Origin of the sequence: Peribacillus sp. R9-11 (assembly GCF_031345095.1) — a bacterium.
GTDB classification, from domain to species: Bacteria; Bacillota; Bacilli; order Bacillales; family DSM-1321; genus Peribacillus; species Peribacillus butanolivorans.
In genome coordinates this window covers 2,857,891-3,319,263 of sequence record NZ_CP133763.1, presented here as the reverse complement: position 1 = coordinate 3,319,263, position 461,373 = coordinate 2,857,891, and the positions used below count along the sequence as shown (strand labels likewise).

The window sequence follows — 461,373 nt, the reverse complement described above, 5'->3', positions numbered from 1 at the left end:
CCTTCGGCGGCATGAAGGCATCAAGCACAGGTTCTCGAGAGCAAGGTGAAGCGGCGAAAGAATTTTATACAGCATTAAAAACGGTTTTTATTAAAGGTTCTTAACAAAAGAAAGAGAGGTTTTCATATTTGAAGATCTCTCTACTTCCAAAAAAACATTGCGAGGTGCCAAATGAAAATCACAAAAATTTCTCTATTCAAAGTTCCACCCCGCTGGCTATTTTTAAAAATCGATACGGATGAAGGCATTTCTGGCTGGGGGGAGCCTGTCGTTGAAGGCCGTGCTGAAACGGTAAAAGCAGCAGTTAACGAACTGACCGATTATTTAATCGGGAGAAACCCGAACGACATTGAAGACATTTGGCAAACGCTTTATCGAGGGGGATTTTACCGAGGAGGCCCTATTTTAATGAGTGCCATTTCTGGCATTGAGCAGGCATTATGGGACATTAAAGGAAAATACTTTAATATTCCTGTATACCAAATGCTCGGGGGCAAAGCACGTGAAAAAATTAAAGTGTACTCGTGGGTCGGCGGCGATCGTCCAGTGGATGTCGTTGCTGCCGCAAAAGAAAAACAGAACGAGGGCTTTCTCGCTGTCAAAATGAACGCATCAGAAGAAATGAACTACATAGACAGCTTTTCGAAAGTAGAAGCGGTCATTGAACGCGTAGCGTCAATTCGGGAAGCGGTAGGGAAAGACTTTGGCATTGGTGTAGATTTTCACGGGAGGATTCATAAAACGATGTCAAAAACGATCGTGAAAGAACTCGAACCATACCGCCCAATGTTCATTGAAGAGCCGGTGCTGCCAGAAAATAATGAAGCACTTCGTGAGATTGCCTGGCACACGACGTGCCCGATTGCGACGGGTGAAAGGATGTATACTCGCTGGGGCTTTAAGCAGCTTCTTCAAGATGGCTATGTCGATATTATTCAGCCGGATCTGTCTCACACAGGTGGTATTTTAGAAGGGAAAAAAATTGCCGCGATGGCAGAAGCGTATGATGTAGCCATTGCGCCGCACTGTCCGCTCGGCCCAATGACACTCGCTTCATCGATTCATCTGGATGCTACGACGCCGAATTTCATTATTCAGGAGCAAAGCCTTGGTATTCATTACAACAAAGGGATGGATATTCTCGATTATGTTAAAAATTCTGAAATATTTGACTATGAAAATGGTTATGTGAACATTCCGGATAAACCGGGTCTTGGGTTAGAAATTGACGAAGAAAAAGTGAAGCAGGCAGCAGAAATAGGACATGATTGGAAAAACCCAATTTGGCGTCATGAAGACGGAAGTATCGCTGAATGGTAAAAAAGAGGAGGTCAAAACAATGAATTTTCATGGAATCATTCCGCCGGTAGTCACTCTTTTTGACGAAGCGGGAAATTTAGATATAGAGCTGAACAGAAGCTATATGGATCAAATAATTTCACGGAATATTGACGGTATTTTATTGATGGGAAGTTCAGGTGAGTTCTCATCACTTACAACAGAAGAACGAAAGCTATACGTACGCGAAATGATTAAGCACATTAACGGTCGAGTGCCGGTTATGGTTGGCGTTGGACATACCGCATTAAAAGAGGTACATGAATTAACTTCTTATGCAGAAGAGCATGGAGCTGATGGGGTTCTTGTAGTCAACCCATATTACTGGAAACTGTCTGACGAACAATTATACCGTTATTATTCCAGCGTAGCTGATCACACAAATCTACAAGTGTTCATTTATAACATTCCACTTTTAACAGGACAAAATATATCGGTAGAATTGATTAAAAGATTAGTAGTAGATCATTCAAATATTGCCGGTATTAAAGAAACAGTCAGTGATTTCGGCCACCTGCGGCAAGTCCTGACCGAAGTGAAAAAAGTTCGCAGTGATTTCCGTGTCTTTTCTGCATTTGATGAGCATTTACTTCCAGCTCAAATGATTGGTGCAGCGGGTAGCATTAACGGAAGCGCTGTTTTTGCACCTGAAATATCCGTTGATTTATATAATTCATATCAAAAAGGTGATCTGGAAAAAGCACAGAAAAATCATCAAATGATTTCAAAGCTGATGGATATCTACACGTACGGACCGACATTTTTTACTGCCATGAAAGAAGCCGTTCATCAGCGCTGGTTTGACGTATCCGCTGGACACCGTGCTCCGTGTGATGTATTCCCGGCTGATTTGCGTGACAAAGTAACGGCTCTTTTAAAAAATATTGATATGAAAGAAGGTGTCCAATAATGAAAGAATCACGCGACTTGCTCGAGCAATTAGGCTACCCATCAACTGATCTTAAAGAACTTCCGACATCAACGAAAACATTTCCAGACGGGGCGCAATACCGCATTGAGCTTCCAAGTGTAGAAGGTCCAGTTGCACTAAAAGAAACATTGAAAGAAATTGACCGCTTAGGCTTAACGATTCACAGAATATCTCAAGGAAGCGGCATCATGCTACAAACGGATGAAGAAATTAAAGAAATGTGTGAAATGACAGCAGAACGTGGAATGGAGCTTAGTTTGTTTGTCGGTCCCCGAGGTTCATGGGATGTCAGTGCGGGACCGCTTACACCTGGGGGCAAATCACAGGGGATACGCCATGAAGGTGCTGACCAGCTTGTTTATGCAATGGAAGATTTGAAAAGAGGAGCAGCTCTTGGTCTACGGGGTGCGTTAGTTGCAGATGAAGGACTTCTTCTTATAACGAAAGAAATGAAAAAGCACCGACAGTTGCCGGAAGATTTTGTTGTAAAAGTTTCGGTCCAAATGGGGTCAGCCAATCCAGTATCCGTTAAATTAATGGAAGACATCGGAGCGAATACGTACAACGTGCCACCTGCATTGACGCTTTCTAAACTTGCAGCGATTCGTCTAGCAATAGACATTCCAATTGATTTGTATGTCGAGGTACCGGATACATTTGGCGGCTTTTTGCGCTATTATGAAATACCGGAAATTATCCGTGTATTGGCGCCAGTTTACATCAAATTTGGTCTTCGTAATCACCCTGATGTATACCCATCTGGGAAACAATGGGAGAGTACGAACATCTCACTTGCACATGAACGTGTACGCCGTGCCGCAATTGGAATTCAAATGATTGAACGATATTATCCAGAAGCGAAAACATCGAAACTTGGTGCGGAAGGCCTCGGAATTGCGAAAGTCGAAAAAGCAGCTGCGAAATAAATGATTTTCACCTGAAACGGGAGGAATCCCCCTGACCTAAAGGGGTTTAATACCATATGTGGGAGTGGAGTCTAAATGGCCTTTAAAATATTATTAACGGATTATGAATTTGAGCATTTGCAATATGAAGAAGACGTTTTTAAAGAAAGCGGATTGGACATTGATTTCATAAAAGCGCAATGCAAAACAGAAGAAGAAGTTATTGAGTTGGCAAAAGAAGTGGATGCGATTTTAAATCAATATGCTCCTGTCTCACGCCGTGTCATTGGATCACTTGAAAACACGAAAATCATATCCCGCTACGGTGTCGGGGTCAATACAATTGATCTCGATGCGGCGAAAGAAAAGGGGATTACTGTTGCCAATGTACCTGATTATGGTATGGAAGAAGTTTCGAACCATGCATTGGCGCTTTTGCTTTCATGGGCGCGCAAAGTGACGCTGTTAAACAATGAGGTAAAAAAAGGTAACTGGGACTTTAAAGCTTGTGTGCCGATTCATCGTTTTAACGAGCAAACGGTTGGGGTTCTTGGTTTTGGTCGTATTCCGCGTCGTTTCGTGGAAAAGGTGAAACCGCTCGGCTTTAAAACGGCTGCATACGATCCATTCGTATCGGCAGAAGATATGGCAGCCGTCGGCGTTCAAAAAATGAATCTCGAAGAAATTATTAGTGAAGCTGATTATTTGTCAGTACATGTACCGCTAATTGATGATACGTTTCATCTGATCAATGAGGAGCGCTTAAAACAAATGAAAAGAAACGCGGTCATCATTAACACAGCTCGTGGGCCGATAATCGATGAAAAAGCACTCGCTGAAGCACTTGAAAAAGGGATAATTGCAGGTGCCGCACTTGATGTTACAGAAGATGAGCCGGTCAGCATCGATAGCCCGCTTCTCAAAATGGACAATGTCATCATCACACCGCACAGCGCCTGGTATTCTGAGGAAGCGATGATTGAACTTCGTCAAAAAGCAGCGAAAAATATCGTTCAGGTCTTAAACGGCGAAAAAACACCATACGCGTTGACGTAAGAAAGGATAAAAATATGAAAATAGCATCTTTTTCGGTAAAATCCGACCATCATATCGGCATCGTACAAGATGATCAAATCATAAGTTTAACGGCACTCGGTCCAGATGATTTTCCTGCTTGTATGAAAACGTTTATAGAACGAGGAAGCGAGTTGCGTAAACGTGCTGAACAGTTAATCGAGCAACGGGGTAATGACGATGCAAAATTCTCACTATCAGAAGTAAAATTCCTCCCACCGATCGCACAGCCGGAAAAAATCATTTGCGTCGGGCTGAACTATATAGATCATTGCACGGAAACTGGGATGGAGCCGCCGGCTTCACCGGTCATTTTTTCAAAATATGCGAATGCGATTGTCGGTCAAAATGATGTTATTGAAATCCCAATTAATTCAAAAGAAGTCGATTTTGAAGCAGAGCTTGCGATTGTCATTGGAAAAAAAGCGAAAAATGTGTCAGAAGAAGAGGCGAATGACTACGTCTTTGGCTATACAATTATGAATGACATTAGCGCGCGGGATTTGCAATTTCAGGATGGCCAGTGGTCACGCGGCAAAACGGCGGACACATTTGCGCCAATAGGTCCTGTTGTCGTTACACATGATGAAGTGGGTGATCCCCATGAGCTGGCGATTTCCCTTGAATTAAACGGAGAAATGATGCAGGATTCCAATACAAGTAACTTAATTTTTACCGTTCCGCAAATCATCTCATTTTTATCACAGTCCATGACGCTAAAGCCAGGTGATTTGATTGCAACTGGTACACCACCTGGCGTTGGAATGGGACGTAATCCGAAAGTCTGGTTGAAAAACGGTGACCGGATGAACGTCAGTATTGAAAGAATCGGTACGCTTTCTAATCACGTTAAAGCCTAACATGAGAGAAAGAAGTTGATGATATGGATGTTGTAACAATCGGAGAAACGATGACAGTATTTACCCCGAATGAAGAAGGACCCCTTCGCCACGCCCGCTCTTTTTCAATGAAGTTCGGCGGTGCGGAATCCAATGTCGCGATCGGGTTAAGCCGTCTCGGTCACAGGTCACGCTGGATAAGCCGTCTCGGTGAGGATGAATTTGGCGATGCGATGCACTCGTTTATTCGCGGTGAAGGTGTCGATGTCTCATATGTAACACGAGATGCTAATGCGCCGACCGGAGTCTTTTTCAAAGAATTCAGGCGGCTAAATGATACGCGAGTCTATTACTACCGTAAAGATTCGGCGGCTAGCAAAATGACAGCAGAATTACTGGCGGAACATGTGATTCAAGACGCCGTTTACTTACACATTACCGGTATTACTCCTGCACTTGGTGAGTCGTGCCAGTTGCTCATAGACAAAGCGATCCGCATTGCCAAGGAAACCGGAACAAAAATCGTCTTCGATCCGAATATTCGGTTGAAAATATGGGCGGATGAAAATGAAGCACGTCACTTCATTACAAAATACGCATCGGAAAGTGATATCGTCATGCCGGGTGTGGCAGAAGCTGAATTTTTATTCGGTTCCTACACACCGGAGCAGTTTATCGATCATTTTCATGAACTCGGAGTCGAAACAGTTTTGCTGAAATTGGGCAAAGAAGGTTCTCTAATTTCATCCCCGTCTGTACCGAAAACACACGTACCAGGATTTTTTGTAGATCGTGTCGTAGACCCAATCGGTGCTGGGGACGCTTTTGCATCTGGTGTACTCTCCGGCCTTCTTGATGGACTGGCGTTAGAAGAAGCTGCACGGCGCGGAAATGCCATGGGAGCAATGGTAACGATGGTAAATGGCGATGTAGAGGGTTTGCCGATACGTGACGACCTCGATTTATTTATGAGTGGCGGAGCAGAAGATGTGACTAGGTAGAAAGGTGGAAAAGAATGACTAAACTAGTAGAGCTGAAACAAGGAAAGTTAGTCGCCGTTATTCGTGGTGCACGTCCCGATCAAATTGTACCAATCGCCAGAGCCCTGAATAAAGGTGGAATCCGAACACTCGAAATAACAGTAGAAACACCCAAAGTTTGCGAGTTAATTGATAAAGTAAAAGAGGAGTTCGGCGATGATATCATAGTGGGTGCCGGTACAGTATTGGATCCAGAAACGGCTCGTTCGGTCATCATGGCTGGAGCGGAATTTATCTTTTCGCCAACCGTCAATATTGAAACGATTAAAATGGCAAAGCGCTATGGCATTATTAGCATCCCCGGTGCGCTTACACCAACTGAAATTTTGACAGCTTACGAGCATGGAGCCGACGTTATTAAAGTATTTCCGGCAGATGCACTTGGGGTTGGTTACTTTAAAAATCTTAAAGGTCCGCTGCCTCACATCCCTCTAATGCCGACTGGCGGTGTTAATTTGGATAACCTCGCTTCCTTTTTAAAGGCAGGTGCCGTCGCAGCGGGAATCGGCAGTTCTTTAATCAACCCAAAGAAATTGCTTTCAGAGGAAGATTACACTGAACTGGAAGAAACGGCAAAAAAATTCTCTGCTATTGTACAAAATAATTAGAGTAAACCGAAGCTAATACGCGGGGCTTTATAGGGAAATAGGGATGAAATAAAACGTAAAAAAAACTGGAGCCATTTCCACCTTCTCTATTTTGTCATTGGCAACTTAAAAAAATCCCTGTAGAGCCTCTGTTCAATCTTTATGTGGCACTTACAGGTGTTCCTGTTAGCAGTACAGGAGGATAAAATTAGTATTATTTTATCAAGAAAGGAGAACAATTTGGCATGATACAAGAAAAATACAAAAAACTTCAGGATATTCTTGTAAAGATGGAGACTGTTGTGGTCGCATTTTCAGGAGGGGTAGACAGCACATTTTTGCTTAAAGTTGCAATTGATACTTTGGGATATGACAACGTGTTAGCCATTACAGCGGATTCGGAAACTTATCCGTCGAGCGAGCTGGAAGAAGCCATTATGCTCTCAAAATGGATCGGTGCCAGCCATCGTGTCATTCAAACATCAGAGTTAGCCATTCCAGGATATACAGAAAATAACCAAAATCGCTGTTACTTTTGTAAAAGTAGTTTATTTGACCACTTGCTTCCTATTCTTGAAGATTATGAATTTAATAATATTATTTATGGGGTTATTGCCGATGATGCGAATGAATTTCGTCCAGGCATGAAAGCAGCAAAAGAAAAAGGCATCCGGGGACCTCTTCAAGAAGCGAATTTATTCAAAGAAGAAATAAGAGTGTTGTCTAAAGAAGTAGGTTTACCAACTTGGGATAAACCATCATTTGCCTGCCTATCATCACGTATAGCCTACGGCGAAATCATTACGAAAGAAAAATTGACGAAAGTAGATAAGTCAGAGGCTTATTTAAAATCATTAGATATTCACCAGGTGCGTGTTCGGACCCATGAGGATACCGCCCGTATAGAAGTAGATCCTGCTGATATGCCACTTGTGCTTGAATATCACGTTTTAATTACGAAACGTCTGAAGCAATTTGGTTATAAATATGTCTCTTTGGATCTCACGGGCTATACAAGCGGGAGTATGAATTTAGCGCTTAAAAAGGAAGAAATGGTATGATTGACGATATTCTAGAGCAGGTACAAAATGGTACATTGACAGCAGCGGAAGCAAAAACAAAACTTGCATCCTATGAAAATTTAGGGTTTGTAAAAATTGATCATCATCGTAAAAAAAGACAAGGCTTTCCCGAAATTGTATTTGGAGAAGGGAAAACAGCAGAACAAATTTTAACGATTGTTCAATCGTTACGGGCTAGGAATGATTCTGTACTAGTGACACGTATTTCTCGAGAAAAAGCGTTATTTGTACAAAAAGAATGTGGGGAATTTGAGTACAACGAGATTGCACGGACACTCGCATGGGTTAAAGAAAAGAAGAAAACTAATGGTTCATATATCGCGATTGTGTGTGCTGGGACATCGGACTTGCCCGTTGCGGAAGAAGCAGCCGTCACGGCCGAAACTTTAGGTATTCCAGTCAGGCGTATTTACGATGTGGGTGTCGCAGGGCTGCACCGACTTCTTGATAATATAGACGAAATACGAAATGCGACTGTTTCGGTATGCGTCGCGGGAATGGAGGGAGCGCTTCCGAGCGTGCTAGGAGGCCTTGTCATGAATCCGATTATTGCTGTGCCAACAAGTGTTGGCTATGGTGCGAATTTCAACGGATTATCGGCACTTTTATCGATGCTCAATTCATGCGCATCAGGTGTAAGCGTTGTCAACATTGATAATGGATTTGGTGCGGCATACAACGCAGCGCTCATTTACAAACTCGTACATAAAAAGGAGGTCAATGATGAGGACATTATATTTTGACTGTTTTTCTGGCATAAGCGGCGACATGGTAATTGGTGCTTTGATTGATGCAGGTGCCGATCCTTTTCAAATGGAAGAAGAGTTAAAAAAGCTAAATATTGAAGAAGAATATACTCTGTCCTGGGAAAAAGTTGTTAAAAATGGTATTGCCAGTACAAAATTTGATGTCATTCTTTCCAGAAAACCGGAGCGCCTTCATGAACACATCCATAGTCATGAACACCATCACCATCACGAACATAGTCACTCCAACGACCATAGCCATGATCACGAGCAAAGTCAAATTCTTGATCACAATGAGCATAGTCACTCCAACAGTAATAGCCATGAACACCATCATCATCATGATCACCGCACGTACAAACAAATTGTCGAGATAATCAATGAGGCTAACTTTAATGCATCGGTTAAGAACATGTCACTTGCTATTTTTAAGAAGATTGGTGAAGCTGAAGGGCACATCCACGGGCTTCCCCTCGAGAAAGTTCACTTTCACGAAGTAGGAGCGGTTGATTCGATTATAGATATAATTGGAACAGCAATTTTAATCAATCAACTCGGTATTCAATCGGTACTTTCATCAGCCATCCCAACGGGGTCTGGACATATTCATATTGATCACGGTATATACCCGGTTCCTGCACCTGCTACACTGGAAATATTAAAAGGTGTACCGATTGCCGCAAGCGATATTCGATCGGAATTGGCTACGCCCACAGGGGCTGCAATCGCAGCTGTTTTAGCAGAATCATTTTGTCCGCTCCCGACCATGACTGTCAAATCAATCGGCTATGGTGCGGGAACAAAAACATTTAAAAATCATCCGAACGTCCTTCGCATTATCATAGGAGAGATGCAATGAACCACCCACCTGATCACGAGCATATCGATGACCAAATGATCAAAATGGAAGTTAATCTAGATGATATTTCCGGTGAATGGCTAGGCTATGTAATGGATTTGCTGTTTGAATCAGGGGCAAATGATGTTTTTTATACGCCGATTTTTATGAAAAAAAATCGACCGGGAGTATTGTTGCAGCTTCTCTGTTCACAACAGATGATTCCCGAAATGAAAAAGATATTATTTGCTGAAACAACGACTCTTGGTATCCGCTACTATCCGCTTACGGTGCACAGGCTTGAACGCTCATTTTCCAAAGTACATTCACTATGGGGCGCGGTAACGGTAAAGAAAGGGGTATATGGCGGGCAGCTCGTGCAACAAGCACCTGAATTTGAGGACTGTCGGAAAATTGCTGTTGAGAACAATATACCACTTAAACAAGTGTATGAAGAAGTATGGAAGTGTCTTGGGGAGGAGAAAGAAAATTGAGTCTTGTGTCGATTCTTACATTGGATTCTTATTAGGGAAAAAACATGCGTTAGTACCGGAGAATGTTATTGCAGAGGCAACTACAGCAGGCAATAAGAAAAAAATATTGCGGTCCACACTTACGGGCGTGTATTGGGGATTCGGCCATACTTGTACTCTGTTCCTGCCTTGTATTAGGCTAGTAATATTTGGACTAAGCTGTTTTTTTACATACCGTCAGAATATCAGGCACGATCATGAGCATGAGTAACATGTTTTCTCTTTAAAAAGGAAACCAGGGTAGTACAGACTGTCGGTAACGTCCAGGCAGTCTCTTTTTATATTTATTTATTAAGATTGTCGATAAGTACACAACATTACTGGGAAGCCCTCATCAAGGTAAAGATGTTTTCTCGTCGGTGATTTATTTTGGAAAGCCCCCAATAGCAAAAGCCCCTCGTGCTATGTGCCATGAGTTCAGAACGACGACAAGATGCTACAGTCGGGGGGACTTTGAAAAGCCTATTCCCTTAATAGGAAAAGGAATGATTGAGGCCATTCAGTTCAGTGAAATTGCCGCTTGAAGAAATTGTGCAGGATTTTGGATTAATGGAGATCCCGGATGTATCTTTAAAGATATTATTTGGCCGGATTAAACGAAAGAGGTGAAGATATGGTAGTTAATTTATTTGGATTAGAGGGAAAAGTTGCAGCGGTGACAGGGGCTACTAGAGGAATAGGACGTTCTATGGCTATAGCATTAGCAGAAGCGGGTGCAAACATTGCACTACTTCAGCGTTCGGTTGAACAAGTTGATGTAAAGTACGAAATTGAAAAATTAGGAAGAAAATGCTTGATTATTCCCTGTGATTTAGAAGATTTAAATCAAGTAAAGGAAGCAATTCCTAGTGTCGTCGCGCATTTTGGAAAGATTGATATTTTAGTTAATAATGCTGGTATTCAGCGCCGCTCACCTTCAGTCGATTTTCCAGAATCCGATTGGGATGATGTGATCCAGGTGAATTTAAAAACAGTTTGGCTTTTATGTCAGATGGCAGGTCGCTATATGGTACCACAAAGAAAAGGGAAGATTATTAATATGGCCTCTCTGCTCTCTTTTCAAGGGGGATTAACCGTCCCAGCGTATGCAGCAGCAAAAGGCGGAGTAGCACAGCTAACAAAAGCGTTGTCTAATGAATGGGCACAATACAATGTGAATGTAAATGCCATTGTTCCAGGTTATATAGCTACAGATATGAATGAGGCTCTAATCAATGATGCTGCAAGAAACAGGCAAATACTTGAACGAATTCCAGCGGGGCGCTGGGGAAACTCGGAAGATTTTAAGGGGGCTGTTGTATTCTTAGCTTCGGAGGCAGCAGGTTATGTTCATGGTCATTTATTATCTATTGATGGTGGATGGTTAGGCAGATAATCTTCAAATGTGTTATATCTGGCGAATATTTATATTTTAGTAGAAAGACAGTTATGTATTTGCTTAACCCGTTTTAGAATCCTAATAAAATTATGATGTTGAAATTAAATTACAAAAACAAAAAAATACGGATATTATTGAAATGAAGTTATATTTCCAGAAGGTTTGTAAATGAAGGATGGCTCAAAAATCAGTATATTTTCCTCAGATTAAAAATTATTGAAATTACCTGCTGAATGAATCCGCAATAAATATTAAGTGTCGAGGGGACAAAATACGTAAAGGTGAATTAAACATTTTGAGACCATTAACTTTCAATATATGTACTTTATTATTGTACTATTTTGGAAGGTTAATGGTCTCTCAATATATAAGGTTAGCCCCCAGACCCCTCTTGTATAAGTTCGAAGTCTGTTCAAGGATTATAGACTAGCAACATCTTCAATCTAAGTTGATTGCAACTATGCAGATATACCTTTATTTTTTCTCTGAAGAATCCATATTTCTAATGCCCCCGATCCAAGCAGGACTCCTGAAATAATGAAGATAAGACCCAAGAAATGTGCAGGAACAATGGCTTCATTAAGAAAAATGGCTGCCCCGACTAAAGAAAATAAGGTGTTTAAATTAAGAAATATAGAGGATTCGGCCGCACCAACCTTACCAATGGCGTAATTATAGCCCAGATGCCCAAGTGCCGTGGCAATCACTGCTGAGAAAATGAAAGCTACCCATATGGAAGGTGGAGCAGAAGCGAGTAATGCTAAGCCATCTGGTTCCTTCCATAAGCTGATGGCGAAAAGAATAAAAGATCCTATTAACATCATATAGCCGGTTAATAAGCGTGGATCCATTGTTTTTGAAGCTTGATTAATTAAAATAAAACTTAACGCTTGTGAAAGAATGGAGAGTAAGATATCCACATCTCCCAGATTAATAGAATGAATACCACCACTTCCTGCCAAAACGGTAAAACTCACACCAAGAGCACCACAAACAAAACCAAGAAATCGGATAATGGTCGGCTTTTTACGGAAAAATATCATTGATAATATGACTGTCAAAATTGGCCCCATTCCCAAAATCAATCCAGCATTTGTAGCTGACGTTTTTGTTAACCCTTCCGCTAAAAAATAATGATGAAAAACCACACTTAAAAGGGCGCCTCCGAAAACGTAAAAAAGTTCGTTTTTTTTAGGGAGACGTATTAGACCAAGAAAGTAGAGGATAAGGGAAACTATTAAAGAAGCCGCAAAAATTCTTAAAGAGGTAATTGTCACAGGTTGGGTATGTTCAACTAAAATTTTAATAACAGAAACGTTTAACCCCCAAGTAATCATGATTCCGATAAGTAAGATGTAGATTTTTAAATAGCTCATTCAAAACAACCTTTCAAACAAATTTAACAATTGATATATTATACAACTATCCCCAAATTAATAGCAAAAAAGTAAATTTTGATAATACTAAAAGGGGGAAGGGGAAAATCGAAACTGCTAATCAATTAGAACCTATGTAGTACATGTGTGGTGAAGGGAGAATGGTTAAAAGATTATAGATTATGGAAATGATAGTGTGTTAAAACATACTAACTTAAGTTGTCCTGTTCAGATTATCCCAAAATAAATCCATATGGATCCTCTGGCAGAGTTACCAAGAGGAGTGAAAAGTATTGAACTAAACTTTTTATGTAGAGATTCTTAGGGATATGTAGGTTTATTTGGTAATATGTAGGGTTTAATGGTGTGGAAAATTCACGAATAGAAATAAAATTACAAATTATTAAATTTTTCTATTGTTTTTGGTAGGGTTTTCAATTACAATTTCCTTATGATTTACCAAACCGGTTTAGTAAATTACTAAATCGATTTACCTTAAAAGGAAATGTTGGATATGATCAAATATATTACCTTTTATTTGTGAATGTTCGAAAAAAGGAGGTACTGTATTGTCATCAAAATTTGGTGTTTTAACACTGGGTGACGCCATGATTACGTTAAACCCAGAAGAAACTGGGCCTTTAAGATTCGTGAACAGATTTGAGCGAAAAGTAGGAGGGGCTGAACTGAATTTTGCCATTGGTTGTGCTCGGCTTGGTATGAGGGCAAAGTGGTTAAGCCGTTTGGGTAAGGATGAGTTTGGTCGTGTTATTTATAATTTCGCACGTGGGGAAGGGGTGGATATGAGTGATGTTGCCTTTGTAAATGGTTATCCAACATCCCTAAATTTCAAAGAAATTCGAGAGGATGGTTCCGGAAAGACTTTTTATTATCGCTATCAGTCACCCATATTAACTCTAAAACCGGAAGATATCACAGATCGGATGTTTGAAGATATTGACCTTGTCCATCTTACTGGTGTTTTTTTGGCTATAGATCCTAAAAATGTAGATATTGCTAAGAGGGTTATAGAAATCGCTAAACAAAAAGATATCCCTGTCTCATTTGATCCGAATATCCGCCTAAAGCTATGGTCTATCGAAGAAGCGAGATCTGTTTATTTAGAAGTTTTTCCATCTGTTGATATTTTGCTAACAGGTCTAGACGAAATACGATTGATTATCGGGATTGACTCTGAAGAATCATTGGCGGAATTCGCAAATGTAAATAATATAGATCAGCTTGTCATCAAGGACGGGGAACATGGCTCAAAACTATATACAAATAGTGTTTGGCATAAAAAAGAAGCATTCCCTGTTACCCCGATAGACACTGTTGGTGCGGGAGATGGCTTTGATGCCGGCTATATATACGGATATCTTCATGGTTTATCTATCGAAGAACGATTGGAATTCGCAAATGGCGTTGGAGCTCTTGTAACGACTGTTTCGGGAGATAATGAGGGGTTACCCTATTTGGAAGAGGTATGGCCTTTCATACAGAATGAAGCTGTTATTGAAAGATAAGGTGGAGAAGGAGCATGTCTACCGTCAATCAATGCAATTAAAGATAGTTTATCAGAGGGTCAAACAAACGATACATTAAGAGCGAAACATACAAATGTAGAGTAGGGGGGAGAAAATGACAACAGTAACAATACAAGCAGAGGAAGCTAAACAACTAGTTATTAAGAAGTTAACAGAAGCGGGTTTAGGTGAAGGGCATGCAGGGAAAATCGCAGAGGTATTGGTCCATGCTGACCTTAGAAATGTGAATTCCCATGGGGTATTGCGGACAGAGCATTATATAAACCGTTTACAGGCAGGAGGAATTAACCCTGATGCGCAGATTTCCTTTCAATCGAGCGGACCTGTAACGGGAGTAGTTGATGGGGATGATGGATTTGGGCATGTTATCGGGGAAGTAGCTATGGATCATGCAATCGAAATGGCTCGTAACAATGGAGTGGGTATGGTGACTGTTGTAAATAGTAGCCATTGCGGAGCATTAAGCTATTTCGTTCAAAAAGCTACGGATGCAAAACTAATCGGGATTGCGATGTCACATACAGATAAAATCGTGGTTCCTTTTGGAGGTAAGACATCGTTTCTTGGAACAAACCCTATTGCTTATGGAGTACCTACAAAGACAAAGAAACCCTTTATCCTAGACATGGCGACATCCAATGTAGCATTGGGCAAAATCCTTCAAGCACGAGAAGAAGGAAAGGCAATCCCTGAAGGCTGGGGAGTCGATGAAAATGGAGCTACTGTCACAGATCCAAACAAAGTCGTTTCCCTTTCCACTTTTGGAGGTCCAAAAGGCTATGGGTTATCTGTCATAGTGGATGTGTTTTCTGGATTATTAGCAGGTGCGGCATTTGGTCCACACATTGGAAAAATGTATGATGATCTTGAAAAGAAAAGAAAGCTTGGTCACTATTTCTGTGTAATTAATCCTTCGTTCTTCACTGATTCTGACCTGTTTTTGGAGCAGATGGATCGGATGATAGAAGAGCTTCAACAGGTTCAACCAGCTCCAGGGTTCGACCGAGTATATGTACCGGGTGAAATAGAACAGCTTCATGAAGAAAGAAACCTAGTACAAGGTATTACGATAGCGTCGAGTGTGTATGAATTTCTTACAAAGTAGGTGGAGAAATGAAAGCGGTTCAAGTACGAAAAGCACATGAACTTGTTATTCAAGAAGTAGAAAAACCCGAGATTTCGAACTCAACAGATGTCCTTGTTAAAGTTAAAAGAGTCGGGATTTGTGGATCAGATATGCATATCTACCATGGTACAAATCCTCTTGCTACATTGCCCCGAGTTGTAGGGCATGAGGTAGCTGGAGAAGTTGTGGAGATTGGTCAAGATGTCACAGGTATTAAAGTGGGAGACCACGTGGTTATTGAGCCTATCAGTTATTGTGGAGAGTGTTATGCTTGCCGTAAAGGTCGCCAAAATGTATGCGAAACATTGTCTGTTTTTGGTGTACATGAAGATGGTGGGATGAGGGAATGGTGTGTTCTTCCCGAAAAACAACTACATGTTGTGGATTCCGCTTTAGCTTGGGAAGAAATAGTATTAGCTGAACCTTATACAATCGGTGCACAAGCGGTTTGGAGAGGAGAAGTAGAGAAAGGGGACACAGTACTTATCCAAGGAGCAGGTCCTATTGGGATTTGTATATTAAAGATGGCCAAGCTTCAAGGGGCATCGGTAATGATCACGGATTTAAGTGATGAGCGCTTGGCTTTTGCTAAAGTAAATGGCGCTGATATTACTGTTCATGCGGGCAGTGAAGATGTTCAAAAGCGTGTACAGGAATGGACGAATGGCGAAGGTGCCAATGTTGTCATTGATGCCGTATGTTTGCCCATGACTTTTGAATTGTCCTTTGAAGTAGTTTCTACTGCAGGACGGATAGTCGTGCTAGGTTTTGATGAGCGAACTGCAGCGGTTTCCCAGCTTCCAATCACTAAAAAGGAAGTTTCGGTGAAAGGTTCTAGATTGCAAACCAACCAGTTCCCAAAAGTAGTGAAACTGTTAAATGAAGGTAATCTACGACATGAAGGTTTAGTTACACATACATTTTCCCTTGATGATGTCCAAGAGGCATTTAATTTTGTTGAAAACCATCCAGAACAGGTTCGAAAAGCGATCATCGTATTTAATTAAGGGGGTTGACGTAATGGATAAACATTCAATAATTCACCAAATAACAGAAACGAAAGTTGTAGCTGTTATCCGGGGACAGGATGCAGAGGAAGCGGCACAACTGTCTAAAGCAGCTGTTGAAGGTGGTATACGGTCAATCGAATTGACTTATACAACACCACGAATTGAAGAAGCTTTCAAGGAACTGCAAAATACAGATGCACTTATAGGAGCAGGTTCGGTATTGGATTCTGAAACAGCTCGCCATGCCATTTTAGCTGGTGCCAGTTTTATTGTAAGTCCCTATTTTGTTGAAGAAGTTGCTATCCTTTGTAATCGATATGGCATTCCATATATGCCTGGTTGTATGACAATTCGAGAAATGGCTACAGCACTTGAAGCAGGTTGTGATGTTCTGAAACTATTTCCGGCAAACCACTTTGAACCTTCTTTCATCAAGTCCGTTAATGGTCCGCTACCTAATGTAAGGATTATGCCTACCGGCGGAATTAATTTGGACAATATGAAGGACTGGCTGAATGCAGGTGCAGTAGCTGCAGGAATTGGTAGTGACTTAAACAAAGCCTATAGAAGCGGTGGCTATGAAGCCGTAGTTGAATTAAGTAGAGAATACATGCAGAAAATTGCAGAATAATGGGGGTGCACAATGAATATTACATTTAGATGGTATGGGAAAGACAATGATACCGTTACATTGGAGCAGGTTAAACAAATCCCTGGAGTTAAGGGGATTGTCTGGGCATTGCACCAAAAACCTGTTGGTGAGGTATGGGGAAAAGAAGAAATTAAAAAAGAAATTGAGTATATCCAATCATTTGGTTTTCACACAGATGTTGTTGAAAGTGTAAATGTTCATGAATCGATTAAATTAGGAAATGAAGATCGTATGATGTATATCGAGAAATACAAAGAGACGATCCGTAACCTTTCAGAGGCTGGCGTAAAAGTCATTTGTTATAATTTTATGCCGATTTTTGATTGGACTCGAACAGAAATGTTCCATCCATTAGAAGATGGTTCAACTGCATTATTTTATGAAAAAGCAAAAGTAGATACGTTAGATCCACAAGAGTTAATTCGTACGGTAGCAGAAGCTTCAGATTTAACATTGCCTGGTTGGGAACCAGAAAAGATGGAGCAGATTTCTGAATTATTCGAAGCATATAAAAGTATAGATGAAGATCAGCTATGGGCGAATTTAGAAATTTTCCTTAAGGAAATATTACCTGTTGCCGAGGCATGCGGCATTAAAATGGCGATACATCCGGATGATCCACCATGGTCCATTTTTGGCTTGCCACGAATCATCACGGGAGAATCAAGTTATGAAAAACTAATCGCCATTTCGGATTCGACATCGAATGCGTTTACGATGTGTACAGGCTCGATGGGTGCGAACCCTGAAAATGATATGGTACAAGTAGCTAAAAAGTATGCTTACCGTGCTCCTTTCTCGCATATCCGTAATGTGAAAATTTATGAAAACGGTGACTTTGTGGAAACATCGCATTATACACAGGATGGATCCATTAATGTGCAGGGTGTTGTAGAAGAATTGAACAAGCAAAATTATACTGGCTATGTAAGACCTGACCACGGCCGTCACATTTGGGGAGAGGTTTGTCGCCCAGGTTACGGATTATACGACAGGGCATTAGGTATTATGTATTTACTTGGATTGTGGGATGCATATGAAGCCTCCAAAGTTGGTAAGCAATCATGATGCCTATCCACGAAAACTTAACAAATAGGGTGGCAGTAATCACCGGCGGCAGTGGTGTATTGTGTTCCAAAATGGCTGTAGAGTTAGCCCGTCATGGTGTCAAAATAGCTATATTGAACAGAACGGCTGAAAAAGGACAACAGATAGTCGATATCATTGGCCAAACAGGCGGAACTGCAATATCCATCGCGACAGACGTTTTGGATAGAATCTCATTAGAGAATGCAAGAGAGAAAATACTGGAAAAGTTCGGACGAGTGGACCTATTAATAAATGGTGCTGGAGGCAATCACCCTGATGCCATTACAGCTCCAGAGAAATATGGGGAAGATGTAGATGGAAAGTCATTTTTCGATTTAGATGAAAATGGTTTTTCTCAAGTTTTTGCCAGTAATTTCACAGGTACATTTTTGGCGAGTCAGGTTTTTGGGAAAGCGTTATTACAAGTGGAAGCACCAGTTATATTAAATATTTCTTCCATGAGCTCTTACGCTCCAATGACTAAAGTACCAGCATATAGTGCTGCCAAAGCTTCGATAAATAACTTTACAATGTGGATGGCTGTTCATTTTGCTGAAGAGGGCTTACGTGTGAATGCTATTGCACCAGGTTTCTTTCTGACGAAGCAAAATCGAGACCTTTTGCTTAATGAAGATGGTAGTCTTACGGCAAGGTCCAATAAAATTATTACAGCAACACCTATGAAACGCTTTGGGCAACCTGAAGATTTGCTTGGTACATTGCTTTGGCTTGTTGATGAATCCTATTCGGGTTTTGTCACAGGAATTACGGTGCCAGTTGATGGCGGTTTCATGGCCTACTCAGGAGTGTGAACAAATTTCTTTTTTTAAAATAAAGAAGCCATGCAGGCGACTGGTCTTTTTATGATAGCTCACTGATTATGGGATGGTATTGGGATGTGCATTTTCGGTATAACAGAAGGTGATTGTAAAGCTGTTCTTAATATAATAGAATATTTCTTATATATCATAAACCACTTTGTTAAATGGTGATAAGCACAGAAATGAAAACACGAGACAGGAATGAATGAAATGAAAACTATTACAATTACTGATGTCGCCAAAAATGCGAAAGTATCGAAAAGCACTGTTTCCCAATACTTGAATAAGCGATACGAGTACATGAGTGAAAAAACTAGAAAAAAAATTGAAGAGACTATTGAAGAGTTGAACTATCAACCTAATATTATAGCGCGCAGTTTAAAACAAAAATCGACTTTTACGGTTGGAGTAGTGGTTGCCAATATTCTTCACACGTTTTCCACACAAATTATACGTGCAATAGAAAACTACTTTTATAAACAAGGGTTTCATATTATTGTATGTAATGCAGATGATAATCCTGAGAAGGAAAAGAATTATATTGAAATGCTAAGAGCAAAGCAAGTTGATGGAATCATCATTTTCCCCACAGGGGACAATCTTGATTTATATAAACGTATGAAGAGTGATCAGTTTCCAATTGTATTTATGGATCGGACGATAGAAGAATTAAATATTGCGACTGTTATGCTTGATAATCATCTTGCGTCAAAGTTAGCGGTTGATCGGTTTGTAGAAAAAGGTTATGAAAAAATTGCAATCATAACCACTTCTATAGTCCATAATATCAGTCCTCGAATTGAACGTATCCAAGGGTACAAAGATACACTCGCGTCACATGGAATACAATTCAATGCAGATTATATTAAAACAGTGAATGCAGAAGAAATCCCGAATGCACTTTCAGAATTTTTCGAATTAAAAAAACCGCCTCAAGCCATATTAGCAGGAAATGATATCGTACTTAATGAAATTTTGCGATATATGAAAAAACACGATATGAATATTCCTGAGGATGTTGCGGTTATTGGAATTGATGAAGTCCCGTACGCTAACTTCTATACACCGACTATAACAACGGTTAATCAGCCAGCAATTGAAATGGCAAATCAGGCAGCAGAGTTATTGCTTAGGCAGATAAATAAAACTGGAAAAGAAGACACAAGCGTGCATCGTTTGAAACCGAATTTGCTGTCAAGAAATTCTTGCTAGACGCAAGATTTTAAGTAAAAAAGAAAGCGCTTTTTTAGAGTTTACTAAACCGATTTACTTTTTCATGTTTTTTAGGGGTTTATTTTATATGTTTTGGTTCTTGGTTATAAATTGGAAACGTTTTCAAAGGTACTTTTACATTTATTGAAACATCTAGGGGGGTTCTTTATGTTTACAAAAGGTAGAGGAATGATCATTCTTTTCTTGTTCTTAGCAGGTGTAATAAATTATTTAGACCGTTCTGCATTGTCTATAGCAGCGCCGTTTATTCAAGATGATTTATCGTTAACAGCGACACAGATGGGGATTATTTTTAGTAGTTTTTCTGTAGGATATGCGATATTTAACTTTCTTGGAGGAATGGCATCCGATAAATATGGTGCGAAGCTGACACTTTTCGTTGCTATGATTGTTTGGTCTATATTCAGTGGTGCACTTGTACTGGCTGTCGGGTTTGTCAGTATGATTGTTATTCGTATTTTGTTCGGGATGGGTGAAGGTCCACTCTCCTCAACAATTAATAAAATGGTAAATAACTGGTTTCCTTCTAATCAACGGGCATCTGTTGTTGGTTTGACTAATAGCGGGACACCACTTGGTGGAGCCATTGCAGGACCGATTGTTGGCTTTATAGCAATCTCATATGGTTGGAGAGTTTCATTTATTGCTATCATGGTGATTGGTCTTATATGGGCTGTTTGCTGGTGGAAATTTGCTAAAGAAAAACCAGAAGAGTCAACTGAACAGGAAAATATGGGAAAAGAATATGTAGCAGCAGCATCGGAAGGAAAATTGAAATTCACCTTCTATTTAAAACAAAAAACTGTATTATTTACAGCACTTGCATTTTTTTCGTACAACTATATCTTATTCTTTTTCTTAACATGGTTCCCAAGCTATTTGGTAAATGCACGCGGACTAAGCGTAGAAAATATGAGTATCATCACAGTAATTCCGTGGATATTTGGGTTTATTGGTCTTGCTTTGGGAGGTTTCGTGTCGGATTTCTTCTTTAAAAAGTTCGCACAAAAAGGCGTTTTATTCTCACGTAAGCTCGTGCTTGTTACTTGTTTGTTCTTATCGGCTGTTTGTATCGGATTTGCCGGCCTTGTATCGACAACATTAAGTGCAGTAACTCTAGTTGCACTTTCTGTGTTCTTCCTATATTTAACAGGTGCAATATACTGGGCGATTATTAATGATGTCGTAGACCCAGATAACGTTGGATCAGTTGGTGGTTTTATGCATTTCTTAGCAAATACAGCAGGAATTATCGGACCAACTTTAACAGGATACATTGTTGATACATCAGGCACATACACAGTAGCTTTCTTGCTTGCAGGTGGATTAGCTATTGTTGCATCGCTTGCAGTAATTCGCTTTGTACGTCCGATAGTTAAACCCGCGTAATAGATTAATAAAATAGAAGTGTCCCCCCAATGGAATTATCTATGGGGGGACACTTCTATTTTAATAGGATACATATTTTTGCAACTACACAATATCGAAAGTTTAGTTAGCTTATATTTTATCCAAATAAGGAATTATGCGGTAATCTGTACGAGTTCGAGGGAGCTGTATGAATCATCATGCACCTACTCAATTTTTCTGAATCTAAGATTTATGGTGTGCTTTTCGAAAATTAGCTGGAGTCCTATCATTGTATTTTTTGAAGATACGATGAAAATGGGGCATACTTTCGAAACCACACATTTCAGCAATATGCGAAACTGTGTGATTCGTTTCCAATAACAGTTCCTTTGCTTTAATGACTCTTTTCGTATTCAGATACACGATTAACCCGATTCCAGTTGTTTCTTTAAAGACTCTACTGAAATGAGAGGGACTGACCAAGGATTTATTAGCAAGTATCGTCAAGGTTAATGGTTCACTTAAATGGTCATTAATATATGCCAAAATATCTTTAATCCATACTGAACTATAGGTATTAGTCTCCGACATATCCTGTTCGTTATTTATTCGTATACGGCATAAATCAAGCATAATCTGGTGAACAATCAGCAAAGTGGCATGCCTTGCGCCTAATGCATTTTCTGATGTTTCTTGATAAATGTGTAGAAGCTGTTCTTCCATTTTTACCTGTTTCTTTGGTGGTAAGGATATTTTATAATTCTTACTCTTTTTTGTCAGGTCAAACAAATTTAAATATGAAAAAGAATCATCAACAATGTCCTTATATATTAATGTGGGGCTGAAAAAGATAATCGTAGAAGTAACAGGGTCGTCCTTATTCGGCATTGCTCTATGAATCGTATCGTTAGGGATTAGGAATACATCTCCTTGTTGCATATCATAAAACACATCACCGACAAAAAAGGTCCCATTACCGCTATAAACATAAACAATTTCATAATAATCATGCATATGATCAGATAGTTCTTTCTGAGGACTTTTAGTATCTTGATAGACAAAAGATAAAGGGAACAGTAAATCATGATTGGACACTTTTTGATATTTTTTCATTTCGCTCATCACCTGATTGTATATTACAACAAAAATGAGTATATATATATCAAAAAATGCAATTTATATTTCAATTCTTGATGTTAAAATGATAATAGATTCATAAGGAAATAAATTCATGCTTGAAAATGAAAGGGTTTTCTAATAGTAATTACCGTTTAGGTGTTGTACGCCAACACTCAAAATAGGAGGGGACAAAATGAATAAGATTGTTCAATTGCATTCAAAAGATGATGTGGTTATTTCCTTGCATGAGATCCGAAAAGGGGAGAGCCTTCAAATTCAATCGGGAGACAATGAAATTATCAATATAAAGGCTCGTGATGATATTCCGAAAGGACATAAGATATTAGTAAACCCGGTAAAGCAGGGGGCAGATGTTCTTAAGTTTGGCTACTCGATTGGGAAAGCCAAAAAAGATCTGGATGCTGGGGAGTGGGTTCATACTCATAACCTAGGATCCGGTTTGCAGGGGATATTGGAATATTCCTATCAACCAAGCATTCAAAATACAGAAGTCGAAGACTCAAAACATACATTCCAAGGATATATTCGTGAAAACGGGGATGTGGGCATCCGTAATGAAATATGGATTATCAATACGGTTGGTTGTATCAATAAAACATGTGAAGTGCTTGCTAAAATGGGCAATGAGCAGTTTAAGGAGCGACAAATTGATGGAATTCATCACTTTCCTCATCCCTACGGTTGTTCTCAATTAGGGGATGACTTGACTAATACACAGAAGCTATTAGCATCCTTGGCTCAACACCCGAATGCAGCCGGAGTGTTGGTTGTGGGATTAGGATGTGAGAATAATCAAATTGAAGCATTTAAAGAAGTCATTGGCGAGTATCCCCCGAATCGTATTAAATTTCTCAAAGCCCAAGAGGTTAATGACGAATTAGAGTGCGGCTTACGATTATTGGAAGAATTAGTGGGATACGCGGAACAATTTGAACGTCAGCCGATACCGGTTTCAAAGTTGAAAATAGGATTAAAGTGTGGAGGATCTGATGGTTTTTCAGGTATTACCGCCAATCCATTAGTTGGAGCGGTATCCGATCTTATTGTTGAAAATGGTGGGACAACAATTTTGACAGAGGTTCCAGAGATGTTTGGAGCGGAAACTATATTAATGAACCGGGCAAAAGATGAAGAAACATTTAATAAAATCGTTCATCTTATTAATGATTTTAAACAATATTTCATTCGGCATGATCAGGAAATTTATGAAAATCCCTCACCGGGAAATAAAGAAGGTGGTATTAGTACACTGGAGGAAAAATCACTTGGATGTACGCAAAAAGGCGGTCATGCTACGGTTGTAGATGTCAATCCATATGGCAAACGAGTAGTTAAACATGGACTGAATTTGGTCAATGCTCCTGGTAATGACTTGATATCGGTTACGGCTTTGGCAGCATCAGGGGCTCATATCGTTCTATTTACCACAGGAAGAGGAACACCATTTGGCGGCCCGGTGCCAACTGTGAAAATAGCGACAAACTCAGATTTAGCCAAACGCAAAAAGCATTGGATTGATTATAATGCGGGACAGTTAATTGAAGGTCAAAACATAGATAAATTAAAGCATGATTTATTCCGTTACATTCTTGAGCTTGCATCTGGTGAAAAGAAAACCAATAATGAAAAATTCGGCTATAGGGAGATAAGTATTTTTAAAGAGGGAGTCATTCTTTAAAATAGGTAATTTTCTCATCTTTTAAGTAGATTAAAAATATAAAAAAAGGAGTGTTATTTTGTGAAAAGTATAGTCTGTGAGCAACCTTATCAATTTAAAATGATAGAGGCTGAACAACCTGTTCCAAACTCAGGAGAAGCTTTAATTCGTGTGAAGCGCATTGGAATATGTGGAACGGACATTCATGCCTATGGAGGTAATCAACCATTTTTTAGCTATCCACGGATACTTGGTCATGAACTATCTGGGCATATTGAATCCATCCCTGAGAATGCATCGGGACTAAAAATTGGTGATCAGGTCTCGATCATTCCATATATGGAGTGTGGAAAATGTATTGCTTGTAAAAACAGAAAAACGAACTGCTGTACGAGTATGAAAGTGTTGGGTGTACATATGGAAGGTGGAATGCGTGAATGGATTACGGTTCCTTATGATCATTTAGTGAAAACTGAAGGGCTTACCCTTGATCAATCAGCTATGATAGAGCCTTTAAGTATAGGGGCTCACGCGGTTAGACGTGCTGCGATTCAAGAAGGGGAGTTTGCACTCGTTATTGGTGCAGGTCCAATAGGATTAGGAGTTATGGCATTTGCTAAAGAACAAGGAGCGAAAGTAATTGCAATGGATGTAAACAATGAGCGCCTTGCGTTTGCTGGTAAATGGGCAAAGGCAGATTATTCGTTGAACGTTTTGGATCAACCATTAGAGAAATTAGCCGAGTTGACAAATGGAGAAATGCCTACCGTTGTATTTGACGCAACTGGTAATGCGAAGTCGATGATGGAGGCGTTTAAATACCCTGCTCACGGAGGAAGACTGATCTATGTAGGTTTAGTGAAGTCTGATATTTCCTTTAATGACCCTGACTTCCATAGCAAAGAGCTTACCCTAATGGGAAGCCGAAATGCTACTCGAGAAGATTTTGATTATGTAGTGAATACGGTGAAAAATGGTGGAGTGGATTTAAGTTTGTATATTTCACACCGTACGCATTTGGATGAAATGATCCAACAGTTTGAAGGATGGTTAACTCCAGATGCTAAAGTCATTAAGGCTATTGTTGAAATTTAAACGATGGTTTCATGCCTAATAAAAGCAACCGTGTGATGTGGTTGCTTTGTTCATCTTCTGTAGAGAGAAATTTTCTGTTATGAAAGGGAGTTTATAATCATGAATAAAAATCAAAGTCATGTGAAGAGCCTAAGTAAAGAAACAGGAGCTGTGCAAATTGGACATATGATGCAGGATTACCCAGTAAAAGTGCTGCAAATTGGAGAGGGGAATTTTCTGCGTGGCTTCTTTGATTGGATGATTTCTGAATGTAATAAACAAGGGCATTTCCAGGGAAGTATTGTCGTTACCCAGCCTCGCCCCACTGGAAAAGGAAAAATAGAGAAATTGAAGCAACAAGATGGATTATATACGTTGATGATACGGGGATTTAAGAATGGGGAGAAAGTAGATAATAAAGAGATTATCTCCGTTTTTTCGAAGGCAATTGATCCGTATGAAGAATGGGACGAGTTTTTGGCGTTGTCCCAAAACCCTACATTGGAATTTATAGTCTCTAACACGACAGAGGCTGGGCTAAAATACCAGCATATTCCTTGGGAAGAGGGAGTACCGATTGAATCTTTTCCGGGGAGACTAACAGCATTTTTATATCAGCGATATTTATATTTTAACGGAGAAACAGAAAAAGGTCTCATTATGTTACCATGTGAGCTTTTGGAGAGAAATGGTGATATGTTGAAGCAATGTGTCCTTCAGCACAGTAGGGACTGGGAATTACCGAAGTCATTTATGGATTGGGTAGACCAAAATAATCTGTTCCTTAACTCCCTTGTAGATCGTATTGTAACAGGATTTCCTGCTAAAGAGGCGGATGAATTATTTGCATCGTGGGAATATGAGGATTCTTTATTAAATACAGCTGAGCCGTATCATTTATGGGCTATAGAAGGTGACCCTTCTTTTGACCAGCGTCTTCCTTTGAAACAATCAGGCTTAAACGTGCATTGGGTAAAGGATTTAGTTCCTTATCAAATGAGGAAGATACGTATTCTAAATGGCTCACATACGTTAATGGCTCCTCTGGGTATATTATCTGGATTGGAAGAAGTGAAACAGGTAATCGATCACCCTGATTTTAATCAATTTCTGCGACAAGCAATTAATGAGGAAATAATTCCCTCATTACCATTTGATCGTAATGAGATGATAATATATGGAGAAAGCGTTATGGAGCGTTTTATGAATCCTTTTGTTCATCATCGTCTGGCCGACATTTCATTGAATAGTGTATCGAAGTTTAAGGTTCGTCTTCTGCCGACTATAGAAGATTATTTTGAGAAGAAAGATAGGTTGCCTGTTTGCGTTGTACGAGCATTTGCTGGTCTGATCAGATTTTATAAGGTACAGAAAGTGAAAGGGAATTATGTAGGGGAAAGCTTTGGTGGTAAAGAGTATGTTGTAAAAGATGATGTAAAAACAATTGAATTTTTTAGAGAACAGTGGCTTCGTTATGAGGCAGAAGAAATTTCACTTAAACAATTGGTTGAGACCTTTCTAGGTAATCAACATTTATGGGGGAAGGATTTGAACAAGTTCACTGCTCTTGTTGACGAATTATGCTACCACTTAGAAGTGATGCTTAGGAAACAATAAGGTTAGGTAACCCAGGCTCAGTTGCAAGATATCAAGTTTTCTCTAATAGTTTCCTTATCGTATTTGTATGATGTAGAATTTTAATAGCTCTTTACAAAGAAAAACTAAGCGGAAATATGATGAATATACCAAGCCAGAAGATAGACCAAGACAATATATTCTATCTATAAGCTGATAAACCAATTATTTCCTAGGAAAGTCCAGAAAATTAATCATTATTTTTTACTTTATTTTATTCATATATTTGGTATAATAGAATTGCAATAAGATTTCTTTAAGTTTTCTATAATGCAAGATACTTAGATTTTAGGGAAAAATTTCATAATACTTATCCCGTGAAGGGGAGTAGCGTCAGGTGTTACCTGAAATAAAGTCGTCATTACGTGGAATTTCTCCACCGGCTTTATTGGCCTAATCAATTAGTGCTTAGCGAGACCTTTGCCATTTATGGCAGAGGTCTCTTTATTTTTGTTTAAAAGGAGGAAGATGTGTTGGATTTTTTAACAGGTGAATTTATTTCAGGTCTTTTAGCAATCATTATGATAGATTTGGTTCTTGCTGGAGATAATGCGATCCTTATTGGATTGGCTGCAAGAAAGCTTCCAAAAGATCAGCAAAAAAAGGTGATCATTTGGGGAGCAGTCGGGGCAATTGTTATCAGGATTATTGCAACGCTATTGGTTGTTGTAATCTTAGAGGTGCCTGGCCTGCATTTAATTGGAGGATTACTGCTGGTATGGATTGCTTATAAGCTTCTTATTGATGAGGAAGAACATGATGTGAAACCCGCTGACTCAATGTGGGCTGCCATTAAAACTATTATTATTGCAGATGCTTTAATGGGATTGGATAATGTTCTAGCTGTAGCTGGCGCATCACATGGAAATTTCACATTAGTTGTGATTGGATTGCTTGTGTCGATTCCAGTAGTGATGTATGGAAGCACTTTGATCCTGAAACTGATTGAACGCTACCCATTCATCATAGTAATTGGAGCCGGGATACTAGGCTGGACAGCTGCTAAGATGATCGTAGCTGAACCTTTCATGCACAACTACTTTGCTAATCCCTTCGTAAAATACGGATTTGAAGCAATAGTCGTGATTGGGATTTTAGTGGCGGGTAACCTTAGACAACAAAAAGTAGAAAAAGAAAAAGCTATCAGAAATAAAATCCAAATCGAACAGAATGGTTAAACGGTAATCCAAAGAGACTTTTCGTAAAAGAAAGGTCTCTTTTTTTCGTCTATTTGGCCAGTACTAGTTAATTCTTTCAGAGTTTTAATTTGAAACCTTTATGGAGTGTGTCGTCAGCTGATGTACTATACTAGTATATATATTTTTATTTTAACGGATAATGGTCCTTAGTTGGAAAATAACTAGCCCCCCTTTTAATAATGAAGGGGGAGAAAACCCATTATAAAATAACAAATCGGGAGTCATACTATAGTGGTTGCATCGTAACTAAACAAGAAAAAAATTAAAGGGATATCATAAGAAAAACAGAAATATTTTATATGAGAAGAAAAAAACTGCGTTAAGGTATATTACCAATGGGATACAAATACATGTTATAACAGGAGAATTAGTAGATGAAACTAAAAGTTGAAATTGAAAGAAAAATCTCTAAGTCAATTGACAAGGTTTTTGAAGCAATTGTTGATCCTGAAATAATGTCTCAATACTTTATATCTAGCGGGACTAGTCGCATTGAAAGCAATAAAACTATTACTTGGAGATGGGACGATGTTGGTGCAGAGTTTCCTATTACTGTTAAGAAAGTAAGCGAAGAAGAGCACTATATAACATTTCTGTGGTCGGCTAGTGGAGTAGAAACTAATGTAGAATTCAAGCTAGAGTGGTTAGACGCAACCTCAACCTTGGTAAAGGTGAGTGAGGATGGCTGGGAAGGAAATGAACAAGGAATAAAATGTTACGGACAACAGACGCAAGGCTGGGTTGATATGATCTTATGTATGAAGGCTTTTCTTGAATTTGGTATCAATTTACGCTCCGGTATCAAAGACAAATTGATGATAATGCCTGTTTCAATACCAGACCTTTCATCAAGACCTTTTTCTCTAACGGTGGACCGTATAATTTGCCTGATGCTCTTTTCCTAGCGTGGACTAAACAGTTTGACCTCTGGTTTGCATCTCCAGGATCGGTGTTAATGAATGGAGAAGTCAACTCGGTTTTCTTCTTTGAGACAATCTACGAATTCGAGACCGAAAGAAAGGCAAAGCGTCATCCCCATTACGGCCGATTTCTTAGGCTTGAACCCAATAGACTCATCGAATTAACGTGGGTTACCGGGGCTGAGGGAACAAGAGGAGCTGAAACGGTTGTTACGATTGAACTAGAATCTTACACAAACGGTACGCATTTGCGTCTTACTCATGCTGGCTTTCTAGATGAGGAGTCGAGAAATCAGCACGAACAGGCTTGGCCGATTGTGCTTGAAGAATTAGACAAGCGAATGAGGGCAAGTACCACCCAAGAATAAAGAATAGCCCCGTTAGTAAAAGGGAGATATCATAATAATGCAGCGATACTCCCTTCTTCAGTCTAAGAAAACGGCTTTTGTTTTCGATGAATGATCACACAAAAAAAGGGATGGCAATTTGGAATGAAGATGGAGTAAAAAATCTGAAAATTAAAAGATGTATTCTGGTTCCGTAATCTTTTATCGGGCTATTACAATAGGAATGTGTAAGAGAGAAATGGAAAGTTTGTTGATTTGGAAAAATGCCAGATAAATCAACAAACTTTAAACCATACTGGAAAGGCATTTTTAAAGCCTAACCTAAATCAAGTCTAGATCACTCTTATTTTTACTTTACTTTTGCTTTTTCTAAATAAGCAGTTGCTGTTTCAATTGTAGCGTAGAGGCTTCCAAGCGCTGCCATAAATACGTCATGGACATCGGTGGCTTGTATGTTGCGTCCGCGAAAAGATAGGTCAGGAGATGTGCAGGCATCTTCAATGACGGTGCACGTGAACCCATAGTCTACGGCGGCACGGGCAGTTGCGTCGATACACATGTGGCTCATCATGCCACATATGACAACATGCTCGGTGCCAGCTTGACGAAGTTGATTAAGGAGGGGAGTCTCTCGGAAGCTATTCGGATAATTCTTCTGAATGATAGTTTCTCCTTCAAGTGGTGTAACAGCCTCGTTAATCGTGATACCTTCTGTTCCTGGAGCAAAAAATGGAGCGTTGTGATCATTGAATATATGCTGAATATGAAATATTGGCATGTTTTGGTTGCGGAAAAAATTTAGCAACTTTCGGGAGTTATTTGCTGCTCTATTAGGTTCAAATAGCTCCATCCGACCATTTGGAAAATAATCATTCTGAACGTCAACAAGAATTAAAGCTGTCTTTTCCATTTAATCTCTCTCCTTATTCTTCCATTTAGATAAAATCTGTTAGTATTAAGTGTTGGTTTTAGGGATTCTGCAAATCCTACCTATCTCTTAATAATATAGAAGGGATAAATTACAAATTAAGTTTATTTGCGTGTAACATAAATAAAATATATAAGCAAACAGGGACAAAGATGCCCCTGTTTTAAGTGGTTTATAAAGTTTTATTAGTTTAAGTTAATCCATACACTTTTAACTTCAGTATAGTTATCTAACGCATAGCTTCCCATTTCTCGACCAATTCCACTTTGTTTGTACCCTCCAAAAGGAGAAGCGGCATCAAAAGCGTTATAGCAGTTTACCCAAACTGTACCTGCTTTTAATTCATTGGCCACATAATGGGCTTTTTTTACATCTTGTGTCCATAAACCTGCTGCTAATCCATATTCGGTGTTATTTGCACGGCGAATCACATCGTCTAAATCGTCAAACGGCATGGCAGCTACAACAGGTCCGAAGATTTCTTCTTTAGCAATAGTCATTTCATCATTGACACCAGCAAATATTGTAGGTGCTACAAAATAGCCATCGCCTTGTCCATAACTACCGCCTGTAACCACTTCTGCACCTTCTGATTTTCCTTGTTCAATATAACTACCCACACGTTCTAGTTGCTCATTAGATACCAATGGCCCTATCTGTGTAGATGGATCAAGGCCAGCCCCTTGTTTAATGTTTTTTGCGTGGGAAACTAAATCAGCTACCACATTATCATAGGACTTCTTCTGAATATAAAGGCGAGAGCCAGCACAACAAACTTGTCCTTGATTAAACATAATGCCCGATAAAGCACCGGGAATCGCTTTAGTCATATCAGCATCTGGTAAAATGATATTTGGTGATTTCCCACCCAGTTCTAGTGAAATCTTTTTCACTGTACCTGAAGCTTGGCGCATAATCATTTTACCTACTGAGGTAGAACCTGTAAAAGCAATTTTATCCACATCCGGATGGTCTACAAGTGGTGAGCCTGCTGTTTCACCAAATCCTGGTATAACATTAAGAACACCAGGAGGAAACCCGGCTTCGAGTGCGAGTTGACCTAAATACAATGCTGAAAGTGGTGTTTGCTCTGCTGGTTTTAAAACGATTGTACATCCGGTTGCAAGGGCTGCACCTAATTTCCACGCTGCCATAAGAAGAGGGAAATTCCAAGGAATAATTTGTCCAACTACACCTACTGCTTCATGGCGAGTATAGTTGAAGTAATTCCCTGCAACAGGAATCGTTTGACCGACAATCTTAGTAGTCCACCCAGCATAATAACGGAAGTGATCAATGGCAAGAGGGACGTCCGCATTAGTTGTTTCACCAATAGGCTTCCCGTTATCTAGTGTATCCAATTGTGCTAACTCTTCTTTGTGGGCTTCCATTAAATCCGCTAATTTATAAATGAGGCGACTGCGTTCAGAAGCACTCATTTTTTTCCAAGGACCATTGTCAAATGCTTGGCGGGCTGCTTTGACTGCTTTATCAACATCTTCTGGTCCGGCTTCGCTCACAATTGCTAAAACTTTCCCGTTGGAAGGATCAAGGGTCTCAAAAGTTTGACCAGAAGTAGCTTCTACCAATTCCCCATTAATCAAAAGCTTTTTAGTACCTTTTAAGAATTCTTGTACACGTGGATTAAGTCGAATTGTTTGTTCCATTTATAAAACCCCTTTTCATTTGGTATAAGTAAATGTTTATTCTTGCAAATTCGCTCAGATAATATGAAAGTCTATCCATGAAACCTATCAAACTTCAGTTTGCTATTAGAATTATGGCATATAGATGTTATACCTAGATTATCAATCGATATATGTGCGCTACCTTTTGTTAATTCAACTATCCTTTATTCAGAATTCTTAGCCTTACCATTTATTGAAACGGCAGTACCTAATTCCTTCGCGAGATTAAGAGTATGACTCATAAACACGTGACTACCAACTTCATCAATTACTGCACGAAATTTGTGTCCAATAACAAAGGGGATACTTAGACCGAATCAACAAAAATATTTATCCTTGCATGCAATTTCTACGACAAATCATCTGCAGCTAGTGCTGAATCGGGCATTTTTAAGACCTTCAAGAGCTGTTGATGTTCAGTTAGTACCACAATGCTTCGTGACGAATCTGTGTTTTTTTATCCAATTTTCGGATGCAACTCATGTTTAAAACAGGTTTGTGCTGCCATTCATTCTTTCTATTTATCTATCTTTCCTGGTTATTTAATCCTCCTTTTAATAAAATTGGAATAAGGTACTCAACTGGTTATAATGCAAGACTCATGCCAATAACAAAAACCCTATGAAAACCGTAAAAAATGATTGGATAGTTTTTAGAAAAATAGTTTTTGTTCTAGTATGGAACAATTACATGTTCCATATTAGAACAAAATCGAACGAAAGGTAGAATTCGTTGGTTTAGTTTCTGAATTTTCTGCTATAATGAAGTTGTATGGACAAACCCTTTTTATCCTATAAAAATTTTGTTGTTCTATGTGTTCAAAGTTAAGATAGTGAATCAACAAAATTACATAAAGAGTATTTTACAAATGGGAGGAGTTATTCTATGTCAGTCAATATTAGCGCGCCTAAAGAAACCATTCCTACTTTCATTCAAGAATCATGGAAGCGCTGCCATTCAAAAGGACTACAACCTAGAATAATGGACAAGGAAAATATGCTGGGTGAATTTGAGCTGGCCGAATTCCAGGATCAATATGCAGAGCTCCTATATTATTCTTCACCCATTTTAGAAGACGTGTATAGCTCTATACATGGCATGGAATCTATTCTATTACTTGCTGCTCCTGAAGGATACATCATTGAAACTGTCGGAGATCCATCATTTATTCGGCATGCTGACAATGTTGCCCTTAGAAAAGGGGCAAATTGGCTGGAGGAATCAAAAGGGACAAATGCAATAGGTACAGCTATAGTTGAGAAAAAAACAGTACTTATTCACGGCAGCCAACATTTTTATCAGGATAACCATTTCCTTACTTGTACCGCAACTCCCATTTATCATCCTGATGGACATCTTCTTGGTGTTTTAAACTTAAGTAGTCATCAACAGGATTATCATCCGTTTTCTATAAGTTTAGTTCAAAGAGTGGCAGATAGTATTAAACAAGCCCTCTTATTAGCCCAAACACAAAAACGAGAGAAAAATCTTTATTTTATATATGATCAGCATCCTGACCCTCTATTTACTATTAATAAAGAAGGTAACGTTACAAGTCTTAATATCGCAGCATCCCGTGCTATTGGCAGTTTAGAACAAACCACAACGGGGCAACCGATATCGAGTATAATATCAGGACTAGATACTCTTGCATTAATTAAAGGACTAGAACAAAAGGTTGCAATAAAAAATCAGAAGTTTACAGCTCAGCCCCTTATTAAAGATACCCAACATCTGTCCTATGTGATTCTTCGGTTAGAGAAACTAAAACAGAAAGATGAACAAACAAATCGTTATCATTTTTCTGATATCATCAGTAATGATTCTCAAATGAATCAAACGATATCTATAGCAAAAAGGGCTGCGAAACTTGATATTAGTCTTCTTATCACTGGTGAAAGCGGCACAGGCAAAGAGCTGTTTGCTCAATCTATTCATGGTGTCAGCTTTAGAAGAGATAAACCATTTATCGCGATTAATTGCAGTGCAATACCTGAAAATTTATTAGAAAGTGAGTTATTTGGGTATGAAAAGGGTGCCTTTACTGGTGCAAATAGCAGTGGACATAAGGGGAAGTTTGAAGCGGCAAATGGTGGAACCTTGTTTTTAGATGAAATCGGGGATATGCCCCTTACTGCTCAAGCGACTTTACTTCGGGTGCTTCAGGAACGTTGTGTTACACGTGTCGGCGGTAATACTTCGCGCCCCATCGATGTGAGAATAATCGCAGCAACTAACAAAGACTTACAGAAAGAAATAGAAGCAGGACAGTTTCGTGCGGATCTATTTTTTCGTCTGAATGGGTTAACCTTAAAACTTCCAAAATTAAAGAATCGTACAGATTTATTAATGTTAGCTGAACATGTTTTATCGCATTTACCATATAGAAATGAAAGTACAGAGTTAACAGAAGATGCTAAAACATTTATTTTTGAATATGAATGGCCAGGAAACTTCCGCGAATTACAAAACGTGCTAGGGCAGGCTGCTTTTCTAGCCAATCAGAATCCGATTACAAAGGCTTTGCTCGTTTCACTTTGTCCAGTTTCATCTCCGTCAAGAAATGTAGAAGAAACAAAGGAGCAAGAACCTACAAGCATGCTAGATCAAGAAATCCAACTTATAAAAAAAGCGTTGGAACGAACAAATGGAAATATTAGCAACGCAGCAAAACAACTTAAAATTGGCCGTAATACTCTTTATAGAAAGATGAGAACCTACAATATCATGCGATAACTCAAAAAGTAGGTGATTCAGAGTGTTTTTGAAGTATTTAACTGATGATACTTTTTAACCAATCACCAACTTCCCCGACCTATTTTGGTCGGTTTCTTTGTTATCCACCAATCATACTTGTGGTCTCCAGACTATTTTCCCTGTCACCTATCAACATTTCATCTACTTTACGAGCTGTTTTTTCATGTGTTTGTTCCTTTTGGAGTTTGTTTTTTCTATTCTAAAATCGTATCATAAGAAGATTAACAGATCTTGAATAAAACAATGATAGGCTTATCGTACTTATATATATATATGTCGTGTGAAGTGCAGGAAATTAAAACATCATATAGAATAATGTTATTAATATAATAAACTAAAATTCCGAAAGAGAATGTGGTGGTCAATAGTATGGAATTGTTATCAGAACAAAAGAAGTATAAAAAAGTATTGATTCAATATTTAGAAGAAAATCAATCACTGTTTTTAAATGAATGGAACGAGACCATCAAAGTAAATGAAATCGACCCCTACAAAGAAAAAATAAAAGAAAATGGATATGGGATGTACTCCCTAGTCATTAATATTTTTAATGGGTCATTGTCAAATGACGTGCTAACAAAATTGGCTTACCAGGTAGCAAATGAACGCCTTAAAGCAAATATTAATATTGGAGATTTTTTGTACAATATTAATTTAGGTAGAAATATCATTGTCAGAAATGTTTTTGGGGCAAATATCCCCATTAAATATATACAGAAGTTTATTGATGAAATCAACACACACTTCGATACATTCAGTTATCATGCCGTAACGAGGTATACAAATCTAACAAATGAAGTGATTGAGGAAAAACAATCTTTTATAAGTGAAAATCACAAAGATAAATTAGCGGTATTGGGACAAATATCATCAAGCTTTGTACATGAGTTCAGAAATCCTCTTACAGCTATTATGGGGTTTAATAAATTACTAATAAGGGAGAACCCCAATCTAAAATATTTAGATATAATAGATTATGAACTAAATCAGCTGAATTTTAGAATAACCCAATTCCTCCACACCTCTAAATCTGATTTTAACGAGGAACAAAGAGAGGAAATTTCTGTGTTGGAATTACTTGAAGAAATCCAACAACTAACATATGCGAGTATTGTCGATGCTAGCGTTAATGTAGAAATAGATATTTATCCGAACTTTGTCATAACAGCGAGCAAGGATGGACTAAAGCAGGTATTTCTTAACCTTTTTATAAATTCAATTGATGCTTTAAAGGGGAAAGACCAGCCTAGAACATTAAAAATACATACAATGACTGAGCCAAATGAACGGGTTATTAGAATATCAAATAATGGACCTGCTATTGCAAGTGAAATGATAGAATCAATTTTTGAGCCGTTTTTCACAACAAAAGAGTTAGGTACAGGAATTGGACTTTACGTATGTAAGAAGATTATAGAAAGTAATGATGGTTATATGAATTGTGTGTCTAATGACAATTTAACAACATTCAGTATACATTTCCCCAATAGTTAAATTATTAGTGACCTAAAAGTTCAAGTTCATGGGGATTAATACATATTCACATATTTTACAGCAGAAACTGTAGTGTTGTATCTAGCTAAATAGTTGAAGCCACATCACTAAACTTACGGTTATTTTTAGGGAGAGGACCAAAATCTGTATGGCCAATATACCCCGAAAATCAAGATTCTCTTACTTTTACAGGTTTTAGGTGTACGAGTTTACAGGGCAAGAATGATTTCTAAGGGCGGCGGAGTGATGAAAGCGATTAATCGGATAAAGGTGATTTCGTCTTTCCTAAGAATTTAAAATAATATTTAAAGAAGATGCCTAAATTAGTAATGGAAATTTAGGCATCTTCTTTTCATTTAAATTATTAACCCTCTAGTCTGATATTTTTCACTACGGACATGTTTGAATATTTACGGATTTAAGCATTTACTACAAGTGTCAGATCTTTAGACATTTTCAATAAATTGTCCTGGTATGACGATCAATTCATTTTCACCCGGAATGAACGGATGCAATATATCTTAGAAGTTCACCATAAAAGTTATGTCGAAATTCTAAAAGAAAACAATTAAATTGTCATTTTGTGATTCGAATATGAATCAAAAGGTGTTAATAATTAATTTATGAATCAAAAATTAAGATTTTGATTCAATTTTGAATCGAATAAAAGTCATGAAACCTTTAAATCCTTATATACTAACAATCCTTTTTTTGGCATGGATATTGCTTTTATTTTTATATATAATTACAAATTTTCATTAAGAGAGGATGCTTTATATAAAAAAAGGTGAGGTAAAGAGAGTATTGATAGAGTCAGATATATAATGATTTATACATCAAAAGCCGTCGCTTTGTAAGTAGTAGCCGTCTGTTAAATTCAATTATACCGCAGTGAAGGTAGCATGATTATTGATCAATTAGATGATCAAATTCTTAATAAATTAAGAGATTTCTTTATAGCGGAAGGCATCACCAAGAAGTTGGAGCCGTTATTATGGAACCAGTGCAAGGAGAAGGCGGATTTATAGTGCCATCTGTGCGGTTCGTTTAAGGCCTGATGATGATTACTAAAGAGTAAGTTTCCGGATCAGTAGTTGCTGATATAAAAAGGTGGCTGTTTATGAAGAAGCACTAGAAAAAGCACTAGAAAAAGCGAATGATACTACTTATGGTTTATGAGCTTCGCTTTTTGCAACATATCTAGATAAGGCTTTTCATTTTATCAATAACAGTGAATTTGGACTTGTTCAAATTAATGGAGAAACTGGTGAGGATGAACCGAAGAAATAATTGGTGGAATGAAAGAGTCCAGCTCTGTTACCCGTGAACAAGGACATGTAGCAATTGAGTTTTTTACTGCTATTAAAAACAGTGACAATTTTAAGGGATGGTGACAATAGTGGCTTATCAACCAAATGAACTGAAACATGGTCTCAAGACTAGACATGTAACAATGATTTCTATTGGTGGTGTTATCGGTGCAGGCTTATTTATAGGGAGCGGGAATATTATTGATTCAGCAGGACCTGGTGCAATCTTATCTTATATAATCGCAGGATTAATGATCGTTCTTATTATGCGCATGCTTGGTGAAATGGCTGTTGTGAATCCTGATAGTGGGTCCTTTTCAACTTACGCACATCAAGCGATTGGTCCTTGGGCCGGTTACACGATTGGCTGGTTATACTGGTTTAACTGGGTAATCATTATTGCGATTGAAACCACTTTATTGGGTACTATGATTCATGATTGGTTTCCTGCTATACCTATGTGGATAGCAAGTTTATCTTTCCCTATTTTGATGACACTTACAAATATCTATTCTGTCAAAGCTTATGGAGAATTTGAATACTGGTTAGCTTTTATTAAAGTAGCTGCTATTGTAATATTCCTATGCTTAGGTGCAGCAATGATCTTTGGATTTGTTCCTGGATTTGAAACACCAGGTCTTTCTAATATTACTGGAAATGACGGATTCTTTCCGAATGGTTTTCTACCTGTACTCCTTAGTGTAATATTTATTACCTTTTCATTATCTGGGAGTGAGGTAGCGGCTATTGCAGCAGGAGAGTCTGAAAATCCCGAAAAAAATATTATAAGAGCAATAAACGCTGTAGTGTGGCGTCTTCTTCTATTCTTTGTTGGTTCGGTAGCTGTGTTAGTTATACTAATCCCGCAGGGGGCTGAAGGTTTACTTAAAACTCCCTATGCTAGCGTATTTAACATGGCAGGACTTCCTGGTGCTGGTCAAGTAATGAATATTGTAATATTCATATCATTGCTTTCTGTTTTAAATTCAGGGCTATATACAAGTTCACGCATGCTTTACTCCCTATCAAAAAAGGGAGATGCCCCTAGAATTTTATCCCGTGTGAATAAGAGAGGCATCCCGATTTGGGCGTTAATGGCAAGTGTTTTCTTTGCTTATGTGTGCACGACATTTAAATTTGTGTCTCCTGATAAATTATTTGCTTTTCTAGCTAATAGCTCGGGTGGAGTTACGATGATTATGTATATTTTTATCGCTTTTTCTCATCTGTTTTTAAGAAATAAGATTGAAAAAGAAAATCCAGGGACACTCAAAGTGAAAATGTGGTTATTCCCTTATTTAACCTACGCAACTATTGCAGTATTATTTGCTATTTTTGTTGCCCAGGCTTTCATTGATTCCATGCGCTTGCAATTCTTTCTCACCTCTCTTCTCACGATTCTCGTTATAGGTTCCTACTTTCTGTTTTATCATAAGAAAGAAGAGGTAATAACTCCAAAGCAAGAAGAAAAACTAAAAAAAATTCTTTAAAAAAGTGTAAAGAAGTCTTTTTCTGAATGACTGATAACATATTTAATAAATACTTACAGTAGTTTCTAGCTCTTAGTGTAGCTTTTATAGACAAATTATTCTTATTTAAATCCGTTTAGATATATTCATTGCTTTTAAATTGATTAATGTAAAAAGGCTACTCTTGATGAGTAGTCTTTATTCTGTTCCATAAATAAAGGGAGGATGTAGAGTTGATATTTTCAGATGAAAGTGTGCGGAATGACTACATCTTTACAATCCTTTGGTATAGTAACTACTATCATGGCAGACTACTTACATTTAAACGTAAAAACTGAATAATTATTTTTTATAGGAATTAGCAGGAGTTAGTTAGGAGTGGTCAGTTGAATTAAACTTAATTATGCTCATTCATTTGCAACTTTGCATTCCTTTGCTAGAATATAAGCATAAAGAAAAAAATAGGAGTGGTGACTGTGGCTGAAACTCCAGCTGAAGTAAAGGATTTAATTCACTATATTGAACCAAAGGGAGAGTTTATCTCTTTTTCAGATGAGGCGGATTATATCGCTAAAGGTTTAGAATGGAAATTATTCACTGCTCGTTCAGTAAAAAGAGAACTACTATATAAATGCGGAAGCTATCAAGGAAAAGTGAAATTGGCTGGTTATGAACAATATGGTAACGGTCTTGATACGATTGTTGTTGAATTTGAAAATGGTAAGCTAAGTTGCATTCACCCTTCATATTTAAAGGAAATGCAAAGTTCGAATTTCGGTAAAGAGCTATTGAGTGGGCCAGTTGCTGAAGCATCAGCACCTTTAACTGAAGGTGAACAAGTAACAGTTGTCCAAGTGACAGAAAGTCCTGAGCAGCTAAGTGAAGCACCAAAAAAGGCAAAGTCAAAGAGTAAAAAGGCACCAGCGAAACCTAAACTGGACTTACCAGCAGACAAAGTCCATTTCACAGCAACCGTCAAGGAATTTACTGCAAAAATGAACCATTTCACCGGTGAAGAAGATGAGGTAATCCTGTTAGAGAATGTCAAAGTGACCACAGATCCAGAACTCTCCATTGGTGATGCCTGGTGTGGATATAGCAAAACATTAAAAAAGGCAGAACTTGAAGAAGGCGACGAAATAGAATTTGACGGAAAAGTGGTTGACAAGAAATACGATAAAGAAATTCGTTATAAAGTGAACAATCCATCAAAGTTAAAAAAAACGGAAGCTTAATTCTAACTTTATACCTTAGTAAAATAGGTAGTAGGCTATTGCTTACTGCCTTTTTGTATGGATTGTTTGCTCCAAGTGACAGGTATTTATAGCAAAAAATGTACAGAGGGGTTCGATTTTTATCTTAGTAATTGATGTTTAGAAGTGGAATAAAATCATGAATATGGAGAACTGCTGAACTCATCAGTGATCTGAAGGATGAAGGGGCACTTTTGAAATGTACGTTGGCAATTCATTCATGACGAGAATGTTGAACTCAATTGAAATAGAGAGCTTTTTCCCTTTTTTGGTTTCATATAATACAGCGTTGGGGATAATACAATATTATAAAAGCTTATTAAAAGTAAAGGGGGCCTCTATTGTGAAAGAATTATTCCGGTTATTAAAACAAGGCAATAAATCGGCATTTATTGCCGCTTGTGTGAATAGTATTATCGCTGTGTTAAAGGGGATAGCTTATTTCATGACGGGGAATGTGGCTATGTTTGCGGAAACATTGCATACCTTGGGGGATGCTGCGAACCAGTTTTTCGTTTTCATTGGTTCCGCATTAAGTAAAAAGTCACCAACAAATCGTTTTCCAGATGGATTCGGACGACTGGTTAACCTAGTTCTTTTAGGGGCTGTGTTGGTTGTTGGGATCATGTCTTATGAAACGATAAAAGAAGGATTTCATCACATCTTGCATCCAGTAGAGTCAAGTGGGATGATAATTAATTTGTCCGTTCTCTCGTTAGCGGTTGTGTTGGAATCATATGTATTATTTAAAGCGATGAAAGAAGTAGTACATGAAGCGGGGATAGAGGCGAAAGGAACTGCAGTCATCTATAAAAGCTTCGCTGGTTTAAAACGTGCAAAACCAGCAACGAAATTAGTATTTATGGAAGATATGGTCGCAACAGGTGGCGGTATACTGGCGTTAGTAGCCATATTGTTGGCGAATTTCACACCCTTTATTCAAGCAGAAGGTGTTGCTTCTGTCATGATTGGTCTCGGTATGTTTTATGTGGTTGGAAGGGTTTTTCTTGATAATGCAGCGGGAGCTCTTGGTGAAGCTGATATTGAGATGCGTCAGAAAATAGGAACTATGGTCATGAGTGATCCGGATGTGAGAGATATCCAAAAACTGGCGGTATTAAAAGAAGGAGAAGATTTTCATGTGGAATTAGAGGTAGAACTTGATGCCCACATTTCTATCGCCCAGGCTGATGACATTAAAGACCGGCTCTTTGATGAAATTTTCAAGGAAAGAGGGGTAACGGATGTCATTATAGAATTTGATGAAAATGACGGCGTTGCTAATTGGGAAGGTGAACTTAATAAAGAACTAAATGAAAGGAAACAAGATAAATAGAAGGAGTGTCCTATCTCCAAAATTTGAATCTTGTCTAATTGGTGTAGGGGCTTCTTTTGAAAATAGAAAATTTAATTAGGTTTGATTTAGGATAATATTAAATAAAAAAGTAACATTTATTTATGCAAAATAGTTAAAATTAATAAAATATAAATCTAAATAAAATGCTAAAAGGTCACAAAATTTTTTGTGACCTTGAAACCTGTTCATTGAATCACGTTCTTTCCTTGGATAAGCAATATACGCTATTATGGAATTATGTACATAGAGAAGAATTCAGAAAGGGTGAATAAGAATGAATAAACCAGAAATTAAACTAGTAGCGCTCGACATGGATGGGACACTTCTAAATGAAGCGGGAGAGATTTCTGCGGAAAATCGGAAAGCAATTAAAGAAGCAGAAAATCAGGGGGTTTTCGTGGTGCTAAGCACTGGAAGATCCTATGCGACTTGCAGTGATTTTGCAAAGTCAATGGAGCTGCAGTCATATCTTATTACGGTTAATGGTAGTGAAATTTACGACAATCAAGGGAAATTGGTGGAAAGAAATATAGTCGATAGTGAATCCATACAGTGGATGTGGGAATTAAGCCAAAAGTATAGTACGCATTTTTGGGCAATTAGCTGTGATAGTATATATAGGGCTGAAATGCCTCAACGAATTCATGACTCGCAATGGCTTAAATTCGGCTTTGATACAAAAGATGAAGCCATTCGCCAAACTATTATGGACGAACTTAAATCAAAAGGAAATCTTGAAATAAGCAATTCAAGTCCAACGAATATTGAAGTGAATGCACTTGGAGTCAATAAAGCGAAAGCAATTGACGTTGTTTGTTCATTGCTCAATATTACAATGGATAATGTAATGGCAGTAGGAGATAGTCTAAATGACCTTGCCATGATTCAAGAAGCAAAGATGGGTGTAGCGATGGGTAACGCTCAAAAGATAGTTAAGGAAAAAGCAGATTGGGTCACTGCAACTAACCAAGAAGATGGAGTGGCTAAAGCAATCCAAAAATGGGTGCTCTCCAATTAATTGAAAGCTGTATGTGGATTTAATCCATATACAGCTTTTTATTTAAATTTAACTCGTTAAGAGTGGTATTTTGCCGCTGAAAATAATTTCTTGAAAATTTTGTCTTTAAGAAGTATGATAATCTTATAGTGTTATATTTTGGTAATATATTAAAAATGGGAGGTTTTATAGATGAGAAGAACTGTACCTGAACACTGGTGGAATCAATTATCTTTACCAGTTATCTCAGCGCCTATGTTTTTAATTTCTGGTCCTGAATTAGTGAAAGAATGCTGTTTGAATGGAGTAATTGGCTCTTTTCCAGCACCGAATGCTCGGCCGATAGAAGTACTGGATCAATGGATGGGTGATATAAAAAACACACTAATTGCAGCAAGAGATAAAGAACCCAGCAAGAAAATTGCTCCATGGGCAATGAATATGGTTGTTCACCGAACTTATAGCCGTCTTGAAGAAGAATTGGAATTAGTCAAAAAGCACCAACCTCCCATCGTTATTACATCTCTTGGATCTCCAAAACATGTTGTAGATGTCGTACATAGCTATGGTGGGTTGGTCTTTTCAGATGTCAGCAGCGTGGAATTTGCCAAAAAAGCTGCAGAGTCAGGTGTGGATGGATTGATCTTAGTTGCTTCAGGAGCTGGCGGACATGCGGGTGAGATAAATAGTTTTGCTTTCGTTGACAGTGTAAGGACGTTCTGGGATGGAATCATTTTGCTTGCTGGATCCATTAGTACAGGTCACAGCATCTTAGCTGCTCAAGCTGCCGGAGCGGATCTTGCTTATATGGGTACACGTTTTATCGTGGCAAAAGAGAGCAGGGCAAATGATGAATATCGTGAAATGCTTGTCGAGTCGAATCATGATGACATTATCTTGACTGATGCATTTTCCGGGGTTAATTGTAATATGTTGAAACCAAGTATTAAAAAGGCAGGTATGGATCCAGATCAATTAGCAAAAAAAGAAAATGTCGATTTTGACAGCATGTCTAAATCATCAGATTCTAAAGCATGGCGTGATATTTGGTCCGCGGGACATGGAGTAGGGGCGATAAAACAAATAGATACCACTGCTGGTATCATCAAACAGCTAGAAAAAGAGTATCAGGAATCCCTTGAGAGATTAACCGAGCAGGCGGGTAAATTAAAGGGTATTATATCAAAGTGATTTGAAAGCGCTTTATCAAGTTGTTCGAAATTTGTTGTTTTTTTGTTTGAAGAGGGTATCCATTATGGGTACCCTTTTTTTAGTGCTACATACTATTTTAGAATACATTATTTTAATGGATTACATAATCTTGTATAAATAACCATTCAAAAATACTACAGATAAGAAGAAAAATTATGTGATTTTATAAAGTAAATAAATTTGATATCCAACAGTAGAAATGTTATATTATTTTTCGTGATAATGACCGGATGAACAATATAGTCATAATTTTTCTAGAAGAAAATATATATTTATAATAAAGAAATAAAATATATATATTTTAGATGATAAACAGTCATGAATGTATTTTCAATTCGCTTTACACCGAAGTAGAGTAAATAAACGACATGTTTGTCGTATAGGAGGATTTGATAGGTGTGTTAAAATCGCTGAAAGGAGAATTATTGGCTATTATAAAAAAACCAATAATTCTCATTTCTATATTAGGAATTATTAGTGTTCCTTTACTTTATAGCGGGACATTTTTATGGGCATTTTGGGATCCGTATGGTAAGGTCGATCAATTGCCGGTTGCCATTGTCAATATGGATGAAGGAGCCGAGCTTAACGAATCAGAACTTACCATTGGGAAAGACTTAGTGAAAGAGTTAAAGGAGAAAAAGGACTTTGATTGGCATTTTGTCAGTCAAAAAGAAGCGAATGAAGGCCTGGCGAACCAGGACTATTACATGAAGATTGAAATTCCGAAAAACTTTTCGGAAAATGCAACTACCTTGCAAGAAGAAAATCCGGAAAAACTTGATTTAATATATACATCAAATGAAGGGTATAACTATATTTCTACTAAGATAGGTGACGCAGCTTCCGAGAAAATTAAAGGTGAGGTTTCTGCGGCCGTTACAAAAACCTATGCTGAGTCAATGTTTGATAATTTGAAAGAAGTTGCTGATGGACTTGGATCCGCCAGTGATGGAGCAGGTGAACTGAAAGACGGGACCGATAAGGTAAAAAATGGGTCTAAAGAACTAGGAGAGGGAATTAACTCTGCTAAAGAAGGTTCACAAAAAGTAGATGAAGGAATTGGTTCTCTACATTCAGGTTCAGTTGAAATCCATAAAAACCTGGAAACATTAGCTGAAAAGTCCTTGACCTTTTCGGATGGAGTGGGTTCAGCAGCTTCTGGCTCGAAAGAACTTAATCAAGGCTTACAACAATTTAGTTCTGGGATTGGACAAATGAAAGATGGGCAATCAAAACTTTTAGAAGGAGCCAAAAAATCTGAAGCAGGTTCTGGGGAATTAGCTTCAGGACTGCAACAATCTTTAGAAGGGTTCAATCAGATTGAAGAAAAGCTACCTACTCTGACCGAGGGGGCAAATGGTGTAGCTACTGGTGCAAGCCAGCTCTCAGGTTCTTTGTCCGATTGGAGTGCTGCTACGAGTGAAGCAAAAGCAGGAGCATCGAACGTTGCGGCCGGATTGGAAGAAGTTATTTCCGGTTTAAAACAACAATCTCAAACTGCGGATGATCCTGCAGAGAAAGCTCGTTTAGAAGGATTAATTGCTTCTCTATCTGGAATTAGTGAAGGAAGTAGAGGAGTAGCTGAAGGAGTAGGAAAACTATCCGCAAGTGCTTCTGAAATTGCTAAGGGAGGCACAAGTCTTAGTGAAGGGGCAAATCAGTTAGGAAAAGGCACCAATGCGCTCAGCGGTGGTTTTACTCAATTAAAACAAGCTCAAGATAAACTTGCCAATGGAGCGAATGATCTGCAAAGCGGACAGGGTCAATTAGTAGCTGGATTGACAACATTTGGCGAAAGTATAGATTCAGCACAGAGTGGACTTGGACAATTAACGGAAGGCAGCAATAATTTGGTCAGTGGGCTTGATCAATTAGAAGATGGGTCGAAGCAATTATCAAATGGAACTTCTCAGCTATCAGAAGGTTCGAAAAGTCTGATTACTGGAACAGATAAGTTAAAAGAAGGTACATCAAGTCTTACAAGTGGCATGGGAGAGTTAGCGAATGGAGCTATTAAGCTTCAAGATGGAATCGCCAAACTTTCAGATGGTTCGGAAGAATTACATGACGAATTGAAAGACGGAGCAAGCGAAGCAGGTAATATAAAAGCCGATGAAGATGTTTATGACATGTTTGCAAGTCCAGTAAAGGTTGATAAATTGCCTATTAATAATGTGCCAAACTATGGAACTAGCTTTGCACCTTATTTAATTTCATTGAGTTTATTTATTGGGGCAATCGTTCTGACAATCATTTTCCCATTAAGAGATCCTGCTGTTATTCCTGCAAATGGATTCAGCTGGTTTATTAGTAAATACGGGGTCATGGCTATTATAGGAATATGTCAGGCTATATTGGTGGATTTGATATTAATATTAGGACTTGGAATTGAAGTCACTAGTCTGCCATTATTTTTTGTAGTAAGCATTCTTGCTAGCTGCACATTTATGGCTATCATTCTATTTCTTGGTTCAGCCTTTGATAATCCAGGTCGTTTTATAGCGTTACTCATATTAATTCTACAGCTGACCAGCAGCGGCGGAACTTTCCCAAATGAATTAGTTCCTAGCTTCCTGCAAGGGTTCACGCCATTCTTACCGATGACGTATTCGATTAATGCTTTTAGAGCAGTAATCTCAACTGGAGACTTTGGATTCATGTGGCATAACCTTAGTATACTTGCCATTTTCCTTGTAGTGGCATTAATACTATCTTTCGTATACTTCATTTATAGATATAAAAAGATGAAAAACGTATTTACGGAAGATGCAGGCAAATAATAATGAAAAAACAGCGACTCGAATAGGGTTCGCTGTTTTTTTCTATTATACCCAAGATTTTTGAGACGAAGGGGCATATTTTTTCATAGGATTTTTAGCAATAACATCTTTTAAATAGGGATAGCCCGAAGGACTAGGTTTTCGCAGCAGCTCCATTAGATAAGAAATGTCGTCCATTGCCCGGTGTGTTTGGAAATTTGTGATGTTATGAGCCCGCAGCAATGTTAAGAGTTTACAATTTACAAAACCGTATTGTTTCCATGGGACATTGCGCATTGTACAGAACCACTGATGGTTATTGATTTCTGGATACATATGGTAGAGGAAACTTCTGTCGAATGAAGCATTATGGGCAAAAATTGAGTCAGAACGATCTATAAAAGATTTTATTTTTTCATCGTGAAAGCTTTTTCCTTCGACAGAGCTATATGGAATTCCATGAACCCTGTATGCTTGATCATAATTCCTTCTTGCTTGATAAGAGAGGGGCTCTCTTAAAAACGATTCTTGATCAACAAGGTTAATAATTTCACCGGTTTCGCTGCTATAGGTAAAAAGAATAAGGGCAAGTTCGATAATTTCATCAGAAGTAGGACGCAATCCAGTTGTCTCTACGTCTAGTACTAAACCTAATCTATTAGACAATTAATTTTCCTCCATTTTGGCTACTTTTATCTATTATATCTGATTTTGGTTGCCTATTGAAAGTGCCGTATTTCTAAATGATAGTGTTCCTTTGAGATTTCAATTAATTTATTGTTAAAATTTTACAGACTATAGTTAGGTACATAGGAATTTGAGTAATAAAGGAAAAATTATTGAAGATGCTCATGGGAAGCATAGAGGTGACGGAGTAATCGGTTAACTTTTATGCGAAAAAAATTCAGTTAGATCTACGATTGTTAGTGTAATTTCTATGCTTAATCACTAAATATTAGAAGATCACTTTCAAACACTTTCTTATTGATATGAAATAATAGGAAACTAAAAAAGGTAGAGAAATGCTTTTTAAAGCACTCTCTAACTTTGTATAATTCAATTCAGGACTAGTATAGATTGTAAGATTCTTTCTAATTCATGGTCGATTATTTGTACATATTCTTCGTTTTTTTGAATACTGAATATGGTTCTGGAGTGATTTAAATATTGCAGTCCTTCATTCTGTTGTTGAAGATGAATCAGATTTTTCCCGGTAAGAAAATGAAGTTCTGCAAATAAATATAAAGATTCGATAGAATTACAAATATTAATGCCTTTTAGCGTATAATTTAATGACTCTTGATAGCAATGAAGTTCGGTTAAGGTTTGAGCTAATCCATGAATGATTTTTACTAAAATTGTACCTTCCTGATTCACATGAGGAATATTCTCGATAAATTCCAATGCTTCATTGAAGATGATTATAGCCTCATCGTAATCCTTTGTTTTAAAGTGAATAATTCCAATACTATTTAAAACTTCTATTTCCTGTTGATGAAGAATTACCCGTTTGCCCATTGTAATCTGAATGGCCTCATTTAATAGATCAATAGCCATTTGTTTATTCTTGAACAAATAAAAAAAAGACATACCCTCATGCCATTTTAAGAATTGATAAAATGATATGGATTTTTCCGGTGCCGTTGCCATTTCTTTTTGGACGATTTCATAGATTGCTTCATAATTACGTGTACGTTTATATCTGTTTATTAATAATTTAATAGTTTCTATGTAATTATAAATCGGTTCATTTTTGGTAGTGAAAAAATACGAAAGATCAACTTTAAGTTTATCTGCTAATAGTCCCAACTCATCAATTGTTGGTGATGAGATGCTTCTTTCATAATCTAACAAGGTAATAGGCTCGCAAATATCTTTTGCTAATTCTTCTCTTGTGAGATTTTGTTTTATTCTTAATTCGTTGATAACAGAGCCAACCTCTATTTTCATTGCAATTGCCCCTTTATACCTATGTCTAGATTTTCTATTGTAACATAATTTTTTTTTTTTCAATATGATTACTGAAAAGATAGTATTATGTAACTACTTTTAAACTGCTGCATCCTTTGAAATCCCTATCCTTCCTTTTTAATGGGAAAGCTTACTATCGCATCTCGGGCGGGTATGGTTGGAACGGAACGGTTTACAGTGTTATTCTCTCACAAATTATTAGAGATTTGATTATTAAGGGCGGGCATCCCGATTCTGCATTATACCTTAAGGAAAGGAAATTATTGAAAAGTTTTGTCCATTAATACAGGTATCTCTTTTTCACAAATAGAATAAAGAAGATAGTGAATCCACGGGGGGATTGTAGGATGAGATTTCAAGAGTTAGAAACAGAGAGGCTGCGTTTAATCGAAATAGGTCACCAGCATACGGAAAGTCTGTTTGAAATTCTCTCAAAAGATGAAGTAACCAAATATGATGGGATAGAAAGCTTAATTCGAGTGGAAGAGGCTCGTCGATTAATAGACTCGTTTAAAAGTGCATATATAAACAAAAGGGGGATTCGATGGGGAGTAGTGGTGAAAGATTCCGAGAAATTTATTGGTACTGTTGGCCTTAATCATTTGAGCATATCTAATAAACGTGCTGAAATCGGGTATGAAATCCATCCGGATTATTGGAGGAAACACTTTACATCGGAAGCTGTCAGAGAAGTATTACGTTATTCATTTGAAGAATTAAACTTACATCGAATCGCTGCATTAACCTTCCCTGATAATATTGCATCAACAAACCTCTTAAAGAAATTTGGTTTTAAGCAAGAGGGGAATCTTAGAAATTATATATTTCTTCGTAATCAATCGCATGATGCCGTGATATTTTCCTTGCTATATACGGAGTTTTAGCTTATACATCACCTAGTTTAGTCAGTTTCCCCAATTAATTAAGGCAGAATCATTGATAAATAGTTTAATAAAAAGATGTAAAAGGATATCGGGGCTGCCCATTTGGGCCTTTTTTTGTTTATAAAGAAAGAATCTGCATATTACTATTTGTTTTGATAAAAAAGGGAATCTATACATATTTTTCATGATAAAATTAAATGAATTCATCATCACGTCCATTGGACATGAAAAGGAGCATATTTATTGTGAAAATTTTATTTCCGTTACTTGCAGTCCTAGGCGGCATTACAATAGCAATTCAAGGACAGATAAATGGCGGTTTAGGAAAAAAAGTAGGGGTCATTGAAGCCTCTTTCATTTCTTTTGGAATCGGGACACTTGCTTTATTATTTATTGTTTTGTTTGCAGGAAATGGAAATATTTCAGCTATCACTTCTGTACCTAAATGGCAACTGATAGGTGGTCTCTTAGGGGCTATTTATGTCATAGTCATCGTCTTAGTAGTCCCTCAAATTGGAGTGGCCCCTACTTTAGTTGGGGTTATCTTAGGACAAATACTGATTGGAGCTGTCATTGATCATTTTGGCTTATTGGGTGGGGTACGTATTCCATTGGATGCGAAAAAGATAGCAGGTATTTGTTTACTCTTTGTGTCATTGTATTTATTTAATCATAAGTGAAGTAGTACAGAAATAAAATACTTAATTATTATGTTTTAATGAGGGCATAAAATGGATATTAGACATTTGAAGCACGGATTAGTCATTAAAGCAACTAAACTTCGGACATGGATCCTGTGGGGCAGCGTGACTGACATCAACAGTGCGATCATAATTTCTCTGATTATCCAATTTTTGTATTTGATTAGCTAGTGGGTAATGAAAGTGAATATGTCGATGACATTATTATGTACAAGTTGGTTTATTAAGGTAACGGGTGCGTTCGTATTTTATGATTAGCTGGTTTTTACTGGTTGATCTTTTTTTAATAGAATCTATTATATCAGGAGCTAGGGTAGGACGTACAGGTGCGTGGGACATGATTCCGTGAACTAAATTGTCCGCCCCCTAATTTAAGAGAACAAGATTTATTAAAGAATATTTATATTCGTGGTGAAAGTCATACAGTACTTGGAGCAATAGAGAGACAGACATTAGGCCAAATTTTTTATATTAGTAATCAATTAAAAGATGAGAATTGGGAAGCCCCTTAGTTATCAAGAAAGGAAAATCGGAAGAATACTTGCTACACAAGCTTAAAAAACATAAGTGAAAGCAGCTATTGAGTTAACCATTTATAGAGGCTTTTTTAAGTGAATTAAGTTTATTAAGTATTCAGGCACAATCCTTTTACAAGGAATTGTGTTTTTTTTGGGTGAACGACCTTGGTTCATTAAGACGTACTAAAGACCACAGGTGTTGTTTTAGAATAAGGTTTGCTCAAATGATACTAATGACCTTAAAAATATCAAATAGAAAGAGCTTGTTTTGAAAAAAGTTTGATCACTTCTGTGACCCTTATTCAAAAATGGAATCTAATAAAAAGTGGTTAACTTGGGAAGTTGAGTCACTTAATAATTCAACCTCTTCTGAATAATGAGAAAAATATGTATAATAAGATGATCAAATATAGCTTCCAATCAAGTTGATATAAATATAGTGATTTGTACTTGTGAGTCTATAATGAAACGCATAATGAAGGGGTTTGAAATTGAAATAAGTTAATGTTTCAATTCTTTTTACCTACTATATAAATCAAAATTACTAGCGTTTAATACCTATCTTGTGAAAAAGTACTCATTGGTTTATTGATTTTTTAATTTATTCGTAATATACTTAATATTCAACATCTTTAATTCAAAGTATAGTACCCTTTTGCGAGGTTGAAAGGAAGGTGGTTTTAAGCTATAAAACTACTGATTTTGGGTTTTTGAGAAAAAACGTAAATTTATGCAAACGCTTCGCTAGTTATTTTTGGTGAGTTTCTGCTATGAATACTTCTAACTATCCTCGCAGAATATTTTAGTGTACTAAACCAGAAGTTAATAGATGGAAGAAGGATAATCTCTTAAACTAGGGATACTCCAAGATAGACTAAAGATGAGGGGGAATATTTTTGAAAAAGTCTAAATTTTCAGTGCTTGCGCTTCTAATGGCTATTATGCTTGTGCTTGCAGCATGTAACAGCGGTTCGAAGGAAACTTCGAATGAAAAAGAAGGTGGCTCGAGTGACTCAGCCAAATCAAAAGTATTAAACGTAAACAACTCAAGTGAACCTGGTTCGCTTCATCCTGCCAATGCGCAAGGTACTCATGAATCATGGATTCTTGAACATACGTTTGAAGGACTGACCAAGAAAACAGAAGAAGGTAAAATCGTACCAGGTGCTGCAGAATCATGGAAGATCAGTGAAGATGGATTAAAATGGACATTTAAATTGAAAGATGGATTAAAATGGTCAAATGGAGATCCGCTTACAGCGAATGATTTCGAATATGCTTGGAAATACGCACTGAAACCAGAAACAGCTGCTGATTATGCTTACCAACTTTATTATCTTAAAGGCGGGGAAGCTTACAACAGTAAAAAAGGCAAGGAAGAGGATGTAGGAGTAAAAGCAACAGACGACCTTACGTTAGAGGTTACATTGGAACAGCCTACACCATATTTCCTTGATTTGACTTCTTTCTATACCTTCTACCCGATCGATAAAAAGGTACAAGAAGAAAATCCGAAATGGGCTTTGGATGCCAAAACACATGTATCAAACGGTCCATTCAAGTTAACGGAGTGGAAACATAAAGAAAGTCTGAAAATCGAAAAGAATGAAAATTACTATGATAAAGACAAAATCAAATTGGATGCCGTTAATTTTGCTCTAATTGAAGATGAAAATACTGCATGGCAAATGTATCAGAGTGGCGAATTGGACATCGCTTATCCACTACCAGTGGATGTACAAGGTCAATTGGTTAATTCTGGAGATAAAGAATTCAAAAATGGAGCAGAACTTGCTGTCTACTATTACAACTTTAATACTAAAGTAAAACCTTTCAATAATCCTAAAGTAAGAAAAGCGTTATCAATGGCTATCGAACGTAAAAAAATTACGGATAATGTTGCTCAAGGTGGTCAAAAGCCTGCATTTGGAGTAATCCCGCCGGGTATTCCGGATGCAACTGGAGATTTCCAAGAAAATACAGGAGACCTTTTTGCGGAAAATGTTGATGAAGCTAAGAAATTGTTAAAAGAAGGACTTGCTGAAGAAGGCATGAAAAAACTTCCTGATTTTTCAATTTTATATAATACATTAGATTCTCATAAAAAAATTGCTGAAGCCGTTCAAGGAATGTGGCGCGATAACCTAGGTGTTGAAGTTACACTTGAAAATGCTGAATTCCAAGTTAAACTTGACCGTGAAAAAGCTGGGGACTTCGAGATTTCCCGTGCAGGATGGGTTGGTGACTATGTAGATCCGATGACATTCATGCTTTGGGAGACAGACGGTGCCTATAATGATGCGGATTGGTCCAACAAAGAATATGATAAATATTTAAAAGAGGCGAAATCTACAATGGAACCAAAAGAACGGATGGCTGCTTTGCATAAAGCAGAGGAAGTTCTGATTGATGAAATGCCGATTCTCCCGGTTTACTTCTATACAAAACCATATATGGTTAAATCGAATGTTACTGGGGTTTATGCACCAATAAACGCTTATCCGAACTTTATTTACGCGGATAAAAAATAAAAGAAGGATGAAAATAGGAGGTATGTCCGATTATGGACATACCCCATTTTTCAATTGCGAATTTGAATATTTCATGAATTCATTTCCGTTTTCAACTCCTTAGAAAATCGATGATTGGGGTGATTACCATGTTGAGATATACATTAAATCGTTTTAAATGGGCGATTATTACTTTATGGGCGGTTATTACATTAACGTTCATCATAATGCATACGATTCCGGGAAATCCATTTGCGAAAGAAGGAGCAATGCCTCCCGCTGTTTATGAAAACCTTCAAGTCCACTATGGATTGGACAAGCCTTTGTTGACCCAATATGGAAATTATTTGTTGGAAGTCGTTCAATTTGATTTTGGTCCTTCTTTGAAATCCTCATCCATTTCTGTGAATGATTACATTTTGAAGGGATTTCCAGTGTCCTTGCATTTAGGAGCGCAAGCACTGGTGATTGCCATCTTTTTTGGGCTCATTTTAGGTGTAGTGGCATCACTGAAACGAAATAAATGGCCTGACTATTTATCAATGGTCATTGCCATCGTCGGGATATCTGTTCCGAACTTTATTTTGGCGACTATTTTAATCAATTATTTTGCAATAAAATGGCATATATTCCCTGTTGCTACATGGGCGACATGGCAGCATACCATATTACCATCCATTGCCCTGTCGATGATGCCTCTTGCTTTCATTGCCAGATTGATGCGGACAAGCATGCTTGAAGTAATGGGACAAGATTACATTTTGACCGCAAAGGCAAAAGGGCTAAAACGTAGCGGTGTCATAATCAAACATGCGATCCGAAATGCGTTATTGCCGATTATCACGATTCTTGGTATCCTAACGGCTAATATCGTGACAGGAAGCTTCATTATTGAACGTATTTTTGGTATTCCGGGCATGGGAGATATGTTTGTAAAGGGAATATCCAATCGAGACTATCCGGTCATTCTTGGTTCCACAATTGTGTATAGTGCAGTGCTTATCCTATTGATATTCATCGTTGATATAGCCTATACGTTGATTGATCCTAGAATTAAAGTGACGGGGGAGAAAAAATAATGGCAGATAAAGTGCATTTAACCGAAGATATGTTCCTACCCGCTGAAGGAAACTTTAAGGAAGCTGAAAAAATTGCTAGGCCAACGGTTTCATATTGGTCTGACGTCTGGCGTCGCTTTAAAGAAAATAAACTAGCAATGACGGGGTTTGTTCTAATTATCCTGTTGGTCTTGCTGGCTATTTTTGGTCCGTATATTAATGGATATACTTATTATGGTCAAGATTTCGAGAAAAAGAATCTTAGCCCCAATGCCGAGCATTGGTTTGGGACGGATTCATCAGGAAGGGATTTATTTACGCGAGCTTGGTATGGTGCAAGGATATCCTTGTTCATTGGCTTGATGGCGGCGCTAATAGACTTTTTAATTGGTGTCCTATATGGCGGGATTTCAGCTATTCGTGGCGGACGCACCGATAATATAATGATGAGGTTTGCTGAAGTGATCTATGCGATCCCTTACCTATTGATGGTTATCTTGATGATGGTTGTATTAAAACCTGGTATATTGCCGATAATCATAGCCATGTCGATTACAGGATGGATTCCTATGGCCCGACTGGTAAGAGGGCAGGTTTTACAATTAAAAGAGAATGAATATATTCATGCTGCAACCATCTCTGGTGCTAATACGAGCTGGACTTTAAGAAAACACATGATTCCAAATACAATGGGACCGATCCTTGTCAATTTAACGTTGACTGTACCTACGGCGATTTTTGCCGAAGCTACTCTAAGCTTTTTGGGACTGGGTGTGCCAGCACCTCAGGCAAGTTGGGGAACATTGACCAGTGATGCTCTGGGAAGCATTTTGGTAGGGAATTTCTATCAACTTTTAATCCCGGCGATATTGATCTCATTAACCATGTTCGCGTTTAATGTGGCTGGTGATGGACTACAGGATGCCCTAGATCCAAAACTACGGAAATAAATGAGTCATAACATAAAGATTTTGATAATACTAGAATAGGAGGGACGATGATGGAGAACCTATTAGAAGTTAACGATTTACACATCACCTTCCATACGTATGCAGGAAAAGTACAAGCTGTTCGCGGCGTGAACTTTGAAGTGAAAAAAGGGGAAGCAGTCGCCATCGTAGGAGAGTCCGGATGCGGAAAAAGCGTTACTGCAAAATCGATCATGCGATTATTGGAAACACCTCCAGCAGAGTATGGAACAGGGTCAATATCATTTGGTGGTAAAGACCTTATTAAAATGAGTGAAAAGGAAATGCAGAAGATTCGTGGAAATGAAATCAGTATGATTTTCCAGGATCCAATGACTTCGCTCAATCCAACGACTAAAATCGGCAGCCAAATTATGGAGGGTATTTTAAAGCATAATAATAATATCTCTCGAAAAGATGCATATGAACGAGCGTTAGAAACGCTTAAACTGGTAGGTATTCCTCAGCCGGAAAAAAGGATGCAGCAATATCCACATGAGTTTTCAGGGGGCATGCGCCAGCGGGCGATGATAGCGATGGCTCTAGCCTGTGAACCGAAATTGTTAATTGCGGATGAACCTACAACGGCATTGGATGTAACGATACAAGCGCAAATTTTAGAACTGATGAAAGATATCCAACGTAGAATGGATACTTCCATCATTTTAATCACTCATGATCTAGGTGTGGTTGCGGAAACTTGCGAAAGGGTAGTAGTCATGTATGCAGGTAAAGTTGTGGAAACAGGTACAGTTGAAGCAATATTTGCAAACCCGCAACACCCATATACAAGAGGATTGCTTAAAACGGTGCCAAGGCTGGATATGGAAAAAACGGCTCCGTTGGTACCCATTATCGGATCACCACCTGATTTGTTAGATCCGCCTAAAGGATGCCCATTTTATCCAAGATGTGAATCTGCAATGAAAGTGTGCAAAGAACATGACCCGGAACTTGAGGTAGTAGAAGAGGGACAGACAGCTGCATGCTGGCTTCACCATCCAATGGCAAAAGCAACACGCGTTCAAGCACCGACTAATGTTTAAAGGAGGAGAACCAATGGTTTCACTAAAGAATAAGTCAGTAAAAGAAAAGACAGTCAACGAAAATTCTCCTCTTGTTGAAATAAAGAATCTGAAGAAATATTTCCCTGTTGGTTCACAGTCGTTGAAAGCGGTAGATGGTTTGGATCTCAAAATCTACGCAGGGGAAACTGTCGGACTTGTTGGGGAAAGCGGTTGTGGAAAATCTACTGCTGGGCGTACGATAACCCGCCTTTATGAACCGACAGAAGGAGAAGTTCTTTTTCAAGGGAAAAATATTTTTGATTACAAACCTGGTGAAATGTCACATATTCGCCGTGAAATCCAGATGATCTTCCAAGATCCTTACGCTTCCTTAAACCCAAGGATGAAGGTAGAAGAATTAATTGGTGAACCACTTGCCATTCATGGGATTTCAAAAGGTAAAGAGAGAAGAAAACGGGTGGAAGACCTGTTAAAACTGGTTGGTTTAAGTCCGGAACATATCACTCGTTTTCCGCATGAATTCAGTGGCGGACAACGTCAGCGTATCGGAATTGCAAGGGCGCTGGCTTTGAATCCTAAATTCATTGTTTGTGATGAACCAATTTCTGCACTTGATGTTTCAATCCAAGCTCAAGTAGTAAATTTATTAAAAGAGTTACAAAAAGAAATGGGCTTGACTTATTTATTCATCGCCCATGATTTATCGATGGTCAAGTATATTTCAGATCGTATTTTAGTCATGTATCTTGGGAGAATGATGGAACTTTCAGATAGTGATTCTTTAACGAAGGATCCGCTTCACCCATACACACAAGCCTTGCTCTCTGCGGTGCCGATACCAGATCCCACTATTAAACGGGAAAGGATCGTACTAAAAGGCGATGTACCAAGTCCGATCAATCCGCCGAGCGGCTGTGTATTCCGTACTCGTTGTCCGAAAGCGATGGAGATATGTTCTAGCGCTGTGCCTGAATGGAAAGAACAAAAACCTGGGCACTACGTTGCTTGTCATTTATATTGGTAAATAAAATAATGAGGCCAGTTGCAAAATCTGCGGCTGGTCTTTTTTTGAAAATACACATTAAAAAAACTTTTTATTTTCAGGAAAGATGCCACTAGGTTTTTAGAAAATATTTTTTATAGATTTATAATAATTAAATCTAGGAATTTGAAAATAAAACATATAAAATGTAATTATATGTAAAATTAAAATTACCCAGAAATGGCTTCATTTTGTGAGATAAGGAGGAATAATGTTGTATTCCACAATAACTAGTGAAATTGTCGATCATGTCATGATTATTACACTTAACCGTCCTGAAAGAATGAATGCCTTTAATGAAAAAATGTGTGAGGAAATGATTCGTGCTTTTGATGAAGCGGATGAAAATGATGACGTACGAGCCATTATTTTAACTGGGGCAGGGAAGGCTTTCTGTGCTGGCATGGATTTGGAAAAAGGTGCAGAAACTTTTATGGATCACACTCCTTTAGTTGAGTACCGTGATGCAGGTGGTGTTTTATCATTAAGGATTTTTGAGATGAAGAAACCTATAATAGCAGCCATTAATGGAGCAGCGGTTGGTATTGGTATAACTATGACTTTGCCTATGGATATTAGAATTGCTTCAACTGATGCGAAAATGGGGTTTGTTTTTGCAAGGCGAGGAATTACAATGGAGGCTTGCAGTGGTTGGTTCCTGCCTAGACTTGTCGGAATGGGGAAGGCATCCGAATGGATTTTTACTGGAAGAATGATTTCAGCTAAGGAGGCCTATGAGGGGAGACTAGTTAACAAGATTGTAGAGCCTGATGAATTGATGCCAACTGCAATGGAAATCGCATCTGAAATAGCGGAAAATACCTCTTCCGTATCTGTGACATTATCTCGGCAGCTAATGTGGACTATGCTTGGAGCAAATCATCCAGTTGAATCACATAAAATAGAATCGAAAATGCTTCATTGGACCGGAAAGCAAGCTGATGCACAAGAAGGAATCGAAGCTTTCTTAGAAAAACGGAAAGCTGAATTTACAATGAAGAGCAGCTCTGATATGCCGCCGTTTTACCCGTGGGGTCTGGATCGAACATACGAATCAGATAAAAAATAAATGATTAATTCTGTATTGAAATCATTCTTAGGAACTGTGTGAGAATTTTTACTTTTCGGATAAATTAGGGTTTCTTTTCTTAGTGTGTTATACTGTGTTTACCATTTACTAAACTTGTTTCATATTCCCCTATTCCTTGTGAATAGGGGTTTTTTTATTTTCAAAAAAAGATATTCTATAAAGAATATTTTTATTCAAAAAAAACAGACTCTACAAGTAGAGTCCGTTATATATTGTATTTAAAATTATGCTTTTTGAACGTTAGTAGCTTGGGGTCCACGTTGACCTTGCTCAACTTCAAAAGTAACTTCTTGACCTTCGTCTAATGATTTGAATCCTTCGCTTTGAATAGCTGAGAAATGTACGAATACATCGTCTCCGTTTTCGCGTTCGATGAAGCCAAATCCTTTTTCTGCGTTAAACCATTTCACTTTACCTTGTTCCATTGTTGTTGCCTCCTAGTGTGAATCCACACAATGTGTTACTACCCTTGCTCAATCTTCAGACGAAAAGTGTTTCACTTATCAATCTTCCCGAACAAAAATAATTCTTATTAAATATAACAGATAATGTCGGAATCTGCAAGCTATCATAGTAAGATTATTTTTTGTGAAATTGCTATGAAGATTCGTTAATATCCTTTCTTGTAATTAAGTAAATTTGTTGTAGGGTTTTTACCGTTGAGATAGTTCTTCAAATTGGGAATGAAAATATCTTCAATCAATCGTTTGTCGTAATATTCAGTGTTTCCGGATGTGTGTGGCGTGATGATGACATTGTTCATTTCCCATAAAGGGCTACTTTCCGGAAGTGGTTCAGTTTCAAACACATCTAGTCCTGCACCTGCAATCTGCTGGTCCTTAAGCGCTTGAATCAATTCATTTTGAACAACGAGGGATCCTCTTCCAATATTAATGAAAAAAGCGGAAGGCTTCATTAACTTGAATTCGTTTGTGCCGAACATATCCTGTGTTTCTGGAGTCAAAGGTAATGTCACGACAACATAATCACACTTAGGGAGAAGATCATTCAATTGTTTCTGGGTGAACATCTCATCAACATATTCTTCTGATTTACCAGAATGACGAACCCCTAATACGGTCATTCCAAAAGCCTTGGCAATTTTAGCTGTTTCCTTCCCGATTTTTCCAACCCCAATGATGCCTATAGTCTTTTCGTGAATTTCCTGCTTCATATCAGCGTGGTGCCAAGTCTTTTCCTGCTGTTGCTTAACATATGTATCTATTTTTCTTGTAAAGGCGAGCATTAGGGCGAAAATGGTCTCTGAAATGGGATATGCGTGGACACCATTTGCAGTCGTAATCTGCACATTCTTTTGTTCTAACTTTTCCAGTGGCAAAGCATTCACTCCAGCACTCCATGTCTGGATCCATTTCAATTCACTTGCTTCATATAAAATAGATTCGTACATTTCTGATTTCCAGCCAGCGATTATTTCCGCATCGTTTATATGATCCTGCCATATTGCAGGGGCTCTTCCAGTAATCACAGTCCAATCGGGAATCAATCCTTTAACTTGCTGCAATAAATGTTCATTCAGGTTTTGGGTAATAATGAGTTTTTTATTTGGCATAATCATCATCCTCTATCATTTTTCTGAATTATACGTAAGTTTTGAGAATAATTCAATTGGAAACAGTGATTACTAAGCAATCTTGATATAATACAAATATCTAACAAGGATGGGGTGTAATCATGAAGGTGAAGGATATATATGGGCAGCTACCAACTTTAGAAACAGAACGTTTAATTATGAGGAAAATCACTATGAAGGATGCTGAAGATATGTATGCATATGCTTCCGAAAGTGAAGTATCTCGTTTTGTCACGTGGGAACCGCATCGTTCACTATCTGATACAAGAGATTTTATCCAATTCGTGTTACAGAATTATGAAGATAATAAGCTTGCTCCATGGGGAATTGAATACAAGGACAATGGTGAGTTTATTGGTACTATCGACTTTGTTTCATGGCATTTGAATCATCAAATCGCTGAAATAGGGTATGTCCTTGCTCCACAATATTGGGGAAATGGCATGATAACGGAGGCTGCCAAAAAGGTAATAGAGTTTGGTTTCGAAAATATGAATCTTGTTCGTATTCAGGCCCGCTGCTTTGTGGATAATCTTGGTTCAGAACGGGTCATGCAAAAGTCTGGAATGTCTTTTGAAGGTATTTTGCGAAAAGGTATGTTTGTTAAAGGTAAGCATGAGGACCTGAAATTATATTCAATTATTAAATGATCATACATTAATGTAAGGATTACGAAAAATCTATAAGGGTTGCTGTACTTTTAAGGGGATGGATTTATAAATGTTGAAGAAGTCAAACCAAATCTTAGGTTAGCTCACTGTTTCCGTCTATGTGAAAATTCTGGAAAACACTCATTTCCCATTTTATCAAGAATAATAAGAAAGGAAACTGACAGCCTTCAATTTGCATTTCTAGCTCTCGTAAATTTTGACGAGGAATATTCCATGGCTCTAGGAAGATATGAAATTTAAAAACAAACAAAATGTGCAAATAATCATTCAAAAACTATACAAAACGTCTAATGTAAAAAGTCCGTTTAAAAAATATAATAAAACTATGAAATCGGGTTGAAATGGAGGGTGTCTTAATGGCAGTTATTAATGATGTAGAAACGTTGAAAAATTATATAGGTGGCAAGTGGGTAGAATCCACAACGTCAAAACATGAAGAGGTGCCTAATCCGGCAACAGGAGAAGTGTTGGCGATTGTACCGCTTTCCACAAAAGAAGATGTCAATCAAGCAGTTCGGGTGGCAAAAAATGCTTATAAAGAATGGAAAAAGGTAGCTGTACCTAAAAGAGCTCGCTTCTTATTCCGCTACCAGCAATTGTTGATTGAACACTGGGATGAGCTTGCGAAGCTCGTCACCATTGAAAATGGAAAAAGCTATACAGAAGCATATGGTGAAGTTCAACGTGGCATAGAATGTGTGGAATTCGCTGCAGGTGCGCCAACCTTAATGATGGGCAGCCAGCTTCCGGATATTTCTCCGGGTATTGAATCGGGCATGTACCGTTATCCAATGGGAGTAGTAGCAGGCATTACTCCATTTAACTTCCCAATGATGGTTCCATGTTGGATGTTCCCGCTTGCGATTGCCTGTGGAAACACATTTATTCTAAAACCTTCTGAAAGAACGCCTCTTCTAGCCAACCGTCTTGTTGAGTTATTAACAGAAGCAGGTGTTCCAGATGGTGTTGTAAATATTGTCCATGGGGCACACGATGTGGTGAATGGGATATTGGAGCATGAAGACATTAAAGGAGTATCTTTTGTTGGCTCCCAGCCAGTTGCAGAGTATGTATATAAAACAGCAGCTGCTAATAAAAAACGCGTTCAGGCTTTATCAGGAGCAAAAAATCATTCAATTGTAATGCCTGATGCAGATCTGGATAATGCAGTAACCAACATTACCAACGCTGCTTTTGGATCTGCAGGTGAGCGCTGTATGGCCGCTTCAGTAGTTGTTGCAGTAGGAGAAGTGGGAGATCTGCTTGTAGAAAGATTAAAGGCAGCAGCTGATGAAATCAAGATTGGAAATGGAATGGATAAAGAAGTTTTCCTTGGCCCAGTCATTCGTGATACTCATAAAAAGAGGACGGAACAATATATTGAGATTGGTGAAAAAGAAGGGGCTGTTCTCCTTCGTGACGGTCGAAATGAAGGTGATCAGGAAAACGGCTATTATGTAGGACCAACATTATTTGATCATGTTAAAACAGATATGAAAATTTGGAAGGATGAAATTTTTGCTCCTGTTTTATCAATAGTGCGGGTTAATACACTTGAGGAAGCAATTGAATTAACTAACCAATCCGAATTTGCTAATGGTGCCTGTCTCTATTCAGATAGCGCGAAAGCTGTCCGTGAATTCCGTGAAGAAATTGATGCAGGAATGCTAGGGGTGAATCTTGGTGTACCTGCTCCGATGGCATTCTTTCCATTCTCCGGCTATAAAAGCTCATTTTATGGAGACCTGCATGCAAATGGAAGAGACGGCGTAGAATTTTACACAAGGAAAAAAATGCTAACAGCAAGATACTGATATAGAAAGGAGGTCGACGCTATTTATGGTCGGCCTTCCTTTATACAATTATAAGAGGAGTGGGGATTATGCAGGTTGAAAAACAAGGTCAAGATCTTAAGACAATAGATGAAAAATATGTTTGGCATCATATGAAAGGAGCTGGACCGAATCCTGGGACAATGGTCGTTCAAAAAGGGGAAGGGGCATGGATCACGGATGTTGATGGAAATCGTTATCTTGACGGGATGTCAGGGTTATGGTGTGTCAATGTTGGTTATGGACGGACAGAACTAGCAGAAGCAGCTTATGAGCAGCTGAAGGAACTTCCTTATTCTCCTTTAACAAACAGTCACATTCCCGCTATTAAGCTTGCAGAGAAGTTAAATGATTGGCTGGGAGGAGATTATGTAATTTTCTTCTCGAACAGTGGTTCAGAAGCAAATGAAACCGCTTTTAAAATTGCCCGTCAGTATCATCAGCAAAAGGGTGAACATGGACGCTATAAATTCATTTCCCGTTATCGTGCTTATCATGGAAATTCAATGGGAGCGCTTGCAGCGACTGGGCAGGCACAACGGAAGTATAAATACGAACCGCTTGCGCCAGGGTTTCTTCATGTCTCACCTCCTGATTTATACCGTAATCCAGAAGACGAAAGCGGTGAAAAAAGTGCTGCGGAAATTGATCGTGCCATAACATGGGAATTAAGTGAAACGGTAGCAGCAGTTATTATGGAACCGATTATTACTGGCGGAGGGATTCTGATGCCTCCTGATGGATATATGAAAAGGGTTAAAGAAATTTGTGAGAAAAATGGAGTTCTTCTTATTTCAGATGAGGTTATTTGCGGTTTTGGCCGTACTGGGAAGAAGTTTGGATTTATGAATTATGATGTTCAACCAGACATCATTACAATGGCAAAAGGGATTACTAGCGCTTACCTGCCGCTTTCCGCTACAGCTGTAAAACGTGAAATTTATGAAGCGTACGCTGGTTCCGAAGAATATGACCGCTTCCGACACGTAAATACATTTGGTGGCAATCCTGCTTCCTGTGCCTTGGCTTTGAAAAATATGGAGATATATGAAAATGAGAAACTAATTGAACGGTCCAAAGATTTAGGTCTTCGTTTTCTACAAGAATTAGATGAAATTAAGTCTCATCCAAATGTTGGAGATGTCCGTGGCAAAGGTTTGTTGGTTGGAATTGAACTTGTGGAAGATAAACAAACAAAACAACCGATTGATATTTCCAAAATCAATAAAGTAATTGCATCGTGCAAAAATAAAGGACTCATCATCGGCAAGAATGGTGATACCGTAGCTGGTTTCAATAATGTCCTGACGCTCGCACCTCCGTTAAGTATTACTGAAGAGGATTTTTCTTTTATTGTAATGACGGTAAAGCAAGTATTAGCTGAACTGTAATAAATATTAATAAACAGTGGGAACAGAATCTATTTTTCTTCTGTTCCTTTTTTGTATATAAAAGTATGTTAACTCCGTTCCTTGAAAAGTACTAGAGGAGTGCTGAAAAACTAGAATGCACTAAAGATTGTAGGGTTATATGATTTATATCACCAATTTATAGGAAATTCAGATGCAATCAGCGCTCTAATTTTACAGATTCTTTTTTTTCCTTAAAACCTTGGCAAATTACGAAAAAATCCCAAAGTATTTCTGATGTACTGCAGGTTTTGTTATTGTCTATCTTTAGACGGATATTGTTCTTAGACCTTGAAACTCTTATCTTTAGGGAATCAAACAAGGCATGTTTCAAGAATACGAAAACCATCACTGTTTCACATTATTTTCCTATTGTTATAGAACTTATTATTTTTTTAATTAAAGGCAATAAATAATAATATTCCTAATTTAAGATGGTTGGTTGTTCTTTAATGAACTGTAATGGTGAATAAGGGGAGGATCTGGGTTGAAGTTATCAATTTTGTGCACCTTATCTATGCTTAGTTCATTGGTAATCGTTTTATCGTTATTACCAAATAATGTGCTGGTGGCAACAGCAGAGAATGGAAACAAGCAAATCACGATTTTTCACACCAATGACATGCATGGCCATTTGCTGAATAATTCGAATCAGATTGGTATTGATATTATTACAAGTATGAAAAATATGGAGTCGAATTCTCTGCTGATTGATGCTGGGGATGCAACCCAAGGCCTTCCTTTTGCTAATTTAAGAAAAGGTAAAGATGTGATTACCTTAATGAATGCAGCTGGTTATGATGGTATGACTTTGGGGAATCATGAATTTGATTTTGGCTTGGAACAAGTGTTAAAGAATGTGGCACTTGCTAAATTTCCTGTTATCTCAGCCAACACGATATATAGGGGCAAACCACTTCTTGCAGGTATAAACGGAAATAACGGGGAGTTCTTCATTAAAGAAATTAATGGTGTAGAAGTAGGGTTCTTTGGAATTACCACTCAAGAAACCGCGTATAAAACTAACCCGAATAATGTGAAGGGAGTTACATTTGAAAATCCTATAAAAACTGCCCAAAATCAGGTCGACAAGTTAGAAAAAGCAGGAGCAGATGTTATTGTCGGTATTGTTCATTTAGGCAATGAAACTTCCAGTAAACTGAAAAGTGAAGATATTGCAATTGAAGTAGATGGAATTGATGTTATATTAGATGGTCACAGTCATACTCTCATTAATGAGCATGTGAATGGAACGTTGATTGCTCAAACCGGCAGTGCAAGTGCAAATGTAGGCAAAGTGGACATTACTCTAAAAAATGATGAAATAGTCGAAGCAAAAGAAACCTTGATATCCAAAACAGAATCTGTGACCTACAAGTCTGAAGTCGAAGTGGCTAACTTCACTAAAAAAATCAGTGAATCACAAGGTACGAGCTTTAATCAAGTTGTTGGCCGAACTGAAACCCCTCTTTGGGGTGCGACAGTAAATGGGATTGCTATCGGCAGGATTAGTGAAACTAACCTAGGAGATTTGATTGCGGATTCAATGGTTTGGTCTGCTGCGTCACAAGTTAAAGAATCCAGTTATGAAAACCAGCCGATTGTCTCCTTGATAAATGGGGGAGGCATACGCGATTCGATACCTGAGGGTATTATTAACCGAGGACAAGTCATTTCAATCCTCCCTTTTGGTAATATTTTATTTCTCAAAGAAGTTAGTCCTGCTATTTTATATGATGTACTGGAAAATGGTGTTTCAAAAATAGAGAGCGTTAATCCGAAAACTGGGTTTATTACCGGTGTGGATGGAAGGTATCCACAAATTTCAGGAATGCGATTTGAATTTGATCCATCCAAAACCGCTGCCAATACGAAAGACACTACAAAGCCGTTTACAAAAGGCGAACGGGTCACTAAAATCATTTTACTTGATGCAGAAGGGTCAGATGGCGAAGTATTAAATCGTTCAGACACTACGACAAAAATCGTACTTGCTACAAATAATTTTGAAACAGCCGGTGGAGATGGCTATACAATGCTAAAAAGCCTAACTAATATTGGTGAAGGTGCTTCATTGGATATAATATTTGAAGAGTACATTACAAAGTTGACCAAAGCGGGGGATGGAGTTTTTTACTATCCGGTAAGCAAAAGAAGGTCAAGGGCAGTTACTTCTCATGTGTACTATCCTTATACTGCAGCTATTACAATCAAAAAAGGCAGAGAGATTGTCGCTAATAGTGAAGTGGTGTATACGATTGATAAAGGGAAAGCATTTAAGGGGAAAACAGATGAAAAAGGGATTTTGACTATTGGTCATATCAAATCAGGACCACATTCAATAGCTCTCTCATCTAAAGGATTATCAACGTATATTTATGTAAATGATTTGATTGATTCCACAATTATGAATTCAAGTCTTGGATCTGAAGGATATGGCAATTTCAGCAGCTATCAATTTAATCAGCGCACTACCAGAAACAATAACAAGCTGAAATAAAGAGGAGGTTGCTTTTACTAGAAGCTTAGTTTGGTCGAGTCGTAAATACAGGCAGTCAAAAATATTGTTTAGCATAAGGATGCTGAAAAACAACTAAAACTAAAAAGAATAGCTACCTTATTGTTTAAATGAATGATAAACATTGTACATATTAAAGATAATACAATGGAATCGTTTTCCTTGCTTAGTTATACAAGATGTTTGAAAATAGAATTATAATAAATGATTGGAGAACAAAAGATCTCATCTTTATTATTATCAGTCAAAAGAGGTGTGGGACATGAAAAATGAAGACATAACCAAAAAATTAACTTTACATAACCCCGAAATTTTAGGGAGTGGGAATTTCTCAAAGTATGCAGTGCTTTTACCTCTCTTAGAAAAAGAAGATGGCATACATGTTCTTTTTGAAGAGAGATCACACAAACTAAGAAGGCAGCCAGGGGATATTTGTTTTCCAGGCGGAAGAATCGATAAACAGGATAGTAATGAGCAGGCAGCAGCTCTCAGGGAAACACATGAAGAACTTGGTTTGAAAAAGGAAGATATATATAATGTCTTTCCGATTGATTATCTGGTTTCTCCGTTTGGGATGATTGTTTATCCCTATGCAGGATTTGTCCGTAACCATCATCAAATAACACCTAACCCTTCTGAAGTGGAAACAATTTTTACGGTACCCCTGTCTTTTTTTATGGAAAAACCGCCAGAGATCTATCATGTGAACTATAGAGTCGAACCACCCGAAAACTTCCCCCACAAATTAGTAGTTGGCGGGGAAAATTATAAATGGCAGCCTAGACAAATGGAAGAATATTTCTACTTGTATAACGGCCGAGTAATCTGGGGAATGACGGCGAAAATTCTTACCCATTTTATTGAAATTCTACGTTAGACACTTCTAAAGCACCTTTTATTCTGAATAGAAATCTATTAAACTTTAAATATGGTAAAAGTTAGGTTTAATAAAAGGCGGGGGGATGAGTGGATGAAGAATAGTTTGGAATTACTTGAAAGGGAACGAGAATTGGCATTGGCTGAACTTGTGAAATTCAGTGAAAACCGTGAATACTACGATGAAAAAAAAGATCGAAAAATTCAGGAAGAATACTATCAGGCTGGCTCTTGGGACAGAGAAAGACTGAACAACCTGCTTGTAACCACCCACAAAAACCAGCTGAACTACTCCCCACATCGTCATGTTTATCCATGGGTTGATTTACAGGAAAACGGCAAGCTGAAAAGTTTGTATTCCGGGAAAAGGATGGACCCTGTGCAGGTCATTGAGGAAGATATTCGTATCCTTGAAATCTTGACAAAAGACATTCAAACATCAAATGTTGAAAATAATATCGTTAATTGCGAACATGTCGTACCTCAATCATGGTTTAATAAAAAAGAACCGATGAGGGGGGATTTGCATCACTTATTTGCCTGTGAACCAACTTGTAACAGTAGCCGAGGGAACTATCCATATCATGACTTCAAGGATTATGTGCCTGAGGTATCATCTAGAGGTATAAAAGAGGGTTGCGGAAAGACAGAGGAAGGAAAATTCGAGCCAGAATATGGTAAAGGTATTGTGGCCAGGGCGACTCTGTATTTTTTACTCCGATATGAGGGGATCATTGATAGCGCCAATGTTAACATGGAACTATTGTTAGAATGGCATCAGCTTTTCCCAGTCAGTCTTTATGAAAAGCATAGAAACCAAGCTATATTTGAAGTGCAGGGTAACCGAAATCCATTTATTGATTTCCCAGAAATGGTGGAGGTATGGAAGTAGTTAAATAAATTTATTCATTTATTATTATCAAATTTGAAAGTCTGTCGTAAAAATAGATTAAAAAAATCAATTTTATAAATGGATATATTAGATAATAATGCATTTGTTTATTGAAAAAGAAAAGGATTGAAGCTGTAGTTTAGCTCCAATCCTTTTTTTAGGTATTACCAATAAGATTAGCCTTGAAGAAATTTCACACATACAGGGAAGGGAACTTGAACATCCTTTTGAAGTAATGTTAATTTTCCAGTGCTTTCATTCCGAGAATATAGTGTCAAGTTTCCTGATTCTTCATTAGAAGCAACAAGGAATTTCCCGCTAGGATCTATTGCAAAGTCCCGTGGCCAGTGGCCTTCGGTTGATACCAGTTCAACTAATGTAAGATTACCGGTTGCATGATTAGTTTGGAAAACAGCAATACTATCATGTCCACGGTTTGCGGCATATACGAAATGCCCATCCGCTGAAATATGAATGGCACTGCCTTGATTATTTTCACTAAAATCTTCTGGAACAGTCCGTACTGTTTGTAATTCAGAAAAGCGCCCGTTTAAGCTGTCGTAGCTTAACACAATAACTTCGGGTACTAGCTCTGCCATCACAAATGCAAATTTTCCATTAGGGTGGAAGGTCAGATGCCGGGGGCCGCTGCCGGGAGCTATTGATAGACTATTTACTTCTTCCAAGACTCCATTATGTATTTTATAGGTGATGACTTTATCAATTCCGAGATCGACTACCGCTATGAACTTTTCATCCGGTGTGAACCCTGCAAAGTGTGTATGTGCTTTTTCCTGACGATCCTTATTCGGTCCTTTTCCTTCATGGCGGATAGTGGATGATACAGGTAGGGGGGTCGCATCTTTCTGAAGTTGATAAGCTTCAATAATGCCGTCTCCGTAATTGGAAGTAACTAAAATGTGTTTCTCGCTATCAATACTGATATGGCAAGAAGACCCATTAGGTGTAAGTTGTTTGCCTAGGTAAGTAAGATCGCTTGAATCTTCATTGATGGAGTAGGCAGAAACACCGCCGCTTCCTGCTTCCTTTAATATGGCATATAGATGCTTATTGTCTTCGCTAATTGTGATATATGTTGGATCGGTTAATTCTGCTGCAAGTACAGGTGTACTTATTTTTCCTTCAACTGTATCGAGAGTAAAACGATAAATGCCCTTACTGTTTCCTTTTGTGTATGTTCCTATATATCCTATAATGGTTTGTTGATTCTGTTTTACCATATTTATCCCCTCCAAGAAAGATTTGAGTTTATTTTAACATAGAAAGCACATATATACCTTTTTCCCGGTTTAAGTGGAGTTGGAACCTTTATTATGTAAAAGTTTTTAAATGAATAAAAATCCCCCTTTTAGGGGATTAATTAATTTCCATTCTATTGACTGGTAAAACTGCATCGATAGAGATGTGCATAAAAGAGGAGACCGAAAATAAGCCTTGGTCTGTCAGTTTAATTTCCGGGATAACAGGAAGTGCTAAAAAGGCGAGAGTCAGGAAAGGATTGAAATGGCGATTAGCACCGAGTGTTAATAACGCCTCGTCGATCCTTTTTAAGGAATCAACAACTTCATTATAAGTACCTGTGCTCATTAATCCGGAAATAGGGAGAGGAAGGGAAGCAAGTGTTCTTCCATCTTGGATTACGACTAATCCACCCTGCATCTTTTTAATTTCCGTTGCTGCTATGAGCATATCCTGATCATTCGTGCCCGCAATGATTAAATTATGTGAATCATGGGCGACTGTCGTGGCAATCGCACCTGATTGCAAGCCAAGTCCTTTGACAATTCCGAGCCCTATTTGTTTTGTCACATGATGCCGTTCAATAACTGCGAGCTTAATGTGATCATTTCGTTCAGAAAATTGGAATAGGCCATTATTTAGATAAACCGGTTCAATTAGGTGCTTTGTAATCAAGCTGTTTGGTGTTATTTCAATAATATTAGCCAATTTATTTTTGAGCTGAATGGATAAATCTTTCTCTGTTATATTATGAAGGTTTACAGAATGTTTTAAATCATTTTCCATAATACATTCCTTGCTTTCCGGAAAGTTTATTAGTTGATTATTTTGTACAATAAGATTTCCATCTTTAAATACGGAGTGAATTTGGAGAGAAACAAGATCATCAAATAGAAGAAAGTCTGCCCTATATCCAGGTGCAATTGCCCCGTGTTCCTTTAACCCAAAGCATTCGGCCGCGTTAATGGTCGCCATTTGAATTGCAGTCAGAGGGGGAATGCCATTTTCTATGGAAAGTCGAACGTTATGGTCAATGCTTCCTTCTGACACAATATCATCCAGATGTCGGTCATCTGTGACAAATAAACAACGACGGGAATTTCTCTCGTTTATGGCTGGAACCAGGTTTATTAAGTCTTTTGCAACAGTGCCCTCCCTGATCATAAGATACATTCCTTTACGAAGTCTCTCTTTTGCCTCTTTTGCTGTTGTGCATTCATGATCGGTTTTAATACCTGCAGACATATAAACATTGAGCTGTTGTTCGGTTAAGCCCGCGGCGTGGCCATCAATGTTTTTGCCATGTTTTATTGCATCGTTTAATTTTTGCAGCATATCCTCTTCTGTATTGGAGACGGCTGGAAAATTCATCACTTCGGCTAAACCAAGCACCCTTGGATTTTGATAGAATGGAGTTAGATCTTCGTTATTTAAGACAGCACCTGAATGTTCGAATTTTGTCGCCGGTACACAAGATGGCATCATAAAGTAGAAGTCAAAAGGAAGGTCATTGGATTGTTCGATCATGTATTGAATGCCCTTTGTTCCTGAAACGTTGGCAATTTCATGCGGATCTGCAACAATACAGGTCACTCCATGTAAAAGCAGTATTTTTGCTAGTTCAGAAGGACGAACCATTGAGGATTCAATATGGACATGACCATCGATAAAGGTGGGTGAAACATATTTACCAGCGGCTTCAATTTCTGATTTGCCCTCGTAACTTCCAATACCGGCAAAAAAACCGTCCACGATTGCGATGTCGCCAGTATAGGTATCACCATTAAATACATCAATAATCCGACCATTTTTAATGATGCAATCAGCAGGCTTTCTTCCTGACGCAACGTCGATTCTCCTTTGAAGCAAACTTTTTTCCATTATCATACCCTCCTTTTCAAAAAAACTTTCCGATTAGTATTTCACTTTTTTCGAATATGTCTCCCATGTACGGAAAGGTAAATCATGGTTATTGAAAGGTATTTGCTGCATTTTAATAGAACGGTTCTCCATTGGTAGGGCGAGTTCTTGGTATATAAAATGATCATCGAAGCCGATACAGGCAGCATCCTCTTTTGTACAAGCGTAATAAATCACTTTTGGACGGGCCCAATAAAGAGCACCGATACACATTGGGCACGGTTCGCAGCTTGTGTATATTTCACAATCAGTAAGCTGGTAACTGTTAAGATTTCTGCAAGCATCACGAATCGCTTGTACTTCAGCATGAGCGGTCGGATCATTGGCTGTTGTCACATTATTACAACCTCTTCCAACAATCACGCCATCTTTTACAATAATAGCCCCAAATGGTCCTCCGTTCTTTGCCAATACATTTTCATATGCAAGTTGAACTGCCATCTCCATGAATTTTACATCCAATTAAAACACCCCTTAAAATATTTTTGATAAACAGTAAAGAGTTTGTGTGATATTTCATAACGTAAATACAATAAATAATATACCATATATGGATAAAAGTTGAATAATATTTTCAGAAAATAATGAAAAATACTTTTGTGTTAGTAAATATAACGTCGATAATATTAAAATTATTGAGAAGTATTTTTACAAATTATTTTAAAACTGATATTGTTAGAAGAAAATCATTAAGATTATGAAGGTGAAATGTATGGGGTTTTTGGGAGTTCTTTTACCGATATTCGGTATTTTTGTTTTAGGGTTCGTCGGTCAAAAAAAGTTTCAACTTGATACAAAATCCATTTCGACGGCAGCATTATATTTAATGTCACCTTTTCTTGTGTTCCGTACGTTTTATACAGCTGAATTTAATGTTAATTATTTTTATCTGTTTTTATTCACGATTGTACTCTGTCTTTCTCTTATTTTAGTTGTCTATATCATTTCGTTTTTTCGTAATTATACAGTAACGGAAACGAGTGGGATGATCTTAGCGTCCGCATTCATGAATAATGGAAATTACGGAACACCAGTCATTTTCCTTCTATTTGGAGCAGCAGGACTTGATTATGCCATCATTCTAATGGTAGGCCAGCAGTTAGTCATGTGTACAATAGGTATATATTTTGCTGCAAAGGGAAGTCCGGAAGGTAACGGAGTACATTCTGCACTTAAAGCTGTGTGTAGGATGCCGATTGTGTACGGAGCAATTGCAGGTGTAGTTTTTAAGTTTGTGAACATTCCTTTAAGCAATTCGGTTATGGAAGCCGTCAACCTTGTTGCAAATGCGGCAATTCCGACAATTATGATTACACTTGGAATGCAGCTTGCCAACATCTCACTAAAAAAAATCGCGCTACAAAAGCTCTCTATCTCGTTGCTGGTAAAGCTTGCTATATCTCCAGCCATTGCTTTCCTATTATCACTTGCTTTGCCGGTAGATGATATGGTCAGGCATATTATGATTATCGTAGCTGCTATGCCGACGGCAGCTAACACTACGATGTACGCGCTCCAATTTAATACGGAGCCTGAATTTGTATCAAGTGCCACGTTCATTAGTACATCCTTAAGTTTGATTACGCTTCCTATCGTCTTTTTCTTTGTATTATAGATTAATATTTTAATATTTATGAAAATTAATTAGGAAACATTAGTTTATTATGAAACTTAAAATCTTTCCGTACCTACAAAAAAACAAACCGAAATATTACTTTGATTATTACAGGGATTTTGTCCCAAATTATATCGGTTTTTATTACTCTTGAAGTATTAATGACTGTTGAAAAAAATAGCAAATTCAGAAGTGAGCTTCAAGCTTTATTCGCTATGAATACGTATATATATAGTACAGCCATTTCTTATTTTGTGGCAGAATATTCTTGGAGCTTCTTTTTCTCTGCAATAGGAATTGTATTTGATATTTTATCGGCGAAAAAGGCGTCAAGATTAAATCTGATTAAACCTCTTGGCCATGAATAAGATGTGTGAAAAACTTGTACATGAATAAACTGTACAAGTTTTTTTACATTGCAAAAGTGTATAAGGATAATTACTATTATGCAATAAGAGATACGTGGATTAAAAAGCAATGCATCCATCCAAGTAGATGGAAAAAAAACAAAAACCCTAATAAATAAATACCCATCAAAAAGAAATTAAGAACGATAATAGATGATAGATAAGTGGGTGAGTACAGTTTTTTTCTCTTTAGTTAGCATCAAGTTAACCATCCTTTCGAAATGTTAATTTTACTATAAAGGGATTTCAGAAAAGGTTGCCCAATGACTATTTTTGAACATGTTCATCAATGATACATTTTTCTTCTTTGTATAGGTGGGAATCGTTAGAAAGATATACTTAATGTTGTAAAACCGCATTTTCAGAACGGTACCCCAATTAGCGCAATTAGGAGAAGACCTGCAGCGATTCCGATAAAGACTGGATTAATCATAACTGCAAGATTCAAGAGAATAACGCTTAATAAGGATGGGGTAATTGCCAATGGAAATGCTTCTTCATATTTCACAATATTTTTGCGAAAACCAAATAATAGATGGTGAATTAAGACGTAAAGATCAGTCAATAATAGGGAACGAAAAATAGCTAAGAGATCTGATTTAAAGTTATGGGTAGGAAAGAATAGAAAAGGCCTAAGTTAGGAAAGTTACTTAATAATTGTAACGGTATTACTCTGTCTGAACTTAGTAGCGGCAAGGGTAAATAGAAATAGCATTAGTAGAACAACTCAAACTAAGGAATTAAGCTGTCTATGACAAATGCAGCTATTATCAATCATAAGGCTTTGAAAAAAATGGACATAATAATTATGATGGTTTATAGAGCAAATAAAGTGAGTGGATTTTTTTATATATGGAAGGAGAAAACCACGAAAAGTATACGGGTTTAATTTAGATCTGTTGTATTTATTGGAATAAGAAATCTCAATGAAATTTGAAACATACTAAAAGGAGCTTTTCATGGAAGACTTAATGCAACCAATTATTCGTACAGGTATTTCCTATATAGTCTTACTTGTTTTTACATACTTGTTTGGTAAACGCATGAATTCCCAACTAAATTATTATAGTTTTGCTTTATCCGTAACAGTTGGCTCCTATATTGCAAATATGGGATTTGATACAAACCTTAAATTTTTTCCAACACTCGCTTCTTTTCTAACACTGATTTTTATCTTTTTTCTATCTTCTATTTTTTCTTTCAAACAAAGAGGTTTTCGAAAATACTTATCAGGACAGCCTATTATTATTATTGAAAAAGGGGAAATCAATGAGTTCAACATGAGAAAAGCTAAATATTCTATCGATGATTTAAAACAGCAAATCAGGGAACAAGGGGTATTTAAGATAGATCAAATTGAAACAGCAATACTCGAAGTTAGTGGTAAACTTTCGATTCAAAAAAAAGAAGAATACCAACCATTATTGAAGAAAGATAAAGATCTATTATCTTCCGAAATTCCCATTGAACTCATATTTAATGGTGTAATTATTACAAAAAATTTAACCTCTGTCTACAACAAAGAATGGGTTATGAAACAATGCAAAGATCGCAAAATAACGGCTAAGGATGTTCGATATGGAGTCGTCGGCAGGAATGGAGTTTTTTATGTAATGAATTGATAGGAGATAATTATGCGGCATTCAGGATATTTTAACACCACAAGATTCATAAAATCCTATATGCTAATTTAACTTCAAAAATAAAAAAAGAAAACTTCCTGGAGAAGTTTGGAATGATGCAGGATCTTGTTACAGGATGCGTAGCTATAGTGTATTGGAATGATTCAACTAAAGAAAAATCGGGCAGTCTGGCATGTGGAATTTAGCATAAAATCTTAAAGCTGAGCTTACTTTTTTTATTTTCTGCGCAGCTAGTTTATAATTTTCTATACAATTATTTTTAAAAAAACTGGGGAGGAGATTTTGTGTTTCAGACTAAAATCCAACTAGCTAATCCTGACAAAATTGATTCCGTTTTAAAAGAAATTGTTCAAAACTCCTATGAAGAGGTGCGGGAAGAAAGACTTCTGCTATGTATGGAATGTGGAGATGTGGATCTTTATATCGCCGCTTCAAATCATGAAGAACTTCAAGATGCGATTAACGAAAATTTTGAAATTGATGAATGTGGTGAAATCATAAAGTTAGAAGAACACCAACAACTTATGGATGATCTATACGAGTATTTCTTAAAGCTGCATAAGGAAAGTAATTTGTTTGATTTTTTTCCTGCAGGTTATTATATTGTGGATGGGGAAAGTCGTGAATCGGAAACGGATATGTTGGGACCAAAAGGTCTATTTTCAGCGCCGTTTGAAGATGCTATAAAGGAATAAAAAAGACGGCGTATTGCTGTCTTTTTTATTGGTCTACTTGTTTTATTAACATTTGCTGTCTTCCGCTAAAACGTACGTACCACTGACTGGTATTTTGGGAAATAAATACTTTTTTTGATTATGGAGGAAAAAAACGAGTGGTAAAATGGACCTAATTAGGTGAAATTTATGAAATATAGCAATAATATCATGAAACACAATGAGGTTTTTAACAATTTTAAGTTTATATGGTAATTTTAAGAAGTATTAGATATAATAAAAATGTAATGATAGAATATGATATTTAAATTACTAGTTTAATATAGCTTTAATAATCGTCTTATATATTTTCATCGTTTCAAGGGAAATAATAGAAGATGAAGTTTTAACTTATGATTTCAGATAGATATTAAAAAGAAGATTTTTTACCCAACAGATTGCAACTTTATATATTTAGAATTCTGATTATTATTAATTTTCGGACTTTAATCACTTTTACATATCTTATAGGCTTAGGGAGGTTAATTATGATTGTTTTTGATCAAGTTAATAAGTATTATGGTGATTTTCATGTTTTGAAAAATATTAATCTTACAATTAACAAAGGGGAAGTAGTTGTTGTCATTGGTCCATCCGGTTCTGGAAAAAGTACACTGCTTCGTTGTATTAATCGCTTAGAAACGATATCAGAAGGTTCACTTTCGGTTAACGGTTTGAATGTAGCGGATAAAAAAACAGATATAAACAAGCTGCGCCGAAATATTGGTATGGTTTTTCAACATTTTCATCTCTATCCTCATAAAACCGTGCTTGAGAATATCATGCTTGCTCCTAAGAAGGTTTTAGGACAAACAGATGCTGAAGCGAAAAAAATCGCGCAAAAGTATTTGGAAAAGGTGGGAATTGCAGATAAAGCAAATTCTTTTCCTTCGCAGCTTTCAGGTGGACAGCAGCAGCGGGTAGCCATTGCCAGAGGCTTGGCTATGGGACCGGAAATCATGTTGTTTGATGAACCAACCTCAGCCTTGGATCCAGAAATGATTGGCGAGGTACTGGATGTAATGAAGGCACTTGCCCATGAAGGAATGACGATGGTCGTAGTAACGCACGAAATGGGATTTGCCCGTGAAGTCGCAGATCGAATCGTTTTCATGGACGAGGGCAAGGTTTTAGAAGAGGCAATACCGGCTGAGTTTTACGCAAATCCTCGTGAAGAGAGGGCTCGATTATTTCTTAGCCGTATATTAAATCATTAAATAAAAAACAGGGGTGAATAACATGTTGAAGAAAAAAAAGTGGTTGCAATTATCATTGCTTTCAGTACTGGCTGTAATTTTATTAGCTGGCTGTGGCGGGGACAAAGTGTCCAATAATGGTAAAGAAAGCGGAAGCAAAGACAAAGATAAAGACGTTCTAACACAGGTAAAGGATAATGATAAGATTGTTTTCGGCGTAAAAAATGATACACGGTTATTCGGCTTGAAAAACCCGAGTACAGGTGAGGTAGAAGGCTTTGATATTGATATTGCTAAAGCTCTTGCAGCTGAGATTCTTGGTGACGAAAAGAAAGTTGAATTCAAAGAAGTAACTTCGAAAACAAGAATGGCATTATTGAATAATGGAGATATCGATGCGATTGTAGCTACTATGACAATCACAGATGATCGAAAAAAAGAAGTTGATTTCACTGATGTATACTTTGATGCTGGACAATCTTTACTTGTTAAAAAAGGAAGCGATATTAAAGGTATTGATAGTTTAAAAGGTAAAAAGGTATTGGCTGTAAAAGGTTCTACTTCAGCCATAAATATCCGTGAAAAAGCTCCTGACGCACAAGTACTGGAATTTGAAAACTATTCTGAAGCATTTGCTGCACTTAAGTCTGGCCAAGGCGAAGCCTTAACTACAGATGATTCCATCCTTTATGGAATGGCAGATGAAGATCCGAATTATGAGCTTGTTGGTGGTACATTTACAGACGAACCTTATGGAATTGCTGTTAAAAAAGGAAATGAAAACTTTGTGGCTGAATTGAATAAGGCACTTAAATCTCTTAAAGATTCAGGCAAGTATGATGAAATCCATGATAAATGGATTAAACATTAATACATTTACCTTTTAAAAAGGTGAATAAGTTTAAATTGGATTTTTATAATAATTCTGAAGTTTAAACATTGTCATCTGTCAGGATGAGCAAATTACTCATCCTGATTAGTTAGGGGAGTGTATGCCGTGCTTGATTTCTCCATTTTAACAGAGAATCTAGATATGTATTTAGTAGGCTTCAAAAATACAATCATGTCGAGTTTGATAGCGTTGGTAGCGAGTTTGATTCTTGGTGTGCTTGTTGCTATTATGCGGATAGCCCCGCTAAAGCCACTAAACTGGTTTGGAACCGCCTATGTCGAGATTGTTCGAAATATTCCGTTATTGATTATTACATTTTTCTTCTTTTTAGGTCTTAAATTAAGTGGAATATACGCAGGAACCTTAGCCTTAACTATTTATACGTCATCTTTTATAGCAGAAGCCATTCGAGCTGGTATACTTTCTGTACCAAAGGGCCAAATGGAAGCTGCGCGTTCATCAGGACTGACTTATGGGCAGGCAATGAGACTTGTCATTCTGCCACAAGCAGTAAAAATAGTTATTCCCCCGCTCGGAAACCAATTTATCAATCTTGTTAAAAATTCTTCCATTTTAGCCGTGGTTGCTGGGCTTGATCTTATGTACCATGGTGATTTGATTTCTTCAAGGACATTTATTGTATTCGATGTCTATATTTTCGTCGCAGCTTTTTACTTAATTCTTACCATTCCTTTAAGTCTTGGCGTTGGTTATTTAGAAAAACGTCTGGCTAAGAGTAATTGAGGGAGGTATAAGACATGGATTTTGCAGGTGCCTATACACCAGATAATATCAAATTTTTATTAGAAGGTTTTTGGGTAACAATACAGGTGGCCTTTGTATCTATTATTTTGAGTTTCATTATTGGTGGGCTTGTGGGAATAATCCGGTATGCAAAAGTGCCAGTGTTATCACAAATATTAGCAATGATTGTGGAAACAGTACGTAATTTACCATTGCTATTAATTATATTTTTTACGTATTTTGCTTTACCAGAGGTACGAATAAAATTAGAGATCATTCCGGCTGCTATCGTTGCCTTGACAATTTTTGAGTCAGCCATGCTTTCTGAGGTAATTCGAAGTGGATTAAAATCCGTTGATAAAGGCCAAATGGAGGCTGCGCGTTCATCAGGTTTGAGCTATGTACAGGCATTGATACATATCATCCTCCCTCAGGCTTTGCGCCGCATGGTACCTCCTATTGTCAGTCAATTTATATCTTTATTAAAGGATACCTCTTTAGCGGTTGTTATATCATTACCGGAGCTAACTCATCATGGCCAAATTATTTATGGGCAAAGTCAAAAATTTTTAATACCAATTTTAATTCTCGTTGCTCTCATGTATTTCGTCGTTAATTATAGTTTGTCTATAGTAGCACAGAGACTTGAATTGAAACGAACTTAAAAAATCCGACTCATTATTTGAGTCGGTTTTTTTAACATTCATGTTTTATTTGGAGGATTCAATCCACTCAATTGGCATTGTATCAAAAAGTAGTTTGTAATGAATTACTCAATAAATGAATCTTTTACTGACATAAACCGTATATATAAGTAAAAAAGAAAGTAGGTGGAATAATTGTCTGAAATTAAACAAAGTAATAGTAAAGCAATTGTATCATTAATTATGGGGATTTTATCTCTTCTTATTCCATTCATCGGAATTATATTAGGTATTCTAGGTTTGATTTTTGCTTCAAAGAGTAAAAAAGAAATGGCCCAATCGGGGGAATCTGGAATTGGTTTGGTGACTGCTGGTAAAATATGTAGTATTATCGGAATAATCCTAAATGTGATTATGATTCTTATTTTTCTAGTGTTATTTTTTTTCACAGTAAATACGGACAGTATGGTTTATTAAATTTCAAATGCAAACTTGACAAAGAAAAATAAGTTGAAACTATTTTAGGTGGGATTTTGTGCTATAATTAACATAAAAACCTAAAGATTCATAGGAGGGATGATATTTTTGACCGTTCAGATCTATGAGTATCCAGCCGTTTTTTATTACGAAAAACACCCCTTAATATTAGACTCATTTTCCGTTCAAGTTTGTTTTCCAGATTTTAAGCGAAATGGATTTATCTCAACCGTTAGCGGCAGAAATCGGGTCGAAGCTTTAGCTTGTGCTCAAGAACTGTTAGAATCCATGGTCGAACATTTTATTCACGACAAAAAAACAATCCCTGATGCCAGTGAAATGGAAAAAGTGAATTTAGATAGAGGTATTAATATATGCGAGGCTGCTCCATTTCGCATTGAAATAGAAAATATCATATATGAGAAATAAAAAAACCTTGCCTGGTAGAAGACAAGGTTTTTTGTTTGATAATAATAACATCTATGAGTCCTTTAGAAGTTGTAAAAACGGAAGGTATGTAAAAACCGTTACAAAGATATTGGGTCTTGTATTTTCGAGCCTAAAAAGGCTTACTTGTTTCGCAAAACCAGGAAAACAATGATAGCAAATGAAGAGATATAAGATGAGACCTTTTTTCCTGAAGGCATGGAGAGCGCATCCGATTATTGAGTTATAGTATGGGAGCAAAGGGGAAAGAGACTATTGAAAACAAAACCATCATTACCTATAGAGGAATGATGGTTTTGTTTTTTAAAAATTAAATAAAACCATGAAAAACAAATACTTAAAGAAATAATCCTTATTTATTAAAATTAATATTTTTTTGGAAAGGATATTGCGTTCTCTATAACGAATATGTATAGTAAAGGTAATCTAGGTAAAAAGTATCAATAGTTAAAGATTTGGAGGTATATGAATGAAATATTATATAGCATCAGACGAAAAAAATTTGAAGCAAGTTAGATCGTTGATAAAGAAATTGAATGCCAAGGGATTTACATGTGTAAATGACTGGAATTTAATCGAGAACGACGATAAACAAGGAGTTATAGATAGTATAGGGGAGTACGAAAAAAAGGGAATTGAGGATGCAGATTTTATGCTAATTTTTCTTACTGCAGGTAAAGGAAATCTTTATGAGCTTGGATATGCTTTGTCTTTAAATAAGAAAATTGTTGTATATTCTCCAGAGAAAGACAATTACCACATTAATAAAAAATCAATTTTCCATAATCTACCCGGTGTAACTATCTGTAGTGGAACGTTATATAAGCTTGTTAAATTGATAAATACGCTTTCTTCACAAGGAGTAGATGAAACAAGTTCACTGCACCTTAAATAAATCTCAAATGTAGAAATAGGTAAAGATACCCTCAAATAAAATATCTTTTGAACGTAATGTTTAATATATTAAACATGAGGGTAAAAATTACTTAAACTAAAAGGGAGGCAGACTGTTTTGGCTATTATAGATATCGACCAATTGTTGCTAGCTACAGAAGAGATTGCCGAAGAGTCAGTTCCATTCCATCTCTATACATTTGACATTGATCAATTATTAGATAAAACGGATAACTGGTAAAGTAAAGCATGCCTAGAGGATATGCTTCTTTTCTGTGGGAAAATTAACCTGATTACCATTATAAAAAGAAATATAAAGTAATCAGGCAATGAAGTTCATATTAAGAAGTGGGAAAAAAATTAAAAATGGCGCCCTTTAACGAATCCTAAAATCACAAACATTGATATAGTACCGGCAACAAAAGTTACTTTAATTATATTTATGAGTAGTTCATCGTACATTTGTATTCCCTCCTTGTATGTAATGAAAGACAATGCGGTTATGATTAGCTGTTTATGTATAAATTATAACATAAACTTTACAAGTGAAGGTGGGAAAAAGGAACCGAAATGTATGATAATGTAATAATTGTTACATTTTAGACTAAAATCTAGCCAAAAAAAAGATATCATCAATAACAGATGATATCAATGATCGATTATTTAATTCCTAGGGCTTTCTTCGTTTTTGGTCCAACTACCCCATCAGGTGTTAGTTTGTTATTCTTCTGGAATTTCTTTACAGCTATTTCTGTATTATTTCCAAATACCCCATCTATTCCCTTTGTACTATATCCAAGAGTTGTTAATCTTTTTTGAAGTTCACGTACTTGTGGTCCGTTGCTTCCTTTCTTTAAAATTGAAATTGTGTTCCCCACTGGGATACTCTCTGATCCGTTAACCTTATATCCATTTGTAGCCGCTATGGAAGCAAATGATTTACTGGAACTGGTAATTATGACGATTGTGTTCATATTAACCTTACCATATAACCACTTTACATCTTCATTATACATACGAACACAGCCGGCACTTATATATTTTCCAATGGACTTTGAATCATTATTTCCATGTATTGCATACGTATTTCCTGGTGTATTTCGTGCATTAATCCCCAACCATCGATTGCCTAGAGGATTTTTAGGATCTCCTCCTCTAATTTTACCTTTATAATAGGGGCGATTGACAATCTTTGTAACTACCTTAAACTTTCCTTCAGGAGTGTAGGAGGATTTTTTTCCAGTCGCTACAATAAATACTCTCACTAATTTATTATTTTCATAGTAGGCAAGCTGATTATTGGACTTATTGATGATAATCAGCTGTTTTGATGCTGCATTTGAAGAATTACTGTATCCACCAAAACAAAAAAAGAACATTAATACAAATACGATAAATTTTTTCATGTTTTCCCCGTCCCTTATTTAAGTACCTGCATATTCACGCATATACTATCCTATGCACGAAGTGAAGCTAAAGTGACATTTTTTCAAAGGAAAGGTAAACTTAAAATAAGAAGGATTTACTCAAATCGGATTTTTATCGTTGCAAAATTACTAAAAAGAAAGCAGGGCACTGTTTGTGGTCACATTACATACATTATTGAAGTGAAACCGGAGGTGGGAAAAGATTGTCACGCTTAAAAGTAGAGGACTACCTTGAACAAGGAATGTACGGTCCAAAAGAAATAAAGCCTGGTGAACGAAGGGAATTCCTTGGCACATTACGAGAGCGCGTTATTGTCGTCCTAAAAAAACCTCAAGTATTTGAACTAAATGTATATCCAGAGATTGAGGAAATGATGAAGCAATTTCCTCTGTCAAATTTGTTTTTAAATGGTCAAATGGACTATCAATACCTAGGGAAATATATTAAATTAGCTAATCGACATAATATACCTTACAAAATTGTCCTAAACAAAGACCATAACTCCGAATTAGGCCTAGTACTTGCAGAAAAAAATGCCATAAATAAAGAAGAGATTTATATTGAGAAGAAGAAGCAGTTCAATCAAGTTAAAAAGAAAAACAGTGTCAAAGCATTTATCAAACAATTGGTTAGAAAATTTATAAAAAAACGCTGAAAAATTCAATCAGCGTTTTTTTAGTAAACTCCTATAGGGTTGTTGAAATTCATGAGTGATTAATGAAGTTATATTCAATTACCTAAATAAAATAAAAAGGATGCCTATCTGCTTTATGTATAGGTCACTTTTTGTTTTATCAGTTGGAAAAGTTGATCAGATAGCAAATCTGTTAATTATGTATTCATCTTCCTTAACCTATAAAACTTTCTGAAGTTTCCTATAATCGTTTTAACCACAGAATAAGCAGGGATGGCTATAAGAATTCCAATGAATCCGTATATTGAACCGGCAGCAAGTAGCAATAAGATAATGGTTAATGGGTGAATATTAAGTCGTTTCCCCATAATATTCGGAGTAACGAGGTGGCCTTCTGCTTGTTGAACGACAGTAAGGACAATGAGTACTTTTACAGCCAACCCTACATCTTGCTGTAAGGCTATGAAAAGGGCTGGAATAACGCTGATTAATGGACCTAGAAAGGGTACAACGGTAAAAATCATTGCGAAAAGGGCTAATACGAGTGCATAATCGAGTCCAATAATTAGGTACCCCACATACATAAAAGCCCCTATTACGATTGAAACGATGAATTGGCCGATGATATAAGTTGAAAGGGTTTTATCTACATCTTTTAAAATCGCGTTCCCTTCTGGTTCAACTTCATTCGGTATATACTTTAATAAAAACGGTCTTAGCTTATCTCCATCCTTCAAGAAATAAAATAAGATAAATGGTGTAATAACCAGTACAGTTAGAACACTTGTAATCGCAGAGAATATGGTATTAACATTTTCTATAAGTTTTTCAGAATAATTTTTAAAATGAGATATGCCATTTGCTTTCAAGTCTTTTATATTAACCATACCAAAATCATTTTGTTCTATCATGTCTTCAGATTCCTTAGAGAATTCCTTGACTTTGCTTGGAAGGTTAGCAGATAAATTTTGGAATTGATCCATGACTACAGGACTTCCAAAGTAGCTGCCTGTCCCGATTATTCCAAATATAACCAAGAAGACAATAAAAATGCTGACTGTCCTTGGTATAAATTTAGTTAAAAAGTTAACGACAGGTCGTAATATATAGTATAAGAGTCCAGCCACAATGATTGGGAAAAACATTGCTGTAATGATTTTTTGAATCGGCAAAAGAATATAATCAATCTTGCCTAGCAAAAAAATAATTAAAATTATTAAGATAATTCCACATGCATACTTAAAAAATGGTTTGTTTATCCACAAGACAATCCCCCCTAAATCTCATCAGCTACTTAATACCCTTGTTAGGCTTAGAGTTAAACAATAATACCAACAGTAATAAATGATTAGGGGGGAAATAGATGTAATTTGACATTAGATGGTTCAAGTACAGACTGTTTTCAAGCGAGATGTTGATTCTACCTTTAATTAGAATTCAAATATTTCGTAATTCGGAACAAAGGGTGTATTCTAAAGTAATTTCTAATTTAGGGCAGATGCATTCATCTCATTTACTTCACAGAATCATTGAAGTTCTTTAATAAACCAATATATTTCAAGTAAGAGGCAGCTGAAACCTCATATTAAAATACCAAAATTCTTTGGTTAAAATGAAAAACAAACCTCCATTGGAAAATGAAGGCCTTGTATTAAAAAAATTATGATGATTTTTTTATATACTTTATTTCTTCTACAACTTTTTTGTCCTGACGTGCATAAGCTCCGTAATACAGACCGCCTACGAGAATGGCACCACCAACAGCATTTCCAAGGAAGACTGGGATAAAGTTCATAAAATACTCACCCCAAGTAACGGCACCAACGAAAATTCCTGCTGGAATGACAAACATATTGGCAACAATATGCTGGAATCCAAGTGTAATGAAAGCACAAATCGGCAAGAACAATCCAATGATTTTTCCTGTAGTATCTTCAGCGCTGTATGTAATCCAAATAGCCAGGGCTACCAGCCAATTACAGCCGACAGCTGAAATGAATGCTTCGATAAAATTGGCATCAACCTTTGATTGTGCTGCAGCTATCGTTTTATTCAAAAAGATGTCAGTTTCGGTCAATCCAAGTAGATGTCCGAAAAAGTAAGCAACAAAAATGGCACCTGCGAAGTTGGTTATAGCAATTAAGATCCAGTTTATTGATAATTGTTTAACAGATACTTTTTTAGCAAGCGCAGCCATCGATACAGCCATCATATTTCCAGTTAATAATTCTCCGCCGGCAATTACAGTAAGTATTAAACCTAACGGGAATACTAAACCACCTATTAAGTTATTCAGTGTACCCCACTCATGTGGTAAGCCTGCGGTGACCCTTATGTTAAATAAATAGCCCAAAGCGATAAAGGCCCCACCTAGGAAACCTAGTATTATTAGACTAGTTAGCGGCAATGTTGCTTTCTTAGTTCCTGCTTTGATTGCAATTTTCGCCATTTGTTGCGGGTTATAATAACTCATATTGCTCCCCCTAGTTGATGTTTCAAAAAAATTTGTTAGAATGTGTTACTTATTTAGTAGTAAAAACCCTTGAAAATACTTACTAAACAAAGATTACCAACAGTTATTATACATTAGTTTTAAAAATATGCTATAACGAAATAACTAATTTAGGATTTTTTTATAGAAAAAACTAAGCCTTTATCACAGTTTAGGGTGGTTCAAAAATATATAATACAAAAAGAAAATGCTAATAATATAAAGCCTGAATTTTTAAAAGTGTAAATTATAACTGCCTTTTAAATATGATAAAACGATTTTATACTTTTGAGTTTGAGTGCAATAGGGGGAGTAGGGTAGATAGTAATATGTATGAAAGGGAAGGGAGGGATTATGAATTTACTGAGGTTTCTAGAAGTTTTATATTGAAGTTCCTGAAAAGTGCCATTCAGTAATTGTTTTCAATTTTTATAAAATGTAAATTCTGATGAAATATAATAAAGAGTAAAATATAAAATGAAAAAGGCATTATCACAAGAAAATTCCCAATAAGGAAGTTACCTTGATAATGCCTTGATCTAGTATATTTATCGAACAAAATAGTCAGAAAAACTACTCTCTAAATTTATGATATTTTACTTAATTTATTAGTAAATCCTTGTTTCTGTTCTCTTTGCATTTTTTTGATATCTAAACGCAGCCAGATGGAAATCAAGAAAGCAATTGCAATTAATGCAGCGAAAACATAGAACACTGGAATATAACTGTTTGTACTTTCTCTAATTGCGGTAACCAGCATTGGTCCACAAACTCCTCCAAGAGACCATGTTGTTAAAAGATAACCATGGATAGCACCAATTTCTTTTGTTCCAAATAAATCTCCAGCAAATGCAGGAAGATTTGAGAAACCTCCACCATAACAACTAACAACTAACAATATAAGACCTTGGAACAATAACGAATTTGTAGTAGTTGGAAGTAAGAGGAACGCTCCGATTTGAATAATAAAGAAAATGACGAAAACATTTGGGCGACCAATATAATCAGAGGCTGCTGCCCAACCAAGTCTGCCTCCACCATTGAAGATTCCCATGATACCAACCAGAGTTGCTGCGCCAGCTACAGACAATCCAACTACGTCTTGAGCCATAGGAGAAGCCACAGAAATCATCATAATCCCTGCACTAGTATTAATTAATTTCATCGACCAAAGCATCCAGAAATGTTTTGTTTTAACCGCTTCTTTTGCAGTTAATTGTCTTAGATCTTTCTTAATTTCTTTTTTTCCTGACTCAATATCTTTTTTCATACCTTCAGGAATCCAATTCGCTTTTGGTGGTGCAATGTATGAAGCACCTAAAAACATAAGAATGAAATAGCCTGCTCCTAAAATGTAATAAGTAGAATAAATTCCAACGGATTCCATAAGGCTTGCTGCAACTGGGGCTGTAATAAGAGCTCCAGCACCAAAACCGAGTACAGCCATTCCTGTTGCTAGTCCTCTTCTATCAGGGAACCATTTGACAAGAGTAGATACTGGTGAAATGTATCCAATACCCATACCAAGACCACTTAATACTCCATATGTTAGTAAGTAAAGTGGAAGTGAATCGATCATGACAGCCAAACCAGAACCAGCTTGTCCTAAACCGAATAATACAGCAGCAACTAAGGCTGATTTTCTTGGACCATTCTTTTCAACAAATTTCCCAAAGAAAGCTGCAGAGGTTCCTGCAAGCGCCATCATAATTGTAAATGCTAAAGTTACTTCAGTTTCTGACCACCCCATAGTCTCAACTAAAGGTTTCTTGTATACGCTATATGCGTATGCACCACCAATGGAAAGGTGAATAGCAATAGCTGATAAAGCAATTAACCACCTGTTTTTTGTCATATTGTTACCCCTTTTCGTGAATTATAAGAGAGTGGCATGCGTTTTATCTATAATAATATGAGTTGCATGCATTTTATCTATCTCGTGGGATAAGTATATAAGATTATTATTTAGTAGTAAACTACTAAATTAAATTTTACTAAAAAAAATGTTGCTATAACATTCTTGTACAAATCCGAATCGGCTTAGGGAAAATTTTTATTTTATATCTTACTCACATAGGGAATAGGAAGCCAATTTTAGATGAGAGGCATAAATTAGCAGCTGTAGAATGTTATATAAGAATCTCTTGTATCTTGATTGTGATTGGCATTTTGAATGTGGCAAATGCCCTTAATTCGCTCCATTCTATCTATTTTGAATCGGTAATGATTTTCCTTCGCTATTGTAGGTCTTATGTAATCAAGATGGTAATCTTCAACGGCAAACGGAAAAGATGCACATTGGCATTATTCAATGATATTTGTTAAAATTAACTTAAGACTTTATAAAAGAATCTTCAGAATTCCAATCAAGCCATTAGTATTAAAGGATTTTAATAGGGATAATAAAAGTTTTTTTCTTACAAAAAAGGAATATTAGAGTCTTTTTTCAGGAATCATACGTAAAGTAATCAAAAAAAATCAAATTATTTTGAAAAAATTCCGAAAATTTAGTCATAAGGGCTTGAACTATGATTCCTGATAGGAGTAAACTAAGTTAAGATAGATTTTATGGAAGTGAAATCTTGTAAAAATATTCAACAAGGGGTTTTGGTAATGAAGGAACATGACATGCAAATCACGCTTAGTACAACAAAGAAAGAAAAACCACAAGCGGACCAGCTTGAGTTCGGTAAGAAATTTACCGATCATATGTTTATTATGGATTACACACGAGGGCAAGGGTGGCATGATCCAAGAATTGTTCCTTATCAACCGCTCGCATTAGAGCCGTCAGCTATGATTTTTCACTATGGCCAATCTGTTTTTGAAGGATTAAAAGCATATGTATCATCAGATGATGAAATTATTTTATTCCGCCCGAAAAAGAATTTTGAACGCTTAAATAATTCAAATAGTCGCCTATGTATACCAGATGTTGATGTGGATTTCGCGTTAAAGGCCTTAAAAACCTTAATTAGCGTTGATAAAGAATGGATTCCTCGAGCAGAAGGGACGTCCTTATATATTCGACCTTTCATTATAGCTACTGAACCTTATCTCGGAGTTTCTCCATCAGATCGTTATCAATTTATCATCATTATGTCACCGGTAGGTTCTTATTATAAAGAGGGAATTCACCCTGTTAAAATAGCGGTGGAATCAGCTTTTACACGTGCCGTAAATGGTGGTACAGGAGAAGCTAAAACAGGTGGTAATTATGCATCAAGCCTTAAAGCTCAAGAGGAATCTGAAAAGATGGGATATTCTCAAGTGCTTTGGCTAGACGGAGTAGAAAAAAAATATATTGAAGAAGTAGGAAGCATGAATGTCTTCTTCAAAATCAATGGTGAAATCATTACTCCAGCTTTAAATGGTAGCATCCTTTCAGGAATTACTCGGGATTCTATTATTGAATTGTTAAAGCATTGGAATCTTCCAGTAACAGAACGGCGTATTTCTATGGAGGAAGTCTATGAAGCCTTTAAATCAGGACAATTAGAAGAGGCATTCGGTACTGGTACAGCTGCTGTGATTTCTCCAATTGGTGAATTCTTGTGGAATGGTGAAGAAATGATAGTTCAAAACGGAGAGACTGGTGAATTATCTAAAAAACTTTATGATACATTAACTGGTATCCAAACAGGTAAGGTTGAAGATGAATTAAACTGGACTACGAAAGTTGAAGAAAAAGTCACTCAATAATATTTTAAAACAAAAAAACCTTCTATGAAGGTTTTTTTGTTTTATATTCTTTTAAATAATTATCTTGTGCCGGATAGCGACAGCTACAGCCTCTGTACGATGATTGACTCCTAATTTCCTAATGGCAGAAGAAATATAATCCCTAACAGTGTATTCACTTACCCTCATCTTTGGTGCCATTTGTTTTAACCCTAGACCATTAGCTAAATATTGTAGGACTTCGACTTCACGATTACTAAGAAGGTATGAGGGGGGGGAGGATTCTAAAGTTGTACTGACTGCCAGTTCTAAATAATGGGAAAGCTTCATTAAATCATGCTTTGTAACAGGTTCGTTGGTCTGTATTGGGTCAACTAAAACAAAACCAATAACCATTTCATTGACCATAACCGGAATTACAGCTAATGAAGAGATTGCAAATCTTTTAACGTATTTTGCAGGTATGGATGATTTCGTATGTTTAATTGTTAAATATACTGGTTTGTTATTTATGAGAGCTTGGTGGATGGGGTATATATCATGAATATTTTCTTTGACATGATGTAACGAAATTGTTTCTTTACTTGTGCATGAGTAAATACCTTCACCCATACCACTTAAACAAGAGTAACTGAACAAAGAGGCACGTTGAAATGAAAAAAAATCTACACAGCCCTTTACAATCATTTTGGATTTATTTCTCATATCTTTTTGTATGGAAATATTTTTAACATGATTCAACAAGGTTTCCTCAAGCATTCGACTTTATTCCTCCCTACTTTTTCAGTGATAGGTAAAAACTTACTAATATCTTACAATATAAGGTAGGGCCTTACAAATTTGATTATCTATGCTTATGTGTTTACAAGTTTACGATTCTCTATTTTAAGGAGGATAAAAAATGAAAAGAACGAATTTGACGACCAGCAGCCGAAGTTTTAGAGAAGATACCCTTCCGTTTAAACTCTATCAAAAGGCAAAAAAATTCGGTGTATGGAATCCGCGTGACATTAATTTCAGTCAGGATATAGAAGATTGGAAGTCGTTTACTAGTATTGAAAGAGAAGTTTTATTACGGATTATTTCGCTTTTCCAGGGCGGAGAAGAAGCCGTAACATTGGATTTACTTCCGCTTATTATGGCTATAGCAAAGGAAGGTAGAATTGAAGAGGAAATGTACTTAACAACTTTCTTATTCGAGGAAGCAAAGCATATGGAATTTTTCCGTTATACTTTAGATCAAATTGGTGAAACAGGTGATCTAACAGTTTATCATTCAGAAACATACAAATCTATTTTTTACGAAATACTGCCTGAGGCGATGGAGAAACTAATACACGATCAGTCTCCTGAAGCATTGGCGGAAGCGGCCACTGTATATAATATGTTTACCGAGGGAGTACTTGCTGAAACCGGGTATTTTGGGTTTTATCAGACACTCGAAAACAATAATATGATGCCTGGTTTATTAAAAGGGGTTGGCCTTTTGAAAAAAGATGAATCGCGCCATATTGCATATGGCACTTTTTTGCTCCAGAGGATTATCAGTGAGCATCCACATATTTTTAGACAAGTTGAAAAAAGAATGGCAGAACTTGCCCCACTTGCCATCGCGTTAAATATGGAAGGATATGATCGGTTTGGCAATCCATTTGATAATGATAAACAAGCTGTTTTAGATTTCACCATGAAACAATTAGCTGTTCGGATGGAAGTATTGGCACGGGCCAAGGGTAAGAAAATTGAAGAAATCTATCAAAGTAACGAAAAGGAATATGGAGTTTTGTAAAAAGAATGAAAAATAGGATATGACTGTACGTGATGATGTAAAGAAATTTATTCATTTAAATAGGTGGTGGATATACGGCGCAATAATTTTTCAAGCAGTTTGGGAATCTTAACATTCCTGGCTGCTTTTTATTTTTAGCATTAAAGTCTAATCTATTAACATAAACCACAGGGTGTCTCCAATTATGGTTCAATAAGTCATTAAAATTATAAAACAATTAAAGGCAGCAGGAACACAATACTTCTAGTCGATCAATTTTGATAAAAGGTCCGTTGTTTTTGCAGGTACTAATGATCAACTAAACCGAGATGTAATGAATAAATTTTTAACTTAAAATTTATGAAAATCATTTATATATTTGAAATTTGAGCAAAAAGGAGGCGGGTATAAGGAAATGTCCGTCTCCTTCTATATGTTAAACAGATTTGAGTTTATATTTGTTAAGCAATCGTGATTCAATGAATTAGTTATTGTTTTTTCCTAAGTTTTCCTGAGCCATCTGTATAAGTTCCTTGACCATACCTCCTCCTAACTTTCCACCAATTTTTCCAGCTTGCTTTGATGTCAGTTGACCGTTATAGTCTTTTTTCAGTGGTACGCCAACTTCTTTTGCAACTTCAAACTTTGCATCTTCATGATTCTTCGTACCAGCTACTTTGGCTTTTAAATCATCAAGACCTTTTCTAGCTCCCGCTACTAGGATTTTATTTCTTCTTGTCATATATAATCACTCCTTAGTTTTTAGGTTATCCTAAAGTATAGAAAATGATCATTAACCTCTTTATTTTAATCTTTTATTTAGGTTCTACTTTGTATTTACCTTAACATTATAGGGAGATTTGCTTTAGTTTGATTTCTAGGAGTTTTTGCCACAGACCAGTCCATTATAATAATTTATGAGATTGGATTCACTCTGCTTTTTTTTGCAGACTAGCTCAGGCTGATACAGATGAAATCAAAAAAATTTGAATCTATTGCAGCATCTTTTAATATGACGAGAGAATTAGCTGTTATGGACGTTTACTTTATCAAATTCTGGGTATAAGATAGTATATCAATTTGAAGGAGAAAAGAGATGCTGACTGCGAATTCATGTTTGTTAACGAAAGAAGATATGAAAAATCCTGATCGAGTACCTCGATGGTTAATCAAGGAATATCAAACTTTCCACAATACAGTGATGGATAAAACATTTCCTTGTTATTTTGGTATGAACGCGGAAAAAAAAGGTGAGCTTCGTTATGCATATATTACACAGAAAGATTGGTCCAATCTCCCAAAAGCTGTGGAAAGCTTTCTAGACTTATTCCAGGAACCTCCATATGTCAGACATGGTTTGTTTGTTTTTATGGAGCCAGAAAAGCAAGAGGGAGATTTAGAATTATATCGAAAACGATTTTGGGAAATCCTTCAGTATCTTCATATAAATGATAAGAAACCTTGGCCAAATGAAAAGCCAAAAGATCCGGATCATTATTTATGGGATTACCATTTTGCAGGGGAACCAATTTTTATCTTTGGTAATGCACCTGCATATAAACAGCGTAAAACCCGTGATTTAGGAAATAGTCTTGTACTAGGCTTCCAACCCCGAATGATCTTTGAAGGATTAGAAGGTACAGAAAAAGGCGGAATCATGTCACGTGAAAAGGTGCGTGAACGAGTAGAAAAATGGGATAATCTCCCGAAACATCCGGATATCAGCCACTTTGGCGATGTAAATCATAATGAATGGAAACAATTTTTTATTGGTGATGATATTGAACCGATAAAAGGAAAATGTCCTTTCAATCATAAAGAGTTATAAACGAGAGTATTTGCTCTCGTTTATTTATTTGCTCTTTTCTTCTATATTATATGCTTGTAACTGTTAAAAAGGGGATTTAGAAAGTTCACCATAACTCGAGAACTCCGATATTTATTTCTTTATATGTCTGTAAAAGTATCTAAAACACAAAATATAGTATATAACCCCAAAAACATATATCTTGTTTTATTTTATTAACACAATTATAATGTGTATGTAGGAATTGCAGTTACTTCGAGATATCTTGATTAAATATTTCGGATTAAACTGTGCTATTCACATACACATATTAATTACAATTGGGGGAACCAACTATGTCTAAAGTATTATTAATCAAAGCAAACGACCGTCCAGCAGAGCAAGCAATCAGCGTGAAAATGTATGAATCGTTTTTAAGCACATATAAAGAAGCAAATCCTAACGATGAAATTACTGAATTGGATTTATTCAAACTCAACTTACCATATTACGGAAACACAGCAATTACAGCGATATTCAAACGCAACCAAGGTATGGAATTGACTGAAGAAGAATCAAAAGAAGCGGATAACGTGCAACAATACTTGAACCAGTTTCTTGCTGCTGATAAAGTAGTATTTGCATTCCCGTTATGGAACGCTACGGTACCGGCTCCTCTTGTAACATATATTTCTTATCTTGCTCAAGCAGGTACAACATTTAAATATACTGCGGAAGGCCCAGTTGGTCTTATTCCAGAGAAAAAAGTGGCTGTACTTAATGCTCGTGGTTCAGATTATGCTTTACCAGGAATGGATGCTGCTGAAATGGCAGTGAAATTTGTAACAATGAATCTAAACCTATGGGGGATAACGAACCCAGAAACAGTTGTTATCGAAGGGCACAATCAATATCCAGACCGCACACAAGACATTATTGCTGAAGGATTGACGAAAGTTGTAGAAGCTGCAGCTAAATTCTAATTATATTTTATGTAATAACCAGTATGTATTTTTAGCATACTGGTTTTTTTATGCAGGTTTTTCTGAAAGTCGCTTATAATAGAGGGTAAGCCTATAAGTATGAAAGGAAGTGCCAATAAAATGCAAACGTACAAAACACGTGACGAAATCAAAGAGGAAGAAACTTGGAATCTAAATGATATTTACGATAACAAGGATAAATGGGAAAAGGATTATCAAGAAGTCCTTAAGATGACAGAAAAATTAAAAACCTATGATGGACAAATTCAGACAGCTCAAGACTTGTTTGAGTATTTACGGTCAAGTGAGGAACTTGGTTACATTTATAATAAACTCTATGTATTTGCGATGCTGCAAACAGATTTGGATACAAGGGTTACTTCATCACAGGCTTTGCTTGATCGGGCAAGTCAGTTAGGTCAGAAAATTAGCAATGCTTCTTCATTCTTCATGCCATTTCTTTTAAGCCTAGAAGAAAAAACGCTAAAAGGGTACATAAAAGAAATAGAGGGTTTGAAATATTTTGAAGAAGATTTACTAGATTCTTATCGATATAAAACCCATGTGTTAACGAAAGAACAGGAAGAGGTCCTTTCCCAAATAGGTGAAGCCTTTTCAGCACCACAAAAAACATTCGGGATGATCAACAATGCTGACATTAAGTTTGGTGAAGTGACAAATGGAGACGGCGAAAAAGTAGAGCTGACCCGAGGATTATATTCAAAATTGATTGAAGATGACAATCGTGATATTCGAAAAGAGGCATACATTGCGTATTATCAGCCATATGTACAACTGAAAAATACGATTGCTTCAACACTTTCAACAGCAATCAAGAATAACGTGAATCTCTCTAAACTAAGGAACTACCCTTCTGCATTAGAAAAATCATTGTTCGGTGATCAAGTTCCAAAAGAGGTATATGATAACTTAATTATGTCTACTAAACAAAATATAGGACCGATGCATAAATACATCCAGCTGCGGAAAGAGCTTTTGGGTGTAAATGAATTGCGTGCATACGATTTAAGTGTGCCATTGGTCGAAGGTGCAAAAGAAGAAATATCATATGATGACAGTTTTGCTTTAATGATTGAGGCGTTGAAACCGCTGGGTGAAGAATATACTTCTATCTTAAAAACCTTTAAAGAAAAACGCTATATTGATGTCAGAGAAACACCTGGAAAACGGTCTGGGGCTTACAACTTAGGACTTTATGGTGTTCATCCATTTATCTTACTAAATCACCGTGATGATCTTGACAGCGTATTTACACTTGCGCATGAATCTGGCCATGGGATGCATTCATACTATAGCTCAAAATATCAACCGCAAATAACAGCAGGCTATTCCATTTTTGTAGCGGAAGTTGCTTCTACGGTGAATGAAATTCTGCTGATTCGCCATTTAATTAATACAACAAAAGACGTTCAAAAGAAAAAGCACTTACTTAACCATTTTATCGATAGCTTTAAGGGAACTTTCTTCACACAGGTGATGTTCGCAGAATTTGAAAAGATCGTTCACGAGAAGGCAGAAAATGATGAACCACTAAATGCCGAGGTGTTTAACACAGCTTATGAAACAATTTTCCGAACATATAATGGTGATGAAATAGTTTTCGATGAAGAAGTGAAGTATGGCTGGTCACGCATTCCGCATTTTTATCGTCCATTTTATGTGTATAAATATGCTACAGGTTACGTTTCAGCTATTACAATTGCAGATAAAATTCTTTCCGGAGATCAAAAAACCCTCGAAAGTTATTTGACCTTCTTGAAAAGCGGCAGTTCTGAATTCCCGTTAGACCTGCTCAAGAAAACAGGCGTAGATTTAACTAAACCTGAGCCTATTGAAAATGCTATGAGGATTTTCAGTGATTTAGTAGAACAATTCACAGAGCTGTCAAAGGGCTAATGTAAACCATTTCTTCCAAAAGAGCCCATGGTATGATGAAATAAAAAATGCTATAGTAAGACTATTGGCAAATGAGAGGCCCAATCTTTTGATTGGGCCTTATTTTATATGTTAAAGAAGAGATATTGTCACGGGACAGGTTTTGCATAAAAAGCCTAGAGCCTTGGTTATTCATCGCAATAGCGCCTAGCTAATGGGCCAGTTCTTTATACATCCAAAGGCATATTTTGTGAGGAAAGTGAAAAATGAATTCAACGGTTAACTATATAAAAGAATGGCAACAGGCACTTCAACTTGAAATTTTGCATTTGAAAAAATACGGAAGCACAAAATACCTTGTTTCGAATGGCCATTTACTTACAAGTGATGGTTCTTTCACCTACTATTTTGAAACAAGCTCCTCGATAAAAATTCCTATAGGTTCCATTATTCGATTGGAATGGGGAGGAATAAAACAGGATGGGAGGGTCTTATCATCTGAAGGGAAAAGTATAATCATCGCTTTTGAACGATCATTAGGTGATTTAATCGGGGAAGCTTTTTTATACCATGATCCCTGGGAATTACTAGAACAATTGATTACCCGTCTAGATGAAATCAAGAGAAGCAAAAAGAAAAGGCTACGGATTAAGCGTCTAATGGATCCATCTATGCCCCAAAAACATCCGGTAAATGAAAAACAAAGCAGTGTAAAAGAATTATATGCACGTTCAAAGTTTAATCCTGTCACTTTTGTCTGGGGACCTCCAGGAACAGGAAAGACTTATACATTGGCACGTACGGTTGCAAATCATTATTTCCAAGATAAAAATATCCTGGTGCTGTCACATAGCAATCAAGCTGTCGATGTACTGATGGCTGAAATCTCTACATTTATTAAAAAGAAAGACCGTTTCCATGAAGGGGATGTGCTTCGCTATGGTTCACAAATAGGTGATTCTCTAGCTATCCATGATGATATTGTTACAGGTCAACTATTAGGGAAGCATGAACCGGACTTGATGAAAGAAAAAGAGCAACTTGCAGAAGAAAAGAGGTTGTTAAAGCAGGATTTAGCTGGTTCATTTAGCAAAAGAGATACCAATCATTTAATTGAATTAGAAAAAAAATTAGCTAAAGTATTAGAGAAAATTCGTCAAAAAGAGATGCTACTTGTGAAAGAGGCTAAAATTATTGGAATGACCTTGGCTAAAGCTGCTAGCGATGAAACGGTATACCAAAAAGAATATGATCTAATCATTTTGGACGAAGCCAGCATGGCTTACGTACCGCAAGTAGCTTTTGCGGCAGCCTTATCCAAACATATTATCGTTTGCGGTGATTTCAAACAATTGCCACCAATTGCTTCTGCACGTGATTCTCTAGTGAAACTTTGGCTGAAAGAAGACATCTTTCATCGCGCGGGGGTTGCACAATCAGTAGAAGAGGGGGAACTTCATCCTCATTTATTTCTCTTAAAAGAACAGCGCCGTATGCATCCAGAAATTTCGGCATTTACGAATCGTGTGGTCTATAACAATTTTGTTGGAGACCATGAAAGTGTTTTGACAAGTAGAGATAGCATAAGATCAGCGGAACCGTTTGCAAATCAGGCAGCTGCACTTGTCGATACTAGCTTTTCAGGTGAATATTGCATGACGGAACGCACATCCCATTCGAGAATGAATCCATGGCAGTTGCTTTTGTCCTTTCAGCTGATTCATGAATCGTATGTTGGCGGGGCTCGATCCATTGGTTATGTTGCTCCATATCGTGCCCAGGCTAACTTGATGGAAAAACTTTTGGATGACTTGTATAGTCAAGAAAGGCAAACAGCAGACATCATAGCTGCAACTGTACATCGTTTCCAAGGCAGTGAAAGGGATGTCATGATTTTTGACACGGTTGATAGTTATCCGCAAAATCGTGCAGGAATGTTGCTGACCGGAAGAGAAAGTGAAAGGCTAATAAATGTGGCGATAACAAGGACCAAAGGGAAGTTCGTACATGTTTGTGATACTTCTTTTGTTAATAAGCATGTTTATCGTAGCAAAACACTTCGTCAGCTTGTTGATCATCAAATCCAAAACGGTCAGATGGTCGCAAGGAAAGATATTGGAAAATGGGTGAAACTTCAGCATCCCCGACTGCAATGGATGCATGCCCGTAAGTTGGACAACTTATTAGCAGATATAGATTCCTCTAAACAAGAAATTATTGTGGCCGTGCCAGATTTTAAAAATTTGTCAGAGGAATGGAAGCTGATTCTAATGAAAAGAGACCCTGAAGTCAAATTGACTATCATTTCAGGGAATAGAAATCCGGAAATTTTTACAGATTATTTCATTTGTATGCCAGTTTCCTTCTCTTTTATTATCATCGATGGTCATGTTGTCTGGTTAGGATTGCCTGTAGAATCGAATAATCGAGTGCAACCTCCCTTTGTAGCGGCTCGCTTGGATTCACCTATTATTGCAGAAGAAATCTTATCTCAGTTTAAAAAAAATGAATAATTTAAAGGAAAGGCCCAATTTTAGGGTCTTTCTATTTTTTTATTCAATAAATATTCCTTAAAACATCTCTTTAGAATATATGGTAAAAACAAATCGGGTTCCATCTATAAGAGTAATAAAAAATGTATATTTTAAAAATAACCTCGTTAGAATTTACAATTCACTCCTATTTACCAATCCAGAATATCCACTTATTATTTCAGCTAAGAGTTACAAACTAAACTAACAACAAGCGTATTAGGCGACATTTTATATTCAATGTTTTACGATTATATAACTAAGAGAGAAATGGGAAGAAGGGAACCCTAATGAAGCTAAGCATTTTAGATCAATCACCAATCGCATCCGGTCAAACCGCGCAGCAGGCATTGAACGATTCACTTTTACTCGCACAAGAGGGAGATAGACTTGGCTATAGCAGGGTTTGGTTTACGGAACATCATGATTTACCAGGATTAGCCTGTTCAGCTCCGGAGGTATTGATAAGCTATATTGGTGCGCAAACAAAAAACATTCGAATTGGAGCAGGGGCTGTGTTGCTTCCGCATTACAAGCCATATCGCGTTGCAGAGACCTATAATATGCTTGCAACACTTTTTCCGGGCCGAATTGATATCGGCATAGGACGTGCTCCAGGAGGATCGGCAGAAGCGACTATGGCATTATCCGATAATTATCTGCAAAATGTATACAAAATGCCTGACCTCGTAAAGGAACTATTGTATTTTCTTCGAGAGAAATTTCCAAAAGATCACCTTTTTGAAAATACTTCTGCTGCACCAATCCCAAAAATTCCACCTGTACCATGGGTACTTGGAACAAGTGAAAAAAGTGCAAAACTCGCGGCGGAAAATGGGGTTTCTTACGCATTCGGTGAATTCATGAGCGACAATGATGGGATTAAGAGTCTTCAGTATTATCGTGAACATTTTCAAGCAAAAGGGATCCTGAATGCGCCTAAAACAATATTAACGGTTTCGGCCCTTTGTGCCGAAACCGAGGAACAAGCGAAAGAGATAGCACTAAGCAATACACTCTGGAAAATCCAAAGTGGCTTTGGGGAAAGAAAAATGGTCCCAAGTATAGAAGAGGCGAGGGAGTATGCATGGAATGCAAAAGAAAAAGAACTGAAGGGAAAGATGGATAAAAAAATGATTATGGGCACACCTTCAAAAGTAAAGCACCAGCTCTTGGAGTTACAGGAGAAATATCAAGCAGATGAAATCATGCTTATTACTATAACTCATAAGTTGGAGGACCGTCTGAAGTCGTATCGTTTGATTGCTAATGAACTTCTGCTCAAATAATCAGGTAGAGCATTTTGTGTGCAATTTATCTGCATTTTCTATATGATGACTTTGCGTCCAATTAATCATAATTGAAAGAAGTTGAAGATATGAATGCTGATCAGCCTGCAAAAAAACTTAGAGACATTTCTTTTTCCGTACTGGACCTAGCTTCTATTGTCGAGGGTGGTACAGTATCAGCAGCCTTTAAAAATACAGTAGATTTAGCTCAGCATGTGGAGAAATGGAATTATAACCGTTTCTGGGTAGCAGAACACCATAGCATGCCTGGAATCGCTAGCTCTGCGACTTCTGTGTTAATCGGTTATGTTGCTGGAAGGACAGAAAAAATACGTGTGGGTTCTGGGGGCATAATGCTTCCAAATCATGCACCACTCGTCATCGCAGAACAATTTGGAACGTTAGAAGCTATGTATCCTGGTAGAATAGATTTAGGATTAGGTCGTGCTCCAGGAAGTGACCAATATACTGCAATGGCTCTCCGTGGCGATGTCCGTAATAATGGCCAAGATTTTCCTGAGCAGTTAGCGCAACTCCGCAGCTATTTAGATGCTGATTCAAAACATAATCGAGTCCGTGCTATTCCTGGTGAAGGGCAAGATATCCCGATTTGGCTGCTTGGTTCAAGCGGCTTCAGTGCGGCACTATCAGCACAGCTGGGATTACCATTCTCATTTGCAAGCCATTTTTCACCTGAAAATACTCAACCGGCTTTAGCACGTTATCGTAATAATTTTCAGCCATCAGAAGTTTTAGATAAGCCGTATGTGATGGTCGGTGTCAATGTATTTGCAGCGGATACTACTGAAGAAGCACAAAGAATTGCTACCTCTTATCAGCAGCAATTTTTAAACTTGATTCGAAATACACCTGGACAAATGGCTCCGCCAGTTGATACGATGGAAGGTATTTGGACAGAATATGAAAAAGCCATTGTCATGAAACAACTGAACGCTTCTATTGTCGGAAACCCGAAAGAAGTTGAAGAACAATTACAGACCTTTTTAGATGAGACTCAGGCGGATGAAATGATTATTAACTCTGCCATTTATAATCATAACGCACGCCTTCGTTCCTATGAAATCATTGCAGAAGTTACTGGAATGAAATAAGTGTAAATGTGAATGAGCTTGCAGATTATGTGTCTGCAAGCTCATTTTCAATTACATACCATATCTAATTACTTAGAATCTTATAAATAAAGTAAGGAGAGAAGCATGAAACAGGAAGAACCTTTATCACTATTATTTCACTTCACAGATAAACAAGATGTTAAAAAACCGTTATATTTTACGGAACCGAAAGAAGTTTTTATCGCCCATTCTTTACAGGATGTCCTCCCTCAATTCCAAAAGGTCCAGGCAGCAATCGAGCAGGGATATTATGCAGCAGGCTATGTATCTTATGAAGCGGCGCCTGCTTTTGAAAAGTCTTTTAAAGTAAAAGAAGGAGCAAAAATGCCGTTATTGTGGTTCGGTATCTTTGAGAAACCGGAAGAGTTCCCGGGAAAAATAACTGGTTCATTTCAATTAAATGATTGGGAATCAGAAACGGATTCCCATACATATCATTCTGGGTTTCAAACGATAAAAGCTGAAATCGAGAAAGGCAATACCTATCAAGTGAATTATACGATGCGATTGCAATCTATGTTCGAGGGGGACGACTTTGCTTTCTATGATCGGCTAAAGAGAGCACAACGATCGAACTATAGTGCTTTTTTGAATATCGGGACACATCGAATTCTGTCGGCTTCTCCCGAGTTATTTTTCCGCTGGGTGGATGGTCAGCTAATTACTCGTCCAATGAAAGGGACAGTCAAGCGTGGGATTACCGTGAAAACGGATCAGGCAAATGCGGACTGGTTAGCATGTTCTGAAAAAAATCAGGCTGAGAATTTAATGATTGTTGATTTGCTCAGGAATGACCTAGGAATGATTGCTGAACAAGGGAGCGTTCAGGTACCGAAACTTAAGGAAATTGAAAAGTACCCGACTGTGTGGCAAATGACATCAACCATCACAGCTAAAACGAAACCAAAAACAACGATTATTGATATATTCAAGGCGCTTTTTCCCTGTGGATCGATAACAGGAGCACCGAAAATCAAAACGATGAAAATTATCACTGAACTTGAGAATTCTCCACGTGAAGTGTATTGCGGTGCAATCGGCTTTATTACCCCGGAATGTGAAGCAGTTTTCAATGTACCTATTCGGACGGTTGTTATCGAAAAGGAAACAGGAAAAGCTGAATATGGGGTAGGAGGGGGAATAACCTGGGATTCTGTCTTACTTGAGGAGTATGACGAAGCCTTTTTAAAAGCTAAATTATTGTCAGAGGAAAGACCTACCTATCAGCTGTTAGAGTCGATTAAGCTTGAAGATGGCCAGTATTTTTTATTGGATGAGCATATTGATAGAATGATGCAGTCAGCTGGATACTTTGACTATCCGTTTTCTGAAACAGAACTTAGAAATAAGCTCCAAAAATATGCAGATTCACATTATGATTCGATGCAAAAAGTACGGGTTCTGCTTTTTGAAAATGGAGATTTTGAAGTTTCAGGACAAATAATCAAGACAATGGAAGCAGAAATTTCAGCTATCATAGCCGAAAGTCCAATATCAACTGAAAATCCATTTCTCTATCATAAGACGACTAACCGGGAAGTTTATGAAAAATTTCAAACTAGGCACCCTGAGTTCTATGACGTTTTACTTTGGAATGAACAAGGATATATTACAGAGTTCACGAACGGAAATGTAGTAGTAAAGATAAATGGAGATCTGTTCACCCCTCCAGTAGAATCAGGATTGCTTGCAGGGACTTTCCGTCAGGAGCTATTAAGGAAGAAAGAAATAAAAGAAAAATTAATAACAAAGGCTGATCTTCATAATGCTGAGGAAGTTTGGTTTATTAATAGTGTGCGAAGGGGATTAAAAGTGAATCTTACATTTTAAACCAAAATTGTCCTAGTAAAAGAGTACTGTATTCGTACATAGCAATTTGCTAAGTTATAGTAGATGATAAATATTGTTACATATGACTAGGAGGGAAATGCTATGGAGAAACAAAAAATCGCAGGTTTATCTTTGATAGAGTGGAAAGAGAAATATCCTTTAATAAAAAAACTTATAAAGACAGATGAAGTTTTTTGGTTGAATCCCAATTATGGAAGCAATCAGGGCATTTCAATCGCTTGGATTTAAGGTTACTGTACATATGTCGGCAGATGCCAAGCAGTGGAAAAAAGATAAACTAAGAAACCTTGGTGTCATTGTAAAGGAATATGAAGACGATTACAGTAAAGCCGTCGAAGAAGGGCGAAAAGAAGCATCTCTTGACCCAAATTGCCATTTTATTGATGATGAAAATTCAAAAGATTTGTTGCTAGGCTATGCGACAGCTGCAACACGTCTGAAAAATCAATTAAAAGGAATGTCGATCCTGGTTGACGAAGATCATCCTTTATTTGTTTACTTACCATGCGGAGTAGGTGGTGGCCCCGGCGGTATAACATATGGGCTAAAATTGGCCTTCAAAGACGATGTCCATTGCTTTTTTGCAGAGCCAACACATTCGCCGTGTATGTTGCTTGGATTGGCAACGGAACTTCATGACAAAGTCTCGGTACAGGATTTTGGAATTGATAACAAAACGGAAGCAGATGGACTAGCGGTCGGAAGGTCATCTGAATAGTAAGCGGCAGCTATACAATACAGGACAAAAGATTATTTGACTTGCTTCGAGAGTTGGCTGAGACAGAAGGATATTATTTAGAGCCGTCTGCCCTCGCAGGAGTATATGGACCAGTTCAATTGTTCAGTAGCGAAGAGGGAAAACAATATCTCAAGGATCAAAAACTTCAAGAAAAAATAAAACAGTCCACACATATTATTTGGGCTACAGGTGGCAGTATGGTACCAAAGGTCATGATGGAAGAATATTTAACTAAAAGTTAAAAAAGAAAAAGGAAGTTTACATTTGTGAACTTCCTTTTTCTTTTTAAAACCCCCAGGAGTTCAATAAAAGATGAATAGCTTTTTCTAATTCTGCTTCAGGTATCCCTGCAAAGCCTAATATAATTTTAGGAGGATGTTCATCTATTTTCTCAATGGAATAAGTGGAAAGTCCGTATATTTTAATGTCGTCATCAGCCGCTTTTTGAATTAGTGTTTGTTCATCCATCCCATTTTTTACGGTGAGAACAATATGCAGTCCTGATCGTTCACCAATGATTGATATTTGTTGATGATAGGGTTTAATCAAATCAATCACTTTTTCTAATTTACGGCGGTAAACTTTCCTCATACGATTTAAATGTTTTTCAAAATCTCCCTCCCTCATAAACTCTGTTAAAACATGTTGGTCAATCCTTGATACGGTTGAATGGTAGAAAGATAATTCCTCTTGATACCTCTGTAATAACGGAGCTGGAAGAACCATATAACTGATACGAATCGAAGGCATCAATGATTTGGAAAACGATCCTAAGTAAATCACTTTTTCTCCAACATCCATACTTTGTAAAGAAGGAATCGTTTTTCCACTATAACGAAATTCACTATCATAATCGTCTTCGATAATATATCTATTTGCTGCCCCTTGGGCCCAATTCAACAATCGTGTACGTCTGTTAACAGACAGAATTGTTCCATAGGGGAAGTGATGGGAAGGGGTTACATAAACTACATCAATTGAAGACTGCTCAATAGGGTTGACCTTCACCCCTTCTTCATCAACTTCTAATGGATATACATCATTTGGATAGCTACGTAAAATACGATAAATCAAGTGATAACCGGGATCTTCGACTCCGTATATGGTGGTTTTATCAAAAAGAAGAACAAGCTGCTGTAGTAAAATTTCCAGTCCCGCACCAATGATAATCTGTTCAGGGACACATTGGACCCCACGAGCATGATATAGATAGTGGGCAATTTCACAACGTAATTCATATTCACCTTGAGAATCTCCCAGTAAAAGAAGGTCTTGATGAGATTCATCGATTTTATTTTTAATATACTTTCGCCATTTTTCAAATGGAAAGTTCTCAGTATCAATTTGGCTTGGGTGAAAATGATAGAGCAATTCCCTTACTTTATTATCATTCTGTTCTAAGGGAACATTGTCAGTTTGAGTATACTCTAAATCCTCAAATGTTTGTATGTAGTATCCCTTTCTGGGAATAACTTCAACGTATCCTTCAGCAGTTAATTGTTCATAGGCAGTCTCGACTGTATTTTGACTAATCTGCAGAAACTCCGCTAATTTTCGCTTCGATGGCAGCTTCGTTCCAAAGAGAAGACGTCCATCAATTATCTCTTTTTTAATATGCGAATATAATTGTTCGTATAATGGTTCTTCACTCATACGATTTAAGTTACAGGTTAACATATTCATTTTGCTTCCGCCTTTTTTAAATAATTCGTATCTGACCCCATTAAATTATTGAAAACTGATACTTTCAATACGGTCATCTATTTTTTATACTAATTAACAAATCTAAAAAATGCAAATATTAGGGGGGAAGTAGAGGGAAAATTATTAGGAACTGACCCCATTAAATTATTGAAAACTGATACTTTCAATACGGTCATCTATTTTTTATACTAATTAACAAATCTAAAAAATGCAAATATTAGGGGGGAAAGTAGAGGGAAAATTATTAGGAACTGACCCCATTAAATTATTGAAAACTGACACTTTCAATACGGTCATCTATTTTTTATACTAATTAACAAATCTAAAAAATGCAAATATTAGGAGGAAAAGTAATGGAAAAATTATTAGGAACTGACACAGTAAAAAGAGGAATGGCACAGATGCAAAAGGGTGGCGTAATTATGGACGTCATTAATGCTGAACAAGCAAAAATCGCCGAAGCAGCGGGTGCTGTTGCTGTCATGGCTTTAGAAAGGGTACCTTCTGATATTCGTGCAGCTGGTGGTGTAGCAAGAATGGCAGATCCTCGTATCGTTGAGGAAGTATTGAATGCTGTTTCTATTCCGGTCATGGCTAAAGCAAGGATTGGTCACATTGTTGAAGCAAGGATTCTGGAATCAATGGGTGTTGATTATATTGACGAAAGCGAAGTGCTGACGCCTGCTGATGAAGAATATCATTTGTTAAAAAGCGATTTCACAGTACCTTTTGTATGTGGATGCCGTGACTTAGGCGAAGCTGCACGCAGGATTGGTGAAGGAGCATCGATGCTTCGTACAAAAGGAGAACCTGGAACAGGAAATATTGTGGAAGCTGTTCGACATATGAGAAAGGTTTTGTCCCAAATTCGTAAAGTGAGCGTAATGAGTGACGATGAATTAATGACAGAAGCAAAAATCTTAGGTGCTCCTTATGAGATTCTAAGAGAAATTAAGCGGACAGGTAAATTGCCTGTAGTTAACTTTGCAGCAGGTGGAATTGCTACTCCAGCAGATGCAGCACTGATGATGGAACTGGGCGCAGATGGCGTATTTGTGGGTTCAGGTATATTTAAATCAGAGAATCCTGAAAAATTTGCAACTGCAATCGTTCAAGCGACTACATATTATACTGATTATGAATTGATTGGCCGGCTGTCAAAAGAGTTAGGCAGTGCAATGAAAGGTATTGATATTTCTAAGCTTGCTCCATCAGAACGGATGCAGGAACGTGGCTGGTAATATGATAACCATCGGTGTTTTGGGTTTACAGGGTGCTGTTGAAGAACATTTAAATCAAATTAAAGCTGCAGGTGAACAAGCTATAATTGTTAAAAAACCTGAACAGTTAAAAGAAATTGATGGCTTAATTATTCCAGGCGGAGAAAGCACTACGATGAGAAAGCTCATGGATCGTTACGGATTTATGGAACCCATCAAAACCTTTTTTGAACTAAAAAAACCTGTCTTCGGTACATGTGCGGGAATGGTATTGGCCGCAAAGAAATTGACTGGGGATGAAGAGGCTTATCTTGGATTAATGGACATTTCCGTGAAAAGGAACGGATTTGGACGTCAGCGGGATAGTTTTGAAGCACAACTCTCGATCAAAGGAATGGAAGAACCATTTACAACTGTCTTCATCCGGGCACCATTCGCGGAAGAAATTGGTGAAGACGTAGAGGTATTAGCTCTTTATGAAGAACATGTTGTTGCTGCGAGACAAGAACATGTCCTGGTTAGTGCTTTTCATCCAGAATTAACAGGGGATAATCGTTTTATACAACTCTTCATCGAAATGGTGAAAGAATCTATCAGTAAAGTTGAAGTAAAAATGTGCTAAATATTAATGAGCTGTCCTATTTTAATAGGGCAGCTTTTTGTATGCAATAAGATATAAAGGGAACTTTAAAAAAACATCATTTCGCTTGAAATTATTATTCAATAAATCAATAATAAAAGTGAGTAAATACTTACTTATTTATTTTGAGCGTTGAAAGGGGAATTTATATGACAGCAAGAGTGGCAGTTATTACAGGTGGAGCAAGTGGAATAGGCCGTGCAACATGTCTAAAATTTGCAAAAAAAGGGGACAAAGTCGTTGTTGCGGATTTTAACGAGGCCATGGCAGAAGAAACTGTTGAACTGATTAAGGCAGAAGGCGGAGAAGCTATTTTTGTTAAAACTGATGTTTCAAAGCAAGAAGATGTGGAAGCATTGGTCAATATCGCTGTAGATGTTTATGGAAGAATTGATATTATGTTCAATAACGCTGGCATAGGTGCGGGTGGCATGATTCTTGAACAAAATATGGAAGGGTACTTTAAAACGATCGGAGTAAACCAACACGGTGTGGCTTTTGGCATCATGGCAGCCGGACGTAAAATGAAGGAACTAGGAAGTAAGGGAGTTATTATAAATGCTGCTTCGGTGTTTGGCTATTTAGCTTCACATGGGACTTTCGCATACCAGGCTTCTAAAGGCGCTGTAAGAATGATGACACAAACAGCGGCTTTGGAATTGGGTGCTTATGGAATACGAGTAGTAGGTATCGCACCAGGCGGTGTGGATACTCCAATTATCCAAGGATATAAAGATATGGGAATCATCGATAAATTGAATGCAAGCCAAATGCGCGGCAAATTAATTAAGCCGGAAGCAATTGCGAATGCTGTTTATCTACTATCATTAGATGAAGCTGATGCGATTAATGGCAGTATTGTTATGGTTGATGATGGCTATGCATCTTTTAAATAATTTTGAAAAGGAAAACAGCGTCCTAATCCGACGATGTTTTCTTTTTATGTCTTATATGACTAATGCAAGTCTCATAGACCAAAGGTTATATTGACCGATTGGTATCATCAGGCTATTATGGAAAATAGATCGGACAAGCCGGTCTTATCTTTTTTAAAAGAAGGTTGATATTTTTGAAAAAAGGGCAGCAAACAAAAGAACGGATCATTAATGTAGCCCGGACTCTTTTTGCCAGTAAAGGTTTTGACATGACCAGAACGAATGAAATCGCTTCTGCCTGTAATGTTTCCGAAGCTACGATTTACAAATACTTTGACAGCAAAAAAGAGTTGCTTTTGGCTACGATTACTCCTAGTGAAAAAGAAGATGCGGAAGTTGAGACTAGCCACCTTTCTACGGATGAGCTTGTAGAGAATCACGTTATCACATTGATAAAAAAAATTCTTGAAAATAAAGAACAGTATTCGATATTATTTCGAGAAACTCAATACGATCAAGAAATTTCTAAACAATATGTTGAGCAAATCTTCAAGCCAAATGCTAAGCTTATTGAACTTCAGAAGAGAATTGATACTGGAGAGATTCACTATATTTCCGATATTATCTTATTTAATGTAGGAATTATTTCTTTTACATTAGCTTTATCGACCCATTATGAGATTCATCAACAGAAAACGGAACCGTATTTTACTGAGGAACGAATAAAGAGTATTGCTCAGCTTTTAGTATATGGGATTCATGGAAAAAGCAATAATACATAAATAAACGGTCATATTTAAGGCGTATGAGTCAACAAGCCGCAAATATGACCGTTGCTTTATCTACTATTAGTATTAGTTATTCAAGCTTGTACCTCTAGACTTGACGATACATTGTGCAAACTAGTGTAATCCGAAGAATGGAACTATACCTGTTATTTTGGAGATGCAAAAATTAAAAGGTCAAGGAAGAAACAGATTTAAATTTCAGGGAAAAAAGAGGGGGATAACTGATGAAAGTTTCTGAATAGGTTATTCATATTAATCCCGAGTTAAACACTTGACTTTTATTTTTCTGAATATTACGATGATTATATGATACATGACTTTACCTAGGCAGGGTTCTTATCCGATTTATTAGTGATTGAGTGATTTTTATTGAATCAGCAAGTCTTATCGCAGATAAGAAAATAATAGGAGGAAATTTATATGAGCGAAATCGTAATTTTATCAGGCAGTCCAGCGAGTCCATCAAGAACTGATATCTCTTTAAAACATGTTCGATCACTAGTTGAACAAGTGGGGTTTACCACTGCTTATTACTCTATAACGGATTTTTCCGCAGATGATCTATTCCAAGGCCGGTATAATAGTGAAGATATAATAAAGCTTTCAGAAAAAATTCAGGAAGCTAGAGGTATCATTATTGGTTCACCAGTATATAAGGCATCTTACACAGGCGTGTTAAAAGCTTTGATTGATTTGCTACCTGAGGGTGCATTTAAAAATAAGCCTGTTCTGCCAATTATGATTGGTGGAAGTAACAGGCATTTATTGGCGATTGATTACGCACTTAAACCTTTAATTTCAATTTTAAAAGGTGAGCCGTTGCAGGGCTTATATTTTGTAGATAAGGAAATAGATAAGCAGAATCCAGAAAGCCCAATTAAAGATAGCGAATTAGTTGATCGTGTGCAAAGTCAGGTGCAAGAATTTGTTGAAGCGATTCAATTAAGAAATAATTAAATGCTGTTAATAGACTAAAAGTAAAGGCTTAAGGTTTTGAACTATTTTTATTTTCATGAGATTAAAGATTATTTATGTACAATCATTAAAACTAATTAACCTTAACAATTAGGCCTTAAACAATTGTAAAAAGAGGTAAGTAATGAAATAGACTCATTTTTTTTAAGAGTTTCTCTTGAAAATGAGTCTATTTTCATATTTAACTTATACAATATCCGTTCAAGGAAAAGTGTGTATAATAATAACAGTTCACCCATTTTATTAATCCAAGTTATTTTATAAGAAAACTCCATTGACAAGGAATAAATATATGTTAATATTTAAAATAATAAAACTTATCCAGAGCGACGGAGGGAATTGGCCCTTTGAAGTCCAGCAACCTGCATGATGGATGCAAGGTGCTACATCCAACAAAATGTTGATCATTTTGGAAGATAAGGTAAAAAATATTACCTTGAAAATCTTTCCATCATGGAAGGGTTTTTATTTCTGTAAAATTCGTTTGCAAACCATAGCATTGTAAGATGTTTTGGAATATATAAATTTAAGAAAATGCATTTTATAAACGGGTCAGCTATACGATAAGCTAGTCTCGGATTTTCTTAAAGGAGGAACTGGCTTGGAAAAAGAGAATCAGCTGGAGGAAATATTTGAACGCCTACAAGAAATGCTTAAGTCGATGAAATATGGATCCATAACACTTATCGTCCAGGATGGTAAAATTATCCAAATGGAAAGAAATGAAAAGCTGAGAATTAAATAAGGTATCTGCTGACTAGAAAACTAGAGGTGGATTTAACTGATATAAAAGAGAGTATTAGTTAAATTCGTCTCTTTTTTCTAGGGTCTTTTAAGCGTTAAAAAACAACAGCGAGTATTAATCGCAAGTTACTCTATTCTGTGAAACATTTAGCAAGTTTTTAGAGGGGGCTTTAAGATTGTCTGCATTAGTAAACTATGAAAATTTCGACACAGAGATTTTGCCTGCATTTCCTGAGGACAGTGAGACAAAAGGTGCTTTAGAAGTTCTTGAGTGGGCAAATTCCCAATATGGTAACAAACTCATTTATGCATGTAGTTTCGGCATTGAAGGAATAGTACTTACGGATTTATTGGCAAAGGTCAATCCTTCAGCCAAAATTGTTTTTCTGGATACGGATGTTCATTTTGAAGAGACTTACAAATTAATTGAACAAGTTAAAAAGCGCTATCCGCAGCTTTCAATTGAAATGAAAAAGCCGGCATTGACGCTCGAGGAACAAGCAACTGAATATGGAGATGAGTTATGGCTCCGTGATTCAAATAAATGTTGCAGCATACGTAAGATCGCGCCGCTTACTGAGGTACTTTCAACGGCAACTGCTTGGCTCTCGGGACTACGCAGGGAGCAATCTGAAACAAGAGCATTAACGGAATATATTAATCAAGATAATAAGTTTAAATCAATTAAAATATGCCCGCTTATTCATTGGACATGGAAAGATGTATGGCGCTATGCCCATAAAAATGGACTTCCATATAATGTTCTTCACGATAATGGATATCCTAGTATTGGCTGTAAAACATGTACGGCACCTGCTATCAATGCCGATGATTTACGCTCAGGACGTTGGCAGGGCGCGCAAAAAACAGAATGCGGATTACATTTATCTTAATAAATAGAAAATTTAGGGGGAAATTAGTATGACAGTTAGCTTACCGCACGGAGGAACGTTGATCAATCGTTGGGAACCAGACTATGATATTACTAAAATAAACAACTCAATCGAAATTGATGAGATTGCTTTAAGTGACCTGGAATTAATAGGTACTGGGGCCTATAGTCCTATTAAAGGATTCTTTACAAAAGATGACTATCAAGCAGTGGTTAAGGATATGAGGCTTAGCAGCGGCCATGTTTGGAGCATCCCGATTACTTTGCCGATTACTGATGAAGTAGCAAAAGCTCTTACTCTAGGAGAAGAAGTAAAGTTGAATCATGAAGGAGAAACATACGGAGTTCTCATTGTTTCTGATATCTTCAGACCTGATAAACAATTGGAAGCCACATTAGTTTATCAAACGGATGATGAGAAACATCCTGGTGTGAAAAATTTGTATAACCGTGGTGAAGTATATGTCGGCGGGGATATTAAATTAGTTAAACGAATCGAACGTCCACTATTCCAAGATCATTATTTGGATCCTGTTGACACAAGAAAAACTTTTGCTGAAAAAGGCTGGAAAACAGTTGTTGGATTCCAAACAAGAAATCCTGTTCACCGTGCACATGAATACATTCAAAAAACTGCATTGGAGATTGTAGACGGTTTATTTTTAAATCCGCTAGTAGGTGCTACTAAATCAGATGACATACCAGCTGATGTACGGATGGAGAGTTATAAAGTACTACTAGAGAAATATTATCCTAAGGATCGTGTCTCCCTAGCAGTTTTCCCTGCTGCCATGCGTTATGCAGGGCCAAGAGAAGCCATTTTCCATGCCATGGTTCGTAAAAATTACGGATGCACCCACTTTATTGTTGGCCGTGACCATGCCGGTGTGGGCGATTATTACGGCACTTATGATGCACAAAAAATCTTTGGTAATTTCAAACCTGACGAGTTAGGAATCACGCTATTATTCTTTGAACATAGCTTTTATTGTAAAACATGTGGAAATATGGCTTCTGCTAAAACATGTCCGCATGGTAAAGAAGATCATGTTATCTTATCCGGAACGAAGGTTAGGGAAATGTTGCGTAATGGTGAAATTCCACCAGCTACCTTCAGTCGTAAAGAAGTCATCGAAGTGTTAATCGAAGGCCTGAAAAAGAATGAAGTATTTAACTAAACTAGTTTCAAATATATGTAAGTAGTAAGAGGGGGATAATAATGAGTAATAGCACGAATGTAACTTGGCATGAAGCGTCTTTGACTAAGGAACTCCGTCGTAAGCAAAACGGACATGAGAGTACAGTTCTATGGTTCACAGGACTCTCAGGCTCCGGAAAATCAACGATTGCAAATGCAGTCGCTAAAGAGTTGTATAACCGAAATATTCGAAGTTATGTCTTGGATGGAGATAATATTCGTCATGGCTTAAATAAAGATTTGGGTTTTTCTGAAGAGGATCGGACTGAGAATATTAGGCGGATCGGTGAAGTTTCCAAGCTTTTTGTGGATAGCGGGCAGTTCGTATTAACGGCATTTATTTCCCCTTTTCGAGCAGACCGTCAAATTGTACGCGATTTGCTTGAAGAAGGCGAGTTTATTGAGGTCTACATAAAATGTCCGATTGAAGAATGTGAAGTGCGTGATCCAAAAGGTCTTTACGATAAGGCACGTAAGGGAATCATTAAAGACTTTACTGGGATTGACTCTCCATATGAAGAACCTGAACAGCCGGAAATCGTTTTAGAATCCAACCAATATAGTGTTGAAGAGTGCGTCGAACAGGTAATCAACTATTTGACAACTAAGAGAGCGATTTAATCGAGGAGGAAAAAGTAGTGGTATATGAGAAGTTTTGGTCTGAAAATCCGGTAATTGCTAAAAACAAAACTGAAGTCTGGAAATTAGAAAAAGATGGTTTGAAGATCTTTGACGATATTCCTCATTATGCAGCAAATGGATTTGAATCCATTCCTAAAGAAAAGTGGGATATGTTCAAGTGGGCAGGTCTATACTTGCAACGACCAAAAGAAGCGGGCTATTGGATGATGCGTGTCGTTATTCCTGGTGGTATCCTTACTTATGACCAACAAATCACACTTGCTAATATTGCGAAAGATTACGGTAGAGATGTTTATGACATCACAACTCGCCAAGCTATTCAGTTTCACTGGTTGACTATTGAACAAGTCCCTGATATTTTGAACCGTCTAGAACAGGTTGGGATGACTACTGCTGGTGCATGTGGTGATATTACACGGAATATAATCGGAAATGCATTAGCTGGAATCGATCCTGACGAACTTTTTGATACACGTGACGTCCTTTATAATGTATTTGAGTATTTCCGACTTAACGAAGATTTTTCAAACCTTCCAAGGAAATATAAAATGTCAGTCAGTGCTAATGTTCATAATGCTGCCAATGCTGAAATTAACTGCGTTTCATTTAATCCAGCTACGAAGGTTATTGATGGAAAGACAGAAGTTGGTTTTCACGTTAAAGTAGGGGGTGGATTATCCTCCGTTCCTATGCTAGCAGAAGAACTTGATTTATTCATTTTACCGGAGAAAACAGTGGAAGTGGCAGCCGCCATCACAACGATTTTCCGTGACTTCGGTTACCGTGAAAAGCGTCATCGCTCTCGTTTGAAATTCCTTGTTGCTGATTGGGGTCCAGAGCAATTTAAGGAAAAATTGCTTGAATACACCGGTCCACTTCCAGAAAAGGGAGAAAGTGCATTGAAGGAATGGAATGCTGGCTATTTCTATGGTATCCATAAACAAAAACAAGAAGGACTTAACTATGTTGGAGTCAATATCCCAGTTGGCCGTTTAACTCCAGACGAAGTTATTGAGTTTGCTGAACTTTCTAAAAAATACGGAAATGGTGAAATCCGCAACTGTAATTCGCAAAATCTAATTATTCCTAATGTTCCGGATGCAAAACTTGAAGAATTAAAACAAGAATCAATTTTTGAAAGATTTCCATATCAACCAAAAAAATTCATTGGATATTCCGTTTCTTGCACAGGCATTGAGTATTGCAACCTGGCACTTGTTGAAACCAAAAACCGGATGAAAACTATTGCTGAAAAACTGGATAAAGAAATTGATTTAGATGTACCGGTAAGAATGCATATGGTGGGTTGCCCTAATAACTGTGGTCAACGAGCTATTGCTGAAATCGGGTTGCAAGGTATCAAAATGAAAAACCAAGACAAAAAAATGGTCGAGGCTTTTGAAATATACGTAGGCGGAACACTTAATGCTGGTGGGAAGTTCAATGAAAAATTAAAAGGGAAAGTGGAAGCTGAAAAGCTTTATGACGTATTAAAAGAGCTTATCCTGTTTTTCAAAGAAACAAAGCTATTGTCTGAAACTTTCTTGGATTTTGTAGAGCGAGTAGGAAAATCAGAATTACAAAGTAAACTTGATAATATTTTAACAGAGGTTGCTGTTTAAATAGCGGAAGGTAAGAAGAATATGAATCTATACCGTTTTGAAGTCACTATTAAAGAAGAACTAATTCATGTCATCATCGCCGCAGATTCGGATGAAAAGGCCTTCCAGCTCGTTGATATCGAGCTGGAAAAGCGTTTTTTGAAAATGCCTGAAGTGGATGATATATCATTATACGAAAAAAGAAAAATTAATTATGGAACAGGTTACGTATTATCGGAATTCGAAACAATTCTCTAAGGGAAGGCAGGTTGCATAATGGGGAAAGTATATCTAGTAGGAGCCGGTCCTGGAGATCCAGATTTAATTACAATAAAAGGATTAAAGTGCATTCAAGAAGCCGATGTCATTTTATATGACCGTCTTGTCAATAAAGAACTGTTGAATTATGCAAAAGAAGGAGTCGAATTGATTAATTGCGGTAAACTGCCGGATTATCATTTGTTGCAGCAAGATACAATCAATCGATTTCTAGTTAAATATGCAAAAAAGGGGAAAATTGTTACGCGATTAAAAGGTGGCGATCCCTTTGTTTTTGGAAGAGGCGGAGAGGAAGCTGAAGCCCTTGCAAAAAATGGCGTAAGTTTTGAAATTGTGCCAGGCATTACGGCTGGAATTGCTGCCACAGCTTATGCTGGAATTCCAGTGACCCATCGAGATCATGCTTCTTCATTTGCCATTGTTACCGGCCATCGGAAAAAAGACGAAGATGATAATATCAAGTGGGGATCTCTTGCAAATGGTATTGATACATTAGCTATATACATGGGAGTGAAGAATCTACCGTATATTCAAGGGAAACTTTTGGAGCATGGAAAAAATCCCAATACTCCAGTAGCTCTTATTCATTGGGGAACGTTAAAAACACAAAAGACAGCTGTCAGTACATTAGATAATGTAGTAGAAACAGCCAAAAGTGAGCAAATTTCCAATCCTTGCATGATAGTTGTAGGAGATGTGGTCAATTTACGAGAGAAGATCAAATGGTTTGAACAAAAACAAGCGGAAAATTTGTTGGCAAATGAGGCCTTTTAATGGAAGCTATATTATATATTTGCCATGGAAGCCGTGTCAAAGAAGCATCTGCCCAAGCGATTGATTTTATTCATGTATGCATGGAAGGACAATCTAACACAATTCAGGAGTATTGCTTTTTAGAATTACAAAGTCCTACGATAGAAGATGCCTATGATCGATGTGTGCAACGCGGAGCGACGAAAATCATTGCTATTCCAGTTCTTCTGTTAACTGCTGCACATGCAAAATATGATATTCCAGTAATTCTATGTAAAATGAAAAAACAGTATCCAGAGGTAGAGTTGAAGTACGGAAGACCCATAGGGGTCAGTGATAAAATGGTTGACATTTTAGTAGAAAGATTGAAAGAGACAAACGAAAAGGTAACGGAGAATTCACTAGTTTTATTAGTTGGAAGGGGCAGCAGTGATCCCGACGTGAAACGAGATTTAAGCCAATTAGCGGGTTTACTTAAGCGCAGGTTACCAAAAAGCCAAGTACAAGATTGTTATCTGACTGCTGCTTCACCAACTTTTGCAGAAGCATTGGAAATGGCTGAAGATTCCCAATCAGATCAAATTTTTATTATTCCTTACCTTTTATTTACCGGTATTTTAATGCAATCCATCCAAACAGCTATTAAAAAGATCCAGAAAAAAGGCAAACAGAATTTTGTTCTCTGCCGTTATCTCGGTTATCATCCGAAGATAGAAAAAGCATTATCAGAACGAATTCACGAAGTGTCTGAGGAGGGTGCTTATGTATCCAATTACTCTTAATATTGAGAATAGAAAGTGTATCATTATCGGCGGTGGTAAAATAGCTTACTTTAAAGCGGGCCCCTTACTAGAAGCAGGTGCTGAAGTAACTGTTGTAAGTCCTGAAATATGCGAAGGTTTCCAGAAGCTACAAGAGGAAGGGAAAATCCATGTTTTACTTAAAGAAGTAGAAGAAACTGACTATAAAGATGCTTTTTTAATCATAGCTGCAACAAACTCCTCAGAAATTAACGAGCAAGTCTATAAGAACACATCTCATAGCCAACTTGTTAACGTTATTAGTAATCAAGAGCTGGGCAACTTTCATATACCAGCTACATTGAATAGAGGTAAGCTCACAATTAGCGTTTCTACCAATGGGGCAAGTCCAAAACTCGCTAAAAAAATCCGAAATGATTTACAGGAAGTTTATGATGAGTCATATGAAGAATACCTTGAATTTCTTTTCGAAGTAAGGATGCATATAAAAAAGAGTTCATTATCAAAAGATGAAAAATCTCAGTTACTAAAAGATTCAATTGAGGATATTTATAAATATTCCCTTAAAGAAAGATATCGTTTTTTAGCTAGGCTTTTGCCAGTAGAAACTGAATATAAATCATTGGGCTGATCAGAAAAACTGAAGGCACCTAATCAAAATGAAACAATTATTTTGGTTAGGTGCCTCTTTGTGTCTGAAAATAAATTTTGAATGTTCTATTTACTAGAGAATTGTATGTAGGTCGGGTCGAGGGTAATTTAGGTTCTATCTAAGTAAAAAAAAGGGGGAAGTCATGAAAAAGTTAATCGTTTTAGCCTTTATCGGGTTATTAGCCCAATTAATAGATGGTTCACTTGGAATGGGGTATGGAGTAAGTTCAACTTCCTTATTGTTGACATTCGGGATCGTACCTGCAGTAGCATCAGCATCTGTTCACTTATCTGAAGTAGTAACTACAGCTGTTTCTGGAGCATCTCATATCAAGTTTGGGAACGTAGATAAGAATATGGTCTATCGTTTGATTATTCCAGGTTCTGTTGGAGCATTTGTGGGTGCATGTTTTCTGAGCAATTTGCCAGCTGAATTAGCAAAACCGTATATTGCTATCTTTCTATTTGGCCTAGGAGTATACGTTTTGTTTCGTTTTCTATTTATTTTCAAGCCGTCTAAGGAAAATGAAACCGTAAAGCCATTAACAGCGAAACAATCTATCCCGCTAGGACTTTTTGCAGGGTTTTGTGATGCAACAGGTGGAGGGGGATGGGGACCGATAGCGACGCCTGTTCTATTGTCCAAAAAAGGAATGACTGCGAGGAAAGCTGTCGGGACAGTTGATACTAGTGAGTTTGCGATTGCTTTTTTTGGTAGCCTTGGTTTTATCATTTCTCTTGGATGGGAAGCGGTTAATTGGCTTTGGGTTGGAGCACTGATTATCGGTGGAGTAATTGCCGCACCGATTGCGGCCTGGCTTGTTCGTATGCTTCCTGCTCAATTAATGGGGGTTTTAGTAGGTGGTTTCATCATTTTAATTAATGTAAGAACCCTTTTATCTACATGGGTTCCAGACGATGCACACATCTATATTTATGCAGTTATTGTCATTGGATGGATTGCAGGGATTTATTTTACAATCAATAAGATGTCTACGGCGAAAAAACAAGGTTACGTGGAACAACAGCAGAATGTTTCTTAATTGCGGTAGAAGGCAGAAGTTGATATTACAGATTTGTTTTAATAACTAATGAAAAACTCGTAGGTACATAGAATACCTACGAGAAAGGTCTTTTAATAAAAGCAATATGTTTTTGAGTATGAAATCTACCTATGTATTCTTCTGTATAGTTTACACCTGTTACAATGCAATAATGTAAATAAACATTGAAATGGCTTCTTTCATTAATAAAGGGAAGGGACGTATTCGCCTTGCAATAAAGAGACCACGACTAAAACTATCGAACCAAAAGGCTACCAGACATGATGAGTTCTTAACGTTTCATTCTTGTTCAGACTTTATAGGACTGATTTGACCATTTCTGGAGTTCGTGTCTAAACGCCTCATTGAATAATTCAGCTCCTACATTATTAAACGAACATGTATAAAAATCTCATCCCAACTCTCCCTCATTCAATATTCCATTCTTTATTATAGATCCAATATATCGTTCCAATCTCTATTTACTGCTTTCAACCGAATGAATTTGATGAACCATGTTATAGCCCCGCTGCATAATCTGCTTTCCAGATAGTTTCAGAGTGAACTAAAAAGTGATTTCTCTTTATCGACAGAATTCCGTTCGTTAAACGCAATAAATTATCAATCTTCAAGTTTTTTCGATGTAGTATTCAAAAGTAAAGTATTGCTTACAAGAACTTTATTAGTATGATGCTGAATAGAAACAAACAAGTTAGGCATGGTACAAGAGCCGACATAATTATTATTAAAAGGCATTAAACTGAAAAACTTCCAAATAAGAGGTTCGTTATTAATTGAAATTTCTGTTAATTTAGAAAAATGTAAAATCGTGATGTGTTAATATTGGTATAAAAGGATTTTGTTGTAAAGGTATATGAAAAGGGGAGAAATTGATTGGAGCTTACAAAGAGAGAAAAATTGATAAGAAGAATTGACCGTCATCTTCGTATAACGGCTAGGCAACTTATTATGTTCGATACAGAAGAAGAGACGCTGAAGTTTCTAATAGATTCGTTTCAATCAGATTTAAACTGTGACTTTGTCTGTATTCTTTTGAATGAAGATGGATATTTAATTCCAAAGGTATTCAACGGTGAATCCGATTCATTCATAGAGAATTTCCCTATTAATATCAGGAATAACAGTTCTGACCTTTTAGAATATCCCTTGGCGTTTTCCGATTCGGAAGTAGAGAAAATACATGAACTTTCGGATGTGATTAGAAAAGAAAAGATACAATCATGGTTCACTGTTCCTTATAAAGGGGATTACGGAGTATCAGGTGTCTGTTTAATTGGTTTTAAAGATTTGGTTCCTTTATATCAAGAAATGGTATTGATTTTTACTGACTTTGGAAAAGATATTGCGGTTGCAATCAAATTAGCAAAGCAAAGAGAAGAACAAAAGAAAATTGGAATTGAGTGGATTACGGAAAGTTTATCCGTTAATTCGCCAATAGAAAAAACTATTGGGAAAATAATAGAGAGAGCGGGAAAGGGAACGCAATCAAAGAGAGCTTGTGTTTATTTATATATAGAAAAAGATAATAGTTTCATTTTGCAAGAACCATGCTTTGGCCAACCACTGTCACTAAAAAGAATCGTTCCCCAGAATAATAAACTTATCGACTACTTTCCATATCTTGCTGCATGGGGAGGTAAAGCATTAACAGTTTCCTTAACGATGAATTTAAAAACGATTGGTGTGCTCCACGTAGAAGAGAAGGAAACTAACAACGGAATATATACAGCAGATGATTTACAAACTTTAAAATTGATGGCTCAACATATGGCTGCATTAATTGAAAATATCCGATTATTTGAAAGTGAAAAGGAGCATAAGCAAAGATTGCATATGCTGCTAGATTATCAGCAGGCTTTGGTAAAAGAAACGATTGAGCAAGATAGTTTTATTGGTATAACCAATACAGTCAGCGAACTTTTCTCTAGTTCGGTCTTACTCTTTGATCGGTTCATGAGACCTATTGCCCATTCCATGTATCCATTAGATAACGCTGACGTTCAGTTACTTATTGAACAGGCGACTTACCAGGTATTTCAAGGGCGTAATCAAGAAATTTGGCAGGCATCCATGGGTGACACGGAAAAAAAACTAATGATCTGGCCAATTAATCACGGAGGAGATCTTCTCGGACATTTGGCTATTCATCTAAACCAAAATCACATGGATGACTTTTTTAAGCTCAGTGTCAATATCGCTAGAAATATATTCTATTTGCAATTTATTAAACAAAAGCTTGTGTTTGATACGAAAGAACAGGTTAAGGATGGTTTTATCAATAAATTGTTAGTGCATAATTTGATAAATGAAGAAGAAATCATTCAATATGCAAATGTATTCAATTGGAATTTATTTTTACCTCACCGTATTTCTGTACTTTCTTTTAATTTTGGAAACAAAGTTGAATCTGAAAATGGAATTATTGAGTTTCAAGAGAAAAAAACCTTGTTATTTAACCGGGTGAGGGAGTGGATTGCAGCATTTGATAAAGAAATTCTATTTGCAACTAAAGGGGAATTATTTATATTAATCGTCCCAATTTCAATAGAGAAAGATAACCCGAGGGAATTTTGGACTAAACTCTTTACCTATATCCAAAAGTGGAGCAAGACTGAACTGGCAAAGCCCTTCTATTTAGGTATAGGAGGAAAAACAGCAGCAATCGGTGACTATTTTGTTTCTTATCAACAAGCTGTGGAATCGCAAAACGTGATAATAAACCAGTTTAAAGAATCGAATTTTGTTCTTTATGATGATTTAGGAGCATACCCTTTATTTCATCATTTGAAGAACAGTACATCGACCCGATTGTTCATAAAAAAATATCTAAGCCCTATTTTAAATGACTCTGATGACAAAAATAATACCCTTTTTCAGACACTGCGAGCTTATTTAAATAATAATGGAAGCATTAAAGAAACTTCTGAGGAACTTTTCATTCATCGCAGTACACTGCAGTACAGAATGGAAAAGATTCAGAGCCTGTTGGATATCGAATTGACTAGTTCTGAACAGCGATTTAATCTGCAGCTCGCATTTAAATTAAATGACATCATTGATTTGTAATTCGACATGATGATGAAAAACTAAATACTTTTTCCTTCACGGTGCAGGTATTTTTGACTGCCCTATTTTTTTATAATGAAAATACAGAATAAACAAAAAACAAGTGTGGTTTTTAAAAGGTTTGGTGATAAGACTTACAGAAAAATGAAAGCGATTACAGGGAGGGGCTAATATGATGAAGGACATACAGAGTATTCTTGAGAATGCTTACAAGGCTGAACCGGATAAGGAAGCTATATTCGATGGTTATAGGAGAATTACCTATAGGGAGTTATATTCAGATGTAGAAAATCTGTCATCAGCGCTTGCTCATTTAAATATTACAAAAGGAGATCGAGTGATGGTCTGCTTGCCAAATTGGCATGAATTCGTCACTATTACATTCAGCCTTGCTAAAATAGGAGCGATCATTGTTCCTTGTAATACAAGATATAAAGCAGATGAGCTCTCATACATATTAGAAAATTCGAGGTCAAAAGCAGTGTTTTTAATAGACAATAATGATCATATAGAGATTTTTAAGAATAAAGTAAATAACACAACAGTAAGTAAAGGACTTGAACAAATCTTTACGGTTCGATGTAAATCTGAAGGATATAGGTCTTTAGAAGAATTAATCGAGCTAGGTAGGGAAAAGTCTACCCCTAAAATCATGATTGATTCTCGAGAAGATATATTTTCGATTCTATATACATCTGGTACGACTGGTAATCCAAAAGGTGTAATGCTGACTCATTATAATGTATTAAAAACTGCTCAATTAACCAATGTAGCATTGGAAAGTTCGAAGGAGGATGTATTCTTAATTCCTGTTCCTGTCTTTCATATATTTGGGATGGCTGCATCGATTGTGCCAGCCGTTGAGGCTGGAGCAAAAATGGTTTTGTTGGAAGAGTATAAAGCATTAAAAGCCTTAAGACTAGTAGAACAAGAGAAAATAACAGTCCATCAAGGAGTCCCAACTATGTTTATTTTGGAGCTTAATCACCCTGAATTTGCAGACATGGACTTATCCTCACTAAGAACAGGGATTATTGCTGCAGCTCCATGTCCCGAAGAAATTGTTAAAAAAATAAGAATCGAAATGGGTTGTAATATTGTTGTTGCTTATGGTTCTACAGAGACGTCTTCTACACTTACTGTAACATCCTTGGAAGATGATGATATAATCCGCTCTCAAACAGTTGGAAAGCCAACTTCTGGTTCAGAAGTGAAAATTATTGATTCAAACAGAAAAGAGATGCCTACAGGTGAAATTGGAGAGATAATCTGTCGGAGCCCTGGGGTCATGAAAGGTTATTTTGAGATGCCTGAAAAAACTAGTGAAGCCGTTGATTCAGATGGCTGGTTTTATACGGGGGATCTTGGAACAATAGATGATCAGGGGAACCTCCGAATCGTAGGCAGGAAAAAAGAGCTGATTATTAGGGGAGGTTATAATATCTATCCCCGAGAAGTCGAAGAATTGCTTTATCAGCATCATAGTGTATTAGAAGTGGCCATTATTGGTCTGCCAGATACTGTTATGGGTGAGGTGGCCTGTGCGGCTATTAAATTAAAACCGGGTAAAGAGGAAACAGAGGAATCCATTCGGGAATTTATTGAAGAACGTATAGCAAATTATAAAGTACCTGACCGTTTTATCTTTTTAGATGAGCTGCCTATGACCCCTAGTGGGAAAATTAAAAAGTTAGCGTTACAGGAAGAATTGAGAGCGAAATTGCATTCTACTTTACGCTAAATATAATTCCTTATTCGATGTGGATACTAAATATTATTTTTATTGCCTGTTTCTACACTGAAAAGAGCTCAGTTAAACTCAGTAAAAATGTTGCAAATACATGGACGAAGCAGGTCTAATAAATGTGGAAACCATTGAAATAGTCATAAAAAAAGATTTCTAAACTGATGGTATAAAGCGGTCATATAAGTGTCTCTTAAAGGGAATGGGAAGATGTATTCTATTGAATGGAAGCCTAGAGATTTAATTCTCAAGGCTTCTTTATATTCAATAATAAAAGAAACAAGTCAAAAAGGAGTGTCTGCAGACTAGCAGATGCTTTTTTTAAAGGAAGTGGTTTCGTATTTTGCATCAAACAGTCATGATTATTGAAGAGTTTCTTCCTAAAATTAGTAAACGCTTAATCGAATTTTATTGTATAATTCTGAATGAGAATAATCTAATTTACCAAACAATTGGAGAAGGGATACAATATGAGAAATAAAGGAAAATACCGGATTGTTATTGAGATATTGAGTATTATATTTGGTAGCTTATTAATTGCTATTGGTGCAAATACATTGTTACTTCCAGCTAATTTACTGTCTGGAGGTGTCATAGGGATTTGTATGATTTTGTACCACTTTTTTCATTGGTCAGTGGGAGTACAATATTTTATCTATAATATCCCACTATTAATCTTAGGATATATCCATTTAGGGAAAAAATTTATCCTTTATACAATTCTTGCTGTCATTTCTGACACCATATTCCTTCATTTTATCCCCATTCGTCTAATGTGGACGGATAATATTATTTTAGCTTCTATTTTCGGGGGTATAATTTCTTTTGCTGGCGGAGCAATCATGCTTCGTGTAGGAGGTTCAAATGGCGGATTAGATGTTCTTGGACGGATCATTGCTAAACACAAAAATCTGTCCATTGCAAAATTTGGTCTTATCGTTAATCTGATTATTGTTGCTATTTCTGCTGTGATTTTTGATGTACAGGCAGCCATGTTTACCATTCTTTCGCTATATGTTGGAGCTAAGACTTATGAATCCTTACTTAATATGGCGGAAAGAAGTTCTGTAATTATTGTGACGGATAAGGGAGAAGAGATATCTGAAGCTCTCAATCAAGCGTTCCATCGCGGTGTTACATCTTGGGACGCTTTAGGTGCCTACTCACATAGTGAAAAACAAGTCATACTTTGTGTGATTGTGAATATTCAATGGTCAGAATTATGTCAAACTGTACAAAGTATAGATGATCACGCATTTATTTCAGCCATGCCAGCTCAAAAAGTCATTGGTAATTTTAAAAATGTCTGGTAGAAAAAAGAATTAGATATAAGGGAAGATCCGTTCGTAAAAGTAAAACCTTTGCGGATGGGTCTTTTTTTATAAAATGGTTTTTTTATCCTTTTGTTAAAGTACTAAATGAAGGAGACATCTTTATGAAAAAAAAGGGGGGATTTCAAGTAATTTCAATATCAATTATTAAAGCCCATGATTGGGAACAGGAATGTTCTATACTTTCATTCACAAGATCGTTTTGGCAGAAACAAAGAAGAAATCCTTCAGGATTGGCATGAGATCACAAAAAATATCCAAGCGGATATCGTTGTCATGGATATTCCATTATTGGATACTACTTAATTTAAAGATAGCCAAGGTCCAAGGTACATTCATTGCGGATCTTGTTTTACAAATCAATTCCTAGATGGTGGAAGTGGAACAGGACCGTATTCGAAAACTACGGAATGGGGCAATTGATGTGGCTTTGCAAAATGGTGTGCTATTCGGACGACCGAAAATTCAAGAAACGGAAGAGTTTAATGAAGTCTATGATTTTTGGAAAGCAGAAGAGATGACAGCTGGTAAAGCTAAAGCCATGTCAGAACTAGACATTATAAAGACGACTTTTTATAAGTTGGTTAAGGAATATGAAAAAGATTTTAAGAAGAGCATTTTATATATAAAAGAAACTCGACAATAAAAGAAGAAGGGTTTGCTCAAGGAAGCAAATGCTATTCACTGGTAAGAGAGAGGCGTTTGGAATTGCGGAAAAAACCTCATTGAACCGAAACAAAAAGAAGAAAAATGAAGGAATCAACGTTTCTAATATCCAATATTTCTTTTTGACTATTTATACTGAAAAGGGCACAGATTTTATTATGATAGATTATAAATCTTCTTAAACTTCTAAAAAAAGTTAGTGATGCAAATGTTAACTAAAGTATAGTTGCACCAATTGTGACCGGTGAATTAGTACAAGTTGCTGGCGAAAATCTTGCGCATTGATATGATATGTCAAATACAACTTTTAGCTCTAAATCAGTAGCGTTATATTTATTTATTTATTTAATCGTTCAGAGACGTCATTCGTTAATATCGGCAAGAGTACTATAATCTAATCAGACCTATATTGAAATGAGCGAAAAAATGTATCTAGGCGTTAAGAAATAGTCAAAATAGAGAGAAATTAAAGCACCTATTACCATTTGGTGTTTTTTTATTTTGAAGAATTAACGAAGCACCCCTTTTGTCATTTTGATATTTTTGCTAAAGACAAGGTAAAAAGCCACATAGTATGTTCACAATTTGTTGACTTTCTCGACTGTAAGCAAAAATTACTAATATATTACCAAGTTTTGTAGTTTATGTCATATAAGATCAAAATATGCATGATTTTGTAATGAAACTGTAAAAAAAAGTGTCGTGAATGAGTGATAGAATTAAAAAAAGAGATTTTCTGGAGGAAAATATATAATATGAAAAAAATTATAGCTGCATGTGTTGTGACCGGTTTGTTGCTATCCAATCCTTTAGTTAGTAATGCTGCATTAGGTGATCGTACGTTGAAAAGTGGAATGACGCATACCGAAGTTAAACAATTACAAGGGGTTCTGAAGAAAAAAGGATACTTCACTAGTAAAAACACGACTACATATTTTGGGACGGTTACGAAAAGCTCAGTTGTGAAATTTCAAAAAAGAAAAGGCCTAAAAGCAGATGGTATTGTCGGTTCGAATACCTATAAGGCTTTGGGGATAACCAAAAAAAACGCCCAACAAGCAAACAGTTATTCATCTGCTAAGCTGGTAAGTAACGCTAAAAAACATTTGAATGTCCCTTATGTATGGGGAGGGAGTTCGCCAAAAGGTTTTGATTGCAGTGGGTTTGTAAAATATGTTTTTAAAGAAAGTTCCAATGTGACTATGCCACGAACTGTTGGGGAAGTATACAAGAAGGGGAAAAAGGTTTCTTCCCCAAAAGCCGGGGATCTTGTGTTTTTTGAAACCTATAAATCAGGTGCCTCTCATATGGGGATTTATATCGGTGGAAACCAATTCATTCATAGCTCCTCCTCAAAAGGTGTATCAATTACTTCGATGAATAATAGTTATTGGTCGGATAGATATATAGGAGCAAAAACATATAAATGATAGGGTTACTTTTCTGACATATAAATATAGAGTTTAAGGCCAGTTCTGTTAAAAAAGGACTGGCTTTTGCTTTTTTTAGTACAATAGGGTTATTATATAGACCACTTCATTAGGTTTATTGAAAAATTCATGAACTTCTTTTTCTGCTTTTTTTATATTTAGGTTCGTGCCGGCTCCTCTTTTTTCGTAAACATCATCGTAACTTGTGAAAATGAGGTCTACTGGTAGTCTAAAGTCGTCGCCAGTCTGAATTGACCGTTTAGAAGCATAATGATTAGTGTTTGGAAGATAAAGGGTGTGGGAAGTCAGAAAGAGTAAAAAGTGAGTATGATGTGAAAATTATTAATGCAGTTATTGAAGCAAATAATAATTCGAAGGGGCTCTGAAATGGGGACATCAAAAAAATAGGGATTTTGTTTATGATCTGTAGTATGTTTTAAGTATCATCAATTATGTTGTTTAATCTAAGGCGTTATAAATTTTTCGAGTAAAATTAAGTAGATATGGATGTTTTGGGCACTACAAACTCCTGGCTTTGTTATTGACGCTTACTTAACTGGCATGCCTGTTTTTTTAGTTTTATTCTTAAAGTTACTGCATTTTTTGATATGTTATTATTTGTTGGAGGAGATTTATGGACGAGGCTGCTAAGTTAATAACTGACTTTATTTAAAGCCAAAGTCATACCAAATATGTGCTTCAATCTCCTATATAATATGAATTGATTATCAATAGGGGATGAAAGATAGGAGAGAAAGTCATGCATCTAGAAAAATTAATTGATCGAAGAAAAACACATTCGGTTAAATGGTACATAGAAGATCAAGATATTATTCCATTATGTATTGCCGATATGGATTTTCAAGTTTCAGAAGAAATAGTAAATGCCATAAGTCAAAAGGCACTGCACGGAATTTACGGGTATAGTACGTTTTGTGAGCGTTATTATGATGCTGTTCAGTATTGGTGGAAAACACAATACGATTGGGAGTTAAAACGAGAATGGATTTCTTTTAGCCCGGGAATCATTCCTGGAATTAATTTATTATTAAAAGCATTAACACAACCGGGTGATGGGGTTATCGTACAAGACCCCGTATATTATCCGTTCTTTTCTACGATTGAAACACAAGGTTGTACCATTTTAAACAATTCTCTCATTTATTCGAATGGTACCTATGAAATGAATTTTGAAGATTTTGAGGAAAAAGCATCACAGCCAAATACGAAAGTATTTATTTTGTGTAGCCCTCACAATCCAGTAGGTAGAGTGTGGACTCCTGAAGAATTGAGAAAAATAGGAGAAATTTGTGATAAACATGGTGTCTTTGTTATTTCGGATGAAATGCATGGAGATTTAACTTACTCAGGTTATAAACACATACCATTTGCAACGGTTCATCCAAACCATTTAAAATTTTCTATTACATGTGCTGCACCGAGTAAAACATTTAACATTGCGGGAATGCAAAGCTCTATTTTTATTATTCCGAATAGAGATGTTAAAGAAAAGTATGAGGCGCTTTTAACAGGATATGGATTAATGCGTCCAAATGCCTTTGCCGTGGAGGGAACGATTGCTGCCTACTATAAAGGTTTACCTTGGCTACAAGAAGTAAAGGAGTATTTGGAAGAGAATCTTCAATATGTTTGTTCCTTTTTAAAAGAATATATTCCTTCAATTAAAGTTGTGAAACCAGAAGCAACCCATTTGATTTGGTTAGATTGTCGAGATCTAGGAATTCCACATGACAAATTGCATTCGTTCTTCTTAGAAAATGTAAGAGTTCGCCTCGATGAAGGTATGAAGTTCGGTAGCGGTGGCTATGGTTTTGAACGTATAAATATTGCATGTCCGCGTGAGGTTCTAACTGAGGCTTTACTTAGAATGAAAGCGGCAGTAAAAGGAAAAGAAGAAACCTGCTAACGATTTTTGCTAGCAGGTTTCTTCTTTATTTTACTCATGAATAAATCCACTACCTTTCCATTGTGTTAGGCGGGTGTTACTACAGACTTTCCAGAAAGGAAAAGACCCTTTCTGTAAAGTCTGGTGCGTGTCGATTCGGCATTATATGGCCCGAAAACCTCGGACTATATGGGTGGCGCCAACACTCCTAGTTACCTATTACATTTTCAGCAAAATAATGTCGGAAAAGGTAGGAAAATATTTTTCAGTTTTGTACAATAATATATAAGAAAATGGAAAAGGGGTTTTACAATGGAAGGCATATCCGATCATTTGAAAGAAAACCTAGATATTTTGTTTGTTGGCTTTAATCCAAGTATCCGTTCGGGACAGACAGGTCATCATTATGCGAATCCCAACAATCGCTTTTGGAAAATTCTCTTCGAATCTGGACTTACACCTAGAAAATATCACCCAACTGAAGATTCTTCATTACTAGATTTAGGCTATGGTTTTACAAATATCGTTTCTAGGCCTACCAAAGCTGCTGATGAAATCACAAAAGAAGAGTATAAAGAAGGCAGGAAACAATTAAAGAAAAAAATTGAAAAATATAAACCTTTACTAGTCTGTTTCGTTGGTAAGGGTGTCTATCAGGAATATCGGCAAATACGAAAAATTGCATGGGGACTCCAAAAAAATTCAGACGATGTCGTGACGAAGGAATTTGTTGCTCCATCATCAAGCGGTTTAGTAAGAATGAGAATTGAAGAAATTATTGAAATATATAGTGAGTTGCCAGTACTTATCGACAATTTAAAATATAGTTAATGTTACATACTAAAACAAGGGTGGAGTTTTATATGAGTCAGGATAGTGCGGAATGGAAAAGTGGTACTTTTTCCGATGTTAAAGAAGGTGAAGGCTTTTGGCAGGGCGTTAAGGATTGTATTCCGACATTATTGGGATACTTAAGCATTGGTTTTGCAGCAGGGGTAGTCGAAAAAACGTCAGGATTAAGCATGATTGAAGTGGCACTTATGTCTCTTTTACTATATGCAGGATCCGGCCAATTTATAGCAGCAGGTATGATTGCTGCAAGCCATCCGGTATCGGCCATTATTTTCACGATATTTTTCGTTAACAGTCGTCATCTTTTATTAAGTGCAGCATTGGCACCTTATTTCCGACATCAAACCTCGAGGCAAAACCTGATAACAGGAGCCTTATTAACTGATGAAACGTTTGGAGTGGCTGTCACCCAAGCGCAGAAAAAGAAAAAACTTGATTTTAAATGGATGTTAGGCCTGAATCTAGCAGCCTATTTAAACTGGTTTGTTGCAAACATGGCAGGGGGTTATTTTGGCCAGTGGATTCCGAATCCAGAAAAATACGGGATGGACTTTGCCTTGCCTGCTATGTTTATTGGTCTATTAGTTTTACAGATTCTAAGTAAAAAAAAGTTTTTCATAGATCTTGTAGTCGCTTTAAGTGCCATTTTAATTGTGGTTGCTATAAGTTTTATCTTTCCTGGAAGTACAGGCGTTATAGTTGCAACAATATTAGCTTCAGCGATAGGGATGGTGATTGAAAGATGGAAATAACAGGATATATCCTTCTTGTTATCTTAGGTACTTCAATTGTAACCTTCATCCCCAGAGTCGTTCCATTAATGCTGCTTAGCAAAATGGAGATTCCTGAGTGGGGAATCAATTGGTTAAAGCATGTACCAGTAGCCGTTATGGCTGCTTTGCTTGCACAAGAACTTCTTTTATCAGAGCAGGCCTTTTCAATTAAGGAAAATGCACTGAATTTAGCTGCGGCTATACCGACGTTTATAGTTGCCATTTTTACTAGAAGTTTATTAGTAACTGTTCTAATAGGAGTACTATCTTTGATGGTAATGAGATTTTTCTTTTAAAATAGGCAAAATAAAGACTAAACATTATAACGACAGGACAATATTACTAGTAGTGAGTAATCATTACTAGTTTTTTTGTGCTCATATATAAATAGCAAAAAATATAAAGTTTTTTCTTATCAAATAGGCATATAACGCTTTTTAGAGAACATTGAAAGCTTGATTATCAAAAGAGACCTTTAGTACATAAACTAATGTAAATGAACTTCTAGAATGTAGTTTCTGATAACTGAATTGAAAGCGCTTCTAATTTAAAATAAATGACAAAACGTTTAGAAAATGGAAGGCTGTCAACAATGAGAATAAGCAAATAGCTTCGGAGGTGTATAACTAATGAATGTAAACGGTGCACTAGAGGTTCTTGATCGTATGCGTCTTTCCAATGGAGCGTATACAGCGAGTGTTTCCAATGATTATAATTATGTCTGGATCCGGGATGTCGTATATACAGTATTGCCTTTTTTAAATGATACATCCGATCGTTATGAGAAAGCGTACCATGCTTTATTTGAGTTATTTCGAACCTACGAATGGAAAATAGATATTCATACTGAACAGAAACCCCAGTATCTTTTTGAATTTATCCATTCTAGATATTCCACTGATCTTAAAGAACTTCCGGAAGAGTGGGGGCATGCTCAAAATGATGCGATTGGTGCCTTTTTATGGGGAGTTGGTGAAGGGTATCGGCATGGTAAAAAGGTGTTAAGAGATGAGCATGATTTACGGATTGTTCAAAAGTTAGTTAACTACTTGGAATGCCTTCAATATTGGCAATCAGAAGATAATGGCATGTGGGAAGAAAATATAGAAATTCACGCTTCCAGTATCGGTGCCTGTGTAGCTGGTTTGAATTCCGTTAAAATGCTAGTCAACGTAAAAGAGGAATTAATTAAAAGGGGTGAGGAAACACTTCGTTTTTTGCTTCCAAGAGAAAGCTATACGAAAGAGACGGACTTAGCCCTACTATCTTTAATTTATCCTTACCGGCTTGTCGATCGAGATACAGCCCTTAAAATATTGCAGAATGTTTCAGAACGTCTTGAAAGAACAAACGGCTGTATACGGTATGAAAGGGACCTTTATTATAATGAAGGTCAAGAAGCAGAGTGGTGTTTCGGACTTCCGTGGCTGGGATTATGCTATCATGAACTAGGTATGATGAACAAGGCAAAGGAATATATAGAGAAAACAAAAAATATAATACCAGAGAACTGGGAAGTTCCTGAATTATATATCGGAGGCAGTAATATTCCTAACGGAAATACTCCTCTGGCATGGTCCGTTTCTTTATCTTATTTATTCTTAACAAAAACTAAAATGATACGTACTGAACAAGTAACATGAAGTTTTCGTACATGGCTACTTAGAGCTCTTCCTAAAATATGGGAAGGGCTTTAATTTTGTACTTTATTTTTACATAAAATGGTTATATTTTACGAAAAATGTTTTAAAATTTAAAAAAAGGGCATTAATTACAATAACTTCACCTCCATTTGAAGGATTAATATAATTTCCATCGAATATATATAATATCTGGGGAAGGAAGGGAAAAATGCTATCGAGTTCATGTTGATGGAGGGGTAAAATTTGAATACAATTATCGACCAGCTACAAGAGATTTATCCAAGCGAATTTGATTTGTATTTATTTCATGAAGGAACCCTTTATGAAAGTTATAAAATGCTTGGGGCACACTTTGTTACATCATCAGGTAAAACAGGAGTCAGATTTGCCGTTTGGGCACCCCATGCCAAGCAAGTTTCAGTAGTCGGTAATTTTAATAATTGGGATGGAAATGATCATGCTATGGAGCGGATTGAGCGTTCAGGTATCTGGGTGTTGTTTGTACCAGGATTACAAGAAGGAGAGCTATACAAATACGAAATACATACACCCGGAAATAAACGTATCCTAAAGGCCGATCCTTATGCTTTTTATTCGGAAATAAGACCAAATACAGCCTCTATCATTAAAAGGTTGGATAATTTTGAATGGCAAGATTCGAAATGGATAGCCGATAGGAAAAAAGAAAATATTTATCATAAACCTATGTCGATATATGAAGTTCATCCGGGAACATGGAAACAGACAGAGGACGGGGAATTTTATTCGTACCGTGAACTGGCTGATAGATTAGTTGACTATGTGATTGATAATAGTTTTACACACGTGGAAATCATGGCCATATTGGAACACCCATTCGATAAATCTTGGGGATACCAGGTTACTGGATATTATTCAGTAAATAGCCGTTATGGCTCACCAGAAGATTTCAAGTATTTTATAAACCGCTGCCATCAAAATGGTATTGGTGTAATTCTTGACTGGGTTCCCGCCCATTTTTGTAAAGATGCGCATGGTCTTGCCCGATTTGATGGAACACCTCTCTATGAACCAATTGACTATACTAGAGCTGATCGCCCAATATGGGGAACATACAATTTCGATTTTACTAAACCAGAGGTAATTAGTTTTCTCATATCAAATGTGTTGTTTTGGATGGACGTTTACCATATCGACGGGGTTCGTGTCGATGCGGTATCTTCTATGGTGTATTTAAATCATGATAACCCTTTGCCGGTAAAGTTAAAAAACCAAAATGGCGGTGAAGAAAACATTGAGGCAATACAATTTTTGCAAAAACTTAATGAAGTGGTTTTTAAGAAGTATCCAAACGCCTTAATGATGGCTGAAGAAGCAACAGACCGGCCACTTATAACTTCTCCTACCGATATAGGCGGTCTAGGTTTTAATTATAAGTGGAATATGGGATGGACTAACGATATTCTTCGATATATGAAACTTGATACGAGTGAAAGACCAAATCATCACAGCCTTTTAACCTTTTCATTTTTCTATGCTTTTTCAGAGAATTTCGTATTACCCTTTTCACATGATGAAGTAGTTCATGGCAAAAGGTCTTTATTGAATAAGATGCCAGGTGACTATTGGCAGAAATTTGCGAATTTGCGTTTACTCTTGGGTTATTTTATGACTCATCCTGGAAAGAAACTTCTCTTTATGGGTGGGGAATTTGGTCAGTTTATTGAGTGGAAAGATGAGGAGCAATTAGATTGGCTGCTATTGGAATATGAATCACACACAAAGCTAGCACATTACTTCCGTAGCCTCCAAGAATTATATAGAGAAACTTCTTGCCTATGGAGACTAGATCATGATCAGGAGGGTTTTGAATGGATAGATCCTAACAATAGTAGTCAGAGTATTCTTACCTTTATGAGAAAAGGTAAACGCAAAGGCGATTATTGTATTGTAGTCTGTAATTTTTCTGCTCAGACTCATAATCATTATAAAATCGGTGTACCATCTCAGGGGAAATATATAGAGGTCTTTAATAGTGATTCTGTAGCTTTCGGAGGGTCAGGTCAGGTTAATAAAGAACCCATAAATGTAAAAAAAGAGCCTTATCATAATCAACTATTCAGTATGGAAATAACAGTACCTCCATTAGGCGTATCGATTTACATGAAGCAAACCAAAAAAAGACGCGGGAGAGTGAACGATTAATGGGAGCGAAAAAATGGATTGCAATGTTATTGGCAGGAGGGCAGGGTTCAAGATTAGGTGAATTAACTATTGGGCTGGCAAAACCAGCTGTTCCGTTCGGGGGTAAATATAGAATCATCGATTTTCCATTGAGTAACTGCACTCATTCTGGTATTGATACTGTTGGGGTACTGACCCAATATCAGCCTTTGATACTTAATGATTATGTGGGTAACGGTAAAGCTTGGGATTTAGATCTAGATGTTGGCGGGGTTTCTGTTCTTCCTCCATATCAAGGGAAAGAAGGCGGCGAGTGGTATAAAGGAACAGCCAATGCTGTTTATCAAAATATCCAATACATTGATAACTATGATCCGGAACACGTGTTGATCCTATCAGGTGACCATATTTATAAAATGGATTACAGCAAAATGCTTGATTATCATATCGAAAAAAATGCAGAGGCCACAATAGCTGTCATTCAAGTACCTTGGCAGGAAGCAAGCCGTTTTGGCATTATGAATACGAATGAGGCCGATAGGGTTACCCAATTCGATGAGAAACCAAAATATCCAAAGAGTAACCTGGCTTCTATGGGTGTTTACCTTTTCAATTGGAAGACCTTAAGGAAATACTTAATTAACGATGAAAAAGATGTGAATTCATCCAATGATTTCGGCAGCAACATTATTCCAAAGATGCTGGAAGATCGAAAAAAACTTTTTGCCTATCGTTTTAATGATTATTGGAAGGATGTTGGAACCGTTGAGAGCCTTTGGCAGGCACATATGGATTTATTGGAGGAAACACCAAATTTCCAGTTGGATGATCAGCAGTGGAAGATTTTTGCTCGAAATGCAAATCACCCTCCACAATATATATCATCAGAAGCAGAGGTCAGCCAATCGCTTATTAATGAGGGCTGCATGATACATGGAAACATTGATCACTCAGTTTTATCCTATAATGTACAGGTGGGATATGGATCAACGATTAAAGATTCAGTCATTATGCCTAATGTTACGATTGGTAAAAACGTTCATATAGAAAGAAGTATTATTGCCAGCAATTGTGTTATAGAAGATGGTGCTGTAGTAGGCAATTCAGCCGTTAATTCTGAAATTACCTTGATAGGCGAAAATCAGACCATTACAAATCCAAACAAAAAAAAGATTACTCTTAACTAGAAAAAGGGGACGATGTTATGGATAACGTGTTGGGAATTATTAACTTAATCAATGAAAGACAACATTTAAAAGAGTTGACTGCTCATCGTAATGTAGCATCTGTGCCATTTGGTGGACGTTACCGTCTAATTGACTTTACGATGTCGAACTTCATAAATGCAGATGTATCGAAGGTAGCCGTTTTTCCAAAGGAAAAATATCTTTCTGTTATGGATCATCTTGGGTCGGGGAAAGAATGGAATTTGGATCGGCGTTCAGGAGGGTTGTTCATCTTGCCTCCTATCCATCCAGATGAAACTGTGACAGGTGATATGAAACAGTTTTATGATCATCTCAGCTTTTTTGAGAGGGCTGATGCAGAAACAGTTATCATTTCTCCTGGAAGTCATGTATGCAAAATAGATTTTAATGAAGTACTTGCTTATCATAAAAAACATAAAGCAGATATCACAGTCGTCTATAAAGATTATGTAGGGGAATTGATAGAAAAACCAATTTATCACACCTGCTCAGTTGATTCAGATGAAGATATCACGGACATTAGCTTTTATACGATCCCTAGACCTGGAGACCATGTGTGTCTAGAAACCTTCATTATTAGTAAAACCCTTTTGGTGAAATTGATCAAAGGCTGTGTAGCTAGTGGGGAAAATGACTTCTTGAAAGATGCTGTAAAAGCTAACCTTCATCGTTTTAATGTTAAAGGTTACAATTTCACCGGAGATATGCCATTTATCCACTCGATTGAAAGTTTTCATTCAAGCAATATGAATTTTTTGAATCCCTCAGTTATCCGCTCTTTCTTCGGTGATACATGGGATGTTTATACAAAAATTAAACATGAAGCACCTACCAAATATTCAGGATCCTCTAAGGTTACCAATTCTTTAATAGCCAACGGTTGTGTTATTGAGGGGACTGTCGAAAACAGTATACTTTTTCGTGGGGTAAAGGTAAAAAAAGGTGCTATCATAAGGAATAGTATCATCATGCAAAAAGGTGAGATAGAAGAAGGGGCAATCGTAGAAAATATTATTACTGACAAAGAAGTAAAAATTACTAGTGAGAAAACAGTTATTGGTATAAAACAACCGACTGTAATAAAAAAAGCAGAAATTATTTAATAGAGGAGGTGCGGCAATGAATGTTTTATTTGCTGCTTCAGAATGCGCCCCTTTTATAAAAACGGGAGGGCTAGGAGACGTAATAGGTGCGCTCCCGAAAGCACTAAAAAAACAGGGAGTCCATGTAAGTGTTATTCTTCCAAAATTTGAGGATCTTCCTTTTCATTTTAAACAGGATATGAGACATATTACGAGTATCGAAGTTCCTGTTGGATGGCGTCAGCAATTTTGCGGAATTGAAAAGCTTGTTGCAAATGGAATTACATATTATTTTCTTGATAATGAATATTATTTCAAAAGACATGGAAGTTATGGGTTTTTCGATGATGGTGAGAGATTTGCCTTTTTCTCCCGTGCCATTTTAGAAGCTCTACCTTATTTAGAAGAAAAGCCGGACATCATTCACTGTCATGATTGGCAAACAGGCCTGGTCAGTGTCCTGAAGAAAGCTCATTATCACAATCATCCTTTCTACCAAGATATTAAAACAGTATTTACGATACATAATTTACGCTACCAAGGAGTTTATTCAAAAACTGTTCTAGCAGAATTATTGGATTTGAGTGAATTGTATTTTAATATCGACGGACTAGAATTCCATGGAAATGTCAGTTATCTGAAAGCAGGTATTGCTTTCTCAAACATTGTCACAACTGTAAGCCCAAGTTATGCAGAAGAAATTCAGACTGCATATTATGGTGAGAATTTGAATGGTTTCTTGAGTAAACGAAGTGGCGATCTTAGAGGAATTATTAATGGGATTGATTATGAAGAATATAATCCTGTCACAGATGAATTCCTTTCGATTCCCTTTAACACCTATAATGGAAAGATGGAAAATAAACGTCAGTTACAGGAATCATTGAATCTCCCAGTCAATGATGGCATCCCTGTTATATCAATGGTAACCAGGCTGGTTGATCAAAAAGGAATTGACCTTATTCTTCATGTTTTTCATGAAATGATAAACCAAGGAATTCAATTCATTCTACTAGGTACCGGTGATGAACAATATGAATCGGTCTTCCGTAATCTGGCTGATCAATATCCAAATCAAGTTTCGGTGAATACATACTTTGATGAAGGATTGGCAAGACGGATTTATGCTGGATCTGATTTATTTTTAATGCCTTCTCAATTCGAACCATGTGGAATCGGGCAACTCTTGGCGATGAGGTATGGTACATTACCGATAGTAAGGGAGACCGGTGGGCTTCGGGATACGGTGATTCCATACAATCAATTTACTGACGAGGGAAATGGTTTTAGTTTTACGAATTATAATGCACACGATATGCTTCATACAATTGAGCAATCAGTAGGAATGTATAAATTCCAGCCGAAAAGGTGGAAGAAGTTGGTTGAAAATACAATGAAACTAGATTTTAGTTGGGCTTCGTCATCCGTAAAATATCTTGACCTGTATGAAAGCTTAATTCCTGTAAAAATCAGATAAAGAAAAAGATAAACACTTACGAAATTTGTCTTCGTAAGTGTTTTTGTTTCTTTTGCAATGAAATATGGGTATATGACAGATATATAAAATATTGCAGTGTAGGAGAATGAAAAAATGAGAAGAAGAAGAATGGAATTTGTATTTTTATTTATTTTACTCGTATCGGTTTATATGATCGTTTTTAGTCAGGTTAGCTTCAACACGAAGCTATTTTTTATTGGGTTATATGTTTTTGTTATGTTTATTACAATATACTCACTGATGCTAGAAAATAGATTTGCGCATGATACTCTTCTATGGATGTATGTGCTTTTATTTTTCCCTGTATTTGGCTATGTCTTTTACTTGTTTTCGGGCCAACTTTATTTAAAGGGGTATTTGTTCCAAAGTAAAAGAAAAAAAGACCGGGAAGAATGGAAAAGTCTTGTCACTCATGTATCTTCACCAGACCTTACGTTCTTGAACAATCATCAGAAGTCCTTTGCAGCTTTTGCCAAGAATGCTTCTGAGACGACTATAAGTACAGCTTCAAAAACGGAAGTGTTGAAAAATGGAAATGAAACGTTTTCAGAAATCATTAAACAGTTAAAGAAAGCGGAAAAATTCATTCATATTGAGTATTATATTTTCCGTTCAGACAGACTTGGAACAGAAATTATAGATATTCTAATTGAAAAGGCAAAAAAAGGTGTAGAAGTTTTATTTATTTTTGATGCTGCAGGTAGTTTAAGTCTTTCAAATAATGAAGTTAAGCGGATGAAAAAGGCAGGTGTTAAAGCATACCCATTTTCGCCGTTAAAGCACGGATTTTTCAATCAAAAGTTTAATTTTAGGAATCACCGAAAAATCATCATCATAGATGGGGAAATTGGTTTTGTGGGTGGTTTGAACATTGGTGAGGAGTATTTAGGAAGAAATAAAAACATTGGATTTTGGCGTGATACGCATATGGTCCTTGAAGGGGAAGCCGTTTACATGCTTCATACGGTATTCCTGTTAGATTGGGAATATGTAAGTGGAGAAGATGTTTTAGAAGAACGTCCGGAGATCAATACCAGAGTTGAAAAAGGAGATGGAGCGGTTCAGGTTGTTGCTAGTGGCCCTGATACACAGCAGGGAATCATGAGTGATTTTTACTATTCTCTGATAACTTGTGCAACAAAATCAATCTGGATTGCAAGTCCATACTTTGTACCGAATCAAGCGATCAAAGCAGCGATTAAGCATGCTGCCTTAAAAGGGATACAAGTCCGACTTATGGTTCCTGCGGTAAATGATGGTTTTTTAACCCAATATGGGAGTCGTTCTTATTTCGGTGAACTTCTTCAATTTGGTGTAGAAGTTTACTCGTACAAAAAGGGTTTCTTGCATCAAAAACTTATCATTGTGGATGGTGATATTGCTTCAATTGGAACGGCAAACATGGATATGAGGAGTTTCCATCTTAATTTCGAGGTGAATGTCTTCCTTATGGGTAGCAGTTCCATTAACGATCTAGTCACTCATTATCAAGAGGATATGAAGGATAGCGAAAAACTAGATCCATTAAGTTATAATAATCGAGGTTTGCTGGAACGTTCAAAAGAATCTTTTGCCCGGTTATTTTCCAATGTACTCTGATGGGCAAAAAATCAAATCAATAGTATAGTTGTGATAGAAAAGAAAAGTTTGCTATAAGGAGATTGTAAAAGAATATGAAATTGGTTTCTTGGAACGTAAATGGAATTCGAGCTTGTGTAAAAAAAGGATTTTTAGATTACTTTAAAGATGTGGACGCAGATATTTTTTGTCTTCAAGAAACTAAACTTCAAGAAGGGCAGATTTCACTTGAACTAGAGGGGTATCATCAATATTGGAATTATGCTTTGAAAAAAGGTTATTCAGGTACAGCCATCTTCACGAAGGAAAAACCGCTTTCAGTCAAATATGGTGTAGGGGAACGCGGTGAGGAACCGGAAGGCAGAATCATAACACTCGAGTATGAGAAATTTTATATGGTTAATGTTTATACGCCAAATGCTAAAAGAGATTTATCAAGACTTGATTACCGTCTTGAATGGGAAGATGAAATTCGTAATTATCTGAGAGAGCTAGACTTAGTAAAACCAGTTATTTATTGTGGCGATCTAAATGTAGCACATCAGGAAATAGACTTGAAAAACCCTAAACCAAATGTTGGGAATTCTGGTTTCACATTAGAAGAACGAGGTAAAATGACTGATTTACTTGATGCAGGGTTTGTTGATACGTTCCGCCATTTTTATCCTGACCAGGAAGGTGCTTATACCTGGTGGTCATATATGAGTAAGGTAAGGGAGAGGAATATCGGATGGAGAATCGATTATTTTATTGTTTCCCAACGTCTCGTGGATTCTTTAATAGAGGCCAATATTCATTGCGATATTATGGGCAGTGATCATTGTCCGGTTGTTTTGGAAACAGCTCTTTAACTCGGATAAATTCGGTAAAATGGGGATACTATGGGTTATCCATACTCAACAGGAGGTAAAACGTTATGAACACATTTATTGTGAGTTTCCATCAAGAAGATAATGTTGACAGCATGCAGGTACAAAAATTGACGACCGCAGAATTTGAAAAATCAGCATCACGTGGATTCCGCAGGTTATTTGAACTGGATACAAATATGGGATCTTTCGTCTTTTTTGATGCAGAGGATGATGAAGGAGATTTATCACATCTTGTTCTACAATATGAAGAAGATAGTCAGGATCCTAGTGATTGTTACTCGTTCTCCAAAAATGATTTTTATGAATTCATGGCCCTTTATTTACAAGGCATGGATGAAATGGAAGAGGAAGAGGAAGAGGAAGAGGAAGAGGAAGAGGATGAAGATTATGGACCAATTCATCATCTTGCACACTTGATGTTTCATGTAGTTGAAGAAGGAAAGTCCGTTAAACCGTAACCGATTTTAGATTATGGTCTGTGAGGTACTTGTGAGCTTGATCAACTATCAATTAACACCTAGGAAGATCGTGTTCTTCTCTATAAATCGTGTCATAAACAAATTCACGTCTTGTATTCAAATCGTGAGATAGCCAAAAAATTATATAACGTAAGGAAAAGCCCATCTTGAAAAAGATGGGCTTTTGCAGTCTTTTTATTCAGCTTGCTTTATTTTTCAACCGATCCAGTAAAAACCCACCTTTAAAATACCTTGGTTCATAAGAAATAATGAAGGCTTTTGGTTCAAACTTTTCAACTGTTGCAATTAATTCTTGCTCTCGGTTTCGTTTTGTTAAAATTTCCATCCGATAACGGTTGCTGTCCCTTCCTTCACCGGTATAAAGAGTGACACCGAATCCAATGTTTCTTAAAGTATCAATCAAATATTCATTTTTTGCTTGAGTATTAACGGTTACATTTATATAACCGATGGCGAGTTTTTGCTCAATTTTCGTTCCAAAAATAATCCCGATACCAAAACCAACTGCATATACAACCATGGCGATTATGCTTTGGTCACCGCCAAATACAAGAGATAAACCAAAAACGTATACTAACATTTCTGCAATGCCTAATATAGATGCCAGTACGGTTATATTTTTCACTAAAAATATAGTCCGTAGTGTATAAATTGGAACATAAATAAGTTGCAATAATAAAATGAGCAGAATTTCTTTCAATTGAGCACCTCACCAATTTTTTTATAATTTCTTTGATATTTCATATAGAATCGCCCTCCCATATGAAACATCTTCCATAATCTAATCATAAGACAATGGATGAATTCAATGGAAATATTATGTATTTATTCTCAGCATTTCTAATCATAGAAAATCCTATAATTTAATGTGTTTGAGAATTTCATAATACTCTTTTTTGCTTTAATTTGGTATCATTATCCTAAATAATTTATCTGGGGGATTGTCTATGCTTAATTATAACGGAAGAACATTTATAGCTAAAGATAATTCGGAAAATGGAGAAGTATCGGCAAATACATTCTTTTACTATTCACAAGAAGGAAATATTCTTACAGCAAGTTATGAAGGGGGAGAGATTATTAAAGGGACTTTAAAAGGTATTGTTAATATGGATGGGTCACTGGAATTTAGGTACAATCATATTAATGAAAAAGGTGAAATTAGAGGAGGTAGCTGTCTTTCCACGCCGGAAATGTTGCCTGATGGACGAGTCCGATTGCATGAAAAGTGGAAATGGTTAGATCTCGAGCAGAGTGAAGGTCATTCCATCATTGAAGAAGTGAAAAAATAAAGATTTTACATAGAGAGGTTTGGGGACAATTACTACTATTTGTCTAGTACGTCATGGTCAAACTGATTGGAATGCACTGGGAAAACTGCAGGGACAGACTGACATCCCACTAAATGAACAAGGAAAGATACAAGCACAGAAGTGTGGTGAATTTTTGTCTAAAGCAGATTGGGATGTAATTATTACAAGCCCTCTAAAAAGGGCTAAAGAAACTGCCGAAATCATTAGCTTCTATATTGATAGGCCAGTGATTGAAAAATTAGAATTCATAGAAAAGAACTTTGGCTCTGCTGAAGGAATGACAGCGCATGAAAGAGAGTCTGCATTCAGTGATAAAGTCTATCCTAATCAGGAGAGTCAGGAGTCTTTACGTGGTAGGCTGGTAAAAGGACTTCAAGAGATTCAGCAGGGGTATCCTGAGAAGAAAGTGATCCTTGTTGCACATGGCGCAGTGATTCATTTTATTTTACGATTGATGTCAAATGAGACAATCGTTTCAAAACAAATGAGGTTATTTAATGCTTGTTTAAGTACGATTAAATTTGAGATGGATTCCTGGATTATTGAGGATTTTAATCAAGTAAATCATCTATCCTAATACTCTATGATTTTCAAAAAGTTCTTTAGGAAGAAAAAATGAAATAAAAGTATAGCTGCTATTTAGTAGCTTATAAAGGAAAGAAGGAAATCATGACTATAAAAACTGCATTGATTTTAGGTGCAACTGGAGTCGTTGGTACCCATTTAGTTAAAGAGTTAAGTAACAGCAATAATTATAAGGAAATCCACTTGCTATCTAGAAGGGAAATAGAATCTAAAGAACCTAATTGCGAAGTCCATATTGTGGAGTTTGATAATTTAGTCAGATATGCAGATTTATTCAATGCCACTGATGTTTTTATTTGTTTAGGTACAACTATTAAGAAAGCCAAATCGAAAGAAGCTTTTCGTAAAGTTGATTATGAATTTGTTATTGAAGCGGCGAAAATGGCGAAAGCCTCTAATGTTGAGAAATTTCTCGTCATAACAGCCATGGGAGCCAATTCCAAATCCAAGTTTTTCTACAGTCGTGTTAAAGGCGATGTGGAAGGAACACTACAACAACTAGAATTGAATTCTGTACATATATTTCGCCCGTCCTTACTTCTTGGTGAACGAAAGGAATTTAGGGCAGGTGAAAAGATTTCTGGTATGATTGGTTCTTTTGCTAAATTTCTCTTAGTTGGCCCTTTACGTCCATATCGTGCCATAGAAGCAAACAAAGTAGCTGCTGCAATGTATGGTGCGGCCCAAAAGCCGACACTAGGGTATCATTTCTATAATTCTGATGAAATAGAAAAACTTACAACAAGGAGTTAATCATTAATTAGTGAAACGAGCCTTCATTAGGCTCGTTTCTTTAAAATTCGAAGCAAAAACTGAGATTTAATGTGAAAACAAATTATTATGGAGATTCATTCTGCTTATCAGGAAAAAAGGATCCGGGTTTTGGATGTACCTGTTAGCAGGGAAACATTTGGAGCTGAAAGGAATTTTGACTGTAATAGCAGGTGGAGATCCAGAAGTACTGGAAAAAGCCAGGCCAGTGTTGGAGGTAATGAATGGCAAAATAATCATTTGGTAGGCCATATTGGTGCTAGAAAAGCTATTAAAGCAATTAATCAAATGTTGTCAGGTCATGAAAAATCATTTCGATGGTCGGCATCATGTAATTAACACGCTATTTCCAACCATACTTCAATCTTGTATGCATTACTCGACTCAATTAAGCTTAACAATTAATAATCCAAGAAGGGTTACAAATTCGATTGTGCCGCCCATAAAGATATTTGGATATACATCAGATCTAATCTTCCTGATGAAACTTGATTCTAACAAGAATTTCCACTACAATTCGTAGTGGGAGGGTAAAAGATGAATATTAAAAATTTTAAATATGATGAAGTTGGACTGAATCGTTTCTTTGGTCCCTTGGAAGCTAGTATCATGGAATATTTATGGGATAAAAATGAACAGAGTATTAAAGCGGTGCAGCAATCATTGGAGCTTGAAAAGCCTATCAACTTTAATACTGTAATGACAGTCATGAATCGTCTAGTCGAAAAAGGCATTCTTGAAAAGTGGTCTGAAGGAAGGCTTTCATTATTTCGCCCTGTGCAATCTAAAGCGGAGTTTTTAGAAGAGCAGTCAAAGAAACTGACTGAGAATTTGCTAGATGAATTTGGTGGTGCTGTCATTAGCCATATGCTTGATGCCATGAAAGACGCTGACCAAGCTTTAATTGAAAAATTGGAACAAAAAATTCAATCGTTAAAAAAGGATAAATTATAATGTGGAAGAAAAAGTCTTATTTTGTGATAAGCCTTAGTCTTTTAATTGCCGGTGTAGTATGGAGCCAAATGGGAGCGTTTTTGGTACACATCTTTTTTGGAGTAAATATTAAAGCCAACTTTTTTAAATTTTGCTTTAGTCTATTTAAAGAAGGTTCAGTATACTACTTTGTCGTCATCACACTGCTCATTATAGTAATATCCTATAGTATTTTGATCACACTATTCAAAATTGCAGAGCAATATCTCCTTTCCAGAAGGTTTAAACAAAAGCTTTTTAACTACAAAAACGTTGAAAAGACAAGGTCTATAAACGAAACATTCAAACGGGCCAACAAAGATATCTTAGTTGTGAATGCTGATCAACCTCTTGCGTTTACGCTTGGTTTCAGGCGCCCTTTCATTGTGTTTAGTACTGGTTTAATTCAATTATTGGACTTTGATGAGCTAGAAGCAGTAGTAGAGCATGAAGCCTTTCACCAAAAAAAATATGATCCATTAGTAATCTTTATTTTACAGTTGATCTCACAGGCGTTATGGTTTGTCCCACTGACAAAATGGTGTTATGAAAATTACAAAATAATTAGTGAACTATTAGCCGATGAATATGCGATTAATAAAATGGGGACTGAATTAGGCATAAGCGCTGCTTTGTTGAAGTTAATTAAACATTCTTGCTCTGATAAATCCTCTCCCGTCCTTGTCCACTTCTCGAATGAATCAGTTAACTATAGACTTCAGGAATTAGTTGATCCTAAAAGTAGAATTCCTTTAAGGGCTGATATTACCACGATTTTTGTTTCTATATATGTTTTGATTATACTATTGGGAATGACTATAGTGATTGTCGGATGACTTTCACTTGATTTTTTTATATCATTACACTACACTTTGTAGTGTGAAATATAATAAAAGGAGATGTGTCATGAAAAAACAAGAAATCGGTACCTTTTTATTAAGAGTAATGTTGGGACTTACATTTTTGATGCATGGTTTGTCAAAATTCCAAAGTGGATTGGATAACATTTCTGGATGGTTTCAAAGTATAGGCATTCCGGGATTTATGGCCTATGTAGTTGGTACAATTGAATTGGTTGGAGGAATTGCTTTAATTTTAGGTCTTGGAACAAGAATAATTTCTGCCCTCCTTATATTCATTATGGCTGGTGCAATTGTTTATGTGAAATTTCCAGCAGGCTTTATGGGGAATGGAGAAGGTGCAGGATTCGAATTAGACCTCATTCTTATGATTATTGCACTTCACCTAGTATTAAATGGAAGCCGATTCCTATCGATAGATTCTAAGTTACCAAACCATAAAAAAGGACAAGATTCAGAAATAATAGCGAGTTAATAAGGATATACAATATCAAAGTGTTAAGTTTTATGCTCACCAAATTGAAACGCTAGACTAAAGTCAAAAAAAGAGCTTATCAAATAAAGAGAACCCAAGAAATTAGACAATTTTTTTTAGTTAGTTAGGCAGCTTTGAGGGCATGAACCGAGTAATCTACTGGGCTCATGCCTTTTAATTTCACCTTGATGCGTTGGTGATTGTAGTAATGGATATAATCTTCTAGTTCTTGTTTGAAATGCTCAAAAATTGTTAGTCTTCAAGTAATATATATTGACGAACATACGTTCTTTATTATAAAATACAATCATGGGTAATAATGGTATAGTAGTTATTATCACTGACAAGTTCAAAAGGAAGCTTGGAAGTTACTCAAGATTTGTAAAGAAATTAGAACCAAAGGAGCTATTTAATTATGACAATGCGATTATCTCCCTATTTAATGATGAACGGAAATGCGAAGGAAGCGATCCAATTTTACGAAAAAGCATTGGGTGCAAAAGTCCTTTTTAATCAAACTTTTGGAGAAATGCCAGAAAACCCGGAATTTCCTATACCAGAAGAAGCAAAGGAACTTGTGTCACACGCAATGTTAAAGGTTGGAGAAACGGACCTCATGTTTTCAGATATGTTTCCAGGTCAAACTAGTCAAACTGGAGATCAGGTTACGATCTGTATTTCAACTAACGATATCGAAAAATCAAAACAAATTTTTGAATACTTGTCGCAAGATGGACAAGTAAAAATGCCGCTGCAGGAAGCTTTTTTTAGCCCTGCTTATGGGATTGTATCGGACAAATTCGGTGTAACTTTTCAAATTTACACAGAGGGTCAACAATAATTTTTTTCTAGTATAAAAAATAGCCCCATGTATGAAGCCCAAAGCAGCTGATTTGGTGACTTTTCCGTTCCAACATATAATCAATAGTTGAGCTTGTATAAATCCAAATTGGAACATCATATTGAAAATTCGCACGAAATAGCGGTTATTTTGAATGAGATCAATAAGAAACAATCAAGGCGAAAAAAATTTATTTAATGATTGAATATGATTGGGCAAAAGATTATAACTGAATTTTCCACTAATAGGGAAATGATTGGTTAAAAACGTTTCCAAGGTAACCAACTTAAGGCGCAATGGTGAAGAATAATTAAATCTCAATTTCTCATTTATATCACTGAGAGATTGGGATTTTTTTTATTCTGGAATATTCTTAACGTTGTAACTCTGCGTTTTGCTTGAGGTACTCCTTATGGAATGATAGGTGCGATTCTTCATTAAGAAGGATCGCCTTTTCTTATGCCTAAAGTAATCATATCATGTATCAGAGGAAGAGAAGACCACGTTTGTGCAATATGTAGGCATTCGGAAAGTGAGGAATTATTAAATCCCAAAATACCCTATATTACAAAAATAACCTCGGCAGAATACAAGATTAACCCATATTTAATCAGTTAAGTATCAATCATCATTTTCTTAAATCATGTAGCTTTTCAAATAATATAATCAAAAATGAATTTAAAATGGTGAAAAATAGATTTTTAAAAGGGAATTCAATACTTTTGTTGAACATGAATATTATGGGCCATTTTGACAGTTTGATGATTTTTATTATTGTAACCGTTTACATCTATATATTTAGCCTATTTATCTTGATTATGGTTGTGGATTACAAGATATTTCACATTGATGTATCTCAACAAAATCATTAGCGAATGGAGGTTAACCCATGGTTAACACGATGGCGTTCAATAAGAATGATTCACGTTCCTTCCTCACAGAAGAACACTTATTATTTAAACAATCAATTCGTGAATTTCTCGACAAGGAAGCTATCCCCTTTTATGATAAGTGGGAAAAAGAGGGGGAAGTACCTCGCTCATTTTGGAAAAAGATTGGGGATAACGGATTTTTATGTCCATGGCTTGATGTGGAATTCGGTGGGGTAGGAGCAGATTTTGGATATTCAGTTGTTCTGGCAGAGGAATTGGAAATGGTTGGATCAGCCTTAGTAGGCATTTCAATTCATTCTGATGTTGTAGCCCCGTATATTGCTTCATTCGGAACAATAGATCAAAAACAAAAGTATTTACCCAAGTTCAGTTCAGGAGAAATGATTTCTGCTTTTGCAATGACAGAGCCAGGAATGGATTCAGAATTAGCGAATATCCAAACCACAGCCATCAAGAAAGAAGGGTATTATATTGTCAATGGAGCCAAAACGTTTATCACAAATGGCTTTAAAGCTGACTTATTGATTGTAGCATGTAAAACTGATCTTGATGCTAATCCTTCCAATGATGGAATCAGTTTGTTGCTTATTGATAAAGATACGCCAGGGCTTACACGAGGCAGAAAGCTTGAAAAAGCAGGCCAGAATAGCTCAGAAACAGCCGAACTATTTTTCGATGATGCTTCAGTTCCTGCTGGGAACATCCTTGGGGAGGAAGGGAAGGGCCTATCATATATAATGCAAAAACTGCAGCAGGAAAGACTTATGTGTGCGATTGGGTCTTTAATGGCAGCTAAGGACATGCTCCACTTAACGATGAATTTTATAAAAGAACGAAAAGCATTTGGTAATAAAATAAGTAAATTTAATAAGGCACAGTTTACCATTGCTGAAATAGCGACCGATATTCAGCTGGGTAGAACGTTTGTTGATGGTTTGATCTGTAAACATATGAATGGGGAGAATATCATAACTGAAGTATCGATGGCTAAATATTGGATTACGGAGATGTCAAAGCGAATATCTGAAAAGTGCATGCAGTTACATGATGGATACGGAAATATGGGTGATTATAAAATTGCCCGGCGTCATCGAGACATTCGTTTGACAACATTCTATACAGGGTCAGATGAAATAGTGAAAACCCTCATCGCTAAAAATATCGGGTTTTAATTCAATGTTAAAAACTTAAATCTATTAACTACCTTTATTAAAATGAGGTAGTTTTTTTCATTCCATTTCTTCAATGTAATTACATTGAACTAGTTTATTTTAATAAAAGGTTTAATATTTTTTCGTATGGGTATAAGAGACTGTGCATATGAAAAGTGAAATGAATTTGTAAAATTTGTAATTGTATGCGAATGATGGAGGTGCTTGTCGTGTTAAAAATTGAAAATGTATCGAAAGTCTATAAGGGAGGGAAGAAAGCTGTAAAGAATATAACACTTGATATAAAAAAAGGGGAGTTCATCTGTTTCATTGGTCCGAGTGGCTGTGGGAAAACAACGACAATGAAAATGATTAATCGCCTGATTGAACCGTCCGAAGGTAAGATACTCATAAATGGAGAAAATATAATGGAAAAGGATCCGGTTAAGCTTAGAAGACAGATCGGGTATGTAATTCAACAAATTGGTCTTTTCCCTCATATGACGATTCTTGAAAATATCACCCTCGTTCCAAAACTACTTAAATGGAGTGATCAAGAGAAAAAAGAACGTGCGCTAGAATTGCTGCAGCTCGTTGATATGGGTCCCGAATATTTAGAACGGTATCCCTACGAACTGAGCGGCGGTCAGCAACAGCGAATTGGCGTTCTCAGGGCTCTAGCTTCTAATCCACCACTCATATTAATGGATGAACCTTTTGGTGCTCTAGATCCGATCACCCGCGATGCTCTTCAGGAGGAATTTAAAAATCTGCAGCGCACACTTAATAAGACAATTGTTTTTGTTACCCATGATATGGATGAAGCGATTAAACTTGCTGATCGTATTGTGATTTTAAAGGCTGGGGAAATTGTTCAAGTGGGAACCCCGGATGAAATTCTCAGAAATCCAGCCAATGAATTTGTTGAAGAATTTATCGGTAAAGAACGATTGCTTCAAACAAGACCGAACGTACAATTGGTCGAACAAATCATGAGTCGTAATCCCATTTCAATTACTGAGGAAAAGTCTCTTACTAACGCTATCACTATTATGAGAGAAAAACGAGTTGATTCTCTGCTCGTGGTAGATGAAGAGAATGTATTAAAAGGATTTGTAGATGTTGAAACGATTAGTGAATATCGTAAAAAAGCTACATTTATTAGTGAAGTAATCAATACTGAAGTCTATTCTGTGAAACAAGACTCATTAATCCGTGATTCAGTTCAGAAGATTTTAAAACGCGGATTTAAATATGTGCCGGTCGTTGACCAAAATAAACATTTGGTCGGAATTGTTACTAGAGCTACATTGGTTGACATCGTGTACGACAGCATCTGGGGGGAAGAAGATAATCTAGTGGCTGAAATGGCTGAGATGTTTTAGGAGGTGAATGAGATGGAAACATTGCTCGATTTTTTACAAACGAATTGGCTAGAGTTGCTTTACAAGGCGTGGGAGCATTTATATATATCTATGATTGCTGTATTCCTTGGAATACTAGTTGCTGTACCGCTTGGCATTTTGTTGACCCGTATGAAAAAAAGCGCATCTATAATTATTGGAATTGCAAACATCATGCAGACGTTGCCAAGCTTGGCAGTACTAGCATTTTTCATTCCATTCCTCGGTGTTGGGAAGACACCTGCTATTATTGCGTTATTTTTCTATTCTGTTTTACCTATTCTCAGGAATACGTATACAGGCATTAAAGGTGTAAATAAAAATTTACTTGAATCTGGTAGAGGCATCGGGATGACGAGTTGGGAGAGAATTCGTCTAGTTGAATTTCCACTTGCACTTTCCGTCATTATGGCTGGGATTCGCACTGCCTCCGTTTATTTAATTGGCTGGGCAACATTGGCTTCCTTTATTGGAGGCGGAGGACTTGGGGATTACATATTTATTGGTTTGAATTTATACCAAACAGAATATATCATCGCAGGTGCAGTACCGGTAATCATCATGGCTATCCTGGTGGATTATGTTTTCTCGATCATTGAACGAAAAGTCGTACCAAAAGGATTAAAAGGTATGAAGGAAGTTGCTTGAGGAGGAATACCATGTATAAAAAAATAAGAAAAATAAGTTTTACTACCCTTTTATTGTTTTCATTATTCATCAGCGGCTGCTCATTGCCTGGGTTGGGGTCATCTTCTGAAAAAACGGTTAAAATTGGTGCGCAGAGTATGACCGAATCCGAAATCTTGGCAAACATGATAGCACAACTACTTGAACGAAATACAGACCTTGATACGAAGATTATTAAGAATTTAGGTTCGAATTTCGTACAGCAACAAGCAATGGAGAGTGGGGATATTGATGTAGCCGCAACTCGTTATACGGGGACGGATTTAACGAGTGTTTTAGCTCAGGATATTGAAAAAGATCCAGTAAAGGCAATGGAAATTGTTCAAAAGGAATTTAAAAAACAATATGGATTCAAATTTTACGATTCTTATGGATTTGATAATACTTATGCATTTACGATATCAAATGAATTGGCAGAGGAAAAAGGCTATAAAAAAATATCCGATTTGGAAAAAGATGCAGGGAATTTGAGATTAGGTGTCGATAGTGCTTGGCTGAAAAGAAAAGGGGACGGCTATAAGGAATTCGTAGACACCTATGGATTAGAATTCGGAGAAACCTATCCGATGCAAATTGGACTAGTTTACGACGCTGTCAAAAATGGTCAGATGGACATTGTCCTCGCATACTCTTCAGATGGACGGATTAAGGTGAATAATTTGCAGCTTTTAGAAGATGACAAACAATATTTCCCTCCTTATGATTGTTCACCCGTTGTCACGAAAGATGCGTTAGAACGATATCCGGAAATAGAAAATCAACTAACTAAGTTAATTGGAGAAATCACAACCGAAACGATGCAGGAACTGAACTATGAAGTTGATGGAAACTTGAAAGAACCATCGATTGTAGCAACGGAGTTCCTTGAAGCACATAATTATTTTGAATAAATGGGAGGTGCAATCTAATGGAAACCTTGGAACAACTGGGAACGTATTACTCCCAGAATTGGATGTACGTACTTACTGAATTTTATCGCCACTTTTTAATGTCTGCTTACGGAGTTCTATTTGCCGCAATCATTGCTATCCCGCTAGGTATATTCATCGCAAAGCATAAAAAGTTGAGTAATTGGGTGTTTTCGATAACTAATGTCATACAAACCACACCAGCCTTAGCAATGCTTGCTCTCCTTATGTTAGTAATGGGACTGGGGACAAACACAGTTATTTTGTCATTGTTTTTATATTCTTTACTACCAATCCTAAGAAATACGTATGTAGGAATTACAAACATTGATCATGCCTATTTAGAATCGGGTAAGGCTATGGGGATGACGAAGTTCCAATTACTAGGAATGGTCGAACTGCCATTATCCCTGTCTGTCATCATGGCTGGTCTACGAACGGCACTTGTCGTTGCGATTGGTGTAACTGCAGTCGGCACATTCGTCGGTGCAGGTGGACTGGGTGATATCATTGTCAGGGGAACCAATGCTTCGAATGGTACCGCAATTATTCTCGCAGGAGCTATACCAACAGCATTAATGGCTATTCTGGCTGACATTTTATTAGGGTGGTTAGAACGTGCACTTTCACCAATTAAAAGAAAGAAATTAATACAATCCGAAGCAAAATAGGGAAAAAGAGCAGTTGCAACTGCTCTTTTTTTATTAAGGTTATTAGCCATAAATTCTTCCCTTTAGTTTTTTATTTCTAATAAAGGGTAACTATAAGAACAGTTGTAAAAAAATAAGGGGAATCGATCAAACATGAAACTTACACCAGAACAACGAATTGAACTCCATGGTTTTAATAATCTTACGAAATCATTAAGTTTTAATATGTATGATATTTGTTTTACAAAAACAAAGAAAGAACGCGAAGCCTACCTAGAATATATCGATGAGCAGTATAATGCAGAAAGGCTTTCGAAGATTTTGCAAAACGTATCGGATTTAATTGGAGCACACGTTTTGAATACGGCAAAACAGGACTATATTCCACAGGGTGCAAGTGTAACGATGCTTGTTTCCGAAGGACCTGTCGTCGAAGTTCCGACTGGTACCTATGAGGAATCCCCTGGCCCATTACCCAATAATGTTGTCATGCAACTGGATAAAAGCCACATTACTGTTCATACATACCCTGAGTTTCATCCGAATGAAGGCATTAGTACATTCAGGGCTGATATCGATGTATCTACTTGTGGAGAAATCTCTCCACTAAAAGCACTTAATTATCTTATACATTCCTTTGATACTGACATAATTACTATTGATTACCGTGTCCGAGGATTTACACGGGATAAAAATGGACGGAAATTATTCATTGATCATGATATAAATTCCATTCAAAATTACATCCCTGATGAAGTAAAGAGTTTATATGATATGATAGACGTCAATGTGTATCAGGAAAATATATTTCATACGAAATGTAAGTTGAAAAGATTCGATATAAATAATTATTTATTCGGCTTCACAGAAGAAAAATTAAATTCAGAGGAACGACAGGAAATTATAGAAAGACTACAAACAGAGATGGATGAAATTTTTTATGGAGCTAACGTTCCGCATCTATTAAAGAAAAACAAGCATTCCAATTAAGGAATGCTTGTCTACAGTTTTTTTGAGGGGTTGTAAAAATTCGACGTTGATTTCCACTCCAGGCACTCGCTTTCCGCGGGCGGTCAGGGAGCCTCCTCGGCGCCTTTGCGCCTGTGGGGTCTCCCTTGGACACGCATTTCCCGCAGGAGTCTCGCACCTTCCGTTCCAATCAACTTTGTTTTAACAATTAGATATAACCACTTTTGCCTACAGTCCTTTTTGTTTTAATATAGAAGTATTAAAACTTGAGGTGATGACGATGCTTTCGAAACATAATTCTATTCAGCGAGATCAACTTGAAATGATTACTTTGGATCAACTGGTGCCAGCGAACTATTTGGTTCGTAAAATTGAGGGGGACATTGACTTCACTTTCATTTATGACTTGGTGAAAGATATGTATTCAGAGATAGGGCGCCCAAGTATTGATCCAGTTATTTTAGTTAAATTGACATTCATTCAATATACCTTCGGTATTCGTTCGATGCGTAAAACGATTGAAGAAGTTGAAACGAATATGGCTTACCGTTGGTTTTTAGGTTACGGTTTCCATGATAAAGTACCTCACTTCTCAACGTTCGGGAAAAATTATGAGCGTCGCTTTAAAGATACAGACCTGTTTGAACGGATTTTTTATCGTATCTTAATGACAGCTTCAGAAAGAAAGTTAATAAGTGCAGAGCACGTATTCGTTGATTCAACACATGTGAAAGCCAGTGCGAATAAGCGAAAATTCGAAAAGAAAATCGTTCGTAAGGAAACACGAGCATATCAAGGACGCCTTCAAGAAGAAATAAATCAAGATCGTGAAAACAAGGGAAAGAAGCCTTTTCCACCGGATAAATTTGATAAAGAAGAAACCAAAGAAATTAAAGAAAGTACAACTGACCCTGAGAGTGGCTACTATGTAAAAGATGAACGAACAAAACAGTTTGCCTATTCATTTCATGCGGCTGCGGACCGCAACGGTTTTGTGCTGGGGACGATTGTAACACCGGGAAATACGCATGATAGTCATATCTTAGAGCCTCTTGTTGAACAAGTGATTGAGAAAGTTGGAAAACCTGAAGCTGTTGCCGCAGATGCAGCTTACAAAACACCAGCTATTACAAGCTACCTTTTTGGGAAAGAAATCACACCAGCTTTACCCTATACACGTCCACGAACAAAAGAAGGGTTCTTTCGCAAGCATGACTATGTTTACGATGAACATTTTGATAGTTACCTCTGCCCATCGGGCGAGATTTTAAAGTACTCAACAACAAATAAAGAGGGCTATCGCGAGTACAAATCACCCAAACACACTTGTGCGACATGCTCATTTTTATCACAGTGTACAGTAAGCAAAGACCATCAAAAAGTGGTGACACGCCATATCTGGCAAAATTATATGGAAGAAGCAGATCATCTGCGTCATCACAAGGATGTAAAACCTATATATGCGAAACGTAAAGAAACAATAGAGCGTAGAGCGTGTATTCGCAGATGCAAAAGAAAAGCATGGTATGCGTTGGACTACTTTAAGGGGACTTAAAAAATTGTCGATGCAGGCGATGCTTACTTTCGCTGCCATGAATTTAAAGAAGATAGCCAATTGGACATGGCAAGGTCCAAGAATGGCTTAATAAAGTGGGCTCGTAGAGGCCCAATCTCTTAATCTTGAGCAAAATTCAAAGGGGATTTCAAAAGGGGTCCGGAATTAAAACATTCCGAACCCCTTTTGTCTACAAACTGAAACAAGCATTCCAATTAAGGAATGCTTGTTTTGTGAATATTAATTTAATTGTAATACGCGGACCAATACATAACCAAGAATTGATAATAAGATTGAACCGAATAGACCAGCAACAAATGGTTTTCCACCATATTTCTTGAATATTACAAGATCTATATTTAATCCGAGTCCCGCCATAGACATTGCCATGAGGATATAAGAAAGTGAAACAATGTATTCAGCAATAGCTTCTGGTACTACTCCTGTAGAATAAAGTGCACTAGTTGCTAAAAACCCTAAAATAAACCAAGGAATCTGGATAGATTTCCATGAAAATTTCTTCCCAGGATTAGCTGTTCTCTCTTTCAAATTCATTATGAATCCAATAAAAATTGCAACAGGAATGAGTAAGGCAACCCTTGTTAACTTGACCATGACTGCCATATCTACTGCCTCATTTCCACCTGGTGCTGAAGCGGCAATTACATGAGCAATTTCATGCAGTGTAGCTCCCGAGAAAATTCCGTATCCCTGATCTGATAAACCTAGGAATGGGTAAAGAATGGTGTAACCAAATGTAAAGGTTGTTCCCAATACCGCAACCGTTGCCACGGCAATCGCTGTATCTTTTTCTTTTGCTTTAATTTGTGTGGAAATCGCAAGGACAGCCGCAGCTCCACAAATTCCTGTTCCACAGGCTGTCAAAATACCCAGCTTTTTTTCGACCTTAAAAAGACGGGTCAATCCATAAACTATTAATATAGCAAATACAAGACTAATAGCTCCGACAGCAAAAGTTTTTGGTCCAGCATTAAAAATATCCTTTAAGTTCAAACGCATCCCTAACAAAATGATACCAAATCGCAAAAGAACCTTACTAGAATAATTGGTCCCTGCAACCACATAATCAGGCAAGCCGACTATGGATTTCCAAAACACCCCTATTAATATCGCTATGACGAGCTGCCCCATTATATGAAGGAAGGGGAGCTCTGCCAAGAATTTTGCTGCAATAGCAATTAGTAGGGTTAAAACTATCCCTTTAATAAAGCCAAGCTTTATTGTTTCTCTTGCTGTTTTTCCCAAGTTGAACACTCCATCTTTATTGTTTCCTTTACTTTAAGGGTAAATTAAAAATAAGTGAAATATATATTTGCTATTGTAATAATCACTTTTACTTATGGTAAAATAAATTATAAAGAGGAGGTAACTATGGATCCTTTAAAGGTTTTTGTAACCGTAATCGAACAGAAAAATTTCTCAAGAGCAGGTGATATTCTTAATCTGTCACAGCCGGGAGTTAGCCTTCATATAAGGAATCTGGAAAATGAATTGGGGACGAAACTGATTTACCGTTCCCCGAAACAGGTTCAAATAACAGAGCCTGGAAAAATCTTATATAGGCATGCAAAGCAAATGCTGAATCACTATGAGACAGCAATAAGAGAAATTAATGATTTTAATAACGTGGTAAGTGGGACTCTAAAAATTGGGGCTAGTTTTACAATAGGAGAATATTATCTTCCGAAAGTTTTGGCGGAATATTCTGTCCTATATCCTCTAGTTGATATTCAAATTATTATTTCAAATTCTAATGAAGTTATTCAAGGCGTACGTTCTAACCAGATTGATATAGGTCTGATTGAAGGGGAAACGGATTATAAAGATATTGATGTTAACTCATTCATGAATGATGAAATGATTGTCGTCGTTCCGCCTGATCATCCACTTTCACAAATGGAAATCATAGATGGTGCCATGCTTCAGGATCAAACATGGGTACTTAGGGAGCAAGGGTCGGGAACTCGTACGTATTCAGATAAACTTATAAACAAACTAGATCTAAACATAAAACGAAGCTTTATTTTTACCAGTATTCAAGGAGTGAAAGAAGCAGTTATGGCTGGTCTTGGCATTGCACTGTTATCCCGATTAACCGTGCAAAAAGAACTGAAAACCGGTGAATTGAAGACCTTTCATTTGAAAAATGAAGCCTTTATTAGACCTTTTTCAGTGGTGAAAAAGAAAGATTTCGAAGCATCAAAAGCATTGGAGATGTTTTTAAATAAAGTGAGAGAATTTGCGATAAAAGGACAACTAAAATGATACGGAATTCTATGTATAAAAGCTGACCTCCTCATTTACACGATTGAGGAGCCTGGCATTTTTGATTTAATCGAAAGCGCTTTCGAATTATTCCTTTTTTTTAAGAACCCGTAATAGCCTTAATTTCAAGTATAAGGGAAGTTCACGAATTTCGGGGTGCAATCGTCGTGACACTAGGTACATAGATCCTGTTACATTTAGGACATATGATAATACCCACGTCATAATGTTAGTGTGGATAAAACTAGAAAGTGAAACTTCATAGATGACACTAGAAATGGCTGTAGATATCAAGCCAAACGGGAAGGTATCTGTTTCGGAATGGATGAAAAAAGGAAATCAGTTACCCTCAACCAACATTTACGTATGTTCGCTTGATTACAAACATATTATTAAATAGGAAAAGACTAGGATGCTTTTTTTGTCCCTTTATTGACTTTTTCTATTTTATATTAATTTGTAAAAGGAGCGTCCACATTGGCTATAGAGGAGCAGAAAAATAAGCGAATTTCTGTTTTCGACAGAATTATAGGATTCATGCCAAAATTATATGTGATTGGGACTATTTTGATTTTTGTTTATACACTGGTTGCGATGGCCCTATTAGGAATCCAAACGTGGAAGGAGCCTGATAAAGTCGTCAATCCCGTAAATACACAGAATCCAGCTATTTCTGAAGGCTTTGAACATACATTGATAACGTTAATCATAGAACCGATTGTAACATCTGAGTTTTATCAAATAATCTTCAACACATTATTTCTTTACCTAGTGTGGATACTACTTTTTTTATTAGCACCGATTGCTTTTTACCGGCTAAAACACTTTAAGTTTTTTAATATAGAAATTGAGATTGAAAAACAAGATGCAGCTGTTTTTGAGGTGTTTAGCGTGAGCAGTTCAAAAATGAAATTTGCAGCATATTTAACATCTGAGGAATTTCAGCTGGAGATATCAGAGGAGATTGCAAATAGCAAGGATTTTAAAGCTCCCTTAATTTATACATTGGATAGTACGATCGAGTTTTATTCCAATCAATTAGGACTTGACTTTACTTATGAAATTTATAACTTAAATCAATTCAAAAAAGCTAAGCTACCTAAATCCATCAAATCGATGCTTGATAAGTCCATCCAAACTGGTGATCCATGTATAACGAATAAAAGCAACAGTGACAGTGAATATTATAAGAATTTTCTCTTGCATTATTATGAAAACCTAGACGGCAAATTTGTCACGGTTTTAAGCAGTTATCAAACGGAATTCGATACCTTCGATAAATCACTAATAAAAATTCTACACAATGTCATATACGATTATTATCTACAATATAACTATATATATGATGTAACGTTGACGATGGTGAAGAATGAAGAAATTTCATACAATAAATAAAAACCACCCTACAAGTGGTTATTTTTTTTTGTAAGGTGATTGTTAATTATATTTTGAACGATTACATTATTACCAATAAGCTCAGAAGATTTCTTTACGTGTTGCTCTCTAAAATCCATGTTTTTTATTTTCTTAGACTTTTTCCCTTTTTTAAAATTATTGAAGGCGTTTAGAAAGGCTATTTGGATCACTCCCCTTATAGATTAGTATATTCATATTATTGATAAAGTTTCTAATAAAAAAGTCTCGTTAGAAAAAAAATTTTAAAGGTTTTGTATATAAATACGAGCCTTTAATAAGGTTAATTTCAATATAATATTTTTATAGAGTAAGTCAAGACGAAGTCTACTTGGCTCTAACATTTCTGGTTAGCTTTGTGTAGCTATATTTACTTAAGCATTATGAGTTTCTTTCTCAAAAAGAGAAATCTGCCTTATTGCATCGAGCTTAGCGACACCAGGATGAGCTTTCATATTCTTTATTTCAATTCCTCTTTGTGTACTTTGTAATATTGTTCATGATTTATTTTGAATTTTAGCACTTATTGCCTCTTCGTTTTTCATGATTTTCACGAGTAGGATAGCCCAATAACTATTTAACCTGAAAATGGTGATACGACTAGAAGTGAGTGAACAAAATTCAAAGGATTCTAAGAACATTACAAAGAGGGAATAAGGTTCTTCTTATTTTGAAATCAAGGAATAATCCCATTTTTTTAAAAGAAATAAAGAAATTCAGTAAAAAATATTGTATAGTTAAAAAGCAAGGTGTTCGAACAAACATTCGATTGTGATATGGAAGATAACTTCTTAGAAGAACAGGAGAGAGACAGTGAACGGGACAGCGCATATGGCATTAGGAGCAGCAGTGGGATTTTTAACAGCAAACACACTTCAAACCGATCCAACCACTACTTTATTCTTAGTTGGGGTTGGGGGTGTTTCAGGTCTAATGCCCGACATGGATATTGACGGAAAGTTAAGCAATAGAATTACCTTTTCACACAAGTTCATCCGAACTTTAGCACAAACCATCGGGATTCTCATGATTATTTATAGCGTTTTGGAAGGTTCTGAAACGGAAAAGTGGGTTGGTGTAGGAGCAGGAATTGGCATTATTATAATATCTACATTTATAACGCAAAGGCATATGCTGACCCTGACAGGATTAGGGGTATTAGGAGGCGGCCTATCTTTACAGGAAAACTGGTTATGGCTGTTAGGTATCTATATAATTCTAGCATCTTTCACACCTCATAGAAGTTATACGCATTCGATTGCTGGCATCGTTTTCTTTGGCGTCATTGCTCATCAATTCGAATCATCTTTGGGGATAGAGGGGATTTTCACTACTTGTATATTAGGCTACATAAGTCATTTAATTGCGGATATGAAATTTTTACCTTTTAATAGACGAGGAGTAAAGTTATTCTTGCCATTTTTCTCAAAGGAATTTTAAGTAAAAGAAACAGTGGTTCTGTCAGAACCACTGTTTCTTTTACTATTCATCATGAGATATGGTATTTTTTGATAAAGTAAAAAAATATTAAATATAAAATAATAGGAAATGATAACTATTATAGGGTAAATTTAACTTATCTTCCTCATTTTCAGATGATACGACTCTTGATCAGTTAGAGTTTTTGGACAGACGCTTAGATAGAATAGTGGAGATTGCATGAATTCGTATTAATGTATGCAATCAAACAAAGTGAAAAAGTATAAAAATGGAAGAATAAAAATTGATGGAGTGTATGGAAGAATCGTTTTTGGTGTTTATAACGCAACAAGAAGGAGAAAAAATAGAGAAAATTATTCGCGTTCTCGGAGATTTTGAAAAAGAGAGTTTTGATGTTAATACCATACATGAAATGGTAGTACGCCCCAGGTTCTTGATTAAATAGTAGCATTGAATCTGAACTACAAAATAACAAAGGGATTTGACAGACTCGAGTATGTTCACTTGATAATCCTATTACACGACCACATGCAAAAATAATTTGTTCATTTGGCTTTACAACTGAAACAGTGTAAACTAATTTTGTTATTAACAATATCAATGCAAAGGATGTCAAACATGAAAAAACCTCGTATTGGAATGATAGGTTTAGGAAGTATAGCTCAAAAAGCATATTTACCAATCCTTACTAAAGAAACGGATTGGTCATTTGTAGGTGCTTTTTCACCAAGTAAAGATAAACGAAAAATGATTTGCAATCAGTATCGTATTCAAGATTTTAATAGCTTACAAACACTCGCTGCAGAGTGTGATGCTGTTTTCGTACATAGTTCCACTAGCTCACATTTTGAAGTCGTATCTTCTCTATTAACTAAAGGAATAGATGTTTATGTCGATAAACCATTAGCTGCAACTGTTGCTGAAGCTGAAAAATTAGTAGAGTTAAGTGAAAAATCACGAAGAAAGCTTATGGTTGGATTTAATCGCCGCTTTGCTCCTATGTATGTACAAGCAAAACAACAAGCTCAAAACATAGCATCAGTTCGTATAGAAAAACATAGAACAGATAGTATGGGACCTTATTCTTATGATTTTAGAATGTTAGATGATTATTTACATGTAGTTGATACTGCAAGATGGTTAGCTAATGGTGATTTAGATGTGCTGCATGGAACAGTAAATATCAGTAGTGAGAATTACCTTGTTTATGCAGGACATGTTTATAAATCCAAGGAGGGTATACCTTTCTTTACAGACATGCATCGAAAAGCAGGTACTAATCTTGAGAGGCTTGAACTATTAACAGATGGAGCAATTTTAAGTGTTAGGAACATGAATACTTTAGAAATTGCTTCTAATAACAGCCACTCAACTTCATTTTCTCCATCTTGGGATACAACGTTAAAGCAAAGAGGATTTGAAGATGCTGTACAACATTTTATTAATTGTATTCAAAATGATGAGAAACCACTGATTGATGGACTAGAAGGTCTGAAATCTCAATTGTTAGTCAATCAATTATTAAAAGCAGTAGCCAAATAAATAATATCAATTTAATGATATTGGAGCGCTTTCTAACTTTTTACAAAGAGTCTAGCAAAAAAGAGACAAAATTTCTTAGAGTAGAAAATTCGTTCCTTCTTATGGCGAAAATTACTTAGCTTATGAATAAAACTAAACAGATAGTACATTTTTATAATGTAGCCCCTTTGATTGAATCTGCTCAAGTTGTTGGTGAAGCCATACATTCAGAAACAAACTCTGTTAAAAAGGGCTACAAACGGTTTTACAATAAAGTTATCATCGAAAAAAGTTAACACAACAAACATAAAAGTCAGATTAGATGAACATTTCGTGATTGTATCTGTATAAATTAAAAAAAACCTCAAATGAACACGAAAGACACTACCGGTTTGGGAGTGTCTTTTTCTTTATTATATATAAATGCTCTTGGTTAATTCAATAGCTATAGAGTGAAGGAAGTTAGAGTTATTAATCTATTTGACCCATTTCTCTCATACAGATTTTTAAATACCCTGTATGAGAATATGGAACATAATTTAGTAACCTTTAATTTAACTCATAGGAATTACATAATGATTATCTTTCAGACTTATCACCAGTATTATTGGTAGTTGTCTTTGAGTCATTCGCGTGTTTAACGCCTTTACTTACATAAGGTTTTGCGCTCTTTTTCTTGTTGGCACTAGTTTTCCAACGATTCCAACCCTTCTTACCCGTTCCCGTACCTGTACCCTTACCTGTTCCAGTTTTAGCCTTAGCTTTACTCATGAAATCACTCCATTAATATTGTATGGTTAGTTTAAACCATTTTACTTGATTATTATCCAAGTATGTTGAAATATACATCAACTAAGGAGATAAGTACAGAGAAAGGCTCAATAAATTTTAAATTGATTTATTTTTTTCACCAAAATACAAAGGGAATCCGATATTGACATAAGACATAAAAAACTGAATAAGGGGTACTTTTTGATTAGAAATAATGCTAACAAAGAGAGAACAGAAGGGAAGATCTTTTTAAAAAGTGAAAAAGTTATTTAGTATAGTACAAAAGCTTACATATGCATCTGTACGGTGTAATATCTTAGCTAATGATTTTTTTAAGCGGTTACTGAAATGGACTAAAAATATTCAAAAATTATAGGGATTTGTAGTTTACTTTATGAAGTTAATAGTAATGAATGTTGATTATAGCCTATTGATGGAGATATTAATAAGATCCTAATTGAAAGAATTATGATAAATTAAAAAATCCCCTTACCATTTTGCTCCTTAATAATTTTTAAGAAACCTCTTGCTGATGTTGAAAAATATCTTTTTTTTGAACGGATAAAACCACAAGTTAAATTGGAGCGTTCATAATTAACTAAGGGAATTATAATAATTTGACCATTAATAACTCTTTCATCATTAATTACAGTAAATTCAGAGAGGAAACTAATCCCTATCCCTTCGGCTATCGAGTTTTTTATCGTTTCCGTATTAGGAGATTCAAATAAAACCTTAAGGGGTCCATATTGGCGTATTATATCATCTAAAATAGGTTTGGTTATGGTATGTAAAATTAATTTTTGATTTAGTAATTCTTCAGGTGTAATACTTTCTTTGAAAGCAAGAGGAGAATTTTCGCATACACAAATATACATTCTTCCTTGAAATAATGTATCAAAATGCAATACATTTTTATTTGAATTTCCCCACTTAATCCAAGTCATTTCATCAACCGTGATGAAACCTAGATCATGCTCATTGTTTGAAATTTCCCTAATTACATTCTGATTTTCCTCAATAATAATCTCTGTGTTTGGATATTTTTTATTAAAGGCGGAAATAGCTTTAGGTAAAAAAGTAAGTAAAGTACTCGGGCTAGCAACTATTCTAAGTTCTTTATCGATATTTGTGCTCTGAAATTTTGCTTCTCTTTCTAAGTCTACTAACAAATCGCTAATTTTATATGCTTTTTCTATTATTCTTTTTCCTTGTTCTGTGGGTTTGGTTCCCAACCTTGATCTTTTAAATAAGCTTAATCCAAATTTCTGTTCGAAATTTGATAAAGACTGACTTATAGTAGCTACAGAAACATGAAGGTTATTTGCTGCCTCAGTAATCGAACCTGTTTTTGCCACTTCAATAATATATTCAATTTGTTGTATTTGCATAGCATATTCCCTCCTTTCTTTAGGAAAACCTAAAGTAACCTTAATATATAACTGATATACTCCTATTAAAATTCATTATAGGATAAATTTAGAATATTTCAATAATTATAATTTATCAGCTAAATATACGATTGTGAGGAGGAGAGGTGATTATGGAAAGAGTACACAACGAATAAAGTATGGTGCTGGTAACAGATATTTTAAATGAATTTTTCATAAGAAAGCAATGATTAGAAATGAAAGCCCTTACAAATTGATTGGATTTTAAATTTATTTCACTAAGTAATGATGAATAAGAAACTCTACAAAAATACTAAAAAGAGGTGAAACAGATGAGTGGAAAATACCGCTATTTCTTAATGATGATGATTACCTTTATTACAATTATTAATTATGTTGATCGCTCTATAATGGCTTATGCACAGGAGTATATAATAAATGAATATGGATTAAATGCTAAATCATGGGGGCATGTATTAGGTTTTTTTGGATACGGATATATTTTTGGCGGTTTTTTTGGAGGACTATTAGCCGATAAAAAAGGTCCTAAATTTGTGTGGATGCTTTCGGCTGTTACTTGGTCTATATTTGCTTTGGGTATGGGGGTTTCAGGGGATATTGGTATTGCCGTTTTTGGAGGTTCTGCACTTGCAGGATTTGCTGTATTTCGAATCTTATTTGGATTAGCAGAAGGACCTGCTCTTGTAGGCAATGCCCGGACGTTGGCAAATTGGGCACCTGTAAAAGAAAGAGCATTTTTGAATGGAATAGGTATATTAGGAGTCCCATTTGGAGCTTTAATTACGGCACCAATTGCCGTATTTTTAATTTCTACAGTAGGTTGGAAAATGATGTTTGTCGTATTGGGAGCGATTGGTATAATTTGGGCGATTATATGGCGCAAAATATTTACAGATTATCCTGAAGATCATCCCCTTGTTTCAAAAGAAGAACTAGAAGTAATTCGTTATTCTAATGACATAAAAAAGAATGAAGGTGGAGATAAGGCCATTTCCCCCTGGTATCATTTTTTTAAAAGTCCAACATTAATGTTAAATTCGATTGCTCACTTTTGTGCGAACTACATTAATTTTTTAATTTTAACCTGGGCTCCAAAATACCTGCAGGACGTCTTCAATTACGATTTAAAAGCGTTAGGTTATCTAGGGATGATTCCTTGGGCATTAGCCTGTATTACTGTTCTACTGGGACCAAAAATCTCAGATATTCTATTTAAAAGGACGAACAACTTGTGGATAGCAAGATCGGGACTATGCATGATTTCATTTATCCTAACAGGTTTGTTCTTTACACTCATTCTTACTGTTAATTCTCCATTAGTCATTTTACTCTTAATGTCATTGGGGACTGGTTCTTCATTTTTAGGTGGTGCTTTGTTTTGGGTAGTCATTCAGGACACTGCACCTACAAGAGTTGGAGCATATACAGGGGTTAACCATTTCATAATTAACGCAGCTGCTATAGTCGCTCCGACCTTAACTGGTTATCTTGTCATGACTAATGGTTATCCAGCGATGTTTATTGCAGCAGTAGTGGTTTGCTTAATTGGATTCATCCTGATGATTTTTGTTAAACCAGGAATAAAAAATAATCAATCAGAAGTCATAGTAAATAATGCTCGTATGTAAATATTGCTCGTATAATTGAAAACTATTCGATTCAAATTGCTAATGTTACTTAAAATTTAAAAGTGTAAAAAATATATGTTTTGATTTAGGTAATCTTGAACGCTTCACTCTTTCTTTAGGAAAAATTGAAGTAACCTTAAAATTTAAGTGATTTACACTTAAAATCACCTAAGATAGAATAAATTTAGAATATTCAGATAAATTTAAAAGCCACCAAAATTAAAATGGAAAAGGGGAAGAGACATGGATTTTAGATTAACTGATGAGCAAAGAATGGTACAAGAAACAGTTCGAGATTTTGTTGAAAAAGAATTAGCGCCACTCGAAAATCAAGTGTTAAGAAATGAACGTGAAGGTAAACCTGGAATTACTAGGGAGGAATTACGTAAACTTCAATTAAAAGCTAAGGACATAGGTTTTTGGGGAATTAACTCTCCAGAGGAATATGGAGGAGCCGACTTGGGTCCTGTAATGAGTAGTTTAATACAAATGGAATTAGGTAGAACGATTGTTCCTTTTGATTTTGGAGGACATGCACCAAATCTTTTATATATAGCACTTAATGAAGAACAAAAAAAGAAGTATTTATTGCCAGTTGTTGATGGAGAGAAAATTGCTTGCTTTGCATTGACAGAATCAAGTTCTGGTTCAGATGCTTCAAATATGGAAACAACTGCTGTGAAACAAGGAAATGAGTGGATTATTAATGGGGAAAAGATATTTATTACTCATGGTAGTGAATCAGACTTTGCCATCGTATTTGCAGTAACAGATAGACAGAAAGGTATGAATGGGGGAATCACTTGTTTCCTAGTTGACCGCGAACTGGGGTACCGTTCTGAGCCAATTCCGGTGATGTCTGGAAGTCATCATGAACCTGCAACGCTAGTTTTTGATAATGTACGTGTTCCTGAAGAAAATGTTATTGGAGAAGTGGGAGATGGCTTTAAATATGCAATGGTGTTCATTAACCATAATCGTGGATGGGTTATTCCTTCTTGGGCTATTGGTGGTGCTGAACGTTTATTAAATATGGCAATAGAATGGGCAAATAATCGTGTTTCATTCGGAGAGCCACTTGCTGAACGTCAAGCAATTCAATGGATGATCGCTGATTCTGCTACCGAAATTGAAGCAGCAAAATGGATTTTTCTCCGTTCTGCGTGGATGGCTGAACAAGAAGGATCATGGAAAACTGGGCAAGATAGCATTCAATTCCGCCATCAGTCCTCAATCTCAAAGTTATATTCGACTAATATGATAAGTCGAGTAGTTGACCGCGTTTTACAAATTCATGGAGGTTTAGGTTATACAAAAGAATCGCCTGTAGAGCGCTGGTATCGTGAGGTAAGAATTTGGCGTATTTTTGAAGGTTCAGATGAAATGCTCCGCCGTTCAATCGCTACTAATTTACTGAAAGAAAAAGTAAAAGTCGGTGAATTGATGAAAGCAGGTAGTGAATTTGTTTTGAATTAACTCTATTTTTAGAAAAAGATCCGAAAATTAGTAAGCGTTTACATTTAAGAGAGTAATAAAATTTATTGAAATAAAATCCTAAATGAGAGTGAGTTGAAATACAAGATATACCTTTAGTCTACTTCCTCTTCAAGGTGGGTGGTGTGAACATAAGTGTCAGACTGTCTTTCAATTATTGCTTCATACTAAGCAGTAAGATACTATATCAGTATTTTTTGGAGAGGGCATCCCCTAATGAAATGCCCTCTTAGTTTCAAATCGAATAGTTAAGGTATATATCATTAATTTTTTTAGGGGGAGGTATGAAATGGGTACAGATTTTGATCTAATTGTCCCAGAATACTATAACATTGCTTGGGACATTGATGGCTATGCTGATGGGGAGCCCCAAGTAGCTATTTATTGGGAAGATGCAATAGGAATCACAAAGACCTTAACCTACCAAGAGCTCCGCCATTTATCAAATAAATTTGCTAATGTCTTAAAAAACATTGGTTTAACAAAAGGGGATAAGATTTTAATTGTCCTTCCAAGAATTCCTGAGACATATATTGCTTATATTGCTGCTTTAAAGTTAGGGTTAGTTATATCTCCCGGTTCAGATATGCTTATGCCTAAGGATCTTTTATATAGAATTAATCAATCACAAGCTAAAGCAATCATTTGTTATCATACCTTAACAGATCGGGTCCATAAAATTAGTTCAGAAACGGTGAGCCTTAGATATTATCTCACGGTTGGCGGCGAAGTGGAAGGATGGCAAAACTACGAGAATTTAATCAAAGGAATGCCATCAAAATTTGACCCTGTTGCAACCCGTTCTGATGATAGCGCTTTCCTTTGCTATACATCTGGTGCGACGGGGAATCCAAAGGGAGTAATACATGATCATGGATGGGTTTATGCACATCGAGCGTTATCCGTAAAAATTGGGTTTAACTGTGGACCGGATACTCTGATTTGGAGCACTGTTAGTCCAGCATGGATAAAGTGGGTACACAATGCCTTTATTAACACGTTAGGGTCTGGTGCTACAGGATTAGCTTATAACGGTCATCTTGATGGGGAGAAATATTTACAAATGATAGAAAAATACAATGTAAACTTTTTATGTGCTACCGCAACTGAATATCGCAAAATTTCTAATGTCGATCAATTAGATCGTTTTAAAATTTCTAGTCTAAAAAATGCTTTAAGTGCAGGGGAACCTCTTAATAACCAAGTTATCGATAAGTTTAAGAGACACTTCAACGTGAAGGTTGGAGATGGTTATGGACAAACAGAAAACACTCTACTAATTACATCATTAAATGACATGAATGTAAAACGAGGGTCACTAGGAAGATCAACTCTGGGTGATCTGGTAAGAGTTAATGATGATAATGGGAATCCATTACCATTTGGGGAAGTGGGAGTGATTGCAGTACACCGAAGTGTTCGAGGTTTATTCAAAGAGTATCATAATGATCCGGAACGCACGAAATCAGTATTCCATGGTGATTGGTATATGACTGGTGATCTTGCGAAGATGGATCAAGACGGATATTTTTGGTTTGAAGGTCGTTCAGATGATCTCATAATAAGCTCTGGCTACACCATTGGACCATCTGAAATAGAAGAGGCTCTGCTAAGTTATGAAAATGTGAAAGAATGTGCTGTTGTACCAAGTCCTGATGCAGTTAGAGGAGCCGTTGTAAAAGCTTTTGTTGTCATAGATAAAAAAGTTATACCGTCAGATAACCTAGTAAAGGAATTACAGAATTATGTAAAAACAATTACAGCTCCTTATAAATATCCAAGAGAAATTGAATTTGTTTCAGAACTACCCAAAACCGTCTCAGGTAAGATTCAAAGAGGGAAATTACGTCAGTTAGAAAAACAAAGAAAACAAATAGAAAACATAAAAACTCAAACTGTCCCTAAGGATGAATAATATTATGAATTAATAATTCTAATAATAATGATGATGATAGTGAATGTTGTTTCCGTAGTCGTAGCATATATTAACATAATTTTTTAAACAGTAATGAGCTCGCTAATGTCAAGGGGGAGCTGAGGTGCTTCACATAGACCATGCGTTACTATAAATTGGACAGACCGGTAGAGTGGACACATCTAGTTTAATAATCACCTTGTATTTTAATGAGTAATCTAAAACCAAGTCTTGAAGAGATTAAAAGGCCTAGTATTACCTCCTGAATATCGAAAAGTAAATATAAGTATTCCTCCTTTTTATTGGAGAGAAGGTAAAATAATGATGAACTGCCCTAAATCAAGCTTTTGATTTGTGTAATTGTTGGTATGTGATTTTTCATTGAGTAACAGGCACGGTTAAAAAGCACCTAATGACCTTAATACAGATATAACGACAACGAGAATCAATCCAATAAATTACCTTAAGTTGCAGTCTACATTAATTAACCTCATAAGAATTGAAAAGACACAGCCTGATTGAGGAGTGTCTTTTTCTTCACATTTTATTTGAATATTTTAAAAAGGTTTTGAGTTTTGTCACCGTTATTATTGCTGACATTTTGAATCATTCGAGTGTTTAACGTCTAACTACATATGTTATGTTGATCGTTCGGTTTTTTTACCTTTCTTGCCCGTACGTTTATCCGGTCTTAGCCTTAGCTTTATTTATGATATCACTTCATTAATATTGTATGATATTTTAAAGAATATTCTTGACTAAAATCAAATTAGGTTGAAAACTCACTAACTATCTAGATAAGTACAGGTTACTTCATTATTATAGATCTCGATTTTGTTAACCAGATGCTTATCCCTATTTTTTTACATATAGTTAAGTAATGCATAAGGGTTAATAATACAGCACCTGTATTCATGCCTAAGATGATGCCTCCCATGTTAAGAGAGGCTTGGGAGCCGAGAATATACATCATCACAAAGGCGACGATATGTGACCACACAGTATGGAAAAAAGCCTCTTTAACTAAGCCTAAGCCAATAAGATAGGCTTGCATCGGAATAACAAAAAAGTGAAAAAGAAAATAAGGACATAATAATTTTAAATAATAAGCAGCTGAAGTGGAGGAAAAAAAGAGTGAGGTCAAAGGTTCCGCAAAGAGATAAATAAAGACCACTGCAGGAACCCCATACAAGATTGTAAAAGACATCGATTTTTGTAATAAAACTCTCAATTTTTCCTCATCCTGTCTCTTGTAAGCATTCGATACATTAGGGATAAGCATTATCATTAGTGAATGAGCAATAAAAGCAGGGAAGAAGCCGATAGTCATCGCAACTCCTGTGAGCATCCCAAAATGTTCAGTAGCCATTACCGCGCCGAATCCTGCTGAGAGAAGGGCAGCATGAATCAGAAAAGGTTGAATCGCATTTGTTATTGCGTGAAAGATTCTTAGTCCCATAGTAGGTAGTGAAACCTCCAGCAACTTTTGACGTGCATATCTACCAGAGGTACGCGAGTTTGTACCACGCTTCATAATACGCATTTGAAGAATCAATAGGCTAATCAGGTATAAGAAGACGAGGAACTCACTGCCTATTAAAACAAAGAAGGCCATCAGCAGGGACTTTTCCTGGTTAAAATTAAATAAGGTAAAGATGAAGAACAGCAAGCCAAATTGAATAATATCTTTTAAAAAGTTGGAAAATGCAATCTTTCCCATCTGCTGAACGCCCATAAAATATCCTCTTGCAATCGACGAAAAGGCGACTATAGGGATTAAGGTAATAAGCAGCCATTTTATATATGGGTGGTATCTGTCCATTATGGATGAAAAGGTAAGAATAAAAGGCATGACGACACACATAACCAGCACTACAACCATAGCCATTTTAAGTGCATGTATCACAAGATTATAATGCAATGTGTGTTTATTTTCTGCCACGAATTTTGAAATGGAAATATGTAATTCAAGACTGGCAATCACATATATCAAAAAGAAAATCGGCAATATAGACATATAGAGCCCCATGCCTTCTTCTTGTAATTCCCTGGCTAGGATCATGTTCACTAAAAATTCGATACATTCACCAAAAAACGCTGCGACAATCAAAATGAGCGTTCCTTTATAGAAAGATTTCATGTTGGCACACTCCTAACAAAGGTGTTTGTATAAGATATGAGACATGCCATGGAATATTCATAAGGAAGGACATAAAGCGGAGGTACTTATTGACTTATCATGGTTTTACTAAAAAAATATAGATTAAGAATATAAGTTTTTTTAAGAACTACCTTAATGGAAAGTGAGCATAGTTTAACCTTCACATTAATCTTTTCATACTAATATTTTTCCCCTTAAATCGTTCAGAAAAAAGTACGGAAATAAAAATAACAAAACCCTGTTGGATTTTGCTAAGAATTTTCATTTTTATCGTTGATAATCCTCTTTGTTTTATTTGGGGCACATTGATTTAATCCATAGATTTTTCTTTTCAGCTAATGGCACATTATCGTATGGTGAGCGTATAGATAGATGTTACTTTAGAATAAAGTTTGATCATTTTCAGGGTTTAAGTACGACGAATACTCTCCGTTATATAGGAAGTTACCTTTATGCACTATGCAATAGTTTATTTAAATTGATTTTGTCATCGTGATATTCGTAATTTCATAGCCCGACTTTTCATATAATCCACGTGCAATTTTGTTATGGCCAAAAACGTGAAGTGAAATCTTCTTCATTCCTAATTCTTTAGCGATAATTTCAATTTCTTTCATTGCATTCTTACCATATCCCAGCCCTTGATATTGCTCAAAGATAATAAAATCATAAATAAAGCCTTCGTCATTATTTTTAGGTGATTTTTGTGCAATCCAAATCGTTCCGACTATGTGTTGGTCGTGAAAGATAGAGAATATATAATTAAACTCGGATTTTTCACCTTTTGGTAAAAGTTGAGTAAATTCTTTCCTAGAAAGATCCATTGCTTCATCTTCACTCCAATTTCCAGAAGCAACTTTGTCTTTTGCATAGTCATCAATTGCATGAATAATATATTGCTTAAAATCCTCTTGTTTAATAGGTTTTAATGTAACCATTTAATTCCCTCCTAATATATTGATAATTCTTCTATTAAACATAATATATTTTAAAAAAACTATCGCATACCTGTTAGCTTAATAATGTTAATTCCTCTTTTTTTATAAATGATGAGACTTTATCCAAAAGCCACAATAGACGCTTAGAGAACATAGTTTTTTTAAAAATTAATTCTAATTCAAGTCATCGCATATTTTGCGGAAAAACCAAAGCTTTATCTATATTTGCTGATTATTTCATTCTCATGATGTCCACTCTTAAAGTGACCTTTGTTTTATTATTAAAAGTTTTGGCTAAACCAGATGAACTTAGTTAAAAAAATTTAGTGATTTTTCAATTTTCCACTAGATTAGAAATGCCGGATAAATAGTAAAGGCCTTCTACTAGAGGATATATTCACTTTGTAATTCAGCCTATATTTTGCTATTCTGTATTCAGAGGAGATGATCAAAATGAAATTTACATCTATTAGTAAGTCAGACATTGATGAATTATGCATTGCGTTTGAAAGTTGTTTAACACAACATGATATTACATTCAAATATGTAGATATGACAGAAGATAACGGAATAATCTCGTTTATTTTTTGCAATGATCCGGAAAAGGCTAGATCAGTCGATTTAGAAGGCAAACAGTTTATTGGATTAGAAACAGATTACATAGCCAAGGAAATTTTGGAGCCAATCCTACCTCGGTTAAAAGAATATGCAAAAAAATAAAATCATCGTTTAAGATGATTTTATTTTTTTGATTAATTACATATTTGTTATCCTAAATTAAAAGCTGCTGTTATTTTTGAGGGTGAAATGGTAAAGGGATTCCGTTTTAATGCAAAGTCTACAATTGCTGGAAGCAAACGAATTTTCAACTTTTAGTAAACGAGTTAAACCTTTAGCTACTGATTTGAAGTTTTTTTATCTGAAACTAAGAGTTTGTTTCTTTTGGACAATACAATACTATTAGCCTTGTTGCTTTACTGACTCGATAAGGCTAGCTGTTTCCGAACATCCATTGACTCTTACAAATTAAATTGGAATCTTACACTAAGTCCCCATTTAAAATCAAAATGGGGACTTAGTGTAGCTAACAATTATTATTTGATACATATGAATTTAGTTAAAGAACACGAACTGCTTTTACAAAGCGAGGTTCCCAGTAAGAACTGTTAATGTTTGCATAAGATACACCTTTAGATGTTGAAGCATTAAGCATTTGACCGTTACCGGCATAAATTCCTACGTGATTAATTACTCCATCATTATTGGTATCAAAAAATACTAAATCTCCTTTTTGCAGGGTGTTCGAAGATACAAGTTTCCCAACCTGGGATTGAGCCGATGAAGTTCGTGGTAAGGAAATACCTACAGCTTGGAATGCTTTCAATGTGAATGAAGAGCAATCAAATATATCTGTACGTGATGTGCTTGCACCATAAACATACCTAGCCCCTAAATATTTCGCACCAGCAGCTAATATTTTATCAGCTTGTGCTGAATTAGTTGATATGGACTCTTTTTTAGCTACAGATGATGTAGCTTTTCCAGAAAGTTTAATAGACTGACCAATATGAAGAGTATTTGCATTTGAAATGCTTGGATTTAAAGAAAGTAAAGAATTTACAGTTGTATTATGTGCTTTAGCAATTTTGTCTAGGGTGTCACCTGATTTGACTGTATAGGTTTTACTTGAACTACTTTTGCTAGCCGTTGAACTAGATGTAGAGGCTTGTCCAGATACACGGATAGATTGGCCAATACGAATACGATCTGAATTAGAAATATTAGGATTTAATTTAATTAATGCACTAAGAGATAGATTATATCTTTTAGCAATTGTAGATAAAGAATCCCCAAGTTTAACCACATATTTTTCTGTTGTATTAGTAGTGTTATTCGTATATTTGTTGAATTCATTAATCTTTAAAACTTGACCTGGAAAAATAAGATTACTAGTCAAATTGTTTTTAGATTTTAATTTTTGGACAGTCGTATTATGTGTTTTAGCAATTTTGTCTAGGGTGTCACCTGATTTGACTTTATAGGTATCACTTGAACTACCTTTGCTAGCCGTTGAACTAGATGTAGGGGCTTGTCCAGATACACGGATAGATTGGCCAATATGAATACGATCTGAATTAGAAATCTCAGGGTTTAATTTAATCAATGTACTAAGAGAAAGATTATATCTTTTAGCAATTGTAGATAAAGAATCCCCAAGTTTAACTACATATTTTTCCTTTGTATCTGTACTTTTATTATAGTTGAATTCATTAATCTTTAAAACTTGACCTGGCAAAATAAGATTACTAGTCAAATTGTTTTCAGATTTTAATTTTTGGACAGTTGTATTATGCGCTTTAGAAATTTCGTCTAGGGTGTCACCCGATTTAACTTGATAAGAACTTGCATAAGCAGAAGTGCTGGCAAATAGGGTACCTATAATAGTTCCCGCGAGAATAAAAGAGTTTTTCGAATTCTTCATATAGGAAAGTTCCTCCTGATGTGGTAAAAAAATATTTAACCTTTATATTATAGGGCTATGAAATATATAAAAACCATGACAAATAGAATAAAAAAGTGTTTCTAAGATTACAAAATAATTTCTAATGTTACAGTTTCGTTGCTAGATGTCGTGTTTTAGGACAATTGGTGTGTATCAATGATAGTTATCTATAGGTTTCTTCTATTGATAATATAGTAATTTTCGGTAGAGATAGATCCTGTTGAAGGGTTTTAGAAAGAAAGTTGATAATAATACCTTTTAAAAAGAGGTATAAAGCATAGAGAATATAAAATCTGAGGGGAACTAGTAAGGTGGTTTGGATGCTCAAAAAAGAGGGAGATGGAACAATGAAGAAATTACTTACTGGTTTGGTAGTATTCACAATGGTCCTGGGGATAACTTTTTCAACCACCTCTGCATCTGATGGGATTTCACTATTCGCAAAGCTGGGATAGAAACTCTATTTTGCGGAAGGACACTCATGGGGTGAAAGTCTCTTGTTATTCGAGGAAGGAAAAGATCTGCAGATTTAATCTTGCATGGACAGTCATGTTATACGCCGTAGTTATGTATTTCGTTTATGGATAAAAAGAATTTGGCGAAGAGAATTTATAGTCGCTCAGTAATGACTGCAGCAAAGGACAATCTTTCAGACACCTGGGTTACCATAGTAAAGGTAGTATGAATCATCGGTTCTCATTTTAACCACAAATTTCCTGCTTTTAAAGCAGGTAAGGAAAAAAGAAGTTGTTTAATAGTTGTTTAGTGTAAAAATACTCTGGAAATGAGATATCTCCAGAGTATTTTTTCTTTATGTAAATACTCTCGCGTTGATTTTATGTAATGCCCAGTATGAAAAGCAATCTTATTTAACAAAGATTGCTTTTCATTACTTTACTTTCTTCTCTAGATAATCTGGACAAGATTAAATGACCATTTTTTTACCAGAATTTAATTCCACTTCCTGTTGTGGTGTATTTACTTGCTTGTTTTTCTTCACCTTAAAGTGATAAACAGCATAACAACCAAGGAAGAACGATCCGCCGCAATAAAGGGCCATCCGCTGTTCAGGAACAAATGCTAGACTAATCATGACGATGCAGTTTGCTATTAAGGCAAGAATGGGAATGAATGGATATAGTGGTACTTTGAATTTTAAATTTTCTACCTTTCCACCCTTACGGATATATGATCTTCTAAAAGCAAGAAGAGAGGCCGCAATGGCAATCCAGCCAATTTGTGCTCCTAATCCTGCAAGGGAGAGAAGAAAAACAAACACTGTTTTTGCAGCTACTACACTTGAAAGTAAAGACAACCCGGCTATTGCAAGAGTGATAAGTAATGCATTTAGTGGAATTCCTCTCTTATTTACCATACCGAGCTTTGGACTTGCCATTCCTTCTCTAGAAAGCGAGTACAGCATTCGTGTCGCCGCATAAAGGCCGGAGTTTGCAACTGACAACAAAGCCGTGAGAATGATAAAGTTCATAATGTCCGCCGCATAAGGCACTCCTATGCTATCTAGTACAACAACGAATGGACTTTCAGCGATTCCTGCTTTTTCCCTTGGAATCAATGCTGAGAGTACAGAGACTGAAAGCACAAAGAAGAAAAGAGTTCGCCAAACTGTTTGTTTGATAGATTTAGGTATGACCTTTTCTGGGTTTTCACTTTCTCCTGCTGCAATTCCGATTAACTCTGTGCCCTGGAATGAAAAGTTCACTGTAATCATTGTAATAAGTAGGGCCGATATCCCATTTGGAAAGAGGCCTTCACTGAAAAAGTTGGAGAAAAACGGTGCCTCCTGTCCGCCTTTCATATCAATAATACCAAACATAGCAGCACCGCCAACTACGATAAACAGTATAATGGCCAATACTTTAATGCTTGAAAACACAAACTCCGATTCGCCAAATGCCTTTGCTGATAAAGCGTTTAGTAAAAAGATGAGAAAAGCAAAGATTGCACACCACATCCAAACGGGTGATTCAGGAAACCATCTTTGCATAAGTTGTCCCGCTGCCAAAAACTCTAAGGCAACTGTAACTGCCCACCCTAACCAGTATAGCCATCCAATGGCAAAGCCGGTTCCAGGACCAATGAATTTTGTCGCATATGTCTGAAACGAACCGGAAACAGGCATGGCAACCGATAGTTCACCGAGACAAAGCATCGTTAAATACATGATAAAACCGCCAACTATGTAAGAGAGAATAGCACCGATGGCCCCTGCTTCATGAATGGTGTAGCCTGAACCAATGAAAAAGCCTGTACCAATACATCCCCCTATTGAAATCATAAATAAATGTCTTGCTTTCATGCTCCGTTTTAATTCATTTGGTTGATTTTCTACTGTTTTCATTGAAAAACTCCTTTACCTGATGGGTGCAAACGGTTTCATTTATGTTAGGACGTTTTTAGGGAATTAATGTTTCTCCATTAACAAGTTTTATGCTTTGATTTCAATCTTAGGTGATATTATCCCTTGAATAAGAGATTGCTTCTGCATGTAGAGAAACAGGAGTTAACATAGGTACCAATGCAAAAATAATTTCGATGACGTCTCTTAAGAAAGAAAAAGAAGCCAAACGTCTGGAAACTATAGATATAAATTGATTCATGTGGGCCATCCGTCAATGGGGAAGAAGCCCGCAGATGACAATATGGGCTTTTTTCAATGGACCATCTTTTTAAAAATTTGAGATTAATAAAATCGCTCTATATTTCTATCAATAACAGTTACTCAAAAAAAGTTCGACTATTTAACATCAGCCAGTAAATTAGGAGTGATAAGGTGATCGTCCGCTCCATAAAGTAATTTTTCTCCAAACAAAGAGCCCATTAATGCGACAGCAACTTCAGCTGTTTTATTATGCTCGTCCAAAATTGGATTTATCTCTACAAACTCTGCGGATGTAATGATATTGGCTTCAGCTAGCATTTCCATGGCAAGATGGCTCTCACGGTAACTAATACCTCCCATGACAGGCGTTCCTACTCCCGGTGCATCGTCTGGATCAAGACCATCAAGGTCAAGGGATAAATGAACAAGATCTGTACGTTCTTTAAGATAGGCAATCGATTCATCCATTACTCTTGTCATTCCCAATCTATCAATCTCATGCATTGTATATACTTTAATACCCTTTTCTCTAATTAACTCTTTCTCACCTTGGTCCAAGGAACGGGCACCAATAATAACAATATTCTCTGGTTTTATTTTTGGAGTATATCCACCAATGTTAGTCAGTGCAGGATGGCCAAGTCCCAAACTTACCGCTAGAGACATACCATGTATATTTCCTGAAGGAGAAGTTTCGGCTGTGTTTAAATCGCCATGCGCATCATACCAAATTACCCCTAAGTTCTCAGATTGCTGTGCTAAACCTGATAATGTTCCGATAGCTATACTATGATCTCCACCTAAAACTAAAGGAAATCGATTTAATTGAGTGACTTCAGCAACTTTTTGACTTAATTTTTCATTGCCTTCTGCTACATCCTGTAAATTCTTTAAATTAGTATCTGCATCACTTTGTGCTCTCTCTCGTATCTCTACTTTAATATCACCTTCATCATGGACAGTATAGCCAATGTTTTCAAGTCTTTCACTCAAACCTGCATATCTGATAGCACTTGGACCCATATCTACTCCTCTTCTAGTTTGACCAAGATCCATTGGAACACCAATAATTGAAATTTCTTTCTTCATGTATAATTCTCCCCCTTCAATTTTTCTTCCCTAGTATAAGGGTAAAAGGATAGATGACTCAACTCGACATTTTTTTGAATATTTATACGATTGAGAATAGAGAGAAAGGCATGGTAAAAAAAGCCTATTGACAATCCGTGAATCATGCAAAACCTTTTCTAACGAGGTTATATGTTATGTTTAAATACAGTGTTTTAAATTAGTACATAATCACGATGCTTACAGAGCTGCAAACCTCATTAATGAGAGGGGGCAGTTCTTTCAAATTAGACTTCCTAGTGAAGAGATGATTGATTTCTGGAGTAATAAATACCTTGAGCAAATCAATATACAAGCAGGAATTAGAGCAGTTACTAATATAAACCAAGGAAGGATTTTATATCTTCATATTGAATATATTAGGTAGACAGTTTTTTTCAGCATAAGAAAAATTTCTAATAGTATATTATTCTGATTTTTATTTCACATAGTTAAAATAATCATATTTCACTACATATATATCATCTAAAACATTGAGTGTTTTTGTATATCGATTTAGGTATTGTCTAGGAGGTATTTATGCAGAAAAGTAATAATAAACACAGTGAAACAATGGATCGTAGCGAAGCGAATGGTATTGAGTATCTATCGAATCGTTGGTCAAGTAAAATTAATAATTTTTTGGTACTCTGCATTTATGAACAAAACAATCAATATCATGATTTCAATAAGGTATTCAAATCACATAGGCTGGAGGGTTCGACAGGTTTTCTAACGTTTAAAGATGGATTAAATAATAAAAGCTTTGTTATTTGGGAGAATGCATATAAAGAAAATGAAGAACTGTTTGCCAAGTTGAGGCTAACGGCGAGAAACGAAACGATATCACAAATAGCTCAAAATGTTGTGTTTTACCTTTTATGTGAATATGAAAGAATTTCTTCTAAAAGTCATGCTATTTTAAAAGAAAAACAGTTAATAGAAGATTCAATATATCAAATGGAGAAAATTTTGAAAAAGGATACATTTTTGGTTGAAAAACCTGTTTGGGATGAATTCAATAGCTGGTTTAGACTTCAAATAAAAGAATGTATCCTTGAAGAAATAGCCATATCAATTGGCTTTAATGAAATGGAAAGACTTGATGTTCAAGAATTGAATAAATTATTTTATCATTTTCTCACTAAAAATTTTGCTGAAAACAAAGAATTTGTTTCGAAAATAACATATATAGTAAATGGGTATACCCAAGAGTGGGTTGATAAAATTATTTTTGAATTTAATTTAGAAACCAGTACGATTGAAAAAATAGAAAATCTTCTTTGTTTTAAAAAAGATTCTTTTCAAACATCAGATTTATTATTATCCACAATAAGAGATTTTTCTTTCAACTTAACTATTCAAGACCATCTGCTTGTGATGAATAGCGCCCCGTACCAATCAGTTAGAGACGCAATCTATAAAAAAAATTTCGGAAATGATGGGGATATCCCTTGGCCTGCAACACCTATTCAAAAAGGTAATACAGAAGGTTTTATACAAATTATCCCTATAGAGAACAATCAAACATCAATTATTGAGCATGCAATTGTTAAAGAAGCATGGAACCGAGTACAATTATTGTCTGATGTGGATGTGGATGTTTTTGATGCACTTTGCAGCCTTTTTTTATCCAAGGCAAGACATAATGAAGAAATAGTAGAAATCTATTTGAATGACCTACTATCAATTAGAGGGTTAAAGCCTAAACTTGGAGGAGACGGGCGTCGAGGTGGATATGAAGCAAGACAACGCGAACAAATTTTGAAATCGCTTACAAATATTCAAAGCATATGGATTAACATTAACAAAGCTGTCATCTATGAAAAAGGTAAACCTGTTCAGACAACACTCCAGGGGCGGACGTTCATTTTTAAAGATTATATGGGAGAAGAATATGGTATTTCAGAAGAAACATGTAGAAAAAAGATAACGTTTACAATTGATAAAGTGTTTGCTAAGTATCTAAATGGTTCTGCAAGGCAAGTTGCTCTTCTTTCAATTAAGGCATTGCAATATAATCCTTATAGACAAATTTGGGAGAAAAGACTTACAAGGTATTTAAGCTGGCGTTGGAGGACTCAAGCTAGAAAAGGAGACTTTTTACAGCCAAATAAAACAAGTACACTATTGGAATCAATCGGCGAAAAAATGAATAATCGCACACCTTCTCGTACTAGAGAGCGTTTTGAAAAAGCTATGGATACATTATTAGAAGATGGTGTCATCGCGTCATGGCATTATGAAAAATGGGATGAATCTATTGCGGATTATAAAGGATGGGCTAGTATTTGGTTGAATTCTATGATTTTAATTGAGCCACCGGAGATTATTAAGGACCAATATCGTTCAATTGAAAAAAAACAAAAAGTTCGAAGTGACATTCGGCATTCACAACAGGATTCTAATAGTCAAAAGAGAAGTGAAAATATTGGTGAACAAATAAGAATCACTAGAAAAATTCTTAATCTTTCTTTATATCAATTAGCAGAAGAACTAGAAATATCTGCTCCTTACGTGAGTAACATTGAGAGAGGAATCAAAAGGCCATCACATAAAATTCGAACGAAAATGATAAAATGGCTGGAAAAACAGGAACATAAAAATAAATCATAGCATTATACTAAACCTCTTCATCTATATGGAAGAGGTTTCAGACTGTAGACAAACTCGATGAAAATCGAGTTTGTCTACAGTTTTTTTGAGGGGTTGTAAAAATTCGAACGTTGATTGGAACGTAGGGCACTCGCTTTCCGCGGGCGGTCAGGGAGCCTCCTCGGCGCCTTTGCGCCTGTGGGGTCTCCCTTGGACACGCTTTTCCCGCAGGAGTCTCGCACCTTCCGTTCCAATCAACTTTGTTCTAACAATTAGATATAACCACTTTTGTCTACAGTCTTTTTTGTTTTAATATAGGAGTATTAAAACTTGAGGTGATGACGATGCTTTCGAAACATAATTCTATTCAGCGAGATCAACTTGAAATGATTACTTCGGATCAACTGGAGCCCGTGAACCATTTAGTTCGTAAAATTGAGGGGGCCATTGACTTCACTTTCATTTATGACTTGGTGAAAGATATGTATTCAGAGATAGGGCGCCCAAGTATTGATCCAGTTATAGTTAAATTTGACATTCATTCAATATACCTTCGGTATTCGTTCGATGCGTAAAACGATTGAAGAAATTGAAACGAATATGGCTTACCGTTGTTTTTTAGGTTACGGTTTCCATGATAAAGTACCTCACTTCTCAACGCCCGGGAAAAATTATGAGCGTCGCTTTAAAGATACAGACCTGTTTGAACAGATTTTTTATCGTATCTTAATGACAGCTTCAGAAAGAAAAGTTAATAAGTGCAGAGCACGGACGCCTTCAAGAAGAAATAAATCAAGATCGTGAAAACAATGGAAAGAAGCCTTTTCCACCGGATAAATTTGATAAAGAAGAAACCAAAGAAATTAAAGAAAGTACAACTGATCCTGAGAGTGGCTACTATGTAAAAGATGAACAAACAAAACAGTTTGCCTATTCATTTCATGCGGCTGCAGACCGCAACGGTTTTGTGCTGGGGACGATTGTAACACCGGGAAATACGCATGATAGTCATATCTTAGAGCTCTTGTTGAACAAGTGCTTGAGAAAGTTGGAAAACCTGAAGCTGTTGCTGCAGATGCAGCTTACAAAACACCAGCCATTACAAGCTACCTTTTTGGGAAAGAAATCACACCAGCTTTACCCTATACACGTCCACGAACAAAAGAAGGGTTCTTTCGCAAGCATGACTATGTTTACGATGAACATTTTGATTGTTATCTCTGCCCATCGGGCGAGATTTTAAAGTACTCAACAACAAATAAAGAGGGCTATCGCGAGTACAAACCACCCAAACACACTTGTGCGACATGCTCATTTTTATCACAGTGTACAGAAAGCAAAGACCATCAAAAAGTCGCCATATCTGGCAAAATTATATGGAAGAAACAGATCATCTGCGTCATCACAAGGATGTAAAACCTATATATGCGAAACGTAAAGAAACAATAGAGCGTGTATTCGCAGATGCAAAAGAAAAGCATGGTATGCGTTGGACTACTTTAAGGGGACTTAAAAAATTGTCGATGCAGGCGATGCTTACTTTCGCTGCCATGAATTTAAAGAAGATGGCCAATTAGACATGGCAAGGTCCAAGAATGGCTTAATAAAGTGGGCTCGTAGAGGCCCAATCTCTTAATCTTGAGCAAAATTCAAAGGGAAATTCAAAAGGGGTCCGGAATTAAAGCATTCCGAACCCCTTTTGTCTACAAACTGAAACCTCTTCATCTATATGGAAGAGGTTTTTTCGTTATTAAATGTGAATGTTTCTTCAAGATTCATGAATTCTTGATAAGGAAAAATCCTGAATGTATTTTTCATATTTTGTTATACTTTTTAATTTTAAGAAATTTCCCATATATGGTTTTCTGAAAAATAGTTCGGCGCTTATCTTGTTCCAATGTCGGGGTTATCGGTGCGTAAAGTCGGGGTAATCGAGAACATTTATTTTTAATAGGATTCTCGAAAACCTTGCTGCATATAGTTTTTTGCAGCCTTTTTTAATTATTAACACCCTAATGTTTAAATGAATTTAACAAATGTGATTTTTAAGAATTTTATTGCCTTCCATATAAGATTACAACAAAGATATTTTCTGTATATGTGGGGGGGAAGATTTTTGACAAAAGATAATAAGTTAAATAATTCTTATGAAACTCTTGAGCCATTATTTAATCCAAAATCTGTCGCAATCCTAGGTGCTTCTGAGAGTAAATACAAAATCGGATATTTACAAGTTAAAGCTCTTTTAGATGGCCAGTTTAGTGGAGAGATATATCCAATCAATCGTAAAGCAAAAGAAATCGAGGGTTTAAAATGTTACCCATCTTTATCAGGTATCCCAAACGATATTGATTTAGCTATTTTTTGCCTAGGTGCTGAACAGGTACAGCAAGCTATAGAGGACTGTGCGCAAAAGAAAGTAAAAGCAGCGATCATTTTTGCTGCAGGTTTTTCTGAAACCGGGGAAGAAGGTGTCAAACAACAGGAGACACTTACTGAACTTGCTAGAAAGAATGGCATACGGATAGTGGGACCTAACTGCGTTGGTTTAGTGAATTTGTCTAATGGTTTAATAGGTACTTTTTCACCTGCTATTCTATCTGTACCTTTAAATGATCAAAGAGGTGTGGGGTATGTTTCACAAAGTGGAGCGTTTGGTGTATTAACTTATATGGCAGCAGCGCAGAATGGGCTAAGCTTTAATTACTTCGTGAGTGTAGGAAATGAAATGGAAACTGAATTCTCAGATATTATTGAATATATGATTCATGATCCAAAAACAAGTGTAATAAGTGGCTATTTAGAAGGAGCTAAAAACCCAGATAAATTAAGAAGCTTAGCTAAAGAAGCGTTGGATATGAATAAACCAATTGTTGTCATGAAAACAGGACGAAGTATAGCCGGTAGCAGAGCTGCTGCATCTCATACAGGATCACTTGCCGGATCAGATAAGGTATATGATGCCTTTTTTAAACAATCAGGCATGGTTAGAGCCGACGATTATGAAGATATCATTTCTTTTTCTAAGCTTTTCCTTTCCAAGAAACTTCCAAATGGAAGGAATACGGTAATAATCACTAGTTCTGGTGGCAGGGGTATAAATGAAGCAGATCGTTGTGAGGCCTATGGTCTTAATATCATACCGCTAAGTTCGAAGACAACAACAGAGATTAAGCGCTTTTTACCTAACTTTGCAAGCGCTTCCAACCCTGTTGATTTAACAGCTGCTGCATCAGTTTCAAATCCAGAATTATTTATAGCTCCATTACGAGCACTTATTGAGGATCCAGATGTCGATAACATCATTTTCACAGAATTTCCGTTTAGTTGGACCGCTGAAAATCCATTATTGCAAGAGTTTATAGATATTTGTAGCCGTTCAAATAAATTTGTATTTATTACAACATTCCCGTTAGATGGTATGTCCCTTCCTCCGGGAACTCCAGAGCTTGTAAAAAATGGTATTCCAGTTATACCAGGTAATCTAAATCCGATTAGAGGATTAGCTAAATTAGTGGAGTACAGTGAATACTATCGGAAAAATCAGGAAGCAAACGTTTTCAATTCCTCAAAGAAAATAGAGAAACAAAGATTACAAAACTTGTTGGAACCCGGTACTACATTAAGTGAATCTCAAGCAAGTGATATTTTAGAACGCTATCAGATTCCGACAACAAAGCGGGTAATAGCTGAAAATGCAGAAAAAGCTTCCCAACATGCAAACAAAATCGGTTACCCGGTTGTGCTAAAGGTTGATTCTCCAGATATTCCTCATAAAACGGAGGCAGATGCCATTCGATTGAATCTAAAAAATGATCAAGAAGTAAAGAAAGCATTTAATGAGATAAAACGTAATGCACTAAATTATAAACCAGATGCAAAAATCAATGGAATTTCTGTTCAGGAAATGTTACCTGATGGAGTTGAAGTTATTGTTGGTGCGAGTAACGATCCTGTATTTGGACCAGTTATTATGTTTGGTTTAGGCGGAATATTTGTTGAGATTTACAAAGATATTTCGTTTAGAATAGCCCCTCTAACGAGAAAAGATGCGCTTGAAATGATTGAAGATATTAAAGGAAATGCAATTCTAAAAGGGGCGCGCGGAAAATCTTCAATTGATATTGAAGCCATCATTGATGTCTTATTAAAGGTTTCTGCTCTGGTTACTGATTATAAAGACTCCATCGAAGAGTTGGATATTAATCCTTTAATAGTTTACGAAAATGGGATCAAAGCGGCAGATGCCATGATTGTAGTAGGTAACAAAGTCGATGAAAAAGCAACCATTAGGGGGTAGAAAGCAAATGGATTTGGAAAATTTAAACGGTTTAACGGGATCAGAATTTATATTTGAAGTCGAAAAAAGGCATATACGTCAATTCGCAGAAGCGATAGGCGACCTTAATCCTTTATACGTGGATGAAGAGTATGCTGCAAAAACGTCATATGGCGGCATTATTGCACCACCAACCTTCCCTATAGCAATTGGACAAGATAGTGGAGAAAGCCTTGACTTGGGTCTCGATCAAAAAAGAATGCTGCATGGGGAACAGGAGTTTATTTATAATCGTCCAATTCGACTCGGGGATATCTTATATTGCCAGATGAAAGTATCTGATGTGTACGAACGTGAAGGCAGAAAAGGACCTATGCAATTCTTGGTACTTGATACAGAAATGAAAGATGAATCTGGAGAGTTGGTTGTTATTAGCAGAACGAATATTATTTACCGTCCTTTAAGTGGCAGTCATTCGCCTGTTTGAAAACATCATCAATTATAAGTGAGAAGCAAATTAATAAGAGAGGAATAATCATCCAAGACAGAAGGATAATTTGCCACTGAAAGGAGGAATTGAAAATGTTGATTTATGAAGGTTTATATGAAGGTCAAAAGCTTATGTCCCTCATCAAGCCGGCAGTAACAAAGGTGCAACTAGTCAAATATGCAGGTGCTTCAGGAGATTTTAACCCGCTACATACAGATGATGCCTTCGCAAAGGAAATCGGAATGCAAGGTGTGATTGCTCAGGGAATGCTGGTAATGGGATTTTTAGGTGAATATGTAATGAAACTAGCTGGTGATACAGCGGTGCCGTCTAACTTTAGAATGAGATTTGGCGCTGTAACTATACCAGGAGACCAAATTACTTGTTCTGCGTTTGTAAATAATGTGTATGAAGAAAAAGGTCAGCGGTTTGTCAGACTTGACCTTATTGCTGAAAAGGAACCAGAGCAGGTAGTAGGTTCAGGCCAAGTAGTTTTACAGTTTCAGTAAGTAGTTTTTAAGCAATAAAAGGGGAGGTATTTTTTATGGGAAGCATGAAAGATCGCTATGCCATAGTTGGTGTAGGAGAAAGCGAGCGTTCCAAGAATTCGGGCACAACTCCGTTACATTTGGCATTGGATGCAGCACGAGCTGCATTGAATGATGCTGGTCTTCAAGCGAAAGATATTGATGGTTTTATGAGTTATTCAGAAAATGATTCTTGTACATCACATCAGTTAGCAACATATTTAGGGGTCCGTCCGAAATATGTAAAAGATATTATGGGTGGAGGAAGCAGTACGGAAATGTTGGTTGCTGATGCCGTTGGACTTATTGAAACAGGCCAATTAACTACAGTGTTGATTTATCGTTCTATGAATGGTCGTTCTGGTGTGCGCATGGGCGGAGGCGGATGGGATGTAAATATGCTTCAATCAGCCATTGAAGGTGGAAGCTTTATCATTCCTTACGGAGCTGGTAGTCCAGCTCAATGGTTCGGACTTTTTGCAACTCGTCATATGCATGAAACTGGGCTTACCCAGGAGCATCTTGGACATGTTTGCTTAAGTTTTTATGAACATGCTCAACGGAATCCTAAAGCTTACTTTTACGGTAAACCTTTAACGATGGAGGAATATCAGAAAACACCATATTTAAGTTATCCGTTTAAAAAACATGACTTCTGTCTGGAATCTGATGAAGCAAATGCGATTATTGTTACATCAGCAGACCGAGCTAAAGATTGCAAATCCAAACCAGTATACATCATGGGTTTATCAGCTAGACAGTGTGTGTCACATGCACATTATTGGAATGATTTATCTGAAGTGGCAGCAGACTATGTTGCCCCTGAAGTATATAAAATGGCTGATGTAAAACCTGAAGATATTAATGTTGCTTCTATTTATGACTGTTATAGCTGGGTTGTCCTTCGTCAGTTAGAGGCATATGGATTTGCTCCACGAGGTGAAGTAGGGAATTTTGTAGCCGAAGGAAACTTGCGTATGGGTGGAAAATTACCTTCAAATACAGCAGGAGGAATGCTGTCAGAAGGCTATACACATGGGATGAATAACGTATTGGAAATTGTTAGGCAAGTTCGGCACGAATATAAAGGATCAGATCGTCAAGTAGAAAATTGCGAAATAGGCATATGTACTGGCTGGGCTGGTCCTGATATGGCTGGAGCTATGATTCTTAGAAATTAGGAGGGGACAAAATGGAATCCCAAAAACCAATTCCGCTGAAAACACAAGATAATAGTCCGTATTGGGATGGAGCAGACCGTCATGAACTGATTCTACAAAAATGTAAAAGTTGTAATGAATATTCACATCCTCCAGGTCCGAGTTGTGCAAAATGCGGCAGTACTGAACTAAGCTGGGAAAGCCAAGGCAGTGATATAAATGGAAAAGTCTATTCGTATATTGTTTCTTATCGTCCTTTTCTTCCAGGGTTTCAAGATAATTTACCGCTCATTATTGCGATTGTTGAATTAAATAAGTTGCCACAGGTCAAATTAATCGGAAATATTCTTCAATGTTCACCTGATGATATTGAAATAGGAATGCCTGTTAAGATGGTTTGGAAAGAAATTACGGAAGACCGCTCACTTCCGCAATGGGCTCAAGTGTAGAAAAATAATTTTGTTTAGCTAAAAGGAGGAAAGAAAACTATGGATTTTTCATTTACAACAAAAGAAGAAGAATTCCGACATGAATTGAGAACCTGGCTTGAAGAAAATTTACCTGAAGGTTGGTTAGATGGAACTAGCAAAATATCTAAAAATGAAGGTGAGTATGCTATTTTCTTGAGAAACTGGCAAAGAAAATTATATGAAGGTGGTTGGGCAGCGATTGCTTGGCCTGAAAAATATGGAGGTCGAGAAGCAACGTTGATGGAGGAAATTGTTTATCAACAGGAAATGGTACGTGTTAAGGCGCCTGCACTTGTGAATTATGTAGGCATTCATATGGTAGCACCGACTCTAATGCAAATTGGGACAGAAGAACAAAAATCAAAGTATATCCAAAAGATTCTCACAGGTGAAGAGGTATGGTGTCAAGGATATTCCGAACCAAACGCAGGATCCGATTTATCAGCTATTCAAACAAGCGCAGTGAAAGATGGAGATCGTTGGATAATAAATGGTCAAAAGGTATGGACCAGTTTTGGTCATTTAGCGGATCGATGCTTTTTACTAGCTCGAACTAATCGTTTCGATAAGAAGCATAAAGGAATAACGGTGTTTCTTTTAGATATGAATCAACCAGGAGTAGAAACTAGACCTATCATTCAAATGGATGGTCAGCATGATTTTAATGAAGTGTATTTAAATGATGCGATTGCGTATGACGCTGAAATTGTTGGTGAAGTGGATGAAGGTTGGAAGGTTACAATCGCCCTGCTTATGCACGAGAGAACAGGAATCGGCGGACAGGTTTTTACACTAGAGCAGCAGTTTAATGAGCTTGTGTCTTTGACTAAAGAGTTAAAAGAGGATGAGCAGCCATTAATGGCTAACCCGCTTGTTCGTAAAGAAATGCTAGATTTATATACTCGTACCCGTGGTTCGCTATTAAATTATTATCGGAATTTAACGAAAACATTAAAAAACGGTCACCCGGGAGCGGAAGGCTCAATGGATAAATTGATGGTAAGTGAACTCACCAAAGAGCTTCTTTCTCAATCGATATCTCTACAGGGTCATCAAGGCGTTTTGTGGAAAGAAGATGCAATCACTGCCAATTCATACTGGCAAGATAATTATCTTTATTCCTTCGGCCAGACTATTGGCGGAGGAACGAGCGAAATACAAAAAAACACAATTGGAGAAAGAATTCTAGGTTTGCCGAAAGATATGGGACGTTAAGACTAAAAAGGGGTGATTAAAGATGGATTTTTCTTTAAATCAAGAGCAAGAGATGTTTCGAGGATATGTCCGAAAGTATTTAGATGATGCCGGGCAAACAAAAACGGCCCGTGAATTTATAAAAGGTGAAACAGAATCATTACAATCAATATTAACTGGTATGGCCGAATTAGGTTGTACAAGTATTAATATTTCGGAAAATTACGGAGGAATGGGTTTAGGTCCTCTAGATTTAATACCTGTTCTTGAAGAAACTGGTCGTTCTTTATTGCCAGGCTTATATTTAGAAACGAATGCACTTGCAGTTCCATTACTAGAGAAATTCGGTACGGAAGAACAAAAAGAAAGATATTTGTCTGAAATTTCGAATGGGACAAAATCATTTTCTCTAGCTTGGTTGGAACCAGGTGGAAGTTATAACCCATCTGGTATTAATCTAGCAGTAAAAGAAGAAAATAACCATTTGGTATTAAATGGTGTGAAATCATTAGTTCCCGATGCGGAGTCAGCTGATCATTATATCGTACTAGGTCGCACCAGTACAGGTAATGGTAAAGAAGGGATTTCATTAATTATTATTGATCGAACAGCAACAAACATGACTATCCAAAGCCAAAAAAACATTGATGAAACGCGAAGATTAGCAGAACTAACATTCACTAATGTTGAAATTCCAATGAATCAAATACTTGGACCTCTCCATCATGGCTGGGAAACTCTTCAAGAAGGGTTACTCTCTTTCAATGCGGCTCTTTCCGCAGTAATTGTCGGTAGTATGGAGAAAGTGGTAGAGATGGCTGCAGAGTATGCAAAAATTCGGGAACAGTTTGGTCAGCCTATCGGAAGATTTCAAGCCATTAAACATAGAATAGTAGATATGAAAATGGATCTTGAGACAGCTCGGTCCTTAGCTTATTATGCAAACTGGGCTTTGGAAAGTAATGCAGAAGATCGTGTTCAGGCTATTTCTTGCGCTCGATTATTTGCAACTGACGCATTTACCCGTATTTCTTCCGATAATATTCAGATTCATGGCGGCATTGGATTTACAGAAGAAATTGATTGCCATCTTTTTATCAAGCGTGCTAGGTTCTATGAAAATTATTTAGGCAGTACAGAGCATTATTATAATCAAGCGGCTACAGCATTAGGTTGGTCTAACAAAGATGAAGCTATTATTTCTGTTTAAAAGGCTTACTTATTTTGAAAGGGCGGAGATTTTCATTGAAAACTGCAAATGAAATAAGAGAGTTTCATAATATCATTAATGGAAACCTGATTTCTTCTTCTTCGGGAACCCGAATAGAGAGTATTGATCCTTCAACAGGAAAGGTCTGGGCTACATTTCCTTGTAGCACAAGCCAAGATGCTGAATCGGCAGTAGAAGCAGCTCGAGCAGCTTTTGAGGAGTGGTCGTCTCGACCGGCTATGGAGCGTGCTGCTTTTTTAAGACAAATAGGTGACTTAATCATTCAACATGGTGAAGAGTTAGCTGAACTAGAAACAAGAGATAATGGATGGGTAATTAAAGAAACGAGCTATGGTCTAATCCCTAGTTTAGCAAGTCTTTGGTATGATGCAGCAGGAGCAACGGCTGTTGGAAGTAAGGGGAAAACTGTTCAATTGGGTCCAACAAGCGTTGGATATACATTGAGGGAACCATTAGGGGTCGTAGTAGGCGTTCTTCCATGGAACTCCCCGCTTTTTACTTTTTCTATTAAAGCAGCTTATGCGCTTGCTGCTGGAAATACGGTGATTATCAAACCATCAGAAATGGCATCTATTGCTTCATTGCGATATGGTGAACTAATTAATAAGATCCTTCCACCTGGAATTCTAAATGTTGTATCAGGAAATGGAGTGGAAGTAGGAGATACATTAGTCAGTCATCCTGGAGTAAATAAGATTAGTCTAACTGGATCTGGAGGAACGGCTAGGGCGATTGCGCAATCAATAGCTCGGAAACCAAAGCCGATGATTTTAGAACTGGGTGGGAAGTCACCAAACATAGTCTTTGCAGATGCTGATCTTGATAAAGCTGCACAAGGAGTTACAATTTATGGAATCTTTAGTGGTAACGCAGGTCAACTCTGTGTAGGTGGATCACGGATTCTTATTCAAAGGCCGATTTTTGATGAGATGATTATCAAAATGAAAGAAGTAATAGCTCAGCAAATTCAACTAGGAGATCCAATGAATCCAAAAATCTCAATGGGACCAATTGCTAACTCCTCACAATATGACAAGGTATGCTCGTATATAGAATTAGGAAAAAAAGAGGGGGGAGAAGTTATCATAGGCGGTCGTCATGGGGGTGCCGCTCTATTACCTGACGATCCCCAATTAGCGGATGGTTATTGGGTTGAGCCTACGTTAATTAAGGTCAATAGTAATTCTCTTCGAATCTGCCAAGAGGAAATCTTTGGTCCTGTAGCAACCGTGATACCATTCGATACGGAAGAGGAAGCAATAGCCATTGCAAATGATAGTGCATTTGGTTTAGGAGCTGGCGTTTGGACATCGAATTTGGATCGAGCTCACCGGATGATTCGTCAATTAGAATCAGGAAATGTCTGGGTGAACTTGTTCCGTAGAGTTGGACCAGAGCTTCCATTTGGAGGACAAAAAGACAGTGGATTTGGAACGGATTCCATCCTTGAATATACCCGTGAGAAGACCTGTTATATTGAAATCGGATGAACCTCACATTATGTAATCTAGCTAGTAAAGAACTTGTTGTAAATAGAGAAACTGGAGGTTCAATAAATGGCACAAGGGTCTAAAGGTGTTTTTTATGGATGGTATGTTGTGTTGTGTGGCTTCTTTATTATGTTCGCCGGCTTCTCTATAATAAATTCTTTACACAGTTTATTCATGGTCCCTGTTACAGATGATTTAGGGATAAGCAGAACCGCTTTTTCAATCGCACTTTCGATTGCCGGCCTTGGAGTGGCTGTTGCTTCTCCATTCATGGGTAAACTGCTAGCAAAAGGAAATATGAAATTGATTATGTCAATTTGCGTAATTATGGCCGGAGTAGGATTTATGTCATATTCACTAGCAAACTCAGCGCTATATTTTAGCATTGTAGGATTTATGATTGGTATCTGTGTGGCAGGATTCTCCAATATCCCAATTTCAATTATGGTAACCAACTGGTTTTATGAGAAAAAAGGAAAAGCAATGGGTTTAGCCTTTGCGGGTTCAGGTATTGGAGCTGCAGTGTTAAGTCCAATTTTAACTACATTAATCTCAAACTACGGTTGGAGAACAGCCTACGTTATTGCTGGTGCACTTATCATTGTTTTAACGTTGCCTTTAGTACTACTATTTGCCAAGAAAAGTCCTGCTGAAAAAGGACTAGTTCCACTGGGAGCAGACAAGATGGAATCTGCGGAGAATTTAGAGTCTGAACAGAGTGGCCTAACCATGGGAGAAGCAAAGAAGACAGCTATGTTTTGGATTTTTGTCCTAGGAATCGTTTGCTTTGCATTAGTTGCAGGCGGCGTTCAAATGCATATTCCAGCCTATCTAATGGATATCGGACATCCAGCCATCTTTGCCGGCACAATTTTTGGTATTCTTTCCCTTGCAAATACGGTAGGGAAGTTGATTTTAGGTGCAGTATTTGATAAGTTCGGTACTGCAGGTGGTGCAATTTATGTTGGATTTTGTATGACGACTGCTATGGTAGCGCTTCTGTTAGCTAAGACACAAGCATTCGCTTTCTTATTTGCAATTGCATTTGGCTTTAGTATTGTCATTTCCACATTAGGTCCGCCTTTTATGACAAATGATATCTTTGGAAAGAAAGATTTTGGATCTATTTTTGGTATAGTGCAAGTTTTCTTTGTAGCGGCAGGTTCCTTTGGGGTAATAGTTTCTGGTTTAATCTATGATGTGACTCAAAGCTACCGTGTAGCTTGGATTTTCTTCCTTTGCTTATTCATCTTGAGTATGGTCTGTGTGTTAGTAGCAAACAGTATGAAAAAAACAACGAAAGAAAAATTCAAAAACACTTCCAATCAAAAAATTATATAAAGTTGTTGAATCATGTTAATAGATCCTAAGAAATATCACTGGTACGACATTTCAACTTAAAATGTACCATTCCTATTAAATGAATGTTTTCTAAAAAAAGACACTAACTTTACGAGTAGTGTCTTTTTTCTTATTCATAACCAAGGTGAGTTATTCTCTATTTTGTCAATTAGTAATCAAATTCATCATTTATGAGAAAATCCAAGAAATATTAAGAATATTCATGTGTCTGTTTAGGGTTATTTGTGAAGGGGATTTTTGTCCCTTAATATCGGATCCAATTACAGGGCATGGATCCAGAGAGTATCACAGTGGCAGGTGACAGCGATTACCTTGATGTCCAAAGAACGTGGAGGTCCGATTATCCGCCAACAATTCTGAAAAAAGTATCAGGTCGTTCGTCCTTATCATCAAACTTTTAGGTGGAAGTAGTAAAAGAGAATCTGTATGGGAAATACATACACAAACAAATCTTTATCGAACATGGATTTGTGAACAATACCATAAGTAAGCCGGGCTGCTTTTTCTATGTAAAGGTTGATTATCCTTGTAACGATGGATTATACCTCCTAATTTATTTTAGTATAGCTAAAGACTAAGGCTGAATAGGCATATCGAACACAAAAATCGTCATCGCAGTATCAATATCTATATTAATATCCGTAATCGAACTCAAAATATGTTGATTGTTGGAAAACAGGAGGGTTGAATAACTTAAAGCGATGGGAGAATTAGACGTTAAAAAGCTGACATTTTATAAGTTGGCATAAGAATACGAAAGAGATGTAAAAAGGATGATTATATATAGAAGAAACTCGTCTAAAAAGAGCATCTGCTAAGGAAAAGGCAGATGCTCTTTCAAGAAAAGGGGACTAATTTTTTGTGGATATGACATTCACAACGAAATAATCATCCTTAAGTAACGAAATGGAGTATTTCTAAGGTGAGAATATGATTTCATCACGAAAAATTCTTTACTATTTCATGGATTTTTTCAGGTTTCAAAAATGATGATATAGATTCTTCAGTTTGAATGGTAAGAGCAGCACCAGCAAGACCTAATTTGCAAGCACTAAATAGCGATTCTTCGTTCAGGATTCCGTAGATTGCACATGAAGAAAATGCTTCACCAGCCCCTGTGACATCAACTACGTCAGTTTTGAAAGGAGGCAAGTGTCCAGATTCCTCTGTAGAAAAATAATAAACCCCCTGATCACCAAGTGTGATAATAACTTTTTGAACGCCACGCTGTCTAATTTTTTCACAGGCTAATTGGCAATCCTTGATTGATTCGATTTTTATTTCAGCAAGTATCTCTGCTTCTTCTCGGTTAGGCATCAGCAGTTCTACACCGTCAAGACGAAATGGAAGTTTTCGTGCTTTGGCTGTAGATACAGGGTCAATGTACATAGGAATGTTTTCCTCACGGCAGCGGTTAATTAAATAACTGAGACATTCCTTAGGAATATTCGTATCCAAAAAAACAGCTTGGGAGGAAATGATATAGGACCATTTTTCCTCAAACATAGATGTTGTTATTTTTTCGTATATATTCATATCAGCCATGGAGACAATGCTTTCACCATTAATATCTAATAAGGTGGTAAAAGTCCCTGTTCGCTCTGTTGGTAAAACCCATACTTGACTAACATCCACTCCTTGTCTTTTCGTTTCATTCAGTATCCAGTTACCTTCTTTGTCGTCCCCTACACAAGCCATTAGAGTAGTGCTACAGCCGAGTCGACTTAAATTTTCGGCAAAGTTGCGTGCTATACCGCCACAAGCTTCAGTAATTTTTACTGGATTAGATGAATATAAACGCACCTCCTGATTTGATCGGGCTTTCCGGTCTGTGTTTGCCCCTCCAATACAGACAATCGATGATTCTTCTCGGAGAATATAGGCGCGTCCTTTTATTTCACCACGTTTCGTCAAGTTAGCAATATAATTGGCAACTGCAGGTCGTGATAAACCAACTTTACTTGCTAATTCTTGCTGTGATATGAAAGGATTTATTTTTATGTAATCTAAAATTTGTTTCTCTTTATCCATGAAGTAGCCTCACTTCTCATTAAACGATAGTTTATTATATAAACAAAAGTTTGTAAACGTTTAAATAGATTAATCATAATAACTTTAACTTCTGTTTGTTTACAAGATAGCCGAAATTTCTTAGTATACAAAATACCCTTTTTTTCGAACCCAAGTAAAACAATAGGATTAATTCATTTTTTTGAAAGATATTAAAATTTTTTAGTATTCTCATTTCTAGCGACAAATAAATTATACGCTATCTAAATATTACAGACAAATGATTGGCCAATCAATAATAAACAAAAAATAGATTGTAAAAATGTTTATCTTTGATTTATATTGAAGATTATGATTTTTTGTTGGATTTTCAAAAATCATATTTAAAATTCAATGAATATTAAAAAATGATAGGAGGAATTAGAATAATGAAGATTTATCTGTACCCCTTGTTGGTAGTAATAGCAGCTAGTAGTTATGGTTTAGTTTCAACTATCATAAAACTAGCAATGAGTAGTGGTTTTTCGGCATCTGAAGCTGTTACAAGTCAATTTTTTTTCGGTTTTTGTATTGCAGTATGTATTTTCATTCTGACAAACCGAACAAAATTTAGCTTTAATGGAGTTAAAATTCTTTTCTTAGCTGGAGTATTTACAGGGTTGACAAATATTTTTTATGGTCTTTCTTTGAACTATTTACCTGCATCCTTGGCCGTTGTACTATTGTTTCAATTTACATGGATAGGCATGTTGATTTCTTGTATAACAAAACGAAAATTTCCCAGTCGAATTGAATTGATATCTCTAATAATATTGGTTGCAGGGACCATACCAGCTGCGGGTTTGATAGATGTTGATTTATCTCAAATACCTTTTCAAGGTTGGTTATGGGGTTTAGCAACTGCTCTTTGTTATTCCCTATTTTTATTTGTAAACGGTAGAGCAACTACAAATATGAATACCACTAATCGCTTAGTATTGGTTTCATTCTTTGCTTTTATGATGTCGGTTGTTTTTCAGTCTCCAGAAGTTATTTGGAATGGAACCTTGTTTAGCGAAGGACTTTGGATTTATGGTTTGATATTGGGGTTATTTGGGATGATTATTCCGGTTTTCTTATTCACTATTGCAGTTCCTAAAGTTGGATTGAGTATGTCATCAATATTGGGTGCTATTGAATTGCCAATCGCAGTGATGGTGTCAGTCATATTGTTAAGTGAAAATGTTACTTCACTGCAAATAGTAGGTATTGTAACCATTCTTCTAGGCATGAGCTTACCAACAATGCTTAATAGAAATATATTGTTAATTAAAAAGAAAGTAGTACAACGTTAGGCGCAAAATAAAATTTTCAATAAAATAACATGGTGTCATTTGTAATTGAATAATTATTTAAAATATTATTGACAATTAAAAATGTAAGCGTATACTAAACTTATGTTCATGGAATAAACAATTGTTTAAAGAAGTGAGGTGTAAAAATGGCTAATGATATTAATGAAAAAGAAGAGTTGATATTAGATATGATTCGAGAAAATCCCTTTATTTCTCAACAGGAGTTATCGGAAATTGTGGGTATATCAAAGTCGTCTATTGCTAATATTATTTCTGGATTAATCAAGAAAGAGTATGTCTTTGGCAAGGCTTATGTTTTAAATGAAATAGCTCCTATTGTTTGCATAGGAGGTGCTAACGTAGATAAGAAATTTTATACAAAATATAAAATTACTAATGAAACATCTAATCCAGTAAGATCTTCTAGATCGGTTGGAGGAGTAGCAAGAAATATTGCTGAAAATTTAGGTAGATTAGGTGAGGATGTTACATTAATTTCAGCAAGTGGTCTCGATTCAGAGTGGAAAGAGATTTATGAATTATCGTCACCTTTTATGAATTTAGAACATGTCTCTCAAAATGAAAATTTGACAACAGGATCTTATACAGCAGTTTTAGATATGAATGGGGATTTATCAATTGCATTAGCAGACATGGACGTTTTTGAGAATATTACACCTGAGTTGTTGATTAAAAACAGTAATATTCTTAGAAGAGCCAAATGTATAGTAGTGGATTTAAATTGTCCTAGTGAAACAATTGATTTTCTTTGTTTTTTCACATCTAAACATAATATTCCATTAGTCATTATTCCTGTTTCGTCTCCCAAAATGAATAGACTTCCAAAAACCTTGAATGCAGTTAGTTGGCTCATCGTAAATAAAGATGAAACAGAAACTTTTATGAATATTAAAATCAATGATGAAGAAGATTGGGGAAATTCAGTTAAAGAGTGGATAGATTTAGGAGTCAAAAATGTTATTGTAACGAATGGTTCAAAAGGTGTAATGACAGGTAGTGAAAATGGTGAGATTCATTATTTTCCTGCCATAGAAACACCAATTGTTGTTGATGTTACAGGTGCTGGAGATTCATTTTGTTCAGGCGTTATTTATTCCTGGTTACAAAAAAAAGAAATTGATTACATAATAAAAGCTGGCTTGGTCAATTCCCATAAAACAATTATGTCGAAGTATACAGTTAGACAAGAATTATCAAAAAAACAATTAATGTTAGATATGGAGGCAATTTAAATGAAAAAATATATTGAATTATCTGCAGAGGTACAACAAGCAAAAGAGGAAGGAAAAGCAATCGTTGCATTAGAATCTACTATTATTTCACATGGTATGCCTTATCCTCAAAATGTCAAAATGGCTCGTGAAGTTGAACAAATTGTTCGTGATAACGGTGCTGTTCCAGCGACAATTGCTATCATTGATGGAAAAATTAAAATTGGTCTAACAGAAGATGAATTAGAATTATTTGGTAAAAGTTCAGATGTTGCTAAAGTATCAAGACGTGATTTAGCTCAAATTATTGCTACAAAACAACTAGGAGCAACGACTGTTGCTACAACGATGATTTGCGCTGATTTGGCAGAAATCAAAATCTTTGTAACAGGTGGTATTGGTGGGGTTCATAAAGGTGCAGAAACTACTATGGATATCTCAGCTGACCTTGAAGAATTAGCCCAAACTAATGTAGCGGTAATTTGTGCTGGTGCTAAATCAATCCTAGATTTATCGCTTACACTAGAATACCTTGAAACAAAAGGGGTGCCTGTAATTGGATATGAAACGGAGTGCCTACCAGCATTCTACACAAGAAATAGTGAATATCTATTAAACTTCTCCACTGATTCAATCGATGAAATTGCTGAAACATTAAAAACGAAATGGGAATTAAATCTTAATGGTGGAGCAGTTATCGCTAATCCTATTCCTGAAAGATTTGCTATGGATGAAGATTATATCAATGAAATTATCAGTCAAGCAATTAAGCAAGCAGAAGAAAATCATATTATTGGTAAGGATAGTACACCATTCCTGCTCGGAAAAATAAAAGAATTAACCGGCGGTAAAAGCCTTGATGCCAATATAGAATTAGTAAAACATAATGCTAAAGTAGGAGCCGAAATAGCAGTTAGTTTCAACAACAAAACTAAACTAATACTAAACTGAGTTCGTAATTAGCATAAACTCAACTTCTATAAAGTTAAATGTCTCAGATTATTGTTAACAACTAGACTTTATAGAAGTTGTTTTTTATAACAAATGTAAACGTTTCCATTTAAAAGGAGAGCCTGAAAATGAATTTTATCTTCTTAATAACAGGAATTTTACTTGTTTTTGTTGTTGCTTTTTTAGTAAGTAACAATAGAAAACAAATACAATATAAACGTATTCTGATTATGTTAGCTGTGCAAATCATTTTAGTTTACTTCATGATGAATACTAGTATAGGGCTAATTGCGATTACTAAAATAGGAGTGTTTTTTGAAAAATTAATGGCGATTGCTGATTCAGGAATTCAATTTGTATTCGGTGGAATGGTGAATGAAGGTGCAATAACGTTTTTCTTTGTAGCGTTATTACCTCTGGTTTTTATGTCAGTTTTAATAGGAATACTTAATTATATAAAAGTATTACCATTCGTAATCAAATATATCGGTTTGGTTTTAAGTAAAATAACAGGAATGGGTAAACTAGAAAGCTATTTTGCTGTATCTACAGCTGCGCTGGGACAACCAGAAGTGTTCTTAACCATTATCAAGCAAATACCACTCTTATCTCCAAAAAGACTTTACACAATTTGTACATCAGCAATGAGTGCAGTAAGTATGGCGATGGTTGGGGCTTATATGACAATGTTAGAGCCAAAATATGTTGTAACTGCTGTTGTATTGAATATTTTTAGTGCACTCATAGTTGCTAATATTATTAACCCATATGATTTAGACGATAATGAGGATCTAATTCAAATTGAAGAAAATGAAAGAGTTCCTTTCTTCCAAATGGTTGGGGAAAGTGTAATGGATGGATTTAAAATTGTTATTATCGTTGCTGCTATGCTATTAGGGTTTATTTCCTTGATGGAATTGATCAATGTGATTTTTCTAGGTGTATTTCATGTTTCTTTCCAAACGGTTATTGGTTATATTTTTGCACCAATTGCTTTTTTAATAGGTGTTCCTTGGGCAGAAGCTGTACAAGCAGGTGGAATAATGGCGACAAAACTAGTTACAAATGAATTTGTTGCAATGTTGAATTTTGGTGAGATTTCAAACCATCTTTCCGATAAAACAGTTGCTATTGTTTCAGTTTATTTAGTTAGTTTTGCAAATTTTGGAACTGTGGGTATTGTTTCAGGTTCAATCAAATCAATCAGTGAAAAACAAGGGAGTTATGTTGCAAAATTTTCATTGAAATTATTGTTAGGTGCGACATTAGCATCTGTAATTTCAGCTACAATTATGGGTATTTTCATGTAATTTTTAGATAGAGGTGAAATATGATGATTAAAAGAAGAATTATTATGGATTGTGATCCAGGACATGATGACGCAATTGCAATTATTTTAGCTGCTGCACAACTAGAATTGGAGATTTTAGGGATTACAACAGTTTCCGGGAATGCTGAAATTGAAAAAACAACTATGAATGCATTAAAAATTTGTGATTTAGTTTCACTAACGGATGTTGTTGTTTCAAAAGGGGCAAGCGAGCCATTGATTCGATTACGAGAAACTGCACCTGGTATTCATGGAGATTCAGGTCTGGATGGTCCAGAATTGCCCGAACCTTCTCGTAGCTGGAGTGAGGAGCATGGAGCTGACACAATCATAAGACTGTTAAAAGAGTCAAAAGAGCCTGTTACAATTCTTCCAACAGGACCATTAACAAATATTGCATTAGCTTTATCAAAAGCACCAGAAATTAAGGACAATATTGAAGAAGTTGTTCTTATGGGTGGTGGAACATTTGGTAACTGGACTCCAACTGCTGAATTTAATATATGGGTTGATCCAGAAGCTGCAAAAAAAGTATTTGATAGTGGTATTCCAATAGTAGTTATGGGATTAGATATAACACATCAAGCCATAGCAACACGAGAAGTTATCGATCAAGTGAATAAAATTGATAACAATGTTGCTAAAATAGTTGGTGAATTATTAGTGTTTTTTGCATCAACATATAAGGAGATGTTCGACTTTGATGGGGCACCAGTACACGATGTATTAACTGTGGCATATTGTGTTGCACCAGAATTGTTTAAGACGAAAGATGTAAATATTACAGTGGAAACTAAAGGAGAGTTTACTGCAGGAACTACGTTAATCGATCTACATGGGGTCACTGGTAGAAAAGTTAATGCTAAGTTTGGATTAGAACTTGATGTAGAAGGTTTTTGGAAGCTAATGATTGAAGCACTTAAAAAATACTAGATTTGAGTGGTGTACTTGAAACATTAACGGAAGTATCTCATGATAAAACCCTAGATAGATTATAAGAGTCAAAAGAAAAACCCCGGTGACTATCCCGGGTAGAACTATCTTAGAAATACACCCAGCTCAACAGATAGTCTTTGCAAATGAAATTGTACCAGTAACATCGTTGAAAAAAATTCATAAGGAACAAAAACAACTCAAAGTAAAGCATGAGCAGCTAAAATTGTTTTGAAATAATAAGAAATTAATATTCAAAAGAAGAAGTAGACAATTATCCAGTAGAAAAGCCTATAAATTAGGCTTTTCAGACTGTAGACAAACTCGATGAAAATCGAGTTTGTCTACAGTTTTTTTGAGGGGTTGTAAAAATTCGACGTTGATTTCCACTCCAGGCACTCGCTTTCCGCGGGCGGTCAGGGAGCCTCCTCGGCGCCTTTGCGCCTGTGGGGTCTCCCTTGGACACGCATTTCCCGCAGGAGTCTCGCACCTTCCGTTCCAATCAACTTTGTTTTAACAATTAGATATAACCACTTTTGCCTACAGTCCTTTTTGTTTTAATATAGAAGTATTAAAACTTGAGGTGATGACGATGCTTTCGAAACATAATTCTATTCAGCGAGATCAACTTGAAATGATTACTTTGGATCAACTGGTGCCAGCGAACCATTTGGTTCGTAAAATTGAGGGGGCCATTGACTTCACTTTCATTTATGACTTGGTGAAAGATATGTATTCAGAGATAGGGCGCCCAAGTATTGATCCAGTTATTTTAGTTAAATTGACATTCATTCAATATACCTTCGGTATTCGTTCGATGCGTAAAACGATTGAAGAAGTTGAAACGAATATGGCTTACCGTTGGTTTTTAGGTTACGGTTTCCATGATAAAGTACCTCACTTCTCAACGTTCGGGAAAAATTATGAGCGTCGCTTTAAAGATACAGACCTGTTTGAACGGATTTTTTATCGTATCTTAATGACAGCTTCAGAAAGAAAGTTAATAAGTGCAGAGCACGTATTCGTTGATTCAACACATGTGAAAGCCAGTGCGAATAAGCGAAAATTCGAAAAGAAAATCGTTCGTAAGGAAACACGAGCATATCAAGGACGCCTTCAAGAAGAAATAAATCAAGATCGTGAAAACAATGGAAAGAAGCCTTTTCCACCGGATAAATTTGATAAAGAAGAAACCAAAGAAATTAAAGAAAGTACAACTGACCCTGAGAGTGGCTACTATGTAAAAGATGAACGAACAAAACAGTTTGCCTATTCATTTCATGCGGCTGCGGACCGCAACGGTTTTGTGCTGGGGACGATTGTAACACCGGGAAATACGCATGATAGTCATATCTTAGAGCCTCTTGTTGAACAAGTGATTGAGAAAGTTGGAAAACCTGAAGCTGTTGCCGCAGATGCAGCTTACAAAACACCAGCCATTACAAGCTACCTTTTTGGGAAAGAAATCACACCAGCTTTACCCTATACACGTCCACGAACAAAAGAAGGGTTCTTTCGCAAGCATGACTATGTTTACGATGAACATTTTGATTGTTATCTCTGCCCATCGGGCGAGATTTTAAAGTACTCAACAACAAATAAAGAGGGCTATCGCGAGTACAAATCACCCAAACACACTTGTGCGACATGCTCATTTTTATCACAGTGTACAGTAAGCAAAGACCATCAAAAAGTGGTGACACGCCATATCTGGCAAAATTATATGGAAGAAGCAGATCATCTGCGTCATCACAAGGATGTAAAACCTATATATGCGAAACGTAAAGAAACAATAGAGCGTGTATTCGCAGATGCAAAAGAAAAGCATGGTATGCGTTGGACTACTTTAAGGGGACTTAAAAAATTGTCGATGCAGGCGATGCTTACTTTCGATGCCATGAATTTAAAGAAGATAGCCAATTGGACATGGCAAGGTCCAAGAATGGCTTAATAAAGTGGGCTCGTAGAGGCCCAATCTCTTAATCTTGAGCAAAATTCAAAGGGAATTTCAAAAGGGGTCCGGAATTAAAACATTCCGAACCCCTTTTGTCTACAAACTGAAAAGCCTATAAATTAGGCTTTTTTTATCTGTTTTTAAATTAAAGCAGGGGTCTCAGTAAATAATGGTTGGTATTAGATGCTCGATAATATATATGAGGTAAAATTAATTTTTACCAAAAAAATATTTTTTTACCATCTTTTTTAAAAATGATATAATTTTCTTAAAATTATATTTATTTAAAAAAGGACTGGTGGAGAGTATGCTGACATTTGGTACAGTTATAAAGCAAAATGCAAGTAAGTACAAAAATAAGCCGGCTGTTATTTTTCAAAATACGATCAATACATATGAAGAGTTAAACATTCGCGCGAACAAAATTGGAAACGCTTTCTTGGATCGTAGCTTTCAAAAAGGCGATAAAGTAGCTGTCATGTTAAAGAACCATGCTGCTTATGTCGAGATCATTGCCGGGCTGTCCAAAATCGGAGTCATCATTGTACCGATAAACTATCGCCTGGTTGGACAGGAAGTAGAATATATACTAAGAAACTCTGAAAGCCGGGGATTCATTATTTCAGAAGAATATGAAGGTATTGCACAAGAGTTGCTCCCAAGAAACTCTCAATTAGACACCGTACTGGTAGTGGGCGGTGCGTCCAATGAAATTTTGGAAGGGTATGTAGATTTTCTTGCTTCAGGCTGTGATGCGGAGCCGAACATTGAGGTTCATGAGAAAGATACTTTCTATTTGGGCTACACTTCCGGTACGACCGGAAAGCCAAAAGGAGTGGTCATTTCCCATCGGTCCCGAATACTGACAGGAATGGCGGCAGCTTATGAATACAAGATTGGCGAATCAGATATTCACCTTGTTGCAGGGCCCATATATCATGCAGCCCCTTGGATTTTTCTTGTCATGCAGCTGCTCGTGGGTGGCACCCTTGTCATTCATGAATCATTTAATGCAGAACAAGTGCTTGAAGACATTGAGCGATACCAGATAACAAACACGTTCCTTGCACCCACGATGTACAATTTCTTGATCAACACGAAGGAAGAAATAAAAGCAAAGCATGACATCTCCTCTATGCGTGTGTTGGTTTCAGCAGGCTCGCCGCTGCCGACACAAACAAAACTGGATATTCTGGACTTTTTCAAAAATGCCGATTTGAACGAATTTTACGGTTCGACTGAAAGTGCGATTACACTGAACATTAAACCAGGTGACATTCGCCGGAAGGAACGTTCAGTGGGACATCCTTTCCCTCTTGTGGAATGTTTAATTTTGGATGACGAGAAGAACCCGATTTCGAACGGTGAAGTAGGGGAGCTATATTTTAAATCACCGTACAACTTAGACGGTTATTATAACAATCCGGATGCTGACGCCGCTTCGTTTTATCATGGTTTTTTTACAGTGGGAGATATGGCGCTACAGGATGAGGATGGATTTTACTATATTGTGGACCGAAAGAAAGACATGCTGATCAGCGGCGGCGTTAATATTTATCCGCGTGAAATTGAGGAAGTCCTTTATTCACATCCCGGGATTCTCGATGTTGCGGTGATTGGTGTACCTGATGCCGTGTGGGGGGAATCGGTTAAAGCCATTGTTGTACAAAGGGAAGGGGCTAATCTTATAGCAGAAGATATCATTGGTTACTGCGAAGGAAAATTAGCCGGCTATAAGAAACCAAAATCAGTAGACTTTGTACATGAGCTCCCACGAAACCCATCGGGGAAAATATTAAAAACAACATTGCGGGATTCCTTTGCAAACGATAGAAAGGGAATCTTTCATATAAAATAATTTTTTCTATTACCGAAACAGGATGAAAAGCAACTGCGTTGATTAGGCAGTTGCTTTTTTTTATAAAATAGACTATCGCTAATAGGTTTAAAATAACAGCCTTTGCTCCTTGTGAGTAAAAGGCTGTTTTAGAGGATAAGGGGAGTATTCTGTTAAATAAGTTTATAAACACCTATTAAAAAAAAGTTATAGTGTTGAATTTTTTTAGTCAATAACTCTAGTTTTTCTCAACTACAATACAAGCCATTTTATATAAAAGTCATATCATGTATAGAAGGCAGGATATGATCGATATTACGGCCCTTTTTCGCCTGGGGATTTCATGAAATTTACCTATACTCAAAAAATCATCTAGGAATCGATGCTTTTTTTTCTCCTGTCTTTGTCACTGGATGTGAAGTGGAAGAGGAGGTGGAGATAAATAAGTATCAATTAAAAAAAGGAATGTGTTCCTGGTAAGCCAGTATGTAATGCACCGAAAGCCCGAGTATTTCTATAATATATAGTCTTTTAAGCCTGAACGATTGAAATTAATTTTGTGGAAACCATCCGGATATATGCCTACTTTTCATTTTGCGAAGGTCCGAGAGATTGTATTGGTAATAATTTTGCATTGATGAAAGCAGTGCTTGTGCTTGCGACTATTGCAAAGCGGTACAAGCTAAGGGTAGCTTCGAATCATCATGAAGTAAAGCCCCATCCATCTATTACCCTCAGGCCAAGCGAGGATTGCGCATGATCGTAGAAAAAAGAAATGAATTCGGTCGGCTATCAACCAGTAGCAAAATAAATAATTTCTCAACGCTCCAATATAAACAGCTAGAACACAATCTTTTACTTAGTGACTCTTCTAAGTATATGTTTTTCAATATCCCTGGAAATATCATTCTATAGTTACAAATTTTTTAAAAAAGGAGACGTTTAGGGGATGTGCCCAATTAACAATGGTAATGAAAGAATACAGTCTAATGAAAGTTCTATGTTGTCCCGTGAAGAGATAAAATCCATTGAATCCTGGATATCTCAAATGGGAAAATACCAATTTTTTAAAACGGCAAAACAAAAAATGGTTACTGCTAAAAAAACTCTAAAATTCAAGTATAAAATGATTGGATATGGTTATAACAGAATTGTCTATGATCTCAATAATGGCTATATCTTAAAAATTGCACTGTGTGAAGTAGGATTAATAGGCAACGCAAATGAAGCATACATTTATTATAACTGCAATGAGGAAGCCCAAAAGTACCTATGTCCGGTTAAGGAGTTTGGGTCTGGCTGGATTATTATGAAGAAGATGGGCACAAAAGTGCCACTTGCAATCATGGAATATACGAAACTAATCGAGTTGGAATTAAAATTCCTAAGATACGGCATTATTCCAATAGATTTGCGGTTAGATAATGTCGCATTTTCCGAGGATAATGAAATGGTTGTCATTGATTACGGTCTATTCAACATGGATCTCAAAAGCCCTGTGTTGCGTTGGTTCGATTGACGATAGGGGGAATGACCCAATCAAATGGTGCTGCTGACAGCATAAGATTTTTTATCGGTTCATTAGCAAATGAAGCATAGATGACAGCCATTGGGCTTCCAAGACAGGAATCCCAGAATAGGAATCTCTTCCGCTCTAGAATGCCTTAACGACTTCTGTAGCCCTTTTGAATATAATCCACAATATAGTTATTCATGCTGGTATATCCATCTTCATACCCATAAAGGTCGGCACCAATAAGAAATGAAACCCCGGTTACTGTTTTCCTAGTTTTAAAAGTAGGGATGGAAAATGTTCTTGATCTATTCACCCGGTATGGGAATCATCCAGCTGGAAACACATGACTTAGGGATGGCTTCACAGGTGTTTGCGTTGTTTTGTCTTATTTAAAACAAATGGATGTTGGACAAGTAAGGGAATATTAACTAGATTACTAACTTTTTTTTCATCTTGAGGGACTAGCCGTTACAAGTAATGACATTCATTAATAAAATAAAGAAAAGATGAAAGGAGTGTTATTTATGAGAAGAAGAATTCGCATCAGAAACCCTTTTTTTCGTTTATTAAAAGAGAGCCAGTTACTTCACTCGAGTATTGTTGATCAACATATAGAATTCTTACGTAAAGTAAGAAACTCTATAAAGTAAAGAGTCAGTTTTAGCTGGAGATAACAAAAACTGAAGACTACAACCAGCCGCCCTAGAAGTTGGTTGTGGTTTTTAGATATAAGCCCAGTTTTCTAGATGTAAAGTCGCATTACTTCTCGATTGAGTTGTTTTGACTTAACCATAATTTCAAAGAAACGCTTTGTGAAGAATATATGATTGAAACTTCAAAACCTAATTCAAACCATATTGAAATTTTCCAAGTTACTAATAAACATGGTGTAGGAAACTAGTGTTATGTAATTTCGTTCAATGAAAATATTGATGGTAAAGAGTTACCTTTACTTACTTCTCTAGGACACGCCGTAGGTTATGGCTTTCCTTCCATCGTTTCGTGTATACCCAACAAACTTAGAGTTAATATTGTTTCATGGACACATTTTAGTTAGTCCTTACAATGATTTTTGAAAGGATGTGTCTGTCTTGGAACGAAAGAATTCAGGTAAAAAATATACTATTTTTGTCTTCTCATCCATTGTGTTGCAACCCATTTTTCGCCAGTTATAACTGGCGCTCCACCATGTAATGTTAGTTCGTTTATGTTTTTATCGGTATAGAAATATTCGAAATACACCGCCATTCCTTTTCGTGGGGATACTGAAAGATTTAGTTTAGGAAAAAAAGTTTCTCCTCCATGCTCCACATCATTTAAGTACATGACGATTGTGCTAATTCTATTATTTTTTGTTGCTTTACTTGAAGATGTAAAAAAATCAAAATGAGCTTTATACTCTTGACCAGGAGTATATTTAAGAATTTGAATACCATCCCCATGTTCAATGGGTATATTCATAATAGATGATACTCTTTTTTCAATTTTGGTAATGATGTCATTTTCATTATCTTGAAAATACATACTACTACTTGTTCTTATCTCATTTACTTCGTGTGTAACTCCAATTTTAGAACGATGCATTTTGTCTTTTGACAATCTAATTAGTTCGTCACATTCTTCGTCACTCAAAACATTTCCTAAAATTACTATTAGTGGTTCTTCTAATCTAGCAATTATATTAATTTCTCTATCTTCTGTTTTGATTTTATTTCCAATGTGATTAAAAATAGTTTGTTCTTTACTAATTGATTTTTTACTATCAATTGTCAACTTTCATCGACTCCTTAAAAGATTTAATTTTCAGAATGATTAATTTGTTTTGTTTGTAAGAGATTATCTATGATAATTATATCATGAACCCCATTATATAACTGTTTCTTATTCAATTAACGGGTGCGTCGTATTATAAGGTCGACCAGTAAAAATTACTGGTTGACCTTTTTTTAATAGATTCTATGATATCAGTATCCTGGGGAGGACGTACGGGTGCGTGCGATGTTTAATTTGTGTGTGCTTTATTACAAAGAGGATTTTGACCCTCATGAAATTAGAGAAATTCACCTTTAGACCTTCGGAATTTGTCAAGACAACAGAAAATCGTAACGAATATATGTATGTGGAAGCTAAACTTCATTTTCGCACATTGATATTAAAGGAATATCCCACTTCAGAGGCCGGATTAACAGCCGGGCAAAGTAGACTAGCAAAAACATAATGGACTCCGCATCTCGAAATCCATTGTTTCGTAAATAATCTCATAAATCCTTTGTTTTTTAAGGAGAGTTGGTTAAGAAAAAAACTTTGTAATAACTCTAAATTGCTTTCCGAATATTATCTATTATTTTTGTTTATGTAATCCGGCCAAGTGGTGAGGAACTCTAATTCTCTAAGGCATTATTTTATTGAATTTATTGTATTTAAGACGCAGCAAACAGCAAACTTGAATAATAGCAGTATACAGTACGGTACAACAAGTAGCAGGTGCAATCGGTACAGCTATTTTTGTTACATTAATGACAACGTATGCTGCAGATCGTACGACAGAACTAAGTCATACAATGGATGCTGCAATAGCAGGCTAACAAGCTTTACTGGATGCCATTAACTATACCTCACTTGTTACAATTGGATTAGCTATTGTTGCAACAATTTTCTCACTCTTTATCCGTAAACATATGCACGAAGAAATTTAAAATGGGGAGTCTATACTTCTATGAAAAATAATTGCCTTATTTATAAAACCTTAAATACGAATTTTAAAAGAGTAATCATAATTCAAAGAAATAGAGTTAAGTACTATAGTGGCTTTTATTATGTGTAGACCAATTTATAGTAATAGATTATGAAACTTCGAATCTTAAACAAATGGGGGCATTGATCCAAGAACGGTTAATGCTCTTTATTTGTACTAACGGTACAGGATTGTAAATAAAAAGAGTTTAAAATATAGGAAATAACTTTTCCACAAAGTACCTCTATTTTATAACTATTCTCCATAGTAAACTAGTAAAGTTAAATTTATCAAAATTTAAGGAGAATAAAATAATAGTGAAAAAATTCTTTGGATGTCTTATTATGTTCTGCCTTCTTTGTATTTGTCTCTTTCCAACCAGTGGTAAAGCATCAAGTAATACACTTTACATAGGTTCTGTTAAAGCGGGTACTACAAAGGTTTATAGTTCTCCTAAACTAGGTTCCACTATACTAATGACCTTAAAAAAAGGTGAGGAGTTTCCCATCATTTCTTCTGTCGTTGGAGATTCTACGAAGCCTATTATACATAAAGTAAAGACTGGAAACACATTATGGAAAGTAGCAAATCAATATGGAGTTTCAGTAAGTGAGTTACAGAAAGAAAACAAATTAACCTCTTCCGAAATTAATGTTGGCCAAAACCTGAAGATTCCCCAAAAGTATAAGATCCATAAGGTTGTATCAGGAGATACATTGTGGAAGATTTCTACTAAATATGAGGTAACCACAAGTGATTTGACGAAATTAAATAACTTACGAACAGTTACCCTTAAAGTTGGTCAAAAATTGAAGATTCCCGATTATTACTACCAGGTTCAACTGCTTGATGGTAAAAAGGGATGGATAAAGAAATCTCTACTTCAAAAAAAGAAGCAAAGCCTTATCGTCATGGGCTGGAAGCATAATGGATCGAAAGAAAACTACACCCAACAACTTAAACACCCCAATTTAAATGTAGTATCTCCTCGTTCCTATACGCTGAAGGATTCCGGTAATTTCGTATCCGTTTCTGTCGATACAAAATACGTTCAATACGCTCATAAACAAGGAAAACAAGTTTGGCAACTTATCGGTAATAAATTTGACCCTGTTTTAACTGGTTCTATACTAGGCAGTACTAAAAAACGCCAGAAATTAGTTTCAGCTTTACGAGATTCGCTTGTTAAAACTAAAAGTGATGGAATAAATGTAGATTTTGAAAACATCGATCCAAAAAATAAGAAGGACTTTGTACTTTTTATAGGCGAACTAAAAAAGGCCCTAAAACCACATGGTATTAAACTATCGGTGGATGTCACTCGAGAAAATGACGACCCTTTTTGGTCAAAAAGTCTAGATAGGAAAGAACTTGGCAAAATAGCAGACTATATAATCATAATGGGTTATGACGAGCATTGGGGAGGGAGCCCAGTAGCCGGGTCCGTTTCCTCGTTACCTTGGATCAAAGAAGGAACTAAGCTTTTAATGAAAGAAGTACCTGCTCATAAGATAATATTGGCTGTACCATTTTATACGAGAGAATGGGTAACCGATCTATCGACCAATAAAGTGAAAAGTCATGACCGTACCATGGCTGAGGTCAACAAAATCATTTCATCTCATGGACTTAAAAAGGTATGGGATAAAAAGACATCACAAAATTACGTGGAGTATACTTCCAAAGGGAAAAAGCATCAAATATGGATAGAAGATAAAAAATCGATGAAGCTTCGGCTTGATCTGGTAAAACAAAATCATCTAGGCGGTGTATCTGCTTGGTACATTGGATCAGAAACACCTGACATTTGGGATGTATTTCATTTTAATCAATAGTGTAACAGAAAAACCTTCGGATAATGGAGGCTGTTCAGCTTGTAGAATACGGTCCTTTTTAGGGTCTAAATCTGCAAGCTTTTTTTGTGTAATTAAAAATAACAAATTACAGATAAAAGTAGTATAAACAATTTGAAGGAGGAATGAATAATGGCCATTAGGAAATTAACTAAAGTCGCCAATAGTTTGGGTATTACGTTTCCAGTTGAAATGTTGAAAACTGCAAATTTAGCTTTTGGAGACGAATTAGAGGTTGAGTTTAAGGGTGAAGAAATCATTTTAAGGAAAAATAAAAAGTGAAATTACCTAAAGGTGTAGATGTGGAATTTATGGAAATATTTTCAAGTGTTATTAAAGGACATGACGAAGTATTCAAGGGATTGGTGGATAGATAATATGACGTTGGATAATTATCTATTTTTCCACTAATCAAATTATTGCTATCGATGCCATTCAATAAAAGTTTATTCTCCTACTGAATCAATCGGAGTAAAAGATCCCGGTTTCCTTGATTCTGCATTGAACAGACCCAGACAAACTGTTAAGACCTCTCTTAATTTCCTTTATAACCTTAATATTGTATATGTAATGTTAATAACGAAAAAGCTGACTACAAAAGCCCGGTCAAGACGGCTCCTTTAATCAGCTTTTCTTTTTTCGCTATAGCATCCAACCAGTTTGAATTAATTCCGACATGACTGTATCCTGAAATCAAACATGTATATTGAGTTGCTTACGGAGTCGTTGCATTTCAGAATTAAAATAGGCTTTACTGTAATCACATCCGACAATAGCAACGATATTGCCGTCATCATCAATAATTGGCGCAAAGCTTGTTTTCCACTCACCGTACCTGTCTTCGTAAATGGGAGTAACACCCGCTTTACCATTAAACGCCTGGTAAGCGACATTAACCATTTCCGGGGGACCAATATATTCTTCCCCCGGTTCAATTACAAAGCCTTTGTCTGCAACGAGGTGAATCAGACGTCCATCCTCCGTCATGATAAATATAAAGACCCATTCAATTACGCCTTCCTTTTCTTGAATCATGGTAAGCTTTTGTTTTAATTTCTGGGAATAGGAAGTTTGCCGGTTCATATTTTTTTGTAGACTGATAACCTCTTCAGCTGGAATGATAGCTGCGGTTACAGCGGCAACGGAACGAAGCCGTTGATTTATTTGTTCTTCCAAAATTGCCCGTTTATTCACTGGTGAAAAGCGTGCCTCTTCAATTTTATTACGTAATTTTTTATATTTCCTACTCATCGTCGGCTGGCTGACTTCCAATACCTTTGCCGCTAGTTTTAATGATTTGTATTGTTCCATTGCCATGTTGATCAGTTGTTCCTCCACAAGTTCGACTGCTTCTTGCAAAGGCATTAGAAAATCGATAACAGGTAGTGAAGTGGGTTTGGGCCCTTTAAAAGGGAGGACCTCTTTAACCAAAGCAACATCCACTTCCGGTATTCCGCTTGTAATCACAAGCCTCTCAACTGTATTTTCAAGTTCCCGCACGTTACCGGGCCATTGATAGATACATAGCAAGTCGATTGCATCCGGGGTGAAGGCTACATTTCGATAGTACAGTGTATTGTACTTTTGTAAAAAAAATTGAACCAGGTGAGGGATTTCATCTACACGATTCCTAAGCGGCGGAAGATGGATAGGTACGACATGAAGACGATAATATAAGTCTTCTCGAAATTCACCTTTTTTCACCATTTTTTCGAGCGATTTATTTGTTGCGGCAATCACTTGAATATCAACAGGGTGTGAGGTTGTACTTCCTATTGGTGTGACCACGCGTTCCTGAAGGACGCGAAGCAGTTTTACCTGTACGTTAAGCGGTAACTCGCCCACTTCATCCAAGAATAAGATACCCTTATGGGCCAGTGTGAATTTCCCTTTGGCGCCGTCTTTCCGTGCGCTGGTAAAAGCCCCTTCTACATAGCCAAACAGTTCGCTTTCAATCAGGTTTTCCGGGATGGCGCCGCAATTGACAGGTATAAATGGACCGTCGCTTCTGTTACCCATATTATGTATGGCCCTGGCGGCTATTTCCTTTCCTACACCGGATTCCCCCAATAAAAGGACTGTTGCGCTGACATCACAAACCATTTGCATTTTATGAAGAACATCAAGCATGGGTTTACTGCGGATCACAAATGGAAAAGATGGCTTCTTTGATTCCAACAAAGGCCCCGATTGCCTCATTGATGTATCTGGATAAGAGTCTTTAATTTCTTTGTAGGCCCAGACCCATGCCCCAGATTCAATCGGGTACGCCGTCATCAGCATCTCTGGCCCCTGCCATGAGGGCTGCATGAAAGATCTTTTTTCATTTTTGCCCATTACCTCTTCTGCCAAGCTTGTAGAAAATAAATCTTGTTCAACATCCTTGATGGAACCACCGACATTAGCGGATTTGACTGTATGGAATAATGAATTCCCTGTTCCAATCGATTTCAGTATGGTGCCATTATTATCTGTCACAATAAGCTGATCGTAAATAGACAAGAGTGCAGAGGTGAAGTGATCCATTTATGTCTACCTGCCTTTCATTAAACTTCATAGTTTTATATTACAGAAATTTCACAATTGTTCAATAGTTTCAAAAATGAATATTCTTCCTATTGAAAACCCTGTAAGCATAGTGTTTCTGATTGGCATGGTAATTGCTATAAAGTAAAGAGAAGGGACTAAAATGCATGCTTGCAAAGGAGGGAGAACTATTTTGAATAAAGAGAATCAGTTTCAACAGAATATCAATTCTGAAGATCCCTTTATTAAAAACCTATATTCAGATTTGAATGAGCGGATCAATGCGTATGAGCAGGAAGATGCCGTGAAAATCGACAAAATGAAATGGAAGGATGCGACAGGTTCTATTTTTTTCATGATTTTAATCATCGTTTACCTCATCTATTCACTTGTTTAAAGTAGTTTTGTTTAGATCACCCAAAACAATAACAGCCTTATTTACAAGCAATACAATCATTATTTTATAGTTGGGAGAGAAGCGTGTGAGTAAAGAGAATTCCTCCATTTCAAAGGATGTGGCCTTTGGCTTTTTACCGGCAAGTAAAAATGACCGGATTTTTAATCTTCGGGATTTAATTTTAGTTCAGGTTGTTATTGGCCTCTCATCTTTTGGGCTGTTAACTGGTGGATACACAGGTACAATGCTTGATGCGAAGCAGTCACTCGCAGCGATTTTATTCGGTAACGCCTTCCCTATGCTGTTGATTGTTCCCATTACCCTTTATTTTGCGCGTTATGGCATAGACACTTTTGTAGGGTTTCGAAGTTCACTAGGGTATCTAGGATCCAATATCTTTTTCTTTGTTTTTCTTATTTTAACTCTCGGCTACATTTCCATTGCGCTTTTTATGTCTGGACAGGCTTTAGCAGAGGCTGCTAATTGGATGGGGATGCCCGCCATTTTCTCAAGCCAAGCAACGGGAGCGCCGTTTTTCTCGATTTTACTCTTTATCTGTGCATTTCTTGTAACGGTGAGGGGACCGGTAGCGATTCAAAAATATACCGCAGTAGCCGTTCCAGTTTTTATGGTTCTCATGTTTGGCCTTCTCGCAATAGTCTTGTTTGGACAGGGATTCACGAAAGTTGCCAATATACTTCCTTCTGAACCGTTTGAAATGACTTCTCGATCATTCGCGACAGCCCTGGAATTAAATATCGGTCTCGGGTTTTCATGGCTTCCGTACCTTGGTCAATACAGCCGTTTATCTAAAACAGAAGGAGGCGCATTTAAAGCAGGATTCTACAGCTTTGGAATCATCGTCTGTATCGCTGCATTAGTCGGGGCCCTTGCTGCATTAGTCGCTGGATCACTTAATCCTTCTGACTGGATGTTTTCAATTGCAGGAAGTTGGGGCGGATTCATCGGCTTGATTTTACTTTCGGTAGGGAATGTCGGTGCAGCCATTTTCCTTATGTACTCACAAGCTGTCAGCTTTAAAACTGTATTCCCGAAAAAGTCATGGATGATTGCGATGGGTACAACGGTACCGACTATATTCCTACTTCTAAGCTCAACGTTCTACGATGCATTTGGTTCATTCATTGCTGTCATTTCTTTTATTATGGCTGTTCTTGGCGGCATTGTCGTTGCAGATTACTTTTTTGTAAAGCGCCAACGCATTTCGATAAGGGATTTGTATGACACGCAAGGCTCTTATACCTATTGGAAAGGCATTAACCCGTCGGCCGTTCTCACGGTGGTCATAGGAACGATCGTTTACTGGGCACTCTATAATCCATTGACTTTTGAAGCAAGTGACTTTTTCCTTTATACGGCTGCCGGAATTCCAACATACTTTGTCGCTTTAGTCACCTATTATGTTTCATCTAAATACATTTTCCGTTTTGAAGTTGACATGGAGCGTCCATCCGTTGAATTAAAGGAAGCTAAATAGAAAAAAACGCACTTTAAAGAATCTAGGGAACGAGAGGAGATTGTTCAATGTTTACACAAAGTTTAGATTTCAAAACAACTGATTTAGATACATTCCCATTTCCATTCACTTCAGGTAACTATCGTTATTCAAACGACTTGAAAAGACTCTCAAACATTAACTGTATTGAAGTTACACCAGAATACAAACTCCAAGTGGAAACGAAGCGTCGTCTCCTTCAAGAACAGCCGCATATAAGGTTTCAATCTTTTTCACACACATTAGAAATGCAATGGGAAGTATTGGAAATGCTAATCGACATGGCAACTGATCGCTATCCGGAGCATTTCGAGGTCATTAAAGATGGAGACAACTGGACCTTCAAGAACCACATTTTCGGGGAATCCGATTCATTTGTGTATGGCGATGCCAGCACACTTCCAAATGAGCCGCTTGATTATATAGGCCGCCATTTCCACAATGATTTTGTTTTAATGGTTCATCGCGATAGTAATTTCTATTTGGAAGTGGGGCAGGTTTCATACGCCGCACTCTTCTCGGCTAACTGGAATAAAGGCATGTCTTTCGATGAAATCCATGCACCTGTTCCATTTGTATCGCGGAAAGGTGATGAACTGGCAGATCGCGTTCGTAAGTTTTTATTATCCATCGAGCCAGGAAAGCCATGGACACGCATCAACTGGAACCTGATGGCGAACCGTTGGGATGTCAACTATGAAACGATGGATGTGTGGGAGCCGCAGCGTTCTGAGATAACACCAGAAAATGCAGGAAAGCTGGTTCGTTTGCGTGTTGAAGAACAAAAATTTTATCGCATGCCACGAAGCAATGCCATTCTATTCGTATTGAACACACAGTTCCTGCCACTTGAAGATTTGACATTGCGCAAGGAGTGGTTTGATCTGACATATAGCGTGCTGCAGGATATTCCAGAACCTATGGCAGAATACAAAGGGATCGCCCCGTTTCTTCCGCAATCAGTCGAATATTTGAGACGCATTGATGAAGAACAAAAAGCAAAAATAAACAATAAGTAGGAGGAAGAGGGCCTTGTACAATAGTCCAGTATTGTTTGATAAATCTGTTACGATCGTAAATCAATTTACTCCTCGGAATGAACGAAGAAAGTTTGTCGTCATTTCAGATCAAGCCGGATACGAAAAGGCTAAGAGTTTCACTTCTGAAATCGCAGGTACAGTGCCTGTCGAATATCTTTCTATTAACGGAATGCAAGATAAAGAGGAGATTAAGAGATTCATCTTGTCACAAAAGATGGGCACCCAATTTTATATTGCGGCTGCATGGAACAATGCCGTTATGGTCTTCTCGCTGGGGGTAGAAGCTGGTCTATCTGAAGCTGAGATCCAGACGGTGATTATCGGGCCTAAACGACGTTACGTATATTGCATGAAATGTTTCGAAGTGTCGGAAGTCGAAGAAGAAGCAGAGATTGCAGAATGTGACCATTGCAGAGCCAGTCTTGAAATAGGTCCTTTTTATTCAATCGTACGGGAAGGCTATATTGGTTACCCATTCATCCCAATCGGAAAAGAAGAAGAAGTAGGGAGCTGAACATCATGCGGGTAGTAGGAAATATTCAAATGAAAGTAAATAAGATCATTCAAGAAACTCCATTCGTGAAACAGTTCGAGTTAATTCCAGTTGATGGAAAACCGTTGCCTGCATTTACAGGCGGTGCGCATTTGACCACTTTCATGCCGGCCGGGGATACGATTTTCGAGAGAGAATATTCCCTTATCAGCAACCCAAGGGACCGTAAAAAATATGCAATTTCCATTCGGCGTGATGAGACGTCACGCGGAGGTTCTGCTTTCTGGCATGAACATGTAAAGGTAGATTCCAGGTTGGAAGTCAGTTTCCCTAAAAACAACTTCCCTCTCAGCTTTCGAGCTAAGCATCATGCTTTTTATGCAGCTGGAATTGGCATCACCCCATTTCTGGCAATGATGGAAGACATGGCTGCCGATGGGCAAACCTTCGAACTCCATTATGCAGCACGCACACCGGAATTATGTCCTTTTTATGATCTGCTGAAAGCCAAATATCCTGATCAATGTACCTTTTATTTTTCGAAGGCAGAAGACAAACGCAGAATGTTGCCAGAGACGATGATGGATCAACGCATTGGCACACATGTATATTTTTGCGGACCACTCGAGATGGTACAAGAGTATCGAAAAGCTGCCAGTTCATATGGTTATCCGGAACACGCGATCCACTTCGAATTATTTGCGACAAAAAATGATGGGCCGCAAGAACCTTTCATTGTCGACCTTACAGACAGCGATCGGTCCATTCACGTTCATGAAGGTGAAACACTGCTTGATGCGCTTTTAAGGGAAGGAATTGATGCACCTTATTCTTGTAAAGTGGGCGGGTGCGGAAGTTGTGAGATAGATGTTGCAGAAGGTGAAGTGGATCACCGGGATAACTTCCTTAGCGAAGAAAACCGTCAAACACGCAAGTCAATCCTGACTTGCTGCTCACGTGCGAAGGACGACAGACTTGTCTTAAAACTTTAACGATTCCGTACAGGTAAAATTTAAAAAATAATGAAAACCGGAGGCATAAAACATGACAATTTTAGAAACGGCAGTTTTAGAGCTTAAAAATTACATCGACGGTAAGTGGCAGACCTCATCTTCATATGAAGTAATCCCGGTAATTAATCCTGCAACACAGGAAGTCATTGCAAGGGCTCCGCGTGCTACCAAGGAAGATACAGAAAATGCAATCTCAGTAGCGAAAGCAGCTTTTGAAAGTGGAATCTGGTCAGGTCTAACAGCACAGGAGCGTGCTTCCTACCTATATAAAATTGCGGATAAAATTGATGAACGTGCGGAAGAGTTAACGATTCTTGAAACAATGGACAACGGGAAACTTAAAGCAGAGGCGGGCTTCGATATTGCCGATGCCGCCGCGTGTTTCCGTTACTACGCTGGCTTAATCCTTCATCCAGAAGGTGAAACTTACCAAGTTCCCGGTCCCGTGCAAGCGATGGTTGTTCGTGAGCCAGTAGGTGTAGCCGGTTTGATTGTACCTTGGAATTTCCCTCTTTTAATGAGTGTCTGGAAAATCGCACCCGCCCTTGCGGCAGGTAACACCATTGTATATAAACCGGCTGAATTGACACCTGTAACAGCAATGAAATTATTTGAAATCCTAGAGGAAGTAGGTATCCCTAAAGGTGTGGCTAATATGGTGATGGGCCGCGGCACTGTTGTCGGTCAGACCATTGCAGAAAGTAAGGATGTTGACATTGTTTCATTTACAGGAAGTACGGATGTTGGCCGCTCTATCATGAAAGCGGCCGCGGGCAACTTAAAGAAAATTTCCCTTGAGCTTGGCGGTAAATCGCCTAACATCGTTTTTGCAGATGCAGATTTAGAGACAGCCGTCGATTACGGATTATTTGGCATCTTCTTCGGTGCCGGTCAAGTATGTTCATCAGGTAGCCGAATTCTAGTTGAAGAAAGTATTTATGATGAATATGTAAAACGCTATGTGGAACGCGCAAATAAAATCAAAGTTGGACCTGGCCTTGCAGAAGACAGTAATATGGGGGCAATTGTCAGCGAAGCGCAAATGAATAGCATTTTGAACTATATTGAAATCGGGAAACAGGAAGGTGCGACACTTGCAGCAGGCGGTTACCGTCTTGTTGATGAGGGCCTTGACAAAGGATTCTTCATTGCACCGACTGTCTTCACCGATGTAACACCTGACATGCGCATCGTACAAGAGGAAATCTTTGGTCCAGTTGTTGTCATCCAAAAGTTTAAAGATGAAGAAGAAGCTATTAAACTTGCAAATGATACAGACTACGGTCTTGCAGGCGGCGTTTTCTCTAACGATGGGGCTAAAGGACTTCGTGTGATCAAGAAAGTACGGGCAGGCATTACATGGGTAAATGATTATCATCCCACATATGTCGAGGCGCCATGGGGCGGTTACAAACAGAGCGGGATTGGACGCAGTTTAGGAAAATACGGCTTAGACGAATACCAAGAAATTAAACAAATCAACATTAATCTCGATGTAAAGCCGGTCGGCTGGTTTCCAAATTAAGTATATATAATTTGAGAAGTAGCAATCAATTTAATCAAATCAAAAAACCTAATCCAAATACGGATTAGGTTTTTTTCAAATTGTCGATAAACCTTTTAAAGCCCTCAAAAAGGAAGTTAAAGATGTTCTTAATATTTCTTAATCTTATTAATAACTGAGGGCAACTATATGTATTTTAGATCCAGTTTAAAATCATACATAAGCTTATTAAGAAGATAATTATTCCACAAACGGGCCTGAAGATCAGAGCTGTCTTTAAGGCATTAACTTCTTTATATAACTAAACCAGCTAATAGTTAGTCAACATTTTTCAATGAAAACTTAAAATATTTCATGCTATACTAAATTTGTGCATGCTAAATAACCTTCCAATGAACTATATTTGGAAAGTTTTGTGCTATTTAGTTATACTTTTAAACTAGGTTAGATCTTGGAAAGTCGAGTTATTTTGTAATAGTGCATAAATCCATTGTAGAAGCTTATTGGCACATGCTATCACAGCTACTTTAAAGGGCTTTCCTTCTTCACGTTTCTTATCATAGAACTCTCGTAATCTTTTGTTCCGAGGGATGATTTCATCTGTCGTTTTCTTCTTGCGACAATCACGAATGGCACAACGAACTGCCATATATAAGGCATGGCGTAGTCTACCAGAACCTCTTTTGGTAATCCGATTTACTGAGCCTTTAAATTTACCTGATTCAAAGATACTTGGATCAATTCCGGCAAATGCCACTAGTTTTTTAGGGTGATTAAACCGATCAATCTCTCCAATTTCAGAAATAATCGTTGTAGCGATTTTTTCACCGATACCAGGGATGGATTGGATAATCTTATATTCTTCAATTTCTTTTGCCAAAGCATTTATCTCTTCTTCCAATTTGGATAGGTGCTTTTGGTATTCTAGAAGCATTTTTATATACATCTCTAGGCTTAAAATGTGACTCTGATATAAAGTTCTCTGAAAAGGATTTCGAGCTGAGGCAGCCATAAGTTTCTCTGCCTGTGTATTCGCCCACTTTCTAGAACGACTTGGACAAAGTTCATTAATCCTATTTGCTACAGTTTCTTCATCGACTGCTGATATGTCTTCAGAAGTAGGGAATTCTAATAGAGTAAGCAAAGAAACAACCGAATACAAATCTCCAAAAACCCCTCTATATTCAGGAAATACTTGATCAAGAACAGCCTGAAACTGTAGTTTTGTTTGTACATAGATACCTGTTATATTTGCATGTTGTCTTGAAAGATTACGAAGATTTAAGAGTTGTATCCCTCGTTTTTTATAAGGCTCTAAATCCTCTTTATAGTACAGCTCGCAGAGGTGACGTGCATCGATTAAATCTGTCTTTACTTTCCGTAAACTAGAGCTCTTCGCACGATAAGAAATGAGTGGGTTAACGATAATTAATAAGTAACCTCTCTCCTCAAAATACTGTACAACGGGCGTATGATAATGCCCAGTAGACTCTAAAACGACCGGAGGTCGAATTCCTGTTACGTTTTCTATCTCTCTAAGATATTGGTGTAAGCTCTCTAGTCCTTCAATGGTATGTGCTACTTTAAAACTTCTTTTATAAGGCTTCTTCTTCTCCAAGAATGCTTGAACCTGACTTTCACCTTTCGCTACATCCAGACCAACTACTGGATTCATTTATTATCTCCTCCTAAAGAATATTGCCGGTACCCCTAAATCCTTCTTGTAGTATCATAGCTTCGCTTGTTATACGAGATCTAGTCCCAACCAGCCAAATCATGTTTCTACAAGTAGGGGGCGAACTGTTTAGTTGACGGGGTCCAAGCCCCACGGGCAGGAACGTTCTACCCCGGCTACCGTTATCATATATCGATAAAAAAATTGTTCAACCAGAAATAACTGGCTGACCTTTATAATACGATCGGGGCAGGATAGTTCGACAATCTATTGGGATTTCATGGTAATTCACGTTAAGGGAGGAGGATGAGAGATGACATACGCAGTAATTATTTTAGTAATTGGAATAATAATAGCTATTTTTCTAAGTATCAAGAAACCAAATAAATCGAAGTACAGCATTTGTTGGATAACTATAATGTTCCCTTTTCTTTTTATAGCTGGGGTAGTCCTTTTTTGGATAGGCGATTGATAAAAGAAATCTAAACAATTTATTTCTTCAATTAAAGGGGCAGTTTTCCTGTTATGAATGAAAATGAGATTTGAACACAAAAAGACCTCTTGATATGATGGAAGTGTCCCAAAGCTCGCCAGCGAAACGGATAAATACATCAAAACCAGGAGGCCAAATATGAAGTATAACCAAAATAAAAAAATCTCTTAAATTACTTCTGAAACACTTTTTGTCGGTGTCGGTATCGCAAAATTCAAACATGTAGCCAGAGCTCAAGACTTTAACAATGCATGTCTTCTATTCGCTTATTCGTAGTCTTTACACATAATTATTAGATTTTTTTGTGTGTTACAATAAAGACATTGGCATACACTGTCTCTTATTTTCTAACGAGAAACTTAGATAAAGAGTAACATTTTAGAATTAAAAGCTATAACACTACATTTATAGAAAGGGGAAAAGAACATGAATGAGATTAGAAATATTTATTGCGTTGGTCGAAACTACGTAGCACATGCAAAGGAATTAAATAATGAGGTACCTACTTCCCCATTTCTATTTTCTAAGCCTACCCATGCCTACATGGAAGCAAATGGTCAAGAGATTTACCTGCCTGGCAATCGTGGTTCTGTCCATTTTGAAACTGAACTTGTCATAAAGATTGGAAGACAACATGAAGTAGGCATGAAGGTAGATGAAGTGATAGAAAGTATGGGGATTGGGATCGATTTTACTTTACGGGAAGTTCAAAGTGAACTTAAGAAAAAGGGGCATCCATGGTTACTTGCAAAAGGGTTCCCTAATTCGGCTATTGTGAGTGAATTCGTTGTTTTTCCAGGAATAGAAGAAATAAAAAAAGTAGATTTCATGCTAATTAAAAATGGGGAGAAGGTTCAGCAAGGAAATATTAAAAATATGATTTTTGATTTGCAGACAATCGTGGATTTCACGGCCCTACACTTTGGATTGGGTGAAGGTGACATAATCTTTACGGGAACACCTGAAGGAGTTGGACCAGTTTTAGACGGAGATCATTTATCTTTGGTATGGGATAATAAAGTTCTCGGTGAATGTTGTATTAAATTAGCTTAATTCAGTTTTCTTATATTTTTAACTATTAAATTTATCATAATATGAGATTCTAGATCTCGCTGTGTGGCGTATTTGTATTTAAAAAGGAGCGATTTAATGAGTATAATCCAACCTAATATTCTTGTCTTTAGCCCTATGCAAACAGATGTTGAGACTTATGCTGAAAGTATTCGCAATGATGGGTTTATGTCAGTAAAGACAGCTACAACTTTGGATGAAGTTGAAAAATATTTACCTGGTACTGAAGTTATTTTGGGATGGAACTTCCCCACACATCTACTAAGTAAACCAATTGCCTCATCTGTCCGCTGGTTTCAGTCAATGGGAGCCGGAGTCAATGATTTAATTGAAGACAAATCTATACCTGAGAGCATTATATTAACCCGAATTGTCAACCAATTTGGTACTTATATTTCTGAATATGTATTTTCGTTTCTCTTGTACATAGTGAAAGACAATCCCCGTATGAGACAATCACAAATGGAACGGAGATGGGATCCTTTCATTTCTGAAACTCTGAAAGGGAAAACAATCGGGGTAGCCGGACTCGGATCGATTGGTGCCGAAATTGTACGTAAAGCTCGAGTGTTTGATATGAATGTACATGGATTAAGCTTTAGCGGAAAACAAGCATCATTAGTGGACTGTCACTTTACTCCAGATCAATTGAGTGAATTTGTAAAAGATCTAGATTATTTGGTCCTAACCCTTCCTTTAACAGATTCCACACATCATATTATGACTAGGGACCTCCTTTTAGCAATGAAACCAAAAGCTTGTCTTATCAATGTTGGCCGTGGATTATTAATTGATGAAGAGAATTTAATATCTGTTATGCAATCAGGACATCTTCAGACAGCCATCCTTGATGTTTTTGAGACAGAACCGTTACCTAAAGACCATGTCTTCTGGACAATGCCGAATGTATATGTCACTTCTCATCTGTCAGGACCGAGTACTATTGAAGGCGTAAGCAGTTTTTTTATTGGAAATTTAAAGCGATTTTTAAGTGAACAGCCGTTACATGGATTGGTAGATCGGAAACGAGGATATTAACTAGAAGCATGAATAAACCGCTTTGAATCAATTCATTCAAAACGGTTTATTCATGTCGTCTATTATCTCTTCAGATTTTCCTTTTGTTAAACAACCGTTGAGAAAGACTTCTAGGACAAAGTTAAAAACTTCACTTGCTTTGAATTCACTACCATAGAAATAATTAGACTCAAATGGGCTAATTTTTGTTAGCAGTTATACTGTACGCAAAGCATTATTCGACAATAAAAATGATAAATTTCCGTACGCTAAGGCAGTTCCATAAAGGCACTTTGATTTTGAAATGCCTTTTAGAACTAACTTCCATACTAAATTTAGCTTATCTTGAACAGTACCATAAACGAACGTTATTGGTACTTTGTTGTTATTCCAAGAATTCAACGCTTAGCGTACATTTTAGCCAAAAAGATGGTGGGACCCCTTATAGAAGTTTGGTCAACATTACCAACGTCTGTCTACTTTTTAGTAGAACGGCATTTACTTTACCATTGCTTTATTGTTTACTAGACAATTGAGCAGCTATATTTTGTTGAGAGCCATTCCTGTCCCTTAAAACATTAGGGGAATGGCTTTTTTATTTGTGCGAAACAATAATTACTGACGATTATAGACCTCTTAAATTCTTTATTCAAAAAGGATTTTTTCGTTTTCTAATTTTTCAATCTACATGTAGACGAGTAGATTTGTAGACTAATCTACATCTTCAGACACTATTTTTCCTATCTGAAAATTTCTAAAAAATTTTTTTCATCGGCCTAATCTACATTCTTGATTCATCGCTTCATGAACATCTAGTAAGGGCGATTTTACCTTTTCTCGTAGGTACGCATCATAGTTTTTAATCGCTTTTCCCCAGACGAACAATTCCGGCCAATAGTAGCCGGATCTTCAACTTAGGCCTCCGCTAGTAAAAATACGAAGCAATCAATTAATACTTCAAAATCTGGAAGGAATTAGCTTCCGATATAGATGGAAACGAGCAGTTACCGATTTACTGCTTAGTAAACGAAGCCTTTGTCCAACTTCAATTTTTTTCATACTATTTTTAACAACAGGCTCCATATCCGTAATCGCCGCCGCATCCACCAACAAAGCTAGCTCCAACAATGATTAAGAGTATAAACAAAACGACTATAAAGGCGAAACCTCCACCAAATCCAATACCGTCGTCACATCTTGATTCACAACCTGACATACAGAAACCTCTCCTTATTTGTTTTTAAGGAGGAAATTAATTAAATGGGTTATATCACCTTATGCTCTAATTAGTAAAATGACACAAAGGTCTCCACCTCTGTTCATAGGATAAAATGTTGGAGGTACCTCTTAATGAGCTGACAGGTGCGTTAGCAGAAGATCGGAAAGGCGGCCTTTTGAAATTATTTGTTTCAAAGCTACATCCGCCCCCATCCGGCACAATCTCAGATGTCCCACACTCTACTGGTGGATCTTAACAACCCCCTTACGATGCAGAGACGCCGAAGCCCATTAAAAAAAGGTTTTCCATTAATAAAAGACCGACTCTATTGCTTTGCAATGTAGGGAACTATCTGATGTAACCTGTTATTAATGCTTATTTAATTTTTGTGCTAGTATTAGAATAGATTTAATTATCAGTCAATTATGAATAATGGATAATCAGAAATGACTAGGAGGTAAACCATGGATTTAAGAGAAGACGTTTCTATACTTTTAAAACATATTTTGGAACATTCTTTTGATGAAATCTTTATTGCTGACGCATTGGGTAATATTTTATACACAAGTCAAACCACCGAAAAAATGTTTGGAATTTCATGTAAACCAAAAATGCATCAAAATATCTTTGACCTCGAAAAAGATGGCGTGTTTTCTCCCTCCGTCATTGCGAATGTATTGAGAAGCGCAAGAAAAGAAACCCTTATTCAAGAAACTATACATAATAGGAAAACTATCATCTCTGGCTATCCTATCTATGATGACAAAGGAATTTTGATTGGAGCACTTAGTTTCTCAAGGGACATAACAGAATTTGAATACTTAAAAAATGAAAACGAACAGGTTGCAAAAGCTGTGCAGTTATACAAAAAAGAAATTGAAAAATTAAAAAAACAGGCTATTAACACATATTTTCCTAATAATGAAAAAATGGGAAAAGTACTTGATGTCATTTCAAAAGTAACAGATTTGGATGTAACTGTTTTGTTAGTTGGCGAGTCGGGGGTCGGTAAAAACCGAATCGCACGAATGATTCATGAAATGTCCAAAAGAAGCATTCACCCTTTTATTGAAGTAAACTGTGGCGCCATACCGGAATCATTAATTGAGTCTGAATTATTCGGATACGAAGAAGGTGCTTTTACAGGTGCAAAAAAGGGTGGAAAACAAGGGTATTTTGAAGCTGCGGGGGAAGGGACGTTAATCTTAGATGAAATTGGAGAGCTCCCAATGAACCTTCAAGTGAAATTATTGTCTGTTTTACAAAACAAATCATTGATGAGAATAGGCGGGAATAAATCTGTTCAGCTTTCTTGCAGAATAATTTGTGCCACGAATCAAAATTTAGAAGAACTTGTAAATGCAAAGCAGTTCAGGGAAGATCTTTATTATCGTATAAATATTGTTAAAATTATTATCCCTCCTCTTAGGGAGAGAAAGGACGAAATCCTATCCTTGATTTTCGATATAACGAAAGAAATGAATAAGAAATATGACATGAATAAACGGTTTACACCAGCCATGCTTGCCTGGCTCGGTCAACAAGTATGGAAGGGTAATATTAGAGAGTTGCGTAATTTTATTGAAAAAGCAGTTATCACCTCGGGCGAAGATGAGATTGACCTCGAGTTTGATGGTGAAGATTTTGAACAATTTTCAGAAAAGAGAATGAAAGAAACCACTTTGCAAAAGTATATGGAATCTATCGAAAAGGAGTTTATTATGCGCATGTATCAAAAATACCCAAGTAGTATTAAGCTTGCAGAAAAATTGAATATTAGCCAGTCTACAGCAAATAGAAAGATACAAAAGTACATAGAAGAGCGCTAGTCACTTTTGACTATATCCTCTCATGAATACTGACTTTTCAAAATGGCATGGAAATTGCTTTTATTTGAGTGTAATTACATTTTGAAGGAGGCAATTAACATGTCTAATAGAAAAGAAAAAGATTTTCTTAATCTTCCCTTTACAGGAATCTGTACGTTTGGAAAATACCCGATTTGTACTGACCTCGATCAACTTGATGCAGATGTAGCTGTCATTGGTGTTCCAAATGATATGGGTACACAATGGAAATCAGGAGCGAGAATGGGGCCGCGTGGAATACGTGAAGGATCTACATTATATAGCTTCGGATTAGACGGTGCCTATGATATCGAAAAAGATATTATGTATTTAGGTCCTGATTGGAAAGTTGTTGATTGTGGCGATGTGGATATGGTACATGGAGATTTACTGCAGTGTATGGAGAATACAGAAGAAGCAATAAAAAAAATCGTTTCAAAAGGGGCGATGCCGGTTATTTTAGGTGGCGATCACTCTATTACGATTCCAGTAGGAAAGGGATTAGCTGAAGCGGGACCTTTCCATGTTATTCAAATAGATGCTCATTTGGATTGGGCAGATCATCGCTCAGGGCAACGGTATGGTCATGGAAGCTGCATACGTCGTTTGTCTGAAATGGATCATGTGGATAAGATTTTTCAGTTTGGTATTCGAGGAATCAGTAGCAGCAAAAAGGAAGATGTCGATGCTGCAAGAGAATATGGAAGTGTTATATTATCACCGCGTCAAATGAGAAAAATGGGAATAGAAAGCGTTTTAGAACAAATTCCAGCCGGGGAACGCTATTTCATTACCATTGATATTGATGGTTTGGATCCTTCGATAGCTCCTGCAACGGGAACCCCTTCTCCAGGCGGTCTCATTTATGATGAAGTAAATGAATTACTCGAAGGGATTGCGAAAAGGGGGCAGGTCATTGGGTTTGATATGGTCGAAGTAGCACCTCCATATGACCATGCGGGTATGACTGGACAAGTAGCAGCACGGCTTACTTTAGACTTAATGAGTTTTATTTTAAAAGAAAGAGAAATAGTGAGTGCTACTAAAACAGAAAAAATTTCCTTATGACTTAGAAAATATGTCATTGGTTTATTTGGCTCTTAGATTTACATAGAAAACGACTTTCTATGTAAATCTTTTCAATCGATTCGACGGACGTATCACAGGGAACTTACAAAAAAGAACCGGAGGGGTGTCTATGAAAGTAGAGACAAGGAGCATTGAGTATATTCCCGAAAATGAACGGCATGGGAAAGCAAGAGGGCTATTCCCAGTTTGGTTTGGTGCCCAAATGCATTTGACCACTCTAGTTACAGGAGCCTTATGCATTAGTTTTGGATTAAATCTTTTCTGGAGTGTAATGGCAATTATTACTGGAAATTTACTCGGAGCCATTTTTATGGCCTCGCACTCCGCGCAAGGACCAAAACTTGGTATTCCTCAAATGATACAAAGCCGGGCGCAATTTGGTGTTATTGGTGCTGTGATTCCCTTAATACTTGTCATATTTATGTACTTAGGATTCTTTGCGAGCAGCGGTTTGCTAGGTGCTCAAGTCTTGAGCAACTCATTATCAATTGATTTGACATGGAGTATTATTATTATGAATGGCATCACTTTCATCGTTACGATGATAGGTCATGACTTAATTCATAAAATGCAGAAATATTTATCATGGTTCTTTTTTATCATATTCTTAGCTGCGACAATAGTCGTATTCAATTTGCCAATACCAGCAGAAAGCTGGTCTCCGGCTGGATTTGAATTTTCAACTTTCATGTTATGCGTTAGTATTGTAGCTACCTGGCAGCTCTCATTTGCTCCGTATGTTGCAGACTACTCGAGGTATTTACCGATTGACACCCCTCCAGCTAAAACATTCTGGTATACGTACGCAGGATCAGTCATAGGAACCGTATGGATGATGCTATTAGGAGTCCTTTTAGCTGTTGCCATTCCTGGTTACCTTGAAAACTCCGGGACTTATTTGTCTCAATTGCTTGGTAATCGATTTGTGTTTATTATGCTTCTGGCCATTTTTTTAGGCCAACTCTCTATCAACGTGTTTAATTTGTACGGTTCTTTCATGTCAACAGTATCAACGATTGAGCCTTTTACAAAATTAAAGGTATCTCCAAAAGTAAGAATGTTTTTTGTCTTAGGTATCACTATTATTGGAACTTTATTAACAATAATCGGAAAAGGGAATTTCTTGGAGTATTTCACCAACTTTATTTTGTTGATCAGTTACTTTTTAATCCCCTGGACGGCCATAAATCTCGTTGATTATTATGTACTTCGAAGGGGAGAGTACAATATTAAGGACATGTTTGATTTAAACGGGCAGTATGGAAAGGTAAATTGGATTACAACCTTTTCATTTTTAATATCCATCATCGTTGAAATACCTTTTATCAATACATCTATCTATGTCGGCCCGATTGCCCAATCTTTAGGGGGTGCTGATCTTGCATGGATTGTAGGGCTGATTGTTCCATCTTTACTCTACTATGTAATGATGAAAAGAAAATTATATCATTCACCAAAAGTTTCACTCAGTGAGAGCAAAACTACAAATCTTCTTAGGTAATACAGTGGAGTAAGCATAGTTTCATGGACACATTTTAGTTAAGTCCTTTATTTCATTATGGGAGTTGCTTCGGCAACTCTTTTTCTTATGGGGGTACCGTTAGCAAAACGCGGATATACAACGTTAAGGGGATCTGGATGCAAAAATAGCCACTCCCTCCAAAAACTATTAATCTATGTCAAAAAGTATATCAATAATATGAAATGTTTCAAAATGAAAAAACATACTTAATGACACACGGAATATTACCTGTTTTCCAACGTGTCATTAAGTTTTCTTTTTGACAGTAGCTACAACATGAAAAATACATTAAACATTAAATTACTGTTGTTAAATGGCAATAAAGATGTTTAAACCAGTAAATAAAGTTGCTACACATTATTAATATGTTGTTTAAAAACGTTAGTCATATTATTTCATTAAAGGGCCATTTAATGGAATAATAGGTTGGATAAAACCCCACTTTTTATACAGCCATCAGGAGTACCAGAGTGTCCTGTAATATTGATTTATTAACGATGTATAAAAATCAGATACGATTGACAGAAAGATAATAATAAAGTTAGCTGAATTTAAGTAAGTAATAACTTTCAAACGCTCGCTTCATCATATGTGGCATAATGCCACTCGTTGTGCATGTTAATGTTCCTTGTTTAGACGGTTTATTCATAATAAACATAGCACCTTCTTTTCCAAGCTCCATAAAATAAAGTGTTTCGTGTTGGAATGATCGAAGTGGTTCATGATGCATTTGTTTGACAATATTTTCAACAGCAAGTTCGCCCTGGAGCTCAGCAGCACGCCCTGTTTTTGTTCCTTTGATATTATTTGCATCACCAACAACATAAATATTTTCCCATTGAACGGATTGGAGAGTTTCATGAACAGGTAGGATGCCATTTTCATGCTCAAAATCTTTCGATGATAGAATACATTCCTTTCCTTTATAAGGAGGCAAAACGAGTAAAAATGAATAAGGAAGTCGTTCTCCGTTATTCAAATAGACCTTTCCATCATCAACCTGTTCAATAGAAACATTACAGTAGTACGGTATCTGTTTTTCCGCCATTAATACTTCAAGCTTCTCTGTCGGCTCTTTTCCATTTCCGTCAAATAGCTCTTTTTCATATGTGAAAAACGTCATGGGGCATTTGATACGACGCTCTTTGAGATATGCATCCAACTCAAATAAAAACTCATAAGCAATACCTTGGTTCGGATTCTCCTGCGCAACTCCTATAACAATTGGTTCACCTTCTTCCATTTCTTCAAGCTTTTTTCTTGTTTTAAGAGCAGATGATACATCATAGATAGATGCACTTTTTCCTTCTAATCCTTTTATTCTTGCCCAGTCAGGAGAAGCGCCTGATGCAAGTATTAAATAATCGTACTCAATGATTACATCATCATTACATATCACATAATTTTGTTTTGGCATAAGTGATTTAACACTTTTTTCAATGAACCTAACACCGATCTTTTCAAATGTTGGACGAAGTGGAAAGGAGAGCTTTTTAATACTATGTTTGTGAAATGGAAGCCAAATTAGTGATGGACGAAAAATAAATTCTTCCTTATCAGAAATAACGGTGATCTCATGTTGAGAATGTTTTAATTTTTTTCTAATCTCAACAACAGCATTTAACCCTCCAAATCCACTACCAATAACAACGATACGCATCGCATTCACTTCACTTCCACTTTTTTCTTTAGTTTTTTCTAAACCATGCCTATTTATGTTTTATTTCTACACGTTTAAATATATTTAAGGCGTTTTATAACTTATTTGTTGTAGCTCTTGAGATTTTTTAATATTCAATAATCGTGCGCTTTAGTCGAACAAGAAGTTAAAGGGTGATACATATTAAACATGTCTAATATGTATCACCCTTTATTTTTATAACTTTTTACAATTTAGGTCTTGATAAAAAAAGCATCTTTCTGTCATTCCGTATGTGTCGCTTCGGACTGATAACCACGGACTGTACGGCTCACGCCTACATTCCGTAGATTCCTGTTCCATTTACGGCTAAGGCCACCATACCAACGAGCCGAAAACCGGAAAATCAGGATTGAAAGATCAAAAGAATAAAAGACAAAAGGAGAGCAGCCGAAACGGCTACTTTGTTGTAATTCTCTTAGCGTATAAAATTTCCGAAAAGGGCGGTATAGCATTATTGCTACTTTCCGTAAAAGTACACTTTTATGAACGGTGTTTATCGAGTGTAAAAAGCAATCTACTCCCATTCAAATCATTATCACTTGGGGTACTAGGGCAGTACTAACGCAAAAACAAAGATACCCCTGCCCAACTTTTTAAGGCTGGTAACAGAGGCAATTGCAGTAAACCATTTAGATGTTTCAAATTATAGTATTACCCCAAACATGGTTTGCGTTTCCAAAGAGATTTAGCCTGTCATGATAACAAGTGCTTTTTAAATGGGCAGGGAATTGGGAAATAATGAACGTTAATGCGGCCACCGATATTTGTCAGATCAAAAAAAGAGCTTTAATTATCTTATGAACAAATATAAAAAACCACAAAAACTTCCTTTTCAACTCAGGTAGCTTCTGTGGTTGGATCCAACACATTTGTAATACAAAAGCGAAAGAATTATACCCCAATTTGGAAAATAAATGTTTATGTATCGTTTATGGTTAAGTTCCAATGCTATGTTCTACTGCATTATCCCAACTGGGAAAATAATACAATGCATTTTTCATTAACTCTGGATCTGACTTCTTTACCTCTTTCTTCCGAGGTGGCTTCCCTTCTTTTTCTACTAATTCAGAAATTTGATTCACGACTTCTTCAACACTCATACTTACTTCCATTTGTATCCTCCTTCTCGAGATTTAGTTATATATATATTTTCCTATTAAAGAAAAATAATACATTTTTTTCTATCTGAACTGCCCAGTTCGAAACGAAGGCGTCATTGGATTTACAAAATCGATTGCTCTTGAACTTGATCAATATGGCATTACTGCTAACTGTATTGCCCCATAAATAAAAGTAAAAGTGAAATTGTATTTACTCGTACGATTGAAACAAAAAGCTAAAGCAAAGACTGAAGCTAGTACTAGCAATGATGAAATGGATTCAATCGATATATTGCTTGAAGGTAAGAAAGCACACTCTAAAAGAATATACAAGCCCTACCCCTACTAGAAATGATGTTGGTTTATAAAAGTGTTTGATCATTTAACAATACACTATGTGTTATGAAACTAAAGCCGTCCTTTAGCATAAGAAAAGAATCTTAACAAAAATGTTTAATCAATCATAACTTAGATCAATAACATTTTTAACTTTTTCATATTTCGACAGCGTTTTCATTTGTTGTCCTTTATACTTTTAATTTGATAGAGAAATGATCAAGAGATATTAAAGTGGATTAAACAAGCGCTAGTTTCATAATGAATACATTATTTCTATATTGGTTTAGTTGCCTTAAGGAAAAGACAATCTATCAGTATATTAAACATCAGAACTCAATTAAGTTTGGCGGAGGGATATGAGTGAGGGTAAACATCGGAGTACAGCAGATTGAAAATTATGCTAAATTAGAAGATAAAGTTTTGGTAAAGATGGTTCATAGTGGAGATAGCGAGTCATTGGCTTTTTTAATTAATAAATATCAGAATTTTGTTCGTGCGAAGACAACCCCATACTTTTTAATTGGCGCAGATAAAGAAGATCTTGTTCAAGAGGGAATGATTGGTCTATATAAAGCTATTCGTGACTTTAGAGAGGACAGGATGACTTCTTTTAAAGCTTTTGCTGAACTTTGTATCACTAGACAGATTATAACCGCGATCAAAACGGCTACTCGTCAAAAGCATGCACCTCTAAATTCGTATGTTTCTCTTGACAAGCCTCTTTATGATGAAGAATCTAACTATACACTTATGGATATGATATCCGGAGAAAAAATAACGAATCCCGAAGCATTAATCATTAACCAAGAAAAAGCTGATGATATAGAACTAAAAATATCAGAATTGCTTAGTGATTTGGAAAGAAGAGTGTTGGCCTTATATATGGATGGACAATCATATGTGGAAATTTCTGAAGAACTAAACACGCATGTAAAGTCGATTGATAATGCTCTCCAACGAGTAAAAAGAAAACTTGAACGGCATCTGGGGATAAGGATGGCTATCTGATAACTTCGTTTAAATTTCCCAAATTGATATATAGTTCCATTTGTTTTTGTGAAAATTAAAAACGTCGTTATTTTCAACCCCAGAAGTTACTTGGAGGGCATAGGCAGTTTCTGTGGTTTTTTCATTGCCCATAAGAAATTTTATGTTAAATAGACAAACAAAGAAATTGTGCTTTACTTATTCCCACAATGGGCGCAATTCTGTAGCAAGAATTGTGTTCTTTCTTTATGTTAAGGTCATTTAAGGTATATTTAGGCAGTATAGCTAAATAAACTATGAATAAAATCACTTCTTAATATTTAACGAATAAGAGTTTTGTTACTATAAAAATAAGTGAAATAAGGAGGTGTTTACGGTTGGAAAAGAAAGTATTAGTTGTCATTGATGTGCAAACGGCCGTTGTTGAACACGGGTATAAACGCGATAAGACAATTGACAAAATCAACCGATTAATTCGTTGTGCAAGAGAGCAACAGATACCGATTATATATATTCAACACGAATATCCAGAAGGTCCGATGAGTAAGGGCGAACCTGGATGGCAGTTTCACCCGCGACTTGAGAAGCCCCTCCATCAAGAGGTTACCATCTATAAAACCGTACCAAATTCATTTACTCACACACCTTTAAAACAAACACTCGACAAGCTAGACGCAACGCACATCTACATTTGTGGGGCACAGACGGAATTCTGTGTTGATTCTACATGTCGAGGAGCCTTTGATTTAGATTATAACGTCACCCTCATCACAGATGCTCATACCACGAGTGATGCAGATCACCTATCAGCCCCCCGCATTATCGAACATACCCATGTAACGTTAAAGAATTTTTGGAGTCCAAATGCAACAATAACTTTGGAAAAATCACTAGATCTTGACTGGATAAAAAATGAAGTAAACCCCAAATAAGGGATAGACTAGTAACCTTTCATTTAGGGTTCTTCAGCAATTGGGCGCGATTCTTTAATAAGAATCGCTTTTCTTATAGAATTAACAGATGCTTTACTTCAATAAGGAAGATTGCTGAGGCAGCCTTTTTCTTATGGCAATAACGGGGCAGGATAGGTTTATTAAGAATAAAGTCGCATGTGCTATAATTTGGAATAATCAAAATGTAAGGTTAAGGGGAAATGTTAAACGTGGTGAATGAATTTTATTAAAGCCAAATAATTTTAGAAAATCATCTTGTTAAGTTAATTCCATTTGAAGAAAAATACAAAGAGCAGTAAAAAAATATCATTTATGATGAAGAGGTTTACTCTACAATAGAGTGTAAGAATGATGCAGAACTCAACAAGTACATAGATGAAACCGTTAATCAAAGAATGTTGGGCTATTCATATCCTTTTTTAGTGATTGATAAAAGAACCAATGAAATTGCTGGTTCAACAAGGTTTGGACATATTCAGTTTAATAATAAGCGATTGGAAATTGGATGGACTTGGTACGGTAAGCCATATATGAAGACATCGACTGATTGTCCTCTTTTAAGAGTTAAGGGGAACACAGCTTCTTCAAAGGAAATCGTCGCTACGCTGTCATAGTGGCCAATCGAATCAATCGTTTTATCTTCGGGTGCTGTATATGTATAGAGAAGTGCTTCATCTTGCTTTGTTACCTCAACACCCTCATCTTTCAATAAAAGCACGAGTATTGTCTAAATTGGTGAATAGGCTTCAAACGAAATGTCAACGGGTACTGCACGTCCATCTAGAGATAGAAAATACTCGAGTTGATCGTCTGTCAGTTCAACAATATCTTCTCGCAGCTCATAGCCATTTTGCTTTGCTAATACTTGTGTATAATCCGTTTCCCCATCCCCATTACCGTTCGAACGAGGCGGATAAAAACCTTTTGTATCGTGTGCAATTTCCATTACATACTATCATCTTGCTCAACTATATAGGAGACTGCTAGAGTTTTAGGAGCTTCGTCAAATTGAACCGACATGACAACTGGCTCTTTTAAATGCGTTTTAGGCCAAGCGAAATACGTTCCTAGCGCTATAATCACCACTAAAATTATGATCCATTTCTTCACCTATTTGCCTCCCTGCTCACTTCGTTTTAAAATTTTCTGCCTAGTGTTAAAGATTCATCCACTGAAACTTATAGGCAAATATTATTACTTCTATTCTATCGTAAATATCAAAAGCCGAGACTAATTAATTAGTCTCGGCTTAGTTTCAAACAAACGTACTAAAGCTTTTGATTGTATCTAGCGTGCAAAATAGTACTTAAAATATACGCAAATTACCGCCTAAAGTGACATACAAGTGTTTTCAGATACAGTAGGCATATCAGAGATAGCAAGCACATCTGATATAGCAACACATGATATGCCTAACTTTTTTTCCTATTTCGTACTCTGTTTCAAACGAATGAAGTGTTCATTTTAAATATCAAATAGATATTTTTGTTGTTATTTCCTAAAAACACTCTACTATAATAGTAGGGAGGTAGCATTTGCCATGAAAAGAATACTAGTGTTTCTAGCTACATTTATGTGTTTGTTATGGATCCTTGCACCATTTGTAAAAGGTCAATTTCAAGAGGAACCAAAAGTCTCGGAAACAAAGGCTGAAAATAAAAAGAAACTTAAAGCCGAAAACGCTTCATCTCACGCTCATACACCTGTTCCGAAACAAAAAGTAACGGCAGCAACCATAGGCGCTGTGGGAGATATTTTAATTCACGATAGGGTGTATATACCCGCCCGCAAGTCAAACGGCTCGTATGACTTTAATCCGATGTTCCGATTTGTGAAGCCCTATCTGGGAAAAACGGATATTACGGTGGCTAATCAGGAAACGATGATTGGCGGGAAAGAAATAGGGCTTTCCTCATATCCTTCCTTTAATTCACCAGTAGAGGTGGGAGATGCTCTAAAGTCAAACGGGGTTGATCTCGTGACAATCGCCAATAACCATACACTTGACCGGGGAGAAAAGGCCATTTTGAATGCGATTAACCATTGGAACAGTATTGGGATGCCTTATACAGGAGCTTATCAATCGTCTGTAGACCAGCAGATCATTCGGGTATTAAAAAGAAACGATATTACCTTTTCGTTTCTCAGCTATACGTATGGAACGAACGGGATTCCTGTTCCTGCGGGGAAACCGCATCTTGTGAATTTAATTGATACCTCGAGAATCCAGGCGGAAGTTAAAGAAGCAGAGAAAGTTTCAGATGTCGTTGTGGTCAGTCTGCATTTCGGTAAAGAGTATGAACGGTTGCCTAATGATGAACAAAAGCTGCTTGCTCAAACGACAGCTAATGCAGGTGCTGATATTATTATTGGCCACCACCCACACGTTTTGCAGCCTGTTTCATGGCTTACAAAACCAAACGGCGAACGGGCATTTGTTGCTTATTCACTTGGGAATTTCTTATCCGGCCAGCAGGGAGATTACAAAGACATCGGCGGTATTATGCAAATTGGCGTAAAAAAAATCCAAACCGGGGATGATGTGAAAATCGAACTACAAAATCCAAAATTCCTGCCAACCTGGGTCAACCGGCCATATGAGATCATTCCAATGAAAGCCTTGAGTGATCAGTCCGACAAATATAACGAAATCCAAAAACATATGAATCAATTCATGCCTGAACTGTCATTTGATTTTTAATGAAGGTACAGTCTTTGGACTTGGAAAAAACTAATTGTTTTACATAATGAAAAAGCCACCGGCTATGTAGCCGGTGGACCGCATATTCCTCCTAATAAGGTAAACACTATTGTTCCAGCTAAACGGCTTGAACCAACAGACGAACACGACTCATTGACAAAGAACCTATTCCGCAAAACATATACGAAAAACTGTCATATGAGGTTATTTCTCTTATATCTAAAGTTGAAAGTGGTGGGATTTAGATAACATAGTCCGTATTATTAAGAAATAAGAAAAAACAAGATATTAACCCCTTTGTTCAACTAATAGGTGCGTTCGTATTATAAGGTCGACCAGTAAAAATTACTGGCTGACCTTTTTTTAATAGAATCTATTATATCAGCAGCCAGGGTAGGACGTACGGGTGCGGGGGACATGATCCCGTGAACTAAACTGTCCGCCCCCTACTTGTAGAAACATGTTTGAGGCTGTTGTTGGGACGTAGATCTCGTATAACAAGCGAAGCTATGACACTATATGGAGGACTAGGGGTACTGGTAAGTAAGTAAGTAAGTAAGTAAGTAAGTAAGTAAGTAAGTAAGTAAGTAAGTAAGTAAGTAAGTAAGTAAGTAAGTAGAGGAGGAAAATCAGAGCTGTCTTTAAGGTAGCTTTTTGTTATACAACTATCGGGGCAGGTTATTCAAGAAGGGTTTTCTCTAAAATGCTAGAAACATATACTTGTGTAACAAAAAGTGGTAGTTTATTTGCTCTTATTTAATGTTGCTTTGACCAAAAATTAAATTGAGTTTATTAAGAGGGGGGAAAAACATTGAATGTGATTAATCTGATAATTTATGAAATAGAACATACTTATAGTCAAGATAACTGGTACTCACCATTAAAACTTGTAATAAATGACCTGACTGTTGAGCAGGCAGTATGGAAGCCTAAAAACAAGACAATAAATTCTATTTGGGAAACTACTGTTCACTTGCTATATTACAAAGAGCGGTTGTTATTGCGGTTACAAGGAAAAAATGCAGAGTACACTTCAAATAACCATGATACCTTTGCATTTGAGGGAGATTCTCAAGAAGATTGGGATGCTTTAATAAGAAGAATGCATCAAGTCAATCAAGAAATATATGAGCACGTTCAAAAATTGAGTATAACAGATTTAGAAAATGATATATCTAAACATCCCCTATGGAAACATATTAATGGTGTAATCCGTCATGACGCTCATCATGCGGGGCAAATCATAGTAAATCGAAAATTACAAGGTGCATGGCCAGTCTATGAAAATAAAAACAGGTAGTTATGGAATTAAACATTTCTGTTGTTCAACTAAAAAGTGCGATACTTCAATAACGAAGTGTCGTTTTTTCTTGTAGAGCTAAAGGGGCAGGTTAGTTGAACAAGAAAAATAAAAAGCATTCTATATTGAATGGTTTTTACCTTTATCATAATTTGGTGATGTACTAGAGTGTGTTAATATGCGGTCTAATACTTTTTCAGTAAATGGCATAAAGTAAATAAGTATTAGCCCCCCTTTAACAAACGGTTAATAATGTTCCAACGCCAATTGGTCCATTTAAAATCATTGCCATTATCAAGAATACGAGGTAAATGAATGTTCTCGAAAAAAATATTTGCTCTAGTTAATTCTTGTATGATTAATGTTAATCGGACAACTGGAATCGGTGCAAAATTTGTATGTAAATATGTTGCAGTTCCTAATCCTATAACAACTAAACCGATTCCAAAACAAACATCTTTGCTGTACCATAGTTCAGGTGTTATCAAATTGTGCAATAAAAAAAGCCACATATCAATACCAAGACCCGTTATAAATGCCGTTAACAACCCCAAAACTTATGGTCTTTGTCTTTTTAAAAATGAATTACAACATATCAATATTAAAGCTATTATTATTTCCCAACTTCCCACAGTAAGCCTCACATTTATAGACAGTCCTAAAAGTGCATCAAAAGGTGAAGTTCCAAGGTCTGATTGTATAGTGAAAGAAATACCAAGGGTTAATATTAAAATTCCTAATAAATAAAAACATATTTCACTTTACTAGACCTCTTTATTATTATTTTTTTGTTGCAAACGCAACAAAGTTAGGTTAAATTTAATATATGTTATTTTTATTGCATTTGCAACAAAAATATGTACTAAGGAGTTAATTATGAATGAAATTCTTCGTGAAATTGGAATGATTGCAAGGGCATTAGATTCTATAAGTAATATAGAATTTAAAGAATATGACCTTACAAAAGGGCAGTATTTGTACCTTGTGCGAATTTGTGAAAACCCAGGAATCATTCAAGAAAAGTTAGCTGAGATGATAAAAGTAGATCGAACAACAGCAGCTCGTGCTATAAAAAAACTTGAAATTAATGGCTTTATTGAAAAGAAAGAAGATAAACATAACAAAAAAATTAAAAAACTCTTTCCAACAGAGAAAGGGAAAAATGTTTATCCTTTTATAAAAAGAGAAAATGATTATTCCAATATCGTTGCATTAGAGGGATTTTCCGAAAGAGAAGTAGAAACCATTTTCAATCTTCTTCAAAGAGTAAGAAAAAATATAGAAAAAGACTGGGAATTTGTAAAAAAGGGAAACAAGAGAAATTATTGATTATATAAAGGAGCGGCATATATGACTATAAATATAAAAAAGTGTACGCTTGAAGATTCACGCAAACTTCAAGAAATTAGTTATGAAACATTTAATGAGACATTTAAGCATCAGAATTCACCCGAAAATATGAATGTCTATTTGGAAAGGGCATTTAACTTAAAACAATTAGAAAAAGAATTATCCAATATTTCTTCGCAATTCTTTTTTGTTTATTTTGATAATGTAGTCGCTGGATATTTAAAGGTCAATACCAATGATGCTCAGTCTGAAGAAATGGGTGCTGAATCACTTGAAATCGAGAGGATTTATATAAAGAAAAAATTTCAAAAACATGGGCTTGGTAAATATCTGCTAAATAAAGCTATGGAAATTGCGATGGAACGTAATAAAAAGAAAATCTGGCTAGGCGTATGGGAAAAAAATGAAAATGCTATTGCTTTTTATAAGAAACTGGGGTTTGTTCAAACTGGAGCCCACTCTTTTTATATGGGTGATGAAAGACAAATGGACTTTATAATGACCAAAACACTCATATAACTTTTTTTGAAAGGTGGATTATTATGTATATTCCAAAATATTATAAGGTCAAAAATGTTGATGAAATTTGGGGTTTTGTTCAAAAAAACTCTTTTGGCACGATTGTCACAACAGAACAAGGGAAACCAATTGCCACTCATTTGCCTTTGGGGTTAAATAAAAAAGGTGATGATTACTATATTACTGGGCATATGGCTTATGGAAATCCTCAGTGGAGAACATTTGAAACCTGTGAAGATGTGCTTGTAATGTTTCAGGGATCGAACGCTTACATTTCTTCTTCTTGGTATGGGCATGAAGAAGTTCCAACATGGAATTATCAAGCCGTCCATGTATATGGTAAAGCAAGCATTTTAGAGAAAGATGAATTAATAGAAGAATTAACAATAATGCTGGAAAAATATGAAGAAAATCGTGAAAATCCTGTTTTATGGGATAAACTTTCTCCTTATCTCTTAGAAAGTGAACTGAAAGGTATAGTTGGATTTAAGATTAAGGTGGGAGAAATTCAGGCTGCTGATAAATTAAGTCAGAACCGAAATGAAACAGATTATATTAACATCATTGATAAATTACAAAATGAAGGAAATCCAAATTCGAAACAAATGGCAGAACTAATGGAAAAGAGATTAAAAAATCACATATAACACAATTTTTATTCAACCCTCAGATGCAAGAATTAAAGAGCTGTGACGATGAACTGCACCCCAATTGTTAGACAACATCTAACAATTGGAGGTGCAGTTTTTTTGACTAAATATACGATAGACGAAAAATTACATGCAGTTTTAGAGTACATGAAAGGGAAAAAATCCTATAAATCCATCGCACAAGAAAGAAATGTAGGTTTATCCCCTCTGAAGAGATGGGTCGCTCGCTATCTAGAACATGGGATGGAAGGAATTGCTTCATCCTATACAAATTACACTCTGCCCTTTAAACTAGAGGTACTTAATTATATGAACGAATATGGGGCATCGATCAGCGAGACCGCTGTACACTATAATCTTCCTTCCGATTCTACACTTTTGAAATGGTCAAATCAGTTGAAGGAAGGAGGTATAGACGCCCTTAAACCAAAGAAAAAGGGGCGTCTATCCATGAAAAAAGAAACCAAAAAAACATCACCAGCTAAGGGCTCTCAAGAAGCACTTCTTGCCGAATTAGAATACTTACGTGCAGAGAATGCCTATCTAAAGAAGTTGAATGCCTTAGTTCAAGAAAAGGAAGCCCTACAAAGAAAGACAAAGCGAAAGTAGTCCATGAACTAAGGAAACAATTTGATTTAAATCTGCTTCTATCCATTTCTAACATGGCACGGAGTACATACTATTATTGGGTAAACGCCTTCGGGCGTGAGGATAAATACACAGAAATGAAATCCCTTATCGAAGAGATTTTCCATACGCATAAAGGGCGCTATGGGTATCGGCGTATCACCCTAGAATTACGTAACAGAGGTGCTCGCATCAATCATAAAACAGTTCTCCGATTGATGAATGAACTAGGATTGAAGTCTTTAGTTCGCATGAAGAAATACCGTTCGTACAAAGGGAAAATCGGCAAGATTGCACCCAACATTCTAGCACGTGATTTCAAGGCAACAAACTCAAATGAAAAATGGGTGACAGACGTCACAGAATTCCATCTAGCTGGGGAGAAACTATACTTATCGGCCATTCTTGATCTGTTTAATGGAGAAATCATCGCCTATAATGTCGAATCTCGGCCTGTTTATCCCCTCGTTTCCAAAACGCTGGAGAAAACCTTTGACCGCTTGGAATCGAAAGATTCACCCATTCTTCATTCATATCAGGGCTGGCATTACCAGATGAAACAATATTCGCATGATTTGAAAAGACATAACATTACACAAAGCATGTCCCGTAAAGGGAATTGTCTCGATAATGCGGTCATAGAAAACTTCTTTGGCCTATTAAAATCAGAGTTACTTTATCTTCAAGAAATTTCAAACAAGAATTAGAAGAATATATCCATTACTACAATCATCAACGAATCAAGGTAAAATTAAAAGGCATGAGCCCGGTAGAATTCCGGGTTCATGCCCTCAAGGCTGCCTAATTAAATAAAGTGTCTAACTTTTTGGATTCACTTCACGATCAGCTCTTTTTGTATGAAAACATATTCGTGAAAGGCCATACTAAAATAAGCCCACCATATTCTAATTTTTTTGAAGGACGTAAATGAACTATATGTCGTTATTTTAACTGGTTATGCAGTTTGTTGTTCTGATGGATCGATTGTATAGCCTTTCTTTTTTAGGTATTCGATCATTTTTAATTCTTTGTTCATTTGTTTTTCTTCAAGGTAATTGGAGCCTAGTTCATGATAGGGTTCTCCTGTTTTTAAGATGTTGTAAGCAATCGTCAATAGTAAATGAGCAGAAGCAATTCGGCCCTTCATTTTTCCCTGTCGTTTGGTAATCCTTTTTCGATGTGAAGCAATTCGATTATTTTGCCTTGAGGTTGCCAGTACACACTCTACGGCCATCGTTTTTAATGCTTTGTTACCTTGTGTGGTTTTACTCGTTTTTTTTTACCAGCACTTTCGTAATTTCCGGGACTCACACCAGCCCAAGAGGCAAGATGTTTAGCTGACTTAAATACGGACATATCAACGCCCATCTCTGCAATAAAAGTAGCTGCGGCAGCTTTGTTCACACCAGGTATTCCATCCAATAATTCTACTTCCTTACGATAGGGGGACAGGAGTTGATCGATTTGTTTTTCCAATTCTTCTATGGCTTTTTCTAAATAACTCATATGCTCCCAATGGTAACGCAACATATCACGATGATGACGGCGAATACGACCATTAATTGCACTGGCAATGTCAGTAATACTTGCTTTTGTTCGCCAATCCACCATTTTTCGAAGACCATCGGTCTCTATTTTTTCACCGTTTAGAATCGCTTCAAGGATACGGCGTCCCGATACACCAAAAATGTCTGATAGTACGGATGTTAGCTTGATATTAGCATCTTGAAGAATTTTGTGAATGCGATTCTGCTCTGAAGTGCGATGATGAATCAATTTTTTTCGATAACGAGTAAGATCTCGTAAATCACGAATATCCCCCGGTGGAACAAAATTGCTTTCAATAAGTCCACATCTTAGAAGCTTGGCAAGCCATTCGGCATCTTTCACATCAGTTTTACGCCCTGGAACATTTTTGACATGTCTGGCATTGGCAAGAACAAGGTGAAAAGAATCTTCGAGAATATTCCATATTGGTTTCCAGTAGACTCCGGTACTTTCCATCACAACATCGGATACCTGAAGGGTAGTTAACCAATCACTTAAAGCCAAGAGTCCCGTTGTTGTAGTTGAAAACGTTTCAATAGAGGTATTTGGCTTTTTATCTAATGGACCAAATAGTACACAGGCTACTACTGTTTCTTGGTGTACATCTAGGCCAGCACACCGTTCAATCATTGCTTCCATAGGAGAATCACCTCAATAAAAGATTAACAATACATATGACAGGAGATTTGTTACAAAAATTTTTGTATACGTACTTGTAGTACACTAAATGGTTCTTCAATACTGTCACAACCAGTTTCTTATACAGGGTATCTTCCTTAAGATCCACCAAAAAAAGTTCAGCCTGGTTGTATTGTTATCATCCATTATTGTCAAGGGTTTAATGGGTTAGACTTTATTTTGGGTAAAGAGCAGGTTTTCATGCTAGATGGTGGCGGCGAGAATCGCCGCCATAGAAGTTTCTTATGGAGCTAAATCCAATTAATAGTATAGTCATTTGTACTAGATCCTTTTTGTGGTCTATTTCTTGATCGAAGAAAAATTCAGCTGAGGAGTATTGTACCAAATAATTTACATTGCTTTTATTTTTCGAGAAAATAAAGGTACAATTAATACTTATATAGTTTATTGATGATAAAAGATAATGAGGTAGGAAAAAAATGATTGCAAAAACAGAAGAAGATTTTAATGGTTTGAAGGAAATTGGCAAAATTATTGCCTCCATTAGAGATGAATTGGTACAAAGAACAATTCCTGGCATAACGACCAAAGAACTTGATGATATAGCCGGAGAACTTTTAGAAAAAGCAGGTGCAGTTTCAGCTCCAAAAGGTGAATATGATTTTCCTGGCTATACTTGCATTAGTCTTAATGAAGAAGTGGCACATGGTATTCCGGGTCATCGGGTTATTCATGAAGGGGATCTTGTAAATATAGATGTATCTGCTTCAAAGAACGGTTATTTCGCAGATACAGGAATCTCATTTGTAGTAGGAGAAGGAGAAGAAGTATTAACGAAAATATGCGACGTTGCTAAAAAGGCATTTGAAGCCGGTCTTAAGAAAGCAAAACCCGGTTCCAAAAAAAGTAGAATCGGAAAAGCAGTATTCGAAACAGCGAGACAGCATGGATTCACTGTTATCAAAAACCTTACAGGACATGGTGTTGGACGTAGAATACACGAAGCACCTGACCATATTTGTAATTATAATGATCCATGGGATAATGAAATATTAAAGGAAGGGATGGTTATTGCATTCGAACCATTTATCTCAACCTTTGAAGAAGAAGTATTCCAAAAAGAAGACGGTTGGACCTATGCTACAGAAAAAAGCTATGTAGCACAATTGGAACATACGATTATCCTTACTAAAAATGGTCCGATTATTGTCACACTTTAATTCAAGCATAGACGGAAAAGACTCGTATAAATATAAGTAGTTCGCTTACCGTGTAGGAAACTTAAATGGAGTAACATATAAATTCGTAACACTTTTAAAGAATGTTACTCGCATCTAAAAAAAGAAGGATTCGATTGGTGTATCCCACATCAACCCACTTAAATAAGGGAGTTGATGTGGCAGCTCTTTTCTTATGGAGCTAAAGGGGCAGGTTAGTTCAACAAAAAGTCATTAAAAAAGAGTAATGTTATACTTTTGATAAGGGGGAAATTAAATGATATTGGAAGCTGTTATGCTACAAGTTAAGGAAGGTATGGAAGCAGAATATGAAGAAGCATTTCGTGGGGCATCAGAAATTATTTCTTCAATGAAAGGGTACATATCTCACGAATTACAGCGTTGTATGGAAGTTGAGGGGAAATATTTACTACTGGTGCAGTGGGAAACATTAGAAGACCATACAATTGGATTTAGACAATCCAAAGAGTATCAAGAATGGAAAAAGAAATTACATAATTTTTATGACCCATTTCCAACAGTTGAACATTTTGAGAAGGTTAAACTATAATAGTTGTTCTTGAACTAACAGGTGCTTAGTTTTAGAACAAGAGTTGCTACGACAACTTTTTTTATGGACGAACGGATGATTATTAAATAAAGAGAGTTATTACCCTCTTTATTTAATATCCTTTAAGAATTCTTCTAAGGAATCATTTAATACAGATGGTTCCCATTCACCCATGCCGTGTTCAGCAGTCAGAACAGGATAATTTTTATTATGTATATCCACAAATATTGGGTCTCCTAAATCTTCATCGTAACCTATAACAAACCAACTTTCTTTCCAATCGCCTTCGTTATTGCCTACAAAGGAGTTACCTTCCTCATCTTCTCTATATCCTAGTTGTCCTTCTTCAAATTCATCTTTGGAAAACAGATGAAAAGAAACGGAGATCGTTTCCTCTTCTACGCCCTCAAAATTTATTTCAATCTCATTAGTTTCGAGTGCTTCAAATCTGCTAAAATCTTCTCTAAATCTTGATTTAACAATTTCCTTACCTCCCTTTTGACACATTGTCTATTTTAATTATATCTTTTTTCTTCAACTAACAGGTGCTTTACTTCAATAAGGGAGTTGCTTTGGCACCTTTTTTTGTATGAAAACACTTTAGTGAAAGGCCATACTTAAATAAGCCCACCATATTCTAATTTTTTTGAAGGACGTAAATGTACTATGTCGTTATTTTAACTGGTTATGCAGTTTGTTGTTCAGATGGAGCGATTGTATAGCCTTTCTTTTTTAGGTATTCGATCATTTTTAATTCTTTGTTATTTTGTTTTTCTTCAAGGTAATTTGAACCTAGTTCATGATAGGGTTCTCCTGTTTTTAAGATGTTGTAAGCTATCGTTAATAGTAAATGAGCAGAAGCGATTCGTCCCTTCATTTTTCCCTGCCGTTTGGTAATCCTTTTTCGATGTGAAGCAATTCGATTATTTTGCCTTGATGTCGCTAGTACACACTCTACAGCCATCGTTTTCAAAGCTTTGTTACCTTGTGTGGTTTTACTCGTTTTTTTTTACCAGCACTTTCGTAATTTCCGGGACTCACACCAGCCCAAGAGGCAAGATGTTTAGCCGATTTAAATACGGACATATCAACGCCCATCTCTGCAATAAAAGTAGCTGCGGCAGCTTTGTTCACACCAGGTATACCATCCAATAGTTCTACTTCCTTACGATAGGGGGACAGGAGTTGATCGATTTGTTTTTCCAATTCTTCTATGGCTTTTTCTAAATAACTCATATGCTCCCAATGGTAACGCAACATATCACGGTGATGACGGCGAATACGACCATTCATTGCATTTGCAATGTCAATAATACTTGCTTTTGTTCGCCAATCCACCATTTTTCGAAGACCATCGGTCTCTATTTTTTCACCGTTTAGAATCGCTTCAAGGATACGGCGTCCCGATACACCAAAAATGTCTGATAATACGGATGTTAGCTTGATATTAGCATCTTGAAGATTTTTATGAATGCGATTCTGCTCTGAAGTGCGATGATGAATCAATTTTTTTCGATAACGAGTAAGATCTCGTAAATCACGAATATCCTCCGGTGGAACAAAATTGCTTTCAATAAGTCCACATCTTAGAAGCTTGGCAAGCCATTCGGCATCTTTCACATCAGTTTTACGCCCTGGAACATTTTTGACATGTCTGGCATTGGCAAGAACAAGGTGAAAAGAATCTTCGGGAATATTCCATATTGGTTTCCAGTAGACTCCGGTACTTTCCATCACAACATCGGATACCTGAAGGGTAGTTAACCAATCACTTAAAGCCAAGAGTCCCGTTGTTGTAGTTGAAAACGTTTCAATAGAGGTTTTTGGCTTTTTATCTAATGGACCAAATAATACACAGGCTACTACTGTTTCTTGGTGTACATCTAGGCCAGCACACCGTTCAATCATTGCTTCCATAGGAGAATCACCTCAATAAAAGATTAACAATACATATGACAGGAGATTTGTTACAAAAATTTTTGTATACGTACTTGTAGTACACTAAATGGTTCTTCAATACTGTCACAACCAGTTTCTTATACAGGGTATCTTCCTTAAGATCCACCAAAAAAAGTTCAGCCTGGTTGTATTGTTATCATCCATTATTGTCAAGGGTTTAATGGGTTAGACTTTATTTTGGGTAAAGAGCAGGTTTTCGTGGTAGATGGTGGCGGCGAGGAGCGCCGCCATAGGAGTTTCTTATGGAACAAAAAGGGCAGGTAAGTTTATCAAGCTATGTAGACACCAAAATTAATATGTAATGGAAAAAGGGATTTTTGACGGTTATGTGAACAGGTAGGATTAGCAACTAGACATAGAGAATACCTATTATCAAAAGGGGGCTTCTTTAATGGAAAAAGAAAACTTACTACCTGTAAAATGTTCGGCGTGCAAAAAAGAATTGGACGCAATTGACTTGGTCATAATCAATGAATCACTTCAGCTGACGCATATTCAATGCCCGAATAAAGGAGAAATAGCAATTATTGATGTAGGATATTTTAATGCTGTATCCCGAAAATACCTGACCTGTATTCATGAAAAAGCCCTATTAAGTAGGGGCATGTAAATCTTTCTTTTGCAATTGCATTGTGGCAGATTATGTACTGATTGTGTTTTCTTACACTAACAGTGCTTTACTTCAATAACAAGGGTTGCTGCGGCAACCTTTTTTTCTTGTGGAACTAAAGGGCCAGGATACTTGAAGAGTGTTGTTTGACCTTTATTCAACAATTGAGCCAGATTGTTGGACATTTCTTTAAATTCGCACTAAGTCTATCGGCGAAAAAATAAACATCTACACTTAGATTCATTACGGAGAACCATATCATTAATAACGGAGCGATTTTAACCATATCAGGCAAGATTGGCTTTTTATTTATTTAGGGTAGTACATTCATAGTGCAATAAAAAAGATCTTAAGGCTATAGCCTCAAATTCCTGCATATAATTTTATATTGATAAAAAGGAAGGTGGGCTGAATATGGACATGTATGATCTCAGAAAAGCGATCCATTACTATCAAACAAAAATACAAGAAACGAATGATCCTTATTATTGGTTCTTTCTGGCTGATGCGCAGGTAAGAGTGGGATTAACAGACGAAGCACTGGAAACAATTGATAACGCCTTGTCGTTCCCAAATCCGTATCCTTCAAAGCAAGAGCTACTGGAAATGAAGGTGAAGCTCCAGCATTTTCTTTCAAGAGAAATAAATCAGAACAACCCTTCAATTGTAACTGAAAATCGGGTAGATATTGACGGAGACGGTATAATTGATAATGTCCTTCTTACAGCAAATAAAACTCCTGATAGTCCACTATGGCAAAATATAACTCTTGTCATCCAAAATGGGCGAACAAATCACTATCAGCAATTCCCCTTAAAGGATAACCTCGGATACAACCCCACACTCTTTCTTGGTGATTTTACAGACAACAAGGTGGATGATATTTTAGTAGTCATGGATACAGGAGGAAGCTCCGGTACGATTTATACGTATGTATTTTCTTATATTAACGGTCAAATGAGGCAGATTTTTAATTCTGATGCATTCAATGAAGATTATAAGTACAGTGTGACCTATCAAGATCAATACAAAGCGACTGTGATTAGTCATAAACTAAAAGAAAAGTACATTCTTGAACTTACTTACAAGGGAAATGAATATTTAACTGAAATTTATAATAAGAATGGTATTTTGAAGGCATCGATAGAAGGCTGGGTCAATCCTTTGTCCGGTTTATATCCGGTCGATTTTAACAAGGACGGCACTTATGAGCTCGAAGCCTATCAGAGGATAGCAGGGAGGTACAATGCTGACTCACTCGGATTTGTACAGACCGTATTGAAATGGAACGGGCATGTGTTTGGTCCTGACCGGCAGAATGTGGCAATCTTTGGCGGGGAAATATAGCAGCTGGAATCATTATTTTTGGTATCTAAAGAAACTTCTTCATGTGTACGAGATTAATAGGCGATATTTCATCGCAATTTGAATTTCGGTCTACAATATCTGAATTTGATTTCGAGTCAGAATGATCTGCATATCGAATTTGTGAAATTACAAATGTATCAAGAGCTTCATGTATAGTTAAAAATTAGGAGGAGTTAGAAATGACAAACCGTAACAATGAAGCTTCACCACTTTATTATTCTAGAGTCGCAGGGTTCGGGCTTCTACTTATGGCTATCCTTGCTATGTTTTCTAACTTTTCTGTTTTTAATGGTCTTATTATATCGGATGATGCAGCAACAACTGCTAATAACATCATAACTAATGAGATGTTATTTAGAAGTGGATTTATTAGCTTTGTCATCGTGCTTATTCTTGATGTGCTGTTAGCATGGGCACTGTATGTTCTACTCAAACCCGTTAATAAGAATCTTGCGATGCTCGCCGCGTGGTTTAGATTGGTATACACCGCCATTTTTGGTATCGCTTTGCATAATTTTTTGAATGTTTTACAACTTCTAAGTGGTACTGAATATTTGACGGTATTCACAACAGATCAGTTCCAAGCTCAGGTGATGTTACTAATCGATGCTTTTAACAATGGATGGATTATTGGATTAGTATTTTTTGGATTTCATTTGTTTGTCGTTGGTTATTTAATAATCAAGTCAGGAGGCTACATACCAAGAATGATTGGGTTCTTCTTGGTCATTGCATCTGCTGGATATTTAATAGATAGTTTTGCACATTTTCTTCTACCCAACTACACCGACTACAAAACGATATTCTTACTGGTTGTAGCCGTACCCGGTGTGATTGGAGAGCTTTCATTAGCATTCTGGCTTTTGATTAAGGGTGTAAAGGTTCAACAGAGGCGATAGTTATCCAAAAAAAGGAGGGCTATCTATTGCTGTTGTTGAGCAAGAATTTGCTTTTATAGCTGACGACTTCGGAGATTGCAACAATCCTGCCCCGATAGTTGATAAAAGAAAAAGCTGCGTTAAAGGCACCTCGGATCTTAAACTAACGCATCGTTAAGTTTAATACAAGAAATGAGATAGAATACAGAAGGAAAACCTCACTCCTTGTTATCCCTCCAGTATCCTTTTGGAAGGATTTTTCTCTGTTACACAAAACCGTTAATCAGGCTAAATCTAGGAAAGTTTCTTTTCTCTTTAATAAAGCGTAAATCCAATGAAGCAACTTATTAATACAGGCAACGATTGACACTTTGGCAGTGGAAATGAGTTTGGATTCCTTATATGTCCCACTCCTGCTAACGTCTTGAACATCATGTATCCGATTATACAAGTGAACCATCTCGTGCATTAGGGTATCCATTGTTTCGTAGATATCCAAGTCAAGAAATTCTGGTGTTAAGTTAATTTCAAACATCTTATGTACAAACGGCAACATTGTAGGTAATAACTTATAAAATAACCGAACTGGAACTTATTATTCACTTTGTTTTTTACCCGAATTACCTGACAGATTCATGTTACTATCGTTTTTAATTCGGGGTATATTTCTTCTTTCTGATCTCATACTAAAGATAAGAAGGAGGGGTATCCATGGCAAAACGAACAAAGAAAAATGATGCAGACCAAAAGAACAAACAAGGATTTGATTCAAGCAAAACTGATTCAGAATTCTCTCAAGAATTTGGCAGTGCAAACGCTAATCAAGCACATAAAAATAAAGCAAAAAAAGAAAAGGCTTCTAAAAATCAAGGTGAGTGGAAAGGCATGCATTAATTAATACTTGCCAGACTCGACTTATGATAAGTGATACCTGCACCGAGTACAAAGGGTGGAGGCTTATCATGCTTCAAACTGTTTACTGAACTTTATGTATAGGAGCTTATTTAGATGACTCAATCTAAGCGACAACAAGAACGCCAATGGAAAGATCGTAAGCAATCGCAGAATCCAACTGGTAAGGTCAGATCATTTGAACAATTAACTGAAGATATGGGCAAAAATGAATCTGAAACTAAGTAAAACTGTTTAAGAATGAGAGGCTATCCCAAAGGTCAGAGCCCCACATAATAGTGAGGTCACTCCCTTGGGGTACCCTCTCTTTGTCGTTAAAACGTTAGTCATGCTATTCCATTAAAGGGCCATTTAATGGAGCAACGAAAAAAGCCTAATTTCTATAAAAGAACTGGCAATGACAAAAATGGTAAAGACATAAACGTTTACGTTGAGCATGAATCTTATAAAGGTGATCTTAAACCAAAATTCACTAAATAAAAAACGTTAAAAAAGATTAGCATCTAGTCAAAAAGGGAATGGGTTTCTCCGTTCCCTTTTTGTTTTCCTTTAACAAGAAAAGAAATAATTAGTAATTCCTGGACAACTGAACTTTTTCCTCCGACAATGGTATCCCCAATTTCAAATTTTTAAAACTATAGTGTTTATAGGTGAACGATTATTCAGCAAGGCCATTGTTAATGTCTTATAATTACATTAACAGTATTTAATTTAAATCATTAATGGAGGTTTTGAAATGGATTTATTCATGGAACGAGCAGTAGAACTAGCGGTAGAAAATGTTCGTGAGGGTGGACAACCTTTTGGTGCAGTACTTGTGAAAAATAACAACGTTGTAGCTGAAGGTGTTAATGAGCTGCACAAAACTTATGATGTTAGTGGACATGCGGAATTACTGGCTATCCGGCGCGCGCAAGAGCAATTACAAACGAATGATCTATCAGGTTATACAATGTATGCAAGTGGGGAGCCTTGTCCGATGTGTCTAACGGCAATGTACTTTGCTGGAATCGAAAAGGTTTTTTATTGTGCTTCAGTTGAGAATGCGGTTGAAGTGGGATTAGGGAAATCTAAAATTATATATGAGGATTTACAAAAAACAAAAGCAGAACGCTCACTTTCGATGATACAAATGCCATTAAATGAAGGGCAAAAAAATCCAATGAAGCTTTGGAAGGAGAGAACGTAGTCTTGGGAAACTGTGGGTATAATGATTCAGGAAACAAGTTTATATAAGTTTATTGATCTTCAGCAAACGGGCGCATTTCTGTAGTAACGATAAAAGTCCAATTTCTCAATTTTAATGCTGAGAAATTGGACTTTTAATATTTACTTATAGTGCAAAAGAAAACCTAAAATGACATATTTGTTTATTTATTCTTGTTTCATGTCTAGACGTTAGTCTGTAATTATTAGTATAAAACACTTAAGACTTTTAGACAAAGGGTGATACATATTGTTAATTGGTTATGCGAGGGTTTCAACTACTGTTCAGGATTTAGAAAGGCAATTGGAAATATTAGAAAAGGAAGGGTGGGAAAAGCTTTTTGTTGAAAAAGTAACCGGGACAAGTACAAAACAAAGAGCCCAACTTTTATGAAGCTATTGAATTTGCACGAGAAGGAGATACTTTAGTAGTAACTGAAATAGATCGTTTAGCTCATTCTATTATGGACTTAAATAAGATAGTTCATGAATTAGCTGAAAAAGGGGTTAATGTAAGATTTGTAAAAGAGGATATGAAATTTGATGGTTCAAACGAAGGAAATAGCTTACAAACACTGCTTTTTAATATTTAAGGTTCATTCGCACAATTTGAACGTGATTTGATTGTAGAAAGAACTACAGAAGGCCGGGAGAGAGCAAAAAGGTAAGGGAAGCATATGGGAAGAGCAGGACAAGATGAAAAGACTTTAAAACGAGCTATTCAGCTATATAATGAACGTGAAACAAACGGAATGAGTGTGAATGACATTGTAAAAGCTACAGGAGTTCCACGTTCCACGTTATATGCAAAAATTAAATAAAATAGATTTGGTGAATGGACTGATAATCTGGTTTATTACATCAATTCGAAATAGAAAATTCTTAAACTGACTAGTGCGTTAGTTGAGATCCGGGGCTGACATTTGGTGGCCTTTTTTCTTAATGAACAAACGGGGCAGGTTAGTTCATTAAGAAAAGTAATTCTTGAGGTATAAAGTATGATTTTTGGAATGAAGAACAAGAGGATGTAACCGAAAAGAAATTGACAAAAACTTTTATTTAAAGAGTAGTAGTGGTTTCAAATGATCTTAAAGTTGCCGATATTTCTATTACTAGGCCCTGTTGGTTTTTACGGTAATTAAAAATAAAAGCAGACGGTACATCGAGAATCTTATAGAGATTCTATTGACCATCTACTTTTAAATGAACGTAAAATTGTTGAGGCATTTCAAATTTGCAATAATATTACCAGCTATTTTTCAAAACAATTTTTCCTATCGCCTTGCCTGACTCCATGTACTCATGGGCTTTTGAGACTTCATCAAACGTAAAAATGTTTGAATCCAAAAGCGGACGCAGTTTCCCTTCCTCAACCATCCTAGCAACCTTCATCAAAATTTCTCCATAATGTTTATGCATGTCCTTGTTTAATATCTTCAACAACATAAAGGTAACATGAAGAGAAAGTCCCTTTGAATGCACGGGGGAGAGGTCATGAGTCGAACGAGTAGCAATGGCTGTTACCGTTCCATGTACCGCTGCTGCCTCAAAAGAGCGATCAAGGTTTTCACCCCCTACCGTGTCAAACACGACGTCAAATCCTTTTCCGTTTGTATATTTTTGTACATAGTCATGAACGTTTTCTTCTCGATAATTAATAGTTATATCAGCACCAAGGCGCGTGCCAATCTCCAGTTTCTCTTGCGAAGAGGCAGTTGTATAGACTGTTGCTCCTCCCCGTTTGGCTAGTTGAATGGCGATGTGTCCTACACCTCCGGTGGCCCCATGGATCAATATATTTTGTCCAGGTATAAGCCTTGCACGATTAAATAATGCTTCCCAAGCGGTGATGGAAACTAATGGTAAATCTGCGGCTTCTTCCATCGTCAAATTTTTCGGCTTATGAGCAAGTAAATCGGCATCTGCAAGCATAAACTCTGCAAGTGCACCGCCAGTGCCTCTAAATCCACCCGCGCATCCAAACACTTCATCGCCAATTTTAAACGAGGTTACTCCTTCACCCACTGCAGATACCAACCCTGACACATCTCCGTGTAATACTGCTGGAAACTCGGGTGCAACGGCTGGAACTGCACCAGCACGAACTTTCGTATCAATAGGATTTACACTTGTAGCCTTTACTTGAATAAGTACATGTCCAGGTTTCAGTTCAGGTTTTGAAATCTCTTTATATTGAAATACGGATGGTTCACCAAAAGATTGAATAATTTGTGATTTCATTTTAGTCACTCCTTTTTTTTTGCCTAAAAATAGGAAAATGTCTCATTACCTATTCATGGTCAGGATGATTGGTATGTGCTAAGAATAAAGCTAATATATCCTACTTTTACTTTCCCTTTGACCTTTATGATCCAAGCTTCTTCTCTAATCTATGTCTAGGTGATTTATTAAATCGTAAATTACCTGTTAAAAGAAACCGGATGGTTCCCATGGTAAATGGAGGGGATCACAGAAGACCAAATTTAACAGAAACAGCTCCAGATGCCTATAAAATGGTAAATAATATCCCCGAAAACAATCCCAATTTCTTACCCTCCCTTCGAAACGATCATAAAAATGATTCCTTCATGTGTTATGAGATGATCTGGTTCCAATCCACTGCTGTGCTAGTTAGTGACATTCTCATCGGATTTTTTTACAAAACATCTTTAATGGTGAATAGTCCAAAAAGAGAGAATATTTAGTCTTCACTTGTAAAATCAATGATACTTTAAATATTATAAATTTAAAAGTACGCACAATTTTGTGGAATAGGATAAAATTTGTAATATAGTATACAATTTGATACTTAAAAAAATTGGGGCGTTACTATGAAGGACTTTAAAACAGAAAAGTGTCCTGATACCGCAGCTTGCCCTGTTGCAATTACAGTAGATGTGATAGGCGGCAAATGGAAAGGGATCATATTATATAACTTAATTTCCGGACCTAAACGTTTTAACGAGTTAGGGAAACTTATGCCCTATACCACAAAACGTATGTTAACATAACAACTTCGGGAATTGGAACAAGATGGTATGGTATATCGCGAAATATATCGAGAGATTCCTCCAAAAGTCGAATATGCTCTTACTGCTTTTGGAGAAACATTAAAACCTATTATCTACCTCATGCGAGATTGGGGAGATAGGTACGAAAATGAGATTTTAATGAAACGAAAGACCTCAGAAAATTTGTAGCATCAATAGGGTCTCGCCGACAGATGATGTACGTTCTATTGCTGTAGTTCATTCTGAAGGAGGAACAGCCGAAGGGACATTTTGCTTTCCTTTCCGTGATAAAAAATCATTTTTTGACTAACGGGTGCTAATTTAGTTAAAAAAGACCATCTTTTTTGGGGGTAAAAAAATCTCCAAATTTTTACTCCACTTAAGGTTGCGAAAAATGTACTTAAACTAACAAGTGCGGAAGCTAAAGATCGGAGCTGTCTTTAAGGCAGCTTTTTTGTATGAAAATATATTCGTTAAAGGCCATACAAAATAAGCCCCATATTCTAATTTTTTGAAGGACGTAAATGTACCATGTCGTTATATTAACTGGTTATGCAGTTTGTTGTTCAGATGGAGCGATTGTATAGCCTTTCTTTTTTAGGTATTCGATCATTTTTAATTCTTTGTTATTTTGTTTTTCTTCAAGGTAATTTGAACCTAGTTCATGATAGGGTTCTCCTGTTTTTAAGATGTTGTAAGCAATCGTTAATAGTAAATGAGCAGAAGCGATTCGTCCCTTCATTTTTCCCTGCCGTTTGGTAATCCTTTTTCGATGTGAAGCAATTCGATTATTTTGCCTTGATGTCGCTAGTACACACTCTACAGCCAACGTTTTCAAAGCTTTGTTACCTAAGGAATTATTATTAACGAAAAGGGATCTGACTGTTACAGGAGAAGCAGAAAAAATGCAAGGGGGAGCTGCGGCTTTTGACAAGCTTATAGATGGAGATCTAAGCGAGGGTTCATTGGCCGAATTGAAATGGGGCATAACATCTGAAGAAGGAATTTCACTACCTTTAAGTCTAGAGTTTAACTTTAATAAGCCACAAGAAATTACTAGATTCGAAGTTTTTAACCGTCCACAATACACTAATGGTAAAATCAAGAAGTTAAGTGCCAAAGCATATGATGAAGCTGGAAAAGTTTATGATTTAGGTACTAAAGAGGTTACTAATGAGGATAAATCTGTAACATTCAATATCGTTGAAGCTAAGACACAAGTACCAAGTGGTACTAAGCTTGCTAAGGTAGGTATTGTTTTTGAGGAATCACATAGCGGTCCTCTTATGTTATCTGTTGCAGAAGTTCAATTTACAGCTAAGAATAGTGCTTATGTGGAATAATGGCATTAGAATCCAAAATAAAAAAGAGACCGAGGCAATAAGCAAAGAGCGGCACCTAAAATGATACAGATAAAAGATATTAAATAAATAATAATGTGTACCAGCCACTTCTCTAAGCTTTAAGGGGGTGGCTATTTTTAATTAATTAGTTAGTATGCAAAGTCAAATACACTAATTACACTTTCGGCCAGCGGAAACGCTCCAGCAAGCATAATACCGATATATCCGGCAATTTCTAACCCTCTAAACTGATCTTATGTATCCGCAATTATCGGATCCCCAGCCCTCCACACACCGTCCAAAAAAAACGTAAAATATTCTACATTTGAAAAAAAACTAGCCGTTCTTTAATAATACTTCTGCGATACCGAACAAGCTCACGCAATTCTCGCTGATTTCTATCAGGGATAAAGCTTGCCTTCAACAGCCCATGACGAAGAAGTTGAGCAATCCACTCAGCATCCTGACATCTGTTTTTCGACTAGGGACTGCTTTCATATGTTGTGGTTTAACAACTAAAAATTACATTTCTTCAGCCTCAATTAAGTTCACGATAGGCTTCTAAAACACACCTGTGCTTTCCATAGCGACGTTAGTGCAACCAGGTGATTTAATCCAATCCATCAGTTGAATTAAAAACACCGTTTTTGTAGAAAATGTTTGAATCTCCTTTCCTTCAGGGGTCATAATGCAGGCGGTAATGTTGTTTTATGCACATCCATTCCGCATACTCGTTCACTGATAACTTCCATTGAAACCATCCTTCCTATGGCGAAAAATTAGAGGCTGGTGCAAAAACCAGAAAGAATAGGATTAATCTACCATGAGTGCTTCCCGTAAGGGAGCGACAGTCTGTGATGCACCGAGGTCGTTGGAGTCAGACTAACGGATGGGCTCTAATGGCACCATAGTTCATCGACCTTCCTCACCCAGCCATAGAATCAGTATAAATCCTCCGCTAAGAGTTTAGAACCACTTACTCCTTTCAAATATTTTAAACTTCCTTCACTTGACCAATCGATGTTTTGTATATACTTAAATTCTTAGAATTTTAGTAGTGTTCAATTGATTAGATGAAAAGTTATAGTTTTCTGAAATAATAGTGTTCCCAGCCAGGGCAAGGGCATTTAGGGAAACTATATGAGTTAATCTAAATTGTTTATAATTATCCCACTGTTTAGGTGATATTTTTTTATTTAATTAAAGAAATAGAGTGAAATATATAAAATTTTTTCTTTGGATAATTCAGCTAAATATGATTTTATCGTCCATAATTTTAAAAACCTTATTAATGTAGCTCTTTTGTGATTTTTGTGCAAAACGGGCGCTTAATTGAATAAGGATCACAGAAATGATCAATCTTTTTTTATAAAGTTACAATTGTTAAGAAAAGAACCACGAATAAATATTTGACTATTTTGAAAATTCGTGATAATATTTACGCATAAAAGAATGAATCGGCAATGGCGCCTGTTTCAATAGCTAATAACGAGCTATTGGGCAGGCGTCTTTTGCATTTTTCAGGGGGGATAATATGAATAATAGAACCAAATTAAAAGCTTTATTTGGCATGATCGTTATTTGCTTGTTTTTGTATGCTCCCTTAGGAGCGGCTGCAAGCGGAAAAGCAGTTTCGACTCCGCAAAAAAGGGAGGGCCATTGTATTCAAGTGTTGGATAAAGGGAAATGGGCTCCTGACACCTATAAGTCTGTTCAAAACCTAATTGATAAGCATGGTGCTGGAAGTACAGGATACGATCCAAAGCGAAAACCTTATGTTGTTTTTGATTGGGATCATACGAGCATCATGAATGATACGGAGGAGGCCCTCTTTCTTTATCAAATCGATCACTTGGCATATAACATGCAACCGGATGAGTTTTATGAAGTAATCAAAAAGAATGTGCCGAATGGACCCTTTTCACACGAGTTTAAAAACCTTCAAGGAGATGCGGTCACTCTCAAGGAAATTGCCGAGGATCTGAAGCGCGATTACGAATTTCTTTATTCCAACTATAATGGGATGAATGGAACAGAGCGGTTAGAAACGCTTCATTCAACTGATCAATTTAAAGATTTTAAAGCGAAAATGTACTTTCTTTATGAAGCCATTGGGGAAACATACGGTGTTGAAATCGGATATCCATGGGTGCTTTATTTATTTGCCAACATGTCGACCGAAGAAGTTCAGCAGCTTGCAGAGGCTTCAAATGATTATAATTTAGGGGCGGAAATGGCATCGGTGACGCTTATAAGTCCTGGGGCCATGTTAGGAAAAGCCGGTACTGTTCAAGTTACCTATACAACAGGACTGCGTCTGGCCTCGGAAATCGCAAACTTAATGCATACTTTTATGGAGAATGGGATTGACGTTTATGTTATTTCGGCTTCGATGGAAGAGGTGGTGGAGGTATTTTCGTCAAATCCAAAATACGGCTACAACCTTCCTAAGGAAAATGTCTTTGGGATGAGATTAAAAAAGAAGGAAGGAATTACTCAAGCAGAATATGAAGACAATTGGCCGATCACTGCTCGAGAAGGTAAGGTGGAAGTGATCAAACACGCCATCTCCAAAACGCGGGGCGGATACGGTCCGATATTCGTAGCGGGAGACAGCAACACAGATTATGAAATGCTGACAATTAAGAGTTTGAAACTCGGTTTAATTATCAACCGCCTCAAAACAGGTGATATCGGCAAGCTTGCGAAAACAGCTGCAGAACGGATGGGCAAAAACAACCCGAAATATGTTCTCCAAGGAAGAAATGAGAATACAGGCTTATGGATACCGACTGAATACACGATCAAGCTTGGGTCAAATGAAGAAAAATTGTTGGCGAATCCATAAAAAGATTCGTCCCAGGAGATTCAGTCACACTCGGAGTATAAAATAAAGATTGATGATGACATCTTAGACTCGCTTTTATACATTCAAGTTACCAAAACATAACCAAAATCAGTGTAAATCATGCACCCTATTCCCATTAAGCCATTTTAAATGAAGATAAATCTTCTACTCTCATTTCGTAAACATAAAGTATTTTGGGTTTTACATATTGAAGAATTAAATCAAATTCGGTAGCAAACAAAAGTATTTATATAAAAGTAATTGAAATTCAAGAAAAGGGCGCTTTCCTGTAAGAAGGATAGCGCTCATTTTGACATTTAAGGGCCATTTAATGGAATAAGACTAACAAACAAAACTGGATATTAATATTGGTGTGAGAATGTGGGGGGGGCTCTATTTTTTTCAAACCTGATATTTAACGATCTACAGGAATGCTAACAGGTGCGTTCGTATTATAAGGTCGACCAGTAAAAATTACTGGTTGACCTTTTTTTAATTGAATCTATTATATCAGTAGCCAGGGTAGGACGTACGGGTGCGTGGGACTTGATCCCGTGAACTAAACTGTCCGCCCCCTATTTGTAGAAACATGTTTGAGGCTGGTTGGGACGTAGATCTCGTATAACAAGCGAAGCTATGACACTACATGGAGGACTAGGGGTACTGGTAAGTAAGTAAGTAAGTAAGTAAGTAAGTAAGTAAGTAAGTAAGTAAGTAAGTAAGTAAGTAAGTAAGTAAGTAGAGGAGGAAAAAACAATGAATCCAGTTGTTGGTCTGGATGTGGCAAAGGGAGAGAGTCAAGTTCAGGCATTTTTAGATCAATCTAAACCGTATGGGAAGAGCTTTTTAATGAAGCATATCAAAGAGGAATTAGATCATTTTTTAGACTTTTTAAAAGAGATTGAAGAGGTGACAGGGCAGATGCCTATGGTCATTTTAGAATCTACAGGGCATTACCATACTCCTTTTATTCAATACTTGGAGGAACAAGGGATTCTATATATCTTACTAAATCCGATTATTTCTTATCAGGCAAAGAAGACCAGTTTACGAAAGGTAAAAACAGACGCAATCGATGTGTATCAGTTGTGTGTGCTGTATTATAAAGAGGATTTTGAACCTCATAAAATTAAGAGGAATTAAGCTTTTAGATCTGCGGAATTGTCTCAAGACAACAGGAAATCGTAACGAATATGTATGGAAGCTAGACTTCAGTTTCACACCATTTTAGATCAAGTGTTTCCTGAATACCGGAAGGTTTTTGGGGATCCATATTCGAAGGTTTCTTTATTGATGTTAAAGAAATATTCCACTTCAAAGGCGGTATTAACAGCCGGAGAAAGTAGACTAGCAGAGAGTGTTATAGAGTTCTGTTCTAGCCGATCAGGTGAATGGGCATGGGGAAAAGCAAAAAAAATAATGGATTCCGCATCTAGAAATCCATTTCAAAAAAACGTGTATGAAAGTCACGTAATCAATCTTCGTATGTATATTGAGTTGCTTTTTCATTACTAGGGACACCTTTCTGATTTGGAAGATCGTATAGTGGCCCTGGCAAATGAAATGGAAGAATATAAGATCATCCAATCGATTCCCGGTATAGGAGAAAAAATCGCAGCCACGATTATCTCTGAAATTGGTGAAATCGATAGGTTTAATCATCCGAAAAAACTGGTTGCCTTCGCTGGAGTAGATCCAAGTGTTCACTCATCGGGTAAGTTTACGGCAACCATTAATCGTATGACTAAAAGAGGTTCGAGCAGACTACGTCATTCTCTGTATCTTGCCGTACTATGCGGCATAAGAAGTTCAAGGAACAAAAAGCTTAAAGAATTCTATGATAAGAAAAAATCAGAAGGAAAACCTGCCAAAGTGTCAATCGTTGCCTGTATTAATAAGTTGCTTCATTGGATTTACGCTTTATTAAAGAGAAAAGAAACGTTCCTAGATTTATCCTAATTAATGGTTTTGTGAAACAGAGAAAAATCCTTCCGAAATTTTTGGAGGGATATTTGGCATGGTCAAAAATAATAGAAGTAGCTTAATAAAAAAGTTTGATCATTTCTGTGATCCTTCTTCTATTAAAGCGCCCGATAATTGAAGATAGTTCGCGATGCAAGGCTATTATTTAACATCTTACATTTTTGCGTTTGAAACCAAGCTGCCCTTTATCTACTTCCTTTTGAATACCTTCGGAAGCGAGTAGGAAACTGCTTTTTTTCTTGTCCCGTTTGACTTCTACTGGGCCTACTGCCTTTGCGGTCTCGACCGCCTTATCATGGAGCGGCAAATATGAAATCCCCACTGTGTATATAAAATTATTCATAGCGTATTTAGTTCGTTCTGGAGAATCGTGAATCGTATTTTTCACATTTCCAAGCATATTGGCAATCTTGCTTTCGGAAAATTCACCGTCCGGGCGATTTCCCAAAAGCCAGCAGTAGCAACTCCAGCCCGCTGACATTCTCAGCTCTTCACCGCTTGCGATCCATTTATCGGAAACGTCTTGTGCAATATCTGTTTCAGCTAAAGTTACTGCAACCACATAATCGGACAGCATATAAAAATATGCCGCATCCATCCAACGCTCAAAATCCGCCTCAGCCATTGTTTTTGGGTCTGCAATTATGCCTGCAAAGTACATTGCGTCGTAGTTCCCTGTGGCGTAAAGCTGCTCAGCCAAAGGTTGATTTTTTTTGATCTTCTTGGCGATCGGTTTCATAGCGCCTGTAGCCACGCCAAAAAGCGGCTCGTGCGCGCCATTGGATTCGTAAATTTTCTTGGTTCGTTCCTTGCCGAGAACTTCAAGCTCCTGCATAACCATTTGTAAATTCATCGTTTAACACTTCCTTCTTTTGGAGGTTTTTCCCCCTAGATTTAAGACCCTCAAATCCATCTCTCTTAGCCTATAACAAATCTTTACATTTGTCAGCAAAACCAAAGTCTCAACATGTGCAGAGTGTAAGTGGAAACACATGGGATGTTGGTGAGTTCAAACTCGATTATAAAGATTTATCCTTATATCAAGGATTTTTGGATGAAGCAAACCTAAAAGAGATCATTTGTTCACATAATACAGATTAGAGGAAATCAAAAAGCCCATGAATTTCATAGAATTCGAGGGCTTTTCCATGTAACTTGACCGTTGGGGACAAACTACAAAACAGTTAAACGAGCTTTTTACCGATTTAGAAGCGCATGGAAATTATTTATAAATACTAATTTGCTTTTGAAGTGATTAAAATAGGATAAAAATTCAGCTGTTTATTAACTGAAAATTCTTAATTTACACAAAAATAAGTGTATAATATTATAAAACAGTTATTTAAGTTTGTGGGTTACTATTTCTTAATAAGGAGGCGATACTCTTAAACATGTATGGAAATTTATTTTTAAAAGGAAATATTAGTAGGATGCCGAAAGGAGAAATTTATTAGTCTAGAAAGGAATTAAAGCAGCTACAGTAGCCGCTGGGAATGCGGGTTTAGGTATTGCGTTTCCACCAAGTCGTTCAATGTTTATTTTATTGGGATTCGCTCCTATTGCAGCACTAGTTTCGGACGGTCAACTTTAGGTAGCGTTACTTACTGGGGGAGCTTATCAAATTTTATACAGAATGTTTTTAACGATGTGGTTTGTTCAACGTTATAAAATTAAAGCGCTTTCAACAGGATTTGTTAAGCCCATTAGCCAGTCATTTCGTGTTGTATTCTATTAAACTATGTATTAATAAATTTATATATACAAAAAAATCACTATATATACATACTGGAGGTTTTAGGATGAAAAAGAAAAAAGCATTATCCGGCCTGATGGCTGTGAGTTTACTAACAGTAATTCCGTGGAGTTCTGGACATGCTGAGAAACCTCAATGGACAAATGTGAATACATATGAGGAACAGGACGGAAGCAAGTTTAATAGCGAAAACTATGACTTTGTGAAATTCTCACAAATTGGTTCCAAATTAAAAGAGATTGAAAAACTTTCAAACCGTGTGAAAGTTGAAGTCCGTGGAACATCAGCTGATGGAAACCCACTCTACGTTGTCACGATTGCTGACCCAACAACGCAAGGAAAGTTCGGAAAATTGAAGGCACTTAGAAAGCAAATGTTTAAGAATCCAGGCAAAGCTCAAGAATGGGTTGCCAATAATCCTGACTTTAAAGTTCCAATCATGATTAATGGTTCTATTCATGGGACTGAATTTGTCGGAAGCGATGCAATCCTTCAATTAATTGAACGTTTTGCTACCCAAAATGATGCAACAACCAAAGACGTTTTAGAGAATAATATTCTTATTTTCAATGTCGTACAAAACCCTGATGGACGTATTGATGCCATCCGTTTTAATGGAGAAGGAATTGACATAAATCGTGACTTTATCACCCAGTCGCAGCCAGAAACAAAAGAGATGGTTGAGCTCATTAAAGAATGGAACCCGATGGTGTTCCTTGATACTCATGGTTATGTGAAGAATTATCAGCCAAATCTGCAGGGGTTAATTGAGCCTTGTACGCCACCGCATAATCCTAATTACGAGTATGACTTATACGGGAAATGGGCCTATAAACAGGCAAAAGCGATGGAAGCGGAAATAATGAAGGATCATGAGAACTATTCAGGATCCTTGTATCAAAACATGAAAGGTACCTATATTCCGTTGCGCGATGATTCCGCCGGCTGGGATGATTACCCACCAATTTTCACACCAATGTATGCGATGTACCATGGTGCTTACGGTCATACATTAGAAGCGCCAACAAATGATTGGGATGGCGTACGATGGATGTATAATTCGATTATGGGGGCACTGAAATTTGCAACAGCTAACAAGCAATCCATGATTACTGATCAAATTGAAGTTTTTAAAAGAGGAATTAACTTTGACCATCCTTTTCATAAGGAAGGGTTATTTCCAAAAAACTACATACTTCCACTAGACCCTATGGATCCGACTGTTACGAATAAGGCAGTAAATCATTTGATCAATAATGATATTGAAGTTGTTAAAGCTGTGAATGCATTTGAAGCGGATGGAGTGTCATATCCAAAAGGAACTTATCTCGTTGAGATGAATCAGGCGAAAGCCGGATTAGCAAACACGATGCTCTGGGATGGGGAAGACATCACGAACGATACCCCAGCAATGTACGACATTTCCGCATGGAGTTTACCGGAGCTTTGGGGATTCGAGGCAGTAGCCACACAAAATCCTATTAAAGTCAATGCAACGAAAGTAAAACAGATTACAGGTCAAGGAACGGTTTCAGGAAAAGGACCGTTTCTGATACTGAACAGCTCTGTCCAATCGGTAAATTTAGTAAATGCATTGCTTAAGCAAGGAATACCTATAGTACGTGATGCACAAGGCAACTTCTTTGCAAAAGCAGTAGCTAATCAGGTTTCAGCAGCGGTGAAAGAATCTGGGTTACAGGTTGGAACTGCTGAGGTACCATTAGATGCAGTGGCTATTACGTCTTTAAAAGTGGCTATATTAAAGGATGGAGGTATGGGTAAACAGAAATCACACGCAGGAACAAAGCTCGCTTTGAAAAGACTAGGTTTTGATGTGACAGAAGTTACGCCAGTCGAAGTGGCTAAAAATACCCTTAACGGTTTTGATATTTTTGTCTATAGTGGAACGGAAAGTCTCATTTCTACCAACCTATCTGAAGCTAATAAAGAATTTGGATTACAGAACGACGGGCAACTTAATGCGTTTAAAGACAATGTGACAAGCTTCTTAAATGAAGGAGGCAAATATATAGCTGTAGGTGCTGGTGCATCTAGAGCAACTAAGACACTTGGTCTTACAGACGACATCATTAATGTAGGAGGTTCCAACAGTAATGGTATCGTAAAAGTCGATTATGAGGGAACCGGTTTAACAGCAGGATATGGAGAGGATGATATCGGCTTTGTCTATCGTCCAACATGGTTCACGGGTACGGATAATGATGAAGTCGTCGCGACCCTTGCAGATTCAGATAATTTCTTCGTAGCTGGTCACTGGAAAAATAGCATTACCGCCAAGGGCCAAGCCGTAATCGTAAAAGAACAGAATAAAGATGTAACTCTTATTGGGTTAGAAGCAGGTTTCCGCGACCACCCGGATTACTTGTTCCGTCTTCTATCAAATGCAATTTTCGAAAAATAGTAGAAATAGCCAAAGCCGGATTCAGCAATGAATCCGGCTTTGGCTATTTGAAAAATGCTAAACGCTTGCTACTGAGTTTTGAACAATTATCTCAGCAACTGCTATATAAATACTCATTACTTTTAAATCATCTGTTGCAAAAAACCGCTGAAGGACGATTCTTATCAAGAAGTGGTTGTTTAGCAGATTGAAAGGCGTTTTCTACCATTTTAAAGGATTACTTGAAAAATAAATTAAAAAATTGGAAGTCTAAACCTAGTAAAGCTCCTCCATCCAACTATAAAAACGTATATCAAAGACTTTTCTTCGTCTGTATTACCTTTTGGAGAAAAACGGACGGAAATGTCATCGTTATAACAAGAAAACGGTCTTTGATATCTAGGTATTGTCTATGATCATTCGATGTCACAAAAACTCAAAGTTGCCCAATATTATTTAAAAACTCTATTTAATGGTTTTTTTTGTCATGCGCAATTTTAGTATTAATGTAGCAAAATAAAGAGAATACACTTTAAATTAACACATGGACGCTTAGCTAGATGGGGATTTTGTAAAACCCCTTTATTTAAATAAAACAATTTTATTGTTATTCAACATTGATAATGTGTATAAGTTTTGTTTGCTATACCCATATTAAAATTATTGAATTTACTTTTCCCCAGAGTAATAGTAAAGGGAGGTGAAATTTCCAATGCCTAAAAACGATTCAGTTTTTCAAAGAAGCGAGCTGGCCAAGCTTTTAACAGCGTGCGGAGAGTCAGCAGACTTTCTTACTTTCAGGCTTTATGAAAACTCGCCCTTCTTCATTGCCTATTTTAAAACTTTAGTTAAACCAGAGATTATTCACCACGATATTCTCCCTATAGTTAAAGAAGAGTTTTCTACTTTAGAAGAAATAAAAGAAAAGCTGTTGATCGAGGATCTTTCTATTACGGACAATATACCGGATATTCAAGATAAATTAATGACCGGAAATTTGATTTTTTACAAGAAAGAAGGGCAGCCTGCCTGCCTGACTGTTCCGGCACCAGCCGTCGAAAAACGGCAAGTAGCCACTCCGGAAACGGAATACTCAGTCGTTGGTCCTAAGGAAGCCTTTGTTGAATCACTCGATACAAATTTAAATCTCGTGCGCAAACGTCTGCCGATTCCAGAACTGCAGGTTAAAGAACTGATGGTCGGAAAGTTATCAAAAACCCGGATCGCGGTCGTCTACGTGAAAGGAATCGCTGACTCGGACAACGTGAATACGGTCATCCAGCGGATTCAAGGGATTGAATACGATGAAATTGCCGACAGTTCGTTTCTCAGCCAAATGATTACCGATAATAAAAACTCGCCATTCCCACAGTTAGTCGACACAGAGAGGCCTGATCGACTGGCCGCCTTACTCGCCGAAGGGAAAGTTGCCATCTTTTCGGACGGATCGCCCACTGCGATATCAGGTCCCGTGTCACTCATTACATTTTTCACGGCATTTGAAGACTATCTTTCCATTTGGAATGTCGCATCCGCTTTCCGGCTCCTCCGGCTCATTGCGGTTCTTTTCTCAGTTTTAGCCACATCGACTTATGTAGCCATTTTAACTTATCATTATGAAATGATTCCCCGTGATGTACTCAGCTTGCTGATTACATCACGGGGAAGTATTCCGTTTCCACCTTTTTTGGAAGCTGTTCTCCTTGAATTGGCGATTGAGCTTTTGCGGGAAGCAGGCGCCCGGCTGCCGACAAAGATTGGCCAAACGATTGGGATTGTCGGCGGTATAGTGCTCGGAACAGCGGCCGTTCAAGCAGGCTTGACGAGCAATGTACTGCTCATTGTCGTGGCCACGGGCGCGCTTGCTTCTTTCACTACGCCTATCTACCAACTTAGCAACGTGATCCGCCTGATCCGCTTTCCATTTATCCTGCTTGCCCAGCTGCTAGGCCTTGTCGGAGTCGCCGTCTGCTTTGCTTTTCTTATGTCTCATTTATTAAAGCTGACTTCTCTCGGTCGTCCTTTTCTTGAGCCGATCTATCCTTTGCGCGTGAAGGATTTCAAAGACTCTATTATTCGACTGCCGTTCAGCAAGCAAGCACTCCGTCCCCTCCAAATAAGAGCAAAAGACCGTGTAAGATTTCAGCAGGAGGCTCCGCAAAAAAAAGAATGGGATATTGACGACTAATTTGCATTTGGAGGTGCTGTATGCTGCCCTTACCGCCGGAGAGCCGGAAAGTCTCTCCTTTCTTTGTTTTTTATCTAATAGTAGCGGCGCAATTTGGCTTGGGCGTTTTCAGCTTTCAACGGTATATTGTTAAAGCCGTGGGCAATGATGCCTGGATCGCTGTTATTATCGCCGGTCTCTCGATTCACATTGTCTTGTGGATGATTTATCAAATATTAAATAAAGGAACGAATGATATTACTGTTATCCACAAGGAACTGTTTGGAAAAGGGCTTGGAGGGCTCCTCAGTTTGGCTTTGATTGTTTATTTGCTGACTTTGGCTGTCTCTGTGTTCCGTAGTTATATCGAATTGATTCAAGTCTGGATCTTTCCGCAATTGGAAACATGGTATATGGCCCTGATTCTCTCTTCGCTCGTTTATGTGTATGTAATCGGAGGCTTTCGAGTCGTTGTTGGGATTTGCTTCCTCAGTTTCATCTTAACGACTCCTATATTTTTTATAATGTTAGAGTTCCCTTTACGGCACGTGCATTTTTCTCATCTTTTGCCTATTTTGGATCATACCGCAGTTGAGTTCTTATCCGCCTCTAAAAAGATGACGTATAGTTTAACGGGATTTGAAACACTTTTTTTCTTTTATCCTTTTATAAAAAATGCTCCAAGCTCGCAAAAGTGGGTGCATTATGGAGCGGCGTTCAGTACTTTTAGTTATTTAGTAATAATGATTGTTTCCCTTATGTACTTTACTAAGGCTCAATTACTTGAGTCGATTTGGCCGACATTAACTATTTGGAAAATTGCTGATTTTCCTTTTCTTGAAAGGTTTGAGTTTATGGGGCTCTCCCTTTGGCTGTTTAACGCTCTTAATAGTGTTTGTATATTTATTTGGGCCGGCACGAGAGGACTAAAGCAGCTGTTTACCGTGAAGCAAAAACATAGCCTTATTTTCGTTATCATCATGACAGCTGTGGTGGCTGTTCTCTTGAAAAACCGCGAGCAGATCGAGCAGCTAAATACAGTAATGGGCTTGGTGAGCCTTTATGTCATGTATGCTTACATTCCATTTCTCTTCTTTTACCAAATGATTAAAAGTAAAATGAGGCGAACGTCATGAAAAGGTACCTCTTTTGGAGCATTTTTACGCTCATCCTGCTGTTCAATTATTCGATTGAAACAAAGATACTTGAAGATATCCAGCACGTTTCCGCCATTGGTTATGACTATGTGGACGAGGACCGGATGAAGGGAACAGCCGCCGCTCCTTTTTATCCTGCGGGGTTAGATGTTCAGCCGCTCAATGCCTTCTTTACGGCGGTCGGCCATACCGTTCTAGACATCTTACAAAAGCAGCAGATGGAGTCCCAAAGAAGACTTGCCACGGGACGTTTGCAGAATTTTTTGATTAGTAAAGATCTGGCAAAACACGGAGTCGCCGAGCTTACTGATCCACTCGGCCGCTCTACCGATATTGGCAGAGATGTTTACATGGCGGTCGTCGACGGCAGCGTCGAGGAGCTGTTAACTTTTAAGTATCCTAATGCGCCGACATCTGCTCAATATCTTTCCGATTTCATGGAGAGAAATCTGAAAGACATTGTTCCTGAACCAACTGTTCATGCTTTCCTGGATCAATATGACGGGTTCGCTCAAGATCCTTTTCTACCTATTATCGGGAAAAAAGACGATCATATTCAATATAAAGGTCTCGCTCTTTTTAAGGATGATCTCTACGTAGGAGAGCTTTCCAATAAGGACAGTTATGTATTTAAACTCTTTTACGAAAAGACTAAAACAGGCACGTATGAAATAAGCTTCAAAAATAAAAAGTACATTGCTACTGAAAATATTCGATCCAAAGTGAAATATAAAGTGTCCGGCAGCCAAGACAATCCGCGGGTGTCGGTTCATGTCTCGTTGATAGGAGAGGTTAAAGATGCTTCCAGCGTGTTGATGAAAGGGAACACCATGAAAGAAGTGGAGCAGGAATGGAGCAAAGAAACCACGAAAAGAGCGGAAAAGATGATGAGGAAATTTCAGGAGCTAAAGATTGATCCGCTCGGAATCGGCGAAAAAGTCCGGAGCCATTTTCGGAACTTTGATAAAGAAGCATGGAAAGACCGCTACCCAACCGTTCCTGTTGAATTTGATATGAAGGTTCGTATTGTGAACACCGGCATCACCGAATAGAAAGTGACGTCAAAAAAGGGAGTGACTCAAAAAGGATAATTAAAAAATGTTTGAAGGCTTATACGATTATGCTTTTAAAAGCAAATTCCGTGTACCATTTATTGCATAGGAGTGATTTCAAAACTTACTTAGCCGAAAGTTCAAAGGTTAAAGTACATCACGGATCGATTTCTTTAAAAAGGAAATTCAAAGGAGGAAGAAAAATGTCATTTTTATGGTCATTAATTATTGGCTGGTTAGCAGCTATGATTAACGGACGCGATACTCCATTGGTAATATCAATGGTTTCGTAGGTGCTTGGTTAGGCTTATTCAAAATAGGTTCTTTTTATTTCTATTAAAATCAGTGTTTGAAACATCTTTTTAATCAACCTTTTTTCCAAACTAACAACTGAGGCTATATTTTAGTTAATACATTAAAGGGCGCACTTCTTAAGTAAGAAGGTGTCTTATTTTTTGTTTATTATTCAATAATAAAAGCAAGTGAATTTGAGAATAAAGGGAATTCTCACTTTAGCATAGTTATGGATGAATGATCCTTTGCAGAATATTTTAGAATTAATCTGCAAATATTTAAACAGGAACATATAAATAATCAATCACGTTTTTAGTCGGATAAAAATGGTAGTGTAAAAAGTTCTATGAAAACTAACTGAGCGTGTAGGGTCTTTTCTATTTATTGGGTGGAAAGGCCATGCAATCGTCCTTTACAAACGCTAATAATGGAGGTGTAATTATGGAAACAACAAGTTATAAAGGCACAAATAAAATGATTACAGGAATTGTATTTGGGGTCATCACATTTTGGCTCTTTGCCCAGTCTATGGTCAATATTGTTCCGGCCGTTCAGAAAGATTTAGGCATTTCACTTGGAACATTAAATATAGCAATTAGTTTATCTGCTTTGTTCTCAGGTATGTTTATCGTTGCAGCTGGTGGCCTTGCAGATAAGATTGGACGTAAAAAAATTACGTATTTAGGGTTAATTTTAAGCATTATCGGTTCCTTGCTTATTGTTTTGACTCAAGGCGCAGCATTATTAATTATCGGACGTATCCTCATAGGGATTTCAGCAGCATGTATTATGCCAGCAACAATTGCTTTAGTGAAAGCTTATTATGAGGGGGCTGATCGCCAACGTGCCCTCAGCTTCTGGTCCATTGGTTCTTGGGGCGGCTCAGGTGTTTGTTCGCTAGCTGGTGGTGCGATAGCAACATATATGGGCTGGAGATGGATTTTCATCTTTTCGATTATTTTCGCTCTTCTTGCGATGTGGCTTATTAAAGACACTCCAGAAAGTAAAGCAGAATCAACTGGTGCTTTTAAATTTGACTATACCGGATTAGTTATTTTTATCATTACGATGCTTGCATTGAACCTTTTCATTACTCGCGGAGCAGATTGGGGTTGGACAAGTACTATTACATTAGTCTGTGCGGTTATCACAATCATTGGGATTATAGTATTCGTCAAAGTGGAAAGAAATAATGACATAGCTCTAATTGACTTCTCTTTATTTAAAAATAAACCATACGCAGGAGCCACATATTCCAATTTCTTGTTAAACGCTGTAGCTGGAACACTAGTGGTTGCTAATACGTATGTTCAAGTTGGTCGTGGATTTACGGCTTTCCAATCTGGATTGTTATCAATCGGGTATTTAATAGCAGTACTTGCAATGATTCGTGTTGGTGAGAAAATTTTACAAAAATCCGGGGCAAAATCTCCAATGATTTGGGGAGCTATAATAACGACAGTTGGTTGTGCACTAATGGGCTTAACATTCTTACCTGGTTTTTCCTATACTGTTGCCGTATTCATTGGATTTGCTTTATTCGGTCTTGGACTTGGAATATACGCAACCCCTTCTACAGATACTTCTGTATCTAATTCACCTCCTGATAAAGTTGGAGCAGCAGCAGGGGTTTACAAAATGGCAAGCTCACTAGGTGGAGCGTTCGGAGTTGCGATTTCTGCTACTGTTTATGGTGCCATTGCAGCTGTTAGTAGTGTCGAAGTTGCTGCAACAGGTGGTATTATCGCAAACGTAATCTTCGGTATACTTTCAATCATTTCTATAATAGCATTAGTACCAAAAGATACTGGAAAAACAACAAACGAAAAAGCAACAAAAATAGATTACAGGAACAATACTGAGCCAGAACCAAGTCATTAACCAAAAATTGGTATAGAAGAAGAACAGGATTTTGTTGTAGATGTCGTCAACCATAAGTATGATTTTAAAGGTATCACATTAAGGCTTTATATAGGCGGGCGATATTGATGATAACAAATTGCTCCCTTATTTCGCTAACAGGTGCATTACTTCAAAAACAGGGGTTGCTGCGGCAGCCTTTTTTTAATAGAACTAATCCAGCTAAGCTCAGCTATTCCTCTCTGTTTATCGTATCCATCCTATTGACATAACACCAATTTTGAACTACATTGGGCGTGGTTTAAACTTAAGTAATGTAATAATAAAAGGGGAGAAATTAGATATTTACTAAAATTAATAAGAAAAAGTGAACAAATAACAAGCCTTTGGTCAGGTGGTAAAACAACTCAACTTGCTATTTATCCTGAAAATGGAGATTACTCGAAGCGTGATTTCAAATGGCGGTTAAGCACCGCAGATGTTGAGGTAGACGAATCCTTATTTACTCATCTTCCAGGCATTCAGAGAATTATCATGATCCTTGATGGAGAAATGTTGCTTCAACATAAAGGAAAGCACCATGTGCATTTAAAGCCATTTGAACAGGATCGGTTTGATGGCGGCTGGACAACCCGAAGTATTGGGAGGGTTACGGACTTTAATTTGATGTTAGCAGAAGGATGCGAGGGAGACCTTAACATGATTCATATTAATAATGGGATCCAACATGAAGTGTTGGATAATAGGGAATCTACGAATAGATCCGAAGCCTTTTATTGTGTCAAAGGAACAAGTAAAATGAGCATAGATGAAAAAGAGACTTTTGTTTTAGATCAAGGTGACGTAGTAATCTTAAACATGGATCATTCATGCAACAATTTAAATATAAAGTTATCCAATCACAATGACTCAATTGCAAAAATTATTAAGGCAAGTATTTTTTATTGATAGAGATATTTTGGTTCTAGTGCAAAAATATTCACTAGAAGTATAGTATTCTTTCGAATTGTGGGTTAAGAGGCTAAACCAAATAAATCAATCATTATTATTTGGTGATTACTGGTAGTGTAAAAAATGGGGAGTGAACGATATATTAAAAATACTCCAATGTTACTTCTTTTCGCATTTCCTTTTATTGGCATTTTTGGATTTTGGCTAAGAAAAAGGATTCTTTCATTCGATTTTAAAAACAAAAGTAAATTGTTCTTCTTGTTGGGCAACTATGTGTTGGTTGGTGGAGTTCTTATTGGTATAGGCTTACTATTTATTGTGATTTTTCTCTAAGATTTATTTCACTCCCATGAAAATTAAAATATTCTTAAAACCAAAAAAGAGCATACAAAAGATAGACCCAAAAATGACTTTTTAAAAAAAAGGCTGAACCTTATGAGTGATCTGATTGAGTTTGGTAAGTCGTTAAACAAAAACCTCCAATTATAGCAAATTAAGTAGAGGCTAGCGCGACGACCAAAAAAGGATTAATCTCCCATGAGTGCTACCCATAAAGGGCGCGACAGTCGGTGGTACACCGTGGTCGTCGGAGTCAGACTAACGGATGGGCTTAAAGGCACCATAATTCAACGACCTTCTTCGCCAGCCATTAAAACATTATCGACCTAGAAACCAATTTTCATTCTCTGTGGTGAAGCGCTGATTTTTGCGCTTCATGGATGGCTAACGGGTGCTTTACTTCAAAAAGGGAGTTGCTTCAGCAGCTCTTTTTTGTATGAAAACACTTTAGTGAAAGGCCATACTTAAATAAGCCCCACCATATTCTAATTTTTTTGAAGGACGTAAATGTACTATGTCGTTATTTTAACTGGTTATGCAGTTTTTTGTTCTGATGAATCGATTGTATAGCCTTTCTTTTTTAGGTATTCAATCATTTTTAATTCTTTGTTCATTTGTTTTTCTTCAAGGTAATTTGAGCCTAGTTCATGATAGGGTTCTCCTGTTTTTAAGATATTGTAAGCAATCGTCAATAGTAAATGAGCAGAAGCAATTCGTCCCTTCATTTTCCCCTGTCGTTTGGTAATCCTTTTTCGATGTGAAGCTATTCGATTATTTTGTCTTGAGGTTGCCAGTACACACTCTACGGCCATCGTTTTTAATGCTTTGTTTCCTTCTGTGGTTTTACTTGTTTTTTTTTACCAGCACTTTCATAATTTCCGGGACTCACGCCAGCCCATGAGGCAAGATGTTTAGCCGACTTAAATACGGTCATATTAACGCCCATCTCTGCGATAAAAGTTGCTGCGGCTGCTTTGTTCACACCAGGTATACCATCCAATAATTCTACTTCCTTACGATATGGGGAGAGGAGTTGATCGATTTGTTTTTCCAATTCTTCTATGGCTTTTTCTAAATAACTCATATGCTCCCAATGGAAACTCAACATATCACGATGATGACGGCGAATACGACCATTAATTGCACTGGAAATGTCCGTAATACTAGCTTTTGTTCGCCTATCCACCATTTTTCGAAGACCATCGGTCTCTATTTTTTCACCGTTTAGAATCGCTTCAAGGATACGGCGTCCCGATACACCAAAAATGTCTGATAGAACGGATGTTAGCTTGATATTAGCATCTTGAAGAATTTTATGAATGCGATTCTGCTCTGAGGTGCGATGATGAATCAATTTTTTTCGATAACGAGTAAGATCTCGTAAATCACGAATATCCTCCGGTGGAACAAAATTACTTTCAATAAGTCCGCATCTTAGAAGCTTGGCAAGCCATTCGGCATCTTTCACATCAGTTTTACGCCCTGGAACATTTTTGACATGTCTGGCATTGGCAAGAACAAGGTGAAAAGAATCTTCGAGTATATTCCATATTGGTTTCCAGTAGACTCCAGTACTTTCCATCACAACATCGGATACCTGAAGGGTAGTTAACCAATCACTTAAAGCCAAGAGTCCTGTTGTTGTAGTTGAAAAAGTTTCAATAGAGGTATTTGGCTTTTTATCTAATGGACCAAATAATACACAGGCTACTACTGTTTCTTGGTGTACATCTAGGCCAGCACACCGTTCAATCATTGCTTCCATAGGAGAATCACCTCAATATAATTAACTGAGGGAGTTTAACAAGAAACAAAAATACAACTTTTTCACATAGAGTAGGACAAATCGTCTTTTTAATTCCATATAAACTCTTAACGAAGGTTTACGTCAAAATGTTGGCGGTACACCATACATAAATTCGGATATTCTTCAGATCTAATCTTCCGGATGAAACCTGATTCTAGCAAGGTTTTCCAATACAATTCCGAAAGCATCAGATATTTAAAAGAGTATGTTATATTTTGGATTATGGGGTCGAATGAAATAGTATAATTAAGCGTAATTTAACTTGTTTCGTAAGAGGTGCTGAGTTTGTTTAAAAAGAATATATTGATTGGACATTCAGAAGATGCTGTCCTGTCAATTATCGAACACTTAGTGAAAAATAACGTTCCATTTGAAATAGGAATCAAAGATATTTTAAAGCGGTCGTCTGAATGATTCCGCTCGAAAAAAAACGATGAAGTATACGAAGTGTTTTATACAGTCGAAGTTCGAAAAAAATATGCGGAACAAGTAGAAGCTATTGTTGCGCAGTATGTATCGCGAGAAGATGTGAAGCATTGGTATAAAGTGGCGAAAAAGAAAAGTGGAAAATTACAATTGAAGGAAAAAGCACTTTATTTATTTGTGTTTTTTATAAACTGTATAGCGATACTAGCCATCGACATAGGTAAGATGGATGGAGCGGACATCGTTTCGTATATCGCTTGTGCCGTGTTATTGATGTCTGGTGTGTTTGTGACGACAAAATATTACAAAGAGATGCAAAAAGAATCGGGCGATTTGAGAGAGAATAATATGATGTTGATGTTCATAGGTATTGGTGTGATATTTTATGCCGTTTCTTCTTTTTCATCTTTACTTCAAATAGACATTTTTCATTTTCTCTTAATGATTCAACTGTGTGCAATAGTTTGATTTTTGACAAGCTGAAATAAGCATTTGCTCTACCCGCTTTTCAAATGCATAGTTTTTATGTAATTCAAGCCAATAATACCAATAGGGTTAATTGTCTAAATAATACGTACCAACGCCTTGAAACCGTTCCATCAATCCTTTCAACCGACGATAGAAATTATTAACGTATTGTATGTGGTATATTCCTTTTTTTACTCGTTGATTTTGATTTAGATTAACTGTTTCGTGCTTAATATTTTTGGATACAGCAAACTTTTTGTAATTGGTAGCTGCATCAGTGCATAACAAAGATGAGGGGGCTATATGGTCCCCAATAGCTGCATCTATTTCTTCTGCTTTTACACGACCCTTTCCCGCGATTCTTGCAATAATATTGTGATATCGAACTTGTGCTACAATTACAGCAATTTTTTGATTTGAAATCCCTCGTTTTTCATCTTTTTCTCCCCGTTTTTTCGGTTTTCGATGTGTAAATCTACGACCTTTTAATGACTCACGAAAAAAAGTCTCATCACTTTCAACGATACCAGATAATTGATTGAACCCGTGACTTCCTAAAGCATTTAAAATCTTGTGCCTCCAATAAAATGAGGTAGATATAAGAATGTTTAATAATCAGCGATTTTAGGTAATGTAACACCGTGTATCATCATTTCAATGTAATTCAACCACTTTCCTGGATAACGTGAACCTGAAAAGGGGGTGTTTGTCATATCATTAAAGGTTTGTCCGCAATCCTTACATAAATAACGTTGTCTGGAACGATACATACCGTTTCTTTTTACTGATATTTCCACAATGAATACAACCTAAACCGGCAGAAAAGCGAGTCTCCCTAATCTTTGTAAGTAACTTCTCTGTTTTATTTACTTCTTTTGGATATAGATCTTGTTCTAGTGCCTTAAATAAGGCTTGTTGATCTGCTTTCTTTAATTCACTGACCACTTCATACACATATCTCCACATTATCAAACGCCTCCTTGAACTTGTATTAGATTATATTAAACTATAATCAGTATTTTCAAAGGAGCAACAATCTATACAGCCTAAAAAAAAGTAAAGATAGTAAGGGTTAAACTTACTATCTTTTTTTGTTGCTTTATTTTAAGCCTTTGAAAAAACAGCCTAAACAAAAGGCAGAGTGTGAATAACACTCCGCTTTTTGTCTATAGGTTATAATAATTTTCAGCTGTATAAGTGGTCCAGTTCCAAAAATCATTCCCCTGAGAAATAATATATCGATCAAGAAACAATTCGAAGTTAAGTTGAATGTCTTCGTCTTCGGAAAATTCTTCAGAAGGTATGTCGAAATTAAGTAAATAATTTGGTTCTTTAGCATTGAGTTTTTTAATACTTATAGCCAAAGTTCCGTCTAGTACGCTACCTATAGGAATAAAAGGTAGGGGATTATCTGGCTCATCCGCTTGCATATCTTTATATGCACTCTCGATTTCTTCTAAAGAATGAAGCCATAATCCTCCGCCTACATTGTCACCATCTTCGTCTATATGTTCAAAAAGCATACAACCGTTATGAATAAATAAGAAAGCCTTGTAGTCTTCCGGTAAAATCCAATCTGTTTTCTTTTCAAATTCCTCTATTTGTTCTCTAGTAGCCGGATTATTAAAGGAACAAACAATATTCGAATTTTCTCCTTCGGGACCTGAAATAATCATACTTAAGTCTTCATCTAATCTATTTTTAAAACTTGTTAAAGTTTGATTAATAAATGGCATATAGTTAATCTCCTTAATTAGTAGTTTTTCCACCAAGTGTTAACTTCATTACGGTGTATTTTTAGAGGAAGCGGAAATAAATTTTGAAATGCGTTAGTTCCACCGTATTTTATTGGAATAACGTGATGTATCTCGGTAGATCTTTCGTCTAAACCATACAAATAAACATTTGTCCTGCGCAAATAGGTCAGATCTTTTGAACGGGAACTTGAATTTCAAAGGTAATCTCGTTTGGTTTATCTGTGATCGTAATATCAACATGCATAATTTGCAGCGCATCGCCGGTAATTTGATAACCACCTTCATCAAGATAATCAAATATTTTACTCAAGCTTTCGCTTCGGTTCCATAGTAATTCTCCGTTATATCGGATACACGCAAATAACCCAGCCGGAACGATCCGTTGGTACTGTTTTGGTATTTTTTCTTTACTTTTTGCCACAACGAAAATGACTGATGGTTCTTCAAAACGTTTAGTTCTAAGATCCGCTTCCTGGATGAGAATGCCTAGTCTGTTACTGGCCAGAATCGGTGTCTTCTCAGCAAGCATATTTTCTAGCCTTATAACACCATAACAGAGTTCCAAATTATTATTGATTTTTTCATTCAATGTAATTAACTTCCTGCGTCCTAATTCACGAAACATAACCGTTTGAAGTTCCGTTTCTCTTGCTACGTGATCCAAATATACAATTTTTTCCTGGATATTTTCCTCCAAGTCAGTTAATTCGTTCAGCTTTGAAACAAGATCTGCGTGCTTTGCTTTAAGAATGTCCAAAGACTTACTAAAATTGCGTTCATTGAAATAATCCTTTATTTCGTCCGTACTCATTCCAAGTTGTCGTAATTCTTTGATGGTTCCTAAAACCTCGTACTGGAAAATAGAATAGTAGCGGTATCCCGAATGTGAATCGATATATTGCGGCTTGAATAAGTTAATCCGATCATAATGGCGCAAAGTCTCCGTAGTCATCCCTCGTAACTTTGCCATCTCACCAATTGTTAATTTTTCTTTCAGTATAATCGCCCCCTTAAAAAAAATAATACAGGTGTTGACCTTTGTGTTACAACAACCTTTATAATCAAAATACACAATAATTTAAATCTTCTGAGTATTCTTTATAAATGTGAGGGAGCTGATTATGAAACGGAAGAAACTTGCTAGAACACTTACTTTGTCACAGGTTGTTTTTTTAGGGATTGCTTGGAATAACCCCATGGTATTTTTTAATACCTATGGAATAGCTACCGTAACCTCACATGGTGTAATTACGGGTGCGTACATTATTGCATTTCTAGCGATACTGTTTACAGCGCTCAGCTACGGAAAGATGGCAAAAGCATATCCTATCTCAGGTTCAGCTTATACATTTACTCAAAAGTCTATTAATTCTGAAGTTGGGTTTCTTGTAGGTTGGACAATTATGCTTGATTATATTATAACACCTATGGTGACGTGTTTGATGTCCACTGTCTTTTTAAGTGCAGTGTTTCCAGGGATTCCACATTATGTGTGGATTATTCTTTTAACTACTATCATAGTTGTACCAAGCATACTAGGGGTAAAGACATCAGCACCCGCAAGTAAAATTTTCGTTATTGCTCAAATCATTTTCGTTTGTTTTTTCTGGATATTAACCGTCAAAAATTTATTAGATGGAGTTGGGACAGGAACTCTTTTCTCGAGTAAACCATTATTCAATTCAGAGGTTCCCTTGTCAGTAATCTTAGCAGGCTCTTCAATTCTTTGTTTTAGTTTCCTTGGTTTTGACTCACTTACTACCTTGTCAGAGGAAACAATCAATCCTGAAAAAACCATCCCAAGAGCTATTATCATAATGTTGCTATTAATAGGGGTTTTGTATATTGGCTCTTCCTACTTAGCACAATTGGTCTATCCGGGTTTTTCATTTGAAAACACTGATTCAGCAGCCATGGAAATCGCTATACTTGTTGGAGGAAACGTATTTAAATCATTATTTATTACTGCGGTAATTATTGGTAACTTTTCTTCAGGAGTTGCTTCAATTACAAGCGCATCACGTGTGTTATATGCAATGGGCCGGGATTCAGTATTGCCTGAAAATCTATTTGGTTATATTCATCCCAAATTTAAAACACCGTCACACGGAATTATCGTGATAGGAATAATTTCTTTACTAGGCGTCGTGTTAACTCTGGAGCAAGTCATCAAGTTTATCAATTTTGGAGGGCTCATTGCTTTTACATCTGTTAATCTATCTGTCATCGCCCATTATTTTATAAAAAATCAGAAACGATCTTTTAACGATTGCATAAGGTATTTATTTTTACCGTTCATTGGCGCAGTATTTACTATGTGGTTATGGTCACATTTAGAAATAGAGGCATTGATTCTTGGAGGCATTTGGGTGATATGTGGCTTAGCATATCTTCTTTATATGACAAATTTTTTCCGCAAGCCTCTTCCTGAGTTTCATTTTGATGAGGAGATCATTCCTCAAGAGGTAGAAGATATGAATGAAAAAATTCTTTCCCAAAAGGTAGAAGACTTTTAATCCGTTTTTTACACTGAAGTAAGTATATGTAACTAAAGGAGGTGTGAATATTTTGAAAATAAGGAAAAATGAAAGCGTTACCTATTTTTAAAGCGGGATTGTTAAAGTAAGAATAACGAACAGGAGGTTTTTTCAAATTGTTGAAGCTGAAAAAGTTTATAAACGGTGAGTGGATGGATTCTTTGAGTAAACAAACGAGTAATGTTGTTAACCCCGCAAACGGCAAGATCATTGCGGAGGCTCCCAACGGAAATGCAGAAGATGCCAGGATGGCCATTGATGCGGCACGAACCGCATTTGATTCCGGGATTTGGTCGGACTTACCGGCTTCGGAACGGGCTTCCTATTTATTTAAAATAGCAGAGAAAATTGAAGAACATGCTTCTGAGCTTAGCCAACTTGAAACAGCCAATACCGGAAAACCTCTAAAAGAGGCAGAGTTTGACATTGCGGATGCAGCGGATTGTTTTCGTTATTATGCCGGCTTAGTCACTAAACCGGACGGCCAAACGTATCCTGTTTCCGGTCCTGTACAGGCCATGGTTGTTCGAGAGCCGGTAGGGGTATGTGGACTGATCGCTCCGTGGAATTTCCCTTTACTGACTGGAGCTTGGAAAATAGCCCCTGCCCTTGCTGCAGGAAATACGATTGTATTTAAAACATCCGAGGTCACTCCGATTACGACTACTAAATTATTTGAGATTATCGAAGAGGTTGGCATACCAGATGGCGTTGCAAATCTAGTTATGGGTGGTGGTGCAACAGTAGGAAATGAACTAGCGGAAAGCGATAAAGTTGATATGGTTTCGTTCACTGGCAGTACATCGACAGGCAGAAGCATCATGAAAGCAGCAGCTGGAAATATTAAAAACATTGCACTCGAATTAGGCGGCAAGTCACCTAACATCGTTTTTGCCGACGCAGACTTTGAGACGGCCGTGGATTATGCTTTATATGGAATTTTTGTAAACGCCGGCCAAATTTGTAATGCAGGATCGCGTTTGCTGCTGGAAGAGAGCATTCACGACAAGTTTATCGATAGACTGATAGAGAAAGCGAAAAAAATCCGGGTCGGCCCTGGTAATCAACCGTCTACACAAATGGGTGCCCTTGTCAGTGAAGCGCATATGAATAAGGTACTCCAATATATTCAACTTGGCATAGAAGAAGGGGCGACATTAGCCTGCGGCGGCAAGCGTATCACAAGCAATGGACTTGAAATGGGCTATTTTGTTGAGCCGACGATATTTGTTGATACCAAACCGGACATGAGAATTGTTCAGGAAGAAATATTCGGGCCAGTACTTACCGTGCAAAAATTTAAAGATGAAGCGGAAGCCATCCAACTTGCCAATGATACTCCATACGGCCTCGCAGCAGGTGTATTTTCACAAGACGGCGCGAAGGCTTTAAGAGTGACTAAGAAAATAAGAGCAGGAATTACGTGGATTAATGCTTATAATCTAGCCTACAATGAAGCACCGTGGGGAGGCTACAAACAGAGCGGAATTGGCCGTGGATTAGGAACTTTTGGTTTAGATGAGTTTAGTGAGGTAAAACAAATTAACATTAATTTAGAAGTGGAGCCAACCAAGTGGTTTGATCATTAAAAATGGATAAGTAGATATAAAAGAGTAAAAGAGTAAAAGAGTAAAAGAGTAAAAGAGAGTGAGTCACTGTACTATTACACTGTTTGAAAAATTGAAAGGGGACATTAATGATGATCTGGGATTTTAATTTCAATCTTCCTACTTCTATAGAGTTTGGGAACGGAAAAGTTAAAAATATTGGGAAAAGAGCAAAAGAGCTAGGAGGAAAAAAGGCACTTCTAATTACCGATAAAGGACTGGCGCAAACTGGAATTTTACAAAAGGTTACCGATTCGTTAGACCAAGAAGGTGTCAATTATATTGTTTTTGATGAAATTACTCCTAATCCAAAAGATGTAGATTGCCATAGAGCCTATCAACAATTTAAAGACGAGGAAATAGATCTTTTGATAGGTCTTGGCGGCGGAAGTTCGATGGATACAGCAAAAGCAATTGGTACACTTTTAACCCATGGAGGAGAGCTTAGAGATCGTTACGGTTTTAATTTACTAGAGAGAGAAATCACTCCACTTATTTGTATTCCTACTACTTCAGGTACTGGAAGTGAGGTTACAACAGGTTCTGTCATTACAGATACAGTTACAAAACAGAAAGAGGCTATACTTGACATTAGACTGGCTCCCAAACTAGCAATTTTGGATCCTGAATTAACTCTAACTCTGCCTAAATCTATTACTGCTGCTACCGGAATGGATGCACTTACACACGCTATAGAGGCTTATACCAGCAATATTGCTGAACCGATTTCAAATGCTCTCAGTCTTTATGCAATTGAATTAATTGCTAAGTACCTTCCGTTAGCTGTAGAAAATGGGAACAACTTAGAAGCAAGGAAAAATATGCTTGTAGCCAGTTTAATTGCAGGTATGGCATTTAATCACGCGGATCTTGGTGCTGTACATGCTATGGCTGAACCACTTGGAGGTCTTTATGATACTCCACATGGGGTAGCGAATTCCATCTTTCTTCCACATGTGTTTGAATTTAATATTCCTTCAAACCCTGAAAAGCATTCAATTGTAGCTGAAAAGCTTGGAGCAAATAAAGAAGGTAAAACAATAGAGGAAACTGCCTATGAAGGTGTTGTATTGTTAAAAGAGCTTGCACGTAAAATTGGCATTCCTGATTTCCGAGATTTAAATAATATCAATCCTGAAGATTTCCCATTCCTTGCTGAAGGAGCATCCGTTCATTTGTGTACACAGACTAATTCACGAAAAGTGACACCTGCAGATTATTTGGAATTATTTCAAAAGACTTATGAGGCGAAAAACACAACATTAATTTAAAAATTTAACTAGATTAATGTTGATCTAGAATTTTTGAATCGGCGGTCGGCTTAATGGGAGTTTTAATTGGGCGGCCGCCATGGTTTACAGAAAACATGCGTATGCCCACTTGCTGCGGGTACATAATTAGCTATTTATGGATATGAGATTGCTATAAAGTAAGAATAACGAACTGGAGGTTTTTCTAATTGCATAAGTTGAAAATGTTTATAAACGGTGAGTGGATGGATTCTTTAAGTAAACAGAAGAAAAATATTGTAAATCCGGCAAACGGCAAGATCATTGCAGAGGCTCCTAACGGAAATGCAGAAGATGCCCGGATGGCCATTGATGCGGCACGAACCGCATTTGATTCCGGGATTTGGTCGGACTTACCGGCTTCGGAACGGGCTTCCTATTTATTTAAAATAGCAGAGAAAATTGAAGAACATGTATCTGAGCTTAGCCAACTTGAAACAGCCAATACCGGAAAACCTCTTAAAGAGTCAGAGTTTGACATTGCTGACGCAGCGGATTGTTTTCGTTATTATGCCGGCTTAGTCACTAAACCTGACGGCCAAACGTATCCTGTTTCTGGTCCTGTACAGGCTATGGTTGTTTGAGAGCCGGTAGGGGTATGTGGACTGATCGCTCCGTGGAATTTCCCTTTACTGACGGGAGCTTGGAAAATAGCCCCTGCCCTTGCTGCAGGAAATACGGTCGTGTTTAAACCAGCCGGGATAACTCCGGTTACCACCACTAATTTGTTCGAGATTATCAAAGAAGTTGGCATACCAGATGGTGTTGCAAACCTAGTTATGGGTGGTGGGGGAACAGTAGGAAATGAACTAGCGGAAAGCGATAAAGTTGATATGGTTTCGTTTACTGGCAGCACGTCAACAGGAAGAAACGTCATGCAAAAAGCAGCTGGAAATATTAAAAACATTGCACTCGAATTAGGCGGCAAGTCACCTAACATCGTTTTTGCCGACGCAGACTTTGATACGGCCGTGGATTATGCTTTATATGGAATTTTTGTCAACGCCGGCCAAGTTTGTAATGCAGGATCGCGTTTGCTGCTTGAAGAGAGCATTCACGACAAGTTTATCGATAGACTGATAGAGAAAGCGAAAAAGATCCGGGTCGGCCCTGGTGATCAACCATCTACAGAAATGGGTGCCCTTGTCAGTGAAGCACATATGAATGAGGTACTCCAATATATTCAACATGGCATAGAAGAAGGGGCTACATTAGCCTGCGGCGGCAAGCGTATCACAAGCAATGGACTTGAAAAGGGCTATTTTGTTGAGCCGACAATATTTGTTGATACCAAACCGGACATGAGAATTGTTCAGGAAGAAATATTTGGGCCAGTACTGACTGTACAAAAGTTTAAAGATGAAGCGGAAGCCATCCAGCTTGCCAATGATACTCCATACGGCCTCGCAGCAGGTGTATTTTCCCAAGACGGTGCGAAGGCATTAAGAGTGATTAAGAAAATAAGAGCCGGAATTACATGGATTAATGCCTACAATCTAGCCTACAATGAAGCACCGTGGGGAGGCTACAAGCAGAGCGGGATTGGTCGGGGGTTAGGAACTTATGGTTTAGATGAGTTTAGTGAGGTAAAACAAATCAATATTAATTTAGAAGTGGAGCCAACCAAGTGGTTTGATCATTAAAAATGGAGAAGTAGAGATAAAAGAGAGTGAGTAATGCTTACATCAAAGAAATTTTTGACTAATAATAGAGGATGCACTTTTTTGAATTCACCAATATTTTAAAAATTGACTACACAATTCCGTTTTGCCTAGTTTTATAGGTTGGCATAAAGCTTGCATATATATTAACGAGAACGTAATACAAGTGGGAGGCAAAGTACATGTCGAATAATGAAAAACAACATCTTAATTTACCTTTTACCGGAATCTGTACTTTCGGGAAATATCCCGTATGTCCGGATCTAGACCAGCTAGATGCAGATGTAGCTGTCATTGGAGTTCCAAATGATATGGGAACACAATGGAAGTCAGGCGCAAGAATGGGTCCAAGAGGAATTCGTGAAGGCTCTACATTATATAGTTTCGGGTTAGATGGAGCCTATGATATTGAAAATGATATCATGTATCTTGGCCCGAAATGGAAAGTTGTTGATTGCGGCGATGTAGACATAGTACATGGGGATATGATGCAATCCCATGATAATACGGAAGAAGCCATTCGAAAAATCGTTTCAAAAGGTGCAATGCCGGTTGTTTTAGGTGGAGATCATTCCATTACAATTCCAGTAGGAAAGGGCTTGGGTGAACTCGGGCCATTTCATGTGATCCAGATTGATGCGCATTTAGACTGGGCAGATCACCGTTCAGGAATGCGGGTTGGACATGGAAGCTGCATCCGCCGCTTATCTGAAATGAATCATGTTCAAAAGATTTTCCAATTGGGCATTCGTGGAATCAGCAGCAGTAAAAAAGAAGATGTCGATGCTGCCAGAGAATACGGAAGTGTCATCTTGTCTCCCCGCCAAATGAGAAAGATGGGATTTGAACAGGTTTTGGAACTTATTCCAGCAGGTGAAAAATATTATATTACCATGGACATTGATGGCCTCGACCCATCGATCGCCCCTGCGACAGGCACACCTTCTCCTGGAGGCCTGCTTTATGATGAAGTCAACGAATTACTCCATGGAATTGCAAAAAGAGGAGAAGTAATCGGTTTTGATATGGTAGAAGTTGCTACTCCTTACGATCATACGGGAATAACTGGACAAGTGGCAGCGCGCCTCTCATTAGACTTGCTTAGTTATGTTTTAAAAGAAAAAGAGAGAAACCAGGATGCAATCAGCGATCATCAAGAGCAGAACTTCATAAAGAAGCATTAGTCTGTTAAATTTGAAAGCGTTTGCTGATATAAAGTGATTTTCCTCCGTTTTATCTTTTCTTAGTTTCCTGAATATGTATAAAAATAGAGGCGAAATCATAAAAAACACTTATGTAAATAATTATCTATTTAGAATATTTAGAGTATTTCAAAAAACGTATAGCTGTTGACGATTGTGGGAGAGTGCAATGTAGACAGCCACCGAAGGAGCAAGTTCCAAAAAAAAACCTTGGAACAAATCTCTCAGGTATAAGAACCACAATGGGACGCAACTCTGGAGAGCGCGTTTATAAAACGCCACCAAAGAGGAAGACTCTTTTTAGCATAGAGTTAAACTCTCAGTTAAAAGGACAGAGAAGGGAATGTTGCCAACGTTATCACTTTAAATGTTTTTGTTCTGGTTTGAATTGTACACCAAAACAAGGGAAGTTAAGTGACTAAAACTATTAAGCACATTAAAGATAACTTCGGTATTGAATTGGAGGTTTTTCTTTATGATTTCCAATAATAATGATTACGTAAACAGAGGATGCTTTTATCTAGAAAGCATCCTCTGTAGTGTATATTTGAAAGGTATAAGTAGTTTGTAAAAGTACACTATTATGAACGGTGTTTATCGACTGTAAAAAGCAATCTACTCCTATTCAATTCACAATTCACTTGGGGTACTAGGGGCATATAATTTATGAACTGTCAGAAACCTCTTCTCTATATTTAAAATTCTGAAAATAAAGTTTTTTCAGATATTAATTGAAATTTCCATTAGAACCATTTATTATACAACTGTTAATGCAATTTTATATCAGCGGATGATAATTGTGGGAGAGACTAAACGCATTGTTTAGCACCGAAGGGGCAATTCCCAAAAAAATTGGGTATCAATCTCTCAGGTAAAAGGACCACAATAGGACGCGTCTCTGGAGAGAGCCATGAGCCACCAAAGGAGTTAAACTCTCAGGTAAAAGGACAGAGGAATGATAGGAGAACACCTATCTTTCCTCTGCCCTTTTTATGCTGGGGAAAGATAGAACAAACGAAAAAAGGAGGATTGTGCTATGAAATTTATTAAAGAATGAGTCTTTCTTTTCAATTTTCCTGACTACAACTTTTACCTTAGAGAGTATCTGCAATTGGTTGAACGCAATACCTTTATCTTTTCAAAAGCTTGGTAGATTATTTCGAGGTTTGCACCAGAACCAGAATATTTATCAGCAACATATTGAGTGTATTATTATATTAAAATTGTAAGCGTTTTCTTTGTTGGATTGAATAATAATATGTCAAAATTTTATCGGAATATTATTATTCAATTATCTGGAAATTAGGGAGTGGGAAATCATATGCAGGAACAAAAGTTGGAGAGAGGCCTAAAAAACAGACATGTACAACTCATCGCTATTGGTGGGGCAATCGGAACGGGATTATTTCTTGGGGCAGGAAAATCTATTCATTTAGCAGGACCATCAATTTTATTTGCTTACTTGATAACAGGCGTCATTTGTTTTTTAATCATGCGCGCTCTTGGAGAACTACTCTTATCTAATTTGAACTATCATTCTTTTGTTGACTTTGTAAGAGACTATTTAGGTAATATGGCAGCATTTGTTACTGGCTGGACCTACTGGTTTTGCTGGATTTCAATTGCAATGGCCGACTTAACAGCAGTTGGTCTTTATACCCAGTATTGGTTTCCCTCCGTACCACAGTGGATGCCAGGTTTAATTGCGCTTGTCATTTTGCTATTTATGAATCTAGCAACCGTAAAACTTTTTGGCGAAATGGAATTCTGGTTCGCATTAATTAAAGTTATCGCTATTCTAGCACTAATTGTTATCGGTATTTTCATGATTATTAAAGGCTTTTCCACAGATTCAGGCGCAGCCAGTTTCACGAATCTATGGAGCCACGAAGGTATGTTCCCAAATGGAATAAATGGATTTATCCTCTCATTCCAGATGGTAGTGTTTGCGTTTGTTGGTATTGAACTTGTAGGACTTACAGCAGGTGAAACAGAAGATCCAGAGAAAGTTATCCCAAAAGCAATCAATAATATTCCTATTCGGATTATAATTTTCTACATTGGCGCACTTATTGTCATTATGAGTGTTTATCCGTGGAACGCAATCATCCCATCGGAAAGCCCATTCGTCCAAGTATTCGTGGCTGTTGGTATCGCTGCAGCTGCTGGTATCGTCAATTTTGTCGTCCTAACATCGGCTGCTTCGGCATGTAACAGCGCAATCTTCAGTACAAGCCGGATGATATACTCACTTGCCAAAGATAAAAATGCACCTGTGCCATTTGCAAAACTTAATGCCCGTAAAGTACCTTCCAATGCATTGGCCTTTTCAACTGTCGTCATTCTAACTTCCGTTGTGTTGAACTATTTAATGCCAGAAGGAGTATTTACGTTAATTACAAGTATTTCTACAGTATGTTTCATCTTTATTTGGGGAATTACTGTCATCAGTCATTTGAAATACCGCAAAACAAGGCCAGATCTAGCGAAAATGAACAAATTTAAATTACCACTTTATCCAGTTTCTAATTACTTGATCCTTACTTTCCTAGCGTTCGTACTTGTTGTGCTTGCACTTTCGGAAGATACTCGTGTTGCCTTGTTCGTAACCCCTGTTTGGTTTATTTCGCTGATTGCGATTTATAAGATGCAGAAAACGAAGGCAAATCATGCTGATCAGTCGAATCAGGGAGAGGTAGCGGAAAATTAAGAGGCAACGGACAAAAGTCAGTGACCTACTATTAACTTTACCAAAATAGTCAACTTGCAAAAAAACGATGATAAAAGCAGCCGTGAGTAATCTGGACGACCATAATGTGACATTCATAAAGTAAGAATTTTCAAAAAAATAATGTTAACGCTTACAAGAAAATCTTGACATTCTTATTTCCACCAATTATTCTAAATATAATAAAAATTCAATATGAGCGAATGACGGTTGTGGGAGAGTGCAATGCGACACGCCACCGAAGGAGCAAGTTCCAAAAAGACCCTTGGAACAAATCTCTCAGGTAGATGGAACCACAACTGGACGCACCTCTGGAGAGCGCGTATAAAGTAGTACGCCACCAAAGGGGAAAGGCCCTATTAATATAAAAGGGTTAAACTCTCAGGTAAAAGGACAGAGAAGGGTAGAGAAAGCTAAGCTAAGCTACCCTTCTCTGTTCTTTTTTGTGCGCAAAAAAGGGTAGTGTTTCGTAGTCACTAGCTATGCAACAAACCTTTAATACAAAAATTTTCAAGGGGGAGTACAAATGAGTTTACAGCAAAATGATTCAATCATTTTTCAAGCTATCAGAAACGAGCAAAATCGTCAGCATCAAACCTTAGAGTTGATTGCATCAGAAAACTTCGTCAGCCAAGATGTATTAGAAGCAATGGGAAGTGTAATGACGAATAAATATGCAGAAGGTTATCCAGGAAAACGTTATTATGGCGGATGTGAATTTGTCGATGTGGCAGAACAAGCAGCTATTGAGCGCTTAACAAAGCTGTTTGGTGCCAAATATGCAAATGTTCAGCCTCACTCGGGTGCACAAGCAAATTTCGCAGTATTTTTCGCACTGCTTCAGCCTGGTGATAAAGTAATGGGAATGAACCTTTCACATGGCGGCCACTTAACTCATGGAAGTCCAGTCAGTGTTTCAGGAAAATGGTTTGAAGTTGTGTCTTATGGAGTTAGAGAAGATACCCAATTAATTGATTATGATGAGTTGGAAGCTATCGCAAAGAAAGAAAAACCAAAATTGATTATTGCAGGGACAAGTGCCTACCCAAGAACCATTAATTTTGCACGATTTAGAGAAATTGCTGATCAAGTTGGAGCAAAACTTATGGTGGATATGGCTCATATAGCAGGGCTGGTAGCGGCCGGTCTTCACCCATCCCCAATCCAATATGCAGATGTTGTGACAAGTACTACTCATAAAACATTGAGAGGTCCTCGCGGGGGGATCATTTTAACAAACGATGAAGAGATTATCAAATCGATTAATAAATCTGTGTTCCCAGGAATTCAGGGCGGCCCTCTCATGCACATTATTGCAGCAAAAGCGGTCGCTTTCAACGAAGCATTACAACCAAGCTTTAAGGACTATGCGAAACAAGTCATTGAAAATGCTGCAACGCTTAGTGAAACATTAAAAAATGAAGGTGCAGCTCTTGTTTCTGGTGGTACAGATAATCATATTGTCCTTTTAGATTTACGTCCGTGGAATTTAACAGGAAAAGAAGCAGAGAGATTATTAGAAGAAGCAGGCATCACCGCTAATAAAAATACGATTCCATATGATCCAGAAAAGCCATTTGTTACGAGTGGTATCCGAATGGGAACAGCAGCTTTAACAACTCGAGGCATGAAGCAGGATGAAATGGTGAAAATCGGTGAAGTGATTTCAGCTGTTTTAAAGAGTAAAGGAGATAAAGACGTTCTTAAGAAAGCAAAAGAAACAACCAAAGGAATTTGTGATATTTATCCGTTATTTCAACAACCAATTACTGTGTAAGAAAAAAAGGGGGGGACTCAATGGATTTTCAAAGTTGTTTTGACATAATAGGTCCAATCATGGTAGGACCGTCAAGTTCCCACACAGCCGGAGTCGTGTCAATCGGTAAATTCATCCATGAACTGTTAGGAGATTATCCAAAAGAAGTCAAAATTGTATTCTATGATTCATTTGCTGAAACCTATCAAGGACATGGAACAGATAAAGCACTGCTTGGCGGATTACTTGGGATGGATACCGATGATTCACGCATTAAAAACTCGTTGGAATGGGCAAAAGAGAATGGAATGCAGTACGAAATTGAATTTGAAAGCTGCTGCGAGTATTTTGACCATCCTAACACAACAATCGTGACAGCAAAACGCGGCGATTGTGTAGTAAAGGTAGGCGGAGCATCACTTGGTGGTGGTTTATCCAAGATTTTCATGATAGACGACGATATGGTAGCGATTCGTCTCAGTGCAGGTGATGACTTTTCAGCCCTTGCTAGTTCTTATCATCCAAGAAAGAAAGTAATGGACAAGGCTATATGATGGAAATCCAGACCATGAAAGAACTAAATGAAGCTTGCCAAAGAGAAGAAAAAAGCATTGGCGAAATCATGCTAATGATGGAAGCAGAAAAGTCTGGAAGAGACCAACAAGCTATTATCAGTATGATGGAAGAACGATTGATTAAAATGAAGGAAGCCGTTGATAATGGTATAAAGGATGCCACAACCGCACCGAGTGGAATTTCTGGCGGAGATGCTTTGAAAATGAATGATTACGTTCAACAAGGTAAATCTTTGTCAGGCAGCTATATAAGCAACGCAATGAGCTTTTCATTGGCAACTTCTGAAAGTAACGCCCGAATGGGGGTCATTGTAGCTACCCCAACTGCGGGTGCAGCAGGGATTCTGCCTGGGGTACTGTTTTCGCTTCATAAAAATGATGGCACGCCTTATAAAGATTTAGTTATGGGGTTATTCACGGCAAGTATGCTCGGGCTTATCATTGCGAACCGTTCTTTCATTTCGGGGGCTGCTGGAGGCTGTCAAGCAGAGGTGGGCTCCGCAACGGCCATGGCAGCGGGGACAATCGTTGAGTTAAAAGGCGGAACACCACTGCAAGCCGTGAATGCGACAGCCATTGCGATGAAGTCACTTTTAGGATTGGTTTGTGATCCAGTCGCAGGACTTGTGGAAGTTCCTTGCATCAAGCGGAATGTGATTGGAACCTCAATTGCATTTTCAGCGGCCGACATGTCTCTAGCTGGGATTGAAAGCCGCATACCTTGTGATGAGGTAATTGAAGCCATGTATAAGGTTGGAAATGATATGCCAAGGACCCTTCGAGAAACGGCTCTTGGTGGCTTGGCAATGACAGAAACCGGTAAACGGGTGAAAGAACGTCTTTTTTGTAGGAAATCATGAATCATAATCGGGGGTAGATCATGGGTACTGAAACAGCATTAAAGCAAACACCGCTTTTTGAAGTATATAAAAAATACGGAGCAAAAGTTATTGATTTTGGTGGCTGGGCTCTGCCAGTTCAGTTTTCCAGCATTTTAGAAGAGCATGAAGCTGTTCGAACAGAAGCAGGACTTTTTGATGTTTCTCATATGGGAGAAGTACTTGTGGAAGGGAAAGATGCCGAGAGTTATATTAACTACCTTGTTACAAATGATGTAACAAAGCTTAGCATCAATCAAGCACAGTATACCGCAATGTGCTATCCAGACGGCGGAACGGTCGATGATTTATTAGTTTATAAATTAGGGAATGAAAAATATTTACTCGTTATTAATGCCGCAAACATTGAGAAAGATTACGAATGGATGAAACAGCATGTAAAAGGAGAGATGGCGCTCCAAAATATTTCGGAAGACATCGCCCAGCTTGCCATCCAAGGTCCAAAGGCAGAAAGCATTTTGCAAAAGTTAACGGAAATAGATTTATCAGAAATTGGCTCTTTTAAATTCGCCCAACATGTCAACATCTCCGGGATTACCGACATACTTGTATCCCGTACAGGTTACACAGGAGAAAATGGGTATGAACTTTATTTAGCAGCAGACAAAGCGGTAATACTCTGGGAAAAGCTCTTAGAAGCAGGAACCACGAATGGATTACAACCATGTGGACTTGGTGCACGGGACACGCTTCGACTTGAAGCACGTCTTGCACTCTATGGCCAAGAACTCAGTAACGATATCAGCCCGCTTGAAGCAGGAATCGGCTTTGTCGTAAAGACGAATAAAGAAAGTGACTTTATCGGAAAATCTGCTCTTACAGAACAAAAAGAAGCTGGATTAAAACGAAAATTAGTAGGCATTGAAGTAACAGGCAGAGGGATTCCGCGTCATGGTTACAAGGTAATTTCTCAAGGTGGAGAGGAAATAGGTATTGTTACATCCGGAACACAATCACCATCTTTGAAGAAAAGCTTAGGTCTTGCCTTAGTATCAGCCGACCAAGCTGAAGTGGGGACGCCGATAAAAGTGGAAATTCGTAATAAACTGATTGAAGCTGTTATTGTTAATGCACCATTCTACAAAAGATAAGTGGAAATATTTTAATAGAGTTATCGTGTAATTTTCTTAAGTCTATTTCGGTTACCTTGCACGTAGACCGAAATAGACAACCTGTTATGAGTAAAATCGGTCTTTTATTTTCTGAATTATGACAAAAATTAAAAAACGGAGAGGGAGAAAAAACAATGACAAAAGTAATATCAAGTTTACGATATAGCAAAGAACATGAGTGGGTGCAACAATTAGAAGGAAATCGTGTACGTATTGGAATCTCTGATTATGCACAAAAGGCGTTAGGTGATATCGTCTTTGTTGAAAATCCAGCGATTGATGATGAAGTAACTGTCAATGAATCGATGGGAACGATCGAGTCAGTTAAAGCAGTTTCCGAACTTTATTCACCTGTTTCAGGTACGGTAGTTACCGTAAACGAAGAGTTAGAAGGCGCTCCAGAGACGATTAACGAGCATCCATTTGAAGCAGGGTGGTTAGTCGAAGTAGAAATGTCCAATCCAGAAGAATTAGATTCACTTCTAAACGAAGATGAATATCAAGCATTTACTAATGAAGGAGAGGAATAATATGACAGCCACTTATAGATACCTCCCTGATACGAAACAGGACCAAGAGGAAATGCTCAAATTTCTAAATATTTCTTCTATAGATGAGTTATTTGAAGATATTCCAGCTGAAATTAGCCTGCAGGATGAGCTAAACATTCCAGAGGCGGTTCCTGAACCGCTTCTTTTGAAAAAAATGAATCAGCTTGCTACAAAAAACAAAAATGCAAATCATTACCCAACTTTTCTAGGTGCAGGTACCTATGATCACTATATTCCAAGTGTGGTAAATCATATGATTTCACGTTCCGAATTTTACACAGCTTATACACCCTACCAACCGGAAATCAGTCAAGGTGAATTACAAGCGATTTTTGAATTTCAAACGATGGTTTGTGAGTTGACAGGAATGGATGTGGCTAACTCTTCCATGTACGATGGTTTTACATCGCTTGCAGAGGCTGCATCACTTGCCGTTGCATCTACAAGACGTTCAAAAGTACTTGTATCCAAAGCGGTACATCCTGAATCCCGTGCTATTTTACATACAGTAGCTGGAGGTCCGGGATACACAGCTGAGGAAGTAAATCTTGCTGATGAGGTTACAGATTTAGGGAAGCTGCAAGAACAAATCGATAAGGACACTGCTGCCGTAATTGTTCAATATCCAAATTTCTTCGGTTCCATTGAGGATTTAAAAGCAATTAAGAAAATTGCGGAAGAAAAAGGTGCCCTTTTAATCGTAAGCGCCAATCCTCTTGCACTAGCACTCTTGCAGGCTCCTGGGAAACTTGGGGCAGATATTGTGATCGGTGATATGCAGCCATTAGGAATCCCAATGTCCTTTGGCGGTCCACACTGCGGCTATTTTGCGGTAAGTAAGAAACTCATGCGCAAAATCCCAGGACGTATTGTAGGGCAAACAGCAGATGAAAAAGGACAACGTGGGTTTGTGTTAACACTGCAAGCGCGTGAACAGCATATTCGCCGTGATAAAGCCTCATCCAATATTTGTTCCAACCAGGCATTAAATGCTCTTGCCTCCTCTATTTGTATGACATCACTTGGAAAGCAAGGGATTCGTCAAATGGCACAGCTAAACATTGAGAAAGCTGATTACATGGCGAAAACTTTAGAACAGAAGGGCTTTACCATAATCAATGAAGCACCATTCTTCAATGAGTTTGTTGTCGGGCTTCCTCGACCGGTAAAGGAAGTCAATGAAAAACTTCTTAAGGCCGGTATTATCGGTGGATTTGATTTAAAAAGTGATTACGGCTTTGAAAATCAAATGCTGCTAGCTGTAACTGAGCAGCGAACAAAAGAAGAAATTGATCAATTTATTGATGTTTTGGAGGCGATTGTAAATGGTTGAATATAATGAGTTAATTTTTGAGATAAGTCGACCAGGACGTGTGGGCTCAAGTCTTCCGGAAAGTGACGTTGACTGTGTTGATATAAATGACAAATTTCCAAAGCATTTAATTCGTGATGAACCGGCAGAACTCCCGGAAGTATCAGAGTTGCAACTTGTCCGCCATTATACAGCGCTTTCTAATAAAAACCATGGGATCGATAATGGGTTCTATCCGCTGGGTTCTTGTACGATGAAATACAATCCGAAAATAAATGAAGATGTGGCACGTTTGGAAGGATTTAGCCGCATTCATCCATATCAGCCGGTTGAAACTGTACAGGGTGCACTAGAGGTTTTATATGAATTACAAGAAGAGCTAGCTGTCATCACAGGAATGGATGCTGTAACTTTACAGCCATCTGCAGGGGCTCAAGGGGAATGGACAGGTTTAATGATGGCTAAGGCGTACCATGCTCAAAAAGGTGAAACCAGAACGAAAGTACTTGTTCCAGACTCCGCGCACGGTACAAATCCTGCAAGTGCAAGTGTTGCTGGTTTTCAAACGATCACGATCCCATCCGATAAAAATGGATTAGTTAACCTAGAAGAATTAAAGAAACATGTAGGCCCTGATACTGCTGCGCTAATGTTGACTAATCCAAATACCCTTGGACTTTTTGAAAAAGAAATTGTGGAAATCGCTCAGGTTGTTCATGAAGCTGGCGGCTTATTATACTATGATGGAGCGAATGCCAATGCCATTTTAGGTAAAACAACACCAGGTCAAATGGGCTTTGACATCGTGCACTTAAATCTTCACAAAACATTTACGACGCCTCATGGCGGTGGCGGTCCAGGGGCAGGTCCTGTCGGTGTGAAAGAGAAACTTATTCCTTTCTTGCCAGTTCCGCGAATAGAAAAATCCGGGGATAAATATGTGCTGAACTCTGATCATTCGCACTCTATAGGACGGGTAAAAGGGTATTATGGAAACTTCGGAATTCTCTTGCGGGCGTATACTTATATTCGCACGATGGGGCCTGAAGGGCTGCGCCAAGTATCTGAAAGTGCCGTACTTCATGCTAATTACCTTCGCAAAAGATTAGCGCCATATTTTGAAGCGCCATTTTCACAAATTTGTAAGCATGAATTTGTCCTATCCGGTTCTAGGCAGAAAAAGCTGGGTGTAAGAACGCTTGATATGGCAAAACGTCTGCTAGATTTCGGCTACCATCCGCCGACCATCTATTTCCCGTTAAATGTTGAGGAATGTTTGATGATTGAACCGACAGAAACAGAGTCGAAGGAAACACTCGATGCTTTTGCGGATGTAATGATTCAAATTGCCAAAGAAGTGGAAGAAAACCCAGGGGTTGTTTTAGACGCACCACATACTACGGTCATAGGGCGATTGGATGAGGTCCAAGCAGCTAGACAACCAATTTTGCGTTATTCCAAAGAGGAAGTAGTAGAGGAAGAAACGGTAAAGTCATAAATAAATGCTTGAACATGAACCACCAGGGATGAAAATAAAGAGAAAAAGGAAAGTCTCATTATTTTATTCATGGTGGTTTGATTAAGCGCGTGTAAAAAGGATGACAAAAAGAGCCAAGAAGTGCAAGGAGAAATAGTCTTGAGAACCAAAAAGTCAGAGCAACGGAGAAACTCAATCGGTCTTTTTATAGGACTATTGAATAACCTCTTTAAAGCTAAAATTACATCTGCTCATAGGAGTGAGAAATAAAATGTCCATCAGTAATCTTCGTAAACCAGAATGGCTTAAAATTAAATTAAATACGAATGAACAATATACGGGCTTAAAGAAAATGATGCGTGAAAAAAAGCTTCATACTGTTTGTGAAGAAGCAAGATGTCCTAACATTCATGAATGCTGGGCGGTCAGAAAAACGGCAACTTTCATGATTTTAGGAAGTGTATGTACGCGAGCTTGCAGGTTCTGTGCAGTTCAAACTGGGCTACCTTCAGAGCTTGATTGGGAAGAGCCTGAACGTGTCGCAGAATCAGTAGAGCAAATGGGCTTAAAGCATGTCGTGATTACCGCTGTTGCTCGTGATGATTTAAAAGACGGTGGAGCAAAGGTATTTGCAGAAACTGTAAGGGCTGTGAGGCGGCGAAATCCATTCTGCAGCATTGAAGTTCTCCCCTCCGATTTGAATGGAGAATATGACAACTTAAAAACATTAATGGATACAAGGCCAGACATTTTGAATCATAACATTGAAACAGTAAAACGATTATCTCCACAAGTTCGTGCTCGTGCAACATACGAACGTTCACTAGAGTTTTTAAAGCGGGCAAAGCTAATGAATGCCACTATCCCGACGAAATCAAGCATTATGATTGGTCTAGGAGAAACAAAAGAAGAAATTATGGAGACGATGGATGACCTTCGTGCTAACAATGTGGAGATTATGACTATTGGCCAATATTTACAGCCTACTAAACGACATTTGAAGGTCCAAAAATATTGGAGTCCAGAAGAGTTTGAAGAACTGAAAAACATTGCCTTGTCAAAAGGGTTTAGTCATTGCGAAGCCGGTCCGCTTGTTCGCTCCTCCTATCATGCAGATGAACAAGTCCGTGCAGCAAAGGCTAATGCGTAATCATTTTTAAATAAACCTAGTAAGAAAGGGGAGAATTAGATGGTAGTCAAAATCACATTGGCAGCCATAATTAAGCTGAAGGAAATGGCTCGTAAGGATGCACAAATTCCTCGTATTGATGCCGATATTGCCGGCGGCTGCGGGGTGTCGGTGAAGTTCTCCCTCGTATTGGACGAGCCCCGCAGAAACGATACAATTATTGAATATGAGGGAGTTCAGCTTAGATTAGATCTTTTTACTAAACGCTATTTAGATGAGGAGACACAAATTGATTATTTAGAAGATCGTGGCTTTATTGTCGGTGATAGCTTTGCATCCAGTGCATGTGCCATTGAAATAGATTAATAGAATCGTTACAGCTTACCTATTATATAGAAGATCGTGTTTAGAAAGGTTTTTTTCTTACAATATTCAAATATCCAAGTTTATGAAAACAAAAGGGGGAAGTATTAGATGAATCAAGAATATGACATTGTTATCATCGGAGGCGGCACCGGTGGATATGTTGCGGCCATTCGTGCATCTCAATTAGGATTAAAAACAGCGGTAGTTGAACGAGGTAAACTTGGTGGAACATGCCTTCATGCAGGTTGTATTCCAAGTAAAGCCTTATTAAGAAGTGCAGAAGTATATTCAAATGCAAAGAATGCAGATAAATTCGGTGTTATTGCCCCGGAAGTAGGACTGGATTTCTCAAAAGTACAGGCCAGGAAAGAAGAAATTACAGAACGTTTATATAAAGGTGTACAACATTTAATGAAAAAAGGAAAAATAGATGTGTACGAGGGTAAAGGAAGTATTTTACAGTCAAAAGATGTTTTGGTGAAATTGAATAATGAAGAAAGGGAAATGATATTAACCCCCAGAAATATTTTAATAGCAACAGGGTCTCGTCCGAGAACACTTCCCGGTTTAGAAGCGGATAGCGAATATGTGATGACATCGGATGAAGCACTGCAAATGAAAGAGCTCCCAAATTCCATCATTATTGTCGGCGGCGGTGTTATTGGAATTGAATGGGCATCGATGCTTATTGACTTTGGATTAGAAGTGACTGTGATAGAGTATGCCGAGCGCATTTTACCGACGGAAGATAAAGATATTTCAAAGGAAGTACAGCGATTAATGAAGAAAAAAGGTGTGAAAATTGTAACAGGGGCAAAGGTTCTTCCAGAATCGTTAGAAAAAGGGGATGGAGTCTCTATTAAGGCGGAATATAAGGGGAAAGAAACGACATTTACAGCAGAAAAATTATTAGTATCCGTCGGAAGATTACCTAACGTAGAAGGCATTCATCTTGAAAATACGAAAGTTGAAGTCGAACGTTTTATTCAAACAAATGAGTATTATCAAACGAATGAGCCAAACATTTATGCAATTGGAGATGTGATTGGCGGATTGCAGCTTGCTCATGTTGCTTCACATGAAGGAATTATCGCGATCGAACATATGACAGGAGAAAACCCTGTGCCTCTTGATCCAACACTTGTTTCAAAATGCGTATATAGCAGTCCAGAGGTAGCGAGTGTCGGTCTAACAGAAGAAGAAGCAATGCAGAAAGGATATCAAGTAAAAACAGGCAAATTCTCATTCCGTGCGATTGGAAAGGCTCTTGTTTTTGGTGAATCAGATGGTTTTGTCAAACTTGTTGTTGAAGAAGAATCTAATAAGATATTAGGAGCGCATATGGTTGGGCCACATGTAACCGATATGATCACAGAGGTTGGTCTTGCACAGGTATTAAATGCAACTGCAATGGATATCGCTCATACAATACACCCGCACCCTACATTAGCGGAAGCTATTGGGGAAGCAGCCCTGGCTGTGTATGGTAAAGAAATACATGCCTAGATAAAAATTCTAGTGAAAACTGAAAATATGTGTTGTGATTGCAAAATTCTTTGTAATTCTTTCGCCCATCCTCACCGTATTTCAAGAATGATAGGATTCGTTATTGCAGTTACAGGGATTGTTCAATCATCGATAGTAGTATATTCAGTTTTGAATCCGCAGCTTTTTAGTGCTTTAATTACAATTCAATAGGATGGTGAAAGAACCTTGATTAAAGAAGTGAATGTTAACCGGGCTAAATTATTAATATCTTGCCCAGAGAAGCCAGGTATTATCTCGGTTGTATCTAATCTGTTATTAGAAAACAAAGCAAATGTTGTTCATTTTGATCAACATACGACGGATCCACAAACAGGTATGTTTTTTATGAGGATCGAATTTGATTTAAATGATTTTGATGTTTCCTATGAAAAACTTGAGGAAGACTTACATATGCTGGCTCAGGCTTATTCAATGGATTGGAGCTTAAGCGGTAATAAGAAACGAAAACGAATGGCCATTTTTGTATCTAAAATGGATCACTGTCTAATGGAGCTTATATGGCGTTGGAAATCGAATGAACTTCTAGTGGAAATTCCAATGGTAATCAGTAATCATCCTGATTTAAAAGAAGTAGTAGAGAGTTATGGTATCCCTTATTATCATATCCCTATAACTCATGAAACAAAACAACAAGCTGAACAGAAAGCTCTAGAACTACTGAAAGGGAAAGTAGACTCTATTGCCTTGGCCAGATATATGCAAATCCTTTCCCCTAAATTTATTTCCGAGTTTCCCAATCAAATTATTAATATTCATCATTCTTTCTTACCGGCATTTGTCGGAGCAAACCCTTATGCCAGGGCCTATAACCGAGGTGTTAAGTTAATTGGAGCAACTGCCCATTATGTTACGAATGATCTTGATGAAGGACCCATTATTCAGCAAGATGTAAAGCGGGTTAATCATAGACATACAATAGAAGAATTAAAGGTTGCCGGAAGTCATGTTGAAAGACAAGTTTTTGCCGAAGCTGTTTCCTGGCATATTGAAGATAAAGTTATTGTTCATGGTAATAAAACAATCGTGTTTGATTAAGTTCATATTAACACGTTGCAAAGATAGGAGATAGACAAAAATTTTAAAGATAATTGAGTAACTTATTTAATTTTTTCAATATTTCAAAAATAAACATTTTTCTGATACTATTAGAACAGACAGAATACTAGACTTGGAAGTATTTTGTTCTATCACAAATGCGATGCCAGTACTAGTTTGTGCCTCCCATGACTAGCTATTCCCTATATCAATACCAACATGTCCACCTCTTTTTAAGTATTAAAGAATACTATATGTCTGGCATTACTCCCCTAGGAGATACCGGTTTTTCAGTAGTTCATCTCTTGGCGATGAACCACGCTTTGGATTACGTGAAAAAACTTATTGGGCAGGGAGCATTCCTGTAGAACGCTAGATTTTAACTTCGAAAAAGAGCCCATCAGTGCGATAAGTATACATAATCACAACACGCATCATAAGGTGGAAGCTCTACTATGAAGTATAAAATGCAAAAAAAATAAAATCAGCTATTGAACAAATTTCGGATCGTCATCTCGTTGTCGGTGTGAATATTTCACAACTATTAAAAGTGTCACGAGCTGTAAATTTTCGTGGAATCGTCGTTGGTGATTCTCTTACTTTTGAAAATAGCCAAAGGGTATTCACTAGATTACTAGAATAGATTAAAAAACTACAAGATTCAAACAACTTATAATTAATTTCAGGGGTTATGAAATCCTGCGAGTAAGTGAGCTTTCGAGAGATATAGCTATCATACTAAGGGAGTTTGAAAAAGGATGTTGAAGGATTTTTTTGAAGACTTGGGAATAGAAATAGAAAGTCTATTTGATATATGCATAATCACATTGATTGTTTTTGTTTTTTTAAAAAGAAAAGGATGGATTAATTAAAGGGGGTTTGAAAAGGTAAGGTAGTTAAAGAAGACATAGATAGCGGACTTACACCGTCAAGTAGACAGCATCTAAAAAAGTTTAGGAAGCCATCGAGTTTCGATATTCAATCGAAGCTCGATTGTTGAGCCTAATTTCAAGGGAATTTTCAAATTTGATCTACTTTATTCTCACAGTGGACTAGAGGGAAGACATGTTACGCTTATGTCTATAGGATCAAGAGAACATAAAGGCTTTATAAAAGGGTTCGAGATTCATTGAGTATTTAAGCTAATTTGCTCTTTACCAAAGGTTGGTTTTTTTATAACATTGGAAAAATATAAAGATGGAGATATGTAGCAAATTCATGCTTTGGAATACAATAAGTGCTTATTCTAAAAAAGTGGAAGCAAGTCATCTAGATGACTCTTGTCTCAGAATTTAATCAGGTCAAATGTCGTCCTTGAATATGCCTCATCGATACAGGCAACCATTTTCTGTTTGAAAAAATGAAAAAAAACATTATTAAAGAAATGAAAAAAAGGTGTCTATAATAAATGGATTTCCAAATAGTAGAAATGTTAAGGGACTTTAAAGAAATTGCGAATTTTTGTTAAAAAATGGTAAATAAGATTCTGATTTTCTGAAATGCCTGTATGATAGTCTTGTAACTAAATTTGAACAATCATGGAGGCAGAAAAGGATGAAGAACCTTAAAAAATGGCTTATGGTATTGATGGCGTCTTTCATGTTGGTTGGTGTTGTCGAAGGTTGCAGTAGTGCGGGTACAGAGACAGAAGATACAGAAACGGAAGATAATCAAACTGATGATGGAGCTGAAACAGAAGGTACTGAAGACGATTCACAAACAGATGAAAACGGACGATAAGAAAAATAAAACAGTGGCTGAATCATTTATGGTTCAGCCTTGATTAATAATCAAAACAAAAATACCGACAAAGTTAAACGTTCCTAGATAGCCTAATTAACGGAATATGCATGTTAAAGGTAAACTAGCTTTCTATATTTTTCTTTTTGTAGAACTAACGGGTGCGTTAGTTGAAGATTGGGGCTGTCTTAAGGCAGCTTTTTCTTTATGCAACTATCGGGGCAGATTAGTTAAAGAACCCCCATAATATTCCTTAGTTTGATAAACTGAGAATGTACGTTTTATTAAGGAACCGTAGTATTAAAATTTTTAGGGGGCAAACAAATGAAAGAAACAGAGTATCTGCAAGTATGGAACTTGGATAAATTGTTTCCAGATGGGAGCCAATCATCTCAATTTCGTGAACATTTAAAACAATTGGAAACCAAAGTTTCTAAATTTGAAGAAAAATTAAAATTTTTTCATACTCCAAAAGAATTAAATGAATCATTAAAAGTTGTAGATATTATTGAATACATAATAGACATTCGAATGAACCTATCACAAGCCAATTCTTTTATAACCTGTCTTCTTGCACAAAACCCAAAGGATCAAACTGCTACAACACTACGAGGAAAAACATCTTCTATAAATGCTCGTTTTGAGTCTGCTTTTAAAAAAGTACAAAAAGTACTTGTAAACACAAATCAACATTTGTGGGAAGGTATACTAGATACTGAGGTTTTAAATAACTATAAGTTCATACTTAATGAATGGCGTAAAAAAGCCGAGATGCATCTTTCAGATGAAGAAGAAAGCTTAGTTTCAGATCTGATGGTAGATGGTTATCATGCTTGGGGGCAGTTTTATAATTCACTTGTTAATAGTATTAGAGTTAATGTTCAAATCGACGGAGAAAAAAGTGAATTATCTGTTGGTCAAGCGATAAATTTACGTTCACACCCTGATGAAGAGGTTCGCAAAGAGTCTCATAGGGCTTTGGAAGATAAATGGAACGAGCAAGAAGAACTATTTGCCAAAATACTGAATCATATCGCAGGTTTCCGATTACAAGTGTACAAAAAACGAGGATTAGAAAATATACTAAAAGTTCCTTTGATTGAAAATCGCATCAAAGAGGAAACACTGAATGCAATGTGGAAAGCCGTTAGTAAATACAAAAAACCTTTTACAAATTACCTAAATCAAAAAGCAAAAATGAATGGCGATGAAAAAATGCATTCGTATAACTTTTGGGCTTCTGTTACAAAAGGTAATCAAAAGATAAAATATGAAGATGCTGTGGATTTTATTTTGGAGCATTTTAGTCAATTTGGAACGGAATTAGAAAGTTTTTCTCGGCAGGCATTTGATAAAGGTTGGATAGAGGCTGAAGATCGTCCAAATAAATCAACTGTTGCGTTTTGTGCGGGGTTCCCACTTTCAGGAGAATCAAGAGTTTTTATGACATATGGTGGTGGAATTACCAATGTTTTAACCTTGGCACATGAATTAGGTCATGCATTTCATAACCATGCGATGAAACCGGTTAATGGAATGAATAAACAATATCCAATGAGTATTGCTGAAACTGCTTCAACATTTTCCGAAATGATCATCTTAGATGCTGCAATGGAAAAAGCTGAATCCACTAAAGAAAAATTGTTTCTGCTTGATGAAAAATTAAAACGTAGTGTGATGAATTTCATGAATATACATTCTAGGTTCTTGTTTGAAAAGAAATTTTACGAGGAACGTAAAGAGGGGATTGTTTCATCATCACGTTTAAATGAACTAATGCAAGAAGCAATAGATGAAGGGTATGAAGGTTCTCTTGATAATGCTTCTATCCATTCGTGGATTTGGACACCACATTATTATATGACCAAATCTCCATTTTACAACTTCCCATATACATTCGGATACTTATTTTCTCTAAGTATTTATGCAAAGGCAAAGGAAAAAGGAAAAGAATTTGAAAAAGATTATTTAGACTTGCTTCGTGATTCAGGAAGTATGTCCACAGAAGATTTAGTAATGAAGCATTTAGGGGAAGATATTACATCAGAAGCCTTTTGGGAAAAAGGAATTGAATTATGCGTTAAAGATGCCGAAGAATTTGTTACCTTAACATCTTCTTAAGTTTACGGTTACTTTACTTCAAAATAAGTAAGGTTGCTGAGGCAGCCTTTTTCTTATGGCACTAGCGGGGCAGGATAGTTTAATAAGCAACAAAACAAACAAAAAGTAAATAAATAATAATAAAGGCAATTAATGAACTGTAGGGTGATAAAATGGATAACTTTGAACGTATGCTGAATGAATTGCAACAATCAGCGATGGAACAAATGAAAAATTCAAATATTCAAATCGACAAAAATAAATTAAACTCGTTCAAAGATATTATCTCAGAGTTAGTAAGCATTAGAAATGAGTTTGCGAGTAAACTTTCCCAATTACAGAATTCAAAAGAAAGGGAAATTGTCACTTTTGAGTATTCAAAAGGTGGAGAAACACTTCACAGAGGATATTATTGTCCAAGTCTGGTACTTGATTTGATCGTAGGAAATTTTAAAAGAGGTAAACTACTTAAAAGAAAACCGGATTTTGGGAAATATTCTTATGAATACGGCTTCGATGCAGACAATAGATTGATAAGGGTAAAAGGTGTAAATGAGTTTACCACTCCAGTTAGCCGTTTTGATGAAGAATTCTTGATTTACTCCGATGATATTGTTCTTGGAGTAGAGTTTAATAATATGGGTCACATTGATGTGGTGTCCAAATGTACTTATGATAAAGGGAAAATTGTTAAGTATGAACGTAGCGTATGTGGCACACAGGAGTACGCAAACCTTTACTACGAGGAATACTTCTATGAAAACAATATGCTTTCAGAGGTTAGCATATTTGATGTAACTCCACGTATTGAAATATACGAAGAGCAAAAATATAAGGTTGAAATTGATGAAGACAGTAAAATAGTTAAATTAATAGGTGGGTTTATGACAAATGGAGTCGCGGAAAAAGATGTTTTGGATTTTTATGAAGTAATTTATAAATAGGACTTTTTCTTATAAAACTACAGGAGCGTTAGCTGAAGATCAAAGCTGTCTTTAAAGCAGCTTTTTCTTTATGGAACTATCGGGGCAGTTTAGTTGAAGAAGGATTTGAATCCGAAGTTAAAGAATAACTAATGAAATACATTTTACAAGGAGTAATTTTAAAGTGATAATGAGGAAGAAATCGTTTCGCTTATTAGAGAAGATAAATGGATGATGGAAATATTAGAATCTGCCAAATCATTGAATTTGCCTGATTGGTGGATATGTGCTGGATTTATCCGATCAAAGGTCTGGGATGTGTTACACGATTTTAGCGTAAGAACAACTATTCCAGATATTGATGTGATCTATGTTGATCCAACAAATATTGATAAATTAGAAGAAAAGAAAATCGAAAAAAAACTAAAATCCCTTATACCCAATATCCCTTGGTCGGTAAAGAATGAAGCGAGAATGCATGTTAAAAGTAATATGCCTCCTTATTCTTCGTCTGTTGATGCTATATCGAAGTTTCCAGAAACAGCAACAGCTTTAGGAGTAAAGTTAGATGAAAATGACAATGTAATATTAACAGCCCCTTGTGGAATTAGTGATGTTATTAATTTAGAGGTAAAACCAACACCTTATTTTAAAGAGACTAAAGAGCGAGTGGAAATTTATGAAGATCGCATAACAAAAAAGAATTGGAAATCAACTTGGTATTAGATAAAAGTTAACCACATCAAAATCCCTTATTAAGCTAAAGGGTGCTTTACTTCATTTAGGAAGGGTTGCCGCGGCAGCCTTTTTCTTATGGCACTAACGGAACAGTTTAGTTTATTAAGAATAAAAGGAATTTCTTACTAATTAGTGGAATTTATATTAAAATGATTAAATCCAAATAACAAGAATTATAATTACATATGAAAGAGTGATGAAAATGAGTTTTACTATCCGTAAAATGCAAATGGAGGACATACATCAAGTTCAACAAGTTGCAAAAAAAAGTTGGAACTCTACCTATGAAGGCATTATCCCTCTTAAAATTCAGGAAAATTTCTTAAAGTATGCTTATAATGATGAGATGATGCAAAAACGTTTAGAGGGTTCTTTTATATTTGTTTCAGAGGTTGATAGGAAAATTGTGGGCTTCGCTAACTTCTCTCCTGTAAAAGAAGGCGGGGAGGCGGAACTTGGAGCGATTTATATAAACCCAGAATACCAAGGAAAAGGAATAGGAACTGCTTTGCTAAAAGAGGGCATTAAGAACTTAGAAGGTGCAAAAGAAATTTTTATCAATGTAGAAAAAGATAATCAAATAGGAACAACGTTTTACAAGGCAAAAGGATTAGAAGTTGTATCTGAATTTGATGATAACTTTGATGGACATACCCTTAAAACCGTAAGAATGGTCCTGAAACTATAATTCTGATTTGTTAAAAGAACAATGATTTGAGAAGTTAAACCTTATGGTAACTATTTAAATCGTGTTAACCTAAATGGTGCGAAAGTTTAACAAAGGGTTGCTGCGGCAACCTTTTTCTTATTCAACAAATGGGGCAGTTTACTAAATTAAGAAAATAGAAATGATTTTTATTACGGAAAAAGGAGGGTGAAAATGGAGACTTGTATCTTTTGTGAGATCATCCAAAAAAAAGCTGAGGCCTACATAATATATGAAAATGAGTTGGTGTGTTGCTCTTTAGATAAATTCCCAATAAATAAAGGGCACGTTTTAGTTGTTCCCAAAACACATTACCAAGAATTCAGTGAAGTTGATGGAAAGAGTTTGAATGAAGTAATTCTTATATCTCAAAAAGTAGCTATTTCACTTGAAAATTTACTCAATACAGATGGAATAACCATTATGCAAGAAAATGGAATTTACAAAGATGTTGAACACTATCATATGCATATAATACCGAGGTTTAAAGGTGATGGTTTTTCTTGGATCGAACCTGAAATTACCGTGAATCAAGTTGATTTTATGGATTTAAAAATAAGTTTGCAGGGCTATCTTAGTAAAAATTTCATTTAAAGCTTATAGAACTCCCTCAGTTTAATAGATAATGCTCACGAATACTCGCTTATTCGCAGGATTTCAAACCACATGGTATAGGTTGCTTTAGATGAACGAAAGAGATAGGACCGTTTTGATAAGATGAGGGCAGGTTGAAATAGGGGATCCAATGAGAATCCCATATTATTACATATGCTGCACGCATTTTCCACGCTGCCCCTGGAGGCTTTCCCTCCCATGTCTCAACGGGTCATAATCATATGCCCTTTCATTCCTTCGTCATGCCTATCCAAGGGGTGGAGGCTGGTTTTGCTAACGGAACGGGTCATTGCCCTTTTGTTCTATATATCCAGTACTTCGTGCTTTCTTTGAATCCTACGAATAAGCCAACTTTCGTAAAAACAATGTGAATGTAAATTTACGCTGCTAGTTGTTCAAGAGGGAATACCATTTCCGGTTTATAGACAGAGCCATTACGAGCAATCCCTACTAGGACACGGGCGAGTTTTCCACATAGTTTCATGATGGATTTCATTTTCTTAATCTTCTTCACCTTAACATTGTTCGAGTGTAGGGCTTTAAACTCAGGGTTATTCATCACCAGACTCATGGTCGCAAGGAAGAGGTAACGCCGCAGGCGTGATCTTCCACGTTTGGAAAGAACAATTTGGCCTTTCCACTTCCCAGAGCTTGCCTCAGCGAGATGCAATCCTGCATGACGAAGGAGCGCATTCCCGTGAGCGAACCCACTCAGATCTCCAGCTTCTCCTAAGATGCCCGCCAGTGAAATTTCGCTGATTCCTTTAATGGCAAGTATTTGCTTAACGAATGGAATCTGTTCCAAGACGTTTGTGACTTCTTGCGTCACTCTTTCGAGTTGGGATGAAGCGAGATCATATTCCTCTAATAACTGTTCCAAGTGAAGTTTATACGCATCAAGGGCTTGTTTCGTACCAATTGAACGCTTGGCCAATGTAATCAGGGAACGGGCTTTTTTATGCCCGGAATGTCGCTTCATACATGATTTCCACCCGGTTACGATATCTTGAGGCTGTAAGGAACATATTTCAGCTGGGGTAGGAAAGAGGCGTAGGGTTGCGATTGCCCCTTTACATGATACGTCTTTAAACACTTGCCGGAGCTCGGGAAAGACAACATCCACCCAGCGATTAATCTGGTTGATGGAGCTAACAAGGCGCTTAACGATCACATCTCGGTTGGCCATAAGGACACGAAGTTTTTCAAATGATTCTGAAGTGGAACGAACGAAGGCATAATAGCCATTCTTCACCATATCAGCGATGACAAGGGCATCTTTTTTATCACTTTTGGATTGCGTATTATCACGATTTTCTTTGTTTCTTTTGACATGGTGAGGATTGACCGTAACGACATCAATGTTTTGTTTGACTAGCCACTTTGAAAGGTTTATCCAATAATGACCGGTAGGTTCCATTCCGACTATCGTGGTGTCTAGGTTTTTCATGTGTTTTAGTTCCTTGATCCAATTTAGTAATCTAGTAAAACCCTCTTCGTTATTTTCAAAAGACAAAGGTTTCCCGATCACAATGCCTCGATAGTTTACAGCACGGGCCACGTGTACGTGTTGGGCGATATCCACACCAACAACTAGATGTTGATCCGTAATTCTTTCAATCAGTTGATTTTGTTTGTTTTGCATTTTAAAATTCATAGTAGGGCTTCCTCCTTAAGACTTTGAGTTAGATTGGACACTATACTCGTATCTTACTGAGGGGCTCTATTTTTTTTAAACCTGATATTTAACGATCTACAGGAATGCTAACAGGTGCTTTACTTCATTACTAGGAGCTGATCAACAGCTCCTTTTCTTATAGAGCTAAAGGGTAGGATAGTTCAAGAATGCTGTTTGTCCTTTGTTCAACAAATGGGGCCAGATAGTTGAAGAAGGATTACTGAATTTATATATAGAATAGAATTATAGATCTAAATATAAATCAATTTAACTTTGATAGTACAAGGAGAGTTTAATGGGAATTAATTTTAATGAATTTTTCAGAGAAGAGTTACCGATTAATGACATACAAAAAGCTATGGGAAATGGAGAAGTATCTTCAAAAGAGTTGGTAATGTATTACCTGTCTAGAATAGCAAAGTATGACCAAGACGGACCGAAAATAAATTCTATTCTTGAAATAAACCCTGACGCAATATTCATTGCTGAAGCATTAGATTATGAAAGAGTAACAAAAGGTGTTAGAGGACCCTTACATGGTATTCCTGTCTTTATTAAAGACAATATTGAAACAAATGATTCAATGCATACAAGTGCAGGAACAATTGCACTTGAGAATAATATTAGTGGTAAAGATGCATTTCTTGTTAAAAAACTCCGTAAAGCAGGCGCGGTTATCTTAGGTAAGACGAATATGACAGAATTAGCTAATGGGATGTCATTTGAAATGTGGGCTGGCTACAGTTCAAGAGGCGGACAAGTATTAAATCCATATGGGGATGCTAATCTTTATGTTGGTGGTTCAAGCTCAGGATCAGCAGTGGCGGTTGCAACAAATTTTACTGTATTATCAGTAGGTACTGAGACAGATGCTTCTATTCTTAGTCCAGCAGTTACAAACTCGGTGGTCGGTATTAAACCTACTGTCGGTTTAGTTAGTCGCAGTGGGATTATTCCCTTTACATATTCTCAAGATACAGCAGGACCATTCGCAAGAACTGTTACAGACGCAGCAATTTTATTAGGAACTTTAGCTGGAGTTGATAAGGCTGATCCTGCTACACATAAAAATGAAGGAAGGTTACAACAGGATTATACAGTTTATTTAGATTCTATGGGTCTTAAGGATGCTAAAATTGGAGTATTCAACAAAGCCTCTAATGATTATTATGACTCTGAAGAGTACGATGAGGCATTGTTTAATAATGTCATTCAAACACTAAGAAACGAAGGCGCACAGGTCTTTGAAAATATAGAGATCCCTTCTTTTCATAGGGAATGGAGCTGGGGAGTGTCATTATATGAATTGAAACATAGCTTAGATAATTATCTTTCAAAATTACCATCAAATACACCTGTGCATTCTATTGCTGAATTAATTCAGTTTAACAAGAATATCGAAGAAAAAGCATTAAAGTACGGTCAAAATAAGTTGGAGCTAAGAGAAAGTTTCCCTAACACATTAAGAAATCCTGAATATTTGAATGCAAAATTAGAAGATTTGTATTTTTCCCAGGAACAGGGTATTGATTTTGCCTTAAAAAAGTATAATCTTGATGCGATACTTTTCCCTTCGTATATAGGTTCAACAATATGTGCAAAAGCTGGTTATCCTTCCATAGCTATACCTGCTGGATATATGAAAAGTGGAAGACCTTTTGGTGTCACTTTGGCGAGTACTGCTTTTAGCGAAGGGGTTTTAATAAAACTCGCTTTTGCCTTTGAGCAGGCTACAAAGCATCGTAGAAGCCCAAAAATAACATGTTGATATATACTATACTCTCTTTTTTTAAATCATTTTTAATTAAAACTAAAGGGACAGATTAGTTGTTTAAGAAAAAAAAGAATAGAAGAGAATTATAATAAAAGGAGCTATATCAGTGATAAAAGGTTTATATGAAGCACATTTACCAGTAAGTAATTTAAATCGTTCAATTGAATTTTATGAAGGACTTGGTTTGCAATTTGATCACAAGGTTGAAGACAGATTGGCTTTTCTATGGATTGAAAAAGATAAAAGTTGGTTGGGACTATGGGAAACAGATAAAGTAGAAGTTGAGTATCATCCATCAATAAGACATATTGCTTTTCAAGTAGCGTTAGAAGATTTAAAAAACTCAGTTGTTTGGCTTGAAAATAAAGGTTATAAGCCAAGAGAGGCTTTTGGGTTTGAACCTATTGAGCCTTTTGTAATGCCGCACGAAGAATATGCACACGCTAAAATTCATTTTAATGACCTAGACGGAAACAGTTTAGAATTAATTTGTAAACTAGAAAACCCGAAAAAAATTAAGCAACGTATGTATTTAAGTGAATGGGAACAAATAAATGAAATGTAATTTGCATCTGAAATAATATTCGCAAAATACTTCAACTAACGGGTGCGTTAGCTAAAGATCGGAGCTGTCTTTAAGGCAGCTTTTTCTTTATTCAACTATCGTGTAGAGTGACAATAAAGTTGTTACATTTACAATAAATTCATTTAAGTTATATTATAGTTGTTTAAAAAAGTCGTTTGTTTATAATGGGGAAGTCTGATATAATGATTTGATAAATTTTTAAGGAGTTTTAGAGAGGGTGAGTCAATTGACTAAAAAACTTAGGCAATTGAAAAACGTTTCAGTGTCCAAACGCTTCTAACTTAGAAAAAATAATTTAGAAGCGAGGAATAATAATATGAAAAATCAAAGAATCTTTAATAAATCATTTCTTTTTTTATTTATAAGCAACTTTTTAGTTTTTATAGGGTTTGAAATGTTGCTCCCTATTTTGCCAGCCTATTTGTTAAGTATGAATGCATCTTCCATTCAAGTAGGGTTAGTGACATCATTATTTACGATAGGCGCTGTTCTAATCAGACCTTTTGTAGGGTACTATTTAATTGATAACCAACGGAAAAGTCTAGCTATTAGTGCAAGTGCAGCTTTAATGATTATTACAATGCTGTATCCTTTTCTTAATATTATATGGCTTTTTCTATTGTTACGACTTTTCCATGGCGCAGCGTGGGGGGTATCAACCACAGCGAATAGTACAATAGTAGTCGATTTAATTCCTAAGACACGGTTAGGAGAAGGAATGGGGTATTTTTCTATTTCAACAACGGTCGGGGCTATCATTGCACCGAGTATAGGTATCCTTATCTATGACTCTTTTTCCTTCGATATTTTAATTTGGTCATCAGTAGTACTCAGCCTATTGGCAGTAATTGCGCTTCAATTTGTATATTCACCTACTACTGTAAAGCGTGAGAAGCAACCATTTCGATTTTTAGATATGATTTTTGAAAAAGACGTATGGTTCCCAGCTTTACTGACGGTTATTACAACACTTGGTTTTGGAGCGATTATTACATTTTTAGTTCTTTTTGGGAAACAAAAGGGATTAGATCATATTTTTCTATTCTTCCTTATCAATGCAACAGTAGCAACTTTACTACGTCCGTTTACCGGAAAATGGTATGACAAAAAAGGACCTTGGTCTATCATCATTATGTCAGCTGTGTTAGGATTTTTGTCACTTGTTATGCTGTCATATGCGACAAATGAACTTCATCTTATTATTGCTGCGATTTTATTTGGGGCAGGTTACGGAACTGTTATGCCATGTTTACAAACATGGACGGTTCAAAAGGTAAGTGAAGAAAAAAGTGGCGCAGCCAATGCAACCTTCTTTTCCAGTTTTGACGTTGGTGTTGGAGTAAGCGCCTTTGTATTAGGTATTTTAGCTGAATGGATTAGTTTAGAGATGATCTTCCGGGTTGTTAGTCTAAGTTTTATTGTTGTTGCTGTTTTAGTCTATAAGGATTTTTTAAATGTTAAGAAAAGGTATAAAAATATATAAATCGATCTAAAACAATCCACCTCTATTAACATAGAGGTGGATTGTTTTGCATAAAAAGTCGATTATAAACTACATAGGTGACAAGAAACATATATATGAATATTTATAAAAATGATGTAGACTTTCTTACTATAAGTTCAATAGGAAGGTTAATACTTACTGGATCAGACGTTCCATGTTCAATTATATTTAAAATAGTTTGAGCTGAAAGGACTCCTTTATTAAATACATTCTGGCTAATTGTCGTCAAACTGGGTATTGAATAACGACTAATTACTAGATCATCAAATCCAACGATAGAATAATCTTTTGGAACCTTCTTTCCATGTTCTAGTAGTGCTTTAATTATACCAACCGCTAAAATATCTGAAGTTGCAAAAATAGCTGTTGCCTTATCTCCTAATTCTAATAGCTTTAACCCCATTTGAAAGCCAACCTCATAAAAACTACCAGTACCATCAAATAATAGGTCCTCATTCAAAGAAAGATTAGCTTCCTGTAGTGCTTTAATATACCCACTAAGTCGTTTTTCATCTACTGAGATCGTTTTTAAATCGTGTCCCATAAAACTAATACGTTTATGACCCATATCAATTAAATGTTTTGTAGCAATATACCCACCCAGTTCATCATCAATTCTTATATTAGGATAGTTTACTCCATGTTTTTCATAATTATCTATTAAAACAATCGGTATATCTAACGTTTTTATTTCGTTATAAACACTCTCAGGAAATAACCCTAAAAAAATGAGACCATCTAAATTTCGTTTTTGAATCCAATTTTTGAATTCAATAGGATTCATCATACCAGAGATGAAAAGGTCATAGTTATGGTTCTTAAAGACATACTCCATTCCACCCAAAATTTCAGTATAGTAATGGTTTTCTCTAAAAATAGGGGCAAGAGAATCATCAAATGTAGGAATTACGACACCTATAATATTTGATTTTTTCTTGGACAAGCTGATTGCAGTGAAATCAGGTTGATAATTAAGCTCTTTAATTGCTTTCAATACTTTTTCTTTTGTTTCTTCCGAAGTTTTGTTTATACCGTTAACTATATTAGAAACGGTTGTACGTGATACGCCTGTATATGCTGCTACATCGCGAATAGTAACTTTTTTTTCCATAATCCCTCCGTTGACCGGTTAACTTAATATAAATTATAAAGATAGGTTGGTTCTAATGCAACACAAAGAACTGGTTAGATTTAATTTTCTAAATAAATTTAATTTTCTCAATCTTTTCTTTACAAAAAAGTAATTAGATGTTAATTTTATTAAGAAATATTTTCAATACAAAAAAACAAGAAAGGTTAACCGGTTAACAAACAAAAAAGTAAATGGTGAGCCTGATAACAGATGGGGAAAGTTTGAGCCTCTTGTATCAAGTGAACCGGTCAACAAAAATGAAGTTAATGTTTTTAGCAAGATTTTGAAAGGGTGGATGGGAAACAATTATCCCCGGATGTCTATTAAGGTTTGCACATCGTAAGTAATTGAGTGTTAGTAGGATAACAGAAATTTATTATCCTAATTGGCATCCACCTAAAAAAATGGGAGGATAAAAGAAATGGAAAAGCACTACGACATCATTATAATCGGTACTGGTGCTGGTGGTGGGACTTTGGCTTACGCATTAAAAGACAGCGGAATGAAAATTCTGATTTTAGAGCGTGGCGACTATCTGCCAGAGGAACCAGAAAATTGGAATACGAAAGCAGTATTCACAGAAAAACGCTATAAGACGAAGGAATACTGGTACGACGAACAGGGAAATCCTTTCTCGCCAGGAACTAATTATTGTGTGGGAGGTAATACAAAAGTTTATGGTGCTGTTATGTACCGATTACGAAAAGAAGACTTTAAGGAGATTAAACATGAGGGCGGTATTTCGCCAGCTTGGCCGATAGACTATGAAGACTTAGAACCTTACTATGCTCGTGCTGAAGAACTTTATCTTGTACATGGTAAATCAGGAGAAGATTTAACGGATCCACCGCGGTCTTCACCTTTTCCTTTTCCAGAAGTTCCTCATGAACCGACATTAGAAAAAATTGCAGCTAGGTTGAAGAAACAAGGTCTGAACCCTCTTCATCTTCCTATGGCTGTTGACTTACACGAGGGCGGGAAATGTATACGCTGTAAAACATGTGATGGATTCCCATGTAATATCCATGCGAAGGGCGATGCGGATGTGTGCTGTATACAGCCAGCACTTAAATCTCAGAATGTAACTATGATTACAAATGCTTATGCTCATCGAATTTTGACTGATGAAAGTGGAAGTCGTGCTACTGCAGTCGAATTTGAGAAGGATGGAAAAATTTATATAGCAGTGGCTGACACTATTGTGGCTTCATGTGGTGCTGTAAATTCAGCTGCTTTACTTTTACGTTCGGCGAATGCCAAGCATCCTGAAGGATTAGCAAACCAATCGGGCTTAGTTGGACGTAATTATATGATGCATATTAACACTGCGGTCATTGCTTTGGAGCCTAAGGAAAATCCGACTGTCTTCCAAAAAACATTTGCACTTAATGACTTTTACTTTGGTAGCTCTACTTTCCCTTACCCTATGGGAAATGTACAAATGCTTGGGAAACTGCAAGGATCTATGATGAAAGATAAAAAGCCGTTCATCCCTTACCCAATTCTGAACGGTGTTGCAAAGCGAAGTATAGATTTCTTACTTATGTCCGAAGATCTCCCAGATAATGAAAATCGCGTGACTTTAACCGAAGACGGTAAGATTCAGGTTCAATATAAAGTGAATAACCTGAATGCTCATAAAGAATTAATTAAAGAGACAAAAAAAATGCTTAAGAGGGCTGGATATCCAATCTTAGTGGCTCAGCCGATGGGGGGAATAGAAACAAATTCCCATCAGTGCGGTACGATTCGTTTTGGTAATGACCCTGCTACCTCAGTCCTTGATCAATACTGTCGAGCCCATACGGTTCAAAACTTATATGTCATGGATGCATCGTTTTTCCCATCATCAGCAGCACTTAATCCAGTTCTAACTATCGTTGCACAAGCGTTGCGTGTTGGGAATCATCTACTTAAGCAAAAGACCATATTACCAGCTGGTGAAAGTATGCATTTGTCAAAGTGAAATTGTAAAAATGGCCTGATTATGGAAATCAATGAAGGTTAAAACTAGATGCATTACTAAATGTACGAAAACTGAGTAAGGTATGTAATTAAAAGAAGGGAAGTGAGAAGAATGAGTGAATTATTGAAAGCGGATACATTAAAAACGAGTACAAGTTTGAATGACAGATCAAATAAGATAGGTGTAATGGAGAAAGTGAGCTTTGGATTAGGAGATATGGCTTCAAATTTTATTTGGGGCATGACCGCGAGTTATTTACTCTTTTTCTATACCAATGTTTATGGTATTTCAGCAGCTGCAGTTGGCACCTTGTTTTTAATTACAAGAATATGCGATGCCGTTGCTAATCCAGTGATGGGCATTATAGTTGATAGAACTAAAAGTAAACATGGAAAAGCCAGGCCTTATTTGCTTTACCTATCCATACCTCTTGGGGTTCTTAGTGTATTAACCTTTATTACACCAGATTTTTCAGATACCGGGAAACTAATATATGCATATATAACATATTTTTTACTAGGTCTCTGTTATACAGCGGTCAATCTTCCTTATGGTTCAATGCTAACAATGATGACACAGGATAAGCATGAAAGGCAACAATTAGGTAGTTATCGTACGATGGGAATGGGGATGGGTGCTACTATTGTAGCTTTTTGTACCTTGCCATTAGTCAGCCTTTTCGGGAATGGAAATCAGCAGGTGGGGTTCCCAATTGTGATGGCCTTATATTCTATCCTTGGTACAATAATGTTTTTCCTTGTTTTTAAAAACTGTAAAGAACGATTTGCAGAGTATACAGAAATAGGAGATAAAGATGAAACTAGGAAACAAGTAATCAATATGTTTAAAAATAAACCTTGGATATTGCTTACTATTAGTTGTTTAATGCAATACTTAGGACTAGGAGCGGTGTCTGGTATCATTATCTATTATGCAGCGTATGTTCTAAACGTACCTGCAATGGCTACAATTTTATTGGTAGTGGTCAATGGAGGCAACTTCGTCGGTGGCCTAATTGCAAGCCCTATTTTAAAACGATTTGGTAATAGAAATGGAAATCTCATCGCCCTTGCCGGAGCTTTATTATCATTTATTCTTCTAATCTTTCTAGGTGAACAAACTATCCTTTTTACTATTTTGATGCTAATCACCTACATTTTAATGGGAGTGAGTTTTGCAGCGATCTATGCGATGTTGAGTGATACAGTTGATTATCAAGAGTGGAAATTTGGGAAGAAAAGTGAAAGTTTGCTATATTCTTCATATAGCTTCGCTACCTTATTCGGTATTGCGATAGGTTCTGCACTCGTAGGGTATGCATTAGGATGGGCGGGGTATGACCCAAACGCAATTACGGATGGAGCTCGAAACGCCATCTCCATTATACTGTTTACTAGTGGCATTTTATTCACAGCACTTCAGATTCTTCCACTCCTGTTCTATAAGCTAGACAGATACCATGGACAAATTCTTAACGAGTTAAATGATAGAAGACCGTAATGGTGGAGCCTCCAAGCACTTTGTTATGAAAAAAAGATAACTGCTATGAGACAAGTTTAAGAAGGAATTGTCATGTGTGATAGTAGAGCTATTTATCTGAATATATTAAATTATATAAAAAATGTTCTTTACAAAAAATTATTAAAATGTTAGTTTTGTTAGTGAACCGGTCAACAAAGAAAAAAATTGATTCAATATGTTAAGTTGACCGGTCAACAAAAAACTAAATATAACAGGTAATCCTGATAAGAGTGATTCAATTTTGGGGTCTATCGTATAGGTGAACCGGTCAACAAAACGAGAAAAGGAGAAAAATTATGAGCAAATCAATCGATACCGTGAAAAATGAAGTCGAAAAATTGGGTAATGATGCAAGTAGTCGTAAGACATTAACAGGTAGTCAAATTATTGCGAAGGCTTTAAAAAATTATGGAGTTCCTTATGTTGCAGGTATTCCTGGTCACGGAAGCTGGACACTCATGGATGCTTTCCATCAGGAAGGCTGTGAAATTCCCTTTATCCAGATGATGCACGAGCAAAGTGCTGTTCATCTCGCAGACGGATATTACCGTGCTTCTGGAAAACCGATGGCTGCTATGACTTCCGTGGGTCCTGGTGCAGCAAATACGATAATTGGATTAGCCGCAGCCTATGCCGACTCGACAGCCACTCTTCTTCTTACTGGTGGGGTTGGAACCCATATGCGTGGTCACGGATGCATGCAGGAATTAGATCGTTACCACTCTAACGATTTTAATCGCGTCACTGAAGGAGTAACTAAGCGAAATTGGGAAGTCAGCCGAGTTGATGAGCTTCCGTTCATTATGCACCGTGCCTTTAACTCTATGATGAGTGGAAGACCAGGTCCCGTACATGTAGAAGTTCCAATGGACGTACAAGCTGAAAGTGCAGATGTTGAAATTCATGATCTTAAGAAAAGAATGCCGATGGGAAGACTTCGTCCTGACCCAGAGGCAATCGAAGCCGCAGCAAAATTACTGTTGTCCTCTGAACGACCAGTGATTGTTGTCGGAGGTGGCGCCATCACGGCAGAAGCTTCACCTGAATTGCGTCAACTGGCGGAAGTAGTTGGGGCAGCTGTAGTAACAACATGGAATGGAAAAAGTGCTATGCCTGAGGATCACCCTCTATTTGCAGGGGCAATTGGTCATACGGGAACAACTAGCGGCAATTTTCTAGCAGCGAATGCAGACGTAGTCATCTCAGTTGGTTGTCGATTCACGGATAGTTCTTCTTCAAGTTATGTAAAGGGAGTGACGTACTCTTTCCCTCCAGCCAAGCTCATTCACATTGATATTGATCCACAGGAGATTGGAAAGAACTATCCAACAGAAGTGGGAATTGTAGCCGATGCAAAGTTTGCCCTACAGGATCTGTTGGAGATCATAACGCCAGAGCAGGCAGAGGAAATGAATGAACGTCGCGGGAGTTATCATCTTGAGATTGAACAGAAAAAGGAAGAGTGGGAACAAAAGCTTGCTCCGCGCCGAGAGAGTGATAGCTCACCAATGACCCAACAACGTGTATTGGCTGAATTACGTAAAGTACTTCCTCGTGACGGAATTGTGGCTGCAGGTTCAGGGAATTGTGAAAGTGTAATTAAACAAGGATTTCCTTTATATGAGCCACGGACTTATATTCACTCAGGAAGCTGGTCACCAATGGGGTGGGCTGTTCCAGCGTCTCTCGGAGCAAAATTGGCAAAGCCAGATAAAAAAGTTGTATGTGTTGTTGGTGATGGGGATTTTATGCAGTCATTACCTGAGATTGCGGTGGCAGTGATGCACAATATTCCTGTAGTTTTCTTGATTTTAAACAACATGGGTTATATGTCTATTCGCGGTGGCCAGCGCAAACTGACCAATCGGCATATTGGAGCTGAATTTAGTTTGAAAAATGGAGAGCCGTACACACCAAATTTCTCTGAAGTAGCTAAAAATTTCGGACTTAAGTCTTGGAGAACAGAAACGCCAAATGAAGTGGCTAAAGCTCTCGCAGAAGCCTTAGAAACAGATGGACCTACATTAATAGAAGCAATGACTTCAAGGGATGCAGCAGGGCCGTTTACTCCAGGTTGGTGGGACTTCCCAGTGGCGGACTACATGGATAAAGAACGACGAGATGATTACGCGAAGCACCGATCTCTTCAGCAACATCTATAAGCAAAATTTGATTTTTTTGGGAGGGAAATCAAATGAATAGAAAAAAAGCATTGGTATTACATGGCGGATGGAAATGGCATTATCCAACCGAATTGGCTGACTTGACAGTTAATCGTTTGCTTGAGGGGTATGTGGTGGAGTGTACTGATGACTTAAGTATCCTGGAGTCAAATCGCTTACATGAGTTTGATGTAATTATTCCTATCTGGACTGCCGATGAACTCAGTATCATGCAAGAACAGGCGCTGGTTAAAGCTATCGAGCGAGGCGTGGGTCTAGTTGGTTGGCATGCATTAGCCGGGGCATTCGACAGTAGTCATCCCCATAAGTTCTTCAAGATGGTTTTGGGGGGGCATGTTCTCGGACATCCAGGTGATTTTATAGAGTATGAAGTTGATTTTCCAAAGGATGATCCTTTGACGGATGGACTTTCGAGCTTTAAGTTGTTCTCAGAACAGTACTATATGCATACGGATCCCAGTAATGATGTGATTGCAACAACAGTGATGGACGGGGATGAGTTTACTTGGTTGAAAGGCAACCAGATGCCAGTAGCATGGAAGAGACAATGGGGAAAAGGTCGAGTGTTTTATCACACATTGGGACATAGTACCAAGGAGTTTGAAATCCACGAGGTAATGGAACTGACTATACGAGGAATCCGTTGGGCCACGAGGTAAACTAGTTATTTATGATAGAGAATAGGTAATTAATATAAAAATAATACTAAATGCACTTACTTTTTAAAACCAGTCACCTTAAGAACCTATAGAATATTGCAAAACATGAAATAAAAAATATTGATCTTTAAGAGATGAATCTTGATAATTTCGATGATTCATCTCTTAAAGCAAAAGATATATTTAAAATGAACTTCCAATTTTGAATAAAAGTTGTTAAATCGAAAGGAGATAGAATAAGCTATGGCGATTACTTATCTAAAAAGTGCAGAACAGGCGTCTGAATCTGCTAGTCCAGAAATCAGTCAGACAGTTAAACAGATCCTGGAGGATGTAAAAGAACAAGGCATCAAAGCGGTACGAAAATATTCGCAAAAGTTTGATATGTGGAACCCTGAATCGTTCCGTGTCGATGAAGAAATGATTGAGAAGGCAAGACGAGAAACGCCACCTGAATTGCGAGCTAGTATTGATTTTGCCCGTGAACAGGTAGATAACTTTGCTAGACGTCAACGATCCACAATAGGTAGCCTAGAGGTCGAAACTATGCCCGGCGTCACCCTTGGGCATAAGTTAGTCCCTGTAAATGCAGTCGGCTGTTATGTACCAGGTGGAAGATATCCTCTCATCTCATCTGCTATTATGACGATTACAACTGCAAAGGCGGCGGGTGTGTCACGCGTTATCGCATGCGCACCTCCAACCAGAGAAGGGGGCATTCATGCCCCACAACTTTACGCGATGGCAGCTGCTGGTGCGGATGAGATTTACTGCTTTGGCGGAGTTCAAGCACTTGCAGCAATGGCGTATGGTGTGGACGGTATCAAACCTGTAGATATGATCGTAGGCGCAGGCAATGCGTATGTGGCTGAGGCGAAACGACAACTATTCGGCCCGATAGGTATCGATTTACTAGCAGGTCCAACTGAAGCGTTGGTGATTGCTGATGAGAGCGCCGATGCTAGGCTTGTTGCAACTGATTTATTGGGACAAGCTGAACATGGCCCCACGTCCCAGGTGGTATTGGTCACTGATTCGGAATTATTTGCACAGAAGGTTATTGAGGAAGTGGAACAGTGGTTGAAGACCTCTTGGCCTACTGCTGAAGTATCGGAGCAGGCATGGAAAAATCGAGGTGAAATTATTTTATGCGACAACCGGGAAGAAGTACTTCAAGTAGCTGATGAGATCGCCTCTGAACATGTTGAACTTCAGACGAGCGATAATAACTGGTATTTTGATCGACTAACCAACTATGGGTCACTATTTATTGGAGCACGGTCAACGGTTGCATATGGAGATAAAGCGATTGGGACTAACCATGTGTTGCCTACTGACGGCGCAGCTCGTTATACTGGCGGGTTATGGGTTGGAAAATTCCTAAAAACTCTGACGTACCAGAAAGTATCGGAAGAGGGAACAAGAGTAGTGGCTCCACATGTTGCAGCGATTTGTGATGCAGAACGGATGGAGGGTCATGCCATCACTGCACGTCTTCGCCTAGAGTATGAAGACAATTTGCTAAGTAAGAAATGAACTTGATGCAGAAATGTAGGAAGTCAATCTTGGTGTTTTGGTACTATGGACTCCTTCCCCTTCTTGGGGTATAAAAAGTCATTCTTCGGAAATTCACATGCGAGTAGTAGAAATAGATTGATTCCTGTAAGTCAATGGAGGTTTAAATGGAAACTAACATTTTATGTAATATTGACCGGGGAGTAGGTTGGTTAAAACTGAACCGTCCTCAGGCACTCAATGCTCTTACTGCAGAAATGGTAGAGAGTATGAAGACAACTTTAGATACGTGGAGAGCAGATCCAAAAGTGTCGTTAATCTGTATTTCAGGAGAAGGAACAAAAGGTTTGTGTGCTGGAGGAGATATGCGATTCTTCTATAATCAACGGAACGCTAACGTAGAAGTACATGCCCGCCGTTTCTTTACTACGGAATACCGGATGGATCTAATGATACATCAATACCCAAAACCAATTCTTGTTTATATGGATGGTATTGTTATGGGAGGTGGTGTAGGATTATCTGTCGGGGCAAGTGAAAGGATTGTTACAGAAAAAACAAAATGGGCCATGCCTGAAATGAATATCGGTTTCTTCCCTGATGTAGGCGCAAGTTACTTTCTGAATAAAATGCCTGGTCATGTAGGACGTTACCTTGCGCTAACTGGGGCAACTATAAAGTCTGCTGATGTAATTTATGTAGGAGCTGCGAATCGTTATATGGAAAGTACTCGTTGGGAGGAATTCATTTACGAGGTTCAAAATAAAAATTGGAATTTGGACGATGCAAGGAAACAAATTTGTGAGTTACTAGATTCCTTTTGTTCTCATCTAGTAGAAAAATCTCCTCTATCCGCCTTGCAATTAAAAATAGATAAACACTTTGCATATGAAACTTTGGAAGAAATTGTTGCTTCATTGGGTATGGCGGCTGATTCAGGAGACGATTGGGCATCTAAAACAAAATCTACAATCCAATCTAAATCTCCAACTTCATTGAAAGTAACTTTAAGCCAATTACAGAAGGGAAATAATCAGTCACTTACTTCATGTTTTAATATGGAGCTTAAATTAAGTATGAATTTTATGAAGAATCATGATTTCTATGAAGGAGTTCGTTCTGTGTTAGTTGAGAAGGGTCGTAAACCACATTGGAGGCCAAATTCTTTAGCTGATGTAAGTAAAGAGGATATAGAGAGGCATTTTAATCATAATATTAATATTTCAAATTAAAAGGAATCTTCACTATGAAATGTGACTCTTAAAAGTAGAGAGTTAAACAACAACAAGTGGGCTTAAGGAAACAAGAGATGACTTCTGAGTTCATCAGGAGTCTTCTTTTTTAAAGGATGGGAGCACATTGATGTTATGACATTTAATAAAGGAGAATTGAGCATTATTTTGAAAGAAAAAAGATAATGAAAGGAGGAGAATTATGGGAGAATATTCAGAGTTTCGTATGCCTAACTCAGTTATATACGGTCAAAATTCTTTAACTCAGCTTGGGGAACAAGTTGTAGCTCATGGTAATAAAGTACTTTTGATAAGTGATCGTATAATGGAGAAAATAGGTCTTGTAAAAAAATGCGGAAAATATTTAGAAGGTTCAGATGTTTCTTATGTTTCATATTTGGATGTTAACACTGAACCGACGGATTTACATATCAATGAAGCACTTAATCTTTGCTTAAGAGAGCAATGTGATGTCATTGTGGCGGTAGGAGGAGGCAGTTGCATCGACGCTGCCAAAGCTGTAGCAGTAGTAGCAACCAATGGTGGATATATTGGTGATTATATGGGAGAGAATTCTACAATTAAGGAACAACCTATTCCTCTCATTGCAATTCCAACTACGGCTGGAACTGGTTCAGAAGTAACAAACGTAACAGTGATCACCAATACTAAGGAAGATATTAAAATGATGATTAAACATCCATCATTCCTTCCAAATGTAGCTATTGTGGATCCAATTCTTACAATTTCAACACCACCTCCAGTTACCGCCGCAACAGGAATTGATGCACTTTGCCATGCAATTGAAGCTTATATATCACGTTTATCACAACCATTAACAGAAAATTTTGCACTTTCGGCGATAGAAGCTATTTTGAATCATTTAAGAATAGCTTATGAAGACCGAGAGAATTTGGATGCAAGAGAAAAAATGGCAATTGCGTCTATGCAAGCTGGCCTTGCTTTTACTAATGCTTCCGTCACGCTAGTTCATGGGATGTCACGACCAATTGGAGCTTTATTTCACGTGCCACACGGTATTTCAAATGCCATGTTGCTTCCAGCAGTACTCGAATTTACTAAAGAATCTGCCATCGATGCATTAGCAACAATTGGTAGAGTTATATCTCCCGAATTGAAAACTTCGACAAATGAAGAGTTAGCAGATGTGACTATCAATAAGATTAAGCGGCTTTGTTACGATTTGAATATCCCGAATATGAAAAAGTGGGGAATCGATAAAAATAAATTTCAACAAGTAGTTCATAAGATGGCAACTGATGCTATAGCAAGTGGCAGTCCCGCAAATAACCCAAAAGTGCCATCTCACCAAGAAATAGTTGATCTATATTACTACTGTTTTGATTATGATTTTCAGGCCAACAAAAATACAATTAAATCATAAAAGTCTACTAGTTTATTAAAAAGGAGAATACAAAATGTCAACTACAACTAACACAAAAGTAATAAAAAATTATATTGGCGGTGAATGGGTAGCATCATCTACGGCCAAAACGGAATCTGTATATAATCCAGCTACAGGTGAAGTCATTGCTCAAGTACCACTTTCAACAAAAGAAGATGTAGAGCAAGCTGTACAAGCAGCTAACAAAGCCTTTAAAGGATGGTCAAAAACAGCTGTGCCAAAACGTGCGCGTATCCTGTTTAAATACCAACAATTATTAGTAGAAAATTGGGATGAGTTAGCGAAAATAGTCACAATTGAAAATGGGAAAAGCTTTAACGAGGCGTATGGGGAAGTACAACGTGGAATCGAATGTGTTGAATTTGCAGCAGGAGCTCCTACATTAATGATGGGGAAACAGCTTCCTGATATTGCAACAGGCATTGAGTCTGGTATGTATCGCTATCCAATTGGAGTTATTGGTGGTATTACACCTTTTAACTTCCCAATGATGGTGCCGTGTTGGATGTTCCCACTTGCGATTGCTTGTGGTAATACATTTGTATTAAAGCCATCAGAGCGAACACCACTTTTAGCTGCAAGAATAGTAGAATTATTTGAAGAAGCTGGTTTACCAAAAGGCGTACTAAACATCGTCAATGGTGCCCATGAAGTGGTAAATGGCCTTCTTGAACATAAATTAGTTAAAGCTATTTCATTTGTTGGCTCACAGCCAGTAGCTGAGTATGTGTACAAAAAAGGAACAGAGAACTTAAAACGTGTTCAAGCGTTGGCTGGTGCGAAAAATCATTCAATTGTGCTAAATGATGCAGATCTAAATATAGCAACGAAACAAATTATCGGGGCAGCTTTCGGTTCAGCTGGAGAGCGTTGTATGGCGGCATCGATTGTAACTGTGCAAGAAGAAATTGCAGATCAATTGATCGACAGATTAGTAGAAGAAGCGAACAATATTGTGATTGGCAACGGGTTAGAGGAGAATGTATTCTTAGGACCTGTTATTCGTGAAAATCATAAAGAACGTACGCTTAGCTACATTGATTCGGGCGTGAAAGAAGGAGCTCAATTAGTTCGTGATGGCCGTGAAGATGCAGCTGTGAACGGGAAAGGCTACTTTGTTGGGCCAACTATTTTTGATAACGTAACACAAGAAATGAAAATATGGCAAGATGAAATTTTTGCACCAGTGTTATCTATTGTACGTGTCAAAACATTAGAAGAAGCAATTGATGTGGCTAACAATTCTCGATTCGCAAATGGTGCTTGTATTTATACAGATAGTGGTGCAAATGTACGCGAATTCCGTGAAAATATCGAATCTGGCATGCTAGGTGTGAATGTAGGGGTTCCTGCACCAATGGCATTCTTCCCATTCTCTGGTTGGAAAGACTCTTTCTATGGGGATCTGCATGCCAATGGTACAGATGGCGTTGAATTCTTCACAAGAAAAAAAATGGTCACAGCCCGTTACTAGAAAGATAGTTAGGAAGAAGAGTGAGTAAGAAAAAACAATCCCTAAAATACAGTTTATGTCTTCCTTTAACTTACTAGCTTAAGAATCCACTCTCTGTTTTCAAATTTTCATGTTGCTTAATTTAATGTAGGATTTCTAAAATTGGAGGGGGAATGGTAATATGACTCACAATCTAAATGGGAAAATTGCATTAGTTACAGGCGGTTCAAGAGGAATTGGAAGACATATAAGTGCAACTTTAGCCGATTCAGGTGCAACAGTTATTGTCAACTATGCAACTAACCAAGAAGCAGCACAACAAAGCGTTGATTTCATACTATCTACTGGAGGAAAAGCTCTATTAGTCAAAGGGGACGTGACAGATGAGGAATCAGTAAAACACCTTGTAAAACAATCTGAGGAAAAAGTCGGTGAAAGCATTGGTATTTTAATTAATAATGCCACTGGCCCCCAACCTGAGTTATCTATTGAAGAAAGTACATGGGACGATTATTTAGATCAACTTAATTTCTTCGTAAAAGCACCTTTATTATTAACAAAAGCTATTTTACCTGGAATGAAGAAAAAAAACGAAGGTCGAATTATTAATATCGGAAGCGAAGTTATTCAGATGGGAAATCCAAATTTTTCAAACTACGTAACAGCAAAGTCTTCCCAAATTGGAATGACACGTTCCTGGGCAAGTGAATTAGGACCTTTTGGCATTACGGTCAATTTAATAAATCCAGGTTTTATCCCAGTAGAAAGACACGAGGGAATAGATACGAGTGAATATAAAAAAGGCGTTCCTCTTTGTAAAATGGGTGAGCCCCGAGATATTGGAAATGCTGTTGTATTTTTGGCATCCAATGAAGCAAAATTTATTACGGGACAATGTTTATCAGTTAATGGTGGAAATACTTTTGGCATATAGATGTTGTACTTTCAGAAGGGCATATGATTGATTGGTATTTAAGCAAATCAAGAAATAAACATGCAGCCAAGCGCTTTATTAAGAAAGCCTTGGCTTTTTCGCACGTGTCTAAACCTCTCGTGTAAACAGTAGATGAGAACACTGCTTACCCTATAGCACTTCAAGAGTTAAAAAAGGGAAACATAATCTGAAGGCATACAACTAAGGCAATTTTTTAGATATCTCAATAATAGAGTGGAACAAAATCAAGTCGATAACCCATGGAAATCAGGAGAGATTACAGCCGTTAAAGCCATAACGAATTTAGGCCTTAAAAAGACGACTTTTTTAAGTTGGTTAAAAAATACGAAAGAGATATTAAAAATAACCTTATATAATAGAAGAAACTCGTCAAAAAAATGGCGAAACAGTTAGGGTTATCGGTTCAAGTAGCAACACAAGCAGAACTTACAAAGGGAGACGCGAAAAAAGCAGTGGATGCTTTGTTTGAAACGATCGCCAATACGCACGCTAAAGAGGAAAAAATCCAAGTAGTTGGATTTGGCACATTTGATGTGCGCGAGCGAGCAGCTAGAACGGGTAGAAACCCACAAACAGGAGAAGAAATACAAATTGCGGCTTCCAAAGTTCCTGCTTTTAAACCAGGTAAGGAATTAAAAGAGGCTGTTAAATAAAATTAATAGTTGTTTAGTGTAAAAATACTCTGGGGATGAGATATTCTCCAGAGTATTTTTTTCTTTATGAAAAGTTAGGGTTTTTACTTTCGCATCGGTTTTCACATAGGTTAATTGCTATGGTTCTTGACGTCAACAATATTAAAAAAGTTGAGCGTAATTTCCGAATCCAATTCATCTTGAATGAAGATTTTCTTTTCGTAGGGATCTAATTTTGTAACCGATCCGATCCTTGAAGAAAAGTAGCCATCTTTCCATGTAGTAATGTTTAAAAGTGTTTTTTCCTCTAGGCTTTCTGATAACAGCATTTCAAAGTGTGGATTTTGAATTAAGTCTGATCGTTTATAATAAAGTTTGATCAAAAGTCCTGTTGTGAAGCAGGATTTTTTTATTAAACAAAGGGCCAGATTGTTGAGGAACGTTTTCAATGCAGAGGCTTGAGAATAAAAGGAATATATAAGTTTATATAGAACTTTATACTAATAATAGAATGGTTGAAGGAGTAGCTTAAAATGCCTGTTAACACAGAAAAGATGGCTAAGGGTAAAACCGGTGAGCAAAAACAACAATTCGTTCAATAAATATTACCGTACTACAAATAACTATTCACTAAAAGATGTTTATAATTTCATTCTCCGTGACTTCTATTCTGATCGCTATAAAGAAAATGGATGAAGAATACTTACTAATATGATGAAGCAATGGAATCACTCCTTTATTTTTTTGAAAATAAAAAAACCGCAGATTTTACTTTGCGGTTCCTCTTCTCCAGTAATACCTATGCCACCTATTGTGTGACATCAGATAATTCGAACAACATTACCTTTTTCACAAATTTGCAATTATTTATATCACATACGTATATATTTATCTATAAAATAAAAAGAAAAACTAGATGTAAAATCATTTCTATCAGAAATCAGATTGATAAATACCTTCCTTCTCCAAAATGGAAAGTGCTATCTTTGCAGTAGAACTTCCACCTGCTTGCTTTTCACCTTGAATATGAAAGGCAAAGAAAAAAGTATTATCTACAGTTTCTACATATCCCACAAACCAACCATCAATATTTTCCCCGTTTACAACTGCGGTTCCCGTTTTTCCAGATAACAAATTACCATTTGATTCTTCTAAAAGTAAGGAGTCTTTCACAGTTTGAATATTAGATTGTTCAAAAGCGAATTCATTATCATAAAACTTTTTCAAAATATCTACCTGTTCAACAGGAGAAATTTTTAGAGAGGCATCTAGCCAATAATTAGTTATATTGCCAGATAAATCGCCATTTCCATAATTTATCTGTTCAAAATAATTCTGCAATTTCTTTTTGCCCATCTGTTGATCAAGTTTTTGAAAATACCATGTGGAGGAGCTTTCCATAGCTGAGAATAAATCTTGATCTTGATTCCATTCCTCATATGGATATAGGGTTCCATCCCAATTCATTTGAGAATTGTCCCTTGTAATAATCCCAGATTCTAGCGCAAACAATGCACTGAATATCTTATAAGTGGAAGTAGGTTGGAATCTAGTAGTGCTTTCTTTCTTATTGTATATAGTATACTGTTTCATTTTGGAATCATACAGTACCGCACTCCCTGAAAGTTCATCAAAAAAGCTACTGTAATCTTTGTACACTACATTGGTATGAGAAAAAGGATGTGTTTCTTTGTTCACAGCCGCCAATGCAGATATCGAAGGAATACTAATCAAAATGATCGCAAGAAGAATGATGAATACTAGATTACTTTTCATTTTTAGCAGATGTGATTCTACTTGAAAATTTCCGATTGTAACAATACGCCTTTTTACTTGTTTGTATGAGCTACTGATTTCCGAAGCAGCTAACAGTGATGATGTTCGTTGCGAAAGAGAAGCAAATTTTAAAATAACCTCACCATATTTGAGATGTGATTCCTTATCTAGCGTTTTTAAAACTGCATAATCGCAAGAAATCTCCATCTCTGTTTTCATTTCCCTTAAGAAATACCATACGAGAGGATTAAACCAATAAACAGTTCTGGCCAGACACATGAAATAGTTTACTAGCATATCTCTACGTTTACAATGGTATAACTCGTGAAGCAATACACATTTCATCTCGTCAATAGAAAGCCTTGAAATATCTTTTGGTATGACAATATATGGATTGATAATCCCGAAGGTAATGGGTGATTTTATCAATGAGGAATATCCTAAGACAACCTTTTTATGAAAATGTATTTCCTCTTTACATGTATAAAAAAGCGCTGATAACTCTTTGTTTTCAACTACTTGTAGGCTTTTTTTTATTTTGCCAATTCTTAGATTGCTATATAAAGTAGCCATAAGCATAACAATCATTCCTAATATCCACACTATGAAAAAGACAGAATCCATCATTCTGAAAGACGATTGCTCAATTGACATAGAAAAATCTTGTAGCCAATTTGCATTTTGAACAATTGTTTCTTTCGTTTTACCTGTAGAATGGATATCAGATAATTTTGAATTACTTCCCAAGTTTATCATCCAGTCAAAAAAAGAGTTTATTTTTAGAAAATGAAAGGGGATAAAGGGAGCAATCAATGTCAAAAGAGAAATGACACTGATATGATATTGGGTGTTTACAGTTATTTGAATCTTTAATATTTTTTTTATGAATATGATCATGCAAAAAATCACAGACAATATAATATTACTGATGAAAAAGAGAGAAAAGAAAGAGCTGCCCATATTATTCCTTCTTTCTGTTCTTACGTTCTTCTAAAATTTGATACAACTCATTAATTTCATCATCTGACAGCTTATCTTTTTCCAAAAAGTTTAATACCATAGAATTAAGAGTACCATTATAAAAACGATTCAAAAAACTACGACTCTCAATTTCTAAATAATCACTTTCAGCTACATTTGGTGTATAAACAAATACACGACTTTCCTTATAATGATTCAGTGCTCCTTTTTTTATTAGCCGTAACAACATTGTTTGAATTGTTTTAGGGCTCCATTTACTAGTTTTGGATAACTTTTCAATAACCTCATTGGTATTGATATTAGGGTGTTTCCAGATTATTTTCATAACTTCTAATTCTGCTTCTGAAATTTGAGGTAATTTTTTCATATAAACCATCCTTAAACTTACGATTGTAATAATTTAATTATATTGTTCATATTTTAAGAAGTCAATGAAACGATAGGATAAAGAAAAAACATTGATCTTAAATATTACATACGTAATATTTAAGATCTACATTTCTGTAAATTAAATGAAAAAAAGATAGGAGAAACTTGTTTTTTTCTTTTTCAACATTGTAACACCTACTTTTATTTATTCTTCATGCTACCTATCAACATTCTTATTTTAAAAAGATTCTTGTATACTACTCTTTACCTTAAAACTTACGACTGTAATATTTTGTTTTTTATATAGCTATCACTTTAAGAATAAAAGTATTGACTCCAAATCCTACATATGTAATACTTTCAAAAACTACATATGTAATATTTTCATAAGTGGTAAACAGGGGATATAGATGATGGTAATAGCTCTTTTTCTTGGTATTTCTGGAATAACAGTAGACAACTATTTTCCGGCAAAATGGAATGTGAGGGGGAAATTTAGCAAGATAGAGTGGAGAAACTAATGTGAAAGAAAAGATACAACACCTTAAATAATGTCGAAATAGTAAACAACCTCTCAAAAACTTAACAAAGTCAGCGCATTTAGTAGACAAAGATAATAAATTATCATTTAAAAAATTCATGGAATGGAAAGAGTTTAACAAGTTGTTTTTATAGGAGGTAACGTAGTGAAAAAGACTAAACCGTTTATGGTACTGTTTATGATGATTTTTTGCTACATATTTATATCTGGATGCTCAAAAGAGAGTAAACAAAAAGAGAGGTTTGAGAGCTTTTCTCAAATGTTATCGAAACAAGATTATGGTAGGCTGATTGCTTTATTATCTTCAGTAAATGAAAAACTGCAAATCAGGCCTATTTGAGGAAGAGGGATGAACAATGAAGAAAGTAACAATATTGGTGCTGGTTGTAGCATTGGCGGCTGGGGGCCTGCTTCTGTGGCATTTCCTTAAAGCGAATCAGGCAACCCCGGAAGAAGTTTTTAATGAATATGTGAGACAATTTTCTGAACAAAACTACGAGGAAATGCTGAAACTTATTTCTGAAGGGGAATTGGAAACCTACGATTATACGAAAAAGAGTTTTACAGATAAATATGATGCGATTTTTTCAGGCATTGAGGCTTCTTCAATCGACGTTTTATCCAAGGAGCTGCTTTACGAAGAGGATAATGAAACGTATGAAGGACGCTTCAAGGTGAAAATTCATACATTTCTTGGAGAGGTGACAGCGTCCTATCAAACCTTTTTTATAGAAGAGAAGACGGATGACGGGAAGGCATGGAAGGTGAAATGGAATCCTGATTTGATCTTCGCTGGGATGGAGAAAGGAGATAAAGTCAGCGTGCAATCCTTTTTGCCGCATCGGGGCGAAATCCTTGACCGTAATGGAAATCCGCTCGCACTGGATAAAGATGTGTATGAAATGGGGATCATCCCAGGGAAGCTTGGAGAGTCCAAGGAAGCTGGAATAAAGAAGCTAAGCGCTTATTTCAAGATTCCGGAAGAAAGCTTTCAAAAGGCGCTTGATCAAAAATGGGTGACCGAAGATATCTTCGTCCCGATTGCTGCCATGCCTGCAGAGTTTCAGCCGGAAAGTATCGATGAGGATCTACCTGGAGTATTTTTCCAAATGAAAAGGATAAGGTATTATCCCGAAAAAGAAAGCAGTGCCCATCTGATTGGCTATGTGAAGCAAGTAACGAGTGAAGACCTCGAAAAGGACGCCGACCATGAATACACGTCAGGTGATTACATCGGTAAGTCCGGACTGGAACAAGTGTATGAGAAGCAGTTGAGAGGAAAGAAGGGCGGCATCATTCAAATAAAGAACGAGGAAGGCAAACAGAAAAGCACTCTTAAAAAAGTGGCTGCCATCAATGGTAAAAACATAAATCTGACGATCGATGCTGCATTGCAGAGTAACATGTATGAAGCGATGAAGCAAGATGCCGGCGCGGTGTCAGCGATACATCCGGTGACCGGGGAAATATTAGCGCTCGTCAGCTATCCATCCTTCGATCCGAATTTAATGGTGAGCGGGATGACAGAGGAGCAGTGGAAAGCATACAGTGAAAACCCAAAGCTTCCATTCTTGAACCGTTTCTCCAGCCTGTATGCACCAGGGTCGACCTTCAAGGCAATTACTGCCGCCTCCGGACTCACCGTCGGAACGACATTCCCGGAGAAGAAACGGGAAATATCCGGCTTGCAGTGGAAGAAGGACAACAGCTGGGGAGGCTATTTTGTCACCCGCGTAAAGGAAGCAAGTCCGGTGGACATGGTTGATGCACTGGTCTATTCCGATAATATCTATTTCGCTCAGGAAGCCCTGGAAATGGGAGCTGCCAATTTTGAGAAGAATGCTATGGCATTTGGGTTCCAGGAGGATTTCCAGCTGCCGATTTATTTGAAAAAGAGCCAGCTGTCCAATGATGGGATCGAGAATGAAGTCTTGCTCGCTGATTCTGCCTATGGACAGGGTGAAGTTCTGATGTCAATGGTCCATTTAGGGACTGCGTTTACACCGTTTGTGAATGGCGGAAATATGGTGATGCCTGTTTTGATAGCGGATGAAAAGGAGCCTATCCGCAAATCCGTCATTTCCAGTGAGGTTGCTTCAACCGTCCAAAAGGCATTGATTCAGGTAGTGGAGCGTGATACTGGGACTGCCCATAATCTTAAGACGGCAAAAGAGGTACTAGCTGCAAAGACGGGGACAGCTGAGCTGAAGAGCAAGAAAGGCGAAGACGGGATGGAGAATGGCTTTGTCGTCGTGTTTGATACAAAGAGTCCATCTATCTTGCTTACAGCCATTGTGGAGGATGTAAAAAATCGCGGGGGGAGCCATTATGTGACCGCGAAAATAAAACCTGTGCTGGATCAGTATTTAGCTGAGAATGAATAAAGGAATACATCTGTCAGTGGGATTTTTTCATCAGCTGATGGTTAGTTGGTACTAAATAAAAAGGAGTTGTGTAAGGTGAGTAAGTGGAGAGACAGAATGAGCTCCATCCGTGTTCTACTGGTGATTATCAGTAGTGTGATATACACTATTTTTCCTCAGCCTCTTACACTCAGTTTATTCTGCATCGTCGGCATAGCTTGTGTCAGTCTGACGACGCTAAACGAAAAAAATAGGAAAAAAGCGAGGGGACAGGACGTTGGTGGAGAGGAAGAAGACTAAAAAAAAGCGGACGAAATCGGCCATGCTGAATATTATCTTGACAGTTGTGTTTGTATTGTTTACCGTTCTGGTTTTCAGACTGGCCTTTGTACAGCTCAATGAAGGGGAAATGTACGAGAAGAAACTGAATAGCACCAATGTGAAGGAAGTGAGATATCACCTACCACGAGGAAAAATATACGACAGGAACAATCAAGTGATTGTCGATAATGAAGCGTCAAACATTATTGTCTATACTAAAAAGGGAAATGAAACAGACCAGGAACTGCTGGAAGTTGCTACGAAACTCTCCGCGTATATATCGATCAAAACAGACAAGATTACAGAACGAGACATGAAGGACTACTGGATCGTGACCCGTCCTAAGAAAGCACTTAAGAAGCTGACAGACAAGGAACTGCAGAACCAAGAGCTGACAAATATGGAACGTTATCAGAGGCAGCTGGACCGGATTGGTGAATCCGATTTAAAAGAAATCGGAAATGGTGAAAAGAAGGTTCTCGCCATTTTAAGAGAAATGAAGAAAGGCTATGCCTATAGCCCTCAGCCAATCAAGGTCGAACATGTAACAAATCAGGAATTAGCACGAGTGAGTGAGGCACTGAATGAAATTCCTGGAGTGGATATTTTGACCGATTGGGAAAGGACTTATCGGTATGGGGAATTATTCCGTTCCGTATTGGGAAGCACGACATCCCGGGAGGAAGGAATTCCGAAGGAGAAGCTGGACGGTTACTTATCAAAGGGTTACAGCAGGAATGACCGGGTAGGAAAAAGCCAGTTGGAATACCAATATGAAGATGTCCTCAGGGGCAGGAAGTCCGTGACAGAAATTGAAACGGATAGAAAAGGAAACGTTGTTAGAACCCATGAGGTCTCCGCCGGTGAGCCGGGTAAGGATCTTATGCTGACCATTGATATAGGTTTACAGGAGAAGGTGGAAGAGATACTTACTGCTGAACTGATTAATGCCAAGAGGAACGGAGGTGGGGCATTCCTAAATAAGGCCTTTGTAGTCATGATGAATCCTGTAACGGGAGAAGTTCTGGCTATGGCTGGGAAACAGATTGAAGAAGTCAACGACAAGTGGGTAGCGACCGATTATGCCCTTGGCACTGTCAATTCATCTTTTGAAATGGGATCATCCGTTAAGGGGGCGACAGTACTTTCCGGGTATGAGAGTGGGGCCATCCAGCCGGGCCAGTCTTTCCTGGATGAGCCAATCTATATGCTGAGTACCCCAGTCAAGAAGTCAGTACGAACGATGGGGATGGTCAATGACCTGACTGCATTGAAGCAATCCTCCAATGTCTATATGTTTAAGACGGCTATGAGTATGCTTGGGAAGACCTATTATAGAAACATGAAGCTGCCGCTAGATTCGAATGCCTTTGAAACGTTTCGCTATTATTTCAATCAATTCGGACTAGGGGTAAAGACAGGAATCGATCTCCCGAATGAAGCGAGCGGATATCGCGGCCAAGGCGGCTCCCCAGGCTATTTGCTAGATTTCACGATCGGCCAATATGATACTTACACTCCCATTCAACTGACTCAATACATATCGACAATTGCTAATGGAGGATATAGGGTGCAGCCTCACCTTCTTAAGGAGATCCGCGAGCCGCAAATGGAAGACCAAGATCCGGTCATTTTCCAAAGCTTCTCTCCTGTTTATCTGAATCGCATCGACATGGATAAGCAAAAGGTTGAACGTGTGCAAGAGGGATTCCGCAAGGTGTTTCACGAACAAGGCGGAAGCGCTGCCTCCCACTTCAATAAACAGCCATACAAAAGCTACAAAATAGCCGGTAAAACGGGGACAGCACAATCCTTTTACTATGATCCTGAATTACGAAAGACATATACAGATAAACCGACGAACAACCTAACACTGGTTGGGTATGCTCCCTACGACAATCCTGAAGTCGCTTTTTCAGTAGTCGTCCCAAATGCCAGGACAAACTCCCATCCAATTAGCCAGAAGATTGGACAGGGAATCATGGAAGCATTTTTCGAAGATGATGATCAAGATCAGCACGAATGATGAGTATATGGATAGGTAGGCTGAAAGGGCAGCTACTTTTGTGTCTTTTTATTGCTTGAAATTTTCAGGGAGTTCAATTGTATAATGAACATTTCAGTTTTCTATGTTTATGAGATGATTAAATTAAGTGAGGGAAATCGAATATGAGAAAACGAAAGAATTTATCATTTCTTTTAGCACTTATTGGTGCAGTTGTTCTATTAATTACAAGTGTGCAACTACCAAGTGAAGCGAATGCTTCCAAGGGCAAGCTGAATCATAAGAAGTTCGAGGTCGATGAATTTTTTACGAACCATGACGGAACGTTCATATTACGTGATATGAAAAGAGAAAAAACATTAGTCTATAACAATGAACGCGCGAATCAACGATTTGCACCGCAATCGACTTTTAAAGTGCCAAATTCACTCATTGGGTTACAGGTAGGAGCTGTAGAAGATGAATACGACATTAAATATTGGGATGGTGTTGAGCGAGAAATCGAGGTCTGGAACCAAGATCACACGCTTGGGTCTGCTATGAGAAACTCTGTCGTTTGGTATTATCAAGCCATGGCTCGTGACATTGGAGAAAATCGAATGGAGGAATGGGTTCAAAACATTTCTTATGGTAACCAAGATATTAGTGGAGGAATTGATCAGTTTTGGTTAAGTAGTTCACTCAAAATTTCTCCAATAGAACAAGTTGATTTTATGGAATCATTGTATAAAGAGAAGCTTCCATTTGATAAGGATGTATTGAAAACCGTTAAACGGATGATGATCCAGAAGGAAGGAAATAACTATACTCTTTACGGAAAAACAGGTCAAGGGTCAGGCATAGGGTGGTTTGTCGGTTTTATAGAAACGGACAATCGGGCGTATAGCTTTGCTACGAATATTGCTGGAACAAGTACAGACGCTAAAAACATTACAATAGACATTTTAAAGAAATATTATTTAATGGCAGAGTAAGGGCAGGAAATTTAATTATTAACATAATTTAAATATATAAGATAGGACCTGCACTATTGTGGAACAACATAAGTAGGAAATGATCAAACTTTTTTATAAAAACTAAGCTGCTGAAAATGAAGCCATTTTGATCAATCTTTAGTCAAAGTGGATTCATTATTTTTTGGAATTATGGATTAAATGGAATATACTACCAATTGAAAAAGTCATCAAATATGGATAGAAGATAAAAAATCGATCGGTCTTCGACTTAACCTGGTAAAACAAAATCACTTAGGGGTTGTATCAGCTTGGTACATTGGTTCAGAAACCCCTGACATATGTATGTATATCATTTTAATCAATAGTTTAACAGAACAACCTTCAGATGATGGAGGTTGTTCAGCTTGTAGAATAAGGTCCCCTTTTAGGGTCTAAATCTGCAAGCTTTTTTGTGTAGTAATAACAATTATAACTTTCTTTTGAAGGAGGAATGAATAATGACCATTAGGAAATTAACTAAAGTCGGCGCAGTTGAAATGTTGAAAACTGCAAATTTAACTTTTGGAGACGAATTAGAGGTTGAGTTCAAGGGTGAAGAAATCATTTTAAGGAAAAATAAAAATGTGAAATTACCTAAAGGTGTAGATGCAGAATTTATGGAAATATTTTCAGACGTTATTAAAGGTCATGACGAAGCATTCAAGGGATTGATGGTTAGATAATATGACGTTTATAATCTATCTTTCCACTAATCAAATTATTGCTATTAATGCCATTCAAATAAAATTTTATTCTCCTACTGAACAAATCGGAGTGAAAGATCCCGGTCTCCTTGATTCTGCAGTGAACAAACCCAGACAAACTATATTCGAGAATGATGCTTACCCATCTATTCATAAAAAGGCTGCAGCATTATTCGAATCCATTTCAAAAAATCATGCGTTCCACAACGCAAACAAGAGGACAGCACTCGCTTCCCCCCTATTATGTTTCTGAAGATCAATCATTATCAATGGATAATGGAAATAGAAGAAGAACAGGATTATGTTGTAGATGTCGTTAACCATAGGTATGATTATAAAGCTATCGCAATAATCATCCAAGAGAACATAAAGGCTTTATAAAGGGGTTCGAAATTGATAACTAATTGCTCCCTTATTTCGCTAACAGGTGCATTACTTTAATACAGGGTTGCTTCGGCAGCCATCATTTTTACATGGATCCGGATTTAGTTGTAGAACGGGAAGGGTGGTCGTCTAACCATTATTTCACGGGACAATGAAGAAGTATTATTTGCCAACTTTCCTTCAAGTACAGCAGCATGGGCTATTAAATCACAAGATACAGCACTTGTTTTAGTTGCAAAGGAATATATTAGGTATGACCTAATGTTTTCTGAACTAGCCAAAGAGGTTGATCTGCATAGAGCAGGGGAACTCTGGAAAAAAACCTAACCTATTGAAGTTACAGGAAAACGGTTCAAGTAATTTGGACCGTATTTTCTTTGTCTTTTTCTATAATAATTAGGTTAATAATCTCTAAGATGATAAATAAGCTCTTCGGATAGGAAGACAGAATAATGTCCAATAAAGCTGAAGTATTAAAAAGTATAGGGAAAATCGACTAGGTTGGTTACAAAGATACATTGATTCTCCAGAAAAAAACAACAGTTTTATCGACGTTCTTTGTGGATTGTTGTCATATCACAAATATTCGGGGGTGCAGTTCTTGCAGCTGGAGTAACCGTCGGAGCACTTCTTGTTTAAGACATGTTGAGTACAGATAGTATGGTACAGGTTAAAACTGGATGTATTGTCCTTATTGTTTCAACGGTCATCGTGTTAATAACAGGGTACCTATCATTTTATTTGAAAACCCGGACTCACCGTCCATTAAAAATAGGAAGAAGTAAAGACTTATCAAATAAATTTTGAAGGTATAAGGAACTGAATTTAATGTTCTCAATTCTTATGGAGATATAAAAAAGACAATTGAAAATCTTAACCAATTAATCTATTGCTTTCATTTCCAACATGCTATTTTGTTTTCACTAAAAAGTTTAATGGAACTGAAAGTGAAATTTACCCTACAATAGCAAGTGTTTTAACAACAGAACAGGGAACAAAGTTTAATTACAAAAAATTGATACTTAATTAATATTTTGCTGCATAGTTTCTCTGATCTTATATTAATAATAAGAAACATCAACACAAAATGAGCTTGGAAGTGCATCCAAGCTCATTTATGTAATTCATAACCTATATAATAAATCCAGTAGTTTAAATGAACCAATTAATCCTCTTCAATATTCTCCATTTTTATATTTAAATCTTCAGCTTTAATAATTATCATGAATTTTATTTTCTTAATATATCCATTTTCACTTAAATTTAAATTATTTCCACCGATAAAAAAGAATACGTATTCTGAAAATTCATCATCATTTCCTTCATAATAATTAATCTTCTCCACATCTTCCCACGAATAAGTATATTCTTTCAGCGATAAAAGAGTAGAATATGAAATTGAATCTTCCGATAATGATTTATAAGATTGAGAAGCTACATAAAAAGAAGTTATACTCAACAATATTTGCTAAAGATAGATACAAGCCTAAAATAAACTAAAAAACGGAAATAATAACATAAGATAATGATTTTTAAATGTTTCATTTTGTATATTTAACAGAAAATCTACTAGAAGAAAAAGTCCAGCGAGATAAATTACACCAATCATAATATAGAGTGTAGTTTTTATAGTTTCCTCCTTATTATTATAATATTTTTTTGCTGGTTGACTATTGTATAATAAGTAATATACTTACATAATGTGAATATTTTACTATTTTAAAAGGAAATTATAATTAAATCAGCAAAGATTCTATTATCAATTGGAATTTTATCTTTATCCTTGGGTATAGCAAACTCACATGCTTTTGTAGAAGGAACGGTTCTGGTGCAAAAACTTCAAGACAATGGCAATTAATCTTTAAATCTTGGACATACTGATACTATTAATCTAAAAAAGGTGCGTGATCAGTATGGAAAAGCAAAATTTATTCAAGTGGAAACATTATCAACCCGATATTATTCTTCTAACCGTCAGATGGTACCTACAGTACAACTTGAGCTTTCGTAATCTTGTGGAAATGATGGAGGAACGAGGATTATCGATGGCTCACACGACAATTATGCGTTGGGTTCATCAGTATAGTCCTGAATTAGACAGGCGACTTCGTCGTCATATAAAACGTACAAATGATTCATCGAGAGTAGACGAAACGTTTATCAAAGTAAAAGGTTTCAATGGATGTATCTGTATCGTGCAGTAGATTCCGAAGGAAACACCATTGACTTTTACCTGAGTAAAACAAGAGACCAAAAGGCTGCAAAGTACTTCTTCAAGAAAGCTTTGCGGTCTTTTCATGTTTCTAAGCCTCGTGTCGTAACTGTCGATAAAAATCCAGCGTATCCTGTAGCCATTCAACAGCTAAAAGACGAGTAAAAGATGCCTGAAGGCATCCAAATGAGACAAGTGAAATATCTTAATAATATCGTAGAACAAGATCATCGTTTCATTAAGAAAAGAGTACGCTCCATGCTGGGATTCAAAACGTATGAAACTGCTACTTCAATAGTACGTGGCATTGAAGCCATGCATATGATGAAAAAAGGGCAAGTTCACCAAGGGGTGAAGTCTGCCCAAAATCGAAAAGAATTCATTGATAAACTGTTTGGCATCGCATCATAATCCGTAAGTTAGCAGGAAATTCATGTCCTATGTTTTTTTGAAATCATCTTTGCACCAGAACCCTATATAGAATATTATTTCATCCAGATTAAAAGGAGAATGGAAATATGCGTTCTATTAATATTGCGATTATTTCAGGTTCACAGAATACCAGTCAATATTTAGCCAGGCAGTTGAGTGACCTTTTAGGCAAATATTTATCTTTCGTTCCTTTTTCGAAGGAAGAGTGGGTGAAGAATGAGACAGATTATGATCTCATACTACTAAGTACCCAGACGATCTTTACCCACCAGCCGCTCCTAAAAGTAAAAACATCTTTAGAGAGCATGGTTATCAGACGTACGCTGTTAAAATCCAGCTGGGACAAAGTCTTATCGATCCAATCCGGTAGCAAATGGCTGCTTTATAACGATGAACGAGAATCGGCAGACGAAACTGTTTCTTTACTTTACGAGCTTGGAGCTAGGCATATCGAACTTATTCCAGCTTTTCCGTCTATGGAGAAAATCCCTTCTATTACAAGTGCAATAACGCCAAATGAATATAAAATTATACCTCCAAACATCACAGAGGTTATTAACATAGGGGAGCGGGTAATTGATGTAAGCACCATTGTCGATATATTGACTCGGTTTGACTTATTGCAGGAAGATACACAGCATATTGTTTCCGATTACACGAAAAAAATAATTACTCGAAGCCAGGGTCTCCATGTCACGATGGAAGGATTGATAAAAACAACAAAGGTTCTTCAGCAAACCGTTAACATGGTCCAAGATGCAGTAATCGCCTATGACCACCAAAAGAATATCACGATATTTAACAAAGCTGCGGAAGAAATATTTGCTCTTTCCTCTTGGGAGGTGGCAGGAAGAGATATTCTTTCTCTTTTTCACGACGAAAAACTAACAAGAGAGACTTTAGACACTCCTTTTACAGGAGTTCCTTTTATAATAAGAAACCAACAGGTGATCATGAACCATATAAGTATTGAAAATGGGGAAGTAGAAACCGTTTCGGGAGGAGTTCTAATCCTTCAAGTTGCAAAGAAGTTAGAAGAACTTGAGTTAAAAATAAGAACCAAGTTGAAGACGTCCGGTCATCAGGCCAAATATACATTTCAGGACATTATTACAGAATCCGAAGAGATGATGATGCTGATCGATATGGCAAAAAAGATGGCTCAGAGCGATCTAAATGTACTTATTCTAGGAGAAAGTGGAACGGGAAAAGAATTGTTTGCCCATTCCATTCATCAGTACTCGACTCGTGCAGCATTCCCATTTGTTGCAGTGAACTGCAGTGCTTTATCAGAATCACTGCTTGAGAGTGAATTATTTGGTTATGAAGAAGGGGCATTTACAGGGGCCAGAAAAGGAGGCAAGCCTGGACTATTTGAGCAAGCACATCGAGGAACCATTTTTCTTGATGAGATCGGAGATATTTCCTTATCTTTTCAGAAACGGCTCCTTCGGGTTCTACAGCAAAGAGAAGTCCTAAGAGTAGGGGGAACAAAAGTGATTCCTATTGATGTGAGGGTTATTTCTGCTACAAATCGTAACCTCTTAGATTTCGTCAAAGAAGGGAAATTTAGAGCTGATCTATATTACCGCTTGAAGGTATTACCCCTGTCCATTCCACCTTTGCGAGAGAGAGGAAAGGATATCCTTCAACTAGCTAACTTTTTTCTTCGTCGTAACGGATGGAATAAGAATTTATCAGCAGCCGTGTCGGAAGTGTTTCTGCAATATCATTGGCCAGGAAACATCAGGGAACTACAAAATACTATGGAATACTTATCGATTATGAATAATGGTCATATTACAACTAAAGATTTACCGTTTCTTGATTCTCTTGCTTACAAACCCATGGCTACTACAAATGTGGATAAACCCCTAAGCGAATTTTCTAAACTGTCCAAAGAAGACTTAAGCCTATTTATTCTCCAGTCAATCCTCAGTGAAAGACAAAAAGGTAGAAGTATTGGCAGGCGAGGCCTATGGAATATAGCCCAACAGAGGACGCTGCTTACCAGTGAAACTGAAATACGTATTCTACTAAAAGAGCTTCATGAAAAGCAATGGATTAAGGTTGGTAAGGGAAGACAAGGATGCCATATAACAGAAAAAGGATTGTACCAATTACAAAATGGGGTAAACGGGATAAACAGGATTTAATGAACTCTTAAAACCGTTTATCCCATTAAATTAGAGAAAAAATCCCTTTGCATGGTTTAATAAAAGTTGGCATACTTTTTGCATTATAAGTTAGAGTATTCCTAATTGACGTAATATTAAGAAAGAGGTGAACGGTTTTAAAAAAAAGGGGAGATTTGATTTGAATAAAGAAGTTGTGCCGGCTTGCGACATTAAACATAAAGATTCTATTGAAGGGCTTGCCTGTGAACTTATTCGTATGGAAGCTACCACATCAGAACGTATTAATGCCTCCATTGGATATTGTGCAGAATGGCTAAGACAAAGAGGGCTTACTATAACTTTGTTGGAGAATCAGGGATTAATGAGCCTTGTTTGTATCGTAAATGAAGAGAGAGAGGGTCCTACTATTATACTAAACGGACATGTAGATGTTGTGTCAGCTGCCTCGGAAGATTTCAGCCCTCGGATTGAAGAAAGGAAGTTATTTGGGCGAGGAAGCTATGATATGCTGGGTTCCGTTGCTGCAATGATGCACGCTATGGTTGATTTGTCTAAAATGGACCTTCTGGTAAAAATCATGCTCTGTATAGTACCAGATGAGGAACGTGGTGGATTTGATGGAACAGGCTTCTTAGTTGACCAAGGATATCGTGGGGAAATTGCCATTTGCGGTGAACCTACCAATTATAAAATTGCTGTTCAAGCTAAAGGTGTACTGCAATTGAAGATGGAGGTTTCTGGCATAGCTGCTCACGGCAGTCGACCGTGGCTAGGGGATAACGCGATTCTTAAGGCGATGAAATATTGTGAGGCTATTGAAGCTATCGAGCAAATCCAAAAGACCAATTTATTTTTTACACGCCCTTCCTTTAATCTCTCGAAGATTGAAGCGGGCAAGGGCATCAATCAGGTTCCTGATCAATGCACGTTCCATTTAGATATTCGATATCTACCAGGTGAAGAAGTAAGCGAAATCATAGAGCAAATTCAACGTGCTGCTCCCGATGCAAATCTGGAAATTCTCGCTCAAGGTGTACCTGTGCTGACGGATGAAGGTCACCCCTATGTAGTCCAGTTAAAACAAGTCACTGAACATTTTTTGAACCGGAAAATTGAATTCTTTGGTCAAGACGGGACTGCAGATACAAGATTTTACGCCAACTATGGAATACCAGCGATTGAATTTGGGCCGGTGGGGGCAGGACATCACGGTCCCGAGGAATACGTTGAAATCGAATCACTTTATAGCTTTAAGGAAATTTTAAAGCTATTTGCTATTAATCTAGTAAAAATGGAGGAGTAAAAGATATGAAATTAAAAAATAAAGTAGCAATTATTACAGGTGCAGGATCTGGCAACGGAAGAGGGATTGCTCTTCGTTTTATGCAAGAAGGGGCTCATATTGTTATCGCAGATGTGAATGAAAAAGGGGCTCAGGAAACAGCAGAAAATGCTCCGCAAGAATCTAAGGTATTAATTGTTAAAACGGATGTAACCAAAAAAGCGGATGTGGAACAACTGGTAGCGAAGACAATGGAGACGTTTGGAAGAATCGATATTCTTGTCAACAATGCTGGAATTGTTGGCTTCACTCCTTTTTTTGAACTTGGTGAAGAAGAATGGGATCGTATTCATGATGTGAATTTAAAAGGTCCGTTTTTCTGTACTCAGGCGATCGCCAAGGAAATGATCAACCAGGGAACAAAGGGTAGAATTATTAATATCACCTCAGTTGAAGCGCATGTTATTGTCTCCAGCAGTGGAAGCTGTCAGCCGCACTATAATACCTCAAAGGGTGGGCTTAATCTTTTGACAAAAGCAACTGCTTTTGAGTTAGCACGTCATGGCATTACAGTAAACAGCTTGGCGCCTGGGGTAGTTCAAACACCATTTACTGAACAAGGACTTAAGATCCCACAAGTGAGGGATTGGATCATCGAGCGTCTTCCGGTTGGAAGAGTTGGACAACCGGAAGATATTGCCAATTCAGCGCTATTCTTAGCACTTGACGAATCCAGTTATATAACAGGAACGACACTGTTTGTTGATGGCGGTTGGACCATTCAATAAGTTCATGGGAGAACAACTTCTCCCATGATGAACTAAAACACAAGGAGGCATATAAATCATGATAGATCTCAATCGTTTACAGGATATGGTTGTCAATGGACATATTGAAACCGTTATTATTGCAGCTGCAGACATGCAAGGGAAGCTTTTCGGAAAGCGTGTTACTGCAGACTATTTTTTAGAGTCAGCTCAGAAGGGAATTCACGCCTGCGCGGTTAATCTTGTTTGGGACGTCAGCCTCGATTTTCAGGATAACTATGAATTTTGCAGTTTAGACAATGGACTCCATGATATGGTGATCAAACCTGACATGTCAACGCTAAGGCTCTATCCGTGGTGTGAAAAAACGGTCCTTGTTTTAGGAGATTTACAAAATAAGGATCAGACTGAAATTTCAGTTGCTCCCCGTACAATCTTAAAAAGGCAAATTCAGCGCGCAAAGGATTTCGGATATAAAGTGAACGCTGCGAGTGAACTAGAATTCTATTTATTTAAGGAAACTGAAGATACATTGCGAGAAAAAAACTATCATCAGCTTTCACCGCTGTTCCCTTATCCTGTTGATTATTCAATTAATCGCCTCACACGTGACGACAGGTTTCTAAGCAAGATTACTCGCCATTTGACGATGGCAGGCATACCTGTGGAATCCATCAAAGGGGAATGGGGCAAGGGACAATACGAAATTAACTTAAAATACTCGGATGCACTTAGGATGGCAGACCATACAGCCGTATACAAAAATGCCGTGAAAGAATTGGCTGCCATGGATGGTTTAACGGCAACTTTCATGGCCAAACCAGTAACTGATGACTCCGGAAGCAGCGGACATACTCATATTAGTTTGTGGGATTTACAAAGTGGGAAAAACTTATTCTATGATCCGTTGCAAGAGCACGGCATCTCGAATACTGGACGCTATTTCCTAGGCGGTGTAATGGAATTAGCTTCAGAGTTCATGCTTTTTTATGCGCCTTATATCAACTCTTATAAGAGGCTGATTGCAGGAATGGGAGCACCCAATACGTTAACATGGGGAGTAGACAATCGCACAACCTCTTTCCGCAGTGATGGAAAAGAGAAATCGATGCGCCTTGAAAACCGTGTACCAGGAGCAGATGCTAATTTTTACCTAGTTATAGCAGCATGCATTGCTTCAGGACTCTATGGAATTGAAAACAAGATTGAACCACCTGCATGTACAACAACGAACGCATATAACCTAAGCAATATAGGGTCTCTGCCGCTTAACCTTATGGAGGCTGTAGAACGCTTAGACCACAGTGAACGAGTAAGAGCCTTGCTGGGTAACGATGTCGTTGATCACTATCTAACAGCTGCAAAGATGGAAATTCAGGGTTATTTATCTGAAGTAACTGACTGGGAGCGAAGAAAATATTTTGAGTTTATTTAATATAGAGGGAGAGGAAGTAATGCTAAGAGCTACGGATGGGAATTTTATGTGGATTAATGGAGAGAAAGTAACGGCATCTAAGGAGATGGATGTCATCAATCCAAGCACAGGCAAGATTATAGGAAAGGTTCCAGATGCAGATGAAAGCCAAGTGGATCAAGCCATTACTGCAGCTTCCGATTCCTTTGAAAAATGGGCAGAGCTTCCGGCTGATCAAAGAGCTGTTTATCTTCAGGCGTGGGCCGATAGGATTTTAAGAAACCAAGAAAAACTAGCCCGTCTTTTATCTATGGAACAAGGGAAGCCGCTAAACGAAGCGATGGGAGAAATATATGGGACCCAGCTCATTATTCGATGGTTTGCCGAGCAAGGCAAACGGGTGTATGGGGAGATTGTCCCTTCTTCTCAACCGGGTAAACAGCTATACGTTCTTAAAAAGGCGGTAGGAGTAGTAGGGCTGATTACGCCATCTAATGTTCCAGCTGCTATCTTGGCAAACAAAGTTGCTCCAGCGCTAGCTGCCGGCTGTACGGTAATTTTAAAGCCTGCTGATCAGACCCCGCTCATTGCCATTGCTCTTATAGAAGAATTGATAAAAACTGAAATCCCTAATGGGGTTGTCAATATCGTGACAGGTAATGGTAAGCTGATTGGAGATCAATTAGTTAAAGATGAGCGCGTGAAGAAGATTGCATTTACTGGTTCTACACGAGTTGGCAAATTGATTATGGAGAATGCTGCCTCACATATTAAACGGTTAACACTAGAATTAGGCGGTAACTGTCCAATTATTGTGTTCCCAGATACAGATATTGAAAAAGTTGCGGATGCAATTATTGCTAACAAATTTGAAAACTGCGGACAGGTTTGTAACGGAATCAATCTCGTCTATGTTCACGAAACCATTCATGATGCATTGATTAATGCCCTTCAACAAAAAATGTGTAAACTAACTTTCCGGTTAGACGGTCAATATGAAGGTGACGTAGGTCCTATGATTGATGAAGGATATAGAATGAAAATTCAGGATTTAGTAGACGATGCCTTAGCAAAGGGAGCGACAATTCGGGCTGGTGGCAACTGTGTAGTTGAAGAACCGTACCGTAACGGATACTATTATCAGCCCACCCTATTAAGCAGAATCACACCAGAGATGAACCTCACAAAGAACGAAATTTTTGGTCCCATTCTTCCGGTGATGGCGTTTCAAGAGGAGGACGAAGTTTTACAGGGCTGCAATGAAACGCCATATGCTCTAGCTGCATATGTCTATACAAAAGAAGCCGCTCGAATGCATAGGTTAATGGCCCGTTTGGACTTTGGAAATGTTGGTGTTAATACCACTTCTTTAGCGTGTCCTCAAGCACCATTTGGAGGAACAAAAGAAAGCGGATTGGGAAGAGTCGGAGGACATCAGGGACTTGAAGAGTATTTAGAACTTCGCTATGTAGCATTGTTACCTGAATAGATTTTAAAAAGGGGAGGATGTTGAATGGAATTAAACGAACAAATTCAAAACCCTGTTGCTTCAAAACCAGGAAGGAGTGCTGGGGTAGGATATAAACAGGAACTGAATCGGGCCTTAACCTAAAAGATTTAATAATATATGGGGTTCTGGTGCAAAAACTTCAAGACAAATACAATTAATCTCTAAATCTTTGATACTATTACTCTAAAAAAGGTGCATGATCAGTATGATGCATACTGTATAAACTTTCAGTTTATATGAAAGCCGTTAGGAGAGACTAAAAATCTTTCAACTTCCTAAAATGACAAAATTCCCAATAAATTATAAACACTGTAAATACCTAACCGATTATAATAATACTTTTTAAAAAAATAGGCTAGGTGATGATCTAGTTATTTAAAAACCACACTAAGACATGTTGTCCCCAATGTGATTTATTATTACAAATAGAAACAATCAGAGAACGAATGATATCTACTGCCCTTAAAAATGGCTTTATAGATCTCCAAACGATAGAGCTAAGTCAGAATCTAGATCAGCTGTTGAATAGATTAATATCAACTGATTCTGGACTAAATTGCACAGCTATTTAGTCCTTTATTTTTTCTTCAAGATGTATCTATTATACAAAACGGTTCTGGTGAAAAAATTTAAGACACTTGCAATGAATCTCTAAATCTTGGGCATACTGATACTATCAGTCTAAAAAAAGGATGTGTACCTGTATGAAACAGAAATGATTCTTCTCACAGTAAGATGGTACATACGGTACAACTTGAGTTTTCGTGATTTGGTGGAAAATGGAGGAACGAGGCATATCCATAGCTTACACAACCATTATGCGGTGGGTCCATCAATATGGTCCTGAGCTGGATAAGAGAGTCCGGTGTCACTTCAAACAAACCGATTCTGTTGGTCGGAATTAACTATATTTGAAGAACGGTTCCTGTGGTCTTTCTAAAAAGTTATGACAGGATGTATGATGAGGCTCTAAAAATTGATTTAATCTCAACTAAAAAAATATATTCTTATAAAAATTGAATTTATTTCCACACCCGTTATAATAATAAATAGGAATTTGTAAGCGAACACACTGTATAATTTTAATTCTTGTAAAAAATAGGAGGAAATCATGGGAAGATTAGTTCATTTCGAAATTCATGTGAATGACATGGAGCGGGCAAAGAAGTTTTATGGAGAGGTATTCGGATGGTCATTTCAAGATTGGAGTGATTATGCAGGAATGCCTTACTTTGGAGCAGTAACTGGCGATGAGAATGAACTTGGGATCAATGGTGCTTTGATGCAGCGTCAAAGTGCTCCGCCGGAAACAAACCAAGCTTTAAATGCATTTGCTTGTACAATGGGAGTGGAAAATTACGATTTAACGGAAGCTAAAATTATGGAGAATGGCGGCAAGGTCGCAAAGTCCAAATATGCCCTGTCTGGAATGGCGTGGCAAGGATACTATATTGATACCGAAGGCAATATATTCGGAATTCATCAACCAGATGTGAATGCAAAATAGATTCGATAATAGGTGATTTAAAACATGAAATTACAAGACACGGCAGGCATGCTTGAAAATGTTCGCAATATCTGTCTTGCGCTGCCCGAAGCTGTTGAACTTATTGACGGTTTCGGTCACAATACTTTTAAAATCAATGGAAAATCCTTCGTGATTTCAGGTGAAAGAGAGAAAGGATTCAGCTTATCTTTCAAGTCAGATCGGGACACTCAAGAATTATTGCTACAGAAAGAGAATTTTTTCAAAACACCGTATATAGGACATCACGGTTGGGTCTCTATTCAAAATCCGGATAGGGATGACTGGGATGAATTGACCGATCTAATACAAGAAGCCTATTTACGGGCGGCACCGAAGCGTTTGGTTAAGAAATGGAATGAGTTACATAAAAAGTGAAGAAAGGCGGATGATCTGCCTTTCTTTATTTTACGGAAGGGTGTTTGGTCAAAGTGAATGTTGAATCTTTTTTATCTGAAAACATTAAAGCGGCACTTAAGAATGATCCGCCCGGTGCATGGATGCCAGATCTTCCAGATGGTTGTATTCGCTTGAGTTCAGGCTATCCGGATCCTGCTCTCGTTCCTGCTGAGGAGCTCAAGGGAGCAGTAGCAAGACTTCTTGATGAGGAGCAGGATTTGCCGCTCCATTATCTCGGAAGTCCACGTATTGCAAGACTGAAGCAGCAACTCCAGATAAGATTGGCAGAGCGTGGAATTTGCGTTTTGGAAGAACAGCTTTTGATTACATCAGGAGCTTGCCAGGCGATTGATCTTATTGCCCGCATTCTCCTTGATGATAAAGCGGTCGTAGTGGTGGAATCTCCCACCTACATGGAGGCTTTAGAGATTTTTCAAAACTATACGAAGCAAATTATTAGTATACCTATAGATGAACACGGACTCCAAACATACCGATTAAAAGAAATGCTGGATGAAAGGAAACGTACAGGTCTCCCCCTCCCGCGTTTTCTATATACCATCCCATCCTTTCAAAATCCAACTGGGACGACTATGACAACTGAGCGTCGGAAGCATTTATTGGAGCTTTCCATCGAGTTTGATTTCCTCATTTTAGAAGATGATGCATACGGAGAATTATCCTTCGATAAAAGTCCGCTGCCAATAAAATCTTTTGATAAACGCGGACGAGTCCTTCATGTGGGTTCATTATCCAAGGTTGTGGCGCCAGGAATGCGAATTGGATGGATAGCAGGAGAAAGTGAATTCATTAAGGCTTTAGAGTGGTTTAAAAAAGATTTAGACCATCCATTTGCTCAAAGTACAATGGCTGTATACTTAGAAAACACCGATCTTGAGAAACGACTCGACCTTTTAAAAGATGTGTATCGTACTAAATGTACTGCGTTAATCCGTTCGATGGAACAATTTCTTCCAGAATCCGTTTCCTGGTATGTACCAGATGGTGGTTACTTTGTATGGGTGAGGATTCCAGGTGTTGATACGTCGCATTTATTATCACAAGCTTTAGCTGAGGGTGTTTCATATGTTCCAGGGAAATACTTTTTCTTGGATCAAAAGGATGGAATCGAGTTTCTCAGGCTCTCGTTCAGTTATGCCAATGAGAAAGAAATAATCAAGGGAATTCGAAGACTAGGACAGCTTATCTCATCTGTTTATCAAAGATAGTCCTGAAGGATTGTTAGTTAGTTGTGTTAATCATTGCAATGATTAACACTCTAAGCTATTTCGAAGCTTTTTTGAAAATGAATTTGAATACGCCTACTTCCTTAAAGGAGGTAGGTTTTTTGATAATGAAAGGATTCTTTATCTCTTTCGCGATGATTTTATGGACAAATGCTTTCATTCTTTGCGTAAACGAAACCATTAGTATTGCAGCACCGGCCAAGATTATAAGAAAAATTCCGAGTAAACTTAGCAAAATCTTCTTAGTTTTACTCATAAATCCCCCCTTTCTTTAACACCTAATTTCATTATTTTCCATATTATCCTAACGTTTGTGTAGCATATAAAGATCCTAAAAATATTAGAATATATGAACTTGAAAGTCTAAGAAATTTGAGAGACCTCATGAATATTAGCAGTTTTGTTTTCTGTGCTTTGTGAAACTATTTGAATCCCTCTACATAATAGAAATATTTTGATACAATATTTTAGTAAAGAGGACCTCAAAGGGAGCGATTTTCTTGGATACTTTTCAAAGAGAAATGAATCATAATCGAGATGAATTCAGAAGAACTAGATGGACAATGCATCGTGAACAAGTTACAGGATTATTCGATGCTGTTTTTTTGAAAAAAGGTTTAGTTGATAACGTAGCAATATTTGGTGCAGGCAATTGCGATGATCTAGATCTTGACCATCTTGCGACTAAATGTAACTCCATTTATTTATTCGATATAGATATAGAAAGTATGAAAAAAGGTACGAAGCATTTTTCAGAAAGTACTCGTAATAAAATCAAACTGATTGAATTCGATGTAACAGGGTTGAATAAAATAGATTTTGAACATAAGCTTTCTTTTTTGCTAGAGCGCGGGGAAAAAGCCGATGATATTGTAAGATTTCTGAAAGATACTGAGAGTCAGTTAGGTCAGATAGCAGATGGAGTTTTCGCTGATTATATTAATCATTTTGATATCGTTGCAACATCCGCAATTTATACCCAATTATTTTATAATTGGGCAATAGATACACTTTCTGAATATGAGCACCAATATGAGAGGGAAGAAATAGAAAAGATTAAGGATGGCTTTCTTGACTTAAGAGATCAGATTGTACTTACCTTACATCACTCAATTTCTAAATGTTGCGTTGAAAAAGGGTTTTATATTACATGGTCTGATATTTTAAAGATAGAGCCTGAGTATATGGATACTTTTAATAAAGGGCTTAATGCCATCTTTGCTTTAGCTTCTAATGTAGGGTATGGTGCAGCCCTGATTGGAATAAAAGATTTTATGGAAAAAGCGGATAAAAGTGAACTATCCCTTAGATATTGGCCATGGGACTTTAATGAAAATAAACAGTATTTTACTATGGGGCTTATTGGGAGGTTTCAACAGATTTAATAGTTGAAATAAAAAGAAGAAATTTAAAAGGATAGATAAAGCCATCTCATAGGCTTTATCTATCCTTTTCTAGTAAGAAAAAGTCTTCCTTCAAACATTTCAAAGTAAAAAGGAATACCACTCTGCAGGAGATTTAGTTTTGTGTGAATTGAATTCTATAATTCGTATTGCGAGTTAGAATATTCCTGTTCAATAGAGGTTACATGTAGGTGGATATCAATGCTTGCTTTCTCTATATCCTCATTTATTATGCCTCAACTAATAGGTAATTTTACCACTGGATAATTTGCGAATAAGACATAATCATATGAAAAGTATAAAAAATCGATGAAATTTTTAACTTTTTGTCTAATGTATATAATTCCTAATGTAGATATAATGAAACTACTGAAAACTGAATATTCAAAATTGTGGTCCTTGGAGGTATCGGACGAGTGTAAGTATTGTGAGAATACTAGTCAGCATTATTTTGGTTATGAAAAAGGGATTTACAGATCAGAAATAAGGTTTTAAATACTGTCTCTTTAAAAGCGAAGTTCAATAAGGGGTGTGTTTATGCAAGCTGATATTGTGTTCATTAACGGAGAAGTTATTACAGTTGATCAAAGGAATAAAGTAGTCGAAGCGGTAGCGGTGAAAGGGAATCGTATCTCAGCAGTTGGTTCAAACCGAGAAGTTAAGGACTTTATCGGAGAAGAAACGAAAGTGATTGATTTGCAAGGAAAGACACTACTTCCAGGATTTATTGATGCTCATATTCACCTTATTTTATACGGGGTTAATCAGTTGGCAGTAAGTTGTAAAGATGAGCATATCAAATCTATAGAGGATTTGTTAAATGATTTGAAGGAGAAAGCATCAACCATCCCAAAAGGTGAATGGATACGTGCTTGGGGATTCAATGAGACGGTTGTGAAAGAAAAGCGTTATCCAACAATAGCCGAGTTGGATACAATTTCAGTCGAACATCCAATTATAGTATCCCGTACATGCAGTCATATAAGCGTGGTTAATAGCAAGGCGTTAGAGATTGCCAAAATTAATGAAAAATCTGAAAATCCTACAGGAGGGATTATTGAAAAGGATAAGACGGGAAGGTTTACAGGCAGATTAATTGAAACAGCAAATATGATAATGACTGAGATTGCAAGTTATACAGAAAGTGAACTTATGAAAGCAGTGAAAATTGCGTCAGAGCATTTCGTTGCAGCAGGCATAACAAGTATTCATGAAGCAGGTGCTTATGGTCCTGAGAGTTTCCGTTTACTTCAACAAGCTGTTAAAAGTAAGGATATTCGTGTTCGAATATATGCAATGATTGGTTCATTAAATAATTCTCATGAATTTGTTAATAAAATGGTAGAAGCAGGTGTAGTAACCGGTACCGGGGACGAAAGATTCAAAATTGGACCGGCTAAATTATTTACAGATGGAAGTAGTACTGGTCCTACGATTGCCACTCGTGAGACATACTCCAGTGACCCTAACAATTTTGGCATTCTTTATTATAGTGAAGAAGAAATCTATCAAGTTTTAGGACAAGCACATAAAAAAGGCTATCAAATCACTGTGCATGCTCAAGGGGATAGAGCGATTGAAATGTATTTAAATTGTGTAGAAAAGGCGTTGGAGGAATCACCAAGAAAAGAACATCGCCACAGAATTGAGCATGCGGGGATCTCATCGCCAGATTTACAAGAGAGAATGAAAAATCTCGAACTCATCCCTATCCCAAACCCTCCATTTCCTTATGAATTCGGGGATATATATATCCAACACTATGGTAATCGAGTCAACCACATGTATGCTGTTCGTGATTTTATTGATAATGGCATCATTGCAGCAGGTGGTTCAGATGCTCCAGTTACTGATTATAACCCTTTATTAGGTATTCACGTTGCTGTTAATAGAAGAAGCCAATCTGGTTCTGAAATAGGTGTTGCTCAATCGATTAGCGTAATGGAAGCCATTAAACTATACACTTGGAATGGCGCCTATGCGAGTTTTGAAGAAGATATTAAAGGCAGCATAGAGGTAGGCAAGTTGGCAGATTTCGTGGTTTTAACTGACAGTATTTTAAAAGTTAACCCGCTTCATATTAAAGATTTACAAGTAGAATCAACGATTATAGATGGTGAGATTCTATATCATAGAGAATCATTAGTGGAAATATAATCTATCGTAGTGGGTGCTTCACATTACTTTTTCAATGCAAGGGTAGTATTTTCACTGCAAGGATTTTCCGAAGAGCTTACATTTTTTTAAAAAGTGAAAAGCCGAAAAAATCGCTTTAAGAAATTTAGCAGTTTATTGAAAGGGGATATGCTCTATGAAAAAACAAAAATTATTAATTAATGGTGAAAGGCTAAGTAAAACGCTTGAAAAATTTGCGGATTTTGGACGAACAGTAAACAATGGAGTCACTCGCCTATCACTGACTGAAGAAGATCGTTTAGTTCGTGATTACTTTTGCTATTGTTGTGAAGAATTGGGAATGACCATTAAAGTTGATGATTTGGGGAATATTTACGCTACATTAGCAGGAATTGAAGACAAGCCGCCGGTTGTAATGGGTTCACATATGGATACAGTAAAAAAGGGTGGACGGTTTGATGGCATCTTAGGAGTAGTTGCTGGTTTAGAAGTTGTGCGAACCCTAGTAGAAAATAATATCAAACCCAAAATTCCGGTTATGATTGTTAATTTTACTAATGAAGAAGGAGCTAGATTTGAACCTTCTATGATGTCATCGGGAATTCTTTCAGGAAAATTCGAAAAAACTATTATGCTGCAAAAAACAGATAGTGAGGGAACTACTTTTGAAGAAGCATTAAATGCTAGTGGGTATGAAGGTGAAGTAGAGTCTCGTTTAAAAGAAGCTACAGCATTTTTAGAGTTGCATATTGAACAAGGACCTATTCTTGAACGTGAATCACTAACCATAGGTGTTGTTGAATGTGTGCTTGGAATGGTTTGCTATGAAATCGAAGTAACAGGGGAATCTGATCATGCCGGAACCACTCCTATGAATATGAGAAAAGATGCTTTCTTTACTACGAATAGCTTAATCACAGAGGCTCGTCAAAAACTGGGTATGCTTGACGACGATTTAGTTTTTACGATGGGAAGGGTAAATGTGTTTCCTAATATTCATACGGTTATTCCAAATAAAGTTATTTTCTCGTTAGAAGCTAGACATAAGGATCCAAAAACTATTAGGCAGGTAGAGGAAATAATTGAAGGACTTACAACACCAGGTTCAAAAGATGGATGTGAAATCCAAGTAACAAAATTATGGGACCGGGATACCGTTTGGTTCGATAAGTCAATCTGTGATTTGTTAGAACAATCTACTAATTCATTAGGTCTTTCATATAAAAGAATGGTAAGTGGAGCTGGTCATGACGCCCAGTTCATAGCTAGTTACATTCCAACTGCTATGGTTTTTGTCCCAAGTATTAACGGTAAAAGTCATTGTGAAGAAGAGCTTACCACATGGGAAGATTGTGAAAAAGGAGTAAATGTGATTTTAGAAACTGTACTTGCCATACTGTCTAAATAAGAATTCTTAGTAAGAATAATTAAAATAGAATTGATTTGTAATTTGTTTGTTGTATGGATTTAAGAACATAAAAGGGTGACTAATGTTTATCCATCATACCATCAGTAATGGATAAAAGAATCCTTACTGATGGTGATTCACTTAATCTAAAGATTAACTATTGAACCTACGAATTACAGGGAGGGTATAATTTGAATGCTATTAAGCTATTGCTCTGGGTACCATTCATAGGGTTTTTAGTTTTTCTGCCCTATGCAAATAAAATAGAACCTTACATATTAGGAATGCCTTTTTTGTTATTTTGGGTTGCATTTTGGATGGTGATGGCTTCGGTTATTTTAATGATTGTATATAAGTTCGATCCTGATAATAAAGGAAGTGATCTAGAATGAATATCTCATTATTTATTATTGCTATCTTCTTAGTTCTAGCACTTTATTTAGGGATAAAAGCAAGAAAAGGAAAGGATATGGATATGGAGCAATTTGCCGTAGGCGGCAGGGGCTTCGGTACATTCTTTATTTTTCTACTAATTGCAGGTGAAATTTATACAACATTTACGTTTCTTGGTGGAAGTGGATGGGCTTACTCAAAAGGAGCAGCGGCTTATTACGTTCCTGCATATATATTCTTAGCCTATGTACTATCTTATTGGTTAGTGCCCAAAATATGGAGATATTCAAAGCAACATTCAATTATTTCTCAGCCAGATTATTTTGCATCAAAATACAGCAGTCGTTCAATGGGGATGTTAGTGGCTGTTTTGGGAAGTTTGGCACTTGTACCTTATATAGTTATACAACTCAAAGGGTTAGGGATAATTGTTTCAGAAGCTTCTTATGGAGCAATTTCACCAGTTGCAGCTAGTATAATAGGTGCTATCGTTGTAACAACTTATGTAATGATATCAGGTATTCATGGCTCAGCATGGACCGCTATACTTAAAGACTTTATGATTTTGGTAGTTGTAATATTTTTAGGTATTTATATTCCGTTCCATTACTTTGGAGGAATTCAGCCAATGTTTGAGACGGTTCAGTCTGCTAAACCTGAAATGCTAATCTTAGCTGATCAAGGGTTGAGTCAATCCTGGTTTATCTCCACGGTGTTGTTAAATGCTTTAGGGTTTTATTTATTACCACAAACATTCATGGTTGTTCTTTCATCAAATGGAGAAAGAACGCTTCGTAAAAATGCAATTGCTTTACCACTATACACCTTGTTATTGCTCTTTGTCTTTTTCATAGGTTTTGCAGCTATTATGGAAATCCCGGGTTTGCAAGGGGCTGATGGAGATCTTTCGCTATTAAGATTAGCGATACAAACATTTGATCCATGGGTAATCGGATTAATCGGAGCTGCAGGATTATTGACCGCTCTAGTTCCGGCTTCCGTTATGCTAATGGCTGCATCGGTAGGGCTAACAAATAGTTTTTACAAAGTTTTGGTTCCAGCAGCTAATGAGAAACAACAATTAATTGTCTCAAGATTAATAATAATTGGCATCTCAATCATTGCCTTAATCGTAACGGTAACAGGTGGCGAAGCGCTAGCCATCTTGAATATCATGTCATATAGTTTAATCACTCAATTAGCACCTGCATTATTTTGCAGTTTACCAAAAAGCAATATAATTAATAAATATGGAGCAATTGCTGGGATATTTGCTGGAGTGCTTATTGTTTTATATGCGACAATTTCAGGTGTGAAAATAGCTACATTTCTGCCAAATATACCACACGTAATTAATGACATCAGTACAGGTGTAATAGCTTTGTTAATAAATATAATAGTAACGTTTATTGTAAGTGGACTAACTAAAAACATCAATATTCATGGTAAGCAAATGAATAATATGAATAAAAGTAATATTTCCTGATTCCTACTCTAGTTTGAAGTTGTCATGTCATTCTCTATTCGTTGAAAAGGCTAACTAGACCAAGGAGGGCTTTGGGCGTTTAAATAAAATTAATGATTATATCATTGCTACAAAAAGAAATAAATTGGGAGGGGTTCTGTGAAAGTCCAAATAACTGCTTGTCAATTTCGTGTAGAAAAAGTAGCATCGTTTAATGAATTCCAGAAACAAGTAGAAGACTTAATCAATCAAGTTCCCGAAAACTCAGATTATATTATTTTTCCTGAACTGTTAACTATCGGGTTATTAGCGACTTTTCCTGATCAGAATGCTTCGTCATTAATCAAGATCGACGAATATACCACTCAATATAAAGAACTTTTTAGTTCGATTTCAAGAAAAAGAAAGCAGGTTATCATTGCAGGCTCGCATCTTGAATGTCGTGATGATGAGTACTTTAATATTGCATACATTTTTGATAAAGATGGGTCTTATGTTGAACATAAAAAAACTCATATCTTTCCTGCTGAAGCAAATTGGCAAACCTCTGAAGGAAATACACTTGAAGTGTATTCTGTAGGTCCTGTTAAGATTGGCATAGCCGTGTGTTATGAAGCTGAGATACCAGAAATATCAAGAATCCTAAGTGTAAACGGAGCAGACATTATATTCTGTCCATCATACACTTTTACTGAGGCAGGTTTTTGGAGAGTACGCCATTGTGCTCATGCACGTGCGATTGAAAACCAAGTATACTTTGTTCATTGTCCTACTGTTGGTGAACCAGGAGATCCTCTACCAAATGGATATGGGCGTGCAAGCATATTAAGTCCTTGTGACAAAGCTTGGCAAGCCAATGGGGTAGTAGCTGAAGCAGAAGTTAATAAACATACAGTAATTACTGGTACAGTGGATATTGACGAACTCTATGAGAATCGGAAAAGTGGTGCAGCAACAACATTTAAAGATAGAAAGCGCCGTAAAGATGTTTATACAAAGTATGAGCCTTATATGCTGCTGAAATAATGTACAACATATTTTGTTAAATAGACTCTATTGTTATGGTAATGTAAGGCTGTCGAGAAACCCTCGACAGCCTTATCTATTTGTTGAGTTGATTCACATGATGGCTTATTTATTCACACAGCCTATTCTTGATAATTAAAGAGAATGTCCCAGGTTTCTGGACCAACAATTCCGTCTACTTGCAAACCGAATTTTTTCTGGAATTCCTTCACTTTGACTTGAGTTTTTAGTCCGAAAATACCATCCACTTTAATTGATCCCCCTGCGTCATTAAGCCGCGCTTGAATTCTAGTCACATTCATACCTCGATCTCCAATTTTAATAACATGACCTGGATAAGGAAACTCGGTTTGATAAAGTGCAGTCCAAGTGGACGGTCCAACTATCCCATCTGTGTTCAAATGTCTTCGCATTTGAAATTCTTTGACCTTCTTAAGCGTAATCGAACCAAAAATGCCATCCACTGAGATTGGGACGTTGTTCTTGTTTAATTGGTTCTGTACTTTCCTCACTTCAGGTCCTTGATCCCCGTATTTTATGACATGACCCGGGTAAGGATCACTTGCATTTACATAATGAGTGATGTTGGATTTGACAGCCGTTGAGGCTTCAGTCATTGTAGGGAGTAAAATTTGAAGTGCTATGAATCCAGCTGTAGACACTCCTATTAAGGATTTTTTCATGCTCATACCCATTTCCTCCTTAAATATTAAAATGGTAAACATAACACAGGTATAACTCTTGTTTCCTTTTTACATATTTTGTATATAATGTAATTATATACTCTATTGAGTTCTGATGCAAAAAAATTCAGGACAAATGCAAGTATTCTCTAAATCTTAGACATAATGATACTACTACTGTACAAAATGTGTTGGATCTGTATGGAAAACCAAAATTGTTTATAGTAACATTATCACCCAAACATGGATTGCTAACAGTGAGATGATACCCACGCGGTACGAATTGAGCTCTCGTAATGAAGTTGAAATGATGGAAGTACGTGGCTTATTAATGGCTTACTCAGCAATAAATATACCTGCTTTCACAATGATATAGTAATTTGATGTTGTTAAGTTTTTATATTCAATGTCATAAGATTAATTTTATCATAATAATATATTCCTCAAATTATAAACAAAGTTAAGGTGAGGATACTTGCTATGTCAACCTTTTTACAATTGAATACACTATTTATTAATATCTTAATATAAGCATTTCCGTTTGTGTTAATCGATGTTTTTGTGGCTGGAAAAATAAAGATGTTTGTTAGTGAAGAAATGGTTGGGAAAGTAGTGCCGAAGACAACCTAATACAGTAGTTATTACGGAGATGAAGATTATTAAGAGTTAAGGGAGGAAGAATTTAAGGCACTCTCCACAAAAAAAGAGAGTATGGTTTTAAATGATAAAAACTACCTATAAGGATTAGATATCCTATATAATTTCCCAGGTAACTTTATGGACAAAACTATTGAGTTTTATGGTATTACATTTTATGGAGAAGCAGTGAGTGCTAAACTGCTCTCTGTAATATGATTCCGAGTTATACATTATATCGCTGATTTAGGGGGAATTATCCTCAATTTATTACCAGCCATTCAAAGCAACTATTTCGTATCTCATAGCCCAAGATTGGAATACACTTGAAGATTCTGACAATCCTTACACCTATAAAAAGTATTAAATTGCTGGAATTTAAAATGCAGAAACATAATAAGTACAAATTACGGTCTTTTGATTTAACGAAAACGTAAAAAACATCAGTTAAGATGACAACATTCATAGTCATCCTACTGATGTTTTTTATTAAAAAAGCTCAATAAAAATAATCCGGATTTTGACCGTATAGGTTACAGGATGTTATTGATGAATAGGATAAACATCCGACAAATTCTCAAATAAAAATAATCTTAATATAGTAATTTATTATAATCGTAATCTTGAGCCTTTAAGGATATATTTTGTACTAATACTAAACAAGTTCGTTCAAAAACTTCAATACTTTTTATCTTCATAATTTCAAATCAAGTACTATTATTTATTTGATAGTTTCTAAGTACCTCTCTAAATCCTTATCCATAATAAAAACTTCGATTCTTTCACCTGTTTTAGTGCTAATATCACTATGGGAGGAAAGAACCTTGCATCCAGTATGATCTTCAACTATTTTTTCGTAATCCTTGGTGTACATTTCACGAAGAAGCGAACGCATTTTTTTTACAAGTTTTTTGCCGGAATTGTGGCTGACAAGGTGCTTTTCTTCCACTGTCAGAACACCTTTAAAACGAGTAATCAACATGTCATTAATTAAATATGTTTTGGCTTCCTGTGGTCCTCTGCCAATAAGATCACGCTGGAATTTAATAAATGCTTCACTTATTTCAGCCTCAAGTTTCTTTTTAGAATTTAACATATTGCCTCCATTTTATCTCAGGAATTTATGGGGTTTATCATAATGCCCAATCTAAGTTCTTGTCAATATGAGTTTGTAAAACTTTAGAAAAATCCGTAATATATAGGATTTAAGAGTAAATAAAGGTTTTTATGGATAAATTTGATTGAAATGGACTTATATGAATGAATTTGAAGTTTTTTCGAGATTTAATGAGGTTTACAAACCTTTAATGGTGAGCGTAGAATAATCCTCATAAATAACAATTTGATATCGGCCAAATCTCAAGTAATTGAGAACGGAGGACCCACTATTATTGGGGTTAATTCTGCATTTGCAGAAGGGATGAGACACTCTTTCGCCATCCTACCCGTCAGCTAACTTCGTCGGCTAAAGCGAAGGAGGTCATTAGACCACCTTAATTCAGGAGGCTTTTTTTGTTGTGATTAAAGCAAAAAAGCAACCTGTCATTTCAGTAGGTCTTTTTATTATGCCTATAAATGAAAAGGTTTCTTGGAAGACTGATCGCAGAGAGAGCTGTATAGCTTGCTAGGCGTTAAGTAGACCAATGAGTACTTTTTCTCCAACAATATGTTTGTTTGTGCAAGTCATTCTTTTTTCCGCTGCGTGAATGTTTTTTACGCTGCTGGAATCTGAATAGAATTTGCATGGCTGCATACTGGAGAGAGAGTAAGCATTGGTCTATTTTTTATGTTTTAGTAGTTAGGATTATCTAACCAAGAAAAAATTAAGCGTGGAAAACAAAAAAAGTAAATGGAGCGGTTGTATGGGAAAAGTACTGATTAGAAATTATTCAAATTTAGAAAAGATAAGCATCTTGGCAAGCCATATGCACACAAATAATCTGCAAATATTTGACTATGACAAAAAGTGGTTTAAGACCACTATCAATTTGCCCGAATGCACTAGCTTTTTATAACTATATCTCTTTCCTAATTCTCTTATTGATGGAAATAACTTTGTTAGAATTTTTCCAGAGTTCAAACCTTTCAGACTAATAGTTGTCACTTGTCATAACCAATATATTAGCATGTGTTAAAGAAGGGGAGCCGATTGTGTCATCGGCTTTTAACAAACATTGTTCTTTAGTTTAATTGCCAGTAATTATTAAGCGGTGGAAAAAAGAAAATTATTATTAATGGCTGTTTGGAAGAAGAAGGGAGAAATTTACATGGATTTTGTATCGATATTACTTATAGCTATAACTTTTTTTCTCTTTTTAGGATTTATTCTTTTTTGTAACAAAGTTATAGAAAAAGAGGGAGAGTAGAAAATGTTTTTATTTCTTATCGTCGGAGCGATTACATTGTATTTAATTCATGCTCTAATTTATCCAGAAAAATATTAATAGTTACTAACGGAGGAAAAGTAAATGGATTTTTTACAAATCGGCGTGGTATTGGCACTTGTCGTTATATTCTCCATACCAATGGCCAAATATTTAACGAATGTTTATTCTCTTGAAATAACCAAACAAGATAGCATGTTTGGAAAAATAGAACGAGTTATTTTCAAACTATCTGGCATTGATACAAATGATATGAGATGGCAGCAGTATGCCAAGGCACTGCTATTGAGTAACTTAGTAATGTTTATTATCTCGTACATTATCATTCGCTTTCAAGGTGTTTTACCAGGTAACCCTAGTAAGATAGACAGCATGGAGCCATTGTTGGCATTTAATACTGCTGCAAGTTTTCTTACAAATACCAATTTACAGCACTATAGTGGAGAATCGGGTCTCTCTTATTTATCTCAAATGGCAGTAATTATATTCTTGATGTTTACGACACCCGCTACTGGTCTTTCATTATGTATGGCATTTTTTAGAGGGTTAACGAATCAGCGGAGTATAGGAAACTTTTATGTGGATTTAATTCGTTCAATTACTCGGGTGCTACTTCCATTATCTATTTTGATTGGTTTAGTTCTAGTGTCACAGGGGGTGCCGCAAACACTTAATCCTACGGCAATTGCTACCACATTAGAAGGAGCCACGCAAAATATTGCAAGAGGGCCTGTAGCTGCATTGGAGTCTATCAAGCACATTGGTACAAATGGAGGAGGTTTCTTTGGGGTCAACTCAGCCCATCCATTTGAAAATCCTAACGGTTTTACAAATGTCTTGGAAATATTATCTATGTTTCTGATACCTGCAGCTCTTCCATTCACTTTTGGATATATGGCGAGAAATAAGAAACAAGGCTGGATCCTTTTTTCAGCGATGGGATTAATGTTGCTTGTCTTCTTAAGTATTACTTATATCAATGAAAAAAATGGTAATCCAGCATTAGAGAAAATAGGTCTTTCACAAGAGAATGGGAGTATGGAAGGAAAAGAGGTTCGTTTTGGTATTGCTCAGAGTGCATTATTTACAAGTGTGACAACAGCTGCTACTACAGGCTCTGTTAACAATATGCATGATACCCTTACTCCACTCGGAGGCATAGCACCACTGGCCATGATGATGTTGAACTGTGTGTTTGGCGGTGATGGAGTAGGAACGGTAAATATCCTTATGTATTCAGTAATGGCTGTATTTCTTGCCGGACTTATGGTTGGCCGTACACCTGAGTTTTTAGGTAAGAAAATTGAAGGAAAGGAGATGAAATTAATAGCAATAGCAATTCTTCTGCATCCATTAATCATCTTAGTACCCTCTGCCATAGCTTTAGCAACACAGTTGGGTTCATCGGCTATTTCAAACCCTGGTTTTCATGGTATTTCTCAAGTAGTCTATGAGTTTACTTCTTCTGCAGCCAATAATGGTTCTGGTTTTGAAGGTTTAGGTGACAATACACCATTTTGGAATATTTCCACTGGTTTAGTCATGTTGTTTGGCCGTTACTTCTCAATGATTGCAATGATTGCTGTCGCTGGATCATTACTCGCTAAGAAACGTGTTCCAGAAACAATCGGAACATTTAAAACAGATAATAGTACGTTCCTTGTTATTCTTTTAGCTACTGTTTTAATTATTGGAGCATTGACTTTCTTCCCAGTAATTGCACTTGGGCCAGTCGCTGAGTGGCTAACGATTAGATAAATGTTGAAAAGGAGTATTCCAAATGAGTACAAAGCGTAAAGCAAACGTAAGTAAGAAAATTGTTTTAGAGGCGATTAAAGATGCGTTCAAAAAATTAAATCCAAAAGTAATGGCTCGTAATCCAGTTATGTTTGTAGTTGAAATAGGGTTTGTTATTACCCTTCTCCTTTCAATATACCCTGCACTTTTTGGTGGAATATCAGAAAGAGGATATAACATTGCAGTGACCATCATTTTATTTGTGACCATTATTTTTGCTAATTTTGCTGAAGCTCTGGCAGAAGGACGCGGAAAAGCACAAGCTAATAGTCTTAAAAAGACAAAGCAGGATACTAAAGCAAGGTTAATCCAGAAAGATGGCAGCATAAAAATAGTCGATGCCACAGAACTACGCAAGGGCGATACAGTTTTAGTGAAAGCCAATGATTTAATTCCAACGGATGGTGATGTAATCGAAGGAGTGGCTGCTGTAGACGAATCAGCAATTACTGGTGAATCAGCTGCTGTAATAAAAGAGTCTGGTGGGGATTTTAGTTCGGTAACAGGTGGAACAAAAGTTATTAGTGACTATATCAAAGTCAAAGTAAGTACTGATCCTGGGGAATCTTTCCTTGATCGTATGATTAACTTGGTAGAAGGAGCTAAAAGACAAAAAACACCTAATGAAATTGCCCTTAGTACTCTGCTTGTTAGTTTGACACTTATCTTTTTGCTTGTATGTACTACGCTAGTACCTATTGCTTCATATATCAAAGTGACATTGCCAATCGCTACCTTAATAGCATTACTGGTATGCTTGATTCCTACAACAATCGGAGGTCTACTCTCTGCTATTGGAATAGCGGGAATGGACAGAGTAACACAATATAATGTAATTGCGAAGTCTGGAAAATCGGTAGAAGCAGCTGGTGATATTAATACGATCATCCTTGATAAAACGGGAACCATCACACATGGGAACCGCATGGCTGCTGCCCTTTTACCGGTTAGTGGTATAAGTCAAGAAGAGCTTAACAAATTTGCGGTATATTCATCTTTACATGATGAAACTCCAGAAGGCCGTTCTGTCATAGAATTTGCAAAAAAATCCGGCTTGTCTGAAAAAGAATTAAATAAAAATGGTACGGAAGGAATAGAGTTTACAGCTGAAACCAGGATGAGCGGAACTGACTTTACTGATGGGAAAAAGGTCAGAAAAGGTGCAGTTGATGCAATAATCGAAAACATCCTGTATCAGGGGGGAAAAGTCCCAAGTGATTTAAAAGACATTAGTGATAAAGTAGCCATGCAAGGCGGGACGCCACTTGTTGTTATAGAAGGAAATCGTGTACTAGGTGTTATTTACTTGAAAGATACAGTAAAACCAGGTATGAAGGAACGTTTTGATGAATTACGAAAAATGGGCATTAAAAGCGTGATGTGTACTGGTGATAACCCGTTAACAGCTGCGACTATTGCTAAAGAAGCCGGAGTAGATGATTTTATTGCCGAAGCAAAGCCTGAAGATAAAATTTCTGTTATTAAGAGGGAACAAGCGGAAGGTAAACTTGTAGCAATGACTGGTGATGGTACAAATGATGCGCCTGCGTTAGCACAGGCTGATGTTGGATTGGCAATGAATACAGGAACAAATGCAGCAAAGGAAGCAGCTAATATGGTGGATTTGGATTCAGATCCTACAAAAATCATTGAAGTGGTAGCCATTGGAAAACAGTTGCTCATGACCCGAGGTGCTTTAACCACCTTTAGTATTGCGAATGACGTGGCTAAATATTTTGCGATAATCCCTGCTATGTTCATGTTGGCTATTCCTCAAATGAAAGCTCTAAATATTATGGGATTAGCAACACCTCAAAGTGCTATATTATCAGCTTTGATATTTAACGCCATTATCATTCCATTGCTAATACCATTAGCTATGAAAGGTGTCAAATATGTTCCTATGAGCGCCACAAGATTATTAACAAAGAATTTGTCTCTATATGGATTAGGAGGAGTGCTAGTTCCTTTTATCGGAATTAAATTTATTGATTTAATTCTTGTGATGTTTAGAGTAGCTTAAAATTAAAAATAAGGGTGAGAATTCATGTTAAAGAATATACGTACAGTTTTCGTACTACTATTTATTTGTGGAATTGCGTATCCGTTACTGATGACAATGCTAGCTCAGGTGATAATGCCTGTAAAAGCAGAGGGTAGCTTAATTAAAAATGAATCGGGTGAAATTATAGGCTCCGAAATGATTGGTCAATCTTATAAAGATCCGGGTTACTTCCATGGTCGTATTTCTTCCATTAATTACGACGCAGCTGGCTCAGGTACGCCAAACTATTCTCCATCAAATAAAGAAATGATTGAACGGACATTAAATGATATTGAAGAATTTTTAAATGAAAATCCTACAGTAGATAAAGCAGATGTACCTTCTGACTTAATGACAAATTCGGCTTCAGGACTTGATCCAAATGTTTCTCCTCAAGGAGCGATTGTTCAGGTTCCCCGTATTGCAAATGAGAGAGGATTATCTGAAAAAAGTTTATATAATCTTGTTGACGAATACACGGAAAGTCGTTCATTTGGACTTTTTGGTGAACCTCGAATTAATGTTTTGAAGTTAAATATAGCATTGGACGAACTAGAATAATTTTAATTAGGAGAGTTTTTCTACTCTCCTTTTACCTTAGAATGAAACTGGAGGTAGTAATATGCCAGATCAATTTCGTAGAAAAACACCAGATGAAATTCTACAGTCGATCTCTAATATTAAAAAAGGCAGGCTGAAGATCATACTTGGGGCTGTATATGGTTCAGGGAAAACCTATCATTTGCTCCTTGAAGGAAATGAGTTAAAAAAACGTGGGATTGACGTAGTTGTCGGGGTAGTTTGCACATCGAGTAGTCCTAAAACACTTGAGCAATTAGGCTGCCTAGAAATTATACCTTCTATCGAATGGGAGCAAAACGGTCATGTTAGACAAGATTTGAATATGAAGGAAATTTACAAACGAAACCCGGAAGTAATTTTAGTTGACCAATTAGCTCATAAAAATCATTCATCTGCTAAAAACCCAACTAGATTAGAAGATGTTAAGGAATTAATAAACAATGAGATTAGTGTCATAACAACAATAAATATTTACGAGTTGAAAGGAGTGAAAAAAGTTGCAGAGCAATTACTACAACTGCCACTTCATGTAAATGATACTGTACCCGAAGATACATTGACGCAGGCAGATGAAGTACGTCTTTTAGATGTTACTCCTGAAGCAATTTTAAAACGTCTCCAGGAAGGGGAAATTGAAGAAAAAGACGAACAAGCCAAAGGACTTGTGCAATTATACAATAAGGATAACCTAGCGGTACTTAGGGAACTGTCACTCCGGTTTTTGGCTGGAGAAGTGGAAGAGGATCTAACTGAATATCGAGAAGAGGAAGGGTTATTGGGACCTTCAGGTGCTTCTGAACGGATTTTGGTATGTGTACAATATCATTGGAATGGATCCATCTTAATACGAAGAGGGGATCAAATAGCCAAGCGTTTAGGTGGGGAGCTATTGATTGTTAGCTTTGTTCCAACTCAAAGAAAATTATCTAAAGAAGAAGAAATGTTTAAAAGATCCATGCAAAAACTCATTAATAAATTAAATGGCAAATTTGAGGAAATGACAATAAAAGGGGAAGAAATCGCTGAAGAAATAGTTGAATATGCCATGCAACATTATGTAACTCGAATTATCCTTGGTCATTCTAAAAGGACGAGATGGGAAGAGATTATTCACGGTTCAATAGTAAATAGAATATTGAGAAAAACGAAAAATATTGATGTGTTTATTGTAGCAGACCGTGCAGAAGTACATGGAGAAAGAGTAATACCCGCTATTCAGTCAAAAACAAGGAAAAAAAATCCATATCAAAGGCTTTCTCCTGATGAAATAAAAGAAAAAATACAAGGAGTAAAAAGAGGTACGTTAAAAATTTATATTGGGGCTGCACCTGGTGTAGGAAAAACATATACCATGCTGAGGGAAGCAAATCAATTGAATCAAAACGAAATTGATGTTGTGATTGGATTATTGGAAACACACGGGCGTAAAGAGACAGCAGCGCAAATTGGAACTTTAGAAATCATACCTCGAAAACATATTACATATAAAAACGTAGTACTTGAGGAAATGGACCTTAAGGCCATAATTATTCGCAATCCTGAAGTAGTGCTGGTAGATGAATTAGCACATACGAATGTACCCGGAAGTAACAACCAAAAACGGTATCAAGATGTAATTGCCATTCTGGATGCCGGAATTTCGGTTATTTCTACAATGAATATTCAACATGTAGAAAGTTTAAATGATAGTGTAAAGCAAATAACAGGAGTGTGTGTAAGAGAAACTGTTCCAGACAGTTTTCTTCATTTAGCAGACGAACTAGAGTTAATTGATATCTCCCCAAAGGCACTCAGACAACGGATGCAGGAAGGATATATATATGCTAGAGATAAAGTAGAACAGTCACTTAGCAATTTCTTTAAGACACGAAACCTTATAGCATTGAGAGAACTTACGCTCCGTGAATTAGCAGATGATGTGGATGACAGATTAGAGTCATTAAAACGAAAAGAGGGAGTAAGAGGGCCGTGGAGAAAAGAAGAAGTAATCTTTGTCTGTGTAAATCTTAGACCAGATTCTGAGCGCTTAATTAGAAGGGGATTTCGTATTGCCTATCGTCTTAAAGCTAAGTGGTTTGTTGTGTACGTTAAAGATCAACCATCTCTGTCAAATGATGAGCAGAATATACTCGATAAAATCATAAGTCTTACGAATCGATTAGGTGGTAATTTCGAATTATATTCAACTGCAGACAGACGATTAGTGGTTGGTGAAATAACTAAACAATTACAAGATAAAAAAGCGACACAAGTTATCATAGGGCATTCAGCAAGATCGAGATGGCAAGAAATTAAACAAGGTTCCATTGTTGCACGTCTACTAAGAGAGGCTAGACATCTCGATGTTCTTGTGGTAGCTGATTAAATGACATGTTTGGCTAGCGATGAAAGAGATCTCTTTCCCAATTTTCTAGTGCTAATACTTGCTAAGAAAATTTTTTTTAGAATTCTTTAGATAAGGACCGTAAAAGTTGTTGTAAATTTCAACATCTGTGCTGAATACCGAATATCAACGTTTTAAATTCCCCCAAAAATAAAAGTTAATCATCTTATCACCTAATAGAGTTGGAGTGTTAAGACGACGCTAACTAAAGACTCGATTTTTATCAGAAAAATTCCCTCTATGGATTATAAAAAAACGGAAAAGAATGCTTACAAATGCTCGTTTTTCTTTAATGATCTTGCCTACATTCAATTGGTTCCTGTCCCGTTTTCAACAAACAAAGAACGACCCAAAACCATTATGTCTTTGGGTCCGTGCCAAATACCCCGCTAACGGTAACCAGATGGATAACTTTATACGAAAGGTCCGTGTATATTTTCTTAGTTTTACAACTATTTATAATCAAAAGCTCATGAGGACAGTTAGTTTTACGTCTGTTTTACAGATGAAAAAACGAGACATATCAGACTGTAAGAGCAGTAACAAAAACCGTCCGTAAAGTATTTCATAAATTTAGGGAATTTTACACTTACAGAAATATCCCATAATTGTAATATAAAGGGTGAATGAATTTCATGAAGGGAATGATTGATGCAATGAAAAGAATGGTTTTATGTATTTCATTGACTTTTGTAGCTTTTTTTGTCCTTTTTGGCTCCCTTGATTTCTTTACCAACAAGGCATCTGCAGAAACCCACGCCTATGATGGAAAAAGCCCTTACTACAATAGTTGTGCGGCTAGTGCGGTTACGAAGAAGAATTTGAAAATTTATGCAAACGGTGCTTCTGCAAATTTAGAGTTGAAATTCAGTACAACTTGCAAAACCGCTTGGGCAAAGATTACTCTAAGCAGGCCAGCTAAAACTGACGGAGAGGCAACGGCATTAGTCGTCCGGAACACTGATAATAAACAATTTAGTTGTGCATCTCCTGGAGGAAATGGGGAGATTAATAAAGGTCAAACAACATGTTATACACCTATGGTATATGATTTAGATCCGCGAAAGGCGAAAGCAGTTGCATTTTGGCCATATACGGCAGGTGAAACCGGCTGGTATTAATGATAAAGCAAAAGCCTTCTTCTACTTTTATGTAAAGAAAGGATGAATGACTTGAATCATAAACTTAAAATGATAGGTTTATCGTTAGTAATGATGTTGTCGATGTTCGTTATTGATTTTTTTATATTTGGGAATAATCAAGCACTAGCCGAAAATCATAATTATGATGGAAAAAGCCCTAACTATAATAGTTGTGCAAGCTCGGCTGTTACGAAGGATACAAAATGGATTGATTCCGTTTCGTATGTAGAATTGAAATTCAGCACTACCTGTAAAACTGCCTGGGCGAAAGTTACTGTTACGCGTCCGGCTGTATACAATCATGAAGCGGATGCTAGAATCGTTAGAAGCACAGATGGTAAAGCTTATACGTGTAACAGCACAGGAGGAAATGGAGTTGTAAATAAAGGGCAGACCTCATGTTATACACCAATGGTATATGACTTAGACCCGCGCAAGGCACAGGCCCAGGGGATACATGCAATCCCTAATAGTGACGCCTATAAGAAAGCGGTAACTATTTGGTATTAGAAGTGGTCTTTGATCATCATATAATGATTAGATGATAAATATTTCTTCAGAACAAGCCTAGCTCTTTTTTTGTGTGGATTTGTCAACCGAGAGCCATTCCATTGCGGAGTGGCTCTCTTTTTACTTTTTCTGAATGCCCTCCCTTTCCATCTGGATCTGGCTTAATACCTATGATAACAAGTGTCGCTTTTTTGTCTTGTAATTGATTCGTTATTGGGATGTGTACAAAGAGTTCCATGAAATCTTCGTATTAACTAATTTAATAATAGTGATTTGTTGAGAAGTATTTTATCTTGTAATGGTGATTATATAATTACCATTTCATCCTGTTAAATTGAATGGTACTTTAGGTCGGGGCAATGATCGCAAGAGTAGTAGTTTTATTTTTAAATATAAGGTAAAATATGGTATAATAATTACAGATTTTTCATTATATTAAAAATATAAGGAGTTGCAAACGATGATTTCATTTCCTAAGCCTGATGTTGAGCAGTTTTTGCGAACTTTTTCTATTGGTGATTTTGCACTTAGTCCAGATGAAAAGCAGCTGGTTTTTAGTACGAATTTGAGTGGCAAGTATAATTTATGGGGGATGAATCTGCCAAACACCTTCCCTTATCCGCTCACATTTGTGGATCAAAGCTGCCAAGGTCTTTTATATGATAAGCAAAGCAGGTTTATTATTGCTGGATTTGACCAAGACGGCAATGAAAATACTCAATTTTACGGGATTCCCTTGCAAGGTGGGGCGATGAAGGAAATTGTCTATCATGAAGATACTCGTAATTTTATGCCGATGTTATCGGAAGACAGCAATAAACTTTATTACACTTCATCGAAAGGAAATCCGTCCTATTTGAATGCCTATTGTTTAGATTTAGAATCGGGGCGTGAAACAAAGGTTCTAGAAGGAAAGGATGCAGCAACGTATTTATATGGCTTAAGCCCAGATGAAGAAACCTTACTATACTATAAACACTTTGCTAATACATATACTCTTCTATATGCGAAACGCGGCAATGAAAATATCCTGCTTACGCCTCCTACTGAGAAACAACACACAGTTAATGATGGTGTTTTTGTTTCAGATTCAATGGTATATTTACTGACTGATTATGATTCAGATTTTACCTATTTGGCTTCATACAACCTTGAAACAGACCAATTCAGTAAAGTTAAAGAATTGGAAAATGAGAGTTTTGATGGCTTAAAATATAGTAAAGAGCATCAATTATTATATGTAACTAGTCAAAAGGGTGTAGAGGATCATTTATATGAATACAATCTCCAAAGTACTGATTGGAAGAAGCTTTCGTCCCCTTGCAGTGTCATTGAAAAGCTTGAAGTCGCTAAATCAGGCACTCTGTACTTATTAGGAAGGAGTGCAACTAATCCTCATAATATTTATAAACGATTGGGAAATGAGTGGATATCATTAACTCAGTATTCTGTTCCTGGAGTAGATTCAAATGACTTAGTTGAACCGGATGTCATAACATACCCATCATTTGATGGTATGGAGATTGAAGCGTTATTTTTTAGGGCAAAAAAGGAAAATGATAATGGTGAAGTTATTTTCTGGCCTCACGGAGGTCCACAAGCGGCAGAACGGAAATTTTTTAGAGCTTCATTTCAGTTCTTTTTAAATCATGGGTACAGTATTTTCGCTCCAAACTTTCGTGGTTCTTCTGGTTATGGTTTGGAATTCATGAAAATGGTAGAAGGAGACTGGGGATATGGGCCACGCTTAGATAATGTCGCTGGTCTCGACTGGTTGATAAAACAAGGATATGCGCATAAAGGAAATATTTTATTAATGGGTGGAAGCTATGGTGGTTATATGGCTCTTCTTCTACACGGTCGTCATGCTGATTACTTTAAAGCGGTTGTTGATATTTTCGGTCCATCTAATCTATTTTCTTTTATCAATTCGGTTCCTGAAGATTGGAAGCCAGTTATGGATCAATGGGTAGGGAATCCGGAAAAAGATAAAGAAAAGCTTACTGAATATTCTCCAATCACTTATTTAGACTCTATGACAAAGCCAATGCTTGTTATTCAAGGCGCAAACGATCCTCGTGTGGTCAAAGAAGAATCAGACCAAATTGTGCAAGCATTAAAGGATAAAGGAAGAGATGTTGAGTATATGCTATTAGAAGATGAAGGGCATGGCTTTTCCAAGAAAGAAAATGAAATTGCCGTCTATCAAAAGATACTTTCATTCTTTAATCAATTCGTTCGTTCAAAAGAGAAAGCATAAACTAAAATTCCTGTTTGGGACACCTCCGAAGCTACAAAGGTTATGAAACTATTATAAATTACCAAATAATAATTGTATAACCTAAATTAGGATTTTGAAGGGCATAATTCTTCCACAGGACAAAAACACTAATTTAGCTAACACAAATTTTATTTAAGCTATTTCTAAATGAAGCGGAGTCCTTAGATGTAATAAGAAAATTAAGGAATTTAAAATGAAAAAGAGGTTGTTTCAAAATTCGGACAGCCTCTTTAAATTTTTTTATTAATTAATTTAAAGATGAAAATATGAAGCCGATTTAACTTTGCACAGTTTGTTAGTTACGAATTCAAGTGGAATGTATAATTGATAGAGATGAATGGAGAAAACAACTCCTTTATCAGATTTGTTCCATAAAAATATTTGCATATATATATTAGAGTTTTAGTGGGCTATTCCTTATTTGCCCTAAATACTCTATATCCCAAACTGTTTCCACAACTTAGGACAAGCCGATAATGTTCCTCTATGATTTGTTCCAAAGATTCATTTAAAGGAAGAATGAGGTTATCGACAGCTGATGAATTTTTTAATTCTTCTAAAACTGTATTCGACTTTAGAATTTTTAGATTTTTAAATCCCTCCTTTTTGAATGCTTTTAACCATTCCGATTGTGTCAAGACATTCGTTAAATTATAGAATTTCATTATTTCCTTTTTTTGATTAAGGTTAAGTTCAGTCTCTGCCGTCATATCTATAGAAATCAAAGTACCACCAGGTTTTAGGACTCTGTAATATTCACAAAGCGATTGTTGAATATTAGTGAATGCTGTTGTGGATTCAGCCATGATAAAATCAAAATAATTATTAGTAAAAGGTAAATCTTCTATGGAATTCATATAAACATTACTGGGTATGTTAGCTTGTTGAAATCGTTGGTTTGCATGTTTTACCATCTCAGGGTGATTATCCAATGCGTAAACTTGGCAAAGAAAGTGTTGAGCCAAGAATTGAGATGTTTGCCCTGTTCCGCATCCAGCATCAAGGATTATTGTGGATTGGTCTATTTTTTCATTCTTTAAGAGTTGTTTAGTTAGTTCAAATCCTCCAGGATGAGCCCCTTCAATTCCTAAGAATGCTAAGGCGTCTTGGTATGAATGATTCATTGCATTGTCTCCTTTAAAAAGTAATTCATTTATTTTATGCAGCTGAATCAATGCGTGATTGAATTCAACAAAAAGGTAAATTTGAAACAGACTTTTCATTTGTATTGGGTGTTTAATCTATGCAGGCTAGTCCCCGGATGCATACGATGTAGAACGATTAACAAGGGGAGTGTTAAAATGGGAAACCACAATTATTATCATAAGTGCAGGCAAGGTGTTGGAAGACCAGTAGAAATTCGTACAAATAGAGGGACGGTTCATCGTGGAATTATACATCGGGTTACTCCTAACCGTGTTTATATTCGCCCAATTGATGATGGTGGTAACATTGGAGGATTTGGTTATGGTTTTGGTTTTAATTCAGGATTTGGTCGGGGGGCTGCTAATGGATTTGCCTTTGGGGCTATTTCGTCCTTAATCTTTCTTGCATTTCTTTGGTAGTAAAATAAAATAGAACACTAAAAAACCTGAAAAATAGATTCAGGTTTTTTTATTTTGTTTCGCGGAATGTCATATTAGTGGAAATAATCTAGATGAAAAAAGGTACAAAAAAATAAAGGGGATTTTCTCTTCACTTGAAACCGGAATTTTTTCAATAAACCTGAAGACGAAGCGTTAAAGCAAGAGAGCCAGAGGGTGATAGTACTCTTATAAACAGTTCACATTCTTGATTTTTCAGGGCATCTATAGAAATTGAATGTTAATTTTAATACTTTTTTCACTTCAGGCTGCTTTATGGAGGAAGAATTGCAAACATGAAAACCTTTGATATATATATTTAGGCATGAAGTTATCGTGCCATAAATTGTATGTAAAGTGTATAATTGTAATGGAAATGATAGATTTGAATCCCAAATCTGTGTAGCAAGGAGAAGTGTAATGATTGCCTTATATAAAATGAGTGACTCATTGGAAAATCAAATTGGAAAGCTGTTTCGAGGAGTAGGATACAAAACTGCTCGTTTTTATTCTGTGAATGCTTTGTTAGAGCAGATTATGAACCCGATGGTCATTATAACGCCCGCAATCTATCAAAAAGAATTAGCAGCTCTTCAAGTTCCAATTCTACCGCTTTCCATTCGTCTGGATGATATTGAGAAAACGAAAGAAAAAGAAGGTCTAATGAATGATTCTAACAAAATATGTTGTGTTGTTGCATCAGAAGAAGAAATTAAATGGCTAAAAAAAGAATATGATGAGAATCCACGAATCCCATTACATTTTGTCAGTAAAGAAGAGTTTTTTTCAGCTGGTATTCAACCGGATAGGGTGTATGTAGCTCCCGTTTGGATGAAAGACTTACTCACTCATTCACATTCAGGAACCGTACATCTTATCAAACCCTCCCTATCTTCTTTGATTTCTAGTATACAAATGGCAATTTCCATAGACAAATTAACAGCAAGTATAGCCATGGAAAGGTATCAGGTAGAAGCTATTGTTAAATCTGCTCATGATGGAGTTGTGGCAGTAGACCATGAGGGAAGAATTACAGTAGCTAACGAACATGCAAAAAAATTATTAGGTCTACAAGATGGAGTAAAAGGACATAAGATTACGGAATTTATCCCTCATTCCGATTTGATGCGCATTCTTGCAACTGGAAAAATTGAAATGGGGGATATTGCAACAGTCAAGGGGAGGCAAATTGTCATTAACCGATTCCCAGTGATTGTCAAAGGTAAAATTGTTGGGGTAGTTTCAAGTTTTAAAGAAATCACTAATATTCAAAAAATGGAGCTTAAACTTAGAAAGATGTTACATCAAAGTGGACTTGAAGCAAAACATAGACTGAGTGATATTGTTGGTCAATCCAAGGAATTGATAAAGGCTAAGGAATTAGCCCAAAGATTTGCTCAAACTGAAGCAACTGTATTAATTACAGGTGAATCTGGAACCGGAAAAGAACTATTCGCACAAGGTATTCATTTGGCAAGTCCACGTGTTCTGGGTCCTTTTGTTGCTGTAAACTGTTCTGCATTACCAGAAAGCCTGTTGGAAAGTGAATTATTTGGATATGAAGAGGGTGCATTTACAGGGGCGAATAAGGGAGGAAAAGTAGGTCTATTTGAACTTGCTCACGGTGGTACTTTATTTTTAGATGAAATCGGTGAAATGCCTCTTCATATCCAAGCTCTATTATTGCGTGTTCTTCAGGAAAGAACAGTGCGAAGGGTCGGGGGAGAACGTGTTGTGCCAGTAGATGTTCGAATTATTGCTGCAACAAATCGAAAATTAGAGGAAGAAATTAGAGAAAAAAAGTTTCGAACTGACCTTTATTACCGAATTAACGTTTTGAATGTTGAGTTACCACCTTTGCGCGATCGATTAATCGATATTCCTGACCTATTGGAGGCAATTGTTAATCAATTCAACGAAAAACGCGAATCGAAAATCGTTAGTATTGACCAAGAGGTATATACATTATTTAAGGCATATGACTGGCCAGGAAATATAAGGGAGCTCAGAAATATAGTTGAACGAATGGTACTGCTTGAAGAGGGAACAACCTTAACAGTGCAAAGCGGCGAATTCCTTTTACAAAAGCTTAATAGGAACAAAAGTCAGAAAGATCTTTCTGATTTAAGCATTAAAGTGAAGGAACGAGAACTGATTGAGGAGGCATTAAAAAAATATTTCAATAACAAAACTAAGACTGCACAAGCACTTGGAGTAGACCGATCTACTTTATGGAGAAAACTAAAAGAATATAATCTGTAGTGTTTCAAAATTCAACACCTTGTTGTAATTTAAAACACTTATCGAAGGGTTAATAAAATAGAAAACCCTTTTGTCGCTTAATATATCTGAATTTTCAGTATTTTGATTTTATTGGCACGGTTTTTGCAAGTTATGAAATTGTAGCACATTATTATGAAACATAATGAGGTGAAGAAATTGCAAAAACACTTTTCCATCGCAATTATTCCTGGGGACGGAATTGGTCCAGAAGTAGTTAATGAAGGGTTGAAGGTTTTAAAAGTGCTTGAAGAAGTACATTCAGATGTAAGATTTGTTTACGATTTCTATGATTGGAATTGTGAGTATTATCTAAAACATGGAAGGATGATGCCAACGAATGGACTAAATTTATTAGAGGATTACGACACGATTTTATTTGGAGCTGTTGGAGCTCCTACTGTTCCAGATCATGTTTCGGTATGGGAACTTATTCTTCCAATCCGCAGGCATTTTCAGCAATATGTTAACTTGAGACCGGTCAAACTGCTTAAAGGGTTGGAAAGCCCATTGAGATATAAATCACATGATGATTTAGACTTTGTCGTAATTAGAGAAAATACGGAAGGGGAGTATTCGAATATAGGTGGTCGCCTTCACGAAGGCACACCTTATGAAACAGCGATACAAAACAATGTATTTACCCGATATGGAAGTGAAAGGATTCTCAAGTATGCCTATTCAGTGGCTGAAAGTAGACCAAAGAAAAGGCTGACGGTCGCAACAAAGTCCAATGCGATTAATCATACCATGCCATTTTGGGATGAAATCGTTAAAGAAATTGGAAATGAGTACCCTCAGATAGATGTTCAACTCTATCATATAGATGCACTTGCTGCTTATTTTATCTCAAAGCCTGAAAGTTTTGATGTCGTTGCGGGAAGCAATCTGTTTGGGGATATATTAACGGATTTGGGAGCCGCTATAGTTGGGGGACTGGGGTTGGCACCTTCTGGAAACATCAATCCTGAAAGGAAATATCCTTCGATGTTTGAACCAATACACGGCTCAGCACCAGATATAGCAGGAAAAGGGATTGCCAATCCAATTGCACAAATTTGGAGTATTAGCCTCATGATGGATCATCTTAGACTTCCTGAATTAGGAAAATTGGTGTTGAACGCCATAGAAGAAGTGTTATTCGATGGTACTGTCAGGACTCCTGATCTCGGAGGAACGGCTAATACCATGGAAATGGGAGATGCAATTGTTTCAAAAATACGGGAAATGAGTTTAAAAACCAATTTGGGGGAGAAAAAATGATTATAAAAGACTATCATTTATCTATTGGTGGACAGCAAGTACCTACAGAAGAAACGATTCCTGTATATAACAAATATACAGGTGAAGTATTAACTCATGTTGCTAAGGCAGAAAAGCAACATGTTTATAATGCTATAACAGAGGCACGAAAATGCTTTAAACAAGATCAATTAACTGCATTTCAAAGGTATCAAATTTTATTGAAAGCCTCCGAGTTGTTCCAAGAACGTAGAGAAGAATTTGAGATCACCTTGGTGAGAGAAGTAGGTAAGACCATTAAAGATGCCAAAGGTGAACTGGATCGCACAATTGAAACTTTGCGTTTGTCCGCGGAAGAAGCAAAAAGAATTACTGGTGAAATGATTCCGTTACAGGCTGTCGAAGGAGCGGATAATCGATTGGGGTTCACAATCCGTGTCCCTAAAGGAGTCATTGGAGCCATCACTCCCTTTAATTACCCATTATTGTTAGCGATACATAAAATCGCCCCAGCACTAGCATCAGGAAATACAGTGGTAGTAAAACCAGCACCAAACACACCTGTGACCACATTTCAATTAGTAGAACTGTTTGAAGAGGCTGGTCTGCCAAAAGGATATGTAAATGTGGTAAATGGTGGTGCCGAAGTTGGTGAATGGCTTTTACAGGATGAACGGATTGCCATGTATTCTTTCACTGGATCAGCAGGAGTTGGAAGATATATTAAAGAGAAAAGTGGAATGCGCCCAGTAACCTTGGAGCTAGGAAACAATTCTCCAAACATTATTCATTTTGATGCTGATTTGGACCAAGCGGCCAAGCTTACGGCTTCCCGTAGCTTTCACAATGCAGGGCAAGCATGTATATCTGTTCAGCGTTTATATGTGCATAATTCTGTATTGGATGATTTTACAGAAAAGTATCTTTCATATGTTCAACAACTGAAAGTTGGGAATCCGGAAGAACCGGACACGGATATAGGTCCAATGATTAATGAAAAAGAGGCGATTCGCGTAGAACAGTGGGTCAATGAGGCTATTTCAGAAGGTGCTGTTGCGCTTACGCCGATTCTTAGAGAAGGTTCACTGTTTTATCCAGCTGTATTAACTCAAACAACACCGAACATGAAAGTTGTTTGTCAGGAAGTGTTCGCACCGGTAGTGGCGATAATCCCTTACGAGGATATTTTGGAAGCATTAGAGTCGGCCAATCAATCGGATTATGGTCTTCAAGCAGGCATTTTTACACAAGATCTGGCTTTAGCCTTAAAGGCAGTCAAGGTGCTGGAATATGGTGGAGTAATCGTGAATGACGTATCAACCTACCGCAACGATATGATGCCATATGGTGGAGTTAAGAAAAGTGGAATTGGTAAGGAAGGACCAAGATATACGATTGAAGAAATGACAGATGAAAAAATGGTGGTGATTAACTTATGATTGAGAAATTATTACAGGGGAAAACAGCCATTGTAACGGGAGCAGGGTCAGGTATGGGGAAAGCCATTGCACAATTATTTGTTGAACAAAAAGCAAATGTAATCTTCGCAGACTTGAATATCGAGGCAGCAAAAGCAGCAAGCGATTCGTTTTCTAGCGAAAATGTCAAGGCCGTTCAGGTCGATGTTTCTAATAACGAAGATGTGGCTGCACTGTTCCAGGAAGTGGAGGACATTTTTGGAAGATTAGACATTGTAGTGAATTGTGCTGGTGTACCTCAGGTCTTCACAGAGGTAGAGGATTTAAGTATAGAACAATGGGATCGGATTATGGACGTTAATACGAAATCTATCTTTTTAACTACCAAGTATGCAGCTCCAATCATGAAAAAACAGCAAAGCGGTTCGATTATAAATATCGCTTCCATTGCAGGGGTACGAGCTCGTCCCGGTTTAAATGCATACTGTGCGTCAAAAGGAGCTGCCATTATGCTTACTAAGGCATTGGCATTGGAGTTCGCACCTTATAAAATTCGTGTGAATGCCATTAACCCAGGACCTGCTGATACACCGATGATCAATCAATTTTTGAATGGGGACGGGACACTGATGGAAGAAGATAAGAAAAAGATCTTTTTGGACAGCGTTCCATTAGGTTCCCTTATACAGGCAGAAGATATTGCGCAAGCTTCCCTTTATCTCGCTTCCGACTTAGCAAAAATAGTGACTGGTGAGATACTCAATGTAGATGGTGGACGTGGGATATAATTAGTGAGCTGGACGAAAATATAGATAACGAGACTCCCTTAATTAAGTGTATTTTTTCAGCCAAGCCATACGATATTGTGAAATGACTTTAAGCAATATCGTATGCATTCAAAAAATGTAAGTGTCCGCTAGTTGCATTTGATGTTGAGACTTTTGATTTTGCCATAATACTTTTAAAGAACGACTTCAATCTAGTATTTTTTAGTTCATCAGTATTTATAGCCTTTGAACCCGGTATAGCAGTCAAAGTTAGAGCGAATCTGTCTAACACACTATTGCAACCAAAATGTCAGCTTACTTTGAATTTACCTAGGACGATAGGACTTCACGAACCTCGATTACGAGACCGAAATCAGTAGAACTAGCAACAAGCTGGCTCACATGTTTCGTTAAATAAGACTTTCTTTTATGCTTCAACTTTATGTGATGTATCGAGGTACGAGATTACTATGGGCAGAGCCTACTAAATTATCCCCCTACAAAAAAGTAGGAGGAATCAAATAAAAATGGCTCAAGGATATCCTTGAAAGATTTAACTGGGCAACTGCAGTGATTCTATTAGTTAGAATAGTAGTAAAAAAACGAGCAAATCTCTAGTACTCCAATGTTAACAAAATTTCCTAAATAGGAGTTGTAATATGCAGGAATCTGAATTAGGAGCACGTACAATAAAAAAGGTATCCAGAAGGATTATTCCTTATATTTTTGTGTTGTATATCATTGCTTTTTTAGACAGAGTAAACATTGGCTATGCTGCTCTGGAGATGAATAAAGATCTCGGTTTAACAGCATCCACTTTGGGGTTAATTTCTGGTATTTTCTTTATTGGTTACTTTCTTTTTGAAGTACCCAGTAATATGCTAATGCATCGTATAGGAGCGAGAAAGTGGATTGGGCGAATAATGATAACCTGGGGTATTGTTGTAATATTAACAGCCTGGGTCCAAAATGCGAATCATTTGTATATCCTACGTTTTTTGCTAGGAGTTGCCGAAGCTGGATTTTTTCCAGGCGTTTTACTTTATATTACGTATTGGTTCCGAGGAAAAGAACGAGCTCGTGCAGTAGCCCTTTTCATGACAGCTTTGACAGTGTCCAATATTATTGGAGCACCTGTTACCACGTGGATAATAGATAATATTAATTGGGGTGGAATGGCTGGATGGCGCTGGATATTTGTACTGGAAGGAATTCCTGCTGTCATTTTAGGGATTACGACTATCTTTTATTTAACAGATCGTCCTGAACAGGCAAAGTGGCTTACAAAGGAAGAGAAAGGGTGGCTCATATCCGAAATTGAAAAAGAAAATCAAGGTAAGGAGATAGGCAAACACTCTAGTCTGAAAAATATTTTTGGGAGTTCTAGAATTTGGAGATTGTCGTTTATTTACCTTACATTAGTCACTGGTTTGTATGGAATAGGGTTTTGGATGCCAACTATTATCAAATCCTTTTCAAATATTTTAACAAATACTCAAGTCGGTTTGATTACAATGATACCTTATATTTTTGGAGGAATAGCGATGGTTTGGTGGGCACGCCGATCTGATCGCACTGGTGAAAGAAAAATGCATGCTGCCATTCCGCCGCTTGTTGGTGCTATTGGCCTTATGGGATGTGGATTAACTACGGATCCTATCCTATCTATAATCATGATGTCTGTTGCAACTGTTGGTATTTACAGTATTTTCGGACCTTTTTGGGCAATTCCTTCATTATTCCTTACTGAATTAGAAGCTGCTGTAGGAATAGCGCTCATTAGTTCCATTGGTAATTTAGGTGGGTTTATCGGCCCATATGTAATTGGATATGTACAGGATTCTACAGGTAGTGTAGAGATGGGATTATATTTTATTAGTATAGTCTTATTCATCTGCTTTTTACTCGTCTTTACAATTAAGAAAGGACTTGTTACTTCTGCTTCAGTTCAGCAGCAATCAAAAAACCTTAATATAAGGTAAAGAGAAACGTTAGTGCAGAACAAGAAATCGAATTGAAAATAGATATATACGGATTAATAATAGGGAGTCTGTAGAGGGAGTCTGTAGAGAGATTCCCTAATTTCATATAAGTAGGAGTAAGGTCATTGATATTAGAACTAAATAAGTAATTTATTTACCAAATCTTTTTTGACTACAAAATATGCAACTTCGAAAATATTAGGGTAAACGTCATTGATTTAATGAAAAATGAGAAACTAGTGAAAGTTGTAAAAGAAGAATTTGAGAAAGAATTAGAAGCCAAAGGTAATTACAGAACTCCTCTTCCAGAAGGAACAAACCCTCCACTACATTAGTAAGAAACCTGTCCATATAAAAAACAGAATGAAAAAAAGGGGGAAAGAAAATGTTTGTAAAGAAAAATCTTTTCATTTCGATAGTCATGTTGATTTGTGCTCTTGCCCTTGGTGGATGCAGTTCGAAGTCAGATAATTCAAACAATGATACTTCGTCAGCATCTAAGGGAGGTTCACTAAAAGTGGCTTATCCAGCACAGCCGACATCACTGGATCCACACCTGACGACAGCAAATGCAACACGCGACCCAGCAAGGCATATATTTGAGACATTAGTCACTTTAAATTCTAAATTTGAAGTAACTCCAATGCTTGCTGAATCCTATGAGGTTAGTAAAGATAGAAAAAAAGTTACATTTGTATTAAGAAAAGGCGTCAAATTTCATAATGGGAAAGAAATGAAAGCTGAGGATGTCATTGCTTCCATGAAAAAATGGCAAGAAGGGGCCGTTGCAAAGGCAAACCTAGGAAATTCTAAGTGGGAAGCTAAAGATGAATATACGGTTATCCTACATGTCGAAACACCATCTATCGTTCTATTACCAGTACTGGCAGAAGTGGGGCAATTCGCAGCCATCATGCCAAAAGAGGTGATAGAATCGGGTGGTACAAGTGGAATCACAGAATATATCGGAACAGGTCCATTTAAGTTTGTAGAGTGGAAACAAAATCAATACGTTCATTTAAAGAAATTTGATGATTATAAGGCTTCATCTCAACCTGCAGACGGTTTAGCTGGTAAAAAGGAAGCTCTTGTAGATGACATATATTTTCACTTCGTCACTGATAACTCGACTCGAGTAGCAGGGATGATTAGTGGAGAATATGACTTGAGCGTAATGATGCCATGGGATGCAGCACCACAATTTAAAAATGTACCAAGTCTCGAAACCATTCAAGCGCCTTTGGGAATTCACACTCTAATTTTTAATAAACAAAATGGATTCCTAAAAAATGTTAAAGCTCGCCAAGCGGTGAATTTAGCAATTGATAAAAAAGAGGTCTTAACAGCTGCTGTTACTGATGGTTATTTTAGACTGGACCCTGGATTTATGTTAAAAGAGCAAGGCTTATGGTACACGGATACAGGGAAAGAAATTTATGAAGCTAAAGATACTGAAAAGGCCAAACAATTGCTTAAGGAAGCTGGGTATAATGGGGAAGAATTAAGAATCCTGACAAGCCGTGACTATTCACAACATTATAATTCCGCCGTCGCAGTTCAGCAACAACTTAAGAAAATTGGTATGAACGTAAAGCTAGACGTGGTGGATTGGTCTACTCTATTAGATCGCCGAAATAAGCCTGATCAATGGGAAATGTTTTTTACTAGCTGGCCTGTTAGCGCAACCCCGCTCCAATATCCATTCTTGGATTCTAGAGCAAAGTTTGCAGGCTGGACGAATAACCCTGAAATAGACAAACTATTGGATCAAATTAAAGCTCAATCTTCCCAGGATAAAGCTAAAGAAACCTTTAATGAATTGCAAAAAGTGATTTGGGAAGATATGCCTGTTGTTAATATTGGTGCTTATGATTCCATATCCGTAAAAGCGGAAAAAGTCAAAGGATATCAAGAATTCCTTGGACCTGTTTTATGGAATACGACCGTTAAAGAATAAAATCAATTGCTCAGATACCCCTTCATACGTTTTACATTGTGAAGGGGTTAATTGTAGAAAGGAGATTTTTAATGAAAGCCTATATTCTACAGCGAGTCTTATCTCTCATTCCGGTTCTATTAACTGTAGCTATTGTAGTCTTTTTCATTATGCATTTAATACCAGGAGATCCAGCATCAGTAATGCTTGGGGCAGATGCAACTGAAGATGACATTGAAAGATTACGAGAAGAACTCGGTTTAAATCTACCTATGTATGAGCAATTTTTTAATTGGGTCTTTGGTATTCTTCAAGGCGACTTGGGAATGTCTATTTATATGAAGGAACCAGTATTACAGGTATTTATGGATCACTTAGGTCCGACTCTTTCATTAGCGATATTGGCACAGGGGATTTCTATACTTATAGCTATTCCTATGGGAATTATTGCTGCCAAAAAACGGGGAACAAGCACAGACCAAATGTTCATGGTGGGTTCTTTGTTGGGAATTTCCTTGCCAAGCTTTCTCCTTGCATTATTATTATCTTTATTTTTCGCAGTGAAACTCCAATGGTTTCCGGTAGCTGGATATAAACCACTTGATGATGGTCTATTGGCTCACCTTGAATATCTAATATTGCCTGCCTTGTCTCTTGGGGCCATACAAGCGGCTTTGATTGCGCGGATGACAAGGGCCTCAATGTTAGAGGTACTAAGCATGAACTACATTAAAACCGCAAAATCAAAAGGTGTAAAAGAAAAATTAATCATTTATAAACATGCATTGAGAAATGCTTTTATCCCTATTCTGACTGTCGTTGGACAAACCTTTGGGACATTGGTAGCGGGAGCAGTAATTACAGAAACGGTTTTTAATATTCCGGGACTCGGTCAACTTATCATGAACTCAATAGTGCAGCGAGATTACGAGGTTCTCCAAGGAACAGTTCTGCTGGTATCCGCCGCTTATGTATTCATTAATTTAATAGTAGATTTACTGTACGGTGTGGTTGATCCAAGGGTACGGTTAAGCCGGAAATAGAGAAATGAATAGAAGGGGAAATGATTTATGGAAGCAAAAACAATAATACAAAAAACAGACCCATTGTATTCAAAAAATCATATGAAGAAAGAACGTCAATCTATCCTTCTGCGCAGGTATTTTTCAAATCGGCTTGTAGTTACTGGAAGTGTGATTATCTTAGTTCTCAGTTTAATCTCTATTTTTGCACCTTTGATCACAGTATATACACCTTATGACATGATAGTAACAGCTCGTCTGAGCCCACCAAGTGCTGAACATTTTTTTGGAACAGATAACTTTGGCAGGGATATATTTAGCCGGGTAGTTTATGGCACTCGGGTATCCATGACCGTTGGACTTACGGTAGCTGTGATAACACTGGTAATTGGAGCAGTAATTGGTTTGTACTCAGCTTATTATAGGACCTTGGATCATATCCTGATGAGGATATGTGATGGCTTAATGGCATTTCCAGCAATTCTATTGGCCATTGCGCTCATGGCAGCATTAGGGCCGAATATAGTTAATGTCATTCTTTCGTTATCTATTGTAAATACACCTACTGTCGCACGTGTCGTTCGTTCGGCCGCCATTGTAGTCAAAGAACAAACCTTTATAGAAGCTTTGAGATCACAAGGTGCCAGTTCATGGCGAATTATCTGGCTTCATATTGCTCCAAACACTATGTCTCCTCTGATTGTTCAAATCACCTACGTATTTGGGGTTTCTGTCATAATTGAAGCATCGCTCAGCTTTTTGGGAGCTGGTATTCCTGCGCCAGCACCAAGTCTAGGAAACATTTTATTTGATGGTAAAATCGTAATTTATAATGCCTGGTGGATGACAGTTTTCCCAGGTGCATTCATTATTCTATCCGTATTGGGTTTGAATTTATTCGGTGATGGACTTCGAGACTTGCTCGATCCGCATACCAATAAAGTAAAGAAATAATTTGATTACACGGTATTAATGAGGAGGACGTTTATGGGTAAAGAATGTTTATTAGAGGTTAAAAACCTGAAAACGACGTTCATGACAGAAAAGGGACCTGTTACCGCGGTTAATGGGGTTTCATTCGAGATATATTCAGGAGAGACCCTTGGGATTGTTGGAGAGTCGGGATGCGGAAAAAGTGTAACCTCTGAATCAATTTTACGATTGTTAAATGAAAACACGACTAAATATGAAGGAGAGCTGATCTATAAGGGCAGTAACTTGCTATCCTTGAGCGAAGATCAAATGAGACACATTCGTGGGAACGAAATATCTATGATATTTCAAGATCCGATGACTTCTCTTAATCCTGTATATACAATTGGCTATCAAATTGCAGAATCTTTCATCATTCATCAAAAGCTAGGAAAAGAAGAAGCTTATACCCAAGCTATAGAAATGCTTAAATTAACAGGGATTCCTTCTCCAGAAAAAAGGGTGAATGAGTATCCTCATGAGCTATCAGGAGGAATGAGACAGAGGGTAATGATAGCGATGGCATTGGCGTGTAACCCTAATCTACTAATCGCAGATGAGCCCACGACCGCATTAGACGTTACTATTCAAGCCCAAATATTGGACTTGATTCAAGGTTTGAAGAAGGAACTAAACATGGGAGTCATGTTGATAACACACGACTTAGGAGTAGTTGCTGAGGTCTGTACACGTGTGGTGGTTATGTATTTAGGTCAAATAATCGAAGAAGCTGAAGTAGGATCTTTATTTTCGGAACCCTTACATCCCTACACCAAAGGATTGTTAAAATCCGTTCCACGTTTGGATGGGGATCGTTCTAAACATATGCATGTGATTGAAGGGATGGTCCCGTCTCTTAATAATATTCCCCAAGGGTGTCGCTTTGCTCCAAGGTGTTCGTATTCTACAAGCCAGTGTGAAGAAAAACCACCAGAATTAAAAGAGATTGAAGACGGACATAAAGTGCGCTGTTGGCATTATGAAACTGTATTACAAGAGGGGAGGCGAAAAGGTATTGCAGACGCTGTCAGATGAAAGAGCTCCGATTTTACAGGTTAAGAATTTGAGTAAGTATTTTCCAATTTATTCTCCTCTTGGCCGAGTGAAAGGGCATGTTAAAGCGGTAAATAATGTAGAGTTTACCTTAAATGAACGAGAAACGCTTGGGCTTGTAGGTGAATCGGGTTGTGGGAAAAGCACAACAGGAAGAACCATCATGCGTTTAACGGAACCTACAGAGGGTCAAGCCATATATAAGGAAAGCGACCTATTTAAGTTAAAGGGGAAGGAAATTGAGCAAATTAGGCAAGAAATACAAATGGTGTTTCAAGATCCTCATTCTTCTTTAGACCCTAAGCAAACGATAGGACATGCAATTGAAGAGCCTATGAAGATACATAAAATAGGGTCAAAGAAAGAACGTATGGAAAGAACCTTGGACTTACTTCATAAAGTCGGACTTAGAGAAGACCAATATTACCGTTATCCCCATGAATTTTCAGGTGGGCAAAGACAGAGAATTGGAATTGCTAGAGCTTTAGCAGTAAACCCTAAAATTGTAATTTGTGATGAACCAGTGTCCGCTCTCGATGTATCCATTCAATCTCAGGTCATAAACTTGTTGCAGGAATTGCAAGATAACTTAAATCTTTCTTACCTCTTTATTGCCCATGATTTAAGTGTAGTCCGACATATAGCTGATAACATTGGAGTTATGTATTTGGGACATATGGTAGAACGCGCTTCAACAGATGAACTATTTTCTCATCCCTTGCATCCGTATACTCAAGCATTATTATCCGCGGTTCCAATTCCCGATCCTAAATTAAAAAAGGAACGGATTATTTTAAAAGGGGATGTACCGTCTCCACTTAATCCGCCATCGGGATGCATTTTTCATACGAGATGTCCTCATGTAATGGATCGTTGCAAGGTTCTATCGCCTGCACTTACAAAAAAGGGGGCCAATCACTTTGTAGCTTGTCATTTATATGAATAATATATTTACATTATTCTGGTTCACTACTATTCTCCCAAACTAACTTTTCTTTTTTAAAAAGAAGAATCTAAACCGATAACGAGGTGAATTGATGTTTGCAGATTTAGTGTTAGTTAATGGTCAAGTAATTACATCAAACAAGGAATACGACGTAAATGAAGCTGTTGCTGTTACTGATAACCTAATTGTTGCGGTGGGAACGAATGAAGAAGTGAAACGATTAATTGGTCCTCAAACGGAGGTAGTGGATTTAGCAGGTAGAAGTTTAGTGCCAGGCTTTATTGACTCTCACCTTCATATTACTTTATTTGGTACAAATAAATTAGGAGTAAGCTGTAAGGAGCCCACAATCGAATCTCTACATGACGTTTTAAAAGAAATTGAAAAAAAAGTGAATGAAACACCAATTGGAAACTGGGTGCGTGTATGGGGATTCAATGAAACCAAATTATTAGAAAATAGATATCCTTCTAGAAAAGAATTGGATCTTATTTCTAGCAATCACCCGATCATTCTTAGGCGCGCCTGTGGTCACATTTCCGTGGTAAATAGCAAGGGGTTAGAGATAGCAGGGATTGATGGACATACCCCAGATCCCGAAGGTGGAATAGTGGTCCGCGATGAAGTAGGAGTTCCTACAGGAGTTTTAATAGAAAACGCACAAATGCCTTATTACGAATTGGCTGATTATACACATGAAGAGCTTCTACAAGGTTTGATGATGGCTTCTAATGATTTTATCGCTTCTGGCATTACCAGTATTCACGATGCAGGTGTCTCTAGCCCGGAAAACTTTAGGGTGATGCAAGAGGCAGTTCGTAACGGACAGGTTCAGGTTAGGACTTATGCAATTGTCTCAACAATCAATAAGTCAGAAGAATTTGTTGACAAGATGATAAAAGCAGGAATTTCAACAGGTCTGGGAGATGAGAAATTTAAAATTGGTCCAGCTAAGGTTTTTACTGATGGGAGTAGTAGCGGGCCAACTGCTGCAATGAGGGAACCTTACACTGATAATTCGGAACATTCTGGTATCCTGTACTTTAGCCAGGAGGAACTTAACCGTATTCTCGGGGAGGCTCATGAAAAAGGGTTTCAGATCACAGCTCATGCTCAAGGAGACCGGGCTATTGAAATGATGCTTAATTGTATTGAAGAGGCATTGAAAAAACATCCTAGAAAGAATCACCGCCATCGGATTGAACATGCAGGAATTACAATGCCTGATTTAGTTGAACGGATGAGGCAATTAGAGGTTATTCCTATTCCGAATCCTGCTTTCTTCCTTGAATACGGTGATGGCTACATTAAAAGCTACGGAGACCGAGTCAATCATATGTATCCAGTTCGTGATTTCATTGATAAGGGGATAATAGCTGCCGGAGGTTCCGACAGTCCGGTCACCTCGTTTAATCCGCTTATAGGAATTCATGGAGCTGTAAATAGGAAAAGTTCAACAGGGCAGGATGTAGGAGGTAACCAGCGAATAGGCGTATTAGAGGCAATCAAGCTGTTTACATGGAATGGAGCATATGCGAGTTTTGAAGAGAATATAAAAGGTAGCATAGAAATAGGAAAGTTAGCAGATTTGGTTGTATTAAACGGTGCAATTCTCGATGTACCTACTGATCAAATTAAAGATATGCAAGTGAATTATACAATAATAGGCGGTAAAGTGGTATTCCAAAAAGAAAGCAATGATATATTATCCAAATCCTAATTAAATCAAGATATCAATTTAAATAGAGATAGATGAAGTATATGTTCCTTAAATAGGAAGGATGAAAGGAATTGAGAATAGGTATAGGTCATATTATGCATGAAACTAATACGTTTTCCGCTGTAAAAACAACTGAAGATTCATTCAAGAAGATTCTTTGGGCAAGAAACGAGGAGGTGTTACGATCTCACGATGGTGTAAAGGATTATATTGGTGGAATGATTGATAAAGGAAGGGAATTAGGAGTTGACCTTATTCCAAGTTTTTCTGCATTTGCCAATCCAGCTGGTACGATAACTAGAGAATGTTTTGAAACATTAAAAAAGGAGCTGTTAACAAATATACAAGGTAAAGGAAAACTAGATGCTATTTGCCTCGCTTTACATGGTGCTGGGGTTGTGGATGGAATTGATGATTTAGAAGGTGAATTACTAAAAGAGTTAAGAAAGATACTAGGCTATGAAATTCCCATAGTCGTCACTTTGGATTTACATGGAAATCTTTCTGAAACAATGGTAAATGAGGCAAATTTGCTATTAGGTGTTAAGTATTATCCGCATATTGATTGTTATGAAACAGGTTTAAAGGCTATGGATTTAACAGTGAAAATACTTCAGGGAGAAATCAACCCTGTAATGGTAATGAAAAAATTGCCAATTTTAATACCAATAGCCGCTGGTACGACGGATATGTCTCCTGCAAAAGATATTACTCAATTATGTCTGGACATGGAAGAACAAACAGAAGTGATTGATTGTACCTTTTTTCATGGATTCCCATATACAGACATTCCAGATGTATCGGCAACTGTCATAACGATAACAGATGGAAATGATGAAATAGCGCAAACTGTCTGCAAGGAAGTGGCCAAGGATATATGGGCTATGAGAGCAAAGTTTTTACGGGAACTTCCTGATCCTAAAAATGGGATGCTCCAAGCGTTATCTATTGGAGAATGTCCAATTATCATTAATGAATCTTCTGATAACCCCGGGGCTGGCGCTCCAGGGGACGGTACTTATTTATTGAGGGAAATGTTAGAGTTTAATATTCCCAAATCATGCTTTGGGTTTATTTATGATCCAGAAGTAGCAAACCTAGCTCACCAGGTAGGGGTTGGTGGAAAAATAGATGTGTCCATTGGTGGGAAAACTGATTCCCTACATGGAGAACCAATTGCTCTAACTTCTGCTTATATAAAAGCACTGACCGATGGTAGATTTACCACTTCATCACCTATGATGAAAGGATTTGAATTTAATCTAGGAAAGTCAGTTCGGTTACAGGTTGGGAATGTAGATATTATAGTTTGTTCAGTAAATTGGCAGACGTTAGACGAACAAATCTTTTTGTTACATGGAATTGATGTTACTGAATTTAGGATTGTCGCATTAAAATCAGCACAGCATTTCCGTGCTGGTTTTAAGCACCTTGCTAAAAAGATTATCTCTGTAGATTCACCAGGATTAAGTACGAGTAAAGTAGCTAGCTTTAATTATCAAAGAATTATTAGACCGATCTATCCGTTAGATTGCAATTAATTATGAGTCTCGTGTACCCAACATTAAATAAAAAAGGGAAGGCAATCGAAGGACTCTTTAACAGTGTCTTTTTTGGATATAACGATGATACCAACGTTTCTCTATTGAAGGTGAACCACCACTAATTTTAAAAAAACTTCTAATAGAAAGGGAGTATTTACGAATGAGTGTACATCAAATGCAGGCTAGGAGAATAAGAGATAAAGAGGATGTAATCCGACTTACCCAGTCCCTTGTCAAAATCGAAAGTGTTTATCGCCCCGGAGTTGAAGGGGGAAACGAAGAAAAAGTTGCGAACTATGTAGCAAACTATCTAAGGGATATAGGGATTGAGGTATTTATTGAAGAAGTAGAGCCAGGCCGTCCTAATGTTATAGGCATTGTTGATTCCGGCAGACCCGGAAAAACGTTACTTTTCGAAGGTCATACAGATGTAGTAACGGAAGGAGAACGTGAAGCGTGGAAGTACGATCCATTTGGAGCGGAAATTGTAAATGGAAGAATGTATGGCAGAGGGACAAATGATACAAAAGGAAATCTGTCTTGTATGATTACTGCTGTTCATTCCTTATTAAGAGATAAGGAATACTGGTCAGGGAAAATTATTTTATGCATTCCTTGTGATGAAGAGGGAATGATGATTGGTATTAAACATTTTATCAAACAGGGATGGGCAAAAGATGTGGCAGGAGCTATCATTTGTGAACCTGAAGAAAATGAAGTCTGCATTACACAAAAGGGGGCTATGCGGATTGCCATTAATGTTTACGGAAAAATGGCTCATGGAGCTATGCCTTTAAGCGGGATCAATCCGAATACACGTATGGCTAAAATAATCTGTGAAATTGATAAGTTAGAAACTCTTGAGAAAGAACGTCTTGGAAAGCACGATCTGTTGGGCTGGCCCTCCATAACACCGACAATCTTAATGGGACCTGTTCACGGGGAAGCACAAATTAATGTTGTTCCAGATCAATGCATGACCACATTGGATATTCGAACTATACCTGGCCAAGAGCATAAGGTTATAAAATCTCAATTGCAAAACATAATAGATAAACTTGCTAAAGATGATCCTGATTTTAAAGCAGAAATGGAAGTGATTGAGGAACGTCCATGGACCATTACCGACCGTGATAACCCAGTAGTCACGGCTGTTGCAAAAGCTGCTCAAATCGTTACGGGAAAAGAAGCGGTGTATAACGGAGTCCCAGGAGCAACAGATGGGACATTCCTGCATATGGCTGGTATTCCAATTGTCACGATTGGAGCGGGGGAAAGGGAAGTACCACACCAAATAAATGAATATGTAGATGTTGAAGAACTTGCGGAGACAACAGAAATCTATCGGACTGCCGCCCTTATTTTTTTAAATGGAGAATCATTTTAGTGAAAGGATATTAAATTACTGTACTCCCTTGAAATTGGATAAGTCTTATAGCAGATTTATGCGATTAATAGAGCAAATTCGTAAAAAGCCTTTACTCTTCAAGAGTAAAGGCTTTTTACACTGGGTAAATATTTAAAGTATTAGTTTAGTAACAGGAGCTAAACACTTATTATCGGTGTCGATAACGCAAAATTCAAACATGGTCCAGAGCTCAAGACTTTAGAGGAATAGAGTTTGGCTTACCCTGCTAAAAAGAAAGTGTGAAGTGAAAATATGGATGAATACAAGGAAGCCAAAAACGAACTTTTCCAATGTGGCACCACTTTCTCGAATCTCTTCCGTACCCCTTTTCCAGCTAAATGGATTCACTACTTGAGAGGTTATTTAGCTTCTTTAATATCTCTGTAGTTAGTGGTAAAATATCACAGCGTGAAAAAAGCGTGCCTGATAACATTTGTGAAACAACCATTTTCTTAACTTGATGGCGATTGGGACTTACCCTCGGGAGCGTGCAGGACTTTGGTATATTAATTAATTTAAAATAGTTACTGATACGATTCTACCGTTATAATATATTTATATTTCATTTTAGAGGTGAAACAACATAATGAAAATTGGTGTTATAGGCTCAAAGTATTTTTTGGAATCCTTATCTGTCCATTATCCCTTATTTCCTGAAGTACAATTTATTTCCTTTCAGTACGAAATGCCGGAAGAAAGTAGTCTGTTAATAGAAGAAGCTGGTAAACAAACTGATTTAGTATTGTTTTCAGGTTCAATCCCTTTTTATTATGGGTACAAGCAAGTTAAAAGAAATTTCATTGAAGCTATATATGTCCCTTTTGATGAATTGACTGTAGCGCTCTCGTTATTTTCGATTTCTCATCGGGAACAAGTGACTTTGAATGAAATTTCTATCGATTTACCGGATCAAAGCCGGTTAATGAAGGTGCTGGAAGAATCAGAAATCGTAGAAAAGTCCCTTTATGTTAAGGATTACCCTTGGATATATAAGAGGGATGAAGAAACCCAGGCACTAAATATAGCTGAATTTGTCCACTTTCACAGCAAACAATATAGGGAAGGAAAAACCCTTTTTGCACTAACGAGTATTCATGCAGTTTATCAGGAGCTTCAAAGGCTATCCATTCCTTCTAGATATATGGTCCAGCCCAAACATACCTTAATTGAAAGCCTAACAAGAGCTATATCCTTGTTGAAACTAAAGAAAACGGAAGAATCTCAGATTGCTGTTATTTCTATTCAAGATTATCAACAAAATCTTAATGGGAGTGATTCATTTTTAAATTTTTTACAGAAGTTGAGTAAAAGGCTACAAGCTCGTGTTTCTCTTGAATACTTAAATCCATATTTGATTTATACAACACGTGGAGCATTGCAGGCGTTCGAAAACGATTTTTATAATGATATTATCGGACAAATGGAAAGAGAATTTCAAACTTTATTCCAAATAGGTATTGGGTATGGGTATACAATTCAGGAGGCGGAAAAACATTCAGCCCAGGCGTTATTTTTTACTAATAAATTTCTAAAGAGTAAAACGATTGCATGCTTGGTGGATGAAGATCAAAAATTACAAGGACCTTTATTTGAAGAAAATCACCTTGTGGAATTGAAAAACGAGGATGAAACTATTCAAAAACTAGCTAGTGAACTTAAAATGAGTGCAAAAAATATAAAGTTAATTCATCAGTTTATTTCCATAAACAATTTTCGAGCTTTTTCTGCAGCAGAGCTAGAAGAATACATGAATTGCACCCGACGATCGGCAGAAAGATTCATTAAAAGGCTCATTGAAGGAGGCTGTCTTTTAAAAGGAGGTGAGGAACATCCTTACGATCAAGGAAGACCTCGAAATTTATATTTAGCTACAGAAAAATTCAAGAACCTAACTGGAATTTAAAAATTCAGACTTTACAGAAAAAGGGGATTAGTATATATTATTTTTATTAACGACATATAGCGACAGTATGAAAGGGGAGCTTAGTTTTGATTATCGAACGTTGTGAAATTTATGCCACTCATTTGCCTTTAAAAGAACCATTTGTTATTTCCTATGAAACATATAAGTATATGCCTTCTGTTATCGTAAAATTGATAGCCGATAACGGGCTAGTAGGATATGGTGAAGCAGTACCTGATGAACATGTAACAGGGGAAACGTTTTATGCAACATTCGAAGTATTAAAGCATGTCCTATTGCCTGCTTTGAAACAAGAAAATCCTTTTAATTTGGAAAAAATTCACGACATTATGAATTCGGCCATTATGGGAAATCCCTCAGCAAAAGCGGCAATTGATATTGCCTGCTATGACCTTATGGGAAAATACACAAAATTGCCGATTTATGATTTATTAGGTGGGAAATTTCATGAATCCCTAACTTTTGCAAAGGTTTTAAGTATTGACGAACCAGAGATTATGGCTGAAAAAGCTCAGGAAGCTGTCGACCAAGGATATACTTCGTTAAAACTTAAGGTGGGTTGGGATATTGAGTCAGATGTAGAGCGTATAGCAGCGGTTCGAGAAAAAGTTGGGGAGAAGTTTCCAATTCGGGTAGATGCCAATCAGGGATGGGGAACTTATGCCAATGCCCTTCCAGCAGTAAAAGCTTTGGAACCATTTCACCTTTCATGGTTAGAACAGCCGATTAGAATGGGAGATATTGACGGTCTTGCAGAACTCAAAGAAAAAACAACCATTCCCATTATGGCTGATGAAAGCATCCATCACGGGTACCATCTACAGGAACTAATTAAAAAGAAGGCCGTAGATAAAATCAATATAAAACTAATGAAGTGCGGTGGAATTTATCAGGCAATCCAATTGGCAAAGACAGCTGAGATTGCAGGTATCAGCTGCCAAATTGGGTCCATGGTAGAATCCTCAATTGGATCGTCTGCAGGATACCATACGGCCATTTCACGAAAAAATATTACCAGTACAGAACTGACAGGTCCACTGCTATTCAGTCAGGACATTGGAAATCTTGATTATGAAATTCCCTATGTACATCTTACAAGAGAACCGGGGCTTGGAATTAATATCAACGAGGAAGTTCTTGGGCAATTAACCATAAAAAAAGAGCAAGTTTAATATTTTTATTGAAACCGGATGGAGCAAATCAATTAGGATGAGGTGAAATGATGGAAACTGAAAAAAATAATGTGACAGTTAAGAAAAAGGCATGGTTAAAAGTGCCACATACATATACACTCATATTTATCATAATCATCATGGCAGGGCTTGCTTCATATGTAATTCCTGCCGGTGAATTCGATCGTGTTGAAGATGAGAAATCGGGTAGAATGCTTGTTGTCGACGGAAGCTATCATGCTATTGATCGTGATCCTGTGAGCTTCTTTGACCTTTTCACGTCCATTCCATTGGGCTTAGAAAAGGGAGCCCAGATTATTTTTTATATTTTTCTTGTAAGTGGTGTATTTGGTATTATTCGCACTACTGGTGCAATTGAAGCAGGGGTCTATAAAGGGGTACGATCTCTTGAAGGGCGAGAAAAACTATTAATTCCGTTGAGTATGTTGCTTTTTTCCATAGGCGGCTTTAGCATGGGGATGGCAGAAGAAACCATTATCTTCGTGCCTATAGGGATCGCGATAGCAAGAGCTATGGGCTTTGATGCGGTTACTGGAACGGCTATGATTACCCTTGGTGCTGCTAGCGGATTTTTTGGAGGCATGCTCAACCCGTTCACTGTAGGGGTCGCCCAATCACTGGCAGAAGTACCTTTATTCTCTGGAATTGGTTTCCGTTTTGTTGTATATATTTTTGTCCTGGCATTTGCCATTTGGTATGTCAGCCGTTATGCAAATAAGGTAAAACGGAATCCTGAAAAAAGTGTAATCTATGATATTGAACAAAAAGAAAAACAAACGGCCGGATTAGTTGATTTCCCTGAATTGACCGGACGCCATAAGCTAGTTTTTCTAGCAATGATCTTTGGGCTGGCTTTTAACATTTATGGCGTGTTTAAATGGGGCTGGTTTTTAACAGAGCTCACAGCTTCTTTCTTGATTATGGGTATCGTTAGCGGGCTGGTTGGCGGTTTGCAACTTGGGAAACTTTTTGATTCATTTATTGAGGGAGCTCGAGCAGTCACATTTGGTGCCTTGATCGTCGGCTTTGCAAGGGCTATTACAGTAGTTTTAGAAGAAGGTAAAATCATAGATTCGTTAGTCTTTATGGCAGCTTCGGGGATAAGTCACCTACCACAAACATTGAATGTCGTAGGTATGTTCTTCACCCAAGCATTCCTTAATTTATTCATTTCTTCAGGCAGTGGACAGGCTGCGGCTACAATGCCAATTATGGTTCCTATTACTGATATTTTGGGATTGGAAAGACAGCTTGCCGTTCTTGCCTTCCAATATGGGGATTCTGTTACGAACTCAATTATTCCAACGTCCTCAGCATTAATGGGATACCTGGCTATTGCTGGAATTCCATATGAGAGATGGGTTAAATTTATTTGGAAATTAATTCTCGGATGGACTTTGATTGCTTGTTTAGCATTAATAGCGGCAGTCGCTCTCGGTGTCTCCTGAGAAAATAAGGAGCGGTTTGATGAAAGAATTATTGAAGGAAATAGAACCTCAAGTTTTGGAGATTTTCCGCCATCTTCATGAGAATCCTGAAGTGAGCTGGAAAGAGTTTCAGACTACATCTTATATTTCAAAGGTGATCCAACAAAACGGGATTGAAGTGACCACTTTTTCGGATATGCCTGGAGTAATAGGTAAGTGGTCACCAGTGGACAGTATAAGTAATTTAACGATTGGATTACGAGCTGATATGGATGCTCTACTTCAGGATGTGGACGGGACTTTTCGTGCTAACCATTCCTGCGGACATGATGCTCATATGACGATTGTATTAGGTGTCTTGCTTTTATTAAGAAAAATGAAGATTATTCTTCCAGGTACGTTAAAATTTATTTTTCAGCCAGCTGAAGAAGTGGGTGAAGGTGCTTTAAAGATAATTGAAAAACAGGTACTGGATGATGTTGACTTTCTATATGGTCTTCATCTGCGTCCTATTCAGGAAATTAAGAATGGACAAGCTACTTCAGGCATCATTCATGGCTCAGCTGATACAGTATTTGGTGAGATTCACGGATTTGACGGACATGGCGCAAGACCTCATTTAACTTTAAATGCCATTGAAGTGATTAGTGCGATTGTTGAACAAATTAAAGGAATCCGTCTAAACCCGCAACTATCTTATTCAGTCAAAATGACACAGGTTTCTGCGGGAGGGGAAAATGCGAATATTATACCTGGGTCCTCCAAGTTCAGCCTTGATTTACGTGCGCAAACAAATGAAGCGATGGATGAATTGATAGAGAAGGTGGACGATGTCCTGAATAAAATGTCTGTCTTCTATCAATGCCAAATAAGCTTCAAGCACAAAGAAAGAGTTTATGCCGCATCTGTTGATCAAGAAGCAGCAGAATTTATGGAGAAAGCAATCGAAAACACCTTAGGGGCTAAAGGGCTTGTGGGGCCTATTATTACACCCGGTGGAGAGGATTTTCATTTTTATACAAAAGAAAGGCCTGCAATCAAGGCCACAATGCTGGGTGTGGGCTGCGATTTAGAGCCTGGTCTACATCATCCCAACATGGTATTTAATCAGGACGCCATTTTCACAGGAATTGAGATATTAACTAGGGTAGTTATTGAAACTTTTGAAAAATATAACAAATAAAAATATAGTAAATCGAATTCTTATATCGCTATGAATCATTTCAATTATAAAAAAGAGCAGACCTTTATGGTGAAGAAATCGAGGAAGCAGAAAGAATTGTAAGAGCGTTCGAACAGGCATTAGCCAAAGGGGAAGGTGTATTACTACTGAAGGGAAAATGATCGACCTTCCTATTGTAGAACGTGAAAGCGTACCCTTCAATCAGTTAAATTATATCAATCGTGACGACTCCAGTTCCTACTGGAGCTTGAAGGGAGGAATATCTTATGAAGAAGATTAGAATTGGTTCAGGTGCGGGATACGCAGGCGATCGAATTGAACCAGCGATGGAATTAATACAAAAAGGAAATTTGGATTACATAATTTTTGAATGCTTAGCAGAAAGAACAATTGCCCTTGCTCAGCAAGAGAAAATGAAAAATCCTGATATGGGGTATAACCATTTATTGAAGTATCGTATGGATAAGGTCTTATCACTGTGTGTCGAGAATAATGTCACATTAATCACCAATATGGGAGCAGCAAACCCACTTGCCGCAGCTAAGATTGTTAAGAATATAGCAGAGGAAAAAGGCATCCATGATTTAAAAATAGCAGCAGTAAGTGGAGATGATGTGTATCCAAACATCGGGATGTACTTGGAATGCTCAATTATAGAAACCGGAGTACCATTGAAAGATGTGAAGTCTTCCATAATTTCTGCAAATGCCTATATCGGAATTTTTGGAATTGTGACCGCGTTGAAAGAAGGGGCAGATATTGTAATTACCGGCCGGGTATCAGATCCCTCATTAGTAGTTGCACCACTTCAGCATGAATTTGGTTGGCAGGATACAGACTATGAGCTTCTTGGTAAGGGGACAGCGGCTGGTCATTTACTCGAGTGTGCAGCCCAAGTGACAGGTGGTTATTTCGCCGATCCGGGGTATAAGGATGTTCCTGACTTATGGAATGTCGGTTATCCGATCGCCGAAGTACAGGGAAATGGGGACTTTTTTTTAACCAAGCTTGAGGATTCGGGAGGCATGGTTACGGCTGCGACCGTAAAGGAACAAGTTGTTTATGAAATTCACGACCCAACCCAATATCTTACTCCTGATGTTATTGCTGATTTCTCTCAAATAGAAGTGATAGAAAAAGTGATAAACCAAGTGCATATTACTGGGGTGTCTGGAAAAGAGAAGAGTGGACTCTATAAAACAAGCATCGGCTACGTGGACGGATACATAGTTGAAGCAGAAATTAGTTACGGCGGTTCGGGTTGTTTGGAAAGGTCAAGACTGGCGGAAGAAGTAGTGAGACACCGGTTGATTCAGGCTAATATAGAGATTCAAGAAATGAGAATCGATCATATTGGTTCTAATTCACTGTATGGATCTTCTATTTCAGAGCCGTTGTATGACAGAGAAAGGCTATCCGAGGTACGATTAAGAGTGGCTGCCAGGACGGCTGATAAAGGAGCTGCTGATGTGATCGGGCAAGAGGTGGAAGCACTCTATACTAATGGGCCTGCTGGAGGCGGTGGTGTTCGGGTTAATGTCCAAGAGGTTGTATCAATTGCATCCATTCTTATTCCTAGCGAAGAGATTACAATCGAAGTAACGTACGAGGAGGTCGGCAAGATTGAAACTCAAGCAAGTCACTCACTCTAGGTCAGGGGATAAAGGAAATATTTCAAATGTTTCCGTCATCGTCTATCGTATGGAAGATTATGAGAAAGTAAAAAAACAGGTAACAGCAGAAAAGGTTAAGGATTACTTTCACGAAATAGTGAAGGGTGATGTGGTTAGGTATGAACTGCCGAAAATTGGCGCATTGAACTTTGTCATGCAAAACGCATTAGGCGGAGGCGTCACAAAATCACTTACTTTGGATCGACATGGAAAAAGTTTGAGCTCGGCTTTAATGGATATGGAAATCGATATGGAAGCTGATGTGAATGACTCAAATTATTAATTTTCTTACGAAGGCGAGCCAATTATTCAGAGGTTCGTTTTTTGTATTCCGAAATTTTGGGACGATAAAAGTCTATATAGTAATTCTATGTAGATGGTGATGAATGTGTAAAACTCTTCTGTTCAAGTGGGATATCAAAACCAACTGCAATAATGAAGATTTTCTTTCGATTCCTACCTAAGATAAATAAGCTCGACACATTGTTATACGTCACTTGTGGCTTATACAAAACGATTGTGAGGTTAAGATTATTGGGATATGTTATTACTAGTGAAGATACATTCTACAGCTACTTGGTAGTATAAGTTGAAGAGCAAAGAGGGCTGCAGCGAACCTTTCTCTTTCCGTTAAAAATGATAATCAAATAAAAAAACTTGCGGGCAAACACAGTTTGCTGACCTTTTTTCATTTTTTTGTTCATAAGTATATCCGTAAAGGAATAAAAAATCATAAATGTTTTCGATTATTAAGATATGGAGGATAATAAATGAGCGAAGTATGGGAAAAGAAAGCAAGATTCGAGCATCAGTTTTGGCTGCAAATCTTAGGGGATCATTCCCGATTTATCCATGAGTCTTTAGCACCGGTTGAACTAGAAAATATTGAAATTGCATCCGAGTTTATTCAAATATTTGACACTCTCCTTGGTAAAGTCAAATCGGAAGATATTTCACAATTGACTTTTGCGGCAGAAGATGCGGCTTTAAAACTTCGAGAGTTTAAGTTAAACCTAATGAAAAAACATTTAGTAGGGAAAATCAAAATACATCTTTCACCTACATTTCTTAATCATATGGTGAACGAATTAGAAGAATATTTAAGGTTATTAAAACACTTTAAATCCAATCAAACCCCACCAGTTTATCATGAACTTCATCATCATTTGGTTTGGCTGTTAGATGCCGCTGGGCATGCAGGTGCCATATCATCCAATTTGGATGATGTTGAAAAACGATTAAAAGAGAAAAGTGACCAATATACGAAGCATTTTAATGAATATTATATAAAAGCAGTCGAATTGGCGGGATATTTACGGACTAATTTATCCACTTTTCCTGCATTAGAAAAGATGAATGTAGACGTCAAATTAGAAATAAAACTTTTTCAGCACTTTCTAAATGAATTGGAGGAACTAGAACTTAGTGCACAAGCTCTAGGAACATTTTCTCCATTAATGGCGGATCATATGTCGCGTGAAGAATGTTATTATTTGATGAAGCTCGCTGAATCGACAAATTCTGAAAAGCCTAACTGCGATCCAGCCAAACCTAGACTAAATGAGGGTATTTGAACAGCTAACCAGTTCGAAAAAGTGCACGATAAACTTATCTTAATGCACCCAACCTAACATGAAACTGTTAAATAACATAAGCAATCCAAGTTGTATTCACGCTATCAAACGAAGGGTATACGTATTGTAACTTTTATTGAACCTCTGAATTTATAAGTGAATAATTGATCCAAACCTAACTTCAAAATCAGACATTCTGATCGTTTATATAGACCTTATAGTCTAAACATACTGAATTTTTTAGAAAGGTAACATTTTTTTTGATAATAAGATGGGATGTATACTTGTCATTGGTGAAATGTAACCATTTATTTGTCTTAATATCATTACTTCTTTTAGAATCTAACCCTACAACATCCACAACTTGATAAACAAGGTATTTTTTAGTATTAGAAACACAAAAAGGATATAGAAACTTTTCTCTATAAGAAAAGCCCTATATCCTTTAAATTTCTAGCAAAAATGTATTTTCACATTTCTCCAGTGTCATAATTTAATTGCCAAATAATTCCGAACTTATCTGTTACCTGACCATAGAGTTTGCTCCAGAATGTTTCTTGAAGGTCCATAACTACTGTGCCGCCTTCTTTCAGTTTATTAAAGATAGATTTAATTTCATCCATGTTTTTATTAACTACTGCAAGGCTTATGTTGTTTCCTTCAACAAAAGGCATTCCAGGAAAAACATCAGAAAACATTACATTACTTCCCTCAATATTAAGCCTTGTGTGCATAACTAAATTTTTTGCTTCTTCTGGGAGAGGGAATTCAGGGTTAGGTGGTGTTTCTCCAAAGGTCATAATTTGTGGTGTTTCAGTCCCAAAAACCTGTGCGTAAAACTCTACTGCTTCACGGCAGTTCCCATTAAAATTAATATAAACATCAACTGACATTTGTTTCACTCCTATGAATTATATTGTTTTTCATTGCTACATGATTTATTTACATATTGTAACATTTAACTGTTTAAAATCAAAAATATTTCCACGAGTTCCATAAAAAAGGTTTCGACAAACTAGAAATAAAATACGAATACAAATGGAATATAAATTCAGAGAGATTGTAGTATCTACCAAAAAAATTTTGTCACTTTTAGAATACAATCCTTTTTCAATAAACTCCAATCTTCCTTATCCTCTTCCTTATCCTCGTTTAAATTCACTATTTCATAATAATGCTCTGTCCTAATAAAAACTAATAACAATTGAAGGCACTGCAAAATACAAACAAATATTTTCGACCTCGAATAAATCCATTCTGAAAGGGGATAGATAAAAGGTAAGTTAATAAGGATATAAAACTAGTGTCTATTATGGGAAGGGGATGTATTTTTGAAGGCAGCAGAGCTTTTTGTAAAATGTTTAGAGGGTCAGGGTGTTGAATACATATTTGGAGTGCCGGGGGAAGAAAACATAGATTTGTTGGACGCGATAAATAAGTCGAGCATACAGTTTATCGTTTGCCGGCATGAAACTGGAGCAGCGTTTATCGCTGGGATGATGGGTAAGTTGACAGGAAAACCCGGAGTTTGTCTTTCAACACTTGGACCCGGGGCCACCAATATGGTGACGGGTGTTGCCTGTGCTACTTTGGATCGAATGCCGCTAATCGCGATTACGGCACAGACCGATCTCAACATGCAGTTTAAAGGGGCTCATCAATACATAAATATTCTCGAGCTATATCACCCGATTTCGAAATGGAGTACAACTATTTATGATGGTTCCGTTATTCCAAAAATTATAACTAAAGCTTTTGCATTGGCTGCAAAGGATTTGACTGGAGCCATTCATATCGAGTTTCCGAATGATATCGCCTCCGCCCTTGTGCATGGAGAACCTTTACAAACTCAGCTTTATGACAAAAAAGTACGATCATCTGAGCAAGCAATCAATGAAGTGGCTATGGCTATCAATCAAGCAAAATTCCCCCTATTTTTGATAGGGAATAATGCTTCAAAAGGTGGAGCATCTACTGATATTTTAACTTTAATCGAAAAGCTTAAAGCCCCTTTCACAGAAACATTTATGGCGAAAGGCGTAGTTCCAGAAAATCACCCACTGCATTTACAAACAATTGGACTACCAGAAGGTGATATTGTCAATAAAGCCTTTAGTCGCGCAGATTTAGTCATTGCTATCGGATATGACCCTATCGAATACGAACCTAAAAAATGGAACCCATTACTATCACCTATCATTCATATCGATGTACAAGACCATGAGTTAGATAACTATTATCCGGTAAAGGCATCCCTTGTTGGTGACTTGTCTGCAAATCTTTTACGTTTAATTGACCAAATTGATCAAAGGAATGAAATCGATCCATTTTATCGTAATGTAAAGGAAACGATATTGTCAGATCTATTGTTACATTCAACCAGTAATTCATACCCAATGTCTCCTCAACGTATCATTAAGGAAATACGGGAAGTTCTATCAAATGATGATATTTTACTATCAGATGTTGGAGCCCATAAATTGTGGATTGGCCGGCAATATGAGACATTAAAGCCAAATACATGTATCCTATCAAATGGGCTTGCTTCAATGGGTATCGCACTTCCGGGAGCAATTGGTGCGAAACTTGCGTGTCCTGATAAAAAAGTAATGGCTGTATGCGGTGACGGGGCTTTTATCATGTCTATAGCAGAGTTTGAAACAGCGGTTCGTTTGAAGGTACCGATTGTTATTATGATTTGGCGAGATGGAAGATATGGAATGATTGAATGGGAACAAAAAAACAAGTTAGGCCATTCATCTAATATCCAATTTAATAACCCGGATTTTGTTGCCCTTGCAAGATCATATGGTGCGAAAGGATATAAGGTAAAAAAAGCAGCAGAGCTAACAACAGTCTTACAAAAAGCAATATCTGAAGATGGACCGGTAATTGTTGAATGTGAGGTTGATTATCAAGAAAGTTTCAGGTTGAGTGAACGTTTAAAGGACTCTCGTTAGATGACTCACGAAACTTTAATAAATAAAGGAAAGAGAAGCCGAATATAGTATGCATGACGAACGATTGAAGGGGTGAGCATAAATTGTTACTTCAACCAATTACAGATCATGCGAAAATAGTCCACTATTCCTTTAATGAAAAAGCTTCTATTTCAAGGAAGATTACGGTCATTGCACTGTTAAGTACTATGGCGGCTACTCTCCAGGCAGCTGGCGGATTGATTCCGGCAGCTGGTTTGTTCATTAGTCCCCTTGCAACAACACCCGCTATCCTTAGTATGGTTTTATCAGAAAGATATGGTTTGCTTGGTTACTTATTAACCTTGTTTTTGCTCTTTCTCATTCAGCCGAATCAGTAGATTAATAGGTGTATGTAATTCCGGACAGAATACGTCAATTTCGTATCCTCTGGGTAATGCAATGTCATTCGGATTAAGATTTCTCTTCTTATTTTCGTTCATTCCTTTTCTGCCCCCTAATATCAAATGACAAGCACCTTTTCACCCCCAGCAACAGCTCTAGGGACAGCTGCACCAAAGCGAATTGATATGTTAGACAATTTGTATTAGACACCAACATTTTTTTAACCATCCAGAAGTTTCATTAATAGATATTCCATGTGTGTTATTCTCATTAACAAAGATTTAAATAGATTAAGAAGGATTGTCCCCTTTAAGGAACTTAAGAGACAAGTAGTATAGCTAATGGGGAGTCGACATTTTTCAATAAAAACTTAAAATATTGCTTCAAATAACACTTTATAAGGTGAGATTGATTTTTATTATAAAGAAAAACGCCAATTAAGGCGCTTAACAAAATATATAAGATACTTTGAACCGTTAATTATCTTTATCGTGAAGTTTATCTTCATATTCAGTTTCTAACATACCATACATGCCATTCATCTCTTGTTCATCGGGATCTGCCCCAAAGTCGTTATCATTTTTTTTGCTATTATTATCAAGAATTTCTTCTTTATTATTTTTCTTATTCATACATCTCACCTCCAACTATTAGGGTGTCTTATTACCAAAGTAAATATACTATCGTAGACTCAGGTACATTTAGGAGTAAGTGTACCAATTGTATATGGATACTATATCGTTTTTTATTAGTGATTATACTTATAATAGATTTTGGTATTCTAAATAGTTATTACTCTTACTATTTGTTAAAATATAAATAAACTAGAGATAACGGGGAGAGAATGTGAAGCGGAAACGGAAGAAATCAAACACTATTTTTGTAATCTTTATCCTGCTTTTTGTATTTTTGCTCATGAAGCAGGTCATGGAAAGTTCAATTGAGGGAAATTTCTTCACACCAGTGAATCCACCTGATTCGTTTGCGAATGTGAAAAAGTATAGCAACCTTCTGCACGATGAGTTAGCAAAATATGGGCTTGAGGAGCACACATCGACATTGATAGCCCTGATGCAGCAGGAAAGTCGTGGGCGGGGTGGTGATCCAATGCAGGCGTCTGAATCGGCGGGACTCGATCCAAATACAATTACCGATCCTACCGAAAGCATCAGGTATGGAGTGAAACATTTCCAGCGAATTATCAAATATGGGAATGAAAAGAACGTGGATTTCTCTACAATCATTCAATCTTATAATATGGGAATTGGTTATATTGATTACATTGCAAATGCAGGAGGGAAGCATACTGAAGAACTAGCGAAGCAGTTCTCGATGCTCCAAGTTGAAAAGAATCCTACGCTCTATGATTGCGGAGGCGACAAAGGAAATTTCCGATATCCATATTGCTACGGTGACTTTTCATATAGTGCAAAGGTAGCTAAGTACATTGATGAACTTGCAGATAGTGTACCTACTCATGTAAATGGAGAGTAAATAGGTGAAGTACCTTAACGGCCTCACCTGTGTTTTCAGTTCATCAAATTTGATCCTATACATTTTTAGATTTAAAACCGATATTAATCAGAGTGCCCAGCACCTCGGACATGGACTTTTAACATCTGGTTATAGTCCATGTCGATATCAGCGTGAACTGGAAATCTTGTTCGGTATCATAGAAGCATCATTGAAGAAAGAGCACGATAACATTACCTAATTCAAAAAGTACGTACTAGAGGGGTAAACATAAACAACAATCTAGCTCGGTTGTATTTGATATTATGGGCGTTTCATCTAAGGATATGCTTCGTGGCATCGCCGAAAGTGAGATCCTGCTATATGCCGGGATCATAAGACCCTATTTTGTATTAATTATTATATTGATTTGATTTTGTTAGGCCATTTTTTGTTTAATGCACTTATAAATGTTTTCACGTTCTTTTTATCTACCATAATGGGGGAATACACGTAGGAAAGCGTTCTGTTAAAAGACTCATTTTTCAACTGTATAATTGAAAGAGTCTTATGCAGAATGTCTCTTTCAATGACACTACGGGATAAGAGAGTTAGCCCCATACTATTTTTTATAAGTGTTTCTTTAATTCCTTGATTACTGCTTATGGTAAGAAGCGATTTAACTTTCAAACCATTTGAACGAAGGAAGTGGTTAAGATATTCTCGTGTACCTGATCCAACTTCTCTGGTTATCCATGCTTGATTCTGAAGGTCAGCAATCGTAACTTCATCTTTACAAGCGAGTTTATGATTGTTTGAAGAAACTATAAATAACTCATCCTGCAAAAAAGCGTGTACGGAAAGTTCTTTTTCATTTGTTTGACCTTCTATTAAACCTATATCTACTTGATATAACCTGACTGATTTTACGATTTCTTCCGTGTTTCCAATTACAACTTGAAGTTCAAGTTCCGGAAAGTCTTTTTGAAGGTCAATAAGTAAAGAAGGCAAGATATACTCGCCGATTGTAAAACTTGCGCCTATTTTTAATTCTCCTTTTATGGATTTATCATGTTCTTGAATGTCTTGTCTGGTCTGTTCATAGATTGTGATCATTTGCTTAGCGCGATCATAAAGAATTTCTCCTGTTAAAGTGACTTTTAAGAATTTAGGAGAGCGGAGAAATAATTTAGTTTGGAACTCTTCTTCTAATTTTTTTATGTGCAAACTAACACTTGGTTGTGACATAAGAAGCATTTCTGCTGTTTTTGTAAAATTCTTGACTTCTACAAGGGTCACAAAAGTTTTTAAAGCATCATAGTACATAGGAATCCCACCTTATTATTAATATTCTTAATAGTTGCAATTAATTATATATATTTTACTAATGATGTGCCTTTCGGTAAAGTTAATGAGAAACTTATTTTAGGAAGAATCTAGGTTGGGGAAGGCTATCGTCCTTTATTATGTTATTTTTTATTAATAGTGAGCTATGAAAAAGTGTTCCTTCCCTGTATGAACTGAACTTTCTAAATTTTTTTACAGTTAAAACCGACTTCGTCTATAGGAGTAAACGAGTTAATTTCATAGTTCTAAAAAATGTCTAAAACAACTCGTATAAGAATCAACTAAGATAAGTTTATATTCCTTTGTGAGGTGGAAAACGTGCAACTTCAGGTAAGTAACAGTCCTTTTAATCATGAACAGACAGAGCTTCTTAACAATCTACTGCCTAGCTTGACAGAAACACAAAAAGTTTGGCTGAGCGGTTATCTGACCGCGTCTTTGTCAGTTTTCAACGCAGGAACAGCCGACGTATCGGTGGCTCAACCCAGCGGGAAGACAATATCAAAAGAGGTTACCATCCTTTATGGTTCACAGACGGGAAATGCTCAAGGGTTGGCAGAGAATGCAGCAAGAAAGCTTGAGGGTAATGGTTTTCAGGTAACCATTTCATCCATGAGTGACTTTAAAGTGAACAATTTGAAAAAAGTCCAGAATCTTCTTATTGCCGTTAGCACGCATGGAGAAGGGGACCCACCGGATAATACTTTGTCCTTCCATGAGTTTCTTCATGGCAGAAGGGCACCAAACCTTGGAGATCTCCGCTTCTCCGTATTGGCGCTGGGGGACAGCTCATATGAGTTTTTCTGTGAAACGGGAATACAATTCGATAAGCGCTTGGAAGAACTTGGCGGGACCCGGCTATTTCCGCGGATGGACTGTGATCTTGATTATGATGAGCCGGCTGCAGAATGGCTGGAAGGAGTAATTTCGAGCTTAAGTGAGGAGCAAGGAAGTACTGTTTCTGCCGTTCCCGCAACAATAACACCAGTAAGTGAACACACGTATTCCAGGACAAACCCTTTTAAAGCGGAAGTTATGGAAAATATTAACTTGAACGGCCGTGGCTCCAATAAAGAGACACACCATATCGAGTTATCGCTTGAAGGCTCTGGAATTACATTTGAACCTGGTGACAGCCTTGGTATTTATCCACAAAATGATTCCATTTTAGTGGATATGCTCCTTAAAGAAATCAATTGGGACCCTGAAGAAATCGTGAAGGTCAACAAGCAGGGAGACCTTCGAAAACTAAGGGAAGCGCTCATCTCCAATTTTGAAATAACAGTATTAACAAAATCGCTCCTTGAGCAAGCGGCCCAACTTTCAGGCAACGAGGATTTAAAGGCACTTTTATCAGCTGGTAATGAAGAAAAACTAAAAGAATATCGTGAAGGCCGTGATTTGCTTGATTTTGTCCGTGATTTTGGCTCATGGGGTGAATCGGCGCAAGAATTCGTCTCCATCCTTCGAAAAATTCCAGCCCGTCTATATTCGATTGCGAACAGCCTATCCGCGTATCCAGATGAAGTGCATCTGACAGTCGGAGCTGTCCGGTATGATAGTCATGGACGAGAAAGAAAAGGTGTCTGCTCCATTTTATGTGCGGAACGTTTACAGCCAGGGGATACGCTTCCTGTTTACATTCAGCATAACCAAAACTTTAAGCAGCCGAAGAACCCAGACACTCCAATCATCATGGTTGGACCGGGAACAGGCATTGCTCCGTTCAGATCCTTTATACAAGAGCGCGAAGAAACAGAAGCGATTGGGAAAACGTGGCTTTTTTTCGGCGATCAGCATTTCTTAACGGATTTCCTATATCAGACTGAATGGCAAAAGTGGTTGAAAACAGGTGTACTTACGAAAATGGATGTAGCCTTTTCGCGTGACGCGGATGAAAAAGTATATGTTCAACACCGGATGCTTGAGCACAGTAGGAAATTATACGAATGGCTTCAAGAAGGAGCGGCGGTATACATTTGCGGAGATGAGAAAAACATGGCACATGACGTCCATAATACACTTATTGAGATCATTGAAAAAGAAGGGCAGATGAGCCATGCTGATGCACAAGATTACCTTGAAGAAATGCAACAGAATAAACGCTATCAACGTGATGTGTACTGAAATATGAATGAAAAGGAGATATCAATATGGTGAACCAACTATTAAAAGCACCAGAAGGCCCGCCTAGTGATGTTGAACAAATAAAAGATAAAAGCAATTATTTGCGTGGTACACTGGGAGAAGTAATGCTGGATCGGATCAGCGCCGGTATTCCAGATGATGACAATCGATTAATGAAACATCACGGCAGCTATTTGCAGGATGACCGGGATCTCCGCAATGAGCGTCAAAAGCAAAAACTTGAACCTGCGTATCAGTTCATGCTGCGTGTCCGTATGCCAGGTGGCGTGGCATTGCCTGCTCAATGGCTTGTCATGGACGAACTGGCCCAAAAATACGGCAATGATACCTTAAAATTGACAACACGCCAGACGTTTCAAATGCATGGCATTTTAAAATGGAACATGAAAAAAACGATTCAGGAAATCCACGCGTCTATGTTGGATACAATTGCGGCATGCGGTGATGTAAACCGGAACGTCATGTGCAACTCGAATCCATTTCAATCGGAAATCCACTCCGAAGTATATGATTGGTCAACAAAATTGAGTGATTACTTATTGCCACGCACCAGAGCGTATCACGAAATTTGGCTGGATGAAGAAAAAGTGGTTGGCACGGCAGAAATGGAAGAAGTCGAACCAATGTACGGAAAGCTTTATTTACCGCGTAAATTTAAAATTGGTATCGCCGTTCCGCCATCGAATGATATTGATGTCTTTTCACAGGATCTTGGATTCATTGCGATTGTTGAAGATGACAAGCTTGTCGGTTTTAATGTGGCGATAGGTGGTGGCATGGGCATGTCGCACGGCGACAAAGAAACCTATCCGCAGCTTGCCAAAGTAATTGGCTTCTGTATGCCGGACCAAATTCTTGATGTAGCGGAAAAAGTCATTACGATACAGCGTGATTACGGAAACCGTTCCCTCCGCAAAAATGCAAGATTTAAGTACACAGTTGACCGACTTGGGTTAGAGACGGTCAAGGCTGAACTGGAAAACCGTCTAGGCTGGAGGTTGGAGGAGGCGAAGAAGTATCATTTTGACAATAACGGTGACCGCTATGGTTGGGTAAAAGGCATTCAAGGAAAATGGCATTTTACTTTGTTTGTAGAAGGAGGCCGTATTGCGGATATTGATGATTACAAGTTGATGACCGGTATACGCGAGATAGCCAAAATCCATACCGGTGATTTCCGTCTGACTGCAAATCAAAACCTGATCATTGCCAATGTATCAAGCCAGGAAAAGGAAAAAATCAGCGACCTGATCGTACAATACGGTTTGACGGATGGCGGTCATTATACAGCCCTCCGCCGCAGCTCAATGGCGTGCGTTTCCCTTCCAACATGCGGGTTAGCGATGGCGGAAGCAGAACGTTATTTGCCGGTTTTATTGGATAAGATCGAGACCATTGTCGATGAAAATGGTCTAAGGAATGAAGAAATTACGATTCGCATGACTGGTTGCCCGAACGGATGTGCCCGCCACGCACTCGGAGAAATCGGCTTTATCGGCAAAGCTCCCGGTAAATACAACATGTATCTCGGTGCAGCTTTTGACGGTAGCCGGTTAAGCAAAATGTATCGTGAAAACATCGGTGAAGAAGAAATTTTGAGAGAGCTGCGTGTGCTTCTTTCCCGCTACGCGAAAGAACGGCAGGAAGAAGAGCACTTCGGTGACTTCGCTGTCCGCGCAGGCATCATCAAAGCAGTGACAGACGGCACAAATTTTCATGATTGATGAAGATGCATCAGAGACAGGAATACGTTCCTGTCTCTTTTTTATCATTTCCCGCCAGAAGACTCCCTCTTCAAGCGTGTGAAGGGCGAGATGAATGGCGGTTGGGATAAGCCAAAGTAATCTTTGACAAACATACGTTCGGTAGTTAATAATAACTATAAGGGGGTGAAACCAATGGTCGTAAACAAAGCTTATAAATTTCGAATCTATCCAACTAAAGAACAACTAGTTCTAATCAATAAAACGATCGGCTGCTCCCGTTTTGTCTTTAACTTCTTTTTAGGCAAACAAAAGGAGAAAGATGCCTACTGGTATATTTGTGAAGAAATGAAGCAGAACGGCCAATTACGCTCTAATGAATGGAAAGGTTCTTTTCTGGATAAATACGCAACAATCAAAGAACTTCCAGCTTTAAAGAAAGAGTATTCTTTCCTGAAAGAAGTAGACAATATTGCCTTACAGAAATCGGTGGAAAATTTAGCAGATTCCTATAGTCGATATTATAAAAAGCAAAATATGTCACCACGCTTCAAATCGAAAAAGAATCCTATCCAGTCCTACACGACTAAACATACGAATGGAAATATCGGAATAATTGGAAACAAAATCAAATTGCCAAAACTCGGTCTAGTTCGTTTTGCTAAAAGCCGCGAAGTCGAAGGGCGAATCATCAATGCCACAATCAGGCGGAACCCTTCGGGTAAATATTTCATTTCCGTTTTAGCGGAAACCAATGTACAAGTACTTCCTAAAAATAATCGTTCGTGCGGTGTAGATGTTGGTTTGAAGAACTTTGCTATTCTTTCAGATGGTACGGTCTATCAAAATCCAAAATTCTTCCGGACGGTCGAAAAGAAATTGGCCAAAGCACAACGGATTCTTTCAAGGCGACAAGAAATAGCCTTGAATCAAAATAAACCATTGGCTGAAGCTAAAAACTATCAAAAACAAAAACAAAAAGTGGCTATCCTACACGAAAAAATTTCAAATGCCCGAATGGATTACTTTCATAAAGTTTCTACCGAAATCATCAAAAACCAGGATGTTATTGGAATGGAAGACTTGCAAGTGTCGAATATGATGAAAAATCACAAACTAGCTAAAGCTATTAGTGAAGTATCTTGGTACCAATTCAAAAAAATGTTGGAATACAAAGCAAAATGGTATGGTAAACAAATCGTGACCGTATCTAAAACGTTTGCTTCTAGCCAATTGTGTTCTAGCTGCGGTAACTAAAATAAAGACGTTAAACATCTGAATCTTCGTGAATGGGATTGTCCTTTTTGTTCTACTCACCACGATCGAGATATTAACGCAGGACTCAATCTAATGAATGAAGCCATAAGGCTTCTAACCGTAGGAACTACGGGAGTAGCCTAATTAAAAATTGGCCGATAGGCTAATGTTCTTAGGAATCCCCCACTTCAATCAGACCGTAAGGTCGATAAGTGGTGGGTAGTTCAATTGGTCCTGTTTGAAATGACTGTATTTTTTAAAAACTACTATTCAGACAGACAGGAACAAAAAACTGTGTATCATGCCATTATTAGGGGTGACAATGACATATTTATTGTCATCTGTACAGAAGGGAACGGGATAGACTTCACCTCTCCCTTTTTTTTCATCACCGATTCAATGCTCTACTATATCTCGAATGCTGTTTTGAAGTAGTTCAACAGGAATAGGAAATAAACGAAGGGGTGTTTTAAAAAGAAATATATACTGTTATAAAGTAACAAGTAAGGAACGGAAAAAATCACGGTTTTAGAAATATAAGAGAAGGTACTAGGACATCTATTTAAGAAGCGTAGGACGTGATAATTGGAGCCATTAAAATATTTTAAACAAAATATTGCACCATTAACCTCGATAGAATATATAAATAATCCTTTAACCTTAAATATCTTAATATCGTATTTTTTTTATTTAAGCCTCGCGATTAAGTCATTTTATAGACTTTTTAGAACAAGAGGAGGTACCAGGACAGATGCCCTTAATTATTTTAGAATCTATAGGGCATTATTATTCCACCGTCGATAAATACTGCGAAATAAAGGGGGCGGAAAAAATGATAATTCGTTCGATAATAAAGTTTTTTCAATGATTGCTGGGTTTGGTAAATCTGTATTTATTGATTACTTATTAGTGATTGCTTAAAAAATAAGAGGGCCGCCAATTGACAGCCTTTGAATGTACGATCATTTACAATCTCATACTAAGATAAACGCCATATCAAGGTGATTATCTTTGGGATCTTTCTTTCACTGACAAACGCCATTAGCGATTTAGAAGACATTTTTTATTTAACAGGAAGCTGAACATGAAAGGTAGTTCCTTTTCCAACTACACTTTTAACTGAGATATCTCCTCCATGTTTATGTATCGTTGTAAATACTTGAGTTAGGCCTAAACCTGTTCCTTCGCTTTTGGTGGAAAAGAACGGTGTTCCTAGCATCTTTAACTTATCTTTAGATATTCCTACTCCTGTATCACTAAGTTTTATATGAATCCTTCCACTTTTATAATAATGTTCAATTCTAATTTTTCCCTTACCCTGAATCCCCTCAATTGCCTCAATTGCCTCAATTGCATTCTTCACCAGATTAAAAAAGGCTTTTAGAAATAAATTTCTCTTTCCAACTACTTTTCTCTCTGAATCCCTTAAATCCCATTCTATTTCCACGTTATAAAGTTTTTCTTGGAATAAAAACAAAAGAGCAGTTAACTCCTTACATAAATCAATGGGAACAAAAGGCTCCTCGTTTAAATCAGGTTTAGAAACGTGTAATAGATTTTGCAGAGTCTCTAATGCTTTTTCTAATTCTGCTTCCATCGTATTGATATAAGGATGAGGATGGGATTCTTTTAATAGCTGTAAAAATCCCTTTACTGAAGTAAGAGGATTTTTAACTTCATGAACAATCCCAGCAGCTATTTGACCTATTGATGCTAATTTTTCTCTGTCTTTCAAAAGAATTTCTGCTTTTTTACGATCTGTAATGTCTCGAATAATGACTTGAGTCAAGATCATCTCTTTCAAATAAAAAGGGGCAGCTGTTACTTCAATATCAATAACCTCTCCATTACTACAAATCATTTTTTGTTCCGCCAGTTCTAATATCTCTTGTTTTTCCAGCACCCTTTTTAATCGGTCATTACAACTAGCATGGTTATCTGGCGGGAGAAAAACGTACAAGTTTTTATACAATATGTCCTCAGGAGAAGCTAACTTTAGCAATTCCAAACAAGCTCTATTACAGTAAAGAATTTTTCCTGCCTGTCCAACAATCATAATTGAATTGAGGGAATACGAGATCAATTGATGGAAGTCAATGTCTGTTGAGTCAATTTGTAATTCCAAGTAAATCACTCCGTATTTAATCATTGCCATTAGTTTATCAGGAAACATGCTTAACTGGAATAAAAATTTTAACTTTAGCTCTTTTTAATTATTTGTTTAACTATTTTTTACACGTTCGTTCAAGAACAGATCATCATTCCTCAACATCATTAATATGTGGAGAAGTTTAGATAAAATATATTGAATTTCTATAAAAAAGAGTATACAAAAAAAAGCACAGCCTTATGAAAAGGGGTGCGAAGAGGTTAGGAAAGGGTTAAGAAATTTAAATGTACGACCCTAAAGCATAAGTAGTTTATGAATTAGGGCATGAATTTCAGGTGAAAATATATATTTGAACATTTTATCTCCTAATAATAGTTAAGATTATTTGCATCAAAATAAGATTTAAAAGATTTGTTTTATTGCACTAAACTGTTCTGATAGTTGAAGAAGGGTATTTTATTTGAATGTATGATAATAGTAATCATCAATAGTCCTTAGCAGTGTATTTTTCTTGAAACTTTCATTCAATTTCTAGATAGGATTGCCGAGTAATGGTAAACCTCATTCTAATTTGGAGATATGTAATTTGAGGTATTTTAAAAACTCTCTGGCTGCTAAAGAAAAATGTTTTTTCTTTGACCGTACCCATCCGAAGGATCGGTGGTTGGATTCAAAGTTTATTAATGATATTGGGATAATTTCTCCACTTTTAACATAATGGTCATCTTTTAGTGCTATATCCATCAAAAAGCTTATCGCTAACCCTTCTGAAACCGCTTTTTTGATGACTTCGGTATTGTTAGAAGCAAATAAAATATTCATCGGTCCGTATCTATTCATAAATATAGAGATGGAATCTTTCCATATTACCCCATCATACATCACTACTGTTTCATTAATTAGCTCCTCAGGAGTTATATGATCACTGAATGCTAAAGGAGAATGTTTGCTGACACACACCATGATTTTCCCTTCTAATAAGGATTCGAAAACCAGCTCTTCATGTGCATTCCAATCTATTTCATCAAGCATGGCTAATCCAATGTCAATCTTCCCTTGGGAAACATCTTCAATAATATTTAGTGACTTTTTTTCGGTCATGACAATACGGAAGTTAGGATAGTCCTTTTTAAAGTTTGCTAACGCTTTGAGTAAAATCGGCATGAATAAGCTGGGGCTGGCCGATATATTTAATTCTCCGTTTATTAAGGATGTTTGCTCTTGCGCTTCTTCTTGTATTTCTTCAATCTTCACAACAATTTCATAGGCTTTTTTAATGATGTTTTTACCCTCTGTTGTCAGCTGGGCGCCTAACCGCGAACGTGTAAACAAATGTATGCTTAATTCTTGTTCTAAATTGGTAATCGCCTTACTAATGGTAGATTGTGAAACATGAAGATTTTGTGCAGCAATGGAAATAGAACGTGTTTTAGCTACTTCAACAATATATTTTAATTGTTCTAGATGCACAACATTCCCTCCTTTATATGAATTTGGTTCAAGTATATATGATATATAGCTATTTTACTTTAATATCAACCATATATAAAATAAAATTATGAATATTAAAACTATTCAAATAACCATGAGAATAATTGAAATCACTTTTAAAAGCAGGGATTAGAAAGGAGGAAAGTATGCAGGAAACAGTACAAATCGAGAATATAGAACATTTAAGGGATAGGCTGCTTCATTTCATTCACAATGAGTTGTTACCGTTTGAAAGAGAACACGAAATTGACTCAGAAAAAGAGATTCCGATGGAACAGATCAAATGGGTAAGAAAGCGAGCGAAGGAGCTCGGGTTTTATGGCATCAGCCTTCCTAAGGAGGCAGGAGGGCAATCACTTAGCTTGAAAGGGCTATGTGGTTTAAAGGAGGAACTAGCAAAATCAGGGGCTGCTTTATGGGGGCATGTATTAGGTGAAATAGGCGGTCCTTTGCGCATTGGCCAGATGTTAAAAATTTTTACTCCGGATCAAATAACAAGGTATGTAATGCCGGTAATTAATGCAGAAGCGGGATGTTGTTTTGCATTGTCAGAACCCGGGGCGGGATCAGATGCCCATGCCATTCAAACGACTGCAGTACGCGAAGGTGATGACTACATTTTACATGGTAAAAAGCATTTTATTAGCGCTGCGCCTTATGCAGATTGGGCCATTGTGATGGCGAAAGAGATTGTGGAGGCAGATGGTGAAAGAGTTACTGCCTTTATTGTAGAGAAACAAACAGAGGGAAGGTCGGGTTTTGAATTAGGAAACATTCAAGTTCCAATTTCCGGTGAACGGAGCACGGCCGAGCTAATCTTTAATCAATGCCGAGTCCCATCTACTAATATTCTCGGTCAACCGGGCAAAGGGTTGATGCTGGGGCTCAGCAGAATAAATGAAAATCGGGCTTCTTGGGGGGCTACCTACCTTGGCGTTGCACAACGGCTATTAGACTTATCTATCGATCATGCCAAACAGCGGGTACAGTTCGGTAGACCAATTGGAGATTTTCAAGCGATTCAACATATGCTAGCGGAGATGGCGACTGAAATATACGCCGCACGTTGCATGCGCTCTACGATGTCATCGAGAAGATTGATCATGGTGAAGAGGTGAGAGGAGCTTCATCCATGGTTAAACTGTATTCCTCTGAGGTTGCTAATCGAGTTGCCGACAAGGCTGTTCAAATCTTTGGCGGGCAAGGGTTAATGAAAGGACACCCTGTCGAGAAAATGTACAGGGACGTACGGATGTTTAGAATTCTGACTGGTACATCTGAAATTCAGAAAAACATGATTTCCAAAGAACTGCTGAAGAAATAAAAAAAGGATTATTGTGTCAACTATACATTTGGAAAAATTCGGAGTTTCAAATTGAAAAGAACCATATTTTACACTAACTTTCGTATTTTACTAGGGAGAGGAATTTTTCATGGATACTTTAACCTATCAGGCTTTTCTGTTCAATAGTATGAACAAATTTGATTACCAACCGGCACTTACTTGTGTAGATACAAATGAAACCATCACTTACAGGGAATTACTGGATAAGGTGGAGACGGCAGCGAACCAGTTAATTCGGCATGGCGTACAAATCGGAACCCATGTTGCGATACTGATCCCAAATAGTATTGAAAATGTTGTATATAATCTTGCTGTAAGTAGATGCGGGGCAACAGTCATCCCGTTAAATGATAAGCTGGGCGTTAGAGAAATCGAGTTTATCTTGAGAGATGCCGAGCCCCAAATGGTTATTATGGCAACCCAGAAACATGTAGAGTCTGTACTTGACTATCAAAAAGAGGCAGATAAAAACAGTGTAACGGTTATTGGTCTTACAGGCTTTGGTGTTGAATACCCAGAAGAATTCTATTCTGTTGATATGGATGATAAAAAAGGCAGCTTGACATTCCCTGTTGCCTCATTGGATGATTTAGCAACCATATCGTACACCGGTGGTACAACAGGCACACCAAAAGGGGTGATGCATTCTCAACAAGGCTTTGGAGCCTCACTCATGGCTTCATGCATGGAATATCCGTACGATGATCAGGACAAGGTACTGCTTTGTACGCCGCTTATTCATGCTGCAGGTGTACTGCTGCAGCGGTCATTAGTATCCGGCTGCCATGTCTATATCATGAAGGCGTTTCATCCAGAAGTGTTTTTGCAGACCGTACAAGAAGCGCAGATTACAAGTACTTTTGTTGTTCCAACCATTATTTACCGCTTGATTGATGAGGCAAAGAAAAAAACTTACAACGTGAGCTCATTGCGTAACATGAATTATGGTTCATCCCCCATCTCTACAGAACGTCTAAAAGAAGCATTTACGATTTTTGGACCTATTCTAAGGCAGCAGTATGGAATGACAGAATGCAGTATTTTAATTGCCAGACTCACAAAAAGTGATCATCTCTGGGCGTACGAGCACAAACCAGACGTGTTAAAGAGCTGCGGAAAACCGTGTATGCTAACCCAAATTCGCTTGATTGACGATAATGGATATGATGTAGAACCACTTCATCCAGGGGAAATTGCTGTCAAAACCCCTTCTGTCTCTGTCGGTTATTACAAAAGACCCGATCTTACCGAAGCGGCATATCGTGATGGTTGGTTTTATACGGGAGATATCGGGAAACTGGATAAGCATGGTTTTCTTCATATTATCGAACGGAAAAAGGATATGATCATTTCTGGCGGTTTCAATGTATATCCCGCTGAAGTGGAGAGGCTTATCAATCAGCACCCTGCAGTTGCGATGAGCGCATGCATTGGCATACCACATAATGATTGGGGAGAAGCGGTCTGTATATTTGCGGTGCTTCGTGAGGGTGAAACCTGCTCTAAGGAAGAGTTAATGGAGTTCTGTAAAGAACGAACTTCTGTCTATATGCTTCCAAAAGAAATCTATTTTGAGACGTCATTACCTCTAACAATGGTAGGGAAGATAGACAAGAAAGAGCTGAAAAAACCTTTCTGGGAAGGGACAGAACGTCTGGTAAATTAGTAAGACATCAACAGGCAAAGGACATACAAAATATGTCCCTTGCCAAGACTTCTATCAATATTTTTTTAAATAAGATATTTTACAAAAAAATGAAAGCCCTTCCATTTCATGTTTTTGAAATTGGTTAAGTATAGTATTGATTACGGCTAACAGTGTTGATTCATACTGCGAAAGGGGGCGAATGGAATGCAAGCGTATGCGACAAATAAAAAGCGTAAAACCATTATTATCATTTTACTATTTATCGGAATGACATTAAGTTACATTGATAAAGCGTCGATTAACGTAGCCATCATTCCAATTCAGAAAGAACTACAGCTTAACTCTTTAGAATCAGGTTTTGTATTAAGTATTTTCTTTTTCAGCTACGCCTTCATGCACCTATTAGGAGGATGGCTTACAGATAAGTACGGGTCACGAAAAGTGTTAGTCCTTTCCATCTTAGCTTTTTCGCTTTTTACTACTTTTACGAGTTTTGCTTGGTCATTTGCATCACTACTTTTGTTTCGTTTCCTGTTTGGTATCGGGGAAGGCAGTGTTTTTCCTGCAAGTATACGATCGATTTCCGATAACTTTCCCGAAAATGAAAGAGGGAGAGCAAGTTCATTCTTTCTATCTGCACAAACGTTCGGTGGTGCGATAGGTTCCGTTACGATAGGGGTTTTGGTGGTTTCCCTTGGATGGAGATCGATGTTTGTCAGTATTGGGATTATAGGTGTTTTAGTCGCATGGGCATTTTGGGTCTATCTAAAATCTCCGGCAGATGCACAAATCAATAACGAAAAGCAGAATCAAAAGAAGGTTTCTTATAAAAAGGTATTTAAAACAAATAATTTTTGGAAGCTCTTCTTTACTAAGTTTTTTTCCAATATCGTGAATTGGGGTATGATTTCCTGGATGCCATCTTATTTGGTAAATAAAGGTTTAGATCTGTTGTCAGTAAGTGCCTTGATGTCCATTCCATATCTTGCTTCTTTTCTTATGTTTAATGTAAACGGCTGGATTTTAGATAAATATATGAGCGGAAGAGAAAAATATCTGGCTGTAGCAGGATCCATATCTTCTGGTGTCTTTCTTTATATGATGTTTAATGCAACGTCCGTTACCCTTGGGATTGTTTATATGACCTTTAATGCGATTTCCATCGCGTTTATCGGAACATCCCTTTACACGATGGTCATTAAATACTCACCAAAGGAGTTAACTGGATCTGTGACAGGGCTTGTCAGTTTTGGCGGGCAAATTGCCGGAGGGATTTCTCCTGTTGTAATTGGATTTGTTCTTACTCTTTTCAAGGGTTCATACAATGCTGCTTCCTGGTTTTTAATCACTGCTGCATTGGCAGGGGCCATTGCATCAATAACGATTAAAAATAAAGTCAAAGAAACAAAAGAAGACGTGCTTATAGAGCATTCTTTTTAATGAATAGGAGGAGGGATTTGTCATGCAGTCCATTACAAAGAATGATATGAAAGTTTTTCCGCCAAATTCAGAGGATATCGTGACGAAGGATAATTGGTTTACTACTCAAAAAAATTTGCAAGGGTATTGTCATAGCGGGGAACTAAGTTCCAACCGTATTATCTGGAGAGGAAACCATAGTCCCACCCCATTATCATATGCTAAAGATTCATTAGATTTAGCAAAGATAAACGTTACCAATGCTGAAAGTGTTTTATCGTATCTTGAGCGAACGAACACAGATGCTTTTTTAGTGATGCATAAAGGAGAAGTTTTATACGAGAACTATTTTAATGGATATAAATCATATCAGCCGCATGCATTGAACTCCGCGACAAAATCATTTGTCGGCTTGATTGTTAGTTTGCTTTCTGATGAAGGAGTATTGGATTTAAATAAAAAAGCTTCCTTCTACGTTCCAGAGTTAGAAGGAACAGGACTTGGTGAGGGAACTATTCAGCAATTGCTAGATATGCAAGTTCCTGTGAAATATATGGAAGCTGACACGCCAATGGGGATAGGCCGGGGGACACCGATTTTCATTGCATCCGGTTCAATGCCAAAACCAGATAACTATAATGGGCCGGAAAACCTATACGAATTTATGATATCGAGTAAAAAAGATAAACTACCTGGTACTGTATTTAAGTATGAGAACGGACAAACAGAAACATTGGGATGGATTGTCAAACGTTTGACAGGAAAAAACTTAGCAGAATTAATACAAGAATTCATCTGGTCTAAATTGGGGGTAGAAGAAAACGCCTTGATGCACTTGGATCAAATCGGTACGGATATAGCCAGTGGCGGTATGCGGGCTACATTGCGTGATTTGGCAAGATTTGGCGAAATGATGCGAAATAATGGTTACTACAATGGCCAACAAATCATTCCGGAACATATGATTAGGGATATTCAAAAAGGTGGGAATCAAAAATATCTTGCGGAAAGTAGCCATCATTATCTTTTAGGATTTTCTTATTATAATAAATGGTGGATTAGCCATGATCGATACGGGGGGTATTCAGCTCGAGGGAAGTTTGATCAGCAAATACACATTGCCCCAAAAGCCGATACAGTGATTGTTAAATTATCTTCCTATCATTCTCCTAATTCAGTGGGAATAGACGCATTTCAAGCGATACTAGATTATTTAGTAAAGCAATAACATCAAGCCGGGAGTATTTGTTGTTTTAAAAGCACTAAAAAAGCTACTTCACAGAATACGAGACTATCAAGAAAAGGAAAGCGGAAGGGTAACCTTTTATGGAAGCATTAAATAAATGGAAGAAGGGGCAGGCGATAGTGTAAAATTTGCACAGCAGCATTTAGCGAATGAAAGAACGTATTTAGCTTGGATACGGACTAGTGTATCTATTGTCGGAGTAGGGTTTTGACCAGGTCTTTGCATTTTACGATTAAAATTAACTCGAATCATAATATTAATAACGTAGCGATATTCCTCGGCATCTTTGCCCGTATCGTTGGTTTTATAATAGGAGTACTGGCTACTCTTCAATATTCAGGAAAAGGAAAGAAATCCAGGATGGTATATTTAATCCTTCTAATCGTTGTATTTTCTTTATACCTTCCCTGTATTCCATCTTAATCTTCATTATTTTTATGTATCTTTCTTGTTATTTATATAGGTTAATAACAAAATGGGTTATTTTTAAAAAAACGTGTCTTAACGAAATTAAATTTTGCATAAATAAAAGTGATAAGAAATAAAGTGGTAAAGAATTATATGTAAAAATCCCCCACTAAATAAATTATAGAACTTCAAATAAAATAAGCAATTCGTTAAATATAAGGGATATTATAGACAAAACATTATTAAGTCCATTATTTGAGGGATCTTCTGGGGATAGGTATTTATAATATAAGCTTTGTAAATACGATGTTTAAAAATAACCAAAATAAAAACTGAATTTTGTATAAATCTGGGGGTAGAATATATTTTACCTCTTTTTACCTTGGTCGTCTAATGGGCGGTCATGCGAACGGACAGATTTACCCTGAGTTTATTTTCTATTATATTATCTTTTAAAGAAAGAGGGGTTTTATGAAAAGACAGTTGCAAAAGTCGAGTGGTCAGGTATGCGATTCAGATAGATCTAGTCCCAGAAACCAACGATTAACAATATTTAAAATCACTTCCTGTTCAAGGTCACATTCAAACTGAACATTTAATAAATAACCAATGGGCAGCATTTTTAAAAAAGTATCTGGTCTATTTGTCAACAGCCTCGTTCGGGTGCTTTTATTTTATTATTTCTCCCTTTTGCCTTGTAGGAAACTAACACGCTTTAAGACGTGATCAAGAAGTAGAAAAAGCTTTTGTTCTATATCGGAACGATGAATAGAATGGTACGGTTATTCATTGCCCTCTTATTGTCAAGACATCACTACATTTAATAGGTTGAATAGATTGTTTACAGAGTTAATATATCAAGTATTCAAAGTAACTTTGTACTCAATTTTTCTTCTTAGATTACTTTTAATATACCTGATTCTTATAGTACAGATAAAGCATTTTCCTGATTGGATCCGAGTTGCGTCAGGAAAATGCGAATTTACAAAGGTTAGATTTTGGTACAAGTCTTATAGAAATAGAATGAGTAGTTATGAATAGAGGACAACACCAACTAAACCAGAAAGAATAATGACATAGGCTGGATGCCAGCGTAATTTCAACAGGGAGAATAACGATAACCCAAAGACGAGTAATAAGCTTATCGAATGCCACGAAAAGTTTAGAGCAATCATATGATTGGAAATGGCAAAACTGATTGCTGCAAAGAGGATTAAACTAGTGACAATGGGTCTTAATCCATAAAACATCGATTGAACAACTTGATAATGATTCAATTTATTGAAGAAGGTGGCTATAACGATTACGAGTATAATAGCAGGAAGCAAGATTCCGAGAGCGGATGATATGGATCCTGCTAATCCAGCAGTCGAATAGCCAACGAGAATGGCACTATTGATGGTGATAGGACCTGGGGACATGCCGGCAATAGCGATTACATCGGTAAATTGTTGCGTCGTCATCCATCCATGCTGTGAGACTTCAGATTCTATTACGGGAATCATGGCGTATCCCCCTCCGAATGATACAAAGCCGATAATAAAGAAGGTGCTAAACAACTCCCATAATTCTATCATTCTATATCCCACGCTTTCTTGAAAATTAGTTTAACAGTTTATACCGATAACATTTCAGGAAAATATCGTCCAACTTCGATGGACCTATATGCCTGCACCCATGAAATATTCGAAATCATTTTCTTCTACTTTCTTTTCTTTTCGGTCCATGTTGATTTTGTAACCTAATTTCCTCTTAACAGAGATAGTCACAATCCCTGCTATTGCTCCTGATAATATAGCTAAAACCGGGTGAATGAAGAAAAGGACTGGAATCCCTACTATAAATATACCGAATGTTGATTTGTCAACAATAGCTGTTTTTCCTATCTTGATAGCCGCATAGGCGATGATGGCTACTATGGAAGCTCTAATCGATATAAATGCGGATTCTATCTTTGGATTGTCCTGAATGAAAAAATACAAAATGCCGAGGAGTAGAACAATTATAAAGGTAGGAAATGATACACCAATCATGGCTGCCATTGCGCCCTTCATTCCGGCAATTCGATGGCCGATAAAGGTGGCGGAGTTAATAGCGACAGCTCCCGGTACGGACTGAGATAACGCAAAAACATCTGTAACTTCTTCGCTTTTCAGCCATTTTCTCTTCTCCACTACTTCTTTTTCGATTAAAGGGATCATCGCGAACCCGCCTCCGAATGTGACAGGTGCTATTTTAAAAAAGGTCCAAAATAATTGGAACAGTGTTTTCCATTGTCCAGTCATTGTCATCAGTCACTCCCCTTTGCTACTTTATATAAATCTTATAATTAACATATCAAAGAAAAAGGAATGGGTAAATTGCAACTAAATCATTGGGTATAACAAAACGTTATACCTAGAAGATTTATCCGTTTTATATAGAATTTCACCAATAATTGAATAGGCTCACCTGTTCAGGGAATATAGCGCTGCTTTTCCATTTCACCATTTACCTATATGATGCTATCATTTTATTAAACTATTTAAAGACATGGAGGTTGGTTTCTTTTGAAACTAGAAAATCTAAGAATGTTTTGTTTAGTAGTGGATGAAGGAAGTATAAGCCAGGCAGCGAGGTTAAGTTTCTTATCACAACCCGCGGTAACAAGACAGATTCACCAATTGGAAAATTATTATAGCACTTTGTTATTCGACCGTGAGGAAGGGAGGCTGAGAGTGACAGAAGCAGGAAAGTTGTTATAACCTTTTGCAAAAGCCATTGTGAATGACTTCAACCATTCAAAGGAAGTGATTCAGCAATCAACGGGCGCTTACAATACAAACCTCATAGTAGGTGCATCCTTGACTATCGGAGAGTATTTGTTGCCGAGTTTGCTTGGGAAATTTAAAAAACAACAGCCTGAAGTAAAAGTAACATTAACGATAAAAAATACCCCCCGAGTTCTAGAGGATTTATCAAACGATGTTATTGATTTAGCCTTGGTGGAAGGACTTGTAGAAAATACCGATTTTATTGTGGAGAAGTTCGCCGATGACGAATTGATATTGGTTTGTCCATCAGACCACCCATGGAAAGACAGAAAAGAAATCCAGGTAGAGGAATTGGGAAATGAAAGGATGATCTGGCGTGAATCCATTTCAGGGACACGACTTATCGTAGAAAACATGTTAAGAGAGCACGGGGTTTTAGAAAAAATAGAAAGCTACATGGAGATTGGGAGTACACAAGCGATAAAAAGTGCGGTTGAATCTGGACTTGGAATCAGTATTCTGCCAAGGTTAACAGTGGCCAGGGAATTGGATCAAGGTTTTTTGCGGGAAGTGGGTATTTCCAGAATAGATATAACAAGAAATCTATGGCTAGTCAGAAAAAACAAGCGTTTTAATAAAATAGGGGTATCTAATTTTGTGAATTTTCTTCAATAGAGAATGAAGCATACCTTGATTTATCATTACTTCACTTCTTATTCACTTTAAAGAGATTTTCTATCCTTTTATTTAGACTATTTGGGATATGCCAATTTTTTAATTATTGGCTGGGTTGAAAGACGACGTGAACAGACGAATGTTGGGCCATTAGTACAAAAAAGATGCATGAATTTTTAATTGATATGCTGGAAGATGAAATTGCCTGTCGTATGTCACTTAGAAGACCGGAAGCAGGAATATACGATGTGAAAATCATTGAAACTGAAGTGCCAGGTCAATTCAGGTAAAGTACCTAAAAATATGGTTTTCTAATAATACAATACATAACCAAGGGTGAAAAACTGGAGCTGGTTAGAGGAATTTACATGAGTATGCTCTAAAGTTTTTTCAAAAAGGTAGAGAAGTGAGGTACTTTATCATGAAAGCCGTATCCTAAGAACTAACGATAGGCCATGTTTGTTTCTATCTCTTTAATGGTCTTACGCATCGAGCGAATACCAAAGGTACATTGAATGAATGTCAGTTTAACTAAAATAACTGGATCATTTCTTGGGCGCCCTACCTCTGAATACATATCTTTCACCAAGTCATAAATGAAAGAGAAGTCAATGGCGGCCTCAATTTTACGAACGAAATGGTTCGCTGACACCAGTTGATCTAAAGTAATCATTTCAAGTTGATCTCGCTGAATAGAAACAAGTTTAGAAAGCATCCTTATCACCTCAAGTTTTTATACTTCTATTTTAAAACAAAAAAGACTGTTGGAAAAAGGGGTTCTATCTAAATGTTAAAACAAAGTTGATTGGAAGAAAGGTGCGAGACTCCTGCGGGAAAAGCGAGTCCAAGGGAGACACTACAGGCGCAAATGGCGCCGAGGAGGCTCCCGGACCGCCCGTGGAAAGCGAGTGCCTGAAGTAGAAATCAACGTTCAAATTTTTACAAATCCTCAAAAAAACTGTAGACAAACTCAATTATTTATCGAGTTTGTCTACAGTCTGGGGCTGATCTTACTAGATCAGCCTTTTATTTATAGGCTCAAAAAGATGGTTTATTTAGCTTAAATTTCAAAATTAAGATAATTTAGCTTGGCTAATTCTTAAAGAACCACATTGTGTGAACGAGTTGACCAAGGAATGGAAAAAATTCTTATTCTGGGCAGTACATAAATTTCATAATGAGGCGGTTCGGGTAGGGTCTTTTTTGTAGCCGTCCTTCGTTTACTAATTCTGTAGGGTTCTTTCAACCTCCTCTGTATTTACATGAAAAAGATCTGCGATTTTAACTGTGGAAATGGAGATGTATTTCGGCTTTTTGGTAGAAGAAATAATCATAGTTTGTACTCGATGAAACAAAGTATCCTTTTCCATTTGTAAGCCTCCTTCCCTGTTCGTATATGAATATATAGAAACTTAACTAATTCCCTAAAAGGGTAACCAATTTAGATGTTCATATGCACCCTTTTTTCTATCTCAACTGTAAAATCTCGATAATGAATAATATTAATTTCAAATAAGGTAAATCTAAAAGGAACAAGGAGGGATATCATGGGATTTCATAGTCAGCCACGGATTGCACATTTAACGGTAGAGGCAGATACTCGAAAAGTCACATTGCCCCTTCACAGTATGCTTATCCTTGGTTTTTTGGGAGGGTTGAGTCTGCAAAAACAGCTGGCAACATTAAGTTTTATTGAAGATGCAGCTTCTTATGAGGATTTTCTTCAAGCTATTAAAGATACGGGCTTCACTATCGAGACATCAAATCATTAATTTTCAATCTTGGTAAGCAAATACTTTTATTTTTTCATGATAAGGAGGGTTAAAAATGAGAATCTGTGAACTCTGTGGTCTAGAAGAAGAATTGGAAAACGTAAACAAAGATGAATCGGTACCTACTAGAATGCTTCATCTTTGCGAAAATTGCAGAAATGATCGGAAATTCGAGAACTTTCTAGAAACTCATCTTTAATAAAACAGGAGCTTACTGATAGATCAGCAAATTTTTTCCTCAATTCTAATCCCAGTAATTCTTCTCCAATTTCTAAAGTTTCAAAAAACCTGTTGTATTTATAGAAGGAATGGGCTTGCAAAGTATCACGTAGTCACAAAAAAACATTGTAGTCCTTGTGCAAGGGATGCATTGAAATTCACTAAAATAAAGTACCGACCTAAAAAAACTCGGTTAAATCAATTTGGTAACTACTAATACATCCTGAAACCTTGAAAAATTTAATCATTTCATACCATTTCTTTACAATAAGTTCATTGGTCTGTAGCAGGTTCTACACATTAGATTAGGATAATGAAACCGACGGAACACAAGGTGTTCTATTAGGGGGAGGGGTCGAAAAATGAAGAAAAATTCAATGAAAATTTTTCAAAGGCTTGTCAGTAAAGGATTATTTTCAGCAATGGCATTAACAGCTGGTTCGATTTTAACGTTAGACTTTCCATCAAGTGTTGTACAAGCCGCGTCTGTGAAGGAACAAGCTCTTCCTCTAGGGAATTCTAATCTTGCGGAAACCCGGGATCAAACAAAGATTACGCAGGGCTTAACCTATACGCATATCATCCGTGGGGCCAGTTCGGAAAAAGATGTCTTTATCATTGATGTGGGATTTTACAAAACCAAGGAAGAAGCTAATAAGGTGAAAATTCAACTGGATTCAAAAGGTTACGAGTCCAAAGTTAAGAAAATTTCAGAACGGCCTGCCGACGATCATGAACAAGGTCCGCTTGGATACCTTGTACGTGTTGGATCATTTAAAGCGGAGAGAGATGCCAACAAATTAAGAGATGAATTAAAAGGAAAAGGATATGGTAATTCACGCGTTGTTTTTTCGGCTGAAGATGGAGGGAAATCTACGGGCCCTTGGGTTGTGAATATTTTAGAAATCGATCCAAAGAAGTTTAAAGGAAAAGTTTTATCTGAACTGGGAACTGAGATAGTACCCGGGAAGGAAAAATTAACTAGCATTTCAGCCCGTACTGGTGCGATAGCGACTGTAAACGGTGGATATTTTGTAATGGGACCGAGTGATGGTACAGAAGGGGATCTTGCTGGTGCGTCCATGATTGGTGGCGAGCTCATTAGCGAAGCGGTAAATGGCAGGACAAGCCTGGTTTTATCTGGAAATAGGGCACAGATAGCTTCAGTAGAAACTAAACTTTCAGTTACGGCATCTGATGCTGCAAAGAGAGAATTGGATGGCCTTAACCGTAAACCTGGCCTGATCCGTGGATGTGGAGGCATTGGTGATAATTTAAACTTTGCAAAGCATGATTTCACTTGTACGGATTCTGGGGAACTTATTCAATTTACATCCTCCTTTGGTGCTAAAACTGAGCCTGGGGATGGAGTGGAAGTTAATTTAAATTCAAAGGGTGAAGTTACAGAAGTACGCAAAAGCAGAGGCAGCTTCATTCCGCTTAAAGGCTCCATCCTAGCAGGTACAGGCGATGCCGCTAATTGGCTTTTGGCCCATGCGAAGCTAGGTGCAAAACTGAAAGTGAATACCAGGATTCTTGCTGATAAACAACCACTTAAGGCGGCACCGAAAATTAGTATTGTCAATGGTGGGCCGCAATTGCTGCATGACGGTAAAGAGAAGATTAATGCGGTAAAAGAGGGGTTCAATTGGAGCGAAAATCCAGAATTCTACTATAAATTTGGAGAGCGTAGAAATCCCCGAACTCTTGCAGGGGTCACTGAAAAAGGGAAAATTCTCTTGGTTACGGTTGATGGACGTCAGCCATTTTATAGTGTGGGAGCAAATTTTAAAGAGAGTGCCCGTCTCATGAAAGCTCTCGGGGCGGTTGATGCAGTAAACTTGGATGGCGGAGGTTCTACGACTATGACAGTAGGCTCCAAATTGGTGAATCGTACATCCGATGCGGCCGGTGAACGTCCGATTGGGGATGCGATTGTTATTTTACCTAAATAAAGGATGAGGAAACCTTATATCATTTTGTGTTATCGCTAAATATTACAATTCTTCACTTGATTGAAGGGATTTGTCGCTTAGATAAAAGCAGCTATAGATTTATTCCGATTTAACAGGTCGTCAGTGAAGAGTGTCGAGAATAGTATATCGACGGATTGGAATTCTTTTTAAAAGATGAACAGGAAACAGTTGATTTTTTATTTGGGAATTGCAGATGAAGTAACGAACCCAAGTATTAAAGAGGCCTTTCGCAGAGCGGCAGCAGATGAACAAAATCATGCCGTTTGGTTTTTATATTATCTTGTTAATGCGAAATAGCTAAAGCGATTTGAGATTGACGATAGGGTCCAGTAAATTAAAAAAGCAGCTAAATAGAAGGACAAGAGACATCGTTTAATATGGATGTCTCTTGTCTTTTTTATTAGGAAACTATTCTATCCTGTGGTTCTAGTAAATTAGAAAAAAGAATTATAAATGTAAATCCTCATCATATTCTGCCTCAACCGGTACAGGTGCTACATTGGACCTTTCCAGTGCCGGTGTGTCCGGACGGGCTGCTTGATAGACTGCTGCACCGAGCACTTGAGCCGTCTTTAACAATTTTTCCTTACTGATCAGCTCAATTGTATCCTTTGCCGTATGGTATTCCGGCTCCAATGGAGCATACGTAAACACCGCGGCAGGAATACCCACTTCTGTGAATGGCTGGTGGTCACTTCTTCCAATTTGATTATAAGGAATGGCATCATAAAGCCTTGTTCCTGCTGAATTTCCTAATGTCGTGACTGTATTTGGTTTTCCATCGTACGTAAACATGGCAAATTCGCCGGCATTTTTGCTGCCCACCATATCCATATTAAACATCGCTACCGTTCTGTTAATCTCATCTTTCGTAAGGCTTTGTGCATAATGCTTGGAGCCTAATAATCCGTTCTCCTCTGCGCCAAAGGTAATAAACCTGATTTCTGTATCAGAAGGTGCATTTTCCAGGACTCTTGCCAGTTCCAGCACAATGGATGTACCTGATGCATTATCACTGGCTCCTGATGAAACAGAAACAGAGTCATGATGCGCGCCAACTATAATAATTTGATTCGTATCCTTATTTTTCATCGGTTTTTTCGTGGCAATCACATTGTGAGAAGTGGCTTTTACAAACTCTGCTCCTTCAACAGACATATTTGCTGTCAGGTTATTGCCTTGCAGAGAAGAAATTAACTCATCACCATCGCTCTTTTTCATAAATAGTACAGGTAGATTACTCTCATTTGCCGGCAAGCTAAAAAGCGGCGTGGAATTATCTGTATTAATGAACACGACTCCGATCGCTCCGGCTTTTTTTGCATTATCCATTTTTTCTGTAAATGGGATCGTGCCTCTTTTAATTAAGGCGATTTTTCCTTCTACCGAAGCATGAGCTACCTCTGCCGTCGTTCCTAAACCTGCGTACACAAGCTCTGCTGACACTCCGCCGGAAGGTGTGTTATTGGAAAAGCGGAAGGCGGCCGTTTCATAATTACACCCATTTACTTTTAAGGAAACAGAGCTTGGGTGTTTATAGTCCTTAATAAAATGAAAAGGCTGGACCTCTACTTCGTTAAGTCCATACTCCTTAAATTTACCAGTTATGTAATCTACAGTCGTTTGTTCACTTTGTGTTCCGGCTACCCGTGGTCCAATATTTACAGCTAAATGTGAAAGATTCTGGTAGATTTTTTCAACATCGATTCGTTTGATCACTTTATTGTCAAATGCATGCTCGGACGGGTTTTCACCCTGGATTGCCATAACAGAATGTGATGAAAACAGTAAACTCCCTGCCAATAAAGAAGCTCCTAAAATCTTCGTTCCTTTTTTCAAACTCCTTCGCCTCCCCAAAAATAGAATACTAGTTTAGTATATGGCTAGTATGTAAGCGCTATCAATGAGACTTTTGTAATGTTTTTAAAAAAATACATATTATAACAAAAAATAAAGAAGTATGACAGCATATGATAGTCCACAACATGTCGTCTAGTCTTACTAAAGCGGCAACAACAGCCGAGAAAAATGCAGTTGTAATGCGCGCCATTAAAGAAATGCAACTTGCTCTTCCTTATGAAGACCGCGTCGGATTAAAGACAATAATGCGTGATAAATCTGTAACGTTACATTTCGGTTAGGGGAGAGACGATGGGATTTTTTAATAAACTTCGCGATATGAAAGATTCAGTAAGCTATAAATTAGATGATGTAAAATATTTTGTTGTTGACAAGGCGGAAGATGCGAAAGACTTTGTCAAGGATAAGGTACTCGATACAAAATATATTATTGCTGATAAGGCAAGTGATGTGAAGGACTTAGTAGAGGATGCAGCATATTATGTTACGGATAAAGCGAGTGACACCAAAAACTTTATTGTCGACAAAGCGATAGATACGAAGGATTTTGTTAGTGATAAAATGTTTGATGCACGCTACTTTATTGCGGACAAGCAGGAGATATTAGGGACTTTGTCAGTGATAAAACATTTGATGCGAAATACTTTATTACCAAAAAGGTAAAAATTAAATCAAAGGCGGATGTAGTGGAACTTACTTCTAATCTACTGAAATCACATTACTTAATAAATGTTTCAAAATAGATAGCGGTAACATTATTTTAGAATAGAGTCGAGGTAAATGCTCAGCTCTTCTTTAGAAGCAAGTTTTTTTATGATTGTTTCTCTATTTAAAGTGCAAATGAGGGAATTTGCATCGTTTCTATAGATTCTTTAGAAATTTCATGTTCAGTATCCTTAAAAAACAGTTACTCGTACTATTCAGACGTGCGTATAAAATTGGGGGACAAGAGTAAGCTACAAACGTATGATAAGCTGTTGCAGGAGGTGAATAAATATGAGTAATGGTGCAGGACGTTCTAAAAAGAACGAACCAAATGATGCAAACCATGTGAATGCGGAGACGAAAGCATATCAAAGACAAATGTCAGAAAAGAATAACCAAGAGCATAATGATGGAAGCAAGTATAAGGGGAAGGTTCAATAGGGCCTGATCTTTTTTGGTTTCCAGTATAAATTTCCTCTCATATCCCTCACAAATGTAGAAGAATATTTACTAGGGAACTGATATATCAATATCAGTTCTCTTTTTTGATATACCTTGAGTAAATCATATCTGTAACTAGTTTATATATATGGAGTAATGGGAAAAGCCTTGGAAATAAACATTTAAGGGCTATTTATGCAGCTCTCAAATTTATTCAATAGAGCTTGATCCCCGACTATCCGTTTGAATAGCATTTAAAAAGATTGTAAATTGTGTTTCAGTTTGACTTTGGCTTCCTAAACCTATGGGTGTGTTATTTATGTATGAGTTAGACTACAACCAATATTTTATAAGAAAAAACGCTACCCTAAAGTTTTCTTTTAGTCAGGTTCATCAAGTTACAATCGTTAATTTTTATATTAACTAACTTCCTCAATACCCATATGTATGCCAAATTATAAAGATATCCATATGAGTATTCACATCTATTGATGTAGGAATTATTGGCCTTCTTGGATGATTTGAAAGACCTGGTTATTGTAATTATGCGTCCAACATTATTCTTCCTCTATTTTAGAATACAATAAATGATATGAAAGACTTCACGTGAATTCTTGGTTATTTAACAATATTCGGAATAGACTTAATAGGTAGTCGTAGGAAATAAAACATATAAATAAATAAAAATAAAAGCAGTAAGACTCGCATATTCTAACTGCTTTTGCACGTTATTATACAGGTAATCTTCATAAAAAAGTATAATTATTGGGACAGCTTGAATGACTTTACTTATTTCCAGGCGCTGGCTGGTCAACACCCTTTACCTGATGGCGATGTCCGTTTGCTTCAGTCGTATAAAAATCATAATTATGAACATGCATTCCATTTCCTACAGGAATAGCAGGACCCGAATATGCCTGGTAATAATGAGTATGACCATCTTCAAAGACAACATAACCCTCAGTGTAATGCACATGGTTATCATCCTTAATCATAACTGGAGGTGAAGTTACATCTAAACACAGATGAACATGGCCATCACTAACAGATGTATAGTCAACGGACCCATGATTATGGTTTGGCACAAATCCCTGAACAAAATCATCCTTTCCAACCATCCTAACACTTCTAACTATCACTTTTCCAAAGAATATTGGTCGCTATTTTTATAACCGTTCACCCATTTTTTTCATTAAATCCATCTTCCAATACCTAAATCATGTAAACGCATTGGTTCAAGTAATACATGGTTGACAAGATGCTACAAATTTGGCCTGTTTGGATTAAAATCTTATACTGCTGCCTTGTTTTATTGTATTTCCGATTGGTACTTGACATGCCCCTAAATTCAAGGGAAATATGTTTAAAACCATAAGATTTGATAAAGAATACCTACTTTCCATTAGCTCCCGATGACTTTCTGCTTTTAATTTCTTTTACCTTTCTTTGACGCTGAAAACGTACCACTAATCACACCATGCTTATCTAAAAAGAATACTCCTATTTTAGTAAACATTGGTAAGCTAAGTGATTTCCGGGGGTTATTCCCGGAATTCCATAAAACTAAAAAGGTTTGACAAACTTTCTAATCTTACCGTATGATAAATAATATACTTGAATATATTCTCCTAAGGGGAGTAGCTTTTACAACAATGTCGTCAATACGGAGTTCTTCGCTCTCGGCTTTGTTGGCAACATTTTGTTGTTAGCCAGACCTTACCTAGTGGTAAAGGTCTATTTTCTATTAGTAAACCTTTACCGAAATGGTAAAGGTTTTTTTGTAGTCCGGATAATGTAGCCCTTCAAGAATTGTTTAAGCTAAGCTTGTGGAATGATAAATGAAAAACAAATAAATATAAATGGAGTGTATTCTTTGATACTGAGAAAATCTTTGTTACTTTTAGGGATAGGGTCTGCACAGATAGATTTAATCCTTCCCAAAAATACGTATAAATCTGGTGAATTAATAAATGGGTATTTCTTGATTAAGGGTGGTACCCAGGAGCAAAGAATAAGGAGGATTGAATGTGATTTAATTATGGATACTCATTCTACGGGAATGGAAGATATCCTTAAAACGAGCACCATTTTATCTTCAAGTGAGATTGATTCAGGGGAAAGTAATGAAATTCCTTTTAACTTTCGTCTGCCTACATTAAAGGAACCATATAAGCGAGGGGTTTCCTATCGCCTAAAAACGAGACTTATTCTTGATAAAGGGATAATAGGCAAGGATGATGATTGGATTTTAATCGATTCTGAATAAGAGTGGAAACGGAGGTGGGAACATGGATATTTTGAATTTTACAGAGCGGGTTTTGGATTATTTGAAAGAATTCTTATTATTGAGGCTTTTTATAATAGCTCTACTGTTATTGGCCGGTTATTATATATTGAACAAAATGGTTGAATGGTTCTTTAGAAGGTCTAATTTTTTTGAGGAAGAAGTCGAAAGAACGATACAGGGTGTTACTCGTTCTGCTCTAAGGTACGGTATTTCGGCGCTTTTCCTCATTTATCTGATTGGACAGTTTATTGACATAAAGGGAATACTGGCTGGAGCTGGGATTGTAGGGGTCGTTATCGGATTTGCCGCTCAACAAATGCTTAAGGATATCTTATTGGGATTTGTTAGGTTTTCAGATAATGAATTTCGAGTGGGGAACTTTGTTACATTTAATGGGACAAGTTCCGGGACGGTTGAGGAAATTGGCATCCGGTTCATGCAGATTCGGGAATGGTCAGGAAAACTGCTTACTATCCCACACAGTGAAATCAAGACGATTCAAAATTTTAATAAAGGGAGAATGCGAATCATTGAACGCATCACGGTGAGTTACCAAGAAAAACCAGATAGGGTGAAGCGGATGTTGGAAGAATTATGCCTCACTTGTAATGAGAAGTTTGCTGAAAGCCTTCTAAGGCTCGAGGACGGTACACCTGAAGAAGATTTTAGATATCTTGGCATTACGGATTTAAATCCGAATCTTAAATATGTTGGATATGAGCTATGCATAGTTGGACTAGTAAAACCTGAAGATTATTTTGAAACATCAAGAAATGTGAGGTTTGAGATGATGTCTGCTTTACATGAGCATCAAATTCAAATGCCATCTTCCAATTTACTTGTTCAGACAAATCCGAATCATGGAAGTTTGATGGAGAGCTAAAAAAGAAGCATCTTTTTGGATTTTTGTTGGGGCTATTTCGGAAGTGTTATAAATAATATTGGATTCTTATGAAATGACGGATTGTGGGGAAGTCATTATTAACTAGGACTGTTGAGGCAGAAAAATAGACTTAGCAACTATTCATGAGGTTGAAGAATATAAACGGGCTTTCTTAAAGAAAGTCTCAGTTTGTAGACAAAAGGGGTTCGGAATGTTTTAATTCCGGACCCCTTTTGAAATTCCCTTTGAATTTTGCTCAAGATTAAGAGATTGGGCCTCTACGAGCCCACTTTATTAAGCCATTCTTGGACCTTGCCATGTCCAATTGGCTATCTTCTTTAAATTCATGGCAGCGAAAGTAAGCATCGCCTGCATCGACAATTTTTTAAGTCCCCTTAAAGTAGTCCAACGCATACCATGCTTTTCTTTTGCATCTGCGAATACACGCTCTATTGTTTCTTTACGTTTCGCATATATAGGTTTTACATCCTTGTGATGACGCAGATGATCTGCTTCTTCCATATAATTTTGCCAGATATGGCGTGTCACCACTTTTTGATGGTCTTTGCTTACTGTACACTGTGATAAAAATGAGCATGTCGCACAAGTGTGTTTGGGTGATTTGTACTCGCGATAGCCCTCTTTATTTGTTGTTGAGTACTTTAAAATCTCGCCCGATGGGCAGAGATAACAATCAAAATGTTCATCGTAAACATAGTCATGCTTGCGAAAGAACCCTTCTTTTGTTCGTGGACGTGTATAGGGTAAAGCTGGTGTGATTTCTTTCCCAAAAAGGTAGCTTGTAATGGCTGGTGTTTTGTAAGCTGCATCTGCGGCAACAACTTCAGGTTTTCCAACTTTCTCAATCACTTGTTCAACAAGAGGCTCTAAGATATGACTATCATGCGTATTTCCCGGTGTTACAATCGTCCCCAGCACAAAACCGTTGCGGTCCGCAGCCGCATGAAATGAATAGGCAAACTGTTTTGTTCGTTCATCTTTTACATAGTAGCCACTCTCAGGATCAGTTGTACTTTCTTTAATTTCTTTGGTTTCTTCTTTATCAAATTTATCCGGTGGAAAAGGCTTCTTTCCATTGTTTTCACGATCTTGATTTATTTCTTCTTGAAGGCGTCCTTGATATGCTCGTGTTTCCTTACGAACGATTTTCTTTTCGAATTTCCGCTTATTCGCACTGGCTTTCACATGTGTTGAATCAACGAATACGTGCTCTGCACTAATTAACTTTCTTTCTGAGGCTGTCATTAGGATACGATAAAAAATCTGTTCAAACAGGTCTGTATCTTTAAAGCGACGCTCATAATTTTTCCCGAACGTTGAGAAGTGAGGTACTTTATCATGGAAACCGTAACCTAAAAACCAACGGTAAGCCATATTCGTTTCAACTTCTTCAATCGTTTTACGCATCGAACGAATACCGAAGGTATATTGAATGAATGTCAATTTAACTAAAATAACTGGATCAATACTTGGGCGGCCTATCTCTGAATACATCTCTTTCACCAAGTCATAAATGAAAGTGAAGTCAATGGCCCCCTCAATTTTACGAACCAAATGGTTCGCTGGCACCAGTTGATCCAAAGTAATCATTTCAAGTTGATCTCGCTGAATAGAATTATGTTTCGAAAGCATCGTCATCACCTCAAGTTTTAATACTTCTATATTAAAACAAAAAGGACTGTAGGCAAAAGTGGTTATATCTAATTGTTAAAACAAAGTTGATTGGAACGGAAGGTGCGAGACTCCTGCGGGAAATGCGTGTCCAAGGGAGACCCCACAGGCGCAAAGGCGCCGAGGAGGCTCCCTGACCGCCCGCGGAAAGCGAGTGCCTGGGGTGGAAATCAACGTCGAATTTTTACAACCCCTCAAAAAAACTGTAGACAAACTCGATTTTCATCGAGTTTGTCTACAGTCTGGGGCTTTCTTAAAGAAAGTCTGTTTTTTTATTTTCATGACTTAATACTTGGTAATTATTCTATAATAGTATTATTTTTTGAAATTTGCACTTGATTAATCAGAATGATTCGATTATTATATAATTAACATTAAATGGAAGGGTGACCTTTAAACAATGATATATAATCCTATTCTTTAAGAAAAAATGCGTGTTAAATACGAACTTTTTTCTGGATAGGATTAGTCTGTACATTAAAATACAAACAAAGATCATTGTGTTCCTTCCATCATCAGGGATATTTTGCCTTTTTAATTTGTATTGTACTGCCTCCTGTCCAGATATTTGACAGGAGGTTTTTATATTGGGGAAAAACGCATCTGTAACATTAAGTAATAAGGAACCTAACTTATTTACAAATCGTGTATTTCGGGCCATTATCTTTTCAGGATTATTTCTACAAATAGGGATATGGGTACGGAATTTTGCAGTTTTGCTATTCGTTATGGAACAAACAAACGGTGATGCCTTTGCCATTTCAATGATTTCAGTGGCTGAATTCGCACCTATTTTTATTTTTTCATTTATTGGTGGGACGTTTGCAGACCGATGGAGCCCGAAAAAAACGATGGTTTGGTGTGATATTTTAAGTGCAGTATCGGTATTTGCTGTGCTTATCGCCCTTATCTTCGGAAGTTGGAAAGTGGTATTTTTTGCAACATTAATTTCAGCAATACTTTCTCAATTCTCTCAGCCATCGGGCATGAAGCTATTTAAGATGCATTTGCCAGAGAGTCAAATTCAAACAGGGATGTCTGTATATCAGACCGTATTCGCCGTATTTATGGTTTTAGGCCCGATCCTGGGCACATTTGCCTTCCAATCATTCGGAATCAACATCTCGATTGCGATTACTGGCCTAGCGTTTTTACTATCAGCGGGTGCACTCGCTTTCCTTCCAAAAGATCGCAAACTGGATGAAGGAACCGTAAAAACGACATTATGGCAGGAAATGAAAAGCGGAGTGAGCTACGTGTTGCGAAAAAAAGAGCTAAGTCTATTAGGATTATGTTTTCTGGCAGCCGGGCTCGGACTTGGATTCATTCAGCCGCTCTCGATTTTCCTAGTTACCGAACAATTAGGTCTGCCGAAGGAAAATCTACAATGGTTATTTATGGTGAATGGTATTGGTATGATTTTAGGCGGTGCTGGAGTGATGATTTTTGCTAAAAAAGTGGCACCGCAGAGGTTATTGGCCTTTGGAATGCTTGTGAATGCCATTGGATTAGCGGTAATGGGGTTGTCGACCAACCTTTGGATTACACTTTCCGCAGAGTTCTTTAACGGGCTAATGTTGCCTTGTATTCAAATTGGAATTAATACATTGATATTGCAGAGGACCGAAGGCGAGTTCATCGGAAGAGTAAATGGAATCTTAAGCCCATTATTCACTGGTTCGATGGTTTTGACTATGAGTGCGGCAGGAGTGTTGAAAGAACAATTTTCACTCGTCGCTATATTTGAAACAGCGGCATTCTTTTTTATTATTGGGATGTTTTTCATTTTGCCATTGTACAATCAAAAGATAGAAACGAAATCATTGGAAACTCAGTCGCAGGAATAAGGAAAAGTCAGTGAAGTGGTGAAAATTTACATGTAAGTTGAAAGCAGAGAGCAGGCTCTCTGCTTTTTTGAATAACATGAATCTAGAAGATATCAACTTATTAAAGGAGTGGGTATTACTTAAAGATTGAATCTGGTTACTTAAACTTTGTACTTCATTCACTATGTTATTCATGAATAAATCGTTAAGAATAATATACTATTGGTTTCTGAAGGTAACAGATGCTAAAAACCATTAATAAAGAGAAGTATAACTATTGCCGGGTAAATTTGATGTTGCATCCTTATTTAAGGTTTGCCAGTTTGATAGGATTAACCGTATTATTTCAGATTCTAAGCTGTCGGAAAAAGTATTGCAGAGGTACGAAAAGAAGAAATTGAGATTGTGAATAAATAGAAATCATACCATGTTACGTTGAGGAAAAGTGAATGTTGGCTTTTCCTCTTTTTATTAGTTTAAAAAATGAACATGGAATTATTTGTTTGAATTAACAACAAAATCAAAAAAAATACACTTCACATTAACGTTAGCTTAATAATTAATAAGTAATATTGAGTTGGAAGTAGGCCGTTTGTGGAAAAGTTGTTTTATTGTGGGCTTTGTTGAGAGCAAATGATGGTCGGAAACAAATCATTACAAGCATTAACAATTTTTCCGTTATTATTACCTGCATAGACAATAAATACTGTACCGACAAACAAGTCTTAGTTCCTCTAGATCTTTCATATAGGAAGATACAGAATTCAAATTAGAAAATTTTATTCCTTCTTTTTAGAGTTTGTCAAAGTAAGTGATACACAATTTGCGTTACTAACTTTAGGAGTGAATTTTTCTACTGAAAAAATGAATATAAGAGGGGGGATTGAGTGGCGGGTTCCATGATATGAATACATTCTTATTACCAAAATTTCAATGATTTATTATATATAAAATAAACTAAAAGTACCTTGAAATTTGCTTTACTTACATAAATTTTTAGAAATTTCATTAGATTGGTCTTAATTGAAATCAATAAAATCATATTGTGAAAAGAGGAGTAGCAATGAAAGATGAGCAACTAAAAAACGAAACTGAAAAATTGTCAAATACTATCTTAGAAAAGGGAATGGATCGACGTAGTTTTTTGGGAGGTACAACGAAGATTGCCGGGCTTACGCTTGGATTATCGCTAGTAAACTCACTAAATGGACTTGAGGCCGAAGCAGCATCGCATGTCGAAAAAGCATCAAAGTTCGGTTTACACAAAAATCCTGATTTGGTGTTTCCTGTTATTAGTGATGTGCATATGTTGAAGAGTGGTACAACCGATCTGCAAAAGTTGGGTAGCGCATTGCATCAATTGAATGAGTTGGTGCCAAAACAAGATGCTCTTGTTGTTGTTGGGGATTTAACAGAAAATGGATTTACGGAAGAGTATGATCGCTTTGTGGCTCTTTATAATGCAAAAAAACAAACGCAGGCCGCTTCTTTGTTTGCGATAGGAAATCATGACTATTGGAATGGTTTATCTGTAACAGATGCCCAAAAACTGTTTTTAAAGAAAATGGGGATGGAGTCTATTTTCTACCATAAGGTAATCAAAGGGTTTCATTTCATAGTTCTTGGCACTGAAAATGGAAAGACAGAAGGATACTTTTCAGAACAACAAATTGCGTGGTTAGGGGAGCAACTGCAGCAGGCGAAACAAGATGATCCTAAGAAACCGATATTTGTGTTTCTGCATCAGCCTATCAAAAATACAGTATACGGGAGTGAATGGGGATTCGAAGTTAACAGAGAGTTACTGTATAACACTCTAAAAGAATATCCGCAAGTAATTACGTTTTCCGGTCACACACATTATCCATTGGATGAACCAAGAGCAATCCATCAAAAGGATTTTACCTCTGTTGCAACAGCTTCTCTAAAAAATATGTGGGTAGAGGCTGGGTATCTTCAAGGAGAATTACCTAAAGGATCCGAAACCTTTAGTCAGGGTCTAATTGTAGAGGTTCATGGAAACAAAGTGAACATTCATCGTCGTGACTTTAATCAAAATAATTGGATAGGCGAGCCATGGGTAATTGACTATCCCGCTAAAAAAAATACATTTAAATATACAGAAATGAGAGAGCAAGTAAAACCTCATTTCCCTAAAGGAGCAAGCATTACGGTTCTTGACACAACTAGTACTGAGATGAATGTCATGTTTACTCAGGCAAATGATAATTTACTGGTACATTCTTATAAAGTAGTGGCGAAGAACAAACAAACAGGACAAATAGCGAAAGAGTTTCGGGCTTTCTCAGAATTCTACAAAGATCCTATACCCAACCCATTCGTTCTGCCAGTAAAGGGATTGCAGCCAGGTATAAGTTATGATATCGAAGTATATGCGATAGATTCATTTGGTAATATGAGTAAAACATTCTTGAAAATAGAGGGAAAAACAAAAGCATTAGCTACTCTCTAATATAACTTTAGCTTTCAGGAGAAATACAAGAGGACAACCTGATGGAAAACAAACCGTGAAATCGGCGTACCATTTTTACATATATGGGAACAGGTGCTGCAGCCCTTGCAGCCGTAACTTCTGGTTTACTATTTTAAGAGAGACAGCCAATATAGAAACTGAGAGTTTGTTACGTTTTAGACCGAAGAAAAAAGGAATTAAATTTTAAGGAGGATACACAATGTTTCAAAATATTGGGATGCCTGGATTGATATTGATTTTAGTCATTGCCCTCATCATATTTGGACCATCTAAGTTGCCCGAAATTGGACGTGCTTTTGGCAGCACATTAAGAGAATTTAAAAACTCTACAAAAGATTTGATTTCTCCAGATGAGAAAGAAGAAAAGACACAATCCAAATAATTTTTTAGGAAGATGTAAGCAACAAGCTTGCATCTTCCTCTTGTTTTTACAAGTATTCCATCTGAAGAATGAGTACTCCCATATCCCAAATGTTTTGATAAAGAAAGGCGATGTTGAAAATTAAGTCTGGTGTAAAATATAAAGTAGTACCTATAAACAATTGGGCAACTGCAGATCATGTATCTTTAATAGCTAAGTGATATTTAGAAATAAAAGGAAGAGTGGCAATTAATGTTCTCTCTTTTTTCTTGTAAGGAAGTTTCCATTTTATTTCCGTAAAATGTCTTAGCCTGGGTTTTAGGTTTAGAAGTATCGTTTTTGCATGTGACTATATAATTTAGACAGTTTCATTTTTAATGGGCTCTTTTATTCAATTTTCGCGAAAATATTCAGCTGCCCTTTATAATGTTGTGATTTTTAACTAGGCGTAATTCTTGTACAAGGAATTGTGTCTTTTTTAGTTACATTAGTTATTTACCATTTATGGCAAGATTCCTTTTTGATACAAAGTAGAAGATATAACTACCTAAAATTAATGATATTTTAGCTAGAGGTAATTGTATAAATGTTAAATTACTTAGACAAACTAGAATGTTCAAATATGTAAAAGGGAAGGAAAGATGCAGAATGACAAAGGTATTATACATCACAGCTCATCCGAATGATGAAACTCAATCTTACAGTATGGCCGTTGGAAAAACATTTATTGAAACTTATAAAGAAGTAAATCCTAGCCATGAAATTGTGAATATTGACCTTTATAAAGAAAATATTCCTGAAATTGATGTGGATGTTTTCAGTGGTTGGGGAAAACTTCAATCTGGAAAGGGATTTGAAGAACTTTCGTCGGAAGAGAAAACTAAAGTTGGTCGACTCTCAGAATTATGTGAGCAATTCATTGTTGCCGATAAATATATATTTGTAACACCATTATGGAATTTTTCATTCCCACCAGTATTAAAAGCATATATTGATTCTGTTTCTGTTGCAGGAAAAACATTTAAATATACCGACAAAGGTCCAGTTGGCCTTTTAACTGACAAGAAAGCATTGCATATTCAAGCTCGTGGTGGTATTTATTCCGAAGGACCAGCAGCTGAAATGGAAATGGGACACCGATATCTAAATATCATAATGCAATTCTTCGGAGTTCCTTCATTTGAAGGATTATTCGTTGAAGGACATGCTGCAATGCCTGATAAAGCACAAGAAATTAAAGAAAATGCTATTACAAGAGCAAAAGATTTAGCTTCTACTTTTTAATTACCATAGAATCAACAACTTGTTGGCTTTTTTTATGTAGATTTATACTTAAAGCTATCAGACCTTCAACAATCAGGTGCTTTAGTTGAAGAAGCATTAAACAAACTAGATGCCTGAATTAACATAAAGAACCTATTTTGAATTTCAATATTTTTTCAAAATAGGTTCTATTATTAGTCGGAAATCCAGACTGGAATGTTAAATGTGATCAACTTTTATTTTAGATTTTTAAAAAGAGGGTTTAGTCCAATACTGTTTTGGCTTAGAAAAAAACGTAAAATAGTTAATTAACATCCTAAATATAAAAAGGAGTAGGGAGTTTTCCTTACTCCTTTTTTGCATGAAAAGATTTCCCCTGCAGAGAGACTATTCTTAATAAATTGAAGATAGGTATCAGTCGTGAAAAGGTCAAGACGTAGTGCTTGTTGCAATGACAGTTAAAAGATAAAAAAATTCTGCAAATCATAGTATCCTTGTTAATTACAGAATAGCAGTGAAAATTTGGTTAAATAATTTCTAGCTATATTACATAATATATAGGTCAAACAATCTCTCAAGGGCGTTCACATGTTAACTATGTAAAATAAGAATTGGAATAGTCCTTAAGGTACTCTAAGACTCAACACAAAAAATAGTCGGTAGGTTATGTACTAATAAAAACTTAATTGAACTGAAATTTTGTTAAATAGCTCTACGAACGTTTAAAGGATAGGAAAACACCAAGGAAGGGTTGAAATAATTGAAGACAATAATTAAATGGTCAGGAGAAATGGCTTTTTCTGGATCTACTCCGTCAGGACATGTAATAAAAATGGATGCTGCCAAAGAAGTAGGAGGACAAAATAGCGGAGCGAGACCCACAGAGTTACTGTTACATTCCTTAGCCGGTTGCACAGGAATTGATATTGTAATGATCTTGAAAAAAATGCGATTTGAACCAATTACTTTTCAAATAGAAATAGAAGGATCACGGGCAGAAAATCATCCAAAACGATTTACCGATTACCATATCCATTATTTACTAGAAGGGGAACTGCCAGAAGATAAAGTGGTCCGTGCTATTAAATTATCGAAAGATACGTACTGTTCAGTATATCACTCATTAAATGCAAACATTGAAGTGAGTTATTCAATTAATGGAGTCAAAGGAGATCAAAAATTATAATTTTTGATCTATGAACTATTTACCACTATTTCAATTTACTCTCGACATATTAGAGGGAGTAATTTAAAGCACAGCTAATTTTTTAATGAATTTTTATATTATTTAAAATAACCGAACTTTTCGCTCCTTTATTTTTTATGCAATGGCTTATGTTCAAAAAAGAGCCTTCTTTTATTGAAAATACTATTGAATTAGAGTTAAAGCGTTTACGAACGTTGATGCGAAAAAGTATTATTAGAACTCATACATGAGGAAAATAATAAAGATTCTTTAATGTACATATAAACCCTTTTACAATCCATTTAAAGGTCCTTTCATTTTTTAAATCCCGCTCTTGAGGTGAATTGTGTGGTTTTATACCCCAATCCTTCAATGGCTTTTTTGTGTTTTAAAACGTTAGGATAAAGTGATTAGTGCGATGGGATTTACACAAATAAGCAATGTATTAGTAGCATGACCATATGCTATATATGTACGGAGAAAGTCAACCGATTATCCTTTTCGGTAGCAAAACGCTTGAGATATTAAGTGGTCTACCATTATTGTTTCTAGTGAAGAAAAAGATGATCAGTAGACAAATTCTTGTTCAACAGAGACATGCTTAGATAATATTCTTTACAAACATCTATTAGGGATTTAACGGTAATCTAAAGGTTAATTAGTTTTGTACGTCAGAGTTCCCCAAGCTTAATTTAAATAGATTTATTGAAAATTGAAAATTTGAATTCTTTAGTTTTCTATATTATCTTGTTATTATAGAAGTAGCTATTAGAAAAATCATAGGAGTGAAGGACAATGAGTGTACATAAAGCCCTTTCTTTACATGCCCAAAAACAAAATCAACTTTTTACTGAATTTTCGCTTTTAGACCAACAACGTGAAGATTATATTCAAGGAGCTATTGAATTATGTAAAGCTGAAAAGGATTTTACAACAGACCAAATTAATCAAATCACTATGCAAATCAATGTTCTTGCAAATCAAAGGTTTATACCTACTCGTAAATTAGTTACCCCAGACATGGTTCGTTCATATGTGGAGTCATTGAAGTAAACTAATTTACAGATCTTAGATGTAAGAAAAAGCACCGAACATCGGTGCGAGCCTGACACTCATTATATAGATGAGTGTTTTTTTATACACGAATTTTAAACTACCAATTAAGATAGATGGCATATAGAAATATTTTTAGTTGTTTAGTTGGAATGATATTAAGAGGGATATAGAGTTATTAGATACTGTTGAATTCACCTAAAATGGTGGACACTTAAAAAGGTCCGATTTGGGTTTTTTAAATAGTAATAAATCAGGAATGATGAAAATAGAAAAACTATGGCATCATGAATAACATAGCTAGTTCAATTGTTTGTTCTTCGCTTTAAAAGCATGATTCTTTAAGGCACATGTAGGCGTGGCAAGAGTAAACCACCTTTCGATGATTGCGTAGTCCTTAGAAGGTCTGCTAAAGAAAAACCGAGTAAATGTTAGATTGAGGACATATGTCCTTTCCAAAATACGTGAATCTATCATTTAATATAGAGAGCAATCTAAATGGGTGAGTGAAAAATGAGAGGAAGTTTCTTCGCGTTTTTAGGAAGTGCCTTTATTACTTTGCAAGAAGTAGTTAATTAGCGGATGATTCAAGATATAAGAACTTGGTAAACTGCAACGATTACCTAATTGGGATTCGTGATAACACTATTTTAGCAGTGCTCCTTGCCCGGCTCAGTTTGATCTTTGGCATTGATTGTAATGGCGGTTCGGTGAAATCAAGCAGCAGATGAAGCTACCGCAGTTTATCGGTATTGAGTATGTTGGTAGCTAGCGTTGTGATATTAGTGCTTAAATAGTAGAACTTTTTCAGAAATGGAATGAATGAGGGGGAAGAGGCGGAAGCGATTCATGAAGCAAACCGAAGATAGACAGCAACTCAATTACTATTTGCATGCTCATCAAATAGAATCTATATTTAACGCTCCATTAATAGCCCAGTTGTCGTTGTATAGCTTTGATCAGGGAGAGATTATTTGTGCACAAGGAGAGCCATCACAGTATCTCTATATACTTGTGAAGGGGAAAATTAAAATTTATACCACCTCTTTGGAAGGTAAGAAATTGATTCTTTCTTTTAAGACACCACTTGAATTGATTGGGGATATTGAATACGTACAAGGTATTGATATTATCAATACGGTTGAGGCCGTCTCGTCTGTTAACATGATTGGAATTCATTATGATTCGTTAGGAAAATACGGAAGTGATTATACACCGTTTCTACAATTTTTACTCAAAACCATTACAAGAAAATTTTGTATTAAATCTAACTCTTTGAGCTTTAATTTGATGTATCCAGTAGAAATACGATTAGCAAGTTATTTATTGTCCATATCTTTTGATGAATCAGATGCTCATTTTAAAGGCCGTCTCAGTACAAATAGTTTAAGAGATGTAGCGGATTTAATCGGGACGAGCTATAGACATCTCAATCGAGTTATCCAACACCTATGTACAGAGGGTTTGATTGAACGTAACAAGGAGTTCATCCATGTTAAAAATCGAGAAGGATTGAGTGACCTAGCCAATCACAATATTTATGAATGAATTAGAATAGAATCATTAAATTGGGGAGTAGAGGTTATTATTGTAGGACTAACATTTGCACTGATCGTAGGTTTGTTAGTCAGTTCGCAAAATATAATGAATAGTAAAGCGAATGAAAATATAGGCTCTTGGGCTGCAACGACACTTGTATTAGGAATGGAATCTTTCCCTTTGCTGATGATTGGTCTCATCGTTGAAGGATATTTGCTTTGCAAAATATGAAGCCCTGGTACTGGTTCAGTGACTTAACCGGAGTAGGTGTCTTCATCAGTATAATGAGGGCCATCAAGTTGCTTGGTCCCAGATATGCTAGCTCAATTTTGTAAATTACATACGTAGGAATGGAGAAGGAATTGTGAAAAAATATCAGACATTATTATTTGATGTAGATGATACACTATTGGATTTTGGCGCAGCAGAAAAATTAGCTTTGCGCTTGCTTTTCGAGGATCAAAATATCCACTTAACTCCTGAAATCGAAGCACAATATAAAAAAATAAACCAAGATCTCTGGAAGTCCTTTGAAAAAGGAATAATAGATCGTGATACGGTAGTGAATACTCGCCATTCACGTTTATTTAAGGAATACGGTCGAGAAGTTGATGGAGTATTAATGGAAAAGAACTATCGTAGCTATTTAGAAGAGGGGCATCAGCTTGTTAATGGGGCCTTTGAATTGATAGCCGATCTGCAAAATAAATATGACTTATATATTGTTACTAATGGTGTTTCCAAGACCCAGTATAAACGCTTACGTGATTCAGGATTATTTCCGCTATTTAAGGATATTTTCGTTTCAGAGGATACTGGTTTTCAAAAGCCCATGAAGGAATATTTCGATTATGTCTTTGCGCGAATTCCTAATTTCTCGATGGAAAAAGCATTAATCATCGGAGACTCCTTAAGTGCGGATATTAAAGGCGGACAGCAAACTGCTATAGATACATGTTGGCTCAACCCTAAACTGGAACCTAATGAAACTAAAATTGTTCCAACATATCAAATACAAAAGCTTGAAGAGCTGTATTGCATTTTAAACGTAGAAAAAGAATCAACAGCTGTTAGTCAGTACTGTTCCTGACTATCGCATTATCTTTGTTAACAGCTTTAATAAAATGATCAATTTTTTTATGAAATCTATATTAATTAGCAAGAAAAGAACCATTTTGATCTAACTTTGATTAAAATGGTTTCTTTTTGTATCTTGAAAAACATGAGTGTTAGATGTTTTTAATCAAACTTTTTTTAGAACAACAAGGGTTTAATAAAGGGCTGTTGATGCAGCTCTTTTCTATTGGAGACAAATAGGCAGGTTTAATTGAACATCAAAATGCAAACTTAATTATTCAACTGATAAATTAAACCTATCGATATTTATAAATATTATTAAATTTCATTATGCAAATTCAGGATATAAAATTTAGTAGAAAGGTAATTAGACTGGAGGAAAAAATATGAAAGTTTTGATTCGCATTTACATATTATCGATAATGCGTTACAAACCCTTGGTGAAAACTTTGTTGGTGTAACTCAATTGCCATACAATACATCAGATGATGAAATCATTAAACTTAAGGAACTTGGTGTGAAAGCTATTCGATTCAATGTAAATCGTGGAGGTTCCGAGGATATATCACGTTTAGATTACTTAGCGAGAAGAGTTTATGAATTAGTAAATTGGCATACAGAGCTATACATTGATTCTAACTCTTTAACAGAGATAACAACGATAGTAGAAAAGCTTCCTTCGGTTTCGATAGATCATCTTGGTTTATCAAAAAGCGGTTTTACGAATCTTTTATCTTTAGTTGATAAAGGTGTAAGAGTAAAAGCAACTGGTTTCGGAAGAATTGATTTTGATGATGAAGAAGCAATTCGGACTATATACTCTACAAACCCAGATGCATTGATGTTCGGAACAGATTTACCCTCAACAAGGGCTAATAGGCCTTTTTGATATTCAGATATAGAGCTGATAAATAATATACTTGAGGAAGAAGAAGCTATAAAAGTTCTTTATAAAAATGCACTTAATTGGTATTTAAAAATATCAGTATAGGAGTTGGTGAAATGGCCTTAACGCTATTACAAATTGATTAATTACTGCACAGTCCGTCTATTATATGCATTTTAAGAGAAGTGACTTGTTCAACTAATGAGTGCTTGAGTTTAATAATGAGGTTGCTGCGGTAGCCTTTTATTTTGTTGAGCTAAATGGGAAGGAAATTTGAGTAAGAAAACGTTATAATATATGTAAATGAAATTCTAAGGGTTTGGTTTAATGAGAGGAGAAATCATGGAGGGATCCTATATGTTTAAATCAATTGATGAATACATTTTACAATTTCCTCATGAGGTTCAGGAAAAACTTAAAAGGTTAAGAAAAGTTATAAAAGAATCAGCACCAGATGCAGAAGAAAAGATAAGTTATCAAATGCCTACCTTTGTTTTACATGGGAATCTGGTACATTTCGCTGCCTATAAAAAACATATAGGATTTTATCCAACTTCTAGCGGAATCGCTGCTTTTGAACATGAATTTTCGGAATATAAAAGTTCAAAAGGGGCAGTTCAGTTTCCTCTAGAAAAGCCGATGCCGTATGAATTAATAAGCGAGATAGTTAAATTTAGAGTTGCTGAGAATATAAAGAAAGCTGAAGGCAGATTGAAAAAGAAAAAATAATTTCATTCAAATTCTGTTGATTATAAATTCTTATTCAAGTAACGGGACAGTTTAGTCACATAACAAAATTTAATAAGAATACTTCTTTTTTGTTCTGTTATTCATACTTTTTCATAAATTGTTCAAGCAGAAGAAAATCATAATCTAGAAGTGAAAGTAAATTATCAAATACTTCTATATGGGGCAGGCTAGAAACAGGTGCATTTCTTATGCTACTAATTGGGCAGATTTATATAACAAAAAATGTAGGTACTTAACTTTATTTGTTCATCAAATACGGAATTAAAAGAGAAGCATAGCAAAACTTGGCTTAAATCTTACATTTGGTATAATCATTAAGTAGTTATATTCTTAAAAACAAAAGTATAATGCTCAAACGAAAAAAATATCAATATTAACCTAACTAGTAGAAATGGAGAGAAGCAAATGATTAATAAAGTCGGTCAAATTATGTTATATGTAAATAACCAAGATGAGACATTGAAATTTTGGACAGAAAAAGTAGGGTTTACCGTAGTTTCTGAAGAAGATAACGGCCAAATGAGATGGATTGAAATTGCTCCAACTAAGGAAGCAGAAACGAGTATCATTCTCCACAATAAAGAATTAATTGCAAAAATGCAGCCTGAATTAAATCTTAATACACCGTCGTTAATGTTTTACTCGGAAAATCTCGATAAATTATATAAAGACTTTTCGGATAAAAATATCACAGTCGGAGAACTTGTAAGTATGCCATTTGGTAGAGTATTTAACTTTGCTGATAATGAAGAAAATTACTTTGCGGTTATGGAAAAAAAGTAAATCATATACAAATGAAAACGGATTCAGAAATATCCTTGACAGAAGACTTAAGTTCCCATATGATTAAGGTAACATAAAACGGACAACAAAATAGCAATACTAATTGGGTATGTGACTAAGTGAATCCCCACAAAAGTTGACAGATAGCTGTCGATTCTTTGTGGGGATTTTTGTTCGTTTATTTTATAGAAATGGGGAGATTACATGCCAAAAACAAGGAGAATGGCAAACATATTTGCAGAAGATGGGAAGTCAATCACATTGGCTCTTGATGGTTATTATTTCTCGACGAATACCAGGGGAATTGATGACACAATTGCCGAATTGCCAAAGATGATTGAAAATGGCCTTGATGCAGTACTTGTCACGTATGGTATGGCAAAGACTTACGCCAATTCACTTGCAGATGTGGGCATGCTCGTTCGTGCTGATTTATCGACGGGAGTGTTCGATTCAAGTGTACCAAATACAACTGGTTTGATAGTCGTTGAGGATGCACTGAAGCTTGGTGCAGACGGCATTATTTCAATGACGTTTCCTGGTGCAGCTAACGAAGCAGCCTCACATCAAATTGCCTGGCACCTAGCTCGTGATGCCGATAAATGGAACATGCCATTTATGTGTGAGACATTGCCTTACGGATACGCTGTTACGAATGAGGATTCCAATAATCCGGGAGTGATAGCCACTGGGGCACGTCTTGGTACAGAGCTTGGAGCTGATATTATCAAGACACGTTTTTCAGGGGAAGCAGGAGATTCAGAAATCGTAAAGATGGCTCAAAGGCCTGTTCTTGCCTTGGGAGGACCAAAAACCGAACATATACTAGATTATTTCAAATTCGTAAAACACTGCATGGATGTTGGTGCAAAAGGGGTAGCCGTTGGTCGCAATATTACGCAAAATGAAAAGCCAGCGGGTGTGGTAGCCGCGCTGAATGTAATCATTCACGGGAAAGGTACAGCAGAAGAGGCGTATGAAACATACAGAGCATACTGAAACCATGCAGCACATACAATGTGTAAGAACATGACTTGACACTTTTTTAGGAACATTTTACAATTGAAGGTTGTAAGCGCTATATTAAAAGGGTGGTCGAGATGTTTTCAGATAAGACAGTTATTCCATCAACAAGACAATTAAAAGATTTGGACAGTGCGCTCTCAAGTAAGTCGGAGTACGTATTGTTATCAGAAGCACATATCGGCAATTTAAAGGAATTGACGAAACGGTGTCATCAAGCAGGTAAGAAAGTGTTAGTACACTTAGATTTGATTGAAGGATTAACGAAGGATGCAAAGGGTGTTAAGTGGTTAAAGGAAATGTTCAAGGTTGATGGGGTCATTTCACCGAACCAACGTGTATTAAACACAGCTATGAAGCTTGATTTACTGGCAATTTACCGCGTGTTCCTACTTGATTCTCGTTCTCTTGAACAAGCTTTGAAATCTTTGGAGAATATTAACTTTGATGGAGTTGAGGTTTTACCGGGTCCTTTCGCGATTCATTACGTTAACCAAATTCAGTCAATAATACCAAACACTCATTTACTTGCGGGTGGTTTCCTTGATTCAAAAGTAAAGATTGAAACCGTCTTTCGCGCTGGATTTTCAGCTGTGACGACGAGTCAAAAAGAACTTTGGTAAACAAATACAACAAAATAGCAAGAATGGGTATGAGACCATGGAGAGTCCCCACAAAGTTGACAGAGTTTAAGCTGTCGTTCTTTGTGGTTTTTTTGTTTTAAAAAGAAGGAAAAAGGGGGAGTTTGCATGGAAATGATTAATTGGGTGATCAATTTAGGTCCGTCGGTGATGATGCCGATAATTTTTTTTATCATGGCGCTCTGTTTTCGAGTGACAATTGGCCGTGCCTTTAAAGCAGCCATGCTTGTAGGTATTGGATTTGTCGGTATTAGCTTAATTATCACACTTCTTCTTGAAAGCATGGGACCAGCTGCTGAAGCAATGGTTTCCCGATTTGATTTGCAATTGACAGTCATCGACCCTGGGTGGCCTGTAGCAGCGGCGATAGGCTGGGGGACGCCTATCGTTCCATTTGCCGTAGCGGGGATCATTCTTTTAAATATCATTCTACTATTCTTGAAAGTAACAAAAACTGTTAATATTGATATATTTAACTTCTGGGTCTTCATGGTTACAGGTGCACTTATTTATAGTATGACAGATAGTATATGGATTGCGACCTTGGCAGCACTGATTCACTTTGTCATTGTCTTGATTATTGGTGATTTGACTGCTCCACGTATTCAGTCTGACTTTAATTTAAAGGGTGTATCTTTTCCACATGGGACGACCGCCGTGTTTGTTCCGTTTGGGATAGCCATCAACTGGATCATTGAACGCATACCCTGGTTGCGCGATGTGAAGGCGGACCCTGAATCAATTACAAAGAAATTCGGTGTGTTCGGCGAACCATTAACACTAGGAGCGATTATCGGCGTCTTGCTTGGGATTCTTGCTGGCTTTGACATTGGATCAGTTATGACGCTAGGGGTGACCGTTGGTGCGGTCATGGTACTTTTACCTAAAATGGTTGACGTCCTTGTCGAAGGTTTATCAATCATACGGGAAGCAGCGGAAGCTTTCTTGAAGAGAAGGTTTCCAAACCGTGAATTTTACATCGCTATGGATACAGCGCTACTCATTGCCCATCCGGCAGTTCTGGCAACTGGACTTTTAATGATACCAACTGCGCTTGTGCTCGCAGTAATCCTTCCAGGTAATCGTTTATTGCCATTCACGGATTTGGCATCGCTTTCATTTCTATTTGCGATGTGTTCACCATTCCTTAAACATAATATGGTCCGCCTTTATATTACTGGAATCGTCATCATGACTATGGTTCTCTACATTGGGACGGATATCTCGGGCGCATTTACAGAAGCTGCAAAATTGGCTAATGTCGCCTTACCAGACAATATTAGCAACACTACTGAACTCGCTAACTTAGTCGGTGGAGCTTCGACTCCGCTTGGATGGTTACTGATTAAAATCGCGTCATTCTTTGCATAGGGAGGAACGATAATGGAGAATTATTTACTGGGAATTGATAATGGTGGCACAGTCACAAAAGCAGCCTTATACACACTGTCTGGAAAAGAAGTGGAGATTGCCTCGCAAAAGACAAAAATGATAATGCCAAAGCCATTTCATACGGAACGGGATATCGATGAGCTATGGGAAGCAAACGTCAAGGTAATTAAAGAAGTGTTGAGGAAATCGGCGATAGATGCAGGGCAAATTGTTGGTATATCCATTACCGGTCACGGTAACGGTCTTTATTTAGCGACAAAAGACGGAGGGTCTCCTTATAACGGAATCATCTCTACTGATAATCGGGCGAAGAAGTATATAGATGAATGGTATGCAGATCCTCGCTTCGAGACTGAAGTACTTCCTAAGACTATGCAATCTGTTTGGGCGGGTCAGCCAGTAGCATTGCTAGCTTGGTTGCAAGACCATGAGCAAGAAGTAATTGATCAGTCTGATTATATATTCATGGTTAAGGATTTTCTGCGCTTTAAATTGACAGGAGAAGCATACTTGGAGTTGACCGATATTTCTGGCACGAGCTTATTGAATGTGAGAGATCAATGTTTTGATGAGGAATTACTTGACTTCTTCGGGTTACAAAAGATTTTGACTAAGCTTCCCCCACTTAAACAATCTACTGATGTGTGCGGATACATCACAAAAGAAGCTGCGGAAGCGACTGGGCTAAAAGAAGGAACTCCCCTTGCTGGAGGGCTTTTTGATATTGCCGCGTCAGCCATTGCATCCGGTCTAGTGGAAGAAAATAAGCTATGTATCGTCGCTGGAACATGGAGCATTAATGAGTACATCACAAAAAAGCCAGTCATTGATAAAGATTTGTTCATGACGTCAATTTACTGTTTGCCTGATTACTGGCTCACAACTGAAGCGAGTCCAACATCAGCGAGCAATCTTGAATGGTTTATTGATAAGTTCATGGTTGGAGAAAAGTTTGAGTATGAGAATCAAGGGAGGTCCGTGTACGATCTTTGCAATGAATTGGTGGCTTCAACAGGACCGGAGGACAGTAATTTGCTCTTTTTCCCTTTCTTATTCGGGTCGAACACGGTACCAAATGCCACTTCTTGTTTTATTGGCATGAATAGTTGGCATAAGCAGGAGCATTTCGTTCGTGCCGTATACGAAGGAATCGTGTTCGGCCATATGTATCATATTGAGCGATTGCTTAAATATGGTGATAAACCAGTCTCCTCTCGCATTGCCGGGGGAGTAACAAAATCAGATGTATGGCTTCAAATGTTCGCTGATTCCTTGCAGATCCCCCTTGAAATTGTTGAAGTAAAAGAACACGGTACGCTTGGAACCGTAATGTGTGCCGCTGTTATGAATGGACAATATGGTTCAATTAAAGAAGCGGCTATTAAAATGGTGAATGTCGACCGTATTATTAAACCGAATCTGGATAAAGCAAAAGTGTATGCTGAAAAGTACAATAGGTATAAAGAAACTCTGGCGCATATGGAAAAAATGTGGAAGGTAGGTATATAATGCTATGGACTTAGGTATTCAAGGAAAAACTGCAATCATCACGGGTGGCTCACGAGGGGTAGGTCGTGAAACCGCCCTCTCCTTAGCGCATGAAGGTGCTAACATCGTCTTAACGTACCAGGGCAATCAAAAAAAAGCACAAGAAGTGGTTGAGGAGATTAAGTCGCTTGGCTGCAAAGCAGTCTCCTTTCAAGTAAACTTAGCCAATGCGGATGCAGCTGTTGAGCTAATTCATAAGAGCATCGAGCATTTTGGTGAAGTGGATTTGCTCATCAATAATGCTGGGGTGTGGCCAACGAGCTATGTGAAGGATATGAGCTTAGCGGAATGGAATGAAACGATCGAAATCAATTTGACTAGCGTTTTTCTGACGTGTCAAACATTTGCCAATCATTGCCTTGAACGAAACAAACGTGGCAAAATCTTAAACATCACGTCGCAAGCTGCGTTTCATGGATCGACGACTGGACACGCTCATTACGCTGCAAGCAAGGCGGGGATGGTCGGGTTTACGATTTCGCTCGCTCGTGAAATAGCGAAGAATGGTATAAATGTCAATAACCTTGCATTAGGTATTGTTGAGACCGACATGATCAGAGAATCACTTGAGAAGAATGAAGACTATTACGTCAATCGTATTCCACTTGGGCGAGTTGCTACAGCGAAAGAAATCGCTGACATTGCTATCTTCCTAGTTTCCGAAAAAGCAAACTACATTACGGGAGCGACGCTAGACGCCACAGGCGGCATGTTAATGCGCTAAAAGTAAAGAAAAATGATGATAAGGAGTGTTCAACGGTGAGATGCTTAGCGATTGCTGATTTATTTATTACAAAAGATATGATGGTACAGGGCTTGAAAAAATTAGTTGAAGCTGGAATAGAAGTAACTGTCCGCGAGTGGATACATGAGAATTTAGAACAGCTGCAAAAAGACAATTTAACTATCGAAAATGGAGGGAGCGAAGTCGTGGAGTTACCCGACACTTTGTTTGAGGACATCGAGACATTTGATATCGTCATTACGCAATTTGCCCCTATAAATACTAAATTAATCCTTGCTGCTAGCAACTTGAAGTTGATAGGTGTCCTGCGTGGTGGTACGGAGAATGTCAATGAGGATCTGGCGAAAGACAGAAACATTGAAGTCATCAATACTCCTGGGCGCAACGCCCGTAGTGTAGCTGAATTTACAGTCGGTTTAATTCTATCAGAAATTCGTAACATAGCTCGTTCTCACGCCTCTTTAAAACAAGGCAAATGGCGCAAGGACTTTCCTAACGGAGCGTTCGTGCCAGAACTCCAAGAAAGAACGATCGGTCTAATTGGATTTGGGAACATCGGTCAACTCGTTGGACGTTTCTTAAACGGATTCGATGCACGAATCATATACTATGACCCGTATTATAAAGGTCAAAACGACTTCGAACAAGTTGACCTTAACACATTACTTGCACAGTCCGACGTCGTTTCGATGCATGGACGATTAACAGAAGAGACAAAAGATATGATCCGTTACCAGCACTTCCAACAAATGAAGGACACGGCTATAATCGTTAATACAGCGAGGTCCGGCCTCATTAAGGAAGACGATCTCATTCAAGCGTTGCAAAATAATGAAATTGCAGGAGCAGCTATCGACACCTTTGACCATGAGCCATTGGGGAACAACAGTCCATTCCTGCAACTCGACAATGTGACAATCACATCTCATATGGCTGGAAGTACAAATGATGCCTTTCGAAACACCCCGAAGAAATTGGCGGAACGGCTGCTGGAGTGGGATAATAAGAAATCATAAAGCTTTATTTATAAAAAAGAGCCCCGGTAATTTGACGGGGTTCTATGTCTGGAAAAAAATGAGTACCATCTTTTCACTGAAATCAATCGTTCGATATTTAGCAAGGCTGCCATCCATTGTTTAACGTACTTTTTTTGGATCGAATGAATCGGTATGAAACCCAACTTCTAATAATACATCATCTAAACATTCTTCATAATCTTGATGATTACCATGTAAATATCTTTTAATAATATCGTTGAGTAAGCCGCCGTATGTTTGAATCAGAAACGTAATGCTTTTCTCATTACGTTCCTATTATTAGCTCATCACGAATATTAGGAAAATACACCCTATGCCTTTTTTGGTATTCCATTGCTTTTGTAGGTGAAGTGTATTCTAAACATTAATGGAATTTATTGATATTTAAGTACTAGATGTAGTTGATGCTGTATGGTTCGTTCCATAAGTTCCACTTGTTTCCTAAGAAAATAGCTGTTGATAGACTATTCATGGCTACCCTCTGAAAATTTCGTATATAAAATTACTTTTTCATCTGTGCTGATAGCCTATTTTTTACCAGCTGTATGAAAAGAAAACGTAATATTTTAGTTAACGACGGACGATAAGAGGTATTCTTTTGTCTACAAACTGGGCAGCCGTCTTAAGTAACGGCTGCTTCTTTCTACAAATACCACTACTAAACCATCTATATTTCCCATATAATTGAAATACACTATGTATAGAGGTGAATTTATGGACTCTTCCTCGTTTTATTCTATTGTGATCATAATTGCTGTATTGGTCTTATGGCGTAGAACCAGAGCAATGTATCGTCCTATTAAGGGAAACGGGACCCGCATTCTCTTACCCATACTATTTTTGTTATTACCCTTTATTCTCGTCATTTTAAATCCAACAGCACATGTCGCTGGTTGGGAATGGGTTTGTGCAGGTATCTTTGGGTTCCTTTTGTCAATTCCACTTATTTGGACCACTAACTATGAACTCCGATCTGATCAGCATATTTATGCTGTAAAAAGCAAAAGCTTTATCATTACCTTTCTCATCGTACTTATTTTCCGGTTTTTGCTTCGTGATTATTTAAAATGGCTAGGTCCAGAAACAGAAGCATCACTATTTATGACTGTAGCACTAGGATATATCTTACCTTGGAGAATTATCTCTTTCATCAAATTTCGCCAGCTATACAAAAGTCGAATCCAAACTAGCGACAACATTGACTTTCGATAATACTGATTATGTGAATGGAAAGTCTCTTCAGAACTTGAAATAGATTCTATAGAGTAGACATAAATAAGGGCTCCCTGTTGGTATTATCTTCTTTAAGTAGACAGTGTAACATCCATGTATATACATGGATATTACACTATTACTTGGAGGGGATTTTTCTATTTTTCCTTATTTTGTAGAGATAGATAAACAACTAATATTAAAATAAGGAGTCCACCAACAATCTGCAAAAATCCAAATGGTAACTGCAACCAAAGAATACTACTGACAACAGCTGTTAATGGCTCAACTGTGCCAAGTAAAGTCGTTTCCTTCGCCGTTAAGTATTCTAAGCTTTTGATAAACATCCAAAAAGCGAGTGCTGTGCCAAAGAGGATTGTAAACCCTAACGCGATATAAATGGAAGCGGACCAATTTGTAGCTTCGATTGCCCAAATAGGATGTACAAAATTCATAATAATTCCGGCAAGTAACATAGCCCAACCAACAACAATAACGGATGAAAAGGACTCCAATAACGAACGTGCATAGAGTGTGTAAAAAGCTAATGATAGTCCTGAAATTACGCCCCAAATAACAGCTGATAAGGGTACAGATAAATTATTAAATGATCCATTGGTTAATAATAAAAAAGTACCAAGGAGTGTCAAACTAATGGCCAAAAGATCGGAACCTGTTAATTTTTGAATCCCCTTTACAATGAAATAAAAAATAATAAAAATCGGTGCTAAGTATTGTAGTAATGTAGCTATTGCAGCATTGCCGAGAGCGATGGAAACCATGTAAGAATATTGAACAAGTAACATGCCGAACAGACTGAAGGTGATTAACCGATTCCGACTGGTCGGCTCCCTCCAAATTTGAAAAAGATGCTTACGATTACTGCTCACTAATTGGCTACTAAGTAAGAGAATCCCCCCAATTAAGAGTCGTGTTGTCACAAACCAATCCACATCGATATTACCAGATTGAAAAAGATGCTGCGCGACTGTCCCACCAACTCCCCAAAAACTAGCGCCAAAAATGACATAGAAAATTCCTATTAAACGATTTTGTTTATTCATATAATCACCTATCAATATTAAGATATAATCAATATATAGAATATTAAGATCTATAAATAGCGAATTAATCTCTAAAAATATAAGAATATTGAGGTGATTAAGTGCAAATCTACAACATTTCTATTAATTCACAGTACCAAGAACTTGTACAATACAAAGATCCACAATGGCCAGTCATTTTCTATCATACTAATATTCGGAAAAATATTGTTGGCTATATTCCACTTCATTGGCATGAGGAGCTACAGTTTGTCGTTGTAACAGGTGGTCATGTATGCTTTCAAATTCATGGTGAAGAAATTAATTTAAATGAAGGAGAAGGGATTTTTATTAATTCAGGAGTAATTCATGAAGCACATGCCGATTCATGTGAGGGACGTTATATTTGTTGGAATGTAGGTGTGCATTTAGCCAGTTCGTATATTGAAAAGAAGTATATAGGGTTCCTTATTCAAAATGAAAAAGTTCCTTTTATCCCTTTTTCACCTAGTATCAATTGGCAAAATGACATTATGGAAGCAATCAAAAAAGGATTTGTCGCGTATGAGAACAAATCATTTGGATGTGAATTAGTGATTACACAACAGTACCTTTTCTGTATTGAGCGTCTGGTCACGAACATCGTACCTAATCATGGGCAGAAAAAAGTAGTTTACGATCCAAGAGTAAAAGAAATATTACGATATATGCATCATCATTATGGAAGTAAAATCACACTAGATGATGTCGCAAATGTTGCTTATTTAAGTAGAGCTGAAACCAATCGTCTTTTTAAAAAGCATCTGGGCCGAACACCTTTTCAGTATTTATTGTCTTACCGCTTAGATAGAAGTAAAGAGCTTTTAGTTCGAACAACAAGTTCTATTACAGAAATCTCTTTAGAAGTAGGTTTTTCAAGTACTAGCTATTTTATCGAAAAGTTTAAAACTGCATTTGGCATGACTCCGAATAAATTTCGTCTAGTTGAAAAAAATTTTTAAAGCCTTTTGGCAAGTTGCTTCATCCAAAGAGATATTGTTTTTTTTATTAATGGATCAGAAAATGATGAAAGTGGTTTAGGGTACGGTCATACCAGTTAGTTTCAAGATTATTCAGATCAAACCTTGCTATTTTTGATTGTTAAAGGATTTTCCAACCGAAAATCCTTTTTTCATTGCGGATAAGCGCCATTATGTGATCTAGATACTATTTTCATTTTCCCTTAATCTTCAAATAACAGGGAAGGATACTTTAATTAATATGTCAAATATAAGTATTATAAGGAGTTGAATTAAAATGAATTACGAAAAAATTGGCTCGGCTAGTGGAATAGTACTAGCTGTAAGTAAAAGTAATAAACACACATTTAGTAAGGATAATTGCAGTAGTATAAAACTTTTGAAAGGTTTGGGAGTCGAAGGAGATGCCCATTTAGGTAAAACAGTTAAGCATCGTTCACGTGTAGCAAGTAACCCAAATCAACCTAACCTGCGACAAGTTCATCTAATCCACTCAGAATTATTAGATGAGTTGAAAGATAGCTTTAATGTTACAGCTGGTCAAATGGGTGAAAATATCACCACACAAGGTATCGATCTGCTTGGTTTACCGAGGGATACCTTTCTATATATTGGGGAAACAGCAGTTATTAAAGTAACAGGCTTACGAAATCCATGTGTCCAAATAGATCAATTTAAATCAGGTCTTATGAAAGCAGTTTTAGAACGTGATAAGCAGGGGCACTTGATACGG

General features: G+C 37.0%; 390 protein-coding genes, 25 pseudogenes and 5 riboswitches (2 of these 420 cut by a window edge). Of the genes and pseudogenes, 333 read left to right on the top strand and 82 right to left on the bottom strand.

Annotation, left to right across the window (positions count from 1 at the left end):
• The 13 genes from gucD to RE409_RS15975 all read left to right on the top strand — a co-directional run.
• A protein-coding gene (gene gucD, locus RE409_RS16035; RefSeq protein ID WP_201224129.1) for an alpha-ketoglutaric semialdehyde dehydrogenase GucD crosses the window boundary here: on the top strand, positions 1-104 show its end. Its footprint begins 1,366 nt before the window's first position; the window shows 104 of its 1,470 coding nt (coding positions 1,367-1,470); its start codon lies beyond the left edge, outside the window; the stop codon is at positions 102-104.
• A 67-nt stretch (positions 105-171) separates the two neighbouring features.
• A complete protein-coding gene (gene dgoD / locus RE409_RS16030; protein WP_053346443.1) occupies positions 172-1,320 on the top strand; it encodes a galactonate dehydratase in 1,149 nt (382 codons plus the stop codon).
• 19 nt (positions 1,321-1,339) lie between these two features.
• Positions 1,340-2,248 (top strand): dihydrodipicolinate synthase family protein, encoded by a 909-nt coding sequence (locus RE409_RS16025; protein WP_201185261.1) that lies wholly within the window; start codon positions 1,340-1,342, stop codon positions 2,246-2,248.
• The gene (locus RE409_RS16020) at positions 2,248-3,195 is read left to right on the top strand and encodes a U32 family peptidase (RefSeq protein WP_201253624.1); all 948 of its coding nucleotides are present in this window, start codon (positions 2,248-2,250) and stop codon (positions 3,193-3,195) included. Before RE409_RS16025 ends, RE409_RS16020 begins: the two co-directional genes overlap by 1 nt.
• Before the next feature lie 75 nt (positions 3,196-3,270).
• Positions 3,271-4,230, top strand: coding sequence for a C-terminal binding protein (locus RE409_RS16015; protein WP_201185259.1), 960 nt, complete (start codon positions 3,271-3,273; stop codon positions 4,228-4,230).
• A gap of 14 nt (positions 4,231-4,244) precedes the next feature.
• Positions 4,245-5,108, top strand: a complete 864-nt coding sequence (locus RE409_RS16010) for a fumarylacetoacetate hydrolase family protein (protein WP_201185258.1) — start codon at positions 4,245-4,247, stop codon at positions 5,106-5,108.
• A 23-nt stretch (positions 5,109-5,131) separates the two neighbouring features.
• Positions 5,132-6,088 carry a sugar kinase gene (locus RE409_RS16005; RefSeq protein WP_201224135.1) on the top strand — a complete coding sequence of 319 codons (957 nt, stop codon included), beginning with the start codon at positions 5,132-5,134 and terminating at the stop codon, positions 6,086-6,088.
• A gap of 14 nt (positions 6,089-6,102) precedes the next feature.
• Positions 6,103-6,735: a bifunctional 4-hydroxy-2-oxoglutarate aldolase/2-dehydro-3-deoxy-phosphogluconate aldolase gene (locus RE409_RS16000; protein ID WP_201224137.1), complete on the top strand. Its 633-nt coding sequence runs from the start codon at positions 6,103-6,105 to the stop codon at positions 6,733-6,735.
• A 224-nt stretch (positions 6,736-6,959) separates the two neighbouring features.
• A complete protein-coding gene (gene larE, locus RE409_RS15995; protein ID WP_053346436.1) occupies positions 6,960-7,775 on the top strand; it encodes an ATP-dependent sacrificial sulfur transferase LarE in 816 nt (271 codons plus the stop codon).
• Complete coding sequence (gene larB / locus RE409_RS15990; protein WP_056520512.1) at positions 7,772-8,539, top strand: nickel pincer cofactor biosynthesis protein LarB; 768 nt, start codon at positions 7,772-7,774, stop codon at positions 8,537-8,539. Before larE ends, larB begins: the two co-directional genes overlap by 4 nt.
• Positions 8,520-9,401, top strand: a complete 882-nt coding sequence (locus RE409_RS15985; protein WP_201224141.1) for a nickel pincer cofactor biosynthesis protein LarC — start codon at positions 8,520-8,522, stop codon at positions 9,399-9,401. Before larB ends, RE409_RS15985 begins: the two co-directional genes overlap by 20 nt.
• Entirely contained in the window at positions 9,398-9,874 is a 477-nt protein-coding gene (gene larC, locus RE409_RS15980; protein WP_098176427.1) for a nickel pincer cofactor biosynthesis protein LarC2, read from the top strand. Before RE409_RS15985 ends, larC begins: the two co-directional genes overlap by 4 nt.
• A gap of 652 nt (positions 9,875-10,526) precedes the next feature.
• A complete protein-coding gene (locus tag RE409_RS15975) occupies positions 10,527-11,288 on the top strand; it encodes an SDR family oxidoreductase (RefSeq protein ID WP_201185247.1) in 762 nt (253 codons plus the stop codon).
• A 461-nt stretch (positions 11,289-11,749) separates the two neighbouring features.
• Here RE409_RS15975 and RE409_RS15970 read toward each other — a convergent pair whose 3' ends face one another.
• Positions 11,750-12,667: a DMT family transporter gene (locus tag RE409_RS15970; RefSeq protein ID WP_201185246.1), complete on the bottom strand. Its 918-nt coding sequence runs from the start codon at positions 12,665-12,667 to the stop codon at positions 11,750-11,752.
• A 569-nt stretch (positions 12,668-13,236) separates the two neighbouring features.
• Between RE409_RS15970 and RE409_RS15965 the strand changes: the two genes are divergently transcribed.
• From RE409_RS15965 to RE409_RS15930, 8 genes are all read left to right on the top strand, one after another.
• On the top strand, positions 13,237-14,193 hold the full coding sequence (locus tag RE409_RS15965; protein WP_201185245.1) for a sugar kinase: 957 nt from the start codon (positions 13,237-13,239) through the stop codon (positions 14,191-14,193).
• A gap of 115 nt (positions 14,194-14,308) precedes the next feature.
• A complete protein-coding gene (gene allD, locus RE409_RS15960; protein WP_201185244.1) occupies positions 14,309-15,319 on the top strand; it encodes an ureidoglycolate dehydrogenase in 1,011 nt (336 codons plus the stop codon).
• 8 nt (positions 15,320-15,327) lie between these two features.
• Positions 15,328-16,347, top strand: coding sequence for a zinc-binding alcohol dehydrogenase family protein (locus RE409_RS15955; RefSeq protein ID WP_201185242.1), 1,020 nt, complete (start codon positions 15,328-15,330; stop codon positions 16,345-16,347).
• 13 nt (positions 16,348-16,360) lie between these two features.
• Positions 16,361-16,981 carry a bifunctional 2-keto-4-hydroxyglutarate aldolase/2-keto-3-deoxy-6-phosphogluconate aldolase gene (locus RE409_RS15950; protein ID WP_201185240.1) on the top strand — a complete coding sequence of 207 codons (621 nt, stop codon included), beginning with the start codon at positions 16,361-16,363 and terminating at the stop codon, positions 16,979-16,981.
• A 12-nt stretch (positions 16,982-16,993) separates the two neighbouring features.
• Positions 16,994-18,070 carry a mannonate dehydratase gene (gene uxuA / locus RE409_RS15945; RefSeq protein ID WP_201185238.1) on the top strand — a complete coding sequence of 359 codons (1,077 nt, stop codon included), beginning with the start codon at positions 16,994-16,996 and terminating at the stop codon, positions 18,068-18,070.
• A complete protein-coding gene (locus RE409_RS15940) occupies positions 18,067-18,903 on the top strand; it encodes an SDR family oxidoreductase (RefSeq protein WP_201185236.1) in 837 nt (278 codons plus the stop codon). Before uxuA ends, RE409_RS15940 begins: the two co-directional genes overlap by 4 nt.
• A 219-nt stretch (positions 18,904-19,122) precedes the next feature.
• Complete coding sequence (locus tag RE409_RS15935; RefSeq protein WP_309557805.1) at positions 19,123-20,124, top strand: LacI family DNA-binding transcriptional regulator; 1,002 nt, start codon at positions 19,123-19,125, stop codon at positions 20,122-20,124.
• 168 nt (positions 20,125-20,292) lie between these two features.
• Entirely contained in the window at positions 20,293-21,534 is a 1,242-nt protein-coding gene (locus tag RE409_RS15930; RefSeq protein WP_201185232.1) for an MFS transporter, read from the top strand.
• 204 nt (positions 21,535-21,738) lie between these two features.
• Here the strand turns inward: RE409_RS15930 and RE409_RS15925 are convergent, their stop codons facing one another.
• Positions 21,739-22,608: a helix-turn-helix domain-containing protein gene (locus tag RE409_RS15925; RefSeq protein ID WP_309557804.1), complete on the bottom strand. Its 870-nt coding sequence runs from the start codon at positions 22,606-22,608 to the stop codon at positions 21,739-21,741.
• A gap of 199 nt (positions 22,609-22,807) precedes the next feature.
• On the opposite strand from RE409_RS15925, the gene RE409_RS15920 reads away from it, so the two are divergent.
• The 6 genes from RE409_RS15920 (at position 22,808) to RE409_RS15895 (ending at position 29,488) form a co-directional block, all read left to right on the top strand.
• Complete coding sequence (locus RE409_RS15920; RefSeq protein WP_309557803.1) at positions 22,808-24,313, top strand: UxaA family hydrolase; 1,506 nt, start codon at positions 22,808-22,810, stop codon at positions 24,311-24,313.
• A gap of 60 nt (positions 24,314-24,373) precedes the next feature.
• The gene (locus RE409_RS15915; RefSeq protein ID WP_201185226.1) at positions 24,374-25,387 is read left to right on the top strand and encodes a zinc-binding alcohol dehydrogenase family protein; all 1,014 of its coding nucleotides are present in this window, start codon (positions 24,374-24,376) and stop codon (positions 25,385-25,387) included.
• A 99-nt stretch (positions 25,388-25,486) separates the two neighbouring features.
• Positions 25,487-26,983, top strand: a complete 1,497-nt coding sequence (locus RE409_RS15910) for a tagaturonate reductase (protein WP_201224149.1) — start codon at positions 25,487-25,489, stop codon at positions 26,981-26,983.
• 491 nt (positions 26,984-27,474) lie between these two features.
• A complete protein-coding gene (locus tag RE409_RS15905; protein WP_201185222.1) occupies positions 27,475-28,179 on the top strand; it encodes a TerC family protein in 705 nt (234 codons plus the stop codon).
• A gap of 395 nt (positions 28,180-28,574) precedes the next feature.
• Positions 28,575-29,105, top strand: coding sequence for an SRPBCC domain-containing protein (locus RE409_RS15900; RefSeq protein ID WP_309557802.1), 531 nt, complete (start codon positions 28,575-28,577; stop codon positions 29,103-29,105).
• Positions 29,084-29,488: an SRPBCC family protein gene (locus RE409_RS15895; protein ID WP_309557801.1), complete on the top strand. Its 405-nt coding sequence runs from the start codon at positions 29,084-29,086 to the stop codon at positions 29,486-29,488. The genes RE409_RS15900 and RE409_RS15895 overlap by 22 nt, the downstream gene beginning before the upstream one ends.
• 328 nt (positions 29,489-29,816) lie before the next feature.
• Here RE409_RS15895 and RE409_RS15890 read toward each other — a convergent pair whose 3' ends face one another.
• Together RE409_RS15890 and RE409_RS15885 are read right to left on the bottom strand one after the other, a co-directional pair.
• Positions 29,817-30,377, bottom strand: a complete 561-nt coding sequence (locus tag RE409_RS15890) for a cysteine hydrolase family protein (protein WP_201224153.1) — start codon at positions 30,375-30,377, stop codon at positions 29,817-29,819.
• A gap of 203 nt (positions 30,378-30,580) precedes the next feature.
• Positions 30,581-32,062 carry an aldehyde dehydrogenase family protein gene (locus RE409_RS15885; RefSeq protein WP_201185217.1) on the bottom strand — a complete coding sequence of 494 codons (1,482 nt, stop codon included), beginning with the start codon at positions 32,060-32,062 and terminating at the stop codon, positions 30,581-30,583.
• Positions 32,063-32,968: 906 nt separating this feature from the next.
• Between RE409_RS15885 and RE409_RS15880 the strand changes: the two genes are divergently transcribed.
• The 8 genes from RE409_RS15880 (at position 32,969) to RE409_RS15845 (ending at position 46,715) form a co-directional block, all read left to right on the top strand.
• Positions 32,969-34,819, top strand: coding sequence for a sigma-54-dependent Fis family transcriptional regulator (locus RE409_RS15880; protein ID WP_309557799.1), 1,851 nt, complete (start codon positions 32,969-32,971; stop codon positions 34,817-34,819).
• 390 nt (positions 34,820-35,209) lie between these two features.
• Positions 35,210-36,334, top strand: coding sequence for a histidine kinase N-terminal domain-containing protein (locus tag RE409_RS15875; protein ID WP_201185215.1), 1,125 nt, complete (start codon positions 35,210-35,212; stop codon positions 36,332-36,334).
• A gap of 1,387 nt (positions 36,335-37,721) precedes the next feature.
• A complete protein-coding gene (locus RE409_RS15870) occupies positions 37,722-39,134 on the top strand; it encodes an amino acid permease (protein WP_397444115.1) in 1,413 nt (470 codons plus the stop codon).
• 455 nt (positions 39,135-39,589) lie between these two features.
• On the top strand, positions 39,590-40,348 hold the full coding sequence (locus RE409_RS15865) for a hypothetical protein (protein WP_309557798.1): 759 nt from the start codon (positions 39,590-39,592) through the stop codon (positions 40,346-40,348).
• A gap of 361 nt (positions 40,349-40,709) precedes the next feature.
• On the top strand, positions 40,710-41,702 hold the full coding sequence (locus tag RE409_RS15860; protein ID WP_201224161.1) for a cation diffusion facilitator family transporter: 993 nt from the start codon (positions 40,710-40,712) through the stop codon (positions 41,700-41,702).
• Between the two features lie 295 nt (positions 41,703-41,997).
• The gene (locus RE409_RS15855; protein WP_201224163.1) at positions 41,998-42,741 is read left to right on the top strand and encodes a Cof-type HAD-IIB family hydrolase; all 744 of its coding nucleotides are present in this window, start codon (positions 41,998-42,000) and stop codon (positions 42,739-42,741) included.
• Positions 42,742-42,912: 171 nt separating this feature from the next.
• On the top strand, positions 42,913-43,911 hold the full coding sequence (locus RE409_RS15850; protein WP_201224165.1) for an NAD(P)H-dependent flavin oxidoreductase: 999 nt from the start codon (positions 42,913-42,915) through the stop codon (positions 43,909-43,911).
• Positions 43,912-44,330: 419 nt separating this feature from the next.
• Complete coding sequence (locus tag RE409_RS15845; RefSeq protein ID WP_309557795.1) at positions 44,331-46,715, top strand: YhgE/Pip domain-containing protein; 2,385 nt, start codon at positions 44,331-44,333, stop codon at positions 46,713-46,715.
• Positions 46,716-46,760: 45 nt separating this feature from the next.
• Here the strand turns inward: RE409_RS15845 and RE409_RS15840 are convergent, their stop codons facing one another.
• Both RE409_RS15840 and RE409_RS15835 read right to left on the bottom strand, forming a co-directional pair.
• Positions 46,761-47,360 (bottom strand): exonuclease domain-containing protein, encoded by a 600-nt coding sequence (locus tag RE409_RS15840; RefSeq protein WP_309557794.1) that lies wholly within the window; start codon positions 47,358-47,360, stop codon positions 46,761-46,763.
• A gap of 390 nt (positions 47,361-47,750) precedes the next feature.
• Complete coding sequence (locus tag RE409_RS15835; RefSeq protein WP_201224167.1) at positions 47,751-48,644, bottom strand: helix-turn-helix domain-containing protein; 894 nt, start codon at positions 48,642-48,644, stop codon at positions 47,751-47,753.
• 368 nt (positions 48,645-49,012) lie between these two features.
• On the opposite strand from RE409_RS15835, the gene RE409_RS15830 reads away from it, so the two are divergent.
• From RE409_RS15830 to RE409_RS15785, 10 genes are all read left to right on the top strand, one after another.
• Positions 49,013-49,549 carry a GNAT family N-acetyltransferase gene (locus tag RE409_RS15830; protein ID WP_201224169.1) on the top strand — a complete coding sequence of 179 codons (537 nt, stop codon included), beginning with the start codon at positions 49,013-49,015 and terminating at the stop codon, positions 49,547-49,549.
• A 245-nt stretch (positions 49,550-49,794) separates the two neighbouring features.
• Positions 49,795-50,229 carry a DMT family transporter gene (locus RE409_RS15825; RefSeq protein ID WP_201224171.1) on the top strand — a complete coding sequence of 145 codons (435 nt, stop codon included), beginning with the start codon at positions 49,795-49,797 and terminating at the stop codon, positions 50,227-50,229.
• Positions 50,230-50,280: 51 nt separating this feature from the next.
• A complete protein-coding gene (locus tag RE409_RS15820) occupies positions 50,281-50,421 on the top strand; it encodes a hypothetical protein (RefSeq protein ID WP_201224173.1) in 141 nt (46 codons plus the stop codon).
• Between the two features lie 227 nt (positions 50,422-50,648).
• Entirely contained in the window at positions 50,649-50,762 is a 114-nt protein-coding gene (locus RE409_RS30740) for a DUF1572 family protein (RefSeq protein ID WP_201225155.1), read from the top strand.
• Positions 50,763-51,664: 902 nt separating this feature from the next.
• Positions 51,665-53,299, top strand: coding sequence for a peptide ABC transporter substrate-binding protein (locus tag RE409_RS15810; protein ID WP_242485407.1), 1,635 nt, complete (start codon positions 51,665-51,667; stop codon positions 53,297-53,299).
• A 128-nt stretch (positions 53,300-53,427) separates the two neighbouring features.
• Positions 53,428-54,357 carry an ABC transporter permease gene (locus tag RE409_RS15805; protein ID WP_053346403.1) on the top strand — a complete coding sequence of 310 codons (930 nt, stop codon included), beginning with the start codon at positions 53,428-53,430 and terminating at the stop codon, positions 54,355-54,357.
• Between the two features lie 29 nt (positions 54,358-54,386).
• Entirely contained in the window at positions 54,387-55,286 is a 900-nt protein-coding gene (locus tag RE409_RS15800; protein WP_309557793.1) for an ABC transporter permease, read from the top strand.
• A 50-nt stretch (positions 55,287-55,336) separates the two neighbouring features.
• On the top strand, positions 55,337-56,350 hold the full coding sequence (locus RE409_RS15795; RefSeq protein ID WP_053346401.1) for an ABC transporter ATP-binding protein: 1,014 nt from the start codon (positions 55,337-55,339) through the stop codon (positions 56,348-56,350).
• 13 nt (positions 56,351-56,363) lie between these two features.
• Positions 56,364-57,356: an ABC transporter ATP-binding protein gene (locus RE409_RS15790; RefSeq protein WP_053346400.1), complete on the top strand. Its 993-nt coding sequence runs from the start codon at positions 56,364-56,366 to the stop codon at positions 57,354-57,356.
• 232 nt (positions 57,357-57,588) lie between these two features.
• Positions 57,589-58,443 carry a crotonase/enoyl-CoA hydratase family protein gene (locus RE409_RS15785; protein ID WP_201224176.1) on the top strand — a complete coding sequence of 285 codons (855 nt, stop codon included), beginning with the start codon at positions 57,589-57,591 and terminating at the stop codon, positions 58,441-58,443.
• Between the two features lie 245 nt (positions 58,444-58,688).
• Here the strand turns inward: RE409_RS15785 and RE409_RS15780 are convergent, their stop codons facing one another.
• Together RE409_RS15780 and RE409_RS15775 are read right to left on the bottom strand one after the other, a co-directional pair.
• A complete protein-coding gene (locus RE409_RS15780; protein WP_029714163.1) occupies positions 58,689-58,889 on the bottom strand; it encodes a cold-shock protein in 201 nt (66 codons plus the stop codon).
• Positions 58,890-59,074: 185 nt separating this feature from the next.
• Positions 59,075-60,037: a D-2-hydroxyacid dehydrogenase gene (locus tag RE409_RS15775; RefSeq protein WP_309557792.1), complete on the bottom strand. Its 963-nt coding sequence runs from the start codon at positions 60,035-60,037 to the stop codon at positions 59,075-59,077.
• A gap of 122 nt (positions 60,038-60,159) precedes the next feature.
• Here RE409_RS15775 and RE409_RS15770 point away from each other — a divergent pair, with 122 nt between their 5' ends.
• From RE409_RS15770 to RE409_RS15745, 6 genes are all read left to right on the top strand, one after another.
• Complete coding sequence (locus RE409_RS15770; RefSeq protein ID WP_201185196.1) at positions 60,160-60,708, top strand: GNAT family N-acetyltransferase; 549 nt, start codon at positions 60,160-60,162, stop codon at positions 60,706-60,708.
• 377 nt (positions 60,709-61,085) lie between these two features.
• Positions 61,086-62,543, top strand: a complete 1,458-nt coding sequence (locus RE409_RS15765; protein ID WP_201253612.1) for a CoA-acylating methylmalonate-semialdehyde dehydrogenase — start codon at positions 61,086-61,088, stop codon at positions 62,541-62,543.
• Positions 62,544-62,611: 68 nt separating this feature from the next.
• Entirely contained in the window at positions 62,612-63,952 is a 1,341-nt protein-coding gene (locus RE409_RS15760; RefSeq protein ID WP_098176458.1) for an aspartate aminotransferase family protein, read from the top strand.
• Positions 63,953-64,457: 505 nt separating this feature from the next.
• Positions 64,458-66,470 (top strand): bifunctional metallophosphatase/5'-nucleotidase, encoded by a 2,013-nt coding sequence (locus tag RE409_RS15755; RefSeq protein ID WP_201250803.1) that lies wholly within the window; start codon positions 64,458-64,460, stop codon positions 66,468-66,470.
• A 280-nt stretch (positions 66,471-66,750) separates the two neighbouring features.
• Positions 66,751-67,365, top strand: a complete 615-nt coding sequence (locus tag RE409_RS15750) for an NUDIX hydrolase (protein ID WP_201185190.1) — start codon at positions 66,751-66,753, stop codon at positions 67,363-67,365.
• 93 nt (positions 67,366-67,458) lie between these two features.
• The gene (locus tag RE409_RS15745; protein WP_201224184.1) at positions 67,459-68,256 is read left to right on the top strand and encodes an endonuclease I family protein; all 798 of its coding nucleotides are present in this window, start codon (positions 67,459-67,461) and stop codon (positions 68,254-68,256) included.
• Between the two features lie 176 nt (positions 68,257-68,432).
• Here RE409_RS15745 and RE409_RS15740 read toward each other — a convergent pair whose 3' ends face one another.
• From RE409_RS15740 to RE409_RS15730, 3 genes are all read right to left on the bottom strand, one after another.
• Positions 68,433-69,497: a lactonase family protein gene (locus tag RE409_RS15740; protein WP_201224186.1), complete on the bottom strand. Its 1,065-nt coding sequence runs from the start codon at positions 69,495-69,497 to the stop codon at positions 68,433-68,435.
• Positions 69,498-69,633: 136 nt separating this feature from the next.
• Entirely contained in the window at positions 69,634-71,403 is a 1,770-nt protein-coding gene (gene ade / locus RE409_RS15735; RefSeq protein ID WP_201224188.1) for an adenine deaminase, read from the bottom strand.
• 27 nt (positions 71,404-71,430) lie between these two features.
• Complete coding sequence (locus RE409_RS15730; protein ID WP_397443434.1) at positions 71,431-71,883, bottom strand: nucleoside deaminase; 453 nt, start codon at positions 71,881-71,883, stop codon at positions 71,431-71,433.
• Positions 71,884-72,148: 265 nt separating this feature from the next.
• Between RE409_RS15730 and RE409_RS15725 the strand changes: the two genes are divergently transcribed.
• Together RE409_RS15725 and RE409_RS15720 are read left to right on the top strand one after the other, a co-directional pair.
• On the top strand, positions 72,149-73,051 hold the full coding sequence (locus RE409_RS15725) for an AEC family transporter (RefSeq protein ID WP_056520588.1): 903 nt from the start codon (positions 72,149-72,151) through the stop codon (positions 73,049-73,051).
• A gap of 161 nt (positions 73,052-73,212) precedes the next feature.
• Positions 73,213-73,419 (top strand): hypothetical protein, encoded by a 207-nt coding sequence (locus RE409_RS15720; protein WP_201224193.1) that lies wholly within the window; start codon positions 73,213-73,215, stop codon positions 73,417-73,419.
• A gap of 400 nt (positions 73,420-73,819) precedes the next feature.
• On the opposite strand, the gene RE409_RS15715 is transcribed toward RE409_RS15720, so the two are convergent.
• Entirely contained in the window at positions 73,820-74,023 is a 204-nt protein-coding gene (locus RE409_RS15715; protein WP_309557789.1) for a hypothetical protein, read from the bottom strand.
• Positions 74,024-74,417: 394 nt separating this feature from the next.
• On the opposite strand from RE409_RS15715, the gene RE409_RS15710 reads away from it, so the two are divergent.
• From RE409_RS15710 to RE409_RS15665, 10 genes are all read left to right on the top strand, one after another.
• Positions 74,418-75,080: a DUF421 domain-containing protein gene (locus RE409_RS15710; RefSeq protein ID WP_201185183.1), complete on the top strand. Its 663-nt coding sequence runs from the start codon at positions 74,418-74,420 to the stop codon at positions 75,078-75,080.
• A 305-nt stretch (positions 75,081-75,385) separates the two neighbouring features.
• Complete coding sequence (locus RE409_RS15705) at positions 75,386-75,796, top strand: hypothetical protein (protein ID WP_201185182.1); 411 nt, start codon at positions 75,386-75,388, stop codon at positions 75,794-75,796.
• A gap of 506 nt (positions 75,797-76,302) precedes the next feature.
• On the top strand, positions 76,303-77,031 hold the full coding sequence (locus RE409_RS15700; RefSeq protein WP_053346386.1) for an amino acid ABC transporter ATP-binding protein: 729 nt from the start codon (positions 76,303-76,305) through the stop codon (positions 77,029-77,031).
• A 22-nt stretch (positions 77,032-77,053) separates the two neighbouring features.
• Positions 77,054-77,881 carry a transporter substrate-binding domain-containing protein gene (locus tag RE409_RS15695; RefSeq protein ID WP_309557787.1) on the top strand — a complete coding sequence of 276 codons (828 nt, stop codon included), beginning with the start codon at positions 77,054-77,056 and terminating at the stop codon, positions 77,879-77,881.
• 126 nt (positions 77,882-78,007) lie between these two features.
• Positions 78,008-78,646, top strand: a complete 639-nt coding sequence (locus RE409_RS15690; protein WP_309557786.1) for an amino acid ABC transporter permease — start codon at positions 78,008-78,010, stop codon at positions 78,644-78,646.
• A gap of 14 nt (positions 78,647-78,660) precedes the next feature.
• Positions 78,661-79,311 carry an amino acid ABC transporter permease gene (locus RE409_RS15685; protein WP_053346383.1) on the top strand — a complete coding sequence of 217 codons (651 nt, stop codon included), beginning with the start codon at positions 78,661-78,663 and terminating at the stop codon, positions 79,309-79,311.
• 174 nt (positions 79,312-79,485) lie between these two features.
• Positions 79,486-79,767, top strand: coding sequence for a DUF4190 domain-containing protein (locus RE409_RS15680; protein ID WP_201253608.1), 282 nt, complete (start codon positions 79,486-79,488; stop codon positions 79,765-79,767).
• A gap of 108 nt (positions 79,768-79,875) precedes the next feature.
• A complete protein-coding gene (locus tag RE409_RS15675) occupies positions 79,876-80,196 on the top strand; it encodes a type II toxin-antitoxin system HicB family antitoxin (RefSeq protein ID WP_201185176.1) in 321 nt (106 codons plus the stop codon).
• A 487-nt stretch (positions 80,197-80,683) separates the two neighbouring features.
• Entirely contained in the window at positions 80,684-81,109 is a 426-nt protein-coding gene (locus RE409_RS15670; RefSeq protein WP_201185174.1) for a nucleoside 2-deoxyribosyltransferase, read from the top strand.
• A 117-nt stretch (positions 81,110-81,226) separates the two neighbouring features.
• Entirely contained in the window at positions 81,227-81,349 is a 123-nt protein-coding gene (locus RE409_RS15665) for a hypothetical protein (RefSeq protein ID WP_255264044.1), read from the top strand.
• A gap of 418 nt (positions 81,350-81,767) precedes the next feature.
• Here RE409_RS15665 and RE409_RS15660 read toward each other — a convergent pair whose 3' ends face one another.
• Positions 81,768-82,514, bottom strand: coding sequence for a L,D-transpeptidase family protein (locus RE409_RS15660; protein ID WP_201253607.1), 747 nt, complete (start codon positions 82,512-82,514; stop codon positions 81,768-81,770).
• A gap of 224 nt (positions 82,515-82,738) precedes the next feature.
• On the opposite strand from RE409_RS15660, the gene RE409_RS15655 reads away from it, so the two are divergent.
• Entirely contained in the window at positions 82,739-83,191 is a 453-nt protein-coding gene (locus RE409_RS15655) for a YueI family protein (protein WP_082527393.1), read from the top strand.
• Between the two features lie 176 nt (positions 83,192-83,367).
• Here the strand turns inward: RE409_RS15655 and RE409_RS15650 are convergent, their stop codons facing one another.
• The 3 genes from RE409_RS15650 to RE409_RS15640 all read right to left on the bottom strand — a co-directional run bounded on the left by RE409_RS15650 (position 83,368) and on the right by RE409_RS15640 (position 87,516).
• Positions 83,368-84,435: an AI-2E family transporter gene (locus tag RE409_RS15650; protein ID WP_201185170.1), complete on the bottom strand. Its 1,068-nt coding sequence runs from the start codon at positions 84,433-84,435 to the stop codon at positions 83,368-83,370.
• A gap of 395 nt (positions 84,436-84,830) precedes the next feature.
• Complete coding sequence (locus tag RE409_RS15645; RefSeq protein WP_201185168.1) at positions 84,831-85,643, bottom strand: formate/nitrite transporter family protein; 813 nt, start codon at positions 85,641-85,643, stop codon at positions 84,831-84,833.
• Positions 85,644-86,247: 604 nt separating this feature from the next.
• The gene (locus RE409_RS15640) at positions 86,248-87,516 is read right to left on the bottom strand and encodes an L-lactate MFS transporter (RefSeq protein WP_116820574.1); all 1,269 of its coding nucleotides are present in this window, start codon (positions 87,514-87,516) and stop codon (positions 86,248-86,250) included.
• Between the two features lie 758 nt (positions 87,517-88,274).
• On the opposite strand from RE409_RS15640, the gene RE409_RS15635 reads away from it, so the two are divergent.
• Positions 88,275-89,363, top strand: coding sequence for a branched-chain amino acid aminotransferase (locus RE409_RS15635; protein WP_057218925.1), 1,089 nt, complete (start codon positions 88,275-88,277; stop codon positions 89,361-89,363).
• Between the two features lie 51 nt (positions 89,364-89,414).
• Here the strand turns inward: RE409_RS15635 and RE409_RS15630 are convergent, their stop codons facing one another.
• Positions 89,415-90,101 carry a response regulator transcription factor gene (locus RE409_RS15630; RefSeq protein WP_201185167.1) on the bottom strand — a complete coding sequence of 229 codons (687 nt, stop codon included), beginning with the start codon at positions 90,099-90,101 and terminating at the stop codon, positions 89,415-89,417.
• A 142-nt stretch (positions 90,102-90,243) separates the two neighbouring features.
• Between RE409_RS15630 and RE409_RS15625 the strand changes: the two genes are divergently transcribed.
• The gene (locus RE409_RS15625; RefSeq protein ID WP_201224201.1) at positions 90,244-91,131 is read left to right on the top strand and encodes a R2-like ligand-binding oxidase; all 888 of its coding nucleotides are present in this window, start codon (positions 90,244-90,246) and stop codon (positions 91,129-91,131) included.
• A gap of 463 nt (positions 91,132-91,594) precedes the next feature.
• Here RE409_RS15625 and RE409_RS15620 read toward each other — a convergent pair whose 3' ends face one another.
• Positions 91,595-91,852 carry an alpha/beta-type small acid-soluble spore protein gene (locus RE409_RS15620; RefSeq protein WP_053346373.1) on the bottom strand — a complete coding sequence of 86 codons (258 nt, stop codon included), beginning with the start codon at positions 91,850-91,852 and terminating at the stop codon, positions 91,595-91,597.
• A gap of 354 nt (positions 91,853-92,206) precedes the next feature.
• Between RE409_RS15620 and RE409_RS15615 the strand changes: the two genes are divergently transcribed.
• The 9 genes and pseudogenes from RE409_RS15615 to RE409_RS15575 all read left to right on the top strand — a co-directional run.
• A complete protein-coding gene (locus RE409_RS15615) occupies positions 92,207-92,938 on the top strand; it encodes a YqcI/YcgG family protein (protein ID WP_201224203.1) in 732 nt (243 codons plus the stop codon).
• Between the two features lie 299 nt (positions 92,939-93,237).
• Positions 93,238-93,879 (top strand): FMN-dependent NADH-azoreductase, encoded by a 642-nt coding sequence (locus RE409_RS15610; RefSeq protein WP_397329003.1) that lies wholly within the window; start codon positions 93,238-93,240, stop codon positions 93,877-93,879.
• Positions 93,880-93,999: 120 nt separating this feature from the next.
• Complete coding sequence (gene pepF / locus RE409_RS15605; protein WP_201224205.1) at positions 94,000-95,796, top strand: oligoendopeptidase F; 1,797 nt, start codon at positions 94,000-94,002, stop codon at positions 95,794-95,796.
• Between the two features lie 245 nt (positions 95,797-96,041).
• Positions 96,042-98,288 (top strand): AAA domain-containing protein, encoded by a 2,247-nt coding sequence (locus RE409_RS15600; RefSeq protein WP_201250810.1) that lies wholly within the window; start codon positions 96,042-96,044, stop codon positions 98,286-98,288.
• Positions 98,289-98,596: 308 nt separating this feature from the next.
• Positions 98,597-99,595: an LLM class flavin-dependent oxidoreductase gene (locus RE409_RS15595; protein ID WP_201224207.1), complete on the top strand. Its 999-nt coding sequence runs from the start codon at positions 98,597-98,599 to the stop codon at positions 99,593-99,595.
• A gap of 89 nt (positions 99,596-99,684) precedes the next feature.
• Positions 99,685-100,707, top strand: a complete 1,023-nt coding sequence (locus tag RE409_RS15590) for an LLM class flavin-dependent oxidoreductase (protein WP_201225156.1) — start codon at positions 99,685-99,687, stop codon at positions 100,705-100,707.
• Positions 100,708-100,812: 105 nt separating this feature from the next.
• The gene (pabB, locus tag RE409_RS15585) at positions 100,813-102,558 is read left to right on the top strand and encodes an aminodeoxychorismate synthase component I (RefSeq protein ID WP_201224209.1); all 1,746 of its coding nucleotides are present in this window, start codon (positions 100,813-100,815) and stop codon (positions 102,556-102,558) included.
• Between the two features lie 102 nt (positions 102,559-102,660).
• Complete coding sequence (locus RE409_RS15580; RefSeq protein ID WP_201224211.1) at positions 102,661-102,807, top strand: hypothetical protein; 147 nt, start codon at positions 102,661-102,663, stop codon at positions 102,805-102,807.
• Positions 102,794-103,560, top strand: a pseudogene (locus tag RE409_RS15575) (D-serine ammonia-lyase); the annotation flags it as partial. The gene RE409_RS15580 and the pseudogene RE409_RS15575, both read left to right, overlap by 14 nt.
• A 43-nt stretch (positions 103,561-103,603) precedes the next feature.
• Here the strand turns inward: RE409_RS15575 and RE409_RS15570 are convergent.
• On the bottom strand, positions 103,604-105,001 hold the full coding sequence (locus RE409_RS15570) for a MocR-like pyridoxine biosynthesis transcription factor PdxR (protein ID WP_201185153.1): 1,398 nt from the start codon (positions 104,999-105,001) through the stop codon (positions 103,604-103,606).
• A 374-nt stretch (positions 105,002-105,375) separates the two neighbouring features.
• Here RE409_RS15570 and pdxS point away from each other — a divergent pair, with 374 nt between their 5' ends.
• The 33 genes from pdxS to RE409_RS15405 all read left to right on the top strand — a co-directional run bounded on the left by pdxS (position 105,376) and on the right by RE409_RS15405 (position 140,375).
• On the top strand, positions 105,376-106,263 hold the full coding sequence (pdxS, locus tag RE409_RS15565; RefSeq protein ID WP_053346361.1) for a pyridoxal 5'-phosphate synthase lyase subunit PdxS: 888 nt from the start codon (positions 105,376-105,378) through the stop codon (positions 106,261-106,263).
• A 1-nt stretch (position 106,264) separates the two neighbouring features.
• Positions 106,265-106,864, top strand: a complete 600-nt coding sequence (gene pdxT, locus RE409_RS15560; protein WP_201225157.1) for a pyridoxal 5'-phosphate synthase glutaminase subunit PdxT — start codon at positions 106,265-106,267, stop codon at positions 106,862-106,864.
• A gap of 167 nt (positions 106,865-107,031) precedes the next feature.
• A complete protein-coding gene (locus RE409_RS15555; RefSeq protein ID WP_201224215.1) occupies positions 107,032-107,778 on the top strand; it encodes an SDR family NAD(P)-dependent oxidoreductase in 747 nt (248 codons plus the stop codon).
• A 173-nt stretch (positions 107,779-107,951) separates the two neighbouring features.
• Positions 107,952-108,539, top strand: a complete 588-nt coding sequence (locus RE409_RS15550) for a TetR/AcrR family transcriptional regulator (protein WP_201224217.1) — start codon at positions 107,952-107,954, stop codon at positions 108,537-108,539.
• Between the two features lie 426 nt (positions 108,540-108,965).
• On the top strand, positions 108,966-109,502 hold the full coding sequence (gene ssuE, locus RE409_RS15545; protein ID WP_201224219.1) for an NADPH-dependent FMN reductase: 537 nt from the start codon (positions 108,966-108,968) through the stop codon (positions 109,500-109,502).
• 332 nt (positions 109,503-109,834) lie between these two features.
• A riboswitch (SAM riboswitch) is annotated at positions 109,835-109,943 on the top strand.
• 178 nt (positions 109,944-110,121) lie between these two features.
• Complete coding sequence (locus RE409_RS15540) at positions 110,122-110,265, top strand: YezD family protein (RefSeq protein WP_082527691.1); 144 nt, start codon at positions 110,122-110,124, stop codon at positions 110,263-110,265.
• 214 nt (positions 110,266-110,479) lie between these two features.
• Positions 110,480-111,157 (top strand): phosphoadenylyl-sulfate reductase, encoded by a 678-nt coding sequence (locus tag RE409_RS15535; protein WP_309559283.1) that lies wholly within the window; start codon positions 110,480-110,482, stop codon positions 111,155-111,157.
• A gap of 28 nt (positions 111,158-111,185) precedes the next feature.
• Entirely contained in the window at positions 111,186-112,334 is a 1,149-nt protein-coding gene (gene sat, locus RE409_RS15530) for a sulfate adenylyltransferase (protein WP_053346356.1), read from the top strand.
• A 41-nt stretch (positions 112,335-112,375) separates the two neighbouring features.
• On the top strand, positions 112,376-112,975 hold the full coding sequence (gene cysC, locus RE409_RS15525; RefSeq protein ID WP_201185142.1) for an adenylyl-sulfate kinase: 600 nt from the start codon (positions 112,376-112,378) through the stop codon (positions 112,973-112,975).
• A gap of 17 nt (positions 112,976-112,992) precedes the next feature.
• A complete protein-coding gene (locus tag RE409_RS15520) occupies positions 112,993-114,618 on the top strand; it encodes a nitrite/sulfite reductase (protein ID WP_201185140.1) in 1,626 nt (541 codons plus the stop codon).
• Between the two features lie 21 nt (positions 114,619-114,639).
• On the top strand, positions 114,640-114,855 hold the full coding sequence (locus RE409_RS15515) for a DUF3906 family protein (protein ID WP_201224221.1): 216 nt from the start codon (positions 114,640-114,642) through the stop codon (positions 114,853-114,855).
• Positions 114,856-114,873: 18 nt separating this feature from the next.
• Positions 114,874-115,650 (top strand): uroporphyrinogen-III C-methyltransferase, encoded by a 777-nt coding sequence (gene cobA, locus RE409_RS15510; protein ID WP_201185138.1) that lies wholly within the window; start codon positions 114,874-114,876, stop codon positions 115,648-115,650.
• The gene (locus RE409_RS15505; RefSeq protein WP_201185136.1) at positions 115,650-116,411 is read left to right on the top strand and encodes a sirohydrochlorin chelatase; all 762 of its coding nucleotides are present in this window, start codon (positions 115,650-115,652) and stop codon (positions 116,409-116,411) included. Before cobA ends, RE409_RS15505 begins: the two co-directional genes overlap by 1 nt.
• Positions 116,392-117,021, top strand: a complete 630-nt coding sequence (locus RE409_RS15500; RefSeq protein ID WP_201185134.1) for an NAD(P)-binding protein — start codon at positions 116,392-116,394, stop codon at positions 117,019-117,021. Before RE409_RS15505 ends, RE409_RS15500 begins: the two co-directional genes overlap by 20 nt.
• A gap of 163 nt (positions 117,022-117,184) precedes the next feature.
• A complete protein-coding gene (locus RE409_RS15495) occupies positions 117,185-118,084 on the top strand; it encodes a sulfite exporter TauE/SafE family protein (RefSeq protein WP_201185132.1) in 900 nt (299 codons plus the stop codon).
• Between the two features lie 894 nt (positions 118,085-118,978).
• Positions 118,979-121,171 (top strand): helix-turn-helix domain-containing protein, encoded by a 2,193-nt coding sequence (locus RE409_RS15490; RefSeq protein ID WP_201250815.1) that lies wholly within the window; start codon positions 118,979-118,981, stop codon positions 121,169-121,171.
• 172 nt (positions 121,172-121,343) lie between these two features.
• Entirely contained in the window at positions 121,344-122,912 is a 1,569-nt protein-coding gene (locus RE409_RS15485; protein WP_201250816.1) for a class I adenylate-forming enzyme family protein, read from the top strand.
• Positions 122,913-123,385: 473 nt separating this feature from the next.
• Positions 123,386-124,228 (top strand): YitT family protein, encoded by an 843-nt coding sequence (locus tag RE409_RS15480; protein ID WP_098175024.1) that lies wholly within the window; start codon positions 123,386-123,388, stop codon positions 124,226-124,228.
• Between the two features lie 174 nt (positions 124,229-124,402).
• On the top strand, positions 124,403-124,552 hold the full coding sequence (locus RE409_RS15475; RefSeq protein ID WP_242486033.1) for a hypothetical protein: 150 nt from the start codon (positions 124,403-124,405) through the stop codon (positions 124,550-124,552).
• A gap of 64 nt (positions 124,553-124,616) precedes the next feature.
• The gene (locus RE409_RS15470; protein WP_242486032.1) at positions 124,617-124,892 is read left to right on the top strand and encodes a hypothetical protein; all 276 of its coding nucleotides are present in this window, start codon (positions 124,617-124,619) and stop codon (positions 124,890-124,892) included.
• 775 nt (positions 124,893-125,667) lie between these two features.
• Positions 125,668-126,342, top strand: coding sequence for a C40 family peptidase (locus RE409_RS15465; protein WP_056527327.1), 675 nt, complete (start codon positions 125,668-125,670; stop codon positions 126,340-126,342).
• A gap of 760 nt (positions 126,343-127,102) precedes the next feature.
• Positions 127,103-128,269 (top strand): MalY/PatB family protein, encoded by a 1,167-nt coding sequence (locus RE409_RS15460; protein WP_201224225.1) that lies wholly within the window; start codon positions 127,103-127,105, stop codon positions 128,267-128,269.
• Positions 128,270-128,560: 291 nt separating this feature from the next.
• Positions 128,561-129,079: a mismatch-specific DNA-glycosylase gene (locus RE409_RS15455; protein WP_201185125.1), complete on the top strand. Its 519-nt coding sequence runs from the start codon at positions 128,561-128,563 to the stop codon at positions 129,077-129,079.
• Between the two features lie 32 nt (positions 129,080-129,111).
• Entirely contained in the window at positions 129,112-129,852 is a 741-nt protein-coding gene (locus RE409_RS15450) for an AzlC family ABC transporter permease (RefSeq protein WP_056527315.1), read from the top strand.
• A complete protein-coding gene (locus tag RE409_RS15445) occupies positions 129,843-130,169 on the top strand; it encodes an AzlD domain-containing protein (RefSeq protein WP_309557784.1) in 327 nt (108 codons plus the stop codon). The genes RE409_RS15450 and RE409_RS15445 overlap by 10 nt, the downstream gene beginning before the upstream one ends.
• Positions 130,170-130,502: 333 nt before the next feature.
• On the top strand, positions 130,503-131,516 hold the full coding sequence (locus tag RE409_RS15440; protein ID WP_201185121.1) for a glycoside hydrolase family 15 protein: 1,014 nt from the start codon (positions 130,503-130,505) through the stop codon (positions 131,514-131,516).
• Positions 131,517-131,759: 243 nt separating this feature from the next.
• The gene (gene glgB / locus RE409_RS15435) at positions 131,760-133,700 is read left to right on the top strand and encodes a 1,4-alpha-glucan branching protein GlgB (RefSeq protein ID WP_201185119.1); all 1,941 of its coding nucleotides are present in this window, start codon (positions 131,760-131,762) and stop codon (positions 133,698-133,700) included.
• Complete coding sequence (locus RE409_RS15430) at positions 133,700-134,866, top strand: glucose-1-phosphate adenylyltransferase (RefSeq protein WP_201185117.1); 1,167 nt, start codon at positions 133,700-133,702, stop codon at positions 134,864-134,866. The genes glgB and RE409_RS15430 overlap by 1 nt, the downstream gene beginning before the upstream one ends.
• Before the next feature lie 17 nt (positions 134,867-134,883).
• Positions 134,884-135,990 carry a glucose-1-phosphate adenylyltransferase subunit GlgD gene (gene glgD / locus RE409_RS15425; RefSeq protein ID WP_201224235.1) on the top strand — a complete coding sequence of 369 codons (1,107 nt, stop codon included), beginning with the start codon at positions 134,884-134,886 and terminating at the stop codon, positions 135,988-135,990.
• 16 nt (positions 135,991-136,006) lie between these two features.
• Positions 136,007-137,446 carry a glycogen synthase GlgA gene (gene glgA, locus RE409_RS15420; protein ID WP_201224237.1) on the top strand — a complete coding sequence of 480 codons (1,440 nt, stop codon included), beginning with the start codon at positions 136,007-136,009 and terminating at the stop codon, positions 137,444-137,446.
• A gap of 114 nt (positions 137,447-137,560) precedes the next feature.
• On the top strand, positions 137,561-139,066 hold the full coding sequence (gene cls, locus RE409_RS15415) for a cardiolipin synthase (protein ID WP_201224239.1): 1,506 nt from the start codon (positions 137,561-137,563) through the stop codon (positions 139,064-139,066).
• 74 nt (positions 139,067-139,140) lie between these two features.
• Positions 139,141-139,896, top strand: a complete 756-nt coding sequence (locus tag RE409_RS15410; protein WP_201224241.1) for an exodeoxyribonuclease III — start codon at positions 139,141-139,143, stop codon at positions 139,894-139,896.
• A gap of 65 nt (positions 139,897-139,961) precedes the next feature.
• Positions 139,962-140,375, top strand: a complete 414-nt coding sequence (locus RE409_RS15405) for a cytosolic protein (RefSeq protein ID WP_309557782.1) — start codon at positions 139,962-139,964, stop codon at positions 140,373-140,375.
• A 199-nt stretch (positions 140,376-140,574) separates the two neighbouring features.
• Here the strand turns inward: RE409_RS15405 and RE409_RS15400 are convergent, their stop codons facing one another.
• Complete coding sequence (locus RE409_RS15400) at positions 140,575-141,096, bottom strand: DUF2179 domain-containing protein (RefSeq protein WP_056527290.1); 522 nt, start codon at positions 141,094-141,096, stop codon at positions 140,575-140,577.
• 247 nt (positions 141,097-141,343) lie between these two features.
• Here RE409_RS15400 and RE409_RS15395 point away from each other — a divergent pair, with 247 nt between their 5' ends.
• From RE409_RS15395 to RE409_RS15365, 7 genes are all read left to right on the top strand, one after another.
• On the top strand, positions 141,344-141,688 hold the full coding sequence (locus tag RE409_RS15395; protein WP_201224245.1) for an avidin-fold protein: 345 nt from the start codon (positions 141,344-141,346) through the stop codon (positions 141,686-141,688).
• Positions 141,689-141,716: 28 nt separating this feature from the next.
• Positions 141,717-142,286, top strand: a complete 570-nt coding sequence (locus RE409_RS15390) for a histidine phosphatase family protein (RefSeq protein WP_201187876.1) — start codon at positions 141,717-141,719, stop codon at positions 142,284-142,286.
• A 92-nt stretch (positions 142,287-142,378) separates the two neighbouring features.
• Positions 142,379-143,047, top strand: coding sequence for an NAD(P)H-binding protein (locus tag RE409_RS15385; protein WP_309557781.1), 669 nt, complete (start codon positions 142,379-142,381; stop codon positions 143,045-143,047).
• Between the two features lie 87 nt (positions 143,048-143,134).
• Complete coding sequence (locus RE409_RS15380; protein WP_201224247.1) at positions 143,135-143,404, top strand: hypothetical protein; 270 nt, start codon at positions 143,135-143,137, stop codon at positions 143,402-143,404.
• 198 nt (positions 143,405-143,602) lie between these two features.
• Entirely contained in the window at positions 143,603-144,019 is a 417-nt protein-coding gene (locus RE409_RS15375) for a BlaI/MecI/CopY family transcriptional regulator (RefSeq protein ID WP_201185106.1), read from the top strand.
• Positions 144,019-144,873 carry a M56 family metallopeptidase gene (locus tag RE409_RS15370; RefSeq protein WP_201185104.1) on the top strand — a complete coding sequence of 285 codons (855 nt, stop codon included), beginning with the start codon at positions 144,019-144,021 and terminating at the stop codon, positions 144,871-144,873. The genes RE409_RS15375 and RE409_RS15370 overlap by 1 nt, the downstream gene beginning before the upstream one ends.
• Positions 144,874-144,943: 70 nt before the next feature.
• Positions 144,944-145,372: a DoxX family protein gene (locus RE409_RS15365; protein ID WP_201185102.1), complete on the top strand. Its 429-nt coding sequence runs from the start codon at positions 144,944-144,946 to the stop codon at positions 145,370-145,372.
• 124 nt (positions 145,373-145,496) lie between these two features.
• On the opposite strand, the pseudogene RE409_RS15360 reads toward RE409_RS15365, so the two are convergent.
• Positions 145,497-145,616: pseudogene (locus RE409_RS15360) on the bottom strand (IS3 family transposase); the annotation flags it as partial.
• Between the two features lie 171 nt (positions 145,617-145,787).
• On the opposite strand from RE409_RS15360, the gene RE409_RS15355 reads away from it, so the two are divergent.
• The 8 genes and pseudogenes from RE409_RS15355 to RE409_RS15320 all read left to right on the top strand — a co-directional run bounded on the left by RE409_RS15355 (position 145,788) and on the right by RE409_RS15320 (position 154,520).
• On the top strand, positions 145,788-146,213 hold the full coding sequence (locus RE409_RS15355) for a VOC family protein (RefSeq protein ID WP_053346312.1): 426 nt from the start codon (positions 145,788-145,790) through the stop codon (positions 146,211-146,213).
• A gap of 889 nt (positions 146,214-147,102) precedes the next feature.
• Positions 147,103-148,278, top strand: coding sequence for an acyl-CoA dehydrogenase family protein (locus RE409_RS15350; protein WP_201224249.1), 1,176 nt, complete (start codon positions 147,103-147,105; stop codon positions 148,276-148,278).
• Positions 148,279-148,487: 209 nt separating this feature from the next.
• Positions 148,488-149,642 (top strand): betaine/proline/choline family ABC transporter ATP-binding protein, encoded by a 1,155-nt coding sequence (locus tag RE409_RS15345; protein WP_201185099.1) that lies wholly within the window; start codon positions 148,488-148,490, stop codon positions 149,640-149,642.
• Between the two features lie 12 nt (positions 149,643-149,654).
• Entirely contained in the window at positions 149,655-150,308 is a 654-nt protein-coding gene (locus RE409_RS15340) for an ABC transporter permease (protein WP_056527266.1), read from the top strand.
• 11 nt (positions 150,309-150,319) lie between these two features.
• Positions 150,320-151,237 carry an osmoprotectant ABC transporter substrate-binding protein gene (locus RE409_RS15335; RefSeq protein ID WP_201185098.1) on the top strand — a complete coding sequence of 306 codons (918 nt, stop codon included), beginning with the start codon at positions 150,320-150,322 and terminating at the stop codon, positions 151,235-151,237.
• 17 nt (positions 151,238-151,254) lie between these two features.
• Positions 151,255-151,926, top strand: a complete 672-nt coding sequence (locus tag RE409_RS15330; RefSeq protein WP_053346307.1) for an ABC transporter permease — start codon at positions 151,255-151,257, stop codon at positions 151,924-151,926.
• Positions 151,927-152,058: 132 nt separating this feature from the next.
• A complete protein-coding gene (speD, locus tag RE409_RS15325) occupies positions 152,059-152,895 on the top strand; it encodes an adenosylmethionine decarboxylase (protein ID WP_201185097.1) in 837 nt (278 codons plus the stop codon).
• Positions 152,896-153,154: 259 nt separating this feature from the next.
• Positions 153,155-154,520: pseudogene (locus tag RE409_RS15320) on the top strand (IS1182 family transposase).
• Positions 154,521-154,669: 149 nt separating this feature from the next.
• On the opposite strand, the gene RE409_RS15310 reads toward RE409_RS15320, so the two are convergent.
• Complete coding sequence (locus RE409_RS15310) at positions 154,670-155,695, bottom strand: YeiH family protein (RefSeq protein ID WP_201185096.1); 1,026 nt, start codon at positions 155,693-155,695, stop codon at positions 154,670-154,672.
• A 126-nt stretch (positions 155,696-155,821) separates the two neighbouring features.
• Here RE409_RS15310 and RE409_RS15305 point away from each other — a divergent pair, with 126 nt between their 5' ends.
• The 4 genes from RE409_RS15305 (at position 155,822) to RE409_RS15290 (ending at position 161,110) form a co-directional block, all read left to right on the top strand.
• Positions 155,822-156,715, top strand: a complete 894-nt coding sequence (locus RE409_RS15305) for a selenium metabolism-associated LysR family transcriptional regulator (RefSeq protein ID WP_201185095.1) — start codon at positions 155,822-155,824, stop codon at positions 156,713-156,715.
• A 477-nt stretch (positions 156,716-157,192) separates the two neighbouring features.
• Positions 157,193-158,110 (top strand): hypothetical protein, encoded by a 918-nt coding sequence (locus tag RE409_RS15300; protein WP_056523624.1) that lies wholly within the window; start codon positions 157,193-157,195, stop codon positions 158,108-158,110.
• 831 nt (positions 158,111-158,941) lie between these two features.
• Complete coding sequence (locus RE409_RS15295) at positions 158,942-159,568, top strand: metal-dependent hydrolase (RefSeq protein WP_201185093.1); 627 nt, start codon at positions 158,942-158,944, stop codon at positions 159,566-159,568.
• 618 nt (positions 159,569-160,186) lie between these two features.
• Complete coding sequence (locus RE409_RS15290) at positions 160,187-161,110, top strand: Gfo/Idh/MocA family protein (protein WP_201185091.1); 924 nt, start codon at positions 160,187-160,189, stop codon at positions 161,108-161,110.
• A gap of 558 nt (positions 161,111-161,668) precedes the next feature.
• Here RE409_RS15290 and RE409_RS15285 read toward each other — a convergent pair.
• Both RE409_RS15285 and RE409_RS15280 read right to left on the bottom strand, forming a co-directional pair.
• Positions 161,669-161,860 carry a DUF3934 family protein gene (locus tag RE409_RS15285; protein ID WP_201185089.1) on the bottom strand — a complete coding sequence of 64 codons (192 nt, stop codon included), beginning with the start codon at positions 161,858-161,860 and terminating at the stop codon, positions 161,669-161,671.
• Positions 161,861-162,336: 476 nt separating this feature from the next.
• Positions 162,337-163,251 carry a LysR family transcriptional regulator gene (locus tag RE409_RS15280; protein WP_201253591.1) on the bottom strand — a complete coding sequence of 305 codons (915 nt, stop codon included), beginning with the start codon at positions 163,249-163,251 and terminating at the stop codon, positions 162,337-162,339.
• Positions 163,252-163,583: 332 nt separating this feature from the next.
• On the opposite strand from RE409_RS15280, the gene RE409_RS15275 reads away from it, so the two are divergent.
• The 3 genes from RE409_RS15275 (at position 163,584) to RE409_RS15265 (ending at position 168,309) form a co-directional block, all read left to right on the top strand.
• Positions 163,584-164,900 carry an MFS transporter gene (locus RE409_RS15275; RefSeq protein ID WP_309557777.1) on the top strand — a complete coding sequence of 439 codons (1,317 nt, stop codon included), beginning with the start codon at positions 163,584-163,586 and terminating at the stop codon, positions 164,898-164,900.
• Between the two features lie 243 nt (positions 164,901-165,143).
• A complete protein-coding gene (locus RE409_RS15270; protein ID WP_201224256.1) occupies positions 165,144-166,376 on the top strand; it encodes an acyl-CoA dehydrogenase family protein in 1,233 nt (410 codons plus the stop codon).
• A 307-nt stretch (positions 166,377-166,683) separates the two neighbouring features.
• Entirely contained in the window at positions 166,684-168,309 is a 1,626-nt protein-coding gene (locus RE409_RS15265; protein WP_309557776.1) for an acetate--CoA ligase, read from the top strand.
• A gap of 808 nt (positions 168,310-169,117) precedes the next feature.
• On the opposite strand, the gene RE409_RS15260 is transcribed toward RE409_RS15265, so the two are convergent.
• Both RE409_RS15260 and RE409_RS15255 read right to left on the bottom strand, forming a co-directional pair.
• A complete protein-coding gene (locus RE409_RS15260) occupies positions 169,118-170,449 on the bottom strand; it encodes an oligosaccharide flippase family protein (protein WP_201185083.1) in 1,332 nt (443 codons plus the stop codon).
• Between the two features lie 494 nt (positions 170,450-170,943).
• Positions 170,944-171,408, bottom strand: coding sequence for a GNAT family N-acetyltransferase (locus tag RE409_RS15255; RefSeq protein WP_201224258.1), 465 nt, complete (start codon positions 171,406-171,408; stop codon positions 170,944-170,946).
• Between the two features lie 453 nt (positions 171,409-171,861).
• Between RE409_RS15255 and RE409_RS15250 the strand changes: the two genes are divergently transcribed.
• Positions 171,862-172,128 carry a hypothetical protein gene (locus RE409_RS15250; protein ID WP_201185081.1) on the top strand — a complete coding sequence of 89 codons (267 nt, stop codon included), beginning with the start codon at positions 171,862-171,864 and terminating at the stop codon, positions 172,126-172,128.
• A gap of 397 nt (positions 172,129-172,525) precedes the next feature.
• On the opposite strand, the gene RE409_RS15245 is transcribed toward RE409_RS15250, so the two are convergent.
• Positions 172,526-173,890 (bottom strand): C40 family peptidase, encoded by a 1,365-nt coding sequence (locus RE409_RS15245; RefSeq protein WP_201185079.1) that lies wholly within the window; start codon positions 173,888-173,890, stop codon positions 172,526-172,528.
• A 341-nt stretch (positions 173,891-174,231) separates the two neighbouring features.
• On the opposite strand from RE409_RS15245, the gene RE409_RS15240 reads away from it, so the two are divergent.
• On the top strand, positions 174,232-174,366 hold the full coding sequence (locus RE409_RS15240) for a hypothetical protein (RefSeq protein WP_274606979.1): 135 nt from the start codon (positions 174,232-174,234) through the stop codon (positions 174,364-174,366).
• 470 nt (positions 174,367-174,836) lie between these two features.
• On the opposite strand, the gene RE409_RS15235 is transcribed toward RE409_RS15240, so the two are convergent.
• Positions 174,837-176,273: an amino acid permease gene (locus RE409_RS15235; RefSeq protein ID WP_201185077.1), complete on the bottom strand. Its 1,437-nt coding sequence runs from the start codon at positions 176,271-176,273 to the stop codon at positions 174,837-174,839.
• A gap of 396 nt (positions 176,274-176,669) precedes the next feature.
• The gene (gene rocF, locus RE409_RS15230) at positions 176,670-177,623 is read right to left on the bottom strand and encodes an arginase (RefSeq protein WP_201185076.1); all 954 of its coding nucleotides are present in this window, start codon (positions 177,621-177,623) and stop codon (positions 176,670-176,672) included.
• A gap of 558 nt (positions 177,624-178,181) precedes the next feature.
• On the opposite strand from rocF, the gene RE409_RS15225 reads away from it, so the two are divergent.
• From RE409_RS15225 to RE409_RS15175, 12 genes and pseudogenes are all read left to right on the top strand, one after another.
• Complete coding sequence (locus RE409_RS15225; RefSeq protein ID WP_201224260.1) at positions 178,182-180,257, top strand: helix-turn-helix domain-containing protein; 2,076 nt, start codon at positions 178,182-178,184, stop codon at positions 180,255-180,257.
• Between the two features lie 323 nt (positions 180,258-180,580).
• Positions 180,581-180,968 (top strand): annotated as a pseudogene (locus tag RE409_RS30735) (transposase); the annotation flags it as partial.
• A gap of 303 nt (positions 180,969-181,271) precedes the next feature.
• Positions 181,272-181,813, top strand: a pseudogene (locus RE409_RS30730) (transposase).
• Positions 181,814-182,352: 539 nt separating this feature from the next.
• Positions 182,353-184,536, top strand: a complete 2,184-nt coding sequence (locus tag RE409_RS15215) for an acetate--CoA ligase family protein (RefSeq protein WP_309557775.1) — start codon at positions 182,353-182,355, stop codon at positions 184,534-184,536.
• 7 nt (positions 184,537-184,543) lie between these two features.
• Positions 184,544-185,002, top strand: coding sequence for a MaoC family dehydratase N-terminal domain-containing protein (locus RE409_RS15210; protein WP_309557774.1), 459 nt, complete (start codon positions 184,544-184,546; stop codon positions 185,000-185,002).
• 95 nt (positions 185,003-185,097) lie between these two features.
• Entirely contained in the window at positions 185,098-185,514 is a 417-nt protein-coding gene (locus RE409_RS15205) for a MaoC/PaaZ C-terminal domain-containing protein (RefSeq protein ID WP_309557772.1), read from the top strand.
• A 35-nt stretch (positions 185,515-185,549) separates the two neighbouring features.
• Positions 185,550-186,713, top strand: a complete 1,164-nt coding sequence (locus RE409_RS15200) for a thiolase C-terminal domain-containing protein (RefSeq protein WP_309557771.1) — start codon at positions 185,550-185,552, stop codon at positions 186,711-186,713.
• Positions 186,714-186,724: 11 nt separating this feature from the next.
• Entirely contained in the window at positions 186,725-187,141 is a 417-nt protein-coding gene (locus tag RE409_RS15195) for a Zn-ribbon domain-containing OB-fold protein (protein ID WP_309557770.1), read from the top strand.
• A gap of 39 nt (positions 187,142-187,180) precedes the next feature.
• The gene (locus RE409_RS15190; protein WP_309557769.1) at positions 187,181-188,377 is read left to right on the top strand and encodes an acyl-CoA dehydrogenase family protein; all 1,197 of its coding nucleotides are present in this window, start codon (positions 187,181-187,183) and stop codon (positions 188,375-188,377) included.
• A 22-nt stretch (positions 188,378-188,399) separates the two neighbouring features.
• On the top strand, positions 188,400-189,566 hold the full coding sequence (locus tag RE409_RS15185; protein WP_309557768.1) for an acyl-CoA dehydrogenase family protein: 1,167 nt from the start codon (positions 188,400-188,402) through the stop codon (positions 189,564-189,566).
• A 35-nt stretch (positions 189,567-189,601) separates the two neighbouring features.
• Entirely contained in the window at positions 189,602-191,077 is a 1,476-nt protein-coding gene (locus RE409_RS15180; protein WP_201185055.1) for an aldehyde dehydrogenase family protein, read from the top strand.
• A 66-nt stretch (positions 191,078-191,143) separates the two neighbouring features.
• Positions 191,144-192,418, top strand: a complete 1,275-nt coding sequence (locus RE409_RS15175) for an MFS transporter (RefSeq protein ID WP_309557767.1) — start codon at positions 191,144-191,146, stop codon at positions 192,416-192,418.
• A gap of 960 nt (positions 192,419-193,378) precedes the next feature.
• Here the strand turns inward: RE409_RS15175 and RE409_RS15170 are convergent.
• On the bottom strand, positions 193,379-194,470 hold the full coding sequence (locus tag RE409_RS15170) for a carbohydrate kinase (RefSeq protein WP_201224270.1): 1,092 nt from the start codon (positions 194,468-194,470) through the stop codon (positions 193,379-193,381).
• A gap of 413 nt (positions 194,471-194,883) precedes the next feature.
• Between RE409_RS15170 and RE409_RS15165 the strand changes: the two genes are divergently transcribed.
• From RE409_RS15165 to RE409_RS15125, 9 genes are all read left to right on the top strand, one after another.
• Positions 194,884-195,783, top strand: a complete 900-nt coding sequence (locus RE409_RS15165; protein ID WP_309559282.1) for an EamA family transporter — start codon at positions 194,884-194,886, stop codon at positions 195,781-195,783.
• Positions 195,784-195,941: 158 nt separating this feature from the next.
• On the top strand, positions 195,942-197,036 hold the full coding sequence (locus RE409_RS15160; RefSeq protein WP_309559281.1) for a carbohydrate kinase: 1,095 nt from the start codon (positions 195,942-195,944) through the stop codon (positions 197,034-197,036).
• Complete coding sequence (locus RE409_RS15155; protein ID WP_201185049.1) at positions 197,037-197,966, top strand: pseudouridine-5'-phosphate glycosidase; 930 nt, start codon at positions 197,037-197,039, stop codon at positions 197,964-197,966. It abuts the gene before it with no gap.
• A gap of 128 nt (positions 197,967-198,094) precedes the next feature.
• Positions 198,095-199,276, top strand: coding sequence for a NupC/NupG family nucleoside CNT transporter (locus RE409_RS15150; protein ID WP_201224272.1), 1,182 nt, complete (start codon positions 198,095-198,097; stop codon positions 199,274-199,276).
• A 23-nt stretch (positions 199,277-199,299) separates the two neighbouring features.
• Entirely contained in the window at positions 199,300-200,229 is a 930-nt protein-coding gene (locus RE409_RS15145; protein WP_309557765.1) for a nucleoside hydrolase, read from the top strand.
• Positions 200,230-200,821: 592 nt separating this feature from the next.
• Positions 200,822-202,180, top strand: coding sequence for an IS1182 family transposase (locus tag RE409_RS15140; protein ID WP_309557764.1), 1,359 nt, complete (start codon positions 200,822-200,824; stop codon positions 202,178-202,180).
• A 310-nt stretch (positions 202,181-202,490) separates the two neighbouring features.
• Positions 202,491-204,041: a class I adenylate-forming enzyme family protein gene (locus tag RE409_RS15135; RefSeq protein WP_309557762.1), complete on the top strand. Its 1,551-nt coding sequence runs from the start codon at positions 202,491-202,493 to the stop codon at positions 204,039-204,041.
• Positions 204,042-204,579: 538 nt separating this feature from the next.
• Positions 204,580-204,780: a cytochrome P450 gene (locus RE409_RS15130; RefSeq protein ID WP_309557761.1), complete on the top strand. Its 201-nt coding sequence runs from the start codon at positions 204,580-204,582 to the stop codon at positions 204,778-204,780.
• 189 nt (positions 204,781-204,969) lie between these two features.
• Entirely contained in the window at positions 204,970-205,539 is a 570-nt protein-coding gene (locus RE409_RS15125) for a hypothetical protein (protein ID WP_309557760.1), read from the top strand.
• A 1,119-nt stretch (positions 205,540-206,658) separates the two neighbouring features.
• On the opposite strand, the gene RE409_RS15120 is transcribed toward RE409_RS15125, so the two are convergent.
• Positions 206,659-207,309 carry a 2OG-Fe(II) oxygenase gene (locus RE409_RS15120; protein ID WP_201185038.1) on the bottom strand — a complete coding sequence of 217 codons (651 nt, stop codon included), beginning with the start codon at positions 207,307-207,309 and terminating at the stop codon, positions 206,659-206,661.
• Between the two features lie 271 nt (positions 207,310-207,580).
• Here RE409_RS15120 and RE409_RS15115 point away from each other — a divergent pair, with 271 nt between their 5' ends.
• The 3 genes from RE409_RS15115 to RE409_RS15105 all read left to right on the top strand — a co-directional run bounded on the left by RE409_RS15115 (position 207,581) and on the right by RE409_RS15105 (position 210,405).
• Entirely contained in the window at positions 207,581-207,754 is a 174-nt protein-coding gene (locus tag RE409_RS15115) for a hypothetical protein (protein ID WP_201185036.1), read from the top strand.
• A 992-nt stretch (positions 207,755-208,746) separates the two neighbouring features.
• A complete protein-coding gene (locus RE409_RS15110) occupies positions 208,747-210,105 on the top strand; it encodes a LysM peptidoglycan-binding domain-containing protein (RefSeq protein ID WP_309557759.1) in 1,359 nt (452 codons plus the stop codon).
• 150 nt (positions 210,106-210,255) lie between these two features.
• Positions 210,256-210,405: an AbrB/MazE/SpoVT family DNA-binding domain-containing protein gene (locus tag RE409_RS15105; RefSeq protein ID WP_201253586.1), complete on the top strand. Its 150-nt coding sequence runs from the start codon at positions 210,256-210,258 to the stop codon at positions 210,403-210,405.
• Between the two features lie 411 nt (positions 210,406-210,816).
• On the opposite strand, the gene RE409_RS15100 is transcribed toward RE409_RS15105, so the two are convergent.
• Positions 210,817-212,649, bottom strand: coding sequence for a sigma 54-interacting transcriptional regulator (locus RE409_RS15100; RefSeq protein WP_201224286.1), 1,833 nt, complete (start codon positions 212,647-212,649; stop codon positions 210,817-210,819).
• A gap of 193 nt (positions 212,650-212,842) precedes the next feature.
• Here RE409_RS15100 and RE409_RS15095 point away from each other — a divergent pair, with 193 nt between their 5' ends.
• From RE409_RS15095 to RE409_RS15070, 6 genes are all read left to right on the top strand, one after another.
• Positions 212,843-213,046 (top strand): hypothetical protein, encoded by a 204-nt coding sequence (locus RE409_RS15095; protein WP_201185033.1) that lies wholly within the window; start codon positions 212,843-212,845, stop codon positions 213,044-213,046.
• Positions 213,047-213,131: 85 nt separating this feature from the next.
• Positions 213,132-214,544, top strand: coding sequence for a purine-cytosine permease family protein (locus RE409_RS15090; RefSeq protein ID WP_201185032.1), 1,413 nt, complete (start codon positions 213,132-213,134; stop codon positions 214,542-214,544).
• Between the two features lie 47 nt (positions 214,545-214,591).
• Entirely contained in the window at positions 214,592-215,581 is a 990-nt protein-coding gene (locus RE409_RS15085; RefSeq protein ID WP_201185031.1) for a heme-dependent oxidative N-demethylase family protein, read from the top strand.
• A gap of 13 nt (positions 215,582-215,594) precedes the next feature.
• Entirely contained in the window at positions 215,595-216,116 is a 522-nt protein-coding gene (locus RE409_RS15080) for a hypothetical protein (protein ID WP_201185029.1), read from the top strand.
• Positions 216,117-216,121: 5 nt separating this feature from the next.
• The gene (locus RE409_RS15075; RefSeq protein ID WP_309557758.1) at positions 216,122-217,087 is read left to right on the top strand and encodes a PDR/VanB family oxidoreductase; all 966 of its coding nucleotides are present in this window, start codon (positions 216,122-216,124) and stop codon (positions 217,085-217,087) included.
• Between the two features lie 52 nt (positions 217,088-217,139).
• On the top strand, positions 217,140-218,633 hold the full coding sequence (locus RE409_RS15070; RefSeq protein WP_201224289.1) for an aldehyde dehydrogenase family protein: 1,494 nt from the start codon (positions 217,140-217,142) through the stop codon (positions 218,631-218,633).
• A 418-nt stretch (positions 218,634-219,051) separates the two neighbouring features.
• On the opposite strand, the gene RE409_RS15065 is transcribed toward RE409_RS15070, so the two are convergent.
• Positions 219,052-220,287 (bottom strand): IS110 family RNA-guided transposase, encoded by a 1,236-nt coding sequence (locus RE409_RS15065; RefSeq protein ID WP_309557757.1) that lies wholly within the window; start codon positions 220,285-220,287, stop codon positions 219,052-219,054.
• 919 nt (positions 220,288-221,206) lie between these two features.
• Here RE409_RS15065 and RE409_RS15060 point away from each other — a divergent pair.
• Together RE409_RS15060 and RE409_RS15055 are read left to right on the top strand one after the other, a co-directional pair.
• The gene (locus RE409_RS15060) at positions 221,207-221,833 is read left to right on the top strand and encodes a fumarylacetoacetate hydrolase family protein (RefSeq protein ID WP_056529834.1); all 627 of its coding nucleotides are present in this window, start codon (positions 221,207-221,209) and stop codon (positions 221,831-221,833) included.
• A gap of 96 nt (positions 221,834-221,929) precedes the next feature.
• On the top strand, positions 221,930-222,889 hold the full coding sequence (locus RE409_RS15055; protein ID WP_201250837.1) for a D-2-hydroxyacid dehydrogenase: 960 nt from the start codon (positions 221,930-221,932) through the stop codon (positions 222,887-222,889).
• 1,081 nt (positions 222,890-223,970) lie between these two features.
• Here the strand turns inward: RE409_RS15055 and RE409_RS15050 are convergent.
• A pseudogene (locus RE409_RS15050) lies at positions 223,971-224,084 on the bottom strand (YjcZ family sporulation protein); the annotation flags it as partial.
• A 118-nt stretch (positions 224,085-224,202) separates the two neighbouring features.
• Between RE409_RS15050 and RE409_RS15045 the strand changes: the two are divergent.
• The 4 genes from RE409_RS15045 to RE409_RS15030 all read left to right on the top strand — a co-directional run bounded on the left by RE409_RS15045 (position 224,203) and on the right by RE409_RS15030 (position 228,524).
• On the top strand, positions 224,203-224,343 hold the full coding sequence (locus tag RE409_RS15045) for a hypothetical protein (protein ID WP_309557756.1): 141 nt from the start codon (positions 224,203-224,205) through the stop codon (positions 224,341-224,343).
• A gap of 208 nt (positions 224,344-224,551) precedes the next feature.
• Entirely contained in the window at positions 224,552-225,916 is a 1,365-nt protein-coding gene (locus tag RE409_RS15040; RefSeq protein ID WP_309557755.1) for a sigma-54 interaction domain-containing protein, read from the top strand.
• A 99-nt stretch (positions 225,917-226,015) separates the two neighbouring features.
• Entirely contained in the window at positions 226,016-227,002 is a 987-nt protein-coding gene (gene speB, locus RE409_RS15035; RefSeq protein WP_201185021.1) for an agmatinase, read from the top strand.
• Between the two features lie 130 nt (positions 227,003-227,132).
• Complete coding sequence (locus tag RE409_RS15030) at positions 227,133-228,524, top strand: purine-cytosine permease family protein (RefSeq protein WP_201185020.1); 1,392 nt, start codon at positions 227,133-227,135, stop codon at positions 228,522-228,524.
• A gap of 562 nt (positions 228,525-229,086) precedes the next feature.
• Here the strand turns inward: RE409_RS15030 and RE409_RS15025 are convergent.
• Both RE409_RS15025 and RE409_RS15020 read right to left on the bottom strand, forming a co-directional pair.
• Positions 229,087-230,205 (bottom strand): NAD(P)/FAD-dependent oxidoreductase, encoded by a 1,119-nt coding sequence (locus RE409_RS15025; RefSeq protein ID WP_309559280.1) that lies wholly within the window; start codon positions 230,203-230,205, stop codon positions 229,087-229,089.
• Between the two features lie 977 nt (positions 230,206-231,182).
• Positions 231,183-231,359, bottom strand: coding sequence for a homing endonuclease associated repeat-containing protein (locus RE409_RS15020; RefSeq protein ID WP_200949504.1), 177 nt, complete (start codon positions 231,357-231,359; stop codon positions 231,183-231,185).
• Positions 231,360-232,046: 687 nt separating this feature from the next.
• Here RE409_RS15020 and sigH point away from each other — a divergent pair.
• Complete coding sequence (gene sigH / locus RE409_RS15015) at positions 232,047-232,694, top strand: RNA polymerase sporulation sigma factor SigH (RefSeq protein ID WP_201185018.1); 648 nt, start codon at positions 232,047-232,049, stop codon at positions 232,692-232,694.
• Between the two features lie 356 nt (positions 232,695-233,050).
• Positions 233,051-233,605 carry a cysteine hydrolase family protein gene (locus tag RE409_RS15010; protein WP_201185017.1) on the top strand — a complete coding sequence of 185 codons (555 nt, stop codon included), beginning with the start codon at positions 233,051-233,053 and terminating at the stop codon, positions 233,603-233,605.
• A 496-nt stretch (positions 233,606-234,101) separates the two neighbouring features.
• Here the strand turns inward: RE409_RS15010 and RE409_RS15005 are convergent, their stop codons facing one another.
• From RE409_RS15005 to RE409_RS14995, 3 genes are read right to left on the bottom strand one after another with little or no spacing between them, the layout of a single operon-like run.
• A complete protein-coding gene (locus RE409_RS15005; RefSeq protein ID WP_201185016.1) occupies positions 234,102-234,344 on the bottom strand; it encodes a hypothetical protein in 243 nt (80 codons plus the stop codon).
• A 9-nt stretch (positions 234,345-234,353) separates the two neighbouring features.
• Positions 234,354-234,572: a hypothetical protein gene (locus RE409_RS15000; protein ID WP_201185015.1), complete on the bottom strand. Its 219-nt coding sequence runs from the start codon at positions 234,570-234,572 to the stop codon at positions 234,354-234,356.
• Positions 234,572-234,736, bottom strand: coding sequence for a hypothetical protein (locus tag RE409_RS14995; RefSeq protein ID WP_201185013.1), 165 nt, complete (start codon positions 234,734-234,736; stop codon positions 234,572-234,574). The genes RE409_RS15000 and RE409_RS14995 overlap by 1 nt, the downstream gene beginning before the upstream one ends.
• Positions 234,737-235,166: 430 nt before the next feature.
• Between RE409_RS14995 and RE409_RS14990 the strand changes: the two genes are divergently transcribed.
• Together RE409_RS14990 and RE409_RS14985 are read left to right on the top strand one after the other, a co-directional pair.
• A complete protein-coding gene (locus RE409_RS14990; RefSeq protein ID WP_201224310.1) occupies positions 235,167-236,327 on the top strand; it encodes a CapA family protein in 1,161 nt (386 codons plus the stop codon).
• 817 nt (positions 236,328-237,144) lie between these two features.
• On the top strand, positions 237,145-237,627 hold the full coding sequence (locus RE409_RS14985; protein WP_309559279.1) for a DinB family protein: 483 nt from the start codon (positions 237,145-237,147) through the stop codon (positions 237,625-237,627).
• Between the two features lie 120 nt (positions 237,628-237,747).
• On the opposite strand, the pseudogene RE409_RS14980 reads toward RE409_RS14985, so the two are convergent.
• A pseudogene (locus RE409_RS14980) lies at positions 237,748-238,382 on the bottom strand (YitT family protein).
• A 121-nt stretch (positions 238,383-238,503) separates the two neighbouring features.
• Here RE409_RS14980 and RE409_RS14975 point away from each other — a divergent pair.
• The 4 genes and pseudogenes from RE409_RS14975 to RE409_RS14960 all read left to right on the top strand — a co-directional run bounded on the left by RE409_RS14975 (position 238,504) and on the right by RE409_RS14960 (position 241,578).
• Positions 238,504-238,956 carry a MarR family winged helix-turn-helix transcriptional regulator gene (locus RE409_RS14975; protein ID WP_098177371.1) on the top strand — a complete coding sequence of 151 codons (453 nt, stop codon included), beginning with the start codon at positions 238,504-238,506 and terminating at the stop codon, positions 238,954-238,956.
• A gap of 21 nt (positions 238,957-238,977) precedes the next feature.
• Positions 238,978-239,496: a spermidine/spermine N(1)-acetyltransferase gene (locus RE409_RS14970; protein WP_309557754.1), complete on the top strand. Its 519-nt coding sequence runs from the start codon at positions 238,978-238,980 to the stop codon at positions 239,494-239,496.
• A 23-nt stretch (positions 239,497-239,519) separates the two neighbouring features.
• Positions 239,520-240,143 (top strand): FMN-binding negative transcriptional regulator, encoded by a 624-nt coding sequence (locus RE409_RS14965; protein WP_201185006.1) that lies wholly within the window; start codon positions 239,520-239,522, stop codon positions 240,141-240,143.
• Positions 240,144-240,245: 102 nt separating this feature from the next.
• Positions 240,246-241,578 (top strand): annotated as a pseudogene (locus RE409_RS14960) (IS3 family transposase).
• 150 nt (positions 241,579-241,728) lie between these two features.
• Here RE409_RS14960 and RE409_RS14955 read toward each other — a convergent pair.
• Positions 241,729-242,007, bottom strand: a complete 279-nt coding sequence (locus RE409_RS14955) for a hypothetical protein (RefSeq protein WP_250211739.1) — start codon at positions 242,005-242,007, stop codon at positions 241,729-241,731.
• Between the two features lie 5 nt (positions 242,008-242,012).
• Entirely contained in the window at positions 242,013-242,960 is a 948-nt protein-coding gene (locus RE409_RS14950) for an IS110 family RNA-guided transposase (protein WP_309557753.1), read from the bottom strand.
• A 479-nt stretch (positions 242,961-243,439) separates the two neighbouring features.
• Here RE409_RS14950 and map point away from each other — a divergent pair, with 479 nt between their 5' ends.
• Together map and RE409_RS14940 are read left to right on the top strand one after the other, a co-directional pair.
• Complete coding sequence (gene map, locus RE409_RS14945) at positions 243,440-244,180, top strand: type I methionyl aminopeptidase (RefSeq protein WP_056524056.1); 741 nt, start codon at positions 243,440-243,442, stop codon at positions 244,178-244,180.
• A gap of 274 nt (positions 244,181-244,454) precedes the next feature.
• Positions 244,455-244,748 carry an antibiotic biosynthesis monooxygenase family protein gene (locus RE409_RS14940; protein WP_201224313.1) on the top strand — a complete coding sequence of 98 codons (294 nt, stop codon included), beginning with the start codon at positions 244,455-244,457 and terminating at the stop codon, positions 244,746-244,748.
• A gap of 108 nt (positions 244,749-244,856) precedes the next feature.
• On the opposite strand, the gene RE409_RS14935 is transcribed toward RE409_RS14940, so the two are convergent.
• The 3 genes from RE409_RS14935 to RE409_RS14925 all read right to left on the bottom strand — a co-directional run bounded on the left by RE409_RS14935 (position 244,857) and on the right by RE409_RS14925 (position 246,665).
• Complete coding sequence (locus RE409_RS14935; RefSeq protein ID WP_207198821.1) at positions 244,857-245,255, bottom strand: hypothetical protein; 399 nt, start codon at positions 245,253-245,255, stop codon at positions 244,857-244,859.
• A 178-nt stretch (positions 245,256-245,433) separates the two neighbouring features.
• The gene (locus tag RE409_RS14930; protein ID WP_201253575.1) at positions 245,434-245,712 is read right to left on the bottom strand and encodes a hypothetical protein; all 279 of its coding nucleotides are present in this window, start codon (positions 245,710-245,712) and stop codon (positions 245,434-245,436) included.
• Positions 245,713-245,717: 5 nt separating this feature from the next.
• On the bottom strand, positions 245,718-246,665 hold the full coding sequence (locus RE409_RS14925; protein WP_242489082.1) for an IS110 family RNA-guided transposase: 948 nt from the start codon (positions 246,663-246,665) through the stop codon (positions 245,718-245,720).
• 433 nt (positions 246,666-247,098) lie between these two features.
• Between RE409_RS14925 and RE409_RS14920 the strand changes: the two genes are divergently transcribed.
• The 3 genes from RE409_RS14920 (at position 247,099) to RE409_RS14910 (ending at position 249,584) form a co-directional block, all read left to right on the top strand.
• The gene (locus RE409_RS14920; protein ID WP_201185001.1) at positions 247,099-247,317 is read left to right on the top strand and encodes a hypothetical protein; all 219 of its coding nucleotides are present in this window, start codon (positions 247,099-247,101) and stop codon (positions 247,315-247,317) included.
• A gap of 414 nt (positions 247,318-247,731) precedes the next feature.
• Entirely contained in the window at positions 247,732-248,664 is a 933-nt protein-coding gene (locus RE409_RS14915; protein WP_397444113.1) for a VCBS repeat-containing protein, read from the top strand.
• A 200-nt stretch (positions 248,665-248,864) separates the two neighbouring features.
• A complete protein-coding gene (locus tag RE409_RS14910) occupies positions 248,865-249,584 on the top strand; it encodes a DUF4386 domain-containing protein (protein ID WP_201224315.1) in 720 nt (239 codons plus the stop codon).
• Between the two features lie 262 nt (positions 249,585-249,846).
• Here the strand turns inward: RE409_RS14910 and RE409_RS14905 are convergent, their stop codons facing one another.
• Positions 249,847-250,098 (bottom strand): hypothetical protein, encoded by a 252-nt coding sequence (locus RE409_RS14905; RefSeq protein ID WP_309557752.1) that lies wholly within the window; start codon positions 250,096-250,098, stop codon positions 249,847-249,849.
• 176 nt (positions 250,099-250,274) lie between these two features.
• On the opposite strand from RE409_RS14905, the gene RE409_RS14900 reads away from it, so the two are divergent.
• The 5 genes and pseudogenes from RE409_RS14900 (at position 250,275) to RE409_RS14880 (ending at position 252,502) form a co-directional block, all read left to right on the top strand.
• A complete protein-coding gene (locus tag RE409_RS14900) occupies positions 250,275-250,457 on the top strand; it encodes a hypothetical protein (protein WP_056524041.1) in 183 nt (60 codons plus the stop codon).
• Between the two features lie 114 nt (positions 250,458-250,571).
• Positions 250,572-250,703, top strand: a complete 132-nt coding sequence (locus tag RE409_RS14895) for a DUF6254 family protein (protein WP_242485240.1) — start codon at positions 250,572-250,574, stop codon at positions 250,701-250,703.
• A 105-nt stretch (positions 250,704-250,808) separates the two neighbouring features.
• Positions 250,809-250,955, top strand: coding sequence for a DUF4822 domain-containing protein (locus RE409_RS14890; RefSeq protein WP_309559278.1), 147 nt, complete (start codon positions 250,809-250,811; stop codon positions 250,953-250,955).
• 256 nt (positions 250,956-251,211) lie between these two features.
• Positions 251,212-251,664, top strand: coding sequence for a nucleoside deaminase (locus tag RE409_RS14885; protein WP_201249379.1), 453 nt, complete (start codon positions 251,212-251,214; stop codon positions 251,662-251,664).
• Between the two features lie 264 nt (positions 251,665-251,928).
• A pseudogene (locus RE409_RS14880) lies at positions 251,929-252,502 on the top strand (recombinase family protein).
• 424 nt (positions 252,503-252,926) lie between these two features.
• Here the strand turns inward: RE409_RS14880 and RE409_RS14875 are convergent.
• On the bottom strand, positions 252,927-253,922 hold the full coding sequence (locus tag RE409_RS14875; protein ID WP_309557751.1) for a zinc-dependent alcohol dehydrogenase family protein: 996 nt from the start codon (positions 253,920-253,922) through the stop codon (positions 252,927-252,929).
• Positions 253,923-254,512: 590 nt separating this feature from the next.
• Here RE409_RS14875 and RE409_RS14870 point away from each other — a divergent pair.
• Positions 254,513-254,881 (top strand): annotated as a pseudogene (locus RE409_RS14870) (winged helix-turn-helix transcriptional regulator).
• Between the two features lie 361 nt (positions 254,882-255,242).
• Here the strand turns inward: RE409_RS14870 and RE409_RS14865 are convergent.
• Positions 255,243-255,530 (bottom strand): hypothetical protein, encoded by a 288-nt coding sequence (locus tag RE409_RS14865; RefSeq protein ID WP_201249381.1) that lies wholly within the window; start codon positions 255,528-255,530, stop codon positions 255,243-255,245.
• 4 nt (positions 255,531-255,534) lie between these two features.
• Here RE409_RS14865 and RE409_RS14860 point away from each other — a divergent pair, with 4 nt between their 5' ends.
• Positions 255,535-256,035, top strand: a complete 501-nt coding sequence (locus RE409_RS14860; protein WP_207196098.1) for a hypothetical protein — start codon at positions 255,535-255,537, stop codon at positions 256,033-256,035.
• A 188-nt stretch (positions 256,036-256,223) separates the two neighbouring features.
• On the opposite strand, the pseudogene RE409_RS30725 reads toward RE409_RS14860, so the two are convergent.
• Together RE409_RS30725 and RE409_RS14855 are read right to left on the bottom strand one after the other, a co-directional pair.
• Positions 256,224-256,367 (bottom strand): annotated as a pseudogene (locus RE409_RS30725) (ethanolamine utilization protein EutH); the annotation flags it as partial.
• An 8-nt stretch (positions 256,368-256,375) separates the two neighbouring features.
• Positions 256,376-256,787, bottom strand: a pseudogene (locus RE409_RS14855) (IS110 family transposase); the annotation flags it as partial.
• Between the two features lie 782 nt (positions 256,788-257,569).
• On the opposite strand from RE409_RS14855, the gene RE409_RS14850 reads away from it, so the two are divergent.
• Together RE409_RS14850 and RE409_RS14845 are read left to right on the top strand one after the other, a co-directional pair.
• Entirely contained in the window at positions 257,570-258,883 is a 1,314-nt protein-coding gene (locus RE409_RS14850; protein WP_309557750.1) for an HAD family hydrolase, read from the top strand.
• Positions 258,884-259,639: 756 nt separating this feature from the next.
• A pseudogene (locus RE409_RS14845) lies at positions 259,640-260,842 on the top strand (IS110 family transposase).
• Positions 260,843-261,011: 169 nt separating this feature from the next.
• Here the strand turns inward: RE409_RS14845 and RE409_RS14840 are convergent.
• Complete coding sequence (locus RE409_RS14840) at positions 261,012-261,719, bottom strand: DNA alkylation repair protein (RefSeq protein WP_201249384.1); 708 nt, start codon at positions 261,717-261,719, stop codon at positions 261,012-261,014.
• 89 nt (positions 261,720-261,808) lie between these two features.
• On the opposite strand from RE409_RS14840, the gene RE409_RS14835 reads away from it, so the two are divergent.
• The 7 genes from RE409_RS14835 to RE409_RS14800 all read left to right on the top strand — a co-directional run bounded on the left by RE409_RS14835 (position 261,809) and on the right by RE409_RS14800 (position 272,498).
• Complete coding sequence (locus RE409_RS14835) at positions 261,809-261,967, top strand: hypothetical protein (RefSeq protein WP_309557749.1); 159 nt, start codon at positions 261,809-261,811, stop codon at positions 261,965-261,967.
• Between the two features lie 698 nt (positions 261,968-262,665).
• Positions 262,666-265,041: a M14 family zinc carboxypeptidase gene (locus RE409_RS14830; protein WP_309557748.1), complete on the top strand. Its 2,376-nt coding sequence runs from the start codon at positions 262,666-262,668 to the stop codon at positions 265,039-265,041.
• Between the two features lie 691 nt (positions 265,042-265,732).
• Positions 265,733-267,208: a spore germination protein gene (locus RE409_RS14820; protein WP_309557747.1), complete on the top strand. Its 1,476-nt coding sequence runs from the start codon at positions 265,733-265,735 to the stop codon at positions 267,206-267,208.
• 20 nt (positions 267,209-267,228) lie between these two features.
• Positions 267,229-268,323, top strand: coding sequence for a GerAB/ArcD/ProY family transporter (locus tag RE409_RS14815; RefSeq protein WP_201249387.1), 1,095 nt, complete (start codon positions 267,229-267,231; stop codon positions 268,321-268,323).
• Positions 268,320-269,396 (top strand): Ger(x)C family spore germination protein, encoded by a 1,077-nt coding sequence (locus tag RE409_RS14810; protein WP_201184952.1) that lies wholly within the window; start codon positions 268,320-268,322, stop codon positions 269,394-269,396. The genes RE409_RS14815 and RE409_RS14810 overlap by 4 nt, the downstream gene beginning before the upstream one ends.
• 735 nt (positions 269,397-270,131) lie before the next feature.
• Positions 270,132-271,571, top strand: coding sequence for an MFS transporter (locus RE409_RS14805; RefSeq protein ID WP_309557746.1), 1,440 nt, complete (start codon positions 270,132-270,134; stop codon positions 271,569-271,571).
• Between the two features lie 315 nt (positions 271,572-271,886).
• Positions 271,887-272,498, top strand: a complete 612-nt coding sequence (locus tag RE409_RS14800; RefSeq protein WP_309559277.1) for a HutD/Ves family protein — start codon at positions 271,887-271,889, stop codon at positions 272,496-272,498.
• An 875-nt stretch (positions 272,499-273,373) separates the two neighbouring features.
• On the opposite strand, the gene RE409_RS14795 is transcribed toward RE409_RS14800, so the two are convergent.
• Together RE409_RS14795 and RE409_RS14790 are read right to left on the bottom strand one after the other, a co-directional pair.
• Positions 273,374-273,652, bottom strand: a complete 279-nt coding sequence (locus tag RE409_RS14795; protein WP_309557745.1) for a hypothetical protein — start codon at positions 273,650-273,652, stop codon at positions 273,374-273,376.
• Between the two features lie 5 nt (positions 273,653-273,657).
• The gene (locus RE409_RS14790; RefSeq protein ID WP_309557744.1) at positions 273,658-274,605 is read right to left on the bottom strand and encodes an IS110 family RNA-guided transposase; all 948 of its coding nucleotides are present in this window, start codon (positions 274,603-274,605) and stop codon (positions 273,658-273,660) included.
• 489 nt (positions 274,606-275,094) lie between these two features.
• On the opposite strand from RE409_RS14790, the gene RE409_RS14785 reads away from it, so the two are divergent.
• Positions 275,095-275,541: a hypothetical protein gene (locus RE409_RS14785; RefSeq protein WP_309557742.1), complete on the top strand. Its 447-nt coding sequence runs from the start codon at positions 275,095-275,097 to the stop codon at positions 275,539-275,541.
• On the opposite strand, the pseudogene RE409_RS14780 reads toward RE409_RS14785, so the two are convergent.
• The 4 genes and pseudogenes from RE409_RS14780 to RE409_RS14765 form a co-directional block, all read right to left on the bottom strand.
• Positions 275,512-276,507 (bottom strand): annotated as a pseudogene (locus tag RE409_RS14780) (IS1595 family transposase). The gene RE409_RS14785 and the pseudogene RE409_RS14780 overlap by 30 nt on opposite strands.
• Before the next feature lie 200 nt (positions 276,508-276,707).
• Positions 276,708-277,277 (bottom strand): SMI1/KNR4 family protein, encoded by a 570-nt coding sequence (locus tag RE409_RS14775; RefSeq protein ID WP_201184944.1) that lies wholly within the window; start codon positions 277,275-277,277, stop codon positions 276,708-276,710.
• A 17-nt stretch (positions 277,278-277,294) separates the two neighbouring features.
• Entirely contained in the window at positions 277,295-277,438 is a 144-nt protein-coding gene (locus RE409_RS14770) for an HNH endonuclease signature motif containing protein (protein ID WP_309557741.1), read from the bottom strand.
• Between the two features lie 26 nt (positions 277,439-277,464).
• The gene (locus RE409_RS14765; protein ID WP_309557740.1) at positions 277,465-278,268 is read right to left on the bottom strand and encodes a MerR family transcriptional regulator; all 804 of its coding nucleotides are present in this window, start codon (positions 278,266-278,268) and stop codon (positions 277,465-277,467) included.
• Between the two features lie 151 nt (positions 278,269-278,419).
• Here RE409_RS14765 and RE409_RS14760 point away from each other — a divergent pair, with 151 nt between their 5' ends.
• The 19 genes and pseudogenes from RE409_RS14760 to RE409_RS14670 all read left to right on the top strand — a co-directional run bounded on the left by RE409_RS14760 (position 278,420) and on the right by RE409_RS14670 (position 303,943).
• Entirely contained in the window at positions 278,420-279,814 is a 1,395-nt protein-coding gene (locus RE409_RS14760; protein WP_309557739.1) for an APC family permease, read from the top strand.
• 137 nt (positions 279,815-279,951) lie between these two features.
• On the top strand, positions 279,952-281,424 hold the full coding sequence (locus RE409_RS14755; RefSeq protein WP_309557738.1) for an aldehyde dehydrogenase family protein: 1,473 nt from the start codon (positions 279,952-279,954) through the stop codon (positions 281,422-281,424).
• 107 nt (positions 281,425-281,531) lie between these two features.
• Positions 281,532-282,713, top strand: a complete 1,182-nt coding sequence (locus RE409_RS14750) for an iron-containing alcohol dehydrogenase (protein WP_309557737.1) — start codon at positions 281,532-281,534, stop codon at positions 282,711-282,713.
• A 188-nt stretch (positions 282,714-282,901) separates the two neighbouring features.
• Positions 282,902-284,374: pseudogene (locus RE409_RS14745) on the top strand (aldehyde dehydrogenase family protein).
• A gap of 200 nt (positions 284,375-284,574) precedes the next feature.
• Positions 284,575-285,576 carry an agmatinase gene (gene speB, locus RE409_RS14740; protein WP_053346235.1) on the top strand — a complete coding sequence of 334 codons (1,002 nt, stop codon included), beginning with the start codon at positions 284,575-284,577 and terminating at the stop codon, positions 285,574-285,576.
• Between the two features lie 165 nt (positions 285,577-285,741).
• Positions 285,742-285,844, top strand: a riboswitch (glycine riboswitch).
• A gap of 540 nt (positions 285,845-286,384) precedes the next feature.
• A riboswitch (glycine riboswitch) is annotated at positions 286,385-286,487 on the top strand.
• A gap of 428 nt (positions 286,488-286,915) precedes the next feature.
• The gene (locus RE409_RS14735) at positions 286,916-288,304 is read left to right on the top strand and encodes an amino acid permease (RefSeq protein WP_309557736.1); all 1,389 of its coding nucleotides are present in this window, start codon (positions 286,916-286,918) and stop codon (positions 288,302-288,304) included.
• 319 nt (positions 288,305-288,623) lie between these two features.
• A riboswitch (glycine riboswitch) is annotated at positions 288,624-288,729 on the top strand.
• A gap of 119 nt (positions 288,730-288,848) precedes the next feature.
• Positions 288,849-290,099: a serine hydroxymethyltransferase gene (glyA, locus tag RE409_RS14730; RefSeq protein WP_309557735.1), complete on the top strand. Its 1,251-nt coding sequence runs from the start codon at positions 288,849-288,851 to the stop codon at positions 290,097-290,099.
• A 20-nt stretch (positions 290,100-290,119) separates the two neighbouring features.
• Positions 290,120-290,632, top strand: a complete 513-nt coding sequence (locus RE409_RS14725) for a serine dehydratase beta chain (RefSeq protein ID WP_098177583.1) — start codon at positions 290,120-290,122, stop codon at positions 290,630-290,632.
• A complete protein-coding gene (sdaAA, locus tag RE409_RS14720; protein WP_116822184.1) occupies positions 290,632-291,513 on the top strand; it encodes an L-serine ammonia-lyase, iron-sulfur-dependent, subunit alpha in 882 nt (293 codons plus the stop codon). The genes RE409_RS14725 and sdaAA overlap by 1 nt, the downstream gene beginning before the upstream one ends.
• Before the next feature lie 20 nt (positions 291,514-291,533).
• Complete coding sequence (gcvT, locus tag RE409_RS14715; RefSeq protein WP_309557734.1) at positions 291,534-292,643, top strand: glycine cleavage system aminomethyltransferase GcvT; 1,110 nt, start codon at positions 291,534-291,536, stop codon at positions 292,641-292,643.
• 155 nt (positions 292,644-292,798) lie between these two features.
• Positions 292,799-293,194 (top strand): glycine cleavage system protein GcvH, encoded by a 396-nt coding sequence (gcvH, locus tag RE409_RS14710; protein ID WP_230162746.1) that lies wholly within the window; start codon positions 292,799-292,801, stop codon positions 293,192-293,194.
• Position 293,195: 1 nt separating this feature from the next.
• The gene (gene gcvPA, locus RE409_RS14705; RefSeq protein ID WP_056523955.1) at positions 293,196-294,548 is read left to right on the top strand and encodes an aminomethyl-transferring glycine dehydrogenase subunit GcvPA; all 1,353 of its coding nucleotides are present in this window, start codon (positions 293,196-293,198) and stop codon (positions 294,546-294,548) included.
• Positions 294,541-296,025: an aminomethyl-transferring glycine dehydrogenase subunit GcvPB gene (gene gcvPB / locus RE409_RS14700; RefSeq protein WP_309557733.1), complete on the top strand. Its 1,485-nt coding sequence runs from the start codon at positions 294,541-294,543 to the stop codon at positions 296,023-296,025. Before gcvPA ends, gcvPB begins: the two co-directional genes overlap by 8 nt.
• A gap of 250 nt (positions 296,026-296,275) precedes the next feature.
• On the top strand, positions 296,276-297,154 hold the full coding sequence (gene lipA / locus RE409_RS14695) for a lipoyl synthase (protein WP_201224353.1): 879 nt from the start codon (positions 296,276-296,278) through the stop codon (positions 297,152-297,154).
• Positions 297,155-297,193: 39 nt separating this feature from the next.
• A complete protein-coding gene (locus tag RE409_RS14690) occupies positions 297,194-297,499 on the top strand; it encodes an iron-sulfur cluster biosynthesis family protein (protein ID WP_309557732.1) in 306 nt (101 codons plus the stop codon).
• Between the two features lie 108 nt (positions 297,500-297,607).
• The gene (lpdA, locus tag RE409_RS14685; protein ID WP_309557731.1) at positions 297,608-299,005 is read left to right on the top strand and encodes a dihydrolipoyl dehydrogenase; all 1,398 of its coding nucleotides are present in this window, start codon (positions 297,608-297,610) and stop codon (positions 299,003-299,005) included.
• 207 nt (positions 299,006-299,212) lie between these two features.
• Positions 299,213-300,082: a formyltetrahydrofolate deformylase gene (gene purU, locus RE409_RS14680; protein WP_201184916.1), complete on the top strand. Its 870-nt coding sequence runs from the start codon at positions 299,213-299,215 to the stop codon at positions 300,080-300,082.
• A 1,554-nt stretch (positions 300,083-301,636) separates the two neighbouring features.
• A complete protein-coding gene (locus RE409_RS14675) occupies positions 301,637-301,822 on the top strand; it encodes a hypothetical protein (protein ID WP_309557729.1) in 186 nt (61 codons plus the stop codon).
• 324 nt (positions 301,823-302,146) lie between these two features.
• Positions 302,147-303,943, top strand: a complete 1,797-nt coding sequence (locus RE409_RS14670; protein ID WP_201249403.1) for a M3 family oligoendopeptidase — start codon at positions 302,147-302,149, stop codon at positions 303,941-303,943.
• 443 nt (positions 303,944-304,386) lie between these two features.
• On the opposite strand, the gene RE409_RS30720 is transcribed toward RE409_RS14670, so the two are convergent.
• Positions 304,387-304,644, bottom strand: coding sequence for a hypothetical protein (locus RE409_RS30720; RefSeq protein ID WP_397443432.1), 258 nt, complete (start codon positions 304,642-304,644; stop codon positions 304,387-304,389).
• Between the two features lie 435 nt (positions 304,645-305,079).
• Between RE409_RS30720 and RE409_RS14660 the strand changes: the two genes are divergently transcribed.
• The 3 genes from RE409_RS14660 to RE409_RS14650 all read left to right on the top strand — a co-directional run bounded on the left by RE409_RS14660 (position 305,080) and on the right by RE409_RS14650 (position 306,883).
• The gene (locus RE409_RS14660) at positions 305,080-305,571 is read left to right on the top strand and encodes a nucleotidyltransferase family protein (RefSeq protein ID WP_242486027.1); all 492 of its coding nucleotides are present in this window, start codon (positions 305,080-305,082) and stop codon (positions 305,569-305,571) included.
• A 214-nt stretch (positions 305,572-305,785) separates the two neighbouring features.
• Positions 305,786-306,271, top strand: a complete 486-nt coding sequence (locus RE409_RS14655; RefSeq protein ID WP_201224362.1) for a GNAT family N-acetyltransferase — start codon at positions 305,786-305,788, stop codon at positions 306,269-306,271.
• A 192-nt stretch (positions 306,272-306,463) separates the two neighbouring features.
• Entirely contained in the window at positions 306,464-306,883 is a 420-nt protein-coding gene (locus RE409_RS14650) for an HIT domain-containing protein (RefSeq protein ID WP_201249406.1), read from the top strand.
• Between the two features lie 400 nt (positions 306,884-307,283).
• Here RE409_RS14650 and RE409_RS14645 read toward each other — a convergent pair whose 3' ends face one another.
• Positions 307,284-308,558: an IS110 family RNA-guided transposase gene (locus tag RE409_RS14645; RefSeq protein WP_201225228.1), complete on the bottom strand. Its 1,275-nt coding sequence runs from the start codon at positions 308,556-308,558 to the stop codon at positions 307,284-307,286.
• Between the two features lie 316 nt (positions 308,559-308,874).
• Here RE409_RS14645 and RE409_RS14640 point away from each other — a divergent pair, with 316 nt between their 5' ends.
• The 3 genes from RE409_RS14640 to RE409_RS14630 all read left to right on the top strand — a co-directional run bounded on the left by RE409_RS14640 (position 308,875) and on the right by RE409_RS14630 (position 312,422).
• A complete protein-coding gene (locus tag RE409_RS14640) occupies positions 308,875-310,347 on the top strand; it encodes an amidase family protein (protein WP_201224366.1) in 1,473 nt (490 codons plus the stop codon).
• A gap of 112 nt (positions 310,348-310,459) precedes the next feature.
• Positions 310,460-310,918, top strand: a complete 459-nt coding sequence (locus RE409_RS14635; RefSeq protein WP_201249408.1) for a VOC family protein — start codon at positions 310,460-310,462, stop codon at positions 310,916-310,918.
• Positions 310,919-311,255: 337 nt separating this feature from the next.
• Positions 311,256-312,422 (top strand): MFS transporter, encoded by a 1,167-nt coding sequence (locus tag RE409_RS14630; protein WP_201249409.1) that lies wholly within the window; start codon positions 311,256-311,258, stop codon positions 312,420-312,422.
• Positions 312,423-312,525: 103 nt separating this feature from the next.
• Here the strand turns inward: RE409_RS14630 and RE409_RS14625 are convergent, their stop codons facing one another.
• The gene (locus RE409_RS14625; RefSeq protein WP_201253573.1) at positions 312,526-313,554 is read right to left on the bottom strand and encodes a LacI family DNA-binding transcriptional regulator; all 1,029 of its coding nucleotides are present in this window, start codon (positions 313,552-313,554) and stop codon (positions 312,526-312,528) included.
• Between the two features lie 442 nt (positions 313,555-313,996).
• On the opposite strand from RE409_RS14625, the gene RE409_RS14620 reads away from it, so the two are divergent.
• The 11 genes and pseudogenes from RE409_RS14620 (at position 313,997) to RE409_RS14570 (ending at position 327,138) form a co-directional block, all read left to right on the top strand.
• A complete protein-coding gene (locus RE409_RS14620) occupies positions 313,997-315,541 on the top strand; it encodes a GMC oxidoreductase (RefSeq protein WP_201249410.1) in 1,545 nt (514 codons plus the stop codon).
• A 111-nt stretch (positions 315,542-315,652) separates the two neighbouring features.
• Positions 315,653-317,041, top strand: coding sequence for an MFS transporter (locus RE409_RS14615; RefSeq protein WP_201184905.1), 1,389 nt, complete (start codon positions 315,653-315,655; stop codon positions 317,039-317,041).
• 317 nt (positions 317,042-317,358) lie between these two features.
• On the top strand, positions 317,359-319,224 hold the full coding sequence (locus tag RE409_RS14610) for a thiamine pyrophosphate-binding protein (protein ID WP_201224375.1): 1,866 nt from the start codon (positions 317,359-317,361) through the stop codon (positions 319,222-319,224).
• Positions 319,225-319,256: 32 nt separating this feature from the next.
• Entirely contained in the window at positions 319,257-319,904 is a 648-nt protein-coding gene (locus tag RE409_RS14605) for a ThuA domain-containing protein (RefSeq protein ID WP_309557726.1), read from the top strand.
• A 243-nt stretch (positions 319,905-320,147) separates the two neighbouring features.
• A complete protein-coding gene (gene hisD, locus RE409_RS14600) occupies positions 320,148-321,440 on the top strand; it encodes a histidinol dehydrogenase (protein WP_309557725.1) in 1,293 nt (430 codons plus the stop codon).
• Positions 321,441-321,586: 146 nt separating this feature from the next.
• Positions 321,587-322,651, top strand: a complete 1,065-nt coding sequence (locus RE409_RS14595; RefSeq protein WP_309557724.1) for an enoyl-CoA hydratase/isomerase family protein — start codon at positions 321,587-321,589, stop codon at positions 322,649-322,651.
• Between the two features lie 202 nt (positions 322,652-322,853).
• Positions 322,854-324,056 carry an iron-containing alcohol dehydrogenase gene (locus RE409_RS14590; RefSeq protein WP_201224383.1) on the top strand — a complete coding sequence of 401 codons (1,203 nt, stop codon included), beginning with the start codon at positions 322,854-322,856 and terminating at the stop codon, positions 324,054-324,056.
• Positions 324,057-324,090: 34 nt separating this feature from the next.
• Positions 324,091-325,551 carry a CoA-acylating methylmalonate-semialdehyde dehydrogenase gene (locus RE409_RS14585; RefSeq protein ID WP_201224385.1) on the top strand — a complete coding sequence of 487 codons (1,461 nt, stop codon included), beginning with the start codon at positions 324,091-324,093 and terminating at the stop codon, positions 325,549-325,551.
• Between the two features lie 160 nt (positions 325,552-325,711).
• Positions 325,712-326,464, top strand: coding sequence for an SDR family NAD(P)-dependent oxidoreductase (locus RE409_RS14580; protein ID WP_309557723.1), 753 nt, complete (start codon positions 325,712-325,714; stop codon positions 326,462-326,464).
• Positions 326,465-326,469: 5 nt separating this feature from the next.
• Positions 326,470-326,710 (top strand): annotated as a pseudogene (locus tag RE409_RS14575) (DDE-type integrase/transposase/recombinase); the annotation flags it as partial.
• Between the two features lie 152 nt (positions 326,711-326,862).
• Positions 326,863-327,138 (top strand): HU family DNA-binding protein, encoded by a 276-nt coding sequence (locus RE409_RS14570; RefSeq protein ID WP_309557722.1) that lies wholly within the window; start codon positions 326,863-326,865, stop codon positions 327,136-327,138.
• A gap of 110 nt (positions 327,139-327,248) precedes the next feature.
• Here the strand turns inward: RE409_RS14570 and RE409_RS14565 are convergent, their stop codons facing one another.
• The 3 genes from RE409_RS14565 to RE409_RS14555 form a co-directional block, all read right to left on the bottom strand.
• The gene (locus tag RE409_RS14565; protein WP_201253570.1) at positions 327,249-327,446 is read right to left on the bottom strand and encodes a YolD-like family protein; all 198 of its coding nucleotides are present in this window, start codon (positions 327,444-327,446) and stop codon (positions 327,249-327,251) included.
• A 604-nt stretch (positions 327,447-328,050) separates the two neighbouring features.
• The gene (locus RE409_RS14560) at positions 328,051-329,853 is read right to left on the bottom strand and encodes a BlaR1 family beta-lactam sensor/signal transducer (protein WP_201253569.1); all 1,803 of its coding nucleotides are present in this window, start codon (positions 329,851-329,853) and stop codon (positions 328,051-328,053) included.
• A gap of 1 nt (position 329,854) precedes the next feature.
• A complete protein-coding gene (locus RE409_RS14555; RefSeq protein WP_201184882.1) occupies positions 329,855-330,241 on the bottom strand; it encodes a BlaI/MecI/CopY family transcriptional regulator in 387 nt (128 codons plus the stop codon).
• Positions 330,242-330,929: 688 nt separating this feature from the next.
• Here RE409_RS14555 and RE409_RS14550 point away from each other — a divergent pair.
• From RE409_RS14550 to RE409_RS14510, 9 genes and pseudogenes are all read left to right on the top strand, one after another.
• Positions 330,930-331,124 (top strand): hypothetical protein, encoded by a 195-nt coding sequence (locus tag RE409_RS14550; protein ID WP_201224391.1) that lies wholly within the window; start codon positions 330,930-330,932, stop codon positions 331,122-331,124.
• Between the two features lie 52 nt (positions 331,125-331,176).
• Positions 331,177-333,168 (top strand): penicillin-binding protein PBP4(5), encoded by a 1,992-nt coding sequence (locus RE409_RS14545; protein WP_201224393.1) that lies wholly within the window; start codon positions 331,177-331,179, stop codon positions 333,166-333,168.
• Between the two features lie 75 nt (positions 333,169-333,243).
• Positions 333,244-333,447, top strand: a complete 204-nt coding sequence (locus RE409_RS14540; RefSeq protein WP_201224395.1) for a hypothetical protein — start codon at positions 333,244-333,246, stop codon at positions 333,445-333,447.
• Complete coding sequence (locus RE409_RS14535; protein WP_309559276.1) at positions 333,428-335,494, top strand: penicillin-binding transpeptidase domain-containing protein; 2,067 nt, start codon at positions 333,428-333,430, stop codon at positions 335,492-335,494. The genes RE409_RS14540 and RE409_RS14535 overlap by 20 nt, the downstream gene beginning before the upstream one ends.
• 143 nt (positions 335,495-335,637) lie before the next feature.
• The gene (gene blaOXA / locus RE409_RS14530; RefSeq protein ID WP_201249417.1) at positions 335,638-336,447 is read left to right on the top strand and encodes a class D beta-lactamase; all 810 of its coding nucleotides are present in this window, start codon (positions 335,638-335,640) and stop codon (positions 336,445-336,447) included.
• Between the two features lie 479 nt (positions 336,448-336,926).
• Positions 336,927-337,151: an AbrB family transcriptional regulator gene (locus tag RE409_RS14525; RefSeq protein WP_201253568.1), complete on the top strand. Its 225-nt coding sequence runs from the start codon at positions 336,927-336,929 to the stop codon at positions 337,149-337,151.
• 1 nt (position 337,152) lies between these two features.
• Positions 337,153-337,425 (top strand): type II toxin-antitoxin system death-on-curing family toxin, encoded by a 273-nt coding sequence (locus tag RE409_RS14520; protein ID WP_309557721.1) that lies wholly within the window; start codon positions 337,153-337,155, stop codon positions 337,423-337,425.
• Positions 337,416-337,553: a hypothetical protein gene (locus RE409_RS14515; protein WP_309557720.1), complete on the top strand. Its 138-nt coding sequence runs from the start codon at positions 337,416-337,418 to the stop codon at positions 337,551-337,553. The genes RE409_RS14520 and RE409_RS14515 overlap by 10 nt, the downstream gene beginning before the upstream one ends.
• Positions 337,554-337,630: 77 nt before the next feature.
• A pseudogene (locus tag RE409_RS14510) lies at positions 337,631-337,883 on the top strand (TrmB family transcriptional regulator); the annotation flags it as partial.
• Between the two features lie 838 nt (positions 337,884-338,721).
• On the opposite strand, the gene RE409_RS14505 reads toward RE409_RS14510, so the two are convergent.
• On the bottom strand, positions 338,722-339,015 hold the full coding sequence (locus tag RE409_RS14505) for a hypothetical protein (RefSeq protein WP_309557719.1): 294 nt from the start codon (positions 339,013-339,015) through the stop codon (positions 338,722-338,724).
• Between the two features lie 454 nt (positions 339,016-339,469).
• Here RE409_RS14505 and RE409_RS14500 point away from each other — a divergent pair.
• The 11 genes and pseudogenes from RE409_RS14500 to RE409_RS14450 all read left to right on the top strand — a co-directional run bounded on the left by RE409_RS14500 (position 339,470) and on the right by RE409_RS14450 (position 350,464).
• Positions 339,470-340,179, top strand: a pseudogene (locus tag RE409_RS14500) (IS6 family transposase).
• A gap of 107 nt (positions 340,180-340,286) precedes the next feature.
• On the top strand, positions 340,287-342,356 hold the full coding sequence (locus tag RE409_RS14495) for a sigma-54 interaction domain-containing protein (protein WP_309557718.1): 2,070 nt from the start codon (positions 340,287-340,289) through the stop codon (positions 342,354-342,356).
• A gap of 160 nt (positions 342,357-342,516) precedes the next feature.
• Positions 342,517-343,641 carry a M20 family metallopeptidase gene (locus RE409_RS14490; protein ID WP_309557717.1) on the top strand — a complete coding sequence of 375 codons (1,125 nt, stop codon included), beginning with the start codon at positions 342,517-342,519 and terminating at the stop codon, positions 343,639-343,641.
• A gap of 5 nt (positions 343,642-343,646) precedes the next feature.
• A complete protein-coding gene (locus RE409_RS14485; protein WP_201249419.1) occupies positions 343,647-344,408 on the top strand; it encodes an SDR family NAD(P)-dependent oxidoreductase in 762 nt (253 codons plus the stop codon).
• A gap of 58 nt (positions 344,409-344,466) precedes the next feature.
• A complete protein-coding gene (locus RE409_RS14480) occupies positions 344,467-345,822 on the top strand; it encodes a glutamine synthetase family protein (RefSeq protein WP_201184854.1) in 1,356 nt (451 codons plus the stop codon).
• A 19-nt stretch (positions 345,823-345,841) separates the two neighbouring features.
• Entirely contained in the window at positions 345,842-347,290 is a 1,449-nt protein-coding gene (locus RE409_RS14475; RefSeq protein ID WP_201249420.1) for an NAD-dependent succinate-semialdehyde dehydrogenase, read from the top strand.
• Positions 347,291-347,736: 446 nt separating this feature from the next.
• Positions 347,737-347,883 carry an aspartyl-phosphate phosphatase Spo0E family protein gene (locus RE409_RS14470; RefSeq protein ID WP_201254628.1) on the top strand — a complete coding sequence of 49 codons (147 nt, stop codon included), beginning with the start codon at positions 347,737-347,739 and terminating at the stop codon, positions 347,881-347,883.
• A 143-nt stretch (positions 347,884-348,026) separates the two neighbouring features.
• Positions 348,027-348,210 (top strand): annotated as a pseudogene (locus RE409_RS14465) (IS6 family transposase); the annotation flags it as partial.
• A gap of 212 nt (positions 348,211-348,422) precedes the next feature.
• Positions 348,423-348,818, top strand: a complete 396-nt coding sequence (locus tag RE409_RS14460) for a VOC family protein (protein ID WP_201249421.1) — start codon at positions 348,423-348,425, stop codon at positions 348,816-348,818.
• Positions 348,819-348,842: 24 nt separating this feature from the next.
• On the top strand, positions 348,843-349,214 hold the full coding sequence (locus tag RE409_RS14455; RefSeq protein WP_309557716.1) for an MmcQ/YjbR family DNA-binding protein: 372 nt from the start codon (positions 348,843-348,845) through the stop codon (positions 349,212-349,214).
• Between the two features lie 53 nt (positions 349,215-349,267).
• The gene (locus RE409_RS14450) at positions 349,268-350,464 is read left to right on the top strand and encodes an aminotransferase-like domain-containing protein (RefSeq protein ID WP_201249423.1); all 1,197 of its coding nucleotides are present in this window, start codon (positions 349,268-349,270) and stop codon (positions 350,462-350,464) included.
• A gap of 55 nt (positions 350,465-350,519) precedes the next feature.
• Here the strand turns inward: RE409_RS14450 and RE409_RS14445 are convergent, their stop codons facing one another.
• A complete protein-coding gene (locus RE409_RS14445; RefSeq protein ID WP_201184842.1) occupies positions 350,520-350,738 on the bottom strand; it encodes a hypothetical protein in 219 nt (72 codons plus the stop codon).
• A 244-nt stretch (positions 350,739-350,982) separates the two neighbouring features.
• Between RE409_RS14445 and RE409_RS14440 the strand changes: the two genes are divergently transcribed.
• The 6 genes from RE409_RS14440 (at position 350,983) to RE409_RS14415 (ending at position 358,313) form a co-directional block, all read left to right on the top strand.
• Positions 350,983-351,867 carry a hypothetical protein gene (locus RE409_RS14440; RefSeq protein WP_201253561.1) on the top strand — a complete coding sequence of 295 codons (885 nt, stop codon included), beginning with the start codon at positions 350,983-350,985 and terminating at the stop codon, positions 351,865-351,867.
• Positions 351,868-352,422: 555 nt separating this feature from the next.
• Positions 352,423-354,042 (top strand): amidohydrolase, encoded by a 1,620-nt coding sequence (locus tag RE409_RS14435; protein ID WP_309557714.1) that lies wholly within the window; start codon positions 352,423-352,425, stop codon positions 354,040-354,042.
• Positions 354,043-354,196: 154 nt separating this feature from the next.
• Positions 354,197-355,429, top strand: a complete 1,233-nt coding sequence (locus RE409_RS14430) for a Zn-dependent hydrolase (protein WP_309557713.1) — start codon at positions 354,197-354,199, stop codon at positions 355,427-355,429.
• 191 nt (positions 355,430-355,620) lie between these two features.
• Entirely contained in the window at positions 355,621-355,821 is a 201-nt protein-coding gene (locus tag RE409_RS14425) for a DUF3311 domain-containing protein (RefSeq protein ID WP_053346153.1), read from the top strand.
• Positions 355,818-357,308 (top strand): sodium:solute symporter family protein, encoded by a 1,491-nt coding sequence (locus RE409_RS14420; RefSeq protein WP_309557712.1) that lies wholly within the window; start codon positions 355,818-355,820, stop codon positions 357,306-357,308. The genes RE409_RS14425 and RE409_RS14420 overlap by 4 nt, the downstream gene beginning before the upstream one ends.
• Positions 357,309-357,446: 138 nt before the next feature.
• Complete coding sequence (locus RE409_RS14415; RefSeq protein ID WP_201253558.1) at positions 357,447-358,313, top strand: nitrilase-related carbon-nitrogen hydrolase; 867 nt, start codon at positions 357,447-357,449, stop codon at positions 358,311-358,313.
• Positions 358,314-358,435: 122 nt separating this feature from the next.
• On the opposite strand, the gene RE409_RS14410 is transcribed toward RE409_RS14415, so the two are convergent.
• Positions 358,436-359,002, bottom strand: coding sequence for a peptidoglycan-binding domain-containing protein (locus tag RE409_RS14410; protein WP_201224417.1), 567 nt, complete (start codon positions 359,000-359,002; stop codon positions 358,436-358,438).
• 474 nt (positions 359,003-359,476) lie between these two features.
• On the opposite strand from RE409_RS14410, the pseudogene RE409_RS14405 reads away from it, so the two are divergent.
• A pseudogene (locus RE409_RS14405) lies at positions 359,477-359,617 on the top strand (permease); the annotation flags it as partial.
• A gap of 736 nt (positions 359,618-360,353) precedes the next feature.
• On the opposite strand, the gene RE409_RS14400 reads toward RE409_RS14405, so the two are convergent.
• A complete protein-coding gene (locus tag RE409_RS14400; protein ID WP_056523721.1) occupies positions 360,354-360,728 on the bottom strand; it encodes a Na-translocating system protein MpsC family protein in 375 nt (124 codons plus the stop codon).
• Between the two features lie 244 nt (positions 360,729-360,972).
• Positions 360,973-361,114: riboswitch (cyclic di-AMP (ydaO/yuaA leader) on the top strand.
• Between the two features lie 986 nt (positions 361,115-362,100).
• Between RE409_RS14400 and kdpA the strand changes: the two genes are divergently transcribed.
• From kdpA to RE409_RS14370, 6 genes are all read left to right on the top strand, one after another.
• On the top strand, positions 362,101-363,774 hold the full coding sequence (gene kdpA, locus RE409_RS14395; RefSeq protein WP_201224419.1) for a potassium-transporting ATPase subunit KdpA: 1,674 nt from the start codon (positions 362,101-362,103) through the stop codon (positions 363,772-363,774).
• A gap of 22 nt (positions 363,775-363,796) precedes the next feature.
• Positions 363,797-365,836: a potassium-transporting ATPase subunit KdpB gene (gene kdpB / locus RE409_RS14390; RefSeq protein ID WP_201184826.1), complete on the top strand. Its 2,040-nt coding sequence runs from the start codon at positions 363,797-363,799 to the stop codon at positions 365,834-365,836.
• Positions 365,837-365,860: 24 nt separating this feature from the next.
• Positions 365,861-366,418 (top strand): potassium-transporting ATPase subunit KdpC, encoded by a 558-nt coding sequence (gene kdpC, locus RE409_RS14385; protein WP_201253557.1) that lies wholly within the window; start codon positions 365,861-365,863, stop codon positions 366,416-366,418.
• Between the two features lie 61 nt (positions 366,419-366,479).
• Positions 366,480-368,804 (top strand): universal stress protein, encoded by a 2,325-nt coding sequence (locus RE409_RS14380; protein WP_309557711.1) that lies wholly within the window; start codon positions 366,480-366,482, stop codon positions 368,802-368,804.
• A gap of 674 nt (positions 368,805-369,478) precedes the next feature.
• Entirely contained in the window at positions 369,479-369,943 is a 465-nt protein-coding gene (locus tag RE409_RS14375) for a DUF2690 domain-containing protein (protein ID WP_083450911.1), read from the top strand.
• Positions 369,944-370,033: 90 nt separating this feature from the next.
• Positions 370,034-370,474, top strand: a complete 441-nt coding sequence (locus RE409_RS14370; RefSeq protein ID WP_376109738.1) for a YjfA family protein — start codon at positions 370,034-370,036, stop codon at positions 370,472-370,474.
• 82 nt (positions 370,475-370,556) lie between these two features.
• On the opposite strand, the gene RE409_RS14365 is transcribed toward RE409_RS14370, so the two are convergent.
• Positions 370,557-370,712: a hypothetical protein gene (locus tag RE409_RS14365; protein ID WP_201184820.1), complete on the bottom strand. Its 156-nt coding sequence runs from the start codon at positions 370,710-370,712 to the stop codon at positions 370,557-370,559.
• A 222-nt stretch (positions 370,713-370,934) separates the two neighbouring features.
• Here RE409_RS14365 and RE409_RS14360 point away from each other — a divergent pair, with 222 nt between their 5' ends.
• Positions 370,935-372,734 carry a S9 family peptidase gene (locus RE409_RS14360; protein ID WP_201224425.1) on the top strand — a complete coding sequence of 600 codons (1,800 nt, stop codon included), beginning with the start codon at positions 370,935-370,937 and terminating at the stop codon, positions 372,732-372,734.
• A gap of 431 nt (positions 372,735-373,165) precedes the next feature.
• On the opposite strand, the gene RE409_RS14355 is transcribed toward RE409_RS14360, so the two are convergent.
• Positions 373,166-373,879 carry a class I SAM-dependent methyltransferase gene (locus tag RE409_RS14355; RefSeq protein ID WP_201224427.1) on the bottom strand — a complete coding sequence of 238 codons (714 nt, stop codon included), beginning with the start codon at positions 373,877-373,879 and terminating at the stop codon, positions 373,166-373,168.
• A gap of 177 nt (positions 373,880-374,056) precedes the next feature.
• Here RE409_RS14355 and RE409_RS14350 point away from each other — a divergent pair, with 177 nt between their 5' ends.
• From RE409_RS14350 to RE409_RS14250, 21 genes are all read left to right on the top strand, one after another.
• On the top strand, positions 374,057-374,320 hold the full coding sequence (locus RE409_RS14350; protein WP_201184814.1) for a hypothetical protein: 264 nt from the start codon (positions 374,057-374,059) through the stop codon (positions 374,318-374,320).
• Between the two features lie 438 nt (positions 374,321-374,758).
• On the top strand, positions 374,759-376,600 hold the full coding sequence (locus tag RE409_RS14345) for a sigma-54 interaction domain-containing protein (protein ID WP_201224429.1): 1,842 nt from the start codon (positions 374,759-374,761) through the stop codon (positions 376,598-376,600).
• A 153-nt stretch (positions 376,601-376,753) separates the two neighbouring features.
• A complete protein-coding gene (locus RE409_RS14340; RefSeq protein ID WP_201224431.1) occupies positions 376,754-377,881 on the top strand; it encodes a tartrate dehydrogenase in 1,128 nt (375 codons plus the stop codon).
• The gene (locus tag RE409_RS14335) at positions 377,878-379,299 is read left to right on the top strand and encodes an aldehyde dehydrogenase family protein (protein ID WP_201224433.1); all 1,422 of its coding nucleotides are present in this window, start codon (positions 377,878-377,880) and stop codon (positions 379,297-379,299) included. Before RE409_RS14340 ends, RE409_RS14335 begins: the two co-directional genes overlap by 4 nt.
• Entirely contained in the window at positions 379,296-380,066 is a 771-nt protein-coding gene (locus RE409_RS14330; RefSeq protein ID WP_201224435.1) for an SDR family NAD(P)-dependent oxidoreductase, read from the top strand. Before RE409_RS14335 ends, RE409_RS14330 begins: the two co-directional genes overlap by 4 nt.
• A 638-nt stretch (positions 380,067-380,704) precedes the next feature.
• Positions 380,705-382,027 carry an MFS transporter gene (locus tag RE409_RS14325; RefSeq protein WP_201224436.1) on the top strand — a complete coding sequence of 441 codons (1,323 nt, stop codon included), beginning with the start codon at positions 380,705-380,707 and terminating at the stop codon, positions 382,025-382,027.
• Positions 382,028-382,412: 385 nt separating this feature from the next.
• Positions 382,413-383,984, top strand: coding sequence for an ABC transporter substrate-binding protein (locus tag RE409_RS14320; RefSeq protein WP_201224437.1), 1,572 nt, complete (start codon positions 382,413-382,415; stop codon positions 383,982-383,984).
• Between the two features lie 71 nt (positions 383,985-384,055).
• Positions 384,056-385,006 carry an ABC transporter permease gene (locus tag RE409_RS14315; protein ID WP_309557708.1) on the top strand — a complete coding sequence of 317 codons (951 nt, stop codon included), beginning with the start codon at positions 384,056-384,058 and terminating at the stop codon, positions 385,004-385,006.
• Between the two features lie 27 nt (positions 385,007-385,033).
• Complete coding sequence (locus RE409_RS14310; protein ID WP_201224438.1) at positions 385,034-385,939, top strand: ABC transporter permease; 906 nt, start codon at positions 385,034-385,036, stop codon at positions 385,937-385,939.
• Between the two features lie 33 nt (positions 385,940-385,972).
• Complete coding sequence (locus tag RE409_RS14305; protein ID WP_201224439.1) at positions 385,973-386,992, top strand: ABC transporter ATP-binding protein; 1,020 nt, start codon at positions 385,973-385,975, stop codon at positions 386,990-386,992.
• Positions 386,937-387,956 (top strand): ABC transporter ATP-binding protein, encoded by a 1,020-nt coding sequence (locus tag RE409_RS14300; RefSeq protein WP_397444112.1) that lies wholly within the window; start codon positions 386,937-386,939, stop codon positions 387,954-387,956. Before RE409_RS14305 ends, RE409_RS14300 begins: the two co-directional genes overlap by 56 nt.
• A gap of 91 nt (positions 387,957-388,047) precedes the next feature.
• Positions 388,048-389,676: an amidohydrolase gene (locus tag RE409_RS14295; protein WP_201253553.1), complete on the top strand. Its 1,629-nt coding sequence runs from the start codon at positions 388,048-388,050 to the stop codon at positions 389,674-389,676.
• Between the two features lie 71 nt (positions 389,677-389,747).
• Positions 389,748-391,217 (top strand): M81 family metallopeptidase, encoded by a 1,470-nt coding sequence (locus tag RE409_RS14290; RefSeq protein ID WP_201224443.1) that lies wholly within the window; start codon positions 389,748-389,750, stop codon positions 391,215-391,217.
• A gap of 163 nt (positions 391,218-391,380) precedes the next feature.
• Complete coding sequence (locus tag RE409_RS14285; RefSeq protein ID WP_201224445.1) at positions 391,381-392,607, top strand: M20 family metallopeptidase; 1,227 nt, start codon at positions 391,381-391,383, stop codon at positions 392,605-392,607.
• Positions 392,608-393,214: 607 nt separating this feature from the next.
• Positions 393,215-394,531 (top strand): MarR family transcriptional regulator, encoded by a 1,317-nt coding sequence (locus RE409_RS14280; RefSeq protein WP_201253552.1) that lies wholly within the window; start codon positions 393,215-393,217, stop codon positions 394,529-394,531.
• An 86-nt stretch (positions 394,532-394,617) separates the two neighbouring features.
• A complete protein-coding gene (locus RE409_RS14275; protein ID WP_057214457.1) occupies positions 394,618-395,724 on the top strand; it encodes a mandelate racemase/muconate lactonizing enzyme family protein in 1,107 nt (368 codons plus the stop codon).
• 50 nt (positions 395,725-395,774) lie between these two features.
• On the top strand, positions 395,775-397,193 hold the full coding sequence (locus tag RE409_RS14270; RefSeq protein WP_201184787.1) for a YfcC family protein: 1,419 nt from the start codon (positions 395,775-395,777) through the stop codon (positions 397,191-397,193).
• A gap of 19 nt (positions 397,194-397,212) precedes the next feature.
• The gene (locus tag RE409_RS14265; RefSeq protein WP_201224448.1) at positions 397,213-398,355 is read left to right on the top strand and encodes a M20 peptidase aminoacylase family protein; all 1,143 of its coding nucleotides are present in this window, start codon (positions 397,213-397,215) and stop codon (positions 398,353-398,355) included.
• A 266-nt stretch (positions 398,356-398,621) separates the two neighbouring features.
• On the top strand, positions 398,622-400,007 hold the full coding sequence (locus RE409_RS14260) for an acyclic terpene utilization AtuA family protein (protein ID WP_201224449.1): 1,386 nt from the start codon (positions 398,622-398,624) through the stop codon (positions 400,005-400,007).
• Positions 399,979-400,311: an AtuA-related protein gene (locus tag RE409_RS14255; protein WP_201184780.1), complete on the top strand. Its 333-nt coding sequence runs from the start codon at positions 399,979-399,981 to the stop codon at positions 400,309-400,311. The genes RE409_RS14260 and RE409_RS14255 overlap by 29 nt, the downstream gene beginning before the upstream one ends.
• A 487-nt stretch (positions 400,312-400,798) precedes the next feature.
• Positions 400,799-401,602: a DUF2935 domain-containing protein gene (locus RE409_RS14250; protein ID WP_201224451.1), complete on the top strand. Its 804-nt coding sequence runs from the start codon at positions 400,799-400,801 to the stop codon at positions 401,600-401,602.
• Positions 401,603-402,072: 470 nt separating this feature from the next.
• Here RE409_RS14250 and RE409_RS14245 read toward each other — a convergent pair whose 3' ends face one another.
• Complete coding sequence (locus RE409_RS14245; protein WP_201184774.1) at positions 402,073-402,495, bottom strand: VOC family protein; 423 nt, start codon at positions 402,493-402,495, stop codon at positions 402,073-402,075.
• A 438-nt stretch (positions 402,496-402,933) separates the two neighbouring features.
• On the opposite strand from RE409_RS14245, the gene RE409_RS14240 reads away from it, so the two are divergent.
• Positions 402,934-404,562, top strand: coding sequence for an acetolactate synthase large subunit (locus tag RE409_RS14240; RefSeq protein WP_309557706.1), 1,629 nt, complete (start codon positions 402,934-402,936; stop codon positions 404,560-404,562).
• An 83-nt stretch (positions 404,563-404,645) separates the two neighbouring features.
• Positions 404,646-404,921 carry a hypothetical protein gene (locus RE409_RS14235; RefSeq protein ID WP_201249433.1) on the top strand — a complete coding sequence of 92 codons (276 nt, stop codon included), beginning with the start codon at positions 404,646-404,648 and terminating at the stop codon, positions 404,919-404,921.
• A 480-nt stretch (positions 404,922-405,401) separates the two neighbouring features.
• On the opposite strand, the gene RE409_RS14230 is transcribed toward RE409_RS14235, so the two are convergent.
• On the bottom strand, positions 405,402-405,557 hold the full coding sequence (locus RE409_RS14230; RefSeq protein ID WP_082612622.1) for a DUF4021 domain-containing protein: 156 nt from the start codon (positions 405,555-405,557) through the stop codon (positions 405,402-405,404).
• Between the two features lie 283 nt (positions 405,558-405,840).
• Between RE409_RS14230 and RE409_RS14225 the strand changes: the two genes are divergently transcribed.
• Complete coding sequence (locus RE409_RS14225; protein ID WP_201225171.1) at positions 405,841-406,419, top strand: lysozyme family protein; 579 nt, start codon at positions 405,841-405,843, stop codon at positions 406,417-406,419.
• Between the two features lie 378 nt (positions 406,420-406,797).
• On the opposite strand, the gene RE409_RS14220 is transcribed toward RE409_RS14225, so the two are convergent.
• Positions 406,798-407,703: a LysR family transcriptional regulator gene (locus tag RE409_RS14220; RefSeq protein ID WP_201184765.1), complete on the bottom strand. Its 906-nt coding sequence runs from the start codon at positions 407,701-407,703 to the stop codon at positions 406,798-406,800.
• A 339-nt stretch (positions 407,704-408,042) separates the two neighbouring features.
• Here RE409_RS14220 and RE409_RS14215 point away from each other — a divergent pair, with 339 nt between their 5' ends.
• The 3 genes and pseudogenes from RE409_RS14215 (at position 408,043) to tnpB (ending at position 412,976) form a co-directional block, all read left to right on the top strand.
• Positions 408,043-409,851: an assimilatory sulfite reductase (NADPH) flavoprotein subunit gene (locus tag RE409_RS14215; RefSeq protein ID WP_309557705.1), complete on the top strand. Its 1,809-nt coding sequence runs from the start codon at positions 408,043-408,045 to the stop codon at positions 409,849-409,851.
• Positions 409,852-409,877: 26 nt separating this feature from the next.
• Complete coding sequence (gene cysI / locus RE409_RS14210; RefSeq protein ID WP_201184761.1) at positions 409,878-411,596, top strand: assimilatory sulfite reductase (NADPH) hemoprotein subunit; 1,719 nt, start codon at positions 409,878-409,880, stop codon at positions 411,594-411,596.
• A 174-nt stretch (positions 411,597-411,770) separates the two neighbouring features.
• A pseudogene (gene tnpB / locus RE409_RS14205) lies at positions 411,771-412,976 on the top strand (IS200/IS605 family element RNA-guided endonuclease TnpB).
• Between the two features lie 919 nt (positions 412,977-413,895).
• Here the strand turns inward: tnpB and RE409_RS14200 are convergent.
• The gene (locus tag RE409_RS14200; protein ID WP_309557704.1) at positions 413,896-414,987 is read right to left on the bottom strand and encodes a two-component system sensor histidine kinase NtrB; all 1,092 of its coding nucleotides are present in this window, start codon (positions 414,985-414,987) and stop codon (positions 413,896-413,898) included.
• 516 nt (positions 414,988-415,503) lie between these two features.
• Positions 415,504-416,412, bottom strand: coding sequence for a LysR family transcriptional regulator (locus tag RE409_RS14195; RefSeq protein ID WP_309557702.1), 909 nt, complete (start codon positions 416,410-416,412; stop codon positions 415,504-415,506).
• Between the two features lie 167 nt (positions 416,413-416,579).
• On the opposite strand from RE409_RS14195, the pseudogene RE409_RS14190 reads away from it, so the two are divergent.
• The 5 genes and pseudogenes from RE409_RS14190 to RE409_RS14170 form a co-directional block, all read left to right on the top strand.
• Positions 416,580-417,698 (top strand): annotated as a pseudogene (locus tag RE409_RS14190) (acyl-CoA dehydrogenase family protein); the annotation flags it as partial.
• Positions 417,699-417,866: 168 nt separating this feature from the next.
• Positions 417,867-419,444 carry a class I adenylate-forming enzyme family protein gene (locus tag RE409_RS14185; protein WP_201224462.1) on the top strand — a complete coding sequence of 526 codons (1,578 nt, stop codon included), beginning with the start codon at positions 417,867-417,869 and terminating at the stop codon, positions 419,442-419,444.
• Between the two features lie 186 nt (positions 419,445-419,630).
• A complete protein-coding gene (locus tag RE409_RS14180; RefSeq protein ID WP_201184751.1) occupies positions 419,631-420,866 on the top strand; it encodes an MFS transporter in 1,236 nt (411 codons plus the stop codon).
• Positions 420,867-420,888: 22 nt separating this feature from the next.
• On the top strand, positions 420,889-422,073 hold the full coding sequence (locus tag RE409_RS14175; protein WP_201224463.1) for a serine hydrolase domain-containing protein: 1,185 nt from the start codon (positions 420,889-420,891) through the stop codon (positions 422,071-422,073).
• A 115-nt stretch (positions 422,074-422,188) separates the two neighbouring features.
• On the top strand, positions 422,189-422,302 hold the full coding sequence (locus tag RE409_RS14170; protein WP_242485250.1) for a DUF202 domain-containing protein: 114 nt from the start codon (positions 422,189-422,191) through the stop codon (positions 422,300-422,302).
• A 1,228-nt stretch (positions 422,303-423,530) separates the two neighbouring features.
• Here RE409_RS14170 and RE409_RS14165 read toward each other — a convergent pair.
• The gene (locus RE409_RS14165; RefSeq protein ID WP_207196092.1) at positions 423,531-424,076 is read right to left on the bottom strand and encodes a chromate transporter; all 546 of its coding nucleotides are present in this window, start codon (positions 424,074-424,076) and stop codon (positions 423,531-423,533) included.
• Between the two features lie 84 nt (positions 424,077-424,160).
• Complete coding sequence (locus tag RE409_RS14160; RefSeq protein WP_242485252.1) at positions 424,161-424,790, bottom strand: chromate transporter; 630 nt, start codon at positions 424,788-424,790, stop codon at positions 424,161-424,163.
• A 258-nt stretch (positions 424,791-425,048) separates the two neighbouring features.
• Here RE409_RS14160 and RE409_RS14155 point away from each other — a divergent pair, with 258 nt between their 5' ends.
• The 3 genes from RE409_RS14155 (at position 425,049) to RE409_RS14145 (ending at position 426,217) form a co-directional block, all read left to right on the top strand.
• Positions 425,049-425,243: a LysR family transcriptional regulator gene (locus RE409_RS14155; protein WP_309557701.1), complete on the top strand. Its 195-nt coding sequence runs from the start codon at positions 425,049-425,051 to the stop codon at positions 425,241-425,243.
• Between the two features lie 18 nt (positions 425,244-425,261).
• Positions 425,262-425,927: a LysR substrate-binding domain-containing protein gene (locus tag RE409_RS14150; RefSeq protein WP_309557700.1), complete on the top strand. Its 666-nt coding sequence runs from the start codon at positions 425,262-425,264 to the stop codon at positions 425,925-425,927.
• Between the two features lie 164 nt (positions 425,928-426,091).
• On the top strand, positions 426,092-426,217 hold the full coding sequence (locus RE409_RS14145) for a hypothetical protein (RefSeq protein WP_274606967.1): 126 nt from the start codon (positions 426,092-426,094) through the stop codon (positions 426,215-426,217).
• Between the two features lie 155 nt (positions 426,218-426,372).
• On the opposite strand, the pseudogene RE409_RS14140 reads toward RE409_RS14145, so the two are convergent.
• Together RE409_RS14140 and RE409_RS14135 are read right to left on the bottom strand one after the other, a co-directional pair.
• Positions 426,373-426,642, bottom strand: a pseudogene (locus RE409_RS14140) (transposase); the annotation flags it as partial.
• A gap of 508 nt (positions 426,643-427,150) precedes the next feature.
• Positions 427,151-427,297 (bottom strand): hypothetical protein, encoded by a 147-nt coding sequence (locus RE409_RS14135; RefSeq protein WP_242485253.1) that lies wholly within the window; start codon positions 427,295-427,297, stop codon positions 427,151-427,153.
• Positions 427,298-427,474: 177 nt separating this feature from the next.
• Between RE409_RS14135 and RE409_RS14130 the strand changes: the two genes are divergently transcribed.
• The 4 genes and pseudogenes from RE409_RS14130 to RE409_RS14115 all read left to right on the top strand — a co-directional run.
• Positions 427,475-427,699: a hypothetical protein gene (locus tag RE409_RS14130; protein WP_201184745.1), complete on the top strand. Its 225-nt coding sequence runs from the start codon at positions 427,475-427,477 to the stop codon at positions 427,697-427,699.
• A gap of 55 nt (positions 427,700-427,754) precedes the next feature.
• Positions 427,755-427,898: a hypothetical protein gene (locus RE409_RS14125; RefSeq protein ID WP_201184743.1), complete on the top strand. Its 144-nt coding sequence runs from the start codon at positions 427,755-427,757 to the stop codon at positions 427,896-427,898.
• A 382-nt stretch (positions 427,899-428,280) separates the two neighbouring features.
• The gene (locus RE409_RS14120; protein ID WP_201224473.1) at positions 428,281-429,873 is read left to right on the top strand and encodes a phosphodiester glycosidase family protein; all 1,593 of its coding nucleotides are present in this window, start codon (positions 428,281-428,283) and stop codon (positions 429,871-429,873) included.
• Positions 429,874-430,016: 143 nt separating this feature from the next.
• Positions 430,017-430,191: pseudogene (locus RE409_RS14115) on the top strand (ferritin family protein); the annotation flags it as partial.
• A gap of 150 nt (positions 430,192-430,341) precedes the next feature.
• On the opposite strand, the gene RE409_RS14110 reads toward RE409_RS14115, so the two are convergent.
• Positions 430,342-431,733 carry a DUF4910 domain-containing protein gene (locus RE409_RS14110; RefSeq protein ID WP_201184739.1) on the bottom strand — a complete coding sequence of 464 codons (1,392 nt, stop codon included), beginning with the start codon at positions 431,731-431,733 and terminating at the stop codon, positions 430,342-430,344.
• A 146-nt stretch (positions 431,734-431,879) separates the two neighbouring features.
• Here RE409_RS14110 and RE409_RS14105 point away from each other — a divergent pair, with 146 nt between their 5' ends.
• From RE409_RS14105 to RE409_RS14095, 3 genes are all read left to right on the top strand, one after another.
• A complete protein-coding gene (locus RE409_RS14105) occupies positions 431,880-432,035 on the top strand; it encodes a hypothetical protein (protein WP_201184737.1) in 156 nt (51 codons plus the stop codon).
• A gap of 37 nt (positions 432,036-432,072) precedes the next feature.
• Positions 432,073-432,417 carry a hypothetical protein gene (locus RE409_RS14100; RefSeq protein ID WP_309557698.1) on the top strand — a complete coding sequence of 115 codons (345 nt, stop codon included), beginning with the start codon at positions 432,073-432,075 and terminating at the stop codon, positions 432,415-432,417.
• A 333-nt stretch (positions 432,418-432,750) separates the two neighbouring features.
• Positions 432,751-432,900, top strand: a complete 150-nt coding sequence (locus RE409_RS14095; protein WP_201249440.1) for a hypothetical protein — start codon at positions 432,751-432,753, stop codon at positions 432,898-432,900.
• Positions 432,901-433,685: 785 nt separating this feature from the next.
• On the opposite strand, the gene RE409_RS14090 is transcribed toward RE409_RS14095, so the two are convergent.
• Positions 433,686-434,018: a YmaF family protein gene (locus tag RE409_RS14090; protein ID WP_201224476.1), complete on the bottom strand. Its 333-nt coding sequence runs from the start codon at positions 434,016-434,018 to the stop codon at positions 433,686-433,688.
• A 755-nt stretch (positions 434,019-434,773) separates the two neighbouring features.
• On the opposite strand from RE409_RS14090, the gene RE409_RS14085 reads away from it, so the two are divergent.
• Both RE409_RS14085 and RE409_RS14080 read left to right on the top strand, forming a co-directional pair.
• Positions 434,774-435,166 carry a sporulation protein gene (locus tag RE409_RS14085; RefSeq protein WP_223305511.1) on the top strand — a complete coding sequence of 131 codons (393 nt, stop codon included), beginning with the start codon at positions 434,774-434,776 and terminating at the stop codon, positions 435,164-435,166.
• Between the two features lie 22 nt (positions 435,167-435,188).
• A complete protein-coding gene (locus RE409_RS14080; protein WP_201224477.1) occupies positions 435,189-436,070 on the top strand; it encodes a mechanosensitive ion channel family protein in 882 nt (293 codons plus the stop codon).
• A gap of 294 nt (positions 436,071-436,364) precedes the next feature.
• On the opposite strand, the gene RE409_RS14075 is transcribed toward RE409_RS14080, so the two are convergent.
• The gene (locus tag RE409_RS14075; RefSeq protein ID WP_201249442.1) at positions 436,365-437,723 is read right to left on the bottom strand and encodes an IS1182 family transposase; all 1,359 of its coding nucleotides are present in this window, start codon (positions 437,721-437,723) and stop codon (positions 436,365-436,367) included.
• A gap of 626 nt (positions 437,724-438,349) precedes the next feature.
• Between RE409_RS14075 and RE409_RS14070 the strand changes: the two genes are divergently transcribed.
• The 19 genes and pseudogenes from RE409_RS14070 to RE409_RS13980 all read left to right on the top strand — a co-directional run bounded on the left by RE409_RS14070 (position 438,350) and on the right by RE409_RS13980 (position 458,578).
• The gene (locus tag RE409_RS14070) at positions 438,350-439,609 is read left to right on the top strand and encodes an MFS transporter (RefSeq protein WP_201184728.1); all 1,260 of its coding nucleotides are present in this window, start codon (positions 438,350-438,352) and stop codon (positions 439,607-439,609) included.
• Positions 439,610-440,651: 1,042 nt separating this feature from the next.
• Positions 440,652-442,061, top strand: a complete 1,410-nt coding sequence (locus RE409_RS14065; protein WP_201249443.1) for a metallophosphoesterase — start codon at positions 440,652-440,654, stop codon at positions 442,059-442,061.
• A gap of 220 nt (positions 442,062-442,281) precedes the next feature.
• Positions 442,282-442,464, top strand: a complete 183-nt coding sequence (locus tag RE409_RS14060; RefSeq protein WP_201184724.1) for a twin-arginine translocase TatA/TatE family subunit — start codon at positions 442,282-442,284, stop codon at positions 442,462-442,464.
• A 627-nt stretch (positions 442,465-443,091) separates the two neighbouring features.
• Positions 443,092-443,727, top strand: coding sequence for an FMN-dependent NADH-azoreductase (locus RE409_RS14055; protein WP_201184722.1), 636 nt, complete (start codon positions 443,092-443,094; stop codon positions 443,725-443,727).
• Between the two features lie 739 nt (positions 443,728-444,466).
• Entirely contained in the window at positions 444,467-444,892 is a 426-nt protein-coding gene (locus RE409_RS14050) for an OsmC family protein (protein WP_201249444.1), read from the top strand.
• Positions 444,893-445,687: 795 nt separating this feature from the next.
• Positions 445,688-445,945 (top strand): DUF2533 family protein, encoded by a 258-nt coding sequence (locus RE409_RS14045; protein WP_056522882.1) that lies wholly within the window; start codon positions 445,688-445,690, stop codon positions 445,943-445,945.
• An 849-nt stretch (positions 445,946-446,794) separates the two neighbouring features.
• Positions 446,795-447,493 (top strand): Crp/Fnr family transcriptional regulator, encoded by a 699-nt coding sequence (locus RE409_RS14040; protein ID WP_201224480.1) that lies wholly within the window; start codon positions 446,795-446,797, stop codon positions 447,491-447,493.
• 96 nt (positions 447,494-447,589) lie between these two features.
• Entirely contained in the window at positions 447,590-447,715 is a 126-nt protein-coding gene (locus RE409_RS14035; RefSeq protein WP_274606965.1) for a hypothetical protein, read from the top strand.
• Positions 447,716-447,848: 133 nt separating this feature from the next.
• Positions 447,849-448,574 carry a YjjG family noncanonical pyrimidine nucleotidase gene (locus tag RE409_RS14030; RefSeq protein WP_201184716.1) on the top strand — a complete coding sequence of 242 codons (726 nt, stop codon included), beginning with the start codon at positions 447,849-447,851 and terminating at the stop codon, positions 448,572-448,574.
• Positions 448,575-448,985: 411 nt separating this feature from the next.
• Positions 448,986-449,552: pseudogene (locus RE409_RS14025) on the top strand (amidohydrolase family protein); the annotation flags it as partial.
• A gap of 252 nt (positions 449,553-449,804) precedes the next feature.
• A complete protein-coding gene (locus tag RE409_RS14020; RefSeq protein WP_397329472.1) occupies positions 449,805-450,176 on the top strand; it encodes an iron chaperone in 372 nt (123 codons plus the stop codon).
• Between the two features lie 426 nt (positions 450,177-450,602).
• On the top strand, positions 450,603-450,980 hold the full coding sequence (locus tag RE409_RS14015) for a VOC family protein (protein ID WP_057214524.1): 378 nt from the start codon (positions 450,603-450,605) through the stop codon (positions 450,978-450,980).
• A gap of 204 nt (positions 450,981-451,184) precedes the next feature.
• Positions 451,185-451,979, top strand: coding sequence for a class I fructose-bisphosphate aldolase (locus RE409_RS14010; protein WP_201224484.1), 795 nt, complete (start codon positions 451,185-451,187; stop codon positions 451,977-451,979).
• A gap of 101 nt (positions 451,980-452,080) precedes the next feature.
• Complete coding sequence (locus RE409_RS14005; protein ID WP_201184710.1) at positions 452,081-452,626, top strand: glycerol-3-phosphate responsive antiterminator; 546 nt, start codon at positions 452,081-452,083, stop codon at positions 452,624-452,626.
• Positions 452,627-452,752: 126 nt separating this feature from the next.
• Complete coding sequence (locus RE409_RS14000) at positions 452,753-454,015, top strand: PTS galactitol transporter subunit IIC (RefSeq protein WP_098176194.1); 1,263 nt, start codon at positions 452,753-452,755, stop codon at positions 454,013-454,015.
• 12 nt (positions 454,016-454,027) lie between these two features.
• A complete protein-coding gene (locus RE409_RS13995) occupies positions 454,028-455,545 on the top strand; it encodes an FGGY-family carbohydrate kinase (RefSeq protein ID WP_201253542.1) in 1,518 nt (505 codons plus the stop codon).
• A gap of 4 nt (positions 455,546-455,549) precedes the next feature.
• The gene (locus RE409_RS13990; RefSeq protein WP_201184705.1) at positions 455,550-456,308 is read left to right on the top strand and encodes an SDR family NAD(P)-dependent oxidoreductase; all 759 of its coding nucleotides are present in this window, start codon (positions 455,550-455,552) and stop codon (positions 456,306-456,308) included.
• Between the two features lie 35 nt (positions 456,309-456,343).
• Positions 456,344-457,345, top strand: a complete 1,002-nt coding sequence (locus RE409_RS13985) for a 2-hydroxyacid dehydrogenase (protein ID WP_201253541.1) — start codon at positions 456,344-456,346, stop codon at positions 457,343-457,345.
• A gap of 735 nt (positions 457,346-458,080) precedes the next feature.
• Positions 458,081-458,578 (top strand): CcdC protein domain-containing protein, encoded by a 498-nt coding sequence (locus RE409_RS13980; protein WP_201184700.1) that lies wholly within the window; start codon positions 458,081-458,083, stop codon positions 458,576-458,578.
• A 158-nt stretch (positions 458,579-458,736) separates the two neighbouring features.
• Here RE409_RS13980 and RE409_RS13975 read toward each other — a convergent pair whose 3' ends face one another.
• Positions 458,737-459,642 carry a DMT family transporter gene (locus RE409_RS13975; protein WP_201224492.1) on the bottom strand — a complete coding sequence of 302 codons (906 nt, stop codon included), beginning with the start codon at positions 459,640-459,642 and terminating at the stop codon, positions 458,737-458,739.
• A 101-nt stretch (positions 459,643-459,743) separates the two neighbouring features.
• Between RE409_RS13975 and RE409_RS13970 the strand changes: the two genes are divergently transcribed.
• Both RE409_RS13970 and RE409_RS13965 read left to right on the top strand, forming a co-directional pair.
• The gene (locus RE409_RS13970; protein WP_201249448.1) at positions 459,744-460,622 is read left to right on the top strand and encodes a helix-turn-helix domain-containing protein; all 879 of its coding nucleotides are present in this window, start codon (positions 459,744-459,746) and stop codon (positions 460,620-460,622) included.
• A 295-nt stretch (positions 460,623-460,917) separates the two neighbouring features.
• On the top strand, positions 460,918-461,373 hold the 5' portion of the coding sequence (locus tag RE409_RS13965; protein ID WP_201249449.1) for an MOSC domain-containing protein. Its footprint extends 108 nt past the window's final position; only the first 456 of its 564 coding nucleotides appear in the window; it begins with the start codon at positions 460,918-460,920; the stop codon falls past the right edge of the window.

Coding starts and splice junctions, on each gene's coding strand:
- dgoD (WP_053346443.1), top strand. CDS start 172: ATGAAAATCACAAAAATTTCTCTATTCAAAGTTCCACCCCGCTGGCTA.
- RE409_RS16025 (WP_201185261.1), top strand. CDS start 1,340: ATGAATTTTCATGGAATCATTCCGCCGGTAGTCACTCTTTTTGACGAA.
- RE409_RS16020 (WP_201253624.1), top strand. CDS start 2,248: ATGAAAGAATCACGCGACTTGCTCGAGCAATTAGGCTACCCATCAACT.
- RE409_RS16015 (WP_201185259.1), top strand. CDS start 3,271: ATGGCCTTTAAAATATTATTAACGGATTATGAATTTGAGCATTTGCAA.
- RE409_RS16010 (WP_201185258.1), top strand. CDS start 4,245: ATGAAAATAGCATCTTTTTCGGTAAAATCCGACCATCATATCGGCATC.
- RE409_RS16005 (WP_201224135.1), top strand. CDS start 5,132: ATGGATGTTGTAACAATCGGAGAAACGATGACAGTATTTACCCCGAAT.
- RE409_RS16000 (WP_201224137.1), top strand. CDS start 6,103: ATGACTAAACTAGTAGAGCTGAAACAAGGAAAGTTAGTCGCCGTTATT.
- larE (WP_053346436.1), top strand. CDS start 6,960: ATGATACAAGAAAAATACAAAAAACTTCAGGATATTCTTGTAAAGATG.
- larB (WP_056520512.1), top strand. CDS start 7,772: ATGATTGACGATATTCTAGAGCAGGTACAAAATGGTACATTGACAGCA.
- RE409_RS15985 (WP_201224141.1), top strand. CDS start 8,520: ATGAGGACATTATATTTTGACTGTTTTTCTGGCATAAGCGGCGACATG.
- larC (WP_098176427.1), top strand. CDS start 9,398: ATGAACCACCCACCTGATCACGAGCATATCGATGACCAAATGATCAAA.
- RE409_RS15975 (WP_201185247.1), top strand. CDS start 10,527: ATGGTAGTTAATTTATTTGGATTAGAGGGAAAAGTTGCAGCGGTGACA.
- RE409_RS15970 (WP_201185246.1), bottom strand. CDS start 12,667: ATGAGCTATTTAAAAATCTACATCTTACTTATCGGAATCATGATTACT.
- allD (WP_201185244.1), top strand. CDS start 14,309: ATGACAACAGTAACAATACAAGCAGAGGAAGCTAAACAACTAGTTATT.
- RE409_RS15955 (WP_201185242.1), top strand. CDS start 15,328: ATGAAAGCGGTTCAAGTACGAAAAGCACATGAACTTGTTATTCAAGAA.
- RE409_RS15950 (WP_201185240.1), top strand. CDS start 16,361: ATGGATAAACATTCAATAATTCACCAAATAACAGAAACGAAAGTTGTA.
- uxuA (WP_201185238.1), top strand. CDS start 16,994: ATGAATATTACATTTAGATGGTATGGGAAAGACAATGATACCGTTACA.
- RE409_RS15940 (WP_201185236.1), top strand. CDS start 18,067: ATGATGCCTATCCACGAAAACTTAACAAATAGGGTGGCAGTAATCACC.
- RE409_RS15935 (WP_309557805.1), top strand. CDS start 19,123: ATGAAAACTATTACAATTACTGATGTCGCCAAAAATGCGAAAGTATCG.
- RE409_RS15930 (WP_201185232.1), top strand. CDS start 20,293: ATGTTTACAAAAGGTAGAGGAATGATCATTCTTTTCTTGTTCTTAGCA.
- RE409_RS15925 (WP_309557804.1), bottom strand. CDS start 22,608: ATGAAAAAATATCAAAAAGTGTCCAATCATGATTTACTGTTCCCTTTA.
- RE409_RS15920 (WP_309557803.1), top strand. CDS start 22,808: ATGAATAAGATTGTTCAATTGCATTCAAAAGATGATGTGGTTATTTCC.
- RE409_RS15910 (WP_201224149.1), top strand. CDS start 25,487: ATGAATAAAAATCAAAGTCATGTGAAGAGCCTAAGTAAAGAAACAGGA.
- RE409_RS15900 (WP_309557802.1), top strand. CDS start 28,575: ATGAAACTAAAAGTTGAAATTGAAAGAAAAATCTCTAAGTCAATTGAC.
- RE409_RS15890 (WP_201224153.1), bottom strand. CDS start 30,377: ATGGAAAAGACAGCTTTAATTCTTGTTGACGTTCAGAATGATTATTTT.
- RE409_RS15885 (WP_201185217.1), bottom strand. CDS start 32,062: ATGGAACAAACAATTCGACTTAATCCACGTGTACAAGAATTCTTAAAA.
- RE409_RS15880 (WP_309557799.1), top strand. CDS start 32,969: ATGTCAGTCAATATTAGCGCGCCTAAAGAAACCATTCCTACTTTCATT.
- RE409_RS15875 (WP_201185215.1), top strand. CDS start 35,210: ATGGAATTGTTATCAGAACAAAAGAAGTATAAAAAAGTATTGATTCAA.
- RE409_RS15870 (WP_397444115.1), top strand. CDS start 37,722: ATGGTGACAATAGTGGCTTATCAACCAAATGAACTGAAACATGGTCTC.
- RE409_RS15855 (WP_201224163.1), top strand. CDS start 41,998: ATGAATAAACCAGAAATTAAACTAGTAGCGCTCGACATGGATGGGACA.
- RE409_RS15850 (WP_201224165.1), top strand. CDS start 42,913: ATGAGAAGAACTGTACCTGAACACTGGTGGAATCAATTATCTTTACCA.
- RE409_RS15835 (WP_201224167.1), bottom strand. CDS start 48,644: ATGAAAATAGAGGTTGGCTCTGTTATCAACGAATTAAGAATAAAACAA.
- RE409_RS15830 (WP_201224169.1), top strand. CDS start 49,013: ATGAGATTTCAAGAGTTAGAAACAGAGAGGCTGCGTTTAATCGAAATA.
- RE409_RS15820 (WP_201224173.1), top strand. CDS start 50,281: ATGGATATTAGACATTTGAAGCACGGATTAGTCATTAAAGCAACTAAA.
- RE409_RS15805 (WP_053346403.1), top strand. CDS start 53,428: ATGTTGAGATATACATTAAATCGTTTTAAATGGGCGATTATTACTTTA.
- RE409_RS15800 (WP_309557793.1), top strand. CDS start 54,387: ATGTTCCTACCCGCTGAAGGAAACTTTAAGGAAGCTGAAAAAATTGCT.
- RE409_RS15795 (WP_053346401.1), top strand. CDS start 55,337: ATGGAGAACCTATTAGAAGTTAACGATTTACACATCACCTTCCATACG.
- RE409_RS15790 (WP_053346400.1), top strand. CDS start 56,364: ATGGTTTCACTAAAGAATAAGTCAGTAAAAGAAAAGACAGTCAACGAA.
- RE409_RS15780 (WP_029714163.1), bottom strand. CDS start 58,889: ATGGAACAAGGTAAAGTGAAATGGTTTAACGCAGAAAAAGGATTTGGC.
- RE409_RS15775 (WP_309557792.1), bottom strand. CDS start 60,037: ATGCCAAATAAAAAACTCATTATTACCCAAAACCTGAATGAACATTTA.
- RE409_RS15770 (WP_201185196.1), top strand. CDS start 60,160: ATGAAGGTGAAGGATATATATGGGCAGCTACCAACTTTAGAAACAGAA.
- RE409_RS15765 (WP_201253612.1), top strand. CDS start 61,086: ATGGCAGTTATTAATGATGTAGAAACGTTGAAAAATTATATAGGTGGC.
- RE409_RS15760 (WP_098176458.1), top strand. CDS start 62,612: ATGCAGGTTGAAAAACAAGGTCAAGATCTTAAGACAATAGATGAAAAA.
- RE409_RS15750 (WP_201185190.1), top strand. CDS start 66,751: ATGAAAAATGAAGACATAACCAAAAAATTAACTTTACATAACCCCGAA.
- RE409_RS15745 (WP_201224184.1), top strand. CDS start 67,459: ATGAAGAATAGTTTGGAATTACTTGAAAGGGAACGAGAATTGGCATTG.
- RE409_RS15740 (WP_201224186.1), bottom strand. CDS start 69,497: ATGGTAAAACAGAATCAACAAACCATTATAGGATATATAGGAACATAC.
- ade (WP_201224188.1), bottom strand. CDS start 71,403: ATGATAATGGAAAAAAGTTTGCTTCAAAGGAGAATCGACGTTGCGTCA.
- RE409_RS15730 (WP_397443434.1), bottom strand. CDS start 71,883: ATGGAGATGGCAGTTCAACTTGCATATGAAAATGTATTGGCAAAGAAC.
- RE409_RS15725 (WP_056520588.1), top strand. CDS start 72,149: ATGGGGTTTTTGGGAGTTCTTTTACCGATATTCGGTATTTTTGTTTTA.
- RE409_RS15720 (WP_201224193.1), top strand. CDS start 73,213: ATGACTGTTGAAAAAAATAGCAAATTCAGAAGTGAGCTTCAAGCTTTA.
- RE409_RS15710 (WP_201185183.1), top strand. CDS start 74,418: ATGGAAGACTTAATGCAACCAATTATTCGTACAGGTATTTCCTATATA.
- RE409_RS15700 (WP_053346386.1), top strand. CDS start 76,303: ATGATTGTTTTTGATCAAGTTAATAAGTATTATGGTGATTTTCATGTT.
- RE409_RS15695 (WP_309557787.1), top strand. CDS start 77,054: ATGTTGAAGAAAAAAAAGTGGTTGCAATTATCATTGCTTTCAGTACTG.
- RE409_RS15685 (WP_053346383.1), top strand. CDS start 78,661: ATGGATTTTGCAGGTGCCTATACACCAGATAATATCAAATTTTTATTA.
- RE409_RS15670 (WP_201185174.1), top strand. CDS start 80,684: ATGAAATATTATATAGCATCAGACGAAAAAAATTTGAAGCAAGTTAGA.
- RE409_RS15660 (WP_201253607.1), bottom strand. CDS start 82,514: ATGAAAAAATTTATCGTATTTGTATTAATGTTCTTTTTTTGTTTTGGT.
- RE409_RS15645 (WP_201185168.1), bottom strand. CDS start 85,643: ATGAGTTATTATAACCCGCAACAAATGGCGAAAATTGCAATCAAAGCA.
- RE409_RS15640 (WP_116820574.1), bottom strand. CDS start 87,516: ATGACAAAAAACAGGTGGTTAATTGCTTTATCAGCTATTGCTATTCAC.
- RE409_RS15635 (WP_057218925.1), top strand. CDS start 88,275: ATGAAGGAACATGACATGCAAATCACGCTTAGTACAACAAAGAAAGAA.
- RE409_RS15630 (WP_201185167.1), bottom strand. CDS start 90,101: ATGCTTGAGGAAACCTTGTTGAATCATGTTAAAAATATTTCCATACAA.
- RE409_RS15625 (WP_201224201.1), top strand. CDS start 90,244: ATGAAAAGAACGAATTTGACGACCAGCAGCCGAAGTTTTAGAGAAGAT.
- RE409_RS15620 (WP_053346373.1), bottom strand. CDS start 91,852: ATGACAAGAAGAAATAAAATCCTAGTAGCGGGAGCTAGAAAAGGTCTT.
- RE409_RS15615 (WP_201224203.1), top strand. CDS start 92,207: ATGCTGACTGCGAATTCATGTTTGTTAACGAAAGAAGATATGAAAAAT.
- pepF (WP_201224205.1), top strand. CDS start 94,000: ATGCAAACGTACAAAACACGTGACGAAATCAAAGAGGAAGAAACTTGG.
- RE409_RS15600 (WP_201250810.1), top strand. CDS start 96,042: ATGAATTCAACGGTTAACTATATAAAAGAATGGCAACAGGCACTTCAA.
- RE409_RS15595 (WP_201224207.1), top strand. CDS start 98,597: ATGAAGCTAAGCATTTTAGATCAATCACCAATCGCATCCGGTCAAACC.
- RE409_RS15590 (WP_201225156.1), top strand. CDS start 99,685: ATGAATGCTGATCAGCCTGCAAAAAAACTTAGAGACATTTCTTTTTCC.
- pabB (WP_201224209.1), top strand. CDS start 100,813: ATGAAACAGGAAGAACCTTTATCACTATTATTTCACTTCACAGATAAA.
- RE409_RS15580 (WP_201224211.1), top strand. CDS start 102,661: ATGGAGAAACAAAAAATCGCAGGTTTATCTTTGATAGAGTGGAAAGAG.
- RE409_RS15570 (WP_201185153.1), bottom strand. CDS start 105,001: ATGAATATGTTAACCTGTAACTTAAATCGTATGAGTGAAGAACCATTA.
- pdxS (WP_053346361.1), top strand. CDS start 105,376: ATGGAAAAATTATTAGGAACTGACACAGTAAAAAGAGGAATGGCACAG.
- pdxT (WP_201225157.1), top strand. CDS start 106,265: ATGATAACCATCGGTGTTTTGGGTTTACAGGGTGCTGTTGAAGAACAT.
- RE409_RS15555 (WP_201224215.1), top strand. CDS start 107,032: ATGACAGCAAGAGTGGCAGTTATTACAGGTGGAGCAAGTGGAATAGGC.
- ssuE (WP_201224219.1), top strand. CDS start 108,966: ATGAGCGAAATCGTAATTTTATCAGGCAGTCCAGCGAGTCCATCAAGA.
- sat (WP_053346356.1), top strand. CDS start 111,186: ATGACAGTTAGCTTACCGCACGGAGGAACGTTGATCAATCGTTGGGAA.
- cysC (WP_201185142.1), top strand. CDS start 112,376: ATGAGTAATAGCACGAATGTAACTTGGCATGAAGCGTCTTTGACTAAG.
- RE409_RS15515 (WP_201224221.1), top strand. CDS start 114,640: ATGAATCTATACCGTTTTGAAGTCACTATTAAAGAAGAACTAATTCAT.
- cobA (WP_201185138.1), top strand. CDS start 114,874: ATGGGGAAAGTATATCTAGTAGGAGCCGGTCCTGGAGATCCAGATTTA.
- RE409_RS15505 (WP_201185136.1), top strand. CDS start 115,650: ATGGAAGCTATATTATATATTTGCCATGGAAGCCGTGTCAAAGAAGCA.
- RE409_RS15500 (WP_201185134.1), top strand. CDS start 116,392: ATGTATCCAATTACTCTTAATATTGAGAATAGAAAGTGTATCATTATC.
- RE409_RS15495 (WP_201185132.1), top strand. CDS start 117,185: ATGAAAAAGTTAATCGTTTTAGCCTTTATCGGGTTATTAGCCCAATTA.
- RE409_RS15485 (WP_201250816.1), top strand. CDS start 121,344: ATGATGAAGGACATACAGAGTATTCTTGAGAATGCTTACAAGGCTGAA.
- RE409_RS15480 (WP_098175024.1), top strand. CDS start 123,386: ATGAGAAATAAAGGAAAATACCGGATTGTTATTGAGATATTGAGTATT.
- RE409_RS15475 (WP_242486033.1), top strand. CDS start 124,403: ATGATTGGGAACAGGAATGTTCTATACTTTCATTCACAAGATCGTTTT.
- RE409_RS15470 (WP_242486032.1), top strand. CDS start 124,617: ATGGTGGAAGTGGAACAGGACCGTATTCGAAAACTACGGAATGGGGCA.
- RE409_RS15465 (WP_056527327.1), top strand. CDS start 125,668: ATGAAAAAAATTATAGCTGCATGTGTTGTGACCGGTTTGTTGCTATCC.
- RE409_RS15460 (WP_201224225.1), top strand. CDS start 127,103: ATGCATCTAGAAAAATTAATTGATCGAAGAAAAACACATTCGGTTAAA.
- RE409_RS15455 (WP_201185125.1), top strand. CDS start 128,561: ATGGAAGGCATATCCGATCATTTGAAAGAAAACCTAGATATTTTGTTT.
- RE409_RS15450 (WP_056527315.1), top strand. CDS start 129,112: ATGAGTCAGGATAGTGCGGAATGGAAAAGTGGTACTTTTTCCGATGTT.
- RE409_RS15445 (WP_309557784.1), top strand. CDS start 129,843: ATGGAAATAACAGGATATATCCTTCTTGTTATCTTAGGTACTTCAATT.
- RE409_RS15440 (WP_201185121.1), top strand. CDS start 130,503: ATGAATGTAAACGGTGCACTAGAGGTTCTTGATCGTATGCGTCTTTCC.
- RE409_RS15430 (WP_201185117.1), top strand. CDS start 133,700: ATGGGAGCGAAAAAATGGATTGCAATGTTATTGGCAGGAGGGCAGGGT.
- glgD (WP_201224235.1), top strand. CDS start 134,884: ATGGATAACGTGTTGGGAATTATTAACTTAATCAATGAAAGACAACAT.
- glgA (WP_201224237.1), top strand. CDS start 136,007: ATGAATGTTTTATTTGCTGCTTCAGAATGCGCCCCTTTTATAAAAACG.
- cls (WP_201224239.1), top strand. CDS start 137,561: ATGAGAAGAAGAAGAATGGAATTTGTATTTTTATTTATTTTACTCGTA.
- RE409_RS15410 (WP_201224241.1), top strand. CDS start 139,141: ATGAAATTGGTTTCTTGGAACGTAAATGGAATTCGAGCTTGTGTAAAA.
- RE409_RS15405 (WP_309557782.1), top strand. CDS start 139,962: ATGAACACATTTATTGTGAGTTTCCATCAAGAAGATAATGTTGACAGC.
- RE409_RS15395 (WP_201224245.1), top strand. CDS start 141,344: ATGCTTAATTATAACGGAAGAACATTTATAGCTAAAGATAATTCGGAA.
- RE409_RS15385 (WP_309557781.1), top strand. CDS start 142,379: ATGACTATAAAAACTGCATTGATTTTAGGTGCAACTGGAGTCGTTGGT.
- RE409_RS15380 (WP_201224247.1), top strand. CDS start 143,135: ATGGAGATTCATTCTGCTTATCAGGAAAAAAGGATCCGGGTTTTGGAT.
- RE409_RS15375 (WP_201185106.1), top strand. CDS start 143,603: ATGAATATTAAAAATTTTAAATATGATGAAGTTGGACTGAATCGTTTC.
- RE409_RS15370 (WP_201185104.1), top strand. CDS start 144,019: ATGTGGAAGAAAAAGTCTTATTTTGTGATAAGCCTTAGTCTTTTAATT.
- RE409_RS15365 (WP_201185102.1), top strand. CDS start 144,944: ATGAAAAAACAAGAAATCGGTACCTTTTTATTAAGAGTAATGTTGGGA.
- RE409_RS15355 (WP_053346312.1), top strand. CDS start 145,788: ATGACAATGCGATTATCTCCCTATTTAATGATGAACGGAAATGCGAAG.
- RE409_RS15350 (WP_201224249.1), top strand. CDS start 147,103: ATGGTTAACACGATGGCGTTCAATAAGAATGATTCACGTTCCTTCCTC.
- RE409_RS15340 (WP_056527266.1), top strand. CDS start 149,655: ATGGAAACATTGCTCGATTTTTTACAAACGAATTGGCTAGAGTTGCTT.
- RE409_RS15335 (WP_201185098.1), top strand. CDS start 150,320: ATGTATAAAAAAATAAGAAAAATAAGTTTTACTACCCTTTTATTGTTT.
- RE409_RS15330 (WP_053346307.1), top strand. CDS start 151,255: ATGGAAACCTTGGAACAACTGGGAACGTATTACTCCCAGAATTGGATG.
- speD (WP_201185097.1), top strand. CDS start 152,059: ATGAAACTTACACCAGAACAACGAATTGAACTCCATGGTTTTAATAAT.
- RE409_RS15305 (WP_201185095.1), top strand. CDS start 155,822: ATGGATCCTTTAAAGGTTTTTGTAACCGTAATCGAACAGAAAAATTTC.
- RE409_RS15290 (WP_201185091.1), top strand. CDS start 160,187: ATGAAAAAACCTCGTATTGGAATGATAGGTTTAGGAAGTATAGCTCAA.
- RE409_RS15285 (WP_201185089.1), bottom strand. CDS start 161,860: ATGAGTAAAGCTAAGGCTAAAACTGGAACAGGTAAGGGTACAGGTACG.
- RE409_RS15280 (WP_201253591.1), bottom strand. CDS start 163,251: ATGCAAATACAACAAATTGAATATATTATTGAAGTGGCAAAAACAGGT.
- RE409_RS15275 (WP_309557777.1), top strand. CDS start 163,584: ATGAGTGGAAAATACCGCTATTTCTTAATGATGATGATTACCTTTATT.
- RE409_RS15270 (WP_201224256.1), top strand. CDS start 165,144: ATGGATTTTAGATTAACTGATGAGCAAAGAATGGTACAAGAAACAGTT.
- RE409_RS15265 (WP_309557776.1), top strand. CDS start 166,684: ATGGGTACAGATTTTGATCTAATTGTCCCAGAATACTATAACATTGCT.
- RE409_RS15260 (WP_201185083.1), bottom strand. CDS start 170,449: ATGAAATCTTTCTATAAAGGAACGCTCATTTTGATTGTCGCAGCGTTT.
- RE409_RS15255 (WP_201224258.1), bottom strand. CDS start 171,408: ATGGTTACATTAAAACCTATTAAACAAGAGGATTTTAAGCAATATATT.
- RE409_RS15250 (WP_201185081.1), top strand. CDS start 171,862: ATGAAATTTACATCTATTAGTAAGTCAGACATTGATGAATTATGCATT.
- RE409_RS15245 (WP_201185079.1), bottom strand. CDS start 173,890: ATGAAGAATTCGAAAAACTCTTTTATTCTCGCGGGAACTATTATAGGT.
- RE409_RS15240 (WP_274606979.1), top strand. CDS start 174,232: ATGCTCAAAAAAGAGGGAGATGGAACAATGAAGAAATTACTTACTGGT.
- RE409_RS15235 (WP_201185077.1), bottom strand. CDS start 176,273: ATGAAAACAGTAGAAAATCAACCAAATGAATTAAAACGGAGCATGAAA.
- rocF (WP_201185076.1), bottom strand. CDS start 177,623: ATGAAGAAAGAAATTTCAATTATTGGTGTTCCAATGGATCTTGGTCAA.
- RE409_RS15225 (WP_201224260.1), top strand. CDS start 178,182: ATGCAGAAAAGTAATAATAAACACAGTGAAACAATGGATCGTAGCGAA.
- RE409_RS15210 (WP_309557774.1), top strand. CDS start 184,544: ATGGATTTGGAAAATTTAAACGGTTTAACGGGATCAGAATTTATATTT.
- RE409_RS15205 (WP_309557772.1), top strand. CDS start 185,098: ATGTTGATTTATGAAGGTTTATATGAAGGTCAAAAGCTTATGTCCCTC.
- RE409_RS15200 (WP_309557771.1), top strand. CDS start 185,550: ATGGGAAGCATGAAAGATCGCTATGCCATAGTTGGTGTAGGAGAAAGC.
- RE409_RS15195 (WP_309557770.1), top strand. CDS start 186,725: ATGGAATCCCAAAAACCAATTCCGCTGAAAACACAAGATAATAGTCCG.
- RE409_RS15190 (WP_309557769.1), top strand. CDS start 187,181: ATGGATTTTTCATTTACAACAAAAGAAGAAGAATTCCGACATGAATTG.
- RE409_RS15185 (WP_309557768.1), top strand. CDS start 188,400: ATGGATTTTTCTTTAAATCAAGAGCAAGAGATGTTTCGAGGATATGTC.
- RE409_RS15175 (WP_309557767.1), top strand. CDS start 191,144: ATGGCACAAGGGTCTAAAGGTGTTTTTTATGGATGGTATGTTGTGTTG.
- RE409_RS15170 (WP_201224270.1), bottom strand. CDS start 194,470: ATGGATAAAGAGAAACAAATTTTAGATTACATAAAAATAAATCCTTTC.
- RE409_RS15155 (WP_201185049.1), top strand. CDS start 197,037: ATGAAAAAATATATTGAATTATCTGCAGAGGTACAACAAGCAAAAGAG.
- RE409_RS15150 (WP_201224272.1), top strand. CDS start 198,095: ATGAATTTTATCTTCTTAATAACAGGAATTTTACTTGTTTTTGTTGTT.
- RE409_RS15145 (WP_309557765.1), top strand. CDS start 199,300: ATGATTAAAAGAAGAATTATTATGGATTGTGATCCAGGACATGATGAC.
- RE409_RS15140 (WP_309557764.1), top strand. CDS start 200,822: ATGCTTTCGAAACATAATTCTATTCAGCGAGATCAACTTGAAATGATT.
- RE409_RS15135 (WP_309557762.1), top strand. CDS start 202,491: ATGCTGACATTTGGTACAGTTATAAAGCAAAATGCAAGTAAGTACAAA.
- RE409_RS15125 (WP_309557760.1), top strand. CDS start 204,970: ATGTGCCCAATTAACAATGGTAATGAAAGAATACAGTCTAATGAAAGT.
- RE409_RS15115 (WP_201185036.1), top strand. CDS start 207,581: ATGAAATTAGAGAAATTCACCTTTAGACCTTCGGAATTTGTCAAGACA.
- RE409_RS15110 (WP_309557759.1), top strand. CDS start 208,747: ATGACCTTAAAAAAAGGTGAGGAGTTTCCCATCATTTCTTCTGTCGTT.
- RE409_RS15105 (WP_201253586.1), top strand. CDS start 210,256: ATGGCCATTAGGAAATTAACTAAAGTCGCCAATAGTTTGGGTATTACG.
- RE409_RS15100 (WP_201224286.1), bottom strand. CDS start 212,649: ATGGATCACTTCACCTCTGCACTCTTGTCTATTTACGATCAGCTTATT.
- RE409_RS15085 (WP_201185031.1), top strand. CDS start 214,592: ATGTTTACACAAAGTTTAGATTTCAAAACAACTGATTTAGATACATTC.
- RE409_RS15075 (WP_309557758.1), top strand. CDS start 216,122: ATGCGGGTAGTAGGAAATATTCAAATGAAAGTAAATAAGATCATTCAA.
- RE409_RS15070 (WP_201224289.1), top strand. CDS start 217,140: ATGACAATTTTAGAAACGGCAGTTTTAGAGCTTAAAAATTACATCGAC.
- RE409_RS15065 (WP_309557757.1), bottom strand. CDS start 220,287: ATGAATCCAGTAGTTGGTCTGGATGTAGCGAAAGGTGAAAGTCAGGTT.
- RE409_RS15060 (WP_056529834.1), top strand. CDS start 221,207: ATGAATGAGATTAGAAATATTTATTGCGTTGGTCGAAACTACGTAGCA.
- RE409_RS15055 (WP_201250837.1), top strand. CDS start 221,930: ATGAGTATAATCCAACCTAATATTCTTGTCTTTAGCCCTATGCAAACA.
- RE409_RS15040 (WP_309557755.1), top strand. CDS start 224,552: ATGGATTTAAGAGAAGACGTTTCTATACTTTTAAAACATATTTTGGAA.
- speB (WP_201185021.1), top strand. CDS start 226,016: ATGTCTAATAGAAAAGAAAAAGATTTTCTTAATCTTCCCTTTACAGGA.
- RE409_RS15030 (WP_201185020.1), top strand. CDS start 227,133: ATGAAAGTAGAGACAAGGAGCATTGAGTATATTCCCGAAAATGAACGG.
- RE409_RS15025 (WP_309559280.1), bottom strand. CDS start 230,205: ATGCGTATCGTTGTTATTGGTAGTGGATTTGGAGGGTTAAATGCTGTT.
- RE409_RS15020 (WP_200949504.1), bottom strand. CDS start 231,359: ATGGAAGTAAGTATGAGTGTTGAAGAAGTCGTGAATCAAATTTCTGAA.
- RE409_RS15000 (WP_201185015.1), bottom strand. CDS start 234,572: ATGGAAATTGCACACGATACAAAAGGTTTTTATCCGCCTCGTTCGAAC.
- RE409_RS14990 (WP_201224310.1), top strand. CDS start 235,167: ATGAAAAGAATACTAGTGTTTCTAGCTACATTTATGTGTTTGTTATGG.
- RE409_RS14975 (WP_098177371.1), top strand. CDS start 238,504: ATGAATGAAATTCTTCGTGAAATTGGAATGATTGCAAGGGCATTAGAT.
- RE409_RS14970 (WP_309557754.1), top strand. CDS start 238,978: ATGACTATAAATATAAAAAAGTGTACGCTTGAAGATTCACGCAAACTT.
- RE409_RS14965 (WP_201185006.1), top strand. CDS start 239,520: ATGTATATTCCAAAATATTATAAGGTCAAAAATGTTGATGAAATTTGG.
- RE409_RS14955 (WP_250211739.1), bottom strand. CDS start 242,007: ATGGCCGTAGAGTGTGTACTGGCAACCTCAAGGCAAAATAATCGAATT.
- RE409_RS14950 (WP_309557753.1), bottom strand. CDS start 242,960: ATGGAAGCAATGATTGAACGGTGTGCTGGCCTAGATGTACACCAAGAA.
- map (WP_056524056.1), top strand. CDS start 243,440: ATGATTGCAAAAACAGAAGAAGATTTTAATGGTTTGAAGGAAATTGGC.
- RE409_RS14940 (WP_201224313.1), top strand. CDS start 244,455: ATGATATTGGAAGCTGTTATGCTACAAGTTAAGGAAGGTATGGAAGCA.
- RE409_RS14935 (WP_207198821.1), bottom strand. CDS start 245,255: ATGTGTCAAAAGGGAGGTAAGGAAATTGTTAAATCAAGATTTAGAGAA.
- RE409_RS14930 (WP_201253575.1), bottom strand. CDS start 245,712: ATGGCTGTAGAGTGTGTACTAGCGACATCAAGGCAAAATAATCGAATT.
- RE409_RS14925 (WP_242489082.1), bottom strand. CDS start 246,665: ATGGAAGCAATGATTGAACGGTGTGCTGGCCTAGATGTACACCAAGAA.
- RE409_RS14920 (WP_201185001.1), top strand. CDS start 247,099: ATGGAAAAAGAAAACTTACTACCTGTAAAATGTTCGGCGTGCAAAAAA.
- RE409_RS14915 (WP_397444113.1), top strand. CDS start 247,732: ATGGACATGTATGATCTCAGAAAAGCGATCCATTACTATCAAACAAAA.
- RE409_RS14910 (WP_201224315.1), top strand. CDS start 248,865: ATGACAAACCGTAACAATGAAGCTTCACCACTTTATTATTCTAGAGTC.
- RE409_RS14905 (WP_309557752.1), bottom strand. CDS start 250,098: ATGTTTGAAATTAACTTAACACCAGAATTTCTTGACTTGGATATCTAC.
- RE409_RS14900 (WP_056524041.1), top strand. CDS start 250,275: ATGGCAAAACGAACAAAGAAAAATGATGCAGACCAAAAGAACAAACAA.
- RE409_RS14895 (WP_242485240.1), top strand. CDS start 250,572: ATGACTCAATCTAAGCGACAACAAGAACGCCAATGGAAAGATCGTAAG.
- RE409_RS14885 (WP_201249379.1), top strand. CDS start 251,212: ATGGATTTATTCATGGAACGAGCAGTAGAACTAGCGGTAGAAAATGTT.
- RE409_RS14875 (WP_309557751.1), bottom strand. CDS start 253,922: ATGAAATCACAAATTATTCAATCTTTTGGTGAACCATCCGTATTTCAA.
- RE409_RS14850 (WP_309557750.1), top strand. CDS start 257,570: ATGAATAATAGAACCAAATTAAAAGCTTTATTTGGCATGATCGTTATT.
- RE409_RS14840 (WP_201249384.1), bottom strand. CDS start 261,719: ATGAATTTACAAATGGTTATGCAGGAGCTTGAAGTTCTCGGCAAGGAA.
- RE409_RS14830 (WP_309557748.1), top strand. CDS start 262,666: ATGAAAAAGAAAAAAGCATTATCCGGCCTGATGGCTGTGAGTTTACTA.
- RE409_RS14820 (WP_309557747.1), top strand. CDS start 265,733: ATGCCTAAAAACGATTCAGTTTTTCAAAGAAGCGAGCTGGCCAAGCTT.
- RE409_RS14815 (WP_201249387.1), top strand. CDS start 267,229: ATGCTGCCCTTACCGCCGGAGAGCCGGAAAGTCTCTCCTTTCTTTGTT.
- RE409_RS14810 (WP_201184952.1), top strand. CDS start 268,320: ATGAAAAGGTACCTCTTTTGGAGCATTTTTACGCTCATCCTGCTGTTC.
- RE409_RS14805 (WP_309557746.1), top strand. CDS start 270,132: ATGGAAACAACAAGTTATAAAGGCACAAATAAAATGATTACAGGAATT.
- RE409_RS14795 (WP_309557745.1), bottom strand. CDS start 273,652: ATGGCCGTAGAGTGTGTACTGGCAACCTCAAGACAAAATAATCGAATA.
- RE409_RS14790 (WP_309557744.1), bottom strand. CDS start 274,605: ATGGAAGCAATGATTGAACGGTGTGCTGGCCTAGATGTACACCAAGAA.
- RE409_RS14775 (WP_201184944.1), bottom strand. CDS start 277,277: ATGCCATTTATTAATCAAACTTTAACAAGTTTTAAAAATAGATTAGAT.
- RE409_RS14765 (WP_309557740.1), bottom strand. CDS start 278,268: ATGGCAAAGTTACGAGGGATGACTACGGAGACTTTGCGCCATTATGAT.
- RE409_RS14760 (WP_309557739.1), top strand. CDS start 278,420: ATGAAACGGAAGAAACTTGCTAGAACACTTACTTTGTCACAGGTTGTT.
- RE409_RS14750 (WP_309557737.1), top strand. CDS start 281,532: ATGATGATCTGGGATTTTAATTTCAATCTTCCTACTTCTATAGAGTTT.
- speB (WP_053346235.1), top strand. CDS start 284,575: ATGTCGAATAATGAAAAACAACATCTTAATTTACCTTTTACCGGAATC.
- RE409_RS14735 (WP_309557736.1), top strand. CDS start 286,916: ATGCAGGAACAAAAGTTGGAGAGAGGCCTAAAAAACAGACATGTACAA.
- glyA (WP_309557735.1), top strand. CDS start 288,849: ATGAGTTTACAGCAAAATGATTCAATCATTTTTCAAGCTATCAGAAAC.
- RE409_RS14725 (WP_098177583.1), top strand. CDS start 290,120: ATGGATTTTCAAAGTTGTTTTGACATAATAGGTCCAATCATGGTAGGA.
- sdaAA (WP_116822184.1), top strand. CDS start 290,632: ATGGAAATCCAGACCATGAAAGAACTAAATGAAGCTTGCCAAAGAGAA.
- gcvT (WP_309557734.1), top strand. CDS start 291,534: ATGGGTACTGAAACAGCATTAAAGCAAACACCGCTTTTTGAAGTATAT.
- gcvH (WP_230162746.1), top strand. CDS start 292,799: ATGACAAAAGTAATATCAAGTTTACGATATAGCAAAGAACATGAGTGG.
- gcvPA (WP_056523955.1), top strand. CDS start 293,196: ATGACAGCCACTTATAGATACCTCCCTGATACGAAACAGGACCAAGAG.
- gcvPB (WP_309557733.1), top strand. CDS start 294,541: ATGGTTGAATATAATGAGTTAATTTTTGAGATAAGTCGACCAGGACGT.
- lipA (WP_201224353.1), top strand. CDS start 296,276: ATGTCCATCAGTAATCTTCGTAAACCAGAATGGCTTAAAATTAAATTA.
- RE409_RS14690 (WP_309557732.1), top strand. CDS start 297,194: ATGGTAGTCAAAATCACATTGGCAGCCATAATTAAGCTGAAGGAAATG.
- lpdA (WP_309557731.1), top strand. CDS start 297,608: ATGAATCAAGAATATGACATTGTTATCATCGGAGGCGGCACCGGTGGA.
- RE409_RS14675 (WP_309557729.1), top strand. CDS start 301,637: ATGAAGAACCTTAAAAAATGGCTTATGGTATTGATGGCGTCTTTCATG.
- RE409_RS14670 (WP_201249403.1), top strand. CDS start 302,147: ATGAAAGAAACAGAGTATCTGCAAGTATGGAACTTGGATAAATTGTTT.
- RE409_RS14660 (WP_242486027.1), top strand. CDS start 305,080: ATGGAAATATTAGAATCTGCCAAATCATTGAATTTGCCTGATTGGTGG.
- RE409_RS14655 (WP_201224362.1), top strand. CDS start 305,786: ATGAGTTTTACTATCCGTAAAATGCAAATGGAGGACATACATCAAGTT.
- RE409_RS14650 (WP_201249406.1), top strand. CDS start 306,464: ATGGAGACTTGTATCTTTTGTGAGATCATCCAAAAAAAAGCTGAGGCC.
- RE409_RS14645 (WP_201225228.1), bottom strand. CDS start 308,558: ATGAATTTTAAAATGCAAAACAAACAAAATCAACTGATTGAAAGAATT.
- RE409_RS14640 (WP_201224366.1), top strand. CDS start 308,875: ATGGGAATTAATTTTAATGAATTTTTCAGAGAAGAGTTACCGATTAAT.
- RE409_RS14630 (WP_201249409.1), top strand. CDS start 311,256: ATGAAAAATCAAAGAATCTTTAATAAATCATTTCTTTTTTTATTTATA.
- RE409_RS14625 (WP_201253573.1), bottom strand. CDS start 313,554: ATGGAAAAAAAAGTTACTATTCGCGATGTAGCAGCATATACAGGCGTA.
- RE409_RS14620 (WP_201249410.1), top strand. CDS start 313,997: ATGGAAAAGCACTACGACATCATTATAATCGGTACTGGTGCTGGTGGT.
- RE409_RS14615 (WP_201184905.1), top strand. CDS start 315,653: ATGAGTGAATTATTGAAAGCGGATACATTAAAAACGAGTACAAGTTTG.
- RE409_RS14610 (WP_201224375.1), top strand. CDS start 317,359: ATGAGCAAATCAATCGATACCGTGAAAAATGAAGTCGAAAAATTGGGT.
- RE409_RS14605 (WP_309557726.1), top strand. CDS start 319,257: ATGAATAGAAAAAAAGCATTGGTATTACATGGCGGATGGAAATGGCAT.
- hisD (WP_309557725.1), top strand. CDS start 320,148: ATGGCGATTACTTATCTAAAAAGTGCAGAACAGGCGTCTGAATCTGCT.
- RE409_RS14595 (WP_309557724.1), top strand. CDS start 321,587: ATGGAAACTAACATTTTATGTAATATTGACCGGGGAGTAGGTTGGTTA.
- RE409_RS14590 (WP_201224383.1), top strand. CDS start 322,854: ATGGGAGAATATTCAGAGTTTCGTATGCCTAACTCAGTTATATACGGT.
- RE409_RS14585 (WP_201224385.1), top strand. CDS start 324,091: ATGTCAACTACAACTAACACAAAAGTAATAAAAAATTATATTGGCGGT.
- RE409_RS14580 (WP_309557723.1), top strand. CDS start 325,712: ATGACTCACAATCTAAATGGGAAAATTGCATTAGTTACAGGCGGTTCA.
- RE409_RS14570 (WP_309557722.1), top strand. CDS start 326,863: ATGGCGAAACAGTTAGGGTTATCGGTTCAAGTAGCAACACAAGCAGAA.
- RE409_RS14565 (WP_201253570.1), bottom strand. CDS start 327,446: ATGCTGTTATCAGAAAGCCTAGAGGAAAAAACACTTTTAAACATTACT.
- RE409_RS14560 (WP_201253569.1), bottom strand. CDS start 329,853: ATGGGCAGCTCTTTCTTTTCTCTCTTTTTCATCAGTAATATTATATTG.
- RE409_RS14555 (WP_201184882.1), bottom strand. CDS start 330,241: ATGAAAAAATTACCTCAAATTTCAGAAGCAGAATTAGAAGTTATGAAA.
- blaOXA (WP_201249417.1), top strand. CDS start 335,638: ATGAGAAAACGAAAGAATTTATCATTTCTTTTAGCACTTATTGGTGCA.
- RE409_RS14525 (WP_201253568.1), top strand. CDS start 336,927: ATGACCATTAGGAAATTAACTAAAGTCGGCGCAGTTGAAATGTTGAAA.
- RE409_RS14520 (WP_309557721.1), top strand. CDS start 337,153: ATGACGTTTATAATCTATCTTTCCACTAATCAAATTATTGCTATTAAT.
- RE409_RS14515 (WP_309557720.1), top strand. CDS start 337,416: ATGTTTCTGAAGATCAATCATTATCAATGGATAATGGAAATAGAAGAA.
- RE409_RS14495 (WP_309557718.1), top strand. CDS start 340,287: ATGCGTTCTATTAATATTGCGATTATTTCAGGTTCACAGAATACCAGT.
- RE409_RS14485 (WP_201249419.1), top strand. CDS start 343,647: ATGAAATTAAAAAATAAAGTAGCAATTATTACAGGTGCAGGATCTGGC.
- RE409_RS14480 (WP_201184854.1), top strand. CDS start 344,467: ATGATAGATCTCAATCGTTTACAGGATATGGTTGTCAATGGACATATT.
- RE409_RS14475 (WP_201249420.1), top strand. CDS start 345,842: ATGCTAAGAGCTACGGATGGGAATTTTATGTGGATTAATGGAGAGAAA.
- RE409_RS14460 (WP_201249421.1), top strand. CDS start 348,423: ATGGGAAGATTAGTTCATTTCGAAATTCATGTGAATGACATGGAGCGG.
- RE409_RS14455 (WP_309557716.1), top strand. CDS start 348,843: ATGAAATTACAAGACACGGCAGGCATGCTTGAAAATGTTCGCAATATC.
- RE409_RS14445 (WP_201184842.1), bottom strand. CDS start 350,738: ATGAGTAAAACTAAGAAGATTTTGCTAAGTTTACTCGGAATTTTTCTT.
- RE409_RS14435 (WP_309557714.1), top strand. CDS start 352,423: ATGCAAGCTGATATTGTGTTCATTAACGGAGAAGTTATTACAGTTGAT.
- RE409_RS14430 (WP_309557713.1), top strand. CDS start 354,197: ATGAAAAAACAAAAATTATTAATTAATGGTGAAAGGCTAAGTAAAACG.
- RE409_RS14420 (WP_309557712.1), top strand. CDS start 355,818: ATGAATATCTCATTATTTATTATTGCTATCTTCTTAGTTCTAGCACTT.
- RE409_RS14410 (WP_201224417.1), bottom strand. CDS start 359,002: ATGAGCATGAAAAAATCCTTAATAGGAGTGTCTACAGCTGGATTCATA.
- RE409_RS14400 (WP_056523721.1), bottom strand. CDS start 360,728: ATGTTAAATTCTAAAAAGAAACTTGAGGCTGAAATAAGTGAAGCATTT.
- kdpA (WP_201224419.1), top strand. CDS start 362,101: ATGGATTTTTTACAAATCGGCGTGGTATTGGCACTTGTCGTTATATTC.
- kdpB (WP_201184826.1), top strand. CDS start 363,797: ATGAGTACAAAGCGTAAAGCAAACGTAAGTAAGAAAATTGTTTTAGAG.
- kdpC (WP_201253557.1), top strand. CDS start 365,861: ATGTTAAAGAATATACGTACAGTTTTCGTACTACTATTTATTTGTGGA.
- RE409_RS14380 (WP_309557711.1), top strand. CDS start 366,480: ATGCCAGATCAATTTCGTAGAAAAACACCAGATGAAATTCTACAGTCG.
- RE409_RS14375 (WP_083450911.1), top strand. CDS start 369,479: ATGAAAAGAATGGTTTTATGTATTTCATTGACTTTTGTAGCTTTTTTT.
- RE409_RS14370 (WP_376109738.1), top strand. CDS start 370,034: ATGATGTTGTCGATGTTCGTTATTGATTTTTTTATATTTGGGAATAAT.
- RE409_RS14365 (WP_201184820.1), bottom strand. CDS start 370,712: ATGGAACTCTTTGTACACATCCCAATAACGAATCAATTACAAGACAAA.
- RE409_RS14360 (WP_201224425.1), top strand. CDS start 370,935: ATGATTTCATTTCCTAAGCCTGATGTTGAGCAGTTTTTGCGAACTTTT.
- RE409_RS14355 (WP_201224427.1), bottom strand. CDS start 373,879: ATGAATCATTCATACCAAGACGCCTTAGCATTCTTAGGAATTGAAGGG.
- RE409_RS14350 (WP_201184814.1), top strand. CDS start 374,057: ATGGGAAACCACAATTATTATCATAAGTGCAGGCAAGGTGTTGGAAGA.
- RE409_RS14345 (WP_201224429.1), top strand. CDS start 374,759: ATGATTGCCTTATATAAAATGAGTGACTCATTGGAAAATCAAATTGGA.
- RE409_RS14340 (WP_201224431.1), top strand. CDS start 376,754: ATGAAACATAATGAGGTGAAGAAATTGCAAAAACACTTTTCCATCGCA.
- RE409_RS14335 (WP_201224433.1), top strand. CDS start 377,878: ATGATTATAAAAGACTATCATTTATCTATTGGTGGACAGCAAGTACCT.
- RE409_RS14330 (WP_201224435.1), top strand. CDS start 379,296: ATGATTGAGAAATTATTACAGGGGAAAACAGCCATTGTAACGGGAGCA.
- RE409_RS14325 (WP_201224436.1), top strand. CDS start 380,705: ATGCAGGAATCTGAATTAGGAGCACGTACAATAAAAAAGGTATCCAGA.
- RE409_RS14320 (WP_201224437.1), top strand. CDS start 382,413: ATGTTTGTAAAGAAAAATCTTTTCATTTCGATAGTCATGTTGATTTGT.
- RE409_RS14315 (WP_309557708.1), top strand. CDS start 384,056: ATGAAAGCCTATATTCTACAGCGAGTCTTATCTCTCATTCCGGTTCTA.
- RE409_RS14310 (WP_201224438.1), top strand. CDS start 385,034: ATGGAAGCAAAAACAATAATACAAAAAACAGACCCATTGTATTCAAAA.
- RE409_RS14305 (WP_201224439.1), top strand. CDS start 385,973: ATGGGTAAAGAATGTTTATTAGAGGTTAAAAACCTGAAAACGACGTTC.
- RE409_RS14300 (WP_397444112.1), top strand. CDS start 386,937: ATGAAACTGTATTACAAGAGGGGAGGCGAAAAGGTATTGCAGACGCTG.
- RE409_RS14295 (WP_201253553.1), top strand. CDS start 388,048: ATGTTTGCAGATTTAGTGTTAGTTAATGGTCAAGTAATTACATCAAAC.
- RE409_RS14285 (WP_201224445.1), top strand. CDS start 391,381: ATGAGTGTACATCAAATGCAGGCTAGGAGAATAAGAGATAAAGAGGAT.
- RE409_RS14280 (WP_201253552.1), top strand. CDS start 393,215: ATGAAAATTGGTGTTATAGGCTCAAAGTATTTTTTGGAATCCTTATCT.
- RE409_RS14270 (WP_201184787.1), top strand. CDS start 395,775: ATGGAAACTGAAAAAAATAATGTGACAGTTAAGAAAAAGGCATGGTTA.
- RE409_RS14265 (WP_201224448.1), top strand. CDS start 397,213: ATGAAAGAATTATTGAAGGAAATAGAACCTCAAGTTTTGGAGATTTTC.
- RE409_RS14260 (WP_201224449.1), top strand. CDS start 398,622: ATGAAGAAGATTAGAATTGGTTCAGGTGCGGGATACGCAGGCGATCGA.
- RE409_RS14250 (WP_201224451.1), top strand. CDS start 400,799: ATGAGCGAAGTATGGGAAAAGAAAGCAAGATTCGAGCATCAGTTTTGG.
- RE409_RS14245 (WP_201184774.1), bottom strand. CDS start 402,495: ATGTCAGTTGATGTTTATATTAATTTTAATGGGAACTGCCGTGAAGCA.
- RE409_RS14230 (WP_082612622.1), bottom strand. CDS start 405,557: ATGAATAAGAAAAATAATAAAGAAGAAATTCTTGATAATAATAGCAAA.
- RE409_RS14225 (WP_201225171.1), top strand. CDS start 405,841: ATGAAGCAGGTCATGGAAAGTTCAATTGAGGGAAATTTCTTCACACCA.
- RE409_RS14220 (WP_201184765.1), bottom strand. CDS start 407,703: ATGTACTATGATGCTTTAAAAACTTTTGTGACCCTTGTAGAAGTCAAG.
- cysI (WP_201184761.1), top strand. CDS start 409,878: ATGGTGAACCAACTATTAAAAGCACCAGAAGGCCCGCCTAGTGATGTT.
- RE409_RS14200 (WP_309557704.1), bottom strand. CDS start 414,987: ATGGCAATGATTAAATACGGAGTGATTTACTTGGAATTACAAATTGAC.
- RE409_RS14185 (WP_201224462.1), top strand. CDS start 417,867: ATGGATACTTTAACCTATCAGGCTTTTCTGTTCAATAGTATGAACAAA.
- RE409_RS14180 (WP_201184751.1), top strand. CDS start 419,631: ATGCAAGCGTATGCGACAAATAAAAAGCGTAAAACCATTATTATCATT.
- RE409_RS14175 (WP_201224463.1), top strand. CDS start 420,889: ATGCAGTCCATTACAAAGAATGATATGAAAGTTTTTCCGCCAAATTCA.
- RE409_RS14170 (WP_242485250.1), top strand. CDS start 422,189: ATGGAAGAAGGGGCAGGCGATAGTGTAAAATTTGCACAGCAGCATTTA.
- RE409_RS14165 (WP_207196092.1), bottom strand. CDS start 424,076: ATGATAGAATTATGGGAGTTGTTTAGCACCTTCTTTATTATCGGCTTT.
- RE409_RS14160 (WP_242485252.1), bottom strand. CDS start 424,790: ATGACAATGACTGGACAATGGAAAACACTGTTCCAATTATTTTGGACC.
- RE409_RS14145 (WP_274606967.1), top strand. CDS start 426,092: ATGCATGAATTTTTAATTGATATGCTGGAAGATGAAATTGCCTGTCGT.
- RE409_RS14135 (WP_242485253.1), bottom strand. CDS start 427,297: ATGGAAAAGGATACTTTGTTTCATCGAGTACAAACTATGATTATTTCT.
- RE409_RS14130 (WP_201184745.1), top strand. CDS start 427,475: ATGGGATTTCATAGTCAGCCACGGATTGCACATTTAACGGTAGAGGCA.
- RE409_RS14125 (WP_201184743.1), top strand. CDS start 427,755: ATGAGAATCTGTGAACTCTGTGGTCTAGAAGAAGAATTGGAAAACGTA.
- RE409_RS14120 (WP_201224473.1), top strand. CDS start 428,281: ATGAAGAAAAATTCAATGAAAATTTTTCAAAGGCTTGTCAGTAAAGGA.
- RE409_RS14105 (WP_201184737.1), top strand. CDS start 431,880: ATGTCGTCTAGTCTTACTAAAGCGGCAACAACAGCCGAGAAAAATGCA.
- RE409_RS14100 (WP_309557698.1), top strand. CDS start 432,073: ATGAAAGATTCAGTAAGCTATAAATTAGATGATGTAAAATATTTTGTT.
- RE409_RS14095 (WP_201249440.1), top strand. CDS start 432,751: ATGAGTAATGGTGCAGGACGTTCTAAAAAGAACGAACCAAATGATGCA.
- RE409_RS14090 (WP_201224476.1), bottom strand. CDS start 434,018: ATGGTTGGAAAGGATGATTTTGTTCAGGGATTTGTGCCAAACCATAAT.
- RE409_RS14080 (WP_201224477.1), top strand. CDS start 435,189: ATGGATATTTTGAATTTTACAGAGCGGGTTTTGGATTATTTGAAAGAA.
- RE409_RS14075 (WP_201249442.1), bottom strand. CDS start 437,723: ATGCTTTCGAAACATAATTCTATTCAGCGAGATCAACTTGAAATGATT.
- RE409_RS14065 (WP_201249443.1), top strand. CDS start 440,652: ATGAAAGATGAGCAACTAAAAAACGAAACTGAAAAATTGTCAAATACT.
- RE409_RS14060 (WP_201184724.1), top strand. CDS start 442,282: ATGTTTCAAAATATTGGGATGCCTGGATTGATATTGATTTTAGTCATT.
- RE409_RS14055 (WP_201184722.1), top strand. CDS start 443,092: ATGACAAAGGTATTATACATCACAGCTCATCCGAATGATGAAACTCAA.
- RE409_RS14045 (WP_056522882.1), top strand. CDS start 445,688: ATGAGTGTACATAAAGCCCTTTCTTTACATGCCCAAAAACAAAATCAA.
- RE409_RS14040 (WP_201224480.1), top strand. CDS start 446,795: ATGAAGCAAACCGAAGATAGACAGCAACTCAATTACTATTTGCATGCT.
- RE409_RS14035 (WP_274606965.1), top strand. CDS start 447,590: ATGAATAGTAAAGCGAATGAAAATATAGGCTCTTGGGCTGCAACGACA.
- RE409_RS14020 (WP_397329472.1), top strand. CDS start 449,805: ATGTTTAAATCAATTGATGAATACATTTTACAATTTCCTCATGAGGTT.
- RE409_RS14015 (WP_057214524.1), top strand. CDS start 450,603: ATGATTAATAAAGTCGGTCAAATTATGTTATATGTAAATAACCAAGAT.
- RE409_RS14010 (WP_201224484.1), top strand. CDS start 451,185: ATGCCAAAAACAAGGAGAATGGCAAACATATTTGCAGAAGATGGGAAG.
- RE409_RS14005 (WP_201184710.1), top strand. CDS start 452,081: ATGTTTTCAGATAAGACAGTTATTCCATCAACAAGACAATTAAAAGAT.
- RE409_RS14000 (WP_098176194.1), top strand. CDS start 452,753: ATGGAAATGATTAATTGGGTGATCAATTTAGGTCCGTCGGTGATGATG.
- RE409_RS13995 (WP_201253542.1), top strand. CDS start 454,028: ATGGAGAATTATTTACTGGGAATTGATAATGGTGGCACAGTCACAAAA.
- RE409_RS13990 (WP_201184705.1), top strand. CDS start 455,550: ATGGACTTAGGTATTCAAGGAAAAACTGCAATCATCACGGGTGGCTCA.
- RE409_RS13980 (WP_201184700.1), top strand. CDS start 458,081: ATGGACTCTTCCTCGTTTTATTCTATTGTGATCATAATTGCTGTATTG.
- RE409_RS13975 (WP_201224492.1), bottom strand. CDS start 459,642: ATGAATAAACAAAATCGTTTAATAGGAATTTTCTATGTCATTTTTGGC.